This is a genomic window from Vibrio sp. 2132-1 (assembly GCF_033344315.1).
Genome location: NZ_JAWPON010000003.1, coordinates 1 through 344923, shown reverse-complemented (window position 1 = coordinate 344923; position 344923 = coordinate 1). Strand labels below are relative to the sequence as shown.

Here is a 344923-nt window from a genome sequence, read left to right as displayed (position 1 = left end):
AATGGAGGCGCCTCCCGGAGTCGAACCGAGGTCCACGGATTTGCAATCCGCTGCATAGCCACTCTGCCAAGGCGCCTCATTTGTGAATAAAGCTAAGCTTTTTCACCACCCTTTTGAGCCGTGCTCTCTTGGGTACGGGATGCATTCTACGGATTCGAGCGATCGAGTCAACACTATTTTTATTTTTTTAAATCGTTTGACTAGAATTTGTGCGAAAGACGATGGATTGCTTAGTTTTAATACTAAAAATCGCTTAAATACACTTGTTTATCATAAAACTTTGGCTACGCCTTACACTGCTGGCCGTGCGTTGCGTGCATTGAAGTATTAATAATCAGAAGACTCGCCTCTCTAAGACTCTCCAAGGACAAAAACAAGACTTAGATCACAAATAGAACTCTATCGAAGCAAAAGCCCCAGATACAAATTGCAAACATGGCCGTTAGCAAGCATTGAAAAGCGAGAGAAGCCAAAAAATGCTGTAGATTGTCTTAGATACAAAAAAGCAGGCTATTAAGCCTGCTTTCTAACATCAGAATTTAATGGTGCTCTTCATTCAACAGATCGTCTTTTGCAGCAGCCAAATATTGAATCATTGACCAATATGTCAAGAAAGTTGCCACATACAAGGCCGCAAAGCCTAGCCAAACCATCCATTCATCGTAACGCCATATCAACACCCATAAGGCGAACATTTGCGAAACAGTTTTTACTTTGCCAACCCAAGATACCGCAACACTCGCTCGCTTACCGATTTCAGCCATCCATTCTCGCAATGCTGAGATAATGATTTCTCGCGCAATCATCGTTACCGCAGGAATGGTCACCCAAATTGAATGATAATGTTCCGTGATTAGAATCAATGCCGTTGCCACTAGCACTTTATCAGCGACAGGATCAATAAACGCGCCAAAACGAGAAGTTTGGCCAAGTTTACGGGCCAACATGCCGTCAAGCCAGTCAGTAAAACCCGCTACCCAAAACACCATTGCTGCTGCAAACGGTGCCCATGAATAAGGTAGATAAAAGACAACCACAAAAACAGGGATTAGGAACAGTCTAAGAAGAGACAGAATGTTCGGGATATTCAAACGCATTTTATTATTCTCTTACACATTGCGGCTTAATGTTGCGCGATTTTCCTTATTGTTTCAATGCTTGGAAAATAATTTCTGCTAAAGAGTGACTTATTCCCGGTACTTTGGCGATTTCTTCGACACTTGCACATTTAAGTTCTTGTAACCCACCCATGTACTTGAGTAACGCCTGACGTCGTTTAGGGCCGATTCCCTCAATCCCTTCGAGTGCACTCGTACGTCTGGTTTTACCTCGCTTAGCACGGTGCCCCGCTATAGCATGGTTATGGCTTTCATCACGAATATGTTGGATAAGGTGCAGCGCAGGAGCATCGCTTGGTAAATGAAACTCCTCCCCATCGACTGTAATCAGCGTTTCTAAACCTGGTTTGCGAGTAACGCCTTTTGCAATACCAATCATGATGGGACGCTTTGGCCAATCCCCCCAATATTGCGAAATGATGTCATGCGCACGATTTAACTGACCTTTACCGCCATCGATAAAGATGATGTCGGGAATTTTCTCTACGTCCAATTGCTTCGAATAACGACGCTCCAACGCTTGTCCCATTGCTGCGTAATCATCACCACCGGTAATCCCAGTAATGTTGTAGCGACGATACTCTTGCTTTACGGGGCCTTCGTTGTTGAACACCACACATGACGCAATCGTGCTTTCCCCCATCGTATGGGAGATATCAAAACATTCCATTCGAGCTATAGACTCCAACTTCAATGTTTCGCGAAGCGCATGAAAACGCTGATTAATCGTCATCTTGTGATTGATTTTGGTGGTAATCGCCGTTAGTGCATTCGTGTTCGAAAGCTTGAGATACCTTGCTCGAGAGCCAGTTGGCGACGTATGAAAATGAACCTTACGGCCTGCCACTTCACTTAACGCTTTCTGTATTGGCGCAATATCTTCTGCCAACTCTTGATTCAAAATAATACGAGAAGGAATTGTACGTGCTTCGTTATGGCTCAAATAATATTGAGTCAGAAAACTATCGAACACTTCCTGCTGGCTTGTATTTTGTGGGATTTTCGGAAAATGGCTACGGCTACCAAGCACTTTGCCTTGGCGTATCATCAGGATATGGATACACGCGATACCATTCTCCTGAGCAAACCCGAGTACATCCATATCATCCATGCTGTCTTCTGAGACGTACTGCTGCTCTTGAACACGCCTAATCGCTTGGATTTGATCGCGAAATTTAGCGGCATCTTCAAAGCGCAATTGCTGACTGGCAACTTCCATTTTCTCGATCAGTTGTTTGAGTACTTGCTGATCTTTGCCTTGCAAAAACATGCGCACAAAGCCAACCAACTCTGCATATTCTTCATCAGAAATGATGGTATTAACGCATGGTCCTGCACAACGACCAATTTGGTACATCAAACATGGGCGCGTTCGGTTGGAATAGACAGTGTCTTCACACTGGCGCACAGGAAATATCTTTTGCAGCAAATGCAATGTTTCTCTTACTGCACCAGAATCTGGGTAGGGGCCAAAATATTCACCTTTGCGCTTCTTGGCGCCACGGTGGATAGAAAGCCGTGGGTGCTTATGACCGCTAATAAAGATATAAGGGTAAGACTTATCATCTCGCAGCAACACATTGTATTTCGGCAAATACTGCTTGATGTAGTTATGCTCTAAGATCAGCGCTTCTGTCTCAGTGTGAGTCACCGTGACGTCTATTTTGGCGATATTACTGACAAGCGCGCGAGTTTTCTCACTGTCTACTTTTTTCCGAAAGTAGCTTGAAAGGCGCTTTTTAAGGTCTTTGGCTTTACCTACGTAGATTACAACAGCTTCGGCGTTGTACATTCTGTAAACGCCGGGCTGATTAGTTACTGTCTTGAGAAAGGAAGCCGAATCGAAGGGAGGATTCACGCTAAAGGGTCTCGGTGTCCAGCATTCCGTGGCGAATCGCTAAGTGAGTTAACTCAACGTCACCATTAATGTCCAATTTACTAAAGAGTCGGTAGCGATAGCTGTTGACTGTCTTTGGACTTAAATTAAGTTGCTCAGAAATATCCGTTACCTTTTGGCCTTTGGTGATCATAAGCATGATCTGCAATTCACGCTCGGATAAGTCTTTAAAAGGGTTCTCAGAGGCTGGAGAAAATTGACTCAATGCCATCTGCTGCGCAATCTCTGGCGAGATGTAACGCTGCCCACTATTAACTACACGAATCGCATTCACCATTTCGTCAGGGCCAGCACCTTTGGTTAAATAACCAGACGCACCTGCCTGCATCACCTTGGTTGGAAACGGGTTTTCTGTATGAACGGTAAGTACGATGATTTTCACATCAGGATTCACGCGAAGAATTTTTTTAGTGGCTTCCAAGCCGCCAATTCCTGGCATGTTCATGTCCATTAAAACGACGTCAGCATGATTACTGCGACACCATTTTACTGCATCTTCACCGCTGTCAGCTTCTCCTGCTACGTTCATTCCACGGACGTCTTCAATAATACGTCGTATCCCTGTGCGAACCAGCTCGTGATCATCTACAAGGAAAACATTTATCAAACTTGTATCTCCACACTTTGTATTGGTTCTGCACCCACATAACCATTATTTGTTAAATGTGGATATCAGTATGACTGCCTATATACTAACGTAATCGACAAAAAATTGCTTTCTATGAATATGTGCTGAAACGCAAACTTTAGCAAGAACTTATTCATAAACCACTCTATTATTTTAGAGCGTGATGAGCAGAACCGAAATCTAAGAAAAGACAATTAACAACATTAAGTACAATAAATCAAGTAACTAGATTTCATATTGCCCAGAGAAACACGCTATAACTTAAAATGACACTGTCCCTCTTGCACCAAAGACTAACTTGTAATCACTAATTCCAGCAAAAATTGAGACGCTTTCTTTACTGGTTATTTTTACAGTTCTTAGTGTTAAACTAACGTTCTTCAAGTTTTCTAAGGTTTCTCACATTTGAATATCCAACAAGGCTTTCTGCTTACTCGACAGGCACGAGACATCAAAGGTCAAACTCAAATCGAGTTGTGGCTTTCGACAGAAGCAGGTCCTACTCAGTTACTTATTAATGGTGAGAAGCCAGTATTTTTCATCGCTCAGAAACACTCAGAGCAAGCAAAGACACTCGCACGAGAAAAAAACATATTCGTCGACATCCGCCTTTTGGATCTCAAAACGTTTGAACATACGCCTCTTGCTGCCTGCTATACCAATGTAACCAGAGACGCTCTCGCACTCAAAGACACATTCGCTCAAAAAGATATCACTACGTACGAAAGTGATATTCGCCTCGCCGATCGCTACCTAATGGAGCGTTTTATCAAAGGCAGTATCGAGTTTACAGGCAATGTGACTCGCACCAATGGCTACCAACGCGTCCAGAGCGCAAAATGCCGTGCGGGGCAATATGAGCCGAAGTTAAACGTTGTCTCGCTAGATATAGAATGCTCTGAGAAAGGCATTCTTTACTCAATCGGATTAGACAGCGTCATGGATTCCCGCGTTATCATGATCGGAGAAGCAGAACCTTCGGAGACACCGATACAATGGGTTAAGGATGAAAAAGCGCTTCTAGAAGCACTCATCGTTTGGTTTAAACAGTTCGACCCCGATGTCATTGTCGGTTGGAACGTCATTGATTTTGACTTTCGTCTGCTACACAAACGAGCAGAATGGCACAACATGAAGCTAATGCTTGGTAGAGCAGACCAAGCCAGCTTTTTCAGAAGTTCATCTCAAAGCCAACAAGGGTTTATTTCCATTCCAGGGCGAGTTGTAATGGACGGTATCGATACGTTAAAAACGGCGACTTATCACTTTCGGTCTTGGTCATTAGAGTCTGTATCTCAAGAACTCTTAGGGGAAGGGAAAGAAATCCACAACGTTCATGACCGCATGGATGAGATCAATCGTATGTACCGCTCCGACAAACCATCGCTGGCTAAATATAATTTACAAGACTGCGTGTTAGTGAATAAGATTTTCAATCACACTCACCTGCTTGACTTTGCAATAGAGCGCTCTCGTCTCACTGGTGTCGAACTGGATCGTGTCGGCGGTTCGGTTGCAGCATTCACAAACCTATACATGCCTCAGATACACCGAGCAGGCTACGTTGCCCCAAACCTACACCCTGAAAGTTGGATTGCGAGCCCAGGCGGTTACGTGATGGACTCCATCCCTAACCTATATGATTCTGTTTTAGTATTGGATTTTAAGAGTCTATATCCATCGATTATTCGCTCTTTCTTGATTGATCCTATGGGTTTAGTTGAGGGGTTATTGCTCGATATTGGAAAAGAAGAAAATCAGGCTGTACCTGGCTTTCGCGGTGGGCAGTTCCATCGTACGAAACACTTTTTACCAGAAATGATTGAAAAGCTTTGGGCAGCACGTGATGTTGCAAAGAAGAACAATGAAAAAGCTTTTTCTCAGGCAATCAAAATCATCATGAACTCCTTTTATGGCGTACTGGGCTCATCGGGATGTCGTTTCTTTGATACTCGGTTAGCTTCTAGTATTACCATGCGCGGACATGAAATCATGAAGCAAACTAAGGTGCTGATCGAGGAGCAAGGATATCAAGTGATTTACGGCGATACGGATTCCACATTCGTGTCGTTGAATCGACCATACAGTCAAGTAGAAGCTGACGCTGTTGGAAATCAATTAGTTGATTACATCAACTCTTGGTGGCAAGAACACCTGCGTTCTGAGTACAACCTAACATCTATGTTGGAAATCGAGTATGAAACCCATTATCGCAGATTCCTTATGCCAACGATTCGTGGCGCAGAAACTGGCTCGAAAAAGCGCTATGCGGGTTTAATCGGTGAAGGAGAGCAAGAACGGATTGTATTTAAAGGGTTAGAAAGTGCCCGTACTGACTGGACCTCGTTAGCACAGAAATTTCAAAATACACTCTATAGCATGATTTTCCATGGTGAAGATCCAAGCGACTATGTCCGAGAGATGGTTGAGAAAACTAACAACGGTGAATTTGATGAACAGTTGGTGTATCAAAAGCGACTGCGCAGAAAACTGCATGAGTATCAGAAGAACGTCCCGCCACAAGTGCGTGCAGCTCGTTTAGCGGATGAGATAAATGCCAAGCTTGGCCGCCCATTACAGTATCAAAACCAAGGACGAATTGAATACATTATTACCGTGAACGGCCCTGAACCTTATGAGTACCTCAATAGCCCGATTGATTATCAACATTACATTGATAAACAACTCAAACCCGTTGCAGATGCGATTCTCCCTTTCATTGGGACGGACTTTGACAGGCTTTCAGCGCCGCAAATGGGGTTGTTTTAGCCGATACGAAACTCTGTTTTCTGGTACTGTTTGACTAACCAATCACCAAACGCATCAATTAGCCCGATAACAGAACGCTTGGGAATCCCCCGGCCAGAAAGTAAAATTTCTAGCCGCTCGATCTCAAGCTGCTTTTCAGGATGATAAGTTAAGAATACCTTGCCACACTCTACGGGGTCATCAAACCAACGTTTATCTCGATACATCACCAAAGAGTATGACGCTCTTAGTAACTTTTTAGCAATCACGCGCTGGGCGGCCACCTGCTCTTCTATCGTCTTCGCTTGTACGATTTTTTTGCGATAAGCCGTAATCCAATCTTCCACATCCATATTCCAGTGCTTAGCAATTTCCCAACTTGGGACGTAATCACCAAAACAGTCTGCTAGATCATCACCATAAACACAGACACAGCAATGCTTAAGCATAAAGCCCCAAGTGAAAATACTGTCTAAATTAGCTACTTCGCTCACTAAGGCTGTACGGACCGATACACCATTAACGTGAGGGTAACTCTGCTGCGCACGCCACTTAATTGTGTTGAGCAAAGTCGCGCTATTGTGCTCAAAGGATGATTGAGTAACGACAACCAAGTCTAAGTTCGACTTCCCAACGATCGCTGTTTTGCGAGCAACACTACCGTATACATAAACGCTGTGTAAGTTTTGCCCCAGTCCACCTTTGAGACAAGCGGTGACTTCCCTAATTAAAGGCGCAAACTCTGGTTGAAATGGTTGTTTAGGATCGATAACAGGCAGAGACATGACTTAAAACGTGTTCTCAGATGGTTCAAGAAGTTGGGCTATATGTTCTCTTAGCCGACTCACCGAATCAAGTCCATTCAGGTGTTTAGTCATGGGAGTAACAACAAATTTCTGCAATGAATTTTAATGCTAGGCGGCTAACTTAGCGCTATAATCACCGAGTTTTGCTTAATAAGTATGAATAGGAATATACAATGCCAAAGGCAAGTGAAATCAAAAAAGGCTTCGCAATCGAGTCTAATGGTAAAACTCTTCTAGTTAAAGACATCGAAGTAACGACTCCTGGCGGTCGTGGCGGCGCTAAAATCTACAAAATGCGTTGTACAGATCTAAACACGGGCGCACGTGTAGATGAGCGTTACAAGTCTGATGACGTTGTTGAAACGGTAGAAATGAACAAACGTGCAGTTGTGTACTCATACGCTGACGGCGATGAGCACATCTTCATGGATAACGAAGACTACTCACAATACACATTCAAGCACAATGAAGTTGAAGACGACATGCTGTTCATCAACGAAGATACACAAGGTATCCACATTATCCTTGTTAACGGTGCTGCAGTGGGTATTGAACTACCATCTTCTGTTGAGCTAGTGATTGAAGAAACTGACCCTTCAATCAAAGGTGCTTCTGCATCTGCTCGCACTAAGCCAGCACGCTTCGCTTCAGGTCTTGTCATCCAGGTTCCTGAGTACATTGCAACTGGTGACCGTGTTATCATTAACACAGCTGAACGTAAATACATGAGCCGAGCATAAGCATGTCTGATTTGATTTCTTACGACGACGTCATCGACGCAGCGTACGACATTTTCCTTGAGATGGCTCCAGATAACCTAGAGCCTGCTGACGTGATTCTGTTTACTGCGCAATTTGAAGATCGTGGTGCCGCAGAACTTGTTGAAACCGGTGATGACTGGGTTGAACATGTTGGCTTCGAGATCGACAAAGAAGTATATGCAGAGGTTCGTATCGGCCTAGTAAATGAGGAAAATGACGTTCTTGATGACGTATTTGCTCGTATGCTAATCAGCCGAGACCCTGAACATAAGTTCTGCCATATGCTTTGGAAACGCGATTAACGTTTCTTCATCATGAACAAAGATACCAGCCTAGTGCTGGTATTTTTTTATCTGTTATTTTCGTCTAGCTGAGATATTTGTTTATACAAAGCACCCTGCTCTATATAGGCTTTAGACCCTTTTGTTATGTAACAGATAAGAAAAAGGCTTGCCGAATTGGCAAGCCTTTCTGATGTTTTGCTATCGATTAACGATGCTTGTTGCGTGCGCCTTGGTCACCAGCAGTCTTCTTCGGCTTACGACGAGAAGGGTTGTTGCTGCGACCTTTTGGCGTGTTAACACGCTCTTCATGGCGCTTAACTGCGCGACGAATTTTTTGGCTGCGTGCACGCTCACGTTTGCGTGACGTGTTGTCTTTGTTCAGATCAAGCATGGTTTCTTTCTCTGGACGAAGCTCTACAAGCTCACGCAAGTAGTTTACTTCTTTCAGGTCAAGCTCCATCCAACCGCCACGAGGCAGTTTCTTGTCTAAGAAGATGTCGCCGTAACGAACACGTTTCAGACGGCTAACGGTACACTCTTGCGATTCCCATAGTCGACGAACTTCGCGGTTACGACCTTCGTTGATAACAACGTAAAACGTGTGGTTCATGCCTTCACCACCCGCGTAAACAACATCTTCAAAGCGAGCTAAACCGTCTTCCAGTTCAACACCTTTTACTAGATTACGAACTTTCTGTTCAGTTACTTCACCGAACACACGTACTAGGTATTCACGTTCAACTTGGCGGCTTGGGTGCATTAAGCGGTTCGCCAGTTCACCATCCGTTGTGAAAAGTAGAAGACCAGAAGTGTTCGCATCCAGACGACCAACTGAAATCCAACGAGAGCCACGAATTTTTGGCAGACGATCAAAAACAGTACGACGACCTTCTGGATCGTGACGAGTACACAGTTCACCCTCAGGTTTGTAGTACGCAAGTACACGACAAATCACTTCTTCTTGAATCTTTGCAGAGACAATGTGACCATCGATACGAACTACGCTGCTCTCGTCTTCAAGTCTTTCACCAAGCTTAGCGACTACACCGTTCACGCTAACGCGACCAGATTTAATTAACGATTCAATCTCACGACGAGAACCGTGACCAGCACGTGCTAATACTTTTTGTAACTTTTCGCTCATTTATCTACCTATGTGTCGTCTTCACAGACGTCTAGACCAGGATTGGTCTGCATTTTGCTATTTACCCATTTCAGTGGGATTTTTCGGTCGGACATTATACGTAACTTTCTTAGTTAATGTAAGCTAAATCGGCGCCATTCTCTACACCAAAATTCACTTCAAAAATGACCGAAATATTTGTCCTATTCTGCAACTTTTTTACTACTTAAAGCAGTCATTGCTCAACGAGAATCCCACTAATATCGGTCTTCCTGAACCACTTTAACCACGCGGTACCTGATAAAATTGTCAGGGTTACAACAATAACCACTTGGGGTGTGTTTACTGTTCGTATTGCTAGAAAACAACGAAGAATAAGCCGTCCCGGTTTGCTGCTAAGTAATACCAATCACCGCAGACAATGAGCGCTCATAGCAAAGCACGGTCGTAGGTAACAAGACAAAAATTGTCTTTAAGTCATTAGTTCACATCAAAAATAACACTAATGCTATCGTGTACTCTGACTCACTCGGTTCGCTCTGCACTCTCGGCGATTGGCATAAATCAGACAAAAAGGAATAGAACAATGTCTATGCTAAATCTCGACCTAAATTGGATTTTTGGGACATCTCAAGATGACGATATGACAGGCACAAAAGGCTCTGAAACAACCGATATTTTCTTCGGCTTCTGTGGTGATGATAAGTTTGTAGGATACGGAGGTAATGATATTGTCTTCGGTGGCTGGGGAGACGATACCTTGCTTGGTGGCCGAGGTAACGACTTTGTTTCTGGCGGCTTTGGAAACGATTTCCTATCCGGAGGATTAGGAAACGACAAACTCTTTGGTGGCTGTGGCGACGACACAATTTTTGATTATTCAGGCAACAACTACTTGAGTGGTGGCTGGGGTAACGACACCCTCGTTGTTGGTGATGGTGAATCAGTACTGAGCGGTGGCTGTGGAGACGACACCTTCGTGCTTACAAACCGCCTGGCTATTGGTGTACCTGATCAGCCAGTATCTTCCAACGATATTGATGTCAAAGCCGACATTGTCGATTTTAATATTTTCCATGACAAACTTGTCTTTGATATGGGCCGAGACACTGATAACGATGGCATTCGAGATACGTTCTTGGATTCAGCGGATGATCTGACTTTATCTTACAATGAATGTGGCTGGGCAGTATTCTCAAGTGATGAATACAATGTTGAAGTGACACTAAACGGTGTGAGCTCTGCATACATCAACTATGCAGAACAAAATGGTATCGACATTTTCGATTTTGCTTAACCTCAATCAGTTAAGTTCAATGAGATATTCGATATGACAACTAAAATAGGAGGCGCGATGCCTCCTATTTTGTTTGGCGGTGGTGCGTCTACTATTCGAATGGTGCAGGGTCACCTGATCCCAAACGAACTACAACAGGTTCACCTTCGCTAAAGTCAATTACAGTCGTAGGTTGTTCACCTAGGTAACCGCCATTAAGAATCACATCAACCGCATGTTCTAGTTTATCGCGAATATCCTCTGGATCAGATTCTGTTACGTCACTGCCAGGTAGAATCAACGACGTAGACATCATCGGTTCACCTAATGCTTCCAACAAGTCCAAGGCAATTTGATTGTCTGGGACACGGATACCGATGGTCTTACGTTTTGCATTCATCAAACGACGCGGCACTTCTTTTGTGCCTTTGAAGATGAAGGTGTAAGGACCTGGTGTGTTATTTTTCAGCAGTCGGAATGCAGAGTTATCCACTCGCGCATAGAGAGAAAGCTCCGACAAATCACGACACAGTAAAGTAAAGTTATGCTTATCATCCAGACGACGAATCTGACAGATTCGTTCCAGTGCTTGTTTGTTCTCCAACTGACAGCCAAGTGCGTACCCTGAATCAGTAGGGTAAACCACAACGCCGCCGTTACGAATGATTGCTACTGCTTGATTAATCAAGCGAGCCTGTGGGTTTTCTGGGTGAACGTAAAAAAACTGGCTCATTGTAATTCCTCATTATCGAGCCTCTCGGCTCTATATTTTTATGGGTTCTCGACTTCGTATTACTGAGTATTATTCAACGAAGGATCTATTCCCCAATCTTTCCAAACTGGTTCGACGCCAGCAGGCAACCATAGGTTCCTTCCTAGCTCCATCCACGGTGATGGGTAGTGAAAATCACTGCCTTGAGAGGCTAATAGTTTGTATTGTATAGCATAATCAGCCAAGTTGCGCCTTTCTTGTTGCGCTTGCTGTGGCTGTGCAACTTCCATCGCATCACCACCTGCTTCGACAAACGCTGCTAGAAGACGCTTAATCCACTTCGCTGTCAACTTATATCTGCCAGGATGCGCTAATACCGCCATTCCACCAGCCGCATGGATAGCATCAACCGCATCCTTCATCGAACACCAATTCGGTGGTACATAACCTGGGTTATTACGCGTTAGGTATTTTTTAAACACCATTTGCATGGTTTTTGCGTAACCATTATCTACCAACCATTTCGCGAAATGCGCTCTTGTCACTGGAGCATCACCGGCGATTTGCCTTACCTCTTCAAGCACACCTACTCGAGTTGCTTTTTGTAGTCGCTCTGCAATTAACTCAGATCGTGTTATGCGATGCTGCTTCTGCTGTTCTATGAGGGCAGATAATTGTTCATTTTCCGGATCAATATTCAGGCCGACAATATGAATGTCTTTGTTTTGCCAGACGGTCGATATCTCAATGCCATTGATGATTTTTATCGGCAAATTATTATCTTGAACGTATTGCTTAGCTAACGCCAAACCGTCAACCGTATCGTGATCAGTGATCGCCAAAACCTCGATATCAAAACTCAGCGCCCTTTCCACTAAATCTTTAGGTTCTAACCGACCGTCCGATGCAGTGGTGTGACTATGTAAATCAATTCTCATATTTTTATCGTTTTAATGCCGTTTTGGGGTTGACTTTTTACTCTCGCACTAGTTAACTAGTACACAAATACAAAGTACGTAATTTAAGGTTCACCATGTTACAAGAATTTAACCAAAACCAAAAAGCGAAAGTTGCGGTTTGTCTTAATAAGGCAAACTCATCAGATCTTGCTTGGTGGCGCACTTGGACTAGTTCTTGGTGGGCAAACGTATACTTCTAGTTTATAGAACCAAACGTTGTAAAGCCCGCTACTTAAGCGGGCTTTTTTGTTTTGTTGCTCATTTCACATTCAACTGCCTAAACATTAATCGAATATGGCCAACTCTAGATTGGGAGAACGTTTGCTTTATGCGACTATGTACGGCAGGAAGATTTAAACAGCTACAAGGAGGTCTTGTGAACAAGGCCATTGAAATTAAGAAACTTGGACAGCTTGAAGTGCTAACGGCTTCCGTCCCTTATACTCAAGACCCGACTCGCTTGTTCCACACACTATGTGAGAACAAAACTGACAGCCTATTGCTGGAATCTGCTGAGATCGATTCAAAGCAAAATTTAAAATCCCTGCTGATCGTAGATTCAGCGGTTCGCATTGTTTGCTTCGGCCATACCGTTAGCATGCACGCCTTGACCAATAACGGTAAAAACCTACTGTCTCACCTAAACCAAAACATCCGTGGTGACGTTGAGAGCAAGTTCGATGGCGAAACGCTAACTTTGGAGTTTAACCAGCCATGCGACACGTTAGATGAAGACTCTCGCCTACGTGAAGCCTCTTCTTTCGATGCGCTGCGTTTGGTTCAGCATAGTTTTGATATTTCGCAGCAAGACAAGCACGCGATTTTCCTTGGTGGTCTGTTTGCCTACGACTTAGTCGCAAACTTCGAGCCGCTTGGTAATGCAAAAGCAACAAATCAGTGTCCAGATTACGTTTTCTACGTAGCGGAAACACTACTTGTTGTCGACCATCAAACGGAATCTTGCCAGCTTCAAGCGACGTTGTTTGTTGATGGTTCAGAGAAAACAACGTTAGAGACTCGTATTGCAGAAATTAGCGTCCAGTGTGCAGCGCCAAAACTGTTGCCGAGTGCAGAGCAAATAACAGATGTAACGGTAGAACCTAGCGTGTCTGATACAGACTTCTGCCAAACCGTTCGCGACTTAAAAGAGTTCGTAGTGAAAGGCGATGTATTCCAAGTTGTACCGTCTCGTAGATTCACTCTACCTTGCCCTTCTCCACTCGCGGCTTACAAAGAACTGAAACAAAGTAACCCAAGCCCTTACATGTTTTACATGCAAGATGAGCTGTTCACTCTGTTTGGCGCATCACCAGAAAGTGCGCTTAAGTACGAAACACACACTAACCAAATTGAAATCTACCCAATAGCAGGCACACGTCGCCGTGGTAAGCGCCCTAACGGCGAGATTGATTTCGACCTAGATAGTCGCATCGAACTTGAACTGCGCACCGACATGAAAGAAAACGCAGAACACATGATGTTGGTTGACTTGGCACGTAACGACGTCGCTCGTATTGCTCAATCTGGTACTCGCCACGTAGCAGACCTTCTAAAAGTCGACCGCTACAGCCACGTAATGCACTTGGTGTCTCGTGTGGTTGGTCAACTGCGTGAAGACCTAGACGCGCTGCACGCATACCAAGCATGTATGAACATGGGTACGCTCACCGGCGCACCTAAGATTCGTGCCATGCAGTTGATTCGCGATGTAGAAGGCGCACGACGCGGTAGCTACGGCGGCGCTGTTGGCTACCTCACTGGTGAAGGCACACTCGACACCTGTATCGTGATCCGCTCAGCGTACGTTGAGAACGGCATTGCTCAAGTTCAAGCTGGTGCTGGCGTGGTGTTCGACTCTGATCCACAAGCGGAAGCAGACGAAACGCGCGGCAAAGCACAAGCGGTAATCTCTGCTATCCAAGCAGCGCATAATTCACAATAAGGAATAGGGTTCAGAGATGGCTAATATCATTTTTATCGACAACTTTGACTCGTTCACCTACAACCTTGTGGATCAATTCCGCTCGCTAGGTCACTCAGTCAAGATTTACCGAAACAACATCCCAGCAGAAACCATTGAACAAGCGGTAAATGAGCTTGAAAACCCAGTGGTTCTGCTATCACCAGGTCCTGGTGCACCTTCAGAGGCAGGCTCAATGCCAGAGCTTATCCAACGTATGAAAGGCAAAGTGCCGATGATCGGCATTTGTCTTGGTCACCAAGCGATTGTTGAAGCGTACGGCGGTACTGTTGCTGGCGCGGGCGAAATCATTCACGGTAAGGTCTCTATGATGGAGCACCAAAACCATGCGATTTACCAAAACCTACCATCACCACTTGCAATTGCACGTTACCACTCGCTGGTTGCGACCAAGGTTCCTGAGAGCCTAACCATCACAGCAGAAGTGGATGACTTGGTAATGTCTGTTGTACATGAAGAAGATAAAGTTTGCGGGTTCCAGTTCCACCCGGAATCTATTATGACGACCTACGGAGCAACACTGTTGGCCAATGCCATTGAATGGGCACTTGAAGAACAAACTTCAACGAACCCACTCACTGCTTAAAAAGCACTTGGCACATAAGAAATTTAGGAGAGGAAATATGGAAGCAATCATCAACCCTATTATTACCAAACTGTACGAGCAAGAATCGCTTACTCAGGAAGAGAGCCAACAGCTATTCGACATCATTATCCGTGGTGAACTAGACCCAATTTTGATGGCATCAGCACTGACTGCACTAAAAATCAAAGGCGAAACGCCGGATGAAATAGCAGGCGCGGCAAAAGCACTACTGGCAAACGCAAACCCATTCCCTCGCCCAGATTACGATTTCGCAGATATCGTAGGTACTGGCGGCGACGGTCACAACACCATCAACATTTCAACCACTGCGGCGTTTGTTGCTGCAGCATGCGGTCTAAAAGTAGCGAAACACGGTAACCGCAGCGTTTCCAGCAAATCTGGTTCTTCTGACCTTCTTGATTCATTTGGTATCAACCTAGCTATGAGCGCAGAAGATACGCGCAAAGCGGTTGACGATATCGGTGTTGCTTTCCTATTTGCACCTCAATACCACGGTGGTGTGCGCCATGCGATGCCAGTGCGTCAAACCATGAAAACACGCACCATCTTTAACATTCTTGGCCCACTGATTAACCCTGCTCGTCCTAACATCGAATTGATGGGCGTTTACAGTGAAGAACTGGTTCGTCCTATCGCAGAAACCATGCTACAAATGGGTATGAAGCGTGCCGCTGTAGTACACGGCAGTGGCTTGGACGAAGTAGCAATTCACGGTGAAACAACCGTTGCCGAAATCAAAGACGGTGAGATCACAGAATACAAATTAACGCCTGCAGACTTCGGTCTAGAAGCGCACCCACTAGAAGCAATCAAAGGTGGCGATCCTGAAGAAAACAAAGCGATCATTACCAATATTCTGACGGGTAAAGGTACAGACGCGCAATTGGGTGCAGTGGCAGTAAACGTTGCTCTGCTAATGCGTCTATTCGGCCACGAAGATTTAAAAGCCAACACGCAACAAGCGATTGAGGCAATGAATTCAGGCAAGGCGTACCAATTGGTACAACAACTTGCCGCACACGCTTAAGGAATTGAAGAAGATGACTGACTTCAACACTCAGCAAACTGACAACCTGTCTGAACACGTTTCTAAGAAAGAAGCAGAAATGGCAGAAGTACTGGCGAAAATTGTCCGCGACAAATATCAGTGGGTAGCAGACCGTAAGGTGTCTCAACCGCTAAGCACATTTCAGTCTGATTTGCTGCCATCGGACCGCAGCTTCTACAATGCTCTGAGTGGCGAAAAGACGGCATTCATCACCGAATGTAAGAAGGCATCTCCTTCTAAAGGTTTGATTCGTGATCACTTCGACTTGGATTACATTGCATCGGTTTACAACAACCATGCTGATGCGATTTCAGTTCTAACAGACGAGAAGTACTTCCAAGGTAACTTTGACTTTCTTCCTCAAGTGCGTGGTCAAGTCAAACAACCGGTTCTGTGCAAAGACTTCATGGTAGATACCTACCAAGTTTACCTAGCACGTCATTACAGTGCTGATGCCGTGCTACTGATGCTTTCTGTCCTAAATGACGAAGAGTACAAAGCGCTAGAAGAAGCAGCACACAGCCTGAACATGGGTATCCTGACCGAAGTCAGCAACGAAGAAGAGCTTCATCGTGCTGTTAAGCTAGGCGCACGCGTTATCGGCATCAATAACCGTAACCTTCGCGACCTAAGTACTGATTTGAATCGTACGAAAGAACTGGCACCGACAATTCGTGAACTGGCTCCTAACGCAACAGTAATCTCAGAATCTGGCATTTATACACATCAACAAGTTCGTGATTTAGCGGAATACGCAGACGGCTTCTTGATTGGTAGTTCACTGATGGCGGAAGACAACCTAGAACTTGCTGTACGTAAAGTGACGTTAGGCGAAAACAAAGTGTGTGGCTTAACGCATCCAGATGACGCAGCAAAAGCGTATCAATCTGGCGCGGTATTTGGTGGCCTGATTTTTGTCGAGAAGTCGAAGCGTGCGGTTGACCTTGAAGGTGCTCGCTTAACCATGAGCGGTGCTCCACTGAACTATGTAGGCGTTTTCCAAAATCACGATATCGATTTTGTTGCTTCTGTCGTCACCTCTTTGGGTTTAAAAGCGGTGCAACTGCACGGTCAAGAAGACCAAGCTTACGTAAACCAACTCAAAGCCGAACTGCCAGCAACGGTAGAAATTTGGAAAGCTTACGGCGTGACTGATGCCAAGCCAGAACTGCTAGCAGACAACATTGATCGCCATTTATTAGATGCGCAAGTTGGCACTCAAACTGGCGGAACTGGTCAAGTGTTCGACTGGTCACTGATCGGCGACCCAAGTCAAATTATGCTAGCGGGCGGACTGTCGCCAGAAAATGCTCAACAAGCAGCGACACTAGGTTGCTTGGGATTAGATTTAAACTCTGGTGTAGAAAGCGCACCAGGCAAAAAAGATTCACAGAAGTTGCTCGCGGCATTCACCGCTATTCGCAGCTACTAAAGCTGGATATCAGCTAAAAAATTTAAAGCTATTCGTAGCGAAAAATACGAGAAGGAATATAACGATGGCAAAACTGAATGCCTACTTTGGCGAATACGGCGGTCAGTACGTTCCGCAAATTCTAGTTCCAGCACTGGAGCAACTAGAGCAAGCGTTTATCGACGCGCAAGAAGATCCAGAATTCCGCAGCGAATTCATGACGCTTCTTCAAGAGTATGCGGGCCGCCCAACGGCTTTAACTCTAACTCGTAACCTAACCAAAGGTACGAAAACCAAACTGTACCTAAAACGTGAAGACCTACTTCACGGTGGTGCCCACAAGACTAACCAAGTGTTGGGTCAAGCGCTACTTGCGAAACGCATGGGCAAAAACGAAATCATCGCTGAAACTGGCGCAGGTCAACACGGTGTTGCAACCGCACTAGCATGTGCACTGCTTGGCCTTAAGTGTCGCGTGTACATGGGTGCAAAAGACGTTGAGCGTCAAAGCCCGAACGTATTCCGTATGAAGCTAATGGGCGCAGAAGTTATTCCTGTCCACTCGGGCTCTGCGACACTTAAAGATGCATGTAACGAAGCGCTACGCGACTGGTCTGCAACTTATGAAGACGCGCACTACCTACTAGGTACAGCGGCAGGCCCTCACCCATTCCCAACGATCGTGCGTGACTTCCAACGCATGATTGGTGAAGAAACGAAGAATCAGATTTTGGCACGTGAAGGTCGTCTTCCTGATGCGGTTATCGCATGTGTGGGCGGTGGTTCAAACGCGATTGGTATGTTTGCTGACTTCATCGAAGAAGAAAGCGTTCGCCTAATTGGTGTTGAGCCAGCAGGTAAAGGTATCGATACTGACCAGCACGGTGCACCACTTAAACATGGTAAAACGGGTATTTTCTTTGGTATGAAAGCGCCATTGATGCAAGATCCAAACGGTCAGGTTGAAGAGTCATACTCTGTCTCTGCTGGTCTTGATTTCCCTTCAGTTGGTCCACAGCACGCACACCTAAACGCAATTGGCCGTGCTGAATACGACAACGTGACAGACGATGAAGCGCTAGAAGCATTCCAAGAGATTGCACGCCATGAAGGCATCATCCCTGCACTTGAATCTTCTCACGCCGTGGCACACGCACTGCGTATGGCACGTGAGAATCCAGAAAAAGAGCAATTGCTGGTTGTTAACCTATCTGGTCGTGGTGATAAAGATATCTTCACTGTACATGCCATCCTAGAAGAAAAAGGAGCGATCTAATGAGCCGTTATGAGAAGATGTTTGCGCGCCTAAACGAAAAGAACCAAGGCGCATTTGTACCGTTCGTAACGGTTTGCGATCCAAACGCAGAGCAGTCTTACAAAATCATGGAAACACTGGTTGAGTCTGGCGCAGATGCCCTTGAACTTGGTATTCCATTCTCAGATCCGCTAGCCGATGGCCCAACCATCCAAGGCGCTAACATTCGCGCGTTAGATTCAGGTGCAACACCAGATATCTGCTTCGAGCAAATCGGTAAGATCCGAGCTAAATACCCAGAGTTGCCTATTGGTCTTCTGATGTACGCGAACCTTGTTTACTCTCGTGGTATCGAGAACTTCTATGAGCGTTGTGCAAAAGCAGGCATCGATTCTGTTTTGATTGCAGACGTACCAACTAATGAAAGTGCTGAATTTGTTGCTGCTGCAGAGAAGTTTGGTATTCACCCAATATTCATCGCACCACCAACGGCAAGTGATGAAACACTGAAGCAAGTATCAGAGTTAGGTGGCGGCTACACTTACCTACTATCTCGTGCTGGCGTTACTGGCGCAGAAACCAAAGCAAACATGCCTGTAGGTCATATGCTGGATAGACTGAACCAATTTGATGCGCCACCAGCACTACTTGGTTTTGGCATCTCAGAGCCTGCACAGGTGAAACAAGCACTAGAATCTGGCGCCGCTGGTGCAATTTCTGGTTCAGCCGTGGTCAAAATCATTGAAGCGAACGTTGATCAGCCACAAATTATGCTCGACAAGCTAGGTGAATTCGTTTCTGCAATGAAAGCCGCCACTCAAAAATAATTTCAGTTTGATATGACACAACAACGCCCGCTTAACATTATGTTTAGTGGGCGTTTTCTTACTATCGCGTTTATGCCACGTCATTTTTTGTTCAACGCCCGCACTTTCCAAATCTATCTCAAGCAGAGCACTCAAAGAGTGTTAAGCTTGGGTAACTTAACTAACTCAATAAAGCAATGTGCAGTAAGGTTGCTACATGGAAGAAGTCAAAACACTGCTAGCCAAATGTCCTGTAATATCAGGGCTGCCAGATAAAGGGCTTAGTGAAGCAGCGCAAATGACTAAGGTTCGCTGCTTCGACGAAAAAGCACTGATTTGCAATAAAGGTGCGCTTCAATCTTCTCTTATGGTCATAGCTCAAGGTGCAGTGAGAGTGAACTCAATTAGTTCAAAAGGCAAAGAAGTCACACTGATGATTTTCGAAGCTGGTGGCTGGTTTGGAGACAATGTTTTTTCTCCCGGTATGCCTCGTATTTTTGGTGCGACCGCGCATTCTGACGTGACTGTAATGGAGCTTCCTGGAGATAAATTTCGCCAGTTACTCGCCAAATACCCTCAAAGTTACCCCACTATACTCGACTTACTTAGCCGCCGTTTATGGTCTGCTATTTCTGTTATCGAAGATGACGCGATTAGAGGAATTGAAGAACGAGTCGCCAAAAGGTTGCTGCTGCTTGCTGAATACCAACTTAATCAAGCGATCGATACTCGACCATGCGTTGTCAGGGTAACAAGAGAACATATCGCTAACATGATGGGGCTAACTCGTCAGAGCGTACACAAGATACTAAAACGATTAGAAAGTATTGGGATGCTAGAGCTAAACTATGGCTCAGTAACCATTACCAATCCGAAACGCTTAGAAGAATACTTTAAAGAACTCGAGCAATAGATCCATTCAACAAACGGTAAGTATTGTCTAACGATAGCTAAAAATCTTATGCATCTAATTGGTCAAGAGCACAACACCATTTGCACTTAGGCAAGTGGCGCTGTGACACAAAAACCATTGAATTGACTAAGCTATATTCAATTCAGATTTCAACTCACGTTTCAAAATCTTTCCTGTCGCACTCATCGGGAGGTGTTCACGAATTTCGACATAACGAGGATATTTAAACGAGGCTAATTGCTCTTTACCCCACTTTTGTAATGAATCGGCGTCAATGTATTCTTTTGGTTTAAGTACAACGTAGGCTTTTATCTCTTCGCCATACTCTTCATTTGGAATCCCTATCACCGCTACCATTGAAACTGCAGGATGAGTCATGAAAACTTCTTCAATTTCTCTGGGATAAACATTAAATCCACCTCGAATGATCAGATCTTTCATTCTATCGACAATAAATAAATTACCTGAACTGTCAAAGCGGCCCACATCACCAGTATGGAACCAACCATTTTGTAGCGCAGATTCAGTAACTTCTGGGCGGTCAAGATATCCCTTCATAACATTATGACCACGCACAACAATCTCACCTTCTTCGCCTATCGGTAGTGCATTACCTTCAATATCGATAACTTTTACTTCGACACCTTGAACCGGTTGACCTACCGAGCCTGGTATGCGCTCCTGATCCAAATGATTAAAACATGCAATAGGACTTGTCTCCGATAACCCGTATCCTTCTAAGATCGGCACATTAAATGTTTCTTCAAAGGTTCGAAAGATTTCGGTTGGCAATGGCGCACCACCGCTTACTGCAACACGCAATGACGAGGTATCAAATTGATGCTGCACGTGAAGCAGACCGATGTACATCGTTGGCACACCAGCAAATATCGTCACCCTATGTTTTTCCACCAGCTCAAGAACATGTTTAGGCTCAAACCTAGGCACTAACACCAATGTTGCCCCGCCCAAAACACTAGCATTTAAGTGGACGGTTTGACCAAATGTATGAAATAAAGGCAAAGTTACTAAGTGAATATCATCGGCCTGGCTGCCCATAATGTTTTGTGCCACCAGAGCGTTCATTATGATGTTCTGCTGAGTCAGCTCAGCGCCTTTTGGTAAGCCTGTCGTCCCTGATGTATACAAAATCACACAAGTATCATCCGCATTACGCGGTATATAATCCGGCAACGGTTGGACATCGGCTATAAACGCATTGAGAGTTATTACACCATTCCAATAGCTTTGATCTTGAGATTGAGTCAGTACGACTATGCCTTCGCATGTATCGACTTGTTCAAAGGCTTTGACGCCCTCTTTTGCCATTGGCAGTTCTTTCGTCCCTTCAAAGCAGAAATAAAACTTCGCTTTTGAATCTTCTAAGTGATACTTAATTTCTCGCGCTTTCAAAAGCACATTTAATGGGACTGCAACCGCGCCAGCTTTTTGTATTGCATAATAAACAAACGCGAAAAAAGGAATGTTTGGGCATGAAATCGCAACGCGGTCACCTGGCTTTACGCCTTTATTGATTAAAGACGCTGCGATCTTGCCGGCGATCGCATTAAACTGCGCATAATTTATCTTTTCAGCGCCACATATCAACGCCGTTTTATCTGGTTTACTCGCAGCATTTCTTTGTAACGCAGCAGCAAGATTCATCATAGTCTCTTCACCTCTTACTTGTCTTTCTCGTCTAATCAGCTCAGGAGCATTAACTAAGCAAGTTATCCTTAACACTGGATCGTCAGCATTTGATTCTCACCAGTCATTACCATTTAACATTATGTTTACAACGCAATCAGGACTAAGAATGTAAAGCAATTAACATTTCAGAAGGCAAATTAATAAAAGTGTGAGCTTGAAAGAGATGAATTGTTATAAATATCACCCCAAGTCACTAAAAACTCTGACTGCAATAGCAAATACAAAAGCGGTTAAAATTAACAAAAAGAAAACAAATAAAGAAAAATAAACTTGAACAATCCCAAGCGTAACCCTTATAAGAAAAATCAATAGCAAACGTTTGCTATTGAACAAAACTTTATCGTTCGTCAATAAAATATCGATTAATCCATCAATAATACCTTGCTGCATATTGCCAATTGTAAACGATAAGTGTAAAAAGCAAGGCGAGATAATTATCCGTAAATCCATTTATGGTTAGTGGGTAATTTTAGGATTTTACATTTTATTAGCACAGAGGTTATGGAAGTGTTAAAAGAAAAGAGTTTGCTAAACAACATTGGCGTACAAGTCGTAATCGCCATGATCGTGGGCACAGCCGTTGGTGCCATGATGGGTCATGATGCGACAGTGTTCGCTCCTTTAGGTGCTATCTTTATCAACTTAATCAAAATGTTGGTTATTCCTTTGGTCGCTGTAGCCTTGATTTCTGGCGCCGCTGGTCTTGGGAACAGCCAGTCAGCAGGTAAAGTTGGTATCGTCACTCTAGGTTATTTTGGTTTAACATCCGCCCTAGCCGTTGCGCTTGCACTATTTATGGGTGAAGTATTCCAACCAGGCATGGGTATCGACGTCTCTGGCGTCGAAGGCATGTTCTCAGCAGAATACGCTTCAAAAGGTGAACTACCTACTTTCTGGGCAACCATCACTGGTATGATCCCAACCAACGTTTTCCAATCACTAAATGAAGCAAACATCCTACAGATCCTCGTTTTCTGTATGTTCTTTGGTATTGCGATTTCTAAGCAAGCAAAAGAGCGTCGTGAACCAATCATCAATGGTGTTAACTGCATCGTTGACGCAATGGTTTGGATGATCAACAAAGTAATGATCATTGCACCTATCGGTGTATTTGGTCTGATGGCAGAAGCCGTCGGTACGTTCGGTTTTGGTGCGCTAATGGTGGTGTTTAAACTGTTCGTTGTTTACGTTGCCGCCATCCTAATCTTCGGTTTCGTTGTTTACCCAGCAATGGTGCATGTTTTCACGAAGACATCTGCGAAGAAATTCCTGTCTTCAATGAAGAAACCGCAAGCAGTTGCGCTTTCAACAGCGTCTTCTATGGCAACACTGCCTGTTACAATGGACACCTGTGAAAAAGAGCTGGGCGTAAAAAATTCAACTGCATCATTTGTTCTGCCTCTAGGCGCAACGATCAACATGTCAGGTAATGCGATTTACTATGGCTTGGTTGCTATCTTCTTTGCTCAACTGTTCAATATCGATCTAGGCATGGGCGCTTACATTGCAATTATCGTAACGTCTACATTGGGTGCGGTTGGTCAAGCGGGTGTTCCTGGCCCTTCTTTCCTAGTGGTTGCCGTGCTTCTTGCCGCTGGCATTCCAATTGAAGGTCTACCGCTGCTATTCGCTCTTGACCGTATTTTCGATATGATTCGTACAGCACTGAACATCACAGGTGATGCTGCATGTGCAGTTATCGTTGATGCGCTAATTGAAGAAGAAACGGCAGAAGCTGAGCTAAAAAAGCAAGAAGCCTAACCCTTTCTTGAATAGACCAAAAACCGCTCATAATGAGCGGTTTTTTTGTCTTTTCTTGCATTACGTAACTATACAAATAGAAACCGATGGCATAAATTTTTCAAAATGATATAAACCATTACAAAATATAACAAAACGTTAGAGCTAGGTTATATCATGAGTCTTGAGCAATCTTTGGACTATCTCACCAAAACAAATTTGCCGATCGAATCAAAGCAGCAGGCCTTGGTTGACTCAGTTATTCTTACCCTAACGAAACAAAAACGAGATGCTCTTTTTCAACAGGTTGCTCTGTATCGAATAAAACTGCTTAAATCTCTCTTTCCTAAACACGCATCAAAAAGTCTTTCTGCACTATTTGAGTTAATGGATTATCGAGATTTAGTGCAACAGTATCCGACAGGTTTCTCCAAAGAGATTCGTTTACTTGAACAACTTGCCGCAGATTGTTACCCGCATTGGATGGTTTTCTGGTGTCAATGCGAGATCGAAGCAATCAAGCAAAAATATCCTTCAAACGAAGCTGCGATTCCTACTCCGCTTCCGTTTGACGACCACAGCTATACTAGCGTGTTAATTGAAGATATCGCAGATTGCGATCTTGAGGTAATGCTGCCAAATCATGCTGCGTTAATGCCGATTTCCGAAGCGATCACACTGAGTAATCTTGAGCTTTTCGTCCAAGCTGAACAGTGGTTTGAAATCTTGCCTCTTTTATCACTCTCGCAAAAAGGGCAGCACTTTGCGCTCTTGCTCAAATCGTCATCTTCACCAATCATGGTCTCCTCCGCTATAGTGCAAGGCTGGCATCAACGAAATAACTGGCTCAGTTACTCACCACAGTTTAGTAACGAACAATGGCAGTTTTGCTTTCCTAATCATGGGTACAGTGTTCTCTATCAACTGGGTATTTTGGAGTGTCGTGCTCTAACTCCTGAGCACACTCTTGTTGGGTTTGATGCTCAGTTTCAATCTCATGTAAAGAACACTGAAGCGGTTTGCGAAGTACTGCGTCTTACGGTGGGAGGCAACATTCAACAAAAGCTGTATTTTTTGTATCTGGCGCAAAAAACTATGATGAGCGAGCTCTATAAAGCAGGCTATAAGCTCGGCTTTACCATTATTGAGCAAGTATTTATGTTAAATTTCTATCAATCTATTGATTTAAGTGCCTACTTTCACTCAGGATACCGCGACATTAACGGTGACGGTACCAAGACATACCGCGGTTTCTGGAATTTAGGTATGATGGTTGAAGCATTTCAAGACATACAATTTCGCGACTACAAACATTGCGTACGAACAAAAAGAATGGATAAAAAGGTGAATGAGCATGCTTGATGTTCATTTGCACGGTCTCTTTTACCCAAAAGCAATGGCATTGTACGCGACTGTACTAATAGTATTCGCTTGGCTACTGTATTACTGCTATCGCCTAAAACAGAAGAGTGAATCAATCTTAGGCTCGCATCACGCGCCTTACATCGCTTATTCCAGCTGTATCATTGTTTGGATAAGCAGCAACGCCTATTTCCATACCGATTTATTGCCAGAATTAGGCTCTGTTGGTGGCATTTTTATGGCTAAGTTAGCGAACTTAGCGTCTTTTTTCGCCTTTGCGTTTGCATTCTATTTTTCTTGCCAGTTAACCGCAGATGTTAAAAAAACAGCGGTCAAAGTCTGGCAAAAAGTCGTCTTTGTCGCACTAGCAACGTATTCACTGTACATCAACTTAGTGCCGAATCTTACTGTCGAAAATGTCACCATTAGTGGTCCAAGCCAGTTCGTCATTGAATTTGGCCCACATACCTCATATTTTTTCATTAGTTTGCTAGCTTTCGTGGTACTAACGCTGCTTAACTTGATTGCCATGCGCGCGAACAGCAGCAAGCTCACGCTAGCAAAAAGCAACTATATGATCGCTGGCATTTTGGTATTCATGTTATCTACGGCAGTGATACACCTTGGAATGACGTATTTCCTTGGCGACTTCTCCCTAACTTGGTTACCACCAGCACTTTCAATCAGCGAAATGTTGTTTGTGGGCTATGCCCTACTTACCTCTCGCTTCTACAGCGCTAAATATCTCACGTACTTAACGGTAAGCGCGCTCTTAGTCTGCGCCATTTTTGTTCTGCCGCTAGGGGCGATATTTATTCCGATCTCTGAAGATAACCAATGGCTTGTTGCGGTACCTTTATGTGCGCTTATCGGTATCACTTGGCACTTGCTTTTTAAGCGAGTCAGTCGTTACGCTTCGTATTTTATTTATGGGAAACGACACACTCCCGTTCAGCAAATCCTTGGGTTAGAGGAAGAGTTTAAACGCTCAATAGATGATGCTATGCGTCAGTTGGCATCGTTACTTAACATACCAAACAACAAGCTACAGCTAGTCACTAGCAATTACACAGAAACGTTTTACGAAGAGTACCTGCCGTCAAGCAAGTCAGTTCTCGTGCTTGATGAGTTGTCTGAAGAAATTGATTATGCCTCCTCTTCTAAAGGGTCGATGAGAAAGCTCTACGAGCGTATGCGCTCAAGCAATACTGCGCTCGTTATGCCTCTCTTCGGTCGTGGAAAGTCTGTTACTCACTTGCTGATTTCTTCACATAAAATAGATAATAAGCTGTTTTCTAATGAAGAAATCTCAGCTCTGCAAACGTTATTAGTTCGCATCCAGAGCACCATTGAAGCCGATAGAAAGGTACGCCAAAGCCGTGCGCTGGCTAACTCCATTGCACATGAAATGCGTAACCCTCTCGCTCAAGTACAATTACAATTTGAAGCTTTAAAACAGCATATAGAGTCAAACGCCTCACTGGATACGCTAAAAAGAGAAATTGATAAAGGTGAAGCCGCTATACAACGCGGTCGACAACTTATCGATATTATTTTACGAGAAGTTAGCGACAGTTCATCAGAGCATGAGCCTTTAGCTCTCACTTCCATACATAAAGCCATCGACCAAGCAGTAAGCCGTTATGGTTTTGAAAACGATCAAATAATAGAGAGAATTAACCTGCCACAGGCACACGATTTTGTCGCGAAGTTAAATGAGACCCTGTTTAACTTTGTCATTTTCAATTTGATTCGTAACGCTATCTACTATTTTGATTCTTATCCCGACAGTCAAATTGAGATTCGTACCCAGACGGGGGCTTACGAAAACATTCTGATCTTCCGAGATAGTGGGCCAGGTATAGATAGCAGTATCTTACACAAGATATTTGATGACTTTTTCTCGTATCAAAAAAGCGGAGGCAGTGGCTTAGGTTTGGGCTATTGCCAACGTGTTATGCGCTCCTTCGGAGGACGAATAGAGTGCCAGTCTGAATTGAACGAGTTCACAGAATTCTACTTGTATTTCCCAGTCGTACCAAACGCACCAAAACCAGAGACATTAAGAGCACCGGACTTTGATAGCTGGAAAGCAACTGCATCACATTTTGAAAATCATTCAGCTCAACACGTACAAGTATCTAAAGATGCACCAACAGTGCTCATTGTTGATGACAAAGAGGTGCAACGCACCTTGGTACAGATGTATTTAAAAAGGCTGGGAGTCAACAGCTTACAAGCAAATAATGGAGCCTCTGCGGTAGAACTATTCCACTCTCACAAGATTGATCTCGTTCTTATGGATGTCCAAATGCCGGTAATGAATGGATTTGACGCAAGCCAACGGATTAAGCAAATCACATCCTCCGTTCCAATCATTGCCTTATCTGGTGAGTCTGGAGCTAGAGAGTTGGAGCTAATTTCGAAACTCATGGATGACAGACTCGAAAAGCCCACCACGTTAAATGCACTTCAAGTCGTCATCCAAAGATGGTTACAGAACGAGAATTTTGCACCTTCCAACACTTTTTAATCTGCAAATATAGAATTGGCACTAGATGTGCATTAGTGGAGTAAATCGAATTATCCAGAAGGTCAAGCAGGCTGCAAAAGAGTAGCGTATGAGCTTGATAAGGAGATCGCCATGTTACTTCATCGACATACATACTACGGCTTGATTCATCATGGAATCAAAACACTGTTACTTGATCGCTTAGGCCACTATACAGAAGAAGAGTATCATCAATATCTGAGCCTGATGACTGGTAAATCCACTTGCTTCACGATGTCTCTCGAAGAGCTAGAAGCAACGGTCGATAACTTACTGCGAGAAGGCTATTTAGAAGATGTAAAAACGCTTATTTCCCAATATCAACGTGTGGCTTAAGGTTTAAAACTCTCAACTTTATTGCCGCTTCACGCGGCAATTTTTATTCCTTCCATTTGCTGTTTAGACATGGAAGAAGCTTGCGGGCTGTACGATATACTAAGCGTTACTATTCTTACCTTAACTTCCTCAGTATTCACATCTTGTCAGATTCCGTTAGACTGTCTTCAATTCAACAATTAGGTAGATTTTGCCATCATGAAGCAGATCCTAGACTTTATACCACTCATCATTTTCTTCGCTTTATACAAGCTGTACGACATCTACGTGGCGACAGGTGCACTGATCGTAGCAACAGCCATTCAACTTGTCGTCACCTACGCGCTGTATAAGAAAGTCGAAAAGATGCAGCTAATAACATTTGTTATCGTCACTATCTTCGGCGGCATGACCCTTTTCTTCCACGACGACAATTTTATAAAGTGGAAAGTCACCATCATTTACGCGATTCTGGCGATTGGCTTAGCAGTGAGCCACGCATTGGGAAAATCAGCTATCAAAGGAATGCTAGGCAAGGAAATTACGTTACCTGACGCTGTTTGGGCAAAGATTAACTGGGCTTGGGTTGGCTTCTTCTCATTCTTCGCTGGCTTAAACATTTATATTGCTTACGAATTGCCGTTGGATGTTTGGGTTAACTTCAAAGTATTTGGAATGTTGATCGCGACATTTGCCTACATGATTGCGACTGGCTTTTACATTTATAAACACATGCCAAAAGAACAAAAAAATAACTCATCCGATGTATCCACTGATGATTAAAAACTCAGTTTTGCTATAATCCGCGACTTCACAGCGACCTTAGGGTCGCTGTTTTGCTCCATGTATCAGTAAACCGCTCAAACAACGTACCGTTTTCAGACCATTCTTGCTGCTGTAAACCAACTTTCTCTGGTCCGGTATCTGCGGTTTTTTAAGGACCTTTGGTTCTAGGTATTTACTATGTTGGCGCTTAGTTTGAGCGCCTTTAAGATTTAGGATGTCACAATGAGTCAAGAAATTAGCTCTCCGAAAGGTCAAATGCTGCTTCGTACCCTTGCAATGCCTGCAGATACAAACGCCAATGGCGATATTTTTGGCGGTTGGATAATGTCTCAGCTCGACTTAGCGGGCGCGATTCTGGCAAAAGAGATCTCTTGTGGTCGCGTTGTCACCGTTTCGGTATCAAGCATTACGTTCAAAAAACCTGTTGGTGTGGGCGATGTCGTATGCTGCTACGGCGAATGCACTAAGATCGGCCGCACATCCATGAGTGTCGATTTGGAAGTATGGGTCAAACCCGTCAAAGCTCACGGTGTTGGCGAACGCTTCATGGTTTGTGATGCGACCTTCAACTACGTAGCCATTGACAGTGAAGGTAAACCACGTCCGGTTCAGAATTAGTCAACCTACAACGCTAACAGTTAGAAAGGATCTCACATTTTCTGTTGTTCACTTGTGAGAGACACAAAAAAGGCGTTAAATTAACACTTTACCCTACCAATTAAGGAACTATGCTATGTGGTATGTCATCTTTTCACAGGACGTTGAGAACTCGTTGGAAAAACGCATGAGCGTTCGCCCACAACACTTGGATCGCTTACAAAAGCTACAAGACGAAGGTCGCCTTCTTACAGCTGGTCCGATGCCTGCGATAGATTCTGACAATCCTGGAGAAGCTGGATTTACGGGCTCAACTGTCATCGCTGAATTCGCCTCTCTAGAGGATGCTAAAGCGTGGGCAGAAGCCGATCCTTATGTAGCGGCTGGTGTTTACGATCATGTAATCGTGAAACCGTTCAAAAAAGTGTTTTAATTTATGAAAAAATTACTGTGTCTTTTCTTGGTATTTGGTGCTCTGGCTGGCTGTTCATCAACCGATGATAATCAGCGCCAACTTGAGCTTATGGCATCAAACCGAGCAGGAGTCTTGTCTGCGGGCCTCCCTTTAGAGTACGGTCCACTGCAAATAATGCGTGTCTCATCCAACAAAAATGTTGTAGAGATGATGATGATTTATAACGATGGCGCACTCGGTGCAAAGCCGTTAAATCAAGTACTGAATACCAGTATCTATACCTACTGCAGCAACCCAGAAGTTCGCAAGCAAATTGATATGGGCTTGATGTATCGTATTAAGGTACGTAATTCTCGCGGTCAGTTGATGGCAGATGAGTTGGTTTCCGCACAGACTTGTACTCAGGTGAAGTAGCTACAGTAATTTTTGTTGCTTTCGGCATGAGACGATGATTCGCTATTATTGGATAATCTGAAAACGAAAGTTAACAATTAAGAATAGAAAAACGGAGACCACAGTCTCCGTTTTTATTTGCTGTAACGATGTGTTACGCCAGCTCAGCACGGAGCTTCTTCGCCGCTGAAACCAGATTTGCCAATGCGGCTTCTGTCTCCTTCCAGTTTCGTGTTTTCAGACCACAATCTGGGTTTACCCACAAACGTTGAGCCGGAATTTTTTCTGCCGCTTTCTTGATTAAACCTTCAATCCATTCTTCCGTAGGAATGTTTGGTGAGTGAATGTCATAAACACCAGGGCCAATTTCGTTCGGGTAATTGAACTCTTCAAATGCTTTCAGCAACTCCATATTCGAGCGAGATGTTTCAATGGTAATGACGTCCGCATCGAGTGCCGCAACCGAATCAATGATTTCATTGAACTCGCTGTAACACATATGAGTGTGAATCTGAGTTTCTGGTTTTGCACTTGCCGCAGAGACCTTAAACGCATTTACGGCCCATTCTAAGTACGCTTTGTGATCGCGTTTTTTTAGTGGTAAACCTTCTCGAATGGCTGGCTCATCAATTTGAATGATATTGATGCCTGCATCTTGCAGGTCAGACACCTCATCACGCAGTGCCAAAGCAAGTTGCTGCGCAATTTCTTGACGTGTGATGTCTTCACGTGGGAACGTCCAACATAAAATCGTTACTGGTCCAGTCAACATGCCTTTCATCTGTTTGCGGGTTAGCGACTGGGCGTACGTCGACCATTCAACCGTGATCGGTTTTTCACGTTCAATGTCAGCAACTACAATGGCAGGTTTCACACAGCGAGAGCCATAACTCTGTACCCAACCAAATTTGGTCGTTTGAAAACCCGCCAAGTTCTCAGCGAAGTATTCCACCATGTCGTTACGCTCTGCTTCACCGTGAACAAGCACATCTAGGTCGAGCGCCTCTTGACGTTTCACTGCGTCAGCAATATGTCCTTTAAGTGCTTGGATATATTCAGACTCAGATAATTGACCTGTACGATAAGCGCTGCGCTGCACCCGGATTTCACCCGTTTGAGGAAAAGAGCCGATTGTCGTTGTTGGCAACAAAGGCAAGCCCAATACTTCAGCTTGATGCGCAGCACGCTCTGCATAAGGTGCGCTGCGCTCGGCAAGTGACGCGGTAATGTTGTTTAAACGCGCTTGTACTTGAGGTTTATTCACATGTGTTGCTGTCTTGCGCGCTTTGATTGGCTGGCTATAGGTATCACAAGCGCGAATCGCATTTTGATCACCATCGAGCGCTCGGCCAAGCAAGGCGACTTCTGCCACTTTTTGTTTTGCAAAGGCAAACCAACTTTTTACTTCTTCGCTCAGTTCTGTTTCCAGTGCTAAATCAACAGGGCTATGTAGCAGAGAACATGAACTGGCAACCCAAAGTTTGTCGCCCAGTTTCTCTTTGACTGGCTGTAGACGCTCGAGTTGGGTACTTAAATCTGAACGCCACACATTACGACCATTCACAACACCAGCAGAAAGCACCCAATCTTCCGGTAACTTGGTAACTACATCGTCAAGCTGCTTAGGGACGGTAGATAAATCGATATGCAAACCATCCACCGGTAACTCTACAATTTTGTCTAGCGTATCGCTTACGGAGTCAAAGTACGTCGTTAGCAGCACTTTTACATCGCTTCGAATCACTTGGTAGGCCAGCTTAAACGAATCAGCCCATTTGCTTTCTAGCTCCAGTGACAAAATTGGCTCATCAATCTGAACCCACTCAACACCTTGACTTGCTAGCTTTGCCAAAATAGCTTGGTAAGCAGTAAGTAAGCGTGGTAGCAGGGTTAAGCGGTCAAACCCTTCTTCGACCTCTTTGCCCAAGTAAAGGTAACTGACTGGGCCAAGCAAAACAGGCTTCACTTGGTGGCCAGCTTGAAGCGCTTCATTGACTTCTTCAAACAGTTGGGGCCAGCTCACTTCAAACGTATCGTCCTTACTGAATTCAGGGACGATGTAATGGTAGTTTGTGTTGAACCATTTGGTCATATCCGATGCCGCAGCGCCCGCACAGCTGCAACCCGCCTGAGATTGACCGCGACCCACTTTAAACAACGTATCCAGGTTAGGGAAACCACCAGCGTGACGCTTTGGCACATGACCCAATAGCAACGTGGTCGTCAGTACATGATCGTACCAAGCGAAGTCGCCAGCTGTGGCAAAACTCAGACCAGCATCCGTTTGTGTTTGCCAGTTTTTGGCGCGTAGATCTGCCCCAACCTTTTTAAGCTCAGCTTGATCAATTTCTCCTCGCCAGTATTTCTCCTGAGCGAATTTTAATTCTCTTTTTTCACCAATGCGTGGATAACCTAGTATGTGAGTCGTTGTCGCCATGTCCCTATTCCTTTCTCAATTTTGTTCAATTTGTTTGGATCAGAGCATCTTTCGGTAAAGAATGAGATGTCTGGATGGCTAAACTATCGCTCTCATCTGATATTAGAACAACGTCCATTTATTCAACTTGTTTATTAAAAAAATTCATCATGAAGCGACATGATTCGCAGATAAAAACAACAAATAGACGTCTAGACGTTTACATATCCATTTTTTGTCGTTAAGTTATTTACACGATTGCTATTCTGTTCATAGCGAGCAACAAAGGATGAAAGGAATTCATGATAGAGCTAAAACATTTGCGGACACTCACTTCGCTTCGAGACACTGGCTCTCTAACGGCGACAGCGACCGCTTTGCATCTCACTCAGTCGGCACTGTCTCATCAGATCAAAGATTTGGAGGCGCGAATTGGAGGGCAACTGTTCCTGAGAAAGACTCGTCCGGTGAAGTTCACTTCAGAGGGAGAAATCCTATTGCGTCTTGCAGAAGATATCCTTCCGAAACTCGCAAGAGCAGAAAATGATTTAGCGAGCTTGAAAGAAGACGTCAATGGCCGATTACATATGGCCATTGAATGTCACTCTTGCTTCCAATGGCTAATGCCTGCACTTAGGGAGTACCAACTTGCTTGGCCTAGCGTAACATTGGACTTTTCCTCTGGTTTTGGCTTTGAACCACTCCCAGCTTTATTGGCAGGCGAACTCGATCTTGTTATTACTTCCGATATCCAACCTCGATCTGAAGTCCACTACGAGCCTCTATTCGACTTTGAAATGCGTTTAATTACCGCAACCAACCACCCATTGGCGGAAAAAGAAATTATTGATCCGCAAGATCTCGCAGATCAAACCATGCTCTCTTATCCTGTTCAAAAACAGAGGCTAGACGTCGTAAAACACTTTCTTCAGCCAGCAGGAATAGAACCTGCGAAATGGAAGCAAGCCGACAATACTCTCATGTTAGTTCAGATGGTCTCTGCTGGATTAGGGGTGGCGGCACTACCCAATTGGGCGATTTCTGAATTTTCTCGCCAAGGTCTTATTACCAGTAAACCTTTCGGCCAAGGCTTATGGCGTCGCTTGTTTGCAGCAACGCGTCACTCAGAGAGAGAGAAGCGTTACTTACAAGCTTTTTTCGCAACCGCGAGGCTACAATGTAAAAGCCACCTTGACGGAATCAAGGTGGCTTAAAATATTTGGGTTATGAAAGGCTTAGCGTTGATATGCTTTAAATTGGTTAGTCAATGGATCGTACTGATAACCGAGCATATCAAGCTTGCCGACTACAGACTCTACATCCATCTCATACACTGATACTAACTCGTCAAAACTGTCGCACTCTAAACGTAGCTTTTCGTTGACGATACCTAGCAAAATAGTGCTGTCCAGATTACCTACATTGCTTAAATCCATCGCGACTCTCCTCTTCGACAAGGTATATAAACAAGCGTAGTAGTAATCACGCGAATTTAAAGTGAGTGAGATCTAAAACGTGATCACCTTATACCCAAGCACCAAGAAAGCACTTGGATATAAGCCGTCTAACTTTGTCTTTAGAGTAGAGGTCAAGCCGCGAGAGAGAATAAACCTTGCAGGCTCGTCATCGACGCGAGTGCTAGCAACAAAGCTACGCTCAGTTGCACCTTTTCTGGTTTCTTATGCGTAAAAATATGCCAACACCACACGATAATTGAAGAAATTAGCATAGCTAAAGACAGCAAGATTGGCTGTGTTGCAGCGTTCAGTGCAGCTTCATTTAACTGGTAAGAAGCAAACAACGTTGCGATGACTAATAGCATTCCAGACACAATGCCAGTAACTGGTAAAATGCGGTGAAATGCCTGTAATCTGCTGCGAGCTATCGTAAGTAGCAATTGAGAAAATGACGCCCCAAGGAAAAATATCATTAGCGCCATCGCTATCGATGCTGGCCAGCTTGATTGCTCAAATACCTGAATACTTACATACGCAAAGGCCAAACCATTCGCTAAATGCATCGCCCATAGTGGCCCTTTTTCACGCGTTTTCTTGGTTTGAACCTGAGAATAGAAGTAGAAAATAGCAAACACGATCATAAATGCTTCAATGCGAAGTGACGCAACAGCGAGCCACAATACAGCTACTGCTGGCAACATTTTATGAAGACGTCCTCGCTGACCAGGACAAATATCGCCCTTGATTAGAAGCAAAGTCAGTAGCGCTTGTGCGCCAAATAGCATCGGAGGGAAAGTAACCAGCAATTGTTGAATCATGTTGAATGCACGCTCAAAAGTCATTTTGGGGGGCGATAATATCAAATCAACTATCGCCAAACCACCGAAAGTCGGCCCCCAAATGAGCTAAAACGGTAAGACAATTTTATTCACAGAGAAGCAAGATACTTCAACGCGTCTTCCTGCGTTAAAACTCCACGGTACTCTTCTTTGGTATTACACAGTACCCAAGGGAAACGAATCCCGATTTTAACCAACTCTCGAATAACAGAGACAGGTAAATCCTCATCAACCAACACAAATTCGGTGCTCATTATCTGATTAACAGGACGTTTCCAAATTCGGCTTTCTCGTTCAGTTTCTCGCTCTGTTCCCATCGAAGGCGTTAGGTGTAAATTCACTGTCTCTTTCGTAATTAACCCAACACAACGATTTTCATTGAGAACAACTAAAGGCAAGCTTGGATTCAAATTCATGTACTCCACTGCCAAGGAGAGCGGTTCTCCAGGGTCCATAGACCTGACTTGTTCATGGCTCACAGATTGCAACACATCACTTTGCTTAGACTCAATCGCGATGTCAGAGAACAGATGCTCATAACTGTCCGCTTTATCCATCAAATCGACAGGCACGGCAGCAGAAAATAGAAAGCCCTGCATGTAATCGACACCGATTTCTGCCAATACTTGAAGTTCTTGCTTAGATTCCACGCCTTCAGCAACCACTTTTACATTCATTTGCTGTGCAAGCTCGGTGACCATTTTCACAATGTTATAGCTGGTGCTCCCTTTATGAATGTTCTTAACGAATTTTCGGTCTATTTTCAGTAAATCAAACTGCCCTTTTTCTAGATAAGAAAAAGAAGAATACCCAGTACCGAAGTCATCAATCGCGATCTCAATGCCCTCTTTCCGCACTTCCTCTAGAGCTCGAGTATGCTCCTCATCTTGTTCAAAATACGCGGTTTCTGTTAGCTCGATAGTTACTCGCTTAGGGTCTACACCACTGGCTTTAATCAAATCATGCGACCGCTGAAGGATCTGAAGAGAATCCAATTTCGTATTGAGGGAGCGATTGATGGTCACGCCCACTTCCTCGCCATAAATTTCTTGTAAGCGCGGAAAGTGCTTCAACGCAGCTTGGCAGACCACATCATCAAGTGCCGCTATGAGTTCTAGATCTTCAATAATAGCGATCATCTTTTGCGTACAATACGCATCATTTTCATCATAGAAGCGTGCGAGAGCCTCGAACTTAACCACGCTTCCGGTTTGAACGTCGATAATCGGTTGAAAGTAAACGTCCACTAGCCCACTCTCTATTTGCGCCTCCAAAAACGCCTCGAGATGTTGGCGCTTCACTAATTCAGAGTGAAGTTCACTGTCGTAAAAGTTGAAATAGCTGCCTTCACCGGAAATAGAGGACAACATTGCTTGCGCTGCATGTGCTAGCGCTTGTCTTGGTCGGTTCGTATCATAGCCAAGGATTGACACACCAGTTTGGCCTTTAACGATAGTGGCATGCATTTTTGTGCCCATTTCATTTCTAAGCTCATTAAAGAACCCTTTCATGGCAATTTGGATCAAACGAACCGGGCTCAACCATTGACAATGAGGGGTCTGCAAGCATACGACAAACACATCCCGAGATAACTGCCCCGCAATACTGGTGTAGCGACTTCGCATAATAAAATCTGCAAAACCTAATTGCTGTTCAAGCAAGTATCTCTCCGAAAACTTGGGTCTTAGTGTCATAACAATGTTGAGTTCTTTATTTCTGCTTTCATTCGCTAAGGTAGCTAATTGGAGTTCAAATTCTTTCCTCGTCGGTAAAAAGGCAGCCCAATCATGCTGTTGTTCACAACGATTTTTCATCCACAACAACGAAGCAGAAATATCCGTAGAAAATCCGAGATAAAGAATTCGTCCAGAGTGAAACGTAAGTCGGTAAATACAAAGATGATGAGCTTGGTTGCTACCGTTTGCTGTTTTGCTCAGCAAGTTACCACACCAACATCCTTCATCATTAATTTGCTGCCACAGCTGATCATAAAACGCTTGGCTATGGTGAGAGGTACTGAATATATGAGTTTTAAGCCCAACCAGATCTCGGTTTTGATAGCCCATTTGTAACTCAAAGGCACGGTTACAACCTAAAATGCGCGTATCTTCATCGGCAACTAAAACGCCTACATTTGGCAAATCAAAAATCGTTTCGAGAATTTTCGCTAACTCCTCGCAACCAGTGATTGTTAATTGTGGAATGATAGTGCCTTGGATAATGCGCTTATTGAGCCTTTCAAAACTAATAGTAACGTGCACTAAGTTAACGTTTTTTAGCATCATGCAACAAGAAAACCGCCCCCGTCCGCCAAAGAGTTCCACTTCTAGAATTCGTTGTTTTAGCGTTTCTTGTTGCCCCATCAGCATATGATCAAACAAGTTATTTAGGCTGGTTACTGGCGTACTTATCCCAAATGCCTTTGCCATTCCTTGCTGATCACATTCGAACTCGCGAGTATCAATATCGTAAGACCACTCTATAACAGGAGTTAGACTGGAAGTCGTTTGCATTTTTGGATGCACTGTTGTCGTAGATTCACTCATACCCTAGCCCCTTTTTTTGTAATTAGCCCAAGGCTCAAAATTCACAGTCAATTCGCGACATTCCAGTTGGGACCTGCCGATCCTCTTTATAGATGGATTGTGTCAACGATAAGCCTATCGACTTAGAACTATTTCCAGAGCAGCTCAGCCTTTTGTATTTAATATGCACCAATTTGATTATAGGCTTTACCCCATATAAGCACACCATTGCTTATGCTTTGTATTAAGATTGCGACATTTTTCATGAACCGATCTATAACCATGAGGCTTTCAAGGTGAAATTAGACAGAAAATCGCCGATAGAGCATTGATATTTTTACAAACCAAATAAAACTCGATGAACTAAGCTTGAATAGATGAGTTTGTTATAGATACCTGATAATCAAATCGCTATAATTCGCGCTCCCTGGAACAGAGAGCAAAATATGACCAATAACATCACTCCTATTCATGAGTACAAAAAATACTGGGCAGAGTGTTTTGGTACGGCACCTTTCTTGCCGACCAGTCGCAAAGAAATGGATGCCCTAGGATGGGATAGCTGTGACATTATCATTGTAACCGGTGACGCTTATGTGGATCACCCAAGCTTTGGTATGGCTATCATTGGCCGCCTGCTAGAAGCACAAGGTTTCCGTGTCGGTATCATTGCTCAACCAGAATGGCAAAATAAAGATGCGTTCATGCAACTTGGTAAGCCAAATCTGTTCTTCGGGATCACTGCGGGTAACATGGACTCCATGATCAACCGTTACACCGCGGATAAAAAGCTTCGTCACGATGACGCGTACACACCGAATAACGAAGGTGGTAAACGCCCAGACCGAGCAACGTTGGTTTACTCTCAACGTTGTCGTGAGGCATACAAAGAAGTACCTATTGTTTTAGGTGGTATCGAAGCTAGCCTACGCCGTGTTGCACACTACGATTACTGGTCAGATAAAGTTCGCCGTTCTGTACTGTTTGATGCAAAAGCAGACATCCTACTTTTTGGTAACGCAGAGCGCGCACTTGTCGAAGTAGCACATCGCATCGCAAACGGCGAAGACATCAGCACCATGACCAATATTCGTGGTACTGCCGTGAACTTGCCAGCTGCACCAGAAGGCTACACGGTTATTGATTCTTCTCGCATTGAAAAACCTCGTAAAGAAGCGTTCGTACCAAAGAACCCGTACGAAGTAGAAACTCAGTGTGAAACTAAAAAAGACGAGCCAGTTGCACAACCAATCACAATTCGCCCATCACGCCACGATGCTGCGACGACTGCGGTCCGTTTACCTTCGTTTGAAAAGCTAAGAAACGATCGCATTCTTTATGCGCATGCAAGCCGTGTACTGCATTTAGAAACGAACCCGTACTCTGGTCGAGCGTTACTTCAAAGCCATGGTGATCGTGAACTTTGGGTAAACCAAGCTCCAATTCCATTGACGACCGAAGAGATGGACTTTGTGTTTGGCCTGCCTTACGCGCGTGTTCCTCATCCTATGTACGGCAAAGCAAAAATTCCTGCGTACGACATGATCAAGACGTCTGTGAACATCATGCGTGGTTGCTTTGGTGGCTGTTCTTTCTGTTCGATTACCGAGCATGAAGGTCGAATCATTCAAAACCGTTCGAAAGAGTCTATCATCAACGAGATTGAAGAAATTCGCGACAAAGTTCCAGGCTTTACCGGCACAATTTCCGATCTTGGTGGCCCGACTGCAAACATGTACCGCCTGGGCTGTAAAGATCCAAAAGCGGAAGCGAACTGTCGTCGTCCTTCTTGTGTATTCCCGGGCATCTGTAACAAGCTAAACACAGACCACAAACACACGATCGATTTATACCGCGAAGCGCGTAAAGTTGAAGGCGTGAAGAAAGTGATGGTTGCATCTGGCGTACGTTACGACCTTGCGATTGAATCACCAGAATACGTGAAAGAGCTCGTGACTCACCACGTAGGCGGTTACTTGAAGATTGCACCGGAACATACAGAGAAAGGTCCTCTTGATCTGATGATGAAGCCAGGCATGGGTACGTACGATCGCTTTAAAGAGATGTTCGAGAAATACAGTGCAGAAGCAGGCAAGAAGCAGTACTTAATCCCTTATTTTATCTCTGCGCACCCAGGCACAGAAGACGAAGACATGCTGAACCTTGCTCTGTGGCTGAAAAAGAACAACTTCGAATGTGACCAAGTACAAAACTTCTACCCTTCGCCAATGTGTAACGCAACGTCGATGTACTACTCAGAGACAAACCCTCTGAAACGCGTGAAGTACAAAAAACGTGAAGATGTACCTGTAGCAAAAGGTGAACGTCAACGTCGCCTGCATAAAGCGCTGTTGCGTTATCACGATCCAGCAAACTGGCCAATGATCCGTGAAGCCCTAGTCAGTATGGGTAAAAAACATTTGATCGGTGACAAACAAGGCTGTCTCGTTCCTGCGGAAGACATTGAAGCACAAACACCTGCGCAACGTCGTAAATCTGGTCGTCACGGGGCAAACCGCTTTGCAACCAAACATACCAAAAACCAACCAGGCTTCGGTGGTCATTTGAACAAACGTTCTGAAGGCGGTTCAAAAGATGGTAAACCATCTGGCAACCGTAACGGTTCGGGTAAAGCTACAGGTGGTCAACGCCCTGCAAGCAACGGCCAACGTCCTAGCGGCAACGGTGCAAACCGCCCGGCAGGTAGCAAACCGCAAGGCCAAGGTCGCCCACAAGGACAAAGCAAACCAGCTGGTCAACGTAAACCAAAGCGTCGCTAACTCTTTAGCACTTAAATACTAGAAAGGGCTCCAGAGGTAACTCTGGAGCCCTTTTGTTTTGTCGGCTCATTGAGGCATCACTCACAACTAAAACTTTGATTCAATCAATACAAAAAATGGTAAACACCAACCAACTTATTGGAAAAACAAACAATTATTTGATTGACGCAAAACCATAAAAATCTAACTCATTGATTTTTAATTGCTTTATTTTGGTGCGATATTTGCGTAATAGAATAAAACTCTTAAACATGGGCTAACGATGAATAATCCACTTCCCCCAAAAACTTCTATGTTCTGGTATGACAACAGCTATACCTATGAGGAGGCCGTTCAGGCATTTGAAAGCGATGGTACACTGAAATCGCTGAATATCGTTCCAACCACGGAATCCGATGATCTTGCTGGCTCACCCCCAGAGCGCAGTATGTTTTGGGAGGGAGAAACAAAAAAAATCGATCCGCCACCGCCGTCTGAACCAGAGCCTCTCAATTTAAAAACTGAGAAAGAAGCAACGGAAGCATCACCTGCGCACTTTATCCCAGTCCGCTATGCCATCGATCAGCTAGAAACAGAAGAGACACAACCTTTTGGTTTGCCTGAAGAATGGAAAGGGCAAGGCCCAGCCAAACTCAATACCGTTGGTTACACCCTGCGTCAACTGCGCGACGGTTGGCTGTATGTCTATGATGCAATCAACAAAAGCTTAGACGAATACGAAATCAAAGGAACGCAATTCACGCTCTATAAGTTGGGAGAATCAGAAAGCCCAAAATCAGAGCAGCGTGGGACACCACAAGATGCAAAGCCCTTTCTTACTTACGTCAACGGAAGCGTACTATCGATTTGCTTCTCTGAGCACCGCTGGACATGGCACACGTTCATGCGCGTACTTAACAATCCGAGTAATCATATCGATCGCATGCAAACCATTGTTCTATCCTCAAACGAGAATCAGCACAACATTGCACCAATTGATAAGTTAACCCAAGTCGCTGATATTGAATCTTCTGCCGTCGATGATGGTCGCTTTGCGGATTCTGGCATCGCCACCAAAGCAGATGAAGATGGTTCTGTTTTTAAACCTGTCGCAGTCGAAAGCGATTTAACCTCTGCGATTCCAGAAGAAGAATCAGGCAACTTCGTCGCGATAAAAGATTACGCCGCAGACATTCAAGATATGTCACTGCATTTTGTTGGTGCCGCAAGCCCTTACCGCCTTTTCACTGACCAGTTTTCAAACCAGTGGAACTTGATGCAGACCGCCATGCAACTGTGTATGTTTGGTGCAAGTGACGAGATAGACATGCCAGCTAGCGTTAAGCGTAACGGCGAAGAGCTGTCGTTTTATACCGACATGGCTGACTATTATGACTCTTCTCACCAACTTGATTTGGCAGAGCAGAACAAAAGCTCAGTTCAGTCCGGCTATCCTGCTAAATTTTCCGCTGGAGCGATTGAATCACACCAACATACCCAAAGTGACATTGCTAAAGCGATACAGGACAAATATCGAATTTCTGCGAGCCGTTTTGGTAAATACGAACAATGGATAGCGACTGAACGCTGGCGTCAGCAGCTCAACTGGAAGCAAATGCTGAGCGAGATGCAAGAGCTGTCAGAGCAAAAAGAAACCATGCTAGCCCAAGTGGTTTCGGTCAAACGCGACTTTATCGCAGTAATGGAGTCCTTAACACCTCATCATCTTGAGAGAACCTTCGACCTATACAGCGAAGACACGCAGTACAGCTTGTATCAACTGCACAAGCAAGCCGTTGAGTCATTTACTCTGGTGATGCAAGAAGAAGACCGCCAATGGGCTGAAAGCCAATGGGAAAGACCAACCAGTTTACTTGCTCTCTATGCCTCTGGGTTTAGTCGTAGTTTATTTAAAGTGATGGAGAAGAATATTACAGAGGCGCTTGATGAACAGTCGATCGTCTCAGAAAATCCTGATCCTGATAATCAGTTGATGGACCAGATATCTGATACCAGCAACCGCGTGAATATATACTCTAAGATCATGGACTTTGTTTCCAACCCAAACACTGCGGAAACAGCCTTTCTCAAAGATATCGCCAAAGGTTTCCAAGAGCTGGATATTATTTTTAAATCTGCAATAGGTGCGCTTGCAAAAGGCGTTGTAGAGTTTGGTGTTAGCATGACCTCACAAGTATCAATTTCGCTGATGCCTGTTTTCGCTAAACCTCTGAACCGTCATAGCTATTATTTATTTGCCGTTATTGCAGAACATATGGCACACAATATGCCCGTAACAATAAAAGAAGGTTACGCTCACGATTTTAAAAAATGGAAAACACGCGTAAATGATTATCTGATTAAGCTCGAAAAAAACGATGCAATCATTGCTGACTTCCAGAAAAATAACCGCAAAGCTGACTCTAAATACACAACAGCTTTAGAAAATAGAAAGACTATTAAGAAGGCTCTCGCTGTAGCTACATTGGAGTACCCGCAGTACATTGAGTTACCTGATGATCTACCTCAAAGAACCATCGAGCTTAGAACGCGGATCGTGATGAATAAGCTCAATGACTTGAATAAACTGTTCGAGAATGCCGGTGGTCTAGGCTTTCTGGCATTAGTATTTAACTGCATCGCGCTTGGTGATGCCATGAGCAGTATCCAAGACACAGGGTTAACATCCTCAGATGAATTTTTAGATATTCAGCAAAAGCTTTTTTATACAGCAAACGCTTGGACGGGTATTCGTACGGGTAAGTATTGGGATAAGGTTAAGGGAAGTGACGAACTCAGAGAGCACTCGCTAAAAACTCTAAAAAAGTTAGTAGATCGAAATACAAAAGGCTTTGAAAACCTGATTCTTGATGACTTAAAAGTATTTAATAAATGGCTTGCGATTACAGGGGCTTTAGGAGCGCTGGCTTCAGGTATTGAGGCTTACCGTTCTTGGCAGAGTATCGATAACGTTTATGGCCTCGAAAGCAAATTATATTTAGCGAATACCGTAACACTTGGTTTAACTGGTGCGATTGGTGCGTTTCAGTTCTTAGGAGCCTCTACTGGTACTTTTTCGACTAACTTGCTTTTTGGTGGCCCGGTAACGGCAGCTTTAGTTATTCTTACAGTTACATACTTAGCCATCAATTATAAGTTGAATAAACTGAAACAAGATGATTTCCAAAAATGGTTAGATAAACTGCCTTGGGGTTATCACCCTGCTCGCACTCAGTGGAGCCAATCTTCGAGCTTGCCCGAAAGAGAGAAGCATAATTCAGCATTAGTGCAGCAAGCGCTGTTTGACTTACAATCTATTATTCAACAGCCTACGATATACCATCAACCTATTGAAAATATACAGGCTTATCCAGGCTATACACATCGTGAGTTAGTTGGCTTGGAAGTGCATATTCAGCTGCCACGGCGCGCTGCAACGAATGGTATTATGGTGAGTACTAACAGCAAGGCAACAGAAGATGATTTGACGTCCGGCTCGTGGCATCAAAACGCAGATTTAGTCACTCTTAAAACTCAAGACCTAGCTAGTGCCGAATTGGTGGTGTACAAGGTAGCATTGCCAATCACAGAAGTAGACCATTACCTTGCAATGCAAGTGGTGTACGATACGGAAGATGATGCTCCATCAAAGCGTGAGTATTGGTTCCAAAATAGCGTAAAACAGAGTGCAACTTATCGCGTGATTTCAGACAATACCAAACAAAATATCATTAAAAAATCACTCACCACCGTTGTTGGCACATTAGGTTTTAAGGAGTAACCCTTGGCATATTCACCATTTTATATCACTCCAGAAGAGTTGGCAGTTTATCAAGAGGCACAAGAGCAAGAAATACTCGCAGGCGATAACGTCAGAACATGGCATAAGTATGATGTAGAGGAACCATTTCGCTATTACTTTAAACTTTTTGCGTTTCCATTTGTGATCGCTCCATTCCTATTAACTTTGTTTATACATACGAGTGACACGGTTGACGTAACTATTTTTTCTTTTATTTTATCGGTGATGGTGTCTGGAGCCTTTTACCTTACGATTGGCCTCGACTATCGCTATGACTATATTTTTTCTGACAAAGGCTTTGTGATGAAGAAACGTCGCAACATGCCTAAGTGGGTGAATACCGCCACGCAAGCCGTTGGCTGGATAGGTGCAGTGGTATGTGTGGTGATGGTAGCGATGGTTGGCCCGATGGCGTTAGCAGGTGCAGGTGCTTTTATATTAGTCTCCTTTAAAATGCTTAAACGCCAACCAGATGAACCAACAGAAGTGAGAATTGGAGAGCGTGAGGATTGGCTGTTTGCGGACTACAATAAAAAAAGGAAAGTGATCCAGTTCTATTTTAAGCATGACATATGCAGATATCGAGATACTGCTCATAAGACTATCTTTCGCTCACAAGATAGATCAGATTGTTATGTTTTCTTTAAAACTGAAGCGGATTTAGAATCCATGGTCACACAACTGTCAGAGGTCTACAAACTGGATTGTAAAGAGGTCGATGATCATAAAAAGCTGTTTGAAGCAAAGCCAGAATCAAGGCTCTTTAGTATTCCAGTTTGTAGTAGAGAATATCAAACCGAAGAGGTATTTGATTTAAGGGCGTCAAATGCCCCACTTCCTGAGCGTGAATACCTTTACAACGGCAAGTGGCAAACGGAATCTGAAATCGAACAATCAAAATCTGAACTAACGGCAGCCAAGGTATAAACCTTGGCTTGTTTACCTTTTTACATCCCCCCATGAAAAGCTTTAGATTTACTCTGATGTACAAAAAGAAAAATTGGTTCAAATAACGAATTTTTAACTCGAGGATAGGATAGTAAGCCCGAACCTTTCTATCCTCAACTAAACACCCATTTTGCACTGAGTAAATAGTTACTCACCATGCCTACCAATATGCCTAAGATCAAAGCCAAATAGACCATCACTCCTTGCGTCCCTAACGAGAGCGTTACGCCTTTGAACACAATAAAGTTCGGCAAAGCACTGATACAGGCACTCGCCATAAATTTTTGCCATTGAGCGAAAGGGTTGGTTTTTTCTGCTTGAGAGAAAGTCAGCCAGCGATTGCCACGCCAAGTCGTGGTTGCCGCAAACAAAAATGCTATCCCACGAGCCAGCATCAACTCCAGACCAAGCCAATGGAACAACACAGAAAAGATAAGGGTGTCGACCATAAAGCCGACACCACCTACTAGAGCAAACCTTGTTAACGAAGCAAACCTTTCCAGCGAAGCAAATTTTGGTAATTTGCCCATTCCGCTATCCAACCACACAGGTGTAGAGTGAGCGTTTCGATTTTGCTGTGAACTCGTTGGTACAACTCAACGCATTTTCATGAATCATGCTATCCACTTGCTGCGATTTACCAATCAGGTGGAATTTCTTCAGATTGTTTAAGTCATTCTTATCTTCAAGCTTTTTCGCCTGACCATGACTATAGAACTGACCTGAGAACGGGCGCTTACCAATGTAAAAGACCGGAGCGTTGTCATTAATTTGCGCGAAGATTATACGGTCGCTGCGGCTATCTGCTTTGCCCATATTCAAAACCAACATCGCAATCATAAGCAGGGCTGGCAACACCGCTGCCGTTCCGGTCAACCATTTGAAATCGTGTTTATCCACCAGCATTGCAATCAAAATACCCAACGCAGGCACACCCGGTAATACGTAAGCAGGCAGAATATTCCCAGCCATGGTGAACAAGATCATTGGAGAAATCAGCCAACACATCAGGAAGCTAAACAAACCTTGATGATCGGTTTCAATAGCTTTGAGTACCTTACGACGTTTCCAAGCCAAGATAGGCAATACAATTGACCAAGGCGCAGCCGATTGCAGCCAGAATACCCAGATCATCCCACGTGGTTGATCATGAGCAGAGCCATACAGGTCCCCTTCCCAACCGCTGACAACAAAACGCTTGAAGTGCTCGCCAACAATGAAGTAATCAATAAATCCAGGCGTCGCCATTTCTGCCATGATGTACCAAGGCAGAGCAATCGCCAGCATAAGCGCCAAACCCGATACAATTGGAAAACGCTGCCACAAGGCTTTGAAGGCACCGAAGAAACCATGCTGAATCACAAGCCAAGGAAACACTGCGATGCCCATGATCACGATCGCCACTGGACCTTTTGCTAATAATCCACAAGCCAAACCAAAGAAACCGAGGTAACCCCACAATCGGCTGTGTTTGTCTTTGCCAAGCCAGCAGTAGTAAAAGCCGACCATCGCCATCGTCATTGCCAACGTCAGCGCCATGTCTGTCATCACCGCACCCGCAGCAATTGAAAAGATGCCACACGTCGCCAGTACCAACGCTGCGATGACTGCATTAAAGCCAGCGCGATGCGCCATGAAAGCAACAAAAACAATCGTCGCAACACCCGCTAACCAATGAGGCGCGCGCACTGCAAATTCATTCAATCCAAACAGCTCAATGCCGTAAGCACTCATCCAAGTGAACAGGGGTGGTTTCCCCCAAAAAGGCACGCCGTAATCAAACTGTGGGGTAAGCCAATTGCCTGTTTCCACCATTAAACGCGCCATTTCACCGTAGCGGGCTTCTGTGGTGTCCATCAAAGGGTAGGCAGCAAGTGAAATAAGACGAAGTAAAAGAGCAAACGCCAACAACAACCACAGATGGGTTTTATTAATACTCATGATTACGCGGTTTCTCCCAGTTTAAACTTCATGGTTTGGATGGATTGATGTTTTGCAGGCTGCTCGTAAACAGACTGAACAAGATAAAGAGGACGTTGCTTGGTCTCGACAAAAATGCGGCCAATGTATTCACCCAAAAGGCCAATCGACAGCAGTTGCACACCGCCCAAGGCAAGTTGGACGACCATCATGGATGGGTAGCCAGTGACAGGCTCACCAAACACTACGGTTTTCATCACTATGAATGCGCCATAGATAAAGGCACTGAACGCCACTAACGCACCAGCAAGTGTCGCTAAGCGCAAAGGACGAATGGAAAACGAGGTAATGCCGTCCATTGCAAGGCCAATTAGCTTGAGGTAGTTCCATTTGGTTTCACCACAAAAACGAGCATCACGCTCAAACTGAACCGTCACTTGCTTGAAACCCGGCCAAGAAAAAATGCCTTTCATATATCGGTTACGTTCTGGCAGCGCATTGATGTGTTTAACCACTTTTGCGCTCAGTAGACGGAAATCGCCCACGTTCTCCGGCACATCCAATTTCGCCATGCTATTAAGCACTTTGTAAAAGCAAGCGGCCGAGAAGCGTTTGAACCAGGTTTCACCGTGGCGTTCACTGCGCTGCATGTTCACCACGTCATAACCTTCACGCCATTTTGATACCATTTGCGGGATCAACTCCGGTGGGTCTTGCAAGTCGGCATCAATCACAATCACCGCTTCACCTTGGCAGTGTTCCAGACCCGCACTCATGGCGGACTCTTTGCCAAAGTTACGGCTTAATGCAATACAACGAACGTCGCTAGAAGATTGAGAAAAGTTTTGCGCGATCATTAGGCTGTCATCTTTGCTGCCGTCGTCGACATAGACGATTTCGCAATGTTCTGGCATTTCATCCAAAACGGCGGCTAAACGACGATGAAATTCAGTCAAGACTTCTTGCTCGTTAAAGAATGGCACCACAACAGACAAAACTGTTTTAGGCTCAGTGTGTTGGCTCACCTTTGAAAAGGTTGCAGCGTGAATGTTGAAGGTTGACATGCTACTCTTCCACTAAATCCGATGAATGAATCCAGTCTACAAACATCAACGTGAAAGAGATGTTATTGACATCTTTTTCACGTCCTTAGTGAATAATGTTCGGTTAAGACGAAGTCTTATTTTCGAACACCTGCCCACTTGGAGAGAAATACATGAAACGCGTACTTTTAGTCGAAGATAATCGAGAAATTGCAGGCATGCTGTTCGATTATTTTGAGTGTGCAGGTATGGAACTCGATTATGCAGACAACGGCGAACTCGGCCTGAAACTAGCGATGGAAAACACCTTCGACATCATCTTGCTCGATCTCATGCTGCCACGCATGGATGGCCTGACCATGTGTAATAAACTTCGCGACGCGGGCAACAACACACCGGTACTTATGCTGACGGCGCTCGATAGCCGTGACGATATGCTCAAAGGCTTCCAACACGGTGCGGATGACTATCTGACCAAACCTTTCGATCTGGATATTCTTGAAGCGCGCATGATGGCACTGATCCGCCGTTACCGTGGCACTGTCGCATCGAGCAAGTTGGAATACGGTGAAGTGTCTATCGACCAAAAAACGCGTAAAGCTTATCGCCAAGATAAACTGTTGGCGCTAAACCCTACCACTTACACCATTCTGGAAATGCTTGTGAAAAGCGCGCCAGACGTAGTGACACGCGAAGAAATTGCCTTCCAACTTTGGCAAGAGAACGAGCCGAACAACGACGTTCTGCGCAGCCACATTTACCAACTTCGCAACCAACTTGATAAGCCATTTGAACAACATGTGCTTATCACCGTGCCGAAAGTTGGCTTCCGCTTGGAGACAGGTGCATGATCAATCGCTTACTTGCTAGCACGCAAAGCACACAAAGTATGACAGGGCGACTCGCTCTGTTTTTCTCTTTTGTGTCGGTCGTGATTGGCATCTTCTGCTTTTTGTTGATTACCGGCTCCCTGCTTTGGTCTGAAGACCGCGTGGGCGAGCGTCGTATTATGGTCGACAAAAAAGAAGCAATTGAACATTTCCAGTCCCACCCAGAGCAAGGCAGTATTCAACTTGACCTGCTCACCACTGCATACAACGACATCTCATTGGTTGCCGAGCGCTATCAAAAATACCTGATTGGTCAAAAGCACTTTCTTGATGAAGTAGAAGACGGTGAATACTCGCGCATGGTTTACATGAGCACTTACACCTACAAAGGCGTTGAACATCCCGTTATTCTGGTTTCCTTGATTGATGAAATCGAGATCACCTCAGAGGAATTCATTCTCGTCGTCGCTATGGTGCTGTCCATTGTCGCCGTGCTGGTGTTCCTGTTTGGTAGCCTCCTGCTGCGCTTATCACAACGCTTGATTGAACCCGTCAATGCGCTTAAAACTCAACTCGACCATCATCAAGGCGATGCTACGCAAACTTTTAGCGTGCCAGAGGGCTCGGCCAAAGAGTTCCAAACCCTCGCGGATGAGTTGAATGAGTATCGCCACAAAATCAACCAAGTCATCAAGCGTGAGCAAGCCTTTGCACGATACGCAAGCCATGAACTGCGTACACCGTTAACCGTAATGAAAGGCTCAAGCAGTTTACTGGCAAGAAGTGCGAACACGGATTTCCAGACCCGCCAGGTGAACCGAATTCAAGATGCAACGCAGCAGATGTCGACTATGGTGGATGCCCTACTCGGCTTAGTGCGTTACGAGCGTAATGCAGATGATTCACCAGTGCGCAGCATCACCGAAGAAGAACTCATCCAAATCATCTTCCAAAGCCAAGCTCAGGCGGATGAGAAAGCACTCAGCTTTGATGTACAGATCGACGGAAACCCAAAAACGCGCGCTACCAATGCTGTGTTGACCATTATTCTTGGCAACCTGATTCGCAACGGCATCGCCGCGACACCATCGGGATCAATTCATATCAGCATCGGGGAAAACACCATCTCGGTACGTGATGAAGGCGAAGGCTTTTCGACCATTCCACATTCTGATGGGCACGGATTGGGTTTGATGATTGTGGATGATTTATGCCAGCGTTATGGCTGGCAATTTAAGATTGGTACACATCCAGAAGGTGGTTGTGAGGCGGTGATTAATCTTGCGTCAGAGCATCAAGAGGCTTGATCAGAGTAACTTCCTCAGCGCCTAATTCAATTGAGAGGTATCTACTTTGCTAAGTATCAAACGAGCAATTCGATACCTCTTTTTAATTTCGATTGAATGAAATCTTATGCTGCAAGCGCTGCTAGTCGATTGAATGCTTGCGATGCCGATTCCGACGCCTCACACACAGAAAACATATCTTCGATAAAGTACTTCAACGCTCTAGATTCAATGGTTCGGATTGCCGCTTGCTGTTCGTCCGATAAGTAACCGTAAATGCTCGCCGCACCAAAATCGCCGAAGATCATCTCACCTTGCTCATTAACCAAAGTATTGTGCGCATACAAATCGCCATGGCACACCTTGTTGTCGTGCAGGTGATTAAACACGTCCACCATCTGCTCAACAATGGAATTGACTTGCTCGACCGTCAACGTAAAACCTTGTGGGAATGTATCTCGGGTGCAAGTTTCCAACGTTGGTGGCAAACCCAAGTTGTAGTAACAGTTTGGGATCAGCTCCATCACCAAAGCAAGCTCATTACCGTCATCCACTTGCGCGATGGATTTCACCAAGTTGTTGTGATGCCCGGCTTGCAAACATGCTTCAAGTTCATCATGTGGGTAGCCGTCGCTGGTCACTTCGCCCTTGAACACTTTCACCGCCACTTCATTCGGGAAGTCGTATTGAGCGTCAGTCCAGTTAGCATGAGAAATCACACCACTCGCACCTTGGCCAAGAACATGATTAAGCGAGTAACTGTTTGTCGTCACTTTCGGCACACTATCTAACGAAGATGGGTGTTTGCAGAATGGGTTACCTGCGAAAGCAAACCATGCCAATTTAGGCAGCTTCATCAACACATCCGGGAAGTGCTCTAACTGGTTCGCAGATAAACGAATCAATTCTAAATTGACCAAGTTTTCCATGCTGTTTGGCAGTTGTTTGATGCGATTGCCCGCCAATGCAAGCTTTCTTAGGCGTGGTCTTTCACCCAGACTGTTTGGCAGAACTTCAATCTCGTTGTCGGTCAGAATCAACCAACGTAACTGAGTTGGTAGTGAGGCTTCACTCACCACTTTAATCTTGTTGGTTTTAAACCCAACCATCTCAAGGTTTGGCAATTTACCCAAGACCTCTGGCAGATGGGTGAACTGGTTGTTGGAAGCAAAGATGATTTTTAGCTTGGTCAACTGTTCCAACTCTGGTGGTAAATCTGACAGTGCGTTACCAGACAAATCTAACACTTCAAGCGTTTCTGCAAGCTCTAAAATTTCCATAGGAAACTCAGTTAGCCCTTCTGCCAACTTCAGTTGTTTCGTTCCTACTAATTGTCCTGTTTTTAATTGTTCTAGAGTTTGCAAAACCAAGCCTTCTGATTGAGTTGAAATAAGCGGCGTAGTTTACGTGGCTTGAAGCAGAAAGGCGAGCCATTGCATTACAGCCCCAGTAAAAGCGCGTCAAAACATCAGGAATAACCGAAATGGTTGTACTGAAACACAGACTTTTTATCTGGGTTTAATGGCGTTACACTACGCGCCCTTTTTAAATGGCAAAGGTGACACGGTTTATTCCGTCAGCATCGACATGAAACTCTCAGAAAGTCCTATCACCCAACATAGCTTTAATGGGCACAAATTTTTCCTTAAACGTGACGACATGCTCCACTCCCACTTTTCTGGGAACAAAGCACGTAAGTTTATGACGTTAATGGAAGAGCACAATCCCGACATCACCACGTTAATAAGCTTTGGCTCCGCTCAATCTAATGCCATGTACTCGCTAGCGGCTCTCGCCCAGATTAAAGATTGGGCATTTGAGTTTTATGTTCATCACATTCCATCTTGGCTAAAAAGCTCCCCCATCGGAAACTATCGCGGCGCTCTCGATTTGGGTATGAAAATCACCGCCATGCAAGACATCGGTAGCGAACTCCACCCTAGTGAGTACATCCACCAGGTACGAAGATTAGATGAATCGACATTGCTTATTCCAGAAGGTGGACGTTCCCACCTCGCTGAAGCTGGCATCAAACAGTTAGCACGAGAAATTCTTGATTGGACGCGATTGAGAGGTAAAGAGCAGTTTGCGGTCGCCCTGCCATCAGGCACTGGCACGACGTCTTTATATCTTCATAAACATTTAAGTCCACACGGCATTGAAGTGCTAACTTGCCCTTGCGTAGGCGATGCAGATTACTTAACTGAGCAGTTCAACCAGCTCGGTGAAAACAGCCACCCAACCATTTTAACTATCCGCAACAAACACCATTTTGGTCGCTTGTACGAAGAAGATTACATCACATGGAAAGCACTCTTTGAGCAAACCGACCTCGAATTTGACCTGTTATACGACCCGTATATGTGGCAATGCCTCACCCCTTGGTTGGAAGAGAACACAGATAAAATGGTGATTTATATTCACCAAGGCGGGTTACTTGGCAACGAGTCGATGTTGCCAAGATATCAACGAGAATTTGAATAGCGTGTTCAGATAAAGTTGTTGTTGATTCCAGTGATTACTCTATTTGATGAGCGCCAGAATTTCTTTGAATTCAGGTGCTCGGCAATCTTCGACCATTTCATACAAACACATTTCTAGCCCAGTGAGCACCACACCGTTAGCGGTTAACTTCGCAAGAGCGAGCGCTTTATTGGCAGCGGTTCGGGAAGATACACAATCCGTGACTAATTCAACGCGATAACCGGACTGGCGCAGAGAAACCGCGGTTTGATAGACGCAAATGTGGGATTCAATACCGCAAACCAACCAGGTATCAACTTTCGCGTTCTCCACCGCGACCTTAAACGTCGCCTCTTTGCAACCATCAAACGTGTACTTGGTAATAGGTAAATGCGTGCTTTCAAGCACTTCACGAATCGGCTCCGCGGTTGGGCCCAACCTTTCTCGATTCTGTTCTAGCCACAGAATAGGCAAATCTAGTGCTTTGGCACCCTTTACCAGTTTCGTGATATTTTCAATCAGTGCGTCGCTTTCATGCATTAATGTAGCGAGTTTGCCCTGAACATCCACCACAATCAGGCCCGTGTTTCCTTTCGATAACATTTCCATCTCCTATCTTGTGCGACCACAAACCATACTCAACAAGTTGAGCAACAGTTAATGTATCAGAACCCTTTCATGTTAGAGCAATAAAACCTAGAAAGATGACCTTCGCTCACACATTTGCCCTTAGGTAAGTGTGGTTTGAACTGACTATTTAAATTTCTCTCGAATTAGCTCAATCAAGGCTTTGACTTTATTGGGCAGAAATAAGGCCGAGGGATAAATCAGAGTAAGATGCTGCTTCGGATGCGCGAATTGAGGCAGCACCTCGACCAACAAACCGTCTCTCAGTGCAGGCTTGGAATGAATTTGTGGAATAAACGCGATGCCGTTTCCTGCTATCGCCATCGAGCGCAGCAAGTTGAGGTCGTCCGAGCGCAACGCCACATGCAGATCTGAATCGAGCAAATCAGCATTGTAACGATTAGTTAAAAGGCGATGCTGCTTAAGATCTTCCACCGTTTTTACTGGCGGATGCGATTCTAGATAGGCTTTTGACGCAACAAAGTGACTACGATAAGGCAAAAGACTGAACTGCACATAGCTGTCATCGGTGACTTTGACCACGCTCGGAAGAAGCTGCAAATCAAACGATTGACGCTTGAGATCGACACTCTCTTGATGGTTTTCAATCTCGACCGAAATATCCGGATACCGCGTTGTGTACTCGGTGATGATCGCGTTAAACGCGGCAGAGCTCATCAATGCGGAAGGAATGGCTAAACGCACCTTGCCCGTCAGCTCTTGTTGATATTCGTGCATGGCATTTAAACCTTGCTGAATATGGTCAATAGGCTGCCCCACCAACTCAAACAAGCGTTTCCCGTGCTCCGTCAACTCAATGCTGCGTGTTGTGCGGATCAAAAGCTGTACCCCGAGCGATTTCTCTAATTCTTGCAGACGACGACTCACTTTTGAGCGTTGTAGTTGATTCGCCTCTGCCGCTGCACTTATACCGCCGTGAACCACCGTCTGAGTGAATAGGTAAATATCATCAAAATTAACGTTCATTGTCCTATTTTTAGGTCATTTATGTTCGTATTATCATTCTACTGAATTGTGAGTGACTTCTCTATAATCCGCTATCCAATATGTTTAATGGAACTTGTAATGACGGCTGACCAAAAATTCAAACACTGGATGCGAACTTTGATTGTCCTGTTCATCGTACTATTTTTGTACATTATCATTGCTGACCGCCACGCCCCCTTAACGACCGAAGGACGAGTGCAAGGATACGTTGTCCAAGTCGCACCCGAGGTATCTGGTAAAGTGACCGACGTTCTCATCGAGAATAACCAGTCCGTTCAAAAAGGCGATGTGTTGTTTACGATTGATGATCGTAAATACAAGATAGCACTTGAACAGGCGGAGCTGTCTCTGCAATCCGCTTATGAAAAAGAAGCAACACTGTATTCTCAACGCGAAGCCGCTCTTGCCAATATTGCCCGCGCACAAGCGACATTTGATAATGCACACCGCGAATACAACCGCTTACTGACGTTATCGAAGCAGAAAGTCATCTCTCAATCGACACTCGATAATGCCTTTGCCCAAAATCAGGTATCACGTGCAGCGCTTAAAGCGGAACGACAAAACTTAAAAGTCATTGAGGCGCAATTAGGCGATCAAAAAGGTCAAAGCACCGCCGTTCGAATTGCCAAAAACGGCATCGAAAAGGCGCAACTTGATTTGGCAAATACCGCGGTACTCGCTCCCAGTGATGGTGTCGTGACCAACCTGCAACTAGAAGTTGGCACGATGGCAAACACCAACATGCCATTGCTGACATTTGTACCAACAGGATCACTCTGGGTAGCCGCTGATTTTCGTGAAAAATCCGTCGCGAACGTAGACAAGACTTTCCACGCCTTGGTCACATTTGATGCCAACCCGGGTTCGGTGTACGACTTTGATTTAGCTAGCCGCGATTACGGTGTAGCAGCCGCACAACAAACGCCTAATGGCGCACTAACCAAAGTGGAAGTGAACAACCGCTGGGTACGTGATGCGCAGCGTACACGAGTGAACCTAACCAGCAGCGAAGAGTTACCACCAGCACTGTTTGTCGGCTCTCGCGCTACCATTGTTTTGTACCCAGACAACAGCATTTTCTGGCAGTTGATGGCGCAAGCACAGATTCACCTCGCAAGCTGGTTCCACTTCATTTACTAGGCGGCGACAATGAAAACCTTACGAATTTGGTTCGGCTGCTCTTTAGGGCTCGCGCTAAGCATGATCTTCGGTTGGTCTTACGGATTTTTTGCCATCATGATGCCGCTGTTTATATTGGGCAGAATGGACCACTTTAACCTAGCGGCTTTATTGATCGTGTTTTTCTCTGCGGTGTGGACAACCATACAAGCCACATTTTTACTGGAATACTTGCAGTTTCATCCAACATTAATGAACGTAGCCGTTGGAATCATGATGCTGTTCAAGTGCATTGCAATGATGAACCAGAAAACCTATTTGTTTGGTTACATGGGGCTGTTGGTGGGTTCAATTGTGTTGAATTTTGCCAGCTATAACTTCATGGATATTGAAGAGTTCAACGTCAACATGTGGGTGATGGCGTTCAGCAATATTTTTGTTTGCGCATTCGCGTATTGGTTGTTCCCTGAGCCAAAATCCTCCGCCGAACACATTGAGATATCGACCCCCGTGAAAAGCGATATTGACTACATCAGCCAAGTTGCCATGGGTTGGGTAGTGGCGATGGCGGCATTTATCGTATTCCAAGTAGCAGACTTATATGACTCGCTATCCGCACAAGCTTCCATTTTGATCATCCTAACCCCAATGACTTTAGCGGGCTCGCTCGCCATGGCAAAAATTCGCATCATCGGCACCGCACTAGGCTGCATCGCAGGGATGGCTGTTCAGCTCATATTGGGCAGTTGGTATGGGCATGGGCTACTCTTTTGGCTCGCCTTTACCATTGCGATGGGGCCATTCTGCTTGTGGCTCACCAAGGGGCAAATTAAAGCGGCTATCGCGTTTTCTGCCATGTCTGCCCTATCGGTTCCGCTGACGACCTCATTGGTGCCAGAACAAAAAGACGCGTTCTTTTCGATCTTGTACCGTTTCAGCTCGATTTTCGTTGCTGTTCTGCTCACCGCGATGGTGATGTGGGTGGTGCATCACTGGATTCGTGTGATATTGCTAAAGCATCCTGAGATGAAGAACGTGGAGTTGAATTAAGCCTTGGCAGAGGCTGGAAACGGGAAATGTATGTCGCTCACTTTACTGTGAGCGGCATTTTTATTTAAAACGGTCACCCTGAACATTGAGGAACGAGCGTGGTTCAGGATCTACTCACCGAGTGCTGTAAAGTTCTAAGGTTATCGCCATTTTCCAGTGAGTTGTTAGTAGATTCCTAGTCTCGTCTAGACTCGCTGGAATGACCAAAATTTGAATACAAGCCAAATAGTTGGGTATGTGAGTAACGTATCTTCCAACATCCGTCATCCTGAACAGCGAGGGACGAAGTGATTCAGAATCTACTAATCACGTGCTTTGAAGTGCGAAAGTTCTCGTCATTTACCAGCGAGCTGTTATCAGATTCCTAGTCTCGTTTAAACTCGCTGGAATGACGCTATCTTGAAACTGCTCTAATAACTAGGGTTGTGGCGAGCAATATATCTTCCAATATCCGTCATCCTGAACAACGAGGGACGAGGTGATTCAGGAGCTACCCACCGAGTGCTTTGAAGTGCGAAAGTTATCGTCATTTCCTAGCGAGCTGTAATCAGATTCCTAGTCTCGTCTAGACTCGCTGGAATGACCCTATCTTGGAGCAGATCCAATACCTAGGGTTGTGGCGAGCAATGTATCTTCCAACATCCGTCATCCTGAACAGCGAGGGACGAGCGTGATTCAGGATCTACCCACCGAGTGCTTTGAAGTGCGGAAGTTATCGCTATTTCCTAGCGAGCAGTAAACCGATTCCTAGTCTCATTTAAACTCGCTAGAATGACCCTCTCTTGGAGCAGATCCAATACCTAGGGTTGTGGCGAGCAATGTATCTTCCAACATCCGTCATCCTGAACAGCGAGGGACGAGCGTGATTCAGGATCTACCCACCGAGTGCTTTGAAGTGCGGAAGTTATCGCTATTTCCTAGCGAGCAGTAAACCGACTCCTAGTCTCATTTAAACTCGCTAGAATGACCCTAATTTTAGTTCATGGTGCGGAGCCTAAGTATTAACATCAACCCACCAACTCTTTACGAATGATCTCCGCACCCGCACTTAACGCATTGAGCTTAGCGGTCGATACTTCAAGAGACAAAGGCGCCATACCACAGTTGGTACATGGGTAAAGCTTGTCGGCATCAACGTATTTCAATGCCTCTCGCAGTGTATTCGCCACTTCTTCTGGCGTTTCAATTTCGTTGGTTGCAACGTCAATCGCACCAACCATCACTTTCTTACCGCGAATCAACTCAAGTAACTCAATAGGCACTCGTGAGTTATGACACTCAAGCGAGATAATATCGATATTTGACTGCTGCAATTTAGGGAATACTTCTTCGTATTGTCGCCATTCAGTGCCTAGCGTTTGCTTCCAATCCGTGTTCGCTTTGATGCCGTAGCCATAGCAGATGTGCACTGCAGTTTCACATTTCAGCCCTTCAATCGCACGCTCTAAACACGCAATGCCCCATTCGTTCACATCATCGAAAAACACATTGAACGCAGGTTCATCGAATTGAATAATGTCGACACCCGCCGCTTCAAGCTCTTTCGCTTCTTGGTTGAGGATCTTTGCAAATTCCCAAGCCAGCTTTTCACGGCTACCGTAATGATCATCATAAAGTGTGTCGATCATCGTCATAGGGCCTGGCAGCGCCCACTTGATAGGTTGCTTAGTTTGCTGACGCAAGAACTTGGCATCTTCAACAAACACGGGCTTTGTGCGGCTTACTGGGCCAACCACCGTCGGAACACTTGCTTCATAACGGTTGCGAATGGTCACCGTTTTACGGTTTTCAAAATCTACGCCGCTTAAATGCTCAATAAAGGTCGTCACAAAATGTTGCCGAGTTTGCTCTCCATCACTGACGATATCAACGCCTGCCAATTCTTGCTCTTGCAAAGCGACGCGTAGCGCATCACGTTTGCCATCAATCAGTTCTTCACCTTGCAGTTTCCACGGTGACCAAAGTTTTTCTGGTTCGGCCAGCCAAGAAGGTTTCGGTAAACTGCCAGCCGTTGAAGTCGGTAATAGTGTTTTCATCGTCATTCCTTTCTAGATTCTCGTTGTCGATTACGCGTAGTTTGCAGACCATTGTTCAAGCACAGATTGATAAGGTTTGATGAAATGCTCCTCGGCAAATTTTCCTTGTTCAATCGCCAGTTGGCTGCGCTCTTCTCGGTCGTAAACGATTTGAGTTAGCGAGTGGTCTAGGTTTTTTAGGTTTGGCTGGTAGCAATTACCGGCAACCGCGTTGGCATTGTAAATCTCAGGTCGGTAAATCTTCTGGAATGTCTCCATCGTGCTAATCGTGCTGATAAGCTCTAGGTTTGAATAATCGTTCAACAAGTCACCGAAGAAGTAAAATGCCAACGGTGCAACGCTGTTTGGCGGCATAAAGTAGCGCACCTGTAAGCCCATCTTCTTGAAGTACTGCTCCGTCAACGAAGATTCGTTCGGCTGATATTCAAAGCCCAAAACAGGATGTTGGTTTTCGGTGCGTCGGTATACCTTGTTGTCCGATACACTCAGACAAATCACCGGCAGCTTTTTGAAATGCTGTTTGTAAGACTCAGAATTAACGAAAGCTTTGAACAGTTTGCCATGCAAATCACCGAAGTTCGCTGGGATGCTGAACTGTGGCTGGTTTTTGTTGTGGTCCAACAGCAAAACGCTAAAGTCGTAATCACGCACGTATGAAGAGAAGTTGTTGCCCACAATGCCTTCAATGCGCTCGTTAGTGTTGTGGTCAACAATGTTGGTTTTGAGCACTTCAATCGATGGGAAGGCTTCTCCACTACCTTGGATATCCATATCAACGGAGATGATTTCAAGTTCAACGGAGTAGCGGTCACCTTGCGCGTTATCCCAATATGCCAACGCATTAAAACGATTGTCGATCATTCGGAGCGCATTGCGCAGATTCTCTCGGCGGTAGTTTCCGCGAGCCAGATTAGCAAAGTTGGTAGTGATTCGCGTGTTGTCTGATGGTTGGTAATTCTCATCAAAGCGAATGCTTTTGATAGCAAATGTGAAATCGTTATTCATCGTGAGTTGGTATCCTATTTCCTTAGATAAAGCAGACTTTTCCTAACTCTGTGCATGGGGACATTTTTTGTTTTTTGGTTTTCCCAATCGTTAGGTTGCACAGCACTTACGACGAACGGTTCGTACAAAAAATGACCGTCGCAGTGCCTAACACCAGAGCAGTCCTTTTTTATACTTGCTTCACGAGTTGAGTAATATTGGTATTGTTTCACATTGAACATGAAGGAAATTCATAGTGGGAGTTCCAACCCTGAGAGAGCTATCGTAGATACTGTTTTTCATTGACACCAATACACGTAACTTGGCGAGCATATTGCCAATATGTGTAATTAAGAAACGGATAAGAGATTAGCAGTACGTAAACCAGTTTTAAGCCGAGAAAACGCATTGTATAAACAATACGCCAACTGGAATATAGGACAGCGTAACTTAAATAGCACTTTTCACACTCCATCGTTTATTCAAGCATTCGTTTAATTAGAAGTACGTTACATTTTATATTCTCGAAACATGATTATTTAATAATCTTATTTATTTCTTTTTCTATCTTTACCATCTTAAACGTAAAGTTTAATTTCCTGCTGTAAAAGCACATATAACTTCATACACGAACATGGCAACTTCATTGACGGACTTTATCACTCAACTATTACATTAAGCTCTAAAAAAATAATAACAAAAAACATAAACCACTGTTTTAATTTGAATTAAATCCATAAACCCGAGATAACCACATAACGATACTTTACTTAATTTGGTATAACAAAAACCCTAAAAATAACATGGCTAACATTTATAAAATTCACTTTTATCAATAGAAAACCTCAACACAACATTAGAAAATTAAAATTAAGCAATAACTTAAAAAGACAAGACTTAATAACCAAATTCTTATTTATTATAGTTGAGTGGTGAATTTAAAAACTATGAGACATTAATCCCACGAATCTATCCTTTTTCTTTTTTTAATAAAAAACAAGATGCACTATTTCACCGCTCATTTATTGAGCTTGAATTTATAACCTGTCCATAATTATAAAGTGCCCATCAAGATGGTTTAAAACAAAAGTCTTTATGGGCTGACTAATAGGAAAAAATAATGGAAAAACAGCATCTTTCTGCGAGTATTATCGCACTCGCTTTACTTGGTTCTTTAGCACCAGCACATGCTGAAGATACATTGAAATCTTACACTTCGACGTTGCTTCAGCTTGATGATGGTGATGCTCGCTCGAAAAAAATCCGCTTAATTTATTCTTTAGAAAATGTCTGGAACCAATCTTTGCTACCAAATGGCGCTAAAGAAGCCAAGTTGATCCTAAATGGCGGTTCTGGCTTCGACATGACTAATGTTCCAAACAAAGAACAAATCTATGGTTTTGCTACTGGGGGAGATTACCGTTACACCGTTCCAACGGCTTTTAAGCTGGCACTGAGCTATTTAAATGGCGCCCCTTTACGCCACATGAGCCATGCTCCAGAAAACACCATTGCAACGGCATCTGTCAGTGAGTCGCTAGATTTTAACCTTGGATTCAGTGCTTCTACTTCTCCAAATATTAGTGGGGGAATCTCCTGGAGCAACCGTGTAACGTACGACCAGCCAGAGTTTCAAACGGTTGCCGATTTTAACCAAGCTAACGAAAGCATTAATTGGTTAATTGAAAACAAGACCATCCGCCATAATACGCCAGCTAAAGACTGGTTATTGTATCGTTGGACCAGTTGTGACATGGGTAATTTGATTGATTACAATGAGTTACCTGTCGTTATGCGTTCAGACTTTAAACCACAAGTCGGCGTCGTATATAGAAAAAATGACATTCAAGATGGCCTAGATACATCAGAGGTCAAGCTGGTTGCTGGTTGGCGAAAAACCAATTACTACTTTGGTCGCGACTGGTGTAGCTGGTATACCACTCCAGAAAATACCTGGAAGAAAAATCGTGATAGCAGTCAATGGACAGAGACTAGCCGAGCCGTAACTATCTCTTGGAATGACGATCTCTACCACTAACTTATTAGCCTGCGGCCACGGAATAAATAAGTGGCCGCTATATTTACTAATGAAATAAACGGTAAGACATGACACATGACAAGTAACAAAAAACTCTTGACTGGATCGGCGCTAGCACTTGGTGCAGTACTCGCCATATTTCTAATTAATTCAAATAACAAGAATGCCCAGACCGAACCTGTTGCAAGCCTTGATGAGCAAATCAAGACAGAAGACGCTGCGACAATAAGTGTAACGCCTCCTGAGAGCGATGCTGCTCAAGAGGTTGTTACCGCTCCAACACCACTAAGTCGCAATGATGATACTTCCGACGTCATTCCAGCTACACCTTGGATATCTGCCCCATTAAATGAACTGAGCAATGAACTGTACGATTTTATTGAAGCTGAACAGGTAAGTTACATCAGTACGACCGACTATCCATTCGACGAGAAAAAGCAAAAACAATTGCGAACATTAGCTAAGCAAGGGGGTCCTATCTTGTTTGACAATACGGAGTCATCCTATTTGGATAGCTACGGTGTCAGCGAAACCAAAGTCGTATCAGAGTATTTTGGTACGGCGTCTGAAGGTGATGTCATCATCGCTACCGGAGTACAGAATGCAGATGGCAGCATTCATTATCTAGTTTTGCCTTTGAAGAGCAAAGATCTCAACGATAACAGTAAATTGATTGAGGACACTAAGCTCGCAATCACTCTACTTAAAGAACAAAAGCATGACTTGATAAAAGAGAGACAAAGCGAACATCGCGAATAAAAGTAAAGGGAGATAGCCTCTGTATCGCTATTTCCCTTAAAACTCAGTTCTCAATTAAGAAAAGCTCATCTCTCCCTACTTACCGGCGCTCTATCCGAAATCACCTTGCCATCTTTGATCGTGATGATGCGTTTGGTGCGTTCTGCGAGGGCGTTATCGTGCGTCACGATGATCAATGTTCTGCCTTCGGCGTGGAGTTGGTTGAACAGAGCTTCGATCTCAGCACCAGATTTTGAATCGAGCGCGCCGGTTGGCTCGTCAGCTAGGATGATTTGAGGGTCGTTGACCAAGGCTCTTGCAATCGCAACTCTCTGCTTTTGACCACCAGAAAGCTGGGTTGGTTTATGGTCTAAACGATCCCCTAGCCCGACTTGCTCTAGCAATTTGGCGGCGCGCTGGCGACGTTCTTTGCCTTTGATGCCAGAGTAAACCAACGGCAGCGCCACGTTATCGAGCGCCGTCGCGTATTCCAATAAGTTAAAGCTTTGGAAGACAAACCCGATCTTTTGGTTACGAATGCCAGCTAGGTCATTCGCACTTAAACTTGCGACGTTTTGGCCGCCAAGTTGGTACTCGCCATCGGTGGGCTTATCTAAACAACCGAGCATGTTCATCAACGTTGATTTGCCTGAACCGGACGGGCCAAGAATCGAAAGAAACTCGCCTTGATTAATGGTTAAGTCAACGCCGTCTAGCGCGCGAACTTCCGCCTCCCCGCTTGAGTAATATTTGCAGATGTTGGTCAGCTCAACAAGCGGCTTCGACATGTTCTCTCCAGAGTTATTGTTGTTATTCACTTTGTAGCGCCTCCAACGGGCTGACTTTTGCGGCTCGGTTTGCAGGTAACCATGCCGAGGCCACACCAATGATCATTAAGGTGAGGATGACAATCGCGACAACGACCCACGACAACTCAGGGACAGGTTTACCCAATTGTTCATAAAAGGCATTGCCCTCTAAAGGAATGGAGCTGATGGCAGACACCAGCGCGTACGTCACGGCTAACCCAAGCGCGCCCCCCATCAACATTGTCAATAAAGACTGCACTAAATAGTGCATGCGAATGGCCGTTGGGGTTGCACCGACTGCCATACGCACGCCGATATCACGCGTAGATCGCTTTACGGTGGCATACATCACATTGGCGATGCCAACGCCAGCAACAGCTAACGTCACGAAGCCGATAATGCCAAGAAAACTCTGCAAACCTATCAGGAACTGCTGCATACTCTTTTGCTTAAGGAACATATCATCGACTTGGACGATCTGCTCATCGCTGACACTTGCCCCGTGCTTACGGGCAATCACTTGCCTTATCGTCTTTGCTAAGGCTTCTCGGTCTACATTCGCTTGTGGCTGCACATTGATGCCACCAATTTCACCGTTGACATGAAATCGCTTCCACGTCGCTAACGGCACAAAGCTGGAATAGTTGATAAGATCCCCCAGCTCTATTTGAGCGCTGTTTTTCTCCAATACGCCCACAACGGTGAACTCCTCATTGCCGATTTTTACCTTTTTCCCCACAGGGTTGACTTGCAATGTGACTGTCGCAAACCAACTAAAGTCCTCATTCGGGTTGAATAAGTCGGCTGCCAGTTCATAACCCAGTACAACGACTTTGCGCGTCTCTTTTTGATCGAGTGGATTTAACCATCGCCCCCCCGCCATCGGCACCAAATTGGTCATGGATTGAAACTCGCTCGTGACCGCTAACGGCTCTTGCCATGAGTTTCTATCACCAACGGTGATGCGCTCTTTCCACTTCGCAGTTGGCGCAACACTTTTTACATCGGGTAACGCTCGAACGACCTCTGAATCGTCCATTTTTAATGTCAGAAATTTACCTTGGTGAAAAGCACCGTGGTCGACGGTGGCCATCCCTCCGGTCAAATAAATCAAGTTGCCGTTACCATTTTGTGCGGTTTTCAATACGCCCTGACGAATACCCTCACCTACCGCCAACATAGCAGCGATACAGAGGGTCGCCCACGCTACAGCCAGAATGGTCAAACCCAATCTCAGCTTTTCTGCAGCCATTTCTTGGAAAATTTGTCTCATCGGTAACAACATGACTAGGCCCTCGCACTCAAAGCAATGACTGGCGTGAGACGCGATGCTCGCCTTGCTGGGAAATACGATGCCATCAATGCCAAGATAAGCGTCACAAGTAAAGACCAAGCAATGGAATCTGGCGTGATCACAGGCAAACCAATCCATTCCGGTAATGCCATGCTGCTTAAGACAGATACCACGGCATACGAAAACATCAGACCTAATGCCGTGCCCACGGCTACCAAAATAAGCCCCTCAAGAATAAACTGACTGAGTATGGATTTTTGAGTCGCCCCGATCGCCAAACGCACACCGATTTCACGCGTGCGCTCCGTGACAGATAAAAACATGATGTTGGCAACGCCAAGCGCACCGACCGCCATGGTCATCGCGCCACTCGCTCCGAGAAAAATCTGAATGCCACGCAAAATTCCACTGATGACCGCCGCACCTTCACTAAAATCGGGTAATTCGACCGCATCTTTATCACTTGGGTCAAAATGAAGCTGCTTGGCGAAAAAGTTCACGATATTTTGTCGAAATGACGATGCATCCATCCCTTCTCTCGGCTTCATCAATACCATCCAAGGTTTCGCATCCCACAAATCGCGGTACGTTGTTTGAGGAATGAAAACCGTGCGGCTATCGCCGAATGAAATGCCAGTGTCCTCACCAACGGTTATCCCAATCACCAAAAACGGAATGCCGTTGACTTTGAGCCTATCCCCGATTTGGATTCCGCCCATTTGCGCAATTTGATCGCCTAACACTGCCACGCGAGTGTGGTTTTCCATATCACTTGGTGACAGGTTTCTCGAACCGGATTGCAGCTTGCGTTGCATTAAAGGAAAGTAAGACGTATCAATACCGCTGACCGTACTCGATAAGTTCTGTCCTTTGAGATTGGTGATATTCGCATCCCATTTGGCGTAAACGCTCGACGCCTGTTGCACGAAGCCCGACTGTTTGATCATGTCGACTTTTTCTTGTGGAATATCAATTTGTCGTCTTGAAGGTAACCCTTGCCACGGTTTACTGGTACTCGACGGAAACACCACTTGCACATTGTTGATCATAAAGGAAAACGACTGGGTCTGATGGCGATAAAAGCCTTCGCCAAGTGCGATTAACACCACCACAGAGATCACGCCCCAAGCAATCGCGATAATGGCCAGCACGCTCTTCATGCGGTGCGCCATCAACGTTTGCCAAGTTTGTTGCAATAGACTGCTCATGAATGAAAAGCTCGAGAGATCAACGCCATGGTATCGTCATCGAGTTTCCCTGCGGTTTCCAGTAAGCCGATTCTCTTACGCCAGTAGCTGTACAAGTTGGTTTGCAGACTGTTTTTCGCCTCAAACAAGCTGTTGTGTGCACTGATAACTTCCGACACTTCAAGCAGACCAGCGTCGTAAAGTTTCTCTTTGCTTTGCAACACTCTGGCGCGCGACTCAACCAGCTCGTTCGCTATCAAAACTTGATTCCAGTTGATATCGACCTGAGTAAACTGCTGAATAACTCGTTTCTGAATATCAATTTCCACTCTACGCATATCTTGCTTGGCGCTTAAAATGTTCAACGATGCTTCGTCCACTTTCGCTCGCACTGCACCATTGAGGTCAATCGGCAAACTCAAACTAATCCCAGCGTTAAACTCGCCGTTTGAACGATTGTCACCATCGCTGTAGCCCACACTGCCTTTGACGGTCGGGTAGTATCCACCTTTAGCTGAATCTTTCGCGAACTCGCTCGCTTTCACCATCTGCGCCGCCACCAACAGCTCTGGACTGCTGTCTTTCGCCAGTTTTAGCCATTGCTCCTGAGAGTCCACCAGCATCGGCGGCTGAATCAAAGAATCCGTTCGAATTTGGTCGACACTCTCCGGCATTTGATTGATTAACGCCGCAAGCTCTGCTTTTTTCACTTCGAGATCGGCTTTTGCATTGAGGATACTTGCTTGCTCAGAGACTTGATTCGCTCGCATCTCTTCAACATCAACCGACTTCACTTTGCCTGCTCGATAGCGTTTCTCAATGATGTTGAGAAGTTCCTTCCCCTCCTCCAGCTTGGACTGCGCCAATTTGAGGTCGCCCTGTGCGCTTGCCACATCTAGGTAAGCGGTGAGCAACTTCTGCGCAAGCTCGTTATGCGATTGAGATAGCTCTAACTGTGCTTTGAGATAATTGGCATTCGCTTGATCCAGTTCCGACCACAAACTGCTATCCCAAATAGTTTGAGATAAGGTAGCACCGTAACTGTTGGAATGGCTTGAGGACTCATTCCAATCCGCTGACGCACTAGCACTTAAACCCGGTAATAACGCACTGCGGCTACTCTGTACGCCAACCTCGCCAAGCTGGACGCCGATTTTCGCTTTTTCGTAATTTGGATCGTTCTGCTTTGCTTGTTGCCAAGCTTGTTCAATAGAAATTGCGTAGGTCGGCAAACTGAGCGTGGCAGCCAACAATGCAAAGGCGATTGTTGATCGTTGCAGCTTAACCATGCACCGCTCCCATCATACTGTTGTCGATAACCTCTTCATCAAGCTCCACGCCGTCAAGCACTTCGACATTGATGCCATCTGACAGACCGAGTTTCACAGGTTGTTTATGAAACCCTTGTTCTGAGCTATCGGGGATCAGAACATTCGGTGCGTCACCATCAAATTGCAGAGCGCGCTCCGGTAGCGTGAGCACGTTTTCAGAAGTCTTCAGAATGATTTGAGCCGTCGATGAAAAACCAGAACGAAGCAACACATCTTGTGGGATCTTGAGTTCTCCCACCTCAACCTCAAAACCGTTATCAAAACTTTTTGCCGAGGTATTGCCCTCTGGTGAGTTGAGGTTCTCAGATTGAATCGCCACTTTGGTTAGCACACCAGAAATCGCCACATCAGGATAAGGCGCAACCGTCAACATAACGGGCATTCCCGGAGACAACTGCGCAGCATCATGCTCACTGACGCTACCTTTAAAAATCAGACTGTTCATGTCGGCCAATGACATCATTTCAGTCGCGGCTTGGCTTGATTGAGTCGAAATGATCGGCTCTCCGACCTCAACTTTCTGGTTGAGTACCGTGCCATCAATTGGCGCGTAGATCGTCGACGTTAAACGCGCATCGCCGATCGACGCCTCACCACTGCGGATGAGTTCGAGATTCTGGCGCTTTTGCAATACGTCCGCTTGCGCAGATTTGACTGCCGAGCGCGCACTTACGTATTCGTCGTAGTTACTTGGAATAATATCCTGCTTGACCAAGCTTTCTAAGTTGGACATTTTTTGTTTGGCGGATTCCAGATCGGCTTCGCTACGCATGAGTTCTGCCGATGCATCCGTTAATGCTTGGGGGGTTGGGTTTGGACGCACTTTGATCAGCGGTTGGCCTTGCTTCACCTTTTCACCAACTTTCGCGTAAATTTCACCGACGATACCGTCGATTTGTGACTTGATAGACACGGAGTGTGCAGGGACAATTTTACCAACAGCCACCGCTTGTTTTTCAATCGTGCCTTTTTCCACAATCAATGTAGGCAGCAATTCTGGTTGAGCAGCAGATTGGAGATAGAAATACGTACCACCGCCGAGCAGCGCGAAGCTCACAGCGGAGACAAACCAACGTTTCGTCATTATTTATTCCAACAATTATTGGGTAGTCTAATGACTACTCCTAAAACACAAAGTTGAAGGAATAATATCCTGCTTTAATAGCGGTTTGGTTGTCACAGTTGGTATGGTTTTGTCAGTCGGCTCTGACAATCAAAAACTAAAGAATCATTCAGCAAAGACGTTGTCTACGATGGCGACTAACAAGCTCTGTAACCGCTCGTTTCAACCGCCACCCTTTTCATTCTGAACAATGTGCAAAATGGCGCTGATCTGTATCCAAGTGAGCAGCTGTTTCTTGAGCGTTTAATATGTTCTCTTGATTAGCCCCAAACTCAGCCCCCGTTCCAGGCCAATAATATGTATCTTTATCACGACATAGTGTGAGAATGACAGGATCATTGTGTATATTGGGCTCATCTCCTAGCTCGCCATACATACTGAAAGTAATCTCAGACCCAACGTCTCCACGAAGTTTCTGAATCACTTCTGCTTGAACTTTAAAGAGAACATCTTCCTCGTGTTCAGCAAACTTTTCAAAACCTGTAATTTTCACCACTGCAGAATAGGGCGTTTGAAATATCGCATCTTTGAGTACCTCATTCTGAGAGTACACTCCCTGTGAAGCACAAGCTGATAAGCTCACACAGCCTAGCAAACTTATAAATTTCTTCATATTTAACTTTCCGTTCCTGCTAAGACAGAGCCTTTTGTATATACAGGTAAAGTACCTTTTGTTTCATCGTAGTTACTCGGTACTACGAACTTGTCCCAGACATCAATAGAGTACTTTGCTATATTGACTTGGTTGCTTTGGTTTCCTCCTAACATGTACAAATGCCTACCATCAGGGCTCATTCCCACGACAAAAGCAACATGCCCACCACCTTTTCTCGATTTAATCCCTAGAGCTCCATGTATAGGTTCTGAGATGTTTTTACCAAAACCCTTCCACTCCTTTGCTCGATAAGCTTCTTTTACTGGAGTGATTCCGTGTTGTTTAAAAACCCAAGCGGCAAACGAACCACACCAAGCATTTTGACCTCCAGAGTCATCAGTGCCCCAGAACTTAGATGCTGTAAAATACTCTAAAATCCTTGGATTGGCCTTAGTGCCTGAAACTTCTTTTTGTCCAATTTCTCCCAACGCTGTTTTCATCCAAGGTACTTTGGTTACTAGTTTTTGAGCATCATGAGGATCATTTTTCACTGAGCTATAGGATGGTAATCCATTGAGCTTACGATGAGTTCTACCATTTACATCGATCCGACCATCTGGCTTTACCATATAAAGTAGCTTACGCTGACACACTTTTATTGCCTCTACTGTTTTCGACAAATGAGGACTCCGCCCTAACGAGCCATCAACAACCAACAGTCGGGTAAAACCTATTCTCTTTTGGTTATCATTTAAAAATTGTTGAACTGCTTTAACATCATTTTTCGAATTAGTGCCATTTATACCAACAGAGCCCCGGATTTTTAATCCCATTCTCGTTACCTTTATAACTAATCATATAATTAAGAAAGTACGCTTTAGCGTGACAACAATAAAGATAAAATGTTGTTTTATACGATTAGCCATACGAGGGAAATTAGGTGTTGAAAATATAGATTACAAATAAACTCAGCTCATATCACTAAAAACATCTATTTAGCATCTTTTGGTCACGCTTCAAAACAGGACAGCCAGATGTTTTAAACCATGCGTATTAATAGACGAAAAATGTTTATAAGAGAACACTTAAATTAACATAGTGAAACTATCAATTACTATTTTAAATTTAAATAAAATTCCTTTTTAAGGTCAATCTATAATTAAATTTATTAAACTTTAATTTTTTATTAAATTGAGCTTTGATTTATTAATCTGACTATTTAACTAATTTCATTTCAGTTAATTGTACTTTTTGGCATGTTAGCGGGTGATGGCGGCGCCAATAACACCGACCCATTTTCAGAAGGAATAACGGACGATAACCAATGGATTGTGGAAGAACCACACATGATGATTATTACCCTAGACCAAGTGTTGCTCGATTCTCGACCAACCGGTTCAAGTTATGATGGCCCATACGAGATGTGGAATGGTATGCCATACGCACACATTATTATTCCCGTTAGAGCGAGAAAATAAAAAGAAAAAATCCGATACTCAATATTTTGAATATCGGATTGTTATTGCGTTATCGAGCTAACCAAATTCTCGCTAATATTCCTATCGGAGTAGTAACGCCAGTTGTGACGGAGGAAATTTCACCATTTCTTAAAACATAAATGGTTGGGGTCACGCTAATTTTCCATTCGCGCATAATATCGCTTGAAGGATCGTTTATGTTTTCGAAACGATATTCTTTTGCCCTCATAAACTGCGCCACACGCTCATTCGGTCCCGACGATCCAGAAACGCCAACTACGGTGTAGTCATCACTCAGCCAACTCACGCTTGGGCTTACAAATTTACAAGCGGGACACCAAGTCGCCCAAAAATAAACAACGACAGGTTGTTCATAACTTTGCGCGATTGCATCGAAGTATTCACCATCGCTCAATACGGAGCTCAATGGTGGTGACTCCTGTTTAGGAATATCTTTAGTGCGATACCAATCCATCGCGATAGAAATCGCGGTGACAATGAGCACCATCTGTACGATTTGAATGAGCCAATATCGGAATGTTCTACGCTGCTTTGTCGAACTCATTGAATAGCTCCCCCACTCGCTTGCTTCACCGCACTTAAAACAACATCATCAGTCAGAATCACAGGTAACGGGATACCTTGTGGCGCTGCCGGGCCATAGACGATGTTAAACGGCACACCGTAACGCCCATGAGCTCGTAAAAAGTCAGTTACCGAGCCGTCCGGATGTGTCCAATCCCCTTTTAACGTCGCTACATTAGGGCTTTGCAGCAATGAGTAGACAGGATCTTGCCAGATCACACCGATCTTGTTCGCTTTACACGTGACACACCAATTCGCAGTGACATCCACAAACACCACTCGCCCATTATTGACGTGATCTTCAATCGCCGAGTTAGAAAGCTTCTGCCACGCTAAGTCCTCAGGAAGCGGTGTCGCCCATTGGTCGGCAGTGATACTACCAAGTAGCAGCCCGCCAGCAATTAAGATAAGCGATGCAGAGCCGGATAGCACGAGTGCTTTATCGCCATGAACGCGTTTAACGCGAATCATCAGAACAATAAACGCGACTAAACCGGCGAAAATGACCCAAAACACTGGGAGGTGATTGGCCATCAAAGACAGTAGCCAAACGCTGGTGGCCAACATCATCACACCAAATACGTTTTTGACCACGTTCATCCACTGACCCGGCTTCGGCAATTTAAGCGCAATACTTGGGAAAATTGCCACCATAATCCAAGGCAACGCCATCCCCAACGCTAAGGCGGTGAAAATAGCAAACAGCGTAACCACATCGGCACCCAAAGCAAACGCCACGGCCGTTCCTAGAAAAGGCGCGGAGCAAGGCGTCGCAAGCAATGTGGCAAACATACCTTGAACATAGTGACCAACTAGGGAGTTATCACCTTTCGAGGCTAGCCATGTATTGGTACCCGATGATAGACGGACTTCAAACAGCCCCAGCATATTGGCCCCAAACAAAGTGGTGACCAACACCATCAAACCTAAGAACCAAGGGCTTTGAAATTGCACGCCCCAACCAATGGCATTACCTGTTAGCTTGAGCACCAAAATAAAACCAGCGAGAATCCAAAACGACGTTAAGATGCCAAGTGAAGACGCAACAAACTGAGCGCGAATTTGACGACGCTCGATACCTTGAGCGGCAACAATACTACTTAGCTTCATCCCCAAAACCGGAAGAACGCAAGGCATGATGTTAAGAATTAAACCGCCGAGCAACGCGAATAGAAAAACACTCGTTAGAGACGTGCTCGGCAACGGTTCAACTATTGCCTCAGCAGTTGCTTGAGTGGTTTCTTCTGCTAGTAAATTGGTGTCTTTGATGGTCACAAACAGCGACTGACCATCTAACTCCACATCGCCTAGCCAAGTATCAACGATATAGCTCGCGGTGACGATGTTTCCTTCTTGAAGCATTCCTTCAAACTTGAAGCTATAGTCTCGCGTTGCTTCATCGACACCATCCACCAGCACTTGTGGTTGTTGCCAACCCTGACTGTTCTTTAGCTTGATTTGTAGTTTCGATTGGTTCGCATCCCAACTCGCCTGAGTAACATCAATAAACGGCGATGGCTGCGGCACGTTACTCACTGCTTGAGCGTAACTGAACATCACGTCTTCATCGACTTTTAGATCAGAAGGCAAGAACGTCAATTGAATTTGATAGTCGGTCAGCACACAAATCGTCGTACAAGAAGAAAGTGTCAGTACCGCATCAATCGTGACAGGTTTGGACATGTCTTCGACGTGCAGCGTCATGGGGAACAAAGTGTCGCCTTTATACCCAAGAGTCTCGATACCTAATAATTCGAATTTTTGTGGATGCGGCCATTGCCAATCCACTTTGGATAAATTTTGTGAATTTTGCCAATCAATAGATGGTGCTACGCCGCCCTCACCAGGTGAACGCCAGTAAGTTTTCCAGTCCCCAGCCAACTTGACGTCCAGATAACCAGTGATTGTTTTGGCTTGCGGATCTTGTTGACCAGTGAGCACAAAGCGCGTTTGCACTGGAGGATGTTGTGGGTTGGTTAGCCAACCTGTATCAGTAGTTTGAGCTGAAATACTCAGAGAGAGCAAACTCAAAGCAAGCGTCATAAAAAACATGGACGCAAACTGAGTCAGTTTAGTAATTTGATTCATAGTGATTCCTAGTTATAAAGACAAAGGTGCTAAATAACTGACGCTAGTGGTCAGAAAGCACGCTTTTATTCTCGGAACACACAGAAAGTCAGATGGACTCGATACTTACGGCCTATCGGTTCCGTCCAATGTTGCGCACCAATATAGGCACTGCACAACCAAATTGCCGAAGCAAAAAGACCGACAAACAGAACAACAATAAATACATCGAGTTGATGTTGAGAAAACTGAATTAACTTTTCAGACAATTCGCACTTGCTAGTTTCTTTAGTATCAATCGACTTGACGCTCGAACGCTCATCAGCAAGTGAAACCGCAGGCGATTCCGTCTCATATTTCATAGAGCATGACGATGCAAAGCCTGAATTTTGCATCAGACACACAACGACCACCCAGCCAATAATCGCCAGTAGCCATTTTGCCCGCTTATGTGGCGTGTGATGTCGTTTAGTCAACAAACTCATAAGAATTCAGATAAAGTAAGAACGAAGAAGATAATACGCGAGTCGTCATAAAGCTCAAGTTGTATCCTCTAAATAACCTTAAGAGGCTTCACTCGCTAAGCTTTAATCTAGCCTGCCATAAATATATGCCAACTCTGCGACGGTTTTTGCCGAGAACTTCTTCAATAGATTGGCTCGGTGTACTTCAACCGTTCGCATTGCTATGCAAAGTTCGTCAGCAATACGAATGTTGCGTTTTCCTTCAATGATCAAACGCAAAATGTCTTTTTCTCTAGGTGTGAGCGATTCATAAGCCGATTTTGCTGCTGCCATATCGAGGTTTGTGGCAGACTGCGCCTGTCCCTGTAAAATGGCTCGTGCCAGTTCATCGCCTTTGACTGGCTTTTGGAAGAAATTGACCGCCCCAGCTTGCAATGCATCGACCGCCATCGGAACATCACCATGCCCTGTCAGATAAATAACGGCCAACGGGCTGTTGGCTTTATTTAAAACTTGGTGCACTTGCTGACCACGAAGGTTGGGCATTCGGCTATCAAGGATCACGCATCCGGCTTGATGAATGTCCACTTTATCGAGAAAAGATTGCCCATCAGCAAAAGTCGTCACGTTGAAATCATGCTCTTCCAGCATAAAAGCGAGCGAGTCACGCACCGATTCATCATCATCGACTACAAAAACAGGTAGCTGCTTTTCACCGCTGCTCATTGAATGCTCCTATGCCTAGTTCAGATTAGTTTTGATATGGAAACACAAGCTCAACCAAACAACCATGTGGTGCTGTCGAGCTGATGACAAACTCGCCACCATGCATTTCCATCACATCGCGACAAATGGCTAACCCTAGCCCAAGCCCTTCTTCTTTGCTACTCACAAATGCTTGAGTCGGATTCTCTTGCTGCAACCCTGTACCATTGTCTAACACTCGAATGGAAAGTTGATTGACTTGGTAATCGCAATGCAGGGCAATTTTACCTTGATAACCTGATGAGTGATATTTCTCTTGGAACAAAGTACACGCATCAATCGCGTTGCTGATCACATTAACTAAAACCTGTTGTACGCCAACTGCATCGACAAGTAACGGACGAATGTTCCCTTCTGTACTGGCCACAATAGAAATGTTTTGCTTCTGCATCCGAAAATGGAGTAACTCAATCGTGTCATCAATGAGTACTTGAAGATCGCACGACGTTTTGTCGACACTGCGCTTACGAATCAACGTTCTTAATCGCTGAATAATTGCATCGGCTCTTTCAACTTGGCCCTGTATTTTCTCAAGTACAGGGACAATATCTTCATGAGGGCGCTTTTTGGCCAAGCGAAGTAAACCGCCTTCACTATAGTTGCGAATGGCTGCCAGTGGCTGATTGAGTTCATGAGCAAGACTAGTGCCGATTTCTCCGACAATCGCGACCCTTTGTGAATGTTCTAACTGTTCACTTTTCTCTTTTAATCGTAACGATGTCTGCTCCAACGCTTGCTTACTCTTGCTAAATCGATACTCAAGCCAAAAGTGGTACGCGTTCAACACAATCACAAACATGAACAGCGCCCATGCCCATTCTTGATGACTACGCAGCCAGCGTAGAGCCTCACTCCACCAAGGTTGTTGCAACGGATGGAGATCCAACGCCTGATAAAGTTTGTCGATGCTCAGCAAGCTGACGGGGGACGTCCAACCTGACGCGCCTGCCGCAATAACCGCAGGGTGTTCAGGTGGCATCGCTAACAATACTTGCGCAATCTGTTTGGCAATCTGAGCTGAGCCGCGCTCTGTTTTGGCAAATGACCAGTTAGGATAAAGCGGTGTGGAAACAGCGCATAACGAGCGCTCGTTCGGCTGTTGATTTAAAACTCGGTAATTACCCGGTTGTAAAAGCCCTTCACTTAACATCTGTTCCAATAAACAAGCAGGGACGACGGCCGCTTCCACATTGCCATCACGTAATTGATACAGGTTGGCATCAATAGGAAAACCAAGATAGCGGACATCGGAAAAGAAATCGTTTGGATTAAGCCCCATTTTGACTATTTGATAGCGCATCGTTAGATAACCACCAAAGGCTTTTTCTGATACCGCCGCAACGGGACGTCCTGAGACATCTTGCACCGTTTGATAACTTGAATTGGCTCGAACCACAAGCGCCGAACCAATTCCGTAATTCGAGTTTTGTGGTGCTCTGCTGGTTAGCGTTGCCATCCACGACAGCGCGTATTGCCTGCCCAACCGCACTGCTTGACCTGGGTTGGTTAAGATGAAATCCATGGTCTGAAACTTCACCGCTTCGCCCATTTCATCCAAGTTAAGGGGATGAAGAACAAAATGCACATCGGAAATTTGCTGATTGAGCCAATCAATGGTCGGTTGCCATCTCTGCTCAGCATAAAGATGGCCGCGTATCGCTAACACGCCCACTTCGACTTTTTGCTTGACCTGTGGCTGCTCTGCTTTTTGCTCTTGCATTCCTTGCAGATCTGCTTGTTCAGAAACTGAGCCCTGAGCCAAAGATGCAAAGGCAACTAAGCAAAGAATCCAAAGCTGAAGCCACAGTGCTTTTTTCATGATGAGTCGAATCGTTCCGTCAAGAGAGTGCGACAAGAATAACAGCTACCTTCCCTAAACCACATTTGTTTTAGATCAAGTTTGATCTGGGTATGTGGAAATCCACAATATAAGCCTCGCAGTGCATTTCTCACAATGGAATCAGTCAATTCAAATACAACAAAAAAGCAGGTGAGTTATGGATTCCACCAAACGTCGCTTTCTCAGCGCGGTCACAGCCGGAGCCGCGTTAATTCCAGTCGCAGGCATTGGCACGGCAACTGCGGGAAACATTATTCGAAATAACCAGTCCGCTGACCGAAAAGGACAAGTCGGCAAGCGTTATGCCATGGTGATAGATTTGCGTAAATGTGTCGGATGCCAAGCGTGCACTGTGGGTTGCAGCATCGAGAACCAAGCGCCAATCGGTCAATTCCGAACCACCGTAAAGCAATACGAAGTTACGTTAGATGATGGCTCTACAGCCACGCGAGAAGCAAAAGCCTTTATGCTACCGCGCCTTTGTAACCACTGCGACAACCCACCTTGCGTGGCAGTGTGTCCGGTTCAAGCAACCTTTCAGCGCGAAGATGGCATTGTCATGGTGGATAACAGTCGCTGCGTAGCGTGTGCGTATTGTGTACAAGCTTGCCCTTACGATGCTCGCTTTATCAATGAAGACACCCTCACCGCAGATAAATGTACCTTCTGTGCTCACCGTCTAGAAAAAGGTCTATTGCCTGCCTGCGTGGAAACCTGTGTTGGCGGAGCACGTGTAATTGGTGATTTGAATGATCCATCAAGTGAAGTCCGCCGCTTAATTGCGAAGCACCAAGACGATATCAAAGTGCTAAAACCCAATGAAGGCACCAAGCCTCACGTGTTTTACATCGGCATGGATGAACGCTTCACCAGCCACATCGACGGACAACCTGCTATTTACGACCCACAAGGAGATCGCGCATGAACATCACCGAAGTGTTAGTCCAACCTCAAGCGATGGCTTGGCTCCCGTGGGCGGTGCAGTATTTCTTCTACATCGGTTCGGCTTATACGGCTGCTGTTTTATTCCTAATCGCCCTATTATTTGAAAAACACACCAGTCACAGACTGCGCGCTGCGCTTGTTCTGACGCTGGCCATCGGCGCCATCGTGGGGCCATTAGCGTTAACTGGCGACCTTCACCAGCCGGGACGCGCATGGCATTTTTACGTACACATCACTCCGTGGTCATGGATGTCTTTGGGGTCGCTTTTCTTGCCTGTTTTCTCAGGTTTAGCGGTAGTGACTGCATGGCTATATCTCCGCGAGGATCTTATCGCACTGCGAAATCAACCGGGAAAAGTACTACCTCTGTTATCTAAGTTGTCGCTTGGTGAATGGGCTATTTCTCACAAAGTGATGCTCACAATATCTGCAATCACCGTGTTATCAGGCTTAACCATCGCCCTTTATACTGGAGCTGAAATTGCGATCGTAAAATCACGTTCATTATGGCACCAACCCGCGTCACCAATTCTTTGGTTTGTCACTGCATTTATGGGCGCGGTCGGATTTTCTCTGCTGATTTGGTTACTGCTGCCTAGTCAGTCAAAGACGCTGACATCTGGCGATACTAATTTACTGAAAAAATCAGTGGTTACCAGCGGTGTATTAACGCTGATATTGCTACCGATTTGGGCATCCAACAATTCCGCATTTTCGCTCTATTCTAGCGAACAATGGATGCACAACATTGCCCTGCTCACTTTTGTCGTTTTAGGTTGTGTTTTGCTCGCTTTCATCTTCTTGCGCGATACCAAAAAGTCCACATCAGCCAGATTTCGTCACGTCATAGGGCTCGGTTTTGTGTCTGCTGCCGCACTGGCAAGTGCATGGCTGATTCGCTGGTTTACCATCATGGAAGTGCAAACCATCGCCAAGTTCGATGCAGGGCTGTATCCATACCAACTCACTATGGATGGAAATGGCTGGATAGGCATTATCGGCATGCTCGGATTATGGCTTGCACTGGCACAGCTCAGTTCGGAGCTGGTTCAGCCAAAACAAAAGATCGAAGTAAAAGCCTCATCACTCACCTTAACTGAACGCTAATCAAAGGGGATTTCATCATGGATAACAAACGCCGTCAGTTTTTGAAATCAGGCATTGCAGTGGGTGGGCTTGGCGCATTCGCTGCGGGTTACGCCACCACCACCAAACACATGGTCGAAGGTGCGCTCGAAGGCACTGCGGGAGAAAAAACGCGTGATATTCACCACGGTAACTCGCTTGAACCAGAGTACACGGTCAACAGCAAAGGCAACCTAATCCCTAATCCAAATCAGCGCGTTGCGCCATCGATGTGTTTTGGTTGTTGGTCACTGTGCGGATTGCGTGTACGCATTGATAACCGCAGCGACGAGATTTTGCGTATTACTGGCAACCCATATCACCCACTCTCTCATCAGCAACACATTCCGTTCGAAACGCCAGTCAAAGATGCTTATTTAAGTTTGACAGGAGAAGCGGGCCTTGACGGTCGTTCAACAGCATGCGCACGTGGCAATGGGATGCTAGAAATTCGCAACAGCCCATACCGCATTACTCAGCCACTGAAACGAGTTGGCAAACGCGGCGAAGGAAAATGGATTCCGATCAGCTACGAGCAATTGATTGAAGAAGTCGTCGAGGGCGGTGATTTATTTGGTGAAGGCCATGTTGATGGCTTACGCGACATTCGCGCTTTAACAACGCCCGTTGCCCCTAAAAACCCAGAATATGGCCCGAAGGCCAATCAATTGTTAATGACCAACGCCGGTAATGAAGGCCGAGACGACATCTTCAAACGCTTTGCTTTCAATAGCTACGGTACGCGTAACTTTGGGCATCATGGCTCTTACTGCGGCTACGCATTTCGTGCTGGCAGCGGCGCATTCATGAACGACTTAGATAAGAACGCACATTTGAAGCCAGACTTTGATAATGCGGAATACATCATCTTCATCGGTATGTCGCCTGCGCAAGCTGGCAACCCTTTTAAGCGTCAGGCGCGCCAACTCGCCAATGCGCGAACAGAAGGTGGCTTGGAATACTCCATCATCACGCCAAGTTTGCCTGCGGGTTCATCGAGCTTGGCCGCCGGTGACAACAACCGCTGGATACCAATCAAACCGGGCACCGATTCTGCCCTCGTGCTTGGCATGATCCAGTGGATCATCGAAAACCAACGCTACAACAAAACCTTCTTGGCGCAGCCGGGGGCAAACGCGATGAAACGAGCCGGTACCGCGCACTGGTGTAATGCTACGCATCTCGTGATAAGCGATAATCAGCACCCGAGAAACGGCACGTTTTTACGCGCGTCGGACTTGAATCTGCCATTCGAGGGCGAAGCGTTGTCTGACTCTGACCCGTACGTCATCGTGGATGAGCAAAGCGGCGAATTTGGTGTTCATACCCAAGCTGACGAAGCGGCACTGTTTGTCGATAAAACGGTTTCGCTTGCATCGGGCGAAGTGCGCGTAAAATCGTCTCTACAAAGACTCAAAGAAGAGGCGTTCAAATACAGTCTTGCGTTCTACAGCCAACAATGTGAAATCCCCGTCGAACAAATTGTTGAACTAGCAAAGCGCTTTACCAGTCACGGAACAAAAGCGGTGGTCGATACCCACGGTGGCAACATGCACACCAATGGGTTCTATAACTCGTTTACCATCATGATGCTCAATGCGTTGATTGGTAACATAAATATGAAAGGCGGCGCGATGGCCAAAGCGGGTGGCTACCCAACTTCCGCTGCGGGTCCTCGTTACGACTTCACCAAATTTGCTGGCAAAGTCGGCCCGAAAGGCGTCTTTTTGTCGCGCAGTAAATTCCCCTACCACAAAACCAGCGAATACAAACGTCGCGTTAAGGCAGGTGAATCACCTTACCCAACTCGCGCCCCTTGGTATCCGTTTGCCGCGCCACTGCTGACAGAGCACCTATCTGCGGCTATTGATGGGTATCCATACCGCGTTAAAGCGTGGATCAACCACATGGCGAACCCAATGTATGGTGTACCCGGTTTGAAAACGCTGCTGGAAGACAAGCTTAAAGATCCAAAACAACTCGGTTTGATTGTGTCTGTTGATGCGTTCATTAACGAAACCACCGCGTTGTCGGATTATATTGTACCTGACACGGTCACCTACGAAAGCTGGGGTATGGCAACGCCTTGGCACGACGTTCCGGTGAAAACCGTCACCGCTCGTTGGCCGATAGTGGAAGCGCGAACAGAGAAAACCGCCGACGGTCGCTCGATTTGTTTAGAGAACTTCCTGATTGATGTTGCTAAGAAAATGCAGCTGGGCGGTTTTGGTGACAATGCAATTCAAGATGCACAAGGCAACTGGCACGCTCTCCATCGCGCCGAAGATTTCTATTTGCGAGCTGCGGCAAACTTGGCTTATGTGAAAGGTGGCGTGCCTGAAGTTTCGGCAGAAGACATTGCGTGGTCAGGCTTAGAGCGTTTAATGCCAGCGATGCAAAGCACGCTAACAGCGGATGAGATGAAACGAGTGGCGTTTATTTTTGCTCGCGGCGGACGCTTTGAAAATGCAACCGAAGCGTATCAAGGTGCGCAAATGAAGCACAAATGGACACGACCTGTTGCGATATGGAATGAACGTGTCGGCAGCGCAAGAAACACCATGACCGGTGATTTCTACACGGGTTGCCCAACATGGCATCCACAAAAACTGGCCGACGGCACACCAATGGAAGACCAGTTCCCAAGCTCAGAATGGCCTTTCAGCCTGACGAACTTTAAATCCAACATTCACAGTGCAGTATCCAATCTATCGCCAAGGTTGAACTCGATTAAAGGCGTAAATCCAGTGTACATCCATCCAATCGATGCCGAGCGCGCAGGCATTAAAACGGGTGATGAGTTTGTTATCGAAACCCCATCTGCAAGCACCAAAGCACTTGCGATGATAGTCAACGGGATTCGCCCTGGCACACTCGGATTTGAACATGGGTTTGGTCATACCGAGCTAGGACAACGCTCGCACTGGATCGGCGATAAACAACAACCCGTAAAAACGCGCAGCCAAGATGGCGTCAATATTAACGACATTGGCTTAATTGACCCTACTCGAGAAGGCAAAGGCGTGTTGTTGGATTGGGTCGTGGGCGCGGCGGCACGTCAGTCCCTGCCGGCCAAAATCCGCAAAGCGTAACGCCGCACGTTAAGACGTCTCTACCACTTAGAGCTGCCGATTTGTGCAGCTCTTCACCACTTTGTTTTTATCGCTTATAGAACAACCAATAAAAACAAATACGGCCATTTACACTTATTAAATATGTGGAAATCCACAATACCTTTCATTATTGACAAGGCCGACAATATCGTCCAAGTGACTACCAAGTAGCACTTAGGCATATTAATAAAAATTAAAGTGAGTCAGCATGTCAAAAATTCTTCCAGTGGTGGTGGCCTGTTTATTAGCAACCACTATGGGCGCAAGCGCCTCGTCTATTCCGGAAAAAGCCAGCGTATGTAGCGGTTGTCACGGCCAAGATGGCATGGGACAGCCAAATATCGCGCCTATGATCGCTGGTTTAAACGCGAATTATCTCAACACTCAAATCGAACTATTCCTTAGTGGCGAACGCCAAAATGTGGTCATGCAAGGCATGGCGAAGGAACTCAGCGATCCCGCAGACCGTAAGGAAGTGATGGAGTACTTTGCTAACCTCCCGAGCTATGAGTTCACGAATCCAGAACAACGCGGCGACCAAGCTGATATTCGTAACCCGTATCGTAAGTTAATTTTCCAAGGCGATTGGGATCGAAATATTCCAGCTTGCGCGACTTGTCATGGAGCCAGCGGTATGGGCGTCGACAAGTTCCCTCGCCTCGCAAGCCAACATGCTGATTACTTAAAAACGCAATTGATGGCATGGAAAAACGGCACTCGCAGTGGTGACCCGCTCAATATGATGGGTACTATCGCAAAAAATCTCACTGACAAAGAGATCGAAAATCTTGCTTACTACTTTGCCTCATTACGTTACTAGGAGCAGTCATGAAACGTTTCTATTCTTTGTTCGCACTGCCTTTCATTTCTACGCTCGTACTAGCTAACGCTCCATTACCGGACCGCCAGAAAGAGCTACCTGCGATAGAAAAAGAAAAGCACGGTGAATACTTAAAACCGCGTGATCTCAGCACAATCCCAAACACCGCATTTGGTGAGCAAGTAAAACGCGGTTACTCGCTCTTTGTTAACTCACAACAAATGCGCGGAAAATACGTTGGCAACGAACAAAACTGTGTGAACTGCCATATGGAGGCAGGACGAAAAGCAAACGCTGCGCCACTGTGGGCAGCTTACATGGCATACCCGGCATATCGTAAGAAAAACGATCGCGTAAACAGCTATGCTGACCGTATCCAAGGTTGTTTCGAGTATTCCATGAACGGTAAAGCGCCCGCTTACGATTCGCCAGAAATTGTTGCCCTTAGTGCTTACGCCTACTGGTTAGCGATGGGCGGCTTGCTTGACAAACATGGTATGGCGGATGAACCCATTCCAGAACTAGACGCAAAAACGTTGCAAATTGGTGGAAAAGCAAAAGACTTCCCGTTGCCCGAAGCCATCGCACAAGCATTACTAATTGAAAAGCGGGGTAATCTCTCTGGGCGTGGCTACCCAAAAATCGCCGCCCCTGAGCAAGAACCATCAATAGAGCGAGGCGCATTGGTCTACGAAAAGAACTGTGAAACTTGCCATCGCGCCGACGGTTCAGGCATCAAAGACACCAACGACCATTCATACATTCCACCACTTTGGGGCGAATATGCGTATAACTGGGGCGCAGGTATGCACCGGATTAACACTGCAGCCTATTTTATTTACGAAAACATGCCGCTTGGGAAAAGTGTGCAGCTGACAGAGCAAGAAGCATGGGATGTCGCAGCATACGTCAACAGCCATGAGCGTCCACAAGATCCTCGATTCAAAGGCAATGTCACCGCAAACGCGGAGAAATATCACCAGCACCAAGGCTATTACGGCAAAACGCTCAACGGTACGCAAGTCGGCTCCAATGCCTTTAAGAGCGGAACGGTCAAGTAAAGTACAACTAAGCACCTTAAATAAAATGCTCTTTTTCCCTGCTCAGATTATCTGGGCAGGGTTACTTACCCTTAAAAACAAGTAATTACCCCTCCACAGACAAGCAATATCACATTATTTTCGGCTTCCAACATACTCATCTTCGCCGTAAAATCTTGTACCAAACGCGACTTCGTTTATGTCTTAGATCTCCCATATCCTCTAATGCCAAAAGTAAGAAACTCGTAAACTCCTGAATCAAAACAAGCGTGCCTAGTGAAAAAAGAGTATTCTTAAAGCAAATGAATCTAAAACCTACCCGATGAGTATTCAACCTAATTCCCGTCAGTTAATTTCATGCGAAGAGTGCGGCCTTGTTGTTCGCATTCCCGATATCGAACAGGGGCAAAAAGCACAATGTCCTCGATGTTCGCATTCGCTGACTAAAGTGAATGCCAAGCCTTACCAAAGCGTGATCGCCATATCATCGGCATGTTTGATCATGTTAGTGCTAAGCATTTCTTTCCCTTTTATGTCGTTCAGCGTGCAAGGGTTGTCGCAAGAGATCACCTTGTTGCACGCTGCCAAAATGCTGGCTGAGTTTCAAAATGTGCTTTTGGGTGTGCTGCTACTCGCAACAGTTATCGTTTTGCCTGCAATCTATGTTGGTCTCATTCTCTTTCTTCACCTTGAAGCATTAAAAGCACGTAAACATACCCCTTCTAGAAAGCAGCAACGAATGGCAAAAGTTTTATGCCGTCTTCTGTTTCGAGTCGAACCCTGGTTAATGGTGGATGTCTTTTTGATTGGCGTGTTGGTCAGCTTAATTAAAATCGCTTCCCTCGCAGACATAGGAATGGGCACTTCATTCTGGGCGTTTTGTGTATATACCGTTCTGGTAGTCAAATGCATATCAATGGTCGACAAAAGCTGGCTCTGGGGGCACTTTATTCCAGCTATCGAGCTATCTAATGTAAAAGAGGGTGATACGCACCATAACCACAACCATATTGGTTGTCATACGTGTCACCAGCTCAACCCTATTGAAGCTAAAAAACACCAACACTGCATTCGTTGTAAAAGCCCTATTCACAAATACAACCCCGCAGACAACTTACAAAAAGCTTGGGCGCTTTTGTTTGCTTCAGTCATTTTCTATATCCCTGCAAACCTCTACCCTATGATGTACACCGTAAGTCTTGGACATGCAGAAGGTTCAACTATCATGGAGGGGGTAATATTGCTTTGGCATTTAGGTTCTTACCCTATTGCGATGGTAATTTTCTTTGCTAGCGTATTTATTCCAATGGCGAAAGTGCTGGCACTCGCGTGGCTGTATTACAATGCGCAAAAAGCGCGATATCTTCCGCACGAAGAGAGTATTTCACGCTTAAAGATCTACCGTATAACTGAGTTTATTGGCCGTTGGTCCATGATCGATATCTTCGTCGTCGCGATCTTAGTTGCACTGGTTCAACTGCAAAACTTAATGGCGATTTATCCAGGTCCTGCTGCGCTCTCTTTCGCGGCAGTGGTCATTTTTACTATGCTTTCTGCAATGATATTTGACTCACGTTTGTTGTGGCAATTGCCACAAAACGAAGTGCAGGAGCCGATTTCTGACAACTTAAACGAGAAAGCCAAATATGAGTGATGAGAACAACGTAACCGCTCAAATAAAACCGCAAAAGCAGATTTCTGCGATATGGATTGTCCCGGTCCTTGCGCTAGCCATGGGAGCGTGGATGCTGTTCCAATATATCAACAGTACAGGCCCACAAATTACTCTCCAACTGCCAACCGCAGATGGGATTGAGGTTGGCAAAACCGAAATCCGAGCATTGAATGTAAAAGTCGGACTGATTACTGAAGTCACTCTCAGTGAAAATTACGATCACATCATCGCTAAGGCACAAATGAACAAGGATGCAGAACGCATGCTGCGAGATGACACCATGTTTTGGGTGGTGAAGCCTCGTATTGGCCGTGATGGCGTTTCAGGTTTAGAGACCTTGCTCTCTGGCGCTTATATCCAACTTCAACCGGGTAAATCTAAGATAGAGAAAGAGCGCTTTACGGTCTTAGATGTTCCCCCAGTGGCCTCTCCTGATGCAGAGGGGTTACGCCTTGTGTTAACACACCGCGAGGCTGGTAAGCTAGGCGTTGGTGACCCCGTCATTTATAAAGGCTTTACGGTTGGTCGTGTAGAGAAAACCAGCTTTGATGTTGACACTCGCAAAGCGTTATACCAACTCTTTATTTTCAAGCCTTATGACAGCTTAGTGCGCACTCGTACCAAGTTCTGGCTGAATTCTGGCGTAGATTTACAGCTCAACGCTGAAGGGTTCGAAGTCAAGTTTGGCTCATTAGAGAGCATGCTAACGGGTGGTGTTACCTTCGATACCGTTCCAGGTCTTGAATCCGGTGAACAGCTCACTGAAAATATGGTCAACTTCCGCTTGTACGATGATATTAAACAACTTCGAGAAGGCATGTACGATGATTATATTGAATTCGTTATGCTTTTTGATGAATCGGTACGAGGACTTAAACGTAAGGCACCTGTCGAATATCGAGGCTTGAGAATTGGTACTGTGATGCGTGTACCAATGCGACTTCCAACCCCAGAAGAGAACTTTTCTGCGAAAAAAATCCCTGTATTGGTACGTATCGAGCTCGGCCGTGTTTATGGCGATTTCCAATCCCAATCTTTACCAATGTTAAAAGATAAATTGAAGAGTGAGTTTGCTAAAGGCCTACGTGGTACTTTAAAAACAGGTAACTTATTAACAGGCGCACTGTATGTTGACGCCGACTTCTATCCAAACGACGAGCCTTACGTACCGAGTAAGTTTGCTGATTTAGATGTTTTCCCAACCATGCGTGGTGGTTTTGCGCAGGTTCAGCGCCAAGTGAACGACTTCCTAAATAAGATTAATAACTTACCAATGGAAGAAACACTAGACTCTCTCAATTCAACGTTAAAAACGTCCGAAAAAACGTTAGCTTCAGCAGAACGCGTGGCGGACAGTATTGATAAACTTTTGAATCAAAAAGAGACGCAAGAGATCCCAACAGATATTCGCCAAAGCTTACAGCAATTACAAAAAACACTCGATGGTTATGGGCCCAACTCAACCATGTACAGCGAAATGGAAGCCACGCTAAAAGAATTAGAAAGCGTGATGACAGAGTTTAAACCCGTACTTAAACAGCTAAACGAAAAGCCAAACTCTCTTGTGTTTGGAGAAGATGAAATCAGTGACCCAATACCAGTTAAAGGCCAAAACTAATGAAACGAGTATTCTTTCTGTCTATCGCGCTATTTGTCGGTCTAACGGGTTGCAGTAGCGCTCCGCAAACTAAAGGAGCTATGTACCTTCTACCTAAGGTGGAACCAGTGACGCTGAGCTCTTCTGATATCGCTCAGCGCCCAACTTTAGTTGTTCGTCCAGTGACATTGGCGAGTTATTTGAATGATAGTGGCATTGTTTATCGAACCTCTGAGACCCAAGTTATTCAGGCGAAACACAATCAATGGGCGCACAGTATTTCTGAGCAAATCACTCAGAGAGTCGTCGCGGATCTGCGTCACAAGCAAAGTCATTACTGGCCGGCTGAAATGAATAATCTGTTGGATCAAAGCGGTGAAGCCAAACTCCAGCTTACGTTAAATAAATTTAATGGCAGCTACAAAGGTAATATCGAAATTGAGGGGGAATGGTTACTCATTAATGCCGAAGGTAAGGTAGAAAACAGCGCGCCAATACAAATCTCACAGCCGCTTCAAGATGAGGGCTATGAAGCGCTCGTCAACGCTTTATCCATAGGCTTAGAAAGCCTAACCTCAAACATTGCCAAACAACTCTAAGTCAATGTTAATTACAGGGAAGCAAGTTGCTTCCCTTTTTTATGCAGAGTGTAGCGACTTCTACTAAGCTGAAAGCTGACGAAAAGCCGAAAAGGAAATTGGATGAAACCATGTAACCTGCTATCACTCTCCTCACTCATTCTTGTATTACCTACATCAGTAGCGCTCTCAGCCGAGACACAAGAATCTCGTTGGCGAAATAGCATAGAAGTGTACATGCTAGGACTGAATATCCACGGGGATACCAGTATTGGTCGCTTTTCATCAGAGGTGGATGTCGATCCTAAGTTCATCGTAGACCACCTCGATATTGGGGCGATGTTGCGATTCGAGAGTATTTACCAAAGTAAGTGGGGCTACTACATAGATTATAGTTTCATGAACTTAAGTGGTGATGTTAATAATATCAAGGGCGCTCTGCCTAACGCTCGTTATCGTGCGGACATCGAAATACGGCAAGGTGTTCTAGAAGCAAAGGCATTCCAACGCGAACAATATTCATTTGGTAAACTGGATTATATGTTTGGATTACGTTGGTGGGACAATGACATCACCGGCAAGCTGTATCGTAATGATAACCGGGTACTAGAAGATAGACTGTCATTACAAGAAGATTGGGTCGATTTTTTAGTTGGCTTGCGACTCATTGATGAATTGAGCGAAAACTGGCGATTTCATGCCAGCATCGACGCCGGACTTGGCAACGATACTCACTTCACTTATGCCATTCAAACTGGTGTTCGTTATCGTTTTAACGAATGGTCTGATCTCAACTTAGCTTACAAGTCGACCTGGGTTGATTACAAAAATGAGGGAGTATTTGAATATGATACAGCTTCTCAAGGGCTTTTAGTCGGACTTGGCTTTTACTTTTGATCAGGTGAAACCCTAGCCTATATTCAAGCGTTGTAACTTGTACCAACTCTAGGTACACGTCTAGTGCCACGTTACAGATGCTTAAATAAGGCAAATTGATCTTCATCAGACTATAAATTGCTCTTCGGTGCTACTCTCTGTCACAAAATATAAAACCCCACTCTATGACCTCATATAGGTCTTGTTGATAAGGTTCCCGAGTAGCAATGTCGATTAACATTTCCGATTTAACCACCGCCCTAAATAAGGTGGAGCATATTCATAAAGTGCAGCTTGAAAACGTACATCAGTTCTTCAAAGCAAACGAAGCTTTCTCGTTGCAAACATTCAGCCAGCTGATATCAAGCGACTCGTTTGATGATCGATTTAAAACCATCGATAAAGCGTTCTCTTTGCTTGGTGATGCAAAAACCTACCTTTTAGAAGCGTCTTACCTTATTAAGTAAAAAAGAAAGCCCCGATAAAATTCATTACCGGGGCTATCATTTTCTATCTAAACTACTGATTTACAATTTGTAACGATCATCAATTACCGTTAATTCTGGGAAGGTTTTACCCTCGTCCATCGCTTCTTCTGTCTCTTCTTTTACTTGGTTATCAATCCAGAAATTACCGATATCCATTGGATGAAGCACCCATTCTGTCGCTTTTGTCATGCCGTTTTTAGGAATTTTAACCCAGCGCCAATGAGCAACTCGAGAATAAGGCACCATGTAGCCAGGAACGATGATGTTCGCTTTGCTGACATAGTTTTGGATTTGATGCGACAAGTCGTAACGCTTCTCCTGATCAAACTCAGAATCATACGCTTCAATTAACTTGTCTAGCTCAGGGCTGCTGTAGTTGGTGTGAGCATTCGTTTGTGGTCGATTTGCATTATCCGAGTGTAGGTATTCCCAATACGCAGGGATCTCACCAGAGCCCATATTCAAAAACGCTAGCTGATGCTTTTTCTCAAGAATGTATTTAAACGCAGATGAGCCATCCACCAAGTTTAACGTGAACTCAAGACCAGCAAGTTTCGCTTGCTCTTTCAGGTATGCAATACGCGGTGTCCAAGAGTTGTATCCATAGGTGATAGCAAAGCTCAAGCGTTGGCCCTTGTCGTTAATACGAATACCATCTGCGCCCACTTTGTCAAAGCCCGCTTTTTCGAAGTGTTTAACCGCCGCATCAGCATCAAACTTTGGCGGTGTATTGTTAGGATCATCGTATTCGCCATGACCAAAGCCGAGTCCATGCGGTTTACGTGAATAATCTCCACGCATGATGTTTTCAATCATGCCGTCATAGTCAGTGGCTGCCATAACACCTTTACGCACTTCTAGGTTATCCAACATAGGCATCGCTGTGTTCATCCAAAGACCACCAGCTCCTTGCGGTGCTTCGTTAAAGCCCCAGTACTTTTGGATATAGCCTTTTTTGTACACATCACTATTGGTTTTGTCATGCCAAAAGCTTGGTAGCACCATCTCAAAGTAGTCTAAGTTGCCTTTCTCAAAGTGCTTCATGGCAATATCAGGATCGCGAATCACCTTAATGCGAACCTTTTCAACGTTATAACGGTTTTTATAGTAGCGGTTGTTGTATCCCCACCAATCTTCACCGACATGTTTGAATGTCACGCTCTTACCTTTCTTCACTTGATCAATGTAGTAAGGCGCTGCGGTTGGCTCAGATTTAAAGTTAAACTTTCTGACGAAGTTATCAGGCATACCATCGTTATTTGCGTCCTTTTCTCCTTCAAAGAAGTGTTCAGGACGAGGCTGAAAACCATTACTTGGCATGTTAATCATAACCATAAGTGAGTCATGACTTTGAGCTACAGCAAGATTGACTTTGATCGTGTAGTCATCAATTTTTTCAACACTCACAATACTGTTTGTGAAGAAGTCGTTATACCACGGGTCGATAATGTCTTTTGACGTGTAGTACTTCATCATAAAGACGTAATCATCTGCTGTAATTTTTTCACCATCTGACCACTCGGCCGTTTCGTCGAGTTTAAAGAATACGGTTTTGTTGTCTTCTCCAAATGCCCATGACTTAGCAAGTTGAGGGATCCATTTGCCAGTATTTGGATGACGCTGAGCCAGTTTTGGTGAACCATCCATTAAGTATTGGCGCAAACCTGAGTTCGCATCTGGACCAACACTTCGTAATGTTTGCGGAAAGCTCTGAATGTAAGTGCGATAGGTGCCACCTCGTACCGCCTCTTCAGAGGCAAATAGAGGTTCGTTGTTGTTTGAAATCCATTCGATATCAGCTGGCAATTCTGCCGCACTCAGTTGAAAACTGGCAGCGGTCAGTGTTGCTAGTACTGAAAATGGCAGTTTTTTAGTCATGTTTCTTCCTTGTTGTGTTTGCGCACTAAGGTCGTAACAAGGAAGACAGCGTGTGAAAGCTCACAGAAAGCTGCGATTTAAAATACGCAGATAGGAAATAATAGGAACGTAATATGAAGTGACGTCCTGCCAGCTTCTATATTAATTTCAAAGAGTTTCACTAGGTCATCCTAGACCTTACAACGCAGTGAATGCATCTTCGCCATAGTATTCTTTAGATATTTGTAACGCAAGCCATCAATAACACATGATTGCATTTTCGAGGCATCACAGTGAGTTATGTTACAAAAGTGTGATCAGCATAGTACCAAGCCCTACTTTACTCAGAATAAACCGCAGAACCTTTATCTCAATTGGCCCCGATATACCAGTTACAGCGAGTAAATGATCAGACATAGCTGGTTAAAAGGAATGGTTGTTTACCGCGATCAGTATTTTCACTCGATATAAAAAGTGAGGCATCTTAGCCTCACTTTTCTCCATACAATCGAGACAGTGCTTACATTTTAGATAAGCTCTCATTGATCGACTTCAGCACTTCTGCAGGATTTGACGCTTGAGTGATAGGGCGACCAATCACAAGATAATCTGAACCTGATTGGATAGCGTCTACTGGCGTCATGATACGGCGTTGGTCACCTTGTTCTGAACCAGCAGGTCGAATACCAGGGGTCACTAATTTAAATTCTTGGCCTAGTTCGCTCTTCAGTAGTGAGGACTCTTGCGCTGAACATACGACACCATCTAAGCCCGCGTTTTTGGTCAAGGTTGCTAGACGAATCACTTGCTCCTGAGGCGCAACATTCAAACCAATACCAGCTAAATCACTTTGTTCCATACTGGTTAGTACCGTTACACCGATAAGAAGTGGACGATCTTTACCATATGGCTCAAGAATTTCACGTGATGCCGTCATCATACGCTCACCACCGCTCGCGTGTACGTTCACCATCCATACACCCATTTCAGCCGCAGCGCGAACTGCTTTCGAACAGGTGTTTGGAATATCGTGAAATTTTAAATCTAGGAATACCGAGAAACCACGTTTATGGAGTTCACGTACAAAATCAGGACCAAATAGCGTAAACATCTCCTTGCCAACTTTTAGTCGGCATGACGCAGGATCAATTCTATCTACAAACGCAAGTGCATCTGCTTGGTTATCATAATCCAGTGCGACAATAACTTTTTGGTCGATCATTTCATCTCCTAACTGTTTTGGTTCTTATTAAATAAAAAGTTAAAAAAATGCAGCGGACAGAAACTCTGCCAGCTGCATTAAGAATTATTCACCATCCAATCCGCGGATTGGCTTGATCGTCCCCCATCCTTTACAGGACGGACAATGCCAATAAAGGGAATGGGTAGAAAATCCACACTTCCGGCATCGGTAATGCGGTTTCACTTTTAACTGTTCACCCACCATCGCTTGTAGTGTTGATAGGCTGTCTTTCGCTCGACCATCTTCTGCTTCTGCAATGTGGTAGTCAATTAAACGGTAGAAGCCCTTCATGGTTGGGTTTTTCAGCAATTGTTTCGTCAGTAACTCTTGAGCAGCCCCAACGTTCTCGTGATGAGCAACTAATTGAGCCAACATCAACTCGGCTGATACGCCTGCTTTCTTATCAATACAAGCTCTCAGAAACTCGACAAGTTCATCTTCCTGACCCAGATGATGATAGCATTCTGCAATAGTTGGCAAGACATCACTGATAAAGTCTTTATCTTGCTCAAGTACCCCCGTCAGATATTTGATGGTGTGCTTATAGTCTTCAGACTCTAGGTAAATTCGTCCCAAAGCAATACTTGCTCGAACACACTTCGGGTCTTCCGCTAACGCTTTTTTAAAATGCTGTATTGCCTTATTAGTATTCCCATCAGCTTGGTCGAGCATGGCTATTTCACACCAAAAATGGGCAATATTTGCACGCATCCTTGAGCGTTTATTACCTAACTTAGCCAATTGGTTCGCGTAATAAATCGCCTTTTCCCATTCTCGTGTTTGCTGATAAATGGTCACTAATTGTTGAAGAGCCGCCTCTTTGTAATCTGGCTCTTCGACTAACTGTTCAAAGATTTTCTCTGCACGATCAAGAAAACCAGAGACCATGTAGTCTTTCGCTAACTGTTGAAGGGCGAGGTTCTTTTGGTCCAGTGTTAAGCCTGAACGAGAAATAAGATTTTGGTGAATTCTGATTGCGCGGTCGACTTCACCACGAGACCGGAACAGGTTACCCAACGCAAGGTGAGTATCGATGGTCTCGTTATCAACTTGGAGCAATTCAATAAAGTGATCGACAGCCTTATCTGATTGGTCAGAGAGCAGCAGATTAAGACCCGTCATATACTGACGAGAGATTTGATGAGATTGCTTCTGCTTGTCTTGCTGAGCGCTGCGATGCCCCATATACCAGCCATACGCAGCAGCTATAGGCAACAACAAGAAGAGTAGTTCAAGCATTAAAGTTAAGCCTTATCCTTATGCCTGTTTTTCAATGGCTGGCTTATCAGCAGCGTTGTTTGATTCAGTTGGTTCGTACTTTTTCAGTTTTTTCTTTAAACGACGGACCTGTAGCTGAGTTTTCAGTTGGATGCTACCAAAGATAACCCACGCTAAAGCAAAGCCAACCACAAATACTACACCTAATAGCGTAGATAAGTGGAACTCTCCTTTTGCTAGAAGATAGTTAAAAGTCACGAGCTCTTGGTTTTGGGAACCTAACGCCAATGCAATTAAAAAGAGAGCTAAAACAGCAACGATTTTTATAATTTTCATGTTACATCACCCTTCTAGGAGTAAGTCGGTAAGATTATGCAGGAAAATGCTTCTTCAGACTACGTATATTAGCAATAATCTATACCCAAGTAACCTCAAGATGCTTAGTTTGTAGACATGCTTAGAAGTTAAAGTTATTTGGGTATAGAAAGCAGCAAGGAAAACGGCTGAATCCACAATTAGATTAGTAAACGATCTTGGATGTATGACTAACTTGGATACATTACAAAAAAGCGGCATACACAAACGTATGCCGCTTTTTTCAAACTAATAAGAGTGCATTAACCAATATTTACACGCTCACGAAGTTCTTTACCAGGTTTGAAATGTGGAACGTATTTACCTTCCAATTCCACTTTATCGCCCGTTTTAGGGTTACGACCTACGCGAGGCTCGCGGTAATGAAGAGAAAAACTACCAAAGCCACGGATCTCGATACGGTCACCGCTCTCTAGTGTAGAGGCCATGTGCTCTAAAATATCTTTTACAGCATCCTCTACCTCTTTCGCTGATAAGTGTGTTTGCTCAGCGCAGAGTCTTTCAATCAGTTCAGACTTAGTCATAGTTGCCCTCTTTGAGTATCTTTATCACTTATTATAGTAAGTAATACTAATTCCAACAAACACTTGCTGACAATTCTAGACAAATTTTATGCAAAATGCGCAATGAAGAAATGCCTTTTATTAAGATAGTTTACTGTCATTAGTATTACTACTTAAATATGACCAAATATAAAAAAGGAGCCTTGCGGCTCCTTTTTTGCTTAAGCGAGTATATTATTCGCCTTTAGCAGCTTTGAAAGCGTCAGCCATTGCGTTACCGAATGCATTGTCATCTTGCTTGTTGATAGATGCCATTGCTTCTTGCTCGTCAGCTTCGTCTTTAGCTTTGATAGATAGGTTGATTACGCGGTTCTTACGGTCTACACCTGTGAACTTCGCTTCAACAACATCACCAGCGCTTAGGATTAGAGAAGCATCTTCTACGCGATCGCGTGATACTTCAGAAGCACGGATGTAACCTTCAACGCCTTCTGCGATTTCAACAGTAGCGCCTTTAGCGTCAACAGCAGTTACAGTAGCGTTAACTAGAACACCTTTCTTGTTGTCAGCAACGTAAGCATTGAATGGGTCATTTTCCATTTGCTTGATGCCTAGAGAGATGCGCTCACGCTCAGCGTCTACTGCTAGAACAACTGCAGAGATCTCGTCGCCTTTCTTGTACTCACGTACAGCTTCTTCGCCAGCAACATTCCAAGAAATGTCAGATAGGTGAACTAGACCGTCGATGCCGCCTTCTAGACCGATGAAGATACCGAAGTCAGTGATAGACTTGATCTTACCAGTAACTTTGTCGCCTTTAGCTTGTGCTTCAGCGAATGACTGCCATGGGTTAGCTTTACACTGTTTCAGACCTAGAGAGATACGACGACGTTCTTCGTCGATTTCAAGAACCATAACCTCAACTTCGTCGCCAACATTAACAACTTTAGAAGGGTGGATGTTCTTGTTAGTCCAATCCATTTCTGAAACGTGAACTAGACCTTCAACGCCTTCTTCGATTTCAACGAAGCAGCCGTAGTCAGTTAGGTTAGTTACGCGACCAGTTAGTTTGTGACCTTCTGGGTAACGCTTAGCGATTGCTACCCATGGATCTTCGCCTAGTTGCTTAAGACCTAGTGATACGCGAGTACGCTCACGGTCGAACTTAAGAACTTTAACTTGGATCTCGTCACCAACGTTAACGATTTCAGATGGGTGCTTAACGCGCTTCCAAGCCATATCAGTGATATGTAGAAGACCGTCAACGCCACCTAGGTCAACGAACGCACCGTAGTCAGTAAGGTTCTTAACGATACCTTTAACTTCAGAACCTTCTTGTAGAGTTTCTAGAAGCTCGTCACGCTCAACGCTGTTCTCTGATTCGATAACTGCACGACGTGAAACAACTACGTTGTTACGTTTTTGGTCAAGTTTGATAACTTTGAACTCTAGCTCTTTGTTTTCTAGGTGAGCAGTGTCGCGGATTGGACGTACGTCTACTAGAGAGCCAGGAAGGAAAGCACGGATACCGTTTAGTTCAACAGTGAAACCGCCTTTAACTTTACCGTTGATGATACCAACAACAGTTTCAGCTTCTTCGTAAGCTTTCTCAAGTACGATCCAAGCTTCGTGACGCTTAGCTTTCTCACGAGAAAGTTGAGTTTCACCGAAACCATCTTCAACAGCGTCTAGAGCTACGTCTACTTCAGCGCCAACTTCAACTTCAAGTTCGCCAGCAGCGTTCTTGAACTGTTCAGCAGGGATAGCAGATTCAGACTTAAGACCAGCGTCAACAAGAACGAAACCGTTCTCGATAGCTACTACAGTACCTTTAACGATGCTGCCTTGTTGGAATTCTGTTTCGTTTAGAAACTCTTCAAAGAGTTGAGCAAAAGATTCAGTCATTTAATTAATCTTCAATAAATTAAACTTCCACGGGTATCCTACCGCATGGGGTTATTAAATTCGCCAGTCATCATCCTTGCGACCAACGCTCTTAGCCTAGTCGAGTATTATTACTCAGCTAGCTTCGATTCGATATATTGTAGTGCCTTTTCTACTACTTCGTCGATAGTCATCGACGTAGAATCTAGCACAAGCGCATCCTCAGCAGGGCGTAATGGCGCCACTGGGCGGTTACGATCTCGGTCGTCACGCTCTTGGATCTCGCTTAAAAGGTCAGCAAATCTAACATCTAACCCTTTCTCTTGCAACTGTTTAAGGCGTCGATTTGCACGCTCTTCAGCACTCGCATCAAGGAAGATTTTTGCTTGCGCACTCGGGAATACAATTGTGCCCATATCACGACCATCAGCAACCAGACCCGGAGCGGTCTCAAATGCACGCTGACGACGTAGTAATGCTTCACGAACACGTGGCAAAGCCGCAACTTTAGATGCTGCCATACCCGTTTCTTCTTTACGAAGCTCCCCTGACACGTCTTCGCCTTCTAGAATGACCTTAACTAAGTCACCTTCCGCGATAAATTGAACGTCTAGGTGGGTTGCTAGTGGGACAAGAGCATCTTCTGACTCGGTGTCGACACCGTGGTGAATCGCAGCGAGTGCAAGTACACGATAAATTGCGCCAGAATCTAAGAGTTGGAAACCCAACTTTTTCGCCAGCAACATACATAAAGTGCCTTTACCTGCACCACTAGGTCCATCTACGGTTACAACCGGAGTTTGAGAGGACATGTTCTTCTCCACCAATAGTTTCTTTTCAGCAATTTGCTCGGTTTTCGAGGCGCACATTATACGGGTAATCAGTCTTTGGAGCGAGGAAAAATGTCGTGTAAAGCATTACACCTAATGCGTAATTGGATTCATCAATAAACATAAAGTTCAACAAAAACGGCGAGAGCTTCCGCCCTCGCCGTTTTAAATGTCATGAACTTAAGCTCGATTAAACAATCGGCTTTTGACCACGCTCAGCTAACTTTAAAATCACACTATCAGCGACTTTACCCGCCACACCTGCTAGCTTGTCGGCCAGTTTTTTCTTTTGTACATAATGCACAGAAAGTACAGTTTTATCTTTGCATGCCGCAACAACGATATCATCAGATGTACTAATGTCATCCACCAAACCAAGCTCTTTCGCTTGTGTACCGAACCAGTGCTCACCAGTGGCTACTTTGTCTAGGTCCAAACTAGGACGACGCTCACGGATGAAGTCTTTAAACAAGACATGTGTTTCTTCAAGTTCTTGCTTAAACTTATCGCGCGCTTTATCGGTATTCTCACCGAACATCGTTAGCGTGCGTTTATATTCACCCGCTGTTAGTTGTTCGTACTCAATGTCATGTTTCTTCAACAGTTTGTTGAAGTTAGGAATTTGTGCGATAACGCCAATAGACCCCACAATTGCAAATGGTGCAGAAACAATCTTATCTGCTACACATGCCATCATGTAACCACCACTTGCCGCAACTTTGTCAACAGAGATGGTCAGAGGAAGACCCGCAGCTTTGATTCGGTCCAGTTGAGAAGAGGCAAGGCCGTAACCATGAACCATACCACCGCCAGACTCTAAGCGAAGTAACACTTCATCACCTTCACGTGCGACAGCCAAAATAGCGGTGATTTCTTCACGTAGAGACGCGACTTCTTTTGCGTCTATGCTACCGTTGAAATCAAGAACAAATAGGTGTGGTTCACGCTTGCTATCTAATGAACCGTCTTTGCTCGCTTGTTTGATTTCTTTCTCGCGAGATTTGTTCTTCTCTTTTTCTTCTTTCTTGACGGCTTTATCTCGAGCCTTGATGAAAGCATCGTCATGCAAATGATGCTCTAACTGCTCAACAGATTGTTTGTGTTGCTCTGAAAGGTTGGTAATCTCTAACTCCCCTTTCGCCGCACCCGATTTGCCACCAGCCGATTTTGCAATAATGAGCAGAACAATTATCGCAGCAACCACCGTGATAATTTTGGCCAGAAACAGACCATAATCTAATAAAAATTCCAACGAGAGCTCCTTTATCTCATTTCAGATGACGTTAGTATGTTACGCAGAAACATCAGCGAGAAGGCAGCGCGGTTTGTAACCACTTGTTCTGATTGATAGCATACCTAACGAAAGTTCTGGAATTGGTATAACACATGAATTGGTGTATTGTAACCATCTTGTCACGATTACCAAGATTTTCCATTGAGAAACAGGCGTTTTTTAGCGTCAATTAACTATCATGGACCCTCTTACAATAATAAGGATTTATCGCCGTGAACTACTCCGTTTCAGCTGATGCTCTAAAAGGTAAAGTCATTCTTGTTACTGGCGCTGGTAATGGCATCGGCCGTCAAGCCGCGCTTTCTTATGCCGAGCACGGTGCAACTGTTATTCTCTTGGGTAGAAATGTGCAAAACCTTGAATCTATCTATGATGAGATTGAAGCTGCTGGCTATCCACAAGCTGCTATCATTCCATTGGATCTCAAGGGTGCAACTCAGCAGAATTACATTGATATGGCAGAGACAATCGAAGGACAGTTTGGTCGCTTGGATGGTCTATTACACAACGCAGGTGTCTTGAGTTCGCTGTGTCCATTTGATCAAATCAAAGAGGAAGACTTCGACGATATCATGCAGATCAACGTGAAAGCCGAAGTGCTAATGACTCAAGCATTACTGCCTGTGATGCGTAAATCAGAAGCTGGGCGTATTATCTTTACCTCTTCAACCGTCGGCCACTCTGGCCGCGCATTCTGGGGGCCATACGCTATCTCTAAATTTGCCGTAGAAGGCATGATGCAAGTTTTAGCTGACGAGCTGAGTGATACACCGATCCGCGTTAACGCAATTAACCCTGGTGCCACTCGTACTCGCATGCGTGAAAAAGCATATCCGGGTGAAGATGCGAATACTCTCAAAACGCCACTGGATATCATGCCGCTATATTTGCACTTAATGGATCCTGCGGTTACCGATGTGAACGGTCAGTGCATCGACGCTCAACCGAAGCGCAAATAACTCATTCAGGTTACCTCACATAATCGATTGAAAAGGCAGCAAACGCTGCCTTTTTTCATTTCTCTCTTCATAAAAATCTTGCGACTTTCTCCCACAGAAATATACTGTACATATATACAGGTATTTATTATGCAAGATATTATTCAGAACTTAAAAAGCCAACACCTTGTTTGGCAAGCAAATTTAACGAAAGCAGATCCTCAGCAGTTGCAGACTAGTTCCGGTTTTTCTGAATTAGATGATTTGCTCGGCGGAGGCTTTCCACCTCATGGCGTAGTGGAGATGGAATCTATTGGTAGTATTGGTGAATTGCGTTTGCTCGCTCCCTATTTAAAAGCCACTCAGACCAATGGTGTGACCGCATTTATTCAACCACCTGCGCTAGTGAATTCTCTGTTTTTACACTACATCGGGTTGGATATAAACCAAGTGTGGGTCGTTACTCCAACTCACCCCAAAGACGCTCTTTGGGCTGCAGAGCAATGTCTGAAAAGTGGGGTATGCAGTAATGTTTTGTTATGGCAAGAAGAGCTTGAAATACATCAAGTGAAACGCTTACAGGTAGCGAGTGAACAAGGTACTTGCCCTCTCTTTATGCTTAAAACAGATACTATCAACCGCTTGTCTTTACCTGTGTCACTCAGTTTAAAACTGAAAGGCGACGAGCAAGGGATTCATGTTGAAGTGCTGAAAAGGAAAGGAGGCTGGAATAGAGGTAGCGTTAGTATCGGCTTCCAACACCATTACCCGCAACTGGTGAAACCATCATCTGAAACTGTGCACTCGACTGTGGTCAATTTCCCACTGGCGAACCAAGGTTAGTGATATGGCTCTGTGGATTTACTTGCACTTCCCTCGCCTACAGCTAGACGCACTCTTTGGTGATAACCAAGAACAACCCGTGGTGATTGTCGAAAGCCAACGTTGCCAGATTCTTCAATACAACGAGATTGCCGAACAACAAGGCATTAAGCCAGGTATGGGACTAGGCAGTGCTGCGTCCTTGTGTCGAGATTTACAAGTGCATCCTTATCATCCGCACACCGAATGGAGCAAGTTACAAGAAATTGCTCAATGGCTGTATTTGATCACATCTGACGTTGTGTTGATGCCAAACCAAGGTATTTTGCTGCGTGCTACTCCAATGCTCGCTCTGTATGAAGGGTTTGAAAACTATTGGAACAAAGTCAGAGCTCACTTATCGGAGCTGAAACTGAGTTTTCAATTCGGATGTGGTTTTTCGCCTTTTGCTGCCAAATTGATGGCATTATCAGGAGCGAACGTCATCAGCGAAGACAAATCTGCCATACAAAAAGCCTTATCACCAATACCGTTAACACTGACAGATTTATCAAACGCTACCGTAGAGAAGTTACAACGTGTAGGTGTCACCACATTGCAAAACCTGCTTGAACTGCCATTGCAAGACATCGCACGACGCTTTGATATCGATTTGGTGAACTACGTTGGTCGACTGACTGGGCAGTTTAAACACCCTGTCGACTTTTATCACCCTACCGAATCCTTCCAAGTTTATTTAGAGCTGTTGTTTGAGATCGAAAACGTTCAGTGGATTGAAAAGCCGTTGGCCAAATTACTTCGTCAACTCGAAATCTTTCTTAAATTAAGAGATAAGGTCGCTTTTGAACTGTGTTTAACACTCCACCAGCGTGAGAAACAAGAGCAACACCTTCAACTCACTTCTGCGCAAGGTGATTACCTATGTCAGCGTTGGCAACAGTTAGCGAGTTTGAGCTTAGAGTCACTCTCGCTTAATGGCCCAGTCACAGGGCTAACGTTAAAAGTCATCCGTCAAGGTGAGCCTCTTAGTGCATCACGCGATCTCTTTGCTGGGCAGAAAGGAAACATGAATGCTTTAGAGTTGCTTTCTTTACTGCAAGCTAAATTGGGAAAAAGTGCCGTTTTAAAACCCAATATTGCTTGCGATCCTAGACCAGAAAAGGCCAGTCAGTATCGCCCTGCTGATGCTACGGATGAAAAGGGGCACGCCATACCATCCATACTACGCCCAGCAATGCAATTACCGACTCCCATTGTATTGCAAGAGCAAGTTTCTTTGGTCCACGGACCTGAGCGAATAGTTTCTGGGTGGTGGGATGGTGATGAGATCATGCGTGATTACTACATTGCACACACCAAGCAAGGCCGCTGGTTATGGATATTTCGTGATCAGCACAAGCACTGGTTTCTTCATGGCTATTTTTGTTAAATCGACAGTTATTTTTGTTGGGTCATTATGAGTTACGCGGAACTATTTTGTCAGTCTAACTTCTCTTTTTTGACTGGAGCTTCTCATGCAGAAGAGCTGGTACTCCAAGCTGCTTTCTATCGCTATCAAGCTCTAGCTATAACGGATGAATGTTCAGTCGCGGGCGTTGTCAAAGCCCATGCGACCATCGAACAACATAAACTCGATATCAAACAAATCGTTGGAAGTATGTTTTGGTTAAATGATGAATGCCAAATCGTACTGCTTTGCCCTTGTCGCAAGGCTTATGCCGAGTTGTGTCGTATCATCACAAACGCAAGAAGACGCAGTGAAAAAGGCAACTATCAACTGTTCGAATGGGATTTGATGTCGGTTCGACATTGTTTGGTATTGTGGCTGCCCACACATCAAGAGAGTGATCACTATTGGGGGCGCTGGCTCAATCAACACCACGCTAATCGTTTGTGGGTAGCGATTCAGCGCCATTTGAGTAACAACGATACTGAGTACATTGCGCACTGCGAGCAGTTAGCACATGAATTTCAATTACCTATAACTGCCTGCGGAGGCGTTCTCATGCATGACGTTGAACGCTTGCCATTACAGCATGTACTTACTGCTATAAAACATGGGTGTAGCGTCGATAAACTCGGTTTTGACCGTATTTCGAATACTGAGCGAGCGCTTCGTCCTTTTAAAAAGTTGATTCGGATTTACAAACCAGAATGGCTGGAAGAAAGTACTTACATCGCCGATTTATGCGAGTTTAAGCTCTCCGATTTAAAATACGAATATCCTACCGAGCTGATCCCAGATGGTTATACACCCGACTCTTACTTACGTATGTTGGTCGAACGTGGTAAAAAGCTGCGTTTTCCTGAAGGCGTGCCAGCAGAAGTCAATCAAACCATCGAGAATGAACTGGCGCTTATTCAAGAGCTTAAATACCACTACTACTTCCTTACTATTCACGACATCGTAATGTTTGCGAAACAGCAAGGTATTCTTTACCAAGGGCGAGGTTCCGCTGCAAACTCTGTAGTGTGTTATTGCCTGGAAATTACCGCCGTCGATCCTCGACAAATCGCTGTCTTATTCGAACGATTTATCAGTAAAGAACGTAAGGAACCGCCGGATATTGATGTGGACTTTGAACACGAGCGCCGTGAAGAAGTTATCCAGTATATTTACAAAAAATATGGTCGTGAGCGTGCAGCACTTGCTGCAACAGTGATCAGCTATCGCTTTAAAAGTGCCGTGCGTGAAGTCGGTAAAGCACTAGGGATTGAAGAGACCCAATTAGATTTTTTCATTAAGAACGTTAATCGCCGAGATCGCAGCCAAGGCTGGCAAGCTCAAATTATTGAACTTGGCTTACAACCAGAATCTCTCAAAGGGCAGCAGTTTATCCAATTGGTCAACGAGATCATTGGCTTCCCACGCCATTTATCTCAGCACGTAGGTGGCTTTGTAATTTCATCTGGCCCTTTATATGAGTTGGTACCTGTTGAAAATGCCTCGATGGAAGATCGCACTATCATTCAATGGGATAAAGACGATTTAGAAAGCTTGAAGCTACTAAAAGTCGATGTACTCGCACTCGGCATGTTAAACGCCATCAAAAAGTGCTTTCAACTGGTCGAGAAACATCACCAGCGATCCCTCTCGATTTCCGAGATCACTCGCCGACAAGATGATCCACACGTGTACCGCATGATCCAAAAAGCTGACACGATAGGCGTATTCCAAATTGAATCTCGTGCACAAATGAGCATGCTTCCTCGCCTAAAGCCTGCTTGTTATTACGACTTAGTGATTCAAATTGCAATTGTTCGTCCAGGCCCTATTCAGGGTGATATGGTGCATCCTTTTTTAAAACGACGAGATCACAAAGAGCCTGTCAGTTATCCATCGGAAGAAGTAAAAAGCGTTCTGGAGCGGACTATGGGCGTCCCTATTTTCCAAGAGCAAGTCATCAAGCTAGCCATGGTAGCCGCAGGGTTTAGCGGCGGCGAGGCCGATCAACTCCGTCGAGCGATGGCATCATGGAAAAAGAATGGCGATCTCGCTAAATTCAGACCAAAACTGATCAATGGTATGCAAGAGAGAGGTTATGACTTAGCGTTTGCTGAGCGCATTTTCGATCAGATTTGCGGCTTTGGTGAGTACGGCTTCCCTGAAAGTCATTCAGCGTCTTTCGCAGTGCTGGCATATTGTTCTGCATGGTTAAAATATTATTACCCAGCCGAATTTTACACTGCATTATTGAACAGCCAACCAATGGGATTTTATAGCCCATCGCAATTAGTACAAGATGCTCGCCGACATGGCATCGAAGTATTGCCGGTGTGCGTCAATCATTCAAAATATCAGCATCATCTCGTCTCACGTCCGAATGGCAGGCTCGGCGTGCAACTTGGTTTTCGCTTGGTGAAAGGCTTTAACGCAGAAAGCGCACAAAGGCTTATTGAGCGCAAACCACTTAATGGTTACCGAACGATTCAAGAAGTAAAGCAGATATTAAGAAGCCGAAGTGACATTGAATTATTGGCTTCAGCCAATGCATTTCAGGCCTTATCGGGGAATCGTTATAACGCTCGCTGGGCAGCAATGGATTCCTTATCTGACCTACCATTGTTTCACAAGGTCGAAGAACCCAATGTTAGCTACCAGACTCAACCCTCTGAATATGAAAATTTAATTGAGGATTACGCAAGCACGGGACTATCTCTTAGCCGCCATCCAATTAAATTATTAGAAGAAACGGGCAAACTCCCTCACTTTACTCGCATGATGCAACTGGCAGAGAAGCCGCATAAGTCACTGGTCACAGTGGTAGGCGTGGTAACAGGAAGACAATCTCCAGGCACCGCCGCTGGCGTGACATTTTTTACGCTAGAAGATGACACGGGCAACATTAATGTGGTCGTTTGGCAAGCGACAGCACGAGCCCAAAAGCAAGCGTATTTAGGCGCTAAAGTATTAATGGTGAAAGGCATTCTTGAAAGAGAGGGAGAAGTCACGCACGTTATTGCTGGCAAGTTGATTGATTGCACGCACTACTTGAACAATCTACAAAGTAAATCTCGGGATTTCCATTAGTACAGAGGAATTAAGGAGAGAGATGTTAAAAATCAGAGAGAGGTGCGCTCCCTCTGATTTCACTAGATCTAATCATGCACTTTTAGAAAGCATCTGGCGTAATCGGTCTTGAGCAACTTCTACCAGCAGATCCGGTTGGAATTTAGATATAAAGCGATCACAGCCTACTTTTTGTACCATGGCTTCATTAAAACTACCGCTCAGAGAAGTGTTCAATGTGATAAACAACTTAGACATACGTGGATCTTGGCGCACTTCATGGGTCAGTTTATAACCGTCCATTTCAGGCATTTCAGCATCCGTAATCATCATCAACAGCTCTTTTTCTACATCTTTACCTTCATCACACCAACGTTTTAAAACCGTTAACGCTTCTAGCCCGTCACGACACTCGATGATATTCATACCCAATTGAGAAAGCGTATCGCGAACTTGATTACGAGCTGTAGAGGAATCATCCACAATCAGAACATTACGCCCGACCATTGCTTGGGCCAGTTCTTGATCGAGAATGTCCTCCGAAATAGTCACGTCGTAATGCACGATCTCTGCTAAAACTTTTTCAACGTCAATAATTTCGACAATTTGAGAGGCATCCCCCTCTTTGATTTGCGTGATAGCCGTGAGGTAATTCGAGCGACCAGACGTGGAAGGAGGCGGCTGAATTTCAGTCCATGCCGTATTAATAATGTTTTTAACCGGACCGACTAAGAAGCCCTGCACCGTGCGGTTGTACTCTGTCACGATCAAATTTTCTTCTTCCGCTTCACCACGTAAAGCAGGAAAACCAATTGCGCCTCGTAAATCAATCACTGGTACCGCTTCACCTCGTAGAGAAGCAACCCCACGAATATTGTAGTGCGATCCAGGGAGCTTGGTTAACGGTGGAAGCTTGATGACCTCTTTCACTTTGAACACATTAATCGCAAATAATTGGCGACTATTTAAAGTGAACAGCAGAAGCTCTAGTCGATTTTCACCAACCAAGTTTGTACGCTGGTCAACCGTATTTAACACTCCGGACATACTACTACCTAAATTATGGATAATTCTTATTTTACTCGAAATCAGTACAGACACAGCAAGGTTATATAACCAAATAACCTTAAAATATTTGGCTTTTCGAGCACAGCTTTAAAGTACAACAGTTTTAGCGTATTACTTCTCTTTGCATCAGACGCAAAGTCACGCAGCACATTGAAAGCCATTTTGTTTATTTACTTGAGCTTTTTAGGAAATTACATGAATGGCGCAGATATAGCAATGCAACATAACTCAAATTCCCTTTCTAGTAATAGGCGATCAAAAAGGGTGAGCCGTTAAGTCTCACCCTAAATCACCTACAAATGCAGTCTCAACAGCCAGGCACATCATCATGTTAAAAAGTACTTAACCTTCCACAACCTTCATCAATAGTTGACCATCGTACAACGCTTGCTTAATCAACGCGGCACCAGGCATTGTGGCTTGCTTATAGAAACGAGACTCCACCAGCTCAAGATCTTGGTGATAAACAGGTAAACTCTGCTCTTCGATACAGCGACGAACCGCAGGATAAAGCACATCTTTTGCTTGGTTAATCACACCACCGATCAAGATTTTCTCAGGGTTAAATAAGTTGATCACAATAGCAATTGCAGAGCCTAAGTAGCGTCCAAGTTTTTCAATCACATCGACGGCCAAAGGATCACCGTTTGCAGCGGCTTCACAAATGCTCTCAATACTCATTTCTTCTTGTTTAGCAAGAATAGAGTCTTCGCCATCAGCGATTCGTCTTACGACTTCTTCACGAATTGCTTGAGAACTGGCAACGGTTTCCAAACAGCCAATATTGCCGCAATGACAACGTTTTCCATTTGGGTCAATTTGAATATGCCCGAGTTCACCAATGTTACCGTGACGGCCTTGCAAAACGCGCCCATCCAGAATGATGCCCGCACCTAAACCGTGGTGGATAGAGATAAGAACGGAGTTGTCATTATCTTGAGAATGACCAAAAAGCTTTTCTGCTAATGCCCAAGCTCGCGTGTCATTGGCAATGAAAACTGGCAAGCCCGTTGCTTTGTATATCTCTGGTCCAAGAGCAAGATTTTCGACATTGTAATGAGGCATCTGCAAAACGACACCTTGCTCTGAGTTCACGAGACCAGGCAGCGTAAGGGCAATACTGGTAACACGATCAAGTTGATCCGCGTAAGTCTGAAAGAATTCATCAATTTCGTAAAGCAGGCGCTCAAGCACATCGTCTTGATCAAGCTCGTGTATCTCGATTTTAGTATCGATCAGTACATCACCGCCTAACTCATGCAAAGCAATGGTTAAATAACCCCGCCCCAAACGCATTGACAAAAATTGCCAGCCTTCATTATTGACCTGCAAACCGACAGCAGGTCGACCACGACTCGTCGCTTCTTGTACTGTCGTTTCATGAATCAAGTGCGCTTCAATTAATTCTCGAGTGATTTTGGTGATACTAGCAGGAGCAAGCTCACTCTGCTTGGACAAATCAATTCGAGAAATAGGACCTTTTAGGTCAATTAGTTTATATACACGACCAGCATTGACCTGTTTGATATGATCAATATGGCCCGGTTGAGCCATGTACATCTTGCACTCCGAAATTCTATAACGGGACAATTTTTTTACTTTGCGAACTAATTGTGAAGTGAATTAATAAATCCCCGTGACAAGCATCACGTATAAACCTGTTTGTTTGTGTATTCAATCAAATAACGAAGAATCTACTCCTGTTAAATTGTTTGAAAAATAACTTATTTTTATTCACTAAATTATGAAGTAATGCCTTTAAAGCAGCGTATTTTTATCAATAAGGCCATTGCCTGTCGAATATCTGTCTGTTTTACCGGGGTTACTCTTAATGTAAACATTCTGTGCATATACTTATATTCAAGTAGCTTTAAGGTGTGGGCTCAGCAACGAGGCTAACCTTGAGAGCGACTGCGTAAAGTAAGGATAGAGTTCAAGTTACCTTTACACACACATTCATCGGAGAATCTATGACTTCCAAATTAAGACGAACAAAAATTGTCACTACGCTGGGTCCTTCAACGGATAAGGACAATATACTTGAGGAGATCATCAAAGCCGGTGCAAACGTTGTCCGTATGAATTTTTCACATGGAACCAGTGAAGACCACATTCAACGTGCGAATAAAGTCCGTACCATTGCAGCAAGACTTGGGCGTCAGGTTGCAATTCTTGGTGACTTACAAGGCCCTAAAATCCGTGTATCAACGTTTAAAGACGGCCAAGTCATTTTGAATGTGGGCGATAAATTCACATTAGATAGTGATTTACCAAAAGGTGAAGGCAATCAAGAATCTGTAGGGTTAGATTATAAAGAACTGCCGCAAGATGTTTCACCAAATGACATTTTATTACTCGATGATGGACGCGTTCAGCTGCAAGTTACTAAAGTAGAGAGTAATAAAGTTCATACCCGTGTGATTGTCGGTGGTCCACTGTCCAACAATAAAGGGATCAACAAAAAAGGCGGCGGATTGTCAGCGGATGCGCTCACAGAGAAAGATAAAGCCGACATTCTTACCGCCGCAGCAATTCAAGTAGACTACCTTGCTATTTCATTCCCGCGTAACGGCGAAGACATGCATTACGCTCGACGCTTAGCTAGAGATGCTGGCCTTGAAGCCATGTTAGTGGCTAAAGTCGAACGAGCAGAAACCGTCGCGACCAATGAGTCTATTGACGACATTATTCTCGCATCCGATGTAGTGATGGTTGCACGTGGTGACCTTGGTGTAGAAATCGGTGACCCTGAGCTCATAGGTGTCCAGAAAAAACTGATTCGCCGCGCACGCAGTTTAAACCGTATCGTGATTACTGCGACACAAATGATGGAGTCCATGATTACTAGCCCAATGCCAACGCGTGCTGAAGTGATGGATGTGGCCAATGCGGTTCTAGACGGCACTGACGCGGTGATGCTGTCTGGAGAGACTGCTGCAGGTAAATATCCTGTAGAAACGGTCAAATCCATGGCCGAAGTATGTGTGGGGGCAGAAAAAATGTCGGAGGCAAGTCTATCTACTTATCGCTTAGATAGAACCTTCGAAACCGCTGAAGAAACCATCGCAATGGCAACCATGTACTCTGCGAATCACATGGAAGGAATTAAAGCGATGATCTCATTAACTGAGTCCGGCAGGACTGCGTTGATGATGTCTCGCTTAAGCTCTGGCTTGCCAATATTTGCCTTATCACGGAATGAATCGACACTAAATCGAGCAGCATTATACCGAGGCGTGACACCTGTATATTTCGAGTCAAAAAGTGATGCGGGTTTACCAACGGCTCAAGCAGCTATTACTAGCCTTAAAGAGCAAGGGTTCTTGCACAAAGGTGATTTAGTCATTATTACTCAAGGCGATGTAATGGATGTTGTTGGCTCAACCAACTGCATGCGCATTCTACAAGCGTAGTCGTTATACCTAACCGGAGTTAACCACAAGAACCCGCAAATAAGGCTCCGAAAATGGAGCCTTATTTATATGCTTTGTATATTGCGCACATCGTGAACGTAAGAAGGTTTATGCACTCTCTCTACCATCAATTTCAACATCCAGCTGGTCATAGAGTTGAACTAGGTTAAACCCAGCTTGAAGCCCAAGTTGATAGTCATGCTCTAGTGACTCTTGGTCACTTAACAAAGAAGAAGAACGAAGTCCCTCTTTAGGCGCAACTTGTAAAATAAAAGTGTCGTCAGGTGGAGCAGATATAAAGGCCTGAGTGAGCTCAAATGTTTGATAATGAATCATCAGCATGTCGGCTAAACCTGAATCAAAATTCTCACCAATCAGATGACTTAAACGATACAAGTTATCGGCACCGAACAACCAACGACCTCCATTTAACAGCATTTTCCCTGCAAGCTTCGATTGATGTGCTGCATTAATTTTTTGTTGGAAGAACGACGCCCAATCCAGCTTCCACTGATTCACTTTTTGCTGCCATGATTGCTGTACTGAGTTGATAGACTCTCGATACCATTCGACAGGCACATCCCCCACTTCACTTTGGGCTCTCGCTTCAATCTCTGAAAACGGCTCTGTGCGAATGACAATAATGTTGCGAGCATTCTGACGCCACGCTTCTTGAACAGGGATAGAGGCAGACACGCCGCCATCAACAAACTTATTGCCATTTACGTCGACAGGTCCGTGGTACAACTTGGGAATCGCACATGTCGCTAGCATAGTGTTAAACCACGAGTCATCCAAGATTGGTAGATATTGATCTGATAGCGTCTCTATATTCGTTACCGCAGCAAACGCTCCTCGTTTTCCCAATGCACTACGACCTAAATCAAGGTCAAGCTTGTATGGGAAATCTTGAATCCGTTCTAATGCCCACTCTAAACCTAAGTACTGCTGCTTTCGGATATAGCGAAACAGATTAAAAAATTCAGGAGACGTTGTCAGCTCGGTAATAAAAGCTTTGCCCATGCCATGTTGACGACACAAGTAAGAACATAAGTTAAGTGCTCCGGCAGAGGTGCCATAGAACTCATCGAAAGGATCGAAGTTGGAAAGTAAAAAGGCGTCTAAAACGCCAGCGGTAAAAATCCCTCTCTGCCCTCCACCTTGCGTGACTAAAGCAGTTTTACCATGCCTAAAGTGCTCATAAACTTTTACATCAAGCTCTGCATGGCTTTCTGTGATTATACCGCTGTTACGTATCATAGGCTCACGCCATTTTGTTAAATCGTTTGGTAAAAGTGGTTATCTTAAGCTGTTGTAATAGCAATGATGCCAAATGACAAAAGCACTGCAAAAACAGTCACCACAATGATTAATGCGGATTTTAGATCGTGTTCCATAAACACCTCCTTAATATGTAACAAATTAATAACACCGGTGTGAAATATGTTCAAGATTTGCTTAATTTAGTCGCGCAATTTTGACTAACCCATCACAATTAGCTTAGTCATAATAAGGAGATAGGGCATGAACCAAAAACTCAGCTGGCTAGTAGGAATCATGATGATGAGTACTGCTATCAATGCACAAGCGAATATCATCGTTACGCCATACATAGGCTATACAGGAGGCGGCCAAGTAGAGGATGAAAGTGGTAATAAATACGATCTCGACCCCGCAGTGAATTACGCTCTTTCAGTCGAGACTCCCTTAGAAAAAGGAAGGATCGGATTGTTTTACTCCAATCAGTCGACGGAACTTGAAAAGCTGTCCAACTCGGCAGATATCCATTATCTGCACTTCCAAAGCAGCATGTACTATCCTGTCGCAGAAAATTGGCAAACCTATATCGGTGTAGGTTTGGGCGCTTCTTATGCCGATGTGGATTGGGTAGACAAAAAATACGGATTTTCGGCTAGCGCTTTTGCAGGGCTGGAATATGAATTTTCAAAGAACTTTGCGTTAACAGCCCAACTGAGATGGTTAGGAACGGTCGTTGATAACGATACATCTGGCGCCTGTACTCTACCTAATGACGGCTCAAACTGTATCATTAAGTTCGATACTGATTGGATGAACCAATTCCAATCAAATGTCGGTTTTAGTTTCCGCTTCTAATTTTTATGCATGTTCCTTTATAGGACTCGTCACAAAGAACGCTGAACGAGTCCTGCACAGAGCCGATAAAGGATATCGTCTAAACACCATTGTTTGGCAAAGTAACGAAGCATCATCTAGATAGGTGCACAAAAGATAGCCGTACGCCCTAATTAATCAAAATAGTCTTAAACACCAAAGCAATTATTAGATCCCAGTCATTTATTCCAGACAAACAACCACACACCCACATAAAACCACAATCAAACTCAAATTTAACAAGATTAAAACCAGACAACGCATCTGAATTAACATTTAGATTCTATTGCGCTAAGTATTATTAGAAGTTAGTCTGATCAGTGAAAACAGATAAATATTTCAGTTTTATCAAACACACATCAAAATTTTAAGATTAATAATCTACTTTCTCTTACAGTAGCCAGAATATAGCTCTATAAAATTATAAGAAGTTAGAATTAAGGATAGAAAAGCTGATGGATAACAGCGGTCCTTTCTTCCAACTGTTTGCGCAATTATTACTGTGTTACGTAGAGAGCTTCATTCCTCAGGGAGTCTTATAGGAGTCAAATATGAAGCGAGAACAATGGGGATCCCGGGCGGGATTCATCTTAGCAGCAGTTGGGTCTGCTATCGGTTTGGGAAACATTTGGCGTTTCCCATACATGGCCTATGAAAACGGTGGCGGCGCATTTTTTATTCCTTACATTTTTGCCATGATCACTGCCGGTATTCCATTTATGATCCTTGAGTTCAGTATGGGACAAAAATACCGAGGCTCGGCACCAAAAACACTTGCGAAAATTCATTCTAAATTTGAATGGCTTGGCTGGTTCCAAGTTGGTGTGGCTGCAGTTATTGCCGTTTACTATGTGGCTGTTATCGGTTGGTCGATTTCTTACTTTGGGTTGTCGTTCACTCAAGGTTGGGGAACCGATACCAACGCATTTTTCTTTAGTGAATACCTAAAGCTAGGTGACAACTCACCAACAGACTTAGGCAGTATTCAATGGAAGATTGCTTTATCCATGGTAATTGCTTGGGCAATTACTTACACCGCCATTGCCAAAGGCGTGAAATCAGGAATTGAACGAGCATCTAAAATTATGATGCCAATCCTATTCTTGATGGTGATTTTCTTAATCGGACGTATGATTTTCTTGCCAGGAGCTCTAGATGGCGTGAACTACATGTTCGAACCCGATTTCAGCAAAATTTGGGATGTGAAAGTATGGGCAGCGGCATATGGTCAGATCTTTTTTACGCTAAGTATCGGCTTCGCCATCATGCTAGCTTACTCTAGCTACCTACCAGAAAAGTCAGACATAACGAATAACGCGTTTATGACCGTGTTGATCAACTGTGGCTTCTCGATCCTAGCCGGCATCATGATCTTCTCAGTATTGGGTTACATGGCTCAAGAGCAAGGTAAGCCGTTAACAGAGGTGGTATCTGCAGGCGTTGGCTTGGCTTTTGTTACTTTACCTGCGGCAATTAACCTACTACCTGCCCCATATATTCTTGGTCCACTGTTCTTCTTTGCACTGGTGGTTGCTGGTCTAAGTTCGCATATTTCAATTATGGAAGCCGTAACTTCAGCCATTATCGACAAGCTGAAGTGGAGCCGTAAAAAAGCTGCAAATGTTGTGATTGGTATTGGCTTCGTTGTCTCTATGGCGTTTGCTACCAATGGCGGTCTGCTGCTACTCGACCTAGTAGACCACTTTGCAAACAACGTTGGCATCATGGTTGGTGGTCTGGTTGAGATTGTCTTGATGGCGTGGCTATTGAAGCGCGTGCCAGAAGTACGTAATTACGTTAACGAGCGCTCTGATTTCTCTGTTGGTCAATGGTTCGAGATCTGCTTACGCTTCGTTACACCAATCATGCTCGCCATTATCTTAGCGACCAAGCTATACGCCCTAATTACTGAAGGCTACGGTGGCTATGATCTAACTTTAGGCTGGGCACTTATCGCCGCACTCTTTATCTTTGGTCTAGTGATCAACGTAGTGAACCGCAAGGAGACAGCAAAATGACAATCAGCGCAATTATTATGATGGTTATTGGTTTAGGTATCACTTGGGGCGGCGCTGCCGTTTGCATTAAGCGAGCCATGAATAAACAATAGAACGTTAAGTTCCATACAAAAAAACGCCGGTAGTTACCGGCGTTTTTTTATACATACATTAGTTCAATTCTAGAAACTGTACTTGATGCCAACGGCGCCGCCAAGTTGCAAGTCAGCACCTTTGTAAAGATCTAGCTCTGGGTGTATTTGGCCATAAAGGTCCCAGCCGCGTGATAAATCCCAGTTCACACCAAGTGGTACTCTCACACCAAACTCGTCATCCCATTCATACCAGCCACCAACGCCGACATACCAAGTCACAGGCATGTTTTGATCGAATGTTCCACGCTTAGCGATGTAATCAAACGCCATACCATCGTTTCCGATAATGCCACGATATTTGTTATCTAACTCTACAACAACACTTAATTGTTGATCGACAGCCATACCAACTGATAGATCCGTTGGTTCGCTTGCCGCCATTGCCGTACTAGAAACTAGTCCCAAAACTAAAATGAATTTGTTCTTCATACACGTTATCAATTATTCAAAAAAACATTATTCGCTATTCAAACATAATGGCATATCAATATGTCAACGATGGGTAAGCTCGATGTATGAAAAAGCTGACAAAAGTAAAGATGAGTTTAGGATCACACTAAAAAGGAACTGTCAGTTAATAAAATAGGAACTAAAAAAGGAGGCCGAAGCCTCCTTTTATGCATTACTATGAATGACTGCGATTAACCGTGGTTACGAATCCACTCATCCATTTCAGTTTTTAGGTTATCAGACTTAGTACCGAAGATAGCCTGTACACCACCAGCTACAACTACAACACCAGCAGCGCCTAGTTGTTTTAGCTTGTCTTGGTCAACAGCTGCTGTATCTGCAACTGCTACACGTAGACGTGTGATACATGCATCTAGACCAGTAATGTTAGCTTTACCGCCAAACGCTGCAACCAGTTCACCGCCCATATCAGAGCCAGAAGTTACAGCTGCACTTTCCGTTTCATCTTCACGGCCAGGTGTTTTTAGGTCAAGCGCTGTGATTACACCACGGAACACTACGTAGTAAATTACTGCGTAAACTAGACCAACGGCAATCATTAGCACCATCTTCTGAGCGTTACCAGATAGAACTAGGAAGTCGATCAGACCGTGAGAGAAAGAAGTACCGTGTACAAAGCCTAGAGTGTTCGAAACGATGTATGCAGAACCAGCTAGTAGAGCGTGGATACCGTATAGTAGTGGAGCAACGAATAGGAATGAGAATTCGATTGGCTCAGTAATACCAGTTAGGAATGAAGTCAGTGCAGCTGACGCCATGATACCCATTACTTTTGCACGGTTTTCTGGTTTAGCACAATGAGCAATTGCGATTGCTGCAGCTGGTAGACCGAACATCTTGAACATGTAACCACCCGCTAGCTGACCGAAGCCATTACCAGCAGCACGAGATGCTTCATCAGCAACTAGGTAACAAGTTAGTACACCATTTTGAGCTTCACCGGCAGCGTTAACACAAGAACCTGCTTCGAAGAAGAACGGTACGTTCCATACGTGGTGTAGACCGAATGGGATTAGAGAACGCTCAACAACACCGTAGATACCGAATGCTAGCTGTGGGTTTTGGTGTGCAGCCCAATCAGAGAATGCAGAAATTGCACCGCCAATTGGTGGCCAGATAACAGAAAGGATAACACCTAGGATGATCGCAGCAAAACCAGTGATGATTGGCACTGCGCGCTTACCAGCGAAGAAGCCAAGGTACTCTGGAAGTTGGATTTTGAAGAAACGGTTGAATGCCCAAGCAGCCACACCACCGACAAGGATACCACCTAGTACACCTGTATCGATTTTCTCAACACCCATAACGCCCGCCATTACACCTAGCGTTGCCGTCATGATGCCGTAACCAACGATAGCTGCAAGACCTGCAACACCGTCGTTGTTAGTGAAGCCTAGAGCTACACCTACTGCAAATAGAAGTGCCATTTGGCCGAATACTGAACCACCAGCTTGTTCCATAAGATTAGAAACGATCTCTGGAATAAAGCTTAGATGGGCAGCACCCACACCTAATAAAATACCTGCAACTGGTAAAACTGATACTGGAAGCATCAGAGCCTTACCAACTTTTTGCAGGTTAGCAAAAAGGTTCTTAAACATGTTTATGCTCCTGATAAATTTATAAGTATTATTTGGGCACTAACGGCACACCCCCGTAGCCTAAAGGTTAGCACCCAATGAAAATGTAACCACAACTGCATTATATTTTCCGGCTCTAAATATATATTGATGACCCTCAAACTTTCCACACAGTTACGAAATTTAGTTTCAAAACAAGTCTTGGATCACACCCAAAAACAGCCGATGAAAAGGTTTGCATTGCACTTATATTACTGTTTTATAAAGAATTAATTATTTATATAATTAATTTTAAGGCGTAAATAAAATACGCCTCAATGTTATTTTTAGTAACAAAATTACATTTGTGATTTTTGAATGTTATTAAATCAACATTTTTAGTAAACATTAAACTCGTGAGCGTATCTGTTGTTTTTATCAACAAAAAAGGAGCCTAAGCTCCTTTTTTATGCTCTTATTATTTTTTCATCGCAAAAAAAGATCTCGGAAGTTTTCGGTGGTTTTTTGTGCCACTTCAGAAAGAGAGCACGATTTGAGTTGCGCAATATAAGAAGCGACTTCGACAACATAAGCGGGTTGATTCTCTTTGCCACGATGAGGGACAGGAGCCAAGTAAGGAGAATCTGTCTCAATAAGAAGCTTCTCTAAAGGTAGAGTCTTCACCACTTCTTTTAGCTCTGTAGCTTGACGGAAAGTAACAATCCCCGAGATAGAAATATAAAACCCCAGCTCCAGTGCAGCTTCAGCAAATGGAAGATCTTCTGTAAAACAGTGGATAACACCACCACATTTCTCTGCCCCACCCTTACGCAAAATATCTAGAGTATCCGCACGTGCGTTTCTGGTATGGATAATTAAAGGTTTGTTGAGCTCCACTGCAAGATCAACGTGTTGCTCAAAGCGCTCTTTCTGTAACGCGGCCGTTTCGGGCTTGTAATGATAATCTAAACCCGTTTCGCCAATAGCGACGACTTTTGCATTCGACGCATGGTGGCGCAATACGTCCATCGAAAAGTCGCTTTCAACATCAAGTGGGTGCACACCGCACGAAGCATAAACATTGTCATAAGGCTCGATCATTTCCATCATTTTCGGGAAAGAATCCAGCGTTACTCCAACAGAAAGTAGTTCAGTTACGTTTGCTTGTTTAGCTTTGTTAATAACGTCTTCCACATTGATGTGGAGATCGTCGTAATTCAATTTGTCTAAATGACAATGAGAATCTACGAACATAATGCCTCTCGTGATTCAATTAACCAATTCATTGATAGTAGCTCAAGGTTCAGGCCAGGAAAGGCTTGCACCTGAGCTTTCAGGTTCATCAGCGCCTTCGCTGATGAGTACAAACCGTTATAGTTGTCCGATTGAAACTTTGTCGCGCCCGGAAGCATTTGAGCTTCTGATACACCAAACTGCGCTTTCTGAGCATCTGTCAGTAAATACCATGCCCAGTCTAGTGATTGCTCTGAGTGTTTAGCGATTAAAGAAGCACACTCAGAAACGTCTGAAACAGGCGAAGACATTGCCTTAATAAAACTGCGTTCAAAAGCCAAGTAAGCTTCGAGCTCACCATTATTTAACGCATCCAATGTTTTTATTGGAGAGCCCATATTCAGTTTTAAGGCATAAGCAGGAACTTGCTTCGCCCCTTGTTCGTGCATCCATTGCATCGCTTGTTCCGCTGACGGAGGCGCAACAACCCAGTGTTGGCAACGGCTACGAATCGTTGGGAGCAGACGCTCCTGATTGTGGGTAACGAGCAAAAACAAGCACTTTGCCCCAGGCTCTTCTAGCGTCTTTAACAGCGCATTCGATGCCGACTCGTTCATAGAGTCCGCCGGTTCTATTACAAATAGGCGGTAACCATTAAGCTGAGATGATTCCTGAGCAAGACGGTTACAAGCGCGAATTTGGTCCACCGTTATCGCCTTTCCTTCTTTCTCTGGCTTGATCCAGTGTAAATCAGGGTGGTTTTGAGATTGATTTAGCTGGCAGCTATGACAAAAACCGCATGCTTCACTCGCGTAATTTTGGCAAAGAAGTACTTGGCTAAAAAACTCGATAAGTTTTTCGATGCCCAAGCCCTGCTCGCTTTGTAATAAAAGCGCACCTGGTATTCTGTCCGACTCTAACCCTACTTTGAGGTTATCCCATATTGGCTGTAGCCATGGATAATCATTTAACATGAGTCACCTAAATTTACGTTTCACTTATTGACGAGCTAGCCACTCGTTTAGAGCGTCCCGAATATCACGCGACACGCCTTCAATCGTCTGTTCTGCGTTAATGATAACGATGGAAGGATCGGCATGAGCAATCTCCAAATAACGCTCACGTGTACGCTCGAAGAAACTAATATCCATCTTCTCTATACGATCTAACTCACCACGCCCACGCGCACGCTCAAGCCCAACACGAGGGTCAATATCCATATAGAGAGTGAGAGCAGGTTTAAAATCACCAAGCGTTGTATCCCGGAGATTTTTCATTAACGATGCGTCAATCTGACGGCCACCACCTTGATAAGCTTGCGACGACATATCGTGTCGGTCACCAACCACCCACTGACCGTTTTCCAAAGCTGGTTTGATCACGTTCTCAACCAACTGAACACGTGCAGCGTACAGAAGAAGCAACTCCGTCATGTCCTTAAGTTCTTCGCCTTCGTGCTCTTCTTTCACCAGAGCGCGCATTTTTTCTGCTAGCGGTGTGCCTCCTGGCTCACGGGTATTTACGATATCCTCAATACCGGCCGCTTTTAGCGTATCTAAAACGGTTTTAATCGCAGTGCTTTTACCCGCGCCTTCTAGGCCTTCAACGACAATAAAGTTTGCTTTCATCATTTTTTCTTTCTTAGTTCTCTTAAATAGGCACGAACAGCACGGTTGTGCTCAGCAAGGGATTTCGAAAATACATGTCCGCCCTTTCCACTTGCTACAAAATATAAATAGTTGCTGCTTTCTGGATTCAAAGCCGCTTCAATGGAAGCTTCACCAGCCATCGCAATCGGTGTTGGTGGCAAACCATTGATGGTATAGGTGTTATATGGTGTCGGCGTACGCAAATCTTTCTTACGAATGTTGCCATCGTAGGCGTCACCCATACCATAAATAACTGTCGGATCAGTTTGTAACCGCATGCGTTTGTTCAATCGGTTGATAAACACAGAAGCGACGCGCTCACGCTCAGAATCAATAGCCGTCTCTTTCTCGATGATAGACGCGAGAATCAAGGCTTCATATTTATCCTGTAATGGCAGCTTTTCTTGACGAGCTTCCCAGCTAGCATCCAGTATTTTATTGAGTTTTCGATGCGCTCGTTTTAATAACTGGCTTTCACTCGCACCCGCTGTGTAATGGTAGGTTTCTGCTAAAAACAACCCTTCTAGCTTTTCTCTCTCAATTCCGAGCTTCGCAGCCATTTCTTTTTCTGAAAGATCGGTTAAATCATGCTTTAAATAAGGAGCACTTTTTAGTTGATCTACCCATTCAGAAAAGCGGCTGCCTTCAACAAAAGTGATCGCAAACTGGTATTCTTTTCCAGTATTCAGATGCTCCAATGTTTGCGAAAGCGACATACCAGGCTCAAGTTGGTAAGTACCCGCTCGCACTTGCAACAATTCTGGATATAAGTGAGGAATTAAACGGATGTACTCCGATGTTTCAATCACCTCATCTTCAACTAAGGCGCGCATGACATGATGAAAGCTTGTACCACTTTCTACAGTAAACAGCTGAGGTTGTTCCAATAGAATAGGCTTTTCAACGTATTGTTTAGCCTGTGAAATTATATAAAAAACAGCTGCTGCGCCTATCACTGCGATCAGCACAACAAAAGCCAACAGTTTTTTAATCACGTAGTTAAATTCCCTTGCAGTCGTTGAGTCAATTTTCCTATCGGAAATATAGTCTTAGAGTTCGATGTCACTATGCTGCGAATAGGTGCGACACCTAATATTGAGTTACACATGAAAGCCTCGTCAGCACTCAGCAAATCTGGAAGTATAAAACGCCCCTCGATGACTTCAATATGACTTACTTTAAGTAACTCAAGCACCTTACGACGCATTACGCCCGTAACGCCTGATAAGGTCAGCTCCGGCGTAAATACTTTATTACCTTTAACCCAAAAAAGGTTGGCCATTGTAGTTTCAATGACATGGTTTTGCACATTTAACGTTATTGCATCTGCAAACTCTGTATTGTCGATTTCAGCCTTGGCGAGAATCTGCTCTAAACGGTTGTTGTGCTTATGTCCCGCAAGTAAAGGTTGAATCCCTAGACGAGTATTACAAACGCCCAAGTCCACACCTTGTTCTTGCCAAGATGAATAATGAGAAGGAAACGCAAAATTGGAAATCGTCACGATAGGGCCTTTAATCCCATTAGGGCTATACCCTCGCCCGCCAATACCGCGGCTAACGTGAATCTTCACCCCCGCTCGTGCGTCAGATAAAACCGCTTTGCTTGCCCAATCATGCACAACTTTCCAGTCAGGTGAAGAGATCTTCAAAGCGTCAAGGCAAGCACTCATGCGCTCAGTATGTTCTTGCCAGTAAACCAACTCTCCATTTTGGGTCAGGATGGTGGTAAAGCCTCCATCACCGTATTGGAATGAGCGATCGCCTAGCTCTACATGCGTTTGCGGAACTCCATTTACCCAAAACATTCACGTACCTTCAAATTAGCAGACAACAAATAAAACAAAACGGCTCAATGCTAAGCATCGAGCCGTTAGAATACAAGTTTCGCTTATCTAAATTAGGTTAGATAGTGTTACTCAGCGAACTTCTTGAAGATCAAAGAACCGTTTGTACCACCAAAGCCAAACGAGTTACAGATAGCGTACTCCATACCTTCAACTTTGCGCGCTGTATGCGGCACAAGGTCGATGTCTAGACCTTCTTCTGGATCATCAAGGTTAATGGTTGGCGGAACAATTTGGTCAACCAAAGACATAACCGTGATAATTGCTTCAACAGAGCCTGCAGCACCTAATAGGTGACCCGTCATAGACTTAGTTGAAGACACAAGAACTTGCTTCGCACCTTCTTCACCAAGAGCACGTTTCACGCCCTTGATTTCTGCAACATCACCAGCAGGAGTAGAAGTACCGTGAGCATTCACATAACCTACTTGAGTACCTGTGATGTTAGCGTCACGCATCGCCGCTTCCATCGCAAGTGCACCACCAGAGCCGTCTTCGCTTGGAGATGTCATGTGGTAAGCATCACCAGACATACCAAAACCAACCAGTTCTGCGTAAATCTTCGCGCCACGTGCTTTTGCGTGTTCGTACTCTTCAAGCACCATCATGCCAGCACCATCACCTAGAACAAAACCATCACGGCCTTTATCCCATGGGCGAGACGCTTTTTGAGGCTCTTCATTACGAGTAGATAGTGCTTTAGCTGCACCGAAGCCAGCCATGCCAAGAGGCGTAGAAGCTTTTTCTGCACCACCAGCAACCATCGCATCTGCATCGCCGTAGGCAATCATACGTGCTGCATGGCCGATATTATGCAGGCCAGTAGTACATGCGGTAGAAATCGCGATATTTGGACCACGAAGACCACGCATGATAGATAGGTTACCTGCAACCATGTTTACAATGGTCGAAGGAACAAAAAATGGGCTAACTTTGCGAGGGCCTTTGTCTACTAATGCAGTATGGCCAGTTTCGATAAGGTCAAGACCGCCAATGCCTGAGCCGATAGCAACACCAACTCGAGCCGCATTTTCTTCGGTAATTTGTAAGCCAGAGTTATCAAGAGCTTGAATACCCGCTGCAATGCCGTACTGGATGAAAAGGTCCATCTTACGAGCATCTTTTTTAGACATGTACTCTGTGCAATCGAAATCTTTAACAAGACCTGCAAAACGAGTTGAGAAGTTCGTAGTATCAAAGTGCTCGATATTTACGATACCACTTTGACCTTCTAGCAGGGCTTTCCAAGATGATTCTACTGTGTTGCCTACCGGTGACAACATACCCATGCCAGTGACAACTACACGACGCTTGGACACGATATAATTCTCCGGGAATTGAATATTTCTATGAGAGGATAGAAGAAGTTAGAAAGAACACAGGCGGTCTAGGAGACCGCCTGGGAAAGCTAATTACTGAGCGCTGTTTACGTAGTCGATTGCAGCTTGAACAGTAGTGATCTTCTCAGCTTCTTCGTCAGGAATCTCAGTGTCGAATTCCTCTTCTAGAGCCATAACTAGTTCTACAGTGTCTAGAGAATCAGCACCTAGATCGTCAACGAAAGAAGCTTCGTTTTTAACTTCTGCTTCGTCTACACCTAGCTGTTCAACAATGATTTTCTTTACGCGTTCTTCGATGTTGCTCATTTTTCTTTTCCTTTACAGATTTCGCCTAATGCGATGATTCCGTAGTTTATTCGAACTATTGAAAGTTGCAAGGGGGTCCTTGCTGGTCAAACCACAAAATTAGCGAATTTAACCGAATTTCAATACATTTTTGACTTAAATCATGCACAAATCTTGCGCATAAGCATGACAAGTTCATGACAGTTAACTGCAACTATAGGCTATTTTTCACAATGTAAAATAGCTTATTTTGCATAAACTGTCGCATTAAACCATGTACATGCCACCATTTACATGCAAAGTTTCACCAGTAATGTACGCTGCTTCAGGAGAAGCAAGGAAAACTACTGCTGATGCAATTTCACGTGGGTCACCTAAACGACCTGCTGGCACGTTCGACAAAGTTGCCGCACGTTGGTCATCATTTAGTGCCTTAGTCATGTCAGTTTCGATGAAACCAGGAGCAACAGTGTTCACTGTTACACCACGAGACGCAACTTCACGAGCCATTGATTTAGTAAAACCAATCACGCCCGCTTTCGCTGCTGCGTAGTTAGTTTGACCTGCGTTACCCATGGTACCAACAACAGAGCCTACGTTGATGATACGACCCGCACGTTTTTTCATCATGCCGCGTAAAACCGCTTTAGACATGCGGTAGATTGGCGTTAGGTTGGTATCGATGATGTCGTTCCACTCATCATCTTTCATGCGCATCAATAGGTTGTCACGAGTAATACCAGCGTTATTCACCAGAATATCGATCACACCAAATTCTTCGTTGATCGTTTTTAATGTCGCTTCGATAGACTCGACATCAGTCACGTTAAGCGCTAAGCCTTTACCGTTATCACCAAGATACTCGCTGATAGCAGCCGCACCACTTTCAGAAGTAGCAGTACCGATAACCGTAGCACCTCGCTCGACAAGAAGTTCCGCGATCGCGCGGCCAATACCACGGCTTGCGCCGGTAACTAGCGCGATCTTACCTTCTAGATTCATCATGTTGTGTTTCCTTTTCTTATCGCAAATTTATCGCTTGATGGATTACTTCGCAGCGTCTAGCGATGCGATATCATTCACTGCTGCTGCAGTTAGCGTTTTCACGATACGTTTTGTTAGACCTGTTAAAACTTTACCAGGACCAAGCTCAAGAAGATTTTCTACGCCTTGTTCGTGCATCAGTTCAACTGTTTCAGTCCAACGAACTGGGCTATGTAGCTGACGAACAAGCGCATCTTTGATTTTTGCAGGATCTGTCTCAGCAACCACATCAACGTTGTTGATAACTGGCAGCTGTGGTGAGTTAAATTCGATAGACTCAAGAGCTACAGCAAGTTTTTCCGCTGCTGGCTTCATAAGTGCACAGTGTGAAGGTACTGAAACAGGAAGAGGAAGCGCACGCTTCGCACCGGCTTCTTTACATAGCGCACCAGCTCGCTCTACTGCGTCTTTGCTACCAGCGATAACGACTTGACCAGGCGAGTTAAAGTTTACTGGAGAGACCACTTCGCCTTGCGCTGCGTCTTCACACGCTTTTGCAATCGCATCATCAGCCAAACCGATAATCGCGTACATTGCGCCAGTACCAGCTGGTACTGCTTCTTGCATAAGTTGACCACGTAATTCAACCAGCTTGATGGCTTCTTTAAAGTCAATAACACCCGCACATACAAGTGCTGAGTACTCACCTAGGCTGTGACCGGCTAGGTTTGCTGGTTGCTCTAAGCCAAGTTCCTGCCATACACGCCAGATTGCAACAGATGAAGCTAGCAAAGCTGGTTGAGTACGGAAAGTCTCGTTTAAATCTTCTGCAGGTCCATTTTGAACAAGCGCCCATAGATCGTAACCTAGTGCGTCAGATGCTTCTGCAAATGTTTGTTTTACTACGTCATATTGTTCGCCTAGTTCTGCAAGCATACCTACAGCTTGAGAACCTTGACCTGGAAATACGATAGCAAACTTGCTCATGTTGTTTTCCTTTAAGCAAAGTAAAAAGAAATAAGATGCACCAAGTGCACCTTAAATTTTGAATTCTTGTGAAACTTAGAACTTCACAAGGGCCGAGCCCCAAGTGAATCCGCCGCCAAACGCTTCAAGAAGCAGAGTTTGACCGCGTTTAATACGACCATCACGTACCGCTTCATCTAGTGCTGTTGGCACAGTTGCAGCTGATGTGTTGCCGTGTTTATCAAGTGTAATCACGACTTGGTCTAGTGACATCGAAAGTTTCTTCGCTGTTGCTGAAATAATGCGGTAGTTCGCTTGGTGCGGCACTAGCCAGTCTAGTTCAGACTTATGCATGTTGTTGGCTTCAAGCGTATCTTTTACTAGTTTCGATAGCTGAGTTACAGCGACTTTGAATACTTCGTTCCCAGCCATATGAAGCCATTTATCCGCATCTTGCCCCCGCACAGGTACAGGTAGGCTTAGAAGCTCTCCGAATTGACCATCCGAGTATATGTGGGTAGAGATAATGCCAGGCTCTTGGCTAGCGCCTACGACAACGGCTCCGGCACCATCACCAAATAGGATGATGGTTGAACGGTCTGTCGGATCACACGTTTTAGACAAAGCATCTGAACCAATCACAAGTACGTTTTTGCACATACCAGATTTGATATGTTGGTCTGCAACAGATAATGCGTACACAAAACCAGAACAAGCAGCGGCTAAGTCAAAAGCTGGACAACCTTTAATGCCAAGCTTTGCCTGCACCTGACACGCAGATGAAGGGAAAGTATGGCTACTGCTCGTTGTGGCTACGATAATCAGGTCGATATCGTTTTTATCAATACCCGCCATATCGATAGCGTTTTCAGCTGCGTAGAATGCCATGTCTGCTACAGTTTCGTTTTCTGCAGCAATTCGACGCTCTTTAATACCCGTGCGAGCAACGATCCACTCATCACTTGTATCTACCATTTTCTCTAGATCTGCGTTTGTACGCACCTGAGATGGCAGGTAGCTGCCAGTACCTAAAATTTTGCTATACATGAAGACTAATAATGCCTCTCGAGTAAAACCGCTTCCAAACGATCGCTAATACGGCTTGGTACTTGTCGTTTGACCTCGTGTACTGCCTCGCCAAGTGCATTGACAATCGCAGATACATCCGCACTTCCATGGCTTTTTATGACAATGCCGCGCAATCCTAGCAAACTTGCGCCGTTATACTGGTCGGGGTTCAGTGTTTTTAGTTCATTAAACAGCCTAGAAAACAACTTTCTAGCTATCCAACCCTTTATCGTTGATGCCATTATGCTGGTTTTAATTTTTTCGATAAAAAGTTGAGCTGTTCCCTCACTGGCTTTTAAGCATACGTTGCCGACAAATCCATCACAAACAATGACGTCAGCAACATCATGCAAAATTTGATTACCTTCAATATAACCGACAAAGTTAATCGCATCGGTCTGAGAAAGCATTTCTGCGCAACGTTTGACTAAATCGTTACCTTTAATCTCTTCTGCGCCAATATTGAGTACAGCAACGCGAGGAGGACGACCCAAGTGTTCTTCAGCTAATGCACTGCCCATTACAGCAAATTGGAACAAGCTATCAGCATCGCACGATACATTCGCCCCCAGATCCAGCATCCAAGTACGCTTTCCGGTAATCGTCGGTAAAGCGGAAACTAAAGCAGGACGTTCAATGCCAGGAAGTAACTTAAGAATGAAACGCGATAGTGCCATTAATGCACCGGTGTTGCCACCACTAACACAAGCATCCGCTTTCTGCTCAGAAACCAAATCGATAGCCATACGCATAGAACTATTTTGGCTATTACGTAACGCCAATGAAGGTTTTTCTGAGTTCGAGATAACTTTCTCGCTGTGAAGAATAGTCAAGCGGGAACTGGTCGAGGTACCGAGTTGAGATAATTGAGACGTGATCAGAGATTGATCACCAATAAGAATCACTTTTAGCTCTGGGAAATGAGACAGTGCCTGCACGGCGGCAGGCACTGTTACGCGTGGACCGAAATCCCCGCCCATTGCATCAAGTGCAACGGTAATACTTTGCAAAGGTTCAACCTTACTTGTTGATAACCTTTTGACCACGGTAGTAACCTTCAGCAGTTACGTTGTGGCGTAGGTGAGTTTCACCAGAAGTCGCGTCTACAGATAGAGCAGCTGTAGTTAGCGCATCGTGTGAACGACGCATACCGCGCTTAGAACGAGTTTTACGGTTTTTCTGTACGGCCATTGACCCTACTCCTATACTATTGGGTTAAAAACCTGAAGAAGAATCGGCTACCACACCTATTACTTTTTCAGACTTTTCAAAACGTCGAATGGATTCGGTTTTTCTTCCTCAATTTCTTCAGGAATCTCACCAAAAACCATGTTATTTGAATCAACGCTACAATCCGCTTCATCGTGCATCGCAATTTGAGGTAATGCTAAGATGAACTCGTCTTCAACAAGTTGTATGAGGTCTAATTCACCATATTCATTTAGATCTACCAAATCATAAATTTCTGGTGCTTCCTGTTCTGTTTTCTCACCGTAGTAAGGAGTAGAAAGGAATTCAACTTCGCACTCATGTGCGAATACCTCATTACAACGCTGACACTCTAAATCGACTTCGATGTTAGCTTTACCAGAGATAACAACGAGTCGCTGTTCATCCATCCCAAATGACAATGAGACTTCTGCGTCGCGTTTTACGCCTTCAGTTGTTTCCACTAAGCGCTTGAAAAGACTAGCTTGGATGATGCCATCGTAATCCAATCGTTTCTGTGCAGCTTTAGCTGGGTCAACCGTTCGCGGTATTTTTACCTTTTGCATAGGGCGCGAATATTATCTTCCAAATCAAAATTAGTCAAAGAAAAAGGCAAAAAAGTTGTACTTTTTTGCGCTTAACATACAGAGCATTAGCCAGAATCATTTTTGATCGATTATCCTATTGGAAATGCTCCCACGAATTGTAATTCAAAATGAAAAATTACCAACTGGTTTTAGCCTCAACTTCCCCTTTTCGTAAACAACTGCTTGAAAAGCTCTCACTACCATTCGTTTGTTTATCACCTGATTGCGATGAAACACCTTTTGACCAAGAAACGCCAACTGAACTTGTGCAGAGACTGGCCCAAGAGAAAGCAATATCTTGCCAGACGGATAAAGCAAGTTTAGTTATCGGCAGTGACCAAGTTTGTGTCATTAATGGTGAAATCGTTGGCAAGCCTTTAAATAGAGATAACGCGATAAATCAACTTTTGGCTCAAAGTGGAAAAGTCATCACTTTCTATACTGGTCTTGCGGTACATAACACCGTCACAAACCATACAGAAGTCGGCTTTGATTCTTTCGAGGTGCACTTTAGAGATTTAACGCTTGAACAAATCGAACGCTACGTCGACAGGGAAGAACCTTTTTACTGCGCAGGCAGCTTTAAAAGCGAAGGCATGGGAATTTGCTTGTTTACGAAATTAGTTGGTAAAGACCCGAACACACTTGTCGGACTACCATTGATTGATTTGATTGATATGTTGCATGTTCAAGGACTCGATGTCCTTTAACCCAAATACGATAAAAGGGAGCCACAGGCTCCCTTTTGCATCCGCGAGGAAAACATGGTTACGCGTTTCTTAAACCCGCCAACACTTTTTCTAGTTTCGGTTCCATCGGTGCGTTGATTTCCATCCACTCATCATTTGATGGGTGTTGGAACTTGATGTTTGCCGCGTGTAGGAACAAACGATCTAAACCAACTTGACCTGTGTAAGCGTCAAAGCGACGATCACCGTAGCGATCATCCCAAGCGATTGGGTGACCAGTGTATTGCGTATGAACTCGGATTTGGTGAGTTCGACCAGTAATCGGACTCGCCTGAATCAATGTAGCTTGTTCGAACTTTTCCAAAATCTTAAAACGCGTTTCTGACGGCTTACCATTAGGGTTAACACGAACAATACTGTTCACTTCGTTTTTGAGCAGTGGCGCGTTCACAACCTTACAACTGCTTTTCCATTGCCCCATGACAAGAGCTAAGTAAAACTTCTTTACTGTCTTTTCACGAAACTGGGCTTGCAAGTGACGAAGTGCAGAACGCTTCTTAGCAACCAGCAAAATCCCTGAAGTATCACGGTCAATACGATGCACAAGTTCAAGAAAGCGAGCTTGAGGACGCAGAGCCCTAAGCGCTTCAATCGCACCAAACTTTAAACCACTGCCACCATGCACAGCGGTGCCAGATGGTTTGTTTAGAATCAACATATGATCATCTTCGAAGATAATCATATTTTCCAACTCAGCGACTTTGTTAAGTTTCGTACTTGGTGCGACATCGTCATCTTTTTTCTCGACGGTCACCGGTGGAATACGAACGAGATCGCCTGCTTTTAACTTGTACTCTGCTTTTATACGCTTTTTATTTACGCGCACTTCGCCCTTACGCACAATTCGGTAAATCATGCTTTTAGGAATGTCTTTTAATTGGTTGCGCAAAAAATTATCAATGCGCTGACCCGCCATATCTTCGTCGATATCGACGAACTGGACTTTTGTTCTTATTTCGTTCATGGGCGGTATTGTAAACTCAATTTCGTGCGACTTCACATTATTCTTGTCGTAAAAGAAACACTCCGTGGCACATACTGGTCTAAATTTCGCCAAGCTTTTGTTTAAATTATTAAAACTCTCAATCAAGTTCTCAATTTGTTTTCTGTCTTGAACAGTTTGCACATCTCAATTGCTTATGAAACAGCCAGTTATAAAATAGAAATTTTGAGTTTAGCGGCAAATTTTCTATCGTTTGCGTGAAAGCAGATTGCTGATAGCCACGCGCACTGCTATAGTTCACAGCTGCTAAGGAAGGTTTGGTTACATTTTATTCATTACCAATCATTTATCCTCAAGCAATGTGAGTAGATCGTTGAAGGTCGAGTGCAGCATTGGCGTGAGACACATCGAATTCAACACTCTTGCCACCCTACTCCTCGCATATTCACGTTGAGTACCTACCGCCCAAATAGCGGGTCACAAGTCTACGTTTCCAACAGAAACCACAAGAGGCTTGTGATGACTGAAGTGCCCGAGAGCATCCCCTTCCAGCCGGGAGGCTGCAAAATACAAGCCATGGGATCAGGCACCGTGAAAGAGCGAAAAAACAGTGGCAAGTCGACAAGAAAGATATAAAAGAAAAGACAACGAGAATTTTCAATGAAAAGAATGTTAATTAACGCAACTCAAAAAGAAGAGTTGCGTGTCGCTCTGGTTGATGGCCAGCGACTTTTCGATCTTGATATCGAGAGTCCAGGACATGAATCTAAAAAAGCGAATATCTACAAAGGACGTATCACACGTATCGAACCAAGCTTAGAAGCCGCATTTGTTGATTACGGCGCCGAGCGTCACGGTTTCCTCCCTCTCAAAGAAATTGCCCGCGAATATTTCCCTGAAGGTTACACCTACCAAGGTCGTCCAAGCATCAAAGAAGTGCTAACGGAAGGCCAAGAAGTTATCGTTCAAGTGGAAAAAGAAGAACGTGGAAGCAAGGGCGCTGCTCTTACTACTTTCATTTCTCTTGCTGGTAGTTACCTTGTTCTGATGCCTAACAACCCTCGTGCTGGCGGTATTTCTCGTCGAATCGAAGGTGACGAGCGTACTCAACTAAAAGCCGCATTAAGTACTTTGGAACTGCCTCAGGGCATGGGCCTAATCGTACGTACTGCTGGCGTTGGCAAGAGTGCTGAAGAGCTTGAGTGGGATTTGAATGTACTACTTAACCACTGGGGTGCAATCAAAGGTGCAGCGGACTCTAACCCTGCTCCATTCTTAATCCACCAAGAAAGTAACGTTATCGTTCGTGCAATCCGTGACTATTTGCGTCGTGATATTGGCGAAATCTTAATTGATAGCAACACCATCTACGAACGTGCAAAAGAGCACATTCAATTGGTGCGCCCTGATTTCCTTAACCGCGTTAAGAAATATGAAGGCGAAGTTCCACTATTCAGCCACTACCAAATCGAAAGCCAAATTGAATCGGCTTTCCAACGTGAAGTGCGTCTGCCATCTGGTGGTTCTATTGTTATTGACCCGACTGAAGCACTAACGTCTATCGATATCAACTCTGCTCGTGCAACCAAGGGCGGCGATATTGAAGAAACAGCTCTAAACACGAACCTAGAAGCAGCCGACGAAATTGCTCGCCAATTACGTCTACGTGACTTGGGTGGCTTAGTGGTTATCGACTTTATCGATATGACCCCAGTTCGTCACCAACGAGAAGTAGAAAACCGTCTACGTGAAGCCGTTCGTCTTGATCGCGCTCGTGTACAAATCGGTCGTATTTCTCGCTTTGGTTTGTTGGAGATGTCACGCCAGCGCTTGAGCCCTTCTCTTGCAGAAGCAAGCCATCACATCTGTCCTCGCTGTAGCGGAACTGGTGTCGTTCGCGACAACGAATCTCTAGCACTTTCTGTACTTCGTTTAATTGAAGAGGAAGCGCTAAAAGACAACACAGCACAAGTACTTGCAGTCGTACCTGTGCCAATCGCCTCTTACTTATTGAACGAAAAACGTCGTTCAGTAAACCATATCGAACGCATTCAAGAAGTGAAAATTACGGTTGTTCCTAACTCTGATATGGAAACACCGCACTTTGAAGTTATCCGTGTTCGTGAAGGCGAAGAGTTCGATCTGATTTCTTACTTACTTCCTAAGAAACTGGAAGCAATGAAAGAAGCAGAAGGTAAAGAGCCAGCGGAAGTTGACGTAAAACCAAAACGAATTGAAGAGCCAGTTCTTAAAGGCTTTGCTGCTCCGTCTCAAACCGCACCTGCACCAGCAGCTAAACCAGCTCCTGAGGCGAAGAAGAAAGAACAAAACGTTGAACAAGAAGAGAAACCTGGATTGTTCAGCCGTCTGTTTAAAGCACTTGGTAGCTTCCTATTCGGTGGTTCTGAAGAAACAAAAGAAGAACAGAAACCTCAGGAAGAGAAAAAACCAAATCGCGATAATCGACGTAACAAACGTGATCGCAACGATCGTCGTCGCAATAACAACCAGCGTGATAATCGTGATAACCGCGACAATCGCGATAACCGACGTCGTCGTAAGCCTCGTGATGAGCAGGCTAATGAGCAAAACGAAGCTCAACAACAAACAAATAAACCGCAAAACCGTAACCAAAAGCGTAAACCTAAAGCTCAACAGGCAGATAAAGCCCAAGAGCAGAAAGCAAACGCAAAAGTAGCGGAAAAAGGTCTGCAGCTAGCAGCGGAAGCTCGTACTGAAACAAAACCAGAAGAGAGCAAACCGAAGCAGCAAAATGCGAAAGCAGAAAAAGTGAAAGAGCGCCGCCAACGTCGCAAATTGAACAAGTCTGTACGCGTTAAGGACCAAGAAGCTATTGAGAAGAAAGCCGAAGAAACAGCGGTTAAGACTCAAGAAACGGTTGAAGCTAAAGTTGAAAAGCCAACAGAAGCAGCGGTAGAGGCACAGCAAGACAACAAGCAAGCAGAGTCTAAGCAACGTCGTAATCGTCGTTCGCCACGTCACCTGCGTGCAAGCGGCCAGCGTCGTCGCCGTGGCCGTGATCGCCGCCCTAACCCGTTCCGCCTACGTAAGGGAGGTGTCGCTTCTCCTGAAATGGCTATGGGTAAAGTAATGCCACGTTACATTCCGAAACCAGCACCTAAGAAGGAAGAGCGAGTTAAGGAAGAAGCTGTAGCAGCAGTACCTACAATCCAAGGTGGCTTTGCGTGTCCAGAAATGGCAATGGGTAAAGTGATTATTCGTCGCGAGCAACCTGTCGTAACAGATGCGCCAGTTGTTGAACACAAGGTTCAAGAAACCGTTGAAGCGAAAGTGGAAGCTCCAGTAGTAGAAGCACCTGTTGTTGAAACAGTAATCGCAGAAAAAGCTGAATCGGCAGTAGTAGAAACAGCATCGGTAGAGCCTATCGTTGAAGCAGCAAAAGAGATTGTAGCCGAAGCGCCAGTAGATAAACCAGAGCCTAAAGTCGAAGCCATTAAAGTTGCGGCTAAGCTAAACGCTAGCGCACCGATGACGAAAGCACCTGGCCCTCAAGAGCTACGCGAAATCACGGTTGCAGCAGCACCGTTTAAAACCGAACGTTACCAAGCTAAAGGTGCTGGTAGCCAAGTGGCTAAAAACCGTGCATCGGCAGAGATGACAAAGCCTAACTTTAACTAGGCTAAATCATTACGTTCAACTGCTTAACGGCATAAATAAATTAAAGGCTACCATCTGGTAGCCTTTTTTATCTTCATATTTGCCCAAAAAATTGTTCATATAAATACCAATTCGTGATCACATTTGTACGCCATTATTCGTATCATTCTTGAACTTAATCACACTTTTCGGTAGCATGCGCCGACTCAAGTTTTCGACACCATTCTGATGCTGCTCTTTTAATACTACGGTTTACACTGCAATGTTTGATTAAAATTCAACCTTCCAGTGGCTTGTGCAAATACGAATATGTGTCGGGTTTAACTCATTGCAAAGAGAACTTAAAAACAAACATGTTCGAATTTCCCCAATTTTCTAAGCACTCCGTAAAAAATGATGTGCTATCAGGCTTAACCGTTGCGCTAGCATTGGTTCCTGAAGCTGTCGCATTTGCGTTCGTCGCAGGCGTAGATCCGATGGTCGGTCTTTACGCTGCATTCATCGTTGGTCTTATTACTTCCATTTTCGGTGGTCGTCCCGGCATGATCTCTGGTGCAACAGGTGCCATGGCAGTCGTAATGGTTTCGCTTGTCGCGACTCACGGTGTCCAGTACCTATTCGCAGCCATCATGCTCGCTGGTATTCTTCAAATTGCCGCTGGTATGTTTAAATTGGGTAAGTTCATCCGTATCGTACCTCACCCTGTGATGATTGGTTTTGTGAACGGTCTGGCTATTGTTATCTTCCTAGCTCAGTTGGGTCAGTTTAAAGCGCCAGATATCAACGGCATGCTTACTTGGCTACCACAAGACCAAATGCTACTAATGCTTGGTTTGGTTGCGCTAACTATGGCAATCATTCACTTTCTACCAAAAATCACAACGGCTGTACCCTCTTCACTTGTTGCAATCGTAACGGTGACTGCTTTAGTGGTTGGTTTGGATCTGGAAACTCGCACTGTTGTTGACTTCCTGCGTACAATGTCTGGTGATGAAGCGGCAACACTCGCAGGTTCACTGCCGACCTTCTCTATTCCGGCGGTGCCATTTACGCTAGAAACTCTACAAATCATTCTTCCATACGCGATCATTCTAGCGGCCATTGGTCTAATTGAATCTCTACTAACACTGACAGTTTTAGATGAGATGACGAACACTCGTGGTCAATCTAACCGCGAATGTATCGGTCAAGGTATGGCAAACATGACGTGTTCTGTGTTTGGCGCAATGGGTGGTTGTGCGATGATTGGTCAGTCGATGATCAACGTAAACTCAGGTGGTCGCGGCCGTCTATCTGGTATCGTTGCGGCTATCGCTCTATTGATGTTTATCTTATTCGCTTCTTCGCTAATTGAAATGATCCCACTCGCTGCTCTGGTTGGTGTGATGTTCATGGTTGTCATTGGTACATTCGAATGGGCAACATTTAAGCTAGCACGCCGCGTACCGAAGCAAGACTTCTTCGTTATTGTTCTTGTGACCGTTGTTACTGTTCTTACTGACCTTGCTGTTGCCGTAGCGGTTGGTGTTATCGTTTCTGCATTAATGTTTGCATGGCAACACGCTAAGCACATCTATGCCGACACGTGCTTAAACGAGGAAGGTTCAAAAGAGTACAAGATTCACGGCCCTATTTTCTTTGGCTCTGCGGCTAACTTCCTGGAGTTGTTTAACGCGCCTGAAGATCCAAAAGATGTGATTGTCGATTTTGCAGACTCTCGCGTGACTGATCACTCTGCAATTGAAGCCATTGAAACACTGGCTGAGCGTTACAATGCTCAAGGTAAAACGCTACACCTTCGTCACCTAAGCCCAGATTGTCGTAAACTTTTGGACAAAGCTGGCAGCTTGGTTGAAATTAACGTGAAGGAAGACCCAAGCTACAAAGTCGCAACCGACATACTAGCGGGTTAACACGAATAAAAAGGGATGAGCTGAGCTCATCCCTTTTTCTATTGTCTTCAAGCACGGTGATTATAGCTTCTTCAAAATTGCGTCTGATGCCTCTTCGATTAAATCAAGCACCAGTTCAAAGCCATCTTCCCCACCATAATATGGGTCCGGGACTTCGTCGTAAACTGACTCAGAATGACTTAAAAATAACGATACTTTGTGTCGATACTTCAACGGACAAATATCCAATAAATCGGCCAAATTTGCTTTATCTGCGGCTAATATAAGGTCAAACTTTTCAAAGTCATCAATGGTGACTTGGCGCGCTTGCATTCCTTTAAAAGAATAACCTCGCTGCTTTCCTGCTGCCATCGCTCTTGAATCCGGTCGGTTTCCTGCGTGGTAGCCAATTGTACCTGCCGAATCAACCTCTACTTCAACGCCTAGCTTTTGAGCTTTCGCTCTTAACACTGCCTCTCCAGTTGGTGACCGACAAATGTTTCCCATACAAACAACAAGTATTTTCTTCATTTTATTCCCTGAATTATCGGTGGTTTTTCTTCACGATATGTTGGTCTATCATAGCGAGATAAATCAATGAACCCAAATTAGCTTGGGCACAGCACGAAAAGGAATTAAGGAAGTATTATGTCTATCGAAGAAAATAAAGAAGCACGCCATAAAGCTCGCCAACAAAAAGTCAAAGAACAGGTAGACGCAAAAATCGCTGCTGCTCAGGAGGAAAAAGGTCTGCTACTGATCATTACCGGAAATGGTAAAGGTAAATCGACATCAGGATTCGGTACGATCGCACGCGCAGTGGGTCATGGTTTGAATTGTGCTGTCGCGCAGTTTATTAAAGGTACTTGGGACAACGGTGAGCGCAACCTACTTGAGAAACTCGGCGTTGAATTCCAAGTAATGGCGACCGGCTTTACATGGGAAACTCAAAACAAAGCCGCTGATACCGAAGCAGCGCAAGGCGTATGGCAAGAATGTAAACGCATGCTGCAAGACGACTCTATCGATGTCATCTTGTTTGACGAGCTAACTTATATGGTGAGCTACGGCTACATCGACTTAGACGAAGTGGTCGAAGCGCTGAGCAACCGACCTAAAATGCAGTCGGTTATTATTACTGGGCGTGGCGCACATCGAACCCTGATTGAAATGGCCGATACCGTTTCTGAAGTGAAAAATGTAAAGCACGCATTTGAATCTGGCGTAAAAGCCCTCAAAGGCGTCGATTGGTAACACTCGCAGAGTAATTTAAAAAGGGTTGGCAAAATGCCAACCCTTTTGGTTTTCACGCACGGTTAGTTGAAAAGATTCTTCAATAAACCATCGACCGCATCTTTGGTTTTCTCGTCTTTGATTTTGTCCGTTAGCTTCTCCACGCCACGATCGATTTCTTTTTGAGCTTTCTGCTTCAGAACATCATCGAATACGAGCTTGAATTTAGGTTCTGCCCACTTACCAGACACATTGATTGGAATCGTGATGTCTTTCAGCTCATCTATATCTTTACCGCCCTGGCCTTCTAGGCTGCCTACAACTGACGTGCTGATAGTAAAGTCGACTGTTTCATTGATGTAGTTTGCGATACCTTTACCACGAACACGTAACAATGGAGACTGAGCTTGCATATTATCCGTTGATACTACACCTTTGTTGAGTTTCAATGTCGCCGTCATCGCACTGAAGTCTGTTTTCTTAGCTTCATTGGTGCCTTCAACTTTTTGCCCTTTAAATTTCGCATAGTTTTCACGAATCAACTGAGCAACGTTGATGCCATTCACCGCACCGTCAGCAAAATTGATAACAACCGTACCAGATAGATTCTTCTTGATACCGGTAGGCGTGAGACTCTTACCTGTAACATTCACATCAATGTTACCTGTCCCTTCAAGTTTGTCGTTCTCAGCAACGTCTATAAGTAGCGGTTGAACTTTCACGCCTTTGATTGACTTTTTAACGCTGTAAGTCGCTGGTGATTGGCGTGCATCTAACTTCGCTGTCGCTGAGATTGAGCCTTGGTACAACTTCGAACTAAATGATGTAAGCTCAAACACGCCACGATTTACAGTGAAGCTCGTTTTTACCGCTTCCATCTTCGCATTTGCCGCTTTGAATTTGTCGATGGTAATGTCACCCTTTACATCTAACGTTTTCAACGCAGACAAATCAGGCTCAACCTCAGGTCCGGCAGGAGCACTCTCGCCACCAGAAGCAGGCTTATTACCTTCGGCAGCTTGCTTATCTAACCCTAAAAACTCATCAAGATCGATATTGGGGCTATGGAGAGCAAAGCGTACTTTAGGAATATCACCGAGTGTCACATCTGCCTTACCATCTAGGGCGATAGCATTCGCTGTTAACTTCTCTAGAACAAAACTCAGATGGTTTTTCGTTAGGTCGAAAGACAGATCAGACACCATGTCGACTTTCATCGGGGACTGAGGTAAAGCATCACCCTCAAAAGTCGATTTAAGAGTTAACTTATCCAACTGTACTTTGCTGATAGCCTTGTCCACGCTAAGTTGACCAGCACCCTGCATATCTAACTTCATACCACCAGCGACACCCTTAATGGCATAAGTCAGGTTATTTACTTTATCGAATTCAAACGTGTCTAAACCGATCGTTGCCGATTCAATTTTATTGGCAGGGTCAGAGTATGTCGCATCAAAGTTGATGTTCTTTAGCGCGTAGTTTGCCAAACCTTTTTCTAGCTTAAAGTCTGCCTGACCTTTCGCGGTGAACTTTTGGTCGTTCATTTCGCCCTTCACGCCAAAATCAGCCGTTGTCCAGTTGTCAAAAGCGAATTCGGAAAGGTTTAATGAAATATCATAAAGTTTGGTGTAACTACCGGCTTGCTTATCCTGCATTTCTAATGAACCGTTAGAAACCGTAACGCCAGCAAGATTAATACTCCAATCAGAACCAGAAGTTTGCGTTTCACCATTTTGCGTAGGCGCAGCATTGCTCTCTTGTTCTGCTTGTTGTGTTTGGGCTTTCGTCAGTGCATCAATATTCTTGCTGCCATCTTTCTTGGTTTCAATGTAGAACTCAGCACCATCAAGCGTGACGTTTCCAATTTCAAGCTGTTGACTAAAAAGTGGCATAACAGAGATGTCTACACCAACGGTATCAACTTTGAATAAATTGGGTTTACTAAAGCCTTGTGGGTTTCGCAATTCTGTATGTCCCAACTCAAAGCCAATTGATGGGAAAAATTGCCAACTGATATCCCCTTCAATCACCAACTCTAATCCCGTTTGCTTTTGCGCTTGCTCAACAATAAGGGGTTTAAACTGATTCGGATTGACGAAGATGGTTAACGCTAAAATTGCGACCAAAATGACCACAATCGGTATTGCTAGAATTAAGAGCAGTTTCTTCATTTGTTTTTCCTTGCTCGAGTGTTTTTACAATTATAAGCGCAGACTCCATTTGCCGCTGACAGTTCCACAAAAGCGTGAAAAGTGTCTGGTTTTAACCTGCAACTGACTAATTTAAAAACAAAAAAAGAAGTGGCACTTAAGGTGCCACTTCTTCTCCTAAAAATAAAGCGATATAGCCGTCTATAGGCTTAAGCTTTCAAAAGTCTTGCAATGTGAGCTTTTAATACATCAATTGCGATACGGTTTTTACCACCGCGAGGAACAATAATGTCCGCATATTGCTTAGAAGGTTCGATAAACTGCATGAACATCGGACGTACTGTTTGTTGGTATTGCTTAAGAACAGACTCCATAGTTCGGCCTCGCTCTTCCACATCACGCTTAACACGGCGAAGCAAGCAAATATCTAACGGTGTGTCCATAAATACTGTCGCATGCATCAAATCACGAAGACGAGGGTCTGTAAGAAGAAGGATACCTTCTAGAATGATCACCTTTTTAGGTGTCATTGTGGTGGTGTTAATTGTTCTTGTGTGCTCAGTGTAGCTGTACTCAGGCACTTCTACTGCTTCACCACGTACCAATTTTTCTAGGTGCTCACACAGTAGGTCGTGGTCCAACGCACTCGGGTGATCGTAGTTCGTCTTTACTCGCTCTTCCATGCTTAGGTGGCTTTGGTCGTTGTAGTAGCAATCTTCCGTGATGACACCGATTTGATGATCGCCTACTTTCGCGCGAAGCTCATTATAAATAGTGCTCGCGATCAGACTTTTTCCAGAAGCAGAAGCGCCAGCAATACCTACGATGACGCATTGATTATTATCAGACATTAGTTTGCACCCGATGATGATTTCTAGTCACATAAAAAGATAAACTGCCTGATTATAGGGAGTTCACCCCATAGTTACTAGTTGGAATTAGGGTTTAGTCATAAGTTTCTGCCTGCTCAGAGGATTAACCTCCGAGCAAACGTTAAAATGTGCAATTATCAACCAGCAGGCATAGTAAACTTAGTTCACCATTGTAAAGCTAATCGCATCTGGTTTTGCTTTGCCTTGCCAAAACATCGTGCTACATACGCGATCGGCAAGTTGCTTATAATACCCTGCATGCTCACTTTCTGGGCGTCTTGCTACCGTTGGCACGCCAGCGTCAATATCTTCTCTCATAGAGATATGAAGCGGAATTTGTCCTAACAATGCTAAGCCAAATTCTTGCGACATTTTTTCAGCTCCGCCCATACCAAAAATATGCTCTTTCGCGCCACATTGACTACAAATGTGATAACTCATGTTTTCCACAACACCAATAACCGGGACATGGACTTTGTTAAACATTGCCGCTCCCTTCCTTGCATCGGCAAGGGCTAAATCTTGCGGCGTTGTGACTAACACGCTACCTGTTACCGGAATTTGTTGTGACAGCGTCAATTGAATATCCCCCGTACCTGGCGGCATATCAATCACCAAATAATCCAAATCTGGCCAATCTGTTTCAGTTAATAACTGCGACAACGCTTTTGAAGCCATTGGACCGCGCCATATCGCCGCTTCTGATCTATCCACCAAATAACCGATAGAATGAGTATAGATGCCGTGAGCAAAAATGGGTTCCATCCACTTGCCATCACGAACTTCTGGTTTAGCATCTTCTTGCCCCAACATCATAGGTACAGACGGACCATAGATATCTGCATCCAACAATCCCACTTTCGCCCCAGATTGAGCAATCGCCAACGCTAAGTTAACTGCGGTAGTAGATTTACCAACGCCACCTTTCGCAGAACTGACGGCAATGATGTTCTTAACACCCTTAACCGAGTTAGCCACTTGAGTTTCTAAAGCTTTAACTCCAAGGCGAATATTAAATGGGAATTCAGCCACTTTACCCGAGGCTTGCTGCTGTTTGATCCAGTCATGCAGTACGGTTTGAAGCTCATTACTTGCGAATGGCAACGTTATATCAATAGAACCCTGTGTCGTAATCGAAATTGCGCCATGAATATCTGCCCAGTTTTCCACCAAATGTAGATGTTGGAATTGGTTAAACCAGTGACAAAAATCTTGTTTTGAAGTGAACTGATGCATAAGCCCTCCTTTTAGATGTCATGCTACCACCGTCCAGGCTCAACCAGAACCCCAAAAAAACTAAGGCATTCCGCAGTTTGACACCTTGGAGTTAGTCAGTTCATGGGGTAGTATTATCCATCAAAATTTATTTATACCTATCAAGAAAAGCGAATATTAAGTATGGCAAACGATCCAAAAAACTTTCCGTCAAGGAAAATGCTGGTAACTTGTGCCCTTCCGTACGCTAACGGTTCGATCCACCTTGGTCATATGCTTGAGCATATCCAAGCGGACATTTGGGTTCGTTACCAACGCCTACGCGGCAACACTGTAAACTTCATCTGTGCTGACGATGCTCACGGCACGCCAATCATGCTTAAAGCGCAACAGATGGGTATTACTCCTGAAGAAATGATTGCCGCAGTTAGCGAAGAGCACCAAAAAGACTTCGCTGGATTTGATATCAGCTTTGATAACTACCACAGCACACACTCAGATGAGAACCGTGAGCTAGCGTCACACATTTATCTTGAGTTGAAGAAAAATGGCTTTATCTCTAGCCGCACTATCTCTCAGCTGTTCGATCCAGAAAAAGAGATGTTCTTACCGGACCGTTTCGTAAAAGGTACCTGTCCAAAATGTAAGTCTGAAGACCAGTACGGTGACAACTGTGACAACTGTGGTGAGACTTACAGCCCAACAGAACTGATCAATCCTAAATCTGCGGTTTCTGGTGCGACGCCAGTAATGAAAGATTCAGAGCACTTCTTCTTCGACCTGCCTCAGTTTGAAAGCATGCTAAAAGAGTGGACTCGCTCTGGCTCGCTACAAGCTGAAACAGCGAACAAAATGCAAGAATGGTTCGAATCTGGTTTGCAGCAATGGGATATCTCACGTGACGCACCATACTTTGGCTTCGAGATCCCTGGTGAGAAAAACAAATTCTTCTACGTGTGGCTAGACGCGCCTATCGGCTACATGGGCTCTTTCAAAAATCTATGTGACAAGCGCGACGACCTAGATTTCGACGAGTATTGGAAAAAAGACAGCTCAGCAGAGCTGTACCACTTCATCGGTAAAGACATCGTTTACTTCCACAGCCTATTTTGGCCAGCAATGCTAGAAGGTTCTGGCTTCCGCAAGCCTAACAACGTATTCGTACACGGTTACGTAACCGTAAACGGCGCGAAAATGTCGAAGTCTAAAGGTACGTTCGTAAAAGCAAGCACTTACCTAGAGCACCTAGACCCTGAGTGTCTACGTTACTACTACGCTGCGAAGCTAAACAGCCGTATCGATGATCTAGATCTTAACCTTGAAGACTTCACTCAGCGCGTAAACGCTGACGTTGTTAACAAGATCGTTAACCTGGCATCTCGTAACGCAGGTTTCATCGCGAAACGTTTTGAAGGCAAACTGTCTGACAACTTTGCAGAGCCTGAACTTTACAACGAATTTGTTGCTGCTGCTGACCGTATCGCTGAGCTTTACGAAACGCGTGAGTTTGGTCGTGCAATCCGTGAAATCACGGCATTGGCAGACAAAGCTAACCAATACGTTGATGAAAAAGCACCGTGGGTTGTAGCAAAAGAAGAAGGCAAAGATCAGGAACTACAAGACATCTGTTCTGTCGGTATCAACCTGTTCCGCGTACTGATGACTTACCTGAAACCAGTAATGCCATCGCTAGCTGCGCGTACTGAAGCGTTTCTAAACCAAGAGCTAACTTGGGAAAACATCGCTGCTCCACTAACAGACCACGAGATCACTAAGTTCAAAGCACTGTTCAACCGTATCGATCCGAAGAATGTTGAAGCGATGATCGAAGCATCTAAAGAAGATGCGGCGGCAGAAATGGCGGCGAAAGAGAAAGCAGAAGCGGAAAAGAACAAGGCTAGCGAAACTGAGCTAGACAAAGAGCCAATCGCTGAAGAGATTGAGTTCGATGCTTTTGCTGCAGTAGATATGCGTATCGCTCGTATCATCTCTTGTGAAGAAGTACCAAAAGCCAACAAACTGCTTAAGTTCCAATTGGACATCGGTGGTGAAACTCGTCAGGTATTCTCTGGCATCAAGTCAGCTTACAAACCTGAAGAGCTAGAAGGCAAACTAACGGTAATGGTTGCAAACCTAAAACCTCGTAAGATGAAGTTTGGTATGTCTGAAGGTATGATCCTAGCGGCAGGCCCTGGTGGTAGTGACCTGTGGATCCTTGAGCCACACGAAGGCGCTCAACCTGGTATGCGCGTAATGTAAGTATCTTTATTGAAAAGGCTTAACTAAATCAGTTAAGCCTTTTCTCGCAGTTAAGCTTATCGATTAAGCTTGATTGTACTACAAAGAGAATTCTACTGGACCCCAAGTAATAATCGCGCCACATGCAAGGAAAAGTACAAAGCTGATCGTGACTACAAAAGCGAGAACTCGATCAAATGTCGTTGCGTATTTTAGTATTAACTGATCATCTACAAGTGATACTTTCGCAGGCTTGCCTCGCATTAAAACTGTAGTATACATTGGGAATCTAACCCCCCAGGTATCTCTATCCCAACCGACAGGGCCATGACCATCCTTCGACATCTTTTTCTCAATCCGCTTTACCGATATACGAATAAAAAACAAGGTACTCACTAGCCAAGTGCATCCAACAATAATGTTTACAATATTAAAATAAAACACTTTGTTCCCTTTACTAGGATTTGGCTTTTCAACTAGGCTTGTATTCACCGTTCTACAGAGCCCTGCGCTTAACTGGTTTTCACTCAGTACTCTTCAGGCCCCAACCCCATTACTGCTCCCAAAGCAAGTGCCATCACGAAGCTTATTGTGACAATATACGCAAGCACTCGGTCAAAGACCGTCGCGTACTTTAGAATAAGTTTGTCTTCTACCAGCGATACTTTCGCAGGTTTACCTCGCATCAACACTGAGGCGTACATGGGAAATCTAAAACCCCACCCATTTCTGTCCCAGCCAATTGGATCATGACCATCCTGCAATATTTTTGTCTCAATCCGCTTTGCTGATACACGAATAAAAACCAATGTGCTCAGTAACCATGTCCAACCAACAATCATCACTATAAGATCGAAACAAAACACAACTACTCCTTTAAAACCAATTTACTTTAGAGCTAGTTTCATAGGTTTTTTCTGCTAAACCTTGCCCAAACCAATCACCCATTTTTGCAGCCGCATAACCAGCCCCTAAACCAACACCTATTAATACTACTACTCCAAATGGGCCAGCAGCCAAAGCGACTCCCATTCCAGATACAATCACTTTGGATGTAGTCCAAACGCCAGCAGCGTTGCTCGCACCAAACCCTGCAACTTCCATTGCTGCTCTTTTTTGCCAATTTTCTCCGTTATTCTTGGCATTTCGAACATTGTTAAAGCGAACACCAGCATCAATCATGATGATCTTTTTACCCACAATACTAGAGCTTTGTTCAAGAAATCGAATTGAGCGGATGTTAGCTATAGATGTTAAATGTAACTTAGTTATATCCCTGCCACTTCGCGCGATATTGACAGCCCTATTCGGGTTGCTCCAAATGTTTCCACGGCTACTTTTAACTCGTCCTGCATAATGGGCAAGCTCTTTTGTAAATTTGGCATTCAAAGAACTGTGAGCTTCTTTAACTCTATATCCAAGCTTCACAAGCTCCTTTTTCTGCGCACCACTTCGTGAGGCTGTACGTACATCTAGTAAGGCGTTTTGATATTTGAGCGAAGCTTTCCCGAAATTACTCAATCTGACTTGCTTTTCATTAACAGCAGTAGCGGCAGCACCTACTGCAGTATACTCATCGATTCCCCCCTCCCCATAGTATGATTAGTAGCATCTAAAAAAGGCTTAATCTCTTTTTCATAGAGGAGGGCTACCGCTTGTTAGTTTTCATCGCCAAACTCACGTGTTAGATTGGCTACATTTCTTTTGGTTTCTTGTGACCAACTTTTTACAGTATCAAGAGCACAAGCTATATCAGGTCTCTCGCTACGCAACTTAGCTATGTTGTTCACAGAGCCTTCGTTCAGTATGAAAGGAGTACCTGCGGGAATAAAACTACCAAATATATGTGGGTTGTCCTTACGAAACTGAAGGTACCTATCCTCATCATTTGTATCGATAGGGAGCGTTATCTTTGAGTGAGTACTGAAGCATAGGTCGAATTTATTAGACAAATTAATTACCTCGAACAATCAACAAAATAGACAACTTATATCATATGAAGTGTTCGAGTATTTTAATTTCTAAACATTGTGACTTGAATCAGACTACAAAAAGTAATCAATATGTAACTCACAAAGAATAACGCGTACACCAAGCATCGACACCGAATAATCAACCATATTCACAAATTTGGTGAATCCATGCACCAACAACGACCATTCAAAAAGAACATTCAATATAACCAATTGTTTAAATTGAGTTTTTGTTTGGCATCAAAACTGCAATCTTCCTTGTTAGGTCCAAACACTAACAAGGAGTTGGTTATGTTTGTTTTGATTTCCACACTATTGTCCATCGCTATTTTAGCCGGAATATATCACTTATCTTCTAAACGAGAGCAGCAACATGCGCGCAAATATCAGCTGTTAACATTGTTGCGAGATGTTGTTCACCTTCTGAGACACCACCGAGCTGCTACTCACTACTCGCTTCAATTCCAACAAAACGATCAACAAAAATTGGACGCTCTTCATGATGCTCTGACTAACAAGCTGCATCTTTTAGTCGAAACATCACGGTTTGAAAACAAACCCATGTATCGCGTATTACAGATTAAAGTAGGGAAACTACTTGAACAATGGAATGACCATAGTGTTGCAAGAAACCAGATGGAGCATGGTAAGTTAATTCGTCATTGCTTGTTTTTGATGGATGAAGTAACCATCGCATGGCTAGCGGTTGAACAAAGAGATGACTTGCATAATGAGTATCACATGAACTGGCAAAACATTATGGATAGCTTGGAGACCCTGACTCAGTTACGAATCAGCATTCAAGATTTAGGAGAACAAGGCGGAAATGAGCGTTTCAAAAACTATGCATCGGTCATGATGCGTAAGCTAAACCAACTAGCGGTTATCGCTCCACTTAGCATTACCTCTCCTGCTTCCACGCGCTCAATACAGACGCTAAATGAATACGTGACAGGGAGTCATGTCGACTTAACAGAAGCAGAGCTTTATGGCGTCACATCGGACTTGTCATTGACCATCTTCAATACTTACGACCATGTCCTTTCAGATGTCGTAGAGTCATTATATCTACCGTTACCCAGACTCTCGCTAGCAGGATAAACGTTCCATGCCTTTTTATTGGTGCTTGGTTCGTCGCCGACTTATAAATAAAAACAAAAAAAACCGCAGGCCTAAGGCACTGCGGTTTTCGTTTATTCAACTTGTCAGCGCTTAGCTGTCGTCTTCCGTGAAGTTCGTTGGTAATTGCTTTTTCATTTCGTTCCAGATCAACGCACTTTCCATACCATAATGACGAATCACCACTGGTAGTTGTTCACGCTGGCCACTTTCACAAGTTTCGAGCAATTGATGGTAAAACTTCAGAGCTAGCTCACGAGAAGCTGGATTTGAGAAGTAGTAGCTACCGACACGATCGTAGAGCTTCTTCAAACCATTAAAGATCAAACCGTAAATTTGATTTCCTGAATGGAATGCTAGGCGCTGGAAAAGCATATAATCGTAAAAGTTGAACGTTTTAGCAATCAAGATTTCTTGACGCTTCGCTTCATCTTTCTCGTTATCTTCTTTCACATTCTGCAGAACTTTTTCAGCATACGGCGAAGAAGCGATGAATTCGTCCCAGGAAGCCGCATTCATTAAAGCTTCACAAGATTCGATTACGTTCTTAATTGTACGCTCAGAGCTCTCTTTGTTCGCTTTAAATGCATAGCGCATAAAGATAGGACTGATGTTGGTACGTGCCGCAAGCAGATCTTCTACAATGTTTGTCGCATTATCAACGTCTAGCGTCATTAAAGTATCCAAAATATGCAGACCAGAGGTCTCCATAAATTGGTTAACTTTCGTAGGTTTGCCGTGCTGGATAGTCAGCCATCCATCACGGGCTAGTCGTTGAAGAACCTCTCTTAAAGTCGTTCGAGTAACACCAATCAGTTCGGACAGCTCGCGCTCAGCAGGTAAAATTGAGCCTGGAGGAAAACGGCCGTTCCAAATGCTCTCGATAATATATTTTTCTGCGAATCCCGCAGGGCTTTTCGCCTTTATGACCATTCTACTTTTTATCCAATATTGATTTCTGAGGGTCGATACTACTCATCATACCACTACTTAGCGGTTTGAGAAAATTTACGATCAATAGTGGAAACGACTCCATAACATAGAGTTAATACTCTATATGTTGTGTCAATTTAAGAGGCTCTAACATGCGAGCGAAAGCAGTAAAATATGAATTTTCATTTAATTAAACAGCTCACAAATCTCGGAGAAATAAATACAACCGTGTCACATTTTTATATTCAAAATATGAAAAATTACTTTGTATATCACAGTTAATATTCTTTCTTAATTTGCCTTTTCTCGTCACTGACCGTCATTTAAAATCCAAGAGGATTTTTTTAAGACTTTCATGGTATAGTAACGCCGTTTTGATCGCGTTATTACATTTAAAAAGTCATTTTAGTCGGTAGCATCACGTTTTGTTATTGACTAATAAATGCCTGAGTGTAGAGTTTGCGGTCGAAAGTGAGCGGTGCTTGAGTTCAGGGGAAGTAACTTGGCAAGACTACAATAAACAAAGGATTGTTGTTTTACTAAGTTATTGTTTTTAAAGACTAGTTAATAAGTCTAACAAACAGATACTTAAGCACTATTGTAGTGTCTATTCATAATTTTGTTATAAAGAGAATTATCATGCCGATATCGCTCGGAAACGCTTTTATCAAGAACTTCCTTGGTAAAGCGCCTGATTGGTACAAAGTTGCCATTATAGCCTTCTTAATAATTAACCCGATTGTATTCTTCCTAATAAACCCATTTGTAGCTGGATGGTTGTTGGTCGCTGAATTTATTTTCACGCTAGCAATGGCATTAAAATGCTACCCATTACAACCTGGCGGTTTACTTGCTATTGAAGCCATTGCTATCGGCATGACTAGCCCTGCGCAAGTTAAGCACGAATTAGTAGCAAATATCGAAGTACTGCTACTTCTGGTATTTATGGTTGCGGGCATCTACTTCATGAAGCAGCTATTGCTGTTCATTTTTACCAAAATTTTACTTGGCATTCGCTCTAAAACCCTACTATCACTCGCGTTCTGCTTTGCTGCGGCATTTTTGTCTGCATTTTTGGATGCCTTGACGGTTATCGCCGTTGTTATCAGCGTGGCGATCGGCTTTTACTCTATCTATCACAAAGTGGCGTCTGGTAACCCTATCGGTGACCATGACCATACACAAGATGACACGATCACTGAACTAACGCGTGATGACCTAGAAAACTATCGTGCCTTTTTGCGCTCTTTGTTGATGCATGCTGGCGTAGGTACTGCCTTAGGTGGCGTAACCACGATGGTTGGTGAACCTCAAAACTTAATTATTGCAGACCAAGCGGGTTGGTTATTTGGTGAATTCCTAATCCGTATGTCTCCAGTGACACTCCCTGTATTTTTCTGTGGTCTCATCACTTGTGCTTTAGTTGAAAAGCTTAAAGTGTTTGGCTACGGCGCGAAGCTTCCTAACAACGTTCGTCAGATCCTCGTCGATTTTGACCGTGAAGAGCGTAAAACGCGAACAAATCAAGATGTCGCAAAACTCTGGGTTCAAGGTCTTATTGCGGTTTGGTTGATCGTTGCACTCGCTTTGCACTTAGCGGCTGTCGGCTTAATTGGCCTTTCTGTGATCATTTTAGCGACCGCATTTACTGGTGTCATTGAAGAGCACTCCATGGGGAAAGCGTTTGAAGAGGCCCTGCCCTTCACTGCACTGCTTGCAGTATTTTTCTCGATCGTTGCTGTAATCATTGACCAAGAGCTGTTTAAACCAGTCATCGATGCGGTGCTTGCCGTTGAAGATAAAGGTACTCAGCTAGCTCTGTTCTATGTGGCGAATGGCTTATTATCTATGGTGTCGGATAACGTGTTCGTTGGTACGGTTTACATCAATGAAGTAAAAACTGCACTCATTGAGGGTCTCATTACTCGTGATCAGTTCGACTTACTGGCGGTGGCAATCAATACTGGTACTAACCTGCCTTCTGTTGCAACGCCAAACGGTCAAGCGGCATTCCTATTCTTACTCACATCGGCTCTCGCTCCATTAATTCGTCTGTCTTACGGTCGAATGGTTATCATGGCGCTGCCTTACACCGTCGTTCTTGCGATTGTCGGTCTGATGGGAATCATGTTCTTCCTAGAGCCTGCAACAGCTTCTTTCTACGAAGCTGGTTGGATTTTACCTCATAGTGGTGATCTAACTCCCGTAGTATCCGGTGGTCACTAAAATTTGAGTTGATTAGGAAACTTATCCACGATAAAAAGCTCTGAGTATTCAGAGCTTTTTCTATTTCAGACAGGAACAAAAACGTGACTATTTTAAATTCACTTAACCAGTTTTCAAAGGGACGTTTATCTTGGCTACTGCTTCTGCTATTCGTCGTTTTCTTTGAAGCATGTGCCCTCTATTTTCAGCACGTCATGATGCTTGCACCATGTGTCATGTGTATTTATGAAAGAGTCGCGATGATGGGAGTGGGCGTCGCTGCAATGGTTGGTATATTGGCACCCAAGAACCCAATTTTCCGCTGGCTAGGTTTGATAGGCTGGGGATTAAGTGCTTACAAGGGTTTGTTACTTGCGATGCAGCACGTTGACTACCAGTTTAATCCATCACCATTCGCGACTTGCGATTTATTCGTCACATTCCCTAGCTGGGCTCCGCTCAATCAGTGGGTTCCTTGGATGTTTGAAGCATATGGTGATTGCTCTAAGGTTGTATGGCAGTTCCTTGATTTATCAATGCCACAATGGTTAGTCGTAATTTTTGCAGGCAATTTAATCGCTTTGGCATTAATTGTAATTGCACAATTCTTCCCTGCAAAACGCGTTAATCCAATTCGTTAATCCTACTGACGCGTAAAAATTAACAAAAAGCCGACCATCTGGTCGGCTTTTTGTTAAGTGGATAGCGCGGCGATTCGATTTAGCCGCGTGATTGACCACAGCACTGCTTGAATTTTTTTCCGCTCTCACAAGGACAGGGATCATTGCGCCCGATACCTTTGAATGGGTTTAGGCTTTGAGCTTTATTTCCTACCATCAACTCATCCGCGCCCAGCGCGACTTCACCGACCATTAAATCAAGCTGGTCGACTAAATCTGTCAGGGCCGGTGGCGTTTCAATACCTGCGTCGCGCATCTGTTGCTGCGTTGCTGGCTCATCGATAGCCAGCATCAAAGTGGTCAGTAATGCTTGCAGCATACGCTGTAATCCATCATTGAGCTCAACGTCTTGCCACTGTTCTTCAATCATTGACCAAACAGACATAAAGCCTTCGGCAAAATCAGCAAGTTGTTCAGGTTCTTTGCCTGTTAGCTCTAGCACGGAATATTCGTTTCGTTGAATTCGGTTATGCTGCTTGTGAATTTGCTCTTCCACAGCTGGTTGAATCGCTTTGAATCCCTCACCTAATAGCGGCTCTAACCACTTTTCAGGAGCGAGTGGTTTTGTCGTCAGATTCGCAGCTAACACTGCGCCTTCGATAAATAGGCAAGATTCATCGACGTGAACTTCACCTTTTTCAATCAATGTGTATTGCATGACATCTGGTTTCCCATAAATTTGGCGGCATTATACCTCAGAGCTCAAAAGCAAGTAACCTAACGTTGTGTGTTTGACGGCATTGGGCGCTTCGAGTCTTTTAATGACAAACTTAACTTACATCGCTACAATCGCCCTCCTTTTTACCACCAAACTGTATTAGGCAAGCTATGCGAGTTGTACTAGGCCCAATGGAAGGCGTTTTAGATCATTTGATGCGCCAAATCCTGACCGAGATAAACGACTATGACCTGTGTGTTACGGAGTTTGTTCGCGTAATCGACCAGCTATTACCCGATCATGTGTTTCACCGTTTATGCCCAGAGCTGTTGCAAGGTTCTCAGACTGCATCTGGTGTGCCAGTACATGTGCAATTGTTGGGACAGGAACCGAACTGGATGGCTGAGAACGCAATTAAAGCGGCAAATCTTGGTGCCAGAGGCATTGATATAAACTTTGGTTGCCCAGCCAAAATGGTCAACAAAAGTAAAGGTGGTGCAGCGCTACTCCAGCATCCAGAGCTCATTCACCGTGTTGTGAAAGCTTGTCGAGAAGCCGTTCCAGAAGCCATTCCCGTAACTGCAAAAATTCGTCTTGGTTGGGAGAACCCTGAAGATTGCTTTGAAATTGTCGATGCCATTCAGTCTGCTGGCGCAAATGAATTGACCGTACACGCACGTACTAAACAAGGTGGTTATAAAGCTTCTGAGATAAAATGGGATTACATCAACCAAATTCGCGAACGTTTCTATATCCCACTGATAGCGAATGGTGAAATTTGGAATTATGAAGACGGTCAACGTTGCATTGAAACGACTGGCGTTAACTCTTTGATGGTGTGCCGAGGCGCTTTCAATATCCCTAACTTAGGCAATATGGTAAAACATAACCACCAGCCAATGTCATGGCCCGAGGTGGTTGAGTTGCTCATCTACTACTCCAAGTTTGAGATGAAAGGCGATAAAGGCTTGTATTACCCAAACCGCGTAAAACAATGGTTCTCTTACTTACGCCAGGCTTATCCTGAAGCAAAAGACCTATTTAGAGAAATCAGAACGTTCAACAAAGCCACACCAATTGTTGAGCATATTCAACGCTACCGCGATGACTTAAACTCTCAGGTTGCATAACTCCCGAACACAAAAAAGGACGAATATCTCGTCCTTTTTTGTACCTAAATCCTAGTAACAGATCTTATTTTTGCCGGTACTTTTGGCTTGATATAACTTTTCATCCGCCGCTTTAAACAACTCATCAAAGTTTTCTACTCGGCTCTCTTTACTAAACACCACACCGCCAGAGATCGTAAAGCCTTCTTTCGTTACGCGTGTCGAGCGCTCATCTATGGCCTTTTTTACTCTGTCTAAAATGAGTTTAATGCCCTCTGAATCTTCGTCATAAATCGCTAAAACGAACTCTTCGCCACCAAACCTTGAGGCAACATCGGTATGGCGAATATTTTCACGTATACATTTTGCAACAAGCTGAATTGCAGAATCACCGACATCATGACCATAGGTGTCGTTGATCTTCTTGAAGTTATCAATATCGAACACTGCTAAAGCAACCTGTTTTTTTGTCATCTTATTACGCCACACGGTTTGCATACCTCGACGATTCAATAAACTGGTCATTGGGTCTCTTGCTGCCAGTTCTTTAAAGTAACGTCGCTCGCTATGCATATTCACATAGAACAAGACGACGGTACTCAGCACGTAAATAAATAGTGCGACAATAAGGCTGTATTTTTCAAAAACCGCTAGGTTCTTAGCTTCATCCCAAAGGTTGTACTCGTAGTACATGCTGTGATTCGCACTCAATCGCTCTAATTCGACAGGTTTGATTCGTGTACTGTTTGAAGGAATGGATTGTAAATTGGAAACCAAATGAAACTGACCAACAAGACCTAGCGACGAAGCCATGAGCGTATTGATGTCGAAATCAATAGACAAAACACCTTGATGTTCTCCTTTCTCATAGACGGGTACCGTCATACTAATGACTTGACCTTCCATCGAGTCCAACACAGGCCCTGGTCCAGCCAAGGTAATGTTCACTTTATCTTGCGCGGTTTTTTGCCAAAAAGGTCGGGCTTTTAGCGTTGACAAAAGCTCTCTAGTGAAATTTTTTGCGTAGGTATCGGGTGAGGAGATAACGTAACCGCGCTTGTCAATGTAATGGATTCCAACAATGTGCGATTCAATATCGTGCAGAAATGACAATGACGGCGCAAAACCCGCCTTTTGTTCAGCTAACTGGTTAATCGTTGAACCTTGCTGACATAAGCTTTCATCCCCTACGATCATATAATCAAGGTCAACCGCAGGTAACCCTTCACTATAAACACTTTCGAGTAATAACACATCTATAGGCCAAAGATAACAAAGCCCTTCTTTGACTAAAGAATTATGTTCTTCAAACAGTGGGTTAGCGTAATTGGTATAGTTGGTGAAGCTGTAATCTAAAGCCGTGAGTACTTTAATACCGCGAGACATTGCACGCTCGATACGCGCATACTCAGAATCGATATAGCGGTTAACCGCATCATAGTAATTTTTCGTTGTCACGAGTAAAACCACTACAAATAACGCCAGAGGAAAAAAGATGACAAATGAGAGGCTAAATCGCCTTTGGTTTACCATTGAGTACCATGCATATGAAAGGTCAATAGTCTCTTATGACTGCTATTAAATTGATACTCGTTATCTGGTGACGCATGCAATGCAGCACCAGATAACAAGAGACCAAACAAATGTGTGCGCGCTGTTTGAGACCGTTTATATATTAAAGGAGTTTAATCAATATAGAGTGTGGTGTCACTTTAGTCGCCATAATTTGCAGCTCTGTGCCGACATATTGACAGAGATATGACCTTTATAATCAACCTGTTCTGTGTCATCTAACAACGATATAACTTGGCTAACCTCCAAGCCCAGTTGCCACATAGGTAAATCGATTGAACATTCATTACCACTGAGATTAATCATAACAACGACTGCTTCGCGACCCAGTACACGTGCGTACGCCAACTGGTTGTTAGTGCAATGAAGCCATTGAATACAGCCCGACTGTAAAGGCTTACATTGTTTACGTATCTTGATCCATTGTTGGTAAAGCGATAGCCATTGTGAACTTTCAATTTCATTCCAAGGAAAACAACGACGATTATCCGGGTCTAGCCCTCCTTCTAGACCGACTTCACTCCCGTAGTAAATACAAGGCGTGCCAACGTAAGTCATAAGCATTGCTAGCGCGATGTTCATTTTACGCTTATCACCATCAACCAATGTGATAAACCGAGCAGTATCGTGACTATCGAGTTGATTTAGCTGCGATAGCTGATTAGAAAATGGGATTTTTGCTCTGGCTTCGTCCAACCATGCTTTAAACTCCAAACCATCAATGTTGATTGGATCGTACATAATATCTTGTCGTGCGATAAAAGCTCGGACTGGATGAGCAAAACCGTAGTAGTTCATCGCCCCATCCTCTTGATCACCTTGCAACCACTGCGTTGCTTCAAAAAAGTGCTCACCTAACACATAAGCATTCGGGTTTACTGACTTAGTCGCATTACGAAACGCTGCCACATAATGAGCATTGTTTTTCGCGCCGTCCCCTTCGCCAAGCATATGGATTACATCAAACCGCCAGCCATCAACCAAGTACGGTGGCTTCAGCCAATACTTGATGACAGAATCTTCACTTTGGTAGATGTAGTCGCGCACCTGTTCATTTTCAAAGTTCAGAACCGGTAAGTTACCAATGCCTTTCCAACCAATGTAGTGATTGGTTTCACCTTCGAAAAAGTAGTAATCACGGAACTTTGACTGCGGATTGCCATACGCTCCTTCTCCTTTTTGTTGGATATCAAACCAAGGATGATGCACTGACGTGTGGTTAAACACCGCGTCTAAGACAATCTTCATATTCTTACCACGGATTTTCTCACACAGTTCAGCAAACTGATCGTTGGTGCCGAGCATAGGGTCAACAGTGAAGTAATCGGTGGTGTCGTATTTATGATTACTTGGTGAAGAAAAGATCGGGTTGAAATAAAGCGCAGTAACGCCGAGCTGTTCAAGATAGTCCAACTTTTGTTCTACACCTTTGAGGTCGCCGCCAAAGAATTCACGTGCCCCGGTATTTTGGTGAGAGCCTACCGCGTCTCCCCACGCCTTGACGACCGATGCAGAATCATACTGAGCATAAGCGTGGCGAATATCAGACTCACTTTTACTAGCAGAAAAACGGTCAGGAAAGATTTGATAGAAAACTTGCTCTTGGACCCAGCTTGGTGGTTGATGCTCTACATTCAACTTAAAGTGGAACTCTTTGGGTGGAATACGCTTTTGTACGCCTCGTGCATCGAGCCAGTATTGTTGTCCGTCTTTGAGGAGCTTAAACACATAATGTGTGACATCTCGATCTTGATTTGGTCGAAACGATGCCTCCCATAGTAATAATTCACCAGCTGTTCCTACTTGAGCCATATCGACCAGATATTCTTCATTGTCCGGCTCAATACGCACATAGACGGAATCAAAATCCAATGTCTCGGTTTTCAGTCTGACTGTAACTTGCTCGTCATTAAAAGCTAAACCATCAATAGTTTGACTATGAAAAATAAATGGCAGGTTCATTATGGGCACTCCTCGTCATCGGATATGCCACTATGTTATTGAAGAATTAGAGACAAGAAATCCTCCTTGCGAGTTGACATATCAGCCAATTTTCCCAAGGAGGATCACACTTAGTAGGCGTAGTGACTTGTCGGATACCGCTTAGTTCAACAAGAGACTGTCATCTGCCAGCTCTTCACCACGCACTTTGGAGAACATATCCAACAAGTCTGGTACTTGCATGTTAGCGCGCTGCTCTCCAGCCACATCAAGCACAATTTCACCTTGGTGAAGCATTACGGTCCTATCGCCACATGCTAATGCGTCTTTCATCGAATGCGTCACCATCATCACTGTTAAATCGAACTCATCGACAATACGTTTAGTTAAGTCGATAACAAACGCCGCCATACGAGGATCAAGCGCAGCCGTGTGTTCATCAAGCAATAACAGCTTACTCTCCGATAACGTCGCCATCACAAGGCTAACGGCTTGTCGTTGTCCACCAGACAGCAACCCAATGCTATCGCCCAAGCGGTCTTCTAAACCAAGACCGAGGATGCTAATTCGCTCTTGGAACAGCTTGCGACGTTTAGTAGAGAGCGCCAACCCCCAGCTGCGTTTTTTACCACGCATGTGCGCTAGAGCCATGTTCTCTTCTATCGTAAGTTCACCACAAGTCCCGGCCAATGGATCTTGAAACACTCGGGCGCATTGCGTCGCACGTTGGGCAACCGTCTGCTTGGTGACGTCTTTGCCGTCAATGATAACCTGACCACCTATCATCGGCGTCTCACCTGTCACCGCACCAAGCAACGTCGATTTTCCTGCGCCATTAGAACCAATCACGGTAAGAAATTGATGATCTGGAACCTCTAAAGAGACGCCTTTCAATGCACGATTTTCCAAAATCGTCCCAGGGTTGAACGTGACCTGAATATTATTTAGTTCGATCATAATGCCTCCCCAGAACCATTTTTTGATGCCGCTTGTTTAGCATCAGTAACGCGTTGTTTCGCTCTCATGCTCTGTTTTAGCTTTGGAGCAATAAGCGCCACAGCCACCAATACTGCGGTAACCAGGTTGAGGTCTGAAGCTTGTAAACCAAACATGCCAGAGCTCAAAGCGAAAGCCACTGCAAGGCGATAAAGTACCGAACCGATGATGACCGCAAATACCGCAACCCAAATCTTGCGCCCGGGAATAAGGGTCTGCCCCAAAATCACAGCAGCCAAACCAACCACAATGGTGCCCACGCCAGAGGTCACATCTGCAAAGCTGTTCGTTTGTGCAAACAACGCGCCTGCGAATCCCACAAACCCGTTGGATAAAGCCAAGCCAAAGTAGGTATAAAAACCAGTGCTCGCCCCTTGCGCAGAAACCATACGCGCATTAACGCCCGTGGCTCGTAAACCAAGACCAAAGTCGCTGTTCAGCAGGCGAATGACAAAGAAAGCGGACAAAAGAACTAAGACCCCAACAACCAGAGGACGAATGAACATCGGATCGCCCAATGCTTCAAACGGAGTGAGAATCGTATCCTCTCCAAGCAACGCCATATTAGGTTTACCCATAATACGAATATTGATTGAAAATGCCGCGATCATGGTAAGAATGGAAGCTAACAGGTGTAAAATACCACACCGAACAGCCAGAAAAGCGGTTACCCACCCCGTCATACTACCAGCTATCATCGCCATTATTGTCGCAAGCCAAGGATTAATACCTGCGACAATCGCCGTTGCAGCCACCGCAGCTCCCATTGGAAAGCTGCCATCCACACTCAAATCGGGGAAATCGAGAACACGGAACGTAAGATACACACCCAGTGCGACTAGGCCATAAATCAAGCCAATTTCGAGTGCGCCAAAAAAAGCAAATGCAGACATAACTGCTCCTTTCTGCATGCTCAGGCTGGCTAATACCAACCTGAACGTAAGACTTCTAACGTATACTCCCCTTCTTCTCTAGCAGAATGCTCTACACGAGAAATCCGGCGAGTATCAATTTTGGGGCAAGCGTCTACCAACCAACGTGACAGGCTTAACCCCAAAAAGCGTTACTTATTGCATGCTTGTCGCACGTTCAACCACAGAACTTGGCAGCTTGATACCGAGCTTAGATGCTGCGCTTTCATTAATTACAAGGTCAGAGCCCGTCGCGACTTTTACATCCAGCTTGCCTGGTTCTTGACCATCAAGAATCGCCGCCACGTAATCCGCGGTTTGTACACCAACCTGGTAGTAGTCAAAACCTAAGCCTGCAATTGCACCCTTTTCCACATACGACGTCGCGCCACCAAATACAGGTTTCTTCGCTTGATTCGCTGCCACAATCATCCCTTCAATCGCACTTGCAACTGTATTGTCTGTTGGGGCGTAAAGAATGTCTGATTTCGCTGCAATCGCTTGAGTCGCAGACTGAACATCAGCACTTTTTAGTGCGGTCGCTTCAACCACTTGTATGCCTTTTGCTTTTGCGCTTTCTTTTAGTAATTCAACTAAAGTCACGGCATTAGCTTCACCGGGATTAAATACAACCCCGATGCTTTTCACCTGAGGAAGAATTTCTTGGATGAGATCGACATGCTGAGCAACGGGTGAAAGATCAGACAGGCCAGTTACGTTTTTGCCTGGTTGTTCCATCGACTTAACCAATTTCGCACCAACCGGATCTGTTACCGCAGTAAAGACAACAGGAATAGAGCGAGTAGCCGACACCAAGGCTTGTGCCGAAGGTGTCGCGATGCCAACTAACACATCAGGATTTTCGCCGACGTACTGACGGGCAATTTGCACCGCAATCGCTGGATTACCCTGTGCGGTCTTATAATCAAATTCTAGATTTTTGCCTTCTTCGTAGCCTTTCGCTTTCAAACCATCAAGTAATCCTTGGCGCGTCGCGTCTAACGCCGGGTGTTCGACAATCTGTGAAACTGCGACAGTTGCAGTGGCGGCCAGTACATTGGTAGAAGAGAAAATAGCAGTAGCAGATAGAACGGCGGTGGCTAATAAACGTTTCGTTTTCATCATAACTCCTTGATGTGACTTCGTCCTTGTTTCACGAGCTTTCAATATGTGTATCGACTCGTGAATTCAAATGTTTGAAGGCGGTATTGTTGTGTTCGTATAACTGTGCACTTCTTGCGCATCTTGTTTTTATTATTACTACTAAGTCTTAGTAAAGAAAAGAAAGATTTAACACTAAAGCAACATTTGTGATCGGGGGGACTTCTTCATCCGGAAAGAATCTTTGGTAAACAAAGCTTCGCTCGCTTCATCGACGACCGTCAAAGTAGGTAATAGAGGCAGGATCAAAAATGGAGCGGCCAGTGCACACTCCATTTCAAACAATTTAAATTAGAACCAACGCTCTAATGACGATTTATCGAGCTGGCGAAACGCTCGGTTCAGTATGATCGCAAGCTCTTTGTAACGAGGGCGAGCTTTGACAGGCTCTAATGCAAAACCTGTTTCCACAATTTTTTGATGCAACTCCCGATACCAAGAGGCCAAAGAAGGCGGCAATTTCGTGTTGGATCGAGCACCAAGCCACCAAATGCCTTGAAGTGGCAAGCTAATCGCAAACAAGGCGACAACAATGGATTGAGGTAACGCGTGGTAATTGTTGAATGCCATTTGAGTGAGTACGCTGATCGCAGCAACGGCCGGCATGACTTTAATGCCAAAGCGAGTCGCCTTAATGATACGCTGTTCCGGAAATATGGCGCTTAGCTCTTTACGAACCGGCCAGATCTCCATGTAATTCTGGCCATCTTTCAGGCTATGGATCAATCCGACTTTATTACTCATACCGCTCTCTCACTAAAAAATAGTTGAACATTTCAACTGAAGGTACAAAAAATTGATGAAAGTTAATATTCTTTCAAATTTTTTTTGTTATCATTGCTTATTATCGCTATCCTTTGCAGACCCTCAATCTCATTGTTGCTGTTATTTACAATTTAAGCAACTCCGAGATATCTATCTGCACGGATCGCATCATAGTGATGGAAGGGTTCATCACTATTTCTTTATATGGAATTAGAACAATTTTTGACCAGGATTAGTACGCAGCCTTCTGGGTATCGGCTATTCTTGTGATTAATTTTTCATTCTTTAACTGATTTTTTATCAGACGAATAACAGGTAGTCATACATGTCTAAGCTAGTTTTAGTTTTAAACTGCGGTAGTTCTTCTCTTAAATTTGCCGTTGTTGATGCCGAGAACGGCGACGAGCACTTGTCAGGTCTTGCTGAGTGTCTTCACCTTCCTGAAGCTCGCATCAAGTGGAAACTTGATGGCAAGCACGAAGCTCAACTAGGCAATGGTGCAGCTCACGAAGAAGCACTAGCGTTTATGGTAGAAACTATTCTTGCTTCTAAGCCAGAGCTTAAAGCTAACCTAGGCGCAATCGGTCACCGTATCGTTCACGGCGGCGAGCAGTTCACTCAATCTGCACTAATTACTGATGAAGTTCTAAAAGGTATTCAAGACGCTGCAACATTTGCACCTCTTCATAACCCTGCTCACATCATCGGTATCGAAGCGGCTAAGAAAAACTTCCCAGAGCTGAAAAACGTTGCTGTATTTGACACTGCGTTCCACCAAACTATGCCTGAAGAGTCTTACCTATATGCTCTTCCATACAACCTATACAAAGAACACGGTATCCGTCGTTACGGCATGCACGGTACTTCTCACTTGTTCATCACTCGTGAAGTTGCAGGCCTACTAAACAAACCAGTTGAAGAAGTAAACATCATCAACTGTCACCTAGGTAACGGCGCATCTGTATGTGCGATCAAGAACGGTCAATCTGTAGACACTTCTATGGGTCTTACTCCACTTGAAGGTCTGGTAATGGGTACTCGCTGTGGCGACATCGACCCTGCTATCGTCTTCCACCTACACGACGCTCTAGGTTACTCTGTTGAACAAATCAACACGATGCTAACTAAAGAGTCTGGTCTTCAAGGTCTAACTGAAGTGACTTCTGACTGTCGTTTCGTTGAAGACAACTACGGTCAAAAAGAAGAAGCAACGCGCGCAATGGACGTGTTCTGTCACCGTCTAGCTAAATACGTTGCTGGCTACACGGCTTCAATGGAAGGCCGTCTAGACGCAATCACTTTCACTGGCGGTATCGGCGAGAACTCTGGCCCTATCCGTGAAATGGTTCTAAACCGTCTTGGCATCTTCGGTATCGAAGTAGATAGCGAAGCTAACCTTAAAGCTCGCTTCGGCGGCGAAGGCGTTATCACGACTGAAAACAGCCGTATCCCTGCAATGGTTATCTCTACTAACGAAGAGCTAGTCATCGCTGAAGACACTGCTCGCCTGACAGGTCTTTAATTGAATTCCTGGCTAGCCACTCGGCTAGCCAGATTTTCATTCAAACGAATTTCTTAGGGGCTCAACTCCTATTCTTCGAGCTTCATGGAATAAGAGTTGAGCTTTTATCCCCCAAATAGCTAAAGGTACTCTACGAATGTCTCGTACTATTATGCTTATCCCTACTAGCGCAGGCGTTGGCCTAACAAGCGTTAGCATGGGTGTTCTTCGCGCTATGGAGCGTAAAGGCGTTAAAGTTTCTTTCTACAAGCCAATCTGTCAGCCACGTTCAGGTGGTGATCAGCCAGATCTGACTTCAACTATCGTTGGTCGTAACAGCGATATGAAGATCGGTGAACCAATGGCGATGTCTGTTGCTGAAAGCCTAATCGGTAACGACAACATGGACGAGCTGCTAGAAACCGTTGTTGAACGTTACAACCAAATCAACAAAGACGCAGACGTTACGCTAATCGAAGGTCTTGTACCTACTCGTAAGCACCCATTTGCAAACCAAGTAAACGCGGAAATCGCGGCAACACTTGGTGCAGAAATCGTGCTAGTTGCGACTCCAGGTACTGATAACCCTGCGCAACTGAAAGAGCGTATCGAAGTAGCATGTTCTAACTTCGGCGGCACTAAAAACAAAAACATCTCTGGTGTTATCATCAACAAGCTAAACGCTCCTGTTGACGAAGCTGGCCGTACTCGCCCTGACCTATCTGAAATCTTTGACGATGCAGACAGCGCGAAACAAAACGAATTGAAAGTGATGGAAATTTTCAACACTTCTCCAATTCGTGTACTAGGTTGTGTGCCATGGAGCATTGATCTGATTGCGACTCGTGCAATCGACATGGCTAAACACCTGAACGCAGATATCATCAACGAAGGTGACATCAACACTCGTCGCATCAAGAGCATCACTTTCTGTGCACGTTCTCTGCCAAACATGATTGAGCACTTCAAACCGGGCTCTCTACTTGTTACTTCTGCAGACCGTCCTGATGTTATCGTTGCTGCTTCTCTTGCTGCAATGAACGGTGTGGATATTGGTGCTGTACTGCTAACTGGCGGTTACGATATCCCTAGCGAAATCGAAGGCCTATGTAAACCAGCATTCGACACTGGTCTACCTATCTTCAAAGCACAAGGTAACACTTGGCAAACGTCTCTAAACCTACAGAGCTTCAGCATCGAAGTACCTGCAGACGATAAAGAGCGTATCGAGTTCATCAACGAACACGTTGCTGGCCACATCGACGGTAACTGGATCGAGTCTATGACTGAAGGCACTCAGAAGTCTCGTCGTCTAAGCCCACCAGCGTTCCGTTACCAGCTAACTGAACTTGCTCGTAAAGCAGGTAAGCGTATCGTTCTTCCAGAAGGTGACGAACCACGCACAGTTAAAGCAGCGGCAATCTGTGCTGAACGCGGCATTGCAGACTGTGTACTTCTAGGTAACCCAGATGAGATCCGTCGCGTAGCGGCTCAACAAGGCGTTGAGCTAGGTACTGGTGTAACCATCATCGATGCAGATGCTGTTCGTGAAAACTACGTTGCTCGCCTAGTTGAGTTGCGCGGTGCGAAAGGCATGACTGAAGTTGTGGCTCGTGAGAAGCTACAAGATTCAGTATTCCTTGGCACAATGATGCTTGAGAACGACGAAGTTGACGGCCTAGTTTCTGGTGCTGTTCACACTACGGCGAACACTATCGTTCCTCCGTTCCAAATCATCAAGACGGCACCAAATGCGTCTATCGTATCTTCAGTATTCTTCATGCTTCTGCCTGATCAAGTACTGGTTTACGGTGACTGTGCAATCAACCCAGATCCAACTGCTGAACAGCTTGCTGAAATCGCTATCCAATCTGCTGACTCTGCAGCAGCATTCGGTATCGAACCACGCGTTGCAATGATCTCTTACTCTACTGGTGAATCTGGTAAGGGTGCAGACGTTGATAAAGTACGTGAAGCAACAAAACTGGCTCAAGAGAAACGTCCTGATCTTATCATTGACGGTCCTCTACAGTACGACGCTGCTATTATGGAAAACGTTGCTGCTTCTAAAGCACCAAACTCTCCAGTTGCAGGTAAAGCGACAGTATTTGTATTCCCAGACCTAAACACGGGTAACACAACTTACAAAGCGGTACAACGTTCAGCTGACCTAGTATCTATCGGTCCAATGCTGCAAGGTATGCGTAAGCCTGTAAACGACTTGTCTCGTGGCGCGCTAGTAGACGACATCGTGTACACCATCGCTCTAACAGCTATCCAAGCAGACCAAGAAGCTAAATAATCGCTTCTGACATCTAGTTGGATATAGATACAAAGCCCTCGATTCGTCGAGGGCTTTTTCTATTGCTGGCCAGAACACTTATTTGTTTTTTATACCAATCACTGCACAATCTATAATTACTGGTGCACAAAGCTTTTCTTCCTATCGCCCCCCCATACCTAATCGACATTGCTCGTGCTTGTTATTACACCGATTGACCCACTCCCAAAAATGCATTGGCTCCAAAGCAGCACGGTCCCTGTTCAATTTATCGACATTATTTACGTTTTAGCTAAACTTTTTTGCTAGGAAATACGTAAAAGCTACTGCAATGCACAAACTCATTGACTGCTAAGGAATATATATGAAGGATTTCATCAATACATCACTGATAAAGTTTGGTTTAGCTGCGTTTCTGATTAGTTTTTCTTCATTCAGCTTTTCCGCCCCGAGTATTAAAGGCGTCGATCAAGATATGTCCGGAGGAACGGTGACCGCTGAAATGGCTCATGCTGATGACAATGGGTGGATGGTTGTCCACCGAACAGACGAATCAATGAAGCCTGGTCCTGTTATCGGCTACGCTCCGTTAAAAATGGGAAAGAATGAAAACGTAAATGCAATTTTGATGGAACCAGTAGAATCAGGCGATATGCTGATGTTAATGGTCCACGGAGAGAAAGGTGGCATGAAGACTGGTGTGTTTGAGTATACGCTCGGCGCTAAAGAGGACGGTCCTGTAAAAGTGGACGGAAAGCTAGTGATGGACATCGTACGCGCTAAGTAAGGTGGCGATGAATGAAAAAGTAAACTTCCTACTCCCGGTATTTAGATGACACAAAAGTACTTAACGGCATTGCTAACCGTTAAGTACTTTTTCATTTGCGATGGAAGCAGCAAACTAGCCAATCCTTTCTCTTCCATGAGGAGTATTTAGGTCTAAATCAGGCCCTTTTGGTACAACTTGCGCCGGATTAATCCCAGTGTGGCTGAAGTAGTAGTGGCGTTTAATGTGATAGAAATCCGTCGTTTCTTCGACGCCTTCGACTTGATATAACTCTTTTAAGTAGCCTTGTATATTTTCGTAGTCTGCGATGCGCTGCTTGTTACACTTGAAATGCCCCACATACACCGCATCAAAACGAATAAGAGTCGTAAACAAACGCCAATCAGCCTCAGTAATTGTGTTCCCTGCTAAGTAACGATGCGTCGCTAAGTGAGCATCGATTTTATCTAACGCATTAAACAAAGAATCAAACGCTTCTTCATACGCCTCTTGTGTAGTCGCGAAGCCACAACGATACACTCCGTTGTTGACATTTGGATAAACAAAATCGTTCCACTCATCAATAACGTGTTTTAGATGATCTGGATAGTAGTCGTCGTGATTCCCTGTTAACGCATTGAATTCCGAATTGAACATGCGAATGATCTCTGACGACTCGTTTGACACAATAGTATTGGTCTTTTTATCCCAAAGTACAGGCACGGTTACGCGGCCCGTGTAATCGGGTTTGGCCTGCGTGTAAATTTGATACATGCGCATGTGACCAAACAATGGCTCAGGAAGCCCCATTTGCCAACCTTGGCTGAGCATATCAGGGCAAACGACCGTGACATCAATATGTGGTTCTAAACCTTTCAGCTTGCGGAAAATGAGGGTTCGATGTGCCCACGGACAAGCAAGAGAGACATACAAATGGTATCGACCGGACTCTGGTGTAAACTCCGCATCAGGGTCGTTTTTAACCCAGTTACGGAATCCGGCATCTTCGCGCACAAATTTGCCACCATTTGATTTTGTGTCATACCAGACATCTTGCCAAACACCTTCAACCAACTTACCCATGATTGCTCTCCTCTCGTTCTGTTTGTGTCTATATTAGCGTTTCCTATCAAACAGAGAATCATCGAACTTAGGACATCATGTTCAAGAAATTCGAATGTATAAATCAGACACATAAAAAAAGCGCGACCCGATGAAGGTGTCGCGCTTAAGCCCGTCACAGGCTGAATTTATACACTAACGTGTAAACAAGATACCGCGTGAACGTCATTACCTAAAATGGTTGGCTTTGTCTTCGCACACTCTTCGGTTGCTTGTGGGCAACGAGTGCGGAATACACAACCCGACGGTGGGTTGATAGGTGAAGGAAGATCACCCTCTAGCATTTGGATTTTCTTATTGCGCTCAATATCCGGGTCCGGGATCGGAACCGCAGACATCAGCGCACGCGTATATGGGTGCTTAGGATCAGCAAACAGAGCCTCGGCCTCGCCAAGTTCCACGGCATTACCTAAATACATAACTAAAACGCGATCTGAAATGTGTTTAACGACAGACAAGTCATGCGCAATGAATACCAGAGAAAGCCCTAACTCTTTTTGAATCTCTTTAAGTAGGTTAACCACCTGAGCTTGAATAGATACATCAAGCGCCGATACTGGCTCGTCACAAATGATCATCTTAGGCTTAAGGATAAGCGCACGCGCTATCCCGATACGCTGACACTGACCACCCGAGAACTCGTGTGGGTAACGGTTAATCACGTTAGGTAATAGGCCAACTTTCGCCATCATCTCTTTAACGCGATCTTTCACTTCCTGCTTAGACAGTTCTGGATAGAATGTCTCAAGAGGTTCAGCAATGATATCACCAACAGTCATACGCGGATTCAGCGATGCCAATGGGTCTTGGAAAATCATCTGAATTTCTTTACGCGTCTCACGGCGCTGAACGCTTTTCATTTTAGTAAGGTCTTGACCCAACCAAACTACTTGGCCGTCAGTAGCTTCAACCAGACCAATGATGGCACGAGCAAACGTCGATTTACCACAACCTGATTCACCTACTACACCAAGCGTTTCCCCTTCGTATAGTCGAACGTTCACGCCATCTACCGCTTTCAGGCTCGAAGGCTTTGACCACGGCCATGCCGACTTTGAGGCAATGCTGAAGTGAACTTTCAGCTCAGAAATGTCCAGAATTAGTTTTTTGTCTACTGCGTTCATTTGTTCCAAGCCTCCCATTCAGAAAAACATGCACGCTGACGACCATCACCAAATGGTGTCAGAATTGGCGCCTCGCGCTTACAACGATCCATCACACGGTGACAGCGCTCTTGATAAGGGCAGCCCGGCGGTAGACGAAGCAAGTTTGGTGGATTACCAGGAATGGTCGGCAGAATTTCACCCTCAGTATCGAGGCGAGGAATCGCCTTCAGCAGCCCCTCCGCATAAGGATGGCTTGGATTGTAGAAAATTTCGTTTACGTTGCCGTACTCCATGGTACGGCCTGCATACATCACCAGCACCTTGTCACACGAACCTGCAACCACACCAAGGTCGTGAGTGATCATGATGATCGCTGTGTTGAACTCAGATTTCAGCTCATTCAACAAGTCCATGATCTGTGCTTGTACCGTCACATCAAGTGCTGTTGTTGGCTCATCGGCTATAAGCAGTTTAGGACGACATAACAACGCCATCGCGATCATTACACGCTGACGCATACCGCCTGAAAACTCATGCGGGTACATCGTGATACGCTTACGCGCTTCAGGGATTTTTACCGCTTCCAGCATGCGTACTGATTCTTCAAATGCTTCCGCTTTGCCCATGCCTTTGTGCAGCATAAGCACTTCCATCAACTGATCACTGACTTTCATGTAAGGGTTCAGTGATGTCATTGGGTCTTGGAAGATCATTGCGATCTGTTCCGCACGCACTTTGTTCAGTTCTTTTTCTGGTAAGTTTAGGATTTCTTTGCCTTCAAACTTTGCGCTACCAGAAATAATACCATTCTTAGCCAAAAGGCCCATGATTGCGAATACGGTTTGAGATTTACCTGATCCCGACTCTCCAACGATACCTAAGGTTTCGCCTTGGTTGAGAGAGAAGTTCAAATCGTTTACTGCGGTTACGATACCATCTTGCGTGGTGAATTCGACGCGCAGATCTTTGACATCTAATAAGCTCATCATTGCTTCCTTAATCTTATCTTTTAATTATCTGTCTTTTGGATCCAGCGCATCGCGCAGGCCGTCACCAACGTAGTTGAAGCAGAATAGCGTCACAACCATGAACACTGCTGGGAATGCCAGCTGCCAGATTGCTACTTCCATTGTCTGTGCACCTTCTTGTAGAAGAGCGCCCCAACTTGTCATTGGTTCCTGGACACCAAGACCAAGGAATGATAGGAATGATTCCGTTAGAATCATACTTGGGATAAGCAGCGTAGAGTATACCGCTACAATACCCAGTACGTTCGGTACGATATGACGAGTAATGATTTTCCAGTTGCTTACACCACACACATGTGCCGCTTCGATAAACTCCTTGCTACGTAGACTAAGAGTCTGGCCACGTACGATACGCGCCATATCTAGCCATGCGATAGCACCAATCGCAACGAAGATCAGCATGATGTTACGACCGAAGAATGTTACCAGTACAATCACCAGGAACATAAACGGTACCGCGTATAAAATTTCTAGAATACGCATCATTACGCGGTCAACTTTACCGCCGATGAAACCAGATGCTGCGCCGTAGAGCGTACCAATCAGTACCGCTACAAATGCACCCATAACACCTACCATCAACGAAATACGACCTCCAATTAGCGTACGCACGTATAAATCACGGCCTAAGCTGTCAGTACCAAACCAATGGTCAGCATTCGGTGCAACGTGCATCGCGTACCAGTCAGTATCATCAAATGTGTACGGTGCGATCATTGGCAGGATAATAACCGCCAACGTCATTAGAACAAGAAGGAATAAGCTCACCATCGCCGCTTTGTTGCGCATGAAACGGATACGAGCATCTTGCCAAAGACTGCGACCTTCAATCTCCAAGTTTTCGGAGAATTTCTCAATCGCTTCTAGGTTTTCTTTTTTCGTTAACATAACCAAACGTCCCTGTTAGTAGCGAATTTTCGGGTCAATCATTGCAAGTAAAATATCTACAATCGCGTTGAATAGAATGAATAGGAAACCAATCAGAATGGTTACCCCCATTACTAGCGAGTAGTCACGGTTAAACGCAGCGTTAACGAATAGTTTACCAATACCAGGCAGACCAAAAATGGTTTCGATAACAACGGAACCGGTGATGATACCTACGAAAGCTGGGCCCATGTAAGAAACAACAGGGAGAAGTGCCGGCTTAAGAGCGTGTTTGATAATGATATAACGGTAACTTAGACCTTTAGCACGTGCCGTACGAATAAAGTTACTGTTTAGGGTTTCGATCATCGAACCACGCGTGATACGAGCAAAGGTAGCAACATACAGTAGCGACATACCAATAACAGGAAGCACTAAATACTGCCAGCTACCATCTTGCCAACCGCCCGCAGGGAAGATATTCCAATGAAGCGAGAATATGTAGATAAGCGCAGGCGCTAATACAAAGGATGGCATTACGACACCAAGCATCGCAGTCGACATAATGGTGTAATCAATCCAAGTATTTTGCTTGAGCGCAGCAATGGTACCGACGGTAACCCCCATTATCAAAGTAAAGATAAAGGCGATGAAGCCCACTTTAGCCGAAACAGGTAAGGCAACCGCGATCAGCTCGTTTACTGAGTAATCAAGGTATTTAAATGACGGTCCGAAATCACCTTGGATAACATTGGTCAAATACGTGGTGTATTGTTCAAATACAGGTTTATCCAAGCCATATTTAGCTTCGATGTTTGCCATTACTTCGGGTGGCAATGGACGCTCTGTCGAGAAAGGGTTTCCCGGTGCAAAGCGCATAAGAAAGAAAGATACGGTGATCAAAACCAACATTGTTGGGATCGCCTCAAATATCCTTTTTGCGATGAATTTAAGCATAAACTCACTCTTTCAGTCTGTGACAGTTAAATTAAAGAAGTCGTCCAATTCTTTTGGACTAAAGATAGGCGCTACATGCAATTTCTCACATGTAGGGCCTCATTTTTATAGTTCTATCGAGTTACGAATTACTCTGTGATGTAGAGATCTTTAGAGTAAATCTTGTCTTCCGCGTTATTTACTGGGAAGCCACCAACTTTCGGTGATAGTAGACGTGATTTCACGTACTGGTAGATAGGTGCGATTGGCATATCTTTTGCCATCAACTTCTCTGCTTCTAGGTAAAGTGCTTGGCGCTCTTCGTCAGAAGTTGAAGCAAATGCTTTGTTCATGATCGCATCGTACTCTTTGCTGTCGTAGTGAATACCACCAGTAGTGTTATTACTCATCATCAGCGTTAGGAAAGATGAAGCTTCGTTGTAGTCGCCACACCAACCTGCACGAGCAACCTCAAAGTTGCCAGAATCTTTGGTAGATAGGTAAGTTTTCCACTCTTGGTTTTCTAGCGTAACGTCTAGACCAAGTGTCTTCTTCCACATTGAACCCAGTGCAACCGCAAGTTTCTTGTGGTTCTCTGATGTATTGTATAGAAGGTTAAATTCAAGAGGGTTGTCTGCGCCGTAACCCGCTTCTTCCAATAGACGCGCAGCTTCTGCGTTACGCTCTTCTTGCGTCATTTTGCCGTATGCAGGAATTTCTGGGTTGAAACCTGCCGTAATTTCAGGTGTTAGGAAGTAAGCTGGCTTTTGACCTTGACCTAAAATCGCATCGGTCACAATGTTACGGTCAATCGCATAAGAAATCGCTTTACGCACACGAACATCATCAAACGGCTTTTTCTTCGTATTGAAGATGTAGTAGTAAGTACATAAGTTACCGGTTACAGACACTTCTTGTGGGTGCTCTTTCTTCAGACGCTTGAAGTGCTCTGTAGGCAGCTCGTTCGTGAAGTCGATTTCACCCGCTAGGAAGCGGTTCATTTCCGCTACTTGGTTCTCGATTGGTAGGAAAGTAACTTGGTCAAGCGTCGTGTTTTCGTTGTCCCAGTACTGTTCGTTACGTTTTAGAACCAAACGCTCGTTTACAACCCAGTTGTCAACAACATAAGCACCGTTACCTACAAAGTTCTCTGGCTTCGTCCATTGATCGCCGAACTTTTCAACAGTTGCTTGATGAACAGGTTTCACTGTCGTGTGGCCCATCATCATTACAAAATATGGTACTGCAGTATCTAACTCAACCACTAACGTGTGATCGTCAACCGCTTTAACACCTAACTCGCTCTTATCTTTTTTACCCGCAACAATGTCTTTTGCGTTCTTCATCTTGGTGTATTCCATGTACCAAGCATATGGAGAGGCGGTTGCTGGATCGACTGCGCGTTGGAAGCTGTAAACGAAATCACCTGCAGTGACAGGATCACCGTTTGACCATTTTGCGTCTTCACGTAAGTGGAAAGTGTATGTTTTGTTGTCTTCAGTTTCCCAAGATTCTGCAACACCAGGGATAGTGTTACCGTCCGCATCTTGGTTTACAAGGCCTTCAAGAAGATCGCGAATCACGTGGGATTCTGGAACACCTTGAGATTTATGAGGGTCTATTGTCGCAACTTCTGTACCGTTACCACGCACCAATTCTTGAACAGCAGCAAGTTTTGGCTCTTTAGAATCAGATTTAGCTTCAGGGGCTGGAGCCGGAGCAGGCTCAGCAGCTTGTTTCTCCGCAGGCTTTTCACCACAACCAGCTAGAGCGAGAGAAAGACCAGCACCAATAAATAAAGCGCGCGTGATTTTATTCTTATACATGCGTAAAACTCCAAATTTTTTCGTTAGCATCCATGACTTCTTTGTAAGGGCCTGGAACGGTCAGAGTTTTAGATTTTTTTAGTGCACTTTCTGAGCACAAAAGTCTAAAACCTTACAAAGACTGCGGCACACATTAGCAATCATTGAAGTAATTTGCCATAAAAATGTAGCAAAAAAACCAATAATGCTGACTAAACCACACATATCTAGCAGTAAACTCTAACCCCAAAGCATTCACCAGCCAAATAAAGACCAGAAGCGACATTTAACAGGCGAAACTTTCGATTAATCTGAGTTTAAACTATTTACTAGCATCTTATGCTAGATATTTACACATCATTTAACATTTATGACAAATCAAGTCTAACAAATAATTGTTTATATATTGGGCAAAAAACTTTTATTGTGAAGAATATCACCAGACAAAAGATAGGAAATATCGAAACAAAGTGAGCAATACAATGAAGATAAATACAAAAAAAGCTAAGTGCCATTAGCACTTAGCTTTTTTCACTAGAATGCGGGTTAGTTCTATTTTTCCCAACGCTGTGCAGCTTGATGATCGGTGTCGCGCGACTCAACCCAACGATCTTCATTCGTCGTACGCTCTTTTTTCCAAAATGGTGCTTGGGTTTTCAGATAATCCATGATGAACTCGCACGCATCAAATGCCGCGCCGCGGTGCGCACTGGAAACGCCCACAAATACAATTTGATCACCGCTATCCATGTCTCCGACACGATGAATCACGCGTACACCTAATAGTGGCCAGCGAGACTCAGCTTGATCGCAAATGTCGCTCAAGCTCTTCTCTGTCATCCCCGGATAGTGCTCTAGATGTAAACCAATGACATTATCCCCAAGGTTCATATCTCGAACTTTACCAACGAATGTAACGACAGCGCCGGCAGCCGTCCCTTCAGATAGACGTTGATATTCTTGCTCAACCGAAAAATCTTCAATTTGTACAGAAACACGAGAATCCATCTTAACCCCCAGTTACCGGCGGGAAAAACGCAACTTCGTCACCTGCTTTTACTTGTGTATCCAAAGGGACGATGGATTGGTTCACTGCAGCAAGTAGCTTTCCTGGCTCGAGCGCTAAATCCCACTTGCCATCTTTCTCAGTGCCTTCTTCCACTAGATGTGCACGAATTGATTCAACCGTCTCAAACGGCCCGTCTAACTCGACACTGTCGATGCCAATCAGTTCGCGAGTTTGAGCAAAGAAAAGTACTTTAATCATGATTCCACCTTAAAGTGACCAGATTTACCACCCGTTTTCTCTAATAGACGAACTTGACCAATAACCATGTCTTTTTGTACTGCTTTACACATATCGTAAATCGTTAGAGCAGCAACGGAAGCTGCCGTGAGCGCTTCCATTTCCACGCCAGTTTTACCCGCAAGTTTACATACTGATTCGATGCGAACTTTGTTTTCTGCTTCGATAGCTTCCAGTTGAACTTCAACTTTAGAGAGTAGTAGCGGATGACAAAGTGGAATCAAATCCCAGGTTTTCTTCGCAGCTTGAATACCAGCAATACGAGCCGTCGCAAATACATCACCTTTATGGTGCTGGCCAGAGACAATCAGTTGAAGTGTTTCTGGGGCCATGTGAACAAATGCTTCAGCACGAGCTTCACGAACCGTCTCCGTTTTTGCTGACACGTCAACCATGTTTGCTTCGCCAGAAGCATTGATATGTGTAAATTGGGTCATTGTTTTTCCTTCGCTTTTAGGAAAGGTTATACAGATAGGTGTGGCATGAAGTTACAAGGGCGATGACTTGCATCCAACTGCTGTTTAATAATTTTTGTCCAGCCTGTGCGGCACGCACCAGTTGAACCTGGCATTGCGAAGATCACGGTGTGGTTAGCAAAACCAGCAATCGCACGAGACTGAATCGTAGACGTACCGATCTCTTCGTACGACACCATACGGAACAACTCACCAAAACCTTCAACTTCTTTATCAAATAGAGGCTTAAGTGCTTCTGGCGTGCTATCACGTGAGGTGAAACCTGTACCGCCAGTAATCATGATCGCTTGTACGCTTTCATCAGCAATCCATTGAGAAACAATCGCGCGGATCTTGTACATTTCATCAATAACAATTTGCTTGTCTACTACGTTGTGACCCGCTTCTTGAGCATGCTCAGCTAGGTAACGACCAGAGGTATCGTTTTCTTCAGTACGAGTGTCAGATACCGTTAGAACGGCAATATTTGCAGGTTGGAATTTGCTTTCAGCGTGACCCATTTGTTCACCTATTCTCTTAATTAGCTTTGATACGCTTGGTATCGATTCGGAAAAAGTTAGAGCCAGCTTATCAGTGAGCTCGCTCTAAAAATTGAATGAAGTTAGCCGCCGATAGACGCGAGGTGTGGCGTCATACCAGTATTGCCATCATGCAAGAAATGGCTTACCGACTTGGTTTGTAACTGCGCCTGGATACGTTCAATAAGCTCACTCTCTTGCTCATCACGTTCCAAAAGATCACGCATTTCTACACCGTGGTCTCCAAACAGACATAGGTGCAGCTTACCCATCGCAGAAACGCGCAGTCGGTTGCAGCTTTCACAAAAGTCTTTTTCATAAGGCATGATAAGACCTATTTCACCCTTGTAATCAGGATGAACAAATACTTGCGCAGGACCATCATTATGCGAGCGCACTTTCAGCAACCAACCATTTGCAATTAGCTGGTTACGAATTGCCACTCCGGATACATGGTGCTTATTAAATAGCTCATCCATCTCACCCGTTTGCATCAACTCAATGAAACGCAGTTGGATTGGACGATCTTTTATCCAGTTAAGAAACGCTGGCAGCTCGTGATGGTTCAGATCTTTCATCAACACCACATTAACTTTTACTTGCTCATAACCGACCTCGAACGCACGTTCGATACCATTCATGACTTCAGTAAACTTATTTTCACCTGTGATTTGATGAAACATACGCGGGTCAAGGCTATCCACACTGACATTAATGTGGGTTAAACCCGCTTCACGCCAATCTGCGACTTGTTTTGCCATACGATAGCCATTGGTTGTCGTTGCAACTTTTTGAATGCCAGGCGTCGCCGCTACTGAATGGATAATGTCGGTAAAATCTTTGCGTAAGCTAGGCTCACCACCAGTGATGCGCACTTTTGACGTGCCACAATCAGCGAATGCTTTTACGACCCGTTTGATTTCAGGGAGAGATAAAAAAGACGAGTTTTTATTGCCCGAAGGCTTATAGCCATCAGGAAGGCAATAGGTACATTTGAAATTACATACGTCGGTCACAGACAGACGCAAGTAATAAAACTTACGATGAAATTTGTCTTCGAATTGTTGCGCCACGGAACACCTTTCCAAACACGGGAGGCATGGCCATTTCCAATCATGCCCTTGTGACAGTATGCCACTGGCTCAAAACGCTTATCCAAGGACTTAGCAATAGTGAGCTCGGAGTTATGGCAACCAGAGATATGAAATCTCTGATAGCTTTGCGGTGTAAAATACTTAATATTTGTAATGGAATCCAGACTTGAGTGATAAAAAACTCTCTAGAGACACAATTTACCGCTAAGTGAGTACCTTTAAGACACTCCTTAAGATAAATTGTAGCCGTTTTTTATTAGATTATTAGAAGAACATAATGAATATCTACACAGATAAAAAAGTGGTCGCTGTTGGCGGTGGTCATGGCTTAGGTCGAATGCTGGCCGCATTACGAGATTTTGGCAGCAATGCAACTGGGATTGTTGCCACGACTGACAATGGTGGTTCAACAGGAAGAATTCGTCACTGCCAAGGAGGAATCGCTTGGGGAGACACACGTAACTGTATTAATCAGCTCATTACAGAGCCTTCGATCAGTTCTATGATGTTTGAATATCGCTTCAAAGGCACTGGCGAACTTGATGGTCATAATCTTGGTAATTTGATGCTTACTGCACTCGATAACTTATCGGTCAGACCTTTAGATGCCATTAATCTGATTCGCAATATGTTAAAAGTCGACGTTAACATCCTTCCTATGTCCGAACACCCTTCGGATCTTTCCGCGTTATCCGTAGATGGGAAGTGGGTTACGGGAGAAACAAATGTCGACGAAATGAAAGCAGACTTGCGACGTTTGGATCTTTCACCAGAAGTGCCTGCTACCAAAGAAGCCATCACAGCTTTGGCGGAAGCGGACGCGATTATTCTTGGCCCTGGCAGTTTTTTAACTAGTATCATGCCTCCTTTATTGCTGCCTGAACTCGGCAAAGCGATTGCAGCAAACACAAAAGCAAAAGTCATTTTTGTTGCTAACCTGAGTCCAGAATACGGCCCAGCGGGACGAATGACGATGGCTCAAAAATTAGAATGGTGTGAACGTGCCTGTCAAGGAAGAAAAATAGACGTGGTTCTAGCAGAGAAAACCGAGCAAGACGTCTTAAGTCAATGGAATGTAGTGACGGAGTCACTCGCCTCCTCTAACCGAGACTGGCGTCACGATAGAAACAAGCTCAAACTAGCGATTGAAAATCAGCTACAACTTTCTATTTAAGAGCACGTTACCTGGCTAGCGCCCTCTTTTAAGGTGTTTATTGATAATGAAAACCCTTCTGTCATCGAAGGGTTTTAGTTCAGGCATCCAGTAAAAACAGATGTTTACTAAGAAAAAATGGTTAATAGAAAAAATAGCTACTGTCGCCAAGAGCGATAAGCATCTCGAGTTTCGTGCAAAAGATCGAACATAGCCTCTAACTCCTCAGACTCCGCAGTCAACTCACCGGCTTTCGCTTTTTTGTCTATGGACATAGCCAGTTCACAAAGGCGATCTGCCCCAAAGCTCGCAGCACTACTTTTCAACGCGTGGCTGATTTCTTTTGAGTAAGCTAATCGCTCTGCCCCCTGCAGTTGGGATAAGTTCTCGATATAGGTATCCATTTCTCCTAGGAAGATATCGAACAGTACAGGTACGTTGTCACTGCCAATTTCCATCGACAGTTCATCTATTTTTTGCTGATTTAATACATTTACACTCATACTTTTTGCCGCTCTTCCTTGCCGTTCCATGCCTGTAACTTGCGGTAAATCGTCGACGGACTGACATCAAGATATCCCGCCGCTCGAGGAATATTGCCATCACATGCTTCAATCGCTTGCTCGATTGCCATTTTTTCCGTCATCCATAATGGCATAATCTCAGATGCGGTCATCGCTTTCGGCTCAATTAATTTAGCCACAGACGACGGACGGTCAAGCGGTTGATTCAACGGTGGCGGTAACATGTCCAACGTAATCTCTTTACCGTTGTTTAGAACAACGATATTGCGTAGCACGTTTTGTAACTGACGAACGTTACCCGGCCACTCATAGCTGTTGAATCGCTCGATGACATCAGGCGCAAAACGTATGAAGCTTTTTCCTTCTTCGTGTGACATGTAACCTAGCAGTGAGTATGCAATTTCAATAACATCTTCGCCTCGTTCGCGTAAAGGCGGTAAATGCAAAGGAATGACATACAAACGATAGTACAAATCTTCACGGAATCGACCTTCTTGTACCTCTTTCCAGGGATCACGGTTAGTGGCACAAACAAAGCGCACATCCACGCTCTTCATTTTTGAGGAACCCACTTTTTGGAATGTGCCCGTTTGAATAAATCGTAGCAACTTGGTTTGTAAATCCAAGTCCATCTCACAAAGCTCATCTAGAAAAAGTGTGCCGCCATCCGCTAACTCAGCTGCCCCTTGACGATCATTCGCAGCGCCAGTAAAGGCCCCTTTTACGTGACCAAACAGTTCACTCTCAATCAAATCTTTTGGAATTGCAGCACAGTTAATTGCAATAAAAGGTTTGTCACCACGTTTACTTGCTGCGTGAATAGCCTCGGCACATACCTCTTTACCAGTACCACTTTCACCTGTGATAAAAATACTCGCTTTACTGCTCGCCGCTGAATCTATCGTACGGTAAACCTGCTGCATGGTTTGGCTACTGCCGATAAACCCCTGATAGCTCTGATTGCCTGGATTATCGGCTTCATTTTTTAGCTTGGTCGCTTTACGAATTGCATTGTTAACCGTGACACGTAAACGGTCTGCTTCACACGGTTTAATTAGAAAGTCTTGTGAGCCATGACGCATGGCCTCGACAGCGGTATCGATAGAACCGTGAGCGGTCATAAAAATTATAGGTACGTCGGGATGACTCTTTTTAACGGCATGTAAAACGTCCATCCCCGTCATATCTGGCAGACGGAGATCGAGTAAAATAAGATCTGGAATTCGATGATTTAGGCTCTCAATGGCATCCCTACCTGTGCCGACAATATTGATATCTATGCCAAGCGGTGTCAGGTATGAGCGGTACAGAGCCGCAACAGATGCGGTGTCCTCGACCATTAAAAGGTAACGAGACTTTGGGCCTTCGGGTTTTTGTTGCATAACCTAGCTATTATTTTGTTGTGTTTTAAACAATAATCGCATTACGCTTTGCATTTTGCAAATAACATTAGCTAAATTATGGGCAAAGGAAAAAATTCAAAAATAATATCAATTATTTAAAAAGTGGCACAAACCATGCTGTAACCATTGTGACCCCTCGGGTCACCTAGCCAACTGACGTTGTTAGTGAACGATATGTTCACAAAACAAGCCAATAGACCCGACTGCCTATTGGCTTCTTTTTTTACAAGCGACCTAAAATGCTTGGATAGTTAAATCGGTAAGTTTGTTCAACTATTTGCGATGAACTGCGCTCGTAGTTTTTCAATCTCATCACGCTTTTGTGCCGCTAACTCAAATTCTAAATCTTGCGCATGCTGATACATCGCTGCCTCCAGTCGACTGATTTCTTTTTCTAGCTGCTGAGGGGACAGTGCCTCGTAAGTTTGCGAAGGCTCCGCCACTTTCGATAATGGTACCTGTTTAGTGTTACGCTGGCGTTTAGACTTAGTGATATCGCCAAGTTCCATGATGTCTTTGATATTTCGTTTGAGCGCTTGTGGCGAAATACCCATTTCTTCGTTGTACGCTTCCTGCTTCTCGCGACGACGGTTAGTTTCATCCATCGCCTTTTTCATTGAGTTGGTGATTCGGTCAGCGTATAAAATCGCCTTACCTTCGATGTTTCGTGCAGCACGACCAATGGTCTGAATGAGTGAGCGTTCAGACCGCAAGAAGCCCTCTTTATCCGCATCCAAAATTGCAACTAACGAGACCTCTGGCATATCCAGGCCCTCTCTCAATAAGTTTATTCCCACCAGCACGTCAAATTCCCCAAGACGAAGGTCACGGATAATTTCCACACGCTCAACAGTATCAATGTCTGAGTGTAAATAACGTACCTTAACATCATGTTCGTGAAGGTATTCGGTGAGATCTTCAGCCATTCGTTTGGTCAGTGTTGTAACCAGAACTCGTTCATCTTTAGCTGCGCGAATACGGATCTCAGACAATAGGTCGTCGACTTGGGTCGCTACTGGGCGAACTTCCAACTCAGGGTCAAGCAAGCCTGTAGGACGAACGACTTGATCCGCTACATCACCCGCCGATTTTTCTAGTTCGTAATTTCCAGGAGTAGCAGAGACGAAAATCGTTTGTGGCGCTAGTGCTTCAAACTCCTCAAACTTCAGTGGACGATTATCCAAAGCTGAAGGTAACCGGAAACCAAACTCCACCAGCGTTTCTTTACGCGAACGGTCGCCTTTATACATGGCACCTATCTGCGGTACTGTCACGTGAGATTCATCGATGATCAACAAGCCATCATGAGGTAAGTAGTCAAACAGGGTTGGTGGCGGCTCACCTTCCGAGCGTCCACTGAGATAACGAGAATAGTTTTCGATACCGGAGCAAAAGCCCAACTCATTCATCATTTCGATATCGAATTGAGTGCGCTGGCTAATTCGCTGCTCTTCCAGTAGCTTGTTGTTATCTAGAAGCTGCTTTTTGCGCACTTCTAGTTCGACTTTAATATTTTCAATCGCTTCAAGAATGCGATCTCTTGGCGTCACATAGTGCGTCTTGGGATAGATGGTATAGCGCGGCAAGTCTCGTTGTTTCACCACGCCTGTCAATGGATCGAACACACTGATGCAATCCACCTCATCGTCAAACATCTCAACGCGCACAGCGTCTTGGTCTGATTCAGCAGGGAATATATCAATCACCTCGCCACGGACACGGAACTGCCCCCGCTCAAAAGCAACATCATTGCGCGAGTATTGGAGCTCCGCTAGGCGACGAAGCATATCACGCTGATCAATCACATCTCCACGTCGCAAATGAAGCATCATTTGTAAGTAGGATTCCGGATCACCCAAACCATAGATAGCTGAAACCGAAGCAACGATAATAGCGTCTTTCCGTTCCAATAAAGCTTTAGTGGCAGACAGTCGCATTTGCTCAATGTGGGCGTTAACCGAAGCGTCCTTTTCAATGAAAGTATCTGTTGTGGGAACATATGCTTCAGGTTGGTAGTAATCATAGTAAGAAACAAAATACTCAACCGCATTATTAGGAAAGAATGACTTCATCTCACCATATAACTGAGCAGCAAGCGTTTTGTTTGGCGCAAGTAATATTGCAGGTCGTTGGGCTTGAGCAATCACATTCGCTAGTGTGAAGGTTTTACCTGAGCCTGTGACCCCCAACAATGTTTGATGTGCTAGCCCAGCATCGAGCCCCTCAAGCAACTGATTGATCGCTCCTGGTTGATCGCCCGACGGCTGATAATCGGAGACCAATTCATAGACTTTACTCATACCCTTCCTCAATTTTACTGCGCTAAGGCTGTATATATATACACCTTAGCTAATGAAATCTACGTCTATCGAGAATTTACCCATCATTGTTAATAAATTTTCTTGTTTGTCTAGAATGCTATAGCCATACAAAAGTGACTCTGATATAGTACTTCGCCCTAGTTGAAGAGCTACACACATTCTTCACATTATAGTTTCCACAACTTTTCCCCAAAAATTAGCTTAAAACTTTCTTATCCCCAAAAGATTGATTTTTATCCACTTTGAATACCTTTTGATTAACATCGATAAATCTCTGTTTTATTTGCTTATTTTACGCATAATTCCGACTAAAAATTCATTAAATAAAAGCTTAGTTGCATATCAATTTTCTTTACCCAGATCTCATCAACATACTTATCCACAAATTTAGTGGATAACTAACCTCGAGCCTTTACTGGCAAGCCATACAGAAAAGTAAAGCCCTTAACTCAATATTTTTTGCTAAAAATGTATTTTTTTACTGTTGACAGTAGTTTGAGTGCTCGGTAAGATTCGTCCCGCTTTCAAGCAAAGCAATTCCTCCTTAGCTCAGTTGGTAGAGCGACGGACTGTTAATCCGCAGGTCGCTGGTTCGAGCCCAGCAGGAGGAGCCAGATTATAGAAAAGCCGTGTCGCAAGACACGGCTTTTTTTGTATCTTAATCGCCAGGAAATCTAAGCCAATCTAGGCGCCATAAAATCACACCGAAATAAGTTCAAATTACAGAACTCATAACATTGTCATAGATAGTGTTCTCACAGTACCACACATTTAATTCTGTCTCTTTCCTAGCAAAAAACAATCATAACTAATTGAATCTATTATTAATGCAATTTAATCATTGAAAAAATGAAAAGCATTCATTTTACTCATAATAAATAAATCCATACGATTAAAAGGGTTAAGAATGGTTCCGTCCTACTCGTCGCCTCCATTCTAATTATCAATAACTTAGGGATTTACTTATGACTATTCCGACAACTGACATGCTAGATGCATGGGCTGGATTTACTGCTGGTGAATGGCAAAACTCTGTCAACACTCGTGACTTCATCCAAAAAAACTATACACCCTATGAGGGAGACGAGTCTTTCTTAGCCGAGGTTAGCAAATCCACTTCAGCATTATGGAACCAAGTGCTTGAAGGCATAAAACAAGAAAGCCGCACACACGCCCCTATTGATTTTGACACAGACTTGCCCTCAACAATCACTTCCCACGATGCAGGCTACATCAACAAAGATCTGGAAAAGATCGTTGGCTTACAAACTGATCAACCGCTAAAACGTGCAATCATCGCCAATGGCGGGATTCGCATGGTAAAAAACTCGTGCGAAGTTTATGGCCGCGAACTGGATCCAACGGTTGAAAAGATCTTCACTGAATACCGTAAAACTCACAACAAAGCGTGTTTCGACCTTTACACCAAAGAAATTCTAGCCTGTCGTAAATCCGGTATCATCACGGGCCTTCCTGATGCCTATGGCCGTGGTCGTATCATTGGTGACTATCGCCGTCTCGCCCTATACGGTATCGACTTCTTAAAAGCAGACAAAAAAGAACAATACAACTCAACACAAACGTTCTTAGAACAAGGCAACGATCTTGAGAAAACACTTCGTCTTCGCGAAGAAATAGCCGATCAAGTTCAAGCGCTTGAAGACATTCGTCAAATGGGTCTGAAATACGGCATTGATATGTCGCTACCTGCTAAAACAGCACAAGAAGCGATCCAATTTACCTACTTTGGCTACCTAGCGGCGGTTAAATCGCAAAACGGCGCAGCAATGTCACTGGGCCGTACTTCGACTTTCCTAGACGTCTATCTAGAACGCGATATCGCAAACGGTTTGATTGATGAATCACAAGCGCAAGAAATGATTGACCACTTCATCATGAAGCTACGGATGGTTCGCTTCCTACGCACACCAGAATACGATTCATTGTTCTCTGGCGACCCAATCTGGGCGACAGAAGCCATGGCAGGTATGGGTGTTGATGGCCGTACGCTAGTATCTAAAACGACATTCCGATACTTACATACGCTACATACTATGGGCCCTGCTCCTGAGCCAAACATGACGATTCTTTGGTCAGAGCAATTACCTGAAGCGTTCAAACAATATGCTGCAAAAGTGTCGATTGATACCTCTTCGGTTCAATACGAAAACGACGATCTAATGCGTCCTGATTTCGACAATGACGACTACGCGATTGCCTGTTGTGTGAGCCCGCAGGTTGTTGGTCAGCACATGCAATTCTTTGGTGCACGTGCCAACCTTGCAAAAGCATTGCTTTACACCATCAATGGTGGTATCGATGAAAAATCGAAAGCGCAAGTGGGTCCGGTAGTGGACAAAGTTCAAGATGAAATTCTCGACTTTGACGCTTTGATGCCTCGTTTCGACAATATGTTGGAGTGGCTAGCAACGCAATACGTCACAGCGTTGAACATCATCCATTACTCACATGACCGTTACAGCTACGAAGCATCACTGATGGCATTGATGGATCGCGACGTGCACCGCACCATGGCGTGTGGTATTGCAGGTCTGTCTGTTGTCGCTGACTCTTTGGCGGCAATTAAATACGCGACCGTGAAACCTGTTCGTGATGAAGATGGCATCGCCGTTGATTTTGAAATCGAAGGTGATTATCCAAAATTTGGTAACAATGATGCCCGTGTTGATGACATCTCTTGTGATCTGGTTGAGCGCTTCATGAAGAAAATTCAGAAGATGCACACCTACCGCGAAGCAGTGCCAACTCAATCGATCCTAACGATCACATCTAACGTGGTTTACGGCAAAAAAACGGGTAATACACCAGATGGCCGTCGCGCAGGTATGCCTTTTGGGCCGGGTGCAAACCCAATGCACGGTCGTGATGAAAAAGGGGCGGTTGCGTCTTTGGCATCGGTATCTAAACTGCCGTTTGCTTACGCGAAAGATGGTATTTCTTACACCTTCTCAATTGTGCCTAACGCACTGGGTAAAGATGAATTAAGTCAGAAGAAAAACCTAGCCGCGCTAATGGATGGTTACTTCCATCACGAAGCAAGCAACGAGGGCATTGCGATTGAAGGTGGTCAACACCTTAACGTCAACGTTCTGGACCGAGAGATGTTATTGGATGCGGTTGAACATCCAGAGAAATACCCTCAGTTGACGATTCGAGTGTCTGGTTATGCGGTACGTTTTAACTCTCTAACGACAGAGCAACAGCAAGACGTCATCACTCGTACCTTCACAAGTAAGATATAAACACAGTCCATCAAGCACTCAGAAAGTTTAAATAATTAGCTTGTAAATATGCGTTGCCCGCCTCTCTTTTCTACCTGGAAGAGGCGGGCTTTTTTTAAAATCACACATTAGATGAAAATTAATAGGTAGTATCCTCTCGCTAACAATACATTCAGCAAACGATTCAATTTCTTATTGATTCATCAAAATAGATCAAATAGACGACTATTTTTCCATCGTGTATGTAAAACCACATCGTTCACTGGTTGTTATTGGTGTCACAAAACACGATAATATCAAGATCGGATTTTAAGAACGTAATAACTATGACCGAATATATTTTGTTGTTGGTCGGCACTGTGCTGGTGAACAACTTTGTACTGGTGAAGTTTTTGGGCCTATGTCCTTTCATGGGCGTGTCCAAAAAACTGGAAACAGCAATAGGTATGGGCTTAGCGACAACTTTTGTGCTAACGCTCGCGTCAGTGTGTGCGTATTTAGTGGAAAGCTACATCCTTCGTCCACTGGGTATTGAGTACCTTCGAACCATGAGTTTTATTTTGGTGATAGCCGTTGTGGTGCAGTTCACCGAAATGGTTGTGCACAAAACCAGCCCGACGCTTTATCGCTTGCTTGGCATTTTCTTACCGCTGATCACAACAAACTGCGCAGTATTGGGCGTGGCACTTCTTAACATTAATGAAAACCATAACTTTATTGAATCGATCATCTACGGCTTCGGCGCCGCTGTTGGTTTCTCATTGGTGTTGATACTTTTTGCATCCATGCGAGAGCGCATAGCCGCCGCCGACGTTCCTGTACCTTTTAAAGGTGCATCAATAGCAATGATTACAGCAGGTTTAATGTCACTCGCCTTTATGGGCTTTACAGGTTTGGTGAAGTAAGCGATGAGTACGATTTTAATTGCGATTATCGCGTTAGCGGTTCTGGCTGCGATTTTCGGCGCGATACTTGGTTTTGCTTCTATTCGCTTTAAAGTTGAAGCGGACCCTATTGTGGATCAAATCGACGCCATTTTACCGCAAACTCAATGCGGTCAATGTGGCTACCCTGGTTGCCGCCCTTATGCTGAAGCAATTGCAAATGGCGACCACATAAACAAATGTCCCCCTGGTGGTCAGGCAACAATCGAAAAGCTCGCCGACTTAATGGGTGTTGAGCCAGAAGAATCTGCGCACGATCTCGACAGCAAAATTCCAACCGTTGCGTTTATTCATGAAGACATGTGTATTGGCTGCACTAAGTGTATTCAGGCGTGTCCGGTGGATGCAATTGTAGGCGGAACAAAGGCGGTCCATACCGTAATCAAAGACGAATGTACGGGCTGTGACTTGTGTGTTGCCCCATGTCCGACTGATTGTATTGAAATGATTCCTGTGGCAACGACCACAGAAAGCTGGAAGTGGCAACTTCACTCCATTCCGGTACTTAACATTACGGATGCTGCCGACAATGCAGCGAACGTGAAAGATTCAATTAAGTAAGGTTTCACATGTTGTCTTTGATTGAACAAATTCGTACAGGCGCGCTTTGGGATTTCCCAGGTGGTGTGCATCCGGCAGAAAATAAAAAGCAGTCCAACAAAACTGAACTCGCTCATGCGGCTATCCCGTCAGAAATTGTATTGCCGCTAAAACAGCACATTGGTAAAGCGGGTAACCTACTGGTTGCCGAAGGTGACTACGTATTAAAAGGTCAGCCATTAACGCAATCGGAGACCGGCTTTACGGTTCCAGTGCATGCTCCAACATCCGGTACGCTCACCGCGATTGAGCCACGAACTGTCGCGCACCCTTCTGGGTTAAGTGAGTTGTGCGCAGTCATCACGCCTGATGGGAAAGATGCATGGTGTGAAAGAAACCCCGTCGCAGATTACCAACAAGAAACCCCTGACGCACTGATTGATATTATTCGTCTCGCTGGTATTTCTGGTATGGGTGGCGCAGGCTTCCCTACTGCAAAAAAAATCCAATCAGGTTTTGCTCGTACCGAGATTCTTATCGTTAATGCAGCAGAGTGCGAGCCATACATCACGTCTGATGACAAACTCATGCAAGAACATGCCGAAGAGCTTATTCAAGGTATCGAAATTGTCGAACATATCCTGACACCAAAGCTCACGATTATTGGCATTGAAGACAACAAACCAGAAGCAATCAAAGCGCTAGAAGCTGCGGCTATAAACAAAGATATCGTTATTCGCGTTATCCCAACTAAATACCCTTCTGGCGGTGAAAAACAGCTGATCAAAATTTTAACCAATAAAGAAGTGCCAAGTGGCGCGATTCCAGCCGATATTGGTATTTTGGTCCAGAATGTTGGTTCTCTTTACGCTATAAAACGCGCAGTCATCGACGGTGAGCCGATGATAAAACGCATCGTGACTCTCACTGGTAAAACCTTCAAACAACCACGCAACGTTTGGGCATTATTAGGGACACCAGTACAAGCACTGTTGGATGAGTTTGGCTATAAAGCAGATAAGAAGTTACAGCGTTTAATTATGGGTGGGCCAATGATGGGCTTTACCCTTCCTCACTCCCAAGTGCCGATTACCAAGACAGCAAACTGTATCCTTGCTCCGACTCGTCGTGAGATCTCTCCGCACCAGTATGAGATGGAATGTATTCGCTGTAGCCAATGTGCAGAAGCGTGCCCTGCTTCGCTGCTGCCTCAACAACTGCAATGGCATGCAAAAGCTGAAGAGTATGACAAACTCGAAGAATTAAACTTAAAGGATTGTATCGAGTGCGGCGCTTGTGCGTTTGTATGTCCAAGTGAAATTCCGCTCGTACAGTACTACCGCCAAGCGAAAGCAGAAATTAGAACTAGAACACAAGAAGCGGAAGCTGCAGAGCGAGCAAAACTGCGTTTTGAAGAGAAAAAAGCGCGTATGGAACGCGAAAAAGCAGAACGTGAAAATCGCTTCAAGAAAGCTGCCGATCAGCGCCGTAAAGAGATGAAGTCTTCTGGCGGCGATGATGCGATAGCAGCAGCAATCGCACGAGTGAAAGCTCAAAAGACAGAAACCACAGAAAAAACAGAGCCAGCAGTAAAACCAGCCGTAGCGGCAGCCATTGCCAAAGCGAAGGCGAAACAAGCGGCAGCAGCTAAAGCAGGCTCTAGTGAACCTGATAACTCAGAAATGGCAAAACTGCGCGAAGAACGCAAACGTCTTGCTCGCGAACGGAAAGCGCAAAAAGAACAAGGCGAAACGCCAGACAATAACGCTGATGATAAAAAGTCGGCAGTTGCGGCCGCCATCGCCCGAGCTAAAGCGAAAAAAGCACAACAAGAAGATTCAACTGAATCTGTAGAATCGGAAACGTCTACACAGCAAGACAGCGATCCGAAGAAAGCCGCGGTTGCTGCTGCCATTGCACGTGCCAAAGCACGTAAAGCGAAGCAAGCAGACTCAACTGAAGCGGAAGAAGCTGACGCACCTGCTGAGCAAACCGACGATCCGAAAAAAGCCGCAGTTGCCGCTGCAATTGCTCGAGCCAAAGCGCGCAAAGCTAAGCAAGCAGACTCAACCGAAGCGGAAGAAGCTGACGCACCTGCCGAGCAAACCGAAGATCCGAAAAAAGCCGCCGTGGCTGCTGCGATTGCACGTGCCAAAGCACGAAAAGCGAAGCAAGCAGACTCAATTGAAGCGGAAGAAGCCGAAGCACCTGCCGAGCAAACCGAAGATCCGAAAAAAGCCGCCGTGGCTGCCGCGATTGCACGTGCCAAAGCACGTAAAGCGAAACAAGCAGACTCAACTGAAGCGGAAGAAGCTAAAGCACCTGCTGAGCAAACCGACGATCCGAAGAAAGCCGCCGTGGCTGCTGCCATCGCTCGAGCCAAAGCGCGCAAAGCGAAGCAAGAAACGCAAACTGAGCCTGTTGAAGACGCAACTTCTGAAGAACCAGAAGTGGATCCGAAAAAAGCCGCCGTGGCAGCTGCCATTGCACGTGCCAAAGCGCGTAAAGCTAAGCAAGAAACGCAAACAGAGCCTGTTGAAGAAGCAGCTTCCGAAGAACCAGAAGAGGATCCGAAGAAAGCCGCGGTTGCCGCAGCAATTGCGCGCGCGAAGGCACGCAAAGCGCAACAAGAAGCTAATAAAAATAATACTGAGGAGAACGAGTAGTGTCGTTTTTTATTGCCAGTTCACCGCATACCCACAGTCGTCGTAGTACGCCAGACTTAATGAAATGGGTGGCACTTTGCGCACTTCCAGGTTTAGTAGCTCAAACCTACTTCTTTGGCTGGGGTACGCTTATTCAACTGATTTTTGCCATTGCAGTCGCTGTATCCCTTGAAGCCTTAGTCATGATCTGTCGTAAACGCTCACCAATGAGAGCGCTACGTGATAACAGTGCAATAGTTACCGCTTGGTTGTTAGCCGTTGCTATACCACCATGGTCTCCGTGGTGGATTATGGTGATCGGGCTTATTTTTGCGATAGTAATCGCTAAACACCTCTATGGTGGCCTTGGACAAAACTTATTCAACCCTGCAATGGTCGCTTATGTGGTCTTGTTGATCTCTTTCCCAGTACAAATGACGAGTTGGAGTGCACCGACATCACTCATACCTGATCATGTAAATTTTGCAGATACACTCTCTTTAATTTTTACGGGCTATGATTACGACGGCTTATCACTTCAGCAAGTTCGCTCAGGAGTTGACGGCGTGACAATGGCGACACCACTTGATGCATTTAAGACTGGCATTCTTACAGGTGCCACTCCAAGCGAAGTAATGTCGCAGCCAATATTTGATGGCTTAGGTGGTATTGGTTGGCAATGGGTAAACCTTGCTTACCTTCTTGGCGGCATAGTCATGATCAAAAAGCGTATCATCCAATGGTATATTCCAGCAGGTTTCCTTGCGAGTCTGACTCTGTTTAGCCTAGTGTTCACGTTGCTGACGCCAGGGGAAACTGCGTCGCCAATTTTACACTTGTTATCTGGTGCAACCATGCTTGGCGCATTCTTTATTGCAACCGATCCCGTTTCGGCGTCTACCACCGTCAAAGGACGTTTAATCTTCGGTGCGCTTATTGGTGCTTTGGTTTTTATCATTCGCAGTTGGGGCGGTTTCCCAGATGGTGTTGCATTTGCAGTGTTGCTTGCAAATATGTGTGTGCCACTGATCGATTACTACACCAAACCTAGAACTTACGGTCACTGAGGTAAACATGTTAACCGCTATTAGAAAAAATGGTCTGACACTCGCGATATTTGCATGTGCAACAACCGGATTAGTCGCCCTTACTCAGTACCTAACAAAAGACCAAATCAAGGTACAAGAGCAAAAACAATTACTTTCTGTTTTGAATCAAGTCATTCCAGAAAACATGCATGACAACGCACTCACGCAAGCTTGTACAATGGTCACGTCTCCAGATCTGGGGACATTACGTGCGATGCCAGCCTACCTCGCCACGAAGAATGGTGAACCAACAGCAATCGCAATAGAATCTATCGCGCCAGATGGCTACAATGGTGAGATAAAAGTGATTACTGGGATTGATAATCAGGGCAATATTTTGGGGACACGCGTCCTAAACCACCAAGAAACCCCTGGTCTGGGCGATAAAATCGATCTTCGTGTCACCGACTGGATCCTGAGCTTTACAGGAAAACAAGTCACGGAAAACAATTGGAATTCGTGGAAAGTTCGTAAAGATGGCGGCGATTTCGATCAATTTACTGGTGCAACGATCACGCCAAGAGCCGTCGTAAAAGTGGTGCGAAATACCGTTAACTACGTAAACCAATCTCGTGAAGACATTCTTAACCAGCCGTTAGGCTGTGAAGGAGAGCAGTAATGAATGAGAATAAATTACTGATGAAAAACGGTATGTGGAGTAACAACCCCGCTCTCGTACAACTGCTGGGCTTATGTCCACTGCTAGCGGTTTCTTCCACGATAACCAATGCCTTAGGTCTTGGTATTGCAACCTTACTCGTGCTAGTTGGATCCAACGTAACAGTTTCTCTTATTCGTAACTATGTGCCAAAAGAGATCCGTATACCTGTATTCGTTATGATCATTGCCTCACTCGTTACCTGCGTTCAGTTGTTAATGAATGCCTATGCGTACGGTTTGTACCTGTCTCTAGGTATCTTTATTCCTCTGATTGTAACGAACTGCATTATTATTGGCCGAGCAGAAGCTTACGCGTCAAAAAATGATGTTGCACCCGCTGCGCTAGATGGTTTGTGGATGGGCCTTGGTATGACGAGCGTCTTGGTTGTTTTAGGTGCCATGCGCGAATTAATTGGTAATGGCACACTATTCGACGGAGCAGACCTTCTCCTAGGAGACTGGGCTTCAGCTCTACGGATTCAAGTTTTCCAATTTGACAATAGCTTCCTGTTAGCGCTTCTCCCACCTGGTGCATTTATCGGTGTTGGGCTGTTGATAGCGCTCAAAAATGTCATAGATAATTCAATTCAGGCACGTCAACCAAAAGAAGAAAAACCAACCATAGAACGTGCTCGCGTCACTAACGCATAACAAGATAAGGCTCTGTCATAGGAGCCTTTTTCATAAACCGCAGAGACGGTATTGGAAGTCAGCAATGAACAAAATAAAAAGAATCGAAATTCTTGAGCGATTACGAGAAAACAATCCGAATCCTCAAACTGAGCTTAACTGGAGCTCCCCTTTTGAGCTGCTAATCGCTGTATTACTATCAGCTCAAGCAACCGATGTAAGCGTCAATAAAGCCACCGACAAGCTTTTCCCTGTAGCGAATACACCTCAAAGCATTCTTGATTTGGGAGTCGATGGCTTAAAAGAATACATAAAGACCATCGGTTTGTTTAACTCAAAGGCAGAAAACACAATCAAGACTTGTAAGATCTTGTTGGAAAAACACAATGGTGAAGTTCCTGAAGATCGTGCCGCGTTAGAAGCGCTACCAGGCGTAGGTCGCAAGACCGCAAACGTCGTGCTCAACACCGCTTTTGGTTGGCCAACTATTGCCGTCGATACGCACATTTATCGCGTGTCGAATCGCACTAAATTTGCGATGGGAAAAACGGTTGATGATGTCGAGCAGAAGCTATTAAAAGTTGTGCCAAAAGAATTCAAACTCGATGTGCACCACTGGCTCATTCTTCATGGTCGTTATACGTGCGTAGCAAGAAAGCCTCGCTGCGGTAGCTGCATTATCGAAGATTTGTGCGAATATAAAGAGAAAGTATACCCAGATAGCTAACGCTATTTGTAAATCAAAGCTAGGAGCAAAAAATGTCAAACGGTCGAATTCTCCACACTATGCTTCGCGTAGGTGATCTAGACAAATCCATCAAGTTTTACACTGAAGTTATGGGCATGCAGCTGCTTCGTACTAACGAAAATAAAGAGTACGAATACACGCTAGCGTTTCTTGGTTATGGTGACGAATCCCAAGGTGCAGTGATCGAACTGACTTACAACTGGGGTAAAACTGAGTATGACTTAGGTACCGCTTTTGGTCATATCGCCATTGGTGTTGATGATATCTACACAACTTGCGACGCTATCAAAGCGGCGGGCGGTAATGTGACGCGTGAGCCAGGTCCAGTAAAAGGCGGAAGCACGCACATTGCATTCGTAAAAGACCCAGATGGTTACATGATTGAGCTTATTCAAAACAAGCAAGCTTCAGCAGGTCTTGAAGGCTAAGCGGCACTTCTAATAATCACTTGTACTGCAAGTTGAACTCCGATTACAGGCAGGTCTGCGATCTGCCTGTCCTTTTATAAACAAAACTCTTTACTTGATAATAGTTATCGTTTAGATTTATCCGCAACTTCGATATGCGGGATTACGATAATGATCAGTGAATGGGAAAAACACACACTTCTAGCCGATACGGCACTTCAACTAGATGACCCTGTTCGCAGCATTCTTCATTACCAGCAAGCCCTAAGCCTGAGTGAAGATATCAGCGAATGTGTGGAAATTGAGGCGGACGAGCGATTATTAATTTCTGTGATTTCTTGTCATAACTTAGCTCAGTTCTGGCGTTGGGCTGGAGATACTGACTATGAACTCAAATACCTTCAACTGGCCTCTGAGAAAGTCTTAACACTTATCCCACAATGCCCAAATAAAGAGTGTGCAAGCTTTATCGACTCGATAGGATGCTGTACTAAGGCGTTGATAGACTTTATGAAGCGTCACCCTAATCCGGCTATTGCCAAACAGGTTGAAAAAATAGATACCGCAACCAATTGCGAAGTCATTGCCAAATTCCGCTTAAACTAACATTCAAATTATACAGCAAGAATCACCGAAAGGTGCTTGGCAAAATACCACTAAAATATTATTAACAACGTCAGTAAATCAAAAACGCCGAAGCTTTCAGCTTCGGCGTTTTTATATGCATCACACTTGGGTTCGCCCTAGAGATATCACGACTCGGCGGTTTTTGTCTTTTCCTATTGGCGAACCGTTATCTGCAATAGGACGACGCTTGCCGTACCCTTGCACTTGAATTCGATCTTCCGGTAGCCCTAGAGACTGAAAGTAATCACGAAGTGACTCTGCACGTCGCTCTGATAAACTTTGACTCGCACTTTTACCATCGGTTGAATCTGTGTACGTCGCCACCAGCACGAGATCGATATCTTGATTATGTCGGATATAATCTGCAATTTGTGATAAACGCTTTTTAGAAGCCTTGGTTAACTGATCACCTTGTCTTTCGTAGTGCAAAATCGTAAAAGCAATGTCCTCGAAACTGTATTTCAATAAGTTGGAAATACAGTCGCTAAACGCGTTGTACTTGTTTTGAAATAGTACTGATGACAATGCGACTTCAATTCTCTGATCTCGGCTCTGCCAATCTTGGTAACTAAAAGTCGGATAACGGCCTTTTTCCAGCTCAGACAAAATGCCCCATGCTGTTTGCCCTCCGACATAACCATCAAACTGTTTAAAAAACTTTAGGTTTGTAATTCGATCGGCGTGTTCACCTGGTCGCCAAGGTGGCGGCATAGAAATGAGACTGACGTTACGTGTTTCTCCCATCGGGCGACGCATTTTTAACTCAAAGTCTAAATTGATTTTTTTATTCGCACGAGATGAAAATACCGCATCTCCAAAGCTTGGAATGGGGTGTACAAGCTGACATTCTAATGGTGTATTGACCACCATTTCCCATTGAGATTGCTGTGGAGTTGCAGCATAACGTTTGCCCATCAAAGCGAAGCTGCTTGTGCTAAACAACGAAAATACAACACCACTGGTAATCAGCCATTTCTTCATCTAATACTGTCTCTTAAACGGCAGTCTGTTGCCGTCAATTTGCATCAATAAAACCACTTCAACCGGCATGCAAAAATCTCGCCAATATAGGGTTATCTGTCACACTGCCATTAATGTGAGCCACCGTGTTCCAATCACCTTAACCGCCACTTAGCGTTTTACTTACTCATGTTTTATCGGTTTACATGATGCAAAGTATGGCGAATAAACGTCTACATAATATGCAATACAAACTTATTGATTGGATGCAAAATAGAATTCCGGTTTTCTCTTAAATTGCGGTTTTTCTCATCGGTATAATCTGCAATAATGCAGCCTTCGTCACACAAAAATAAGCCAACATGACACTAGAAAATGAAGCTCTAACCTTGAAAAAACGCTTTCGTGGTTATTTCCCTGTGGTAGTAGACGTTGAGACCGCTGGTTTCAATGCTCAAACTGATGCACTTTTAGAAATCTGTGCCGTTACGTTGAAAATGGACGAACATGGCGTGTTGCATCCGGCCTCCACCATTCATTTTCATGTGGAACCATTTGAAGGCGCTAACTTAGAAAAAGAAGCGCTTGAATTCAATGGTATTCGTGACCCTTTCAGCCCTCTTCGTGGTGCTGTTTCTGAGCAAGAGGCGCTAAAGGAAATTTATAAGCTTATTCGAAAGGAACAAAAAGCCGCAGATTGCTCACGTGCAATTATGGTTGCTCATAACGCAGCATTCGACTTGGGTTTTGTAAATGCAGCAAATGAACGCTGTAAACTAAAAAGAGTCCCTTTTCATCCCTTTGCTACTTTTGATACGGCTACATTAAGTGGCCTTGCTTATGGCCAAACAGTTCTCGCTAAAGCATGCAAAACAGCCGGGATGGAATTTGATAACCGTGAAGCACACTCTGCGCTTTACGATACACAAAAAACAGCAGAATTATTCTGCGGTATTGTCAACAAATGGAAGGCCCTCGGCGGTTGGCCGCTTGTCGACGAAGAATAATAAGTAAACACAACATATTAGGAAAAGTATGAATCCTGTCGTTATATCAGTGTGCGTCATGCTCGTGTTAGCATTGATGCGCGTAAACGTGGTGGTTGCCCTCACGTTTAGTGCCATCGTAGGCGGCCTAGTCGCAGGCATGAGCCTTGGGGATACGGTTGCCGCATTTGAAAGTGGTCTAGGTGGCGGTGCAACTATCGCGCTAAGCTACGCCATGTTAGGTACTTTCGCTGTTGCCATCTCGAAATCAGGCATCACGGATCTACTGGCCAAAAGTGTTATCAAGCGCTTAAATGGTAAAGAAAACTCGGCGTCAACTACCGGGTTAAAGTACGCGGTGTTAGTCGCGCTCGTTCTTGTCACTATGTCATCTCAAAACGTAATTCCGGTCCATATCGCCTTTATTCCAATTTTGATTCCACCTCTTTTGGGCGTATTTGCGAAACTTAAGCTCGATCGACGTTTGGTCGCGTGTGTTCTTACCTTCGGTTTGATCACACCTTACATGATCTTGCCTGTTGGTTTCGGCGGTATTTTCTTAAACAACATTCTATTAAAGAACCTACATGACAACGGTTTGGAGAATGTGATTGCAAGCCAAGTCCCAACCGCCATGTTACTGCCAGGTGCAGGGATGCTGTTTGGTCTATTACTGGCTATCTTTGTGAGCTATCGTAAACCGCGTGTCTACAAAGAAACTGAGTTGACTGTCGTTGACGAAACCGATCACGTCATTAATAAAAAGCACATCTTAGTTGCGGCACTTGGTATTGTCGCTGCTTTGGGTGTTCAGCTTTACACGGGTTCAATGATTATCGGTGCTCTAGCTGGCTTTATGGTGTTCACTTTCGGCGGCGTTATTGCATGGAAAGAGACGCACGACGTGTTCACTAAAGGTGTACACATGATGGCAATGATTGGCTTCATCATGATCGCAGCGGCAGGTTTTGCAGCAGTAATGAAGCAAACTGGCGGTGTTGAAACACTAGTACAATCGCTATCAACCAGCATCGGTGACAATAAGCCTCTAGCTGCACTACTGATGCTGATCGTTGGTCTATTAGTAACAATGGGCATTGGTTCATCGTTCTCTACGATTCCAATCCTTGCAACTATCTATGTGCCTCTTGCGCTAGCATTCGGTTTCTCGCCGATGGCAACGATTGCCCTGGTAGGTACTGCAGCTGCGTTAGGTGATGCAGGCTCTCCAGCTTCTGACTCTACATTAGGCCCTACATCTGGTCTAAATGCCGACGGTCAACATGAGCACATTTGGGAAACAGTCGTTCCAACCTTTATCCATTACAATATCCCTCTAATCATCTTTGGTTGGATTGCAGCAATGGTGCTTTAATACTATTGTTTGGATGGATATACATTAGTTACGAAAAAGCCGCTCAATGAGCGGCTTTTTGTTATTCATAACTGTGGTTATTGCGCTGGCATATTGTCAATAATACGCTCACGAATCAGCTTCAAGGTTGGTTCTGTCGACAGGTAATCGACGGCAATCGGAAAATAAGCGTCGTTAATTTTTAGAACCAAGCTAGGGTAAGAGTTCACACCTAGGCTCTTTGCAAGGCTCAATTGATCTTCGAACACACCTTCTAAGAAAGAGCCATCCATGTCATTCTTGAATTGCTGAACATTCAAGCCAATTTCTCTCGCTAATTGCAAGTGAGTGGCTTCTTCATGAGGAGGCATCGCACGTAAGTAATACGCATGCTGAATCGCTTCTAGCATCTGCTCATAAGAGTCTTGAAAGCCCGCTGCAATAACCGCACGACAAGATTGGTAAGTGCTTCTAACTGGCGTACAAAGCTTCCAGAAATCGTAGTTAAACTTAGTGCCTAACTGGCGCTCAATCTGCTTCCAAATACCTTCGAGTTTTTGTTGCATCTCGGGCGGCATCGGTAAATTAGTATCTGGCGCAAGACCACCAACCACATACTCAAACTGAATCACACCTGGCAGTTGCTGTTTTAGTTTATCCAGCGTTGGTTTGTAACCCCAACACCAACTGCACATTGGGTCATGCACGTAGTAAAGCTTTATATCCACTTTAATAATTAAACCTTTAAAATCATTTCAAAATCTCAGAGTAATTATACAGTCTCATAAGTTGAAAAACTGCTGTATCTTAATAATTCGCTCTAAAGCCAGTCTATACGAGGCGTGTTAAGTTTCATTGTAGATCTTAGGTTAGATAAACAAGTCTGTCAGCTGAGAACTCTAGCCCACCTAGCTCATTTTGTTCGCACAAACTCTTAAAATGTTCAGTACAATACAGAAAGCTCGCTCCTAGCATCTTTGACTTGAAAACAACCTTTTCTGCAACGTCGCTTTCATTAAATACTAACACCTCTACACCTGCTAAGCTGCCATATTCAATTTTTTGGACGCACTTATCTTCATCTTCTTGCCCAAACTCCAACGGTGTATACAGGTACCATTCCTCTCCTTTATAACGAATCGATAAGAACTCGCCTACTTTGCTCAATGGCTCTTTTAAAGATGCATAAGCTTTAGGGGAAAGCACTAAGAAAACCCGTAACCATAAACTGATATCAGGAAGTAATGAGTCTTTCTTGAGAACATCTTCAAACTCAATATCTACTTCACCCCATATACTTTTGAAAGAAAAGTTTTCTAATGGCTGCACAACGATTTTTTCTATTAAATCAATGTCACCTAACTGCCTAGCTACAGAACTAAGCGTAGTGCTCACGATTTTATATTCATTGTGACAGTCGAAAATTTTATAAACCGTCATTAATCTATCAACTCCTCATGTTTTACTACCAGGTGCTACCTATGGGTAAGTTACTTTTCAAATCATTCTTCATGAAGGAAACAGGCCTAAAAAAGCTGCGTTTTAGAGGAGAAAGCTAATTTTCTCGTCGACCATTACAGTGCTTCCAAACCCCAGTATCAGAGAAATAGTATTTTCATATTAATAAAAATCACTAATTAAATGGGTCTGTCAAATTAGAAGAAAACATGATGCCATTGAGCTGATTTTGTTCACACAAAGCCTTAAACTTATCTGTACAGTACAAGGTGCCCGCTCCTTCTAGCCGAGACTTGAAAACCATTTTGTCTTTAACATCATCGTCAATAAAAACAAGGGTATCTAACCCATCTCGGCTCCCATATGCGATTTTTTCTACGCACTTTCTCTTGTTTTCTTGTCCAAAAGTCAGTGATGCATATAAATACCATTGCCCACCTTGGTAGTTAGCAGGTAAAAACTCTCCGTGTTCAGTTAGATAAGCATTCAATATTTCATATGCCCTCGGAGATAAAACAAGATATGTTCGCGCCCACAAACTAATATCAGGCAATAGAGAATTGTACTTAAATACATCTTGAAACTTTACCTCCACAGGCTTCCAAATATCTTGCAGAGATTGATTTTTAATTGCCTGTAACAAGATCCTCTCAAAATAGTCGAAGTCACCTAACTGGCTAGCGATTTCATCGGGACCAGAGCAGATCGTTTGAAATTCTCTTAAATTATCTATTATCTTGTAAACTGTCATAATCCTTCCAAAACTTGATTTTTAGCGTCCAATGCCGATTTATGATGGGGCTTACTCTTCGAGTGCATTTTGTACCGAAATAAGTTGGCCTCAAAATTCTGGGGGACTCAAATTGCCTTTAGTGTAATTCCTTAACCAAATACCATTTGTAGCAACTCCCTTGTCAAGACCTGTAAGCAATGATGTTTGAAAACGACTTTACGAAATAGATGGCGGCATACATCGTAATTACGCGCCAAAATGCATTAAAATGCATATTGAAGTTTTTGTATACACTAGGCGGAATTTACATGGCTTCGCGAGGTTTACGAGATAGGCAGTCAGAACAAAGCTTTATGTTCATTCCACTAACCTAAAAAGAAAAAGGAGCCAGTACGGCTCCTTCGTATTCTATCGCTAAATGTGAGTATTTACGAATTACTCAGCTTGATCTTCAGCGCGCGCTGCTGCTTCTTTGATTAGAGGCTGCAGTTCACCTTTTTGGAACATTTCTAGAATAATGTCACAACCGCCGATAAGCTCACCTTCAACCCATAGTTGAGGGAAAGTTGGCCATTGCGCGTACTTTGGTAACTCAGCACGGATATCTGGGTTTTGCAGAATGTCTACGTAAGCGAACTTCTCACCACATGCCATTAGTGCCTGTGACGCTTGAGAAGAGAAACCACAGCTAGGTAGTTTCGGTGATCCTTTCATGTACAGCAGGATTGAGTTTTCAGAGATCTGCTGTTTGATTTTGTCGATAGTTTCCATCGCTTCCTCATTCATGGGTTTGAACTTTATTTATTTGCCACATTCTACTCAATAACGACAGAATAAAAACCATATAATTAATAAGGCTTAATTTTAGGTTGCTCATTGGCGAGCAATGCAGCACTTCACCACTGCTAACCTCTTAAAATATTTTCATATCGGGGTTTTAATAAAGTAAAAACTTGCTAAAATACTTAGCAAGTCAGCCTTAAAGGCGACATAGCTATAAAAAAACACTGGAAGCAATCGAAAGGTCATCCTTTCAAATCAATGGAGAATCGAGTAATGGCATTTGAACTACCAGCTCTTCCTTACGCGAAAGACGCACTAGAACCACACATCTCAGCAGAGACTCTAGACTACCACCACGGTAAGCACCACAACACTTACGTTGTTAAGCTTAACGGTCTTATCCCTGGTACTGAGTTCGAAGGCAAAACTCTAGAAGAGATCATCAAGACTTCTACTGGTGGCGTATTCAACAACGCAGCGCAAATCTGGAACCACACGTTCTACTGGCACTGTCTTGCTCCAAATGCGGGCGGCGAGCCAACTGGCGCAGTTGCAGACGCAATCAACGCAGCATTCGGTTCTTTTGAAGAATTCAAAGCGAAGTTTACTGATTCAGCAATCAACAACTTCGGTTCTTCATGGACTTGGCTTGTTAAGAAAGCTGATGGCTCTCTAGAGATCGTTAACACTTCTAACGCTGCTACTCCTCTAACAGAAGAAGGTACAACACCACTTCTAACTGTTGACCTATGGGAACACGCGTACTACATCGATTACCGCAACGTACGTCCTGATTACATGAACGGCTTCTGGGCTCTAGTAAACTGGGACTTCGTAGCTGAGAACCTAGCGAAGTAATATACTTCCCCCCCTAAGTTCAATTTAGTCTTATTCAAAAGCTCGCTATTTAGCGGGCTTTTTTGTTTCGCCTTCCCTAGCACCTTTAAATAATTCCCTCTTTTACTAAAGTTTTTCGTATCCACGCCGTTAAAAGAGCATCGAGCGAGGAACATCATGCAAATTCATACGTTAGACAAAGCTGCAATTATCAACGAAATTCAGTTCGGCAACGGTATCAACCATGCTGTTCACGAAGGTCGTCGTGCCGATTTTTCGCTGATTCTGTCTATGTTCTCTAATGATGTTCGCGATGTGGTCCCAGTTGAAGAGGTCCAGGAAGTCATCACCAGTGACAGTATTCTTCGCCAACAATTGGGTTTATCGCAACCTCAAGCTCTTCGTTCTGATAGCAGCAGCTATGAACTCGCAGCTGAACAAGCGAAACAGTTTCACGATGCAGGATTGCCTTCCGCAAAGCTGAGCCATTACCTAAAACCAGATGCGCTGACTTACCTGCCTGAAGACACATTCAACCTACCAGAGGAGGTTTATCACAACCTATCTGGTCATGAGCGACGCAGATTGGGCGAACGCAACAAACAACTGATCCCAGATGCTGGGCTATATAATCAGCTAGTGACGGCTCAACGTCAGCATCAAATTCAAGCTAAAGCATAGAGATCCGCTTTTTATCCAATAGCTTGCAATACCTACACGTCAGAAATGTGACATCTTACAAATTACCGCACAATAGTCCTCACTCGAAAGCGTTAGTTTGAAGCCTTTCACACTGAACCCAACGAATTTCAACCATGCTATTAGCACAAACCACTGGTGTATTGTTTTTCACATATGGATACAGTGAAGGTGCTATGGATATCAAAGAATCAATTATTCTCGTCACGTCTGCAGGTTCGGTTATAGGAAGAACCTGTGCAAATCACTTTGCTCACCTTGGAGCAACGTTGATTCTTTGTGACCAAAATTCTAGCGCTTTGAGAGCGAGCTATGAGCAAATCAACGCTTTCACTGACAAAGTGTATGCGATGAATGTGTGTAGTGATAACACAACGTCCATTAACTTATTGTTTGACCAGATAGAATCACAGCTACGTGCGACACCAGATGTGATTGTTAATTGCTGGACCAGCTCCCCTATGCCTGGCTTAATGGCGCCAGAACCAATGAGTACTTACATTGATCACTTGTCGTCTGCGGCACGCTTCCTTTATACCTACGGCCAAGTAGGAGCAGAGCGCTTTCGAGCCAGAAACAAGAAAGGCGTCATTGTTAACGTCATTTCTCATGACAACCATGAAGACTTTACGGGAGTTGAAAGCATGGCGGCGTTGGTGTCAGGTTTTACTCACAGCTGGGCAAAAGAACTCACACCATTCAACATTCGAGTGGGCGGCGTTATTCCCTCGGTAAATCATACAAAAGAAGAGCTCAACGAGAGGCACTGGGCTGAGATCCAAGACGAACTAGTCCGCAACACAGCATACATCGTCGCGAATGAATACTTCAGTGGCCGAGTAGTTGCGACCGAAGTGTAAGCATACACAGCAACTCTGTTTTCCCAAGCCAGATGTAACTCCTGCACCAAAATAAAAAAAGCCCCAGTCATTTGACTGGGGCTTTAACCTTTTCCCGATTAAGGTTTCGTGCTAGCGAAAACCTTGCTCACTCGATTTTTTAATTACGCGTCAGCTTTTTCTTTCTTTGCTTTAGGTGCTGCTTTTGCTGCTTCTTGGTCTGCTTTCTTCTTGATAACAGTTGTACCTTCGAAAGTTTCGCCTTCAACAAATGCTTTACCGTAGTAAGAAGCCATCAACACATCTTTAAGTTCACTGATTAGAGGGTAACGTGGGTTCGCACCAGTACATTGGTCATCGAACGCTTCTACCGCTAGCTCATCCAGTTTCGCTACGAAATCTGATTCAGCAACACCTGCCGCTTGGATAGACATTGGGATGTCTAGGTTAACTTTTAGTTCATCCAACCATGCTAGTAGACGTTCAATCTTCTGAGCAGTACGGTCACCTTCTTGGCTTAGGCCTAGGTGGTCAGCAACTTCAGCGTAACGACGACGTGCTTGTGGACGGTCGTATTGAGAGAACGCAGTTTGTTTAGTTGGATTGTCGTTCGCGTTGTAACGTACCACGTTAGAGATAAGTAGTGCGTTAGCTAGGCCGTGTGGCAAGTGGAACTCAGCACCCAGTTTGTGAGCCATTGAGTGACAAACACCTAGGAATGCGTTCGCAAATGCAACACCAGCGATAGTAGCTGCGTTGTGTACTTTCTCACGAGCGATTGGGTCATTTGCACCGTTCGCATAGCTTGATGGTAGGTACTCTTTTAGCATCTTAAGTGCTTGAAGAGCTTGGCCATCTGAGTATTCGTTAGCAAGAACAGAAACGTAAGCTTCTAGAGCGTGAGTTACTGCATCGTAACCACCAAATGCTGTTAGAGACTTAGGCATGTTCATTACTAGATTCGCATCAACGATTGCCATGTTTGGCGTGATTTCGTAGTCAGCTAGTGGGTATTTAGCACCAGTCTTGTCGTCAGTAACAACCGCGAATGGAGTAACTTCTGAACCAGTACCTGAAGTTGTAGTGATACATACAAGCTCAGCTTTTTTACCCATTTTAGGGAACTTGTAGATACGTTTACGGATGTCCATAAAGCGCATTGCTAGTTCTTCAAAGTGAGTTTCTGGGTGCTCGTACATTACCCACATGATTTTCGCTGCATCCATTGGTGAACCACCGCCTAGCGCTAGGATAACGTCAGGTTGGTAGCTAGCCATTTGAGCCGCACCTTTCTCTACTACAGACAGTGTTGGGTCAGCTTCAACATCGAAGAATGTTTGAACTTCCATGCCTTGAGCTTTTAGTAGGCTTACTACGTCATCTGCGTAACCGTTGTTGAATAGGAAACGGTCAGTTACTAGGAATGCACGTTTCTTACCTTCTAGGTCGCCCAGCGCGATTGGAAGGCTACCACGACGGAAGTAGATTGACTTAGGTAGTTTATGCCACAACATGTTTTCAGCTCGCTTCGCTACAGTTTTCTTGTTGATTAGGTGTTTAGGACCTACGTTCTCAGAGATAGAGTTACCACCCCAAGAACCACAACCTAGCGTTAGAGATGGCGCAACGTTGAAGTTGTACAAGTCACCGATACCGCCGTGAGTAGTCGGGATGTTGATTAGGATACGAGCTGTCTTCATCTTGTCACCGAAGTAACGGATACGGTCAGCGTTAGTATCTTGGTTAGTGTAAAGACCAGATGTGTGGCCGATACCACCAATCTCAACCATAGTTACCGCTTGAGCAACCGCGTCTTCGAAGTTGTCAGCACGGAATAGACCTAGAGTTGGAGATAGTTTCTCGTGAGCGAATGCGTCATCGTGAGATACTTTGCCCAGACCTTCACCAACAAGAACTTTAGTGTCTGCTGGAACTTTAACGCCTGCCATTTCAGCGATTGCTGCTGCTGGCTGACCTACGATTTTCGCGTTTAGCGCGCCATCGATAAGAAGCACTTTACGAACTTTATCAGCTTCTGCTTTGCTTAGTACGTAAGCTTTGTGAGAAGCAAAACGCTCTTTCACTTCGTCGTATACTTCGTCAACTACGATTGCAGCCTGCTCAGAAGCACATACTACACCGTTGTCGAAAGTCTTAGACATAAGGATAGAAGCAACAGCACGTTTGATGTCTGCTGTTTCATCGATAACAACAGGAACGTTACCTGCACCTACACCGATTGCTGGCTTACCAGAAGAGTAAGCGGCTTTAACCATGCCTGGACCACCAGTTGCAAGGATAAGAGCGATGTCATCGTGTTTCATTAGAGCGTTTGAAAGCTCAACAGAAGGCTGGTCGATCCAACCGATGATGTCTTTTGGTGCGCCTGCTGCTACTGCTGCATCTAGAACGAGTTTAGCTGCATCGTTAGTTGAGTTTTTCGCACGTGGGTGTGGTGAGAAGATGATACCGTTACGAGTCTTCAAAGAGATTAGAGATTTGAAGATCGCTGTAGAAGTTGGGTTAGTCGTTGGTACGATACCGCAGATGATGCCTACAGGCTCAGCGATAGTCATAGTACCTAGGTTGTCATCTTCTTCTAAGATGCCACACGTTTGTTCGTCTTTGTATTTGTTGTAGATAAACTCAGAAGCGAAGTGGTTCTTGATTACTTTATCTTCAACAATACCCATACCAGATTCTTCTACCGCTTGTTGAGCTAGCGGGATACGGGCCTGGTTAGCTGCAAGCGATGCTGCACGAAAGATTTTATCTACTTGCTCTTGAGAGTAAGTAGCGAACTCTTCTTGCGCTTTCTTAACGCGAGCAACCATTGCATCTAGTTCAGCCATATTAGTTACAGGCATAGGGAATCTCCTAAAATTAACAAATATTAAAAACTTTTTACTAAGGCTATTACTTATCGTTTTTACTGTTTATCAGTCACTTAGAAAACAAACGTCTTAGTAAATTGCTTTCAGGACTGAGTATAATATTTCAGAGTGTGAAAAAAATTGACTTGGATCAGTTCTCACCACCTAAATACTACCAAAGTGGTGCCTCATCACACCAAAATGACATAAATAATTGATAAACAAATAAATTAACTTTCATTTTTTATTGAGTAAAAAAGAAGCAAATGGACAAATAAATAAAAGAAACTACAACAACCTGTAAAAAAGTTTCATTTTTGACCAACAAAATTACATGTAGGACCAATTCTTTGTGCTACTGAGAGTATATCGAACCGAATACATCTCTCTACAAACCACCTTGGTTTTTATCAAAAATGTGCGAATGTTAACGTTTATGTAAAACAGTGCAATTTATCAGCAACTTTATACGTAACATTTCCTTTCCAGATTAGATACAGTTTATTAAAGAATTAGTTTTTCTCACTTAAATGGCAGGGAATGCGTTAGTTTTTTTCATTTCTTACAACCTAACTTTTGCCTTACATTACGCCCAAATTACCCCTTCTCCTTTTCACTAATGTGAACTTTGATGAGTAAGCAACATGCAAACTTTTGAACTTGCTATCTTCTTGCAGTTTTTTCTCGGTTTGGTCGCCGCAGTAAACCCTGTTGGTATCATGCCTGTGTTTGTGTCACTAACCGGGCATATGACACCAGACGAAAAGCGCAATACGGCAACAACAGCAAATGTGGCTGTTGCGATCATCCTGATCATTTCGCTTTTTGCTGGTCAGTTACTGTTAGACATGTTCAGTATTTCTCTGGATTCGTTTCGTGTCGCTGGCGGGTTGCTATTACTTAGCATCGCATTCTCGATGATGAGCGGTAAACTGGGGGAAGATAAGCAGAACAAACAAGAGAAAACGGAATACGTCAGTCGTGAACAGATTGGTGTGGTCCCTCTTGCAATGCCTTTAATGGCAGGGCCTGGTGCAATCAGTTCGACTATTGTTTATGGTGCACGCTACCCAAGCATGTTCGATACCGTGGGCATTAGTATTACGATTGGTTTGTTCTGCCTTTGTTCATGGCTATTGTTCCGCTCTGCCCCATTGATCGTACGATTTTTAGGTCAAACTGGAATCAACGTCATTACTCGTATCATGGGTTTGATATTGGGCGCGCTTGGCATAGAGTTTATTGCGAATGGCTTACGCAACTTATTTCCAGGATTAGCCTGAGTTTCTATAAAATTGTATGATAGAGCGATTCAACAATGGATCGCTTTGTCATGACGACTGACTCTCTTAAACATACTCTATATGTCACCATTTTTGGTACTCATACCAAAGCTGGTAAAACGTTCGATATTGCTCTCATTATCGCGATCATCAGCTCGTTAATCGTACTGGTGTTAGATTCGATACCCTCCGTTCGGGCCGAGTGGGAAAAAGAGCTGAAGTTTATTGAATACACATTTACTGGCCTATTCACGATTGAATACCTTCTAAGGCTTTATTGCTCTCCTAAACCTGCCGCCTACGCAAAGAGTTTTTATGGTGTCGTCGATTTACTTGCGATTTTGCCCACTTATTTAGCACTCTTCTTCCCATCCGCTTCGTTTATGGGTGTGATCAGGGCGCTGCGAGTGATGCGAATATTCCGCATACTCAAGTTAGTCCGATACCTCCAAGAGTCCAATATCCTCTTACGTTCACTGCTTATGGCGCGCAGAAAGATTTTTATCTTCTTTAGCTCCGTCGCCATTATGGTAACGATTTTCGGCTCATTGATTTTTATCATTGAAGGACCTGAAAACGGATTTACTAGCATTCCTAAAAGTATTTATTGGGCGATCGTGACCATCACAACGGTTGGGTATGGTGACTTGGTCCCTCAAACAGACCTAGGTAAAGGGCTTGCATCACTCACCATGTTACTGGGTTATTCCATTTTGGCGGTACCTACAGGTATTTTCACTGCCGAACTGCACCAAGAGATGCAATCGCACAAAGTATTGGTGAAATGCCCAAACTGCTCCCACGCAGGGCACGACTCTGACGCAATTTACTGTAAACATTGTGGTAGTGAACTAGCCGATCCAGACAAAAGAGTCGTTCGAACGGAAGACGACGCATGAAAAAAGAGCTCCCTACGGAGCTCTTTTATTTTGTCATCAAATAAAGGATTGATGTGATTATGCTTTCTCAGACAGAATAATTCTCAGAGTACGACGCAATGGCTCCGCAGCACCCCAAAGCAGTTGGTCACCAACAGTGAAAGCATTTAGGAAATCATCACCCATTGCCATCTTACGTAGACGACCCACTGGTACAGACATTGTGCCCGTAACTTTTGCCGGTGTTAGCTCTTGAGCAGTGATGTCACGGTCGTTAGGAATCACTTTCACCCAATCGTTATGAGTGGCGATGATTTCTTCGATTTCGTCCATTGGTACATTTTGTTTAAGCTTGATAGTAAGTGCTTGAGAGTGACAACGCATCGCGCCAATACGCACACAAGTACCGTCAATTGGGACAGGTGAACTTTGAGAGCCCAAAATTTTATTCGCCTCGGCGCCCGCTTTCCACTCTTCTTTACTCTGACCATTATCGCGCTTCACATCGATCCATGGGATCAACGAACCAGCTAGTGGCACACCGAATTTATCGGTAGGGAAAGAGCCGCTGCGCATTGTATCCGCGACTTTCTTATCGATATCTAGGATAGAGCTTGATGGGTTTGCAAGTTCAGAGCTAACAGAGTCATTGATAACGCCCATTTGCGAGATCAATTCACGCATATTTTGCGCACCAGCACCAGATGCGGCTTGGTAAGTCATTGCGCTTGTCCACTCAACAAGGCCTTTCTCAAATAGACCACCTAGCCCCATTAGCATTAAACTAACCGTACAGTTACCACCGACAAATGTGTTCGTGCCACCGTGGATGCCTTGTTGGATTTGCTTTAAGTTCACAGGATCAAGTGTGATGATCGAATCTTCAGCCATACGTAGCGTAGAGGCCGCGTCAATCCAGTAGCCTTTCCAACCAGCCTGACGAAGTGCAGGGAACACTTTTTCTGTGTAGCTACCACCTTGACAGGTGATTACCGCATCAAGCTGTTTTAAGCTTTCAATATCATATGCGTCTTGCAGTAAGCCTGCGTCTTTTCCTAAGTTAGGAGCAGGAATACCAACTTGAGAAGTACTGTAGAATACTGGTTCGATTAGGTCGAAGTCTTTCTCTTCAACCATACGCTGCATAAGGACTGAACCAACCATACCGCGCCAACCAACTAAACCAACTCTCATCGTATTAACTCTCCATGTATTAAAAAACCTACCCCATAGTTAATTTTTCACAGCAAAATCTCAACCCCTATTTTGTAAATAAGCGCGTTTTTTAACCTTTTCCTCTGAAAAACCGGGTTACACGAGATTTTTTAGTGTTTGGTTTGCGGTTTTAACCATTTTTCAAGTAGGGAAAGCACTTTAGTCCCCTAATTGGTCTTACCACTCAATGAGAAAATAACACATGAAGCACAATAATTTCACATTACACAACATTTAAAACCAAAAAAGTTAAAACAAACTAACAGTTAATTTCACAAGCAAACGTTTTTACCGACGAACATCAAGATAAAACACCAAATGTTCGAAATATAATTTTTGTTAATGTATGTTATGCGCGATTACAACAAGGAGCGCCTTCCTCTATTGCTCCAAGATTGACAGAGGCACATATGAAGCAAGTTACACCACGCCTACCAAGCTTGATACAGGTATTTATCTCGCTCGGTTTATTTCTCCTGCTGGCATTTTCGTTCACAGCCAAGCTAGACCTACCGATTCAGCTAGCGCTATACATCGGTTGGTTCATTGTCATGATATTGGGCATAAAGCTTGGCCATCAGTATAAAGATCTGGAAAAAGCAGCACTAAATGGCATTTCCAATGGACTTGGAGCCGTTTTAATCCTTTTGGCCGTTGGCGCGCTTGTAGGTACTTGGATCTCTGGTGGTATTGTTCCAACCATTATTTACTACGGCCTTAAAGCAATCCACCCTTCCATCTTTTTGCTCGCGACCATGATCATCTGTTCATTGACTGCGCTAGCGACTGGCACGTCTTGGGGTGCGGCTGGCACGGCAGGTATTGCAATGATGGGTATCGGTCAAGGTCTTGGTGTTCCTGCGCCAATCACTGCAGGTGCCGTACTTTCAGGCTGTTACTTTGGTGACAAAATGTCGCCTCTATCGGATTCAGTAATCCTTGCTTCATCTATGTCTAACGTTGAAGTGATGGAACATATTAAAGGCATGTTGCCGATAGCACTCATTAGCTACATTATTACAGGCATTATGTTTACTGCATTTGGCTTCCACTACGCAGGTCAAGTTGACATGAGCCAGGTAGACTCTGTCATTAAAGCGATGGAACAGCAGTTCTACATCACCCCTTACTCATTTGTTCCTGTGATCATCGTATTGTCACTTCTAGCGATGCGTATGCCTTCATTCCCAGTGATCAGTTTTGGTTCTCTGCTAGGTATTATTTGGGCAGTGATGATCCAAGATGTCGATTTCCTAACCGCGTTCAACACGGCTTGGGCTCCGTTTGCAATCTCATCTGGCGTAGATTTCATTGACTCAATCCTTAACCGTGGCGGCATGTCTTCAATGCTTGGGTCGGTAGCGGTTATCGTATTCGGCCTTGGTTTTGGCGGTCTACTAGATAAAGTAGGCGTGCTAGAGACTATCGCGAAGCTGTTTGAAAAACGCGTTCAAAGTGCAGGTTCATTGGCAACAAGCACAATTGGTACGGCCTTTATGGGCAACGTATTTGGTTCAGCGATGTACGTTTCACTTATTCTGACCCCAAAAATCTGTGCGAAGAACTATGACCGTCTAGGCTACAAACGTAAGAATTTGTCTCGTAACGCAGAATTTGGCGGCACGCTAACCTCAGGTATGGTCCCTTGGAGTGACAACGGTATCTACATGGCCAGTATTTTGGGTGTTGCTACACTGTCTTATGCCCCGTTCATGTGGCTGAGTTTTGTATGTATCATCGTAACGATCTTCACTTCTTACATGGGTTGGTTTGTTGATAAGTGCGAACCAACAGCAGAAGCAGTTGAAGAAGCTGAAGGCGAATTAAAGCAGCAAACCGCTTAACTTCGCAGAGATAGGAAGAACCTCTCTTCCGAATTCAATACTAAAAAAGAGCGCTTTAAAGCGCTCTTTTTTTATTTCCAAAACAAATCGTTAGCTTTGTTTGACTGGCGTTTTCACGGCTGAACGCTTCCCAAACCAATAGCCCAAGCCAAGCGGTGCAAAGAATATAACGGCAATGAACAGAATAAAGTAGATGATGGTACTTTTGACAAGTTCAATCAGCTTAGTCATTGCGAGATTCACAACCTCTTGCGACACTCGATCCATATCTTGAGCAAACTTCTCGCGCTCATGGGTAATGATCTGTGCGATTTATTGGCGCTCTCTGGCAACCATCAGCTCTATAGCTTGGCGTTCTTCACCCAACTGAGATAAACGCGCCTCCGTCCTTTGATCGATATCGTCAACCAAAGGTTGTAACTCCAGCGCCATTTGTTCTGCCAAATAACGCATGTACTCTGGGTTGTTATCGATAAAATCCCTCATCGAATCAGCGGTAACTTGCAAACTATTGAGCGCCGCATTGACTTTTTCGATACTGGCAGAGCTATTCAAGGCCAACAACTGCGCTTTCCACGTCATAATTTTTGGTGTCTGTTCTGATACCAGACTTAGACGATCAGAGACATCCCCAAGTGCTTCTGGCATCGTGCCTAGCGTTGTAACGGCTTCCTCTTCGCTAATTTGGTTTGCATCTAACCACCTACGGTAAGCCGGAGTCCTAATCATGCTTAAATCAGCGAATGGATGCTGCTTGGCGAACTCTGCAACAAACGTTTGTGTCTTGATGTATGCTTCTTTCTTCAATAAAGATTGAGCCAGTTTATCTACCTCTTTCGCTAAATAAACGGAAACTAACTTGGCCTCATCAGACGCAAAGAGCTCATTACCAGAAGCGGTAGTAAAGAACTGTTCCATTTGCAGCGTGAAAGTCCATGTATCAATCAGTGCAGCCATTGGGGACACTTGATACGCAGAAGCTTGGATGCCTTCTTCAGCATTTATCTTCCAAAGTAAAATATAAGATTGATGAACTTTATCATGAGGATCATATTGTTCGTGTAGTGCATCTGCTGCTTGCTCAACCTGAGCAAAAAACTGCTGCGCATACTCACGAGTCAAAAGACGCATATTGAGCTCTTGTTTGGTAAGAGGGACGGTTTGACTCTCGATCTTGACTTCGAGCAGGGAGCACCCTGAAAGCATCATAACCAGCCCTATCAACATCATTGAAGACATTCGGCGAACGGACATGAAAACACCTTTAACAAATTGTATAGAACAGGAATAAAGCGAACTAAGTCATATAGTTCGAGCCTTTATTACCTCAACTCTTATGACATTAAGTCAGAGCAATATCAATCTGTTAGCGCTTCTGTTATCTTTTCACTATTGAGAACATTATTAGCAAAAAGTATGGTTTGTTTTAGGACATCATCTAAACATGCCAACTTCTCTTCCGGCACTTTTTGCCCTTGTTTAATCAACAGTTCAATATCACCCGAAATACAGTGCAATGGCATTGCACCTAAACTCCCTGAGACCCCTTTAAGACTGTGTGCGGCTCTTTGCGCTTGCTCTTTATCCTCTTCTAACAGCTGATACATTTTAGTGCCATCGCCAGAGTGATCCTGAATAAAGACCTCCAGTAACATCCGCACAGCGCCCTCGTCACCAGACAGAGAATCTAACATTTTATTGATATCTATGTACGGCTCACGTTCCACTACTTCCACTTGTGATGAATTCACCTCATTACAACTTTCTTCGTTCATTTGGACGTTTTGAAAATTTTCTGACTGAGCTGAGGGAACAGCGTTAGCTCCATTTTCATCATCGCCAACTTGCTCTGACTTTTTATCATCGGTTCTGGGTAGTGGTATCGGTTGAATCGTTTTTGGGGAGAAGGCTCCCCATGAAATGAGGAAAAGGAGCAAACCACTGATTACAGACAACCAAACAATAAAAGTCATTAGCTTCTGTTCCAACTGATCATTTATCGAAGTTAACTGGTTCGGGAAATCTGGATTAAGCAGGTGATTGGATAAATAACTGCCCTGTGCCTGAGCAGATAGTGCGCTTGAGGTTTGAGCAAGCTGGCGCTGAAGAGCACTTCGCTCTTCGGGAGAGAGCGTCTCTGATTCAATAAAAAGTCGGTCTAAGTCACGGTAAGTATCGCTATTCGTTGCAGAGTCACTAAAGACAGACTCAAAAACAAGCGCACCTAAGCGATAGTACATTGCCTGAATTTGCTCAGAGTTTTCTGTTCGAGCACGGCTGCTTCGTAACTGTTCTGCTAACGAAACCAATTCACTGTCACTTCTTACAAAAGCTCGAGCACTTTCTAAAAATCGGTCGGTCGTATAAAGTAATTGAGTGATGTCTGGTGTGATTTTCCCTTCAGAAAACTCACTTTCAAGCTGTAAGCGAACTGCATAAGCCAACTGAAGTTTCAGTGAAATTTGGTCGACGTGTTTAACACGGTAAGGCAGATCGAAGTTAAAAAAGTGCCTGACTTCTTCAACTTTACTTCCTAACTCATTTACAGTCGAAATCGTTTGAATCGTTTGTTTGGCTTGCAGCCAAATGCCAAGTGCTAAAACACACCACAAAACGAACCAGAACCAAACAAACCGCCGTATTCCTTCTTTTAGCTTCAGCAACACTTGCCCCTCGCATATCTCCATTAATTACAAGCATATACTATGGATGTTTCTTATTCACATAAAAAAAGAGAGCCGTTTGCTCTCTTTATTTAACGATATGATTTTAATTGCGACTTAACTGATCTTTTAGATTTGGAGGCGTCCCTTTAATCGTTAAGGTATCCGTCTCTGGATCATAAAAAATACGCTCGCCAAGTAAGAGACTATCGAAGCTAATATTCAAACCACCACCAGCTCCAACAAATTTAGTCAGTTTGCGAACCGTCGCACGATCACCTGGGAAAGACTCTTCAAGTTCGTACCCTTGCTCTTTGGTGAAATCCATAAAGCTCGTGCCATCTTGACTTTGAGGAAGCTCTCCGGAAAGTTCTGAGATTTGAACTTCATCACCGGATTTAATTTGCTCATTGCAGTAGTCGTAAACTTGTTTCTTGTACTCGTTCACTTCTTGCTTTTCTAGCTTCGAGTCAGCACAAAAATCATCCACCGCCTGCATCAACACTAAGTTTTGTTGTTTAGTATCTAAGCCAATATCCGCTTGCAGAAAATCTAGAAAGAAGTCCGCCACTTTACGGCCAACGCGTCCTTTAATGTATTGCAGATAACGATTGGATTCCTTGTCGGTCTCGTAGCTCGACAGGTCGATGCGTGCGGCAATATCCATTTTGGTGATATCTAAGTAATCTGTCGCACTGATGTCCAAACCTTCGGTCACTTTTAAACTTTGATTCATTGGTAAGATACCGATGAACAAGTAGTCCGTTGCTAAACTCTGATACTCAGCGAAAACCAAGATACCTTCATCCGCAAATGGGTACTTAATCAACTCTTCTTTCAAGCGATTTGCACTAATTTGTGAGAAGTCGTAAAAATCTCGCTCTCCTTTGCGCATTTCTTGAAGCCAAAATTGAAATTCGCTGTCTGACTGGAAAGCGCCAAAACCTTTACCAGCTTTAGAATGGAATACTCGGTGAAGCTCAGCGACTAAGTTTTCTGTAGATGCATCGTTCTCTAATGATGCTGGACGAAAGTTTACAACCAGCTCGTCCTGATCGTTTTTGCACAGTTGATGCAGAATAACGTTTGAAAGATGAAGACTCATAGTGATTTTATCTTGCTACAAGGTTTTAGTTGATGGGCATTGTAGGTTATCATAAGCCGCTTTTACTATCATTATTAGAGTCTTTATGCCGATTACATCTAAATATACTGACGAGCAAGTAGAAAAAATTCTTGCTGAAGTAGCAACAGTTCTTGAAAAACACGCTGCTTCTCCTGAGTTGACGCTAATGATTGCCGGAAATATCGCAACCAATGTCTTAAATCAACGTGTTGCTGCTTCACAACGCAAAGCGATTGCTGAAAAATTTGCTCAGGCGCTGATGTCTTCTTTAGAAACACCAAAAACACACTAATCACGGACAATAGAACACATACATGGTAGACAGCGGAAACTCATACGGCGAACGTGTATCTCGACTAGTTGGTTGGGGTCACTGGTTTGCATTCTTCAATATCGTTGCATCGATGTTGATAGGCACACGCTACATTGTTCAGTCTCCTTGGCCCGAGACGTTACTTGGTCAGTTTTATCTGGCGGTTTCTTGGGTTGGTCACTTTGGCTTTCTAGTTTTCGCACTTTACTTGCTTGTTCTATTCCCGTTGACGTTTATCCTGCCATCGCGGAAGTTGTTCCGTTTGGTGGCAGTGATTTTCGCAACCGTTGGGCAAACCATATTATTAATTGATACCCAAGCGTATCAGTCGATCAATTTGCACTTAACTCCCGTTGTCTGGGAGTTACTATTCAGCGAAGACAAAAGTGCACTCAGCACTGACCTACAACATTTATTTGTTGTGATGCCGCTGCTCTTCCTTATTCAACTCGCACTATCCGAATGGGTATGGCGAAAACAGCGCAAACTATCTCATAAGCACGTAGGACGCCCTCTCGCGGCCGTCTTTTTCCTCAGCTTTATGACCAGCCATTTGGTTTACATTTGGGCAGATGCGTATTTTTACAACCCAATTACTAGCCAGCGTTCAAACTTCCCTTTGTCTTACCCGATGACGGCGAAGAGTTTTATGGAAAAACATGGTCTACTTGACCGTGAGGAATACCTAAAACGTTTGGCAGAAAACGAAGGCAACGTAGAGTTAGTCAACTACCCTCTTGAAAAGCTTGAGTTTAACCGCCGAGTTAATAAGCTCAATGTGTTGATGATCAGCATAAACAATTTACGAGCGGATGCGCTGAACCAAGAAGAGATGCCTAACCTCTATGAGTTTGCTGAAAACAATCAGAACTTCCGTAATCATTACAGCTCAAGTAATGATACATACGGGGCCTTTGGTTTGTTCTATGGCTTACCGACCAGTTATGCATCAAGCATCAAGGCGCAAGGTGCTTCCCCAGTATTGCTCGATGTACTGAAAGATCAGGGCTACAACTTTGGTTTATTCAGTGGCAGTGGGTTTGAAGATGATCTCTACTCAGAAATTATTTTCCGCGACTTGAACTTAGCGGAAGACCTAGATGGCACGCAAGCTCATACCGATAAACAATCTATCGCAAACTGGAATACATGGTTAGCAGAGAAAGCAAGTCAGCCATGGTTTAGTTACATCGAAGTCACCACCGTTGATAATTTTGAATCGATTCCTTCAAATAATGACGAAGAAATGCCCGCAAGTGAGCGATTCAAAAAAGCTTATGAATATGCAGTGAAGTCGGCGGATAGAACTATCGCCGGTATTATTGATGAACTAGAAACGACGGGACAACTGACAAACACCATCGTAATCATCACTTCTAATCACGGTAGTGAATTTAACGAAACCAATACGAACAGCTGGGGAGCAAACAGCAACTACAGCCGTTATCAATTACAAGTTCCGATGGTGATCCATTGGCCTGGAATGCTGGCTGGCGAATTTAATCACAGCACAAGTCACTTGGACCTCTCAGTTACACTGTTGCAAGATATGCTCGGCGTATCTTCCAACCCATATGATTACAGTAGTGGTCGCAACCTATTCGATGAAAGTCGTCGTCGCTGGATCTTGGCGGGCGATACTCGCGAGCTTGCCTTAATTACTAGCTCACAAACCACAGTGATCGATAAGTTTGGCAACTACAAGCTGTATGACAAAAACTACAAACGACTTCGAGATGATGCACCGAAGTTGCCAGTTTTGATGCAAGGTTTAACTGAGTTACAGCGTTTTTATTCTAAAAACGATTAATACTTAGCAATCCATATACTATTCAAACTCCCCCTTTTTGGGGAGTTTTTTGTTTATTTAAACAACACAAACCACAAATTTGCGCAGTAAACATCCAATCAGTTCAACTAGGGGTTTACAACATTTTCAAAGCCTTATATTATGCGCCTCAACAACGGAGAGATGGCTGAGTGGTTGAAAGCACCGGTCTTGAAAACCGGCATACGTTAATAGCGTATCTAGGGTTCAAATCCCTATCTCTCCGCCACTTTTAGAAAAAGCCCGCTAAGAAATTAGCGGGCTTTTTCGCATCTCCAGACTTAAAAAGATTTGTACAAATCGCTTATCACTTCTTGAACGCAACTAAGCACTCCGCCACACTCAGAAAGAACCCACAAAAAATTAATGCCCTTTTCGTTCGTTCCAGTGTTGAATCAATTTGATATTTACGTCTAGTTGTATCTACTCATCAACAAAGACTTCTTTAGCGGCATTGATAAGCTGCAAATGGATTGGGACGAGGTCAGCATGATTCGTTCGATATCCACCTCCAACGACAGCTGCGACAGGAATACCTCGAGATTTCATTGTTTGCATTAAAAATCTATCACGTTCTAAAATCCCTTGCGTCGAAACATCAAAATATCCCAACTCATCGTCTTGATGTATATCGACACCAGCATCGTAGATAACTAAATCAGGGCGATGAAGATTAAGTGCCATATCGACCACTTCTTTAAACGCCATTAAAAAGTCCTCATCACCTGTTCCTCGCACCAAAGGCACATCGAGATCAGACTGAGGCTTCCTCGCTGGGAAGTTTTTATCACAGTGGAAAGAAAGCGTGATGATATCTGGCTCATCGTCACATAAAGTTGCTGTTCCATCCCCATGGTGAACATCACTATCAATGATCAATACTTTATCGACATGCTCGACTTCGAGCGCTTGCCTGGCCGCGATCACTAAGTCATTAAATAAACAAAAACCACTGCCAAACTCTTTGTGTGCGTGGTGATACCCACCACTCAAATGAATGGCCACACCGTACTCAAGTGCCTTTTTTGCGGTCAGAGCCGTGCCCGCTGCTGACGTTAGCGTTCTGGTAATGAGAGACTCACTCCAAGGAAAACCTATTCGGCGCATCTTCGCAGCTGGCATGTTTCCACTAACAAGTAACTCGACGTATTCCTCGTCATGAACACGTTTTACTTCCCCAACAGTTAATGCTTCGGGCTGGAAAAACTGCGTGTGCTCTTTCCAGTTATCTTTCTCTATATGCACCAATACCGATTCATAGAGGTACTGGTATTTCATAATTGGGTAACGATGCCCCTCTGGCAACTCAAGTTGAGAATAAATCGGGTGGTAGATAAATGGCAGCATGAGAAATTCTTAATAACAATGGTAACGAAATAGTATCAACTTAAAGGGTTGAATAAAACGCAATTTAATTGATAATGATTTTCAATATCAATTAAATTTAATATACATATGAATTCTACTTTCTTTGCTATTCTCGGCGCACTGTTTGGCTCTCTTTGTGCTCTGTCCCTATTTTCATCTCTCGTTGTTGGTGCGTGGTGGTTGGTTGATTTTATTGTGCTTAGCTAACACAATGACTTTCAACTGAAATCAAAAAAACATAGGTGTTTGTATGAGTCAAACCGTCTTTATTACCGGAGCAAATCGCGGCATTGGCCTTAGCTTAACTGAGCTGTACCTGAAGCAAGGCCACCAAGTACATGCTACTAGCCGTTCCTTAGAGAACAGTTCAGAACTACAAACTCTAGCCTCACAATTCAGCAATCTAGTTTTGCACGAACTGGATGTCACGCACTACGAACAAGTCGCTAAGCTTGCCGATAAACTCCCTGCCATCGACTTACTCATCAATAATGCAGGATATTACGGCCCCAAGGGATATGGCTTTGGAAATACTGACGTAGAAGTATGGCGTAAAGTCTTCGAAGTAAACACCATTGCTCCGTTAAAACTGGTTGAGTACTGTTACCCTCGCTTACAACAAGGCAAGATGAAAAAGATTGCTTGTATCTCATCAAAAGTCGGCAGTATGACCGAAAATACGTCCGGTGGCGGCTATATTTATCGCTCATCGAAAGCGGCGCTTAACTCGGTTGTTAAAAGCTTAAGTAATGATTTAACACCTGAAGGGTTTACTGTTTTGGCGCTTCACCCTGGTTGGGTAAAAACGGCGATGGGCGGGCCAAATGCTTTGATAGATACGCAAACCTCCGCACAGGGCCTCGCGAACGTGATAGAACTGAGCACACCGCAGCTTTCAGGTCGATTTATTAACTACGATGGTACTGAGTTACCTTGGTAGCAGCATTAAGACACAACCATCACTAAACCAAATATCATCAAAGCCAGGCTTCATAATCGTGACTTGGTTGGCAAACATAATGTTCATCAGTGATCCACCAGCATAATTCGCGCAATCTAACTTGAATTTATCTACATCCAATCCAGACTTAGGAAAAAGTAGAACAAATAAGGAGAAAGCTCGATGGCAGCAGATAGGGATTTGGTTAATTTTAGCGAAGAGCACGAACTAAATTACTGCTTGAGAAGTGCTGGTAAACGCCAAACTCAAGCGAATCGAGATACATTAGTTGACTTGGGCAACCAGGTGAAAGAGGTACTGGACAAACGCGTGTTAACTCAAGGTGAAGTAAGAGGCGCGATCCAAAACCACGGTGATCTGTTCGAGTAATCTATTTTCAAGCATGCGCGGAGTTTAATTACGCCGCGCTTGTCCTATGCCTGCTTACCTTTGGTTGCACGAGATTTAGTCGCGCCACCATTCTTTGAATAACTGCGCTTTTTACGTTTAAACGCAGGACGTTCCACCTTGGGTAGATGACGTAATGAATCAGGGATAGGGCCTGCTTTTACTTGTGCCATCAAGCTATCAATGCGTTGTTCCAGTGCTTGCATGAACGGCTGATATGCTTGATTTCTCTCTGCCATACCTTGTAACTGGTGCTCCCAATGAGCCGTCATATCAGGGTATGTTGAATCTTCTGGCAAGGCATGAATGAGACCTCTTCCCGCAGGAGAACTGAGAATTGACTTACCTTGACGCGTAAGCAGTTGGCGTTTGAACAGCGTGTCCAAAATACCAGCGCGAGTCGCTTCCGTGCCTAGCCCATCAGTGTCACGAAGGATTTTTTTCAGTTCTTTATCCGCAACATAACGGGCGATCCCGGTCATCGCTTGCAACAGCGATGCCTCGGTAAAATGCTTTGGTGGCTCGGTTTTTCGGTCTTTTATTTCCCCTTCACGACAAGTTAACACGGTGCCTTCGGGTAGCGGTGGCACGGCATCAATACCTTCATCTTCCTTGTCAGTTTTGCCCATTAGCGCTTTCCAACCCGGCGAAACTAACTGACGACCTTTCGCGACAAACGTACCACCAGCGATATCGAAAACCAATTTCGCTTCTGCGTAAACCGCCGCCGGATAGAACTGCATGAGGTACTGGCGCGCAATCAATTGATACACTTTCATCTCATTGCCGGAAAGCGCATTCACATTAGCTTGCTTCGGTGTAGGGATAATCGCATGGTGCGCATCCACTTTTTTATCGTTCCAGGCTTTGGACTTTAATGTTAAGTCTGCTCCCTGAACGGCAACTTGCAACTCTTTTGCGTTATTCGCAATAGCAGTTGTCACCGTCCCTGCTTGTGAGTAGTGTTCCATTGGTAAATAGCGACAATCTGAACGCGGGTAAGTGATCAGCTTGTGCTTTTCATACAATGCCTGACAAGTATCTAGTACTTGTTGCGCACTCATACCATAGCGCTTCGCGGCATCGATCTGTAAAGCAGATAACGAATAGGGTAATGGTGCTGATTGCTTGGTTTGCTTTTGTTCCGACTCTGTCACTTTTGCGGGTTGATTTGCAATACGGTTTGCAACATTTTCCACCAACTTACGGTTTAATACTCGACCTTCTTCGTCCTGCCAAGGCTTGCATGCCTCACTTGGCTTCCAACGAGCACGAATATCAAAAGTACCATTGGCATCTTGATATGGGATCAGAGCATGTAGGGTAAAATAGTCCTTCGGGACAAAGTTTTCGATTTCTTCATCACGACGCACCACTAAGCCAAGAACTGGCGTTTGCACTCGTCCTACCGAGAGAACACCTTGATACCCTGCTTTTTGACCAAGCAAGGTATAAGCACGAGACATGTTCATACCATACAGCCAATCAGCCCGAGAGCGGGCCAATGCAGAAACTGAAAGTGGGATAAACTCTCGATTACTGCGCATAGAACTGAGTGCACGTTTAACCGCAGGTAAGTTCAAGTCGGAAATCAGCAAACGCTGTGTGGATTCCTTCTTGGTTTTAGATAACTTGCAATAGTCGAGGACTTCATCAACTAACAGCTGCCCCTCGCGGTCAGGGTCTCCTGCATGAATGACTTCGTTAGCTTCTTTGAGCAATTTGCGAATCACTGTTAATTGCTTACTTGCACTTTTCCTCGGTCTGAGCTGCCATTGCTGCGGAACAATTGGTAAATCTGCCATATTCCACTTTTTATAACGCTCATCGTAAGCGTCGGGTTCGACTTGTTCGAGTAAGTGGCCGATACACCAAGTAACGATATCCCCGTTCCCACAGCGGATGAATCCTTGATCTTTCTTTTGAGGGTTTGGCAGTGCAGCGGCAATCGCACGGCCTAAACTTGGTTTTTCAGCAATAAACAGACGAGACATAACGTTTTGGAAATAAATATAATTAGGGCCACATTATCGAATGTAGCCCTAATAAATCAAGAAAAACTGTATAAATAAACAGTCAATTTATTTAAGTTTTCAGTTATAGAAATTCAACAAACTGAGAAAGGTCACGCTCAGGAACTTTCATCGGTGTACAACCAGGCGTGCCTAAGTACAAGAAACCAACAATCTCATCGTCACCTTCTAAACCAAATGCTTGATGAACTTCTGGATGGAACATCCACTTACCTGAGCGCCAAAATCCTTGAAAGCCTTGTGCTACGGCTGCCATTTGCATCGCTTGTACAGCGCATCCCGCAGATAAGTGTTGCTCTAGTGCTGGTACTTTCTCATGTTCTGTTACTTTAGCAATCACCGTGATCACCATTGGTGCGCGAAATGGGGCATTCTTTACCTTTTCGACCACCGCTTCATCACTATTTTCAGCTTCTGCCGCTTTTACCAAGATATCTGACAGTTTTTTCAAACCATCGCCCTGTGCGATAACGAAACGCCAAGGGGTTAATCCCGCATGGTCAGGCGCACGAAGGCCAGCACGAATGATGTTCTCAAGAGCTTTACCTTCTGGTGCAGGCGCGGATAACTTCGCGATAGATCGGCGATTGAGCAAAAGATCGAGAGCGTCCATGAAAGAATCCTTATTGAATATCGTTGTTATTTTGTTTACGCCACTTTAGCACAATCTGCTCCTGCGAATAACAACCGGTTTTCTGTGGGCTTGATAACGTGCTTCACTTAACATCAATCTGGGTTTAATGTTAATTTATTCGCGAAATGAATAAGTTGAACATAGGCAGGTTGATGAACAAGGACAAACAAAACAGCATTTACGAAAAGATCGTTAATGACGAAGATGCCCGTGCCTGTAAGGCGATTCCTGAATCAGCTTGTCATCAAGTTCCCGGCAACTTTCTTAAAATCATTCTCGCTCAATTTTTAACGAAAGTCGGCGATGCGTTAATCAATCCTAAAGTCACGTTGCCGTGGATACTACAAAGTCTCGGGGCTCCGGTTTACTTAATTGGTTGGCTGGTTCCTATTCGTGAGTCAGGATCCCTTATCCCACAACTTAGCATCGCGCACTACATCCGACGCATTCCAGTAAGAAAATGGGTCTGGGTAATTGGCAGTATCTTGCAGGCTCTTTCCATATTTGCAATCGGATTGGTCGCATTAACTCTAACAGGAGCAGCTGCGGGTTATGGTGTGATTGCATGCCTTGTGATCTTCAGCCTCTCACGCGGTTTAAATTCCGTCGCATCAAAAGATGTATTGGGCAAAACCATCCCTAAAAACCAACGAGGTCAAGTCAACGGCTGGTCTTCAAGCGCTGCTGGCCTGGTTACGCTGCTTTTCGCGAGCCTTCTGGCACTAGCCTGGTTATGGGACGTAGAGCCGACAGAGCGCTTTTACGGTCTGAGTTTAGGCTTAGCGGGCGTCATATGGCTCATCGCGGCATTCGTCTATGCGCGAATTAATGAGTATGCCGGTGAGGTAGACGGTGGTCGAAATGGCGTCCTCGAAGCATTTAAACAACTCGCGTTACTTAAGACCGACGTGACCTTTCGTCGATTCGTTATCACGCGGACACTATTTTTATGTTCTGCGCTGAGTGCACCGTACTACGTTGTGCTGGCACAGCAATCTCTGGGTGGACAGCTCTGGGTGCTAGCTCTCTTTATGTTTGCGAGTGGCTTAGCCTCCTTTGTGTCAGGTCCTTTCTGGGGAAGAATGTCCGATCGCTCTAGCCGCAGTGTGATGGTCATAGGCGCAATGATGAGCGCGCTACTTGGTGTTGTGTTATTTGTTTACGATACATGGGTCACCGCTAGCCAAAGCTTCCTATTCGTGATTCCTCTGCTTTACTTTTGTGTTTGTATTGCCCACGACGGAATACGAGTCGGACGAAAAACCTATTTAGTTGATATCGCAGAAGGTGACAAACGGACGAGCTATGTAGCCGTGAGTAACACAGTGGTTGGGATAATGCTACTTCTAATGAGCTCTCTTGGTGTTATGTCGAACTTCTTGAGCCTTTCAGCTGTGGTGTTAGTGTTCTCTTTTATTACTTTTGTTGGCGTAGTAATGGCCAAACAACTGCCAGATATCAGTGACTAGTTCTATACAAAAAAAGCTGCGCTCAAAGCGCAGCTTTCATGGTAAACACACATTAAAAAGCTAGAGTTTTACCGCCAATTTAACACCTTGACGAATCGCACGCACAGCATCAAGTTCACCCGCATGGTCAGCTCCGCCAATGATATGAATCTTCTCTTCAAGTTCAGACCATTTATCTTCAAACGGACGTACAGACTCTTGCCCAGCACAAATGACGACTTTGTCCGCGTTCAATAATTGTTCTTTTCCATCTACATGAATGTGCAAACCTTGATCATCAATTTTATCGTAAGACACGCCACCGACTAAATGTACGCCCCGTTTTTCAAGGGTACGTTTATGGATCCAACCTGTCGTTTTACCCGGACCTTTACCTACACGACCTTTACGACGCTGAAGTACCCAGACTTCTTTATCGCTGACCGCATCAGGGTAAGGATATAAACCACCCGGCTGAGACATCTCCTTGTCGATTCCCCATTCATGCAACCAGTCATCCAACGTTTGTCCAACTGGCTCTGTGAGCATGGTCGCGACATCTACGCCAATGCCACCAGCACCAACGATAGCCACTTTCTCACCGACTGGCGTTTTGTCTCGAATGAGAGTTTGATAGTCGACGACTTTCTCTGGGTTTTCAATTCCATCAATATTGACTTTACGTGGCTCAACACCCGATGCCATCACTATCTCATCGTATTCTGTGAGTAAGTCATAGTTCGCTTCCGTCGATAAGTGCAGATTCACGCCTGTTTCATCAATACGGTTAGCGAAATATCGTATCGTCTCTCGAAACTCTTCCTTACCAGGGATCTGCATCGCAAGACGGAACTGACCACCGATGCGGTCGTTCTTTTCGAACAGATCAACCTTATGGCCACGTTCAGCCAGTGTGGTCGCACAAGCCAAGCCCGCAGGTCCAGCACCAACAACTGCAATGTTTTTCTTTTTAAAGGCTGGTTCAACAACAATTTCGGTTTCATAGCACGCTAGAGGGTTCACTAAGCAACTGGCGCGCTTACCTTTAAACACGTTATCTAGACACGCCTGATTACAACCAATACACGTATTAATAAACTGCGCTTTTTCCTGTTCGGCTTTAGCAACAAAGTAAGGATCGGCCAAGAATGGGCGCGCCATCGAAACCATGTCGGCATGACCTGAAGATAAAATACGTTCTGCTTCATCTGGCGTATTTATACGGTTGCAAGTGATAATAGGAACCGAAACGTGAGGTTTAACTTTTTCCGTAACCCATGTAAACGCACCGCGTGGTACTTGAGTCGCAATTGTCGGAATTCGAGCCTCATGCCAACCGATACCCGTATTAATAATCGTGACGCCAGCCTCTTCAAGTGCTTTCGCCAATTCGATAACGTCTTCAAAAGTGCTGCCCTGCTCGACAAGATCCAGCATAGAAAGACGGAAGATGATGATGAACTTGTCACCTACCGCCTTGCGTACCGCTTTAACAATTTCTAGCGGAAAACGCATACGTTTTTTATAGCTGCCACCCCATTCGTCGTAACGCATATTTGTACGTTTACATAAGAATTGGTTTATCAAGTAACCTTCCGAGCCCATTAACTCGACGCCATCATAACCAGCAAGCTGTGCTAACTCCGCACTATTAGCAAACGCGTCGATGGTTTTCTTTATCTGGCGGTCGCTCATTTCACTCGGAGCAAACTTTGCAATTGGCGCTTTAATGCCAGATGCACTTTGCGAGAATGGATGCATTGCATAACGCCCAGCATGGAGAATTTGCAACGCAATTTTACCACCGTGCTTGTGCACCGCTTCTGTCACAACTTTATGGGCTTTAGCATGTTTTGGCTTGCTGAATTCAGCACTCAACGGGTGTAAACGACCGCGTAAGTTAGGAGAAAAACCTCCGGTTACAATCAGTCCGACACCGCCTTTCGCGCGTTCTTCATAAAAAGCAGCGAGCTTCTGTAATCCTTCTTTGTGCTCTTCTAAGCCCGTGTGCATTGATCCCATCAGAACTCGGTTTCGTAATTGTGTGAAACCGAGATCCAGTGGCTTTAATAGGTTTGGGTACATGGCAGACATCACTTAACATCCATTGTTATTATCATGGTCTGACCAGATTAAGCCTGCTCAACCAAAAAATCAAACAAGCGTTTACATTTTTGTAACACCGATCAATCTCGTGTGAAAATATGCCAATTGTTGAGTGGTCGTGATAAGCTAAAAAAATGTTATCTTTTGAGATCTTAGAGATAAGAACCCATACTTTGTTAGACTCGGCGTAACTATCTCGTTATGGAGACAAGATGAAAAAACTCTTCAAATTTATTGGTTTGATATTTAAAGGGATATGGAAAAGTATCACTTTCATCAGACTCGCACTGGCAAACCTAATTTTCTTGCTGATGATTGCCGTTTTCTACTTTGCCTTTACTTATACCGGAGACGGTCAACCTGTCGTCGAAAAAGAATCGGCATTGGTGATGAACCTTTCAGGCCCAATTGTCGAACAAAGACGTTATGTAAACCCAATGGACTCTTTTGCTGGTTCCCTTTTGGGTAATGAGTTACCGAAAGAAAACGTCCTTTTCGATATCGTTGATACTATTCGCTACGCGAAAGACGATCCTAAAGTGTCTGGATTAGTGCTAGCACTGCGAGACATGCCAGAAACAAATCTCACGAAACTACGTTACATCGCGAAAGCGTTGAACGAATTTAAAGCATCAGGCAAACCCGTTTACGCCGTAGGTGATTTCTACAACCAAAGCCAATATTACTTGGCAAGTTACGCCGATAAAGTTTATCTGGCACCTGATGGTGGTGTATTGATTAAAGGTTACAGCGCTTACTCAATGTACTACAAAACGTTACTTGAAAAGCTTGACGTTTCTACTCATGTTTTTCGCGTAGGTACTTATAAATCCGCTATCGAACCTTTTATTCGTGATGACATGTCCGATGCGGCGAAAGAGTCAGCAACACGTTGGGTTACTCAATTATGGAGTGCTTTTGTTGATGACGTAACAACAAACCGAAACATTGATGCGAAAGTGCTTAATCCAACCATGGATGAGCTGATTAACGAGATGAAGTCTGTAAATGGCGATATTGCTCAGCTCGCAGTCAAATTGGGGCTAGTGGATGAACTCGCGACACGCCAAGACATTCGCACTCTATTTGCAAAACAGTTTGGTAGCGACGGCAAAGACAGCTACAACGCGATTGGTTACTACGACTACCTTGCAACGATTCGTCCTGATTACACACTACCTCAACACGACATCGCCGTTGTTCTAGCCAGTGGCGCGATTATGGACGGTCAACAACCTCGCGGAACTGTTGGTGGTGACACGGTCGCAAGCTTGCTGCGTCAAGCACGCAATGATGAAAAAGTGAAAGCGGTCGTGTTACGAGTAGATAGTCCAGGAGGCAGTGCCTTTGCTTCTGAAGTGATTCGTAACGAAGTAGAAGCTCTGAAGCAAGCAGGTAAGCCGGTTGTTGTATCCATGTCGAGTTTGGCCGCTTCTGGTGGTTATTGGATTTCAATGAGCGCAGACAAAATCGTTGCTCAGCCAACAACCCTGACGGGCTCCATTGGTATATTTAGTGTCATCACCACGTTTGAAAAAGGCTTTAGCAAGTTAGGTATTAATACTGATGGCGTTGGCACATCGCCGTTCTCAGGTGACGGTATTACCACTGGCCTTTCTGAGGGCGCGTCTCAAGTGTTCCAGTTAGGTATCGAGCACGGTTACAAGCGCTTTATTTCTCTAGTTGGCGAGAATCGCGATATGTCTCTAGAGGAAGTTGACAAAGTTGCTCAAGGTCGAGTTTGGACTGGCCAAGATGCACTATCCTTTGGTCTTGTCGATCAAATGGGTGACTTTGATGATGCTGTAGAGCTAGCGGCGAAACTAGCGAACGTGACCGATTATGGCATTTACTGGGTAGAAGAGCCTCTTTCACCTACTGAACTATTTCTACAAGAGTTTATGAAACAGGTGAAAGTCTCTCTAGGTATTGATGCAACAAGCTTGCTACCAAAAAGTCTTCAACCCGTAGCTCAACAATTCGAACAAGACGCAAGCTTGCTCCAAAGCTTCAACGATCCTAAAGGTCAATACGCATTTTGTTTGAACTGCCAAGTGCAGTAGTTTTTCCATCAATATTACAAAGGGCACTTCTACTTGAAGTGCCCTTTTTATTAGGCTTTGCATCTCCTCAGATGACTTTCTGATGCTGTGCGTATAGCCTCGCATCTCAAGGTTATTTAGGTATATAATCCCCGCCTCTGTTCCCCTACACGAAAGAAAAAACGATGACTAGAAAACACATCTACATCGCTTACACCGGTGGTACCATCGGAATGCAAAAATCCGACCACGGCTATGTGCCTGTTGCTGGCTTTATGGAAAAGCAATTAGCAAGCATGCCCGAATTCCATCGTCCTGAAATGCCGGATTACACCATCCACGAATACGACCCTCTGATTGACTCATCAGATATGACACCTGCTGACTGGCAGCAGATTGCGAATGATATTCGTGACAACTATGACAAATACGATGGTTTCGTTATCCTACATGGTACTGACACCATGGCGTACACAGCGTCCGCATTGTCTTTCATGCTTGAAAACCTTGGTAAGCCAGTGATTGTAACGGGTTCACAAATCCCTCTCGCAGAGCTGCGTTCTGACGGCCAAGCAAACCTATTAAACGCGCTACATATTGCGGCAAACTACCCGATCAACGAAGTAACTTTGTTCTTCAATAATCAATTGATGCGTGGTAACCGCAGTACAAAATCTCATGCAGACGGTTTTAATGCCTTTACTTCACCAAACCTTCCTCCACTATTGGAAGCTGGGATCAATATTCAAGTTAGCAACAGCGTAACCGTTGGTGCACAACCAGAAGGTGAGTTTAAGGTTCACAACATCACGCCACAACCAATCGGTGTGATCACCATGTACCCTGGTATTTCACACGAAGTTATCCGCAACACGCTTCGTCAGCCCGTGAATGCGATGATTCTTCTGACTTTTGGTGTCGGTAATGCTCCTCAGAACCCTGAGCTGCTTGGTCACCTGAAAGAAGCCTCTGAGCGCGGCGTTATTGTCGTAAACCTAACTCAGTGTTTGGCAGGTAAAGTGAATATGGGCGGATATGCCACAGGTTGTGCTCTCGCAGACTCTGGTGTTATCAGTGGCTTTGACATGACGCCCGAAGCGGCGCTGGCAAAACTACACTACCTTCTAAGCCAAAACCTTTCTTACGAAGAAGTAAAAGAGAGAATGCAACAAGTACTGCGTGGTGAAATGAGCCTGTAAGTTCAAGCTTTCTACGATCTAAAAAGCCCAATACAATTTGGGCTTTTTTCTTTCAAAATCAAAATAATAAAATTTTGAGAAATAAGGCGTAAGGATTAATCAATGTTCGGATTGACACGAACAATATCGCTCTCTTCTCCGCTGAATTGTTTTTTAAGCTCTTGTTTTGATTTAAAACTGATTTCACCACCGGCTGCAACCGTCATATGCTGCGCATCAGTATTATGTTTTGATTGATACAACATCACAGCTTGCATACACGAATCTCGCTGCTCTTTAGAAAGTGTTGTACCCTCAGGCCATCTTCCCGTTTCTACTGCATAGACTAAGCGATCATAAACTTCTGGAGTCATCGCTTGTAATAGTTGTTCTGCGTCCATAGTGTACCTTCTTATTACATTCTATTTACAGAACATAACGGGTTAAGAAACTGAGTCAAGAATACGAAAATGAATTGGTGTAACGGATCACAAGCAAAGCCATGAAAAGAACAAACTGGTTACTTCTCAGCCTCGCATGTTTTGCGCTATCGGGCTGTTTTGAAGGTAACGTGACAACCGAAGAGTTGTGCCAAAAAACACCAGAGCTGCGTTGCGAGCAGCTCAATATGGATGACGGCCAATGTCGAATTCCAAGAACAAATTTGGTTTGGCATCGGTTTGAGCAATTGAAAAACCCATCAGAGGCCAACCAAATCATCGAATACGGTCTGGTCGCTGAATATAGGAAATGCTTAGAACTCGCCTCCCAGATCACCCCTATTGATCAAAGTGCTCTCAAAAGACAACGCTTTAATGCATTGGTACACAGTATTGATGAGCTAGAGCGCATCGTAAACGAGTTAAAAGGCTCAGAAGACCCGGCTACTTTGTATTTCTTATGGTCTCAAACGGGAGATACTCAAGCTCGGCGCGCATTTTTACAAATGGAAGGGTCTCCCCAATTAAATAATGCTGAGATGCAATATGCATTAGCCACTTTTTATACCAACCGAGATACCAAGAAAACCCTGGAGCTTCTTAATAACGCGTTGTCTTTATCTGATGAAGACAACATCAATCCGGTCATTCTCAAGTCAATGGCAAGTATTCATCAGGGGCTTGGAGACAAAGAGCAAGCGTATCTATGGGCAATGGTCGCGAAGAGATTCGACGTACCGCTTGCTGATGAAAAGCAGCTCCAACGTATGTTCAATTTCAGTCATCCAGAGCGATATAAGCAGTTGGATGAATTAGCCGAATCGGTGGCGAAAGCCATAGAGAAAGGTATCTATTCCCCAGCAATGATACCCAGTGAGATATAAACGAAAAACTCCCGCAATGAGCGGGAGTTTTTATTTAAGTCGAGCGACACTCAGATCACTGTTGAGCATGAATCATCCTGAAAGGATAAAACAATCTCGAGCACAATTTTGTCGTTATTATTCTGATTTGTTGAAAATTAACGACACAGAATTAACACAAAAACGCTCTCCTGTGGTCTGTGGGCCATCTTCAAAAACGTGCCCTAGATGGCTATCACACGTTGCACAACGAATCTCTGTACGTACCATTCCGTGACTTAGATCTTCTAAATAACGCACCGCTTGATCGTTGATAGGCGCATCAAAACTTGGCCATCCGCAGCCAGAGTCATACTTGTTATCAGAGACAAAGAGAGAGGCATTACAACAAGTACAAGCATAAACACCAGTTTCCTTATTATGCAGTAGCTTACCGCTGAAAGGAGGCTCTGTACCTTGCTCTCGGCAAACACGGAACTCTTCATCAGACAGTTGCTCACGCCACTGTTCATCTGACTTCGTCACTTTTTTCCCGCTTTGTTCCACGACTTTCGGCTCCTTATTTACTGTTCTTGGTATTGACTTTTTTAGCAAAAAACTTGCTTCTCTTAACAGTTGTAGCACATACTTTCTCACCAGGACACCATGCGTAATTAATTTGATAAGAGCACTTATCTCACCAGTTATATTACGCCAACTGGGCTACAGAAGAATCAGTTAAAAGTTTAAAAAACGTACATTTGCAAAGAATTGTTAAAAAAAGCGTCGCTTTTTTTTGACTTTAAACAAGTTAAGTCCGATTATCACTTGCAGATGTTTACTGGATTCTGTAATTTTACTACCAGTTATCTTTAATCAGAAATTAAGTTGTGGAGCAACTATAATGACTATCAAAGTAGGTATTAACGGTTTTGGCCGTATCGGTCGTTTCGTATTCCGTGCAGCGCAAGAGCGCAACGACATCGAAGTAGTAGGTATTAACGACCTTATCGATGTAGATTACATGGCATACATGCTTAAGTATGACTCAACTCACGGCCGTTTCAACGGTACTGTTGAAGTTGAAGGCGGTAACCTAATCGTTAACGGTAAAACTGTACGTGTTACTGCAGAGCGCAACCCTGAAGACCTAAAATGGGACGAAATCGGTGTTGACGTTGTAGCTGAAGCAACTGGTCTTTTCCTAACTGACGAGACTGCACGTAAGCACATCACTGCTGGCGCGAAAAAAGTTGTACTAACTGGTCCTTCTAAAGACGCTACTCCAATGTTCGTTAACGGCGTAAACTTCGACACTTACGCTGGTCAAGACATCGTTTCTAACGCTTCTTGTACTACTAACTGTCTAGCGCCTATCGCTAAAGTTCTTAACGACAAGTTCGGTATCGAATCTGGTCTTATGACTACAGTTCACGCAACTACAGCAACTCAAAAAACTGTAGATGGTCCTTCTGCTAAAGACTGGCGCGGTGGTCGTGGTGCTTCTCAAAACATCATCCCATCTTCAACTGGTGCTGCTAAAGCTGTAGGCGTTGTACTTCCAGAAGTAAACGGCAAACTAACTGGTATGGCTTTCCGCGTACCAACTGCTAACGTTTCTGTAGTTGACCTAACTGTTAACCTAGTTAACGGTGCTTCTTACGAAGACATCTGTAAAGCGATGAAAGAAGCTTCTGAAGGCGAACTAAAAGGCGTTCTAGGCTACACTGAAGATGCAGTTGTATCTCAAGACTTCATCGGCGAAGTTTGCACTTCAGTATTCGATGCTAAAGCTGGTATCGCGCTAACTGACAAATTCGTTAAGGTTGTATCTTGGTACGACAACGAAATCGGTTACTCAAACAAAGTTCTAGACCTAATCGCTCACATCTCTAAGTAATTAGAAAGTTAGCAATTAGCGAATAACTTCGTTAAAGAAAAGGCGGCTCTAGGGTCGCCTTTTTTGTATCTGGAATTTGAGAGAATGCAGGCTCGATGTTGCATTTAATGTGAGAAGCGCGTCTAAAAGCTCTCCCCAGCGATAGGAAACTATACATGGATTTAAAAACTCTCCCAGCCCTAACGGTGCTATCTGATAACGTCACTATCGTTGAAGTTGATCAGATAAAAATCATCCGAGTGATTCATGACAAAGCAACGGCAGGCATCTCGCTACACGGTGGTCATGTCGTGTCGTTCACGCCTGAAGGTCAAGAAGATCTGATCTGGATGAGCGAAAAAGCTGTCTTCGATGGTAAAGCTGCTCTTCGCGGTGGTATTCCGATTTGTTGGCCTTGGTTTGGGCGTATTGCTGCTCCAGCTCACGGCTTTGCCCGCACCGCAGAATGGGAGTTGGTTGAACATCGTGAGAACCATAACGGTGTGATTGTTGAACTTGCTCTGTTCCCGACAGAAGAAATCCACGATATTTGGCCCCATATGTTTGACGCTCGTTTGGTGATTGAAGTGGGCGATGAGCTAAAAGTGACGCTCAAAGTCATGAACATCGATGACGAGGCTTGGACCTTCTCTGGCGCATTACATACTTACCTAAACGTTGGAGACATTAAGCAAGCACAAACGACAGGCATGGGTGCCGAGTACATTGATAGCTTGAAAGCTGATGCGGTATGCCAAGGTGGTAATGTTCTACAACTAACTGACACCATTGATCGCGTTTACACGCAACCAGAAGCGAAAATTTTGGTAAAAGACCCGGTATTGGATCGTACGCTAAGCGTACACAACCAAGGCCACAACTCAGCAGTATTATGGAACCCTTGGGCAGAAGGTGCGCAAAGCATGGGTGACATGGCTGACGATGGTTATCAAACCATGTTGTGTGTGGAGTCTGCTGTTCATGCACCAAGTATTGAGCAAGGTCAAACGCTCCAACCAGGTGAGACACATGAACTTGTCACTGTCATTTCAGCGCAGTAAGAATCACCATATAAAGGCCGGGATACCCGGCTTTTTTTTGTAATAAAAGCTCTGCTTAGATGGTCCTATCTTTACTAACTTATTGGTTACTGGTCACTTTTGACGGTTTCATTAATAAATATCAAAAAAATTGATCATATAAACCGATAGCATACCGATACAAAACTCATAAATAATAAAAATATCAGGAATTAGTCTATGTTAGAGAGATACCGAAATCAAAGTGTCGGATTCCAGTTGAAACTGGTGATCACTTTGTGTCTATTCATTGCTTTCAGCAGTATTGCAGCGCTTGTTTACCGCAACGCTTCCGATGTTCTATTGGAAAGCACACTGAAAGAACACCAATCTAAAGTAGAATCAATGGCAAAAACCATTGCTGGCCAATTCGATGCTTACCTGCACACCGCTAAAGTCCTCGAATCTACTTTTCGCAATGGCTACCTTGCCGGTGTCTATGTCGAAAATTACACGGTTGACTTCATGGGACATGAAGTACCAAACATCACTCAATACAGTGAAAGCTTAATTAATGACACCAAGTTGGTCGACAGTTTCACACGTGATACCGGCGCTATAGCAACGCTATTCGCACCATTGGGTGACGACTTTATTCGGGTGTCAACCTCCCTAAAAGATCCACAAGGTCAGCGAGCGGTCGGAACCACGCTAGGCATCAACCATCCTGGTTATCAGCAACTTAAAGCAGGACAACCGTATTACGCTCAAATTAAATTGTATGGCGAGCGCTACATTACCTACTATGCCCCAATCAAAGATGCGACAGGAAAGGTAGCAGGCCTATCGTTTATTGGCTTACCAGTAGACCAAGCGACACAAACCTTATTCGATGCACTCGAAGAGATAAAATGGGGCGACACTGGTTACACCATTATCGTTGATAACGACGAAAACAATCTTGGTAAATACCTACTTCATCCAGCAAAAAGCGGCTCAGATTCGTCAATACTAGAAGTCGCCGACTACAATGGTCACAAGCCTTTTGGCCAGATTTTCGAACAATCTAGTGGATTAATTCGCTACCCTTTCGAGTACCAAGGTAACGTAGGCGAAAAGTATCTTGTCTACACAGAGGTTCCAGGTTGGAACTGGAAACTGCTAGGCGGTACGTTTATCAAAGAAGTTACAAAAGGTAGCGACACGCTTCTCACACTCATTGCCATCATTTCTTCGGTAGCGGCAATCATTACTTTTGTTGTACTGACACTGTTCTTGAATCACAGCTTACAACCTCTCACGACTCTAAACTCATACATGACTCGCTTAGCTGGCGGCGAAGTCAGCTTGAGCATCCCAGCGTCTCGTAAAGCATCAAAGAATGAAATTACGAACCTGAGCTCGGGTGTCGCCAGTATGGCAAGTCAGCTCAATGAACTTGTTGGTAAGATCCGTTCAACAAGCGACTTAGTGGAGAGCAACTCCACCAGCGTTGCCAACGATGCACATAGCAATTTGACCCAAGCCGACCGACAACAACAAGAAGTCGAGCAAGTTGTGACAGCGATTGAAGAAATGGCCTCTTCCGCTCAATCTGTCGCACAACAAGTCGAAAGCATTGCGGAAAACGTACGCTCAGCAAATACTGATAGTCAATCTGGTCTCGCGATTGTTGAAGGCGTATGTATCGACGTTGCTCAACTTAACGATCAATTGGATCAATCAGCAACGGCTATCGAGCAAGTAAATCGCGATAGCGAGAGTATTCAAACCGTCACTAAAATGATTGATGAAATTGCTGAGCAAACCAATTTACTTGCCTTGAATGCCGCCATTGAAGCAGCACGAGCAGGTGAACAAGGTCGTGGCTTCGCAGTTGTAGCAGATGAAGTGCGCACACTTGCGCACCGAACCCAAAGCTCAGTTCAGGATGTCGTGGAAATTATCGAGAAACTAAAAGGGTCGACTCATAATGCAGTTAATATGATGACAGACAGCCAACGCAGTGCAAACCAGGTCTTGGACAAAGCACAAGACGCGGGCACAGCATTAGAAGCCATCGCAGTACAAGTGCAGTCGATAGCCTCTCAAGCCGACGCCATTGCAGCGACTTCAGAAGAACAAGCTCAAGTTTCACAAGAAATTGCAGCAAATGCCCATTCTATCAGTGAACTTAACCGAGAAAGCCGCAACACGAGCGCAAAAACCTCGCAAAGTGCCATTGAACTTCAACAACAAGCACGAAACTTGAAAGAGCAAGTCGACTTCTTCCACTAATACTTAATAAGAGCCGACCCAGTCGGCTCTTTTTGTTTCACTTGATACCACGCTTTTTGATAGAATTTGCCGCCCTACTTTCTGTTCGAGATCGTCATGAACTATCAATGCCCTCTATGCCACCAAGCTCTAGCGTTAAATGAAAAAACGTTTAAGTGCGAAAACAATCATCAGTTTGACTTAGCAAAAGAAGGCTACGTTAACTTGATGCCAGCGCACCACAAACGTTCTAAAGATCCTGGTGACAACAAAGAGATGATGCAAGCTCGTCGTCGATTCCTCGAAGGAGATTACTACAACCCAATGCGCCAAGAAGTGGCGCAGCTGTGTGCAACATACACTGAGGGGAGCACCCATCAATTATTAGATATTGGTTGTGGTGAAGGTTACTACACAGATCAAGTACAAAAGACGATAGAAACACAAGCGAACCATGCCACGATTTATGGCTTAGACATTTCCAAAGTTGCCATTCGTTACGCGGCGAAGCGTTACACGCACTGCAACTTTAGTGTGGCTTCTAGTCACCGACTTCCCTTCGCAAATGAATCCTTAGATGCCATTTTGCGCATTTATGCCCCGTGTAAAGCTGAGGAGCTGCAGCGCGTTGTAAAAAACGACGGCGTTGTTGTCACGGTTACTCCTGCTAGTCGCCACTTATACCAACTGCGTGAGCGGATTTATCAAGAAGTTCGTCTTCACAATGAAGAACCAGAACATATTGAAGGGTTTGAATTAGAGCACCAGCAGCATCTTAACTATGTTATGGACTTGAAAAACGGAGCCGCAGTCGATTTATTGCAAATGACGCCATTCGCATGGAAAGCAACCGATGCTCTTCGTGAAGAGTTGAAATCCGCTACACTTTTCCAATGTGAGGCTGATTTTATGTTGCGTGTATATCGCAAAAAAACACTCAATTAATACGTCAAAAAAACAACAAACGCAAATAGTTATCATTTATATTGATTCATTGCTCAGCCTCCATTAATATCATCCGGACATTTTTGGAGGCTTTTCAATGCGCTTTTCTACTTTGAGCTTGCTCTTTGCAGGCTTACTTACTGGTTGCTCTTCATATACGCACACCAACTCTCACGCAACCTCAGCGGAAGTCACTAGTTTTTACGACTACCAACTATACACCCCTTCTGGCGAGCACATCGCTCTAAGCAAACTGCCAATTGAGCTGCAACAAGCAGATGTCATTCTTATTGGTGAATGGCACACACACGCCGGCGTTCATCGCTTTCAAACCGATATGCTCAAACAACTTACGTCCTACGACCGCTCACTCGCGTTATCTATGGAACAATTTACCCGCGACAAACAACCTGTTGTTGACGCTTACCTACGTGGGGAGATCGGCGAACAGTACTTAATGAAACAAGCCAACGCTTGGCCCAATTATGAAAGCGACTATCGCCCTCTCGTGGAGTTTGCTAAGCAGAAAAATCTCCCGGTCATTGCAGCAAATGCACCAAAGAGCATTGTCCGATGCATTGGTCGACAAGGGCTAGATTACATTAACAAGCTCGATGATGATCAGCGGATGTTCATTGCACAAGCCATCAACACTGGTAGTAGTCCGTACAAAGAAAAGTTCATGGCATCCATGCATCACGGTAAGCCAGAGCAGACGGAAAAACAGTTTGCAGCTCAAGTTACTTGGGATGAAACTATGGCGGAATCTATCGTTAGCTATCTAGACGACAACCCAGGCGCTCAGATTGTCCATGTTGCGGGCAAGTTTCACACCGAGCAAGGGTTGGGTACGGCAGCATCAATCTTAAGCCGCAACCCGAGCTTAAAAGTGGTTGTAATTAGCCCAACAGATAACGTGCTTTCTGATAATACAGACTATCAGTTAGAGGTTCTCGCACCACCAGTACGGTATGTACAAGATGCTCACCGCATGGCGGCATATCAACATCTAACTAAACGCAATAACGATCTTCAATGTAAGTAGCTGGTCTTCAATTTAAGTTACTACCTTGCCGTTGCGTTGCATCATCACACCGCTTCAAGTTCATAGAGTGACAAGGGTCTGCTTCCTGCTGGTCTATTTTTTGCTAATGATCACCAATAGAAACTAGAAGCGGCAAAAGCAGACCTGTTTTTATCCAAATAGCTTCAGAAATAAACTTTGCCGCCGATAAAAATATAACTGCTTTTTACCCGCACTCAGTGACCGAGTGTCGATGTTCCAAGGAGTATTCGATGAATCCAGTAGGAAGCACTTCTGTTAATAGCTATGCCAAACAACCTGTCGCCTCTAAACAAGCAAGTATTGCACAAGAAGAAACTAGTGCTTCGCCGCTGAAAGTCGAACACAATAAGGTGACGCTTTCGACCGAAGGCAAAGCGCTACTTGCCGCTCTGCAACAAATCGAGCACGACAGCAAAAAAATAGAAGCAGAAGATAAATCTGTTGGTGAAAAGGTCGAATCTTTCACACATGGTGCGCTTGGCATGGATCACCCCGATAAAATCGAGAAAGAAGAGGATGGCTCATATTCTGCGGGTCAATACCTTTCTGCGGCACTTACCGTTGGTGGCATCATACTGGCATTAGTCTGATAACCAGTCTGATAATCGTCACGACAACAAATCCTATTTGAACCAAACACTTACTGCAGCCCATAATTTAATAAGCCAAAGAACGATATGATGCAAACGTAAGTGAATTCGACCGCTCTTGTGGCCCGATAATATATGCTCGTTTATTGCTCCCTAAACTAGGTTTCTTGTGAAGGCACTGAATGGATAACTTTAGTCCATGCTTTCAACTCCTAAGCGTAATCCAAGCCCACGTTTGTGGGCTTTCTTCTTTCCAAACTAACGAACGTTAGAGAGCGACTCATTTTTTCTGCAAAACCAAACAAAAACGACAATTTGGTTAAACTTTTATTACCGACACAAAACTTTCATAAATCATTGCTTTAATGCCTGCGCTTTCAATAAACAAGGAAAATATAATGAAGCGCTTAGTATCTCCAATCGTTACGGCAGTGGCTGCATCTACCCTCTCTTTCAACGCACTCTCAGCTGAAATCAAAAACGTCATTTTGATGATCGGCGACGGCATGGGTCCTCAACAAGTTGGTTTACTCGAGACCTACGCAAAACACGCACCTAACTCGGTTTACAAAGGCGAAAGCACAGCGTTATACAAACTCGCTCAAGAAGGTGTGATTGGATCATCACTAACCAATCCAGAAGACGCAATTGTCGTCGACTCTGCGTGCTCAGCTACGATGCTAGCGACAGGAATCCCTACCGCTTCTGAAGTCATTGGCATTGATAGCCAAGGCAACCATGTCGAAACTATTTTGGAAAAAGCCAAAAGTAAAGGTAAAGCGACAGGGCTCGTCTCTGATACGCGTATGACCCACGCAACGCCAGCAGCATTTGCCGCTCATCAACCACATCGCTCCCTAGAAAACAATATTGCGGCGGATATGCTCGAAACAGGCGTAGACGTGATGATGTCTGGTGGACTTCGTCATTGGATTCCAAAGTCGACAAACGACAAGGGAGAGACATACGAGCAACTTGAAAAGCTCACTCAAGGTAATGTCTACCTAAAATCGAAACGCAAAGACGAACGCAACTTGCTTGCCGAAGCGCAAGACCAAGGCTATAGCTTAGCTTTCAGCCGCGATATGCTCACACAAGCTAAAGGTGACAAATTACTTGGACTTTTTGCTTACTCGGGCATGAACGATGGTATTGCCTACAGTCAAAGCAAAAACGATCCAAAACGCACGCAGCCATCGCTGAAAGAAATGACCACCAAAGCAATCGACATTCTTTCAAAAGACAAAGACGGTTTTTTCTTGATGGTTGAAGGCGGCCAAATTGACTGGGCTGGCCACAGTAACGATGCAGGTACGATGCTGCATGAAATGCTTAAATTCGATGAAGCGGTAAACTCAGTTTATGAGTGGGCAAAAGGCCGTGATGACACCCTGATCATTGTTACTGCTGACCACGAAACCGGCTCTTTTGGCTTTAGCTACTCATCAGCAAACTTGCCTAAACCACAAAAACGCGACGGCGAAGCATTCAAAAATCAGGATTACGCGCCAAACTTCAACTTTGGTCAGTTCGAGATCCTCGATGGTTTATACAACCAAAAGAAAAGTTACTACGGCATGATCAGTGAATTCCAAGCGCTTGATAAGAAAGAGCAAACTCCAGAGAAGTTTGCGGAAGTCGTGAACGCAAATAGCGATTTTTCGATTACGCCTGAGCAAGCAGAACGCGTATTAGCAAGTAAACCAAATCCATACCGACTCGCTGGACACAAATACTTAAGCGAAGAGAACGTACCGACAATCAATGACTTTGATGCTTTCTTTCCTTACAACGACCGTGGCAACTTGCTAGCGCGTGAGCATGCAACAAAGCAAAACACAGTATGGGGGACGGGTACTCATACGCATACTCCTGTCAACGTATTTGCTTGGGGACCTGCAGAAACTATCCTTCCGGTATCAAAAATCATGCACCACTCGCAACTAGGCGAGTACTTGAAGCAACAAATTAAATAATCAACTTGCACTTACTTCACAACTCGTGATGTTTCAACGCTCTCGCAAGGGAGCGTTTTTTTATGCATGAAAACAGTTGACGTTTTAAATCGTACACCACAATAATTATGGGTCTTTAATTATATGAATAAAGAAAATGTGCGAAATCTTTGCTAAGCAACCCCAAGACAACTATCAGTTCATCACCCGCTCTATCCGTATTGATGGTCACGCGACCAGTGTAAAACTTGAAGCGAGCTTTTGGACAATTCTTGAGGAAATCGCTAGTGCTCAAAACATGACGGTTCCTAAATTCATAAGCACTGTTTATCAAGAAGCACTCGAATACAATGGTGAAGTGAACAACTTTGCCTCCTTACTTCGATGCGCTTGCCTCACTTACGCCCGCCAACCTCAAGAGACCACTCGTCAAGCACTTGCGCAACTTAACAGTTAATAGCAACCAACCGAGCAATAACCATCCTAGGCTATGCATCCGTATTATAAACCCTTGAGCATCTTCTAATTTGTCGTACTAGAGTACTACCCAGACTCCTTTTGAAATCGCTAACCTGTGCGGACTATCAAGGAGTACCTATGACAAAAATGATTCACACCATGATCCGAGTAAGTGATCTGGACCGCTCTCTACAATTTTACTGTGACGTACTTGAACTAGAAGTCGCTGATCAATACATCTTTGATGGCTTTTCTCTAACCTATCTAGCCAACCAAGAAACTGGCTTTGAATTGGAACTGACGCACAATCACGACCAAAGTGAGCCCTACACTCACGGCTCAGGTTACGGCCACCTTGCCGTCAGCGTGGAGGACATTGAACAAGCCCACAAACGCATTAAATCTCTCGGCATTGAAACTGGTGACATCAAAGCCTTTGACCATCAACAAAAGCATTTAGCAACGTTCTTTTTTGTAACCGACCCTGATGGTTACAAAATTGAGTTCCTGCAACGCCAAGGGCGTTACCTATAACAAAAAGAGTAAACATTATGATTCACTTGACGGCTACCTTTCATGCACAACCGGGAAAAGAACAAGAGTTGAAAGAGGTACTTACCCGAGCGCTTGAACCTACTCGCAATGAAGAAGGTTGCGTTCGTTATCAATTGTTCCAAGATAAAGACAATACATGCCACTTCGTTTTTCAGGAGCAATTTAAAAACCAACAAGCATTTGAGCTTCATGGTAAAACAGAACACTTTGCTCTTTTGATTAGCCAGATCGACAACTTGTTAGAATGCGAGCCTAAACTGGTGTTCTTTAACGAACTGTAACTATAGCGCTAACCGAAGATCAAAAAAGGCACTCTATCTAGAGTGCCTTTCACTAGTTGGGACCTGTGATTAAGCGTCTTGCTTCTCCACCATATGCAAATGCACATCTTGTTGTGGGAAAGGAATCGAAATACCTTCTCGGTCGAAGCGTAGTTTCACCTCTTTTGTCACATCCCAGTATACATCCCAGTAATCATCCGTTTTTACCCAAGGACGCACAATAAAATCTACAGAAGACGTATTTAATGTATGAACTTTGATCATTGGCTCTGGAGTGCGAAGTACCGAAGGGTGAGAGGTAATGATATCAGACAATACTGACTCCGCTTTTAAGAGGTCATCCGCATAGCCAATGCCAAACACCATATCCACGCGGCGAATGCGTTCATGCGTGACGTTCTTAATAACATCTCCCCAGATTTTGCTGTTAGGCACAATAATAATTTGGTTATCAAACGTACGGATTGTGGTGTTCACCAAACTCATATGGCTTACCTTGCCATCTACACCGCCAGCATACACAAAATCACCAACATCAAATGGGCGATAAATAAGCAGCATCATACCCGCCGCGAAGTTGGATAACGTGTCTTGCAACGCGAAACCAATAATCACACCAGCAATACCGAAACCGGTTAGGATTGGCGCTAGGTTCAAGCCAAGCTGAGATAAGCCTACCATGATACCGATCACCCACACGAATTTGCCGGACATCGAGATAAAGAAGTCCTGCATCAAGTGGGAAAGTTTTAAGTTTTTCGATGCAACTGCCTTACGGACCACTTTGCGCGTTAACTTAGCCAGTCCACGAGCGATCAATAAAATCAGCGCAAAAACAAACAACTGGAAGATATGCTGCGGTGCATTCTCGGCAAACCAATCCAGTGCCGAGTTGGACCAGTGACTCAGTATTGACCACACAACTTTGGTATTCAGTAAGTCATGTGTGATATTACCCGTCACTTCAAAAATTTGGCGTTTGTATTCAGACGTTTCTAAACCGACTTTATCACCAATTGAAATCAGGTTGCGTAAGCTTTCTGTCGCAATATTTAGCCTTTGTTTAGTAATGAGCTGACTAAGTTGCAACGACGCTTTTTCCGACTCTGGGCTAGACGAAAGTTGGGAGCCAATGATCTCACTTTGCTGACTCAAGTACTCAATTGAAGCAGACAGTAAGCGCATACGTTTATCAATTTTATCTTTTAGTTCCGCTTCTGCGCGCTCGTTTTGGGCCCCTAGCTCCTTCAACCAAGCGAGATTTTGCCAGCTCGAATCGAAGCTAACATCAAGATAACGCTGTAGCTCTCGATAATCATTAACAAGAGCAAGCTTCTCTTCATCCTTAGCCTTATTTAAATCCTCGACGACTTTCTTTATTTTTTCCGATAGATAGTTCGTCGCATCCTCAGAGTATTGTTCTTGTTTTTTAACTAGCAAGATCAGCTTGTCGCGAGAGATAGTTTCACGTTCAATCGCTGACGCTAACTGGCTTCTTAATTCTTCATTCTTTTGGAATAGTTGCAGTTGAAGGGCATCACGCTCGTCGCCACTCGCTTGCGAGAGGCTTTGGGATAAATCCACAATCTCTCGGTTCAAGTTGTCAATCGAGATTTCGGCAGCAGAAGGCTCTTGGATATCGTCAGTAGCAGTCGCATGAACAGCCATTGGGGAGAACATAATGACGGCAAGTGCGAATAATGTCACCCAAGATGTCAGGCGCAGTTTCTGGGGGAAATGAAACGTCATGTTTACCTCATAGGGAACAATCCTGATCAAAACAATCAGGAATAGAAGTGTAAAGCGTTGAAATCATACTCCTAAGTTTACAACACTAAATAATAAACTGAGCAGCATTTCGTTAGCGAGACGTCAAAGTTGGGAGCCCCAATAGCAAACAAGCCTTTCATTTAATCAATGAAAGGCTTGTTTGTATTCGACTAAGGACGGTTGGGATGATTTAAAATATGGTCTTCCCAATCCACCACATCAATCTCGTAAACAACTTTGTTACGGACACTTTCCCCTGCCGCATGCATTGCGGACTTAGAGCCTGTAATCAACGGATGCCATTCTGGTAAAGGCTGCTTTTCAGCCAACAGACGGTAAGCGCACGTGTGTGGCAGCCAAGTAAAATCGTCGATGTCTTCTCGGGTCAGCTTGGTGCACTCTTCACCCGAAGTGAAACGGTTTGGGTAATCCTTACATGAACACGTTTTACTGTTCAGCCAGCTACAAGCCACATTGGTATAGTAGATTTCATCGGTATCTTCATCCATCAGCTTATGCAAACAACATTTGCCACAACCATCACAGAGAGATTCCCATTCCTCTTCTGTCATCTGCTCTAACGATTTACTTTGCCAAAATGGAGTGCTCATACTTCAGGTCTCACCAAGGGAATTTAGGGGGCGATTTATACTCTTCTCAACGCAAAAGTTCAAGTTTTGAGAAGATCTTGCATCCTTCCCACATAACGGTGGAGATATTCAACTACTTTCGTTTTACTGTTCTATCCTTAAACAAGTTTCCATTACTCAATTGATCAAGAAGGCATTAAGGAGTTTTCATGGGTATTATTTCTTGGATTATTTTGGGCTTAATCGCCGGCGCACTTGCTAAATGGCTCATGCCAGGAAAAGATGGGGGCGGTTGGATTGCAACAATGTTACTTGGTATTGCAGGGGCATTTGTAGGTGGCTTCCTTGGCGGCATTCTCGGTTTCGGCGGAGCAACTGGCGTCAACATTGGTAGTATCATTACCGCAACACTAGGCGCATTTATTCTGTTGTTTGTTTATAACCGTTTCTTAAAATAATCACGATGATTTAAAAGCAAAAAACCAAAAAGGGAGCGTAATGTTAAGCGCGCCCTTTTATTTTTTTCTTTCTTCACTCTTCCAATCCACGTCAAAATGACCATAATTGCCCCCTTAATTTTTAAGAGGTTTACATTATGGATTGTCGATTAGGATGTGGAGCGTGCTGTATTGCGCCAAGTATCTCTTCACCAATACCTGGAATGCCCAAGGGCAAACCTGCAGGTGTTCGTTGTGTACAACTCAACGACGACAATTTGTGCAAGCTATTTGGTAAGCCTGAACGCCCAAAAGTCTGTCACGATTTTAAACCGTGTCCGATTGTATGCGGCAACACCAATCAAGAAGCACTCGACAACATCACTGAATTAGAACAATTGACGTAATGCGACTCTAGACCACACGTTTAAAGTTAGTACCTCGGTTGTTTCTCTCCGAGGCAGTAATCAAAGCAAACTCAAGATTTAGCACTCCCCCCCTCAGCCTTTTATCTCACCCTTGAGAACTCTTGCCACATAGCGTTCCATTTGCGGTTTTTGCGCGATCTCCCTCACAATTTATTGACAATTCTCGACTATGTTCAGCGGGTCATTTAATTAAAGATCAGGAAAGAACATGAATAAGTATTTGGCTGAGGCTTTTGGCACGTTCTGGCTAGTGTTAGGCGGCTGTGGTAGCGCGGTGTTGGCTGCGGGTTTCCCTGAAGTGGGTATTGGTCTGTTGGGCGTTTCTTTGGCATTCGGTTTAACCGTTCTGACGATGGCATTTGCTATCGGTCATATTTCAGGTTGTCACTTGAACCCTGCAGTGACAGTTGGCCTTTGGGCTGGCGGTCGTTTTGAGACAAAAGACGTTGCTCCCTACATCATCTCACAGGTGATCGGCGGGCTTATCGCAGGTGGCGTGCTTTACGTTATTGCATCTGGACAAGCAGGATTCGATGTTGTGGGTTCTGGCTTTGCCGCCAATGGTTATGGTGAACACTCTCCAGGCCAATACTCGATGATCGCTGCACTTGTGACTGAAGTTGTCATGACGCTGATGTTCCTGATTGTCATTATGGGTGCAACAGACAAACGTGCGCCACAAGGCTTTGCACCTATCGCAATTGGCCTGTGTTTGACTCTCATTCACCTGATCAGCATTCCTGTCACCAATACGTCAGTAAACCCTGCTCGTAGCACGGCAGTCGCAGTATATGTGGGTGACTGGGCGGTTTCTCAGCTATGGCTGTTCTGGGTTGCGCCTATTGTGGGTGGCGTGCTTGGTGCGGTTATCTACAAAAACCTTCTTAGTGAAGAATCGAACGATTAATCGTTCCCAACTCCCAAGATCAAAAAAGCCGCTGAGTTCAGCGGCTTTTTATTAAATTCTGTGTCGACCTAATAGCGAATGTGACAACGTCGTGCCATCAACAAGCTCTAGCTCCCCACCGACAGGCACACCATGCGCGATGCGGCTGGCATCAACTTGGTGCTCTTTACATAGCTCTGCGATGTAATGGGCAGTGGCTTCACCTTCAACTGTTGGGTTTGTCGCCAAAATCACTTCGGTAATATCACCGCGACGTAAGCGGTAATCAAGGACATCCAATCCAATATCACTTGGACCAATACCATCTAATGGCGACAAATGCCCCATAAGAACAAAATACCGACCAGAATATTGGCCTGTTGCTTCAACGGCTGCGATGTCTGCCGGGCTTTCTACCACACAAATTTGACCATTTTCTTGGCGTTTTGGGTTGGTACAAATGTGACAGACTTCTTCTTCGGTGAAGGTTCGACACTCAGTACAATGACCTATTTCTGTCATTGCCTGACTAAGCGCATCTGCAAGCTGCAAACCGCCTTTTCTATCGCGCTGTAACAAATGAAAGGCCATACGCTGCGCTGACTTGGGGCCAACCCCAGGTAGACAACGTAAGGCCTCCATCAATTGTTCCAGCATATGACTGGTACGCATTAAAAGTCCGCTTAATTAAATATCAGCAGATTAGAATGGCATTTTCATACCTGGTGGTAGTTGCATACCGCCAGTTACAGAAGCCATTTTCTCTTTTTGAGTTTCTTCAACACGACGGGCTGCATCATTGAACGCCGCAGCGATCAGATCTTCAAGCATTTCTTTGTCGTCTTCCATCAAACTTTCATCGATGTCAACACGACGTACGCTGTGACTACCAGTGATAGTAACTTTAACTAGGCCAGCACCAGACTCGCCAGTTACTTCCATATTCGCGATTTCTTCTTGAAGCTTTTGCATGCGATCTTGCATTTGCTGGGCTTGCTTCATTAGGTTGCCCATACCGCCTTTACCAAACATGTTTATCTCTCTGGTTTAATGAGGTGTTGCATCAATTAATGGGGTTATACCTTTGGGTTTTCAACCCCATTCCATTCGATTATTAGATAGGGCGCACACTATCTTTATCAAGCTCTGCAGCAAAACGACGTTCAATAAATTGAACATTTGGATCGTTTTCTAAACTGTTCAGCGCTTGCTGTAATTTCTCTTGGTAGAGCCTATCTCTCAGTTCAAGTGGTGTTTCTCCACTCTCCCCTATTTCGATGCTCATGTGGCACTCTTCACCTAACACGGTATTAAGTGCTTTGAGCAATTCGGCTTGAGCTCTATCAGTATTCAAATGAGCTTGGCTGCTTCTCAATAGTAACGAAACGGTTGTTCCTTGCTTACTATAATGAGAGTTTAGCGCAAGTTGCTCTACCAGCTTAGGGATCTCCATTAAGCTGATGAGCTTCGCCCATTCATTATGTTCTAATGACTCATCGATGAGCTTTTGTGCCATTTCAGGCGTTTTCTCATGCTCAAGTGCCTGCTTGAGCTGCGTAGGTGTCAGTTTTGTATTTACTTTTGTCTCAACAGGCTTGCTTGGACGCCAGCGATACGCTTCCTCAACTTGTGGCTCCGTCGACTTCGGAGCTGAGTTTGGCGACACCTGCGCGGAATTGCCATGCAATTGCGCTACTCGGTCGATAACCGATTCTGGTTGTGCAGATGCCGCTTTAGGCTTTTTTGAGCCACCATTTTGAGGAGTGTTCTGTTGTAGGCCTTGACGCTGAGAACGTAATTGGTGACGTAAACCGCTTAGACCACCGCGCGCCGGTGTTGAAACGCTCTCTTGCACTTGTTGAGGTGGCGTTTCATGCTGCGGTGCAGGGTTTTCGCTCATCGGCGGCGCCATATCATACTGTGGCGGAACCCTCTCATATCCACTCGCGTGATATTCAGGTTGTGAATTGGATGAAGGTTGAGGCGCCACTTGTGGTGAGCTTTGTGCTGGACTCGGCTGCTGAGCTCGAGGAGCTGCTACTGTCTGAGCTGGTGCAGTCTTTGATTGACTGGCACTTTGAACTGGGGCTGAAGCTGATTCGCAGTTACTGGAAACAACATTTGCCCCACTGTTACTTGATGGGCGGAACGCCATCATACGCAGCACAATCATTTCCAGACCGACTCGCCCATTTGGCGAGAGGGTCAAATCTTCACGACCTTTCAATGCAATTTGATAGTAAAGCTGAACGTCTTGCGGGCTTAGAGCTTTACTCAACAGCTCAATTTTCTCTGCATCTGGTTGTGCTCGGTCTAACGACGCGGGCAACGCTTGATACATCGCAATTCGGTGTAACTGTGTTGCGACTTGCTGCAACAAACCATCCCACTCAACACCATTTGCCGCTAATTGTTGGATTTTATCCATAGCTTGTTGAGGTTTCTTGCTGCTGATTGACTCTAGTAAGTGAATCGCTTGGTCGGTATCAATCGTCCCCAACATGTGGCTGACAATATCGGCTTGCACCGCACCGTTACCTAAAGCTATTGCTTGATCAGTCAAGCTGAGAGCATCACGCATACTGCCATCTGCAGCATGTGAGATCATACCCAACGCTTTTGGCTCTGCTGAAACTTGCTCTTGACCTAGGATGTAATCAAGTTGCTGGTGAATATCATCAACGCTGATTGGTTTCAGATGAAACTGAAGACAACGCGACAATATAGTGACAGGCAGCTTTTGTGGATCAGTTGTTGCGAGTAAGAACTTCACATACTCTGGCGGCTCTTCCAGGGTTTTCAACAACGCATTGAAAGAGTGACGCGATAGCATGTGCACCTCATCGATGAGGTACACTTTAAAACGTCCACGAGCAGGTTTGTATTGAACGTTGTCTAACAGTTCACGAGTGTCTTCAACTTTAGTACGTGATGCTGCGTCGATTTCAAGAAGATCGACAAAGCGACCTTCATCAATTTCACGACAAGTATCACACTTACCACAAGGTGTCGCGGTAATGCCGGTTTCGCAGTTCAAGCCTTTGGCAAACAGCCTACCGATACTCGTTTTACCCACACCACGAGTCCCGCTGAACAGATAAGCATGGTGTAAACGGTTTTGCGCCAGTGCGTTTTCCAACGCCGTCAGGACATGTTTTTGTCCGACAACTTGGTCAAACTGATTAGGACGCCATTTTCGCGCTAAAGCTAAATAACTCATTGAATGTATTAATGTCCTTCAAAATCGCAGATGCTGTACACGTTTAGACCTAGTGCTTCTAAACGTTTATCGCCACCGATTTCTGGTAGGTTGATAACGAACGCAGCGTGCTCAACTTCACCACCCAGTTGGCGAATCAGCTTAGTCGTCGCTTCAATAGTACCGCCCGTTGCCAATAAATCGTCGACAACCAGTACTTTGTCGCCTTCAACGATAGCATCTGTATGGATTTCTAGTGTATCAACGCCGTATTCAAGCTCATAAGATTGAGCAACAGTAGGGCGTGGTAGCTTGCCTGGTTTACGCACTGGTACAAAACCAACACCTAGCTCAAGCGCTAAAGGCGCGCCAAATAGAAAGCCACGGGCTTCCGTACCCACAACCTTGGTAAAGCCCATATCTTTGTAACGTTCAACAAGTAAGTTGATCGTCGCTTGGTATGCTTTCGCGTCTTCAAGAAGGCTCGTCACATCACGAAATAGAATGCCTGGCTTTGGGTAGTCTTGGATGCTTTTGATGCTAGATTTGATCAGTGAAATTGTTTCTGTAGTCATAATACCGATTTACTTAGATTGGCTCATCGCCCTCTCTAATCGCAGTATCACGAGGGCAACGAACAATAGGTTTTCACCACTATGTGCTTATTTTCGTAAAAGTCACAGGCGCTGAAAATACAAACGCCCACTCGAAGAGCGGGCACACTATTCTCTACAATCTTAGTGATTTTCTTCTCGGTCAGCAACCAACTCAATCACAGGCAGACGCATAAACCAGCTGAGTAAAACGATTAGCATCACTAAAAGACCAATTTTTACCCAAACGAGGGGGACAACAACGATTGAAACCATGAAACTAAGCGCAATAAAAATCGCACCACGCTTTTTTACTTTTGAAGTAACAGCCCGATGCTTATGCCAATTGTCGAGAATTGGTCCAAACGTTTTGTGGTTATGTAACCATTGATGAAATGCGGGGCTACCACGCATAAAACATGCGCTAGCAAGCAAAATAAAAGGTGTGGTGGGTAACAGTGGAAGGGCTATGCCGGCTATGCCGAGCACAATACAGAGTCCACCAACAGTATTGAAAAAGTAACGCTTAATACGAATGGTGAACTCCGGTACAAAATAGCTAGATTAAAAGCCTGCGTAACCATTCATTACACGAAGCCAGGTTAGCGTTGCAGGAAGTGTTGGGATCAAAAGAACTGCAATAAAACCTAAAAAGTAAAAAATATTATAAGGCTCTTTAAAATCTTTGTCTGCCATGATGTGTCTTCTCACTAGTTGACTTTGCTTCTCCCAAGGCACAGCGTTAAATTATCGTTGCACAAATGGGTCATTATTGTTTTAAGCGCTGACTATACATTAAACAGCCAAATCTAAACACCAGTAAAAAGTAAGGTTATTGAACTAAACGTATGTTGTTTTGGTGGTTCTAAAAAGATAATAAGCAGCGTCAGGACGCTGCTTATTGGTTTGCAAGTCATAATTATACTAGTCGGGATTTCCGGGTAATACTTAAACTAAAACTTGAAGAACCTAAACACCCGATAGATAACTGTCCTGCAACACTAAGCGGTAAATCGCGGGTGATGAAGTTTTTCATACTTCCTCCCCCTAAACGGTTACCTGCTGCGATGTGTTGATTCGTATTTCCGTCAGACCAATGGCTATCTAAACCCGCAGGTAATATAGAGACCGAGGATGAAGCGAGGTCGGCGACACCAAACACAGCATTGACTGCACCCGCACACTCCGAACACTCAATTCCTTTTTCAATGATCCCTACCATGTCCTTGAGATCAGCACTGAAACTTTTCAAGTTACGGAGATAGTCGTCAAACAATGCCCTAACGAGCAATGTCGTCGCAACTCCATCATTAGCTTGGGAAGCAGAATCAACGAGATAAAACGCAAATTGACCATTCATTAACCAACGATAATCGAAAACCAAGGGCATCACATCCGTCGATTGCAATAAACGGTACGAGCAGCGCCAATCTCCCTGAGCAGCATCCTTCTCTGGCAATAGCGCTTGCAGTAAATCTCTTGCCGCACTCGGATTCTGTTGCAAATACTCCAGATGCCAATACAGCTCTTGTTCATCCGGGATTTCACCACCATCATCAACCCTGAACCACTGACTTGAAAAGTCACGTTGTTCTGAGAAGTGACTATCAGTATCTTCTAGCGTATTCTCTATCGCCTGAGATAGGTGCTCATAATTACCTATCGGTTTAGGAAGAAAATCTTTAATACCAAATCGCAACGCTTTCGCGACATCGGACATTTCATCCGTGCCTGATACCACGATAAGCGGCATATATGGGTATTCGAGACTAACTTCTTCGACGAACTCGATACCATCTAAGACCGGCATCGATAAATCACATAAGATAAGATCGGGTTGGCATTCCCTGAGTTGTTGAAGCGCTTCTAGGCCGTTTTCTGCTTCTACTACTTTAAAACCCTGACTTTCTAAATAGGCATTGGTTACTTTACGAAATATTGGATCATCGTCCACCAACATTATTAGTTTTTGATTAATCACTTCCTGTGCCGAGACCATTGCCGTTTGACTGTGAGTCTTAAACATACCTTTATCCCTCACAAAGCTCAGTCAAAAAAACAGATTTATTATTAAGTCATTATTTTTGTTGTGTTTACTTCCAGCAAAACGTGTCACAGCAAGACCTGAGGCCGCTTCGCCTTGTTATAAAACTTAGCTCGGAAACTGCATTAATACAAATATTACGGCGTATAACAGTATTTACTCAAACAGGGTTGCTGTGTTCAAATGATGCAACATGTTGACTTAAAGCAAGCTTTGATCACAAAGTTAATTATAAATTAACCGTAATCGGTAATTTAATGTGTCTGGAAATATGAAATTAGATGACTTAAACCTGTTTCGACTGGTTGTCGAAAATGGGAGCTACACCGCAACTTCGCGAAAAACCATGATCCCGGTTGCGACCATCACCCGACGCATTCAAGCGCTAGAAGACTCTGTCAATCTTCGACTATTGAACCGTCATGCTCGCAAACTCTCGCTCACTGAAGCAGGGGAACGTTTTTACCATGAGTGCTCTCCTTTACTACAAAGGCTAACAACCGCAGCAGAGGAAATCACTGACGACTGCCGAGGAGCATCCGGCAAGATTAAGATATCCGCGCCTTATAACTTAACTAAACGAATGATGATGCCGATGTTCAACAGCTTTATGAAGCAGTACCCGGACATCAACATTGAGCTAACGACAGAGAATAATGCGGACAAGCTTGACCCTACTGAATGGGATGTAATTTTTCGAGTGGGACCGCAACGCGACTCTAGCCTCATCGCGCGTAAGATTGGCGAAGTGAAGGATATTCTCGTTGCAAGCCCTGACTATCTAACCTCGAATCCTGCGCCACATCATGCAGAAGAGCTCTCTAACCATTCATTGCTAAAAGGGTACCCACTTATTAAGTGGACCTTGATTAATAGCAAAGGCGAGTCTGTGGTGAATGTTGATCGTGGTCGTTTTCAAGCAAACGCGCTCAATGTGGTGCGCAGCGCTTGTTCCGAAGGTTTAGGCATCACACTAATGCCAGATGTCATGATCAAAGAGTACATCGAGAGCGGCGATTTGGTACGCGTACTGCCAGATTGGAGTGCAAACCCGCGCGACATTTATATGCTTTACAACCACAAAGACCACCTGCCAGAGAAAGTTCGCCTCTTTATTGACTTTGTGATCGCTTATAACATTCACTAATTAGATAGCGAAAACAAAAAACCAGAGCCAAAGCTCTGGTTTTTTTACGACTTAAGAAAGCGCATCCTATGCGCCTTCGTTATGAAGCTCTAGGTTTGCTAAATCCTGTTGGATTTCAAGTTGTGTTTTCGCATCATCATTACGAAGACCATCCAAAAAATCTAGGTATTGTTGGTCAATATCACCCGTTACGTATTCGCCGTTAAACACGGATGTATCGAACTGAGTAATATCTTGGTTTCCAAGACCTACCGCCTCTACCAAATCTTCTAGACGTTGATAAATAAGCGCATCGGCACCAATCTGCTTACAAATTGTATCGTTGTCACGGCCATGGGCAATAAGCTCTGTAGCACTTGGCATATCAATGCCGTATACGTTCGGGAAACGAACTTCAGGAGCCGCTGAGACCATGTACACTTTCTTGGCACCAGAATCACGAGCCATCTCAATAATCTGCTCTGACGTTGTACCTCGAACAATAGAGTCATCCACCAGCAACACGTTCTTACCTTTGAATTCCGAACGAATAGCATTCAACTTGCGACGTACTGATTTCTTACGTTGTTGCTGGCCAGGCATGATAAACGTACGTCCAACATAACGGTTTTTCACGAAACCCTGGCGATAAGGGATATCGATCGCTTGTGCGATTTGCAGTGCAATGTCGCAAGACGTTTCAGGGATAGGAATGACAACATCGATATCAAGGTTTGCGTAATCTTCACGAATACGTTCGCCCAGCTTTTTACCCATTTCAACGCGAGCGCTGTATACCGAAATTTTATCGATGAACGAATCTGGACGAGCAAAGTACACGAACTCGAAAATACAAGGGTTCAGCTTAGGATTATCTGCACACTGCTTCGTGTAAAGCTCACCGTCAAACGTTGCGTAAATCGCTTCACCAGGTGCAACATCACGGACGAAATCAAAACCGACCGCATCCAATGCCACCGATTCAGACGCAACCATGTACTCTGCTCTGCCGTTAACTTCACGCTTACCTAAACACAGCGGGCGAATACCGTGTGGGTCACGAAATGCAATCATACCATGACCAATGATCATAGCTGTCACAGCATAAGCACCGCGAATTGTGCGATGAACATTGGTGACTGCGCGGAATACGTCTTCGGTCGTGACATTTCCTTTTACTGAGTCAATTTCGTGCGCCAGTACATTTAGTAATACTTCAGAGTCTGAAGTGGTATTGATATGACGGCGATCTTTTTCAAACAGCTTCTGACGAACTTCGTTAGCGTTAGTCAAGTTACCGTTGTGGGCAAGTGTAATACCGAAAGGAGAGTTTACGTAGAAAGGTTGAGCTTCTGAAGCGCTTGAACTGCCTGCTGTAGGGTAACGAACATGACCAATTCCGACCTCGCCTTGCAGGCGTTGCATGTGTCTTGCTTCAAATACATCCTTGACTAAACCGTTCGCCTTACGCAGACGAAAACGATTGCTTTCTATGGTACAAATACCAGCGGCATCTTGGCCACGATGCTGTAACACCGTTAACGCGTCATAAATAGACTGGTTTACAGGCGTTGTGCCCACGATTCCAACAATACCACACATGTCCTAATCCTCGATTTGCGACAGTAGCTGGCACTACTAGATAGTGCCAGACAGAAAACTTGATGTTGCTTGTAAATGCTCGAAGAATGGGGCGATGATACGGCTGAACTCAGGGATCAACTGTGAATCTTTCCACCAATCCGAGCTTGGGAATGCAGTAAACGCATCCATAAAAAACAGCACCGCAGAAACAATTAAGACTCCGCGTAGACCACCAAATACAATCCCGAGAATTCGGTCCGTACCTGATAGCCCTGTTTTTTGTACCAGTTGACCAATGACGTAATTCACCACTGCACCAACTACCAAGGTTGCGACAAATAACGCCGCAATCGCCGCTCCGTTACGAAACATATCATCTTCGATGTTGGTGAAGTACACCGCTAATTTGGCATAGTAATTACTGGAGATAAAAAACGCTCCGAACCAAATCACCAAAGACAAAGCTTCTTTAGCAAAACCGCGAACTAAACTGATCAGAGCTGAAAATCCGATCACACCTAAAATGATAAAATCTATCCAATTCATCTTTTCTTCATCTTAAGTTGGCGCGCATTTTAACAGAAAAAATGCTGACGCAAACGTTTTCTTATGGATTTAATGGCTTAAATTTAAGCAATTGACCTTTTGAACCTGTAATTTTTTGTAATTCTTGAACTTGTCGTTCAAGTTTACTTTTTGACACATCAGGGCCAACAATCACTCTCGTAAACTCGTTTTCTTTCTTTGTGTGAGCTTGATAACCACGCTTTTGCAAATCCGCGACAAGCGCGACAGCATTTTCGTGATTCTTAAGTGCCATCAACTGAATGATCCAAGCTGAATCTTCATATTGATTTTTCTCTTGAACAGGACGAGTGACGACCTCAACTTGCTCTGGTTGTTTGATGACCTCAGGTTTAGATGTTGGCACTGGCTCGGGCTCAGAAACGGCTACTTGAGCATCCTCACGTTCTTGCACTACAGCTTCAACCGGAGAATCCGGTAACGTAATGTCGTCTTCCACTGGCTCTAATATTTCGAAGTTTTCCACATCACTATCAAGTTCTGGTTTGATAGGAATACTGGCAAATTCTTCTTTGTAGTGCAGTTTCTTACCATCTAGCACATCGGGAAGAACAATGACTCCGACTGCGACTAGAATGATGGTGCCGACTAAACGACTTTGGAATTTACTTGCCATCAAAATACCTTTACTTATTTATTATTTGATTGCCAATGTTCCAATACCTCTCCGACGGTATGGAATGAGCCAACCACCAGAATAACGTCTCCTGTCTTTGCGTGGCTTCTCGCACTCTCGAAGGCGTCAACAGGGTTTTCAAAATGAACTTGCCCATCAGGTAAGTATTGGCACAATTCATCAGCGGTCGCCGCTCTCGGTCCAGTAAGCGACGCTGGATACCATTGTGTTGCAACTGGAGTTAGCGCTTCAATGGTTGCTTTAATGTCCTTGTCATGCAGCATTGCAACCACAATATGGATATTCTTACCCAGATATTGTTGCTTCACTCTTTCTACCAAATACTCAGCAGAGTGCGGGTTATGAGCGACATCAAGGACTATTTCAGGTTCGTGATGCAGTACTTGCATACGCCCCGCCAAACGAGCATTATTCAAGCCATTGACAATATTTATGTCAGTGATTTGCAATTCCGAAGCCCCTAGTGCCATCAGTGCAGTGGCTGCATTTTGTAATGGTAGCGATGGGATTGGTAAATCCTCTAACTCAAATGCCCCACTGCTCCATTTCCAACCATTATCAGTTAGTTGGTAATCGTACTGAATACCTACTTGGAAGAACTCAGAACCAATATCGTCAGCATGAGCCGCCACGGTCGCTGGTGGCGTCGGTTGACCACAAATTGCTGGCTTCCCTGAACGGTAAATGCCCGCTTTTTCAAAACCAATAACATTGATGTCATCACCAAGCCAATCCACATGATCGATCGCTAAGCTCGTAATAACAGAAACATCATGGTCAACAACGTTAGTGGCGTCTAGACGGCCGCCAAGTCCTACTTCAAGTAAGACAACGTCAACTTTCTCTACTTGGAAAATACGTAGCGCAGCAAGCGTACCGAATTCAAAGAGGCTAAGGCTAACATCACCACGCTGCTTTTCTACATAATCGAATGCTTTACAGTGCTTGGCATCTACAACGTCAACGCCATTAATGCGTACACGCTCGTTGTAACGAATCAGGTGCGGAGAACTATAAACACCGACTGAATAGCCAGCATCAAGTAAAATGGCTTCCATTAACGCACACGTTGAGCCTTTGCCATTGGTTCCGGCAACGGTGATTACGGTTGGAGCTGGTTTGGTAAGATTGGCTTTGTTTGCTACCGCTTGGACACGGTCTAAGCCTAGATCAATTGCTGAGGAATGAATATTTGCTAAATAATCAAGCCACATCTCTAATGAAGATGTGGCTTGAGGAATTGGGTTTTGGGTCATCTAACTTTAACCATTAAATTCTTTGGTTTTTATGTTAGTTGATACTTTACCCTTTTTCGTCCGCTTCTGGTACAGAATATGGCTCTTCATTTGGAGATTCGTTAACCGAAACCACCAAAGGAGACTTGTGGTTAGTCATCTTAGCGATAAGACCACCCACACGCTGACGCATTTCACGACGGTCAACGATCATATCAATAGCACCGTGATCAAGCAGGAACTCACTACGCTGGAAACCTTCAGGAAGATCTTCACGTACAGTTTGCTCGATTACACGACGACCAGCAAAGCCAATGAGGGCCTTAGGTTCACCGATGTTGATATCACCCAACATAGCCAAACTTGCTGATACACCACCCATTGTAGGGTCAGTTAGAACAGAAATAAACGGCAGACCTTTTTCTGATAAACGCTCAAGCGCAGCACTGGTTTTTGCCATTTGCATAAGAGACATTAAAGCCTCTTGCATACGAGCACCACCACTTGCTGAGAAACAAACAAGCGCACAGTTATTTTCAATGGCTGCATCCACTGCTTTCACAAAGCGAGCACCAACGACTGAACCCATTGAACCACCCATAAAGGAGAATTCAAACGCACACGCCACAAGCGGCAGACCAAGCAATTCACCCTGCATCACAACTAGCGCATCTTTCTCACCGCTATTTTTTTGTGCAGCAGAGATACGCTCTTTGTATCGCTTAGAATCTTTAAATTTCAGTTTATCCTGTGGCTCAAGTTCAGAACCTAATTCAACTCGATTACCTTCATCTAAAAATGTTTCCAAACGACGACGCGCTTTCATACGCATGTGATGGTTACACTTTGGACAAACTTCTAAGTTACGCTCTAGTTCAGCATGGTATAAAACCTGTTCACAAGAGGTACATTTAGTCCACACACCTTCTGGGATAGAAGCTTTGCGTGAACTTACTAGATTGCTTTTCTCTAAAATCTTTTCAAGCCAACTCATGGAAGACCTTTTCTCTCAACTCTTCCGCTTCATTGCGAAAGATATAAATTCGACATAATACCGACGGATTAAACCATATCTTGCAGCTACTGTAGATAAAAAACTGGTTGTACCTATTTTTGATATCGTAAATAGCGTATGTTTTCCGTTCACATTCAATGTAAACACTACCGATATTTTGAAATAAGTTTGTAAAATTAGTTCAAATTATCTAGTAAAAACAGTGGACCGATCGGCACTTCAGGTAACCCAAACTCTTCTGGGTAGTCTACATCTACCAGGTACAGACCTTCCGCTTTCGCTGTCGCACCCGCTAGTTTGCGATCTTTGGCTTCTAATAACCACTTGATCCATTCAGGACTCTCTTCGCCACGTCCAACTTTTATCAAGCTACCCGTGATATTACGAACCATATGATGCACGAACGCATTGGCTTTAATATCAATAACCACATAGTTTCCATGGCGCGTAACGTTCAGATGCATCAAGTTTCGAAATGGGCTGCGAGACTGACAATGCGCCGCGCGAAACGACGTAAAATCATTTTCGCCAAGTAGGAACTGCCCTGCTTCATGCATTTTTTTCTCGTCGAGCTCACCATGATAGTGACTAACCCCCGAGTTTAGGATGCCTGGACGTAAAGCATGATTGAAAATAATGTAACGATAACGGCGAGCTGTCGCTGAGAATCTTGCATGGAAATCATCTGAAACTTCCTTAGCCCAACGAACCGCTATATCGCTTGGCATGTTCGCGTTTGCGCCCATGGTCCAAGCTACCATTTTTCGAGTAACGTTGGTATCAAAGTGCACAACTTGTCCCGTGCCATGCACGCCTGCGTCTGTCCGACCAGCACACTGAACTTCAACTGGGTGATTAGCGACGACGGACAATGCTTTCTCTAGCTCTTCTTGGACACTTTTCACTTCTCTTTGGCGCTGCCAACCAAAGTAGTTTGTACCGTTGTACTCGATACCTAATGCGATTCTCATCTTAACCTTCGAACTCTAAAATGGGGCGGGAAGTATATACTCAAGTCACCTCAAGTTGCCAGTTTCACCAAGGGTGACATAAAGGTAGCATCCTACTAACGGGACACAAAAAGGGTAGCAAACGCTACCCTTTTGTTTCGGTTTATCGGCCATTAATGGCGTCAATCAGGCTTTTTGCTTCGCGGCGAATATCATCCTCACCGTAAACAATCGCCTCTTCTAGTAGTTTAATCGCCCCTTGAGAATCGTTCATCTCGAGATAGATTTTAGCCAAATCCAGTTTCCCAGCCGCTTCAGCATTGTTATCTACGTCAATATCGCCGATCTCGCCGATAACATCTGGAAACTCGTTCAATCCGACATCGAGCTTAAGGTCTTCTTCTTCGAACTCACCACCTTCTCTGTCGACCTGAGCCATCAATTCATCAATCGTCATAAATTGATTTTTCTTCGGGTCGAAGTCATCCAAGTCGCTTTGCTCTGCCCAGTTTTCTTGCGCGATCTCTGGCTGACTTAGTGCATCACTCGAATTCCAAACATCACGCTGGTCCTCAGGCACTTCTTCAGTAGAACTTACGTTATCAGCAGCGGGTTTAAAGCCATCCCAATCATCTCCAACATCAAGCATGGTTTCAAAATCCATACCTGCACTTGCGATGGTGTCACTGTCTAGTTTACCTTCAAATACTTCTGAGTTTGCGTCTTCCGCAAGAAGGTTAGCCATTGATGATTCATCATCCAAATTACTGAGCGGCTCACCCTCTGTCGCTGTTGGCTGCACTTCTGGGTCAGTATCAAAGCCGTTTTGCTGCGCAAATACTTCAAACAAAGCATCATGATCGTTATCGGCTTGAATAGCTGGTCTCGATGTCTCTGCTTCAACCTTAGGGCTCTCTGGCGCACCCTCGTTCATTGACGCGAGAACATCTTCCTCATTGAACTCTGGAAGATCTTGGTCGTCAAAACTTAACTCTTCATCCTCACCGGAGATTGGTTCTATATCTGCAGTCTCAGAGCTCGGTAATTCTGGCTCTTCTTCCATCGACGCCAAGGCATCTTCTTCGCTGAACTCTGGCAAATCGAGCTCATCAAAATTGAACTCTTCTTCGGACTCAGCTGGCAAGTCGGCTTCAACCTGTTCTGGCTCAACGGACTCGGACGTTTCTAACGCAGGTTCGCCAGCCATAGACGCCAGTGCATCTTCTTCACTGAACTCTGGCAAATCGAGCTCATCAAAATTGAACTCTTCTTCGGACTCAGTTGGCAAGTCGGCTTCAACTTGTTCTGGCTCAACGGACTCGGACGTTTCTAACGCAGGTTCGCCAGCCATAGACGCCAATGCGTCGTCTTCACTAAACTCAGGAAGATCCAGCTCGTCAAAATTGAACTCTTCTTCGGACTCAGCTGACAAGTCGGCTTCAACTTGTTCTGGCTTAACGGACTCGGACGTTTCTAACGCAGGTTCGCCAGCCATAGACGCCAGTGCATCTTCTTCACTGAACTCTGGCAAATCGAGCTCATCAAAATTGAACTCTTCTTCGGACTCAGTTGGCAAGTCGGCTTCAACTTGTTCTGGCTTAACGGACTCGGACGTTTCTAACGTAGGTTCGCCAGCCATAGACGCCAGTGCATCTTCTTCACTGAACTCTGGCAAATCGAGCTCATCAAAATTGAATTCATCTTCTGATTCAGCTGGCAAGTCTGCTTCAACCTGTTCTGGCTCAACGGACTCGGACGTTTCTAACGCAGGTTCGCCAGCCATGGACGCCAATGCGTCTTCTTCACTAAACTCAGGAAGATCCAGCTCGTCAAAATTGAACTCTTCTTCGGACTCAGCTGGCAAGTCGGCTTCAATTTGTTCTGGTTCAACGGACTCGGACGTTTCTAACGCAGGTTCGCCAGCCATAGATGCTAGAGCATCTTCTTCGCTGAATTCTGGAAGATCTAGCTCATCAAAATTGAATTCTTCTTCTGAATCGTTGGTCGACTCAGTTTCCGGCTCCAATTCAGGCTCATCCAGTAGCCAATCTTCTTCTTGTGGAACACCGAATTCATTCTCTATTGTATTTGGTGTCGGCGTGAAGGCTGGAATGTCTTCCTCTTGCTCAACGTGAGGCTGTACCTCAGCACCGGACTCCACGGATGGTTCTTGTGTTGAATCAGTATCGGTAGCCTCTTGTTGTAGTGATGAAGCTTCCTCTATCTCCGTTTGTGTTTTTTCAACTTGCTGCGGTAAATCGTCTTCACTATCAAATAGAGCGTCAAGTTCAGCAGAAAAATCCGCTTTTTCTTGTTCTGTTGGCAGAAGTTCTTCACTGTCTGACTCAAATAGGTCGTCTAGCTCGCTCATTAAAGGATCATTCTCTGGTGTGAGGTCCTCTAAATCACCAAGAAATTCATCGCTGCTAAATGGCTCTGAAGCAGCCTCTGGCTCGGTTAATGGTTGCTCTTTTGCAGCTTGTTGCGTGTCTGGTTGGCTTTCACTTAATAAAGCGTCGATGTCCAACCCAGACTCAATGTCCTGATCTTCATGAGTTTGTTCTGACTCAACTACGGAAGATGGCTTTTCGTCGGCGTCTGGCTCACCAAAACCAAGTGATTTCAGTAACTCTTCCTCTTCCGATTTATTCAGCTCTGGGCTCTCGTCCTCTCGAATCAGATCATCAAACGGATCTAAATCAGCTTCAGTCTCTTCATCAAGTTCAGAGGTAACATCATCAATGAGTTCATCCAGTAAGTCTGTGCTATCTGCGTCTAACTCTTCGATCGAGTCATCACCTTCAAAACCAGAGATTGCTTCTAGCTCGTTTAGTGGATCAAACTCGTCTGTGTCATCTTCATCAAAATCAATGAGTTCATCGAGTAGCTCTGTACTGTTTTCATCTAGAACAGGACCTTCATTGGCGTCAGCTTCTCGAACTTCCGATTCACTAGCCGGTTGTTCATACTGGGCCAATAGCTTATCGATATCGTCGTCAGATGCCTCTCCTACACTAAAGTCATCATCCGAAACGGGCTGTTTTAACTCAGGCTCATCAGTATCTAAATCGAAGTCATCGTTGCCAAGTTCAGCAAACAAGTCATCAAGCATATCCTGGTCGACAGTGTCACTTGGTAACTCTTCTGACGGCTCATCGGCTGCAAGTAACTCGGCAAATGCGTCGTCTGAAAGCGAGTCTGATTTCTCATTCACATCATCCGAAAGATCGAAGCCAGACTCATCGTCATCGAGCACTTCTAGTTCTGGAGCAACCTCATCTAAGGCTCGCTCCATTTCTTCTAAACCAAGCGCTTTTTCTTCGCCGTTGACTTGGATACCATTGTTCGATGACTCAAACTCATCCAGACCAACATCTAGGTCACCGTCATCGCCAATATCTGCAAATGGGTCATCGTCCCCTTCCAGATTGAAATCAAGTTCTTCATCGTCGAGGTTAGCAAAGACGTCTTCTTCTAAATCTGACTTCTCTTCTTGTAAAGACTGTGTGTTGATATCTTCATCTGCAAACAATTCATCATCAAGCGTGAGCTCTTCATCAAGCTCATCCGCCGCCGCTAAACCGATTGGCGCCGCTAGAGGATCAACGTTTTGCTGTTCCTGTGCAGCCGCTTCTTCCCCTTTCGCTTTAGAGCGTCGACCAAGAAGCATAACAACTAGCAACGCAATCAAAGCACCAGGAATTAATGCCGCAAGACCAACAAGCCAACCATTAGACAAAATTTTGTCCATGGTGCTTGGTTGCATGCGCTGTTGTTCAGCAAGGCGCTGGCGCTCTTCTGCAAGCAGTTTCTCGACTTCTGAGCGAATGCGTTCTTCGTCATTCAGCTCGCTTTTCAAAGTTTCGACTTCGCTTTGCACTTCTGACAGCATCAATCGAAGACGATGGTTCTTCTCTTCTAATGACTCTAATTCACTTTGTGAGCCTTGAAGTTTGTCCTTTAGCGCACTGACCTGCTTTTCTCCCTGCGGAGAGGTGGTTACTGGTGGCGCAGGGATGACTGGTATTGTTTTCGGAGTTGGTTTTGGCTCCGTTGCTGCCACTGTCTCTGGCTTAGCCGCAGGTTTGGGTTCTACTTTAATTTGTGGCTTTGGTTGCTCGGTGACTCGTTGTGCTGGCGTCGCTCTATTTGTCGGCTTCGGCTGTTTTAACTTAGCTTCATGCGCCTTCATAATCGCAACAGCTTGCGCTGTGGTCGCGCTTTGCACTTGCTCTAGAGAAGGTACTCGTAGCCGACTCCCTGGGATCAATTCATGAATGTTTTGGTTCTCAAACGCTTGAGGGTTAATTCGGTAAATGGCAAGAAGCGTTTGTTGAACGGTAACACCGCGTGAAGGTCGTAATTCTGAAGCGATCGACCATAGTGTTTGATTTTCACCAGTCGGACCAAAGAAACGTGACGGTTGAGTATTCGCAGGAGGAGCAGGTAATGCTCGCTCAATATCTTCAGCATAGCTCGGAGATGATTGCACTTCACCAGACGGTCCAACAAGACGAATTCCTTCGGCTTGAACCACTGATGATGTCTGAGTCGCGCTCATCAACACAAGGGCTGCTAACAAACGCTTATAATTTTGACGCATAGAAGGCTCAGTTTTGTGCTAGATACAATTTGAAATGGTGATCGGTTAAATATATCGGATATCGCATGCAAAACTATAGCGTTGAGAATAAAAAATGTGTGGCTCTCGCCATATTCGTACTAATCTCACACTATTTTGTTTCGTTCGTACAAAAAAGCCTCGCACTGTGCGAGGCTTTGAAATGAACTGTAAGCGACTTAGTAGTAATCGCGGATCAGAACTTCTGCGATTTGCACCGCGTTAGTTGCCGCGCCTTTACGCACGTTATCAGCAACAACCCACAGGTTTACGCCGCTATGATGGCTGATATCGTTACGGATACGACCAACCATTACATGGTCCTTACCGCCCGCATCGCGAACTTGTGTAGGGAAGTCTTCACCGTGGAACACTTCGATACCATCAGTTTGTTCAAGCAAGTTAACGACTTCTTGTGCATCGATAGGTGAACGAGTCTCAATGTGAAGTGCTTCTGCGTGACCGTAGAATACAGGAACACGTACACACGTTGGATTGACTGCGATTGATGGATCGTTAAAGATCTTCTGTGTTTCCCACACCATTTTCATTTCTTCTTTGGTGTAGCCGTTTTCCATCATCTGATCGATTTGTGGAATACAGTTAAACGCGATCTGTTGAGAGAATTGCTTCTTGTCTGCGGGCAGACCGTTTAGCAGCTTCGCCGTTTGACCTGCTAGCTCATCGATACCCGCTTTGCCTGCACCAGACACCGATTGGTAAGTTGATACGTTAATACGCTCAATGCCCACCGCATCGTGAATTGGTTTTAGTGCCACCAGCATTTGGATGGTTGAACAGTTCGGGTTCGCGATGATGTTACGGTTACGAAACTCTGCAATCGCTTCTGGGTTTACTTCTGGCACAACAAGAGGAATGTCGTACTCGTAACGGAAGTGTGATGTATTGTCGATAACAATCACGCCCTCATCAGCGGCAATTGGAGCCCACTTGGCTGATAGCTCACCACCAGCAGAAAACAGTGCGATATGCGCTTGAGACCAATCGAACTCTTCTACGTTTTGAACGCGTACCGTTTTACCATTGAAGCGGTAAGTCTTGCCTTCGCTGCGCTCACTCGCGAGTAGGAAGATTTCGCCTACTGGGAATTTGCGCTCTTGAAGCACATCCAAAATTGTTTCACCGACCGCACCGGTCGCACCTAAAATGGCAACATTATATTGCTGGCTCATTGACTTACCTCAATCTGAAAACCTAGTTCTGCTAATGGAGCAAGGTTACATGTTTTGTTACCCACTAGCGTGACAGCGCTGTATTCACGGCGATCCCAGTAGTTTTTACGCATCAGGTCAAAAGCACCTGGCTTACTGATTTCACGGCGGAAAAGGGCGTCATCTCTACGCACATCATAGATTAACTGCGTGATGTTATGCAGTGTTGCTTCGTCCCAAGCTCTGTCCAATACCATAGTAGGAACAGGCGCGGTTGGCAGTAAATCGCTGGCATGCGCACGTAATTCGTTATTTAAGAACTCACAATAGCTGTTGAAAATCATCGTCGTACCGCGAGCTTTCCCTTCCAGACCATAGCCTGCAACGTGAGGGGTTGCGAATGCTAGCAGAGGCAGAAGCCCCATATCAACCTCTGGTTCAAATTCAAATACGTCAAGTGCCGCTGTAAAGCCATCGTTTTTCAAAAGACGTTGCTTCAAAGCAGCGTTGTCAACGATGGGACCTCGAGCCGCGTTAATCAAAATTTGATCGCTGCGGAGACCATTTAATACCTTCTCATCAATCAAATGATGCGTTGGGTATGGGCCATCTTTGGTGATTGGCGTATGTAGTGTAATGATGTCTGAGCTTTCAATCAGTTCTGTCAACGGAGTAAAGCTACGAGGATCACCAGCCTCTTGTTTGAATGGGTCATTGATGAGAACTTTCATACCCATGCCTTTCAAACATTTCTCTAGGTAGCTACCTACTTGGCCTGCACCAATAATACCTACTGTCTTGTCAAATACCGAGAAACCTTGTTGCTGAGCGAGCACCATCATCACGCTGAACGCGTATTCCGCCACACCCACTTTGTTACACCCTGGCGCCGCAGTGAAGAAAATACCTTTCTCTTTTAAAAGTGCTTGGTCAACATGATCCATGCCTGCCGTGGCCGTACCAACAAACTTCAGCTTGTTTGCTTTGCTGATCAGGTCAGCATTCACTTTGGTGACTGAGCGAATCATTAGGGCATCAACATCCACTAAATCATCGGCGGTCAGTGTACGACCTGGTTTTAGAATTACGTTACCGAGTTGGCTGAATAGCTCTTCAGCATACGGCATATTTTCATCAACAATAATTTTCATAACGCCAGCGTTCTAACATCCATTTGTAAGAGTTCGTTTATTCGCAAGATGCGAAACTAAAGCGATTGTGCCCTTTTCCCGAAAAATCTCAAGATATAACACCAATAAACCTCAAGGAGGTAACTCCTATAGAATCGATTGACGGGAAGCCTAGAGAAAAGCAGAAACAGAGAAAAGAAAAAGCCCGGCTAAATAGCCGGGCAAAGTTCCAGAACAAAAGGATCCTATCCCGCTCTCCATGGGATAGAGTCTGCGTCTGTTCGATCAGTGTGACTGATCAAGCTCTGGAAACTGGATTGTTGGCGTTTACAGTACTCTCGCAAGGCGCCAACAAATTCAGTTAACCTTGGTACTTTTTAATAACCAAAGTTGCGTTTGTGCCGCCAAAGCCAAAGCTGTTTGACATTACGGTCGTTAGCTCTGCATCACGTGCTTCTGTCACGATGTCCAGACCTTGTGCTGCTTCGTCCAAGTTTGAAATATTGATGCTTGGAGCAATGAAGTTTTTGTCTAGCATAAGTGTTGAGTAAATTGCTTCGTGCACGCCCGCTGCGCCGAGTGCGTGGCCAGTCATTGCTTTTGTTGCAGAGATTGCAGGGCTGTTCTCACCAAACAATTGTTGGATAGCACCAAGCTCTTTCACGTCACCAACTGGTGTCGATGTGCCGTGCGTGTTGATGTAATCCACACCATCAACGTCTTGCATCGCCATCTTCATACAACGAATTGCGCCTTCACCTGATGGCGCTACCATGTCGTAGCCATCTGATGTCGCACCGTAACCTACGATTTCACCGTAGATTTTCGCACCACGTGCCAGTGCGTGCTCTAGTTCTTCAATAACCAGCATGCCGCCGCCGCCCGAGATAATAAAACCGTCACGGTCTGCATCGTATGTACGAGATGCTTTGTCTGGCGTGTCATTGTATTTGGTTGACAGTGCGCCCATCGCATCAAACATCATAGTTTGAGACCAATCTAGCTCTTCGCCGCCACCAGCAAAAACAATATCTTGTTTGCCTAGTTGAATAAGCTCCATAGCATGGCCGATACAGTGTGCAGATGTTGCACATGCAGAGCTCATTGAGTAGTTCACGCCACGAATCTTAAATGGCGTAGCAAGACAAGCAGAAACAGTAGAAGACATAGTACGAGGAACCATGTAAGGACCAACTCGCTTTACGCCTTTGGCGCGCATCGTGTCTGTCGCTACCGTTTGATTGTATGCAGAAGCACCGCCAGAACCTGCAACGATACCGGTACGATCGTTTGAAACCTGCTCTTCTGTAAGACCAGCGTCTGCGATTGCCTGCTCCATTGATAGGTATGCATAAGCAGCCGCATCACCCATAAAGCGCATCTGCTTACGGTCGATGTGTTCCGCCGGGTTGATTTTTAGGTCACCCCATACTTGCGAACGAAGACCGTGTTCTTTGAACTGCTCAGATGCAGTGATGCCAGATTTGCCCGCTTTAAGAGACGCTAGAACTTCTTCGACGTTGTTACCGATACTTGAAACAATACCCATACCGGTGATTACGACTCGTTTCATTATGACATTCCTATAATTCAAAAATCCGCTAGATGATAACTAAGATAGTCAACAAAAGTGGTCAGCTTTCCCATAAATTCGTACAATCGCCCCATTCTTACCGCGCCAAATCACAAATTTGCACCATTATGACTTCAATAAAAAACGCAGAACTTGGTTGGAACGAAGCTGGTACTCCGGTTTCAGACCAATTTGATGATGTTTACTTCTCTAACGTAAACGGTCTTGAAGAGACACGCTACGTTTTCTTAAAACAAAATCATCTCCCAGAAAGATGGCAGGAATTTGACCAAAGACGTTTTGTCATTGGTGAAACAGGATTTGGCACGGGATTAAACTTCTTAGCAGTATGCCAGTGGTTTAGTGAGTTTCGTCGTCAGCATCCGGACGCAACATTGAAAGAGCTGCATTTTATTAGCTTTGAAAAATACCCATTAAGCAAAGCCGATTTAAAGAAGGCGCATGAAGCTTGGCCTGAGCTAGCTGAGTACGCGGAAAAGTTACAAAAGCACTACCCTGCCGCTGTGCCGGAGTGTCATCGCATTGTTTTAGAAGACGGCGCAATCACACTCGACCTTTGGTTTGGTGACATTAAAGACTGCATGCCGCAAGTTCCATACAACGAACAAGGTTTGATTGATGCTTGGTTCTTAGATGGATTCGCGCCAAGCAAAAACCCAGAAATGTGGAACCAAGGCCTGTTCAACAACATGGCAAAGCTAGCCAAGCAAGATTGTACAGTTGCCACGTTTACCGCAGCAGGCTTTGTACGTCGTGGTTTGAACGAAGCTGGCTTTACAATGAAAAAGGTGAAAGGTTTCGGCACTAAGCGAGAAATGATCGCCGGCTCTATGGAGCAACGTGAAAAGCAGTCGAACCATCTCCCTTGGTTCAATCGCTCAGCATCTAGCAATCTTGATTCGATTGCCATCATTGGTGGTGGTATAGCTAGCGCGGCGTTAGCGAAAACGTTAGTTCGTCGTGGCCAAAACGTCACCCTTTACTGTAAAGACAAACAACCAGCCAAAGGAGCTTCAGGCAATCGACAAGGAGCCGTTTATCCACTGCTTAATGGCCCGCACACGGGTGTTTCACGAGTGTTTGCTCCTGCATTTTTGTTCGCACGTCAGTTTGTTGAACAAGCAGCACAAGAGATCGATTTTGATCATGACTGGTGTGGCGTAACTCAGTTGATGTGGGATGACAAATCCACAGACAAACTGGAGAAAATGCTTGCGGGTAACTTCACTCCAGAGCTCATTCACAAGCTGTCCGCCGAGGAGACTGCGAACACTATCGGGTTACCTATTGATATGGCGTCTGTGCACTACCCAATGGGAGGGTGGCTGTGCCCTGCCGAGTTAACTCGCGGGTTAATTAAACAATTGGAGAAGACGTCGTTACTCTCAACGAAGTTTGAACACCATGTTGAGGCATTAGATTGGGATGAAAAGCGTCAGTTCTGGCTACTAACGGCGAGTGGTCAAACATTTGAGCACTCAACGGTTGTAATTGCGAACGGCCATGAGTTCCAGACATTGAGTCAAACCGCTTCCCTACCAATGGGACAAGTGAAAGGACAAGTCAGTCATGCGCCAGCAACAGAAACGCTGAGTCAGCTGAAAACGGTGTTGTGTTACGACGGTTACATGACACCTGTTAACCCAAGTAATCAACACTTGTGTATCGGTGCAAGCTACGACCGCAGTCACCTTGACTACGAATTTGATGAAAACGCCCAAAAAGATAATGCGGAAAAGCTAGTGAAATGTGTACCGAATCAAACATGGGCAAAAGAGGTAGATATCACTGATAATCAATCTCGCCAAGGTATTCGTTGTGTTAGCCGAGATCACTTACCATTTGTCGGGAATGTGGGTGACTTTGAGACGATCAAAACGCAATACGCCAACTTACAAAATCAAAAAGCAGAAGAGGTAGAAACCATTCATCAGTACCCTAACCTATTCTGCTTCTTAGGTTTAGGATCTCGTGGACTGAGCTCTGCACCATTATTAGCTGAAGTGTTGGCCTCCCAGATCTGTGGGGACCCGCTGCCATTACCGGTTGATGTATTGACCGAACTTCACCCAAGTCGAATGTGGGTTCGTAAACTAAGAAAAGGCAAAGCCATTACCGAGCTGTAAGAGTATTCTCTCGTTTTAATTCCCGACACAGATACGTGTCGGGAATCGCTAACTCACTAAGTTGCTCGTACTGAGATTACTTCAGCAGTGCAACTGCCTGTTTCACTTGCTCTGCCACTTCTGGGTTTACAACCTTACCCGATTCCACGTCAAAATTTTCGTAGAAGCTCGGCACAGATAACGATGCCTTTACATCCGCGCCAAAAAATTGAGCAGAACCTGTCGCCGCCGCAAGAACACTTTGTGCACCACCGGGACCTGGGGAAGTTGCTAAATAAACGACAGGTTTGTTTTGAAATACATTACGCTCAATGCGCGTCGCCCAATCGAACAAGTTTTTATAGGCCGCTGGGTACGAACCGTTGTGCTCTGCGAAGGAAACAACGAGAGCGTCAGCCTCCGCCAAGTCACGTAAAAACGCGACAGCCCCTTCAGCTTGACCTATTTCTTTCTCTTTGTCCTCGCTAAACATTGGCGCTTGATAATCGTTTAAGTCTAGAACATTCACTTGAGCGCCTTCGACTTGATTTGCTGCGTATGTAGCAAGTAGTTTGTTGATTGAGGTAGAGCTGGTAGATGCACCAAATGCGACAATTTTCATGGTTGTAATCCTTTGTTCACGTTTTATGCTGATCAGAATAAAAGTTGAACAGTTTCGCTACAACCACAAAAATTTTATTGAGAGGTTCGAATTTTTCGAAGTAGTAAATGACTAGGATTAAATAAAGGGAGAACGCTGCTTAGGGATTAAGCCTGAGCCTGGAGCTCTTGCCACAAATCACTGACAATCACGCGATCGGCCGGGCTTAACTCGGTACGCGAATCTTCTAAGCTGCTCTCAATGCGTGACTTCAGCTCAGCAATATCGCTAATCCCTTCTTCTTCACAAGACGCCGCGGATAAAGAGATGTGACCACGTAAATAACCACCAGCAAACAATTCATCGTCAGATGCTGTTTCAATTCGAGCATCAATCAGTTCCAGTAGTTTTTCTTCAAATTCAATAATCATGGTGTATCTCTGAGGTTATTAGTGGTTATTTAACGCAAAAGTCCGACGCTTCCAGTGGCTTAGTTTGATAAAATGCGCGCAGGGCATCAGAAAGCATTTTCACTCGCAAAGGCAAGCCAACGTCCAAAATACCTAGCACTTCTTTATGCACTTTTTTCATAAAGCCGAGCCTATCTGGTTCAAAATCGCCGTGTAGATTGTCACAACTCACCGTAAAAGGGAAGCCAGCGCTTTGTGCCAGAATCCATTCATAAGCTTGAGGTCGCACTTCAACTTTCTCAAACTCCGCTTGAACTTCTGCTGTTCGCCCATCAGGTTCATACCAATAACCAAAATCTTCCAGCAAACGACGCTCTGGACCAGCCACACACCAATGCGAGATCTCGTGTAAAGCAGAGGCGTAAAAACCCCGAGCAAAAATAATCCGATGATGAGGGTGTTCATCATCAGCAGGAAGATAAATAGGCTCATCACCACCTAACTCTAATTTCGTATTAAATTGTTCTAAAAAGGTGTCATTAAAAATGGTGATTAAGTCTTGGTATTCGTGGGTCATCGTCGAGTTTGTACTTCAGTTTGACATGCGCTGCATATTGTCGCTGTTTTTAGCTATGAGGTAAAGGCAACCCCACATTTTTGGTTATTAGTTGAATTTATCTGAACATCGCTTTCTCCATACAATTTCTCATTCGTCAGCGTACTTATTTACCACTACACTCTCGCCTTATTTTGATGCCGTTCAAACCGCTATTTTTAAGCCGTTTGATTACAAGCATGTTGCTGGTTTTAATCACTTTTTAAGAGAGATAGAACCGTTTGTAAGTGTTGTTACTTCGCCTACGCTGATTCTCGTAGAACGTAGTGACTTTTTACGTTGAGTGTTTCCCTATGTTGCTAAGTGTGTTGTATATCATTGGTATCACGGCTGAAGCCATGACAGGTGCGTTAAGTGCTGGTAGAAGAAAGATGGACTGGTTTGGTGTTATGTTGGTGGCCAGCGCAACGGCCATTGGTGGTGGCACCGTACGTGACATTCTATTAGGCCACTACCCTCTTGGTTGGGTAAAAAACCCAGAGTTCCTTGCAATTACGTGTGTTGCAGGTGTGCTAACAACAGGTTTAGCGAAATGGGTGATTAAGCTGAAAGGTCTGTTCATTCGCCTCGATGCATTAGGTTTAATCGTGTTTAGTATCATCGGAACAAAAATTGCGATGGGCATGGGCTTGCACCCTGGTATTTGTATGGTTTCAGCGTTAGTAACTGGTGTATTCGGTGGGCTACTTCGCGACTTAATCTGTCGCCAAACACCATTGGTACTGCATGAAGAGCTTTACGCTTCTGTCGCTCTTATCGCATCAGGAATGTACTTAGCGCTATTAGAATTCAATGTTCCCGATGTCACTGCCACTATTATTACACTGGTTACTGGTTACATGTTGCGTATGGCTGCGGTACGCTTTAAGTGGCGTCTGCCTTCTTTCCATTTGGAAACCGAAGGCTCGATTCATTAAGCAAAAACTACTTAAACAAAAAAGGTTGCCTGATAAAATTGTGCCACCCGCGATTCAGTGAGTGGCATAATTTTATATTCAGTCATCCTGAACAGCGACGAAGGAGCATGATTCAGGATCTATTATCCGAGCACTCTGTTGTCAGAGATGTTTCTTTCTCTTTTCATCGTGCTGAAATTAGATTCCTAGTCTCGCTATAGCTCGCTGGAATGACACAAAGCTCTTAAATCTTCGGTGTTTCAGTTGTTACGCCATGGTTTTGACCACGGTGGCGTAGTAAATGATCCATCACCACAATAGCCAGCATCGCTTCTGCGATAGGCACAGCACGAATACCCACACATGGGTCATGACGACCTTTGGTGATCAACTGAGTTGGTTCACCTTCTTTTGTGATGGTCTCACCCGGCACAGTGATACTTGATGTTGGCTTAAGCGCAATGTTTGCGACAATGTCTTGACCAGTCGAGATACCACCAAGAATGCCACCCGCATGATTACTACCAAAACCTTCAGGAGCAAGCGTATCACGGTGCTGACTGCCTTTTTGGGTTACCACCTCGAAACCGTCTCCGATTTCCACGCCTTTCACCGCGTTGATGCTCATTAGTGCGTGCGCGATGTCTGCATCCAAACGGTCAAATACGGGTTCCCCAAGACCAACAGGCACGTTAGTTGCCACAACCTGGATTTTTGCGCCAATAGAGTCGCCTTCTTTTTTCAGGTCACGGATAAGTTGGTCAAATGCTTCTACTTTGTCAGCATCAGGGCAGAAGAATGCATTGTTCTCGATTTCGTTCCAATCTACCTTGTCGATAGATACATCACCCATTTGTGACAAGTAAGCACGAATCTCAACACCAAACTCATCTTTTAAGTATTTCTTCGCGATTGCACCAGCAGCCACACGCATTGCGGTTTCACGAGCTGAAGAACGGCCGCCACCGCGATAGTCGCGGATGCCATATTTTTGGTGGTAAGTGTAATCAGCATGACCCGGTCTGAACTTATCTTTGATGTCAGAGTAGTCTTTTGAGCGCTGATCGGTGTTTTCAATTAGCAAACCGATCGATGTGCCCGTGGTTTTGCCTTCAAAAACGCCAGAAAGAATTTTAACTTCATCCGGTTCACGACGTTGTGTGGTGTAACGTGATGTGCCTGGACGACGGCGGTCGAGATCGATTTGTAGATCTGCTTCTGTAATTTCCAACCCCGGAGGACATCCGTCTACGATACATCCCAGTGCGATACCGTGACTTTCCCCGAATGTCGTCACTCGGAAATGTTGTCCGATACTGTTTCCTGCCATTACTTCCTCAAGTTTTTATCGCCACGCTCTCTCAAAACAGAGCATAGCTGCTTTCCAATTCTTCGTGGATTCATAGTGGCTTTATTACGTTTTGATGTAAAGAGTTAATATCGGCGAGGTATGCATAAAAAAACACCGAGCATAAAGCTCGGTGTTTTGATGTTTAGTGCAAGACTCTATTAGTCTTTGTACAGTTTAAACTCTTCTGCACACTCAACCAGCTGGTCACGCGTTAGCATAAACACGCCATGACCGCCGTTCTCGAACTCAATCCAAGTAAATGGAATCTCTGGGTACTGTTCCATCATATGAATCATTGAGTTGCCGACTTCACAAATAAGAATGCCGTTATCTGTTAGATAATCTGGCGCGTTAGCAAGAATACGACGCACTAGTTTTAGACCATCCGTACCCGCAGCTAGCCCAAGCTCAGGCTCATGCGTGAACTCATCTGGCAGGCTGTTCATGTCTTCTTCATCCACATATGGTGGGTTGGACACGATTAGATTGTATTTCTCTTTTGGAAGATCACGGAACAAATCAGAGCGAATTGGGAACACTTGCTGCTCCATACCGTGATCTTGTACGTTTTGCTCAGCCACTTGTAGAGCATCTGTAGAGATGTCGATCGCATCCACTTCTGCTTCAGGGAAAGCGTGCGCACAAGCAATCGCAATACAACCAGAACCCGTACATAGGTCCATGATGCGCGTAGGTTCTTCCACCAACCAAGGTTGGAATTCCGCTTGAATCAATTCGCCGATAGGAGAGCGTGGCACAAGTACACGCTCATCAACGAAGAACTCAAGACCGCAGAACCATGCTTTGTTTGTTAGGTATGCTGTTGGCGTACGCTCGTTGATGCGTTTTACTACGCGCTCAACAATACGCAGACGCTCGCTTGTCGTTAGGCGAGAGTTCAATACGTGCGGAGGCACATCAATCGGCAAGTATAAGGTTGGCAGGATAAGCTGAACAGCTTCATCCCACGCATTATCAGTACCATGACCGTAAAACAGGTTCGCTGCATTAAAGCGGCTTACCGTCCAACGAATCATATCTTGAAGGGTATGCAGTTCCGATACCGCTTCTTCTACAAAAATCTTATCCAAAATTGCCTCCGAAAAGCGCTACAATACTGCCAATAAAGTTTATTAATGAAATTGTTTACCTAATGAGCAAAAAAGACACCGAGAACGATGACGATTTCGCCTTGTTTCAGGAAGCAGTACAGGGCGTAAAAAAGTTGCGACAGGATACCATAATCCAGCAACCAAAAAAAAATACTAAGCAAAAAGAAATCAAGCGCTCCAACCGTGAAGCGAGTGACTCTGAATTTTACTTTTCAGATGAGTTTGTCCCTCTATTAAACGATGAAGGTCCAACTCGTTATGCACGTGACGACGTCTCCACTTATGAAGTCAAACGTCTACGTCGTGGCGTGTATGTACCGGACGTGTTCCTCGATATGCACGGCATGACACAGCAAGAAGCAAAACGCGAGCTTGGTGCGATGATAGCCTATTGCATCAAAAACGAGATTCATTGTGCGTGTGTGCAACATGGTATTGGGAAACACATCCTGAAACAGAAAGCCCCACTTTGGTTAGCACAGCATCCTGACGTTATGGCTTTTCACCAAGCGCCACTAGAATTTGGTGGTGATGGTGCGTTGTTAGTGTTGCTTTCAATTCCTGAAAAGTAACAGGCTTACCGTAGACACGATGAAACGAAAAGGCAGGGATCTCCTGCCTTTCTTATTCTGTCTCTAATTTGCAAACGCTTATTTTGGTTTAGACACTTATGGCGTAATATGCCATAGCACTTCACCATTTTGTGTTTGTAAATCATATTCAATGCACACTAGGCCTGATGTAGGAAACATCGGAGGTGTCATGTCTTTTACAAACTCTGAAGTCAGATAACCGACCAAAGGCAAATGCGATACGAACAAAAGCGAGTCCAATTGTTCGACTTCGATTAACGCACTTGCGAAATCGAAGACATGCTCGGACTGGCCATAAGGTGTAATATCTTCACAAGTTTCAATGCTTTTTGCAGAGAAATACGCACTGATCTCTTGCCAAGTTTGTTGAGCTCTAATGTACGGACTCACCAACACTTTATCGAATTGCGCAAAACCCTGTTCTTTACAGGCTCTCGCAACCGCTTCTGATTCGACTCTGCCTCTTGGGGTCAATTGTCGTGCTGCGTCTGAATCTGCAAAATGCTCGGCTTCACCGTGACGCATGATGAATATTTTCATGTTATTTCCTAGGGATAGCTAACGCTACCAAAAGGTTGACTGCTATCTTTATTAGATAGACGGGGCTAACTTTAACAATGACGAAACAAAAATACTGATATAATTATCTGTTCATTATACCAATTCGCTTGTTAAAGATAGCGACTTTCTTAACAATCTATTAAAAGAATGTACTCAGTTCATCACACTATTTAACTGTGCAATGAGTTCAGAGCATTCACTCAAACAGTTCTTCCCCATACGCAAACGCGATGGGCCTGTGCAGAAGTCTACGAATAACAAAAATACGGCAAGCAGTATTTGTCGAAACGCAAACTTTGCGCCCCCCGCGAGGGGAGCCTAAATTACTGTAATGCGAAATCTGGAGACGCATCGTGCATCTAAGTCCTAACGATTCAAATCAATACCGCTACATTACCTTGAGCAATGAACTGCGTGTACTGCTGATTCATTCCGATACAGCTCAACAGTCGGCAGCTGCTCTGGCAGTGAACGTTGGACACTTCGACGACCCAAACGATCGCCAAGGTCTGGCACACTATTTAGAACACATGCTTTTTTTGGGTACGGAAAAATACCCTAAAGTGGGCGAGTTTCAAAGCTATATTAGCCAACACGGTGGAACAAACAACGCTTGGACTGGTACAGAGCACACTTGTTTCTTTTTCAATATTGCTCCAAATGCCTTTGAAAGTGCCTTAGATCGATTTAGCCAATTTTTTACCGCACCTTTGTTTAACGAAGAAGCATTAGACAAAGAACGCCAGGCTGTCGACTCCGAATACAAGCTCAAACTCAATGATGATTCTCGTCGCCTGTATCAAGTTAACAAAGAAGTCATCAATCCAGAGCACCCGTTTTCAAAATTCTCTGTCGGAAACTTAGATACTCTTGGCGACCGAGATGGTAAATCCATCCGCGACGAAATTGTGGAGTTTCACCACTCTCAGTATTCCGCCGATTTGATGACACTGACTCTATTTGGGCCACAGTCGCTCGATGAACAGCAAGCTTGGGTAGAAACCATGTTTGCTGACATCCCAAATCACCACCTTCGTGGAAAATCGATTGATGTACCGATAGGCACTGAGGAAAGCACGGGCATTTTGGTTCAAGTCGAGCCGCTCAAAGAGTTCCGTAAACTGATTCTCACATTCCCCATGCCGGGAATGGATGCGCATTATAGCGTGAAGCCACTCTCCTACTTTGCTCACCTGTTGGGTTATGAAGGAGAAGGCAGTTTGATGCTTCAACTCAAAGAAAAAGGCTGGATTACCTCTCTCTCAGCGGGCGGCGGCGCGAGTGGCAGTAACTACCGAGACTTTACCGTAAGCTGCACCCTGACGCCAAACGGCTTAGATCATGTTGATGATATCGTTCAAGCGGTTTTTCAATACCTCTCGATGATCAAACAAGACGGGTTAGATGAATGGCGCTATCTCGAAAAACAAGCGGTATTAGAATCGGCTTTCCGCTTCCAAGAGCCATCGCGCCCAATGGATCTCGTCAGCCATCTGGTGATCAACATGCAGCACTATCAACCGGAAGACACGGTTTATGGTGACTACAAAATGGCGGGCTACGATGAGGAGTTACAGCGTTCATTGCTGCGATACTTAACCATCGATAATGTACGCGTCACTTTGATTGCTAAAGGCCTGGAATACAACCGTACTGCCGAATGGTACTTTACCCCGTACTCCGTCACACCTTTTAGTGAAGACCAACGTCGTTTCTATCAACAAATCGACCCAAGCTGGCAATTCGTCTTACCGGAAAAGAACCCTTATATTTGCTACGATCTCGACCCCATGCCACTCGAAAATGGTGATTCACTGCCAGAGTTGATTGAGGATCTCGAAGGGTTTCGGCTGTGGCATTTGCAAGATGACGAATTTCGCGTGCCTAAAGGTGTCGTTTATGTCGCTATCGACAGCTCTCATGCCGTTGCATCACCAAAGAACATCGTCAAAACGCGCTTATGTGTAGAGATGTTCCTCGATTCGCTAGCAAAAGAAACCTATCAAGCAGAAATCGCAGGGATGGGTTACAACATGTACGCTCACCAAGGTGGCGTGACCTTAACCCTCTCAGGGTTCAGTCAAAAGCTGCCTCAGTTGCTAGAAATGATTCTGCACCGTTTTGCTTCTCGAGATTTCAGCCCTGCTCGCTTTGAAACCATCAAACAACAACTGTTACGAAACTGGAGAAATGCTTCACAAGATCGCCCTATTTCGCAGCTGTTTAACGCACTTACTGGGTTACTTCAACCCAATAACCCGCCTTTCGCAACCTTAGTCGAAGCGCTAGAAGAAATCGAAGTCGATGAACTCTCGGTATTCGTAGAATCCATTCTTGCAGAACTGCACGTTGAAATGTTTGTTTACGGAGACTGGCAACGCCAGCAAGCCCATGACATGGCAACGACTTTAAAAGATGCTCTAAGAGTTAACGAGCAACGTTATGAAGAAGCACTTCGTCCGCTCATTATGCTAGGTAAAAATGGCAGTTTTCAACGTGAGGTGCATTGTAATCAGCAAGATTCCGCGGTCGTTATTTACCACCAGTGCGAGGATATTGAGCCTCGCAGTATCGCGCTATACTCATTGGCCAATCACCTTATGTCGGCAACGTTTTTCCACGAAATCCGTACCAAGCAGCAATTAGGTTACATGGTAGGCACTGGCAATATGCCGCTAAATCGTCACCCTGGTATTGTACTGTATGTGCAGTCACCTAATGCAGCACCTGCCGAGCTGGTTACCTCAATCGATGAGTTTTTAAATGCCTTTTATATGGTGCTGTTAGAGTTAAACGATTACCAATGGCACAGCAGTAAGCGCGGCTTGTGGAACCAAATAGCAACGCCGGACACCACACTTCGAGGTCGGGCTCAACGTCTTTGGGTTGCGATAGGAAACAAAGACACTGAGTTTAACCAACGTGACAAGGTACTGGCGGAGTTGAAGAAGCTGACGCGCGCAGACATGATTCGCTTCGTTGTGAACGAATTGAAACCTCGTACTGCAAATCGTTTGATCATGCACTCTCAAGGTCAAGCGCATTCGGAGGCTCCGCGCATCCATCTAGGACAAGAAATAGGATCGATTGAAGAGTTCCAACTTCGGCCAAAAGATTGCGGCTTGGGGTGATCTAGTTGCGCAGAAATAAAATTGTCGATTACTAGAATGAACCTACAAACCCATGAGGTTGTCGGTCTCATAGATTGAATCGGCACCATAATTGGCAGAAAATTGAAATTACGCCATTGCGGCTTATGCTCTAATTACCGCACTAAAAATAACTTAATGAGGTAATCATGAAAAAAGCACTTTTACTTGTGGCTCTTATACTGCCATTGGCATCTGCTCACGCTGAAATCTCAGTCAAAGGCGATGGCTTCGAATTAAGTGACGACTGTGTGCGCCTTAGCGGAGACAATGTATCCATCAAATCAGATGATTGCTCTTCAAAGCAGTGGAATGATAAAGACAAAAAAGGTAACAGCAGCGTTCACGGGGACGACAACCCAGGTAAAGGCCACAATAAAGATAAGAAAGACAAGAAGAAGTAACCATTTCTTCTTTATGAAAAAGGCTTGCCACTGGCAAGCCTTTTTCTCTACCGCAGCAACGTTTAATAGAACGTTGTCCCTTCACCAGCTCGAGTAAGCAAACCATCACATGGCGCGTAACGATCGCCATACTTCGATGCAAACTCATTCATTTTCTCTACGAGCTCTTTAATGCCAAATTGGTCCATGTAACGGAACGGACCACCCAAGAACGGTGGGAAACCAATACCAAATATCGCGCCAATATCACCGTCACGTGGCGAGCGAATGATACCATCATCCAAACAACGTACCGCTTCATTCAGCATTGGCAGCACACAGCGCAACGCAATATCGTTATCGCTTAGCTTAGATTCAGGGTCGAGCTTAAGCAGTTTGTAAACCGATTTGTCGACATCTTTCTTCTTGCCCTTGTAAGTGTAAAACCCCTTACCACTCTTGCGTCCTTTACGTCCATCATTTAACAAGATATCAAACACATCCGGCCCTTTGAATCGGTCACCTAACTCATTAACCAGGATCGGCATAATTTTCGCGCCAATGTCGACACCAACTTCATCCAACAAGGTAATCGGGCCAACAGGGAAACCAAAATCAAGCAACGCCGTATCAATCTTTTCGATCGGTTCGTTAGCCAACAAAATATGCGCCGCTTCGTTCATGTATGGAGCAAGAATGCGGTTCACGTAAAAGCCCGCTTTGTCTTTCACTACGATCGGGGTTTTACCTTGCTTCTTAGCAAGTGCAACAACTGTTGAAACGGTTTCATCTGACGTCGTTTCATGCGGAATCACTTCCACCAACGGCATTTTTTCTACCGGGCTGAAGTAATGTAAACCCACTACGTTTTCTGGACGCTCCGCTTTTTCTGCAATTTTGTGGATAGGCAACGAAGAAGTATTGGTCGCAAAGATAGTTTCTGTCTTAGCGTTCGCTTCAATGTCCGCCACCATTTTTTGCTTAAGATCTAAGTCTTCAAAAACGGCTTCAATTACGACATCAATATGATTAAAACTGGTAAAATCGACACCACCAGACAGTTGCAGCATTTTCGCTTGCAGATCGGCCTTGGATAGAATGCGACGTTTGCGCTGTTTCTCAAATAACTTGTAGTTGTAGTTGAGCGCGTTTAAAACGCCATCGTTGCTAACGTCTTTGATGCGAACAGGTACTTTTGCTTTTGCAACAGACACATGGCTGATTCCGGCGCCCATCAGACCACCACCAAGCACACCAACTTTATGAACTGGTGCTGGTTTCGCATCCGTGCCATTTTCTTTCTTCATTTCTGTTGTGGCAAAGAAGATCGAACGGAGCGCTTTTGACTCTGAGCTCATCACAAGCTCACCGAAGCGCTTCGCTTCAAGCTCTTGACCTTTAGCGAAGCCTTTCTCTAAGCCATGTTGAATAACTTCTAGAATTGCAACCGTTGCTGGATAGTTACCGCGAGTTTTTTGATTCGTTTTCTTCGCAGCTTGCTCAAATACAAACTTGCGCCCTAGCCCGCTACCAGACATCACCTTTTCTTTCGTCGATAGCTTTTTCGTGCCCTTGTTTTTACCTTTGTCGATAAACTGTTTTGCTACGTCGAGCAAAATGGTGTCAGGCACACAGGCGTCCACAACGCCCAATTTTTTAGCTTTCTTCGCACGAAGTTGTTTACCCGTCAGGATCAAGTCCAACGACGGTAACAGGCCAATCAAACGTGGCAGACGCTGAGTACCACCAGAACCTGGCAATAAACCAAGTTGTACTTCTGGCAGACCTAAACGCGTTTTGTCAGAATCCGTACAAACACGGTAATCACATGCAAGAGCCAGTTCTAAACCACCGCCCAAACATGGGCCATGAATAGCCGCAACGACAGGATACGGTAAGTCCGATAGCTGCTGGAATAAATCCTGACCTTGCCTTGCTAAGTCTTCCGCTTCACTTGCTGTGGTGCATGCTTCTAGCATTCGAACATCTGCGCCCGCAACAAAATTGTCCGGTTTTAGGGAGTGGATGATCATCCCTTTAATACCACTGGAGTCTTTTAGCTGAGCAAAAATTTCTTTCATTTCGTCAGCAAAAGCCGCCTGCAGCGTATTCATTTTTTCATTAGGAACATCAATTGCTAACCAAGCAATATTTTGCTCATCAACCTTTAGACTAAATGCTTTTTGCTCGCTCATTACTCAACCTCCAGAATCATTGCCGCACCAAGACCACCAGCAGCACATGCGGTATTCAATGCAATACCACCGCCACGGCGTTTTAGTTCTCGTAGGGTTTGCGTCATCATACGCGCACCAGTCGCAGCAAATGGGTGACCATAAGCAATTGATCCGCCAAGCACGTTGAACTTATCCATGTCAATTTCACCAATCGCTTTTGAGCGACCAAGGTTTTCTTGAGCAAACTTATCGGAAGCAAACATCTTCACATTCGCCAATGCTTGAGCAGCAAAGGCCTCGTGCATGTCGATCAACGTCAGGTCTGACAGTTCCAAGCCTGTATTTTCAAGCACTTTCGCTGTGGCATAAGTCGGCCCCATCAGCATGTCCTTTTCCACGCCGATAGCAGAGAATGCATAACCTCGGATGTAACCAAGAATCTCCATTCCGAGCTCTTTCGCTTTACCTTCTCGCATCAACATCACTGCCGCACCACCATCAGTCAATGGCGTACTGTTCGCAGCCGTAACACTGCCATACTGACGATCAAACGCAGGTCGCAATTTCGCGTATCCCTCAACCGTTGAGTCATGACGGATATTGTTGTCTTCCGAAATCCACTTTTTGTATGGTTCAGGGAAAGCCGTCATCACTTCATCTTGGATTTTTCCTTCTTTCCAAGCTTGAGAAGCCAGCGTATGAGAACGATGTGCAAGCGCATCCTGTTCTGCGCGAGAAATACCATGTGTTTTAGCCATTTGCTCTGCAGTTTGTCCCATGGATAAACCCGTAGAGTACTCTGCTACTGCTGGTGGCACTGGCATCAGGTCTTTAAAGCTCAAGTTTTTGAGGATACTAAGCTTCTGACCCATTGTTTTTGTCTTACTAAGAGCAAGCAGATTAGCAGCCAATCTCTTTGATACGCCAATAGGCAGGACGGAAGAAGAGTCTGCACCGCCAGCAATACCAATATCGATGGTTCCCGCCATGATGCTTTCTGCGACATTAACCGCCGCTTGAAAACTCGTCGCACACGCTCGAGTCACACTGTAAGCATCAGTATGGATGTTCATACCGGTGCCTAACACGATTTCTCGTGCGATGTTTGGCGCTTCAGGCATTTGTACTACTTGTCCAAATACCACTTGTTCGATTAGCTTCGGATCAATATCTGTTCGAGCAAGCATTTCGCTTACTACCATTTTCCCTAAATCGACCGCTGGCACTTGGCTAAATTCCGTGCTTTGACGAGCAAAGGGAGTTCGAAGCCCCGCGACAATAGCGACACGCTCACCATTGCGTGTTTTTACTTCCTGCTTGCCCATTGTTTCTCCTTAAATACAAGAGGTCTGACCTGATGCATTGTAATGAATTTGTTAAATTTATCAAACGTGCGTTTAAATAAACGTGAAGCAAGTAGTTCAATTACTCTACTTCTTTGATTCTTATGCGATTACTAATGGTTAACTATAGAGAGTTAAAACGGTAAGAGGTATACGGAAAGTAAAATCGAAGCAAAAAAAAACCACACATAACTGTGTGGTCGGAATATCTATAAAACAATTAACTTACGCCAATTGAAAAGTAATCAGTTTCCTGATTAGGAGAAAGTAAAGTCAGCCTTCAAAAGGAAGTGTCATCTTGCTCAACATGTTAGTCGCAATGACTAACGAGATGACAAGGTGTACTATAACCCCTTCACTGCTTGATATTTTGAAATAGATCAATTTTATAGTGATTTTACGAGTTTTAAGCTCACCTAAAGCGATTATTGATTCAAAACAATTCAAGAATCCACCATCAGAAGTCCCTTTTAATGCTCCATCGAGTGAACTTATCCAAGCCATTGATTACTAATGATGATATTGTTAACAATATATATCAATTCGTGTTCGATGATATCTGACATTTGCGTATACACTTTTAGGTAACCACATGGCTTATTGTGTCAAAGGGGTTGCATGACAAATCCTGCAACCAAAACCGCTAAGCGATGAAGCAAGTAAAGTCATGCTCAGAACAAATAAGAAACTCACAGAGCGAGGATGGAGGCTCCTGTGGCCATATTAAAAATGTTTGGAAAGAAAAATTCCAACAGTCCGGTCAACTCTGATATGGACAAGCAAAGAAAATACGAAGCGCTCGTCCGAGGGTATCATCGTGACTTGTACCGCTACGCATATTGGTTGTGCAAAGATAAAGCGGTCGCGGAAGATCTAGTTCAGGAAACCTGTCTTAGAGCTTGGAAGTCACTCGATAGCCTCCAAGACGAAAAAGCTGCCAAGTCTTGGCTCATCACAATATTGAGACGAGAAAATGCGCGCCGCTTCGAACGTAAACAATTTGATTTAGTTGATATCGATGATTACGGCAATGATGCTAAAGTCAGCGATGACTCACATCATCAGCAAGAATGGCTGCAGGCACAGATCATGAAGCTCGATGTTGAATATCGTGAGCCTTTATTTCTCCAAGTTGTCGGTGGTTTCAGTGGAGAAGAAATTGGCGACATTCTTGATTTAAATAAAAACACAGTGATGACTCGACTATTTCGCGCTCGTAATCAACTTAAAGAGATGTTGGATTCTCAAGATACTAAGAGAGGACAAAAGAATGGATGATTTAGAATTTCGTCGTCGTATTTTGTCGGATCCAAAACAAAAGGATGAAGAGATTCTGCAAGCTTTAGCTGGTAGCGACGCCAACAATAAGTTTGTTGATGACGTTTTGGATCTCGATGTAAAAATTAAACAAGCCATGAATGTGGATGTACCCGAAGATCTCGCAGATAAGATTTTATTTAGCCAGACGTCGAGTGCACTTGATGAAGAGAAGGTCGTCAGACCAAACTTTGTCCGCAAAGCAATGGCACTTGCCGCTTCTATTGCGTTCACCGCAGGATTATTAGTTGGCCAAGTAAACTGGGGAAATGTTTTGGTGTCTCCAGCACAAGCCAGTTTAGCGGATACCGCGATGAAACACGTTATTCATGAAGAACCGTTTGTTCGTCATCTTGATGAGGATGTACCGAGCTCGCAAATTAATGCGAAAATGTCGCCATTTCATTACCAGTTTAGTGAAAACTTTCCATATCACGTTTACTACCTAAACCACTGCGGTTTTGGCGAATCCAATGCGGTGCATATGGTGTTCCAAGGTCCAAAAGGTAAAGTAACGTTATTTATTACTGGTATTCCAAGCGAACAAAGTACCGACTTTAGTAAGGATGGCATGACCGGAATCGTTCAGCCCGTCGGGAGTTCAAGCCTGATTTTAGTCGGGGAAGAAGGTGAAAATATTGATGCGATCGCTACGACTCTTGCATCAATGATTAAGCCAATGTAACAACTTCGACGATTTCCAGCCTTCAAAAGGTTAAATGCCGCTAAATGATCTTATTTAGCGGCATTTTTGTATAAATAGAACACAAAACATTCACCACCCCTATCGCATTTAGAGCTTAAACTCTAAATTATGCATTTTAAGTGCAATTTCCCGTCTTTTAGACATCATTTCTGCAATTTTTATTCAATTTTATCCAATGGTCGGATTTGTCCAAGCAACTATTGATACTACTATCTGCGCCACTGAGCAAAAGCTCAATTTATCGTCCAAAGAGACGAATCTAATAAGGAAAAACAAATGACTCAGAACACGCGTCTGTTTAAAAAGACTCTCCTAGCAGTAACGGTAGCTTTTGCCTCAGGTCAATCGATGGCAGCGGGTTTCCAAATCAACGCTCAATCAGCAACTGGCATCGGCCGTGCATTTGCTGGTGATGCAGTAATCGCAGATAATGCAGCAGTAATGGCTCGTAACCCAGCAGCAATGGCTCTGTTTGATAAAATGGAACTGTCGCTAGGTTTCGAAAGCATTACTTCAATGATTGAAGTGAAAGATGCGAAATATAACGTTAATACTCCTTTGGGCTCCAGTACTGTAAATGTTGCTGACACTGATGATGTGGGTGATACGTCAATAGCTCCAAACATTCACCTAATCGTTCCAGTAAATGACAAGTTTGCATGGGGCGTAAACGCATACTCTAATTTCGGCACTAAAACTGAATTTTCAGATAACTACACCGCAACCGAGTACGGTGGTCTTACGGATGTAAAAAGCTTCAACTTTGGATTGGCGGGTTCTTACCGTTTAAACGAACAATGGAGCTTTGGTGCTGGTTTAGATTTAATCTACGGCCAAGGCACAATGAAGCGTACAACTAGCTCTTCAGTCCCAGGGGTTGGCGGTCAAAAAATTCTGGACGTAGATAAAGCTGATGGTTGGGCTGTTGGTTTTAACGTTGGTACTGTGTACGAACTAGATGAAAACAACCGTTTTGGTCTAGCGTATCGTTACAGCCCTGAATTTACGGCGAAAGACGACAAAGGTCAGGAAATCACGCTACCTCTACCAGATATGGCCGAATTTTCTGGTTTCCACAAAATCCAAGACACTAAGTTTGCTGTACACTACAGCATCCAATACATCGGTTGGAAAGATTTCGACCAAATTGATTTTGAGAACCTAAATCAGGGTTTACTTAAAGGTGGTTACTCGAAAGACTATCAATGGCAAGATGGCTGGCACTACGCAATTGGTGGTACTTACTACCTAAACAACAACTGGACACTTCGTGCTGGTTACATGTACGACACAAGCGCTCAAGATAAAGTAACGTCTATCTCGGTACCAGACTCAGATCGCCAGTGGTTCTCCACAGGTTTCTCTTACCATATTGATAATAGCTCAAACATCGATTTTGGCTTCACGTACTTGTTAGGTGAAGATGTAAAAGTTAATGAGAATACTCAATTAGCTCCTGGTCTTTCTACCGGTGTAACAGCAACAACTCATGCTGATGCAATTCTATTCGGCTTACAATACAGCCGTAGCTTCTAAACACTTCGCTGTTAGTTAGTAGAAAAATACTTTATATAAAAGGCTGGATTTCCAGCCTTTTTTCATATCTGCGATTTATTGCCCACTCAATTTGAGTGAACACGTGTATCTAAATCTCACAATTAGGACGCACAGCTGTTCGCTGAATTCCGTTTACAAGCCTTTCACAGTTAGATTATTAAACCGCACAAATAACATTTGAAAGGATAATATTCCAAATGACCACTTGCGCTGGATTTTCATTTCTAAAGTAAAAACTCTACCTTTAAACTTTCGTCCCACGTTATAAACAAATCAGCGAACATTCGAATGAAAACCAACAAGACTCTTCTATCAACAGCAGTGGCATTAAGCCTACTTGGCACAACGGGCATGGCTAACGCAGCAGGTTTCCAACTTGCTGAATATTCTGCGACAGGCCTAGGTCGAGCATATGCTGGTGAAGCTGCAATGGCTGACAACGCAAGTGCACAATGGCGTAACCCAGCAATGCTAACTTATTTGGAAGGCACTCAAGTGTCCGTTGGTGCAATCTATGTGAACCCAAATATTGATATTGAAGGTGATGTAAACTTCCACGGTAGCACTTCTTCTGCATCTTCAGATGACTTCGCACATGATGCAATCATTCCAAACTTCTACCTATCACACCAATATAATGAGAAATTCGCGATTGGTTTGGCATTTGGCACCAACTACGGCATGGAAACCGATTTAGGTAAAGGCTTTGGTGCCTCGCACTTCGGTAATGAAGCAAGCGTAACGACAATGGAAGCGAACTTAAACGCAGCTTACAAAGTCAATGAATCGATCAGCGTTGGTGGTGGTATCCGTTACATCATCGGCGAAGGCAGCTTTGGCGCAGCAGCTCCTAAGAATAACGTTGTAGGGTTAAACCCTGAAACTAATCAACCAATCAGTGTTCCTCAAGGTACCGCTCTAAAATACATGGAAGGTGACGATACCGCTTGGGGCTGGCAAGTTGGTACAGCATGGCAGATCAATGAAAATAACCGTATCGGATTCGCGTACAAATCTGAAGTTGAACTGAAGCTTGAAGGCCATGCTGAAGGTCTTGGTTTTGGCTTCGGTACTTCTGAACGCGACAACGGCTACATGTATCTAAACCTGCCTGCAACAGCTGAGTTGGCAAGCTTCCACCAAGTAACAGACCAACTTGCATTACACGCAAGCGTTAACTGGACGGATTGGAGCTCTTTCGAGAAATTGGAAGCACGTCTAGATACTGCTGGCACGCATATGGTTAAAGTAGAAAACTGGGAAGACAACTATCGCTTTGCTGTTGGTGCCACTTACCAGCTTGATCCTAAGCTAGCGCTACGCACTGGTATTGCATACGATACTTCAGCGGTAAGCGACAAAAACCGTACGATCACTATTCCAGAAACTGACCGCACTTGGCTAAGTATTGGCGCAACGTACGATTGGACGAAAGACTTCAGCCTAGACGCTGGCTTCACCTATATTTTTGCGAAAGACGCACCAATCGTTGAGTCTCGTGGTTACAAGTCAGACGACACTGCAGAACAAGTCGGTGGCCAATTTGTAGGCGAAACTACGGGTAATGTTTGGCTAATCGGTGTTCAAGCAAACTACCGTTTCTAACCAAGCTGCAAAATACAAAAAAGGCTTAGCATCAGCTAAGCCTTTTTTCATTTCTCTATTGTGAAGAACAACGCTTAAAAGTCTTCTAGATATTCATCTAAATACTCTTCTTCTTCGATGTTAACTTCTTCTACCGTTTCAACTTCTGCTTTAAAGTTTTGACGCTGGATATAAACATCGCGAGTTAGAATATATGGATCCGGCGACGAGTCTAGCTGCGCTTCTTGCGGTACTAATAAAGCACGCTTCTCCATTCCTTCAAACGCCCACTTTCCCAAACTCGCCCAGAAGTTGAGATAAGAGAGGGGTAAATACGTACTATCTACGGTATCTGTCACTTCACGTAAGGTATACGGACCATAACCTGGAACCATGAAGTAAGGACCATTTCCAACACCATAGTGGCCTACTGCATCACTGAACGCTTTCTCGTCGTACTTCGTAATACCCGCGGCACTTGCAATATCGAATAAACCGAAAATACCGAACGTCGAGTTAATCCAAAAACGGTTAAAGTGGTCCACGGCTTTCGTACCATTACCCATGATTAAGTTATTAACCATGCTTGCTGGCTCATCTAAGTTCGATAAGAAGTTAGCGATACCAGAACGAATAGGAACTGGCGTGTATTCTACATACGCAAGTGATACAGGACGAACCAAATACGGATCTAAATATTCGTAGTTGAGTTCCCACATGGTTCGGTTAAAGCCTTCCAACGGGTCATACACATCAGAAGTCGTTTGATTTGTTTCTTGTCCTGTTACTGCTTCATCAGGCGCACTTGAACAGCCAACCAGTCCAACGGCTAACAGCAACAAGAAGGTAGATTTACCCTTGTTATACATTTTATTTTCCATAACGACTATTAATGTACCTAAGTCACCCCGATTAACCATTGTACGTATGTTGAGCAGGATACATAGTAAAGATGACTCAGATATGGGAATAAATAAAGGCCAGCAATCGCTGGCCTTCGGTATTCTACTCGATCGTTTAGAGTCATACCACTAAAGGCAACTGACTCTACCTCGTTGTCATGTTTCAGAGACAGATGTTAACAATTAATACTGCTGATCAATGGTCACTTCTACTGGTGCGCCAAATTCAACGACGTCACTTTCTCCGTGCCAATCTTGATCACGCGTTGCTACGTTACCGTCAGAATCTACACGCACACGGACGATTAGCTTATCGAGTGAAGATAACTTTTGCCCTTGCATCATGGCATTGCCATCATCTAATACGACTGTGCGAGGGAAAGTACCTAGCGGATAACGAGCAGCAGCCACAGGCATTGGAGAGCCATCTGAACGATGTACTGACACAATCAGAACTGCGTTTGGATCCAACTGAGCATTTGGTGCCACATTAATTGTCACAGCTACACTCTTATCCGGTAAAACCGCTTCGCCCATTTGCTTACGAGCACTCTCAATACTGCGTGACAACATCTCGTAGCGACTATCTTCTGGACCAATCATTTGCTGCATGATTCCCCAGTACTTGATGGCTGCCGGGAAGTCTTGACGCTCAAACGCATCGAACGCTAACAAAGAAAACACACGCAGATCGACATAGTCTTGCTGCATCAGCTTGCCGAGTAATGAGCGAGCCGTCGCTTGATCCATTTCCTCTTGAGACAGCATCAGAGCTTGTGCATAACCCAACATCACATCAGGATCTTTTGGCTCTAGGCGGTACGATTTTTCCATCGCATCGATAGCTGTGGTGACATCACGATTTGCTAACGCAATACGACCTAGCAGTAACCAACCTGTCGAGTCTTCCGGCTGGTAATGTAAGCGAGTTCGAAGGGCAAGGGTCAAATCCGCCATTTCATCGTCACTCAGCGGCTCAGAAGAAGCCGACATCAGCTTTTTCGATAACTCAGGTAGATTTGCAGACACTTCTTGCCATTGAACAATATCGTCTGACGCGCCAAATTTATAATACAAACCATAGCTCAGCACCACCGTCAGAATTACCGATGGAACTAAAACCGCGATTGGAGAAACCTTAGTTTCTTTTTGCGCTTTATCACCAGGGATATCGTCAAGCAGTGATTGCTTTAGATCAGAAATCAGTTCGTCTTCACTTTCAACTAGACCTTCGTCAGTTTCTTCTGCAAGCTCAGATAGTCGGTCTTTATAAAATGCCTTGTTAAGCTCATCGCGTAACACATCATCATTGTTCGCTTTTTGTTTAAGCAGCGGCAAAGCCACCAGCGCACAAGCAATAAGCGTGAGAACAACGGTGGAAATCCAAAATAGTGTCATTACTTCTTATCTCCGTTGTTCTCTTCTTCAAGCAATGCTTTTAAACGAGCTTCTTTTTGCTCATCCCATTGCTCGTCACTGCTCGCTTTTGCCTTAACTTTAGATTTACGGCTACGCAGCACAATCAAACCAAAACCACCCAGTACTACAGCGAGTGGCCCTAGCCACAAAATCGCAGTCGCGACCGTAAATGGTGGGTTGTAAGTCACGAAGTTACCGTAACGGGCGATCATGTAATCAACAATCTCATCTTTGGACTTACCTTCTTTGGTCATTTCGTACACCTTATGGCGTAAGTCCTGAGCAAGTTCAGCGTTAGAATCCGAGATCGTGTTGTTCTGACATTTAGGGCAACGGAGCGTATGGCTTAACTCTTTGAACTGCTGTTCTTGTTCCAAATTATCAAACTCGTACACTTCAATGGCCGCATGAGCAGCAAGAGATAATGTCATCGCAGCAAAAACGGCAAGAATTAGCTTTCTCATTGCTTCGCCTCCTCAACCAATTTGTTGTAAAGCGGCTCCAGTGTTTCTGACCAATTACGTGGGTTTACATCCCCTACATGGCGATAGCGAATCACACCATTTGCATCAATAATGAATGTTTCTGGAGCACCATAAACGCCAAGGTCAAGGCCAAGCATACCACTGCCATCAAATAGGCTGATCAAGTACGGGTTGCCGAGATCATTCAGCCAACCTATTGCTTTATTACGATCATCTTTGTAATTCATACCGATGATCTTAACGCCCTTACCCGCCAATTCGTTTAGGTATTTATGCTCTGCATAACACGTTGGGCACCACGTTGCCCAAACGTTCAAGAGCAACGGTTCACCTTTAAAAATTGATTGGTCGTACTGTTTTCCAGGCTCAGCCAGGTCTTCTAAATGAAACTCAGGAACTGGCTTGCCAACCAAAACCGACTCCAATTTAGTTGGATCATCGCCCTCTTGGTTACGCATTAATTGGGTTGCGAAAATGCCCGCTAGAATCATGAAAGCGACAAGCGGAATAAATAAGATTTTCTTATTCATGTTATGCCTCCTGCTCTTTTGACTTCGCATTTTTCTTCGGCGATTTACGGAAGCGGTAGCGTTTATCAGAAATCGCTAGTGCGCCGCCTAATGCCATAATCAAAGAGCCAGCCCAAATCCAACGAACGAACGGTTTATAGTAAATACGAACAGCCCAAGATCGGTTGTCGTCTAAACGTTCACCCATTGCAATGTATAAGTCGCGGCTAATACCACGGTCAATGGCTGCTTCAGTCATCATAGACTTAGCCGTACGGTAGAAGCGCTTCTCTGCGTGAAGCGTATTCACGTATTTGCCATTGTGTGTGATCTCAAAGTCTGCGATGTAGCCATCGTAGTTTGGACCATCTTTATCACGCAAGCCTGAGAAGTAGAAATCATAGCCTTGAATTTGGAAGTGTTCGCCAGGTGCTAAACGTACATCACGCTCGATGCTGTAGTTCTGTACCATCGCAATACCGATAACAGATACCGCCAGACCAACATGACCCAACATCATTGCCCAGTGGCTACGTTGCAGCTTGCGAACACCTTCACTAAAGCTATGACGGTGCGTTGCGCGCTCGTACAGTTCAAAGCCATGCATCGCAATAATCCAAATCGCCATCACCCAACCAATGTAAGCCATGGTTGAGAAGAAATCGGCAAACAGGTACACGCATAGCGCGGCCAAGGCGAAAGCAAGCACACCTGAAACGAGCATTGGCTTCACAAGTTTAGATAAATTGTCTCGCTTCCAACGAATAAGAGGGCCAATACCAAGCAGGAAAGCAAATGGCATCATTAACCACGCAAATAGCATATCAAAGAATGGCGCACCGATAGAGACCGACCCCAAACCAAGCTGCTTGTGTACGAGCGGCAACAGTGTCCCCACTAACACCACAACAAGAGCGGCGATAAGTAATACGTTGTTGGCTAAGAGCGCATTTTCACGTGAGACTAAGTCGAAGTTACCTCGTACACGCACTGCTGCCCCTTTTACGGCAAACAGCAATAAAGAGCCACCGATAACGAAAACGAGGAAGCCTAGAATAAACATACCGCGCGACGGGTCAGACGCGAACGCGTGCACCGATACTAAAATACCGGAACGGACTAAGAAGGTGCCCAACAAACTCAACGAAAATGCAGAGATTGCCAATAGTACCGTCCACGCTTTAAATGTGCCGCGTTTTTCTGTCACGGCAAGAGAGTGCATTAATGCGGTACCCGCTAACCAAGGCATGAATGATGCGTTTTCTACTGGGTCCCAGAACCACCAGCCACCCCAGCCAAGTTCGTAGTAAGCCCACCAAGAACCTAGTGCGATACCAAGTGTTAAAAATACCCATGCAGCGGTTGTCCAAGGACGAGACCAACGAGCCCAAGCCGTGTCAAGGCGTCCAGTCATTAGGGATGCGATCGCAAAAGAGAACGCAACCGAGAAACCAACATAGCCCATGTAAAGCATTGGCGGGTGAACAATTAAACCAGGGTCTTGAAGCAGAGGGTTCAAGTCACGTCCGTCAACCGGGAAGAACGGTAACGTACGTAGGAATGGATTTGACGTTAGGATGATAAACAGTAGGAAACCCACTGAGATCATGCCCATAACAGCAAGTACACGTGCAACCGACTCTTGCGGCATACCACGACTAAACGTCGCTACAGCGACAGTCCAAGCAGCTTGGATTAACACCCATAGCAACAGTGAACCTTCGTGTGCACCCCATACTGCGGTTAAACGGTAGTACCAAGGAAGCTGACTATTCGAGTTGCTCGCTACATACTGTAACGTGAAGTCGTTAGTATAAAATCCCCAACATAAAATGGCGAAAGAGAACAACAGCATCAGGAACATAGACCAAGATAGCGGTCGCGCTGTGTTCATGAGCATGGTGTTATTATTCGATGCTCCCCACAATGGCAATACGCTCAACAGCACAGCCATTGCAAGCGAAAGAATGAGAGCAAAGTGACCGATTTCAGCAATCATTGGCCGCTTCCTTGTTTCTGTTCGGTGCTGTATTGAAGCGGTTCATGCGTTTTCTTCATCGCTTCTGCAATTTCTGGTGGCATGTATTCTTCATCGTGCTTCGCTAGGACCTCAAATGCCTCAACTGTCGTGGCATCTTTCAGTACACCTTGAGCAACAATACCCTGCCCTTCACGGAACAAGTCAGGAAGAATACCGTCATAGGTAATCGTCACTTTCGGACCGACATCGTGCAGGTCAAAACTCACTTTCAAAGAATTAGGATCTCGACGAACTGAGCCCACAACCACCATTCCACCGATACGCAGACGCTGGCCTACTTCTGGCTTGGTGCCATCTGGCTTACCATTAACCAATTCCGTTGGAGTGTAGAAAAGGTCCATATTTTGGTTAAGCGCATAAAGTATCAAACCAATGGTGGCACTAATACCGATAAAGATCGCTAGTACAATACCTAGCCTCTTTTTACGTCTCGGGTTCATAAGGTGTTCTCCATGTTCTTCGCTGCGTCGATACGAGCTTGACGGTCAATTTTTGCTTTCACTTCTTTCAATAATGCATCACCGCGGCGAAGGCTAGTGATCAGAAGAATCAGCATGGATAAGAAAGTAATACCAAACGCACTCCATACGTATGATGCGTAGCCACCCATGGCAAAAAAGTCGCTCAGAGATTCAAAATGCATAATCAGTTACCTCACTGAGTTTGTTCTGTTGCGAGTTTGCGCACCCAGGGGCGGTGACTTTCTTTACTGATGATTTCGTTACGAAAACGGACCATCGTCACGGCACCAAAGAAGAACGCAAAGCCAAAGATGTTCAGCAATAACGGCCAAAGCATGTCGGATGAAATAGAAGGTTGCTCAAATTTCGTGATCGTCGCACCTTGATGAAGCGTGTTCCACCATTCCACGGAAAAGTGAATGATAGGTAGGTTTACTACGCCTACGATCGCTAAGATACCAGCGGCTTTTGCAGCGGTTTTTTGATCGTCAAACGCATGGTAGAGCGCAATCACACCAAGGTAGAGAAATAGCAGAATCAATTCAGATGTAAGACGGGCATCCCATACCCACCAAGTGCCCCACATAGGCTTGCCCCAAACAGCACCTGTAAGTAGAGCAATAAAAGTAAATACTGCACCAATCGGAGCCATCGCAAGTGCCGCCATATCAGATAGGCGAACTTGCCATACTAGGCCAATAAATGCAGCGATCGCCATCGACATATAAACGCCCATAGACCAAATAGCTGATGGGACATGAATGTAGATGATTCGGAAACTGTCACCTTGTTGGTAATCTGAAGGCGCAAATGCAAGCCCCCAAACCGTACCAACCGATAAGCATACGAGGGCCAATACAGAAAACCAAGGCAGAAACTTACCACTCAAACGATAAGCTGCTTCTGGCTTGGCATAAGGATGTAGCCATTTCCACATGTTTTGTTCTCACTCTTACTTCAGGGACACTGTCTAAAGGGTTGAGACCGTAGCAGTGCTTTAATAATAATTCTTTGATCAAGCGCCGCTTCATTGGCACTTTATTGAGTTAGTTAACACTAACTCGTAATGCGGCACTGATGGCAAAGGGCGTTAATGTCATCGCCCCCATTAGCATCGCACCTAAAATCGCTAGTTGACCGTTATACGCCATACCGAGTGCCGCAGCATCAATTGCCGATGTTGCGAAAATCAAAATTGGGATGTAGAGCGGAAGAATAAGCAAACTCAAAAGAACGCCACCCTTTTGCAACCCAACAGTCAACGCCACACCAATGGCGCCAATAAAACTTAGTGTTGGTGTACCGATCATCAAGGTTAATACAACCGATAGCCAAGTATTGAAGTCGAGCGAAAGTAAAACCGCCAATAATGGGCTAATTAAAATCAGAGGTAACCCTGTTAACAACCAATGTGCTATGACCTTTGAAACCACTACAAGTTGCAATGGAATCGGCATTAGCATCATTTGTTCTAGTGCACCGTCTTGAAAATCATCACGAAATAGACGCTCTAATGATAATAAGGCGGACAGCAATGCGGCAACCCAAACGATGCCCGCTGCAATACGTGCTAACAAATTAGGTTCTGGTCCAATACTCAGAGGAAAGAGAGTAATGACAATAATAAAGAACCACAGCGGGTTCAGAATGTCTGCCTGACGGCGAAATGCGATTAGGAGCTCACGACGAATGATGGTGGTCATCGAGGAAATCATATCAGTCACCCAGCTTTATTTTTCTAAGTTTCGGGCTGTCCGCAAACATATCTTGATGCGTCGTCAACACAACAATACCGCCATTATCAGCATGACTTGCGAACAAAGATTCAAGCACCTTGACACCTTGCTTATCAATGGCAGTCAACGGCTCATCTAAAATCCATAAAATTTGCTTACTGAGCCATAACCTTGCCAATGCGACTCGTCGTTGCTGACCTGCGGAAAGTTGTGCTACGGGCACATCTTCTCGGCCAGCTAATCCTACTTGAGTCAAAGCGATGAAGATTTCTTCGTCTGAAGAGCGATTATTTTGAATAGATTGATAAAAACGTAAGTTTTCTAATGCGGTAAGCTCTCGTTTCACTCCTGTTTGATGTCCTAAGAAAAGCAGATCTTGATGGAAAACATCACGAGATTTTTCAACCTCTTCGCCTTTCCATTTAATGACACCTTCTTCTCTATCACCTAACCCTGTCACAATCCGTAGCAATGTAGTTTTACCAGTACCATTACGCCCTTCGATCTGGACCAATTCACCAGGCTTAATTTCAAACTGCAGGTTTTCAAACAGAACCCTTTCATCACGGATTGCTGTCAGGTTAGACACTTCTAACATAGAGCTTCAACTAAAAAATGAACGAGCCGCTATATTAGCACAGCTTAGTTATGACAAAACAGGATAAGAGGGCTAGGTTACATGTAAGTTCATGTATTTTTGTTAATTAATCATCACACTTTAATAAAATTAACTATAAGTAGTTATAAGCGCTCATTTTGAATTTGAGAGGCCAGAGCTAAGAGCAAGATCGACTGAAGGTTATCTAGGGTTGTATTTAAGAAGAGCATTAGCGGCTAAAAACAAAAAAAGAGGCGTAATAATGCCTCTTTTTTTCGCTTGATAACCTTTAGCGTCGACGACGTCCACGCGTTGGATATTCTGAGTCATCTGATGGCTGACCACTTAATGGTGGAATCTTCTCTTTCCCCGCCAGTTTCTTCTGCAGTGAAAGCATCAACTCAGCTTCGGCTTTTGGTAGTTCGCACTCTTCAATCAGCTCGTTGATATCAGCGCCAAGCTGTACCATTTTAGAAGCGCGACTGTACAAGCGACCATCAGTATCAGCGTGTTCGAGTTCGCGAATTCTCTCGTTTAAGTGCTGAATAATGTCTTGTTGCTCCGTCACTTTTTGCCCAAGACCAACGACAACCGAGCGCACTTCGAGTAACTGCTTACTCAACTTTTGCACTTCTTTATCTGCGTGTCGAGATTGAGCTCGTTGTTGGTCTAACTGCTTTTGTAACCCCGAGCGAATCCGCAGTTGCAAAACAACCAATACTAACACGATAAAAGCGACGCCACCCGCAAGGAATGGAGCAGATAAAAGAGTCTCTTCAGCCATCATCATTCAGCCATTAAAGGTGAGCCATCTCGTCCCACTCGTCATCTGTTAGCAGCTTGTTCAAATCCACAAGGATAAGAAGCTTGCCGTCACGGTTGCTCACACCCTGGATGAACTTCGCACTCTCGTCGGTACCAACTGAAGGCGTCGTATCAATTTCAGAAGAACGCAGATAAACGACTTCTGCCACGCTATCTACTAAGATACCAATCACTTGACGCTCAGACTCGATCACAATAATACGAGTGTTGTCGGTGACTTCGCCTTCCATCAGGCCAAAACGTGAACGTGTATCGATAACAGTAACTACATTACCGCGTAGGTTGATGATACCAAGTACATAATCTGGTGCACCTGGAACAGGGGCAATTTCAGTATAACGAAGTACTTCACGAACTTGCATTACGTTGATGCCGTACGTTTCTTCTTCTAGCTGGAACGTCACCCACTGAAGAACTTCGTCATTCGATGCATCTTTCTTCACTTCTACTTCAAAAGCTTGAGACATAGTTAATCCTCGTTAATGTCGTTCCCGACTTAAATCTAATTCAGTGATTTGACATCTAAACCGGCGTTTAGCATGTCAATGAGCGCCTGGACATGAATTAAGGCACACATTTTTTCTTTTACCATGCCCGCTAGCCAAGGGCGTTTACCCGCCTGCTCACGCCAGCGAACCTTGTCGATATTAAGCGTTTCAGTCCCCATTAATTGGTTACTGGCCAACCCCCACATGCTCTCACCAAGCATGACGACATATTGGTAGTTATCTTTATAGCTATCATCACGAAGCTTATCTGCCATCACCCATTTCGCGGTATCGATGACATCAAACTGCTGCTCGCGATTTGTTTGTAGCCCCAAATACCAGGCGGGTTTTCCTATCAAATGGTTAAGCTCGCTAATGCGATGAATACCACCTAACTCATCAAGAGGTACAGCAAACGTGACACCATTCACATCAAAGTAAAGAACTTGGAAGTCCTCACTTCGCTTCGTGCTTTCCCAGACCGTTGGTATATCGGAATCTGCTTGTGTTTCGAGTTCAGTATCGACGTTCGATTCTATATTGATACTTTGTTCGATCACTGCGTGAGGTTCATCCACCTCTGGTTGCGCTTCCTCAAAAACTGGCTCATCAATCACCCAGTCCTGTATTTCCTCAACACCCTGAAGCTCAGGCTCCTCACTAAAGGTTTGTACCTCAGGCTCAGCCGCTTTTATCTCTGCTGCAATATCAATCGTATTTTGTTCAAGAATACTATCAATATCCAACTCAGCCACTGGGTTGCTTGCTTCAAGCTGACTTAATAGCCTTTGAACATCTTCCAGGTTTGGAGCTTCCAACTCTGGCGGATATGTTTCTTGAAACTGGTACGTTTCTGGCTCCGAGTATTGTAGCTGCAATTCTGGCTCTGGCTCTGGCTCTGGCTCTGGCTCTGGCTCTGGCTCTGGCTCTGGCTCTGGCTCTGGCTCTGGCTCTGGCTCTGCAGATGATACCTCTTGAGCCAACAGGTCAAGGTCTTCCTCAAGAGTCGTTATTTCAGTTTCATCATCCAGTAATGCATTAAAGTAGTCATCAAGTGCTTGTTCACTGGACAGCACATCATTACTGCTCATCGAACGCCAACCTCTCCAGATAAATCAGTAGCTGTTTATAGGCAAACACACCACGACTACCAGAAGCAAAATGCGACGCTGGCAAGTGCTTTAAACTGGCATCGCGGAACTTGGTATCAATAGGCACCGCTGAGGTCCACACTTGATTTGGGTAATCTTTTTTCAGTTGCATCAATGTCTGCAATGACGCTTTCGTGCGCTTATCGTACATGGTTGGGACGATAGTCACTTTGAAACCGCCCGGGCGAGATTTTTGCATAATGGTTAGCGTACGCATCATGCGCTCTAGACCTTTCATCGCCAAAAACTCTGTTTGAACAGGAATCAAAATTCGGTCACTGGCTGCCAACGCGTTCACCATCATCACGCCAAGGATTGGCGGACAGTCAATCAACACATAGTCATAATCTTGTGAGACAGTTTGCAGCGCCCGTTTTAATATTAATCCCATACCACTGCGATTACCCATTACGCGATCAAGCGTGGCAAGGGACATATGCGCGGGAATGATATCCATTCCTTCCAGCTCTGTTTCTAAAATCAACGGCTTAACCGTCTCACGAGAAAACGTCTTCAACTGGAATAAATCAAATAGGCTCGAAGTTACTGCATCAGGATCATAACCGAGATAAGTAGTCAATGAGGCGTGAGGATCAGTATCAACCATCAATACTCGATGGCCTTTCTGGCTCAATAAGCCCGCCAATGTCACTGTTGAGGTGGTTTTACCCACGCCTCCTTTCTGGTTAGCTACACTCCAAACAATCATGATGAATCCTACGCTAGGCCAACTTCCACCAACATGCGTTCAGCAATGCGGTCAAGCGGTAAATCTTCTGAAGAAATGCCTGCTTTAGCAACCGCTTGGGGCATGCCATAAACAACACAACTTTCTTCATCTTGTGCCCAAATTGTTGAGCCTGAAGACTTCAACATGCGAGCGCCCTCACGACCGTCTGCACCCATGCCTGTCAACACTAAAGAGAGCACTTTGTCGCCATATACTTTTGCGGCAGAACCAAAAGTCACATCCACACATGGTTTGTAGTTCATGCGATCGCCGCCATCAATAATGCGAAGACGAGCAGCGCCCGCTCGTCCATCTACCATCATTTGTTTCCCACCTGGTGCAAGGTATGCCACACCGGGCTGTAACACATCGCCATCTTGTGCTTCTTTCACTTGAATCTTACACAAGGTGTTCAAACGACTGGCAAACGCAGCAGTAAACGTTGCTGGCATGTGTTGAATCAATACAATCGGATGCGGATAGTTCATCGGCAAGCGCGTCAGAATTTTTTGTAGAGCAACGGGGCCACCTGTTGATGTGCCAATTGCCGTCAGTTGATACTTCTTACCAGAAGCACGGTACTTTGTCGCAGCAGGTCGAGTTGGTGTTGGAGTCACAGGTGAAGCCGTTCTTGAACCTAATGGTCGAGTAGTCGTGCTGGTACTCGCTGTTGGGCGAGCGATAGGTCGACGCATGAAAGCGCGCTTCGAGGCAATCTGAATCACACGCTGTTGAAGTAATGACACCGCTTCTTCACGGTTACGCGCAATGTCCTCAAACTTTTTCGGTAAGAAGTCCAATGCGCCCGCATCAAGCGCATCAAGCGTAGCTTTCGCCCCGTCGTGGGTCAGGGACGAAAACATTAGAATTGGCGTTGGAGCAGCGGCCATTATTTCACGTACAGCTGTAATGCCATCCATCACTGGCATTTCAATATCCATCGTGATGACGTCAGGTTTGAGAGATTTGGCTTTCTCAACCGCCTCTCTACCATTTACCGCAACGTCAATCACTTCTAGGCGCGATTCTGAGTTGATGATTTCGCTCACGCGACGTCGGAAAAAACTCGAATCATCAACGACTAGTACTTTAATCGCCATCTTATTCCTTTTAATAACGTCAGCTTTGCTTAAAGGCGTGAAGCCGCAGCATATCGCTTAAGTAAATCAGGCACATCTAGAATTAATGCAATATGGCCATCGCTAGTAATTGTCGCACCAGCCATACCTGGAGTGCCCTGTAATAGATTATCGAGTGGCTTAATAACCACTTCTTCTTGACCAATAAGCGTATCCACAACAAAACCAACGCGCTGGTTACCAATCTGTACAATCACCACGTGACCGTGACCAGTACGCTCTTGGACGTTTTGCGATTTGGATGCCAACCAGTTTTGTAAGTAAAATAGTGGGATAGATTTCTCACGCACAATAATCGTCAGCTGACCATCTACCACGTTTGTACGACTAAGATCCAAGTGGAAAATTTCACTCACCGAAGCCAATGGTAGAGCAAAAGGATGACCGCCAACACCAACCATCAGAGTCGGTAAAATCGCTAACGTTAGTGGTACTTTGATCGTAATCTTAGTGCCCTTGCCTAGCTCAGAATCGATATCGATTGAACCGTTTAAGGTATTGATCGCCGTCTTAACCACGTCCATACCCACACCACGACCAGAAATGTCAGAAATTTTATCTTTACTTGAGAAGCCAGGTGCGAAGATAAGGTTGAAGCACTCTTTATCTGTTAAACGTGCCGCCGCATCTTCATCCATCATGCCACGCTTCACCGCGATGCCACGCAGTTTGTTCGGGTCCATACCGCCACCATCGTCAACGATAGCCAGTTCGATATGATCACCTTCTTGTGATGCAGACAGGATCACTTTACCAGTACGAGATTTACCTGCTTTCGCGCGATCGTCTGGCATTTCGATACCGTGGTCAACCGAGTTACGCACCAAGTGAATCAACGGATCGGCCAATGCTTCTACAAGGTTTTTATCGAGGTCGGTTTCTTCACCGCGCATTTCTAGCACGATGTCTTTATTTAGGTTACGAGCCAAGTCACGAACAACGCGTGGGAAGCGGCCAAACACTTTCTTAATTGGCTGCATACGCGTTTTCATTACCGCGCCTTGTAGATCCGCAGTTACCACGTCAAGGTTAGCGACCGCTTTGGACATCTCTTCGTTGTCGCTATTCAAACCAAGGCTTAATAGGCGGTTTCGAACCAATACGAGCTCACCCACCATGTTCATGATGGTATCAAGTGTCGAGGTATCAACACGAACGGTTGCTTCAGCCTGAGGTTTTTTAACCGCTGGTGCTTTGGCTTCTTCTTTTACCGCGACTGGTTTAGATTCTGGCTTTGGTGCTGGCGCTGCTTGAACGGGTGCTGGCTTAGCAACAGGCTCAGGTTTCGCAGGGCTTTGCTCTACGTTTGCTGACGCTGGCTTCGTTGCCATGTCCAATTCTTCTAGCGTTGGACCTTTACCTGAACCATGTAGCTCATCTAGTAACTTTTCGAACTCTTCGTCCGTCATTAAGTCACTGTCTTGATTTGATGAAGATGCCAGTGGAGCGGAAGGCTCTGCCGCTTTAGGTGGCTCTACTGGTACGGATGCAGATGCAGCAGCCTCTGCCGTAGAAGGACTTTTTCCTACACCGTGCAGTTCATCGAGTAAACGTTCAAACTCATCATCAGTGATATCACCACTTTCAACTGATGGCGCACTCGATTGAGGCGGTTCAGATGGCGTTGTAGGTGTCGCAGACATTGAGGTGCCTGGCGCTGAACCTTTACCATGAAGCTCATCAAGTAGCTTTTCGAATTCGTCTTGGGTAATTTCATCAACAGAGCCGACACTTGATGGTGCTGACGGCGCAGCAGGTTCTTCGATGATAGGCTCGGGAATAATAGGCTCTGGAGTAGCCACTGGTTCTTCAACTACGGTTGCCGCTACTTCATCTTCTGACTCAGGTTTGCATAGACGATGAAGTTCTTCAAGAAGCTCAGGGTCCGCAGCTTCTAACGGCTCACGATCTTGAACAGCCTGGAACTGGGTATTAACCGTATCCAAGGCTTTTAGCATCGTATCCATTAAGTTTTGCGTTACCGTGCGTTGACCGTTTCGTAAAACGTCGAACACGTTCTCCGCACCATGACAAGTATCGACTAGCTCTGCCAATGAAAGGAAGCCGGCACCGCCTTTTACGGTATGAAACCCGCGGAAAATAGCATTAAGTAAGTCTTTGTCTTCTGGGTTATTTTCCAATTCAACCAACTGCTCAGAAAGCAGCTCGAGAATTTCCCCAGCCTCAATGAGAAAGTCCTGAAGAATATCTTCGTCTAAATCGTAGCTCATACGTTACCTTTAAAATCCAAGACTGGACAACAAGTCATCGACTTCGTCCTGCGATGAAACCGCATCTTCTCTCAGTTCTGGATGAAGAATCGGGCCTTCGGCTTCGCTTGTTTGTGTATTCTTTTTATCTGCCGGTTCTGACAAAACTTGAATATGTTCTTCAAGTTTATTTCCAGAGAATACGGTTAGGATTTCCACTAAGCGGCCTTCAACTTCATTAACCAACGTAATTACGCGGCGAATGATTTGGCCAGTTAGGTCTTGGAAGTCTTGCGCCATGAGAATTTCGGTCAATTGGCCGCGCAATTCAGTGCTGTCACCTTCGACTTGCACTAATAGCCCGTCGATTCGGTGACACAGTGCTTTAAATTCGCTTAATTCTATGCGCCCGTGCATGAGTTCATTCCATTGAGGACGAACTTTTAGAAGGCAATCATGCAGGTTGTCAGCGATAGGAAGGCAGCAGTCGACCGCATCCATTGTTTTGTTGGCTGCAAGCTCTGTCTTCTCGATCACATAATTGAGACGATCCCTAGCGTTAGGGATTTCGTCTTTCGCAATTTCGGTCATGCGCTGATCGAGACTGAACTGCTTGAGTGATTCGTGAAGGTCTCGAGTTAACGCTCCAATTTCTTGCAGCATTGGGTTATCGGCACCTTCGTAGATCGAGGCAACAAGCATATTGGCTTGGTCTTGTTCCCCGTTTTCTAGCATTTGAACGAGTGACTTCGCCTGCTCTAGTGAGATCATTCTGAATAGACCCTTTTACGTTTAGTTCTTCTTATCACTTTGAAAACGCTAAACGAGTCATTTAATAGGTATTTAATAATTGGTATGAATGACTCGAATAACAAAGAGAAAGAGAGAGTTATAAACGCTCGAAAATTTTATCTAATTTTTCTTTTAATGTTGCAGCAGTAAATGGCTTAACAATGTAGCCGTTTACACCTGCTTGAGCAGCTTCAATGATCTGCTCACGCTTCGCTTCAGCCGTGATCATTAGAACTGGCAGATGCTTAAGTTCTGCATCCGCGCGGATGTGTTTAAGCAAATCGATGCCTTGCATACCTGGCATGTTCCAGTCAGTTACAACAAAATCGAAGTCACCTTTTTTCAGCATTGGTAATGCGGTTAAACCATCGTCCGCTTCTTGAGTGTTATTGAAACCCAAGTCACGAAGCAGGTTTTTAACAATACGGCGCATTGTTGAGAAATCATCAACAATAAGGATCTTCATGTTTTTATTCAAAATTGCCTCCACTGAATCGTAAAATCAGTGTTTTTAGTCATTTTGTGTCCACGCACTGAGCTTGGTACGTAAACGTTGCATCGCTTGACTCAGTATTTGACTTACGCGAGATTCGCTTACGCCTAACACATCGCCAATTTCTTTCAAATTGAGTTCTTCATCATAATAAAGCGAAAGAACCAAAGCTTCACGCTCTGGAAGCTGTTTTATTGATTCAACCAGTGCTTTTCGAAATGATTCATCAACTACCCCTTTGAATGGGTTGCTGTCATCGGTTTCATCCGCTGGTGAAATCACATCATCAGAAACGCCTAAATCTTCAATACCGACTAATTTTGAGCAGTTGATATCGGTAAGAGCACTATGATATTGATCCAGTGTCATACCGAGATGCGTGGCTACTTCAGAATCAGTAGGATCTCGATTTAATTCGCCTTCCAGCTCCGCAATCGCTTGGTTAATCTCTCGATTATTTTTATGAACAGAACGCGGTACCCAATCGCCTTTACGCATGTCATCTAACATTGCGCCACGAATACGGATACCTGCATAAGTTTCAAAGCTCGCACCTTTAGAACCATCATAATTCTGCTGAGCTTCGATAAGACCGATCATGCCGGCCTGAATTAAATCCTCTACCTGAACACTCGGCGGTAAACGGCCTAGTAGGTGGTGAGCAATGCGCTTAACCAACACTGAATAACGTTCAATGAACGCCTGCTGGCTATTAAATTTGCCATGTTGGTCATAGGTTATCGCTTTATTCACCAAAAGGGTCCTCTGCGAATTCGGTACGATTTAGCAACCTTTCCACAAAAAATTCCAAGTGTCCACTTGGTGTTTTCGGTAGTGGCCACGTCAACGCTTTGTTTGCTAGTGAGCTGATAGCTAAAGCGGCAGGCGAGCGTGGGAACGCATCAACGACAATTTTTTGTCTTTTTACAGCCTGTCGTACTTTATCATCTAATGGAATACATGCTACGAGTTCAAGGCTAACATTCAAGAATCGCTCTGTGACTAGTGTCAACTTTGCAAACAATTCTCGCCCTTCACGGTAGCTTCTGACCATATTTGCTACAACTTTAAAGCGTTGAACTTGATGTTCTTTACTCAACAGCTTGATTAATGCATAGGCATCTGTGATTGACGTCGGTTCATCACACACAACTACAACCACATCTTGAGCTGCTCGCGAAAAACTGATTACCATGTCAGAGATACCAGCAGCGGTATCAATCAGCAGGACATCCATTTCGTCTTCAAGACTACCAAATGCTCGGATGAGTCCAGCATGCTGAGCGTGAGAAAGCTCTGTCATGCTCTGTGTGCCAGAAGTTGCAGGAATTATCTTTATACCATAAGGCCCTTCGACAATCGCATCTTTTAGCTCACATTCACCCGCTAAGACATGTCCTAGATTACGTTTTGCACGAATTCCGAGCATCACGTCCACATTGGCCAGACCTAAATCAGCGTCGAGAACCATCACCTTCTTGCCTTGGCGAGCCATACAAATCGCCAGACCCAGTGTTACGTTTGATTTCCCCACACCACCTTTGCCGCCAGTAACAGCAATCACTTTGGTCAACGATGGTTGTGTTAAGCGACGGAGGCCGCTTGCTTGATCGTGTATCATATTCTCAGTCATAGTAGTCCGCCGCCTTAGAGTCCTTCACTGTCACTGTTCCAAAAGTGAGGTTCGTTCTCTGTCGACTTCTCTAACAGTTCATTTGCTTTCGCAAGCATATATTTTGGTTGCGCTATCACAATGTCTTCTGGTACGCGCTGGCCATTAGCGATGTAAGCTACTGGCATTGCGTTTTGAATCACTACACTGATGAATTCGCCTAGGCTTAATGACTCATCAAGCTTCGTCATAATACAACCCGAAAGTGGTATACGTCGGAAGTGATCCAGCGTTTCTTGTAGAACACGACGTTGTGCGGTAGCCGGCAAAACAAGGTAGCTGTGAATCACTTCCCCGCTCTCTTGCATTAGAGTGTCGAGCTGCTCGGAAAGCCTCACATCTCGTTGCCCCATCCCTGCCGTATCGACCAAAATCAGTCTTCTGTTTCTTAGCTGATATATAACATCGGCTAACTCGTTAGAATCTTTAGCAACTCTTACGGGACAACCCATGATTCTTCCGTAAATTGAGAGTTGCTCATGTGCACCTATGCGATATGTATCTGTTGTCACAAGGGCCACATTGTCGGCACCGTATTCCATGGCTGCGCGTGCTGCGAGTTTCGCTACGGTTGTTGTTTTCCCAACCCCCGTCGGACCCAACAATGCGACTACGCCACCACGTTTTAAAATGTCCTGTTTAGGAATATTGATTTGATCCGCCACCAGCGACAATAACGCTTTCCACGCTCGCGCTGGCTTTGTATCTTCCGGGATATAACAGGCCATCTGGTCTGCTAACTCCGGAGAAACGCCCATTCGCTCTAAGCGCTTAATCAGCATCGCTCTTAGCGGCTCACGGCGTTCTACTTCTTGCCACATCAGGCCAGAAACTTGGTGCTCCAACAGACGACGAATTGACGTCATCTCTTCGCGCATGCTTTCTAGCTCATCGGCCGATTCGCCACGCTCATCGCTTGGGCGACGTCGGTCATAGCGCGTCGGGTCCAGCTTGGGCGTCGGACGTTCAAATCGATTGTCCTGTGCGATTAGCTTCGCCAAAGGTGAATCTGGTTGATATGGCGCTGGCTTTTCTTGGTTGTAGCCGTCGCGATGCTTATTTTGGCGTTGCAGCAAAGCCGAGAGCGAATCTTCATTTTCCGCTACGTGGTCGTCAGCATCTGCTGCACCACCGCTATATTGCTTAAGCATATTAGCGAATCGCTGCGTCATTGAGCCTGTTTTTTCATTGTTACTGTTATTACTGTTCAGGCTAATTTTATCTTCATCTAAATGACGATCTTGGTAACGATCAGCAGAAGACGATGACATTTGACGATGTTCGTTATAGCGATTCGATTGAGAAGCACCGCGATTTTGCTGTGACGCTGCGCTTGCTTGAGACGGATTAGATTCACTATCTATCGCCGCAACAATCGCTACTCCACCAGCCACTTTCTTGTTTGACATGATCACCGCTTCCGCGCCTAACTCCTCTTTCACTTGGAGCAGCGCCGTTCTCATGTCTTTGGCAAAAAATCGCTTTATTTTCAAACTATGAATCCATTAATGATGCGTGAGATCAGTTACCCACGGCTTGCACAATTCTGATCTGTTTTTCATCCGGGATTTCTTGGTAAGACAGTACCCGGAGATTAGGTATTGTGTTCTTCACAAATTTCGCCAACGTCGAGCGTAATACACCAGAAGTAAGCAGAACGGCAGGTTCGCCTTTCAGTTCTTGTTCCTGTGTCGCTTGGCTTAGTGAAGATTGCAATCGCTCAGCGAGTCCCGGTTCAATCCCCGCGGATTCGCCTCCTGATGCTTGCATAGTTTGATGCAATATTTGTTCCAGTTCGGGTATCAAAGTAATCACTGGTAGCTCAGGCTCTATACCATTGATTTCTTGAACAATTAGACGTTTAAGACTAATTCGAACTGCTGCCGTCAATATGTCAGCTTCTTGACTCTTACTTGAGTACTCAGCCAAAGTTTGAACAATCGTGCGAATATCGCGGATTGGAATGGCCTCGTTTAACAAGTTTTGTAGGACTTTCACCACCACACCTAATGGTAATTGGTCAGGAACAAAGTTCTCGACTAACTTAGGCGCGCTGCGTCCCAACATTTCTAATAAATTCTCTACTTCTTCATGACCAATTAGCTGTGATGCGTTGTTGGTCAATAACTGGCTCAGGTGCGTCGCTAATACCGTTGATGAATCAACAACCGTATAACCTAAGGCTTGCGCGTGCTCACGCTGATCTTCTCGGATCCATACGGCTTCCAGTCCAAAAGCAGGGTCAATGGTTGGCTCCCCATCAATCATGCCATACACCTGACCTGGGTTAATCGCTAGCTCTTGATCCGGACGAATCTCTGCTTCGCCCACCGCAACCCCCATCAATGTAATTCGGTAACTGTTTGGGGTCAGCTCAAGATTGTCACGAATATGAACCGCTGGAATTAGGAACCCAAAATCTTGCGATAACTTTTTACGCACGCCTTTTACGCGCTCTAACAGTTCCCCACCTTGATCTCTGTCCACCAAAGGGATTAAGCGATAACCTACTTCCAAGCCAATAATATCGACTGGCTGGACGTCATCCCAAGACAGTTCGCGCTGTGAGGAAGGTTCTGTACCTTCATCTGCTGTTGCTGGTAAAGCGGGCTCTTTCGCTTTCTGCTTCTGCCGTTTATCGATGAAATATGCCGCTGCACCGGCCGCGACTGCCAGGCTCAAAAACGCAAAGTGCGGCATGCCCGGTACGATGCCCATCACACCAAGAATAGCTGCAGTAATCATCAGCGCTTTTGGGTTGTCGAACATCTGGAAGACCAGTTGTTCACCCATGTCTTCATCGGTGTTTTGGCGCGTCACCATCATTGCCGCTGCAATCGACAGCAATAGCGATGGGATTTGTGCGACCAAACCATCACCGATTGTCAGTAAGGTATAGATTTCAATCGCTTCACCGAAACCCAATCCATACTGCGCCATACCGATCGACAGACCGCCGACGATGTTGATAAACAGAATCAAAATACCGGCAATCGCGTCACCTTTTACGAACTTCGAGGCACCATCCATCGAGCCATAGAAATCCGCTTCTTTGGTCACTTCAAAACGACGAACTCTTGCCTGCTCTTGGTCTATCAATCCGGCATTCAAGTCCGCATCAATCGCCATTTGCTTACCCGGCAACGCATCAAGCGTAAAGCGAGCACTTACCTCAGAGATACGACCCGCACCTTTGGTCACCACCATAAAGTTGATGATCATTAAGATGAGGAAAACCACTAGGCCGACCGCGTAGTTACCACCAATAACGACGTTACCGAACGCCTCAATTACGTTACCTGCCGCATTACCGCCTTCATGACCATGCAGTAAGACGACACGAGTCGAGGCAACGTTCAAAGCCAAGCGGAGCAACGTGGCGATCAGCAATACCGTTGGGAAAGCAGCGAAGTCCAAAGGGCGACGTGTGTAAACGGTCACTAACAACACCACCATCGAAAGCGCGATGTTAAAGGTGAAGAACATATCCAGCAAAAATGCTGGAATCGGCAGTACCACCATCGCTAGGGTGGCCAAAACCATCACCGGAGCACCAATAGCTGGCATTTCACGTTGAGGGATTCGTGGCAATTTATCTGCAAACGGCAGGCTTAACTTCATACTGCGAGAGATCTCAATCGATTGAAGCGTCACGTAAGCTCTTACTATTAATACGCGACCGCTTTAGCCTAAAAGTTTAGGTAGGGTTGATAATTAAAGCGTTTTAAGCAATCTATGTACCATAATTAGCGCCAAAATAATGACTAAACACTCAAATAAAGCTTAGCTTTTGATCAAACGAGCTTTTTTAAGGCTTTACCGCTTTTCGTATCAATGACGGTGCTCGGGCGGGATTGGCAAATCATAATCTTGAATTTTCGGGCGCTGTCCACCTCGTTTTCGGTATTGCTTCAATTGGAATACAAATGCCAAAACCTGAGCGACGGCAGTAAATAACCCATCGGGGATCTCTTGCTCGAGTTCTGTCGTGTGGTACAACGCACGAGCCAAAGGTGGTGCAGGCACAATCGTAATGTCATGTTCGCGGGCGACTTCTCGAATCTTCATCGCCATGTGGTCAGTACCTTTAGCGATCACGACTGGCGCACGGTCTGTCTTCTGTTTATAACGAAGCGCTACCGAGAAGTGCTCTGGGTTAGTAACAATAACATCAGCTTGAGGAACATCCGCCATCATTCGACGTTGAGCCGCTTCCCTTTGCAACATACGAATACGGCCTTTCACTTCCGGCTTACCTTCAGTCTCTTTGTATTCGTCTTTGACTTCTTGCTTCGTCATTTTTAACTGATCAGCGTGCTGCCAGATTTGAAATGGAATATCGATGGCAACCACAATCAATAGCGAGCAACTGATCAGCAAAATAAAGTTCAGCAAAATATCTAAAGCATGGAAGATGTTTTGCGGATACACATCCATGCTCAATTGAATCAGATCGGCCTGCGATGCTTGGATCAAATAGATGGCGACACCAGTGACCAGAACCACTTTAAGGATTGATTTGATCAACTCTACCCAGCTTTGCATGCCAACCATTCGCTTTAAGCCGCTAAGCGGATTCATTTTCGACAGCTTGGGCATGGCCGCTTGGGCAGAAAAACTGATTCCTCCCACACCTGCTGCTCCAATCATGGCGGCGGTAAACAATGTCGCTAACACCAAAAATAGTGGGAACAACAAATCACTCATCGCGCCCAAAGCGATATCAAACAGTTTTGCAGTATCGAAAATCTCTTCTCGTTGAAGATCAAATAAACGGCTCATGATGGAAAACAATGAACGTGCTAACGCCTCTCCAAACCACATCAATGAAATGGCGCCAACGATCAGCACAGATGCTGATGCGAGCTCTTTAGATCGAGCGACCTGCCCCTTTTCTCTGGCTTGTTGTAACCGTCGGGGCGTGGCTTCTTCGGTGCGTTCCTGACCGTCTGATTCTGCCAAATCTTAGCACTCCAAGCGAATAAGCCGACAAATCTGCGCCTCACCCACTGTCCAGAACATTTCATAATGACTGTATAGACCAGCCAGTATGTACCAACAAAGTAATAGACCCACCATCAAAGCAAAAGCAAAACCAAGCGAGAAGATATTCAGCTGTGGTGCGGCACGGGTCATTACACCAAACGACAAGTTAATGGTCAGTAGCGCAATAATGCCAGATAGAGACATACTCAGTGCCGTTTGGAACATAATACCAAGCCAGCCTGCCATTTCACGAAAATCAACCGCGTTTAGAGAGCCGGAGCCAATCGGCAAAGTTTTAAAACTGAATACCACCAATTGCAGCATTTTTAAGTGTCCATCGGTGGCAAGGAAAAACATTGTCGTTAAGAACATGAATAACTGACCAAGCAATGGCGTGTTCTGACCATTTGCGGGATCAACCATAGAAGCAAAGCCCAAACTTGATTGCATACCCAATATTTGACCAAGTAGGACAAAGGTTTGAATCATAAATTGAGTAACCATACCCATCGCTATGCCGATGATCATTTGCTCGGCAATGGTCATGAAGCCACGAAACGAGAGTAGCTCAATGTCTTGAGGTACGGCGGGGATAGCTGGCATGACAGCGAAAGTGATGGCTAAACCGAGGTAAAGGCGGATTCTTGGCGAAACAAATCGGGCCCCGGTTACTGTCATCACCATCAACATGGATGAGATACGAACATAGGGCCAGAAGTAGTTTGCGATCCAATCTAAGACAACGCTAGTGGGGTACTCCATAGGCGCCTCTAATAAAGCACCTGAGGTAAGCGTTCAATCAAGCCATAGAAATATTCCATCAACATTTGCGTCATCCAATGCCCAAACAGCATCAGGGCCAAAAGCGTGACAATCAAACGCGGTAAGAAGCTCAATGTTTGTTCGTTGATGGATGTCGCAGCTTGAAAAATCGCAACTACAAGGCCGATAAGCAAGCTTGGGATGATAATGGCGCAGACCATGATAAGCACCATCCAAAGTGCTTCACGGAAAAGCTCGACAAACATTTCTGGTGTCATGTCTTATCCTCTATCTGCGCTTAACTAAAGGGCAAAGCTGCCCGCGAGTGTCGAGAGTATCAAGTTCCAACCATCGACCAATACGAACAACATCAACTTGAACGGCAACGAAACAATCATTGGTGACAACATCATCATACCCATTGCCATCAGTACCGAAGCGACTACAAGGTCAATAATCAAAAACGGCAAGAAGAGCATAAAGCCAATTTGGAATGCAGTTTTTAGCTCTGAGGTGATAAAAGCCGGAATCAACACCGCCATCGACACATCTTCTGGATTCTCGACTTGCTCTCCTGACATGGTTACGAACGTCTCCAAATCTTTGATTCGGGTCTGCTTAAGCATAAATGCTTTCATTGGCGCTTGTGCAGCATCAAACGCTTCTCGCGCCGTAACTTGCTCGTTCAAATAAGGCTGAACAGCTTTGTCGTTGATTTCGTTCAGGACAGGAGACATAACAAAAAAGGTCAAAAACAGCGCAATACCAATAATAACCTGATTAGAAGGCGTTTGTTGCAAACCCATTGCCTGACGCAATATCGACATCACCACCACAATTCGAGTGAACGAGGTCATCAGAATCACCATGGCAGGCAAGAAGCCAAGCATGGTCATTAACGCTAAAATTTGTAGTGTAACCGAGTAGTCTTCACTGCCATCAGGGTTCGTGGTCATGGTGAATGCTGGAATACCACCGCCACTAGAAACGGACATAGCACGGCTAGCACCAGTATCACTTTGCATAGCCTGAACTGTAACACCACTTCCATCGGCTAAGTTATCTGGCAGCGCTGACTCCTCTGCTTCAGCAAAGGTAAATGAAGAAAACAGCACGCCGACAAAAAGTAACAACGTACTCAGGAGCAAACGAATTGGATTACCCTTTGTCATGTTTTTTGATCAGCTGGCTAAATTGAGTCGCAAAAGCATTGGTCGCCAACTCTTCCTCTTTCAGTGGCTTATCTAACTTGGCTAAAGTTTGGATCGATTGGCTAGTAATCCCAACCAAAAACTGTTCTTCACCCACTTGAACTACTGCGATTCTTTCTTTTGTACCCACTGGCAACTGACTCACTATACGCAAGCCCTTTTGTTGTCCCATCGCTGGCACTTGCATACGTTTCAGCAACCAAGCCAGCAAAAGAATCACGCCGATTACAAGCACAAGCGAGCCAAGTGTCGTCGCAAGATCCAGATTATTTGGTGCGGCAGCAAATGCATAAGGAGCACTTAGCATTAAGCTCAGTGCTCCAGTGATTTGCTTCAATCGCATTTTGATTGAACGACTCATCTTAACGCAGCTTCTTAATTCGTTCAGTTTGGCTGATCACATCCGTCAAACGGATACCAAACTTATCGTTGACGACCACGACTTCGCCGTGAGCAATCAAAGTACCGTTAACCAATACGTCGAGCGACTCACCGGCTAGACGATCCAACTCAACAACCGAACCTTGGTTAAGCTGCAACAGGTTCCGAATGCTAATTTGAGAACGACCGACTTCCATCGAAATCGTCACCGGGATATCCATAATAGTGTCGAGTTTACGACGCTCATCTTCGCTAATTGGGCTTGAAGTGTCTTTTAGCTCTTCCAGTGGCGCAGCCAATACTTCATCTACGTCTACAGAAGGGGCAGACGGGTCTTCGCCAAGAGCGGCTGCCCATTCGTCTGCTAGCTTTTGATCGTCACTTGGTTCCATTTTTCTATCCTGTGTTACGCCTTACTCATGCCATAGCATGTCTATTTAATAAGGTATCTTAATGGTCTATATCGTCTTCACTCTCAAGCTCGGACATGATGTCTTTACCTAAGAAAGCTAAATCTGTTTTGACGACATGTGGGCGCTCAATTTCCTCAGAAATTTGCACCGCTAATTTGTCTTCCGAACGACCCATTTTTACGCGATAGGTCGGTAGGTCTTCTACAAACATCGTCGCATGTTCTGGCATTTCAATCGGGATGATATCGCCAGGTTGCAGCTCCATGAGGTCACGCAAAGAAATGTCTTTTTCGAGCAAGTTCACGCGGAAGTTAACCGGACAATCCATGATCTCTTCACGTAGTGCTGAGCTCCAGCGAACGTCCGTTTCCATCTTGTCGGACTGAACACCTGCATCCAATAGTTCACGGATAGGCTCAACCATGGAGTAAGGCATAACGACATGAAAATCGCCGCCACCGCCGTCAACTTCTATATGGAAGGAACTCACGACAATCACTTCTGTCGGGCTGACAATGTTTGCCATACTTGGGTTTACTTCAGAGTCGAGATATTCGAACTCTACCCCCATCACTGGCGACCACGCTTCTTTATAATCTTCAAATACAATTTTCAGTAACAACTGAATGATGCGGCGTTCCGTTGGGGTAAATTCACGGCCTTCGATTTTGGCGTGGAATCGACCATCACCGCCAAAGAAGTTTTCTACCAGAATAAAGACTAAACGAGCCTCCATGGTGATCAACGCAGTGCCTTTTAACGGACGAAAACGCACCATGTTCAAACTGGTTGGCACGTACAATGTGTTCTGGTATTCACCAAACTTCATCATCTGCACGCCATTGATCGACACCTCTGCCGTTTTACGCAGCATATTAAACAGACTAATACGCATGTGCCGTGCAAAGCGCTCGTTGATAAGTTCGAGCGTCGGCATTCGACCACGTACGATCCTGTCTTGCGACGAGAAATCAAAATTGACGGCACCCTCAGTGTCGTTTTCTATCGGTTCATCGACGTCATCAACATCGTCAACCCCATGCAATAGCGCATCAATTTCGTCTTGGCTTAATAGATCGGTCACGTTTTACCTATTGAATAACAAAATCTGTAAACAGTACTTTTTCAATCACTGGCTTACCGACCGCAGCATTCAGCGCTGCTTTGATATCTTCGGAAGCACGATCGCGCAATTCCACTCGTCCTGTAGGAGAGCGCAATTGATCAACCGTCGCGGAAGCAAACGTTGATAGCATAGAGCTTTCAATCAGTGGCGAATGATACCGCGCCAACTCTTCATTTTCTGCACCGCGAACCATTAACTGCGCTTTAATTTGAACCAACCTATCGCGGCTATCCCCAGTAACGTTAAATACAAATGCCTGAGGAAGATTCACATACGCGATGGGCGCAGCATCCGATGCCTTCACTTGAGCCTGTTGAGACGATTCAGCCTGAGCAGGTTCATCAGAGCCCATTAGAAAAAATGCCGCTGCCCCGCCACCAAGTAGTAATACTACAACAGCGATGATGATGATAAGTAACTTGCTTTTTCCTTTCGGCGCATCGGCCCCTTGTAACTGTTCTTCTGCCATTCTTGTCTCTTATTGTTCTTTTGAGTTACCAAGACGTTTTAGTGAGTTGCTTGGTAACCGTATGCCATTGCCGTTAAACGGCCTTTTATGCGTAAAAACTAATTCCATCACGCTTTGAAGCGACATTCAAATCCAGATTGACATCAGATTCAAAACCCTCTTCGGACTGTCCAGAAAAACCGCCACTTTGCGCGCTTTGACCATGTTGTTCAGCAGTATACCTACCTTGCTGTTGCCCGCTGTTTTGTTGCTGGACGGAAGAATCAGCCAGCTGCATACCTTGTTGCGCTAGCATTTCTCTCAAACGAGGGAGCGTCTGTTCAATAATGTCACGAGCTTGCGGGTTGTTCACTGTAAAATGTACATTGGCAACGTCGTTATTCATGGTCATACGAATTTGCATACGACCTAACTCTGGTGGATCAAGACGAATATCGAGATTTTTCAGATTCTTCGACATCATCATTTGCACTTTTTCCGCAACTTGCTCGTTGGCTAGCTCTTTAGTTAGTTGCAACGGAAGCTGAGCTTGTTGTGCAGCATCAATACGCGCTTGTTGCTGTACATTAATTCCCTGCTGACCTGCCATAGCCTGAAGCTGTCCAGCGAAACCGTGTTGGAGGTCCGGCTTATCTTGTTTATCAGCAGTCGCCTTTAGCGCACCAGTCGCCAATGCTGCGTTCATCACTTTCTGGCTAATCTCTCCGTCTTTCACACCTTGAAGCGACGTCGGCACTTGCGCGGCTATCAACGTATCAGGCGTTGGAGATAATGCGACTTTTTCTCCACTATGAGCAGTTTGTGGCTGGGGTACTTGAGCCGCTGTATGCTGGATTTGCTGAGACACTGCCATAGGTCCAGCCTGGCGAGTTAAATTATGTTGTACTTGTTGCTCTGCGAGAATCTGTTTAATGTCATTAGGGAGCGCAACAAATTGGGCAAGGTCTTGATCAGGAATATCCGCCGTGATCCTTCCTTGTTTCAACCCTTCAATGATCTGAGCTTCTTGCTGAGTCAGTGGTTTTCCTTGCGCCAACTTAGTATCTATAACTTCAAGTTCATCCAAGGATACTCGTGGAAGCGCGTCGATGTTGGAACCATCAACGTCTGTTAACAACGGCGACAGATCATTAGCTACTTCACCACTGACTGCGCTCTTAGCCGTCGGATGGCTGGCTTGTTTCGCTAGCTCTTGCCAAGCAGCAAACTCAGGCGAAAGTTTGTCGACATCGATAGGTTGACCATTCTTATCTAAAATTGGCTCTAAGTCTTGTCCTGGGATCATCTGTGCTTGTTCAAGCGAATGAGCTGATGGCGTTTCATTCAAAGCCAGCTCATCAAGGTGTGTCGAAACGGTTGCTTGCTCGTGGAACGAATGCACTAAATTCGCGCTCTGAGGCAAAACTTTGCCACTATCGATGGATGCATTACTCGCATTCAGGGTTTGATTCGCTTGTTCAATTCGACCAAGAAGCTGTTGTCCTTCGCCCATCGTGCTTTTTACGTCCATTGTATTTGATGGGTTACTCGTATCAATTGATGTTGATTTCACTTTTTCAATAGCTTCAACATCATGCTCCAAAGGTGTGCTGTTACTCGCCTTTTGTAAACTTACTTCTTCACTTAAGGTTGCATTCGGTTTGTTTGCTGATATTTCATCAAAATCATGGGTCCCGTCACTGACGGATTCTTGGCTTTCTTGCGCCAACAATTCGTCCGAGACGTTAGCAGAAGAAGTACTGCCTACATCCGCTCTTTCTTTTTCTTCAACCACTGTCGATTCTGTTGCTACTTTTTCGGGCTTTTGTTTACCAGCAAATGCATCGGTTAACGTTTCTAAAAATCCCTTGCTCTCAGTGCTCTTTGCGGACGCTTTAGCGGACACATCAGAAACTGGCGTCTTGGTAGTCGCAGATACATGGGACAAATTCACACTCATTTAGAAACTCTCGTTCTCGTGGCTCTGAGCGTATCGCTGACAGACAGCAATACTGGCGGCAAACAAAGGTCAAAAAGACCCGACACTGACAGCTAAAATGCAAAAATCACACCACAATATTGAGCCAATTCTCGGTAAGCTAATAGATGGCATGTTTATGGAACAAACATCAACAGTACTATCCGAGAACCTGGTTTCTAACATGATGTACAGCTACTTGATTGACTTTGAAAAACGATAAGCGTAAACAGACATTTGACTTAACAATTAAGGAATCACTTTGAAGATCACAGAATTACGCCAATATAGAATCAGAGCAGGCAAAACAGAACAGTGGCTAAGTTGGATGAAGGAAGAACTGTTGCCCTATCAACGCTCACAAGGCATGCGTGTACTGAATACTTACGTCCACACTGGTGATGATGGACATGACTATTTTGTTTGGCTTAGAGAGTTCGACAATGAACAAGCACGCCAGGCTCTCTACGAAAAAACATACAACGAGTGGTGGGTTCGCGAGATTCGACCGAAGGTGTTTGAGTTAATTGAACAAGACTCAATCAAAGTTACCTTACTTGAATCGGTAGAGATGTAGTCAAGTGCAACACCGTAATGCAATATCGAACCAATAACCTTTAGAAACTATGTGGTTTTCGACTGTAAAGTAAGGTGGAAAACTCGTCCATTTGCTTTTGTTCGCGCTTAGCTTCAGCAAGTTGTTTCTCTTTTTCGCGTTTGTCTATCATCCACTCATAGGATTTGCGTTCTTTACGCACGGTTAACCAATATTCTTTACAGTTTTCAACCTGCTCTTTGAAATGACTTTCTGCTTGCTTTTGCTTAGATAAAGTTTCATCTAGCTGGGTAAGGAATCGATTTAAGTGTCCATATTGACTTGCCGTTAGGCCCGCCTGACCACGGTCGACGAGTTGCTGGCAATAATCAAGCCGATACTTTTCAATTTGTTCAACCTGACGGTAATAATCTTCGAGTTCAGAACGCGCTTTGTTCAGTGCAAGCACAGCTTGGTCTTCACGATCCTTAGTTTGCTCAAGTAGAAACTCCATCGCGTTATTCATGCGTTATCAACCACCCAAAATGTTTCTAAGCATATTGACGCACATATCGTATGGCACCGATTCTTTCATGCTCTGCTGCAAGTATTCGTCTAACTTCGGTTTCAAAGTAAATGCGCCATCAATAGCAGGATCGGTACCCGGTTTGTACGCTCCAATCGAGACCAAATCTTGATTCTTGCGACAAATAGACAAGACCTGTCGCACCGCTTTTGACATCAAAACGTGCTCTTCCGTCGTGATTTGCGGCATAACACGGCTCACCGACTTCTCGACATCAATCGCCGGATAATGGCCTGCATCCGCCATTTCACGAGAAAGTACAATATGGCCATCAAGAATGGCTCGCGATGCGTCCGCTATCGGATCTTGCAAATCATCCCCTTCGGTCAACACGGTAAAGAACGCCGTAATCGAGCCTTGTTCGGCACTTCCATTACCCGCTCGCTCAACCAGCGCTGGCAGCTTGGCAAATACAGAAGGCGGGTAGCCTTTCGTCGCTGGCGGCTCACCAACAGAAAGTGCGATTTCACGCTGTGCTTGTGCAAAACGAGTCAACGAGTCCATCAATAGCAGAACATCTAACCCTTGGTCCCGGAAGTATTCAGCAATCGTTAATGCCGTTTGGCACCCCTTTAAGCGCATTAGAGGTGAAGCATCGGCAGGCGCCGCGACCACCACTGAGCGGCGACGACCGTCCTCACCCAAGATCTCTTCGATGAACTCTTTAACTTCACGTCCACGCTCACCTATCAGGCCGACGACCACAACCTGTGCGGTGGTGCCTCGCGTCATCATGCCAAGCGTGACCGATTTACCCACACCAGAACCTGCAAACAGACCGATACGCTGACCTTTACCGACCGTCAACAAACCATTGATAGCTTTTAGGCCAACATCGAGCGGTTCAGAAATTGGCTTTCGAGCCAACGGGTTAATTGGTTCGGCATTAAAAGAGGCACGGTGATCGGTATACAAAGGGCCAAGTCCATCAAGTGGATTCCCAACCCCGTCTATCACGCGCCCAAGTAGCTCCATGCCGACAGGCAAACCAGCGTCACTGGTTAAAGGGGTGACTCTCGCGCCAGGTAAAATGCCCGTAATTTGTTCACTTGGCATTAAAAATAGGTTGTCACCTGAAAAGCCGACAACCTCGGCTTCCATCTGACCTGACATGGTTTCCACTAAGCATAAACTGCCAATTGGTGCGCGACAGCCGGTTGCTTCCAACGTTAACCCAACCACACGCACCAGTTTGCCAGAGGCGACAGGGCGCGTCGTAAGGCCTTCAACTTTGTAGCTTTTTAAGCGGTCAGCGAGTGCTTGCATGGATTACTCACCCTCTTGATGACGGTTTGCGCCACAAAAGCTGTGCAATACGCTTTTGACGCGTTCTTCCATGCGATAATTAATGCTTGATTCGCCGGCTTCAATCTGGACATCACCTCGATTGAGCGATGGCTCAGCAACTAACGTCCAGTTGCGACAATTAAGGTCTTCTTCACCATAAGCTGAACGAATAATCGCGACATCTTCTGGATTCAGGTGCAAGGTAATAGGGTGGCCTGATATTGGTAGCGCTTCGACCGACTGCTTCACTGTATCTAAAATAATTTGAGGGTTGGTTTGTACTTCAACGTGCACCACTTCTTTAACTAAACAGAGCACCATATCCACCAGCTGCTTTTCAACCTGAGCATTCATCAACTCCAAAGGTTGAGCAAACTGATTGGCCAAGTTCATAAAAGTTTCAACTTGCTGCTGAATGTATTCTTGCCCTGCAGTTACCCCTTCAGCTTTTCCGAGCTCGAGACCTTCAGCATGGCCGGCTTGCAACCCTTCTTCTTTACCTTTGTCGTAACCTTGCTTAAAGCCAGCTTCCTGACCTTGATGTAAGCCTTCTTGATAAGCACCTTGCTTAATCAGTTCAATTTGTTCTTCGGTTAGCGCAAGTGGCTGCTCTTCTTCAGGCTCATCAAAATTCGGCACCCATCCCGGGTCATAGTTGAACGCGGTTTGTTTTGCTTGTTTGGCTTTAGGCTCGCCATAATCAGGCAGCCCCCAACGTTGAGGTTCGATCATCGAATCATCTTCATCAGGACGGATAAATCCACGTTTTCTATCGCCAGCCATGGGTTACCTATTGTGTGTTCGATTAAGAAGTGAGGGTGCTCCGCAATAGGATAATTGCGAAGCAATAGAAATTATAAGAATTCGTCAGCACCGCCAGATAGCATGAGCTCACCAGCATCCGCCATTCGACGGGCAATTGCTAAGATTTCTTTCTGAGCGGCTTCTACATCTGCCACTCGTACTGGCGGCATCGCTTCTATATCATCACGCATCATATCAGCAGCACGTTTAGACATATTCTTGAAGACTTTCTCACGTAACGAGTCATCTGCACCTTTGAGTGCTTTTTGCAACACGTCTTGTGGTACGTCACGCAGCAACTTCTGAATACCTTGGTCGTCCACTTCGACTAAGTTTTCGAAGACAAACATTAGGTCTTGGATTTGCGTCGCCATGTCTTCGTCCTGATCGCGAATTTGTTCCATCAACAAACCTTCGACGTTGTTGTCTAGGTAGTTCATGATCTCCGCTGCTGCTTTCAGGCCGCCAATTTTGGCTGCTTGTGCACCCGCTTGACCCGCGAACTGTTTCTCCATGATTTCGTTCAGCTCTGCCAATGCTGATGGCTGAACTTCTTCAAGGTTGGCAATACGCATCATCAGATCCAAACGCACGCGCTCAGGAAACTGAGACAAAATCTCTGCAGATTGGTCTGCTTCTAAATAAGACAGTACGATAGTTTGAATCTGTGGGTGTTCATTGACAATAATGCTCGCCACTTGGCGTGGGTCCATCCATTTCAAAGAATCCAAACCTTTTGAGCCCGTACCAAGTAGGATCTGGTCAACTAAGTTGTTGGCTTTGTCTTCACCAAGAGCGGCAACCAGTGCATTACGCATAAAGTCTTCGCTGCCCATACCAATGTTGGTGTATTTCTGGATATCCTCCAAAAACGCACGATGAACAGCAGATACCTTGTCTTGGCTGAGATCCTTCGCGCGAGCCATCGCACTACCAACACGCTGAACCTGTTTTGGTTCTAGGTGACGGATAATGCCAGCTGCATCTTGTTCATTAAGGCTCAGTAGCAAAATTGCCGCTTTTTCTTCGCCAGTAATGGTTGAAACATCCAGCTCTACTGGCATTCCCGCGGCGTTGTCATCTTGAGGTACGATATCGTTAGCCATTGTCATTCATCCAGTTTTTCACTACTTGAGCAGCCAGTTCAGGTTCATTCGCAACCAGAGCGCGAACCGCTTTCAATACATCTTCATCTTTATGAAGGTTTGGCAAATCAATACTTGAGCCAAACTCGAACAGTTCGCTGCTTTCGATGTCACTGCCAATCAAGCTAGTTTCACCATCCGCACCAATCGGCAAGCCGTCTGGTCCGTACATTTCGTCTTCATCATCGCTGGTAGGGTTAAGCAATTTCTTCATTGCTGGGCGAACCAGAACCAACACAACCACAATAATCACTAATGCACTTGCGAACCAACGAACCCAATCACTGAAGTTAGGGTGCTCCCAAATTGGTGGTTCTTCTAGCTGCTCAGCCTCTGGCTCAGCAAACTTTACACTCAATACATTCAGCAAATCGCCACGGCCTTGATCAAAGCCAACAGTACCAATTAATACTTGGCGAATGGCATTGATTTCAGATTCGGACATTGGGGTATAAGTCACTTCACCCGTATCAGGGTTAACTTGACGACGGTCTTTAATCGCAACAGAAACGGTCTGACGAGCCACCGTCCCTGTCTGCTTTCGCTCGTGGCTGATGGTGGTATCTAGCTCAAAGTTACGCGTGGACTCTTTACGAACTGACCCCTGCCCCATGACAGAACCATCTTTCATTTGAGCCACATCTTGCGGAATTGAGGCATCCGCTGGAGGCTGATTACTCAACGCACCCGGAATACCCGCTACCATGTTACCGTTATTGTAATCTTCGAGTGCGTACTCACTGCGGGTCGCAGGGGTGTTCGGATCAAAGCGTTTGCGAGTTTGTTCAACCGCACTGAAATCCATTTGGATATCAACCTGCGCCGTATAGTTGCCATAACCTAAAATCGGTAATAGTACGGAATCAATTTTTTCGCGCAGCGCTTGCTCTTGGCTGCGTTCTAATTCTTGTTCTTTGCGTCGCGCCGCAGAAGCGGGATCTTGGGAGCCTGAGCTGAGTAAGCGGCCATGCTGATCTGTGACGGTAATTCGAGAAGTTTTCATTCCCGGCACGGCACTCGCTACCATGTCGACAATAGAATCCACTTCTTGCTGCTTAAGGTTCGTGCCTGTCGACAATGTCAAAAATACCGACGCAGACGCTTCTTGGTTATGACGCACAAACACGCTGTGCTTTGGCAGTGCCAATAACACTCGTGCTTTGCGAACTTGCTTCATTTCTTCAATTGCTTGAGCCAATTGGCGCTCTCGACTGAGTTTGAGACGCTCTTGCTCGAGACGTTGTGAAACACCAAAACCCATGTCTTGCAGCAAAATATCATCGCCTGCTTCTGTAGCTTGGTTAACGCCGGAACGAACCATGCCAAGTTTGATCGAGTTGTACTCACTCGATTCAACAGAAACAGTATTGCCATCAAGCTTATAATTGATTTTCTGCTGGTCCAGATAATCCAGAACGGGGATCAATTCTTCGGTCTCATACGCACCAAGTGGGCGCATCTCCGGTTCTTTGACCCAAAAGAACAGCATCACGATCAATGCAACACAGATGGATATCGACAGCACAAGCACAACCTGACGAAGTAAATCGAGGTCGCCCACTGCCATATCGAATTTTGACGCACTGCGCTCTTCTAGATCTGGATTTTGACTCTCCACATCCACATCGGAACTTGCTACCAGTGCACCATCTGAGCCGCCTTCAGTGACGGTTAAATCTGTAGACTTGTCTGCCACACTTATTACCTAAATTACACTGGCATGTTCATGAGATCTTTATATGCCTCAACGAGTTTATTGCGAATTTGAACCGTCGCATCAAAAGCGACACTAGACTTGTTACGAGCGATCATAACGTCAGAAAGGGATACATCGGCATCACCACGATCAAAACGGGTTTGTAAATCACCAGATGCTTTTTGAAGTGTGTTCACGTTATTGATGGCTTTAGTTAGGAGATCGTTAAAATCCGCTCCAACTTTCGCCCCACTTGCAGTAGGAGCCGTATTGGTTGCTTCTACCATCATGGCGCGCATTTCTGCCTGAATACCATCAATTTTCATTAGCACCTCTAAGCCAAAAGATTGACTATTAACAAAACTGATTATTGACACAGCAATTAACGTGCCATAAGACATTAGCAATCAATTTACTTACACTTTTCGTCTTATGGCCGTTGTCTGTGTTAATTCGGGATATCTATACCAGCATCACGCATTTTGGCAAGCTTATAGCGCAAGGTTCGAGGGCTTATACCCAGTTTCTCCGCCATTTCTTTGCGTCGACCATTACACTCAACCAAAGTCTCTAAAATAATGGCGTATTCTTGATCGCGCAGCTCGCTGCCTAAGCCTTCTCCACCAGTTACTGGGCGGCTGACACTCTCAGCTTGAGCAACTGGCTTAACATTGGGCACGACCATATCTGCATTTTGCACCACGTGTTGTAAGCTATTGGCATCTTGCCAATCTACGCCCTCAAGCAAAATGTGCTCAGCATCGATGTCGCCATTTTCACTTAATATCAGCGCTCGTTGAACCACGTTATCCAACTCACGAACATTACCCGGCCAAGGGTATTGCAATAGTTTTTCTAACGCAACGGTCGAGAATTGAGGCACTGGCATGCCCATTTTGCTGCAATGACGCTCAGCAAGATGCTTGGCAAGCGGTGCAATATCGCCTTTACGTTCTTTAAGTGCAGGCCACGCAATTGGGAATACATTCAGGCGGTAATATAAGTCCTCTCTGAAGTTTCCTTCTGACACGTATTGCTTAAGATCACGGTTACTAGTCGCTAACACACGAACATCTAACTTGATGCTTTTGCGACTGCCTAGGCGCTCTACTTCTCGCTCTTGCAAAACACGCAACAACTTCGCTTGCAGGTTCAAGTCCATTTCGCTGATTTCATCAAGCAAGATTGTGCCACCTTGCGCTTGTTCAAACTTTCCTGGGCATGCCTGAACAGCACCAGTAAATGCGCCCTTTTCATAGCCAAACAGTGTTGCTTCGAGCATATTGTCAGGAATCGCGGCACAGTTAATTGCGACAAAAGGACCATTTTTACGATTTGACGCGTTGTGAATATAACGCGACATCACTTCTTTACCTGAGCCACTCGGACCTAGCACCATAACATTCGCATCTGTACGCGCCACTTTATCGGCCAACGCGAGTAAGCTCAGACTTTTCTCATCAGCAACGATAGCGTCACCGTTGTCATCACTTTTTATCGGTGCATAACGACTGACCATATTTAGCAACACTTCTGGTGCAAATGGTTTCGCCATGTAGTCAATCGCGCCATCTTTCATTGCCGACACGGCATCTTCAATATTGGCGTACGCCGTCATTAGCAATACTGGTAAGTTAGGCCAATTCTGCTTGATGCTTTTGAGCAGAGCTAAGCCACCCATACCCGCCATTTGCACATCAGAAACGACGATATCAACCGTATTCGATTTCAGCTTTAACAGTGCATCTTCAGCACAGTCCGCTTCCAACCACTCATACCCAGCCAGAGCCAGAGTATCGACTAGGGCTTCACGAAGACCTTCATCGTCTTCTACGATCAGCACTTTGCTTTGCGCCATTATGATTCTCCAGAAATTGTTATTACCAAAAGCCGCTTATTGCGCTTCTGTTTGCACTCGCTCTAGCGGAATGCACATGGTGAAGCAGGCTCCATCACCCTGCTCTGAAATAAGTTCCAATCGACCGTCATGGGCACGGCAAACCATTTGAACAACTGCCAACCCTAATCCAGTTCCTTGAGAACGTGTGGTAAAAAATGGCTCCATGATTTTGGCTTGCAGTTCTTCGGGCACTCCCGGTCCGCTGTCTTGCACAGAAATGCGTAACTCACCATTTACCGGGCGGAAAAAAATATCGACTTGCGATTCTTTACCAGACATTTGAATCGCATTCATGACCAGATTACTCAATGCGGATGCAATGGCGTTCGCATTGCCTAGTAGTTCAGTTTGTTCTTCTTCCACTTCTAGGCAGTAATCAATACTGTTGTTTTTTAGCGCGGTTTCGACCATCGGCTGATATTCCGCTACCAACTGGGCAATCGTAAATGGCTTAATGACTTTATTATCACCACCTTTAGCAAAAAGCAGCATATCATTAACCTGCTTTTCCAAATCGTGCAGTCGATCCATTAATTTGGTTTGGAAGCGATCTTTTGTCGCTGGAGGAAGATTTGGCGCTCCCAAATTGGATGCATATAACATAGCGCTCGACAGCGGCGTTCTTACTTGGTGAGCAAGCGACGCAACCATACGTCCTAACGACGATAAGCGCTGTAAATCACTGACACGAGCTTGAAGTAAACGGGTTTCGGTTAAATCGGTAATCAGGATCAATTGACCTGTTGTGGACGCCGAGATGGCGAGTCGAACTTTACGGCCATTACGTAATGAAACTTCGTGGCCATCATCTTCACGTGGGTCAAACACCGCCTGGATAACGTTGAACCATTTTTCGTTAACCAGTGGAATCTCAAGAATTCGGTGCGCTTCTGGATTTGCTTCACGCACTACTCCGTACGTATCGAGCAAAATCACTCCAGCAGGCATCACATCGAGCACCTGTTTGTAGCGCTCAACCTGATTCTCTACGGAATCTAAATGGGATTGATTGGTGTTGTTATCCATTACTGCCTGTCGAAATATCGCCGCTAAAACTAAAATAGCTTGGTAAGCAATTAGCGTACCAAGCTATTTTTTATATTTATCAGGACGTTAAGCTATCGACAATAAGTTGACACTCAGAGATAACGGTTTTGGATGCCAGAAAAACGATGTTAACTAGCACAAGTGATAATTCAGATATCGTCTTAAAACTTCACTTTACCTAGCGCTGTAAGTTGTACTTACGCATTTTTTCCACCAGCGTAGTACGTCGCATACCCAGCATGTCGGCCGCTCTTGCTACAACGCCACCCTGCGCTTCTAATGCTTGGCTGATCATATTAACTTCTAAATCAGCCAGCAGCTCTTTCAAATTAACCCCTTCCGGTGGCAGCGCTTGCGGGGCGTTCATGCTGTGATCAAGGTCGTCTTGATCTTCAAAGCTAAAATCTTCAGAGAAGATATCTTGGAATACATCACGCTCTTGCTCTTCCACCGAAACAAATGGATTGCTCTCTGGTTGGAACTCTGGGATGTCACTGTAGCGATATTTGGTTGGTAGATGGTTTACATCCACTAAGCTATTTGGATACAGAATAATCATTCGCTCAACAAGATTAGCCAACTCGCGTACGTTGCCCGGCCAGTTATGCTCCATCAGTGAGTTGATTGCACGAGGTGTAAAACAGATAGGTTGTCCGCCCTCCGCCTCTAAACGTGTCATCAGTTCTTGCAGCAGCAATGGTATATCTTGTTTGCGCTCTTTCAGCGCTGGCATCTCAATCGGAAACACGTTCAGACGATAGAACAAGTCTTCTCGGAACGTGCCTTCTTCAATCATATTTTCTAGATTACGGTGTGTCGCCGCCACAACTCGAACATTTACCTTGATGGTACTATTGCCACCTACACGTTCAAAGCAGCGTTCTTGCAATACACGAAGCAACTTTACTTGCATCGACATTGGCATATCGCCAATCTCATCAAGAAAGATCGTGCCACCGTCTGCGAGCTCAAATCGACCTTTACGGGCAGTTAACGCACCAGTAAACGCGCCTTTTTCGTGACCAAATAATTCGCTTTCTAGGAGCTCAGGCGGTATTGCACCGCAGTTAATAGGTACAAATGCGCCATCGCGGTATGAAGAGTGATAGTGGATGTTACGCGCAACAACTTCTTTACCTGTACCGGACTCACCTAAGATCAACACGTTTGCTTCCGTGTTTGATACTTGCTCGATCAGGTGTCGAACTTCTTGAATACCTCTACTTTGACCAACTAAGCTGCGAAAAAGCGTGTTTTTGCGTGCACTAGCAACAACATTCACTCCTTTTCGCCCCAGAAAATCTTTGCAGTGGCGTAACGCTTCACTAAGCTGTGGGTAATTAAGCGGCAGCTCTAGTTCACCAACAAAATTTGGAAGATCATCAACAGGCAAAGGAAAACGGCCCATGACTAGAAGAGGGATGTGGTAAGCGCTGTTTAAATGAGAGATAACCGTACTCGCCGCTTGACCTGCTGGAATATTACCAACAATACAGCACGACCATACGCTAGACCAATCAACATCGCTGAGCTGATCAGAACTGACCGCTTCGCAATTTTCTCCAACAAATTCCAATATATTGCTTAAATTTAAACGACTTGATGCGTCATCATCAATTACAAGCAGCTTTGCCAAACCATGCATAAGTAAGAATGATTGCCTTTATTTTAGGTGCGTTGCGGCCAAACCTTGATTTGCGCAATTGGGTGCTAAAGAAGGCAGAACCACCACACTCAATTTACGATAGACAAAATAGGAAAATCAGCAACAAAAAAGCCATTAGGGCTACTAATGGCTTCTATTTTATTTGAATATAAAAATAAGGCAACCAAGCAATGGAGAGGTGTGAGCTTGATAGAAACTTTGCTACACAACTCGTTGCGCAATTGACAAATATATTCGTCTAGTATCTTAACGCATTGTTTTGACTATTAAATACCAACTTCAGCAGCGGTAAGATTATGAAACTCTGTTGGGATTTGGTCCCAAGCGGACTTGATCTCACGGATAATGTCGATAACGTCGTCGATCAGCTGAGGCTCATTTTGATGGTTAGCAGCAGAAATTTGCGTGATCATAAACTCATACAGTGAATCTAAGTTTGAAGCAATATCACCACCGTCATCCATAGATAGACAGCTGCGTAGCGCGATAATGATGTCTAACGCTTTACCCAAGCGCTCACCTTTTGCTGGAATATTGCCTGCTTGCATGGCTGCTTTACCTTGAATAAGGCGCTCAATCGCACCAGCCATAAGCATTTGAATGACTTTGTGCGGAGAAGCCGCGCTAAGCTGGCTGTCGACTGATACCTTTTTGTATGCTTGCAAAGAACCGCGCATAGTAATCCTCTTTTAAATAAATTTTTTGTACTGCTGAAGTGAACGCTGGCCATAACGAAACTTATGGAGCTCTTTTCCGACCTTTGACGTTTCCGATTGCATCAGCTCGACAATTCTTTTGGTACGAGTTAGCAACGCTTGCCACTCTGCATCCTGCTTAACCAAAGGATTTTGATGAATAATTGGTAACAGGTTTTGCAATAACCGTTCCCTGATATCGACCAAGCGAAGAATTTCTTCAGCATTAAAATCAATTTTTTCTAATTCTTGCGTAATTAGTTGATCTATATCACTAATTTCCATGAGTTCTTTTTGCATTTATTAACCCAACGCACTCATCAAAGCGCCTAACTGGCCTTGCATTTTACCGGTTGCATCTTGCATCGCGGTAAACTTCGCATGAGTACGCTTCTCTAGGCTTTCCATGCGGCGATCTAATGCCGCTTGATCGTCACTCAAACGGTAGTTTTGTTCTGTGAGACTTTTTTCTCGAGTACGAATACTGCCTGTAATACCTGTGATACCGTGAATCGCATCTTCTACTCGTTTAGCAAAACCTGTGTTGCCACCGAAGAACTTTTCTAACTCGTTGAAGTTATTGTTCAACTGGCGATCTAGCATGTCATAGTTGATTTCTAGGGTGCCTTGACGTGTGGTCGTAATGCCAAATTCTGTTAAGGACTTTAGGTTTTCAGGCGCCTTATCGATTCGAGTAGAAAAGACCGATTTTAATCGTGAATCTGCACTGCGTACGGTGCTGTCACCTGACAACGGCCCTTTTTGACCAGTTACCGGATCCACACTCGCCAACGCTTGGGAGGTTTGATAAAACGAGTTATACGCTGCCACAAAGTTTTCGATATCGTTGCGTACACTTTGACGGCCGTACTCGACACCAATTTCAGCAGGCGGTTTATTCGGTTCTGATTTGCCTTTTAGCGTTAAATCAACACCTTCGATCGCATCTTCAATCACATTGTTGTGGCTAGATAGCTTTGCCACTCCATCAAGCAGAACTTCTGAATCTTGCCCTGCTTGTACTTCTGTCATCCCAAGGTATTCTTCAAAAGCAGATTGTGCCTTTGCGATTTTCGCTTCTGCTTCATCAATTTTTTCCAGACGCTCACGTTCTTGAGGATCAAGTTTAGCGCGATGAATTTGCTTAGCTTGCGCTTCGGAAAGTTCACCACGTGCCACTTTTTCGTCTAACGCTTGCTTTTCACTCGCAATTTTTTGCTCGATTTCCGCTTTTTCTTGCTCAAGAAGCTGCTTAGCCTCTTTCGTCGTAACGTAAGAATCGGTTAGGGTGCCCGATGCGGCATTATTCCAGCCTGGAACATCTGGTGCCTTCTCTATTGCCTTTTCGTCGAGTTCGAGCTCTGGTTCTTCATAAGAGTCCAACAAAGTACCTGACGCAGTTTCTGTCCACCCTGGAATTCTGTCTTCAGGGCGTAAACTCGCGCGTCGGTTGGCTTCATCAATGGCTTCTTGACCAGCTTTGGCTGCTTCTGCACCCGCCGCAGAGATTGGCGCTTGCGATGCATCATCTTGTACATCGTCTGCCGCTTTTTGCTCTTCTGGAGGTAGAGGATTGCCGTTTGCATCCAGCTCTTCTGCTGGTTGTTCCGGAAATTTAAGAGGACCTAAGACATCTTCCGCCGCTGAACGAGCTTCTTCAAGCGCGTTGACGCGGTCTTCAAGTGTTTGGTATTCGAAATATTTAAGAGGGTTGCCTTTTTCTGCCTCCACACTGACTCTGATTTGATGATCCTTACCAGAGAGGTTAGAAGCAAGGATAAGGCGTGGACCTTCGACGTCGTTAATAAGAGATGCACGAACGCCAGGGTTATCTTTAGCGCCATTGATGCCGCGTACGACATCGATGAGCTTAGATCGGGAACGAACATCGATATTAAAACGCTCATCACCAAGCGAAATCTGCAGCTTACCAGGGCCAAATTTTGCGTCTTCTGGCAATACGTCAGAAGCGACTTTGTGGCTCTGAGCAAGCTGCAACACATCGATAGCATATTTGCCAGCGATAGCATCTGTGGTTGCCGTGGCAGATACGATATTGTCATTGGTCGTTTCGACAGTGCGAACGGCAAATGCTTTCTCCTGACGAAAGTTCGCCATGAGATTTTTCATCGTATCCAATGATTCTCTGAGTCGCCCGTAAGCACTGATACTGGCATTAATTGTCGTGCGTTCGTTGTCGATGCGTTGCTGCTTTGGTACGCGTTCGGCATCCACAATTTTGCTGACCATGGAATTAATATCCATGCCGCCAGACATCCCCAAAGGGCCTAAACTCATCAAATCACCTCTAAAAACGACTTACACTTTTTCAGTCAACAACCCGCTGTTGGCTGTGTGCTCAGCTAGGCGACGCAATACCACTAGCATTTCTTCATCAGGAATTTGACGAATCACGTCACCGGTATTGGCTTCATAAATCGTCACCACATCTCGTCCGGATTCTTCATCCACTCGAAATGCGACTCCTTTGTTTATGGACGTTACAAATTCATTCATTTGTGCGACCAATTTTTCACGTTCTTCTTTGTTCAGTTCTTGACGGCTTTCAGCCATCTCGATCGCAGCTTGAACAGAGAAGTCGTATTCGGTGTTTTTCGCTTTTTGCGGCGAAATCTCACCATTTGAATTTGCTGGGCTAGACGTGCCTATATCATTGCCATTTTTATTTGCAAACTTTGTGCCATTTGGCGTGCCGTAAGGCTGGATGTTCGATGCGTAGGAGGATATATCCATTACAATCTCCCTTCCACCTTATGGGCTAACGATAGAATCTATCGCTTTGGTGCCCCAGCACTAAGGTGTTGACCTCAGGCTGGGTTTACCACTTAGCCCAACAAGCTTAGCGCTGCAGATGGAGACTGCTTCGCTTGAGCCAGGATTGAAGTACTTGCTTGCTGAAGAATTTGCGACTTAGTCATCGCAGTGGTTTCCTTCGCGTAATCAGTATCTTTAATACGGCTTTTAGACGCGTTAACGTTCTCGTTAATGTTGTCTAGGTTGCTGATTGCGTGGTTGAAGCGGTTTTGGAAAGCACCGAGTGAAGCTCGTTGGCTGTCTACGGACTTAAGAGCGCCGTCGATAACCGCTACTGCTTCTTGAGAGCCAGCTACTGTGGTTACGTCGATGTCTTTCACTGTTACGTCTTTCGGACCACCAAAGCCGATCTCATCTGCTAGGTTGCCAGAAAACTCAACATCACCTTCAACTTTTTGAGAAGAAGCAAATACTTGTAGTTTGCCATCTTCGCCAACAGAGGCTTTTACATCATCGTTTTGACCGTTGATGTATGTCGCTAGCTGTTCAATATCATCGCCTTGCTTAGCGCTGATTGATAGCTCTTTCTCTTCACCCTGCTTGTTGGTGTAGCTCATTTTGAACTCTGTTTTCTCACCAACAGTCCAAGATGCGTCTTTACCCTCTTCTGCTGCGTAGCTCTTACCACCCATTGCTGAAGTGTCTGAGCGTAGGTTACCCATAGACAGCATCACTGCTTCACCTGAGTCCGCCCCGATTTGGAAAGACTGAGTACCGTAAGTACCGTTTAGAAGCTTGTTACCACCGAAAGAGGTAGTTTCAGCAATACGGTTTAGCTCGTCGTTTAGCGCTGTTACTTCTTCTTGGATCGCTACACGTTCTGCTTTTGAGTTAGAGCCGTTCGCCGATTGAAGCGAAAGATCACGCATACGTTGTAGGATGTTGGTAGATTCATTCATTGCACCTTCAGCAACCTGTGCAATAGAAATACCGTCGTTTGCGTTTTTCACTGCCATGTCTAGGCCACGGCTTTGTGCATTCAAGCGGTTTGAAATCTGTAGACCTGCAGCATCGTCTTTCGCGCTATTGATTTTATAACCCGAAGACAAACGCTCCATTGATTTTTGTTGACCGTCAGCTGCCTGGTTTAGGTAACGCTGTGCAGTCATCGCAGAAACGTTAGTATTAACGTTAATCGCCATAATTGATCTCCTTAAGGCTTTAGTGAATGTACCGTCGTGTCTCTCACCTCACTTAGGTACATCTCATTTCTCTCAGTCCCTTTAACGGCGACCGATGAATATCCTTTAGAAGAAATTTTCAATTTTTTGCGATTATTTTCTTTGGCTTACTGAAATGTGATGAAGCTCTAATGTCGTGATTCGCAGAAATCCTGGGGGCCCAAAAGACAGAAAAAAACCCAGCCGAAGCTGGGTTTACTCGCTCATCTCTCACCACGAGCCAATGAGGTTCTCGTCTTAGGTTTGAAATTAACCTAGCAGACTTAGCGCTGAGTTTGGCGCTTGTTTCGCTTGCGCAAGGATTGAGCTTGACGCTTGCGATAGAATTTGTGATTTGGTCATTGCCGTCGTTTCTTTCGCGAAATCTGTATCTTTGATACGGCTCTTCGACGCATTCACGTTCTCGTTAATGTTGTCCAAGTTGCTGATTGCGTGGTTGAAACGGTTCTGGAATGCACCCAGCTCTGCGCGGTGGCTGTCTACGTATTTCAGTGCCGCATCGATGATAGCAACAGATTCTTGTGCGCCACCAACTGAGGTTACGTCGATAGTATCTACCGTTACCTTTTTGCCTTCGCCCAAACCTAGTTCACCAGATAGACCACCTGAAAACTCGACCTCGCCCTCAACTTTGTTGTTGCCAGCGAAGATTTGCAGTTTACCGTCTTGGTCTACTGACGCTTTCACTAGGTCAGTTTGGCCGTTAATGTAAGTCGCAAGCTCTTCAATATCATCACCCGCTTTTGCGCTGATGTTGATTTCTTGCTCTTGGCCGTAGCTGTCCGTTAGGTTGATTTTTAGGTCATTCTTGCCTTGGGCAACGTTCCAATCTTTACCTTTACCGCTTTCTGCTTGGTAGCTTACACCGCCCATCATTTTGTTGTCTGAGCGCATGTCTTTTAGCTCAAGCATTACCGCTTCGCCGTTATCCGCACCGATTTGGAACGATTTCGCGCCGTGGGTACCGTTTAGCAGCTTGTTACCACCGAAAGAAGTGGTTTCTGCGATGCGGTTTAGTTCGTCGTTGAGAGCGGTCACTTCTTCTTGAATCGCAACACGTTCTGCTTTCGAGTTTGAACCGTTTGCTGATTGCAGAGACAAGTCACGCATACGTTGAAGAATGTTAGTGGTCTCGTTCATTGCACCTTCAGCAGTTTGTGCAATCGAGATACCGTCGTTCGCGTTGCGAACCGCTACATCCAAACCACGGCTTTGTACGTTCAAACGGTTCGAGATTTGTAGACCCGCAGCGTCATCTTTTGCGCTGTTGATTTTAAAACCTGAAGACAAACGCTCCATAGAAGTTTGTTGAGCTGAGTTTGCGTTGTTTAGGTAACGCTGAGCGGTCATCGCTGATACGTTAGTGTTTACATTCACTGCCATGGTGATTTCTCCAATTGATTTTCCGGTGTAGCGGTTTCCGACGTCTCGGAAAACCAAGTAGTTCTCTCAAAGTTACTTTTATTAACGGCGCATGCCCTGTTTTCTTTAGAGAAAATTTTGGATTTTTTTGAAAATAATTCGTTTGGAGGGGTAATCGTGACAAAGCGGATAAAAAAGCAAAAAAACTTTCATTTTTCGCTAAAGCTTCTTTTCGAATTGTCGATACAGGCAGGTTTTACGTTAAATTCGGGCAAGGCCGTTCATCAGCCAAGTAAAGTTAATGCTAGGTTGGGCGCTTGTTTTGCTTGTGCAAGAATAGAAGTACTGACCTGCTGCAAAATCTGCTGCTTCACCATTTGCGTGGTTTCTTTCGCGTAGTCAGTGTCTTGGATACGACTGTTGGAAGCAGCTAAGTTTTCGTGGATGTTATCGAGATTATTGATCGCGTGATTAAAGCGGTTTTGATACGCGCCTAACTCCGCACGACTGCCATCTACCGTTTTCAAAGCATCATCTAAAATGCCGACCGCCATCTGAGCGCCACCGACCGTGCTAATATCAATACTATCTACCGTTCTATTTACGGTGACATACTTGCCAAGTTCTAACTCATCAGCCAGGCCACCACTGAAGGTTGGTCCAGGGTATTTTATGGCGTCCTTGTGGGACATGAGTAACTGCAGTTGCCCCTCTTCATTAACAGACGCTTTCACTTTATCGGTTTGCCCATTAATGTAAGTCGCGAGTTCTTCTATATCGTCGCCAGCTTTAGCTTCAATACGGATCTCCTGCTCTTCAAAATTGTTATCACGGTAGCTGATAACAATTTCATTATTTCCGTTTTGAACCGTCCAATCTGAACTGACTCTTTGATATGAGCTCATTGAAAAGCTACCTAAAGATTCCGGCTGCATGGTCCGCAGGCCAATTTGTACCGCTTCACCAGCCGTTGCTCCGATTTGAAAAGACGATGTACCGAATGTGCCATTCAGCAATTTACGTCCGCCAAAGGAGGTCGTTTCTGCAATACGACTTAACTCATCATTTAAAGCAGAAACTTCTTCTTGCAGTGCATTGCGCTCCGCTTTGCTGTTTGAACCGTTAGCTGACTGTAGCGACAAATCACGCATACGTTGCATGATATTGGTCACCTCATTCATCGCGCCTTCCGCAGTTTGCATGATGGAAATGCCGTCATTCGCGTTACGTACCGCGACATCCAAACCACGCATTTGTGATTGCAAGCGGTTGGAGATTTGCAGACCCGCAGCGTCATCCTTTGCGCTATTAATACGCTTCCCTGAAGACAAACGCTCCATGGATTGGTTCAGCATATCCGTTGCACTGGTCAAATGACGCTGTGCGACAAGTGCTGCTACATAGGTATTAACGGTGATCGCCACGAATAAAGAGTCCTAAAATTAAGGCTTTGAGTACTTATCGACCAAGTAACAGAAAAGTTTAGTGTTTTTTGAAAAGAGATTGGAATAGAAATAGAAAACAAAAGCCCTCCATTGGAGGGCTTAAGAAATAAAGTCTGAGAACTTACTTGATGGCTAGCTCTGCGAGCATTTCTTGCGAAGGCGCGAAGAAGTACGCACCAGTTACCGCTGTTGTGAAACGAAGCATTTGGTCTGTTTTACCATCTGTCACGCCGTACATACTTTCTAGCATCACTTTAATGTTATGAAGTGTATTGCAGTAAGAAATAAACAGCAGGCCATGAGGCCCTGTCACCGTCCCGTATGGTAAGCTGTGGCGAACAATCTTCAAACCTTTACCTTCTTCTTTGATATCAACGCGACCAACGTGTGATGCAGCAGGAACGTCTTCTAGCTCGATAGAGTCTGGCTTGGTACGACCAATCACTTTTTCTTGCGCTTTGACATTCAATCGATTCCAAGCGGCAAGGTTATGTTCAAAGCGCTGAGCCATAACATAACTGCCTCCAGCAAATGGGCCCTCTTTTACTAGAGCCACATCAGCGCGAGCCTCCCCTTTCGGGTTTTCTGTCCCATCAATAAAGTCTGTCATATCACGAGCATCAAGGTAACGGTACCCATATGTTTCGTCCACAATGGTGACATCTTGTGCCGTCTCTTCTAGGAACTTACGCAACACGTAAAAATGCAAGTCGTGACGAGTCGAGTGACAGTGAATCAGTACATCTACGTCTGTTGCTGGAGCAACGATGTCACCTTCGCCAAGTTGAGTAAAATCAATAAGCTCTTCTGGCGCGTCTACATTAAGGTGTTCCCAAAACGATTTTGTGAATGCGATAGAAAGCGTCAGCGCTGCACCCGGCTGGGTAATGTTTAACTCTTCCACCAACTTTGGCAGTGCTTTCAGTTTTTCTAATACGTTTTCACGGTTTTGGTTCACTTTGAGTTGAGTGTACAGTGCAAATGGCCCGGCTTCTGGCACGATCGCCGTTTGAGCTTGTGACATTGAGGTTTCCTCTATTACTTTGCCCCAGAGTGGGAAGTTATTGTTTTTAATTCTTTGAATGCTGCTGTTCATCGTGCGCCAATTGTGGCACATGAAAACAGTCTTTTACCCATCTTCCATTTAGAAGATAGATCATAAACCAAGCTAATAAGGTAATGGTAAGGGCGTTTGCCCAATTAAACACTCCATGTTCTAGGTACACATGATACATGGTCTGAGCAAGTTGAATACCGCACAAGATCAAAGTGATCTCGCGACCATAGCGAGTAATTCTGTTTACCCATCCTCTGTCGGGATGACGAAGCCCCATTAACCACATAAGAAGCAAACTTGGAATGCCCATCGCCAAACCTAAATACAACGTACTTGAATCTGGGTAAACAATAGCGAGTAGCTTACTGCCACTATCACGACTTACACCAGCCATGGCAAACACCACCCATGAACGCACAAGAAACATCCATCCCACCCATAAAATGATCGGCGCCTTTAAAAATCCATGGGCGTCATATTGGTCAAACGAATAGCGCACAACATCTTCTTCTTTATGTGATAAAAACGTCACTTTAACCTATCGTTTCAGAGTTGCAAGCCAACAAAGATGAGAACTGAAGTTCATTTCAGCACCTTACACAGGTAAACTAAACAAAGATTTACAGCGACGTTGATGAGAAACATGAAAAAAAGAACTCCTGCCACCCCTGTGCCTTCTCAAGAAACTCAAGCCGAAGCGATAAGAATTGCCAAATCCACGCAGAAACCGGGGCAAACCAAAGAGCAAACCAAGCTTATCGCTCAAGGTATCGAAAAAGGCATCGCGCAATATAAGAAACAACAAAAAGAGCGCAACCGCCAAGCCGATAAAGCGAAGAAAAAACAGCAACGTGAAAAACAACGTCAGCATGAAGAGATTATCGAACAAGACAATATCACCGACGATGCGCCAAACCATTCATCAAGCAAACTGCCTTGGACACTACTTGTTCTGAGCTGGATTGGCTTTGCTGCTTACATAGTATTGGGGAAATAGCTAATGAAACGCCTGTTACTTGGACTTTTTGTCGTGCTTCTAACGGGTTGCACGATGCCTTCTCACCTTACTCATGCTCAAAGTCAAGATGTTCATATTCGCATTGACGCGCAATTCGACCCTGAGCGATGCGAATACAAAGGCGAAGTCACCGGAAGTGAAGGCCATTGGTATAACTACATTTTCATGACTAATGACGCGATGATGCAAGGCGCGATGAACGATTTAAAAAACAATGCAGCGGCTATCGATGCGGACACCGTTTTTATGGTTTCCCCACAAGATTTTATCACTTCATTTAGCGTACTGGGTTCCGCCTACCGCTGCAATGGATGAGGCCTGAATATGAAAAAAGCCAGCAATTGCTGGCTTATGCACGAAATCCAAGACTGCTAGCGATATCTCTCTCCCGCTCTAGAACCCATTGGCTATCAAAAGGCCCCCAATCTGAAAGTTGATAATAGCCGTCATTATGACGTCGGCCATCTTGAACGAATATGAGTTCAATGCCGATCCCAGGTAACGCCTTGAGTACATCTTGAATAGTACGACGAGGCCACCCCGTTTTTTCGATCAACTTTGGCACATTCGGCCTTTCTAGGTTTTCCACCAACAAGGCCAAATATAGCCGCCTTGCAAAAACAGGACTCAATTCCATTGACACCTCCTAAAATTGTGCTGATTCATTATTTCGTTTTTGCTCAGCGAGGTGTTGCGTTTGATCAATAACTCGACTTTTCCATTTGATTTAGACGAATTTTTATTCGATTTATAGCGCATTCATCGTAAATAAGTTATGTGACATTAGTTATCTCAATCTATCTGAAAATATTTTCCACCGCATTTTGTCAGTTTGATTGCTTCTTGATAGGATGCTTTAACAGCCCAAATCACTTAAGTGCGTCTTAACCGCGCCAGTGAAAAATAGAACAAAGAAAAAGGAAAGACTATGTCGATTACCATGTTTGGTATTCCCAACTGCGATACGATCAAAAAAGCCAAGAAATGGTTAGAAGCCGAGGATATTGCTTACGACTTCCATGACTACCGTAAGCAAGGCATTGATGCAGAAATGGTAAGTGAATTTTGTCGCGCTTTAGGTTGGGAACAGGTGCTCAATAAACGTGGCACAACCTACCGCCAATTAGCGCAAGAGCAGAAAGACACACTTAACGAGGAAAACGCCATCGCTCTTTTGGTAGAAAACCCTGCGATGATTAAACGCCCAATTTTAAAAGTGAATGATCAACTTCATATCGGTTTTAAAGCTGATCAATACGCTAGCATTTTCAACTCTTAAATAAAGGAATACTCAAGGATGACAGACAGTCCAGTATTGGCACTTGCTAAAGATCTGATCAGTAGACAGTCCGTAACGCCGGAAGACGCAGGTTGTCAGGATTTGATGATCGAGCGCTTAAAAGCACTCGGGTTTGAAATTGAAGTGATGGTATTTGAAGACACCACGAACTTCTGGGCTCGACGTGGTTCAGAAGCGCCGCTATTTGCGTTTGCTGGCCACACCGATGTGGTACCAGCTGGCAAATTGGAACACTGGAATACACATCCGTTTGAACCGACCATTATTGATGGTTACTTGCATGGCCGCGGCGCAGCTGACATGAAAGGGTCGCTAGCTGCTATGGTCGTTGCTGTCGAACGCTTCATTGAAGAAAACCCAGACCACAAAGGCTCAATTGGCTTTTTGATTACGTCAGATGAAGAAGGGCCATTTATCAATGGTACCGTTCGCGTTGTAGAAACGTTGATGGAACGTGGTGAGAACATCGATATGTGTATTGTTGGTGAACCATCCAGCACCGACGTGGTTGGCGATGTAGTGAAAAATGGACGCCGTGGATCCATCACTGGTGATTTAACGGTAAAAGGAACACAAGGCCACGTGGCCTACCCTCACCTAGCCAGCAATCCAGTGCACGAGTCTCTACTCGCGATTCATGAACTCGCGACGACGGAATGGGACAAAGGGAATGATTACTTCCCACCGACCAGTTTCCAGATCCCGAATGTATCGGCTGGCACTGGTGCGTCTAACGTTATTCCTGGCGAGTTCCATGTTCAGTTCAACCTACGTTTTAGTACTGAGCTTAACAATGACGCAATTGTTCAGCGTGTTACCGAAACATTGGACAAGCATGAGCTGGACTACGACCTAAAATGGACATTCAACGGTGACCCATTCCTGACCGATACGGGCGCACTGCTAGACGCGGTTGTAGCTGCTGTGGCCGAAGTCAATGATACGAAGCCAGCGCTACTTACAACTGGCGGTACTTCTGATGGTCGTTTTATTGCTCAAATGGGAGGTCAAGTCGTAGAGTTAGGTCCTGTTAACGCTACGATTCATAAAGTGAACGAGTGTGTGAAAGTCGACGATCTTGAAAAGTTGACGGACATGTACGAAAACACGTTGAAACACCTATTGGCGAAGTAATCAGCGAGAACACAATGACACCAGAGCAACTCACCGGAATCACTGATTCTCATCTTCAATCCACACTAGTGGGGCAAAAAGCGTTTCTACTCCACCCTGAAGTGGCTGACGATCTGCTAAAGATGATTGAAGCGGCAACAGAAGCAGGTTTCAAAATGGAAATCGCCAGTGGTTTTCGTGACTTTAATCGCCAAAAAGCCATCTGGAACGGGAAGTTTTCTGGTGAGTTGCCAATTCTCGACATCAACTCCCGCCCTTTGAATAAAGCAGAGTTAAATGACGAAGAGAAATTGATGGCCATTTTGCGCTGGTCGGCATTGCCCGGAGGAAGTCGTCATCATTGGGGTTGTGATTTTGATGTCTATGCGCGCAATTTATTGCCTGCTGACACAAAACTCAAGTTGGAACCTTGGGAGTATCTCGAAGGCCACCAGCAGGCGTTCTACCAATGGTTAAAAGCCAACCTTGGTCGGTTCGGTTTCTTCTTTCCTTATCAGCACGATTTAGGTGGCGTTTCGATTGAGCCTTGGCACATTAGTCACCGCGCTGTCGGGCAGCAATGCCTCGAGCAGTTGACGCTTGATGTACTCAGAAGCCAGTTGATTAAACAAAATCAGACCGACAACATTGCAGGGATTGACGTCATACTGAATAATTTGGATAACGTCGTTGCCAAATTTATTCACAATATCACGCCGCCGGAGGCTCTATGATAGAAATACTAACCAATCCTTGGGTCATTATTATTGTAGTGTTGAGCGTGGTCATTGGTAATATTGCCGCACTCAAATATACCGCAAAAATGAAGTTTGGTCAGATGGATAAAAGCCGTAAGAACGATTTAGATAAGCTGAACACATTGGATAAACAGCGCTACGCTGAAGAAGATAAAAACAAAAACGAGCCTCGTTAGTTACTCACCAGCTTCATCTCGACACATTTAATCTAAACATCAAAAAAGGGACCACTAGGTCCCTTTTCTATCATTAAGTAAACACGCCGCGTTAAGCTCGCTTTGTTTACTGCTTCACTGTTGCAGCCAATACAGGCGCTAGTGATTTCAAAAACTCTTCTTCTACTGGCTTGCCAGAGGAGTCGGTGATATTGATAGACGTACGGTTGCCTAAATCACCAAGTAAGAATGTGTACTTACCAGCGGCTAACTCCACTGGTTTAACGCCGATATCGTTCCAGAATTCATCATCCGGAGATGCATATTTCGCAGTGATTGTGCCCTGAGACTGGCTACGCTCTTCAATCTTAAAGCCCATCTTAGGTAGAATATTAGGCAGACGTTGCCAAAGCATGTTGTATTGCGCACGCGCGATAATCACAGGAAGTCCGCTGCGGTCTTTACCCATTGTGATTGGGATCTGTTTAACCAACTCTTGCGCTTTACGCTGTGCTTCTTCACGCACTTCTTGATCGTAGCGAGCGGTGACCAAGTTCGTCATGAACACATTGTAGCGCTCACGGTTGGTCGCCGTTACTTCTTTCACTTGATTGCCTTCACGCCAGTCAATAAGGCTCACCTTAAAGCCGTGTCGACCATTTGCTTCAGCGCGTACGATTTCATATCGGCTGCCAATTTCTAGCTCTTCATCTGGCGAATCCCAAGTCACCCATCCTGTCTCGATGCGAGAGTCTGTTTGGCTTTCAACTGGAATCTCGTTAGCCGCGACCATGTTTTGCACCGTTTGCCAAACTTTATCTAGTTCATCTTTACGAAGTAGCCAAAGTGTCACTTCACCATCACTACTGCGGTCTAGACGTGCACCGGGAATAAGCTCTAGGACTTGTTGAGGTGGACGAATGTCGACATCTTTACCGACACCACCAGCGTAGTTACCCTGAGGGATCTCGTAGTTAGGGTAAAACTGAGGCTGTGCACCCTGTGGGACATTCCACTCACCCAAATTGGGGGAGTTCAAATACTCGAAGTCATCTTTTGCTTGACGACGTTGATTGGCACCACCTGAACAGGCAGTCAATACGAATACAGCTAATGAACTTAACACTAACTGGCTTGAAAGCTTCATCTATACTCCTAAAACACCGAGGGCGCTTTGGCCCCCAGTATGAACTTCAATCCTAGTAACTCAATCTTAATAAATATGGGCGTCTGTTAGCGCCTGCCCGACGATCGGCTGCGATTTTTCAGAAAGCGTAGTTAAAGGAAGACGCAAACCACCTTCTTCAATCAAACCAAGCTTTTGCGCTGCCCATTTTACTGGGATAGGGCTTGCTTCGATGAAAAGGTTTTTGTGTAGAGTCATCAAGCGTTGGTTAATCGCTTCTGCTTCTTCGTACTTACCTTCATTTGCCAAATGGAACATGTCTGCCATGTCTTTAGCTGCAATATTGTTCGTTACCGAGATAACACCATTGCCGCCAAGTTTCACAAAATCCAGCCCTGTCGCATCATCGCCACTTAGTAAGATAAAATCTTCGCCACAAAGTTCACGATGAATTGCAATTCGTTCCAAATCGCCCGTTGCATCTTTTAGAGCCACGATATTATCAAGCTTTGACAAGCGTGCCACTGTTTCTGGCTGCATATCAACAGCAGTACGGCCTGGTACGTTGTACAAAATTAGAGGCACATCACTCGCTTCGGCAATTGCCTTGTAATGTAAAAACAAACCCTCTTGAGTTGGTTTGTTGTAATACGGTGTCACACTCAGGAAGCCAGCAATACCAGAATCAGCCAGTAATTTGCTAAATGTTACTGCCTCATGGGTTGCATTTGCACCCGTGCCAGCAATCACAGGGATGCGACCGTCGGCAAACTCAACAGTTTTATTAACGACCTTCACATGCTCTTCAATGGTCAGTGTCGCTGACTCACCTGTTGTGCCTACTGCCACAATACCGTCTGTACCCGCTTCAACGTGGTACTCTACTAGCTTTTGCAGACCGTCAAAGTCTACTTCGCCATCTGCTTTGAATGGCGTAATCAGCGCTACGATACTTCCTGAAAACATGTTTATCTCCCTCATTTAACTCTTTCTGCATGGTACTGTAATGCGATTGAAAAACACAAGAGCGTAAACTCGCTTACAAAGTACAAATGAATGAATAATTATCAGTTGTTAGAGGTCTAGCAACTTAATTGCTCTATTTGGTTTGATTAACGGCAATATTGATAATCGTGTTGGGCTTTCGAGTGACTTTAGAATCTATCAGTGATTTGGAAAATACTGAAGAGCACAAGCAAGGAAAATATACTCTTTGGTCTTGTTAGCCAAGTCAGATCTAAGTGAATAAAACGGCCAGACAATAGGCAAGCACATCATGCAAACGTTTTGTTTATCCTATAGCCTGCATTTACTGTTTATTTCCCACCACTCCCCTCAAGCTCCGACTGCTTTTTTATGGACTAAAAAAGAACTGGCTCGATATTTCTTCGCAATATCTGTGCTAACATCTCTCTATTGAAGAAAGGACAAGAAGCTCATTTATGAAGCAACATCTGGTACTTACAGCAGTTGGAACGGACCGTCCAGGCATTTGTAACCAAGTCGTACAGCTCGTTACTCAAGCTGGTTGTAACATAGTCGATAGCCGTATCGCTATCTTTGGCAGCGAATTTACGCTGATCATGCTCCTGACTGGGAACGCCAGCAGCGTGACTCGAGTTGAAACGCAATTGCCCCTGCTTGGCCAAGAACATGACCTTATTACGATCATGAAACGCACAGCGGCGCACGAACTGCTCGATAACAGCTACACCATGGAAGTGTTTATTGAGTCTGAAGACCGCCCTGGGTTAACTGAAAAATTTACTAAGTTCTTCGCTGATCAGCAGATTGGTTTAGACTCTCTTAGCGCGCAAACCATCAGCAAGTCGAAAATTCAACTCGATTCTGACCAGTTTCACATTGCGATTACTGCATCTGTAAGCGCGGATTTTAATTTGATGCAGTTACAAGAAGACTTCGATGAACTTTGTAAGTCGCTCAACGTACAAGGTTCTCTGAATTTCATTAAAAACACACTATAAAGTAAAGGAAATCAAAATGAATACGCTGACAGCAGGCTCGCCAGCGCCAGCCTTCTCTTTGCTCGACCAAGACGGAAATACCGTTTCTCTTGAAGACTTTAAAGGCAAGAAAGTACTTTTCTACTTTTACCCTAAGGCGATGACGCCGGGTTGTACTACACAAGCAAAAGGCCTTCGTGACATCAAAGCTGAACTCGATGCACATAACGTGGTGGTACTCGGCGTAAGCATCGACCCTGTAAAGCGCCTAGGCAAGTTCATCGAGCGCGATGATTTAAACTTCACTCTGCTTTCAGATGAAGATCATGCCGTTGCAGACCAGTTCGGCGTTTGGGGCGAAAAGAAATTCATGGGCAAAGTATACGACGGTCTTCACCGCATTAGCTTTCTGATCAATGAAGAAGGCGTGATCGAACATGTGTTCAACAAGTTCAAAACCAAAGATCACCACGAAGTCGTATTAAACTACTTAAACGAAAACGCTTAAACGCTATTGTTTTTCTACAAACAAAAAGCCCAGCAAACTGCTGGGCTTTCTTTTAACCATCGTACCTTTGGTAACAACTACTCTTGTTCGACAGGTTCGTTTTCTTCCGTGCTTGGTAATGCATGCCATACGGCTTTGACTAATGTCGCTAAAGGAATGGCGAAGAACACCCCCCAAAAGCCCCAGAGCCCACCAAAGACTAATACAGCCACAATGATAGCAACTGGGTGTAAGTTTACTGCCTCGGAAAACAGAACAGGAACCAACACATTACCATCCAGCGCCTGGATAATACCGTAAGCAAGCAACAACCAATAAAACGGAGGCGTTAAACCCCATTGGAACAAACCAACGATAGCAACAGGTACAGTAACAGCCGCCGCACCGATATAAGGAATCAAAACCGATAGACCAACGGCTACGGCAAGCAACGCCGAGTAACGAAGATCTAAAAGGGCAAAAGTTACGTAGCTCACACCGCCCACGATTAAAATCTCTAACACTTTACCGCGAATGTAATTTGATATCTGCTCGTTCATTTCATGCCAAACTTTATTCGCCAATTTACGGTTTTTCGGCAGAATACCGCTTGCGATTCGCAGCATTTCTTCTTTGTCTTTAAGCAAAAAGAAGATAAGGAGTGGCACTAAGATCAAATATACCGCTAGCGTTGCAATGCTAACTAATGAAGCAAGCGACCCTTTGACGACACTTTCACCCAGCCCCAGTGCTTGGTTTTTGGCGTTCGTCACCACGGTTTCTACTATTTCTAAATTGGCTAGTTCAGGATGGCGCTCTGGCAATGTGACAATAAACTTTTGTAGCCCGTTGTACATGTTCGGAATATCGTTAATTAGATTACCGACCTGAGTCCAAATCGTCGGAACCAAGCCAAACAACGCAATTAACATTAACCCGACAAAGACCAAGATCACGATAATAACCGACAAAGTGCGCGGCACGCCCATACGACACATTTTGACAACTGGCCATTCAAGTAGATAAGCCAAAACGATCGCGACAAGTAATGGCGCAATCAAGTGTCCAAAGAAGTAAATGGTGATAAAGCCAAACAGCAAGATCGCGACGAGACTTACTGCGTGAGGGTCAGAGAAACGTCGTTTATACCAACGACTAACCATTTCAAACATCTTATGCGGATTCCTTATTGAAGACAGTCAATGTGTAGTGCTCTGATGTAGATTGGCAATCAACCGAGTACCCTTGGGCACTAAGATAGTTCACAATGTCTCGTTTAGAGCTGTTGTCCACCACTTGAATGACAAGTTGATGATACTGCTTTGCTTCTCCTTGAAAGACCTCAGCAGCATGACGCTTTGCAAGTAACAGTGCCATAGGACAACGTTGCTCACGCAAATCAAGTAACATGGATTCCATTGTATTGCTCTGCACTTATGATAGGGTTGTATTGTAACGGCTTTTTGAGCTGGTGCTAGCACTTCTGACATGATTTAACCACATGCTGAAATAGCTCGGATATAAAATAATTTACGAAACCAATTCATTTATTTCCGGTCTTACTGTTAGCTTATATCCTCACGGATAACCAAAACGTATGTGGCGCTGTTAATGGGCTCTCGACCTGTAACCACATGCTTATGTATTTTGGAGAACCTTTTAAACGTATGTTAAAACGCACTCGCTCGCTAGTTTGCTTATGTCTTGCTGCTGCCATCAGTTCGCCGACAACTTATGCCAATAGCATTGACTTGCCAGACATTGGCACAGCTGCTGGTGGCACGCTTTCAATAGACCAAGAGTTGATTTATGGCGACGCCTATATGCGTATGCTCAGAGCCAGTAAACCTATCGTTAATGACCCTGTCATCAATGAATATATTGACTCTCTTGGGCACAAATTAGTGGCCAATGCGAATGATGTAAAAACGCCGTTCCACTTCTTTATGATTCGCGACCGTAATATCAACGCGTTCGCGTTTTTTGGTGGCTATGTAGCGCTGCATTCTGGGTTGTTTCTTCATGCTCGTTCAGAAAGTGAGCTGGCCTCTGTTGTCGCTCACGAGATAGCGCACGTCACACAACGTCATCTTGCTCGGAGTATGGAAGAACAAGCACGCCGCTCTCCGGCCACATTAGCCGCACTTGCGGGGGCACTACTGCTTTCAATTGCCTCACCCGAAGCGGGGATGGCTGCAATTACAGCAGCAACCGCGGGCAACATGCAAAGTCAAATCAACTACACTCGTGCAAACGAAAAAGAAGCGGATCGCTTTGGTATTTCGACACTAGCAAAAGCCGGTTTTGATGTTCAAGCAATGCCAAGGTTTTTTGGCCGTCTTGCTGATGAGTATCGTTATGCGAGTAAACCGCCACCAATGCTCCTGACTCACCCTCTGCCTGAAGATCGAATTACCGATAGCCGTGCGCGAGCAAGAACCTATCCTCCAATGCGTGTTGTCCCTTCAATAGACTATCATCTAGCTCGCGCGCGCATTGTGGCTCGTTACGCTGGCATTGATGGACAAGCCGCCCTGAGCTGGTTTGAGAGAACCCAAAAGAAAGCCTCTGCGGACATTACACCTGCTTTTGATTATGGTCGAGCACTCGTGCATTTAGACAATAAACGCTTATCTCAAGCGGAACCAATTTTGAAAAAGTTACTGGAACAAGACCCAAGTAACCCGTTTTACTTGGACGCTATGACGGATTTATACATCGAGAAGAAGCAGCCAGAAAAAGCAACCGAGATGCTCCGCAAAGCGTTATCTCGTAACCCTCAAAATAAAGTATTGACCATTAACTACGCCAATGCGCTACTTGAGGACAATAAAAACGATCAAGCCACGCGAGTTCTTCAAAGATACACTCATGACTATCCTGAAGATACAAATGGCTGGCACCTAATATCGAAGAGCTACCACGCGCTGGGGCGTAGCGATGAAGAGTTGGCTGCTCGAGCGGAAATTTTGGCATTGCGAGCAAATTGGAATAAAGCGATTCAATATTATAGTGAAGCAAGTAAAATGGCCAAGTTGGGCAGCTTAGAGCAAGCGCGATACGATGCCCGTATCGACCAACTCATGATCCAAAGAGATCGATTCATGGCATTACAATAACGAAATGGAGAAAACCATGTCAGTCGTGATTTATCACAACCCTCGTTGCTCAAAGAGCCGTCAAACACTTGAACTGCTTGAGCAAAATGGTGTTACACCGGAAGTCGTCAAATACCTAGACACACCACTTAACGTGGATGAACTAAAAGCGCTGTACGCCCAGCTTGGCTTTTCATCTGTACGTGAAATGATGCGCACTAAAGAAAGTGAATATAAAGAGCTTGGCTTAGGCGAAGACTCCGTCAGCGATGAGCAATTATTCGAAGCAATGGCGAAAAATCCAAAGTTGTTTGAGCGTCCGGTAGTCGTTGCTAACGGCAAAGCAAAAATTGGTCGCCCACCAGAGCAAGTGTTGGATATTTTATAAATGGATTGCCAGATCCTTATTTTGTATTTCAGCCGTCATGGCTCGACAAAACAACTGGCAAGACAAATAGCAAGAGGAGTCGAATCGACTCCTCAATGCCATGCAATTTTGCGTACAGTTGAAGAACTGTCACCTCACTCACACTCCCCTTCTGATCCAATTGTTACTCTAGAGGAACTAAAAACGTGCGACGGTCTAGCGTTTGGCAGTCCCGTCTGGTTTGGCAACATGGCTGCGCCTTTAAAGCACTTCTGGGATCAGACTACATCTTTATGGGTCAGTGGTGACTTAATCGATAAGCCTGCTTGTGTCTTTACCTCTTCGTCCTCAATGCATGGTGGTCAAGAAACAACGTTACAAAGCATGATGACCCCTTTATTGCATCATGGGATGATGGTTTTGGGCATTCCTTATTCCGAGCCAGAGTTACACACTACGCAGTCCGGAGGCACTCCGTATGGCGCCAGCAGTGTAGGCCATGAGGCAACCCTAAGCAGTGAAGAGAATCGCCTGGCACAACAATTAGGCAAAAGGCTGGCAACTGCAGCGTTAAAACTAAAAGTCTGTTAGTAAAATCAAGGATAGTTAATCGATGTCTGACTCTTTAGACCAAACACCACTCGGTACACAGGCTAAAACCTATCGTTACCTGGCTTTATTTGGCAACTTAGCCTTATTAGCCTGGGTCGCTATTTGGCAGCTTGCGTTATCCCCTCACCCTCACCTCAGCAGCACAACACTTGCTATTGCTTGGTGTATTCCGCTACTACTTCCGTTGCCTGGTATTTTAGCTGGTAAGCCTTACACTCATGCTTGGGCTAACTTTGTTCTTATGCTGTATTTCTTGCATGCGCTGACCATCCTCTATGTGGATGGGGGTGAACGCTGGCTTGCGGCAGTGGAACTGATACTGACTTCACTCGGTTTCGCTGGCAATATTTTGTTTGCTAGAGCGAGAGGCAAAGAGCTAGGCCTTAAGTTGAAACGCCTCTCTCAAGTAGAAAAAGAAGAAAAAGCGAAATTCAATAAATAACGCCAATCGCAGTCAATCACTGATCATTGGTTCGAATACGAATTTAGAAAACAAAAAGAGTCGCTATTGCGACTCTTTTTTATGCTTACCACATTGGTGTTTGATCCTTGCGTTTCACGCCTGGAACGCTACCAAGGAGATTACGATGCCGAGCGCCACTCGTAGATCAAGTCATACTGTTCTCGGACAGGCTCCACAATCATCGGCTGAGTTGGTTGTGTTTCGTCACTTGCTTCTGCCACAACATTTACTGGTACTTCAGGCTGCGCTTCTTTTGGCGTCGCGGCGTCTTTTGCTTCATTACTCTGAACCAATGGCTCTTCTTCTTGAGTTGAAGCTGGGGCATCAACTTCACCTAAAGGATCTTCAAAAACCATTAATTGAGAAATAGAAGAAGCTTCTTTCTCAAAAGCTTGTTGTGATGCCAAAAGGTGGATGTTGAGCGTTAACTCGTCCCCTTGAACACGCTTAATCTCTGTACCCGCAACCGAATTAAGTTGTTTTAACGCATTCTCTAAACGGAAGAAGTCCGTGGCAGAGGTTACATTAAGGACTTTCACTGCTAGCGCTTTTGAAGACTTTCCTGAAACCACAACTGCACTCTTACTTGCATAGTAGTCTGCGATGCCATCCACCATTTCTGCAATAGCATTAGCACCTGATACAGACCCGCTACGCGGAGAACGTTGCGCTTCTACAATTCTCGTTGGCGACTGGTCGTAGAGTGTCCAACGAATTTGTTCACCTTGAGCCCGTACAACCAAAACGGCGTCAGCTGGGTAGCGCTGGCTGGCTTGACCAATTGGCTCAATAAAGCCGCCCCAAAGATCAGAGACATTAACACCGGTTACATCATCAAAATCCCCAACCGGGATAGTGATTGGTAGGCCTCTTAATTTCGCTGCGCTACGAAGTGCTGCAACATTTGAAGATTCAGAATGTTCCCACGCAATGTTACGATCGTAACCCTGTTCTTCAACCATCCAAACTAAAATATTGGCACGATTTGGCGACCAAGATGGCAATTGTGCTTGTGTTAAAAGAGAGCTGATTTGGTCGTTGTTAAACAACATTTTTAAGCTCGCTTTTCCATCAACCTGCCCATAGCTTAGTTGAGAAATGTAACGCGCACTTGAGCTAAGTGCCTTTTTAATCACTGGATTGCTTAAAGAGGATTGAGAACCGGTCGCTCGAACAATCACATCCTGCATACCTTGTTGACGAGCCAAAGACTCACCGTCGTTCTGCTCACTGTCGATAACCACTTCGGCACGATAGATATCCACCTGAGTTAATGCATATACTGGTAGGGACAACCAACCTATCAGTAAGAGAGCTAAATAGCGCATAGTTTTTATAATCCTCTGAACAAGAACCCGAATAATAAGCAACTATCAAATCTTGAGCAAGGCAAGTACTGAGTAAATTGTCTGTATTATGACCAGCTTTGTTAACTCGGGCCTCAACCAGCACTTCAGTGCTATTTTTTATAATAAACTCATTGCTTATTAAGCTATCTCAACAAGTTAGGCTGTCCATTTTTCATCTTCACGCAAGACACGTAAAAGAGGACAATTTGCAAGCAAGCAACTCTCAAAAGTGCTATTTATGGGAAAAATTCAATCGAAAGTTTGATCTATGCAACATTGCAAACGATTGCAGGATGATAGTATTCGCCGGATTTGTCTGCGTATCTTGAAAATAGGGAATTATTATGAAAAACGCGTTACAAGGCGCTCAAATGCTCTTTGTCGCTTTTGGTGCTTTGGTGCTTGTGCCGCTCCTAACTGGCCTTGATCCAAACGTAGCCCTCTTTGGTGCCGGTGTCGGTACCCTCCTCTTCCAATTAATGACTAAACGTTCTGTTCCCATCTTCCTTGCCTCTTCTTTTGCGTTTATTGCTCCTATTATGTTCGGTATCCAAACTTGGGGTATCGGTGCAACGATGGGCGGCTTGATGGCAGCTGGCTTAGTTTATGTGGCTCTAGGGGCGATGATCAAAGTGCGTGGTGTTGGATTTATCCATAAAATTCTCCCGCCCGTTGTCGTTGGCCCTGTGATCATGGTTATCGGCCTTGGCCTTGCCCCAACAGCAGTGAACATGGCGGTAGGTAAAACTGGTGATGGAGCTGCACAGCTAGTTAATGGTGATGCTGCGATCATTATCTCGGCGGTCTCACTGCTCACAACCATTGTACTCAGCGTTTTTGCAAAAGGCTTTTTGAAGCTCGTTCCTATTGTTGGTGGTATTCTTGCTGGTTACTCTGTTTCTCTATTCTACGGGGTGGTTGATTTCACTCCCGTAGAACAAGCGGCTTGGCTAGCCATGCCAAACTTCACCGCGCCAGAGTTCAATATCAACGCAATTTTGTTCATGATTCCTGTCGCTATCGCACCTGCGGTTGAGCACGTAGGTGACATGCTTGCTATCTCAAACGTTACAGGTAAAAACTACCTGAAAAAACCAGGCCTTCATCGCACAATCGCAGGTGACGGGGTGGCAACTATCGCAGCTTCGATGGTGGGTGCTCCACCAAACACCACTTACAGTGAAGTAACAGGAGCGGTAATGCTAACCAAAGCATTTAACCCTGTGATCATGACTTGGGCAGCAATCACCGCAATCGTACTTGCATTGGTAGGTAAGCTAGGTGCGGTTCTTCAAACGATTCCAGTACCTGTCATGGGCGGTATCATGATTCTGCTGTTCGGCTCTATCGCAACGGTAGGCCTCAACACACTGATCAAGAATAACGTTGATTTACATAAGTCTCGTAATCTAGTGATTGTTGCCGTAACCCTTGTGTTTGGCATTGGTGGTATGGCCTTCGGTATTGGTGAGTTCAGTCTACAAGGTGTGAGTCTATGCGGTATCGTGGCAATTATTCTTAACCTTGTGCTACCAAACGATTTAGGTGAAAACCACGTTGTAGATAACGCACAAATGGAAGAAGAAAGCGCGAAATAGTACGTCTGCGCCGCTTTATTAGGTGGCGTGTCTTACTTTTCTCCTCTTGTATGACCCGTCCTGATATGGGTTGACACTTTTTAACTAAAACGCTCGATGTACTTCATCGGGCGTTTTGTATTTTAAAG

At 44.8% G+C, this 344923-nt stretch carries 312 protein-coding genes, 3 tRNA genes, 1 pseudogene, 1 riboswitch and 1 other annotated feature; of the genes and pseudogenes, 129 read left to right on the top strand and 187 right to left on the bottom strand.

Going from position 1 to position 344923, the window contains the following annotated elements:
• Positions 1–2: 2 nt before the first annotated feature.
• The 4 genes from R8N47_RS05000 to uvrY all read right to left on the bottom strand — a co-directional run bounded on the left by R8N47_RS05000 (position 3) and on the right by uvrY (position 3622).
• Positions 3–76 (bottom strand) — tRNA-Cys (locus tag R8N47_RS05000).
• A 463-nt stretch (positions 77–539) separates the two neighbouring features.
• Positions 540–1097: a CDP-diacylglycerol--glycerol-3-phosphate 3-phosphatidyltransferase gene (gene pgsA / locus R8N47_RS04995; protein WP_005394805.1), complete on the bottom strand. Its 558-nt coding sequence runs from the start codon at positions 1095–1097 to the stop codon at positions 540–542.
• 46 nt (positions 1098–1143) lie between these two features.
• Positions 1144–2976: an excinuclease ABC subunit UvrC gene (gene uvrC / locus R8N47_RS04990; protein WP_213913652.1), complete on the bottom strand. Its 1833-nt coding sequence runs from the start codon at positions 2974–2976 to the stop codon at positions 1144–1146.
• Position 2977: 1 nt separating this feature from the next.
• Positions 2978–3622 (bottom strand): UvrY/SirA/GacA family response regulator transcription factor, encoded by a 645-nt coding sequence (uvrY, locus tag R8N47_RS04985; protein WP_005386783.1) that lies wholly within the window; start codon positions 3620–3622, stop codon positions 2978–2980.
• Between the two features lie 426 nt (positions 3623–4048).
• Between uvrY and R8N47_RS04980 the strand changes: the two genes are divergently transcribed.
• Complete coding sequence (locus R8N47_RS04980; protein ID WP_064354135.1) at positions 4049–6412, top strand: DNA polymerase II; 2364 nt, start codon at positions 4049–4051, stop codon at positions 6410–6412.
• Here the strand turns inward: R8N47_RS04980 and R8N47_RS04975 are convergent.
• Positions 6409–7176 carry a hypothetical protein gene (locus R8N47_RS04975; protein WP_064354136.1) on the bottom strand — a complete coding sequence of 256 codons (768 nt, stop codon included), beginning with the start codon at positions 7174–7176 and terminating at the stop codon, positions 6409–6411. The genes R8N47_RS04980 and R8N47_RS04975 overlap by 4 nt on opposite strands.
• Before the next feature lie 194 nt (positions 7177–7370).
• Here R8N47_RS04975 and yeiP point away from each other — a divergent pair, with 194 nt between their 5' ends.
• Both yeiP and R8N47_RS04965 read left to right on the top strand, forming a co-directional pair.
• Positions 7371–7937 carry an elongation factor P-like protein YeiP gene (gene yeiP / locus R8N47_RS04970; RefSeq protein ID WP_005376801.1) on the top strand — a complete coding sequence of 189 codons (567 nt, stop codon included), beginning with the start codon at positions 7371–7373 and terminating at the stop codon, positions 7935–7937.
• 2 nt (positions 7938–7939) lie between these two features.
• Positions 7940–8260, top strand: coding sequence for an HI1450 family dsDNA-mimic protein (locus tag R8N47_RS04965; protein WP_005376800.1), 321 nt, complete (start codon positions 7940–7942; stop codon positions 8258–8260).
• Positions 8261–8447: 187 nt separating this feature from the next.
• Here R8N47_RS04965 and rluB read toward each other — a convergent pair whose 3' ends face one another.
• Positions 8448–9386: a 23S rRNA pseudouridine(2605) synthase RluB gene (rluB, locus tag R8N47_RS04960; protein ID WP_005376798.1), complete on the bottom strand. Its 939-nt coding sequence runs from the start codon at positions 9384–9386 to the stop codon at positions 8448–8450.
• A gap of 565 nt (positions 9387–9951) precedes the next feature.
• Between rluB and R8N47_RS04955 the strand changes: the two genes are divergently transcribed.
• The gene (locus tag R8N47_RS04955) at positions 9952–10662 is read left to right on the top strand and encodes a calcium-binding protein (protein WP_005376796.1); all 711 of its coding nucleotides are present in this window, start codon (positions 9952–9954) and stop codon (positions 10660–10662) included.
• 91 nt (positions 10663–10753) lie between these two features.
• On the opposite strand, the gene R8N47_RS04950 is transcribed toward R8N47_RS04955, so the two are convergent.
• The gene (locus tag R8N47_RS04950; RefSeq protein WP_005376791.1) at positions 10754–11374 is read right to left on the bottom strand and encodes an L-threonylcarbamoyladenylate synthase; all 621 of its coding nucleotides are present in this window, start codon (positions 11372–11374) and stop codon (positions 10754–10756) included.
• Between the two features lie 59 nt (positions 11375–11433).
• Positions 11434–12291 (bottom strand): RNase RNM, encoded by an 858-nt coding sequence (gene rnm, locus R8N47_RS04945; protein ID WP_005386777.1) that lies wholly within the window; start codon positions 12289–12291, stop codon positions 11434–11436.
• A gap of 95 nt (positions 12292–12386) precedes the next feature.
• Between rnm and R8N47_RS04940 the strand changes: the two genes are divergently transcribed.
• The 8 genes from R8N47_RS04940 to R8N47_RS04905 all read left to right on the top strand — a co-directional run bounded on the left by R8N47_RS04940 (position 12387) and on the right by R8N47_RS04905 (position 20333).
• Complete coding sequence (locus R8N47_RS04940) at positions 12387–12512, top strand: trp operon leader peptide (RefSeq protein WP_005376787.1); 126 nt, start codon at positions 12387–12389, stop codon at positions 12510–12512.
• Positions 12459–12562 (top strand) — a sequence feature (Trp leader region). It overlaps the preceding gene by 54 nt.
• Before the next feature lie 126 nt (positions 12563–12688).
• On the top strand, positions 12689–14254 hold the full coding sequence (locus tag R8N47_RS04935) for an anthranilate synthase component 1 (RefSeq protein ID WP_064354137.1): 1566 nt from the start codon (positions 12689–12691) through the stop codon (positions 14252–14254).
• Between the two features lie 16 nt (positions 14255–14270).
• Positions 14271–14879: an aminodeoxychorismate/anthranilate synthase component II gene (locus R8N47_RS04930; protein ID WP_053807588.1), complete on the top strand. Its 609-nt coding sequence runs from the start codon at positions 14271–14273 to the stop codon at positions 14877–14879.
• 37 nt (positions 14880–14916) lie between these two features.
• Positions 14917–15927, top strand: coding sequence for an anthranilate phosphoribosyltransferase (gene trpD, locus R8N47_RS04925; RefSeq protein ID WP_064354138.1), 1011 nt, complete (start codon positions 14917–14919; stop codon positions 15925–15927).
• A gap of 13 nt (positions 15928–15940) precedes the next feature.
• Positions 15941–17380, top strand: a complete 1440-nt coding sequence (trpCF, locus tag R8N47_RS04920; RefSeq protein WP_064354139.1) for a bifunctional indole-3-glycerol-phosphate synthase TrpC/phosphoribosylanthranilate isomerase TrpF — start codon at positions 15941–15943, stop codon at positions 17378–17380.
• Positions 17381–17444: 64 nt separating this feature from the next.
• The gene (gene trpB, locus R8N47_RS04915) at positions 17445–18635 is read left to right on the top strand and encodes a tryptophan synthase subunit beta (RefSeq protein WP_005376781.1); all 1191 of its coding nucleotides are present in this window, start codon (positions 17445–17447) and stop codon (positions 18633–18635) included.
• Positions 18635–19441 carry a tryptophan synthase subunit alpha gene (gene trpA, locus R8N47_RS04910; protein WP_047009991.1) on the top strand — a complete coding sequence of 269 codons (807 nt, stop codon included), beginning with the start codon at positions 18635–18637 and terminating at the stop codon, positions 19439–19441. The genes trpB and trpA overlap by 1 nt, the downstream gene beginning before the upstream one ends.
• Before the next feature lie 196 nt (positions 19442–19637).
• Positions 19638–20333 carry a Crp/Fnr family transcriptional regulator gene (locus R8N47_RS04905; protein WP_064354140.1) on the top strand — a complete coding sequence of 232 codons (696 nt, stop codon included), beginning with the start codon at positions 19638–19640 and terminating at the stop codon, positions 20331–20333.
• 126 nt (positions 20334–20459) lie between these two features.
• Here R8N47_RS04905 and R8N47_RS04900 read toward each other — a convergent pair whose 3' ends face one another.
• A complete protein-coding gene (locus R8N47_RS04900; RefSeq protein ID WP_064354141.1) occupies positions 20460–22001 on the bottom strand; it encodes a long-chain-fatty-acid--CoA ligase in 1542 nt (513 codons plus the stop codon).
• 543 nt (positions 22002–22544) lie between these two features.
• Here R8N47_RS04900 and R8N47_RS04895 point away from each other — a divergent pair.
• The 8 genes from R8N47_RS04895 (at position 22545) to R8N47_RS04860 (ending at position 30223) form a co-directional block, all read left to right on the top strand.
• Positions 22545–23804, top strand: a complete 1260-nt coding sequence (locus R8N47_RS04895) for a dicarboxylate/amino acid:cation symporter (RefSeq protein WP_005376774.1) — start codon at positions 22545–22547, stop codon at positions 23802–23804.
• Positions 23805–23960: 156 nt separating this feature from the next.
• The gene (locus R8N47_RS04890) at positions 23961–25145 is read left to right on the top strand and encodes an acyl-homoserine-lactone synthase (RefSeq protein WP_033905683.1); all 1185 of its coding nucleotides are present in this window, start codon (positions 23961–23963) and stop codon (positions 25143–25145) included.
• Complete coding sequence (locus R8N47_RS04885) at positions 25138–27678, top strand: hybrid sensor histidine kinase/response regulator (RefSeq protein ID WP_064354142.1); 2541 nt, start codon at positions 25138–25140, stop codon at positions 27676–27678. Before R8N47_RS04890 ends, R8N47_RS04885 begins: the two co-directional genes overlap by 8 nt.
• Before the next feature lie 111 nt (positions 27679–27789).
• Entirely contained in the window at positions 27790–28032 is a 243-nt protein-coding gene (locus R8N47_RS04880; RefSeq protein WP_005376770.1) for a hypothetical protein, read from the top strand.
• 198 nt (positions 28033–28230) lie between these two features.
• Positions 28231–28794, top strand: coding sequence for a septation protein A (locus tag R8N47_RS04875; RefSeq protein WP_033905687.1), 564 nt, complete (start codon positions 28231–28233; stop codon positions 28792–28794).
• A 225-nt stretch (positions 28795–29019) separates the two neighbouring features.
• Positions 29020–29415: an acyl-CoA thioester hydrolase YciA gene (yciA, locus tag R8N47_RS04870; RefSeq protein ID WP_005376768.1), complete on the top strand. Its 396-nt coding sequence runs from the start codon at positions 29020–29022 to the stop codon at positions 29413–29415.
• A 115-nt stretch (positions 29416–29530) separates the two neighbouring features.
• Complete coding sequence (locus tag R8N47_RS04865) at positions 29531–29827, top strand: YciI family protein (RefSeq protein ID WP_005386727.1); 297 nt, start codon at positions 29531–29533, stop codon at positions 29825–29827.
• A 3-nt stretch (positions 29828–29830) separates the two neighbouring features.
• Positions 29831–30223 (top strand): GspS/AspS pilotin family protein, encoded by a 393-nt coding sequence (locus R8N47_RS04860; RefSeq protein ID WP_005386726.1) that lies wholly within the window; start codon positions 29831–29833, stop codon positions 30221–30223.
• A 133-nt stretch (positions 30224–30356) separates the two neighbouring features.
• Here R8N47_RS04860 and metE read toward each other — a convergent pair whose 3' ends face one another.
• Positions 30357–32639: a 5-methyltetrahydropteroyltriglutamate--homocysteine S-methyltransferase gene (gene metE / locus R8N47_RS04855; RefSeq protein WP_064354143.1), complete on the bottom strand. Its 2283-nt coding sequence runs from the start codon at positions 32637–32639 to the stop codon at positions 30357–30359.
• A 281-nt stretch (positions 32640–32920) separates the two neighbouring features.
• On the opposite strand from metE, the gene metR reads away from it, so the two are divergent.
• The gene (metR, locus tag R8N47_RS04850) at positions 32921–33832 is read left to right on the top strand and encodes an HTH-type transcriptional regulator MetR (RefSeq protein WP_054730490.1); all 912 of its coding nucleotides are present in this window, start codon (positions 32921–32923) and stop codon (positions 33830–33832) included.
• 21 nt (positions 33833–33853) lie between these two features.
• Here the strand turns inward: metR and R8N47_RS04845 are convergent, their stop codons facing one another.
• From R8N47_RS04845 to R8N47_RS04835, 3 genes are all read right to left on the bottom strand, one after another.
• Positions 33854–34054 carry a DUF4250 domain-containing protein gene (locus tag R8N47_RS04845; protein ID WP_005376762.1) on the bottom strand — a complete coding sequence of 67 codons (201 nt, stop codon included), beginning with the start codon at positions 34052–34054 and terminating at the stop codon, positions 33854–33856.
• A 152-nt stretch (positions 34055–34206) separates the two neighbouring features.
• Positions 34207–34917 (bottom strand): hypothetical protein, encoded by a 711-nt coding sequence (locus R8N47_RS04840; protein ID WP_064354144.1) that lies wholly within the window; start codon positions 34915–34917, stop codon positions 34207–34209.
• A gap of 86 nt (positions 34918–35003) precedes the next feature.
• A complete protein-coding gene (locus R8N47_RS04835; protein ID WP_064354145.1) occupies positions 35004–37460 on the bottom strand; it encodes an EAL domain-containing protein in 2457 nt (818 codons plus the stop codon).
• A gap of 425 nt (positions 37461–37885) precedes the next feature.
• Between R8N47_RS04835 and R8N47_RS04830 the strand changes: the two genes are divergently transcribed.
• The 3 genes from R8N47_RS04830 (at position 37886) to R8N47_RS04820 (ending at position 44927) form a co-directional block, all read left to right on the top strand.
• Entirely contained in the window at positions 37886–40219 is a 2334-nt protein-coding gene (locus R8N47_RS04830; protein WP_064354146.1) for a YgiQ family radical SAM protein, read from the top strand.
• Positions 40220–40481: 262 nt separating this feature from the next.
• Positions 40482–43979 carry a T6SS effector BTH_I2691 family protein gene (locus R8N47_RS04825; protein ID WP_064354147.1) on the top strand — a complete coding sequence of 1166 codons (3498 nt, stop codon included), beginning with the start codon at positions 40482–40484 and terminating at the stop codon, positions 43977–43979.
• Positions 43980–43982: 3 nt separating this feature from the next.
• Complete coding sequence (locus tag R8N47_RS04820) at positions 43983–44927, top strand: hypothetical protein (protein ID WP_064354148.1); 945 nt, start codon at positions 43983–43985, stop codon at positions 44925–44927.
• 134 nt (positions 44928–45061) lie between these two features.
• Here the strand turns inward: R8N47_RS04820 and R8N47_RS04815 are convergent, their stop codons facing one another.
• From R8N47_RS04815 to R8N47_RS04805, 3 genes are read right to left on the bottom strand one after another with little or no spacing between them, the layout of a single operon-like run.
• Positions 45062–45478, bottom strand: a complete 417-nt coding sequence (locus tag R8N47_RS04815) for a GtrA family protein (protein WP_064354149.1) — start codon at positions 45476–45478, stop codon at positions 45062–45064.
• Positions 45479–45482: 4 nt separating this feature from the next.
• Positions 45483–46889, bottom strand: coding sequence for an ArnT family glycosyltransferase (locus R8N47_RS04810; RefSeq protein WP_045412049.1), 1407 nt, complete (start codon positions 46887–46889; stop codon positions 45483–45485).
• Positions 46890–46891: 2 nt separating this feature from the next.
• Positions 46892–47932, bottom strand: coding sequence for a glycosyltransferase family 2 protein (locus R8N47_RS04805; RefSeq protein ID WP_017820495.1), 1041 nt, complete (start codon positions 47930–47932; stop codon positions 46892–46894).
• Positions 47933–48084: 152 nt separating this feature from the next.
• On the opposite strand from R8N47_RS04805, the gene R8N47_RS04800 reads away from it, so the two are divergent.
• Together R8N47_RS04800 and R8N47_RS04795 are read left to right on the top strand one after the other, a co-directional pair.
• On the top strand, positions 48085–48762 hold the full coding sequence (locus tag R8N47_RS04800; protein WP_005389368.1) for a response regulator transcription factor: 678 nt from the start codon (positions 48085–48087) through the stop codon (positions 48760–48762).
• Positions 48759–50048 carry a sensor histidine kinase gene (locus tag R8N47_RS04795; protein ID WP_064354151.1) on the top strand — a complete coding sequence of 430 codons (1290 nt, stop codon included), beginning with the start codon at positions 48759–48761 and terminating at the stop codon, positions 50046–50048. Before R8N47_RS04800 ends, R8N47_RS04795 begins: the two co-directional genes overlap by 4 nt.
• 104 nt (positions 50049–50152) lie before the next feature.
• Here the strand turns inward: R8N47_RS04795 and R8N47_RS04790 are convergent, their stop codons facing one another.
• Positions 50153–51391, bottom strand: a complete 1239-nt coding sequence (locus R8N47_RS04790; protein WP_064354152.1) for a leucine-rich repeat-containing protein kinase family protein — start codon at positions 51389–51391, stop codon at positions 50153–50155.
• 223 nt (positions 51392–51614) lie between these two features.
• On the opposite strand from R8N47_RS04790, the gene R8N47_RS04785 reads away from it, so the two are divergent.
• On the top strand, positions 51615–52511 hold the full coding sequence (locus R8N47_RS04785) for a 1-aminocyclopropane-1-carboxylate deaminase/D-cysteine desulfhydrase (protein WP_064354217.1): 897 nt from the start codon (positions 51615–51617) through the stop codon (positions 52509–52511).
• Between the two features lie 39 nt (positions 52512–52550).
• Here the strand turns inward: R8N47_RS04785 and R8N47_RS04780 are convergent, their stop codons facing one another.
• Together R8N47_RS04780 and R8N47_RS04775 are read right to left on the bottom strand one after the other, a co-directional pair.
• A complete protein-coding gene (locus R8N47_RS04780; RefSeq protein WP_064354153.1) occupies positions 52551–53093 on the bottom strand; it encodes an isochorismatase family protein in 543 nt (180 codons plus the stop codon).
• Positions 53094–53243: 150 nt separating this feature from the next.
• Positions 53244–54104, bottom strand: coding sequence for a LysR family transcriptional regulator (locus tag R8N47_RS04775; RefSeq protein WP_064354154.1), 861 nt, complete (start codon positions 54102–54104; stop codon positions 53244–53246).
• A 99-nt stretch (positions 54105–54203) separates the two neighbouring features.
• Here R8N47_RS04775 and R8N47_RS04770 point away from each other — a divergent pair, with 99 nt between their 5' ends.
• Positions 54204–55268: an HlyD family secretion protein gene (locus R8N47_RS04770; RefSeq protein WP_005376744.1), complete on the top strand. Its 1065-nt coding sequence runs from the start codon at positions 54204–54206 to the stop codon at positions 55266–55268.
• Between the two features lie 9 nt (positions 55269–55277).
• On the top strand, positions 55278–56297 hold the full coding sequence (locus R8N47_RS04765) for a DUF2955 domain-containing protein (protein ID WP_064354155.1): 1020 nt from the start codon (positions 55278–55280) through the stop codon (positions 56295–56297).
• A 1007-nt stretch (positions 56298–57304) separates the two neighbouring features.
• Here R8N47_RS04765 and R8N47_RS04760 read toward each other — a convergent pair.
• Together R8N47_RS04760 and R8N47_RS04755 are read right to left on the bottom strand one after the other, a co-directional pair.
• Complete coding sequence (locus tag R8N47_RS04760) at positions 57305–58333, bottom strand: methionine synthase (RefSeq protein WP_017636058.1); 1029 nt, start codon at positions 58331–58333, stop codon at positions 57305–57307.
• Between the two features lie 30 nt (positions 58334–58363).
• A complete protein-coding gene (locus R8N47_RS04755; RefSeq protein ID WP_017636059.1) occupies positions 58364–59338 on the bottom strand; it encodes a DUF1852 domain-containing protein in 975 nt (324 codons plus the stop codon).
• A 1099-nt stretch (positions 59339–60437) separates the two neighbouring features.
• On the opposite strand from R8N47_RS04755, the gene R8N47_RS04750 reads away from it, so the two are divergent.
• Together R8N47_RS04750 and R8N47_RS04745 are read left to right on the top strand one after the other, a co-directional pair.
• A complete protein-coding gene (locus R8N47_RS04750) occupies positions 60438–61355 on the top strand; it encodes a leukocidin family pore-forming toxin (protein WP_005376731.1) in 918 nt (305 codons plus the stop codon).
• A 75-nt stretch (positions 61356–61430) separates the two neighbouring features.
• Positions 61431–62114 carry a hypothetical protein gene (locus R8N47_RS04745; protein WP_064354156.1) on the top strand — a complete coding sequence of 228 codons (684 nt, stop codon included), beginning with the start codon at positions 61431–61433 and terminating at the stop codon, positions 62112–62114.
• A gap of 65 nt (positions 62115–62179) precedes the next feature.
• Here the strand turns inward: R8N47_RS04745 and R8N47_RS04740 are convergent, their stop codons facing one another.
• The 7 genes from R8N47_RS04740 to R8N47_RS04710 all read right to left on the bottom strand — a co-directional run bounded on the left by R8N47_RS04740 (position 62180) and on the right by R8N47_RS04710 (position 69265).
• Entirely contained in the window at positions 62180–62881 is a 702-nt protein-coding gene (locus tag R8N47_RS04740; protein WP_141135643.1) for an ABC transporter ATP-binding protein, read from the bottom strand.
• 22 nt (positions 62882–62903) lie between these two features.
• Entirely contained in the window at positions 62904–64187 is a 1284-nt protein-coding gene (locus R8N47_RS04735) for an ABC transporter permease (RefSeq protein WP_064354158.1), read from the bottom strand.
• A 2-nt stretch (positions 64188–64189) separates the two neighbouring features.
• The gene (locus R8N47_RS04730; RefSeq protein WP_064354159.1) at positions 64190–65404 is read right to left on the bottom strand and encodes an ABC transporter permease; all 1215 of its coding nucleotides are present in this window, start codon (positions 65402–65404) and stop codon (positions 64190–64192) included.
• Positions 65401–66672 carry a TolC family protein gene (locus tag R8N47_RS04725; RefSeq protein WP_064354160.1) on the bottom strand — a complete coding sequence of 424 codons (1272 nt, stop codon included), beginning with the start codon at positions 66670–66672 and terminating at the stop codon, positions 65401–65403. The genes R8N47_RS04730 and R8N47_RS04725 overlap by 4 nt, the downstream gene beginning before the upstream one ends.
• Positions 66665–67798 carry an efflux RND transporter periplasmic adaptor subunit gene (locus R8N47_RS04720; RefSeq protein ID WP_064354161.1) on the bottom strand — a complete coding sequence of 378 codons (1134 nt, stop codon included), beginning with the start codon at positions 67796–67798 and terminating at the stop codon, positions 66665–66667. Before R8N47_RS04720 ends, R8N47_RS04725 begins: the two co-directional genes overlap by 8 nt.
• 217 nt (positions 67799–68015) lie before the next feature.
• Positions 68016–68450: a hypothetical protein gene (locus R8N47_RS04715; protein WP_017821643.1), complete on the bottom strand. Its 435-nt coding sequence runs from the start codon at positions 68448–68450 to the stop codon at positions 68016–68018.
• Positions 68451–68452: 2 nt separating this feature from the next.
• Positions 68453–69265: a TIGR02594 family protein gene (locus tag R8N47_RS04710; protein WP_064354162.1), complete on the bottom strand. Its 813-nt coding sequence runs from the start codon at positions 69263–69265 to the stop codon at positions 68453–68455.
• Between the two features lie 423 nt (positions 69266–69688).
• Between R8N47_RS04710 and R8N47_RS04705 the strand changes: the two genes are divergently transcribed.
• Positions 69689–69910 carry a hypothetical protein gene (locus R8N47_RS04705; RefSeq protein WP_064354163.1) on the top strand — a complete coding sequence of 74 codons (222 nt, stop codon included), beginning with the start codon at positions 69689–69691 and terminating at the stop codon, positions 69908–69910.
• Positions 69911–69959: 49 nt separating this feature from the next.
• Here the strand turns inward: R8N47_RS04705 and R8N47_RS04700 are convergent, their stop codons facing one another.
• From R8N47_RS04700 to R8N47_RS04680, 5 genes are all read right to left on the bottom strand, one after another.
• Positions 69960–70475 carry a protein disulfide oxidoreductase gene (locus R8N47_RS04700; RefSeq protein ID WP_064354164.1) on the bottom strand — a complete coding sequence of 172 codons (516 nt, stop codon included), beginning with the start codon at positions 70473–70475 and terminating at the stop codon, positions 69960–69962.
• Positions 70472–72583, bottom strand: coding sequence for a protein-disulfide reductase DsbD family protein (locus R8N47_RS04695; protein WP_064354165.1), 2112 nt, complete (start codon positions 72581–72583; stop codon positions 70472–70474). Before R8N47_RS04695 ends, R8N47_RS04700 begins: the two co-directional genes overlap by 4 nt.
• A 65-nt stretch (positions 72584–72648) precedes the next feature.
• Entirely contained in the window at positions 72649–73047 is a 399-nt protein-coding gene (locus R8N47_RS04690; RefSeq protein ID WP_005376702.1) for a hypothetical protein, read from the bottom strand.
• Between the two features lie 102 nt (positions 73048–73149).
• Positions 73150–73752 (bottom strand): response regulator transcription factor, encoded by a 603-nt coding sequence (locus R8N47_RS04685; protein ID WP_064354166.1) that lies wholly within the window; start codon positions 73750–73752, stop codon positions 73150–73152.
• Positions 73753–73777: 25 nt separating this feature from the next.
• Positions 73778–75610 carry a sensor histidine kinase gene (locus tag R8N47_RS04680; RefSeq protein WP_064354167.1) on the bottom strand — a complete coding sequence of 611 codons (1833 nt, stop codon included), beginning with the start codon at positions 75608–75610 and terminating at the stop codon, positions 73778–73780.
• A 178-nt stretch (positions 75611–75788) separates the two neighbouring features.
• On the opposite strand from R8N47_RS04680, the gene dsrO reads away from it, so the two are divergent.
• The 10 genes from dsrO (at position 75789) to R8N47_RS04630 (ending at position 87867) form a co-directional block, all read left to right on the top strand.
• A complete protein-coding gene (gene dsrO / locus R8N47_RS04675) occupies positions 75789–76556 on the top strand; it encodes a sulfate reduction electron transfer complex DsrMKJOP subunit DsrO (protein ID WP_064354168.1) in 768 nt (255 codons plus the stop codon).
• On the top strand, positions 76553–77683 hold the full coding sequence (gene nrfD, locus R8N47_RS04670) for an NrfD/PsrC family molybdoenzyme membrane anchor subunit (protein WP_064354169.1): 1131 nt from the start codon (positions 76553–76555) through the stop codon (positions 77681–77683). Before dsrO ends, nrfD begins: the two co-directional genes overlap by 4 nt.
• 17 nt (positions 77684–77700) lie before the next feature.
• Entirely contained in the window at positions 77701–80793 is a 3093-nt protein-coding gene (locus R8N47_RS04665) for a tetrathionate reductase subunit A (protein ID WP_064354170.1), read from the top strand.
• Positions 80794–81070: 277 nt separating this feature from the next.
• Positions 81071–81634 (top strand): c-type cytochrome, encoded by a 564-nt coding sequence (locus R8N47_RS04660; RefSeq protein ID WP_370687796.1) that lies wholly within the window; start codon positions 81071–81073, stop codon positions 81632–81634.
• Between the two features lie 8 nt (positions 81635–81642).
• A complete protein-coding gene (locus tag R8N47_RS04655; RefSeq protein WP_064354171.1) occupies positions 81643–82695 on the top strand; it encodes a c-type cytochrome in 1053 nt (350 codons plus the stop codon).
• A gap of 301 nt (positions 82696–82996) precedes the next feature.
• Entirely contained in the window at positions 82997–84328 is a 1332-nt protein-coding gene (locus R8N47_RS04650; RefSeq protein ID WP_064354172.1) for a paraquat-inducible protein A, read from the top strand.
• Complete coding sequence (pqiB, locus tag R8N47_RS04645) at positions 84321–85967, top strand: intermembrane transport protein PqiB (RefSeq protein WP_064354173.1); 1647 nt, start codon at positions 84321–84323, stop codon at positions 85965–85967. The genes R8N47_RS04650 and pqiB overlap by 8 nt, the downstream gene beginning before the upstream one ends.
• Positions 85967–86545 carry a membrane integrity-associated transporter subunit PqiC gene (locus R8N47_RS04640; protein WP_054577654.1) on the top strand — a complete coding sequence of 193 codons (579 nt, stop codon included), beginning with the start codon at positions 85967–85969 and terminating at the stop codon, positions 86543–86545. The genes pqiB and R8N47_RS04640 overlap by 1 nt, the downstream gene beginning before the upstream one ends.
• Before the next feature lie 102 nt (positions 86546–86647).
• Positions 86648–87421, top strand: coding sequence for a hypothetical protein (locus tag R8N47_RS04635; protein ID WP_005385811.1), 774 nt, complete (start codon positions 86648–86650; stop codon positions 87419–87421).
• A gap of 206 nt (positions 87422–87627) precedes the next feature.
• Positions 87628–87867 carry a hypothetical protein gene (locus tag R8N47_RS04630; protein ID WP_047103401.1) on the top strand — a complete coding sequence of 80 codons (240 nt, stop codon included), beginning with the start codon at positions 87628–87630 and terminating at the stop codon, positions 87865–87867.
• 60 nt (positions 87868–87927) lie between these two features.
• Here R8N47_RS04630 and R8N47_RS04625 read toward each other — a convergent pair whose 3' ends face one another.
• From R8N47_RS04625 to sohB, 8 genes are all read right to left on the bottom strand, one after another.
• Positions 87928–89766 carry an extracellular solute-binding protein gene (locus tag R8N47_RS04625; RefSeq protein ID WP_005376669.1) on the bottom strand — a complete coding sequence of 613 codons (1839 nt, stop codon included), beginning with the start codon at positions 89764–89766 and terminating at the stop codon, positions 87928–87930.
• Positions 89767–90265: 499 nt separating this feature from the next.
• Complete coding sequence (gene pyrF, locus R8N47_RS04620; protein ID WP_017821659.1) at positions 90266–90967, bottom strand: orotidine-5'-phosphate decarboxylase; 702 nt, start codon at positions 90965–90967, stop codon at positions 90266–90268.
• Positions 90968–91051: 84 nt separating this feature from the next.
• Entirely contained in the window at positions 91052–92227 is a 1176-nt protein-coding gene (gene lapB, locus R8N47_RS04615) for a lipopolysaccharide assembly protein LapB (protein ID WP_005376665.1), read from the bottom strand.
• 18 nt (positions 92228–92245) lie between these two features.
• Entirely contained in the window at positions 92246–92542 is a 297-nt protein-coding gene (locus tag R8N47_RS04610) for a LapA family protein (RefSeq protein ID WP_005376663.1), read from the bottom strand.
• 281 nt (positions 92543–92823) lie between these two features.
• Entirely contained in the window at positions 92824–93105 is a 282-nt protein-coding gene (gene ihfB, locus R8N47_RS04605; RefSeq protein WP_005385816.1) for an integration host factor subunit beta, read from the bottom strand.
• Between the two features lie 213 nt (positions 93106–93318).
• Positions 93319–94989, bottom strand: a complete 1671-nt coding sequence (gene rpsA, locus R8N47_RS04600; RefSeq protein ID WP_005385817.1) for a 30S ribosomal protein S1 — start codon at positions 94987–94989, stop codon at positions 93319–93321.
• Between the two features lie 110 nt (positions 94990–95099).
• Entirely contained in the window at positions 95100–95780 is a 681-nt protein-coding gene (gene cmk / locus R8N47_RS04595) for a (d)CMP kinase (RefSeq protein WP_021033981.1), read from the bottom strand.
• A gap of 208 nt (positions 95781–95988) precedes the next feature.
• On the bottom strand, positions 95989–97050 hold the full coding sequence (sohB, locus tag R8N47_RS04590) for a protease SohB (protein ID WP_005385819.1): 1062 nt from the start codon (positions 97048–97050) through the stop codon (positions 95989–95991).
• Positions 97051–97304: 254 nt separating this feature from the next.
• Between sohB and R8N47_RS04585 the strand changes: the two genes are divergently transcribed.
• From R8N47_RS04585 to R8N47_RS04570, 4 genes are all read left to right on the top strand, one after another.
• On the top strand, positions 97305–98051 hold the full coding sequence (locus tag R8N47_RS04585) for a YciK family oxidoreductase (protein ID WP_005372980.1): 747 nt from the start codon (positions 97305–97307) through the stop codon (positions 98049–98051).
• Between the two features lie 129 nt (positions 98052–98180).
• Entirely contained in the window at positions 98181–98873 is a 693-nt protein-coding gene (imuA, locus tag R8N47_RS04580) for a translesion DNA synthesis-associated protein ImuA (protein WP_053306608.1), read from the top strand.
• Positions 98874–98877: 4 nt separating this feature from the next.
• Positions 98878–100281: a Y-family DNA polymerase gene (locus R8N47_RS04575; protein WP_064354174.1), complete on the top strand. Its 1404-nt coding sequence runs from the start codon at positions 98878–98880 to the stop codon at positions 100279–100281.
• Positions 100282–100308: 27 nt separating this feature from the next.
• Positions 100309–103383 carry an error-prone DNA polymerase gene (locus R8N47_RS04570; RefSeq protein WP_064354175.1) on the top strand — a complete coding sequence of 1025 codons (3075 nt, stop codon included), beginning with the start codon at positions 100309–100311 and terminating at the stop codon, positions 103381–103383.
• Between the two features lie 72 nt (positions 103384–103455).
• On the opposite strand, the gene R8N47_RS04565 is transcribed toward R8N47_RS04570, so the two are convergent.
• The gene (locus R8N47_RS04565) at positions 103456–104409 is read right to left on the bottom strand and encodes a chemotaxis protein CheV (protein WP_005372976.1); all 954 of its coding nucleotides are present in this window, start codon (positions 104407–104409) and stop codon (positions 103456–103458) included.
• 363 nt (positions 104410–104772) lie between these two features.
• Entirely contained in the window at positions 104773–105990 is a 1218-nt protein-coding gene (locus R8N47_RS04560) for an ROK family protein (RefSeq protein WP_005385828.1), read from the bottom strand.
• Positions 105991–106400: 410 nt separating this feature from the next.
• Here R8N47_RS04560 and pyk point away from each other — a divergent pair, with 410 nt between their 5' ends.
• Positions 106401–107843, top strand: a complete 1443-nt coding sequence (gene pyk, locus R8N47_RS04555) for a pyruvate kinase (protein WP_064354176.1) — start codon at positions 106401–106403, stop codon at positions 107841–107843.
• Between the two features lie 108 nt (positions 107844–107951).
• Here the strand turns inward: pyk and R8N47_RS04550 are convergent, their stop codons facing one another.
• Both R8N47_RS04550 and R8N47_RS04545 read right to left on the bottom strand, forming a co-directional pair.
• Positions 107952–109103 carry a patatin family protein gene (locus R8N47_RS04550; RefSeq protein WP_005372971.1) on the bottom strand — a complete coding sequence of 384 codons (1152 nt, stop codon included), beginning with the start codon at positions 109101–109103 and terminating at the stop codon, positions 107952–107954.
• A 44-nt stretch (positions 109104–109147) separates the two neighbouring features.
• Positions 109148–109240 carry a YnhF family membrane protein gene (locus R8N47_RS04545; RefSeq protein ID WP_005372970.1) on the bottom strand — a complete coding sequence of 31 codons (93 nt, stop codon included), beginning with the start codon at positions 109238–109240 and terminating at the stop codon, positions 109148–109150.
• Between the two features lie 127 nt (positions 109241–109367).
• Between R8N47_RS04545 and R8N47_RS04540 the strand changes: the two genes are divergently transcribed.
• The 3 genes from R8N47_RS04540 (at position 109368) to R8N47_RS04530 (ending at position 112086) form a co-directional block, all read left to right on the top strand.
• Complete coding sequence (locus R8N47_RS04540) at positions 109368–109958, top strand: outer membrane protein (protein ID WP_053306612.1); 591 nt, start codon at positions 109368–109370, stop codon at positions 109956–109958.
• Positions 109959–110527: 569 nt separating this feature from the next.
• The gene (locus tag R8N47_RS04535) at positions 110528–111994 is read left to right on the top strand and encodes a sodium-dependent transporter (RefSeq protein ID WP_064354177.1); all 1467 of its coding nucleotides are present in this window, start codon (positions 110528–110530) and stop codon (positions 111992–111994) included.
• Complete coding sequence (locus R8N47_RS04530) at positions 111991–112086, top strand: MetS family NSS transporter small subunit (protein WP_017633863.1); 96 nt, start codon at positions 111991–111993, stop codon at positions 112084–112086. Before R8N47_RS04535 ends, R8N47_RS04530 begins: the two co-directional genes overlap by 4 nt.
• 69 nt (positions 112087–112155) lie before the next feature.
• Here R8N47_RS04530 and R8N47_RS04525 read toward each other — a convergent pair whose 3' ends face one another.
• The 15 genes from R8N47_RS04525 to yceD form a co-directional block, all read right to left on the bottom strand.
• Positions 112156–112557, bottom strand: a complete 402-nt coding sequence (locus R8N47_RS04525; protein WP_005372960.1) for a hypothetical protein — start codon at positions 112555–112557, stop codon at positions 112156–112158.
• Between the two features lie 212 nt (positions 112558–112769).
• Complete coding sequence (gene ptsG / locus R8N47_RS04520) at positions 112770–114200, bottom strand: PTS glucose transporter subunit IIBC (RefSeq protein ID WP_005372959.1); 1431 nt, start codon at positions 114198–114200, stop codon at positions 112770–112772.
• A 444-nt stretch (positions 114201–114644) separates the two neighbouring features.
• Positions 114645–115412, bottom strand: a complete 768-nt coding sequence (locus tag R8N47_RS04515; protein ID WP_017633841.1) for a TatD family hydrolase — start codon at positions 115410–115412, stop codon at positions 114645–114647.
• Positions 115403–116365, bottom strand: coding sequence for a DNA polymerase III subunit delta' (locus R8N47_RS04510; RefSeq protein WP_017633842.1), 963 nt, complete (start codon positions 116363–116365; stop codon positions 115403–115405). The genes R8N47_RS04515 and R8N47_RS04510 overlap by 10 nt, the downstream gene beginning before the upstream one ends.
• Before the next feature lie 24 nt (positions 116366–116389).
• Positions 116390–117022: a dTMP kinase gene (tmk, locus tag R8N47_RS04505; protein ID WP_005387350.1), complete on the bottom strand. Its 633-nt coding sequence runs from the start codon at positions 117020–117022 to the stop codon at positions 116390–116392.
• Positions 117019–118035 (bottom strand): endolytic transglycosylase MltG, encoded by a 1017-nt coding sequence (mltG, locus tag R8N47_RS04500; protein ID WP_054576217.1) that lies wholly within the window; start codon positions 118033–118035, stop codon positions 117019–117021. The genes tmk and mltG overlap by 4 nt, the downstream gene beginning before the upstream one ends.
• A complete protein-coding gene (gene pabC / locus R8N47_RS04495; RefSeq protein WP_005372949.1) occupies positions 118032–118847 on the bottom strand; it encodes an aminodeoxychorismate lyase in 816 nt (271 codons plus the stop codon). The genes mltG and pabC overlap by 4 nt, the downstream gene beginning before the upstream one ends.
• Positions 118848–118954: 107 nt before the next feature.
• On the bottom strand, positions 118955–120205 hold the full coding sequence (fabF, locus tag R8N47_RS04490; protein WP_005372948.1) for a beta-ketoacyl-ACP synthase II: 1251 nt from the start codon (positions 120203–120205) through the stop codon (positions 118955–118957).
• A gap of 93 nt (positions 120206–120298) precedes the next feature.
• Positions 120299–120532, bottom strand: a complete 234-nt coding sequence (acpP, locus tag R8N47_RS04485) for an acyl carrier protein (RefSeq protein ID WP_004406112.1) — start codon at positions 120530–120532, stop codon at positions 120299–120301.
• A 246-nt stretch (positions 120533–120778) separates the two neighbouring features.
• Positions 120779–121513, bottom strand: a complete 735-nt coding sequence (gene fabG, locus R8N47_RS04480) for a 3-oxoacyl-ACP reductase FabG (protein WP_031781117.1) — start codon at positions 121511–121513, stop codon at positions 120779–120781.
• A gap of 45 nt (positions 121514–121558) precedes the next feature.
• Complete coding sequence (fabD, locus tag R8N47_RS04475; protein WP_005387313.1) at positions 121559–122482, bottom strand: ACP S-malonyltransferase; 924 nt, start codon at positions 122480–122482, stop codon at positions 121559–121561.
• A gap of 75 nt (positions 122483–122557) precedes the next feature.
• On the bottom strand, positions 122558–123508 hold the full coding sequence (locus R8N47_RS04470; protein ID WP_017821385.1) for a beta-ketoacyl-ACP synthase III: 951 nt from the start codon (positions 123506–123508) through the stop codon (positions 122558–122560).
• A gap of 5 nt (positions 123509–123513) precedes the next feature.
• Complete coding sequence (plsX, locus tag R8N47_RS04465; protein WP_017633846.1) at positions 123514–124539, bottom strand: phosphate acyltransferase PlsX; 1026 nt, start codon at positions 124537–124539, stop codon at positions 123514–123516.
• Between the two features lie 10 nt (positions 124540–124549).
• Positions 124550–124720, bottom strand: a complete 171-nt coding sequence (gene rpmF, locus R8N47_RS04460; RefSeq protein WP_005396978.1) for a 50S ribosomal protein L32 — start codon at positions 124718–124720, stop codon at positions 124550–124552.
• Between the two features lie 59 nt (positions 124721–124779).
• Complete coding sequence (gene yceD, locus R8N47_RS04455; RefSeq protein ID WP_005387307.1) at positions 124780–125304, bottom strand: 23S rRNA accumulation protein YceD; 525 nt, start codon at positions 125302–125304, stop codon at positions 124780–124782.
• A gap of 149 nt (positions 125305–125453) precedes the next feature.
• Between yceD and R8N47_RS04450 the strand changes: the two genes are divergently transcribed.
• A complete protein-coding gene (locus R8N47_RS04450; RefSeq protein WP_005380845.1) occupies positions 125454–126035 on the top strand; it encodes a Maf family protein in 582 nt (193 codons plus the stop codon).
• Between the two features lie 58 nt (positions 126036–126093).
• Here the strand turns inward: R8N47_RS04450 and rluC are convergent, their stop codons facing one another.
• Positions 126094–127038 carry a 23S rRNA pseudouridine(955/2504/2580) synthase RluC gene (rluC, locus tag R8N47_RS04445; RefSeq protein ID WP_021033985.1) on the bottom strand — a complete coding sequence of 315 codons (945 nt, stop codon included), beginning with the start codon at positions 127036–127038 and terminating at the stop codon, positions 126094–126096.
• Positions 127039–127677: 639 nt separating this feature from the next.
• On the opposite strand from rluC, the gene rne reads away from it, so the two are divergent.
• Both rne and R8N47_RS04435 read left to right on the top strand, forming a co-directional pair.
• Complete coding sequence (gene rne / locus R8N47_RS04440; protein WP_064354178.1) at positions 127678–130677, top strand: ribonuclease E; 3000 nt, start codon at positions 127678–127680, stop codon at positions 130675–130677.
• A gap of 332 nt (positions 130678–131009) precedes the next feature.
• Complete coding sequence (locus R8N47_RS04435) at positions 131010–132569, top strand: SulP family inorganic anion transporter (RefSeq protein ID WP_005380840.1); 1560 nt, start codon at positions 131010–131012, stop codon at positions 132567–132569.
• 60 nt (positions 132570–132629) lie between these two features.
• On the opposite strand, the gene R8N47_RS04430 is transcribed toward R8N47_RS04435, so the two are convergent.
• Positions 132630–133079: a low molecular weight protein-tyrosine-phosphatase gene (locus tag R8N47_RS04430; protein WP_053304232.1), complete on the bottom strand. Its 450-nt coding sequence runs from the start codon at positions 133077–133079 to the stop codon at positions 132630–132632.
• A gap of 117 nt (positions 133080–133196) precedes the next feature.
• Between R8N47_RS04430 and cobO the strand changes: the two genes are divergently transcribed.
• Entirely contained in the window at positions 133197–133802 is a 606-nt protein-coding gene (cobO, locus tag R8N47_RS04425) for a cob(I)yrinic acid a,c-diamide adenosyltransferase (RefSeq protein WP_005380837.1), read from the top strand.
• Positions 133803–133864: 62 nt separating this feature from the next.
• Here cobO and R8N47_RS04420 read toward each other — a convergent pair whose 3' ends face one another.
• From R8N47_RS04420 to apbC, 3 genes are all read right to left on the bottom strand, one after another.
• Positions 133865–135952: an AsmA family protein gene (locus R8N47_RS04420; RefSeq protein ID WP_064354179.1), complete on the bottom strand. Its 2088-nt coding sequence runs from the start codon at positions 135950–135952 to the stop codon at positions 133865–133867.
• Between the two features lie 188 nt (positions 135953–136140).
• Complete coding sequence (udk, locus tag R8N47_RS04415) at positions 136141–136782, bottom strand: uridine kinase (RefSeq protein ID WP_005380833.1); 642 nt, start codon at positions 136780–136782, stop codon at positions 136141–136143.
• 180 nt (positions 136783–136962) lie between these two features.
• On the bottom strand, positions 136963–138039 hold the full coding sequence (gene apbC / locus R8N47_RS04410; RefSeq protein WP_064354180.1) for an iron-sulfur cluster carrier protein ApbC: 1077 nt from the start codon (positions 138037–138039) through the stop codon (positions 136963–136965).
• A gap of 162 nt (positions 138040–138201) precedes the next feature.
• On the opposite strand from apbC, the gene metG reads away from it, so the two are divergent.
• On the top strand, positions 138202–140277 hold the full coding sequence (gene metG, locus R8N47_RS04405) for a methionine--tRNA ligase (RefSeq protein WP_064354181.1): 2076 nt from the start codon (positions 138202–138204) through the stop codon (positions 140275–140277).
• A gap of 506 nt (positions 140278–140783) precedes the next feature.
• On the opposite strand, the gene R8N47_RS04400 is transcribed toward metG, so the two are convergent.
• Positions 140784–141122 (bottom strand): hypothetical protein, encoded by a 339-nt coding sequence (locus tag R8N47_RS04400; RefSeq protein WP_062730501.1) that lies wholly within the window; start codon positions 141120–141122, stop codon positions 140784–140786.
• 10 nt (positions 141123–141132) lie between these two features.
• Positions 141133–141777 carry a hypothetical protein gene (locus R8N47_RS04395; RefSeq protein ID WP_225452447.1) on the bottom strand — a complete coding sequence of 215 codons (645 nt, stop codon included), beginning with the start codon at positions 141775–141777 and terminating at the stop codon, positions 141133–141135.
• Positions 141778–142520: 743 nt separating this feature from the next.
• On the opposite strand from R8N47_RS04395, the gene R8N47_RS04390 reads away from it, so the two are divergent.
• Positions 142521–143330: a hypothetical protein gene (locus tag R8N47_RS04390; RefSeq protein WP_017821380.1), complete on the top strand. Its 810-nt coding sequence runs from the start codon at positions 142521–142523 to the stop codon at positions 143328–143330.
• A 111-nt stretch (positions 143331–143441) separates the two neighbouring features.
• On the opposite strand, the gene fadR is transcribed toward R8N47_RS04390, so the two are convergent.
• Positions 143442–144281 (bottom strand): fatty acid metabolism transcriptional regulator FadR, encoded by an 840-nt coding sequence (fadR, locus tag R8N47_RS04385; protein ID WP_005380824.1) that lies wholly within the window; start codon positions 144279–144281, stop codon positions 143442–143444.
• Positions 144282–144920: 639 nt separating this feature from the next.
• Between fadR and nhaB the strand changes: the two genes are divergently transcribed.
• Positions 144921–146507: a Na(+)/H(+) antiporter NhaB gene (gene nhaB / locus R8N47_RS04380; protein WP_005380822.1), complete on the top strand. Its 1587-nt coding sequence runs from the start codon at positions 144921–144923 to the stop codon at positions 146505–146507.
• Positions 146508–146590: 83 nt separating this feature from the next.
• Positions 146591–147127, top strand: a complete 537-nt coding sequence (dsbB, locus tag R8N47_RS04375) for a disulfide bond formation protein DsbB (protein ID WP_017821379.1) — start codon at positions 146591–146593, stop codon at positions 147125–147127.
• Between the two features lie 79 nt (positions 147128–147206).
• Here the strand turns inward: dsbB and R8N47_RS04370 are convergent, their stop codons facing one another.
• Positions 147207–147824: a YecA family protein gene (locus tag R8N47_RS04370; protein WP_064354183.1), complete on the bottom strand. Its 618-nt coding sequence runs from the start codon at positions 147822–147824 to the stop codon at positions 147207–147209.
• 170 nt (positions 147825–147994) lie between these two features.
• On the opposite strand from R8N47_RS04370, the gene dusC reads away from it, so the two are divergent.
• On the top strand, positions 147995–148954 hold the full coding sequence (gene dusC / locus R8N47_RS04365; protein ID WP_064354184.1) for a tRNA dihydrouridine(16) synthase DusC: 960 nt from the start codon (positions 147995–147997) through the stop codon (positions 148952–148954).
• Positions 148955–149005: 51 nt separating this feature from the next.
• Here the strand turns inward: dusC and R8N47_RS04360 are convergent, their stop codons facing one another.
• From R8N47_RS04360 to yfbV, 6 genes are all read right to left on the bottom strand, one after another.
• On the bottom strand, positions 149006–150466 hold the full coding sequence (locus R8N47_RS04360; RefSeq protein WP_064354185.1) for a sensor domain-containing diguanylate cyclase: 1461 nt from the start codon (positions 150464–150466) through the stop codon (positions 149006–149008).
• Between the two features lie 174 nt (positions 150467–150640).
• Positions 150641–152467 (bottom strand): maltodextrin glucosidase, encoded by a 1827-nt coding sequence (gene malZ / locus R8N47_RS04355; RefSeq protein ID WP_064354186.1) that lies wholly within the window; start codon positions 152465–152467, stop codon positions 150641–150643.
• A gap of 141 nt (positions 152468–152608) precedes the next feature.
• Positions 152609–153403: an ABC transporter ATP-binding protein gene (locus tag R8N47_RS04350; RefSeq protein WP_005380813.1), complete on the bottom strand. Its 795-nt coding sequence runs from the start codon at positions 153401–153403 to the stop codon at positions 152609–152611.
• Entirely contained in the window at positions 153400–154335 is a 936-nt protein-coding gene (locus R8N47_RS04345) for an ABC transporter permease (protein WP_054574798.1), read from the bottom strand. Before R8N47_RS04345 ends, R8N47_RS04350 begins: the two co-directional genes overlap by 4 nt.
• Before the next feature lie 174 nt (positions 154336–154509).
• Positions 154510–155475 (bottom strand): ABC transporter substrate-binding protein, encoded by a 966-nt coding sequence (locus R8N47_RS04340; protein WP_017633858.1) that lies wholly within the window; start codon positions 155473–155475, stop codon positions 154510–154512.
• 330 nt (positions 155476–155805) lie between these two features.
• The gene (gene yfbV, locus R8N47_RS04335; RefSeq protein ID WP_005380809.1) at positions 155806–156258 is read right to left on the bottom strand and encodes a terminus macrodomain insulation protein YfbV; all 453 of its coding nucleotides are present in this window, start codon (positions 156256–156258) and stop codon (positions 155806–155808) included.
• Positions 156259–156604: 346 nt separating this feature from the next.
• Between yfbV and R8N47_RS04330 the strand changes: the two genes are divergently transcribed.
• The 3 genes from R8N47_RS04330 to R8N47_RS04320 all read left to right on the top strand — a co-directional run bounded on the left by R8N47_RS04330 (position 156605) and on the right by R8N47_RS04320 (position 160848).
• Positions 156605–157801 carry an acetate kinase gene (locus tag R8N47_RS04330; RefSeq protein WP_064354187.1) on the top strand — a complete coding sequence of 399 codons (1197 nt, stop codon included), beginning with the start codon at positions 156605–156607 and terminating at the stop codon, positions 157799–157801.
• A gap of 136 nt (positions 157802–157937) precedes the next feature.
• The gene (pta, locus tag R8N47_RS04325) at positions 157938–160082 is read left to right on the top strand and encodes a phosphate acetyltransferase (protein WP_033905765.1); all 2145 of its coding nucleotides are present in this window, start codon (positions 157938–157940) and stop codon (positions 160080–160082) included.
• 343 nt (positions 160083–160425) lie between these two features.
• Positions 160426–160848 (top strand): hypothetical protein, encoded by a 423-nt coding sequence (locus R8N47_RS04320; RefSeq protein ID WP_005380804.1) that lies wholly within the window; start codon positions 160426–160428, stop codon positions 160846–160848.
• Between the two features lie 114 nt (positions 160849–160962).
• On the opposite strand, the gene R8N47_RS04315 is transcribed toward R8N47_RS04320, so the two are convergent.
• The 11 genes from R8N47_RS04315 to moaA all read right to left on the bottom strand — a co-directional run bounded on the left by R8N47_RS04315 (position 160963) and on the right by moaA (position 171064).
• Complete coding sequence (locus R8N47_RS04315; RefSeq protein ID WP_064354188.1) at positions 160963–161910, bottom strand: glutathione S-transferase family protein; 948 nt, start codon at positions 161908–161910, stop codon at positions 160963–160965.
• 167 nt (positions 161911–162077) lie between these two features.
• Positions 162078–163091 carry a murein tripeptide/oligopeptide ABC transporter ATP binding protein OppF gene (gene oppF, locus R8N47_RS04310; protein WP_005387265.1) on the bottom strand — a complete coding sequence of 338 codons (1014 nt, stop codon included), beginning with the start codon at positions 163089–163091 and terminating at the stop codon, positions 162078–162080.
• The gene (locus R8N47_RS04305) at positions 163070–164041 is read right to left on the bottom strand and encodes an ABC transporter ATP-binding protein (RefSeq protein WP_005380792.1); all 972 of its coding nucleotides are present in this window, start codon (positions 164039–164041) and stop codon (positions 163070–163072) included. Before R8N47_RS04305 ends, oppF begins: the two co-directional genes overlap by 22 nt.
• A gap of 27 nt (positions 164042–164068) precedes the next feature.
• On the bottom strand, positions 164069–164971 hold the full coding sequence (gene oppC / locus R8N47_RS04300; RefSeq protein ID WP_017633861.1) for an oligopeptide ABC transporter permease OppC: 903 nt from the start codon (positions 164969–164971) through the stop codon (positions 164069–164071).
• A gap of 15 nt (positions 164972–164986) precedes the next feature.
• Positions 164987–165907: an oligopeptide ABC transporter permease OppB gene (gene oppB / locus R8N47_RS04295; RefSeq protein ID WP_005380786.1), complete on the bottom strand. Its 921-nt coding sequence runs from the start codon at positions 165905–165907 to the stop codon at positions 164987–164989.
• Between the two features lie 128 nt (positions 165908–166035).
• On the bottom strand, positions 166036–167712 hold the full coding sequence (locus R8N47_RS04290) for an ABC transporter substrate-binding protein (protein ID WP_017633862.1): 1677 nt from the start codon (positions 167710–167712) through the stop codon (positions 166036–166038).
• 531 nt (positions 167713–168243) lie between these two features.
• The gene (moaE, locus tag R8N47_RS04285) at positions 168244–168699 is read right to left on the bottom strand and encodes a molybdopterin synthase catalytic subunit MoaE (protein WP_017821374.1); all 456 of its coding nucleotides are present in this window, start codon (positions 168697–168699) and stop codon (positions 168244–168246) included.
• Between the two features lies 1 nt (position 168700).
• Positions 168701–168958, bottom strand: a complete 258-nt coding sequence (moaD, locus tag R8N47_RS04280; RefSeq protein WP_017636051.1) for a molybdopterin synthase sulfur carrier subunit — start codon at positions 168956–168958, stop codon at positions 168701–168703.
• Positions 168955–169434, bottom strand: coding sequence for a cyclic pyranopterin monophosphate synthase MoaC (moaC, locus tag R8N47_RS04275; protein ID WP_005380779.1), 480 nt, complete (start codon positions 169432–169434; stop codon positions 168955–168957). The genes moaD and moaC overlap by 4 nt, the downstream gene beginning before the upstream one ends.
• Before the next feature lie 26 nt (positions 169435–169460).
• Positions 169461–169973 carry a molybdenum cofactor biosynthesis protein B gene (moaB, locus tag R8N47_RS04270; RefSeq protein ID WP_318070292.1) on the bottom strand — a complete coding sequence of 171 codons (513 nt, stop codon included), beginning with the start codon at positions 169971–169973 and terminating at the stop codon, positions 169461–169463.
• 101 nt (positions 169974–170074) lie between these two features.
• A complete protein-coding gene (gene moaA, locus R8N47_RS04265) occupies positions 170075–171064 on the bottom strand; it encodes a GTP 3',8-cyclase MoaA (protein ID WP_064354189.1) in 990 nt (329 codons plus the stop codon).
• A riboswitch (molybdenum cofactor riboswitch) is annotated at positions 171053–171187 on the bottom strand. (Overlaps the previous gene by 12 nt.)
• Positions 171188–171362: 175 nt before the next feature.
• Here moaA and R8N47_RS04260 point away from each other — a divergent pair.
• On the top strand, positions 171363–172259 hold the full coding sequence (locus tag R8N47_RS04260) for a YvcK family protein (RefSeq protein ID WP_005388931.1): 897 nt from the start codon (positions 171363–171365) through the stop codon (positions 172257–172259).
• Between the two features lie 137 nt (positions 172260–172396).
• On the opposite strand, the gene luxU is transcribed toward R8N47_RS04260, so the two are convergent.
• The 3 genes from luxU to uvrB all read right to left on the bottom strand — a co-directional run bounded on the left by luxU (position 172397) and on the right by uvrB (position 176465).
• Complete coding sequence (gene luxU / locus R8N47_RS04255; protein ID WP_017636054.1) at positions 172397–172741, bottom strand: quorum-sensing phosphorelay protein LuxU; 345 nt, start codon at positions 172739–172741, stop codon at positions 172397–172399.
• Positions 172738–174144: a quorum-sensing sigma-54 dependent transcriptional regulator LuxO gene (gene luxO / locus R8N47_RS04250; RefSeq protein ID WP_005380768.1), complete on the bottom strand. Its 1407-nt coding sequence runs from the start codon at positions 174142–174144 to the stop codon at positions 172738–172740. The genes luxU and luxO overlap by 4 nt, the downstream gene beginning before the upstream one ends.
• Positions 174145–174434: 290 nt before the next feature.
• On the bottom strand, positions 174435–176465 hold the full coding sequence (gene uvrB, locus R8N47_RS04245) for an excinuclease ABC subunit UvrB (protein WP_017636056.1): 2031 nt from the start codon (positions 176463–176465) through the stop codon (positions 174435–174437).
• A gap of 559 nt (positions 176466–177024) precedes the next feature.
• Here uvrB and R8N47_RS04240 point away from each other — a divergent pair.
• The 11 genes from R8N47_RS04240 (at position 177025) to R8N47_RS04190 (ending at position 187996) form a co-directional block, all read left to right on the top strand.
• Positions 177025–177100: transfer RNA gene (locus tag R8N47_RS04240), tRNA-Asn, on the top strand.
• Positions 177101–177451: 351 nt separating this feature from the next.
• Complete coding sequence (pflB, locus tag R8N47_RS04235) at positions 177452–179749, top strand: formate C-acetyltransferase (protein WP_064354191.1); 2298 nt, start codon at positions 177452–177454, stop codon at positions 179747–179749.
• 305 nt (positions 179750–180054) lie between these two features.
• A complete protein-coding gene (gene rsxA, locus R8N47_RS04230) occupies positions 180055–180633 on the top strand; it encodes an electron transport complex subunit RsxA (protein WP_042523119.1) in 579 nt (192 codons plus the stop codon).
• Positions 180634–180636: 3 nt separating this feature from the next.
• The gene (rsxB, locus tag R8N47_RS04225; protein ID WP_005380760.1) at positions 180637–181233 is read left to right on the top strand and encodes an electron transport complex subunit RsxB; all 597 of its coding nucleotides are present in this window, start codon (positions 180637–180639) and stop codon (positions 181231–181233) included.
• A gap of 8 nt (positions 181234–181241) precedes the next feature.
• Positions 181242–183878, top strand: a complete 2637-nt coding sequence (gene rsxC / locus R8N47_RS04220; protein ID WP_064354192.1) for an electron transport complex subunit RsxC — start codon at positions 181242–181244, stop codon at positions 183876–183878.
• Complete coding sequence (gene rsxD, locus R8N47_RS04215) at positions 183878–184924, top strand: electron transport complex subunit RsxD (RefSeq protein ID WP_005380749.1); 1047 nt, start codon at positions 183878–183880, stop codon at positions 184922–184924. Before rsxC ends, rsxD begins: the two co-directional genes overlap by 1 nt.
• 7 nt (positions 184925–184931) lie before the next feature.
• Entirely contained in the window at positions 184932–185564 is a 633-nt protein-coding gene (gene rsxG, locus R8N47_RS04210; protein WP_047103464.1) for an electron transport complex subunit RsxG, read from the top strand.
• The gene (locus R8N47_RS04205; protein WP_005380745.1) at positions 185564–186256 is read left to right on the top strand and encodes an electron transport complex subunit E; all 693 of its coding nucleotides are present in this window, start codon (positions 185564–185566) and stop codon (positions 186254–186256) included. Before rsxG ends, R8N47_RS04205 begins: the two co-directional genes overlap by 1 nt.
• Positions 186257–186320: 64 nt before the next feature.
• Positions 186321–186962, top strand: coding sequence for an endonuclease III (gene nth, locus R8N47_RS04200; RefSeq protein ID WP_005380743.1), 642 nt, complete (start codon positions 186321–186323; stop codon positions 186960–186962).
• 32 nt (positions 186963–186994) lie between these two features.
• Positions 186995–187411 carry a lactoylglutathione lyase gene (gene gloA / locus R8N47_RS04195; protein WP_005380739.1) on the top strand — a complete coding sequence of 139 codons (417 nt, stop codon included), beginning with the start codon at positions 186995–186997 and terminating at the stop codon, positions 187409–187411.
• 150 nt (positions 187412–187561) lie between these two features.
• Positions 187562–187996, top strand: a complete 435-nt coding sequence (locus tag R8N47_RS04190; protein ID WP_005384886.1) for a DUF2753 domain-containing protein — start codon at positions 187562–187564, stop codon at positions 187994–187996.
• A gap of 120 nt (positions 187997–188116) precedes the next feature.
• Here the strand turns inward: R8N47_RS04190 and motY are convergent, their stop codons facing one another.
• Entirely contained in the window at positions 188117–188998 is an 882-nt protein-coding gene (motY, locus tag R8N47_RS04185) for a flagellar protein MotY (RefSeq protein WP_005384887.1), read from the bottom strand.
• 341 nt (positions 188999–189339) lie between these two features.
• Here motY and rnt point away from each other — a divergent pair, with 341 nt between their 5' ends.
• Entirely contained in the window at positions 189340–189984 is a 645-nt protein-coding gene (gene rnt / locus R8N47_RS04180; protein WP_005384888.1) for a ribonuclease T, read from the top strand.
• A 28-nt stretch (positions 189985–190012) separates the two neighbouring features.
• Positions 190013–191338 (top strand): Na+/H+ antiporter family protein, encoded by a 1326-nt coding sequence (locus tag R8N47_RS04175; RefSeq protein ID WP_005384889.1) that lies wholly within the window; start codon positions 190013–190015, stop codon positions 191336–191338.
• A gap of 77 nt (positions 191339–191415) precedes the next feature.
• Here R8N47_RS04175 and R8N47_RS04170 read toward each other — a convergent pair whose 3' ends face one another.
• The 4 genes from R8N47_RS04170 to R8N47_RS04155 form a co-directional block, all read right to left on the bottom strand.
• A complete protein-coding gene (locus tag R8N47_RS04170) occupies positions 191416–192045 on the bottom strand; it encodes a DsbA family protein (protein ID WP_064354203.1) in 630 nt (209 codons plus the stop codon).
• Positions 192046–192181: 136 nt separating this feature from the next.
• A complete protein-coding gene (locus R8N47_RS04165; RefSeq protein WP_064354204.1) occupies positions 192182–192757 on the bottom strand; it encodes a hypothetical protein in 576 nt (191 codons plus the stop codon).
• 193 nt (positions 192758–192950) lie between these two features.
• Positions 192951–193526, bottom strand: a complete 576-nt coding sequence (locus tag R8N47_RS04160) for a hypothetical protein (RefSeq protein WP_053349607.1) — start codon at positions 193524–193526, stop codon at positions 192951–192953.
• 417 nt (positions 193527–193943) lie between these two features.
• A complete protein-coding gene (locus tag R8N47_RS04155) occupies positions 193944–194279 on the bottom strand; it encodes a Grx4 family monothiol glutaredoxin (protein WP_017635833.1) in 336 nt (111 codons plus the stop codon).
• A gap of 285 nt (positions 194280–194564) precedes the next feature.
• On the opposite strand from R8N47_RS04155, the gene sodB reads away from it, so the two are divergent.
• From sodB to R8N47_RS04140, 3 genes are all read left to right on the top strand, one after another.
• Complete coding sequence (sodB, locus tag R8N47_RS04150) at positions 194565–195149, top strand: superoxide dismutase [Fe] (protein WP_005396533.1); 585 nt, start codon at positions 194565–194567, stop codon at positions 195147–195149.
• Between the two features lie 156 nt (positions 195150–195305).
• Positions 195306–195809, top strand: coding sequence for a VC2046/SO_2500 family protein (locus R8N47_RS04145; RefSeq protein WP_064354205.1), 504 nt, complete (start codon positions 195306–195308; stop codon positions 195807–195809).
• Positions 195810–195943: 134 nt separating this feature from the next.
• A complete protein-coding gene (locus tag R8N47_RS04140) occupies positions 195944–196687 on the top strand; it encodes an SDR family oxidoreductase (RefSeq protein ID WP_064354206.1) in 744 nt (247 codons plus the stop codon).
• 143 nt (positions 196688–196830) lie between these two features.
• Here the strand turns inward: R8N47_RS04140 and adhE are convergent, their stop codons facing one another.
• Entirely contained in the window at positions 196831–199533 is a 2703-nt protein-coding gene (gene adhE, locus R8N47_RS04135; protein ID WP_005380731.1) for a bifunctional acetaldehyde-CoA/alcohol dehydrogenase, read from the bottom strand.
• Between the two features lie 650 nt (positions 199534–200183).
• Between adhE and R8N47_RS04130 the strand changes: the two genes are divergently transcribed.
• On the top strand, positions 200184–200822 hold the full coding sequence (locus tag R8N47_RS04130) for a YchE family NAAT transporter (protein ID WP_005380729.1): 639 nt from the start codon (positions 200184–200186) through the stop codon (positions 200820–200822).
• Between the two features lie 35 nt (positions 200823–200857).
• On the top strand, positions 200858–201721 hold the full coding sequence (locus tag R8N47_RS04125) for an ion transporter (RefSeq protein ID WP_005380728.1): 864 nt from the start codon (positions 200858–200860) through the stop codon (positions 201719–201721).
• 57 nt (positions 201722–201778) lie between these two features.
• Here the strand turns inward: R8N47_RS04125 and asd are convergent, their stop codons facing one another.
• Entirely contained in the window at positions 201779–202894 is a 1116-nt protein-coding gene (asd, locus tag R8N47_RS04120; RefSeq protein ID WP_005380727.1) for an aspartate-semialdehyde dehydrogenase, read from the bottom strand.
• A 431-nt stretch (positions 202895–203325) separates the two neighbouring features.
• Here asd and nhaC point away from each other — a divergent pair, with 431 nt between their 5' ends.
• Complete coding sequence (gene nhaC, locus R8N47_RS04115) at positions 203326–204759, top strand: Na+/H+ antiporter NhaC (RefSeq protein WP_005380726.1); 1434 nt, start codon at positions 203326–203328, stop codon at positions 204757–204759.
• A 90-nt stretch (positions 204760–204849) separates the two neighbouring features.
• On the opposite strand, the pseudogene R8N47_RS04110 reads toward nhaC, so the two are convergent.
• From R8N47_RS04110 to yejK, 3 genes and pseudogenes are all read right to left on the bottom strand, one after another.
• A pseudogene (locus R8N47_RS04110) lies at positions 204850–206013 on the bottom strand (chemotaxis protein).
• A gap of 104 nt (positions 206014–206117) precedes the next feature.
• Positions 206118–207446 (bottom strand): Hpt domain-containing protein, encoded by a 1329-nt coding sequence (locus tag R8N47_RS04105; RefSeq protein ID WP_080996147.1) that lies wholly within the window; start codon positions 207444–207446, stop codon positions 206118–206120.
• Positions 207447–207528: 82 nt separating this feature from the next.
• The gene (gene yejK / locus R8N47_RS04100; protein ID WP_005380723.1) at positions 207529–208527 is read right to left on the bottom strand and encodes a nucleoid-associated protein YejK; all 999 of its coding nucleotides are present in this window, start codon (positions 208525–208527) and stop codon (positions 207529–207531) included.
• Positions 208528–208612: 85 nt separating this feature from the next.
• Between yejK and R8N47_RS04095 the strand changes: the two genes are divergently transcribed.
• The 3 genes from R8N47_RS04095 (at position 208613) to R8N47_RS04085 (ending at position 210918) form a co-directional block, all read left to right on the top strand.
• Positions 208613–208840 carry a YejL family protein gene (locus R8N47_RS04095; protein ID WP_005380722.1) on the top strand — a complete coding sequence of 76 codons (228 nt, stop codon included), beginning with the start codon at positions 208613–208615 and terminating at the stop codon, positions 208838–208840.
• A 22-nt stretch (positions 208841–208862) separates the two neighbouring features.
• Entirely contained in the window at positions 208863–210671 is a 1809-nt protein-coding gene (locus R8N47_RS04090) for a DUF3413 domain-containing protein (protein WP_064354207.1), read from the top strand.
• A 156-nt stretch (positions 210672–210827) separates the two neighbouring features.
• Positions 210828–210918, top strand: a tRNA-Ser gene (locus R8N47_RS04085).
• 194 nt (positions 210919–211112) lie between these two features.
• Here R8N47_RS04085 and R8N47_RS04080 read toward each other — a convergent pair.
• A complete protein-coding gene (locus R8N47_RS04080) occupies positions 211113–212036 on the bottom strand; it encodes a histone deacetylase (RefSeq protein ID WP_064354208.1) in 924 nt (307 codons plus the stop codon).
• 271 nt (positions 212037–212307) lie between these two features.
• Here R8N47_RS04080 and R8N47_RS04075 point away from each other — a divergent pair, with 271 nt between their 5' ends.
• A complete protein-coding gene (locus tag R8N47_RS04075; RefSeq protein ID WP_064354209.1) occupies positions 212308–212997 on the top strand; it encodes an SDR family oxidoreductase in 690 nt (229 codons plus the stop codon).
• A 183-nt stretch (positions 212998–213180) separates the two neighbouring features.
• Positions 213181–213387, top strand: a complete 207-nt coding sequence (locus R8N47_RS04070; protein WP_005380717.1) for a hypothetical protein — start codon at positions 213181–213183, stop codon at positions 213385–213387.
• Between the two features lie 44 nt (positions 213388–213431).
• Here the strand turns inward: R8N47_RS04070 and R8N47_RS04065 are convergent, their stop codons facing one another.
• Together R8N47_RS04065 and R8N47_RS04060 are read right to left on the bottom strand one after the other, a co-directional pair.
• Positions 213432–215399 carry a DNA topoisomerase III gene (locus R8N47_RS04065; RefSeq protein WP_017821143.1) on the bottom strand — a complete coding sequence of 656 codons (1968 nt, stop codon included), beginning with the start codon at positions 215397–215399 and terminating at the stop codon, positions 213432–213434.
• Positions 215400–215502: 103 nt separating this feature from the next.
• Complete coding sequence (locus R8N47_RS04060; protein WP_005380711.1) at positions 215503–216051, bottom strand: NAD(P)H nitroreductase; 549 nt, start codon at positions 216049–216051, stop codon at positions 215503–215505.
• 173 nt (positions 216052–216224) lie between these two features.
• On the opposite strand from R8N47_RS04060, the gene R8N47_RS04055 reads away from it, so the two are divergent.
• Positions 216225–217541, top strand: a complete 1317-nt coding sequence (locus R8N47_RS04055; RefSeq protein ID WP_064354210.1) for an MFS transporter — start codon at positions 216225–216227, stop codon at positions 217539–217541.
• A 60-nt stretch (positions 217542–217601) separates the two neighbouring features.
• Here the strand turns inward: R8N47_RS04055 and R8N47_RS04050 are convergent, their stop codons facing one another.
• Positions 217602–219614 (bottom strand): NADPH-dependent 2,4-dienoyl-CoA reductase, encoded by a 2013-nt coding sequence (locus tag R8N47_RS04050; protein ID WP_064354211.1) that lies wholly within the window; start codon positions 219612–219614, stop codon positions 217602–217604.
• A gap of 224 nt (positions 219615–219838) precedes the next feature.
• Here R8N47_RS04050 and sppA point away from each other — a divergent pair, with 224 nt between their 5' ends.
• Positions 219839–221689 (top strand): signal peptide peptidase SppA, encoded by a 1851-nt coding sequence (sppA, locus tag R8N47_RS04045; RefSeq protein WP_005380705.1) that lies wholly within the window; start codon positions 219839–219841, stop codon positions 221687–221689.
• Positions 221690–221853: 164 nt separating this feature from the next.
• A complete protein-coding gene (gene ansA, locus R8N47_RS04040; protein WP_017635822.1) occupies positions 221854–222867 on the top strand; it encodes an asparaginase in 1014 nt (337 codons plus the stop codon).
• Between the two features lie 95 nt (positions 222868–222962).
• Here the strand turns inward: ansA and R8N47_RS04035 are convergent, their stop codons facing one another.
• Positions 222963–223247 (bottom strand): YeaC family protein, encoded by a 285-nt coding sequence (locus R8N47_RS04035; protein WP_005380700.1) that lies wholly within the window; start codon positions 223245–223247, stop codon positions 222963–222965.
• Between the two features lie 101 nt (positions 223248–223348).
• Between R8N47_RS04035 and R8N47_RS04030 the strand changes: the two genes are divergently transcribed.
• On the top strand, positions 223349–224170 hold the full coding sequence (locus R8N47_RS04030; protein ID WP_017821139.1) for a DUF2989 domain-containing protein: 822 nt from the start codon (positions 223349–223351) through the stop codon (positions 224168–224170).
• Between the two features lie 117 nt (positions 224171–224287).
• Here the strand turns inward: R8N47_RS04030 and msrB are convergent, their stop codons facing one another.
• Entirely contained in the window at positions 224288–224695 is a 408-nt protein-coding gene (gene msrB / locus R8N47_RS04025) for a peptide-methionine (R)-S-oxide reductase MsrB (RefSeq protein ID WP_064354212.1), read from the bottom strand.
• Between the two features lie 337 nt (positions 224696–225032).
• Here msrB and gap point away from each other — a divergent pair, with 337 nt between their 5' ends.
• The 10 genes from gap to R8N47_RS03975 all read left to right on the top strand — a co-directional run bounded on the left by gap (position 225033) and on the right by R8N47_RS03975 (position 235133).
• Positions 225033–226028 (top strand): type I glyceraldehyde-3-phosphate dehydrogenase, encoded by a 996-nt coding sequence (gene gap, locus R8N47_RS04020; RefSeq protein ID WP_005380697.1) that lies wholly within the window; start codon positions 225033–225035, stop codon positions 226026–226028.
• Positions 226029–226183: 155 nt separating this feature from the next.
• On the top strand, positions 226184–227068 hold the full coding sequence (locus tag R8N47_RS04015) for a D-hexose-6-phosphate mutarotase (RefSeq protein ID WP_005384929.1): 885 nt from the start codon (positions 226184–226186) through the stop codon (positions 227066–227068).
• Between the two features lie 198 nt (positions 227069–227266).
• Positions 227267–229303: a methyl-accepting chemotaxis protein gene (locus tag R8N47_RS04010; protein WP_033907353.1), complete on the top strand. Its 2037-nt coding sequence runs from the start codon at positions 227267–227269 to the stop codon at positions 229301–229303.
• A gap of 96 nt (positions 229304–229399) precedes the next feature.
• The gene (rlmA, locus tag R8N47_RS04005) at positions 229400–230227 is read left to right on the top strand and encodes a 23S rRNA (guanine(745)-N(1))-methyltransferase (RefSeq protein WP_062730495.1); all 828 of its coding nucleotides are present in this window, start codon (positions 229400–229402) and stop codon (positions 230225–230227) included.
• 97 nt (positions 230228–230324) lie between these two features.
• Positions 230325–231272, top strand: a complete 948-nt coding sequence (locus tag R8N47_RS04000; RefSeq protein WP_054701560.1) for a ChaN family lipoprotein — start codon at positions 230325–230327, stop codon at positions 231270–231272.
• Between the two features lie 251 nt (positions 231273–231523).
• Positions 231524–231883 (top strand): hypothetical protein, encoded by a 360-nt coding sequence (locus tag R8N47_RS03995; RefSeq protein WP_053349598.1) that lies wholly within the window; start codon positions 231524–231526, stop codon positions 231881–231883.
• A gap of 398 nt (positions 231884–232281) precedes the next feature.
• Positions 232282–233859 carry an alkaline phosphatase gene (locus R8N47_RS03990; RefSeq protein ID WP_005380687.1) on the top strand — a complete coding sequence of 526 codons (1578 nt, stop codon included), beginning with the start codon at positions 232282–232284 and terminating at the stop codon, positions 233857–233859.
• Between the two features lie 136 nt (positions 233860–233995).
• Positions 233996–234295, top strand: a complete 300-nt coding sequence (locus tag R8N47_RS03985; protein WP_005384938.1) for a ribbon-helix-helix domain-containing protein — start codon at positions 233996–233998, stop codon at positions 234293–234295.
• Between the two features lie 140 nt (positions 234296–234435).
• The gene (locus R8N47_RS03980; RefSeq protein ID WP_005380685.1) at positions 234436–234831 is read left to right on the top strand and encodes a VOC family protein; all 396 of its coding nucleotides are present in this window, start codon (positions 234436–234438) and stop codon (positions 234829–234831) included.
• A gap of 17 nt (positions 234832–234848) precedes the next feature.
• Positions 234849–235133, top strand: coding sequence for a putative quinol monooxygenase (locus R8N47_RS03975; protein WP_005384942.1), 285 nt, complete (start codon positions 234849–234851; stop codon positions 235131–235133).
• 69 nt (positions 235134–235202) lie between these two features.
• On the opposite strand, the gene R8N47_RS03970 is transcribed toward R8N47_RS03975, so the two are convergent.
• Together R8N47_RS03970 and R8N47_RS03965 are read right to left on the bottom strand one after the other, a co-directional pair.
• Complete coding sequence (locus R8N47_RS03970) at positions 235203–236882, bottom strand: mechanosensitive ion channel family protein (protein ID WP_005380681.1); 1680 nt, start codon at positions 236880–236882, stop codon at positions 235203–235205.
• A 191-nt stretch (positions 236883–237073) separates the two neighbouring features.
• Positions 237074–237514 (bottom strand): YcgN family cysteine cluster protein, encoded by a 441-nt coding sequence (locus R8N47_RS03965; protein ID WP_005384948.1) that lies wholly within the window; start codon positions 237512–237514, stop codon positions 237074–237076.
• Between the two features lie 188 nt (positions 237515–237702).
• Here R8N47_RS03965 and R8N47_RS03960 point away from each other — a divergent pair, with 188 nt between their 5' ends.
• From R8N47_RS03960 to aqpZ, 3 genes are all read left to right on the top strand, one after another.
• Positions 237703–237951: a GlsB/YeaQ/YmgE family stress response membrane protein gene (locus R8N47_RS03960; protein ID WP_005380625.1), complete on the top strand. Its 249-nt coding sequence runs from the start codon at positions 237703–237705 to the stop codon at positions 237949–237951.
• 137 nt (positions 237952–238088) lie between these two features.
• The gene (locus R8N47_RS03955) at positions 238089–238337 is read left to right on the top strand and encodes a YkgJ family cysteine cluster protein (protein ID WP_017820793.1); all 249 of its coding nucleotides are present in this window, start codon (positions 238089–238091) and stop codon (positions 238335–238337) included.
• A 229-nt stretch (positions 238338–238566) separates the two neighbouring features.
• Positions 238567–239265: an aquaporin Z gene (gene aqpZ / locus R8N47_RS03950; RefSeq protein WP_064354213.1), complete on the top strand. Its 699-nt coding sequence runs from the start codon at positions 238567–238569 to the stop codon at positions 239263–239265.
• A gap of 51 nt (positions 239266–239316) precedes the next feature.
• On the opposite strand, the gene recR is transcribed toward aqpZ, so the two are convergent.
• The 7 genes from recR to R8N47_RS03915 all read right to left on the bottom strand — a co-directional run bounded on the left by recR (position 239317) and on the right by R8N47_RS03915 (position 245062).
• Positions 239317–239916: a recombination mediator RecR gene (gene recR / locus R8N47_RS03945; RefSeq protein ID WP_005380619.1), complete on the bottom strand. Its 600-nt coding sequence runs from the start codon at positions 239914–239916 to the stop codon at positions 239317–239319.
• A gap of 30 nt (positions 239917–239946) precedes the next feature.
• Complete coding sequence (locus R8N47_RS03940; RefSeq protein ID WP_005380618.1) at positions 239947–240276, bottom strand: YbaB/EbfC family nucleoid-associated protein; 330 nt, start codon at positions 240274–240276, stop codon at positions 239947–239949.
• Positions 240277–240358: 82 nt separating this feature from the next.
• On the bottom strand, positions 240359–242464 hold the full coding sequence (gene dnaX, locus R8N47_RS03935; RefSeq protein WP_158156757.1) for a DNA polymerase III subunit gamma/tau: 2106 nt from the start codon (positions 242462–242464) through the stop codon (positions 240359–240361).
• Positions 242465–242472: 8 nt separating this feature from the next.
• Positions 242473–243018, bottom strand: coding sequence for an adenine phosphoribosyltransferase (apt, locus tag R8N47_RS03930; RefSeq protein ID WP_005380615.1), 546 nt, complete (start codon positions 243016–243018; stop codon positions 242473–242475).
• 162 nt (positions 243019–243180) lie between these two features.
• A complete protein-coding gene (locus tag R8N47_RS03925) occupies positions 243181–243567 on the bottom strand; it encodes a YbaN family protein (protein WP_080276930.1) in 387 nt (128 codons plus the stop codon).
• A 33-nt stretch (positions 243568–243600) separates the two neighbouring features.
• Complete coding sequence (locus R8N47_RS03920) at positions 243601–243732, bottom strand: hypothetical protein (protein WP_005380608.1); 132 nt, start codon at positions 243730–243732, stop codon at positions 243601–243603.
• Between the two features lie 223 nt (positions 243733–243955).
• The gene (locus R8N47_RS03915; protein WP_005380606.1) at positions 243956–245062 is read right to left on the bottom strand and encodes a response regulator; all 1107 of its coding nucleotides are present in this window, start codon (positions 245060–245062) and stop codon (positions 243956–243958) included.
• Between the two features lie 289 nt (positions 245063–245351).
• On the opposite strand from R8N47_RS03915, the gene R8N47_RS03910 reads away from it, so the two are divergent.
• Positions 245352–246227, top strand: a complete 876-nt coding sequence (locus tag R8N47_RS03910; protein ID WP_005384959.1) for a LysR family transcriptional regulator — start codon at positions 245352–245354, stop codon at positions 246225–246227.
• A 66-nt stretch (positions 246228–246293) separates the two neighbouring features.
• Here R8N47_RS03910 and purF read toward each other — a convergent pair whose 3' ends face one another.
• From purF to fabB, 10 genes are all read right to left on the bottom strand, one after another.
• On the bottom strand, positions 246294–247808 hold the full coding sequence (gene purF, locus R8N47_RS03905) for an amidophosphoribosyltransferase (protein WP_005380592.1): 1515 nt from the start codon (positions 247806–247808) through the stop codon (positions 246294–246296).
• Positions 247809–247844: 36 nt separating this feature from the next.
• Entirely contained in the window at positions 247845–248336 is a 492-nt protein-coding gene (locus R8N47_RS03900; protein WP_005380590.1) for a CvpA family protein, read from the bottom strand.
• 61 nt (positions 248337–248397) lie between these two features.
• Positions 248398–248991, bottom strand: coding sequence for an SPOR domain-containing protein (locus R8N47_RS03895; RefSeq protein ID WP_005380588.1), 594 nt, complete (start codon positions 248989–248991; stop codon positions 248398–248400).
• Between the two features lie 14 nt (positions 248992–249005).
• Positions 249006–250268, bottom strand: a complete 1263-nt coding sequence (folC, locus tag R8N47_RS03890) for a bifunctional tetrahydrofolate synthase/dihydrofolate synthase (protein WP_064354214.1) — start codon at positions 250266–250268, stop codon at positions 249006–249008.
• Positions 250269–250314: 46 nt separating this feature from the next.
• Entirely contained in the window at positions 250315–251241 is a 927-nt protein-coding gene (accD, locus tag R8N47_RS03885; RefSeq protein ID WP_005380583.1) for an acetyl-CoA carboxylase, carboxyltransferase subunit beta, read from the bottom strand.
• Positions 251242–251438: 197 nt separating this feature from the next.
• On the bottom strand, positions 251439–252233 hold the full coding sequence (gene truA / locus R8N47_RS03880; protein WP_064354215.1) for a tRNA pseudouridine(38-40) synthase TruA: 795 nt from the start codon (positions 252231–252233) through the stop codon (positions 251439–251441).
• A gap of 142 nt (positions 252234–252375) precedes the next feature.
• Positions 252376–256815 (bottom strand): FimV/HubP family polar landmark protein, encoded by a 4440-nt coding sequence (locus R8N47_RS03875; RefSeq protein WP_154205115.1) that lies wholly within the window; start codon positions 256813–256815, stop codon positions 252376–252378.
• Positions 256816–257012: 197 nt separating this feature from the next.
• A complete protein-coding gene (locus tag R8N47_RS03870; protein ID WP_017635929.1) occupies positions 257013–258026 on the bottom strand; it encodes an aspartate-semialdehyde dehydrogenase in 1014 nt (337 codons plus the stop codon).
• Complete coding sequence (locus R8N47_RS03865; protein ID WP_017635930.1) at positions 258023–259156, bottom strand: 4-phosphoerythronate dehydrogenase; 1134 nt, start codon at positions 259154–259156, stop codon at positions 258023–258025. Before R8N47_RS03865 ends, R8N47_RS03870 begins: the two co-directional genes overlap by 4 nt.
• Positions 259157–259496: 340 nt before the next feature.
• Positions 259497–260708, bottom strand: coding sequence for a beta-ketoacyl-ACP synthase I (gene fabB / locus R8N47_RS03860; RefSeq protein WP_064354219.1), 1212 nt, complete (start codon positions 260706–260708; stop codon positions 259497–259499).
• 128 nt (positions 260709–260836) lie between these two features.
• Between fabB and mnmC the strand changes: the two genes are divergently transcribed.
• Positions 260837–262855 carry a bifunctional tRNA (5-methylaminomethyl-2-thiouridine)(34)-methyltransferase MnmD/FAD-dependent 5-carboxymethylaminomethyl-2-thiouridine(34) oxidoreductase MnmC gene (mnmC, locus tag R8N47_RS03855; RefSeq protein ID WP_064354220.1) on the top strand — a complete coding sequence of 673 codons (2019 nt, stop codon included), beginning with the start codon at positions 260837–260839 and terminating at the stop codon, positions 262853–262855.
• Between the two features lie 76 nt (positions 262856–262931).
• On the opposite strand, the gene R8N47_RS03850 is transcribed toward mnmC, so the two are convergent.
• From R8N47_RS03850 to R8N47_RS03840, 3 genes are all read right to left on the bottom strand, one after another.
• On the bottom strand, positions 262932–263456 hold the full coding sequence (locus R8N47_RS03850) for an NADPH-dependent FMN reductase (RefSeq protein ID WP_005380552.1): 525 nt from the start codon (positions 263454–263456) through the stop codon (positions 262932–262934).
• Between the two features lie 146 nt (positions 263457–263602).
• Positions 263603–263866, bottom strand: a complete 264-nt coding sequence (locus R8N47_RS03845) for a YfcL family protein (RefSeq protein WP_033907374.1) — start codon at positions 263864–263866, stop codon at positions 263603–263605.
• Positions 263867–263891: 25 nt separating this feature from the next.
• On the bottom strand, positions 263892–264422 hold the full coding sequence (locus R8N47_RS03840) for an elongation factor P hydroxylase (protein WP_005380546.1): 531 nt from the start codon (positions 264420–264422) through the stop codon (positions 263892–263894).
• Positions 264423–264754: 332 nt separating this feature from the next.
• Between R8N47_RS03840 and R8N47_RS03835 the strand changes: the two genes are divergently transcribed.
• Entirely contained in the window at positions 264755–265378 is a 624-nt protein-coding gene (locus tag R8N47_RS03835; RefSeq protein WP_005380544.1) for a trimeric intracellular cation channel family protein, read from the top strand.
• Positions 265379–265601: 223 nt separating this feature from the next.
• On the opposite strand, the gene aroC is transcribed toward R8N47_RS03835, so the two are convergent.
• Both aroC and prmB read right to left on the bottom strand, forming a co-directional pair.
• On the bottom strand, positions 265602–266687 hold the full coding sequence (aroC, locus tag R8N47_RS03830) for a chorismate synthase (protein WP_053349555.1): 1086 nt from the start codon (positions 266685–266687) through the stop codon (positions 265602–265604).
• Positions 266688–266866: 179 nt separating this feature from the next.
• Positions 266867–267799 carry a 50S ribosomal protein L3 N(5)-glutamine methyltransferase gene (gene prmB / locus R8N47_RS03825; protein WP_005380541.1) on the bottom strand — a complete coding sequence of 311 codons (933 nt, stop codon included), beginning with the start codon at positions 267797–267799 and terminating at the stop codon, positions 266867–266869.
• Between the two features lie 62 nt (positions 267800–267861).
• Here prmB and smrB point away from each other — a divergent pair, with 62 nt between their 5' ends.
• A complete protein-coding gene (gene smrB, locus R8N47_RS03820; protein WP_005380539.1) occupies positions 267862–268392 on the top strand; it encodes an endonuclease SmrB in 531 nt (176 codons plus the stop codon).
• A 96-nt stretch (positions 268393–268488) separates the two neighbouring features.
• Here smrB and sixA read toward each other — a convergent pair whose 3' ends face one another.
• The gene (gene sixA, locus R8N47_RS03815) at positions 268489–268953 is read right to left on the bottom strand and encodes a phosphohistidine phosphatase SixA (RefSeq protein ID WP_005380537.1); all 465 of its coding nucleotides are present in this window, start codon (positions 268951–268953) and stop codon (positions 268489–268491) included.
• Between the two features lie 374 nt (positions 268954–269327).
• Here sixA and R8N47_RS03810 point away from each other — a divergent pair, with 374 nt between their 5' ends.
• Positions 269328–272105, top strand: a complete 2778-nt coding sequence (locus R8N47_RS03810; protein WP_017635935.1) for an insulinase family protein — start codon at positions 269328–269330, stop codon at positions 272103–272105.
• A gap of 167 nt (positions 272106–272272) precedes the next feature.
• The gene (locus R8N47_RS03805; protein WP_005384444.1) at positions 272273–272527 is read left to right on the top strand and encodes a hypothetical protein; all 255 of its coding nucleotides are present in this window, start codon (positions 272273–272275) and stop codon (positions 272525–272527) included.
• Between the two features lie 62 nt (positions 272528–272589).
• Here the strand turns inward: R8N47_RS03805 and fadJ are convergent, their stop codons facing one another.
• Positions 272590–274701, bottom strand: a complete 2112-nt coding sequence (gene fadJ / locus R8N47_RS03800; protein WP_005380532.1) for a fatty acid oxidation complex subunit alpha FadJ — start codon at positions 274699–274701, stop codon at positions 272590–272592.
• The gene (gene fadI / locus R8N47_RS03795) at positions 274701–276008 is read right to left on the bottom strand and encodes an acetyl-CoA C-acyltransferase FadI (protein ID WP_213913642.1); all 1308 of its coding nucleotides are present in this window, start codon (positions 276006–276008) and stop codon (positions 274701–274703) included. The genes fadJ and fadI overlap by 1 nt, the downstream gene beginning before the upstream one ends.
• Before the next feature lie 720 nt (positions 276009–276728).
• On the opposite strand from fadI, the gene R8N47_RS03790 reads away from it, so the two are divergent.
• From R8N47_RS03790 to R8N47_RS03775, 4 genes are all read left to right on the top strand, one after another.
• On the top strand, positions 276729–277304 hold the full coding sequence (locus tag R8N47_RS03790) for a sigma-70 family RNA polymerase sigma factor (protein ID WP_005380528.1): 576 nt from the start codon (positions 276729–276731) through the stop codon (positions 277302–277304).
• Positions 277297–278028 carry a DUF3379 domain-containing protein gene (locus R8N47_RS03785; protein ID WP_017635939.1) on the top strand — a complete coding sequence of 244 codons (732 nt, stop codon included), beginning with the start codon at positions 277297–277299 and terminating at the stop codon, positions 278026–278028. Before R8N47_RS03790 ends, R8N47_RS03785 begins: the two co-directional genes overlap by 8 nt.
• 297 nt (positions 278029–278325) lie before the next feature.
• On the top strand, positions 278326–279585 hold the full coding sequence (locus tag R8N47_RS03780; protein WP_064354222.1) for an outer membrane protein transport protein: 1260 nt from the start codon (positions 278326–278328) through the stop codon (positions 279583–279585).
• A gap of 309 nt (positions 279586–279894) precedes the next feature.
• On the top strand, positions 279895–281211 hold the full coding sequence (locus R8N47_RS03775) for an outer membrane protein transport protein (protein WP_047104363.1): 1317 nt from the start codon (positions 279895–279897) through the stop codon (positions 281209–281211).
• Positions 281212–281285: 74 nt separating this feature from the next.
• On the opposite strand, the gene R8N47_RS03770 is transcribed toward R8N47_RS03775, so the two are convergent.
• From R8N47_RS03770 to R8N47_RS03620, 31 genes are all read right to left on the bottom strand, one after another.
• Positions 281286–282059, bottom strand: coding sequence for a VacJ family lipoprotein (locus R8N47_RS03770; protein WP_005380523.1), 774 nt, complete (start codon positions 282057–282059; stop codon positions 281286–281288).
• Positions 282060–282275: 216 nt separating this feature from the next.
• Positions 282276–283490 carry a c-type cytochrome biogenesis protein CcmI gene (ccmI, locus tag R8N47_RS03765; RefSeq protein ID WP_064354223.1) on the bottom strand — a complete coding sequence of 405 codons (1215 nt, stop codon included), beginning with the start codon at positions 283488–283490 and terminating at the stop codon, positions 282276–282278.
• The gene (locus tag R8N47_RS03760; RefSeq protein WP_005380519.1) at positions 283490–283975 is read right to left on the bottom strand and encodes a cytochrome c-type biogenesis protein; all 486 of its coding nucleotides are present in this window, start codon (positions 283973–283975) and stop codon (positions 283490–283492) included. The genes ccmI and R8N47_RS03760 overlap by 1 nt, the downstream gene beginning before the upstream one ends.
• The gene (locus tag R8N47_RS03755; protein ID WP_005380518.1) at positions 283972–284526 is read right to left on the bottom strand and encodes a DsbE family thiol:disulfide interchange protein; all 555 of its coding nucleotides are present in this window, start codon (positions 284524–284526) and stop codon (positions 283972–283974) included. The genes R8N47_RS03760 and R8N47_RS03755 overlap by 4 nt, the downstream gene beginning before the upstream one ends.
• 1 nt (position 284527) lies before the next feature.
• On the bottom strand, positions 284528–286504 hold the full coding sequence (locus tag R8N47_RS03750; RefSeq protein WP_064354224.1) for a heme lyase CcmF/NrfE family subunit: 1977 nt from the start codon (positions 286502–286504) through the stop codon (positions 284528–284530).
• A complete protein-coding gene (gene ccmE, locus R8N47_RS03745) occupies positions 286501–286986 on the bottom strand; it encodes a cytochrome c maturation protein CcmE (protein WP_005380516.1) in 486 nt (161 codons plus the stop codon). The genes R8N47_RS03750 and ccmE overlap by 4 nt, the downstream gene beginning before the upstream one ends.
• On the bottom strand, positions 286983–287189 hold the full coding sequence (gene ccmD, locus R8N47_RS03740; protein WP_005380515.1) for a heme exporter protein CcmD: 207 nt from the start codon (positions 287187–287189) through the stop codon (positions 286983–286985). The genes ccmE and ccmD overlap by 4 nt, the downstream gene beginning before the upstream one ends.
• A gap of 11 nt (positions 287190–287200) precedes the next feature.
• A complete protein-coding gene (locus R8N47_RS03735) occupies positions 287201–287944 on the bottom strand; it encodes a heme ABC transporter permease (protein WP_005380513.1) in 744 nt (247 codons plus the stop codon).
• 109 nt (positions 287945–288053) lie between these two features.
• The gene (gene ccmB / locus R8N47_RS03730) at positions 288054–288722 is read right to left on the bottom strand and encodes a heme exporter protein CcmB (RefSeq protein WP_005380512.1); all 669 of its coding nucleotides are present in this window, start codon (positions 288720–288722) and stop codon (positions 288054–288056) included.
• Position 288723: 1 nt separating this feature from the next.
• On the bottom strand, positions 288724–289341 hold the full coding sequence (ccmA, locus tag R8N47_RS03725; RefSeq protein WP_005380511.1) for a cytochrome c biogenesis heme-transporting ATPase CcmA: 618 nt from the start codon (positions 289339–289341) through the stop codon (positions 288724–288726).
• Between the two features lie 289 nt (positions 289342–289630).
• Entirely contained in the window at positions 289631–290125 is a 495-nt protein-coding gene (locus R8N47_RS03720; protein WP_025767176.1) for a DUF2802 domain-containing protein, read from the bottom strand.
• A 13-nt stretch (positions 290126–290138) separates the two neighbouring features.
• On the bottom strand, positions 290139–290633 hold the full coding sequence (locus tag R8N47_RS03715) for a chemotaxis protein CheW (protein WP_005380507.1): 495 nt from the start codon (positions 290631–290633) through the stop codon (positions 290139–290141).
• Between the two features lie 35 nt (positions 290634–290668).
• Positions 290669–291745 carry a chemotaxis protein CheW gene (locus R8N47_RS03710; protein WP_318070291.1) on the bottom strand — a complete coding sequence of 359 codons (1077 nt, stop codon included), beginning with the start codon at positions 291743–291745 and terminating at the stop codon, positions 290669–290671.
• Complete coding sequence (locus tag R8N47_RS03705) at positions 291735–292514, bottom strand: ParA family protein (protein ID WP_005380505.1); 780 nt, start codon at positions 292512–292514, stop codon at positions 291735–291737. The genes R8N47_RS03710 and R8N47_RS03705 overlap by 11 nt, the downstream gene beginning before the upstream one ends.
• 8 nt (positions 292515–292522) lie before the next feature.
• Positions 292523–293635, bottom strand: a complete 1113-nt coding sequence (locus tag R8N47_RS03700; RefSeq protein ID WP_005384458.1) for a protein-glutamate methylesterase/protein-glutamine glutaminase — start codon at positions 293633–293635, stop codon at positions 292523–292525.
• 29 nt (positions 293636–293664) lie between these two features.
• Positions 293665–295905: a chemotaxis protein CheA gene (locus R8N47_RS03695; protein WP_064354226.1), complete on the bottom strand. Its 2241-nt coding sequence runs from the start codon at positions 295903–295905 to the stop codon at positions 293665–293667.
• Between the two features lie 9 nt (positions 295906–295914).
• Positions 295915–296655: a protein phosphatase CheZ gene (locus tag R8N47_RS03690; RefSeq protein WP_005380502.1), complete on the bottom strand. Its 741-nt coding sequence runs from the start codon at positions 296653–296655 to the stop codon at positions 295915–295917.
• Positions 296656–296773: 118 nt separating this feature from the next.
• On the bottom strand, positions 296774–297142 hold the full coding sequence (cheY, locus tag R8N47_RS03685) for a chemotaxis response regulator CheY (RefSeq protein ID WP_017635949.1): 369 nt from the start codon (positions 297140–297142) through the stop codon (positions 296774–296776).
• A 45-nt stretch (positions 297143–297187) separates the two neighbouring features.
• A complete protein-coding gene (locus R8N47_RS03680) occupies positions 297188–297922 on the bottom strand; it encodes an RNA polymerase sigma factor FliA (protein WP_005380499.1) in 735 nt (244 codons plus the stop codon).
• Positions 297915–298802, bottom strand: coding sequence for a MinD/ParA family protein (locus R8N47_RS03675; RefSeq protein ID WP_005380498.1), 888 nt, complete (start codon positions 298800–298802; stop codon positions 297915–297917). The genes R8N47_RS03680 and R8N47_RS03675 overlap by 8 nt, the downstream gene beginning before the upstream one ends.
• 14 nt (positions 298803–298816) lie before the next feature.
• Positions 298817–300334, bottom strand: a complete 1518-nt coding sequence (gene flhF / locus R8N47_RS03670; RefSeq protein WP_064354227.1) for a flagellar biosynthesis protein FlhF — start codon at positions 300332–300334, stop codon at positions 298817–298819.
• Positions 300335–300362: 28 nt separating this feature from the next.
• On the bottom strand, positions 300363–302462 hold the full coding sequence (gene flhA, locus R8N47_RS03665) for a flagellar biosynthesis protein FlhA (RefSeq protein ID WP_025998722.1): 2100 nt from the start codon (positions 302460–302462) through the stop codon (positions 300363–300365).
• A 210-nt stretch (positions 302463–302672) separates the two neighbouring features.
• On the bottom strand, positions 302673–303803 hold the full coding sequence (gene flhB, locus R8N47_RS03660) for a flagellar biosynthesis protein FlhB (RefSeq protein ID WP_005380490.1): 1131 nt from the start codon (positions 303801–303803) through the stop codon (positions 302673–302675).
• Positions 303804–303806: 3 nt separating this feature from the next.
• On the bottom strand, positions 303807–304589 hold the full coding sequence (gene fliR, locus R8N47_RS03655; RefSeq protein WP_005384463.1) for a flagellar biosynthetic protein FliR: 783 nt from the start codon (positions 304587–304589) through the stop codon (positions 303807–303809).
• An 8-nt stretch (positions 304590–304597) separates the two neighbouring features.
• A complete protein-coding gene (gene fliQ / locus R8N47_RS03650) occupies positions 304598–304867 on the bottom strand; it encodes a flagellar biosynthesis protein FliQ (RefSeq protein WP_005380488.1) in 270 nt (89 codons plus the stop codon).
• Positions 304868–304891: 24 nt separating this feature from the next.
• Positions 304892–305761 (bottom strand): flagellar type III secretion system pore protein FliP, encoded by an 870-nt coding sequence (gene fliP, locus R8N47_RS03645; protein WP_005394311.1) that lies wholly within the window; start codon positions 305759–305761, stop codon positions 304892–304894.
• Positions 305748–306161, bottom strand: coding sequence for a flagellar biosynthetic protein FliO (gene fliO / locus R8N47_RS03640; RefSeq protein ID WP_005380480.1), 414 nt, complete (start codon positions 306159–306161; stop codon positions 305748–305750). Before fliO ends, fliP begins: the two co-directional genes overlap by 14 nt.
• Position 306162: 1 nt before the next feature.
• On the bottom strand, positions 306163–306573 hold the full coding sequence (gene fliN, locus R8N47_RS03635) for a flagellar motor switch protein FliN (RefSeq protein WP_005380479.1): 411 nt from the start codon (positions 306571–306573) through the stop codon (positions 306163–306165).
• A 58-nt stretch (positions 306574–306631) separates the two neighbouring features.
• Positions 306632–307678: a flagellar motor switch protein FliM gene (fliM, locus tag R8N47_RS03630; RefSeq protein WP_005380478.1), complete on the bottom strand. Its 1047-nt coding sequence runs from the start codon at positions 307676–307678 to the stop codon at positions 306632–306634.
• 7 nt (positions 307679–307685) lie between these two features.
• The gene (gene fliL / locus R8N47_RS03625; protein WP_005380477.1) at positions 307686–308189 is read right to left on the bottom strand and encodes a flagellar basal body-associated protein FliL; all 504 of its coding nucleotides are present in this window, start codon (positions 308187–308189) and stop codon (positions 307686–307688) included.
• Positions 308190–308274: 85 nt separating this feature from the next.
• Entirely contained in the window at positions 308275–310128 is a 1854-nt protein-coding gene (locus tag R8N47_RS03620) for a flagellar hook-length control protein FliK (protein ID WP_064354228.1), read from the bottom strand.
• 97 nt (positions 310129–310225) lie between these two features.
• Between R8N47_RS03620 and R8N47_RS03615 the strand changes: the two genes are divergently transcribed.
• Positions 310226–310369, top strand: coding sequence for a hypothetical protein (locus tag R8N47_RS03615; protein ID WP_182039393.1), 144 nt, complete (start codon positions 310226–310228; stop codon positions 310367–310369).
• Positions 310370–310408: 39 nt separating this feature from the next.
• Positions 310409–310723 (top strand): NIPSNAP family protein, encoded by a 315-nt coding sequence (locus R8N47_RS03610; RefSeq protein WP_005380475.1) that lies wholly within the window; start codon positions 310409–310411, stop codon positions 310721–310723.
• Between the two features lie 40 nt (positions 310724–310763).
• Here the strand turns inward: R8N47_RS03610 and fliJ are convergent, their stop codons facing one another.
• The 18 genes from fliJ to R8N47_RS03520 all read right to left on the bottom strand — a co-directional run bounded on the left by fliJ (position 310764) and on the right by R8N47_RS03520 (position 329886).
• Positions 310764–311207 carry a flagellar export protein FliJ gene (fliJ, locus tag R8N47_RS03605; RefSeq protein WP_054575510.1) on the bottom strand — a complete coding sequence of 148 codons (444 nt, stop codon included), beginning with the start codon at positions 311205–311207 and terminating at the stop codon, positions 310764–310766.
• Between the two features lie 6 nt (positions 311208–311213).
• Positions 311214–312533 carry a flagellar protein export ATPase FliI gene (gene fliI / locus R8N47_RS03600; protein ID WP_005384474.1) on the bottom strand — a complete coding sequence of 440 codons (1320 nt, stop codon included), beginning with the start codon at positions 312531–312533 and terminating at the stop codon, positions 311214–311216.
• A gap of 3 nt (positions 312534–312536) precedes the next feature.
• Positions 312537–313337, bottom strand: a complete 801-nt coding sequence (fliH, locus tag R8N47_RS03595; protein WP_005394317.1) for a flagellar assembly protein FliH — start codon at positions 313335–313337, stop codon at positions 312537–312539.
• Between the two features lie 71 nt (positions 313338–313408).
• A complete protein-coding gene (fliG, locus tag R8N47_RS03590; protein WP_005380470.1) occupies positions 313409–314464 on the bottom strand; it encodes a flagellar motor switch protein FliG in 1056 nt (351 codons plus the stop codon).
• On the bottom strand, positions 314457–316199 hold the full coding sequence (fliF, locus tag R8N47_RS03585; RefSeq protein WP_005380462.1) for a flagellar basal-body MS-ring/collar protein FliF: 1743 nt from the start codon (positions 316197–316199) through the stop codon (positions 314457–314459). Before fliF ends, fliG begins: the two co-directional genes overlap by 8 nt.
• 14 nt (positions 316200–316213) lie before the next feature.
• Complete coding sequence (gene fliE / locus R8N47_RS03580) at positions 316214–316525, bottom strand: flagellar hook-basal body complex protein FliE (protein WP_005384482.1); 312 nt, start codon at positions 316523–316525, stop codon at positions 316214–316216.
• Positions 316526–316647: 122 nt separating this feature from the next.
• Positions 316648–318057, bottom strand: coding sequence for a sigma-54-dependent transcriptional regulator (locus R8N47_RS03575; protein ID WP_005380460.1), 1410 nt, complete (start codon positions 318055–318057; stop codon positions 316648–316650).
• A 36-nt stretch (positions 318058–318093) separates the two neighbouring features.
• A complete protein-coding gene (locus R8N47_RS03570; protein WP_005380459.1) occupies positions 318094–319125 on the bottom strand; it encodes a sensor histidine kinase in 1032 nt (343 codons plus the stop codon).
• A 199-nt stretch (positions 319126–319324) separates the two neighbouring features.
• The gene (locus R8N47_RS03565; protein WP_005384490.1) at positions 319325–320791 is read right to left on the bottom strand and encodes a sigma-54 dependent transcriptional regulator; all 1467 of its coding nucleotides are present in this window, start codon (positions 320789–320791) and stop codon (positions 319325–319327) included.
• Positions 320792–321078: 287 nt separating this feature from the next.
• The gene (gene fliS / locus R8N47_RS03560) at positions 321079–321489 is read right to left on the bottom strand and encodes a flagellar export chaperone FliS (RefSeq protein ID WP_005380457.1); all 411 of its coding nucleotides are present in this window, start codon (positions 321487–321489) and stop codon (positions 321079–321081) included.
• Between the two features lie 12 nt (positions 321490–321501).
• Entirely contained in the window at positions 321502–321807 is a 306-nt protein-coding gene (locus tag R8N47_RS03555; RefSeq protein WP_005380456.1) for a flagellar protein FliT, read from the bottom strand.
• A gap of 3 nt (positions 321808–321810) precedes the next feature.
• Positions 321811–323805 carry a flagellar filament capping protein FliD gene (fliD, locus tag R8N47_RS03550; protein WP_054866624.1) on the bottom strand — a complete coding sequence of 665 codons (1995 nt, stop codon included), beginning with the start codon at positions 323803–323805 and terminating at the stop codon, positions 321811–321813.
• 21 nt (positions 323806–323826) lie between these two features.
• Positions 323827–324261 carry a flagellar protein FlaG gene (flaG, locus tag R8N47_RS03545; protein WP_005384493.1) on the bottom strand — a complete coding sequence of 145 codons (435 nt, stop codon included), beginning with the start codon at positions 324259–324261 and terminating at the stop codon, positions 323827–323829.
• A gap of 92 nt (positions 324262–324353) precedes the next feature.
• Positions 324354–325484: a flagellin gene (locus R8N47_RS03540; protein ID WP_005380449.1), complete on the bottom strand. Its 1131-nt coding sequence runs from the start codon at positions 325482–325484 to the stop codon at positions 324354–324356.
• 288 nt (positions 325485–325772) lie between these two features.
• Positions 325773–326906, bottom strand: coding sequence for a flagellin (locus R8N47_RS03535; protein WP_005382039.1), 1134 nt, complete (start codon positions 326904–326906; stop codon positions 325773–325775).
• A 263-nt stretch (positions 326907–327169) separates the two neighbouring features.
• The gene (locus R8N47_RS03530; protein WP_064354230.1) at positions 327170–328309 is read right to left on the bottom strand and encodes a flagellin; all 1140 of its coding nucleotides are present in this window, start codon (positions 328307–328309) and stop codon (positions 327170–327172) included.
• A gap of 142 nt (positions 328310–328451) precedes the next feature.
• The gene (locus tag R8N47_RS03525; protein WP_005387715.1) at positions 328452–329354 is read right to left on the bottom strand and encodes a Dyp-type peroxidase; all 903 of its coding nucleotides are present in this window, start codon (positions 329352–329354) and stop codon (positions 328452–328454) included.
• A 46-nt stretch (positions 329355–329400) separates the two neighbouring features.
• Entirely contained in the window at positions 329401–329886 is a 486-nt protein-coding gene (locus tag R8N47_RS03520) for a DUF2919 domain-containing protein (protein ID WP_025768263.1), read from the bottom strand.
• Positions 329887–330030: 144 nt separating this feature from the next.
• Between R8N47_RS03520 and R8N47_RS03515 the strand changes: the two genes are divergently transcribed.
• Positions 330031–330384, top strand: coding sequence for a DUF2956 domain-containing protein (locus tag R8N47_RS03515; protein ID WP_064354231.1), 354 nt, complete (start codon positions 330031–330033; stop codon positions 330382–330384).
• 3 nt (positions 330385–330387) lie between these two features.
• The gene (locus R8N47_RS03510) at positions 330388–330720 is read left to right on the top strand and encodes a DUF4156 domain-containing protein (protein WP_005380435.1); all 333 of its coding nucleotides are present in this window, start codon (positions 330388–330390) and stop codon (positions 330718–330720) included.
• Positions 330721–330754: 34 nt separating this feature from the next.
• On the opposite strand, the gene R8N47_RS03505 is transcribed toward R8N47_RS03510, so the two are convergent.
• Positions 330755–331042, bottom strand: a complete 288-nt coding sequence (locus R8N47_RS03505; protein ID WP_005380433.1) for a winged helix-turn-helix domain-containing protein — start codon at positions 331040–331042, stop codon at positions 330755–330757.
• 291 nt (positions 331043–331333) lie between these two features.
• Between R8N47_RS03505 and R8N47_RS03500 the strand changes: the two genes are divergently transcribed.
• From R8N47_RS03500 to R8N47_RS03485, 4 genes are read left to right on the top strand one after another with little or no spacing between them, the layout of a single operon-like run.
• Positions 331334–331684: an ArsC family reductase gene (locus R8N47_RS03500; RefSeq protein ID WP_005380431.1), complete on the top strand. Its 351-nt coding sequence runs from the start codon at positions 331334–331336 to the stop codon at positions 331682–331684.
• 18 nt (positions 331685–331702) lie between these two features.
• The gene (gene dapE / locus R8N47_RS03495; RefSeq protein WP_064354232.1) at positions 331703–332839 is read left to right on the top strand and encodes a succinyl-diaminopimelate desuccinylase; all 1137 of its coding nucleotides are present in this window, start codon (positions 331703–331705) and stop codon (positions 332837–332839) included.
• 14 nt (positions 332840–332853) lie between these two features.
• A complete protein-coding gene (locus R8N47_RS03490) occupies positions 332854–333552 on the top strand; it encodes a M15 family metallopeptidase (protein WP_053306708.1) in 699 nt (232 codons plus the stop codon).
• Positions 333549–333752, top strand: a complete 204-nt coding sequence (locus tag R8N47_RS03485) for a DUF2897 family protein (protein WP_005380425.1) — start codon at positions 333549–333551, stop codon at positions 333750–333752. Before R8N47_RS03490 ends, R8N47_RS03485 begins: the two co-directional genes overlap by 4 nt.
• Positions 333753–333858: 106 nt before the next feature.
• Here the strand turns inward: R8N47_RS03485 and bamC are convergent, their stop codons facing one another.
• Together bamC and dapA are read right to left on the bottom strand one after the other, a co-directional pair.
• Positions 333859–334878, bottom strand: a complete 1020-nt coding sequence (gene bamC, locus R8N47_RS03480) for an outer membrane protein assembly factor BamC (protein WP_005380424.1) — start codon at positions 334876–334878, stop codon at positions 333859–333861.
• Between the two features lie 66 nt (positions 334879–334944).
• A complete protein-coding gene (dapA, locus tag R8N47_RS03475; protein ID WP_064354233.1) occupies positions 334945–335823 on the bottom strand; it encodes a 4-hydroxy-tetrahydrodipicolinate synthase in 879 nt (292 codons plus the stop codon).
• 476 nt (positions 335824–336299) lie between these two features.
• On the opposite strand from dapA, the gene R8N47_RS03470 reads away from it, so the two are divergent.
• Positions 336300–336842 carry a glycine cleavage system protein R gene (locus R8N47_RS03470; RefSeq protein ID WP_005380420.1) on the top strand — a complete coding sequence of 181 codons (543 nt, stop codon included), beginning with the start codon at positions 336300–336302 and terminating at the stop codon, positions 336840–336842.
• Between the two features lie 16 nt (positions 336843–336858).
• The gene (gene bcp / locus R8N47_RS03465) at positions 336859–337329 is read left to right on the top strand and encodes a thioredoxin-dependent thiol peroxidase (RefSeq protein ID WP_005380418.1); all 471 of its coding nucleotides are present in this window, start codon (positions 336859–336861) and stop codon (positions 337327–337329) included.
• 77 nt (positions 337330–337406) lie between these two features.
• Here the strand turns inward: bcp and R8N47_RS03460 are convergent, their stop codons facing one another.
• Entirely contained in the window at positions 337407–338480 is a 1074-nt protein-coding gene (locus R8N47_RS03460) for an AI-2E family transporter (protein WP_005389843.1), read from the bottom strand.
• 1 nt (position 338481) lies between these two features.
• Complete coding sequence (locus tag R8N47_RS03455) at positions 338482–338718, bottom strand: sulfurtransferase TusA family protein (protein WP_005380414.1); 237 nt, start codon at positions 338716–338718, stop codon at positions 338482–338484.
• Between the two features lie 257 nt (positions 338719–338975).
• Between R8N47_RS03455 and R8N47_RS03450 the strand changes: the two genes are divergently transcribed.
• Genes R8N47_RS03450 through R8N47_RS03435 form a run of 4 tightly spaced genes read left to right on the top strand, consistent with a single transcriptional unit; the run spans position 338976 to position 341827 of the window.
• Positions 338976–340427 carry a tetratricopeptide repeat protein gene (locus R8N47_RS03450; RefSeq protein WP_005394337.1) on the top strand — a complete coding sequence of 484 codons (1452 nt, stop codon included), beginning with the start codon at positions 338976–338978 and terminating at the stop codon, positions 340425–340427.
• A gap of 16 nt (positions 340428–340443) precedes the next feature.
• Positions 340444–340794, top strand: a complete 351-nt coding sequence (gene arsC, locus R8N47_RS03445) for an arsenate reductase (glutaredoxin) (protein WP_005380410.1) — start codon at positions 340444–340446, stop codon at positions 340792–340794.
• Complete coding sequence (wrbA, locus tag R8N47_RS03440; protein WP_064354234.1) at positions 340795–341364, top strand: NAD(P)H:quinone oxidoreductase; 570 nt, start codon at positions 340795–340797, stop codon at positions 341362–341364.
• Between the two features lie 22 nt (positions 341365–341386).
• The gene (locus R8N47_RS03435; RefSeq protein ID WP_005380407.1) at positions 341387–341827 is read left to right on the top strand and encodes a DUF2069 domain-containing protein; all 441 of its coding nucleotides are present in this window, start codon (positions 341387–341389) and stop codon (positions 341825–341827) included.
• Between the two features lie 140 nt (positions 341828–341967).
• Here R8N47_RS03435 and R8N47_RS03430 read toward each other — a convergent pair whose 3' ends face one another.
• Positions 341968–343176: a DUF2066 domain-containing protein gene (locus tag R8N47_RS03430; protein WP_064354235.1), complete on the bottom strand. Its 1209-nt coding sequence runs from the start codon at positions 343174–343176 to the stop codon at positions 341968–341970.
• Positions 343177–343541: 365 nt separating this feature from the next.
• Here R8N47_RS03430 and R8N47_RS03425 point away from each other — a divergent pair, with 365 nt between their 5' ends.
• Positions 343542–344795, top strand: a complete 1254-nt coding sequence (locus R8N47_RS03425; protein ID WP_005389855.1) for a uracil-xanthine permease family protein — start codon at positions 343542–343544, stop codon at positions 344793–344795.
• Positions 344796–344923: the final 128 nt, after the last annotated feature.

Bases quoted from the DNA above. Each gene is read 5' to 3' on its own strand.
- R8N47_RS04350 (WP_005380813.1), bottom strand. From the start codon at position 153,403: ATGATCGAACTAAATAATATTCAGGTCACGTTCAACCCTGGGACGATT.
- R8N47_RS03620 (WP_064354228.1), bottom strand. From the start codon at position 310,128: ATGAGTGTGAATTTGTCCCATGTATCTGCGACTACCAAGACGCCAGTT.
- uvrB (WP_017636056.1), bottom strand. From the start codon at position 176,465: ATGAGTAAAGTCTATGAATTGGTCTCCGATTATCAGCCGTCGGGCGAT.
- sixA (WP_005380537.1), bottom strand. From the start codon at position 268,953: ATGAAAATATTCATCATGCGTCACGGTGAAGCCGAGCATTTTGCAGAT.
- tmk (WP_005387350.1), bottom strand. From the start codon at position 117,022: ATGATGAAAGCAAACTTTATTGTCGTTGAAGGCCTAGAAGGCGCGGGT.
- R8N47_RS04735 (WP_064354158.1), bottom strand. From the start codon at position 64,187: ATGTTGTTACCGATGAGACAAATTTTCCAAGAAATGGCTGCAGAAAAG.
- R8N47_RS03985 (WP_005384938.1), top strand. From the start codon at position 233,996: ATGTGCGAAATCTTTGCTAAGCAACCCCAAGACAACTATCAGTTCATC.
- rluB (WP_005376798.1), bottom strand. From the start codon at position 9,386: ATGAGCGAAAAGTTACAAAAAGTATTAGCACGTGCTGGTCACGGTTCT.
- apbC (WP_064354180.1), bottom strand. From the start codon at position 138,039: ATGCATCAGTTCACTTCAAAACAAGATTTTTGTCACTGGTTTAACCAA.
- R8N47_RS04840 (WP_064354144.1), bottom strand. From the start codon at position 34,917: ATGACTTTTGAGCGTGCATTCAACATGATTCAACAATTGCTGGTTACT.
- R8N47_RS04650 (WP_064354172.1), top strand. From the start codon at position 82,997: ATGAGTATTCAACCTAATTCCCGTCAGTTAATTTCATGCGAAGAGTGC.
- moaE (WP_017821374.1), bottom strand. From the start codon at position 168,699: ATGGATTCTCGTGTTTCTGTACAAATTGAAGATTTTTCGGTTGAGCAA.
- adhE (WP_005380731.1), bottom strand. From the start codon at position 199,533: ATGCCTGTAACTAATATGGCTGAACTAGATGCAATGGTTGCTCGCGTT.
- R8N47_RS04955 (WP_005376796.1), top strand. From the start codon at position 9,952: ATGTCTATGCTAAATCTCGACCTAAATTGGATTTTTGGGACATCTCAA.
- R8N47_RS03700 (WP_005384458.1), bottom strand. From the start codon at position 293,635: ATGGCGATTAAAGTACTAGTCGTTGATGATTCGAGTTTTTTCCGACGT.
- metE (WP_064354143.1), bottom strand. From the start codon at position 32,639: ATGGCGACAACGACTCACATACTAGGTTATCCACGCATTGGTGAAAAA.
- yciA (WP_005376768.1), top strand. From the start codon at position 29,020: ATGAGTCAAGAAATTAGCTCTCCGAAAGGTCAAATGCTGCTTCGTACC.
- yeiP (WP_005376801.1), top strand. From the start codon at position 7,371: ATGCCAAAGGCAAGTGAAATCAAAAAAGGCTTCGCAATCGAGTCTAAT.
- R8N47_RS03775 (WP_047104363.1), top strand. From the start codon at position 279,895: ATGAAAACCAACAAGACTCTTCTATCAACAGCAGTGGCATTAAGCCTA.
- R8N47_RS04470 (WP_017821385.1), bottom strand. From the start codon at position 123,508: ATGTATAGCAAAATTTTAGGTACTGGCAGCTACCTGCCATCTCAGGTG.
- dnaX (WP_158156757.1), bottom strand. From the start codon at position 242,464: ATGAGTTATTTAGCTTTAGCGCGAAAATGGCGTCCTAATCAGTTTGAC.
- R8N47_RS04625 (WP_005376669.1), bottom strand. From the start codon at position 89,766: ATGACTAAAAAACTGCCATTTTCAGTACTAGCAACACTGACCGCTGCC.
- R8N47_RS03710 (WP_318070291.1), bottom strand. From the start codon at position 291,745: ATGAGCAGTAATGATGTGCTGTCCAGTGAACAAGCACTTGATGACTAC.
- R8N47_RS04810 (WP_045412049.1), bottom strand. From the start codon at position 46,889: ATGAGTATTAATAAAACCCATCTGTGGTTGTTGTTGGCGTTTGCTCTT.
- R8N47_RS03460 (WP_005389843.1), bottom strand. From the start codon at position 338,480: ATGTTTGAAATGGTTAGTCGTTGGTATAAACGACGTTTCTCTGACCCT.
- R8N47_RS04550 (WP_005372971.1), bottom strand. From the start codon at position 109,103: ATGATACGTAACAGCGGTATAATCACAGAAAGCCATGCAGAGCTTGAT.
- R8N47_RS03695 (WP_064354226.1), bottom strand. From the start codon at position 295,905: ATGAGCTACGATTTAGACGAAGATATTCTTCAGGACTTTCTCATTGAG.
- acpP (WP_004406112.1), bottom strand. From the start codon at position 120,532: ATGAGCAACATCGAAGAACGCGTAAAGAAAATCATTGTTGAACAGCTA.
- R8N47_RS03485 (WP_005380425.1), top strand. From the start codon at position 333,549: ATGATAGAAATACTAACCAATCCTTGGGTCATTATTATTGTAGTGTTG.
- R8N47_RS04860 (WP_005386726.1), top strand. From the start codon at position 29,831: ATGAAAAAATTACTGTGTCTTTTCTTGGTATTTGGTGCTCTGGCTGGC.
- R8N47_RS04815 (WP_064354149.1), bottom strand. From the start codon at position 45,478: ATGGGCAAATTACCAAAATTTGCTTCGCTGGAAAGGTTTGCTTCGTTA.
- R8N47_RS04290 (WP_017633862.1), bottom strand. From the start codon at position 167,712: ATGTATAAGAATAAAATCACGCGCGCTTTATTTATTGGTGCTGGTCTT.
- wrbA (WP_064354234.1), top strand. From the start codon at position 340,795: ATGGATTGCCAGATCCTTATTTTGTATTTCAGCCGTCATGGCTCGACA.
- R8N47_RS04800 (WP_005389368.1), top strand. From the start codon at position 48,085: ATGAAACGCGTACTTTTAGTCGAAGATAATCGAGAAATTGCAGGCATG.
- R8N47_RS03455 (WP_005380414.1), bottom strand. From the start codon at position 338,718: ATGTTACTTGATTTGCGTGAGCAACGTTGTCCTATGGCACTGTTACTT.
- fliQ (WP_005380488.1), bottom strand. From the start codon at position 304,867: ATGACACCAGAAATGTTTGTCGAGCTTTTCCGTGAAGCACTTTGGATG.
- R8N47_RS04745 (WP_064354156.1), top strand. From the start codon at position 61,431: ATGACAAGTAACAAAAAACTCTTGACTGGATCGGCGCTAGCACTTGGT.
- flaG (WP_005384493.1), bottom strand. From the start codon at position 324,261: ATGGATATATCCTCCTACGCATCGAACATCCAGCCTTACGGCACGCCA.
- R8N47_RS03785 (WP_017635939.1), top strand. From the start codon at position 277,297: ATGGATGATTTAGAATTTCGTCGTCGTATTTTGTCGGATCCAAAACAA.
- R8N47_RS04030 (WP_017821139.1), top strand. From the start codon at position 223,349: ATGAAAAGAACAAACTGGTTACTTCTCAGCCTCGCATGTTTTGCGCTA.
- motY (WP_005384887.1), bottom strand. From the start codon at position 188,998: ATGAAGAAATGGCTGATTACCAGTGGTGTTGTATTTTCGTTGTTTAGC.
- R8N47_RS04565 (WP_005372976.1), bottom strand. From the start codon at position 104,409: ATGTCCGGAGTGTTAAATACGGTTGACCAGCGTACAAACTTGGTTGGT.
- R8N47_RS04515 (WP_017633841.1), bottom strand. From the start codon at position 115,412: ATGTTCGTAGATTCTCATTGTCATTTAGACAAATTGAATTACGACGAT.
- fadR (WP_005380824.1), bottom strand. From the start codon at position 144,281: ATGGTCATAAAGGCGAAAAGCCCTGCGGGATTCGCAGAAAAATATATT.
- dusC (WP_064354184.1), top strand. From the start codon at position 147,995: ATGCGAGTTGTACTAGGCCCAATGGAAGGCGTTTTAGATCATTTGATG.
- R8N47_RS03975 (WP_005384942.1), top strand. From the start codon at position 234,849: ATGATTCACTTGACGGCTACCTTTCATGCACAACCGGGAAAAGAACAA.
- R8N47_RS04390 (WP_017821380.1), top strand. From the start codon at position 142,521: ATGTTTGTTTTGATTTCCACACTATTGTCCATCGCTATTTTAGCCGGA.
- sodB (WP_005396533.1), top strand. From the start codon at position 194,565: ATGGCATTTGAACTACCAGCTCTTCCTTACGCGAAAGACGCACTAGAA.
- oppC (WP_017633861.1), bottom strand. From the start codon at position 164,971: ATGTTAACGAAAAAAGAAAACCTAGAAGCGATTGAGAAATTCTCCGAA.
- R8N47_RS04430 (WP_053304232.1), bottom strand. From the start codon at position 133,079: ATGAAGAAAATACTTGTTGTTTGTATGGGAAACATTTGTCGGTCACCA.
- R8N47_RS04090 (WP_064354207.1), top strand. From the start codon at position 208,863: ATGGTAGACAGCGGAAACTCATACGGCGAACGTGTATCTCGACTAGTT.
- R8N47_RS03760 (WP_005380519.1), bottom strand. From the start codon at position 283,975: ATGAGAAAGCTAATTCTTGCCGTTTTTGCTGCGATGACATTATCTCTT.
- R8N47_RS04635 (WP_005385811.1), top strand. From the start codon at position 86,648: ATGAAACCATGTAACCTGCTATCACTCTCCTCACTCATTCTTGTATTA.
- R8N47_RS04570 (WP_064354175.1), top strand. From the start codon at position 100,309: ATGAGTTACGCGGAACTATTTTGTCAGTCTAACTTCTCTTTTTTGACT.
- R8N47_RS04305 (WP_005380792.1), bottom strand. From the start codon at position 164,041: ATGAGCTTATTAGATGTCAAAGATCTGCGCGTCGAATTCACCACGCAA.
- R8N47_RS04080 (WP_064354208.1), bottom strand. From the start codon at position 212,036: ATGCTGCCATTTATCTACCACCCGATTTATTCTCAACTTGAGTTGCCA.
- R8N47_RS04835 (WP_064354145.1), bottom strand. From the start codon at position 37,460: ATGAGTGAATCTACGACAACAGTGCATCCAAAAATGCAAACGACTTCC.
- R8N47_RS04560 (WP_005385828.1), bottom strand. From the start codon at position 105,990: ATGTACATGGCTCAACCGGGCCATATTGATCATATCAAACAGGTCAAT.
- pgsA (WP_005394805.1), bottom strand. From the start codon at position 1,097: ATGCGTTTGAATATCCCGAACATTCTGTCTCTTCTTAGACTGTTCCTA.
- fadJ (WP_005380532.1), bottom strand. From the start codon at position 274,701: ATGAGCGAGCAAAAAGCATTTAGTCTAAAGGTTGATGAGCAAAATATT.
- R8N47_RS04050 (WP_064354211.1), bottom strand. From the start codon at position 219,614: ATGTCTGCCATGTACCCAAACCTATTAAAGCCACTGGATCTCGGTTTC.
- R8N47_RS04665 (WP_064354170.1), top strand. From the start codon at position 77,701: ATGGATAACAAACGCCGTCAGTTTTTGAAATCAGGCATTGCAGTGGGT.
- R8N47_RS03690 (WP_005380502.1), bottom strand. From the start codon at position 296,655: ATGATCTCACTAGAGCAGGCGAAGTCACTCGTTCAAATGCTAGAAAAC.
- R8N47_RS04450 (WP_005380845.1), top strand. From the start codon at position 125,454: ATGAAAAATTACCAACTGGTTTTAGCCTCAACTTCCCCTTTTCGTAAA.
- R8N47_RS03515 (WP_064354231.1), top strand. From the start codon at position 330,031: ATGAAAAAAAGAACTCCTGCCACCCCTGTGCCTTCTCAAGAAACTCAA.
- rluC (WP_021033985.1), bottom strand. From the start codon at position 127,038: ATGAACGAAATAAGAACAAAAGTCCAGTTCGTCGATATCGACGAAGAT.
- R8N47_RS04710 (WP_064354162.1), bottom strand. From the start codon at position 69,265: ATGGGATTAAAAATCCGGGGCTCTGTTGGTATAAATGGCACTAATTCG.
- R8N47_RS03965 (WP_005384948.1), bottom strand. From the start codon at position 237,514: ATGAGCACTCCATTTTGGCAAAGTAAATCGTTAGAGCAGATGACAGAA.
- sppA (WP_005380705.1), top strand. From the start codon at position 219,839: ATGAAAAAACTCTTCAAATTTATTGGTTTGATATTTAAAGGGATATGG.
- pyk (WP_064354176.1), top strand. From the start codon at position 106,401: ATGACTTCCAAATTAAGACGAACAAAAATTGTCACTACGCTGGGTCCT.
- accD (WP_005380583.1), bottom strand. From the start codon at position 251,241: ATGAGTTGGCTTGAAAAGATTTTAGAGAAAAGCAATCTAGTAAGTTCA.
- R8N47_RS04930 (WP_053807588.1), top strand. From the start codon at position 14,271: ATGGCTAATATCATTTTTATCGACAACTTTGACTCGTTCACCTACAAC.
- R8N47_RS03535 (WP_005382039.1), bottom strand. From the start codon at position 326,906: ATGGCAGTGAATGTAAACACTAACGTATCAGCGATGACCGCTCAGCGT.
- R8N47_RS03715 (WP_005380507.1), bottom strand. From the start codon at position 290,633: ATGTCTCAAGCTTTTGAAGTAGAAGTGAAGAAAGATGCATCGAATGAC.
- R8N47_RS04740 (WP_141135643.1), bottom strand. From the start codon at position 62,881: ATGTCGAAGCCGCTTGTTGAGCTGACCAACATCTGCAAATATTACTCA.
- fliN (WP_005380479.1), bottom strand. From the start codon at position 306,573: ATGGAACCAAGTGACGATCAAAAGCTAGCAGACGAATGGGCAGCCGCT.
- purF (WP_005380592.1), bottom strand. From the start codon at position 247,808: ATGTGTGGTATTGTTGGAATCGTGGGCACAACGCCTGTAAACCAGTCT.
- R8N47_RS03615 (WP_182039393.1), top strand. From the start codon at position 310,226: ATGCAAAAATCACACCACAATATTGAGCCAATTCTCGGTAAGCTAATA.
- R8N47_RS04160 (WP_053349607.1), bottom strand. From the start codon at position 193,526: ATGACAGTTTACAAGATAATAGATAATTTAAGAGAATTTCAAACGATC.
- R8N47_RS04035 (WP_005380700.1), bottom strand. From the start codon at position 223,247: ATGGACGCAGAACAACTATTACAAGCGATGACTCCAGAAGTTTATGAT.
- R8N47_RS04885 (WP_064354142.1), top strand. From the start codon at position 25,138: ATGCTTGATGTTCATTTGCACGGTCTCTTTTACCCAAAAGCAATGGCA.
- moaB (WP_318070292.1), bottom strand. From the start codon at position 169,973: ATGGGTCACGCTGAAAGCAAATTCCAACCTGCAAATATTGCCGTTCTA.
- R8N47_RS04765 (WP_064354155.1), top strand. From the start codon at position 55,278: ATGAAAACCTTACGAATTTGGTTCGGCTGCTCTTTAGGGCTCGCGCTA.
- R8N47_RS04730 (WP_064354159.1), bottom strand. From the start codon at position 65,404: ATGAGCAGTCTATTGCAACAAACTTGGCAAACGTTGATGGCGCACCGC.
- R8N47_RS04830 (WP_064354146.1), top strand. From the start codon at position 37,886: ATGACCAATAACATCACTCCTATTCATGAGTACAAAAAATACTGGGCA.
- R8N47_RS04510 (WP_017633842.1), bottom strand. From the start codon at position 116,365: ATGTTAAATGATTATCCATGGCTACAGCCAATATGGGATAACCTCAAA.
- R8N47_RS04075 (WP_064354209.1), top strand. From the start codon at position 212,308: ATGAGTCAAACCGTCTTTATTACCGGAGCAAATCGCGGCATTGGCCTT.
- malZ (WP_064354186.1), bottom strand. From the start codon at position 152,467: ATGAACCTGCCATTTATTTTTCATAGTCAAACTATTGATGGTTTAGCT.
- R8N47_RS04370 (WP_064354183.1), bottom strand. From the start codon at position 147,824: ATGCAATACACATTGATTGAAAAAGGTGAAGTTCACGTCGATGAATCT.
- R8N47_RS03960 (WP_005380625.1), top strand. From the start codon at position 237,703: ATGGGTATTATTTCTTGGATTATTTTGGGCTTAATCGCCGGCGCACTT.
- R8N47_RS04610 (WP_005376663.1), bottom strand. From the start codon at position 92,542: ATGAAAATTATAAAAATCGTTGCTGTTTTAGCTCTCTTTTTAATTGCA.
- fliE (WP_005384482.1), bottom strand. From the start codon at position 316,525: ATGAAAATTGATGGTATTCAGGCAGAAATGCGCGCCATGATGGTAGAA.
- ccmD (WP_005380515.1), bottom strand. From the start codon at position 287,189: ATGCATTTTGAATCTCTGAGCGACTTTTTTGCCATGGGTGGCTACGCA.
- R8N47_RS03870 (WP_017635929.1), bottom strand. From the start codon at position 258,026: ATGAGCCAGCAATATAATGTTGCCATTTTAGGTGCGACCGGTGCGGTC.
- R8N47_RS04965 (WP_005376800.1), top strand. From the start codon at position 7,940: ATGTCTGATTTGATTTCTTACGACGACGTCATCGACGCAGCGTACGAC.
- R8N47_RS04165 (WP_064354204.1), bottom strand. From the start codon at position 192,757: ATGACGGTTTATAAAATTTTCGACTGTCACAATGAATATAAAATCGTG.
- fabD (WP_005387313.1), bottom strand. From the start codon at position 122,482: ATGAGCAAGTTTGCTATCGTATTTCCAGGTCAAGGTTCTCAAGCTGTA.
- R8N47_RS03990 (WP_005380687.1), top strand. From the start codon at position 232,282: ATGAAGCGCTTAGTATCTCCAATCGTTACGGCAGTGGCTGCATCTACC.
- lapB (WP_005376665.1), bottom strand. From the start codon at position 92,227: ATGCTTGAACTACTCTTCTTGTTGTTGCCTATAGCTGCTGCGTATGGC.
- luxO (WP_005380768.1), bottom strand. From the start codon at position 174,144: ATGCAACAAAAACCCGAAGGCCCAAAGTCTCGTTACCTTTTAATGGTC.
- gap (WP_005380697.1), top strand. From the start codon at position 225,033: ATGACTATCAAAGTAGGTATTAACGGTTTTGGCCGTATCGGTCGTTTC.
- R8N47_RS04950 (WP_005376791.1), bottom strand. From the start codon at position 11,374: ATGAGCCAGTTTTTTTACGTTCACCCAGAAAACCCACAGGCTCGCTTG.
- fliD (WP_054866624.1), bottom strand. From the start codon at position 323,805: ATGAGTTTAGGCCCTTTGGGGATGTCTGGCGGCATGGATATTAATTCC.
- R8N47_RS04725 (WP_064354160.1), bottom strand. From the start codon at position 66,672: ATGGTTAAGCTGCAACGATCAACAATCGCCTTTGCATTGTTGGCTGCC.
- R8N47_RS03770 (WP_005380523.1), bottom strand. From the start codon at position 282,059: ATGTATAACAAGGGTAAATCTACCTTCTTGTTGCTGTTAGCCGTTGGA.
- R8N47_RS04770 (WP_005376744.1), top strand. From the start codon at position 54,204: ATGACGGCTGACCAAAAATTCAAACACTGGATGCGAACTTTGATTGTC.
- R8N47_RS03525 (WP_005387715.1), bottom strand. From the start codon at position 329,354: ATGTCACAAGCTCAAACGGCGATCGTGCCAGAAGCCGGGCCATTTGCA.
- R8N47_RS04535 (WP_064354177.1), top strand. From the start codon at position 110,528: ATGAAGCGAGAACAATGGGGATCCCGGGCGGGATTCATCTTAGCAGCA.
- R8N47_RS04345 (WP_054574798.1), bottom strand. From the start codon at position 154,335: ATGTCTGCATTTGCTTTTTTTGGCGCACTCGAAATTGGCTTGATTTAT.
- R8N47_RS03845 (WP_033907374.1), bottom strand. From the start codon at position 263,866: ATGATTATTGAATTTGAAGAAAAACTACTGGAACTGATTGATGCTCGA.
- R8N47_RS04795 (WP_064354151.1), top strand. From the start codon at position 48,759: ATGATCAATCGCTTACTTGCTAGCACGCAAAGCACACAAAGTATGACA.
- oppF (WP_005387265.1), bottom strand. From the start codon at position 163,091: ATGGGAGGCTTGGAACAAATGAACGCAGTAGACAAAAAACTAATTCTG.
- R8N47_RS04435 (WP_005380840.1), top strand. From the start codon at position 131,010: ATGTTCGAATTTCCCCAATTTTCTAAGCACTCCGTAAAAAATGATGTG.
- rpmF (WP_005396978.1), bottom strand. From the start codon at position 124,720: ATGGCCGTACAGAAAAACCGTAAAACTCGTTCTAAGCGCGGTATGCGT.
- R8N47_RS03505 (WP_005380433.1), bottom strand. From the start codon at position 331,042: ATGGAATTGAGTCCTGTTTTTGCAAGGCGGCTATATTTGGCCTTGTTG.
- R8N47_RS03980 (WP_005380685.1), top strand. From the start codon at position 234,436: ATGACAAAAATGATTCACACCATGATCCGAGTAAGTGATCTGGACCGC.
- R8N47_RS03955 (WP_017820793.1), top strand. From the start codon at position 238,089: ATGGATTGTCGATTAGGATGTGGAGCGTGCTGTATTGCGCCAAGTATC.
- R8N47_RS04315 (WP_064354188.1), bottom strand. From the start codon at position 161,910: ATGGGTAAGTTGGTTGAAGGTGTTTGGCAAGATGTCTGGTATGACACA.
- trpB (WP_005376781.1), top strand. From the start codon at position 17,445: ATGGCAAAACTGAATGCCTACTTTGGCGAATACGGCGGTCAGTACGTT.
- metG (WP_064354181.1), top strand. From the start codon at position 138,202: ATGGCAAACGATCCAAAAAACTTTCCGTCAAGGAAAATGCTGGTAACT.
- R8N47_RS04330 (WP_064354187.1), top strand. From the start codon at position 156,605: ATGTCTAAGCTAGTTTTAGTTTTAAACTGCGGTAGTTCTTCTCTTAAA.
- gloA (WP_005380739.1), top strand. From the start codon at position 186,995: ATGTCAAACGGTCGAATTCTCCACACTATGCTTCGCGTAGGTGATCTA.
- R8N47_RS03510 (WP_005380435.1), top strand. From the start codon at position 330,388: ATGAAACGCCTGTTACTTGGACTTTTTGTCGTGCTTCTAACGGGTTGC.
- R8N47_RS04190 (WP_005384886.1), top strand. From the start codon at position 187,562: ATGATCAGTGAATGGGAAAAACACACACTTCTAGCCGATACGGCACTT.
- yfbV (WP_005380809.1), bottom strand. From the start codon at position 156,258: ATGAGTAATAAAGTCGGATTGATCCATAGCCTGAAAGATGGCCAGAAT.
- R8N47_RS04320 (WP_005380804.1), top strand. From the start codon at position 160,426: ATGAAGGATTTCATCAATACATCACTGATAAAGTTTGGTTTAGCTGCG.
- cmk (WP_021033981.1), bottom strand. From the start codon at position 95,780: ATGTCCTCTCAAACTCCGGTTGTAACCGTAGATGGACCTAGTGGTGCA.
- R8N47_RS04070 (WP_005380717.1), top strand. From the start codon at position 213,181: ATGGCAGCAGATAGGGATTTGGTTAATTTTAGCGAAGAGCACGAACTA.
- R8N47_RS04055 (WP_064354210.1), top strand. From the start codon at position 216,225: ATGAACAAGGACAAACAAAACAGCATTTACGAAAAGATCGTTAATGAC.
- ccmA (WP_005380511.1), bottom strand. From the start codon at position 289,341: ATGTTAGAAGTGTCTAACCTGACAGCAATCCGTGATGAAAGGGTTCTG.
- R8N47_RS03840 (WP_005380546.1), bottom strand. From the start codon at position 264,422: ATGACCCACGAATACCAAGACTTAATCACCATTTTTAATGACACCTTT.
- R8N47_RS04750 (WP_005376731.1), top strand. From the start codon at position 60,438: ATGGAAAAACAGCATCTTTCTGCGAGTATTATCGCACTCGCTTTACTT.
- rpsA (WP_005385817.1), bottom strand. From the start codon at position 94,989: ATGACTGAATCTTTTGCTCAACTCTTTGAAGAGTTTCTAAACGAAACA.
- ccmB (WP_005380512.1), bottom strand. From the start codon at position 288,722: ATGATTTCCTCGATGACCACCATCATTCGTCGTGAGCTCCTAATCGCA.
- R8N47_RS04065 (WP_017821143.1), bottom strand. From the start codon at position 215,399: ATGTCTCGTCTGTTTATTGCTGAAAAACCAAGTTTAGGCCGTGCGATT.
- bcp (WP_005380418.1), top strand. From the start codon at position 336,859: ATGAATACGCTGACAGCAGGCTCGCCAGCGCCAGCCTTCTCTTTGCTC.
- R8N47_RS04705 (WP_064354163.1), top strand. From the start codon at position 69,689: ATGTTAGCGGGTGATGGCGGCGCCAATAACACCGACCCATTTTCAGAA.
- R8N47_RS03555 (WP_005380456.1), bottom strand. From the start codon at position 321,807: ATGCAAAAAGAACTCATGGAAATTAGTGATATAGATCAACTAATTACG.
- fliJ (WP_054575510.1), bottom strand. From the start codon at position 311,207: ATGAATAACGCGATGGAGTTTCTACTTGAGCAAACTAAGGATCGTGAA.
- R8N47_RS04720 (WP_064354161.1), bottom strand. From the start codon at position 67,798: ATGACGAAACGTTGGTTTGTCTCCGCTGTGAGCTTCGCGCTGCTCGGC.
- fliP (WP_005394311.1), bottom strand. From the start codon at position 305,761: ATGACAAAGGGTAATCCAATTCGTTTGCTCCTGAGTACGTTGTTACTT.
- R8N47_RS04940 (WP_005376787.1), top strand. From the start codon at position 12,387: ATGTTACAAGAATTTAACCAAAACCAAAAAGCGAAAGTTGCGGTTTGT.
- R8N47_RS03920 (WP_005380608.1), bottom strand. From the start codon at position 243,732: ATGGCAGACAAAGATTTTAAAGAGCCTTATAATATTTTTTACTTTTTA.
- rnm (WP_005386777.1), bottom strand. From the start codon at position 12,291: ATGAGAATTGATTTACATAGTCACACCACTGCATCGGACGGTCGGTTA.
- R8N47_RS03850 (WP_005380552.1), bottom strand. From the start codon at position 263,456: ATGAAAATTGTCGCATTTGGTGCATCTACCAGCTCTACCTCAATCAAC.
- ihfB (WP_005385816.1), bottom strand. From the start codon at position 93,105: ATGACTAAGTCTGAACTGATTGAAAGACTCTGCGCTGAGCAAACACAC.
- udk (WP_005380833.1), bottom strand. From the start codon at position 136,782: ATGTCTGATAATAATCAATGCGTCATCGTAGGTATTGCTGGCGCTTCT.
- R8N47_RS03970 (WP_005380681.1), bottom strand. From the start codon at position 236,882: ATGACGTTTCATTTCCCCCAGAAACTGCGCCTGACATCTTGGGTGACA.
- R8N47_RS04825 (WP_064354147.1), top strand. From the start codon at position 40,482: ATGAATAATCCACTTCCCCCAAAAACTTCTATGTTCTGGTATGACAAC.
- truA (WP_064354215.1), bottom strand. From the start codon at position 252,233: ATGAGAATCGCATTAGGTATCGAGTACAACGGTACAAACTACTTTGGT.
- R8N47_RS04900 (WP_064354141.1), bottom strand. From the start codon at position 22,001: ATGATGAATCTTGCTGCTGCGTTACAAAGAAATGCTGCGAGTAAACCA.
- arsC (WP_005380410.1), top strand. From the start codon at position 340,444: ATGTCAGTCGTGATTTATCACAACCCTCGTTGCTCAAAGAGCCGTCAA.
- R8N47_RS04640 (WP_054577654.1), top strand. From the start codon at position 85,967: ATGAAACGAGTATTCTTTCTGTCTATCGCGCTATTTGTCGGTCTAACG.
- R8N47_RS04540 (WP_053306612.1), top strand. From the start codon at position 109,368: ATGAACCAAAAACTCAGCTGGCTAGTAGGAATCATGATGATGAGTACT.
- R8N47_RS03900 (WP_005380590.1), bottom strand. From the start codon at position 248,336: ATGAATTGGATAGATTTTATCATTTTAGGTGTGATCGGATTTTCAGCT.
- fliG (WP_005380470.1), bottom strand. From the start codon at position 314,464: ATGGCTAACGATATCGTACCTCAAGATGACAACGCCGCGGGAATGCCA.
- R8N47_RS04780 (WP_064354153.1), bottom strand. From the start codon at position 53,093: ATGTTATCGAAAGGAAACACGGGCCTGATTGTGGTGGATGTTCAGGGC.
- R8N47_RS04890 (WP_033905683.1), top strand. From the start codon at position 23,961: ATGAGTCTTGAGCAATCTTTGGACTATCTCACCAAAACAAATTTGCCG.
- rsxA (WP_042523119.1), top strand. From the start codon at position 180,055: ATGACCGAATATATTTTGTTGTTGGTCGGCACTGTGCTGGTGAACAAC.
- fliH (WP_005394317.1), bottom strand. From the start codon at position 313,337: ATGGCTGGCGATAGAAAACGTGGATTTATCCGTCCTGATGAAGATGAT.
- R8N47_RS04105 (WP_080996147.1), bottom strand. From the start codon at position 207,446: ATGGAGATATGCGAGGGGCAAGTGTTGCTGAAGCTAAAAGAAGGAATA.
- R8N47_RS04785 (WP_064354217.1), top strand. From the start codon at position 51,615: ATGAAACTCTCAGAAAGTCCTATCACCCAACATAGCTTTAATGGGCAC.
- apt (WP_005380615.1), bottom strand. From the start codon at position 243,018: ATGACTACAGAAACAATTTCACTGATCAAATCTAGCATCAAAAGCATC.
- R8N47_RS03490 (WP_053306708.1), top strand. From the start codon at position 332,854: ATGACACCAGAGCAACTCACCGGAATCACTGATTCTCATCTTCAATCC.
- R8N47_RS04015 (WP_005384929.1), top strand. From the start codon at position 226,184: ATGGATTTAAAAACTCTCCCAGCCCTAACGGTGCTATCTGATAACGTC.
- fliO (WP_005380480.1), bottom strand. From the start codon at position 306,161: ATGAGTCGTTCAATCAAAATGCGATTGAAGCAAATCACTGGAGCACTG.
- trpD (WP_064354138.1), top strand. From the start codon at position 14,917: ATGGAAGCAATCATCAACCCTATTATTACCAAACTGTACGAGCAAGAA.
- R8N47_RS04420 (WP_064354179.1), bottom strand. From the start codon at position 135,952: ATGAAGAAACTGCTCTTAATTCTAGCAATACCGATTGTGGTCATTTTG.
- trpA (WP_047009991.1), top strand. From the start codon at position 18,635: ATGAGCCGTTATGAGAAGATGTTTGCGCGCCTAAACGAAAAGAACCAA.
- R8N47_RS03735 (WP_005380513.1), bottom strand. From the start codon at position 287,944: ATGTGGAAATGGCTACATCCTTATGCCAAGCCAGAAGCAGCTTATCGT.
- R8N47_RS03540 (WP_005380449.1), bottom strand. From the start codon at position 325,484: ATGGCGATTAACGTTAATACTAACGTTTCTGCGATGACTGCACAGCGT.
- trpCF (WP_064354139.1), top strand. From the start codon at position 15,941: ATGACTGACTTCAACACTCAGCAAACTGACAACCTGTCTGAACACGTT.
- R8N47_RS03565 (WP_005384490.1), bottom strand. From the start codon at position 320,791: ATGCATGGTTTGGCAAAGCTGCTTGTAATTGATGATGACGCATCAAGT.
- oppB (WP_005380786.1), bottom strand. From the start codon at position 165,907: ATGCTTAAATTCATCGCAAAAAGGATATTTGAGGCGATCCCAACAATG.
- R8N47_RS04845 (WP_005376762.1), bottom strand. From the start codon at position 34,054: ATGGATTTAAGCAATGTAGGTAATCTGGACAGCACTATTTTGCTAGGT.
- asd (WP_005380727.1), bottom strand. From the start codon at position 202,894: ATGAGAGTTGGTTTAGTTGGTTGGCGCGGTATGGTTGGTTCAGTCCTT.
- R8N47_RS03915 (WP_005380606.1), bottom strand. From the start codon at position 245,062: ATGTTTAAGACTCACAGTCAAACGGCAATGGTCTCGGCACAGGAAGTG.
- yejK (WP_005380723.1), bottom strand. From the start codon at position 208,527: ATGAGTCTTCATCTTTCAAACGTTATTCTGCATCAACTGTGCAAAAAC.
- R8N47_RS03435 (WP_005380407.1), top strand. From the start codon at position 341,387: ATGTCTGACTCTTTAGACCAAACACCACTCGGTACACAGGCTAAAACC.
- cheY (WP_017635949.1), bottom strand. From the start codon at position 297,142: ATGAAGATCCTTATTGTTGATGATTTCTCAACAATGCGCCGTATTGTT.
- cobO (WP_005380837.1), top strand. From the start codon at position 133,197: ATGTCTATCGAAGAAAATAAAGAAGCACGCCATAAAGCTCGCCAACAA.
- R8N47_RS04095 (WP_005380722.1), top strand. From the start codon at position 208,613: ATGCCGATTACATCTAAATATACTGACGAGCAAGTAGAAAAAATTCTT.
- R8N47_RS04140 (WP_064354206.1), top strand. From the start codon at position 195,944: ATGCTATTAGCACAAACCACTGGTGTATTGTTTTTCACATATGGATAC.
- R8N47_RS03755 (WP_005380518.1), bottom strand. From the start codon at position 284,526: ATGAATAAGAAAATCTTATTTATTCCGCTTGTCGCTTTCATGATTCTA.
- R8N47_RS04715 (WP_017821643.1), bottom strand. From the start codon at position 68,450: ATGAAGAAATTTATAAGTTTGCTAGGCTGTGTGAGCTTATCAGCTTGT.
- R8N47_RS03450 (WP_005394337.1), top strand. From the start codon at position 338,976: ATGTTAAAACGCACTCGCTCGCTAGTTTGCTTATGTCTTGCTGCTGCC.
- R8N47_RS03805 (WP_005384444.1), top strand. From the start codon at position 272,273: ATGAAAAAAGCACTTTTACTTGTGGCTCTTATACTGCCATTGGCATCT.
- pta (WP_033905765.1), top strand. From the start codon at position 157,938: ATGTCTCGTACTATTATGCTTATCCCTACTAGCGCAGGCGTTGGCCTA.
- nrfD (WP_064354169.1), top strand. From the start codon at position 76,553: ATGAACATCACCGAAGTGTTAGTCCAACCTCAAGCGATGGCTTGGCTC.
- rnt (WP_005384888.1), top strand. From the start codon at position 189,340: ATGACACTAGAAAATGAAGCTCTAACCTTGAAAAAACGCTTTCGTGGT.
- R8N47_RS04685 (WP_064354166.1), bottom strand. From the start codon at position 73,752: ATGAGCAGCGGTGAAAAGCAGCTACCTGTTTTTGTAGTCGATGATGAT.
- R8N47_RS03995 (WP_053349598.1), top strand. From the start codon at position 231,524: ATGAATCCAGTAGGAAGCACTTCTGTTAATAGCTATGCCAAACAACCT.
- luxU (WP_017636054.1), bottom strand. From the start codon at position 172,741: ATGAGTGTAAATGTATTAAATCAGCAAAAAATAGATGAACTGTCGATG.
- R8N47_RS03705 (WP_005380505.1), bottom strand. From the start codon at position 292,514: ATGATTGTTTGGAGTGTAGCTAACCAGAAAGGAGGCGTGGGTAAAACC.
- R8N47_RS03675 (WP_005380498.1), bottom strand. From the start codon at position 298,802: ATGACTGAGAATATGATACACGATCAAGCAAGCGGCCTCCGTCGCTTA.
- R8N47_RS04525 (WP_005372960.1), bottom strand. From the start codon at position 112,557: ATGAAGAACAAATTCATTTTAGTTTTGGGACTAGTTTCTAGTACGGCA.
- mnmC (WP_064354220.1), top strand. From the start codon at position 260,837: ATGACTTCAATAAAAAACGCAGAACTTGGTTGGAACGAAGCTGGTACT.
- smrB (WP_005380539.1), top strand. From the start codon at position 267,862: ATGAGCAAAAAAGACACCGAGAACGATGACGATTTCGCCTTGTTTCAG.
- R8N47_RS03940 (WP_005380618.1), bottom strand. From the start codon at position 240,276: ATGTTTGGTAAAGGCGGTATGGGCAACCTAATGAAGCAAGCCCAGCAA.
- fliL (WP_005380477.1), bottom strand. From the start codon at position 308,189: ATGGCAGAAGAACAGTTACAAGGGGCCGATGCGCCGAAAGGAAAAAGC.
- R8N47_RS04530 (WP_017633863.1), top strand. From the start codon at position 111,991: ATGACAATCAGCGCAATTATTATGATGGTTATTGGTTTAGGTATCACT.
- dapA (WP_064354233.1), bottom strand. From the start codon at position 335,823: ATGTTTTCAGGAAGTATCGTAGCGCTGATTACGCCATTCAAAGCAGAT.
- recR (WP_005380619.1), bottom strand. From the start codon at position 239,916: ATGCGTACCAGTCATATGCTGGAACAATTGATGGAGGCCTTACGTTGT.
- nhaC (WP_005380726.1), top strand. From the start codon at position 203,326: ATGAAGCAAGTTACACCACGCCTACCAAGCTTGATACAGGTATTTATC.
- R8N47_RS04755 (WP_017636059.1), bottom strand. From the start codon at position 59,338: ATGAATAACGATTTCACATTTGCTATCAAAAGCATTCGCTTTGATGAG.
- rsxG (WP_047103464.1), top strand. From the start codon at position 184,932: ATGTTAACCGCTATTAGAAAAAATGGTCTGACACTCGCGATATTTGCA.
- pqiB (WP_064354173.1), top strand. From the start codon at position 84,321: ATGAGTGATGAGAACAACGTAACCGCTCAAATAAAACCGCAAAAGCAG.
- R8N47_RS04130 (WP_005380729.1), top strand. From the start codon at position 200,184: ATGCAAACTTTTGAACTTGCTATCTTCTTGCAGTTTTTTCTCGGTTTG.
- nhaB (WP_005380822.1), top strand. From the start codon at position 144,921: ATGCCGATATCGCTCGGAAACGCTTTTATCAAGAACTTCCTTGGTAAA.
- moaD (WP_017636051.1), bottom strand. From the start codon at position 168,958: ATGATTAAAGTACTTTTCTTTGCTCAAACTCGCGAACTGATTGGCATC.
- R8N47_RS04905 (WP_064354140.1), top strand. From the start codon at position 19,638: ATGGAAGAAGTCAAAACACTGCTAGCCAAATGTCCTGTAATATCAGGG.
- pabC (WP_005372949.1), bottom strand. From the start codon at position 118,847: ATGTTTTGGGTAAATGGAGTTCCGCAAACGCATGTAGAGCTAGGCGAT.
- R8N47_RS04695 (WP_064354165.1), bottom strand. From the start codon at position 72,583: ATGAATCAAATTACTAAACTGACTCAGTTTGCGTCCATGTTTTTTATG.
- rsxB (WP_005380760.1), top strand. From the start codon at position 180,637: ATGAGTACGATTTTAATTGCGATTATCGCGTTAGCGGTTCTGGCTGCG.
- R8N47_RS03570 (WP_005380459.1), bottom strand. From the start codon at position 319,125: ATGGATAACAACACCAATCAATCCCATTTAGATTCCGTAGAGAATCAG.
- R8N47_RS04175 (WP_005384889.1), top strand. From the start codon at position 190,013: ATGAATCCTGTCGTTATATCAGTGTGCGTCATGCTCGTGTTAGCATTG.
- rlmA (WP_062730495.1), top strand. From the start codon at position 229,400: ATGAACTATCAATGCCCTCTATGCCACCAAGCTCTAGCGTTAAATGAA.
- R8N47_RS04360 (WP_064354185.1), bottom strand. From the start codon at position 150,466: ATGGTAAACCAAAGGCGATTTAGCCTCTCATTTGTCATCTTTTTTCCT.
- fabB (WP_064354219.1), bottom strand. From the start codon at position 260,708: ATGAAACGAGTCGTAATCACCGGTATGGGTATTGTTTCAAGTATCGGT.
- R8N47_RS04660 (WP_370687796.1), top strand. From the start codon at position 81,071: ATGGGCGCAAGCGCCTCGTCTATTCCGGAAAAAGCCAGCGTATGTAGC.
- dsrO (WP_064354168.1), top strand. From the start codon at position 75,789: ATGGATTCCACCAAACGTCGCTTTCTCAGCGCGGTCACAGCCGGAGCC.
- R8N47_RS03790 (WP_005380528.1), top strand. From the start codon at position 276,729: ATGGAGGCTCCTGTGGCCATATTAAAAATGTTTGGAAAGAAAAATTCC.
- R8N47_RS04155 (WP_017635833.1), bottom strand. From the start codon at position 194,279: ATGGAAACTATCGACAAAATCAAACAGCAGATCTCTGAAAACTCAATC.
- imuA (WP_053306608.1), top strand. From the start codon at position 98,181: ATGCAAGATATTATTCAGAACTTAAAAAGCCAACACCTTGTTTGGCAA.
- R8N47_RS03895 (WP_005380588.1), bottom strand. From the start codon at position 248,991: ATGGCAAGTAAATTCCAAAGTCGTTTAGTCGGCACCATCATTCTAGTC.
- R8N47_RS03720 (WP_025767176.1), bottom strand. From the start codon at position 290,125: ATGGCTGAAGAGACTCTTTTATCTGCTCCATTCCTTGCGGGTGGCGTC.
- ccmE (WP_005380516.1), bottom strand. From the start codon at position 286,986: ATGAACCCGAGACGTAAAAAGAGGCTAGGTATTGTACTAGCGATCTTT.
- R8N47_RS04260 (WP_005388931.1), top strand. From the start codon at position 171,363: ATGAATATCTACACAGATAAAAAAGTGGTCGCTGTTGGCGGTGGTCAT.
- R8N47_RS03835 (WP_005380544.1), top strand. From the start codon at position 264,755: ATGTTGCTAAGTGTGTTGTATATCATTGGTATCACGGCTGAAGCCATG.
- fadI (WP_213913642.1), bottom strand. From the start codon at position 276,008: ATGGGCAAGCAGGAAGTAAAAACACGCAATGGTGAGCGTGTCGCTATT.
- R8N47_RS04875 (WP_033905687.1), top strand. From the start codon at position 28,231: ATGAAGCAGATCCTAGACTTTATACCACTCATCATTTTCTTCGCTTTA.
- R8N47_RS04125 (WP_005380728.1), top strand. From the start codon at position 200,858: ATGGATCGCTTTGTCATGACGACTGACTCTCTTAAACATACTCTATAT.
- ansA (WP_017635822.1), top strand. From the start codon at position 221,854: ATGACTAGAAAACACATCTACATCGCTTACACCGGTGGTACCATCGGA.
- R8N47_RS04775 (WP_064354154.1), bottom strand. From the start codon at position 54,104: ATGAACGTTAATTTTGATGATATTTACCTATTCACTCAGACGGTGGTT.
- folC (WP_064354214.1), bottom strand. From the start codon at position 250,268: ATGACCCAAAACCCAATTCCTCAAGCCACATCTTCATTAGAGATGTGG.
- R8N47_RS04690 (WP_005376702.1), bottom strand. From the start codon at position 73,047: ATGAGTTTGTTGACTAAACGACATCACACGCCACATAAGCGGGCAAAA.
- R8N47_RS04895 (WP_005376774.1), top strand. From the start codon at position 22,545: ATGGAAGTGTTAAAAGAAAAGAGTTTGCTAAACAACATTGGCGTACAA.
- metR (WP_054730490.1), top strand. From the start codon at position 32,921: ATGATAGAGCTAAAACATTTGCGGACACTCACTTCGCTTCGAGACACT.
- rne (WP_064354178.1), top strand. From the start codon at position 127,678: ATGAAAAGAATGTTAATTAACGCAACTCAAAAAGAAGAGTTGCGTGTC.
- ccmI (WP_064354223.1), bottom strand. From the start codon at position 283,490: ATGACACTATTTTGGATTTCCACCGTTGTTCTCACGCTTATTGCTTGT.
- bamC (WP_005380424.1), bottom strand. From the start codon at position 334,878: ATGAAGCTTTCAAGCCAGTTAGTGTTAAGTTCATTAGCTGTATTCGTA.
- yceD (WP_005387307.1), bottom strand. From the start codon at position 125,304: ATGCAAAAGGTAAAAATACCGCGAACGGTTGACCCAGCTAAAGCTGCA.
- R8N47_RS03430 (WP_064354235.1), bottom strand. From the start codon at position 343,176: ATGCGCTATTTAGCTCTCTTACTGATAGGTTGGTTGTCCCTACCAGTA.
- R8N47_RS04805 (WP_017820495.1), bottom strand. From the start codon at position 47,932: ATGTCAACCTTCAACATTCACGCTGCAACCTTTTCAAAGGTGAGCCAA.
- R8N47_RS03865 (WP_017635930.1), bottom strand. From the start codon at position 259,156: ATGAAAATTATTGTTGATGAAAATATGCCGTATGCTGAAGAGCTATTC.
- dapE (WP_064354232.1), top strand. From the start codon at position 331,703: ATGACAGACAGTCCAGTATTGGCACTTGCTAAAGATCTGATCAGTAGA.
- R8N47_RS04060 (WP_005380711.1), bottom strand. From the start codon at position 216,051: ATGGACGCTCTCGATCTTTTGCTCAATCGCCGATCTATCGCGAAGTTA.
- R8N47_RS03470 (WP_005380420.1), top strand. From the start codon at position 336,300: ATGAAGCAACATCTGGTACTTACAGCAGTTGGAACGGACCGTCCAGGC.
- R8N47_RS04205 (WP_005380745.1), top strand. From the start codon at position 185,564: ATGAATGAGAATAAATTACTGATGAAAAACGGTATGTGGAGTAACAAC.
- R8N47_RS04700 (WP_064354164.1), bottom strand. From the start codon at position 70,475: ATGAGTTCGACAAAGCAGCGTAGAACATTCCGATATTGGCTCATTCAA.
- R8N47_RS04880 (WP_005376770.1), top strand. From the start codon at position 27,790: ATGTTACTTCATCGACATACATACTACGGCTTGATTCATCATGGAATC.
- R8N47_RS03780 (WP_064354222.1), top strand. From the start codon at position 278,326: ATGACTCAGAACACGCGTCTGTTTAAAAAGACTCTCCTAGCAGTAACG.
- R8N47_RS03875 (WP_154205115.1), bottom strand. From the start codon at position 256,815: ATGCGTCAAAATTATAAGCGTTTGTTAGCAGCCCTTGTGTTGATGAGC.
- R8N47_RS04545 (WP_005372970.1), bottom strand. From the start codon at position 109,240: ATGGAACACGATCTAAAATCCGCATTAATCATTGTGGTGACTGTTTTT.
- fliR (WP_005384463.1), bottom strand. From the start codon at position 304,589: ATGGAGTACCCCACTAGCGTTGTCTTAGATTGGATCGCAAACTACTTC.
- rsxC (WP_064354192.1), top strand. From the start codon at position 181,242: ATGTTGTCTTTGATTGAACAAATTCGTACAGGCGCGCTTTGGGATTTC.
- R8N47_RS04630 (WP_047103401.1), top strand. From the start codon at position 87,628: ATGTCGATTAACATTTCCGATTTAACCACCGCCCTAAATAAGGTGGAG.
- R8N47_RS03750 (WP_064354224.1), bottom strand. From the start codon at position 286,504: ATGATTGCTGAAATCGGTCACTTTGCTCTCATTCTTTCGCTTGCAATG.
- moaC (WP_005380779.1), bottom strand. From the start codon at position 169,434: ATGACCCAATTTACACATATCAATGCTTCTGGCGAAGCAAACATGGTT.
- fabG (WP_031781117.1), bottom strand. From the start codon at position 121,513: ATGAATCTAGAAGGTAAGATCGCGCTAGTTACCGGCGCAAGCCGTGGT.
- R8N47_RS03500 (WP_005380431.1), top strand. From the start codon at position 331,334: ATGTCGATTACCATGTTTGGTATTCCCAACTGCGATACGATCAAAAAA.
- R8N47_RS04865 (WP_005386727.1), top strand. From the start codon at position 29,531: ATGTGGTATGTCATCTTTTCACAGGACGTTGAGAACTCGTTGGAAAAA.
- R8N47_RS04010 (WP_033907353.1), top strand. From the start codon at position 227,267: ATGTTAGAGAGATACCGAAATCAAAGTGTCGGATTCCAGTTGAAACTG.
- R8N47_RS03575 (WP_005380460.1), bottom strand. From the start codon at position 318,057: ATGGCGCAAAGCAAAGTGCTGATCGTAGAAGACGATGAAGGTCTTCGT.
- R8N47_RS04340 (WP_017633858.1), bottom strand. From the start codon at position 155,475: ATGAAAACGAAACGTTTATTAGCCACCGCCGTTCTATCTGCTACTGCT.
- R8N47_RS04145 (WP_064354205.1), top strand. From the start codon at position 195,306: ATGCAAATTCATACGTTAGACAAAGCTGCAATTATCAACGAAATTCAG.
- R8N47_RS03425 (WP_005389855.1), top strand. From the start codon at position 343,542: ATGAAAAACGCGTTACAAGGCGCTCAAATGCTCTTTGTCGCTTTTGGT.
- R8N47_RS04000 (WP_054701560.1), top strand. From the start codon at position 230,325: ATGCGCTTTTCTACTTTGAGCTTGCTCTTTGCAGGCTTACTTACTGGT.
- ptsG (WP_005372959.1), bottom strand. From the start codon at position 114,200: ATGTTTAAGAACCTTTTTGCTAACCTGCAAAAAGTTGGTAAGGCTCTG.
- pflB (WP_064354191.1), top strand. From the start codon at position 177,452: ATGACTATTCCGACAACTGACATGCTAGATGCATGGGCTGGATTTACT.
- R8N47_RS04655 (WP_064354171.1), top strand. From the start codon at position 81,643: ATGAAACGTTTCTATTCTTTGTTCGCACTGCCTTTCATTTCTACGCTC.
- aroC (WP_053349555.1), bottom strand. From the start codon at position 266,687: ATGGCAGGAAACAGTATCGGACAACATTTCCGAGTGACGACATTCGGG.
- R8N47_RS04975 (WP_064354136.1), bottom strand. From the start codon at position 7,176: ATGTCTCTGCCTGTTATCGATCCTAAACAACCATTTCAACCAGAGTTT.
- nth (WP_005380743.1), top strand. From the start codon at position 186,321: ATGAACAAAATAAAAAGAATCGAAATTCTTGAGCGATTACGAGAAAAC.
- R8N47_RS04575 (WP_064354174.1), top strand. From the start codon at position 98,878: ATGGCTCTGTGGATTTACTTGCACTTCCCTCGCCTACAGCTAGACGCA.
- R8N47_RS04680 (WP_064354167.1), bottom strand. From the start codon at position 75,610: ATGAAAAAAGCACTGTGGCTTCAGCTTTGGATTCTTTGCTTAGTTGCC.
- fliI (WP_005384474.1), bottom strand. From the start codon at position 312,533: ATGCAAGCACTCGCTGACCGCTTAAAAAGCTACAAAGTTGAAGGCCTT.
- pyrF (WP_017821659.1), bottom strand. From the start codon at position 90,967: ATGATCGACCAAAAAGTTATTGTCGCACTGGATTATGATAACCAAGCA.
- fliS (WP_005380457.1), bottom strand. From the start codon at position 321,489: ATGCGCGGTTCTTTGCAAGCATACAAAAAGGTATCAGTCGACAGCCAG.
- aqpZ (WP_064354213.1), top strand. From the start codon at position 238,567: ATGAATAAGTATTTGGCTGAGGCTTTTGGCACGTTCTGGCTAGTGTTA.
- flhA (WP_025998722.1), bottom strand. From the start codon at position 302,462: ATGAAGTTAAGCCTGCCGTTTGCAGATAAATTGCCACGAATCCCTCAA.
- R8N47_RS03910 (WP_005384959.1), top strand. From the start codon at position 245,352: ATGAAATTAGATGACTTAAACCTGTTTCGACTGGTTGTCGAAAATGGG.
- R8N47_RS04760 (WP_017636058.1), bottom strand. From the start codon at position 58,333: ATGAAAACACTATTACCGACTTCAACGGCTGGCAGTTTACCGAAACCT.